The following is a 461,373-nucleotide window of genomic DNA, read 5'->3' as shown; positions in this document are numbered from 1 at the left end:
GATAATATAAATATGAGATTATCTAGAATAAAGATAGAAGTAGATTATGATGAATTGCCGTTCTAATGAATTTTTAATATAATGCTCTAGAAAACAAGTAAGTCGCCCATATAAGGGCGACTTTATTTGTCTTTGTCTTCTATAAGGTCTATGATGTCTCTAATATCATCTAACTCTAAAGTATCTGCGATTTTTTCTATATGACTAAAGTTTATATTTTGCCTTTTTTGATTAGCTAATTCGCTTAAAGCAGCATGGCGTATATCAGTTAATCGAGATAATTCCCTTAATGAAATTCCTCTTTGATTGACTAGTTCATGAATCTTCACTTTGACTTTTCTTGTCATAGCTCTCCCTACAATCGATTGATATTGACTATTAAGGAAAACTTACCATATACTAAATAATATAGTGGTACGCTTAAGCGTACCGATTTTTTATATGTTTTTTATAAAGAAAGACGAATAATCAAAAAGTAGGAGGAATATATTAATGAGTGAGCTAAAAATGGATGATGTATTGGTAAAGAGGAAGCCTATATGGAAAAGTAAGGTTATATGGGCTATCGGAATTATCGTAGTATTATTTTTAGCCTATAAATTAGGTAGCTTCCCAAATGTACCAGAAGGTATTGGAGAAAATTATTATAGTAATGCTCTATGGGCGTTCCATGAACTAAACGTAGCGTTTGAAAATGGTGAATTTCCGAGTAATGAGGTTACAAAATCTATCTCTGATAACGCAAGAGAAGTAGAAACTAATTCGGCCAATTACACTGATAAGGAAAAATATATAAGTGAACAATTTATAAAAATGGTTCTAGGAGTAGGTGAAGGTTTGGAAGAGCAAGTATATGAAGCTCGTTCTAATCTCGCTAACGTGTTGGAAATAGAAGAAACGTATTAGAAATAGGTGGGGGCTTATTTTAATAATATATAGAAAGTTCTCTCGATAAAAAATATATACAGCTCTCGAAATCTCTAATAACTAAGTAACTTATTTATTAGCGAGGAGAAAAAAGGGTCTCATAAATACGATAGAAAGAAGTGGAAAATATGAAGAACGCTTATGACGAACTATCTAACGAACGAGAAGGATATGTGATGAAAAATGAAGAGAGCGGTGTGGAGATAACTTGTACTGAAAAATTTGTGAAGGCATGGGAAGAAAGAGGTTTTGTGATTATTAAAAAAGGTCTTGTTAAATTAGTTAATGAAAAATAAGCAAATCTCCAATGGCTATAAAGCCCCTTAGGTGATGACTGGTTGCTAAACTTCCAGAAACCACCTAAGGGGCTTTTGACGTAATAATTATGGTAGTTTAGCTGGAGAAGATATAAAATGGCAAATTCCTTGTTTATAAAGCCTTAAACCATTTGAAACTAGGGATTGAGTTTGTCTTTAAATTACCAGGTTCCTTCGAAAGGAAAAAGATAGATAACGGCACTTAGTAGTTAAAGATTTTTATGTGCATTTTTATGTGTGATCGTGCTGTTAAGGATTCCTGTATTTCCCACACCTCGTTCTAAATCTATGTGGAAATATGAAACTATATGTCGCTTTAAGGTGATAAAGCCCCACACGCCCACTTGTGTACTTTAGCGCTTTAACGCTTTAGATAAAATATAGGTGGATATTAAGAAGTAGAATGAAATTTACATCTGAATACTCTACTGAAATTTGAATGAACAGAAAAAAGCTAGAGCATATAAATGGATATAAAGAAACAGAGACACAGACAATTGAAAAGGACTTATTTGAAAGAAAGTGAAAAAAATAGCACTTCAGCGAAGCTGAAGTTTCTACTTCTTAATATTTATGGGTGATTCATGCCCTCGTTGAAGAGACGTTTTCCATAATGAAATAATCAAGAGATAAACTAATCTCACTCCTCGCTATGCTCGGAGGACTTCGCTTCGCTCCGTCCACTGTTTATTTCCGCTCCTACTCCTTATAATCCGATAATAGACACACCATCCCGTTCCTTGAATGTGAAAAAACCGCCTTAATTCATTTAATTTTTGTTTCCATGAGAATTTACGGAGTACACTTCATCTCTCTTGGTTTATTTATATTAAACCCCAAAAAAACGGGGGGACTATGGGTTGAGAGGATGGGATAATATGGAATATTATGATAGTGAAATGAAACGTATAGGTGATTACATCAAAGTGAAGCGTTATGGAAAAAAGATCAGGAAAAGAGATACCTCTAAGAAAACTAAGGCTGAACGACAAGTAGAAATTATGAAGGTAGAGAGGGATTCTGGACTTTCCACCATTGAGAAAATGATAAAAATAGCTATTTTGAAAAATAACGGTTCTAAAGAAAGGGAATATAGTAAGAAGGAGAAGAGAGAGCCTAAAGCTCGGAAACTTACTATGAAGGAAAAGGAAACTTTCGGTGATTTAATGGATATGAACTTTAAGCTAGGCGATAAATATGTGACTCTGACTTATGCAAAGGAAAATGTGTCGCTAGAGCAAGCCAGTCGGGATTTTGACAATTGGATAAAACGTATGCGTGATAAGTATTCTGATTTTAAATATCTAGCTGTGCGTTCTTTTCAAAACCGTGGTACAGTTCATTTCCATGTGCTGATAAATATACCTGATATACCAACTGGAGAATTAAGAAATGGTGTATTTCAAGATATATGGGGACATGGAATAGTCAACGTAAAGAATATTTATTCCCCTCAATTTATTGATAAATATGCGAGATTAAAAAATTATTTAATAAAGAACTTGTTTGAGTTTAAAGCAGATAAACGTTCTTTTGGCAAACGGCTTTATTTACAAAGCAGTAACCTAGAGAAACCAAAGATTATCAAGGGTAACTATACTGAGATAATGGAAAGTTTAAAAAACCTTGAAGGGAATTTAAAAAAGGTCGACGGATATAAGATTACTGTTGATTTTCTAAACTATATTCAGTTCACTACCTTTAAGATTATGTGGTTTAAAAATGAAAATTAGACCTTTTGCAATCCTTTAAAACATTAAGTTCTATAGATTTGTCATAGTAGTTACTTATTCCTGTGTTCTAGCGTATAAAAGGTAGTCACTTTATTCCTTTAAAAATTAAAACCAATATCCCAAAAATGCAAATGCCCTTAGTAAGATTCATCGTAACTTAGGGTTGTAATTTTACACCAGTACGTAATATGCTTGCCTAGTAATAAATTACCAAATAAAGGTAAAATGTTTAAATCGTTACGATAATTAGAATTTCCGTTACGCTGGGGGGAAAATGGTGAACGTAATAGGGTATATACGGGTTTCTACCTTAGGACAAGTAAAAGATGGTTATAGCCTAACTTATCAAAAAGATGAAATAAAATTATTTTGTGAAAAGCAAGGGTGGAATTTACTAGAGTGCTTTATCGATGCTGGTATAAGTGGAGCAAAAATAGATGAAGAAGCCTTAGAGGTAGAAAGAGAAGGCTTTCAAGATATGTTAACTGAAATTTCTACTTCTAAGGTAGATTTCGTAATTGTGCTAAATACTAACCGGTTATGGCGGTCTGATATTGTTAAAGTTTTAGTTCATCGAGAGCTAAAAAAATTTGGAGTGGATGTTAAAAGTATTGAACAGCCGAATTATAGCATTTATAAGAAAGACCCAAACGATTTTTTAGTGAACGGTTTAATGGAGTTACTGGACGAGTATCAACGTATGGAGATAACTATGAAACTGGCACGAGGACGAAATATGAAAGCAAAGCAAGGGAAATATGCAGGAGGAAAACCCATATATGGTTATACGGCTAAAAAGGGACAAAAATTTCTGAGGGTTAATGAAGAGGAAGCCAAAACGGTAAGACGATTATTTGAGTTAAAGGGGAATTTCCAAAGCTGGTCTTTGTCTCAATTGGCTTCTCAGCTAAATAATGAAGGTTATTCGACGCAGCAAGGTAAAAGGTTTACGAAAGTTCAGGTGAAACGAATATTAGACCGTAAAGATTTCTATGAGGGAATGTATTGCTACGGTGAAATAAAAACTAAAGGTGTACACGAACCGATTCTATAAAAATTTTACATCAAGGGGAGAGAGACGAGTGGAAGCGGGAGAAAATAATAATTACAAGGAACGAAAACTGATTATTCCTTCTGTTGGGGAAATAAAAAGAAATGAGCTAATTAACATATTGGCTAGCATAATAAAAAATTATGTAAATAAGTAAAGGAAGGCAAAGTATATGACCAAACATCGTATGAAAGTAGCTATATACACGAGAGTTTCTACAGAGGAGCAAGCCAAGGAAGGGTACTCTTTGGGAGCTCAAGAGGATGCTTTGAGGAAATATGCTGAAAGTAATAACTTGGAGGTTTATGATGTCTATTCTGATGATGGTTATTCGGGTAAAAGTTATGAGCGTCCTGAAATTCAGCGTTTATTTAAGCATTTATATGACGGCAAGTTTCAAGCAATCCTTGTTAAAACTGTAGATAGGATTTCCAGAAGACTTAGTGATATTTCCAAATTGCAAGATGAGGTATTAGTGCCTAACAATTGCCGTTTATTGGTGAGCGATAATAATTTAGATAGCTCAACTCTTGACGGAAAAATGTTCATAAATCTGATTGGTACTTTTGCTGAATATGAGCGTGGAATGATTATAAGTCGGGTAAAAGCTGGTATGGAAAAAAGAGCAGAACAAGGCTATTGGAACGGTGGGATTGTACTAGGCTATAATAATATAAATAAGCAGCTAGTTATTAATACCGAGGAAGCAAAGCTCGTTAAAAGAATATTTGAGTTAAGGGCAGAAGGTAAGGGATATAAATATATTGCTAAAACCGTAAATGAGGAAGGTTATAGATCAAAAAAGGGAAATCTTTTTAGTATCGGTACGATCAAGACAATATTAGAGAATGAAGTTTATATAGGTAAGTGTAGATGGGGGAAGAGAAAGGACTGGAATACTAAAAGGCGCAATGGAGTTACTAAAGATTATGTTTTAGTCGAGGGAAAGCATGAAGCAATAATTTCCCTCGATTTATGGGCTAAAGCCCAAACAATTAATAATACTAATAAAGAGAGTGTATCAAAAAATAGAAATTTTCATGGCGATTTTATTCTTTCGGGAATTCTCCGTTGCCCTGCTTGTGGTGCTGGAACTGTAATGAGTAAGTCGAAAAAAAGAGATGGGAGCGGTTATCATTTATACTATATGTGTCAAGCATTTGCCAGTAAAGGCTTAAAAGCTTGTAAATCAAATTTAATTGGTAAAGAAAGTATCGAAAAGAAGGTACTCCAAAGGGTTAAAGAGCTATTAAACGATATGACGATAGTTGAAGATGTGCTTGAGAGGATTGAAAGTCAAAAACTACTTGAAAAAAGCTCAATGAAAAATACTTTATTGTTGAATAGTAAAAATCTGGAGAAGAAAAAAGCCTTATTAAATAAGCTTAATAGTGACTATTCCTCTGAAAAGCTTGGAGCGAGGGTTTATAATATGCAAGCCGAATCAATCCTAAAGGATATAGATGATATGGAGGAAAGAAAGAGGCGGGTTGAAAGGGAATATGAAGATTTACAAAGCGAATCAACTATTACTAAAGAGACGATTTATCAAGCCCTTGAACATTTCGATAGCCTATACAAAACCGCTACCTTTGAACAAAGAAAGTTACTTTTAAGAGCGTTAATTAAAAAAATTGAAATTGAGCCAAACCGAAAGGATATAAAGTGTATAACTTTTTGGTTTGATTACGATGACGCTTTACTACTTAGTAAGACAGGGAGAACCGTACCATAAGTAAGTGCGACGGTTCTAAAGAAAATATAAAAATCCGATTCTAAATCCTTTGAATCAATTCTTTAGTAATGCTTTCAAACCAAGAAAGATTTTTTAAAAAAATCCATTTGACGTGCTGTATTATTTTTTGTACGATATTGAAGAAAAGAATGCCCGGACTAGAACGGGAGAGGTTCATAGCGGATACCCTCTATAAAAAACTATGGAAACATGACAATAATGCCATGTCCATATTGGACGTGGCTTTTTTTTATGTGTTTACGTATGTTTTAAATAGAATGCTTGGTGATGCCTCTCTTGAAAAGTGTTGGGAAACATTTTACAAGGAGGTTTTTTTATGTCTGGCCGAAGTCATGAAGAAGGATTAAAGGATTTAACCCTATTAGGTAATCAAGGTACAAAGTATTCATATGATTATGCACCTGAGGTATTGGAGGCTGTAGATAATCTGCATGCCAATCGAGATTATTTCGTTAAATTTAATTGTCCAGAGTTTACTAGTTTATGCCCGCTTACACATCAGCCTGATTTTGCTACGATGTACATTTCCTATATCCCAGATAAAAAAATAGTTGAAAGTAAATCACTAAAATTGTATTTATTCAGTTTTAGAAATCACGGTGATTTCCATGAAGATTGCGTTAACATCATTATGAATGACTTAATTGCATTGCTTGATCCTCGATATATCGAAGTTTGGGGGAAGTTTACGCCACGTGGGGGTATTTCGATCGATCCATGGTGTAACTATGGGAAGCCAGGAACGAAATACGAGGAAATTGCCAATTATCGTTTAATAAATCACGATCTTAATCCAGAAAAAATTGATAATCGATAAATGAAGATTTGAATAGTTATATCAAGAAAGAGGTTTTTAGCTACCCTCTTAAAAAAACTAAGAAGAAAGCAGCACTTTTTCTTAGAGTGCTGTTTTTTCGATATAAGGGAGTTTTATAGATGAAGCAGGAAAAAGCAATTGTTGTATTTAGTGGAGGTCAGGACAGTACAACTTGTTTGTTTTGGGCAAGGGAACGTTTTAAAGAGGTTGAGGCAGTCACTTTTGATTATGGTCAAAGGCATCGTCTTGAAATTGAATGTGCAAAAGAGATAGCGAGTGAACTTGGAATCAAGCATCATACTCTTGATATGTCACTCCTAAACCAACTTGCTCCGAATGCTTTGACACGACAAGATATTACAGTAGAAGACGGAGATAATGGTGAGCTGCCATCGACTTTTGTGCCTGGTCGTAATCTTCTCTTTCTTTCATTTGCTGGTGTTTTAGCGAGTCAAGTAGGAGCTAAGCATATCGTGACGGGTGTTTGTGAAACAGATTTTAGCGGATATCCGGATTGCCGAGATGTTTTTATTAAATCCTTGAATGTAACGTTAAATTTATCGATGGATGATTCTTTTGTTATTGATACACCGTTGATGTGGCTGAATAAGGCACAGACATGGGAGCTTGCTGATCGTTTTGGGGCATTGGAATTTGTTCGAGAAAGAACGTTGACTTGCTATAACGGTGTTATAGCGGATGGTTGCGGTGAATGCCCAGCATGTAAACTGCGAAAAAAAGGGCTTGATGAGTATTTGCGTTATAGGAAGGAGTCTTAAGGGATGTTAGATTTTAAAATCGTCGATAAGCTCCAAAAAATAGATGAGGATATTCAAAGAGATCAATTGAACTATCATGCAAAGCGTGTTCTTGTAAGCAAAGAATTTACCTTTGATGCTGCTCATCATTTACATCATTATGAGGGAAAATGTAAAAACCTACATGGTCATACCTATCGTGTAGTATTGGGATTGAGTGGCTACACAGATGAACGCGGTTTGATGATTGATTTTGGCGATATAAAAAAAATATGGAAACAAAAAATAGAGATTCATTTGGATCATCGTTATTTAAATGAAACGCTTCCACCCATGAATACGACAGCAGAAAACATGGTAGTTTGGATTTATGAAAAGTTGGCAGAGGCATTGCTTGATGAACCAAGCTATAACGGTGCATGTGTAGAGTTTATTAGGTTATATGAAACTCCGACAAGCTATGCAGAAGCGAGACGGGAGTGGATGGAAGGTGAGTAAGGTACCTGTTATCGAGATTTTTGGACCGACGATTCAAGGTGAAGGGATGGTAGTTGGCCAGAAGACAATGTTTGTGAGAACTGCAGGTTGTGATTATTCCTGTTCTTGGTGTGATTCATCGTTTACTTGGGATGGCAGTGGAAAGCATCTGATTGTCCAAATGACAGCGGAAGAGATTTGGACTGAGTTGAAACGTCTTGGAGGCAATGGCTTCTCATTTGTCACGGTTTCAGGCGGCAATCCTGCACTCAATCCACATTTAGCTGAGCTCATTGCCATTTTAAAAGAAAACAACATAAAAATTGGGGTGGAAACACAGGGAAGTAGGTGGCAAAAATGGATGCATGAGATTGATGAACTGACCATTTCTCCAAAGCCACCTAGTTCTGGAATGACCACAGACTATTCGGTGCTCTCATATATCTTCGAAAAGCTTAAAAATCAAAACAGTAATCACCATATATCTCTCAAAATAGTCGTTTTTAATCAAGAGGATTACGATTATGCTAAACAAATTCACCATCGATATCCAATGATTCCTTTTTATCTTCAAGTCGGTAATGATGATCTCATGACAACTGACAATTCACAATTAATTATGCATTTATTGGATAAATATCATGCATTGATTGATAGAGTGATGAAGGATGAAGAATTAAGAGATGTTAAAGTACTACCACAGTTACATGCCCTTGTTTGGGGAAATAAAAGAGGCGTATAGTGTCCCATTACAAAAATGTTTTTAAATTGAGGAGTAGTAGTATGAGAATATTGTTTTATTTATTATCTATTGTCATCGCTAATGTAGTAACGGCAGCATTTGCACCATTGCACTTTGGTATGTTTATTGTTCCAATGGGGACGTTTTTAATTGGGGCAACCTTTATTTTTCGGGACCTTGTACAAAATAAATATGGTAGAGCAAAGACGTATTTATTTATTATTACAGCTTTAATTTTATCAGCAGTAGTGTCATTCCTACTGGGGGATACACTTTTGATTGTGGTAGCGTCAGCACTATCATTTGTTGTCGCTGAAACAGCTGATACAGAAATCTATACTCGATTAAAATTACCAATGGCTTGGCGTGTGTTCTACAGTGGTCTTGTTGGAGGATTTTTGGATTCTGCAATTTTCGTAGTAATCGGCTTGAGTCCACTTGGAGCTAATATATTACCTTGGGAAGCCGTACCATCCGCCATTTTCGGACAAATTATTGTGAAGACAATTATTCAAATGTTTGGCGCAATGATTTTAAATCAAGTTGGTACAATGAAAGAAAAACATCTAATTACAGGATAACTCGTTGAAAACATTGATTAGGCATATTCCACAAGAGATGCCGTTCATTTTGACGAGACAGAGCTATAAGTAAAACAGGCAGATTCGTTTTATAATGCGAATCTGCCTAGTTTAATTTTAAAGGTCTTATTGCATTTTCAATTGTTTCTATCATTTTTATGCTGATTTCTCTAGTTTTTGATCTAAATGGTGACTAAGAAAAGTTAGCAAACTTGCACAGACGGCAACAATCCCACCGACCCATGTAACATTCATTAAATTTCCCTGATGATAAACAATTCCACCTAATGCAGAACCAAAAGCGATACCTACGTTACTTGCTACAGGCATAAGTGAAGCAGCCAATCCTTTCGCACTGGGTTGGTAAATTTCAGCGAGGTCTATTAAATAAAGCTGAGTAGATGTTGTTAAGAGGATAGCCATTAATGACATTAAGCCAATATTGACCAGCCCTAAAATAAAATGATTTGTAGTCCAAAATAAACTTGTCAGAACAATAGCCTGCACAAGAAAAACAAAGCGAAGGCGACCGATAGCATTATGACTGGCAATTTTACTGGCGAGGATATTGCTGAAAATCGAAATAAACCCATAACCAAATAAGATTAGACTAATAGAATTATTTGGTGCTCCCATTCCCTTCAAAATAGGAACAAGGTACGTAAAGACAGCGTAAGTTGCCCCAAATCCTAGAGCAGGAATGAAAAAGGCCATTAAAATACGCGGCTTGATCATTAAAGAAAACTGATCCCGTATCGAACTACGTACTTGGCTGAGTTGATTAGGTAAGACAAAAAAGGATGCCAAAAACGCCAAACCACCTAGAAAGGTTGTTAACATGAAAGTGGCATTCCAACCATACCAGCCTGCGATTACAATACCAATTGGTACTCCTACGACATTTGCTAGTGTGAAACCACCAAAAACGAATGATATAGCAAGTCCGCGTTTGTTTATCGGCATGGTTTCGCTTGCAACAATCATGGCTAGAGAGATTAATACTCCTGTTACAATCGCTGTCATAATACGAAGTACAAGCAGCATGATGTAGCTCGTTGAAATGACGCAAAAAGCATTGAGGACGATGAAAGAAAGGATCAAAAACAACATCCATTTACGCTTTGGAAAATGACTTGTTGCTGACATCACTAGTGGTGTGGCAATAGCAAATGTAATGGCAAATGCAGAAACAAGTGTGCCTGCTTTTGCATTAGTCATTTGAAGGCTTGAGGAAATATCAGTTAAGATTCCGACTATAACAAATTCGCTTGTCCCTAGTACAAATGTCAATAACGTAAGTGTTAAAATGAGTAACCAATGTCGCTTGGATAATTGTGAGTTGTGCATAGATACCTCTTTCTAAGATGAATATAAATGTGTAGTAGATAAACAACCTAAACATCATATCATAAAATATTTTAGCGAGAAAAAATCTTTCTAGATTAAATCGGAATGAATGGATTCTCAAAATCGACAAAACTACAGAGAAATCACATTCTGTTGCTAATCCTAAAGGATATCAATAAAGATGCTTTTGTATTAAATATGTACATAAAAAATAATTCCTAGTACCTTCCACTTTTCCTTAAAGAAGGAATTTACTGATTTTGCTCGAACTCTATAAATAAGAAATTCCTGTTCAAAATCTAAAATACTCACTTAAAGATGCTCCCTTTTAAAAGGGGAAAAGGAAGGTTCATGATGATTCAATTCCAAAAAGATAATATTACTGTTTTTCAAAGTGCATTGTATATGACTACTTCGGCTATCATTCAAACGAATGAAGCGATAATTATGACAGATCCTAATTGGTTACCTAGCGAAATTGGAGAAATTCAGGCTTACATAAACAACATGAAAGGTGATAAGCAACTATATATTATTTACACTCATAGCGATTTTGACCATATTATTGGTTCAGGGGCCTTTCCAGGAGCAAAGGTAATTGCATCTAAACAATTTGATAAAAACCCGAACAAAGCAAAAAGCATTCAAAAAATCAAACAATTTGATCAAAGCTATTATATACAGAGGAGCTATTCTCCTGTATATCCAACAGTAGATATTGTCGTTTCAGAGGATGGGCAAACATTAGAGTTAGATTCGATAACTATGACATTTTATCAAGCACCTGGTCATACGAATGATGGTTTATTTACAGTGATAGAGCCGTATGGGCTATTTCTTTCGGGAGATTACTTGTCAGATATTGAGTTTCCTTTCATTTTTAGCAGTTATAAAGACTATGTCAATACTATTCGTAAAGCTGAAGATATTTTACTGCATCATCAAATAACAACCCATATACCAGGACACGGAACGACAACACAGAACCAACAAGAAATCCAAAATAGGATTCATTTTTCTAAACATTACTTAGCACAGCTTCCGCAGGATAACGAAGAGTTAGAGAAATGTTTAAGGGAAGAGTATTCGTTTTTTGAAGGAATGAAAAGCATTCATACTGACAATAAAAAGATGGTCAATAAAGAATGTTCAGAAGAGAATCTGTAGTCAATAATCTTTTGAGATGTATTACAAGTAAAACAAAAAGGAGATTGGTTTAGTACCCATAGAAAAAACACCTCCACGTTGAATGTTTTGTATTTAATACCCGTTTTTCAACGAAAGGTGTTTTTATTTGTCTCCTTTTTTTAGGTCAGTGCGAGATGGATACTCACTGGCTTTTTTCCTATTAAGGATATGACATTGAGGTTAACTTTAAGGTAAGAGTATTATCTACGTTCAGGCAAATGTGCCAACTCCTCGGTTATTTCAGCCCTCCCGTACAAAAGTTATAGAGGTTTTACTTTTGTGTCGGGCCTTTCAATGTCTAATAGAGGTGAGGGGCACAATTGCCCTTTAGTTCATGTGAAAATGTAATTACAGAAAATGAGGTTTTATTATAAAACTACTATTCTAAATAATATTGTAAAAGTTTAATATAAACATTTTACAAAAAATTTAGAATATTAATATTAAATAACAATATATTTATTATTTTTCTGTTAAAATTACTATGTTAAACAATATTTTGGCAATGTTTAATAATTACAATTAATTGTATTGATTGGATTCAAAATCATCCTTATTAAATAGGAATGGGAGGTATTACTCTAAGTATGCGTAAATGGGGAAAATCGAAGTATTTAAAAGCAATAACAGCAATGGCATTAACGGCTTCAGCGGTAGTAGTAGCACCGATTGCATCTGAAGCTAGTAGTTTCAAGGATGTACAACGAACGCATCCATTTTATGACGAGATTAAAAATTTAAATGATCGTGGCATTATTAATGGGTTCCAAGATGGGACATTTAAATCTGAGCAAAACGTAACACGTGGACAAGCTGCTAAAATTATTGCGGGTGTATTAGGACTGGATACATCGAATGTTAGCAATCCAAACTTTAAAGATATTCCTACTAATCATGTATATTTTGGTGCAATTGCTGCATTAAAGGAAAAGGGGATTATTAATGGTTATGAGGATGGAACATTCCGTCAGGATGAATTTATTCAACGTAACCATGTAGCAAAAATTTTAGCGAACGCTTTTAATTTAAAAGCTTCAAATACGAATTCATTACCGTTCACTGATGTGCGTGCAGATTATAAAGAAGCGATTGCTGCTTTATATGAAAACAACGTAACGACTGGTAAGACAGCTACATTATTTGATGGTTCTTCCAATGTAACACGAGGACAACTGGCTGCATTTATTACTCGTTCAGAAGCTGTTAGTAATCCGACTACTCAACCTTCTCAAAGTGTAACGTTTAAAGTTGAAAAATATACAGCGAATGAAATTGCTATTAATGGTAAAACTTATTTATTTGGTGATTCAGTAAAGTCAATTTTTACAACTAAAAATAAAACCGCACTAACAGGAGCAAAAATTACAGCAACTATTGAAAATGGGATTATAACAAAAGTAAATAACGTTGTTTTAAATAAGGCAGGTTCAGCAGAGATGGGCGTTGTATTCAATACAAATGCAACGCTCGATTCGATAACAATTAACGCAGATGGTGTGACTGTTAAAAATGTATCAGTTACAGGAAATGTAACCATTACCTCAAATGTTAAGAGGAAAATGGAATTTGATGGTACTACAATTACTGGCGATTTAATTATAGCTGATGCAATAGATGGTCAAAGTACACTTGTATTGAAAATCAAAAATTCGCACACAGAAAAAGTACAAGTCAAGCGTCAAAATATTTCGATTGTGACGGACACGGTGATTCCTGAAATTATCATAGCAGCTCCCATTGCTGCTATAAATATTGATGGATCAGCAACGAAGGTAACAATTGAATCTACGGCAAAACTGAATATGACTGGGAATGTAAAGTTTGAACGATTGTTGCTTCCTACGGCAGTGGAGTTAGAATTGAATGCTATTGGTTTAGTGAAATATTTAACGGTTCTAAACGCTGATGCTCGAATTACAATCGGTTCAGGTTTACTAATAAATGACTTGTCGATTCCAGCAGGTTCAACGGTAACAAAAATTATAACAAACTATGCCTCGGTTGCTTCCCAAATTAAAGCCATTATTGGAGGTTCTTCGCCAAGTACAGGGGTTCCAAATACAGGTGGAGGAAATGTGGCACCCGATCCGGTTATTCCACCAGAAAAAGTGAGTGAATTTAATGTAAAGAATGCGGAGGAATTAAAACAAGCATTAAATAAAGCTAAAGCAGGAGACTTGATTAGGTTAACAGCTCCAATGACTGCAGATGTAACGCTAACAGATTTAGTAATGATTGATTTGAATGGTCAAACCTTGAATGGGAATGTAACGCTAACAGCACCTACAGCTTCAGGGAGGTACTCTTTAATGCCATCTGGTAGTACTGGTACTATTGCAGGGGATTTAATCATTGCTGCACCAAATGTGAATATCAGTTTAGATGGGTTAACCGTTGAAGGGAACACAATAATTGAATAATAACTTCTAGTAAATTCCTTTGTAAGATAGGGAAAAAGTTGATTGTATAGATAAAAAATCATAAGGAGCTAAACGAATGAAGAAATATGAATGTAATGTCGTTTCCAAGATAGCTTTATCATTTTTACTTGTAATTTCTATGATTTTGCCTTACTTAACAATTGCAAAGGCGGAAACGACAGAAGCTATTGGAGTGGGGGAATCGGTCAGTCAATTGGATCCAACTTCTGAATTAACAATTGCTGAAGCTCGTGCAGCGGTTGGAACGGACCGCACAGTCCAAATTCAAGGGACGGTTACGACAACACCTGGTAGCTGGGGAAGTAAGGCCTTCTATGTACAGGATGATTCAGCAGGAGTATATGTTTTCTCCAGTTCTCCAGAAGCAGGGAGCTTAGCTGTTGGAGATATTGTCAAAATCACAGGGAAAACGAGTTTATATAGCGGAGAGGTTCAATTTAATTCACCGATAATTGAACGAATTTCAACTGGGACAGCACCAGCGCCACAAACAGTGAATCTACCGATTGATGACAGTATGCAAGGTGAATTAATTACACTTGAAAATATGAAGATTAAAGATTTAAAGCCATCTGGTACGTCTGGTACATTTGAATTTAAAGCAGTCGATGCAGCATATAACGAGCTGTTAATTCGCCATGATAACCGTACAGGCTATCAGTTCTCTCAATTTGAAGCAGATGGGTTCAATAACAATGATGTGATTACCGTGACAGGGATTGCTTCAATTTTTAACGGAACTTATCAATTAAAAACGTTAAGCTCGAAAAGCTTCCAATTAGTATTAAATTATGAGCCAACACAAGTAGCAAATATTAAAGCTGTTCCAGCAACAGGCGAAGTCTATGCAGGAACAAAAGTAACATTGTCTACAGATACGCCAAATGCAACAATCTATTACACGATAGATGGTTCTGAACCGTCTACAGCTAGTATGGTTTATGATGCGGCAGCTGGCATTGTTGTCAATGAAGCAATGACGATCAAAGCATTTGCTACAGCAACTGGCTTAAACGATAGCGTAATTACATCCTTAAATTTTACAGTTAAAGATGCGCCATCCACTATTTCAATTACGGAAGCTCGTCATAAAGAAATCGGACAAACTGTCATCGTATCAGGTATTGTAACAGCAAAATTAGAAACTGCTACAGCGCACATTCAAGATGAAGATGGTGCGGCGATAGCCATTTATCCTGTAGATAGTCTTACTGCTAATATCGGTGATCGGGTGACGGTGCAAGGTCAAGTAGCTGAATATAGCGGACTAAAGCAATTAACGAATATTTCGCTTGTTGGCAAGCCTATTCCTTCTACAATACCAGAGCCACACATTATTAAAAGTATTGAGGTTGCAGAGGATAATGAATCGAAATTAGTAACGATTAAAAATGTTGCCATTACTGGTTCAGGTCAAAACTTTACCGGAACAGATGATGTAGGTACATTTGCTATTTACGATAAAACACGTGACTCAGGTTTAGTGAGTGGAAAAACGTATGGGGAAATTACAGGAATTATTGGTCAATATACAAACCACCAACTGCTTCCGATACGCATTATTGAAGATGTAACAAAGGTTCAGGATATCAAAGCATCTCACGTTGGGGGCGTAACAGCGGGCACGAAAGTCTCACTTTCTACAATGACAGAAGGTGCAACCATTTATTACACAGTGGATGGCTCAACACCAACTACAGCCAGTACAAAGTATACAGGAGAAATTCTTGTTAATAAACCAATGACGATTAAAGCGATTGCGGTGAAAGAAGGTTTAACGAACAGTGCGATTGCTACATTTGTTTATGAAATTATTGATACTAAAAATGCAAAAATTAGCGATATTCAAGGGGCAAGCCATAAATCACCATATGTCGATTTAACAGTAAATGATGTAGAGGGAATTGTTACATTCGTTATCAATTCAACTAGCTTTATTATGCAAGAAAATGGGCCGACGTTCGATGGCGTAAAATCAACAGCAATCAAGGTAAATAAGTCGGCACATAATGTAAAAGTAGGGGAAGTTATTAAAGTAGCAGGAAATGTAATAGAAGCAGGTGGAAACTCTCGATTGACAGATACGCAAATTTCAGCAACAACTATGACAAAAACGGGTACGGCAGTAATTCCAGAAGCTCTTGTGATAGGGGAGGACCTTTTCCCACCTAATAAAATTATCGATAATGATGGCTTTGCCATTTTTGACCCACAAGAAGATGGCATCGACTTTTGGGAATCCATCGAGTATATGCGGGTATCATTCCCGGATGCGAGAGTAATTGGACCGATTTATAATAATGATTCACCAATTGTTGTACCGAGTACAACAAATAATACATTTAATGTGAATGGTGGTTTAAATATTGCTGCCGACGATTATAACCCTGAAAAAATTATGCTTGAAGGGGTTTCAGGGAAAAATTATGATTCAGGTGACCGTTTTAATGAAGCGCTTATCGGATTTGTAGAAAATTTTACAGATGGCTATCGACTGAACACGAATAAAGTCTTTCCTGATGTGATAAAAGCAAACCTTCAGCAAGAAGTCACACATCTTGAACCAGTTGTGGACAAGTTAAATGTCGCTTCTTATAATATCGAAAACTTTTCGAATAATCCTGCCAATACATCTAATGAAAAAGTGGACAGAATTGCAGCGACATTTGTGAAAAACATGAAGTCACCAGATATCATTACATTAGTCGAAGTACAAGATAATGATGGGCAAATTGATTCAGGAAATGCTGATGCATCGGAAAGCTACATGCGATTAATTCATGCAATTAAAGCTGCGGGTGGTCCTGCCTATGATTGGATTGATGTCATGCCAATTAACAATACAGTAGGTGGTGCACCTGGTGGTAATATTCGTGTAGGTTACTTATATAACCCGACGCGTGTTTCATTAGTGACAGGTATAAAGGGAGTAGGTGACCAAGCGAATACGTGGACAGCAGATGGAGGTCTTGCCTTAAATCCTGGCTTTGTTGATCCATCAAAATTTGTAGATACACGTAAACCAATTGCAGCAGAATTTGAATTCCAGGAAGAGCGTGTAGTCATTATTGGAGCTCACTTAAATTCTAAAGGTGGGGATGGTTCACTTTGGGGGCCAACACAGCCGCCAGTGTTAGAATCAGTAACGAAACGTCTTCAGCTAGCTCAAGCCATCAATGACTTTATCGATAAAGGTCTTGCAATGAATCCGAATTTAAATATCATTGTAGCAGGGGACATGAATGACTTTGAATTCACACCAGCACTTGAAACGTTAAAAGGTGATGTTTTAACGAATATGGTAGATAAAGCCCCAGAAAAAGACCGTTTTACGTACTTCTTCCAAGGGAATAATCAAGTGTTGGATCATATTTTAGTTTCGAATAATCTTGCTGATGTTACCGAAATTGACTTGATTCATATTAATGCGAACTTTACAGAGGCACAAGGTCGAGCATCGGATCATGACCCAGTATTAGTTCAAATTGATTTGAAGGCAGGGAAAGAAGAAATACCAACACCAATATTACCTGAAAATGTATATAGCTTTAATAACTACAAAACAGGTAAATTAATAGTGAATCGCCCAAGTGTTTCGTTAACGTTAGGGGAAAATACAAATATTAAAAATGGGATTGCGGTATTTAGTCAATATGCTGAATTCCATGGTGAAGGATTTGCGGACAAAACGGTAACGATTAGTCCCAAAAAAGGAAATGCGATTATTGACTTTAAAGGAACGAAAATGGGTGAAATTATTATTGAAGGGGAAAATGTAAAAGAAATTCGAAATTTACCTGTTGGAGCGAACATAACATATACTAAAGGAGCTTCGGAAGAGAAAATTAAGTTTAAATAAAAACTAAGGATGCTAAACACAAATTTTATTGGCATCATCATCTTCTGAAGCAAGTAATACATTTTTAATAGTTAGGCATATTCAGATTATATGAATATGCCTATTTTTTTATTGTAAAGCTAGTCCATATGTTTATGCGGACACCACAGTGGACACAAATTTCTGCGTATTCGCACTCCCTTTTGAGGTTTAATGTGTATTACAAGTAAAGCAAAAAGGAGATTGGCTTATAGCCAGTCTCCTTTAGCGTATGTCGTATCTTATCTGAAGATTTACTCAGCAGTGTAGGCTGCTAGAAGATCACGTACTTCATCGGTGGAATTTGCATTTAGTAATTGAACCCGTAATTGACTAGCGCCTTTAAAGCCGCGCACATATATTTTAAAGAAACGTTGCAATGCTTTAAATGAACGCATTTCGAATTCCTTAGAGTAGTGATCATGAAGGTTGAGGTGCAAGTATAGTAAGTTAAGGTATTCTTTGGCGTTATGCTCTGACGGCTCTTTTTCAAAAGCAAATGGGTTTGAAAATATGCCTCGGCCAATCATGACTCCATCGATGCCGTATTGCTCCACTAGTTTTAGACCTGTTAAACGGTCAGGGATATCTCCATTGATTGTCAGCAACGTTTTAGGAGCAATTTCATCCCGTAGCTTTTTGATGTCTGCAATTAATTCCCAGTGTGCTGCGACCTTGCTCATTTCTTCTCGTGTCCGAAGATGGATAGAAAGATTAGCTATATCCTGTTTAAAAATATGACTGAGCCACGCACGCCACTCTGCTACATCTGTAAAGCCAAGTCTTGTTTTTACACTAACAGGTAAGCCACCTGCTTTTGCTGCTTGAATTATTTCTGAGGCTAGTTCAGGGTGAAGAATTAAGCCGGCTCCTTTACCTCTCTCAGCCACATTATCGGCCGGGCACCCCATATTAATATCGATACCTTTAAAGCCTAGCTCCTTCATACCGATGCTCATTTGACGAAAATGCTCAGGGTTGTCTCCCCAAATATGGGCAACAATTGGTTGCTCATCTTCAGAGAAGGCTAAGCGGTTACGTACATTTTCGAAGCCGCCAGGTTGACAATAGCTTGTTGTATTGGTGAATTCCGTAAAAAATACATCAGGCCTCCCCGCTTCACTAATGACATGACGAAATACAACATCTGTCACATCCTCCATTGGTGCTAAAATGAAAAATGGCCGTGGTAAATCAAGCCAAAAATTATGTTGATGCATTGATGAAAATCCTCACTTTCGAAAATAATACCTTTGCAAAAAGATACCATATTTACTGTCCTTCTACATAGTTAGGGGCTTAGCTTGATACGAGAAACGGTATCTTATTTGAAAGTGGGAAGTTTGATGAGAAGGAAAAGGTGAAAAACCTTGATAGGTACTTGCTGCCGTTTAGGGTCTTGAACATGGTAAAAGATATAATTAGTATTTCATAGAAATATTGACATTTATTTTTCAGACAACTAAGCTTAATGAAAAATAGAGCTGGGGAGGGACTGCCAGTGGAATTAATTCAACTAAATTGTCCGAATTGTAATGGGAAAATTGAATATAAAGAAGGGCAATCATTTAAATGTCCTTTTTGTGAAACTGAAATAATGCTGAAAGAAAATAAAGTCTATTATGTAGATCAAACGATTAATCATTATTATGGTACAGCTGCTCCTAATACAGCTACACGTCCCAAAACGAATTTAAAGGTACTTCTTATTGTACCGATTGTCTTCTTGTGTGCCTTTCTTGGGTATTTTCTTTTTAGTAGTAATCAAACAGAGCATGGAAACCATGAAAAAATAGCTGTTCGAACAATGCCTGAAAGTGAAGTGCTTCTATTCTTTTTAAGGGACATTTTTGATAAGGGTGGAGCAATGCCAACTAAAGAAGAGATTGCAAGTATTCGATATTTGGCCCCCTACTACTCTGATGATCAATGGCATTTTGATTACAGTCTAGACGATCCATTTACAAATAAGGAAGCTGAAATTTCTACCTATATCATGATGGATAAGTTATTAAATACGCAAGAAATCGAACAAAAAGACTTTGAAGCCTTTACTGGACTAACTGTATTGAAGCTCATGAATGATTATGAAATAGCACAAAGTGAAAAGGTAAGCTTTCGACATCTGAAAAACTTAAAAAGCTATACAGGTAGCTTTAATGAATCATTTAGTAAAATTGCGGAATATTTTAGCGATAAGTCTAATATTGTAGAGCTCTCTATCCAAATTCGAAGTAATGAGGAACTTGCTTTATTATTAGAGTTTCCGAATCTCCAATCACTTGAAATATCTTATGTGACTGAAGAAGTTAAGGATTTTGAGCTTCTTAATAAATTGTCACTAAAATCATTGTCTTTAAAATTTTCCAATGATTTGAAGTGGTTGTCTACATTAACTGATTTAGAGTCGTTAGCGATAGACAATAGTGAAGCGACCGATTTTAGCTCCTTCTATTCACTGAATCAATTACAAGAATTGAAGCTTACATCGGTAAGAAATTTAAAAACGCTTGATTTTTTACAAAATATGCCTAACCTACAATCGCTTGATCTCGAAAATATGAACATTGCCAATTTAGAAAAGCTTAGAAATAAATCATCTTTGACAAAGCTACGTTTATCTTCTCCAGGTCAATTTGAATTGCTTGATATTGTGAACAGTCTGACATCACTCACTGAGTTATCATTAGCTGGTTATTATGGCGATACATCGCCGATTGCAGCACCCAATTTGAAGAAGGCGGAGCTAAAGGGTTCTTTTATACAAAAGTTAGAGGCACCCACTTTAAAAGATTTGACTGTTTATATAAGTGGATCGGAATCGCAATTGAATGGTGCAGCATTTCTGAAATACCCACAGCTAGAAAAGCTTACAGTCAAGGAGTATGGGGTTTTCACGGGCGTTCGTTCCTTAAATGACCTACCTAGTTTGCAAACAATTCATTTTAACGAGACCATTTTTTATGAAGAAACAGGTGACTTATTCAATTTACAGCACGTAAAGACATTAAATTGTTCTGAATGCAATTTTCAATTTAATAGTCAACAACCATTAACAAACAACGTGTTGGAACATTTAACTTTGAATGATGTATCGATTCAAATAGGTAATAGTGATTGGATAGATGAGGTTGATAAGATCATGCCTTACTTTGCTGGCCTTTCAGCTTTACGTTCATTCACATTACAGGATAGTTCACTTCAATCGTTACATTTCATGAAAAATTGGCAACAAATCGAGGTGCTTCATTTAGAAAATAACGCTATTTCAGATGTAGAGCCTTTAGTGAATATGCCTAACCTAAAAAGGCTATATATTTTAGGAAATCAGGTTCAAAATCAATCTGTTTTAGACAAAGGAATTCTCATTTATTAAAGTCAGGTGTATTTTTAACATGAACTCACTTAGTAATCAAATTAGGTACCAGTCATAAAGGAGGCTGGTACTTGTTTTTAGATAGAATAAGGCTCGAGATGAGTATTGGATTTATTTGTCTTAAGCAATCGGATAGTTTTATAATGAATAGATGGTTAAGTAGAGGAGCTGAAAAATATGTTCGCACGTAATAAAGGTGTTTATTTAGTGTTATCATTACTAGCAATCACTTTTGTTTTAACAGGCTGTGGTACCGCTAAAGACACAGCAAAATCTGAAGGAGACACAGTGGATTATGCGGCGGAAGTGAAGGAAAATCCAATTGTGACGATTACGATGAGCAATGATGAAAAAATTGTCATTGAATTAGAACCTACTGTCGCCCCAAATACAGTCGCTAATTTTATTTCCTTAGTGAAAGAAGGATTTTATGATGGTCTTATTTTCCAACGTGTAATTCCTGATTTTATGATTCAAGGTGGAGATCCTTTAGGGAATGGTACTGGTGGACCTGATTATTCAATTGATGGTGAGTTTTCATCAAATGGATTTGACAATAATATGAAGCATGAACGTGGTGTTATTTCGATGGCTCGTTCGCAAGATCCTAATTCTGCAGGTTCACAATTTTTCATTATGGTAAAGGAAGCATCACATCTTGATGGGGATTATGCTGCTTTTGGGAAAGTGATCGAGGGTATGGAAACAGTCGATGCCATTGTTGCGGTTGAGCGAGATGCCACAGATAAGCCGCTAGAAGATCAGCAAATGAAAAAGGTAGAAGTGGATACAAAAGGCTTTGATTATCCAGCGCCTAAGGTCAATAAATAGTTAATCTAGAATTTATTGATAAAAACAATAATATAGACATAAAAGAGTATGTAAGAGGTGAAATCTTACATACTCTTTTTACTTGTCAATTTCCTTTGGTATTGAAATAAGCCATAAAAAATCGTCCTCTATCAGTATTTGGATGTCGTGCCCTTGAGTAACTAGCTGTTCAGCCTTATGCTGTTTGCTACTGATGCCACGACGTTTATCTCCAAGAATGACGAAATCCGTTTGCTGTGTAACAGCTCCCTGCAAGGACCCTCCACAGGCTTTTACTTGTTTGGCAGCCTCTGAACGGGTCATTGTAGAAAGAGCCCCTGTAAAAACGATTTGTTTTTTATAAAAGGGGTGTGTTAGGCTTTCGGCTGAATCAGGGTGGAAAATGATTTCTAGGTTGTTCTTATTCGTCATATGGGTACTCCTTAACATTCTCTTTTCATTTTAGATAATAAATAAATCCACAAAATTTTGCATGTATGCTACATTAAAAATAAAAAATTTAAAGAGGTACATACACATGAATTCGCAATTGACTGCTTTTATTACTCTTAGCTGTACATCGGGTTTTCTAAATTTGTATTTATGTTTATACGTATTTCTACAACGCTACAATTACGCAAAAATTGCGCAATTGTTTATAGGGTATACGGCGTTAATTACGGTATATTGTTTTGCCTCTGCTTTTGGTTTAATAGCTACAACACTGGACGCAATAAAGTTTTGGACAGCCATTCAATATGTAGGCATGGCTTTTTCAACACCGCTCGGTTTATTGTTTATCATGCAATATTTGGGCTTTCATTTGTCAAGGAAAAAGATAATGGCCCTTCTAGCTATCCCTTTTATTAGTTTAATAATGGTTGCTACAAATGATATGCACCATTTTCATTATAAGATATTTGAAGTTGATCCCGTGTTAGGGGCTCCTTATGTTTATCAGGAAATCGGTATATGGTACATCATTCATGGTATATTTACGTTTGGCTGTATGTTTGTATCCTTTTTACTAATAGTAAAGTATTGGAAAGAAACAAGTAAAACTTATCGCCAACAACTGATTGCCTTAATGTGTGGTCAGTTAATTCCTATGATCACTGCTTTTATATACTTATTGGGTCTAACACCTCAAGGGGTTGATCCTGTTCCAATGGTCTTATGGATTTCTTCTCTGTTGTATTTATGGTCTATTAATTCCTCCCGTTTATTTAGTGTAATGCCTGTTGCCAAAGATGCTATATTCCAAAGTATCAATGATGGGGTCATTGTGTTAGATGAGTCGTTTCGATTAATAGAGTTTAATCAAGCATGTAGCAAGGTGTTCCCTCAACTAACTCGGTCTATGTTTGGTGTGGATTTTAGGAAGCTATGGCTTGAAGTAACTGGGCAAACGATGCCATTTACATTAGAGACGACGATGAATACGCAAGAAATAGAGCTTGATCTTATGAGTCATACTTACCAGGTACGCATATCAGCGCTACGGCATGTTAATCATGGTAATGGGCATTTACTCATTTTCACCGACATTACAGAGTTAAAGAAGCTACAACGGATGTTAGAACAACAGGCTTATTATGATGAACTGACACAAATCTATAATCGTCGAGCATTTTTTCAACAATGTAATCAAGCCTTCAGCGAGATAAAAGCATCATCAACAGCATTTACAGTAGTATTAATGGACATTGATTATTTTAAAAGTGTCAATGATACGTATGGTCATGCTGTCGGCGATCAGCTACTTGTTCATGTTGTACAGGTTTGTCAGAGTCAACTGAAAAAAGGCGAGCTTTTTGCAAGATATGGTGGTGAGGAATTTGTTCTTGCACTCAAGGGCTATTCATTGTCTAAGGGGGAAGCATTAGCTAAGCAGCTCTGTCACTGTGTAGAAACACAACCTCTTATGACTATTGAGGGGGCTATTTACGCTACTATTAGCTGTGGAGTGGCTGAAGGAACAAATGAAGAAGAGACATTGTATCAGCTTTTAAATAAAGCGGATAAGGCACTGTATGGAGCAAAGCAAGCAGGGCGTAATCGAGTACATGTTTATTTAGAATAAAAAAGGCTAAAATATACGATCATTCATGGAAGGAATGATGTATATTTTAGCTTTTTAATTACCAATTTGTATGGAAAACACCTTCTGCATCAGTACGTTCATACGTATGGGCGCCAAAATAATCACGTTGTGCTTGTAACATGTTCGCATTAGATGAGCCTGTTCGATAACTATCGTAATATGTGAGAGAAGCACTTAGACATGGGAACGCATTACCTGCTTGAATGCCTTCACAAACTATTTTTCTTAAGCCGTTTTGATAGTCCTTTGTCTTTTCTGCAAAGTAAGAGTCAATTAGTAAATTATCAAGTGTAGGTTGCTGTTGGTAGGCTTCACTAATCACATTTAAAAATTCTGCACGAATAATACAGCCACTGCGGAAAATTAAGGCAATATCCTTTAATGGCAAGTTCCAGTTGTAAAGCTCAGATGTCATTTTATATTGTGTGAAGCCTTGTGCATATGCACAGATTTTACCCATATATAAGGCTTGACGTACGTTTTCTATCCACACATCTTTATCTTGATTTTGTGGATTGTAGTTCGGCCCTGACAGTATAGCTTCAGCTCGAACCCGCTCCTCTTTTAATGATGAAATATAGCGAGCGAATAAGGCTTCTGTAATAATCGATGTAGGGATACCGTTATCAATGGATTGCATACTAGTCCATTTTCCAGTACCTTTTTGACCTGCTTTATCAAGAATCATATCGATTAGTGGTAAACCTGTTACTTCATCCTTTTTTCTTAAAATTTCAGCTGTAATTTCAATCAAATAGCTTTTTAATTCGCCTTGATTCCATGTTTCAAAAGTATCAGCAATTTCCTCAACAGATAATCCTACATTTTTTCTTAAAAACGTATAGGCCTCAGCAATTAGCTGCATATCTGCATACTCGATCCCGTTATGCACCATTTTAACAAAGTGGCCTGCACCTTTAGGACCTATATACGTACAGCATGGTGTAACATCCACTTGTGCTGCGATTTTTGTAAGTATAGGTGCTACTTTGTCATAGACCTCCTGATCACCACCAGGCATGATAGATGGCCCTGTCAATGCGCCCACTTCACCGCCTGAAATCCCAATTCCTAAATAACCGATTTCTTGTGCTTTTAATTCATCATATCGACGCTCTGTATCTTGATAGTGAGAGTTACCACCGTCCATAATAATATCGCCTTTTTCAAGGAATGGCACTACAGATTGAATAACGGAATCAATAGCCTTCCCAGCTGTCACCATCAAAAATATCTTTCTTGGTTTTTCTAAAGATTGTACGAACTCTTCGATATCATAGTAAGGAGTAAGCGCTTGTCCTTCGACCTTTTGTAGTAGTTTGTCGGTTAAATCTCGTGTGTAATTATAAACGGCCACTTGCTCGCCCTTATTAGCCATGTTTAAAGCAATATTACTGCCCATAACACCTAAACCAATAACGCCTATTGTATTTAACATTGTGCTCGCTCCTTTTTTACATTTCTTAAACGAATAAACTAAGTAATAAAATAAATCCTAAACCAGCTACAGATACAATTGTTTCTAGCAACGTCCATGTAGCAAACGTTTCCTTCATGCTTAACCCAAAATATTCTTTAAACATCCAGAAACCAGCATCATTGACATGTGAAGCAATTAAGCTTCCTGCACCCGTTGCCAGCACAACCAAAGCGAGATTCACGTCACTTTGACCTAACATTGGAATGACTAGCCCTGCTGTTGTTAAAGCAGCCACTGTAGCAGACCCCAATGAAATACGTAAAATAGCGGCAATTATCCACGCCAGTAAAATCGGTGATAAGGTAGTTCCATGGAATAGCTCGGCAACGTAATCCCCAACACCCCCATCGATTAATACCTGTTTAAAGGCGCCACCGCCCCCAATGATTAAAAGCATCATACCGATATGTGAAATGGCTGTTGTACAGGATTCCATTACCTGCTTAATCGGAATTTTTCTGGCTATTCCCATTGTATAAACAGCTACTAATAAGGAGATTAGCATGGACGTACCAGCTTCACCGATGAAGCGGATACCTGCTAAGAGGCCATTATCTTCAAAGCCCATTGTTTTTTGTAGCAGTGTAATAATAGTGGCAAGGGACATTAAAATCACAGGTAATAGTGCAGTGAAGACACTTATGCCAAAGCTAGGGGTATCCTCTAATTCAAATGTTTTTTGTTCACCTAAAGAAGCAATATTCCCAGTTTTGTTGAATGATTCAGGCACTAATCTTTTCGCCAACTTTGTAAATAATGGCCCTGCTAAAATAACGGTTGGAATGGCGATGATAAAGCCATAAAGCAAGACCTCACCAATATTTGCCCCGAATTCACCAGCGATGACGGTTGGTCCTGGATGTGGTGGCAAAAATCCATGTGTGACGGATAAGGCTGCTGTCATAGGAATTCCTAAATATAAAATAGAAACTTTTAATTGTCTTGAAATGGCGAAGACAATAGGGATTAATAGCACAAGCCCTACTTCAAAGAAAAGAGCGATACCGATAATAAAGGATGCGGCTACAACGGCCCATTGGATGTTCTTTTCACCGAATTTGTTTACAAGGGTCATGGCAATGCGCTGGGCACCGCCTGAATCCGCAATTAACTTGCCAAGCATAGCTCCAAGTCCAAATATTAATGCTAAGTGACCTAGCGTACCACCTAATCCTGCTTCAATCGTTTTCACGATGACATCTAAAGGCATGTCGAGAGCCAATGCCACACCAAATGAAACAATGATTAATGAGATAAATGTATTTAATTTAAAGCCCATGATTAAAATTAATAGCGCAATAATACCAATACCTACAATAACTAATGGCATGTATTCTCCTCCTCTTTAGTCGGGCTTAATTAAGCTCCTTTGATAATGAGCAATTGACGCATAATCATCTGCTAACACTCTAGATAAACGAATGAAAATGGGGAGCAATTGTCTATATTCTTTGGCCGCCTCTTCGATTGGGGTATGTTTATAAGTGTCACCAACCATATCAGCGACAACATCAAAGGAATCAATTTTTCCAATCGCATATAAGCCTAAAATACAAGCACCGAGACAGGAACTTTCATAGCTTTCAGGTACTACTACTTCCGATTCAAAAATATCAGCCATCATTTGTCTCCAAATCTCAGAGCGTGAAAAACCACCTGTTGCTTGGATACGTGTGACAGGGCTTTCCATACACTCGAGTAATGCTAAATAGACCGTATATAAATTGTAGATAACCCCTTCGAGAGCGGCTCGTATCATATGTTCTTTTTTATGTGACATTGTTAAACCGAAAAATGAACCACGTACATCTGGATTCCATAAAGGTGCACGTTCACCTGATAAATAAGGATGGAATAGCAGTCCATCAGCACCAGGTCTTACACGTTCTGCAATTTTTGTTAACACTTCATATGGATCAATACCTAGTCTTTTGGCTGTTTCGATCTCAGAAGAAGCAAACTCATCACGAATCCAGCGTAATACCATACCACCATTGTTTACGGGTCCGCCGATAACCCAATGATTTTCTGTTAAGGCATAACAGAAAATTCTACCTTTCACATCTGTTTTGGGCTTATCGATAATAGTACGGATAGCACCACTTGTCCCAATTGTGACAGCAATTTCACCTTCTCTAATTGCGTTAACACCTAAATTGGACAGTACGCCATCACTTGCACCAATGATAAACGGTGTTTGAGGATCAATACCAATTTGTTTAGCTAAACGGACATTACAGTTAGAAAACGATTGCGTTGTAGGTACAAGAGTCGATAATTGTGCTTTCGTAATACCTGCTATGGCTAAAGCTTCTTCGTCCCAATCTAATGTATGGAGATTCATCATACCCATACACGAAGCTAAAGAATAATCCACAACGTATTGATCGAAAAACTTCTTAAAAATATATTCTTTAATGCCAATGTATTTCTTTGTTTTTTGAGCGATTTCAGGATGCTCGTTTACAAGCCAAGTAATTTTGCTTAATGGAGACATTGGATGAATAGGTGTACCAGTTCTTTTATAAACCTCATGTCCATTCCATTCATCTTTAATTTTATGTGCCCATGCCTCACTACGATTATCCGCCCAAGTGATAACAGGTGTTAAGGGTTGATCATCCTTGTCTACAGCAATAACACTATGCATAGCACTACTAAAGGAAACAAATAATAATGATTTGTCAGAATGGACTTTCATAATGTGGGTAATGGCTTGCAGCACAGCTTGAAAAATCTCTTCTGGATTTTGCTCAGCTGTTGAAATATCAGGTGTATATAATGGATACCCAATATTCTCTTGTTGAATAACCTTGCCTTGTTCACTAAATAATACGGCTTTGGTGCTAGTAGTCCCTATATCAACACCTAACATATAGTTAGTCATTTTGTGGCTCAACCCCTTTAGATAGCATTTGCTGTGACCGCCATAGATCTTCTACCTTGCCTTGAACATCATCAAAATTTTCATGTAAGGATTTAATCATGAGCTCTCGATCTTTTGCTCTGATCGCATCAATATACAGCTCATGGTTTTTCACAATACGAGTGAAATCCTCATATTTTTCTTGGAAGCGCATGCGCATAGATAACAAAATAAGGCCTTCCATTACTGGCTTTAAATTATTCCAAATCATCGTCATATAAGAATGATCGATGGAACGAATAATTGCCTCGTGGAACATAACATCCTGATAAGAAAATTCGTCGGCATCGTTATATTTAATGGCAACCTTCATCATTTCTAATGTTTTGCTCAGCTCTATTGCTAAGCTAGTTGTATCCATTTTTATGAGACGTTCAAACACGAATGTTTCAATCAACAGACGAACATCATAAATTTCTTCAATTTCTTTTTCTGATAAACCAATGACAACAGCGCCCATTTTCTCTAATCGAATGATATTTTCAGACGCTAGTATTCTTAAGGCTTCACGAATAGGTGAACGACTTACTTCAAAATCAGCTGCTAGTTTGTTTTCAGAAAGAATGGTACCGCTTTCAATTAAGCCTGAAATAATGCGCATTCTAAGTTCATAGGCTACACGATCGCCTGTTGAAGCTTTAGAAAGCCATTTTTGTGGGTATAAATAGTCCTTAGATTGGCTCATAAAATCACCCTTTTTGATTTTGAGTATACTTGTATACAAGTATTATAGTCAGAAAGAAAATAAGATTGCAAGCGACTTACTAACAATTAGAAATGGAAAAAAGCCTCAACACTATACTTAGCTAAATAAAAAATTTAATGCACATTGTTTTCTTGCTCTATGGACAAACTTGAGAATGAAAAGTTCATAAAACATTTAGTCGATGTTAGAGCTTTTCAAATACTCGATGGAGGATGGTTATGTCAAATATGAAAACAAATCGTAACAATGCAAAAGCAACTGGAACGAGTAGTGCAAACAAATCAAATAAACAGCGTCAAAAACTCCATCAGGAAGAGTTTGGAGCTGAATTTGAGCTTGATGCGTCTTCAGCACAGGTCAATAATTTTGCTGAAACACAAGGGAAAACAGGCATCAAGCAACCTGTCAGTGAACGGACTGCATGGCACTAATTGATATTTGACAACTATTCATGACATTGGGAAAAGAACTAAGGCAGCGGATGCCTTAGTTCTTTAAATATCGCCTGGGAAATATTGTGTTGGGAGGATTATTTACCATACATATTTTCGAATCAATTCATAATACTACATCTAGAACAATGAAATTTTTTAAGAAGGGAAGATGTATACATTGGCTAAACATTCCGATACAAGTTGGAAGCAAGATCATCCTAGTACATTGTTTAGTAACTCAGTGCTAAAGGCAGATCGTTTGTTGAAGCATGCTAAATTACATCCAGAGGAAATAGCGTTAGAGCATGCTTTCAATCAAATAAAGCATGCCGAAAATGCACGTTTCAATGCAGAGCAATATGGTGAACATTTAGATATTGTGCAGCAAAATAAAGAAAGCCTAGAGCAGATTAAACAGCAATTACATGAAATGAAAGATGATATGAATAGGTAATCACAGAGGAAAGCGGCTTAAATTCTCGTAATGAGGTTTAAGCCGTTGCTTATTTCAATGATGAGGTTAACACCAAACAATGATTTCGTATGGTGTGGTTTGGGCAGGAATGCTCCGAGTGGTAGGTCCATAAAAGACAATGAGGTTTCGATTGGCAGGGCTTTTAGAAAAGGGCTGCCCATTTTTAAGCGAGATAACAGTAGTAGGAGAAAGGTTTAATTGCAATAGGCCATCACTACTTAGCAATTGATGATTAAAAAAATCTACCTTTACATTTTGATAGTTGCTATCTTTAACAATAATTAAAGCACGATATTGGGGTGGATAAATCATTGGTACAGGTGCATCCCCATCATAATAGCCTGTGACCCATTCCCCTGTCGTAACGATTTCATGATGAACAAAATAAGTAGAAGGAGAAATAACAAAGTTGACGACCCCGCCAGCTCCATCTTCTAAGGTCATCATTTTATAACAACCTTCCTTATCCCCGTTTTGCCCTACTGGAAAATCACTGATTTGTGTGACGACACCACGAAAAGATTTAAAATTGACCATAGTCATTCCCTTCTTACATAATTCTAAATTGTACCGTATCATTTTAATGTATGTAGTATAGGAAATTTAGGTGACAGGCAGTAACTAGGGATTACTATTTTTTATGAACCCATCTATACTGAAAATGTTTACTATAAAGCTAGAGGAGTGGAATCTATTGAAGTGGATTTCTAAAAATAAGAAAATCTTTCTGTTTTTAATTTTTGCTGTCATTGTTATTGCTGGTGTACTCGATATTAAATATGAGGGATTATTCTTTCAGCTATTACCTACATCAATACAAACATTTTTAGCTGATTTATTTTAGCATGTTGAGAACCGTACCTAAAAGAGTGCGGTTTTTTCATTAGGATGATCTTTATCCTACATGTAACCAATTAAATTAAAACAGAAAACATCATAATGGATTTTCTGTTGTTTGAATAGTGTAGAATAAAAAATGACATAGTAAAAAGGAAGTCCATGATCAATGGACAAATGGACATTAGCACTTGAAACATTCTTGAAAGATTGGAAAGATCGAGGGGATGTCGTAGGAGCACTAGTTTGTGGGAGTTATGTTACAGGGTAACCCTCAAAACGCTCTGATATCGATATACATATTATTTTGGCAGATCATGTGGAGTGAAAAGAAAGAAGCAATCGAGTAGTGAATGGCTTTTTAATTGAATACTTTGCGAATCCACCAGCTCAAATTCGAAAGTATTACCAAGAGATTTTAATAGACGGAGAACCATGTCGATGTTGCAATTTAAAACAAGTAGAATAGTATTTAATTATACTAGAATAATAAAAAAACTAAAAATTTGAAGCAGAAGAGTGGCTCAAAAAAATATAAAGTAATGAATAAAACAGTAATAGAAATAAAAAAATATGGAGTATGGAATGCACTGGATAATTTAAAGGACTGTTATGAGCAAGAGAGAAAAGACTTTAACTTTACCTATCATAACGAATTAGCAAATTTGTTTATGGAGTACTGTCAGTTTTTGAATGTAAAAATAGTTCCTTCTTGTCAAATCTATGCCCTATCTTGAAGATCCAATCTATTTTCAAAAATATAGTAAGCTAGCATTTCTAGATGTGGCTTTTAAAAACATGTTTGTCCATGCAATGCAGGAGGACAATGCACAACAGATGATGACATTATATGAAGCATTAGTCGATTATGTGTTACTGCAAATGAGTGGTTTTCATAGTGATGGTTGGCATATTGAAAGCCCAATCGACAGTGTATCTTGAAGAATAGGGAGCTAGTTCAAAAACAAGACGGGCTGCCTATCGCTATGTTATTATAGAGATATAATAATAAAAAGAATCTATTTTTTATGAAAATGTCAATCATTTTTAGGGCGATTATTCCATAAAGCTTAAAAAAACCAAGTTTTAACTAGAATAAAAAGTGGTTTTTTTGCTTGAGTTATGAATGGAAAGGCTCGAAAAAAGCTGATAACTCTCATATAAATAGTTGATATTTTATTCTTGAACTAATTGTGATAAACTGCAATAAGGTAATAATTGATACAGAAATGGTGTGCTCCAAGGTTGCTCCATGGCTTACAGTACTTCTAAAGCGGGAGTGCTAACATCCTTTCTGCAAATCTTAACATATAAGGAAGGTAAAAATGAGTAACAGACAAATTAAATCAGATGTTATCTTAATTGGTGCCGGAATCATGAGTGCAACTTTGGGAACATTGCTCAAAGAATTAGCACCAGATTGGAAAATTACAGTGTTTGAAAAGCTTGAGAAAGCAGGCGAAGAAAGTTCTCACGAATTGAACAATGCGGGAACTGGACATGCTGCATTATGTGAGCTGAACTACACTTCAGAGAAAAAAGACGGATCAATCGATATCAAAAAAGCGATTAATGTTAATGAACAGTTCCAAGTTTCAAGACAATTTTGGTCGTATCTTGTAAACAATAAGCTGATCAATAATCCACAAGACTTCATTATGCCTTTACCACATATGAGTTTAGTACAAGGGAAAGAAAATGTTGAGTTTCTAAAGAAACGTCATGAAACGATGATAAAAAATCCTTTATTTGAAGGAATGGAATTTTCTAATGACCCTGAAACACTAAAAAAATGGATTCCACTTATTATGGAGAATCGTCCAGCGGGTGAAGACATTGCTGCAACAAAAATTGACACGGGTACGGATGTTAACTTTGGTGCTTTAACACGTATGTTAATTGACCACTTAAAATCCAAAGATGTGGATGTTAACTACAACCATAGTGTTGAAAGTTTAAAACAAGCTAGTGATGGTTCATGGGAAGTACGTGTGCATGATTTAGACGGCTGTAAAATGGAATATCATTCAGCAAAATTTGTCTTCCTTGGAGCTGGTGGAGGAAGCCTAGAATTATTACAAAAATCAGGTATTCCTGAAGGGAAACATATTGGTGGGTTCCCAATTAGCGGTCTATTCTTAGCATGTAATAATCCAGAAGTGGCTGAACAACATCATGCAAAAGTTTACGGAAAAGCAAAAGTTGGTGCTCCACCAATGTCAGTTCCGCATCTTGATACACGTTATATTGATAATAAGAAATCATTACTATTTGGACCATTCGCAGGTTTCTCACCTAAGTTTTTAAAAACGGGTTCCAATATGGATTTATTTGCTTCTGTAAAACCGCATAATATTACAACATTATTAGCGGCAGGCGTGAAAGAGATGGGATTAACAAAATATTTAATCCAACAGCTTATGCTTTCAAAAGAACAACGTATGGAAGAGTTACGTGATTTCATTCCAAATGCGAAGAGCGATGACTGGGATATTATCGTAGCTGGTCAACGTGTACAAGTTATTAAAGATACAGAAGCTGGCGGCAAAGGAACACTCCAATTTGGTACAGAAGTTGTAAGTGCTGCTGATGGATCGATTGCAGCTTTACTTGGAGCTTCACCAGGTGCGTCTACGGCTGTGCATGTTATGCTTGAAGTTCTTAATAAATGTTTCCCTCAACATATTAAAGAGTGGGAAACAAAAATTAAAGAAATGATTCCATCTTATGGTTTATCATTAGCAGAAAACCCAGAGCTTCTAAAAGAAATTAATGCAACAACAGATAAAGCTCTTTGTTTAAAATAAAGGCAATTCATATAAGCGTTTAAGACAGGCCCTCAATCTATTCAGGATTGAGGGCTCCTTTTATTTTGCAAATATCTTTTCCTGGGAAATGTCTAACCTAGTTGCTTTTTTAATAAATGAACCTTGAAAATGAATATAAATATCAGTTGTTATTGATTAAACTGTAGTCCTATTTCCTGTTGTTTTGTAAGTAGTTGTTTTCTATACTCTTTATAAATGTATGAAGGAGGCCAATCTAAAGATGATTAAGCTACAAGACATTGGAACATTTAGGGAAATCCCGGAGCTTGCAATGCATATCTATGCTGGAGATTTAACTGCGTTGCAAGAAGCCAAGGATAAAGGCTGGAATATTGAAGAGGAAATCCATTTAAGTAAGCATACATCATTAAGCCCATTGGATTTAGCATTAATTGCACAGCAATTTGATGTAGTAAAACTATTAGTTGCGTATAACGTAAATTTAAATGTTAAAAAGAATCCAGCTTTTTTACGAGCTGTTCGTTATTGTAAGGAGGAAATAGTGCGTTACCTTGTTGAACAAGGCGCAAAACTAGATGGACATAATCAAGTTGGCTCTGGAGCTTATTTACAGGCATACTATGGAAATAAAAGAAATATCCCGCTTATTCATGAACTCGGACTTGATGTGAAAGAGTATGGAGGGGCAGTATTACGACAAGCTGTATCTGATTTTGATAAGAAAACAGTCAATTATTTACTTGAACAAGGAGTAGATATTAATTACCAAAAGCCTGACATGGTCTATCCCTATGGAGCAACACCATTAACAGTTGCAACACGAATGGGCAATATCACTATGGTGAAATATTTAATTGAACGAGGTGCAAGTATCACTTTAACGGAGAAAGATGGGCAACGCCCTTATACTATTGCACTAGGTATGAAAAATAAGGAGCTTGCCAATTATTTAAAAGCACTCGAACCTATAGAGCTTCATTCGATAGAGAATAAAAGGTGTGCGTTACAAAAATATAAATTACCAAAGGAATTGCTTGATTTTCTGACAGGTGATCAATTGCATCTCAAACTTGCACCAAATGATTATGATATTCACTATATCGATTTTTTTAACCTAACGGATACAATTGAGATGAAGTTTGGTCAACAAAAGCTGCTTCTTCTTTCAGCCAATGTCGACAATTATTCTGATTTACAAGTAGTTTGGAACCCGGAAGGTGAGGGACAAGTTGGATGCTATGATGTGGAGCATGAGGAATATGCAGATTTATGCAATTTCACAGAGTTCCTAGCTAAGCCTGAGTTCTATCTTATCCAATTTCTTGAAGGGGAACTTTAGTAATATTGCGTCCATGGTTACTTTCTGAATGGGGATAGGACAGGAAAGATAATTTTCACATGTATTATCATACTGTTCATTATTTATATTTAACAGGTGAGGGCAAAATAAACGATTTTGGAGTATCTCTTTTCATTTTTATAATGAATGTCATATTCCCAATTGTACCTAATCAAGAAAATACGATGTATGGCTTTTATATAGGTTCATCTTGTGGTTGTCAGTATCATATTTGTGATTTTGCCCATTGGTGCTGTTTTCGCTGGATTGCATCTCCTAAGTTACTACTTACAAGTTTTGCTATTTTTCTCTATTTACTATGTCTTCTATTAAAAATGTAAAAAGGCATATTCCATTAAGAATACGCCTTTTTCTAAAACTAGTAACAAATATTAATTCATTACTTTTATTGTCAATCCTCGGAGTTCCAATTGTGCCTGAATACACTAGATTAACGAAAATGGAAGATTGTTTAATCATGTTATCTAAATTCGAAGCTTTGATAAACAAAATACCATAGAGCGTTTGATATAGGTGGCACAAAGGAATAGTAGTACAGCTACTAGCAGTGCTAGGGGGATGCTGAATAGAATTGGGAGGTCTACATCATACCAGATGCTCATTTTAATTTGATCTAGTCCGAATGTTCGTAACATGCCAGCGAGTATAGATAGAACAGCACTTACAAGTAAGCCAATGTAAAGAACGGATAAGACAACTAGGGCTAATGAGCAAAAAAAGGCTTGTAGCATTTTTAGGAATGTCATTCTTTTTCCCTCCGTATAATGTGGTATACCTTTGCGTTTGAAGCAATCGTATAATCATCTGTATAGTAAAGCGTCTCAATTAGACAGTTTTCTCCCACTCTAACTACTTCGCCGTCAACAATGTGTGCATCTGTATACGATAGTTGCAGTTGTTTTCCTTTGATTGTATGGCAACTTAACCTTTTCTTAAATAATGGAAGAAGTGTCACTCGATCTTTTTCTATCACTACACTGTCCGCTAGTAGCTTGCTAATTTCACTTTCCCCCGATAATTTCAACTGAAAATGATTAGCCACTATTTCTTCAGCTTTTACTACACCAATAGCGTCGAACCGTCTGCTCTGTAATTTCTCCTCAATTATGAATTTCCCAGAACTATTGATCTTGTGGACACATCCATTACGTATTTGAATGTTTCCAGCGTTTGTTAGTTCTTCGATCTCACAATAATCCTTTAATGTGCATGAGCCTGAACTGTTAAATACCTGGGCAGTAACAGAGCAATAAAAGGAGCTATGACCATGAGTGGACACCTTTTTTAAGTGTACTTCTTGATGTAAAGCTACAGCTCCTCGAATATTTAATTGCTCATACCCAGTATCCAGATGTTTAATGCGGCCATTCGTTAGTGTTAGTGTACGAAGTTTTTGAAACATAAAAAATCACCTCATTTTAATTTAATTAATATATATTTTAATTATTAAAATATATATTAATTAAATTATATGCATCTCCCTTTTGTCAAGAACAAAAGAATTCCCTAAAATTTGAGCAATAAAAAAAGGATTTCAATTTGTTGAAATCCTAAAAGATATTATTCATTAATTGATTTACTTCACGTAAGATATTAGCCATGTCTGCCAGTTTATCCTGAGAAAACTTTAAGAAAATTTCTTGGACCTTCTGATCACCATTATTGGTTAAAGCCATTTTGACAACACGACGATCATTATTTTCTCTAATTCGTTGAATCAGCTCTAGCTTTTCCAGCTTATCGCACATGGAAGTTACAGCTCCAGGTGTTACACTAAAGAAGTCAGCGATTTCTGTTGCCTTCATTCCATTATTTATTTTTAGTTGCAGAAGTAAAATCAATTGGTTTTGCGACAATGCTTCCCCTTTAGTTAAAAGTTCCACAAACATTTTTGATTTTTGCTGAATGTCCAGCATTTCTTTCATAATGATTTCTACATTGTGTAGATTATCTGCCATATAATCACGTCCATTAAAATATTTAATAATTAAATTATATAGCAATTAAATAAATCTTTCCAAGCATAGAATAGCTCTAAAAAAATTTATTGTTTAAAAGTCACACGCATCCATTCAAAAAATCTATCTTTTTCTTCGAACTGTGGGTAGTGTGCAGAGTTTTCGTATGCTATAAATTCTTTTTTCTCGGCATCTATTTGGTCGAAGTATTTTTTAGCGGTATTCGATGATGTTTGATAGTCGTAGTCACCCATTACAAAATAGAAGGGGAGGTCTAGTCTATTAACTTTAGTAGGTAATGGATGTTGCATGACCTCTTTTAATAATGCTTCTTGAGATAATGATAGGCCTTTGTTGTAGCGGATCATATCCAATAAATTATATTCTGCACTGAATAGCATTCCTAACATATTGCCGTCAGGGTTATCAATGTTTCTTGTGGCTCCTCCATATTTATTTACGTAATGGCGGGGTGTAAATGTCTTACCCTTATTTATGTCTTCCGTTAACCTTTGTAAATATACAACATCTTCTGTGTTCCCTTTGAGTTGAGCCTGTAGGATGGTGTACTGTAAACTATCCATTTCACTTTCAATGGTATTACTCATTTGACCAATACCAATGTAGGCTTCATATTTTTCAGGAGCTTTAGCAGCTGCTTGTGTGGCAATATATGTACCATAGGAATGACCGATTAAGATGATTTTTTCTTTGTCTAGGCGATTAGCTATATAATCAGTCAGTGCTAATAAATCCTCCACAAGCAGGTCAGATGAAAGATTAGAATAGTCCTCGAAAAAATGATAGGATTTCCCGCTAGCCCGTTGATCGTAATGGACCACGGTAAATTCGGTTTCCAACAAATCTTGATATTTTTTGGCATAGGGGATTTCAGAACAGCCAGGTCCACCGTGGACAAAGATGATCACAGGATTATCTTTGTTTTGCCCACGTATCATAATTTCATGGTCACTGTCGTTAATTGCTACCTGCTCTAATGTACTAATGCTATTAGTTCCCTTTATAGATGATGTCCATGTTGGGAATAGAAGTGCTAGTAAAAGTAAGGAGCTCATGATAACGACAAGATATTTGACGAATTTTTTAATAGCTTTCATAGAATCCCTTCTTTACATGCGTTTCGTAAAGGTAGCTTGATACATTTTTCTTTTATACACATAAAAATACATACTTAGCGGCCACCATAGCGTAACAAAAATAGGGTAGATCGCCCATATAACCGTAGGTGAAGAAACGACGTTAACAATAATGAAAAAGATACTAATTAGCAATGAAGCTGTCACGGAGAATGCTACAAACGTTTTCCGTTGAGCATGATATAAAGCTAGAGGCCACCACATAATTAAAAACGCGGGATAAATCGCCCAAGGATATTGAGGAGACAGCATGATATTCAGGAATGCATAATAAATAATTGTGGAAGCACAGCCGATGAGTGCTGTTTTTAAAGTTTTTGCTTTTTCACCTAAGTACATAAGAAGCGGCCACCAGATAATTGGATAAATAGCATAGATAAACCATAAATGATTTGGTGCATATAAATAATTTTCAACGATAAGAAATGCGATAATCATTGCACTACAAACGATAGAGTATTGTTTATACATTTTATTAGACATAAAAAATAGCGTAATTGGCCATAGCAAGAGCAGCAGGCAAGGATATATAAACCACATTGTTTGCGGTGATGTCGTGTAATTGACGATCCCTAAAAAAATCATGGTCATCAGGCTCCCGGCTAAAGAAAAGTTAATAAAGTTCCTCATGTTCATTCACCCCATTTCTTACGTGACCATACAAAGTACATTGATAAAGGCCACCAAAGTATTGCGAAGATTGGATAGATGGCCCAAACTGTATGTGGAGTGTAATAAAGATTAATAAAGATAAAAAATGCAATGATTAAGCCACTCCCCCAGATGGAAAACTCTAAATTTAGTTTTGCCATGTTTTTCTTAGCAGGCTCCTTAACACCCAATTCCTTTTTCAAATCTTCAATATCTCCGAATTCTACAATCGCCTTATTGATGGCATCTTCTTGTTCCTTTCCTTGATCCATCAAGTAAAATACTTTTTCTTCAAGATTTTCAATGATTTCTTGTTTGACCATTTCAGTCTCGTTATTACGAGGAATATCCTTAAAAAGCTCATCAATATGGTTTTTTATTCTTTTCATTCAAAGCCCTCCATAAATAAATCGATTATTTCCTTTACTTCTGACCATTCTTTCACTAACTCATTTAAATAGGCTTTACCTAATGAGGTAATACGGTAATACTTTCTTTTGCCTCCATGTGAAACATCGCCATAATAGGCTTCAATAATTTCCTTTTTCTCGAGACGTTGAAAAACGGCATACAAAGTTGCTTCCTTGATTTGAAATCGATTGTTTGTACGGAGACTTATTTCCTGAGAAATTTCATAGCCATAACGATCTTTTTCTGAAATTAGCCGTAAAATAATCGAATCCAAATGTCCTCGGATAATATCACTGCGAACCATAAGTCACCTACTTTATTTTATTGCTCTATCTGTCAGAGTAATAGTAGCAAACATTACTCTACCTGTCAAAGTAATTTATTTTTCCTTTTTGGCAATTATGTCCAATTCCTCTTCATGAAAAAACTCCATTCACTGAAATGCCGCAAAGGACAATTTCATAGCGAATGGAGCTCAAACAATACTTTTACATATATAATGCTGCAAGAAAAATTCCGAGGGCTTCCTCATAAATTTCGTCAAACTGACTGATTGGCAAAGGATTCGTACCGCTTCCTAGCTCAACGGTAAAGCCAGGTCTACGCCAATCTTGAATGAACCAATCTTTATAGCCTGCATAGCTTCCTGCAGATTGAATGGGTTCATAGCCGCTGACTCTACTAAATTCATTCACAAGTACCTCTGATTCTGGAGGCTCAAGATTTTCAAAGCCCCAATAAATAACACGCCCCTGTGTATGAAAGGCTAGTACTCTTGAAAAATCACGTAGTTTAGTCAAGTCAGCCATCGCAATAGCTTCAGGTTCAGATAAAGGTCTGTCACCACCATAATCTCTAGGCCCTGGTGTCTTAGGGTTACGGGCACTTTCTAACTCCCATTGTGCAGGAAATTGATCATTTAAATCGATGCCATGGATGTTTGCTTTCCAGCCAGAAAAATCAGAGCTATCATTATTCCATGTAATTAGTTGATTTCTTAATGTTGTATCATTTGGGGGACCTTGTATTACTAAATCCACTCCATCAGGATTCACCATGGGTACGATAGAAAGAGAGGTTTGCTGGTAAAGAGAGAATGGAGAGATGCCACGAATGCTACTTTGGTTGGTGAGGGCGAGCAAATAGTCGTTTAAAAATGTTAGAATAATAGGTGTAGTAATCCATTCATTTGCATGGAAGGAGCCGTTATAGTGAACACGTTTAGCTCCATTGCCAATCAACAACTCAGGTAGACCTTTCCCTAAAACGGAACTACCAATAGTTGAATTGTGAAGAAAAGGATAAGCATCAATTAGTTTATTAAGATCATTCATCATACGGGTATACGTATAATTTTGCTTACCATCAACTAAACGCCACGTAATACGTTGTGGTATACGAATCATCTGACCAATTTGTAAGCGATTTGGATTGAGACCTGGATTAACGAGTAATAGGGCGACTAGGGGGAGGTTTTGACTCTGTGCAATTTGCCAAAAAGAGTCCCCTTGTTTCAATTGATAGTCGATGGTCACAAAACCAGGAATACGAATGCGTTGTCCAACTCTTAAAAATTGGGGATTTATATTTTCATTGGAATCTAAAATTAGTTGAAGCGGTATTTTAAACACTTCACTGAAATGCCAAAGTGAATCTCCTGGTCTTACGATTATGTCCACATGTATTCTCTCCTTAATTTAGAAATGACTCAATATAAAATGTATATGAAAAATGCATAGACTTATTAATACGAAACAGCAAAATTTCTTTGTTGCTCATGTCAAAAGAAGAGATAATCAGTTATTTTTACATGTATACTAGTAATAAAATAGAGTGAAAGAAAGGTAAAGGTAGGAAAACCAAATGTTAAATAGATTGAAATTGGGTATACGCTCTAAGATTACATTAGGTTATATCGTAATCATTCTTTGCTTACTTGCAGCCGTTGTCATATTAAATAATCAAATTAATTCTTTGCAAAAGGAAAGAAATTATATTATTAAGTACGATTCCAATGTTCAAACACTAACCAATGAAATTGAAAAATATATATTGGATATGGAATCGAGTCAGCGAGCTTTCATTATTACAGGCAAGCAAAGCTATCTTGAGCCTTATAATAAGGCAGCTGATAATTGGAAAATAGATTTTAATGATCTCTATCAGCGAATGACAGATAAACCATCACAGCAGGAAAAACTAAAAGAGATAGAGGAAACGATTGAACATTGGATTGCCACTTCGGGAGAGCCAACGATTCAATATAAAAAAGATAATAATATAGAAGCGTTAAATGAGTTTTTTAAAGTAGATACTGGGCGCCAAGATTTGGAGAAAATGCGTAAGTTATTTGATTCGTTCCGTTCAACTGAAAATGTTTATACACAGGCGAAGGCAAGTCAATTAGATAAACAAAATAATAAATTAACTAGTGGTTTATTTGGGATTTTAATTTTAGTTTCTATTATAGCAATTGTCATAGCTAGTGGTATTTCACGTTCTATTGTAAAAACGATAACAGAAGTTACACAAACCATACAAGAAATCGCAGCTACAAAAGGTGATTTTACAAGAAGAATCTATGTGAATACCAATGATGAAGTGAATGATCTTGCTAATGCAACGAATATACTGCTAGAGTCAGTCGAAAAGAGAGAATGGCTACAAAGCAATATTGCGGAAATTGTGACAAAATATCAAGGAGTTTCAGCCATCACAAAATTGGCTGAGACCTTCCTGTCAGAAATCGCGCAGAAAACAGAGGCATCGCTTGGTGCATTTTATGTTCGTGAAGTAACAGAGGACCAAGTACAATTTGTGAAAAAGGCTGCATTTGCTGACGGAGATGATCGCGTCGGTATGGAAAGCTTTAAAATAGGACAAGGATTAATTGGGCAATGTGCATTAGAAAAACGAATGTTATTTTACGATAATATTCCAAAAGACTATCGTTTAATCAGAACAGGATTAGGCGAGGTAAGACCGCATAATATTTTATTGATTCCTGTCATTTTTGAAAATGAAGTGATAGCAGTTGCAGAAATAGCGACAATGACTAAATTTAGTAAGCTACAGCAAGAATTAGTAAAGCAGGTCACAGAAACTTTTGGGCTAACAGTGAATAGTGTTTTAGGACGCATGGAAATTGTTCGTCTATTGAATGAATCTAGAGCAATGACTGAGGAGTTACAAGTTCAATCAGAAGAGCTGCAGACACAATCAGAAGAATTACAAATGCAGACCGAAGAGCTGACAATGATTAATGAGCAGCTTGAAGAACGTACAAAAGAGGCAGAGTCTAAATCAAGAGAGCTAGAAAAGGCGAAAAAGGAATTAGAAGAAAGTGCCGAGCAGCTTATCTTGAATTCAAACTACAAATCCGAGTTTTTAGCAAACATGTCACACGAATTAAGAACACCCTTAAACAGCATATTAATTTTATCGGAGATGCTAGCAGAAAATAGTCAACAAAATCTAACAGACGAGGAAATAGAGTATGCTCAAGTCATTCATTCTTCTGGAGAGGACTTACTTGCTTTAATTAATGATATTTTAGATTTATCAAAAGTCGAGGCAGGAAAGCTTGATATTATTTTTAATGAAGTGAACATGAGCGAAGTACCTGTACAAATTGAACATACCTTTGCACCTGTTGCGATGAAGAAGAATTTAGCATTCCATATTTCAAAGGCAGATCATGTTGTAGATGTATTCTATACAGATGAAAAGAGATTCCATCAAATCATAAAGAATTTATTATCCAATGCCTTTAAATTTACGGAACATGGTTCGGTAAATTTAGCTATTCATCAGCTTACACCACAGCAGTTAACAAATAATATGCAGGATATAAGTACAGATTGGCTTGAAATTACTGTATCGGATACGGGGATAGGTATTCCAAAAGACAAGCATCAGCTTATTTTTGAATCATTCCAGCAAGCCGATGGCGCTACGGTTCGAAAATATGGTGGGACTGGACTTGGTCTTTCTATTTGTAAGGAGTTTGCTAAATTGCTTGGTGGCTGGATTACGCTGCAAAGTGCTGAAGGACAGGGGAGTAGCTTTACGTTAACGATTCCAAGCTTACCAAATGGAATCGAAGAGGAGCATTGTCAAAAGCTTGCCATGAACGAAGTGGCCGTTACATTGGTAGAGGAGCCAATTGCAGAGCAGTCAAAGGAAATAGAGGGAGCCCTTCAACAAGAGGTAGAGGTTTTCCAAGGGAAAAATATTTTAATAGTAGATGATGATAACCGTAATATTTATGCATTAAAAACGGCATTAGAAAAAAGAGGTATGAGCATTCTAGTTGCTAAAGATGGGCTTGAATGCTTAGAGGTAATGCATGCTCATCCTGACATCGATCTCGTTCTAATGGATATAATGATGCCGAATATGGATGGCTATGAAGCGATGACTATTATTCGACAACAAATGAAACGAATAGACTTACCGATCATTGCATTGACGGCAAAGGCTATGAAAAATGACCGTGATAAATCATTGCAGGCTGGCGCATCTGATTATATTAGCAAGCCATTAAATTTAGATCAATTACTATCGGTCTTAAGAGTCTGGCTCGTTTCTAAAGGGAGTTAATGAACATGGAGCAATTTCAGCCTTTGGAGCAAAAAATACAATTAAATAAACAAACAAATTTAGAAATTGATTTATTACTAGAGGCTATTTATCGTTTATCAGGCTATGATTTTCGTCAATACAATCGTTCATCCATTTCACGTAGAATTTATAATAGGATGGGGATCAATAACATTCCAACGATTTCCCGGGTACTAGAAAAGGTCATTCATGATCAAGAATTTTTAGAGCAGATGTTGAATGATTTTTCGATAAATGTAACCGAGATGTTTCGTAATCCTAGCTTTTTTAAAGCTTTTCGTGAAAAAGTAATCCCCATTTTAAGAGAGTATCCAGAAATACGTATTTGGCATGCTGGGTGTGCGACAGGTGAGGAAGTATATTCTATGGCTATTTTACTTCAGGAAGAGGGGCTTATAGAGAGGTCTATTATTTATGCAACAGATATGAATGAGCAAGTATTAGAAAAAGCGAAGAAAGGGGCTTTCCCTATTCATAAAATGCAGGCATATACGAAAAACTATATGCTTGCTGGAGGAGCCCATGCGTTTTCAGAATACTATCAAACAGATTATCAATATGCTTACTTCCATCCAACACTATTGAAAAATATTATTTTTGCTCAGCATAATTTAGTAACGGATCATTCCTTTAATGAGTTTCATGTTGTCTTGTGCAGAAATGTCCTGATTTATTTTTCACCTAAGCTACAGAGCCAAGTACACCACTTGTTTTATGAGAGTCTAAGTGACAAAGGATTTTTATGCTTAGGGGATAAAGAAACATTGCGGTTTGAAGAGATTATTTCAAAATATCGAGAAATCGTAGGCTACGAAAGAATTTATCAAAAAATGTATTAATGAGTAAGAGGCTATCTTCAGGTGATAGCCTCTGCTTTTTATTTATATGGAAGTAGTGCTAGCTTGAATCATTAATACACACATATCATCAGGCTGGTTTTCTTGTTTATCTTTAGGTAATAGGTTGTCAATGAGGCATTGTGAATAATCCCACTTAGTGGATGTTAGCGTTTGCAAATGCTTTTCTGATTCGATTTCACAGGGGCCCATTGCCTCTAAAACACCATCTGTAAATAACACAATTTGAATATCTTGTTCATATTGAATACATTGCTTTTGAACTTTCATTTCATCGAAAAAGCCGACCGCACAGCTACCTTGATTTAATGGAATACATGTTTTTTCATCTATTAGTGCGTATCCAGGAGGGTGACCAGCGTTTATGTATTCGACTGTTTTTTGCTCTGTATCAATGATGAAATAAATCGCTGTAAAATAATAAAGATTATTATCTTTTCCATCTTGTAAAAGAGTCATATAACGATTCAGTTCTTTGATGACAAGCTCTGGGTCGTTTAGTTGTTTAACGGCCTCTCTTAAAACAGAGGAGATAAACATACAAACAAGCGCTGCAGATATACCGTGACCCATCATATCCAATAAAATGATAGCATAGCGATGATCGTCTATTTTGTACCAATAATACATATCGCCTGCTAAATTAGAGGATGGTAGATAAGAAACTTCTATCCGGATATCCTTCTCGTTTAATGGTGGACTGAGCAGGCTTCGTTGTACATGAGTGGCTAGATCTAGTTCATATTGAATTTTCTTGTCATGCTGGGTGTGCCAGTCTAATTCAGCTTTTAAGCGTAAGGCAACACGCATTCTTGCAAGCAGCTCCGTTTTATTAATTGGTTTTGTAATATAATCTACGCCACCAATGTCTAGTGCTTCTGCTAGTTTGTTTTTATCTTCCAGTGCTGTGACAAATATGATTTGAATATCTTTCAATCTTTCATTTTGCTTAATGCGTTTGCAGGCCTCAATACCATCTACTTCCGGCATCATAATGTCTAACAATATTAAATCTACAGAATTTCCTGTTGGATTTGGTGCATCTAATTGTAAATAATCAAATAGCTCATAAGCAGATGAAAGAGAAACACAGTTATCATAACCTGCATTTTTTAGTATTTTTTCAATGACAAATAGATTGACTTGATTGTCATCTACTAGAAGAATGGTCATAGTTAATTCCCCTTACTCTGATTGAATTGTGCAGATTATTCATGTATATAAAATACTTTCAACTTTATCATTATACAAAACATCAGAGAATAAAGGTATTTTAGCGATTTGAAGAGGGGGATTTTATACTTTCGCTTTTTTAAATCCTTGATAAATATCAAATGCATTTGCTAAAACAGCAATAATTATACTGACGAGTAAGATTTTATCTATAGTATAGGCAACCTTAGCGGATGTTGTTTCTAGGATAGCAGCCATGTAGGGAATCGAGGCACTATGAATAAAATCTTGGTGTATCGCCATTAAAATAAAGACGATCGTTCCTACACTTTGAAGTAGTGCATTCGTGATGGCGATGAGCATTGTCCACTGACCAGCACGCCATTTTATAAAGGTTAATGCGAGACTAAGAACAATACATAATAAGACGATAGGAGCAAATGATTGTAAAACATTTTGATTAAAGATTGGCATAACAAATTTCAAGCTACCATTGTCATTCGTTGTATAAATCCCTAAAAGACGATAAGCATTCCAATAGACAAAAGAAAATATTAGAATTCCAACTAGGCTAAAAATCGTATCACTTAAAGTAATGACTTTAACTTTGGGAATGGGTTTCATTTTAACTAAATCATCAGGAGACCATTGCTTGGCGTTTTTCAAAAAGGGTAAATAAATCTTTTCAGAACCAGAGCGCTCGATGATGATGAAAACAACGGTAATCCAAAACAATACGTGAAATATTACAGCAATAATCGCCACAATAATCATGGCAAATGCCGAAATAATGGTTGAAAGAAGCGCTTCTTCACCTGAATAGAGCACAATTTTTTGGATTACATGAATAATAACCGTAATGAAAATAGCCCAAGGCATAACTAGCTTGATTGTTCTTGTATATTGATCAAAAATCTCTGGGCCAATTAAAAAACGAGGTGTATCCTGAAAGCTTGCCGCAACTTCGGTAGGACTTCCAAGTTTTTGGAGTACATCCTTAACATCGGATTCAGAATAGGACTCAGGCAGCATATCCTCAATCGTAGCTTTTAGTTCAAGCTTTATGTCTTCACGCTTATTCTTATGTAGCCTTTTAGACACTTCGTGAATATACGAATCAATTAAAGACATTTATTTTCCTCCTTTAATCATTTTCATTGTTCATTATTTCGGTGTATAGGTTATTTGTGGGATATAAAAATTAATATGAAAAATGCACAAACAACATGCAACACTTTGAAAATGGAGGGGATATGATGAGAGTAATAGAGAAGTTATTAAAAGAACAAGATGTTTTAGACTTTCTGAATATCGTTGTAAAAGACTATCCAGGAAGAATGGGACAAAAGAGCAGCTGAAAAATCGCTTGATAATTTTTTCAGTATTATGGACTTTGGGAAGATGACAAACTCATTGGTGGTATGCAACTACATGACTTTCAATTGAACCTGTTTTCTAGTAATTGGTGGGGTAGGTCTTGTTGCAGTTGTTTTATTACATAAAAAGAGAAGGTTGCTAAAGAACTCATCTAACATCTCTTTCAAATTTTTTTAGCAAAAAACATTCATTTTGTTGTTTTGTTTCCGTTTATTTTTATAAGAAAATGGGTTTTGGCTCTGGACCGAGCTTTCTTCGCTGGTGATGGGTGTAGTAACGATCCAAGAGCTATATTTATAAGACTTATTGCAGTTTTTCTATGTGTTTGAAAAGCCTACATGTATTTCGACATTTTAGAATAGGAATAGCTCTTACTACCGGTCAGTGCTCCTTTTTTATAAAAATAGAAGATCGCGTTGGTCTTTCAAGTGGTGTGATATTAATAATAAAATAGCTTATGATTAATATCAGGATAATCAATGAATAAATTAAAGTGTTTAGAGGGTGATCATGCTCCACAATAATTAAACGAATCATCGCTGTGATACCTATATATATAAAGTAGCGCAGTGGAAAATGATAATCCTCTTTAAAATATTTAATAATCATTGTGATGAACTCAAAATATAAGAAGAAAATAAGAATATTGGCAAGGAATAATTTATAATCGCCACCTTCCTTGGCGAAGATTAATATTTTAAGAAATTCGATTAGCTCCTTAAAAAGCAAAAATGATAGGATAAGAGCTAGTAGCACAAGGCAAACGTTGAGAAATAGCTGTAGAGATTTCGGCACAGCTTTAATGAGCTGCGAATAAGTAAAATTTTTTTGATTCATACATTTCCTCCAATCGAGTGTTAGTATTAGGTTTGTTAAATACATCATCATATGGCTGAGCAGTGGCTTATTATGATATAAATATAACAATTTGCCGTAAATCTTGTCTTTATTTTTTGTAAAGTTTTGGTATATTTTCATGAAAGAAAGTTTTCAAAATAATTTAGTGGTATGCTAAAATAGATGTGCATGAATATAAAATATAAAAGGGGTTTTTAAAATGGCAAAAGCTGCAAAAACTGATGCGAAAATTACACCAGAACGTTTAGAAGAAGCGTTAAACGTTCGTGATCGTCTTATTATCGAGCTACTGGTACAAGTACTTGATGAAAAATTAGTAATTGAGCGCCCTGTATTACGTGAACGTCTAGGAAACCTTGTAGAACTTGCTGATCATGATGCAGAGCTTAAGGAAACAATCCACGCAGTAATTAACAAACTATAATGTTAAGAAGAATGCTACGCCTAAACCGTAGCATTCTTTTTTCTTGTCATGTAAAGCGTTCTACTAAGTCGTACATGCGCTCTGTCTCTGTATGAAGTTCCATAGAGGAGTGCATAATCGAGTTCACTGCTGACTTTTGTTCGTCTATGGAAGCATTAATTTGTTCCGTAGCTGCGGCAGATTGAGTAGCTACACTGGCTATTTCTTTGATAGCATTCATCACCACTATGCGATTTTCCGCCATGTCGTTCATCCCCTCATCTAGTGAAACGAGATGCTTTGTAATATCGTGAATGGAGTCTGCTAGGAATGTAAAAGCTCCTTTTACTTCAGTAATCGATATGGCTTGATTTTGTGAAAGTTGGAGCGTGTGTATCATCTTTGCATCAGAGTTTGCAGTACCCACCTCAATACGCTGTAATAGATTTCTGACACGCGTAGTAGCTTCGTTTGTATCCTCCGATAAATGCCGGACTTCCTCTGCCACAATGGCAAAACCTTTACCGTGTTCACCAGCACGCGCTGCCTCTATGCTAGCATTGAGTGCCAAGAGGTTTGTTTGTTCAGATATAGATGTAATTGTTTGTACCACTTGATGAATCTCCTTCATTTGATTCGTCAAACTGGAGAAATTAGTTCTTAACTCCTCAATCACCTGTGTGAATTCACTTGAATTTTGCAGTAAACCTTCTACTTTTTGTCTACCATTTTCTTGTGATGAATTGATGATATTCATATTTTCAGTGATCTCACTATATTTATTTGTAGCAAGTGAAATAAGTGAAGATAGTGTTTCAACCTTACTAATGGCCATCTCAGCTTCTTCTGCTTGCACAACAGCCCCTTTAGAGATGTCATTGATTGCTTGATGAATTTCGTCAGCAGAAGCGGTTGTTTCCTCTGTAATAGCACTAAGCATCTCTGAAGAAACTCTCATTTGAGAGGCGCTATCCTTCGTATTGTTGACCATTTCATATAAGCTATGTTTCATATTATTCACGTTATTAGCCAGTATACCTAGTTCATCTTTTGTGGTAACAGGTATGTCATCGCCAGTTAGCTTACCTTTAGCAATATCTGAAGTAATCACCATGATTTTGCGTATGTAGGTAGTCATTCGTCCAGAGAAGAACCAGAAGAGTGCCACACCAATAATCGTTGCAAGGATTGTCATACCAAGTGTGTAATAGAAAACATTTTTAGTGCCTGCATTGAAGTCCATTTCGTATGTACCAGCTGCAATAATCCACCCCCAATGTTCGTCCATTTCTACATAAGTAATTTTAGGTGCAACGATTTCAGGGGTGGAGGGTAGTGCCCAATCATAACGGACATATCCTCCACCACCCTTAGCTGCTTCAATCATTTCGCGTACAAAATAGCGTCCATCCTCTGTTTGTAAATCAGCAATATTTTGCCCTTCAAGAGATGGATGCGTTTCGACCATGCCGTTATCTTGAAAGGCATAGAAATAAAAATTATCCCCATATTTAACAGGATTATCGATGGATCGTTTATTGTCTTCAACTCTTTTACCAACAATTTGTGTTCTTGCACTTTCCTGAGCTTCCTCTAACGTTATATTTCCCTTTTGAACTTGAGCATCTAATTGTGCAATTAATTCAAGAATGCCTAGTGTGCCATTTTTAAGACTTTGTCGACCTACTTGATCTAGTTCACCTTTCACTACGATATAATTGACGGTACCAACTAGTACTGTTGATATTAGAATAACTATAATGGCAAGACTAACAAGTTTATTACGTACTGATTTCATGAAACAAAACCTCCGTTCCTCCAATATAGTTATATTATAATATATAGTTTTCTAATAAAATAGAAAATTCTGATAATAAATGTCATATTTTAATATACTATGTATTCATGATGCTTATAGAACAATTGATGGGGAAGGTCTCATAAAAGAACCCCAATAAAGAACAAGTAGTTCTTTATCGGGGTTACTATGGATTAGTATACTTTATCTCCATTGAAGATAGAATTTTTTACGATAACATAATCAACATTTCGAATAGCCTCTAGTTTTGTGCCACCAGCATAAGAAATAGATGATTGTAAGTCTTGCTGCATCTCGATTAATGTATCTTTGATGCTACCTTTATGCTCAACATACATTTTCTTTCCTTCGACATTTTTGCGTTCGCCTTTTTGGAATTCAGAGGCAGAGCCGAAGTATTCCTTCACCGTTTTACCATCAACCTCAATTGTTTCACCTGGTGATTCTTCATGCCCAGCAAATAAAGAACCAATCATCACCATTGAAGCGCCGAAACGTACAGATTTAGCGATATCGCCATGTGTACGAATACCACCGTCAGCAATAATTGGCTTTGTAGCAGCCTTTGCACACCAACGTAGTGCAGCTAGCTGCCAGCCACCTGTACCAAAGCCTGTTTTGATTTTAGTAATACAAACTTTACCTGGTCCAATGCCTACTTTTGTAGCATCTGCGCCAGCATTTTCTAGTTCACGTACGGCTTCAGGTGTTCCAACGTTTCCAGCAATGACAAAGCTGTTTGGTAAGTGCTTTTTAATATGCTGAATCATACGAATAACAGCATTTGAATGACCATGTGCAATATCAATTGTAATAAATTCAGGTACTAAATTAGCAGCTGCTAATTCTTCAATAAACGCATATTCATCTTCTTTTACACCAACACTGATCGAGGCAATTAAGCCCTTTCCTTGCATTTCTTGAATGAAGTTTATACGAGTTTCTGGTTGGAAACGGTGCATAATATAAAAGTAACCGTTTTCAGCAAGTTTCTTAGCAAGATTTTCGTCAATAATTGTTTGCATATTTGCAGGTACTACAGGAAGCTTAAAAGTATGCCCACCTAAAGTAACCGAAGTATCACACTCTGAACGACTTTCTACAATACATTTTGCGGGAATTAGTTGAATATCCTCATAGTCAAATACGTTATCCATTATATACACTCCTAAAATACGAATATTTTTAAAGATTTATTTTAAATTGTTCGCCATTTGGTAATTTACATGATTTTTGAGTAAATGTCAAAGCTTTTACGAAAATAAATGAAAAATTTAAAAATAAGGGGGAATAAATTTATTTGTAGATGAATGATTCCATTTATAATTTGTGCTATGTTTTGTAATCCATGTACAATAGAATTGTTTCAAAAAATGACAAGGGAGTGTTGGAAATGGCAGTAGAAGTGTATTTGATCTTTAATGGAAATTGTCGAGAGGCTGTTGCGTTTTACGAAAATGCTTTTAATACGGACAAGGCTGAAATTATGACGTTTGGAGATTCACCTCAAAATCCTGATTACCCACTACCAGAGGAAGCGAAAGATCTTGTGATGCATACAAGACTTTCTGTATTTGGTAGTAGAATTATGTTCTCAGATACATTTCCAGGCTCACCGTTCTCCGTTGGGAATAATGTTACATTAGCGGTTGTTTCCGATGACGAAGAGCAAATGCGAGCAGCATTTGATAAGCTGAAAGACGGAGGAAAAGTAACGATGGAGTTACAAGAAACATTTTGGAGTAAATGTTACGGTTCGTTGACAGATAAATTCGGTATTGAATGGCAATTTAGCCATGAGGCAAATGAATAAATAGCTAATTAAAAGCACGCTGATCTTGGAAAGTCCAAAGATCATCGTGCTTTATTTTAATTCATCCATGTCTTTTGTCGAAAGCCAAGCGTTATGGATAATTAGTAATTAAATCGGTCTACATAGCCTTGTAATTCGTCCGCCATATCAAGTAAAGTTTTAGCCGAAGAAGCGATTTCCTGCATGGAGGACAATGTTTGTTCCGTTGAAGCGGCAACTTCTTCAGAGGCTGCTGCATTTAGTTTTGCATGGTCTGATAGCTCAATGGCTGTTGCGGATACTTCTTCTACAACGGCAGACATTTCTTGTGCCGAAGCTGATATATCTTCCATTTTCGGTGCAATCTCTCGAAGACTTTCAACGATACTTGTAAATTTCTTTTTCGTATCCTCAGATTGCTGTAACCCTTCTTGGACATCTGATGAAGCTTTCATCATCGTTTGCACAGATTTAGCCGTGTCCTGTTGTATGCCTGTAATAAGCGTAGAAATTTGTTCTGCTGATTGATGGGATTGTTCCGCTAATTTACGTACTTCATCTGCTACAACCGCAAAGCCTTTGCCTTGTTCACCAGCTCGGGCTGCTTCAATAGCGGCATTCAGAGCAAGAAGGTTCGTTTGGTCAGAAATGGCACTAATAATTTCTATAATGGAACCAATTTCTTTTGTTCGATCAAACAGTGATTTAATCATTGTGTCGGATTGTGTCACAGATTCATGGATGGAAACCATTTGATTCACAGTTTGTTCAACAGATTGTCCGCCTTCCTCTGCTAATTGGATAGCCTGACTGGACAGGTCTGAAACTTGTAGGGCACTATCTGCCACTTCTACAACACCTTTAGCAATTTCCTCAATGGAAACAGCATTTTGATCGATTCCAGTTGTTTGTTTTTCGGTGCTGATAGCTACCTGCTGCATAGCCTCTGTTACCTGTTCAGATGCAGCTATGTTTTGTTCAGCATTAGCTGAAAGTCCTTGGGCAGAGGTTTGAACATGCTGTGAGCTTTGGTCAACATTGCGTATCAGTTTTTTTAAGCTAACTTTCATCGAGACAAATGCCTCACCAAGCTGTCCAATTTCATCCTTTGTATGAATATCAATAAACTCCGTTAAATCGCCCTCACTAATTTTTAATGCACTTTGTTGAAGTCGTTTAATAGGGTTCACAATAGATTTAATCATAGAGAGCATAAAAATAATTCCTACAATAATAGAAATACCAATGATGAGCAATGTGAGAGTAAATGAAGCAGTAGCTGCCTCTGTAGCCTCTGCGATGAACATTGTACCAACTATTTTCCACCCTGTAAGTTCATTGGTTTCAAAACGTAACTGGCGATCATCTTCCGTAATCATACCTTCCTGTTGTTCGTAAACTTTTGCCATATATTCTTCTGTTGCTTGTGAGCCGCTTTCTTTATCTTTTTGCGCAATATATAGCTGATTACGATCTAGTAAGGATGCAAACCCAGTTTCTCCTATACGTGTTTCGTCTGTCAGTGCACTAAGAACCGAGATATTTACATCTAAGGCCATCACACCAGAATTATCTGGAAGAGCTTGCATGACAGTCACTACTACATTATTTGTTGATTTTGAGATATATGGTGAAGTAATGGATACTTGCCCTTTGTTCTCAATTGCTTCTACGTACCAAGGTCGTTTACGTGGATCATAATCACTTGCATAATCATGGACGGGTTCATCAATTATTTGACCATCTGCTGTTCCAATATATAACAGCTCTACCTCAGGATGAGTATTAATATATTCTTGAAAAAGTTTTTTTAATTCAATTTTTTTATCTTCTTGTAAATAAGATTGATTTATTTTTTTGGAAAAATATCCAATGTCATGAACTTTTGGCGCAATTGTATTTGTAATATTGCTGTTAAGCATACGCACACTTTCCTTAGCGCTTGCTTGTTGCTCTTCTAAAATCTGATTTTTAGTACTTTTAAAGGAGGTATACCCGATTAAAAGTGCGGGAATGAGGAGTATCATTAAAAATGCAAAAATGAGTTTCTTTCTTAAGCTAATCTGTTTCATATAGTATTCCTCCTTAAAATGACATTAGTTAATTGTCATAATTTGATAACTGGTTCAATAGACAAGTCATTCCAATGTTTAATCTGATTCTAAGAGGAAAATGAATAATAATCAACATAATTTTCTGAAAAATCTGGAAAATAAAGTTATACTATAGTACTTTTTGTAGAAAAATATTTTATTTTGTAATTTCCCCTGTTTTTATATGTCAAATTAGTACAGAAAAAATCTGAGCTCCATAATAGAACTCAGATTCTGAAAGGATAATTTAATATTCAAAACGATTTACGTAACCTTGCAATTCATCCGCCATATCAAGTAACGTTTTGGCAGAGGATGCCATGTCCTGCATAGAGGATAAAGTTTGCTCAGTAGAAGCAGCAACTTCCTCTGTAGCTGCAGCATTTAATTTGGCGTGATCTGATAATTCAATAGCTGTAGCGGAGACTTCTTCCACGACTGCAGACATTTCTTGTGCAGAGGCAGAGATATCCTCCATCTTTGGCGCAATGTTTCGTAGACTTTCAATAATGCTGGCGAATTTCTTACTTGTTGATTCTGTCAATTGTAAGCCATCCTGAACATCTGCTGAAGCCTTGACCATAGTCTGCACAGATTTAGCCGTATCCTGCTGAATACTCGTAATGAGCGCAGCAATTTGCTCTGCTGATTGGTGAGATTGCTCTGCTAATTTTCGTACTTCATCGGCTACTACGGCAAAGCCTTTGCCATGTTCTCCAGCTCTTGCTGCCTCGATAGCAGCATTGAGGGCTAGTAAATTTGTTTGGTCAGAAATGGCACTAATCATCTCTAAAATGGAACCGATTTCTTTCGTGCGATCATATAGAGTTTTAATCATTGTATCTGATTGTGTAACAGATTCATGAATAGAGTTCATTTGTTGTACAGTTTGCTCGACTGCTTGTCCACCTTCATCTGCCAGTTGGATAGCATGGCTAGAAAGGTCTAATACCTGCATAGAGCTGTCTGCGACCTCAACAACCCCTTTAGCAATTTCCTCAATGGAGATAGCATTTTGGTCAATACCTGTTGTTTGCTTTTCCGTGCTGACTGCCATTTGTTGCATAGCATCCGCAACCTGTTCAGAGGCAGCAATATTTTGTTCTGCATTGGCAGATAAATCTTGAGCAGACTTTTGAACATGCTGGGAGCTTTGGTCCACGTTGCGAATTAGTTTTTTCAAGCTAACCTTCATGGAGATAAAAGCTTCCCCAAGTTGTCCAATTTCATCTTTAGAATGAATTTCAATAAACTCTGTTAAATTACCTTCACTAATTTTCAACGCGCTTTGCTTAAGTCGATTAATTGGATTAACTACAGACTTAATCATGAAGAGCATAAACATAATACCAACTAGAATGGACACAACAATAATGATCAAGTTGATATTTAAAGTGGAGGCAGCAGCCTTTGCAGCTTCTGCAGTAAACATTGTGCCTATTATCTTCCAGCCAGTAAGTTCATTTGTAGCAAACTGTAAATGACGGTCTCTTTCAATAATTGTGCCGCTTTCTTGCTCATAAATTTTAGTGATATAGTTTTCTGTTGCCTCAGTACCACTTTCTTTTTCAGGCTGTGCGATATAGAGCTTATTGCTATCTAGAAGAGAGGCAAAACCAGTCTCTCCAATGCGGATATTATTCGTAATATCACTTAATGTAGAAATGTTAAGATCTAATCCTATGACTCCAGAACCATCTGGTAAAGCCTGCGTAATTGTAATGACAATGTCACCCGTTGATTGTGTAACATAAGGGGCAGTGATGGAGACCTCTCCATTATTATCTAAAGCTTGCTTATACCAAGGTCTTGTACGAGGATCGAAGCCATCAGGATAGTCTTGAGCAGGCTCGTCAAGTAGTTTGCCATCGGCAGTACCAATATAAATCAGCTCTACTTCAGGGTGCATATTAATGTATTCGCTTAGTAATGATTGAATTTTCGGAATGTTATGATCTTGAAAGTAGGTTTTACTAAATTTTTTTGAAAAATATTGCACATCTTTTAGTTTGGGTTCAATGGTATTCGTAATATTAGTATTAAGAATACGTACACTTTCAGTTGCACTTGCATGTTGTTCTTCGGAAATTTGCTTTTCTGCACTTTGGTAGGAAACAATTCCAATCAACAGGGTTGGGATGAGAAGCATTGCTAAAAACGAAAAAATAAGCTTTTTTCTTAAACTTAGTTGTTTCACTTGTATTATCCTCACATAATTTTTTTAGTCTAAACTTTTCCCTAGAAGGTAAATAATTCTCATTCTATCAGAAATAAAATAAAAGTTAAGTACTTTGGAATAATAATTTACAAGTTATATATATTATGGTCAATTATTCGAAATTTCGCTAAATTGAAATCGTTAGAAGCTATATAAAGCTACAGTTTGATATATACTAATGCTCAAAAGAGGAGGGAAATAGGTTATGATTCATCAAATTGGGCAGGTAATGCTATATGTTAATGACCAAGAGGTAGCAGTAAAGTTTTGGAGAGAAAAAGTGGGGTTTGTTGTCGTTGCTGATCAGGAAGAAGCAGGGATGCGCTGGATTGAAATTGCGCCAACGAAGGATGCACAAACATCATTTGTGTTGCACAATAAAGAGATCATAGCTAAAATGCAGCCGGAGCTAAACTTAGGAACTCCGTCTATCATGTTTTATGCTGATAAAATTGAAGAAATGTACCAAGATTTTCAGGCAAAGGGCATTAAAGTGGGCGATTTAGTTATGATGCCAATGGGTAGGGTATTTAATTTTGCTGACCCTGAAAATAACTACTTTGCCTTGGTTGAAAAACAAATATAAATGATGGAATCTGCTCGTATTTTGCTTTGTTTTTAAGCAAAAATGAACAGATTCCTGTTTTTTCATCTTATTTAATAGAGAGAGTCTTCTATGATAAATCCTCTCCAAAAATACTAACCGTTTGTCGATCTATCATAAATTCATGACCATTCCATTTTAAAACATTTTCTACATAGCCTAGTCCATCGGCATGATACCTACCTGCAATTCCTTGATACCCTAAAATTTCATAGGTTCCATCTCGATCATAATCAATGGGATATAGTCCGCTAAAAGGGTCTACCCAGCCTTCTATAGGTTGCTTTAATGTACCGTCCGGATTATAAATTTCTGCTAAGTAGTCCGCTCCTTTATACTGTAAATCGATTGTGTATCTTTTAGCGGGATTCGAACTTTGAACTACAGCCTTGTAGTGATCTACATAATTAACGCTATATTTGAGTTTATTATTAAAAGACTCTGCGTCAAAAATAGAACGAACTTGATTGTTGATGGATGAAAATATTTCACCGTTTATAATTCCTCCGCTACCCCCAGTATCAGAGACAACCAGTATATCCTCAATATGATTACCAGTAAAATCGCCTAGAAAAATAGTCGGATTATAGCCCAAATTCTGTTTCAAGGGAAATTGTTGCATTTGTTGTGTTTGCACATAAAAAATAGTGAGTGTGATATTTTTCCACAGAGGGCTATCCGGTTGTTGAACGCCCACTAAAAAAATTGTTTCCAAAAAACCATCGCCATTAATATCTCCAAACTTAGTTTGAATTACTTGTGGAGCCAAATAGGATAAGGTGCCAGCACTTTGTGGCGAATTAAAATGATTAGTCATGTATACACCTCTTTCATTAGTCTTAGCATATGTTGTAAACAAAGCATGGTGCATAAATTAAAAGGTAAAATTGAAACATTGTAATTCATATTAAACTAACAAAAAAACTTGAGTTTCACCCATTGACATTTTCAAATGTGAAAAGTATTATAAATGTCAACGAATCAGAAAATTCAGTACCGAATAGTGTCTCACTACAATATGTAGGCAGAGATTTTTTTTCACTATTAATTCTTAGTAATTTTATATGATTTATATATATTAGGAAGAAGGAGATTTACTTGAAGGATTTATTTGTAAAAACAGAGCGACAACGGTTTTGGTTAGATCAGCTAGCAGCTATTGCAGAGCCAATTAAGGCTGAGGCTGTTGAGGTAGACGAACAATCTCGTTTCCCGTTTGAAGCACATCAATTGCTTTTGCAAATTGGCTATCCACAACTAACTTTACCGAAACAATATGGCGGAGAGGGTTTATCGGTCTATGATATGGTCCTTGTGCAAGAAACATTAGCAAGCTATGACGAAAATGCATCTCTTTCTCTTGGCTGGACATTAGGCGTTGTTGGTGAAATATATGAAACCCACTTATGGACTGAAGATGTATTAACAGCATTCGCTCAAGAAATAAAGAGCGGTGCCATCATTAATAGAGCAGTTAGTGAGGCAGCAACGGGTAGTCCAACACGTGGTGGTCGACCTGGAACATATGCTGTTTCGACAAAAGAGGGCTGGCTATTAAATGGACGCAAAATCTTTACGACTGCGTCACCGGTGCTCGATTATTTCCTTACCTCAGCTTGGATTGAAGAAAAGCAACAAATTGGTTTTTTCCTCATTCATAAAGATTCTGTAGGGCTAACGATTGAAGAAAATTGGGAAATGTCTGCGATGCGAGGTACTAGTAGCCATGATCTTGTGTTAAAAGATGTCATAGTGGCAACAGAGCATTTAGTAGAGTTACCAAGTCATCCTAGTGGTGGCAAGATAAATGGCTGGATACTCCATATCCCAGCAACATACTTAGGTATTGCACAGGCTGCCCGTGACTATGCGATCCATTTTGCCAATCATCATCAACCGAATAGCTTGAATGCTCCGATTAGTACGTTGCCAAATGTACAACAGCTTTTAGGAGATATTGAATTAAAGCTTCATCAAGCACGTTTTGTCTTGTATGGAGTGGCTGAGGCTTATGATGATCCAGCTAGACGTAGTTTATTAACAAATGAAATGGCTGTTGCTAAACATACAGTAACAAACATGGCAATAGATATAGTCGATAAGGCAATGCGTGTAGTGGGAGCGAAAAGCTTGCAGCTATCCAATCCATTACAACGCTATTATCGTAACGTCCGTGCAGGACTTCATAATCCGCCCATGGATGATATGACGATTATAAAGTTAGCGACTGCCGCTATTGAACAACAAAGATTAAATGGAAATTCATAATGATTACATGGAAATAAGGAGAAATGACAGATGAAAAAGAATAGATTATTTCAATTTGCCGCAATTGGTTTGGCTTCTATAGCACTTTTGACGGGGTGTAATTCAGGGGAATCAGCAGATAAGGATTCAGGTGATGGTGAACAGGTTCGTACAGTAAAGGTTGCCTACGATCAAGCCTCCAAGCCTATTAGCTATATCGACGATAATGGAAATCCAACAGGGTATGATGTAGAAGTAATGAAATTAGTAGATGAATTATTACCTGACTATCAATTTGAATACGTAGGTACAACAAGTGATGATTTGTTGATTGGTGTTGAGCAAGGGAAATATCAAGTAGGGGTTAAAAATGCCTTCTTTACACAGGAGCGTACAGAGAAATTTATTTTCCCGAAGGAATTTTTAGGGTTAAGTAGTGCGGGGCTCGTTTTACGTAAAGAGGATGAAGGTGTGAAAACATTAGCCGATTTTGCAAAAAAAGGTTATTCTTTAGCACCGATTGCTGCTAATAACGCGCAATATACAATTATTGATGAGTATAATACGGCAAATCCAGATAATAAAGTACAACTTCAAGCTGGTGATGCATTTACCGTAGACGTTGTGCAGTGGGTAAATGAAGGTCGTGTTGATGGTGGCGTCATGATTGAGGGACCATTTAAACAACAAGTGCTTGCTGAGGATGGCCCTTATTACAACTTAAAAGATGAGGTTGTCTATAACGAATTTGCTGTCATTAAAACATGGCCTCTGTTCAATAAAAAAGAGCAAGAATTTGCCAATGCCTACGATAAAGCGATAGCTCAAATTAAAGAGCAGAAAAAACCAAATGAATTAAGCACCAAGTTCTATGGTCGCGATTTATTTGAAGTGCTAGAAAATGTTAATCGTTAGTTTGAAACGGAACGAATAATAAGGCTGTTGAGTCTTTAATGCTCAGCAGTCTTTATTCATAAAAGGAAAAGTTGGTGAGGAAATGGATAAATATTTTGATGCAACCTACATTTGGAACGCAATCCCAATGTTATTACCATTTTTAAAAATGACGTTCTTAGTTGCAGGGTCCTCGATTATCTTAGGCACACTATTTGGTTTATTGTTGGCGGCAGCTAAGCTATCTTCAATAAAGTGGTTACAAAAATTCGCAAATTTATATACAACGATTATGCGTTGTACGCCATCCATCGTTTTGTTATTTCTTGTCTATTATGGTGTGCCAGCATTAGCAGAAAATGTTGGTCTTAACCTCCATTCAATTGAAACAGCTATATTCGTTGTCGTAACATTCACCTTACAATTTGCTGCAATCATGTCTGAGGTGATAAGATCAGCCTATTTAGCTATTCCAAAAGGTCAGTTTGAAGCAGCGGTTAGTGTGGGCTTAACACCATTTCAGGCATACTGTCGAATTATTTTCCCTCAGGCACTTGTCGTTGCTTTGCCGAACTTTGGGAATGGTATGATTGCTTTGCTACAAGAAGGTGCACTAGCTTATACAATTGGTCTAATTGACATTGTGGGCAAGGCAAATTTAATTATTGCCAGTAACATCAATGCTCATGCCTTAGAAATTTATATTGCATTAGCCATTATTTATTGGGTGTTATCAATTATTATAGAAAAAATATTTACTATATTAGAAAAGATATTTGGGAAGGGTAAGAAAACTTTAGAAACAACTTAAGGAGGAGGCGTGAACGTGAATTATCCATTTTTACTTGAAACATTTTTCATTGCATTATCTGGTGTTCCCATTGCACTCCTTGTCACAGTTGTTGCTTTATTGATAGCTCTGCCACTTGGTTTTTTGTTGGCACTCACTAGAATTAATAAAATTCCAGTTATTCATCATCTAGCAAAAATTTACGTTTCATTCGTGCGAGGAACGCCAATCATTATACAAATCTTTATTATCTATAGTAGTATCCCGTTAATGTTAAAAATTATTTTTGAAAAATATAATATTGCGTATGATATTTATAAAATCAATCCAATTTGGTATGCGTTTATCGTGTTTGCATTCAGCTCAACAGCCATTTTAATAGAGGTCTTTCGTTCTGCGTTAAGCACTATTGAAAAGGGGCAATTAGAGGCTGCACACTCAGTAGGTTTGACAACATTCCAAGCTTATACTCGAATTATCATTCCACAAGCATTAGTAGTTGCGCTACCGAATATTTGTACAGCTACCGTCAATCTTATTAAAGCTACCTCGCTAGGCTACGCAATGTCACTTCCTGAAATTACACTGAAGGCAAAAGTAGCTGCAAATGTTGGCTACAATTACGTGGAAGCCTATCTGGATATCTTTATCGTGTACTTAATATTATGTAGTACGGTGGAGTACTTGTTTAAGCGCTATGAAAAATATTTAAGCAAATACAAAGTGGCAAATGCCTAAGGGGTGAATGAGCATGTTAGAAATTAAAAATATTCATAAATCATTTGGTGGTAATGAAATTTTAAAGGGTGTTGATTTAGCGATTGATAAAGGCGATGTTGTTGTTATTTTAGGCCCTAGTGGCTCGGGAAAAACAACATTATTACGTTGCATCAATTTTTTAGAAAAAGCGGATCAAGGACATGCGACATTTGGAGATATTCAAGTGGATTTTCAACATGTGAAGAAAAAAGACGTACATGCAATTCGCCAACGTGTCGCATTTGTCTTCCAAAATTATAATCTTTTCACTAATAAAACGGCATTAGAAAATGTGACGGAAGGTTTAATCATTGGACGTAAAATTCCTAAAGCACAGGCTGTGGACATTGGTAAAAAGGCACTTGATAAAGTAGGTTTATCGGAAAAGTATGATGCCTATCCAAGTCAGCTGTCAGGCGGTCAGCAGCAGCGAGTAGGAATTGCACGTGCAGTAGCATTGAACCCAGATATTATTTTATTTGACGAACCAACGTCCGCACTTGATCCTGAATTAGTAGGTGAGGTCCTACAGGTCATGAAAAATATTGCAGCTGAAGGCACAACAATGCTTGTGGTGACACATGAAATGGGATTCGCCAAAGATGTTGCTAATCGTGTGATTTTCATGGATGGAGGCGTTGTCGTAGAAGAGGGTAGCCCTCATGATATTTTCGTAAGCCCAAAAGAGGAGCGCACAAAGAAATTTTTAAAACGTGTCATTCCAGAAGATTACACTTTCTATATATAAAAACACAGGAGGATCTGTCAGTAACAGATCCTCCTGTTATGTTGTTGAAGAAAGACGAAGTAAATAGCAGAAAAAGACTTTTTGGCAAGGCGAGAGGTTGATTTCCGTTCCGCCAGCATCCTTCTCAGGGCACGTCCGATGAGCCGCTTCACGCATTCCGTTCGCTCTAGGGTCTCAGCTGTGATGCTGGCTCCACTCCAACCATGTGCAAAAGTGTCTTTTCCTTCTCTTTCATACTAGACGTAGTGGGCTCGGCGCTCGCCCACAGGAAAGCAAGTAGCCTGCAACGGAAATCCATTTTCACCTTTCACAAGAATTCTATTGATAGTTTTGTTTTTCAGCACTATGACAGGAGGATCTGTTAGCTATCATTGAAGGAAATGCGTTAATTTGTTGATGGAATAAATGTGTAGCTCATGCATAGCCCTCGTGCAGGCTGTATAAAAATAGTACCGTTCGTTTTCCTTTGCGTAATTAGCAGCACATGCATTATAAATAAGCACAGCATCAAATTCGATACCTTTCGCCATATAAGCTGGAAGTAATAAAATACCCTTTTTAAACTGCTTCGTATTATGGTTAATCAATTGAATATCTACTTGATTACTTAATTGCCCATATACTGCGGAGCATTCAGCAGCAGTTTTACAAATGACAGCAATGGTTTCAAATTTAGCAGAGAGGTGATGGATGTTTTGGGTAATTTCATCTATCAGTTCCAATTCATTAGGAACGACAGTAATTGATGGTTCTGGACCAGTTCGGTTAAATGCCTCAACTTCGCTACCATCATTTAAAATTTTTGCAGTAAGTTGAATGATTTGTTTTGTCGAACGATAACTTTTCGTTAAAATCATTTTTTCAGCCTGCTCACCATATAATTGAGGGTCGAGCAGGGAAGGGTTATCGAAGGTATGTGGATGAATCGTTTGATGTCCATCTCCTAAAATAGTCATACGTGCTTTTGGGAATAACTGCTGTAATACAGTTAGTTGGAATGGAGAATAATCTTGCGCTTCATCAATCAATACATGATGGATCATCGTATTAGTCTGCTGCCCTTCAATTTTGTCCTGTAAATATAAAAATGGTGCTGCATCCTCATAAGCTATAAAGCGTTCTGCTAAATTTGGAAGTGTCTGCTGGCAAATATCCTCCCAATCGTTTGGCATAAGATGCTGTAAATCTTTAGTAATGGGATTATTCAAATCAAAGAGTTGGCGATACGTACCTAACATATGCACAAACTTTAATTGGTGAACGGAATTGCGTAACGGTTTAAAGTATTTTTTAACAATTTGTCTCGCTAATTTTTGTCGTTCTTGATCTAAATCATCGAATGAATTTTCAGTATAGCGCCCTTCGTATAAAAGCTCACTGTAAGACTTGGAGTAGTCCTCTTTATCTAATAGTTCAGTCGCTTCTTCTACCCATTCTTTTGTACGCTCAGCCTTTTCAAATTTCGTCAGTTGCTGCAATAACCATTCTTTTACGAATTGTAGGCGATTTGGTATCGACATAGTGGAAGGGAAAGAATAGAAGTATTCAGTAATTTCCTGTGCTGTAATAATTCGTTCCCCACGAAATACGATATTTTTAAATAATAAGCCCTTATTGGATAAATAGCTTACATATTGATCCATCAAATGCTTGTAAGCAAGGCTCGCTTTATAAGATATACTACTTAATTTTGTTCGATAATGAGCTTCATCCTTTTCTGTTAAAAGGCCCTCTAATTGCTCGTACGGATATTCCAATTTAAACTGTCGACCTAATCGTTTTTCTACATACTCTATAAACGTTAATTGCTGCATATTGTCCTCGCCTAAATCAGGTAAGACCGTATGGACATATTGGTTAAAAAGTTGATTAGGTGTAATCAGTAAAATTTGATCGGCCGTCATTTCATTGCGATAGCGATACAATAGATAAGCGACTCGTTGTAAAGCCACAGCTGTTTTACCACTACCCGCAACACCCTCTACAATAAGATAGCGTGATTGAACATGGCGAATAATTTTATTTTGCTCAGCTTGAATCGTTGCAACGATACTACGAATATGCTCGTTTGCATTTTGTGCAAGGATAGCAAGCAATAAATCATCCCCAATGGTAAGACCAGTATTAAACATCGATTGTAGCTGCCCGTTTTTAATAATAAATTGCCGTTTCAGTAGCATTTCACCATGAATCTCTTCTGCTGTTGTGTCGTAGGAGGCTTTACCTGGTGTGCAATCATAGTACATACTTGATATAGGTGCACGCCAATCATAAATAACTATATTTTCATCTTGTTCGTCCAATAAAGTGGCAACACCTATATAAATTTTTAATGGATCTTGCTGCCCATCTTGTAAAAAGTCAATACGAGCAAAATAGGGTGACTGTTGTAAACGTTCGTATACCTTTACATTCTGAATTGCACGCTGCTGTGCAAGCTCTGAGTCAGAGAGAAGCTCTACCTGTTGCTTAATCGCGAAAAAGGTTTCGTCAACATCTTCAGCAGTGTCTAAATTGACTCTGACATCGTTCCAAAAAGTTTTCTTCAGAGCGACAGCATTTTCCTTGAAGCTCTTTTCTTTTAGCAATAATTCGTTCTTTTTGTGATCAATGAGGTTTAAACTTTGCTCAAGATGATGTTTTTCTTCTAGCCAGTCATTTTGATTTTCCAACGTTTACTCACATTCCTCTCCATATTTTTCTCTTCTGTTAGTAGTAATCCTCACCTATAAATATGGTGAAAAGAAAATAATTGTGATTCTCCTTTAAATGGTTGTCCAAACACCTTTTTTAGTATATAAACGTATTTAACCTAAGAGGAAATGTAGGGTGATTGAATCAGGAAATTTATCATACATCTACTCCGCAATGAAGTATAGTCTAATAATTATTGTAAATTTATGCTATAATAAAATTATAAAGAAACCTGCGTTTAACGATAAAGGCTGTTCCACAAATAAGTGGAGCAGTCTTTTTTATATGTAGGAAAGTCTAACATTATGCCTGTTTTTTAAGAATTTGTTATTAATATTTAGTTTTTATTTGTCCTAGAAGTAAAAATAAATTTAACTGAATTGTCGAAATATATTGACATTTCATCTTCTGTTTTTTATTCTTGTGTATAAAGTTTCCGTTAATCGGAATGTTTTTCCGCTTGGTGGAAACTTGTAGGTGTGTAAGAAATGCTTAATGGATACGTTGTCTGTGCCTCAGTTCAAAGCTAAAGAAAAAATTATTAGGGGGAGACGGTTATGGTAAACCTACAGCAAGATAAAAAAGAAGATGAACCACGGATAAAGGGAATTAATGCATTTGTATTAATGTTTATTATTATTTTAGTCATGTCGTTACTGACCTATATTTTACCAGCTGGACAATATGAAAGAGTTGAGAGTAATGGCAGAATGATAGTAGATCCAGAATCCTTTCAGTATATCAAGTCAAATCCTATTGGCTTTCTAGAAATATTCAATAGTGTGCATCTGGGAATGCTTGAGGGTGCTTCTATTATTTTATTTGTCTTTTTATTTGGAGGCGCTTTAGGGGTAATGCAAAAGACTGGAGCTATTGATTCCTTTATTAAAGTTATGGCCTCGAAATTTGGAAAACAAGAGTACGTATTAATCCCTATTCTAGTTTTAATATTTGCTAGTTTAGGGACACTAATTGGCTCAGCAGAGGATACGCTTGTCTATATAGCGATTATTATCCCGTTAACGATGGCACTCGGAATGGATGCGATTACAGGCTTTGCGATCGTCATGCTAGGTACATTAGCAACTGGCTTTACTTCAGGCATTACGAACCCATTTAACATTGGTGTAGCTCAAACTATTGCAGAGCTTCCAATGTATTCAGGAATGTCATATCGAATCATTGTGTTCATCGTTTTTTATAGTTTGACAGTACTTTATATATACAGGCATGCAAAAAAAGTGAAGAGTGACCCATCGAAAGGGATTTACGGAAAGTTTAAAAGAGAAGAGAGCATCAAAATTGATTTAGACTTTAAGATGAGCCCACGTCATTTGATAGCACTATTCGTATTATTGGGAAATTTTGTTGCATTGATTGTAGGGGTAATAAAGTATCAATGGTATATAAGTGAAATTGCCGGTGTCTTTCTATTAAGCAGCATTATTATGTCTATTATTTGTAAGATTGGACCAAATAAAATGGCTGAAGGGTTTATTTCTGGTGCCCGGGATATGGTAGAAGGGGCATTAATTATCGGATTTGCCCAAACCATTTTAGTTATTACTACAAATGGAGGATTAATTGATACTATTCTTCATTTTGTTTCAAATACTGTAAGTGTATTACCTGCTTCTATCAATGCGATAGGAATGTTTTTGCTTCAGCTCTGCTTAAATTTCTTAGTACCTTCTGGAAGTGGACAAGCTGCGTTAACGATGCCGATCATGACGCCTTTAGCCGATTTAATTGGTGTAACTAGGCAAACAGCCGTACTGGCTTTCCAGTTTGGTGATGGTATTTCAAATATGGTCATTCCAACAAGTGGTGTTTTATTAGCGGGACTAGCAATAGCAGGTATTCCATTTTCAAAATGGTTCAGATGGGTATTTCCTTACTTCCTTATACAGACAGGCTTAGCGATTGTCTTATTAGTCATTGCGCATCTCATAAATTATGGACCATTTTAATAAAATAAATAATAAATTAGGAGTGATTAGATTGATAGAAACGGCTAATTTAAAACAACAGGTTGTTGAATGGCGTCGGCATTTGCATATGCATCCTGAATTATCACATCAAGAGCATAAGACAGCTCAATATATTTATGATCAATTAATAACGTTTCCTCATTTAGAAGTAAGACGTTTAACAGAAACAAGTGTATGTGCCTTTTTAAGAGGTACAAAAACAGAAGATAAAGGACATACCATTTTACTACGAGCTGATATTGACGCATTGCCGATTGAAGAAGAAACGGATCTACCATTCAAATCAATAAATCCAGGGGTCATGCATGCGTGTGGACATGATGCTCATCCAGCCATGTTACTTGGTGCAGCAAAGGCATTGGCTGAGAGTGGGACCAATTTTAATGGAGAAATTCGTTTTGTTTTTCAGCATGCTGAAGAGGTGACACCAGGGGGGGCTGCTCAACTAGTTGCACTAGGAATAGTAGAGAATGTCGATTATGCTTTCGCTTTACACGTGAGCCCTGATTATGAAGTAGGGCAATTTGCTATGAAAGATGGTAAATTTACTGCAGCAGCAGATGATTTTGAAATTAAAATTTATGGTCGTGGCGGTCATGCATCAACACCAGAGGTCGCTATAGATCCTTTAATAATTGGTTCTGAAATAGTTGTAGCTTTACAAACAATAGTGTCACGTAAAGTGCCAAGTACACATGCACCTGTTTTAACTGTTGCAAAATTTCACTGTGGAACGGCATTAAATATTATTGCAGATACAGCAGAGCTTGGAGGAACAATCCGTTCCCTAGATGCGAAAATTCGTGTGGATACACGAGAACATTTAGAAAAGATAGTGACAGGTATTGCAACTATGCACGGTGCAAAAGTAGACATTAATTGGGAGCTAGGTTGCCCTTCCGTCACAAATGATAAGGAATTAACGGCATTATCTCGTCGTATAGCTGGAGAGATTGTTGGTGCTACAGGTGTGAAGGTATTGCCTGAACCTATATTTGGCACAGAGGATTTTGCCGATTTTTCAGAAGTTGTTCCCTCATCTATGCAATTTATCGGGGTACATAACGTAGAGTTTGGTGAAGCGTACCCATTGCACCATCCTCGTTTTAAAGTAGATGAAGAAGCTCTTATATATGGTGTTCGTTACTTTGAAAATATAGCACGGACACTTTGCCCATAAGTGACGTAAGCTAAAAAATAATGAAGGCATGAGTATTGGTGTGGTAATGGCTCATGCCTTTTAAATTGCTTACAGTATGTATTGAAAACTAAAGGATTGTTCTTTTAATACGATATAGAAACTTGAAGGGAGGTGCAGAGGATGAAGGTAATCTTTACAGTGGGGTTGCCTGGAAGTGGAAAAAGTACATTTGTGAAACAGCTAGCGAAAAGTGAAAATGCGATTATTCTTTCCAGTGATGCAATACGTCAAGAATTGTTTGGTGATGCCACCAAGCAAAAATCACGTGTAGTCTTTCGCACGTTATATGAGCGTCTGAATGATTTAGTGGCAAAAGGTTATTCTGTCATTGTAGATGCCACCAATATAGAGCGGGAGCGCAGAATGTTTGCACTCCGCAAATTGTCGAGTGCGGTTAAGAAGGAATGCTATTACTTTGATACCCCTTATTCAATCTGTGTAGCCAGAAACCAACGGCGGAAGCGGCATGTACCATTATTGGTGATGGAAAAAATGAGAAAGCATCTAGAGTTTCCTACAGCAGGAGAAGGGTTTGATGAAGTGCATATTGTACATGAATCAAGTCCCTATGATATCTCTCGACAGCAATTTGTCTCACTTATACAAAGCCAACCCACTTATGAAGAACTGTTTCAAACACTTCGATCAGTCCCACTTTTTAAAGAAATTTATCATTTCAATCAAGAAAATCCATACCATCAATTTTTACTATGTCAGCATACGTATTTCGTGTTTGCCTATATCAATGAATACTACTTGGAAAGCGATAAACTGGCACTACAATTGGCTGCATTGTTCCATGATGTCGGCAAACCATTTTGCAAAAAATATAAACCATTGCAACAACGATATGGCTATTATGGGCATGAAAATGTATCTGCCCAATTGGTTTGTCATTTTCTCGTAGAGTTGGGCTTTGAAGAGGATTTTGTGTTGAAGGTTGTTCATTTAGTGCAATTTCATATGTTAATCCAGTATGGGGGCGATAAAGGCGGAAGCCAAATTTATCACTTATTAGATGGTGATTTATTAACAAGACTTTATTTCTTCCGAGAGGCAGATCAATTTGCTAAATAAAAAGGAAAGGAAGTGGAACTATGACGAAATTAATGAAATACCCAAGAAGCTTTCATTTACCCTGGAGCAGGGGCTATACCCATGATGATAAAGTTGCTAAAAATGTGAATCATTTTATAGGAAAAGAAGTGGTGGTCACTGAAAAACTAGATGGGGAAGGCACTACGCTTTACAAAGACTATATGCATGCCAGAAGCATCCATTCAGCCAATCATCCTTCTAGACATTGGATAAAAACATTTCATGCAAGTTTTGCGTATCGAATTCCTAATGATTGGCGCTTATGTGGAGAAAATATGTATGCGAAGCATTCCATTTATTATCAAGCCTTAACAAGTTATTTTTATTTATTTAGTATTTGGAATGAAGATAATATTTGTTTAAGTTGGGATGAAACGGTCGCTTTTGCAGCTGAGTTAGGTATTGAAACAGTACCCGTTTTATATCGGGGTATTTTTGATGAAGAACAAATAAAACGGACATTTACTGGTAAATCCATTTTTGATGGTGAACAAGAGGGGTATGTGATTAGAAACGCTGCCTCATTCCATTATGATGATTTTCGCTATAATTTAGGAAAATTTGTGAGACCGCAACATGTTCAAACAAGCGATCATTGGCTACAGGAAGAAATGATTCCAAATGGCTTAAAATAAAATGGATCTAACAAAATTACTTTGATTAAAGATTAAATAAAAAGGACTGAGAAAAATGTAATACTAAATCAATTACTCCAAAAATATATAATATGAGGAAGTGTGCAAGGAATGCATATCCCTTTTGAAAAGGGCTTACAGGTTCGATTCCTGTCATCCTCACGCAAAGGTAAATAAAAATGAACTCTCATTTCTACACGAGAGTTCATTTTTTTTATTTAGTATAGTTATCGAAGTAACCTTGAATATAAATCATAGGTGTTCCTTTGTCACCTGAGCCAGATGTTAGATCAGATAGCGAACCGATTAGGTCTGTTAAGCGACGAGGTGTTGTTCCTTGTGCAGCCATTTGACCCGTTAAATCTTCATCTTTATTTTGAATGTATTCAGAAATAGCGGCTTTTAATTCTTCACCTCGAAGGTTAGCAAAGTCGTTATCTGCTAAGTATTTCAATTTAACCTCGTTTGGTGTCCCATGCAATCCAGCCGTAAACGCTGGTGAAACAACAGGGTCTGCAAGCTCCCAAATTTTACCCACTGGATCTTTAAATGCACCGTCACCATAAATCATGACTTCTACCGTTTTGCCTGTTGCCTCTTTAATTTTTGCTTGGATTCCATCAACAATCGGCTGACAAGTATGGGGGAATAGTTTTACACTATCCTCTGTCGCTTTGTTAGAGCCAAGAAGACCATATTCTGCATTGAAGCCAGACCCATTAATAGACTCAGCTAAAATATTATCAAGGCTGTAAACTTTATCAGCACCGTTTGCTGTTAAAATGCGCTTTGTACGGAAGCGTGTATGAATATCACATGTTAATACACTCTTTGTATAATTTAAAATTGTTTTTGGGTTATTAGAGAAGATGACATCACATTTAGCGCCTTCTGCTTCAATTAACTCTTTATAGTATTCGATATAATCTACACCCGTGAATGTATGTTTTTGGTAGCCAAAATGTTCACGGAATTCAACCTCATTTAATGTATCTGTCCAAGGGTTAATGCCTTTTACATCTAACTCATCAATATCTACAAGGTGATTACCTACTTCATCGGATGGGTAGCTTAGCATTAGTACAACCTTTTTAACACCTTTGGCAATACCACGTAAACAGTTGGCAAAGCGGTTTCGACTTAAAATCGGGAAAATAACGCCGACAGTATCATCGCCGAACTTAGCTGCCACATCTACAGCGATATCATCTATTGACGCATAGTTACCTTGTGCACGTGCTACAACAGATTCAGTTACTGTGACAATATCACGATCCTCGATTGCATAGCCTTCAATTGTCGCAGCATTTAACACTGTATCTACAACGATTTGTTCAATATTATCGCCTTCGTTAATAATAGGACCACGAAGACCTCTTACAACTGTACCGATTACACGTTCCAACTTAATCTCTCCTCATTCTATCAATCGTAAAGTGAAATAAAATCCATATGATTTTACTATACGCTCCAGTAATGATATAAGTAAAATTAATAGTTCATATAATAGCTATAAGAGGTGCTTATATGATAGGGAAATTAGATTTATATCGTATTTTTAGTGTTGTAGCAAAAAATAATAGCTTTTCGAGTGCGGCTAAGGATTTATATATGACACAGCCTGCTGTTAGTCAGGCAATGATGCAATTGGAGAAGGAGCTTGGAACACGTCTTTTTAATCGAACTCCAAAAGGTGTGACGCTGACAACAGAGGGTAGTCTTCTCTTTGAATATACGAATTCAGCTTTAGGGCTTTTAGATGCTGGTGAAGAAAAGTTGCTAGAATTTAAAAATTTAACAACAGGGCAATTAAAACTAGGAGTAGGGGATACCATTTCACGCTTCTTTTTAATGCCTTATTTAGAAGCATTCCATACAATGTATCCGAATATCAAATTACAAATGTTGAATGGTACAACATCTGAAATATGTAATTTTATTAAATCGGGTGAGGTCGATATCGGATTTTGCAATTTTCCAATAGAAGATTCAACATTACAGTTAACCGTATGCACGAATATTCGAGATATCTTCGTGTGTGGGGAGAAATACAAGACACTTGCGTCTAAAAGTTTAAGCTATGAGGATCTTTTGAAATTTCCACTTATCTTTCTAGAGAAAAAATCGAATTCACGAAAGTATGTGGAAGACTATCTCTTTGCAAGAGGTATCCATATTGAACCCGAATTTGAGCTAGGTTCACATGATTTGGTGTTAGAGTTTGCTCGTAGTAATCTCGGTATTGCATGTGTAACCAAGGAATTTTCAAAGGACTATCTCCAGCGAGGTCTTCTCTATGAATTAACCTTAATGGAAAGTATTCCAACAAGGAGTATTGGTATGTGTTATTTGAAAACAGTACCTCTTTCTAGAGCAGCGACAAAATTTGTGGAAATCATTGAAACTAAGCGTTTGAATACGAGAAGAACCATAAAGAAAGCCTAGCGACGAGAAAAAGTCAGCTAAGCTTTCTTTATTAATATATCTATGAGTATGTCGACATTGCGCTTATTTTTCATCGTTGGTGAGCAAAGATAAGAAAATGTCCGCAGAAAATGCTGTCCTTCAAGGGGCAAAATGGTCATATCTTCATTTTTTAATTCACGTTCAATAACACAAGCGGATAGTAAGGAAAGACCAAGTCCCTGCATAACGCTCTCTTTGACCCCCTGATTACTACTAATCGTCAAAAGTGATTGGATTTGTAGACCGTTAGCTCTGAATAAATGATCTAAATAATAACGTGTCCCAGAGCCTTCTTCACGGGCAACCCAGTTTTGCTGTTGAAGTTTATCGGGGGTAATGGGTTGTTGCTTTGTCAGTGGATGATTACTGGCACTGACAATAAATAGTTCATCCTGCATAAATGGTTTAATTACCAGTTCATTATCCTGTGCTTGCCCTTCTATCAGACCAATATCAACTTGCAATAATTTTGTATATTGAATGATTTCTTTCGTATTGCCAATAATAATTTGAAGCTCAAGTTGTGGGAACTGTTGCTGCAAGCTTGCTATGATGGGGGGCAATATATATTCGCCGATCGTAAAGCTTGCTCCAATGACTAATGTACCTTGTACCTCTTGATGATAGGCCGCAATATCCTCTTTCGCCGCTTCAGTTATAGCCATGATTTGCTTCGCTCGTTTATAAAGAATTTCACCAGTTGGTGTAATTTGCACGGATTTTGGTGAGCGAATAAATAAGGTTGTTTGTAATTCCTGTTCTAGGTTTTTAATGTGTAAGCTAACACTTGGCTGTGAAATATGAAGTATTTCAGAGGTTTTCGTAAAATTATTGACCTCAACTAGTGTGACGAACGTTTTTAAAGCTTCGTATTGCATAGTTTCACCTCTATTATTAGAAATGTTAATGATAATGATTATATATATGTATTTTACTAATAGTTCGCTTTTTATTAAAGTAATAATCAACAAGGGAGAAAGAAGTGAACAACATGGTTAATAGACAGAATAAAGTGAAATCCACCCTTAATCCTAATTTCTTGAAAGGAGTATTGTTAACACTCCTTATTGCTTTAGTAGCGAAATATATTGCCACATTTCCTTTCTTTTCAATATTAGGTCAGTTGGTTATTGCCATTATATTAGGAATGGCTTGGAGAGCAGCTTTTAAAGTACAAGATTCATGGCAAGTGGGTATTGTCTTCTCTAGTAAGAAGCTATTACGGCTTGGCATTATTTTATTGGGCATGCGCTTAAATTTGGCAGACATTTATCATGCAGGGGCAAATGTTTTTTTGATTGCAGTCATTAATTTAGTATTTGCTTTACTAGTTGTGTACGGATTAACAAAAATGTTTAAAGTGGAACAGAAGCTAGGGATATTAACGGCTTGTGGGACAGCAATTTGTGGGGCTGCTGCTGTAGTGGCAATCGCACCTCAAATAAAAGCAAATGAAAAAGAAACGGCAGTAGGGGCAGCAATTGTTGCCTTATTAGGGACTATATTTACGCTTATTTATACGGTTATCTATTCCATCATCGACTTAACGCCAACAGAGTACGGTATTTTTGCAGGTGGTACATTACATGAAATTGCCCATGTTATTGCAGCAGCGTCTGCTGGTGGAAATGAAGCCATTGATATAGCGGTTATTGTGAAATTAACACGTGTTGCCCTACTTGTACCAGTAGCGATTATGATCGGTATTTTCTATCGAAGAATAGACAAAAATAAAGAGAAAAAGGCATTTTCCTTCTCCATCATTCCGTGGTTTATTTTAGGGTTTTTAGCGATGAGTGCTATTAATTCATTGGGGATTATACCAGCTAATGTAGCACAAGCATTTGTCAATATTGCGTATATTTTAATCGCTATGGCCATGGCTGGCCTTGGGTTAAATGTGGAGATTAAAACCTTTAAGGAGCTTGGTGTAAAGGCATTTATTGCTGGTTTAATTGGCTCTGTTTGTTTATCCGTTTTGGGTTATATACTAGTCATTATTTTATCTTAAAAAAAGACCCTGCATAGTCGTTCAACATGCAGGGCTTTTTAGATAGAATCAGAAGATAATGTATAAATAATTTAATTGTCGTTCATTAACGTAAAGCTTCGATGGAAGATGCTAATTCAGCCACCACAATTTTGCTGCCAATCATTGGGCTGTCCGCTTTTTCTCCCTCAGAACCCGAACTTGGACGCTGATGGGCTGCTGCGAATGCATCGCTATTACGCCATGCTTGGAAATGCTCTTTGGATTCCCAATACATATTAACACTCATCTCGTCATAAGTAGGATCGTCGGTCGAAATTAACACCTCTACTTTATGGAAGCCTTCAAATTGTTGTAGTGGACCTGGCTTTGTAAAGTTAGGTGCCATTTTCGCAGCAAAACCAGGTTTCACTTGAATACGATTAGTTACAATAATCATGCTTTTACCCCCCTTAATTTCATTTACTTAAATTTTGAATGAATTATCATTGATTATCATTCGCAATCAATGATAAGTGGCTTAGGAAGACATTGTCAATAGATGCCCCTCTATATATTATCTCATAGCAGTTTATGGGCTGTATATAGGCTGACATTTAACTGACATAATCTGGTGCTATAATGAATGTAAGAGCGAACTAGTATCGAGGTGAATGCCTATGGCAAATATTTTAGTAGTAGAAGATGAATATGCAATAAGTCAGGTGTTAAAGGTATATTTACAAAAAGTGGGTTATGATGTGACACAATGTTTCAATGGTGGTGAAGCCTTGGACATGTTTCGGGAAATACAGCCAGACCTAGTGTTATTAGATATTATGTTGCCAGAGAAAAACGGCTGGTCCATTTTAAAGGAAATTAGAGAGCTAAGTACTTGCCCTGTTATTATGTTGACAGCATTAGGTGAAGTAAACTACCGCTTAGAAGGGTTTGACCATGGGGCAGACGATTATATTGCTAAGCCTTTTATTGCAGATGAAGTTGTTGCAAGGGTGAGGGCTGTTTTAAGACGTGCTGAAGGAAGCACAGATTCATCCGTTATAAAACGATATGGTTCTTTAACCATTGATAGTAAAGCACATAGGGTATTTCTTGGTGAAGAAGAGATTGTATTAACGCCAAGAGATTTATCAGTGCTTATGTTTTTAGCAGACCATCCCAATCAAACATTTACCCGTGATCAGCTCATAGATCAAGTTTGGGGTTGGGAGTATGAAGGTAGTGATCGAGCAGTAGATTTAGCTATAAAGAGGCTTAGAAGGGCATTAAAGGAATGGGATGGGGCAGAAGGAGAAATAAAGACACTACGTGGATTGGGGTATCAGCTAAGTGTTCAAAAAAAATAAGCGAATATCTTTACTCCAATATTGGACGAGCCGTTATTTATTAACACTTTTTATTGGCTTAGCTATAATTTCCTTCATCTCGGCTGCGTGGATTCGTCATACAACATTTGAAAATCGATTAGAATTGATGGCGTTTTTAGCAGACGAGACGGTCTATCGTTTAACTGATACAACAAATCCTAATAATGGGCCGATAAAGGGTATTCCAGGCTTTATTGGGGATCGTGAGCGCTTCAATATGAGAGAGATTGATCCGATTTTGTATGTTGTTGACACAGAAGGCAATATACTGACGAGTAACCGCCCTGTGCCTCCTGGCAGTGCCAAAAATGTGACTGGTTTGTTGGATGGAGAAGAAGGGACGAAGGAAGTAACTGGGGGAAGAGAGCCCGAATATGTGGTTATAAGAAAGATAGAAAATAATGATCAGTTATTGGGCTGGGTTCTCGTGATGGAGAAGAAGGTAAATTTAACAAGGGTTAACCAAGCATATGGACAGCTTGCCTTATTGATTGGAGCATTGGCTTTATTAGGCTGGATAGCCATTTACTTTTTATCAAAGCGTTTAGCCCGTCCAATCAAGCAAGTAGCAGAGGCAGCCAAGCATGTTCAGGAAGGTCATTATGCTGTTGATTTACCTCAAGATAGTAAAGAAAAAGAGGTCTATGAGCTTGTTACATCCTTTAAAAATATGGCGAGTAAGCTAGAACAACTGGAGAAAACGCGAACGGAATTATTAGCAGGTGTCACTCATGAGTTGAAAACACCTGTTACCTCGATAAGTGGTCTATTACAAGCTGTAAAAGATGGCGTTGTAACAGGGCAGGATGCGATAGAGTTCATTGAAATGGCGATGGTTGAAACAACAAAAATGAAAACAATGGTTGGTGATTTACTTGCCTTTAACCACTTTGCTGTGGATGCTATCCCCGTGAAGATCGAATCTGTAGATGTTAATCAGTTATTGCGTGATGCAGTGGCTCAGTGGGAAGTCATGCAGGATGATGAGCTTGTAAGTGTGAATTTGCACTTATTAGATCAACCTGTACTGGTAGAGGCTGATATTGTTCGTATCCAACAAATCATGACAAACCTTTTAACGAATGCCAAACAGGCGATGGACAAAGGAACAATCACCTTAACGCTGACAGATCAAGGGGATACGTTATCGATGATAGTCAAAGATACAGGGCGCGGTATCCCTCTGGAGGAACAGGCATTTATTTTTGAGCGTTTTTATAGAGGAGAAAATAAAAAATATACAGTTCGAGGCTTGGGTTTAGGACTACCACTTAGTAAAATGATGGCACAATCTGTCGGGGGTGATTTACGATTAATCGAAAGCAAGACCTCTGGTACATCCTTTGAATTAGTATTACAAAAGGCTACTACGCTGTAAGAGCGTGGTAGCTTTTTTATATTGATGCAGCCAATCATTGTACCGAGAGTAGAGGAAGACGATAGTTATTTTTTGCATGTCTCATAGAGATGGTGGTGAGCATTGAATTGTAAAAAATAGTTGAAGAATATGTAAAGCCGACATCTGCCTGACACAAAAGCTCTTTATAGTAAATGGTGTAGACGAGGAGTAAACAAAAGGACGAGCCTTATGAAGGTTTTGTCATCTTCATGTACTAGTTGGTAAACCATTCAAATGGGAAAGTAGCTGTCAGTATAACACTAAGACAAGGGAGCGTGATGAGATGCCGATAGTAACTTCATTTAATCCAAATGGTCGCCAAGAAATTAAACAAGCGATATCCTACCCAGATTATGCTTTATTAAAAGCTAAGCTTCAGCATGTTATGCAGCTAGACCAGCATGCGGGCAAGGACGGTAAATATTTGATCCGTAGTACGTATTTCGATAATTTGGCCAATAAAGTGCTAAATGAGAAAAAAGAGGGCTATATCAATCGGGATAAATATCGGGTACGCATATACGGGAAATCTAGTGCCATTATTAATTTAGAGCGAAAAAGTAAGCGTAACAATGTCACTTTTAAATCGAAGTGTAAGATATCTCAGGCTGAGTATGAACAAATGCGTGTCGGGGATATATCCTGGATGGAGAATGACGACCGAGTGCTAATTCGAGACTTATATCAAGAAATGAATTATAGCCAGCTTAGACCTACAACGGTAGTAGACTATGAGCGAGAGGCGTACATTTATCCGTTCGGAAATGTCCGCGTAACGTTTGATAGTAAGGTCCAATCGAGTCTACGCAACACAGATATGTTTAATCAAAACCTGCCGATGGTAGATGTACTGGAGCCGAACCTTGTGGTTTTAGAGGTAAAGTATGATGAATATTTACCAGACATTATCAAGTATTTACTACAATCTGTAGATACACGTGCAGAGGCCTATTCCAAATATCAGCTTAGTCGTATGTACGGCTAAATACAAAGGAGAATGAACAAATGGATACAATTAAATTTAGCGATATATTTAAATCCAACTTTTTAGAAAAAACAACATCATTTTCATTAATCGATTCTATTATTGGCTTAGTAGTGGCATTTTTTATAGGGCTTTTCATTTACGCCGTTTATAAGAAAACTTTTAATGGTGTCATTTACTCTCATTCATTCAATATCTCATTACTTATTATGACAATGGCAACTGCACTTGTAATTATGGGGATTAGTTCAAATGTTCTGTTATCACTTGGTATGGTTGGTGCTTTATCCATCGTACGTTTCAGAACACCTATTAAAGATCCAATGGATTTAGTCTATATTTTCTGGGCAATTGTTTCTGGTATTTTATGTGGAGCAGGGTTTATTCCATTAGTAATTATCGGTGCTGTGTTAATCGGTCTTGTACTACTAGTGTTCGTGAATAAAATTACGGTAGAGAATCCTTATTTATTGATTGTAAAGTTTGAAGAAGAGCTAGCAAATGCTGAGGTGGAGCGAATTATTGCTGCACAAACAAAAAAATTCGCACTCAAATCAAAATCCATTATGCATAATGATGAAATTGAAACAACTTACGAAATTCGTGTAAAGCAAAATGATGCGAAGCTGATGGATGAACTAACAAAAGTTGCTGGTGTTAAATCAGCCATTATGCTTAGCTACGATGGGAATTTCACAGCGTAATGACCTCATTAACAAAAAGGACTACGATGAGAGGTGATGGCTATGATTAAAACACGAATTGTCTACCTGTGCATGGCAATTTTACTCCTTCTCTTTGTCGTGATATATGCTGTACTTCCAAATGCAGGAATTGAAACGAAAAATTCCGAGTTCTCCTATGAGGATATGGTATTTAATAGCAATAAAGTAACCACTGTCGATATCGAGATTGCTGAGGAAGATTGGACTGACATGCTTGAAAATGCAGCGGACGAGGAATTAAAACAGGCGGATATTACAGTAAACGGCAAGAAAATTGAGAATGTTGCTATTCGCACAAAAGGCAATTTATCATTACGATCAGTTGTCAATAGTGACTCGGATCGTTATAGTTTAAAAATCGATTTTGATTACTATGATGATACTCAAAGCTTATATGGTTTGAAAAAATTAAATTTAAATAATAATTATAGTGATGCTACATTGATGCGGGAATATATCTCCTATGAAATGATGGAGCAAATGGGCTTACCAACACCAGCACACTCCTATATGTATGTCACAGTAAATGGTGAGGAACGGGGCTTGTTTTTAGGAGTGGAAGCAGTAGATGAGACATTCCTAGCCAATAACTATGGTTCTAATGATGGCTTTTTATTTAAGCCAGACGGAACTGGCAGTGATTTGAAATATATTAGTGATGATATTGCAGACTATACAGGCATGGGATTAAAAACAAATGAAGGTCATATGGATCAATCCAAGCTTGTGGAGATGCTAAATGCTATTAATAACGGTGGAGACATCGAAAAATACCTTGATGTCGATGAAATGTTACGTTATTTCGCTGTCAATACAGCACTTGTCAATTTAGATAGTTACCAGGGGAATATGAAACATAACTATTATTTGTATGAACAGAATGGTGTGTTTTCAATTATTCCATGGGATTACAATATGTCCTTCGGCGGCTTTGGTGTTGGCGGTGGAGGCGGTAGAATGGGTGGAGAAAACAGTCAAAATCCAGCTGATGCTCCGACAACTTTAGAAGAATCAGGAGCACAAAACAATGAACAACTTAATCAGGCAGGTGGGGGGAGGTTACAACAGCCAGATGGAGGCTTCAATAGGGGAATGGAAATGGGGATGTCAAGCAACCTGTTAGCCGAGAGTGCTATTAATTTTAGTGTGAAAACCCCTGTTTCTGGCACAACGTTAGAGGAGCGGCCACTGCTGAATGCCTTGCTTACTAATGAAGAGTACCGTGCTAAATATGAAGGTTATCTAGAAGAGCTAGCGACAACCTATTTAACAGAGGATTATGTACAAGCTATTACTAAAAACTTAGCACTATTAATAACGACCTATGTGGAGGCAGATCCCACAAAATTCTCTACTACAGAGCAATTCTTAGAGGCAGTTGAAGGTGAAAATAGCTTACCTGAATTCGCTAAACAGCGCTCCCAATCTATTTTAAAGCAGCTATCTGGAGAGCTGGTTGTAGAAGCGTCTACGACATCACAAGGAAATATGGGCGTACCAACTCCAAATGAAAATGGTGAGATGAATTCAATGCCAGAGAATTTTGACCCGAGTCAGCTACCAGAGGATTTTGATCCATCACAGAGCCCACCGTTTAATAGAGAAGGCAATGGCCCACGAGAAGGACAAAATGGCGAATCAATGCAACGTCCTGATGGAAGCGGAGGCCCAATCAGTATGCCAGGTGAAAATGATGGAGCGTCTAATCAAGCAACTGTAATTGATAAAAATACAGTGTTTACAGCCGCAGCCTGTCTTGTATTGCTTCTCTTAGCACTTCTCTTTGTTGTTAAATTTAAACGCAGAGGTCGTTGAAAAATAACCATATCCAACATGTTTGGGTATGGTTTTTGCATTTTATCGTGTTAAAATAAAGCATTCTTTTCTGAGGAGTCTTTTCATATGAATGAACAGCAGTTTGATAAATATTTGCATATTAACACAGTGGGAGAACAATACGGTTTCCCAAAACTCGCACACTATCACCGATATGAGCCAACACCATATAGCGGGTTGGAACAATTGTTTGAAGCGTACGAGATGCCGGACAATCCAGTATTCATTGATATGGGATGTGGAAAAGGAAGAGTACCCATTTATGTGCATCATAAGTTCCGTATTCCGACTATTGGGATAGAAATGGATGCAGGATTTTATGCAGAGGCTGAAGAAAATAAACGTAGTTATCTCCAAAAAATGAAAGCACATGCACCCATTTCGTTTATTCATACAATAGCTGAGGCTTATGAAATAAAGTCACGTGATAATGTGTTCTTCTTCTTCAACCCTTTTTCGATTCATATTTTTCGTACAGTCATTCATAATATTTGGAAATCCTATGAACAGCGAATGCGAGATATTCATTTAATTTTATATTATCCGCCTTATGATTATTTACAATTTTTACATCACGGAACATCATTTGAATTACTTCATGAGGTTCATTTAGAAAATGAAACCAATATTAATGAACGTCTTTGTGTGTTTGTCTTAAAAAGAGCTTAGAGCTTGGGAAACCAACTCTAAGCTTTTCTAATTTAAATAAAGTAACATCGCAGTAATTATTTTCAGGGAAATAATGATATGAGAAAATGAACGCTCTTACTTAGACTTTATTGTAAAAAAGTAATTTCATCTAATAGTTTTGTACTAGTCTTTATGTAAAATTAAAAGATAATTCACAAATAACTAATTATACTGAAAAATCACTCTAGACTAAATATAAAGAATGTTTTACAATGTAAAAGGCTTATATGAATAATATTTTTCATTCGTTTTAGGATAGTTATAAATAATTATTTTTGCTATTGAGTAAATGAATTTAATTGTTTATAATTATCAGAAATATCTAATATTTTAGAAATTTTCAGGGGGAATTTAATTATGAGAGAGAGCAAAAAGCTTAAGAAGTTCGGTTCACTTTTAGTAGCATCTTCATTACTTGCTGGTGTTCTTGCAGGTTGTGGTAACGGAGACGATTCAAGTTCTGGCGGAGGCTCATCATCAGGCGGAGGTTCATCTGATGGCGATACAATTAAAATTGGTGCCAACTTAGAGCTTTCGGGGAATGTAGCATCTTATGGTTCCTCTATTGGGCTAGGTGCAGAACTGGCTGTAAAAGAAATTAATGATGCTGGCGGTATTGACGGCAAGAAAATTGAATTGATTAAAGTAGATAATAAATCAGAGAACTCTGAGGCAACCTCAGCTGCTATTAAACTAGCAACGCAAGATAAAGTAGTAGCAATGCTAGCGCCTGCAACTTCAGGAAATACAGTAGCAACGGTTCAAATAGCCAATGATAATAAAATTCCAATTGTAACTGGTTCTGGTACAGCGCCAAATATTACAGTAAACGAAGATGGCAGTGTGAATGAATATGCATTCCGTACATGCTTTATCGATCCATTCCAAGGAATTGTAGCGGCTAACTTTGCCTCAGGCGAGCTAGATGCGAAAAATGTAGCTATTTTCGCAGATAATGCATCAGACTATGCAAAAGGTTTGGCAAAATCCTTTAAAGAAACAATTACTAAGAGTGGCGGAAAAGTTGTGAAAGAAGAAGCTTATGTAGCGAAGGATACAGACTTCCGTACACAGTTAACAAATATTAAAGCATCAAATCCAGATTTCATCTTTATCCCAGGATACTATGAAGAAGTTGGTTTAATCGTTAAACAAGCACGTGAAATGGGTATTGATGTACCTTTAATGGGTGCTGATGGTTGGGATTCTCCAACTTTAATAGATTTAGCTGGTGCGGATGCATTGAATAACACATACATCACAAACCACTATTCTGCTGAAGACCCAGACCAAAAAATTCAAGATTTCGTAAAGGCATTTAAAGCGGCAAATGGTGACAAAGCACCTGACGCATTTAATGCACTTGGTTATGACTCAATTTACTACATTGCAGATGCGATTAAACGTGCAGGCTCTACGGATGGTGAAGCAATTAAAAATGAATTAGCTGCAACAAAAGATCTTTCTTTAGTAACAGGTACTTTCTCAGTTGACGAAAACCATAACCCAATTAAAACAGCAACAGTTCTTGAATTCAAAGACGGTAAACAAGTGTTCAACTCTAAAGTTAATCCTTAATGTTTTGTAAGCAAGGGGGAGGCGGGTAAACACGCCTTCCTTTTTATGTTTTAGATAACTAGAATGCTAACGTAATTCATAACTTTCTAGTATAGATGCATGTACAGATTTCTCATTTTTCAGAAAATTCAAAGGAGTGAATGCGCATGGAATGGATACAGCAACTTGTGAACGGTATTTCACTTGGAAGTATCTACGCGTTAATAGCGTTAGGGTATACGATGGTATACGGTATTATCAAGCTGATTAACTTTGCTCATGGTGATGTTTTCATGATCGGGTCATTTATTGGCTTTTACGCAATTGCTAAATGGGAGCTTGGTTTCTTCCCGGCTCTATTATTGGCAATGACCGTTTGTGCGATCTTTGGTGTTTTAATTGAACGTATTGCCTATAAACGTTTACGAAATGCAACACGTATCGCAGCATTAATTACAGCGATTGGTGTGTCATTGTTAATTGAATACACTACTATTTTCTTCAGAGGTGCTCAACCAGCAGCTTATCCTGAAGTTTTCAAAAATAAATCATTTGATATTTTTGGTGTACAAATTAGCAGTACATCCATTTTAATTTTATCAGTCGCAGTTGTACTGATGATTCTTTTACAATTCATCGTACATAAAACAAAAATCGGTAAAGCGATGCGTGCCGTTTCTCACGATGCAGATGCAGCTCGCTTAATGGGTATAAACGTTGATAATACAATCTCTGCAACATTTGCTATTGGTTCAGCTTTAGCTGGTGCAGCGGGTGTTATCTTCGGTGTTTATTATACAAAGATTGATCCTTTAATGGGTGTTATTCCTGGCGTTAAAGCATTTATCGCAGCTGTTCTTGGTGGTATTGGTATCATTCCGGGCGCTATGGTTGGTGGTATGTTACTAGGCGTTGTAGAGTCCTTAGTAAGTGCGCTTGGCTTCTCATTATGGCGTGATGCAGCGGCATTCGTAATTTTAATTTTAATTTTAATCTTCAGACCATCGGGTATCTTTGGTAAAAATGCCCGTGAGAAAGTGTAGGTGAGCGGTTTTATGAAAAAGTCTAAAATTTTTTGGGGCTATGCCGTAATAGCGCTAGTCATCTATGCAGTTGTGCAATTATTGATTACAACAGAAGTAATTGATTTGTACTACAAAAATATGTTAATCACAATGTGTATTAACATCATGCTGGCTGTCAGCTTGCATATTGTTATTGGGGTTACTGGACAATTCTCAATTGGGCATGCTGGGTTCCTAGCAGTTGGTGCATATGTGTCCGCTATCATTACCACAAAATTAATGCTGCCATTCCCATTGGCTATCCTTTTAGGGGCAGTCGCAGCAGCGGTTGCTGGTCTAATAGTAGGGATTCCCACTCTGCGTTTAAAAGGAGATTATTTAGCAATTGCGACACTAGGCTTTGCTGAAATTATTCGTATTATCTTTTTAAATACGGATTATGTTGGTGGCGCAGCGGGGATGCAGGTTAAATATTTATCTAACTGGACATATGCATTCTTTGGTGTTGTGTTAACGATTCTCGTTATCTCGAACTTTACAAATTCTCGTCATGGTCGTGCGTGTATTTCCATTCGTGAGGATGAAATTGCAGCGGATGCTATGGGTATTAATACGACCTATTATAAAGTTGTTGCATTCGCGATTGGGTCTTTCTTTGCAGGTCTAGCTGGAGCTATTTTCGCACATAACTTTTATATTATCCAACCGACAACATTTGGTTTCTTAAAATCATTTGATATTTTAATTTATGTTGTACTCGGTGGCTTAGGGAGTCTTTCTGGTTCAGTGATTGCAGCGATTTTCTTAACTTTTGTATCAACTTATCTAGCAAACTTCCCTGAAACTCGTATGATTATTTATAGTTTAGTATTAATTATTGTCATGCTGTATCGTCCAACCGGCTTAATGGGAACAAAGGAAATTACGCAGTTATTTAAGTTTGGTAAAAAAGGAGGTACAAAATAATGACTGGAAACCTTCTTATAAAAGTTGAAAACATGGGGATTCAATTCGGTGGTTTAAAGGCGGTACAGGGTGTGAATATGTACCTTAATCAAGGTGAATTAGTAGGGCTAATTGGACCTAATGGTGCTGGGAAAACAACCAGCTTTAATATGCTGACAGGGGTTTATACCCCAACGGAAGGTATAATTACTTTTGATGGTATGAGATTAAATGGACTTGCACCATATCAGGTGACGCAAAAGGGTATTAGCCGTACGTTCCAAAATATTCGCTTATTTAAAGAGCTATCTGTTCTAGACAATGTTAAGGTAGCCAATCATTCTCTTGCTAAGCATTCCATGTGGTCTTCTATTTTCCGTTTGCCAACTCATTTCAAGGGTGAGGCAGCAATGGAGCATCAATCAATTGAATTCTTAAAAATCTTTGGCTTAGATGTCTATAAGGATGAACTAGCGAAAAATTTACCATATGGAATGCAGCGTCGTTTAGAAATTGCTCGTGCTTTAGCAGCGAATCCCAAGCTACTATTATTGGATGAGCCAGCAGCAGGGATGAACCCACAGGAAACACATGATTTAATGGAGTTAATTGCATTTATTCGTAAAGAATTTGGCTTAACCATTTTGTTAATTGAGCATGATATGAGCTTAGTTATGGGTATTTGTGAACGCATTTATGTACTCGATCATGGACAATTAATCGCTGACGGGACACCAGAAGAAATTCGCAACAATCCTAAGGTAATTGAAGCGTACCTTGGTGAGGAGGTTATCGGCTAATGCTAAAAGTACAAAATATCGATGTTTATTATGGCAACATCCAAGCATTAAAGGGCCTCTCTTTAGAAGTAAACGAGGGTGAAATTGTAACGTTAATCGGTGCAAATGGTGCTGGAAAAAGTACATTGTTAAAGACATTATCAGGTTTACTGAAGCCAAAAGGTGGCATTATTGAATACGAGGGCTTCTCTATTGCTGGGAAGGCAGCACAAACTATTGTTAAATCAGGAATTTCCCACGTTCCGGAGGGTCGTCGTGTTTTTGCCAATATGTCAGTAGAAGAAAACTTAGAGCTTGGTGCCTATCTACGTAATGATAAAGCTGGTATTAAAAAAGATATGGATCATGTTTTCGAGCTATTTCCGCGCTTATTAGAGCGTCGCAAGCAGCAGTCAGGCACATTATCTGGTGGGGAACAGCAGATGCTTGCGATGGGCCGTGCCTTAATGGCAAAACCAAAACTGTTATTAATGGATGAACCTTCGATGGGTCTTGCACCGCTAATGGTTAAAAACATCTTTAATATTATTGAACAGGTCAATAAAGAAGGTACAACTGTATTGCTTGTTGAGCAAAATGCTAATATGGCTTTATCTGTTGCTAATCGTGCGTATGTACTTGAAACAGGACGTATTGTTTTAGCTGGTTCAGCAAAAGAGCTTCAAGAGAGCGAGCAAGTAAAAGCAGCTTATTTAGGCGGATTATAGAATTTGAAGGGCATCTCAACAAAGAGATGCCCTTTCAGTTGATCTTCGATATATCAAGATTACCTCTTGATAAAGCTGATCCCTTGAAAAATCAAAGGTAGCCTTTTTACTTTATTTTTTGGTAAGGTGGAAAAAAGGAGTGATACATGTTGAAGTTTTCAGCACAATATTTTATTAAACAATTAAATTTAGCCGAACATCCAGAAGGAGGCTATTACATTTCATCATTTCGTGCCACAGACGAGCTAGCAGTGAGAGATGTTCAGAGACCTATTTATACGAGTATTTATTTCTTATTACGCTCACAAGATATCTCACATTTACATCGATTGCAATCAGATGAGCTATGGTATTACCATGCGGGAAGTCCACTAACAGTTCATATGATTTTTCCCGATGGTACCTATGAGGCGAAAAAGCTTGGTTTGAATGTAGAAGCTGGTGAGGTACCACAAATTGCAGTTCCGAAAAATACCATTTTCGGCTCATCGGTGGAGGATTCCGAGACGTTTAGTCTAGTCGGGTGTATGGTTGCACCAGGATTTGACTTTGCAGATTTTGAATTGTTTACACAGGAAGAGCTTTTAGCAGACTATCCTCAGCACGAGGGAGTTATTCGTAAAATGGCTTACAAAACCATTAAATAGAAAAGTAGCCGTCTCAAAGTTTTTGAGACGGCATGATTGGTTCACCATAGTATTTCTTCAGGATAATTCAGTTGTATTTGGATATCATGTAATGCTTGCTTAGTCGTAATGGCTGCTTCCATTAGAGTTGATTTTAATGCCAAATATTCATGATCCTCTACCATTAATCGCACCGCAAATGCCGCTAAATGTGCTTTTCGCTCCTCTTTACTTAATTGAATATATTCTAGATTCAGAACATCAACATATTGCGTAGCAAAACGGAAAGTGAATGGATTTTTAGCATGTAGCATTCGGACAAACATAACGTAATCTTCCTCATCAATCTCCTGTTCCAAACAATCGGCAATAGCCGCTTGAAACTTGCGTAAAATGGCAATTTCATAATTCCACATGGACGCATTGTTTAACTGCTGATGCAAATCAATAAAATCATTTAAAGCAATCGCACTAAATATTATTTCTGGCCAAAGAATTTCTGTGGCAAAATAAACATTTTTATTAGGAAAGATCAGTTCATGTTGTGTCAGGACATTTTTATTAAGTCCGTTACTCACAAAATCAAGGTGATGTTCCCCGAGCATAGCATGTCTTAGTTTATAGCATACGCTTAAAATACGTAGTCGAGGACCTTGATAATCATAGTATTTATTTTCATCACCAGTTACTTTATAGATCGCATTGATTAGTTCATCTAAATCCCAATAATCCCCGCTAACCCGTACCCCTGTTAGTTGCTCTGTGCTTTGAATAGATATCATAGTCCTCGCCCTCCTTTAAGTGCTTATTTAGGTGTGTAGTTGAGTAGTTTGAATAGTTCTGTTCGTTCCTTATCTGTTAAATCACGCCATTGGCCCACTTTTAAATTACCAAGCTTAATATTCATAATACGAATACGCTGTAGGCGCTTAACGGAATAACCTAGCGCTGAGCACATTCGGCGGATTTGACGATTTAAGCCTTGCTCTAAAATGATTTTAAAAACTTTGTCCGAAATCTTTTCTACACGACAAGGTAAGGTTGTTGTATCTAGAATATCAACACCGGCTCCCATTTTTTTAATAAATTGCGCTGTTATAGGCTGATCAACTTGAACGATGTATTCTTTTTCATGATGGTTTTCTGCACGCAGAATTTTATTGACGATATCGCCATCATTAGTTAATAACAATAATCCCTCTGATTCCTTATCGAGACGTCCGATATGAAAAATACGTAAGGGATGATTGACGAAATCAACGACATTGCCTTTTATATGACGCTCTGTTGTACTTGTAATGCCGACAGGTTTATTCAGAGCAATATAGATAAGCTGTTGTTCTTTCTTTACCTCTTTTCCATCAACGCAAACTATATCACCTGTTTCAACCTGACTACCGACAGTCGCCAACTGACCATTAATGGTTACTTTTCCTTCAGCAACCCATTTATCAGCACCACGACGGGATATGATGCCTGTTTCACTTAAATATTTATTAATACGCATATTGTTCTCCTATATTTTATATTATTTTTAAGTATACCTTAACGTGTACATGCCGTGAATTCTAGAAGCTTTTCTAGCAAAAATAAATTAAATGGAAAAGTTTTTGAAAAAGTTGAAATTATTTTACGTTTCTGACAATATAGTAGTTGAGAGGGTTTCTATGAAAATAGTGTTATTCCGATATAAAATAACGTTTTTTCTAGATAGTTCTCATTAAATTGTGTAAAGGGGAGAAGTAAAATGGTTTATGCATTTCCAAACACTGAAGGATCGGTAGTTCAATTCAAACAGAAATATGATAATTATATTGGTGGCGAATGGACACCCCCAGTGAAAGGTCAATACTTTGATAACGTCACTCCTGTTACTGGACAAGTTTTTACACAAGTAGCACGTTCCACAGCTGAGGATATTGAACATGCACTCGATGCAGCACATGCTGCTAAAGATGCATGGGGCAAAACATCACCAACAGAACGTGCAAACATTTTACTTAAAATTGCGGACCGTATTGAGGAAAATCTAGAAAAGCTAGCCGTTGCTGAAACATGGGATAACGGTAAAGCGGTGCGCGAAACATTAAATGCAGATATCCCTCTTGCAATTGATCATTTCCGTTATTTTGCTGGAGTCTTACGTGCTCAAGAAGGTTCCGTTAGCCAAATTGATAACGATACAGTTGCTTATCACTTCCATGAGCCGATTGGTGTAGTGGGTCAAATCATCCCTTGGAACTTCCCACTATTAATGGCAGTATGGAAGCTCGCACCAGCACTTGCAGCTGGGAACTGTGTCGTATTAAAACCTGCAGAGCAAACACCAGCATCTATTATGGTGCTTGTGGAATTAATAGAAGATTTATTACCACCAGGAGTTATTAATGTTGTGAATGGATTTGGCTTAGAAGCAGGGAAACCGCTTGCATCCAATCCTCGCATTGGTAAAATTGCCTTCACAGGTGAGACGACGACAGGTCGTTTAATTATGCAATATGCTTCTCAAAATCTTATTCCCGTTACATTAGAATTGGGCGGTAAATCACCAAATATCTTCTTTGAAGATATTATGGATAAAGATGATGCCTTTTTAGATAAAGCAGTAGAGGGCTTCGTACTATTTGCTCTCAATCAAGGAGAAGTATGTACATGTCCTTCACGTGCACTGATCCAGGAATCTATATACGATAAATTTATGGAGCGTGTACTACAGCGTGTAGAAGCCATTAAAGTGGGCAATCCGCTTGATCCAAACACAATGATGGGTGCGCAGGCTTCAAGTGAGCAAATGGAAAAAATTCTTTCTTATTTAGATATTGGTAAGCAAGAGGGTGCACAATGCCTAATTGGTGGCGAGAAAAATAATGTAGGCGAGGGCTTCGAAAATGGCTACTACATTAAACCGACAGTCTTCAAGGGAAATAATAAAATGCGTATTTTCCAAGAGGAAATTTTCGGACCAGTTGTTGCTGTAACAACGTTTAAAACAAAAGAGGAAGCACTAGAAATTGCTAATGATACATTATATGGCTTAGGTTCTGGCGTTTGGACGAGAGATATTAATACAGCTTATCGCTTCGGTCGTGAAATTCAAGCAGGTCGTGTTTGGACAAACTGTTACCATGCTTATCCGGCACATGCTGCATTTGGCGGCTATAAAATGTCAGGTGTTGGTCGTGAAAATCACAAAATGATGTTAGCGCATTACCAACAAACGAAAAACCTATTAGTTAGCTACAGCGAAAACAAACTTGGTTTCTTCTAATTTGTAGGGAGGTGCATGAGCGTGGTTGAACGTGTACTAGCTACAGAAGAAGCGCTGGCACTAATCAATCTATTAAAAGATAAACATGGACCTGTGATGTTTCATCAGTCCGGCGGATGCTGTGATGGCTCCTCGCCAATGTGCTATCCAGAAGGTGATTTGCTATTAGGAGATCAGGATGTATGCCTTGGAGAGATTGGTGGTGCGCCTTTCTACATGCACAAAAATCAATATGATTACTGGAAGCATACACAAATCATATTGGATGTTGTTGCGGGCAGAGGAGGCATGTTCTCATTAGAGGGCGTAGAGGGAAAACGTTTCCTAACAAGGTCAAGAGCCTTCACATCTGAGGAGTTACGAGAACTAGGGTTAATTTAAATGAAGGATAGTACAGCGGCAGAAAAATTTGCCGCTGTTTTTTATATTAATTTTTGTGGAATAGAGTATGTAAAGCGATATTAGTTGATGAATTTCTTAAAAATAGGAATAAATTTAATCGATCCTTTAAGGTGACGGTAAATAATAGTTTTCTTGTGGTTTTTGCTATCATCCTCAAGACCTCCTTTTATAGCTGTTAATATTTCCTATTAAATCAGATAAATGAAGTAACATACATTAAATTAAGTTTACTTTTTATGTTAATTGTTACAAAGAGGATTGAATCTTTCTCACAGATTGTCACGTAAAATGGGTAAAGGAGTGTGCTAAATATGGATTACGCGCTGATTGAAAATGAACTTACAAATACAGTTGAGGATGTATCAAAGGCTGCTGGTTGGACAGTCGATCGTAAAATTGTTTTAGCGATTGCTAGTAAATTTGTAGCGTCAGGAAAAACTTTTGATGCAATAAGATATAAAAATGTTCTGCAAGAGATGAAGAAGCAATCCTCGTGGATGTCCCCTTTACGAACAACAGTTGGGTATAGTATTGCCGCCAATTTATTGGAGCAAGAAGATACTGAAAAGGCAGTCGAGAATTTACTTACAAACGTGAGTATCTTGAAGGAAGCAAAATTTAGAAGCGGCAATTTCAGCTATATCGGAGCACAGTTTTTGACTGAGGATGAACAAAATAAAAAAGCACATGCACAGGCAGCTAGAACTTTATTCGATGCTATTCGTAAACATCATCCATTTTTAACATCTTATGAGGACATTCCTTATGCAGTGTTATTGAGTAGTCCATCTGATGATGTTGAGCTACGGGCGGAAACAATGAATCGATATTATAAAGAATTACGAACATATAATTTTAATGCTGGTAATGAACTACAGTGGCTATCACAGGTATTAACATTTTTATCCCCACAATTTGATGTTAATCTAGCACCAAATGTTGTGGCACTCCGTGATACACTCAAAAACCAAATTGTAAAGGTCAAGGCTATGCATTATCCTTTACTCGGCTTTTTAGCCATACTAAGTCTTACTAAAGCACAGCTTCAAGATATTATTGATTTATATCATGAATTAAAGGACTTGAAATTATTAAAATGGCACCGTGAATTTGTTCTCTTTATGGCTGTACAAATCGCTATTTATGATATGGCGAAGGTGCAAAAATCTTTGTCCATGACCATTATGTCTTCCATTGAATTATTAATCCAAGCACAGCAAGCAGCGATGATAGCTGCGGTTAGTGCAGCTGCTATTGCATCAAGTTCAAGTTCTTCATGATAGAATAAAGGAGAACTTGATTATTTGGAGGTGCATTTGAAGGATGAAGGAAACAAAACTATGGATGAATGGTCAGTGGCAAGATGCCAAGGAAAGCTATGAGCTAACATCTCCGTATAGTGGTGAGGTTATTGCTCAGGTAGCAAAAGCATCGATACAAGATGTAGAGAGAGCTATCGAAGGTGCACAGCAGGCATTCCAATCGTTTAAAAAGACTACAGCCTACGAACGTGCCGAAATATTATATAAAGTTGTTGAGATTATGCGACAACGTAAAGAAGAATTTGCTGAAATTTTAGCATTAGAGGCAGGGAAGCCTATAGTAGCAGGATTAGCCGAAATGGATCGTACAATCGCAACCTATCAATTTGCGGCAGAGGGAGCTAAACAGTCTAAGGGTGAGACTGTTCCGATGGATGCAGCACCTGGAGCTGGAGATCGTATAGGCTGGACAAAACGAGAACCATTAGGTGTAATCTCAGCCATTACGCCGTTTAATTTTCCATTCAATTTAGTGGCACATAAATTAGGCCCAGCATTTGCAGTAGGTAATACGGTTGTATTAAAGCCAGCAACACAAACGCCGTTAAGTGCTATTGTGATGGCTGAAATTTTTCGTGAAGCAGGATTACCTGATGGCGCGTTGCAGATCGTAACAGGAAGTGGTGGCGAGCTTAGTGATACACTTGTTACGCATCCATACGTCAAAAAAGTAACCTTTACAGGCAGTAGTAAAGTTGGTTTGAGCATTAAAGAAAAGGTCGGTTTGCGTAAAATAACGTTAGAACTAGGTTCTAATGCAGCCGTAATTGTCGAACCATCGACGCCAATTCATAAAATTGTTAGTCGTTGCGTAAGCGGTGCTTTCAACTTTGCTGGACAAGTATGTATTTCGTTACAACGTATTTATGTGCATTCGTCCATCATTGATGAATTTACTGAAGCATTCGTTGAAGAAACGAAAAAACTTATAGTAGGAGACCCGTTAGATACAAAGACAGATGTCAGTGCCATGATTAATCCAAATGAGGTAGAACGTATCCGAGCGTGGGTTGAGGAAGCGCAAGAACAAGGGGCAGTTATTGCAACAGGTGGCGAATTTACAGAACGTACTCTAACACCAACAGTTATGACGAATGTAACAGCTGACATGAAAATTGTCTGTCAGGAAACATTCGCACCAATCGTCTCAATTGTTTCATATGAAACATTAGACGACGCGATTCGACTTGTGAACGAGTCGGACCTTGGTCTAAATGCGGGTATTTACACGAATATATTGTCAGATGCCTTATATGCAGCAGACGAATTACAGGCTGGTGCTGTCATTATTAATGATATTCCGACATTCAGGGTAGATAACATGCCATATGGTGGTGTGAAGATGAGTGGTTATGGACGAGAAGGAATTAAGTGGGCCATTGAGGAAATGAGCGATATGAAATTTATTTCGATGAAAAAATCATTCTAAATTTGCATCAGCTCTTCTTCTGCGATACGATGACGAAAGAACATTACATGAAGGGAAGTTGCAAGTATTATGCCAAACAACGCTGTACCAATGAGCCAATCACGTACGGTTCAATCGCGTCTCGTATTACCCCCAGACACAAATAATCACAATTCTATTTTCGGTGGAAGAGTGTTAGCTTATATTGATGAAATCGCTGCTATTACAGCAATGAAACATGCGAAGGGACTCGTAGTTACAGCCTCTATTGATTCGGTTGATTTTTTATCGGCTGCACATGTAGGGGATATTCTTGAAATCGAGAGTATTGTTTCGTCTACAGGACGTTCTTCTATGGAAGTTTACGTTCGTGTTGTTTCTCGTAATATTGAGACTGGCGAGGAAAAATTAACGACAGAATCCTTTGTTACGATGGTTGCAGTAAATGAGGAAGGGAAACCAGTACCAGTTCCTGCGATTTATCCTGAAACAGATGAAGAAAAACGTTTGTTTGAAACAGGGCCAGCAAGACGAGAGCACCGTAAGCAAAAACGTGCATTACCACATTAAGGAGAAAGGGAAATTCGCTTTTAAAAGTGAATTTCCCTTTCATTTTACATATTTAGTTCATTAACTACATTAATAAGAGAGTCAGAAGAAGAAGAAACGAGCGTAGCTCCCTGTGATAATTCAGTAATTAGATTAGAGATGGCTGAAATATCTCTTGATGTGTTGACATATTGCTGTTGAATGCCAGAAACAGCATCGGCAATATCATTAAATGACTTGGATAAATTCTCTTGTGTATTGACACTGTGCTGAATTTTTTGATCCACATTAAGAACGGAATTGGCCATCGTTGTAATATTGCTTTCTGTTTCTTTAATGAGGTGTGAAACATTTTGTACGGCATTTTTTGTTTCCTCAGCAAGCTTGCGTACTTCCTCAGCCACCACCGCGAAACCTTTCCCATGTTCTCCAGCTCGAGCAGCCTCGATGGAAGCATTTAAGGCTAATAAATTGGTTTGATCAGCAATACCTGTAACAAGTCCAACAATCTCAGAAATTTTCTGAGAAGAGGTACGTAGCTGATTCATCGTTACCTCCAGACTGTTGACACTTTGTAAAATGACTTGGATTAAATCATTTTGTTCTTTAAGCTGCAGTTGACCACGTCTTGATTTTTCTTGGGTATCTGCTACGAAGCTTAATCCTTGCTTTGTCGCCACAGCAATATCATCTGTCTGCGAGGAAATAACCAATAGTGATGCTGCTGTTTCTTCACTAATAGAGTTGAGCTCCTCTGCTGTACTCTGAATGGTTGTAACAAGAGAGTTTTTTGTTGCATCAGCCACTGAGCGAATGCGTTCTTCTTCATTTTCATAGGCCTCAATCACAAGCTGTTGCTCGAAATTAATGATTTTACAAAAAGCATTTATGGCACGAATGGCATCTTGTTTTGAGATGTCCACTTCGCTCACAAAATTTGTGAATGTAGAAGTGAGTGATTGGAATGAGGCAATATACCATTTGGATTGTAAACCAATTCGCACGTGAGTCTCGGCAATTGCCTTTCTTTCGGCAATGTAGGCATCATTTATATGACTCTCAAAAATATCACTTAAATGTTTATGTAATGTAATTTTCAAACGGTCAATATGTGATGTTCTATTAATAATATCGATTAGATCTTGGCTCAAACTAATGGCAGCATAAAATTGCTCCACCATTGCAGGGATGAGATCCTTTGCAAGCGGTTGTAGTTGTTTAATGATTGCTAAATCGTCTACTGTTAAATTTAAAAGTTGCAATTGTTTTTGAAGATTCGGGTAGTTCGATACATCTAGTCGAACATCATTCTTAAAATTTTCAGGTGTTAATGTAATTGAATAGTTAGCACTACTGTTTTTGGAAAACCAACTCATTATTATTTGCTCCATTCCTAATATCCATAATAAATTGTAAGTAAAAAAGCCTTTTGAAATTTGTTAGGTTTGTAAATTTGATAAATAATTGGTATTAAATCTATTTTACTATTATTTGCTGAATATTTGGTTAAAAATTTGGTTATTTCTTTATTTTTTTACTTTATTGTCAGTTCAATTAGTGAAGCGAAGTAAATTTGAATTTAAAATAGGAAACCTGTAAAATACGAACTGTTTAGCAAGATAGAGACTGTACGTAAAAAAGGAGTAGAGGAGGTATTATATGGAGAAAAAGCGTTTTAAATTTGTCATCCCAGTCATGGTTATTGTCGCAATTGGCTCTGTTTATATGTTACGAAACTATTATGCTGAGGTACCCTCTGTTGAGCGATTATTAATTACAATCTGTGCAACTTTGGGATCAGGCGTACTAGCATACTTTTTATTTCCGCAGCAAGGTGATAATAAAATTGATGATAGGGGACCCTATTAACTTCTTGAAAAAGGAGACTGCTCGTTTCATGACAAAACGAGCAGCTTTTTTTATGGTTTAAATAATTTAAACCAGCCTTTATGTTTAAAGATAGCTAGCATAAAGATCGCAATAATAATCATGGAGCCTAGTACAATAAAATAGCTGTAATGGCCATGAAGCTCAGGCATGTTATCAAAGTTCATGCCATATACACCAGCAATAAAAGTAAGCGGGATAAAGATAGTTGATACAATGGTTAAAGTCATCATAATACCGTTCATGCGACTTGAGCTCATAGCCATATAGCTATCACGCATATCCGCTGTCAGTTCTCGATTGGATTCAACCATTTCAGTTAGTTTAATGAGATGGTCATAAATATCTCCGAAATAAGCTCTTTCTGATTTGTTTAAAGAAAAACGGTAAGAATTAAGAATTCGATATAAAAGATCTCGCATCGGTAAAATAGTGCGTCTTAGGTCAAGTAAGTCACTACGGAATTCGAAGACAATCTTCATGGCATTTACGTTGCTTTGGTATGTAAGTTCGCCTTCAAGTGCATTAAGATGATCTTCAATTTTATAAACAAGAGGGAAATAGCTATCCACGATTTTATCAATTGTTTGATATGTTAAATAAACCGTTCCCCGTTCCCAATTCTTTGGTTGGCTTGCTAGTATCTTTTGTACCTTATCTATTTCAGGAACAGGGTTTTTATGGAACGTCACAATAAATTTATTGGAGGCAAAAATATTAACCTCTTCTGCAGCAAGGTTCTCTTCATTTACTCGATGAATAACAAAGAAATGAAAATCATCATAGAAATCGAGCTTTGGGCGCTGTAATCGCATTAAGCAATCTTCAATAGCAAGCGGATGGAAATGGAAAAATGTATCTAATAATGATTCTTCTTCGGCTGTAGGGCAATTAAAATCAACCCAATACCATTCAAATTCTTGCTGATGTATAACTTCCAATGGAAAATCTTTTAGTAATTGTTGTTGTTTTGTAATACCAATGGTGCTTATCACGGTTTTCACCTCAAATTATTTACTACAAAATATTTATTTAGTGCCCCTCTTTAAAGCATACCCAACCAGCAAATAAAGTAGTGGCAAAAAATCTAGAAGGTTTTGTAAAGCCCGCCTTTTGTAGCAGTGTTAAAATATCCTCTTCACGCATAAACGAAAGGGAGCGAATGGATTTTTCCATCTCTGCTACATCAGATGCAGAAAGCTTTGTATGTTGTAGCCAATAGGAACGCCATAAATCAAATTGTAGTTCAGTTTCTAAAGAGCCGGGCTGACCATATTTCGAGACAAGGACAAACGGTGCTCCAGGCTTTAAATGTCTTGCGATTTCTTCTAATGTAGATAGCTTTTCTTCATAACCCAGAATAAAATGCAGAACGAGAACACAACTTGCTGCATCGTATTTTATGGAGGGTAATTGAGTACCTAGTATTGTTCCTTGGTGGAAAGACAGCGTATTGGGTAGAGTGTGTAGACGTTCCTTTGCTATGCTGAGCATGGACTCTGATGGATCAATACCTGTGAATGACCAGTCGGGCCTTCCATCTGCAAGCTGTAAAATTTCATTGCCGCTTCCTGCACCCACAATTAACATATCAGCTTTATCTGGGAGTGTGGAATGATAAAAGGTTTGTATTAAACGTAGCATGGCATCATAGCTTGGCAATGTACGACGAATACCCTTTTCATATTCGTTTGCTAATGTGTTGTTAAATTCCATCTCTCATCACAGCCTTCCAAAAAAAATTTAATAAATCTTATTTAATGTGAAACTATTACGGGTATAGTTCCGTAAATAGTAGTACATAAAACATAGACAAAGTACAAAGAAAGGGTTGATATATATGGAGACTAAATGGTCTAAAGTAATCATACACGCAAGTGCATTTTTTGCGCCATGGTTAGTACCTATTATTTTCTTCTTAATTAGTTCGGATGAGGAAGTGAAGGCGATTTCTATTCAAGCATTGCTCTTCCAAATTGTTATGGGTATTTTAATCGCTATCTCAGTTGTTTTAAGTTTTGTTCTTATTGGGTTACCGTTTTTAATCATTTTCGGCATCATGTTATTTGTTGTACCAATTATCGGTATCGTAAAAGCATTGTCTGATGAGCCTTGGCGTTATCCAATTGTTGGTCGTTGGGTATAATTTTCATAGACGCAAGTATATGCTAGTTGCATATGCTTGCGTTTTTTCTATGACTAATAAGGGTACATTAGGTATATGAGCAAATTATAACCCGCGCAGTTTTAACTGAAAAAGTGCTGTTTTTCGTACTAAAATAGGCATTTTAAGACTTTTCACTTTTCTATGGGCGAAATCATTGCAATTTTTTTGAAGCGTTTTGTATAATATACTAAAAGAAAGTCAAAGATAGTCAAAGTCAGTGAAGCAAGCGAGGTGTATTCCTAAAATGCGTAATATATCAGACATCATAGAAGGTTACTTAAAGCAAGTACTTGAATTAGGTGGAGAAGGGCATATTGAAATTAAACGGAGTGAGATTGCTGATAAATTTCAATGTGTGCCATCACAAATAAATTATGTAATTAATACAAGATTTACTGCCGAGCGAGGTTACCTTGTTGAGAGCAAACGTGGTGGTGGTGGGTACATACGAATTTTACGTGTCCGCGCGCATTCACAGATTGATTTAATCGACGATGTTCTCAGACAAATAGAAGGTGGAGCATCTCAAACGATGGCAGAAGATTTAGTATATCGGCTCATCGATGAGCAGGTAATTTCAAAACGAGAAGCGAAATTAATGTTAGCAGCAATTGATCGCTCCACAATCGATTTACATCTCCCTTTAAGAGATACTATTCGAGCAAAGATCTTGCGAGCAATGCTGACAACAATCAAATATGAACAGCAAAAATAGTGAGGTGATGGAAATGATATGCGAACATTGTAAACAACGTAATGCGACAGTTACAGTAACACAAGTTCAAAATGGGCAAAAGGTGGAGCACCATTATTGTGACGTCTGCGCCTCACAGTTCCATCCATTTCATGCAGAGTTTAAACAAGAGCCAGTGTCTATTCAACAGCTATTGTCGAACTGGTTCGGCTCGCCTACATGGCAAAAGGTGGGGGAAAAACAACAAGTTCAACCACAACAGCAAACATGCCCACAATGTGGATTTTCGTATAAACAATTTTTAAAAGAAGGTAAATTTGGATGCCCGAGCTGTTATGACACCTTTAGTGAGCATTTGCCTAAGCTCTTTAATCGCATACAGGCAGGCCCTCAACACATTGGTAAAATGCCTGGTGCTCGCAGTAATGTGTATGTCATTAAAAAGCAAATAGAGGATATCCGCAAGCGTATGAAGGCCGCTGTAGCAGAAGAACAATTTGAGGAGGCGGCGAAGCTCCGTGATGAAGTTAAAGAGCTAGAGAAGCATCTACAATTTGAAGGTGGTGATGTGTCATGATGATTGATTCATTTTTAGAGCGTGCGACCCCAACGTGGATGCATATCAAGGATGATTATTCAGATATTGTCATTAGTACACGTATTCGCCTTGCTCGAAATTTAGATGGCTATCGATTTCCATTAGCTTTCTCAGAGAATGAGGCACTGCAGGTGGAACAGGCAGTTACACATGCACTAAGTGATAGCCCAACGCTTCAAAATGATTATGCTTATTTTGCTATTAAGGATTTAACGCCTCTACAGCGTCAAATTCTTGTAGAAAAGCATTTGATTAGTCCACAGCTTGCTAAAAAAGAGCAAGTAGGCTCCATACTTCTTTCTGAAGATGAATCCGTTAGCATTATGGTGAATGAAGAGGATCATTTACGCATTCAATGTATGACAGCAAGCTTTCAACTTCAAAGTGCCTATGAACAAGCAAATAAAATTGATCGTATCCTAGAGAAAGTATTACCGTATGCCTTTCGAGATACTTTTGGCTATTTAACAAGTTGTCCGACGAATATTGGCACGGGTCTTCGCGCATCGGTCATGATGCATCTACCCGCACTGACATTAACCGGGCAAATGAATCAAATTATTAATGCCATGACTCGCTTAGGAATGACTGTAAGAGGTATATATGGAGAAGGCAGCGAAAATTTAGGAAATGTTTATCAAGTGTCGAATCAAATTACACTTGGGAAGACAGAAGAAGACATTTTAGCAGACATACAAAGTGTCGCTGAAAAGATTATCCAAAAAGAGCGACACGCAAGAGGGAAGTTGATGGAAAAGGCAGAGCTTGCTCTAGAAGATAGAGTATATCGGGCTTTAGGTACCCTTACACATGCGAGAATTCTAACAAGTGAGGAAGCCGCTACCTGTCTATCTAATGTTCGTTTAGGAGTAGATCTACAGTTAATTGATGGGATTCAAGCAACAACCTTAAATGAATGTGTTGTTAGTATGCAACCAGGTTTTTTACAGCACTATGCAGGTGAGGCATTGCCCCCTGCTGAACGGGATCGTGTCCGAGCGGAAATGCTCCGTGAGGCATTATCTCAAGAATATGCGAATAAGCCTATAAATGGGGAAAAAGGAGAGGATTTATATGATGTTTAATCGTTTTACACAACGCGCGCAAAAAGTATTACAGCTTGCTCAGGAAGAGGCTATTCGTTGGAAGCACGAATCTATTGGAACAGAGCACATTCTATTAGGGCTTATACGTGAAGGCGGCGGTATTGCTGCGAAAGCGTTAGAAGCCATTGATATTAGTCCTCAAATGATTGAAGCTGGTATTGAGGAATTAGTTGGTAAAGGTAAAGAAGATGTCGGCCCAATTGTTCACTATACGCCAAGAGCTAAGAAAGTAATTGAACTATCTGTGGATGAATCACGTAAATTAGGTCACTCGTATATCGGCACAGAGCACTTATTATTAGCGCTTATTCGTGAAGGTGAAGGCGTGGCAGCTCGCGTCTTAAACAATGCGGGTGTCGGCTTAAATAAAGCACGTCAGCAAGTATTATTGCTATTAGGTAACAACGATAATGCACAATCTGGGCAACAAGCAGCTCAAGCTGCCAATACCCCAACTTTAGATAGCTTAGCACGTGATTTAACACAAATTGCACGTGAAGGCACATTAGACCCTGTTATTGGTCGAAGCAAGGAAATTACACGTGTGATTGAAGTGTTATCGCGTCGTACGAAAAATAACCCTGTATTGATTGGTGAGCCAGGTGTTGGTAAAACAGCGATTGCTGAAGGGTTAGCACAGCAAATTATCCATAATGAAGTACCAGAAATCCTACGTGACAAACGTGTCATGACTTTAGATATGGGGACGGTTGTTGCAGGTACTAAATATCGTGGTGAATTTGAAGATCGTTTGAAAAAGGTGATGGATGAAATTCGCCAAGCCGGCAACATCATTTTATTCATCGATGAATTGCATACATTAATCGGTGCAGGTGGTGCAGAAGGTGCGATTGATGCCTCCAATATTTTAAAACCATCTTTAGCACGCGGTGAGCTTCAATGTATTGGTGCAACAACATTAGACGAGTACCGCAAATATATTGAAAAGGATGCAGCATTAGAGCGTCGCTTCCAACCAATCCAAGTGGATGAACCAACAGTGGAAGAAGCGATTCTAATTATTCAAGGCTTACGTGACCGTTATGAAGCGCATCACCGTGTAAAAATTACAGATGAAGCGATTGAAGCAGCGGCTAAAATGAGTGACAGATATATTTCAGACCGATTCTTACCAGATAAAGCAATTGACTTAATCGACGAGGCAGGTTCTAAAGTCCGCTTACGTTCATTTGCAGTGCCACCAAACTTAAAGGCACTTGAAGATAAACTTGAAAATGTGCGCTCTGAAAAAAATGCAGCCGTATCAGGCCAAGAATTTGAAAAGGCAGCCTCTCTAAGAGACACAGAGCAAAAGCTGAAAGATGAAATTGAAGCTACACGAAAAAATTGGAAAGAAGAGCAAGGCAAAGCGGAATCTAAAGTGACTGTGGATGATGTTGCAGCAGTTGTATCAATGTGGACAGGAATCCCAGTAGCTAAAATTGCTTCCGAGGAATCTTCGAAGTTATTACAACTTGAAGAAGAGTTACACAAACGTGTAGTAGGGCAAGGAGAAGCGGTAGAAGCGATTTCTCGTGCGATCCGTCGTGCAAGAGCAGGCTTAAAAGATCCAAAACGACCAATCGGCTCATTCATTTTCTTAGGACCTACAGGTGTTGGTAAAACAGAGTTGGCAAGAGCACTTGCTGAAGTGATGTTTGGCGATGAAGATGCGATGATTCGTGTCGATATGTCTGAGTACATGGAGAAGCATTCGACTTCTCGTTTAGTAGGTTCACCTCCAGGCTATGTGGGCTTTGATGATGGTGGTCAATTGACTGAAAAGGTTCGCCGTAAACCATACTCGGTTGTATTATTAGATGAAATTGAAAAAGCACATCCAGATGTTTTCAATATTCTACTGCAAGTTCTTGAAGATGGCCGTTTAACAGATTCTAAGGGCCGTGTAGTAGACTTCCGTAATACAGTAGTCATTATGACTTCAAACGTTGGTGCCGATGCTTTAAAATATCAAAAGAGCCTTGGTTTCAATGTAGGTGGAGCAGAATCTAAGCATAAAGATATGAAGGGTACGATGCTAGAAGAATTGAAAAAGGCATTCCGTCCAGAGTTCTTAAACCGTATCGATGAAATGATTGTCTTCCACGCATTAGATAAAGAGCATTTAAAAGAAATCATTGCAATGATGGGCAATGCACTAACAAAACGCTTAAAAGAGCAAGATATTTCGTTGGAGCTAACTGATGCAGCACTTGAGAAAATTGCTGAGGAAGGCTATGACCCTCAATATGGTGCTCGTCCGTTACGCCGTGCATTACAAAAACAAGTAGAGGATCGATTATCAGAAGAATTACTGAAAGGTAATGTAGAGAAGGGTAATCAGGTAATCATTGATTATGTAGACGGTGAGTTTATTGTAAAGAAAAAAGAGGGAGTATCCATCTCTAAATAATTTTATGCAAAGACAGCGAGGCTTTAAGTGCCAAGCTGTCTTTTTTTCTGTACAATTAATGATAAGAACAAATATTCGAGGTGAAAGCAATTTGGCAAAGAAAAAAACAAAGTTTGTATGTTCAGGCTGTGGCTATGAAACTGCAAAATGGATGGGAAGATGTCCAGGGTGTGGAGAATGGAATAAGATGGTGGAAGAAGTTGAGATGGTCGCAAAGGGACCACGAGGAGCATTCCAGCATTCTGCTACAGTTACCCAAAAGGCTCTCCCAATTATTCAGGTCGAAGCGACTGAAGAATCCCGTGTAGCGACGGAAATGGGCGAACTGAATCGCGTATTGGGTGGCGGTATTGTACCCGGTTCGCTCGTATTAATCGGGGGAGATCCGGGGATTGGGAAATCTACACTATTACTACAAGTTTCAGCATTACTTTCGAATAAAGGGCATCGTGTGCTTTATATTTCTGGAGAGGAGTCCATTCGTCAAACAAAATTACGAGCAGAGCGTCTAGGAGTGGTTTCTCAAGAGCTTTACATATATTCCGAGACGAATCTCGAATTTTTAAACCAAACCATTGATGAAGTACAACCGAAATTTGTCATTGTCGATTCCATACAAACCGTCTTTCATCCAGAAGTAACAAGTGCACCAGGTAGTGTATCGCAAGTTCGTGAATGTACGGCAGAACTGATGCGAATCGCCAAGACAAAAGGCATTGCTATTTTCTTGGTCGGGCATGTAACAAAAGAGGGGCAAATTGCCGGACCTCGTATTTTAGAGCATATGGTTGATACAGTGTTATATTTTGAAGGAGAAAGACATCATAATCATCGTATTCTACGCAGCCAAAAAAACCGCTTCGGCTCTACCAATGAAATTGCGATATTTGAAATGCTTCAAGGGGGATTAAAGGAAGTGCTGAATCCTTCTGAATTATTTTTGCAGGAGCGGTCACAAGGAGCAGCGGGATCCACTATTGTTGCATCAATGGAGGGGACAAGACCCATCCTTGTTGAAATTCAATCTTTAGTAACACCTACAAGCTTTAATTACCCTAAACGTATGGCAACTGGTGTCGATCAAAACCGAGTGCAATTGCTAATGGCAGTGCTAGAAAAACGGATGGGCCTCATGCTACAAGCTCAGGACGCATATATTAAAGTGGCTGGTGGTGTCAAATTGGATGAGCCAGCAATTGATTTAGCGGTGTTGACAAGTATTGTCTCAAGCTTTAAAGATCAAGCTGTGCGAGCAACGGACTGCTTTATTGGTGAAGTAGGGCTGACAGGTGAGGTACGTCGAGTATCACGGATTGAACAGCGTGTTATTGAAGCGGCAAAGCTTGGGTTTAAAAGAGCTTTCATACCTGCCTCCAATATTGGTGGTTGGGATTTTCCACAGGGAATAGAAATTGTCGGAGTAGAAACGATCAAAGATGCATTAAATGCATGCTTTAGAGAGTTGTAAAGGGAAATTGTGCATGTTGGATACCATTCTGACATGCATTTTCCGTCATTTTTAACGTTAAAATCGGAAACTCAAGTAAGGGGATAGGCGTCCTAGATAATAGCAGGATAAAGTCATGCAAGAGTGTCATCGAAAACACAGTAAGATAGAGGTTGGAAAGAATGATGTCTAAATGATTTGTCCCTGTGAATGAACATCAAAAATAATGATAATTTGATGAGCTCATGAAGGATTTTCTACAGTAAACTATGTATAATCTTAACTAACAATAGGAGGTGACAGCTTGTGAAAAAATTTGTTCAAATTGCCTTTTTACTGATTGGAGGAGCATTGGGCCTTGTTTTCTTACCGCCATTATACGAATTGCTTCATTTATCATCTAATCCTTGGCTAGATAATCCTTACGTATCAGTAGCATTAGGCGCGCTTTTACTATTTACACTGTCTTTTGCATTTTCCGATTATTTTGTGAAGCTCATTAGCTGGATGGAAGAGGTCCTGTTTAAGGTGCCTATCGGTGATTTATTTTTTGGTACGCTTGGTTTAATCATGGGACTGATTGTAGCTTATTTTTTAGGCTTCGCCATCGATAGTGTGCAATTCCCTGTAATTACAGAAGTACTCCCTATTATTCTGTCATTTGTATTAGGTTATTTAGGGTTCCGTTTAGGTTTTAGAAAAAGAGATGAATTAATACAGCTTTTTACTTTACGTAGTAATAATACAAAGAAAAAGGCTGCTGAAGGTGCTGAAATTCAAGAAATACGTGGGAGTTATAAGCTGTTAGATACGAGCGTTATTATTGATGGTCGTATTGCTGATATTTCTGGAACTGGCTTCATAGAAGGAGTCTTAGTCGTACCTCAATTTGTCCTTACAGAGCTGCAGCATATTGCCGATTCTTCCGATACGTTAAAACGTACAAGAGGACGTCGTGGATTAGATATTTTAAGAAAATTACAAGATGAACGTAAGACCAAAGTGGAAATTACGGATGAAGATTTTGAGGATGTACAAGAGGTGGATTTAAAGCTTGTACGTCTTGCAAAGAAAATGGGGAATGACACACAGATTGTCACAAATGATTTTAACTTGAATAAAGTCTGTGAGCTCCATCATGTGAAAGTATTAAATATTAATGATTTAGCGAATGCGGTGAAGCCTGTTGTAATCCCAGGTGAAGATATGCAGGTTGTGGTCATCAAGGATGGTAAAGAGCATAATCAAGGGGTTGCCTATTTAGATGATGGAACAATGATTGTTGTTGAAGGTGGTCGTAGTTATATCGGACAGGCCATTACTGTGACAGTAACGAGTGTGCTGCAAACATCAGCGGGTCGAATGATATTTGCCAAGCCGAAGGACGATTAGGATGTGGAAAAATGCAATATGAAGTAGTACTACCTGCGGCAGGAAGCGGAAAACGCATGGGTGCGGGACAAAATAAATTGTTTTTAAAACTTTTAGAGAAGCCTATTCTGATCCACACGCTAGAAGTGTTTCAACAAGATCCTTTTTGCACTGGTATTTGGCTGGCTGTAAAACCAGAAGAACGTACTTATATTCAAGAATTGCTAGAGCAATTTGAGATTACAAAAGTGAAGGGCTTACCTGATGGCGGTGCTGAGCGACAGCATTCAGTCCATTCATGTATGAAAGAGATGCAGCAGGTAGATATTGTGCTTGTCCACGATGCAGCTCGGCCTTTTATTACACATGGTATTATCGCTAGCCTTGTACAAAGTGCTCATGAGTTTGGGGCAGCTATTGCAGGGGTTCGAGCGAAGGATACAATGAAAAAGGTTCGTAATGGTATTATCGAAGAAACAGTTGATCGTGATAGCTTATGGATGATTCAAACGCCACAAGCCTTCCAATTTGATTTAATTGTGGAGGCAGAGGATGTTGCTGAGAAGGTGGGCTTTCTTGGTACAGATGAAGCTATGCTAGTTGAACGCTTAGGTCATGCAGTGCATATTGTAGAAAGTAGCTATGAAAATGTCAAAATGACGACACAGGAAGATTTAATATTTGGTGAAGCTATTTTACGAAAACGAGCATTGCAAATAAACGAATAGTAATCTAAAAATCTCATTGGCAATTGTTGCTAATGGGATTTTATCTTGATTTAGCTAATGTTTATAGAGCCAGACGCAGGCTTATGCTGAGATGTAAGTGAGGGAAAATGCTCACTATTTGCTATCAGCTCAATTTCCTAGGAAATATGTTAAAATGTGAGGGTATAATAGTGAGTGAATATAAAAGTGAAAGAAGGTGAATGAGACTGCGCTTACAGCAGGCAAAGAGCTGGTTTGATCCACATGTTTTGCTAAAGTAGTCTCTCTATATGTTTCGAATTGGACAAGGTTTTGATGTACATGCATTTGAAGAAGGTCGTCCATTAATTATTGGTGGTATTACGATTCCACATGAAAAAGGGCTAGTAGGGCATTCTGATGCAGATGTTCTTTTACACACGGTTACGGATGCAGCTCTAGGGGCAATTGGAGAGGGAGATATCGGTCGTCATTTTCCAGATACGGACCCAGCCTTTAAAGACGCTGATTCAGCAAAACTATTAGCGTATATTTGGAAAATTGTTGAGGACAAAGGCTATGTGCTAGGGAATGTAGATTGTACAATTATGGCACAGCGCCCCAAGATGGCGCCTTATATTGGACAGATGCAAAATCGCATCGCTGAATTGCTCCATGCAGAGCCGTCTCAAGTCAATGTAAAGGCAACGACAACTGAACGTTTAGGTTTTACAGGTCGTGAGGAAGGTATAGCGGCTATGGCCACAATTCTATTGATGAAGAAATAAATGCGGATTAACTCCGCTTTTATTTCCTGTAACAGAGTGGTAAAATGAACAAAGTCAATTTTTTGATCGAAAATTTAGGAGGCTTTTAATATGACGAAAGAAGTTCGCGTTCGATACGCGCCATCTCCAACAGGTTTTTTACATATCGGTGGAGCGCGTACAGCATTATTCAATTATTTATATGCAAAACATCATAACGGTAAATTCATTGTACGTATTGAAGATACGGATATTGAACGTAATGTAGAGGGCGGAGAAGCATCTCAGCTAGATAACCTAAAATGGTTAGGTATTGAATATGATGAGTCCATTGATATTGGTGGACCTTATGCGCCTTATCGTCAAATGGAACGTCTTGATATTTACAAAGAGCACGCTGAGAAATTATTAGAACAAGGTGTTGCTTACAAATGTTTCTGTTCATCAGAAAAGCTTGAAGCATCACGTGAAGAACAAAAAGCAAGGGGTGTAGCGGCTCCTACTTATGATGGGACATGTCGTCACTTATCAGCAGAGGAAGTCGCAGCTAAAGAAGCAGCGGGCGAGCCATATACAATCCGTATGCGTGTTCCTGAAAATGTAACTTATGAGTTTGAAGATTTAGTTCGTGGACCAGTTACATTTGAATCTAAAGACATTGGTGATTGGGTACTTGTAAAAGCAAATGGTATTCCAACATATAACTATGCGGTTGTGCTAGACGATCACTTTATGGAAATCTCGCATGTTTTCCGTGGAGAAGAGCATTTATCGAATACGCCAAAGCAAATGATGATTTTTGATGCATTTGGCTGGGAATATCCACGCTTCGGTCATATGACATTAATTATTAATGAAAATCGTAAAAAGCTATCTAAACGTGATGAATCAATTATTCAATTTGTCACGCAATATAAAGATTTAGGATATCTTCCTGAAGCAATGTTCAACTTCTTTGCGCTACTTGGATGGTCTCCAGAAGGGGAAGAAGAGATCTTCTCGAAAGAAGAGTTTATTAAAATCTTTGATGAAAAACGTCTTTCTAAATCACCATCTATGTTCGATAAGCAAAAGCTGACATGGATGAATAATCAATATATTAAAAAACTATCTTTAGAAGAAGTCGTAGCATTGTCTTTACCACACTTGCAAAAAGCAGAGCTATTACCTGAAGAACTTACGGCAGAGCAATATGCATGGGCGACGGATTTAATCGCACTTTATCACGATCAAATGAGCTTTGGGGCAGAGATTGTGGAGTTATCTAGCCTATTCTTTAACGACCATATTGAATATGATGAAGAAGCAAAAGAGGTTTTAGCGGGAGAGCAAGTGCCTGAAGTAATGGCAGCATTTAAAGCAGAGCTTGATCAATTAGAAGAATTTACACCAGATGCAGTAAAAGCTGCTATTAAAGCTGTGCAAAAAGCAACAGGTCATAAAGGTAAAAATCTATTTATGCCAATTCGTGTTGTAACAACAGGTGAAACGCATGGACCAGAGTTACCAAATGCGATTTGTTTAATTGGTAAAGAGAAAACAATTGACCGCGTAGAAAAATTTGCCCAATAAAGAGAAATTTATTGACAATCCATTCTTTCGTTGTAAAATGTATTTACATTGAAAAAGCGTTGATAAGGAGAAGTAAGTGGCGCATGCTCTTAAGAGAGGACCATCACCGGCTGAAAGTGGTCTGAGCCCAGGCAAAACTGAAATGCACCTTTGAGCATAGAGCTGAACTATAGTAGGCTTTATCGAGTCGTTCCCGTTAAAGAACGTCCAGAGTGGAGGGCATCTTTGCCTTCAAACAGAGTGGAACCACGCATTTTAAGCGTCTCTGTCATTCCCTTTTGGGGATGATAGGGGCGCTTTTTATTTTTTAGAAAAAGGCAATGATGCAGGCTTCATTAATTTACAAGGAGGCGTCAATACCACATCATCTACGCAGGGAATCTGAAGGAAATTGGCAATTGCTATCGTTTTAGTGTGTAGGATTTCAAAGGATTTGAGCAAGACCAACATGAAAAGGGGGAGTTTTTGTGTTTAAAAGAATGAAGGAAGATGTGGAAACAATTTTTGAGAATGATCCAGCAGCGCGTAGTGTATTTGAAGTGGTGTTAACCTATTCTGGTTTGCATGCGACATGGGCGCATCGAGTGGCGCATTGGTTCTTTAAAAGACGTTTTTATTTTATAGCTCGTGCCATTTCGCAAATTAGCCGTTTCTTTACGGGGATTGAAATTCACCCAGGTGCAAAAATTGGTCGTCGTTTCTTTATAGACCATGGTATGGGTGTTGTCATTGGTGAAACATGTGAAATTGGTAATAATGTTACTTTGTATCAAGGTGTAACATTAGGTGGTACAGGGAAAGAAAAAGGAAAACGACACCCTACGTTAGAGGACAATGTGCTTGTTGCAACGGGCGCGAAAGTATTAGGCTCTATCACAATTGGTGAGAATAGTAAAATTGGTGCGGGATCAGTTGTTTTAAAAGAAGTACCGCCAAACGCTACAGTTGTCGGTATTCCTGGTAAAATAGTAATTAAGGATGGAGTTCGTCTAGAGAAAAAACTAGATCATCAAAATATACCTGATCCTGTGGAAGAACGTTGTCAAGTTTTCGAGAAGCAAATCACTGAATTGCAGCAGGAAATCGAACGCTTACAAAAGGAGAGAGAAACACAATGAGTATTCAAATATTTAACTCATTAACAAGACAAAAGGAAACCTTCGTACCGCTAGAAGAAGGAAAAGTTAAAATGTATGTCTGCGGTCCGACTGTTTATAACTATATCCATATTGGAAATTCACGTCCTGTCATTGTGTATGATACAGTTCGCCGTTATTTTCAATATAAAGGCTATGATGTAAAATTCGTATCCAATTTTACGGATGTAGACGATAAAATCATTAAGGCAGCAAATGCGTTAGGCGAAGAAGTGCATGAATTAACAGAGCGCTTTATTGCTGCGTACTTCGAGGATGTTACAGCACTAGGGTGCAAAAAAGCGGATGTTCATCCACGTGTAACAGAGCATATGGACGATATCATTCAATTTATTCAAGTATTAATTGATAAAGGCTATGCTTATGAATCTGCTGGGGATGTGTATTATCGCACACGTAAGTTTGATGGCTATGGTAAATTATCGCATCAATCAGTAGACGATTTAAAAATCGGTGCTCGTATTGAAGCAGGCGAGAAAAAAGATGATGCATTAGATTTTGCTTTATGGAAAGCTGCGAAGCCGGGTGAGATCTTCTGGGAAAGTCCATGGGGAGATGGTCGTCCAGGCTGGCATATTGAATGTTCTGTAATGGCTCGTGAGCATTTAGGAGATACTATTGATATTCATGCTGGTGGGCAAGATTTAACTTTCCCTCACCATGAAAATGAAATTGCTCAATCAGAAGCACATAACGATAAAACATTTGCACGTTATTGGATGCATAACGGGTATATTAATATCGATAATGAAAAGATGTCTAAATCTCTTGGCAATTTCATTCTTGTTAATGATATTCGTAAACAAATTAATCCACAGATACTACGTTTCTTTATGCTATCGGTTCATTATCGTCACCCAATTAACTTTGCTAAAGATTTAGTAGAAGCTGCTGCAACGGGCTTAGAACGCATTCGTACAGCTTACAATAATGTGAAGCATCGTCTTACAACTACAGCAAGCTTAGGTGATCACTCGGAAGAATGGCTGAGCAAAATTGCTGAACAAAAAGCACAGTTTGAAGAGGCAATGGATGATGACTTTAATACTGCAAACGCTATTTCAGTATTATTCGAGGTAGCACGTATTGCTAATATTTACTTAAATGAAGCAAATACTTGCAAAAAAGTTTTAGAAACATTTATGGAAACTTTTGAAGTAGTAGGCGACGTCTTAGGTATTGAATTTGTAAAAGAAGAAGAGCTATTAGACGAAGAAATTGAAGCATTGCTACAAGAGCGCGTAGAGGCACGTAAAAACCGTGATTTTGCTCGTTCTGATGAGATCCGTGACCATTTGCAAGCCCAGGGTATCATTTTAGAAGATACACGACAAGGAACTAGATGGAAACGAGGGTAATAAAGTTGGATAAACTTCGCAATGAAGATGTTAAGCAATTAAATGCGCTGGCATTAGCCTATATGGGGGATGCCGTATTAGAACAAAAAATACGTGAGCATTTGCTACGTTCTGGCCGTGTTAAGCCGAATACGCTGCATCGAGAGGCAACTCGTTATGTTTCAGCAAAAGCGCAATCTATGATCGTTCATCGCATGATGGATGAAAATTATTTAACAGAGGAGGAATTGGCTGTGTTCCGTCGTGGACGCAATGCCAAATCCGGCTCTGTACCAAAAAATACAGATGTCCAAACCTATCGTAATAGCTCAGGCTTTGAGGCAGTGCTTGGTAGTTTATATTTATTAAATGAACTAGAACGCGTGTATGAAATCATTGCATATGCTATTCAAATAATCGAGGAATCAAAGGGAGTGTCTAAATAATGGCAGAACAAAATGGTGAAATTATTGCCGGTAAAAACCCAGTGTTAGAAGCACTTCGTTCAGGCCGCGATATGAATAAAGTATGGATTGCAGAAGGTGTCAAAAAATCTGGTGTGAATGAATTGCTAGATTTAGCCCGAGAACGTGGTGTAATAGTTCAGTTTGTCCCAAAAAAGAAAGTCGATCAATTATCGAGTGCTAATCATCAAGGAATTGTTGCATCTGTTGCCGCTTATAAGTATGCTGAACTTGAGGATTTATTTGCAGCTGCAGCCAATAAACAGGAAGATCCTTTTTTCCTAATTTTAGACGAGCTAGAGGATCCTCATAATCTAGGGTCTATTATGCGAACGGCTGATGCTATCGGAGCACATGGTATTATTATTCCAAAGCGTCGATCTGTTAGTTTAACAGCTGTAGTGGCAAAAGCATCCACAGGTGCTATTGAACATGTTCCAGTTGTACGTGTGAACAATCTTGCTCAAACGGTTGATGAACTAAAAGAACGAGGTGTATGGATCGCTGGTACAGATGCGAAGGGCTCGGTGGATTATCGAAAAATGGATGCCACATTACCGTTAGCCATCATTATTGGCAGTGAGGGCAAGGGAATGGGTCGTTTATTAAAAGAAAAATGCGATTTTTTATATCACTTACCAATGGTTGGGCATGTTACATCATTAAACGCATCAGTTGCTGCAGCGCTTTTAATGTATGAAGTGTATCGTAAACGTCAAGAAGCGAATGAGTAACAATGAAAAACATTTTGCTTGTTGATGGCTATAATATGATTGGATCTTGGAAAGAGCTGCGGCCATTGCGTGATACAAATTTTGAGGATGCGCGCAGAAAGCTGATAGAAGTTATGGCTGAATATAAAGCGGCTATGGACTGGCGCGTAATTATTGTTTTTGACGCACATCTTGTACCAGGAGTTGAGCAATCTTATATAGAAAATGGTGTAGAAGTCATTTATACCCGTAAAAATGAAACGGCAGATGAACGAATAGAAAAAATGACGCGTGAACTAAAGGCTAGAAATGTACAGATACATGTAGCAACGTCCGATATGGCAGAGCAAAGCGTTATCTTTGGTAATGGTGCTCTAAGGAAATCGGCTAGAGAGCTAGAAATTGATACAAGCATTATCCAACATAAAATTTCACATGACGTGAGGCGCAAACAAGAAAGCAAGCCGCCTTCTCGTATAGAATTAAAGCCAGATGTTGCACTTGCTTTTGAAAAATGGCGACGAGGATTGAAATGATAGATTGACGCATATTTTCCAATTCCGTTATACTGTTCCTAATTATCTGTTGTGGCTGAGGTGATACCATGTTTAAAAATAGCATTGTACAAGTGACACAAGATTTTGAACGATTCAATGATGAAGAACTTATTGAAATGGTGCATCAAGGTAATACAGATGCGTTGGATTACTTAATTACGAAATACCGTTTGTTAGTAAGAGCAAAGGCAAGGTCCTATTTCTTAATTGGAGCAGATAAGGAAGACATCGTGCAAGAGGGTATGATTGGTTTATATAAAGCGATCCGTGATTTTAAAGGCGATAAACTGGCTTCTTTTAGGGCTTTTGCAGAGCTGTGTATTACAAGGCAGATTATCACGGCGATTAAAACAGCTACTAGGCAAAAGCATATTCCACTAAACTCCTATATCTCTTTGGACAAGCCTATATTTGATGAAGAGTCAGACCGAACGCTAATGGATGTGCTAACAGGTGCTATTATGGACGATCCAGAAGAATTGATGATTCATAGAGAAGAGTTCGGCTATTTAGAAGAAAAAATGAGTGAGATTTTAAGTGAATTAGAACTACAAGTTTTAGCTTTATATTTAGATGGTCAGTCTTATCATGAAATTTCTGAGAAATTAAATCGCCATGTGAAATCGATTGATAATGCATTGCAGCGGGTCAAGCGTAAATTAGAGCGACATTTGGTCCTTGAGGAAATGTCTTAGTCCATATAGGCCTTTATTGACATTGACAAATATAGGTGTTAGTCTTAAAAAGACAAAGTGCCGAAAAAGGTGAGTATATGGCAAAAAAAGTCGTGCTAAATTGCGAGAAATGCGGGTCGAGAAATTACACGTTCCCAGCTAAAGAAGGTTCAACTGTACGTCTCGAATTAAAGAAATTTTGCTCGCATTGCAATGAACATACAATGCATAAACAAACGCTATAAAATGATATGTAAATAGACAGATATGATTGATTCGGAGGTTAAGCTAGAATGGGCAAGATCAAAGGCTTTTTAAGTGATGTAATGTCTGAAATGCGCAAAACAAGCTGGCCAAAAAGTAAAGAACTAACGAAATATACAGTCGTTGTAATTTCAACTGTTGTCATTATGGCTTTATTTTTTGTATTAGTTGACTTAGGTGTTTCATCATTATTCCGCTGGTACTTAGATTTATAATTTAGTAAATAGCATATTTTTGAAATAGCCCGTCCATTGTAATAACGGGTTTTTTCGTTTGTTTTATCTTCATTCAGCAGAAAACTTTATCTATTGGTTTGACGACATGGTGAAGTGAAGGTCAGTAAAATACGCTCATGATGATAAGGATGCTACTAGGAGAGTATGATAGTAGTGATTGATGACTATGCTAGTTTCGGTATATATCATCGGGCTTTCGCTGGCTATTAGCGAAAGCTATATTTTTCTAATGAGATGTTTGTGAAAAGAGTAAGAATGCGTTTAGCATATCGCGATTCATTTTCACTTTTATTTGTAAGGGAGGGACGGACGAGGAGTCCTAGTAGTTATGGAGAAAAATTGGTATGTTGTTCATACGTATTCAGGGTATGAAAACCGTGTAAAAGCAAACCTAGAAAAACGTGTAGAAACAATGGGAATGCAAGATAAAATCTTCCGTGTAATTGTTCCTGAGCACGAGGAAACAGAAATGAAAGATGGGAAAAAGCGCACGATGATGCGCAAAGTTTTCCCTGGTTATGTGTTAGTTGAGTTAATTATGACAGACGATTCTTGGTATGTAGTACGAAATACGCCAGGCGTTACTGGCTTTATCGGCTCATCAGGTGGAGGAGCAAAACCAACACCTTTACTACCAGAGGAAGCAGATCGTCTACTACAACAAATGGGTATGACTGATAAGGTTGTAGAAGTTGATATAACTGTTGGTGAGGCTGTTGAAGTATTAGAAGGGCCGTTCGCTCATTTCCAAGGGCGTGTTGAGGAAATTGACACGGAAAAAGGAAAAATAAAAGTGTCGGTTGATATGTTTGGTCGCGAAACAATTATGGAGCTAGATTTCGAACAAATTCAAAAATTATAGTTCCAGTAATTGATCTATGACATGTCAATTGGTAGATGTTTCGCAGATTTTGTTAATTACTACTTGCTTAAAAAAATTAAAAGTGGTATCATTTCATAGGTCAGACTGTCATACTTTTAGTTGACGTCTGTATTGATAATTTTAATGTTATCGGCACTTAGCTGACAGACAGATATTGAGTGGGAGGGGCAACCCAATTACCACATCACGGACTTAAGGAGGTGTGTCTCGTGGCTAAAAAAGTTATTAAAGTTGTAAAACTTCAAATCCCTGCTGGTAAAGCTAACCCAGCTCCACCGGTTGGTCCTGCATTAGGTCAAGCGGGTGTGAACATCATGGGATTCTGTAAAGAATTCAATGCGCGTACTGCTGATCAAGCTGGTCTTATTATTCCAGTTGAAATTTCAGTATTCGAGGACCGTTCTTTCACTTTCATTACAAAAACTCCACCTGCAGCAGTGTTACTTAAAGTAGCAGCTGGTATCCAATCAGGATCTGGTGAACCAAATCGTAAAAAAGTGGCAACGGTTAAGCGTGATAAAGTTCGCGAAATCGCTGAAACTAAAATGCCAGACCTTAACGCTGCTTCAGTGGAAGCTGCTATGTTAATGGTTGAAGGTACTGCACGAAGCATGGGTATTGTTATCGAAGACTAATCCCATTTACTTGATGTTTTGTTTTTTGGAAGGTTGCGAAGTTTCTTTGTGAACACGCAACCTTTATTCGTGGGAGGTAAAATCCGCTATAACCACAATCAAGGAGGAAATATATAATGGCTAAAAAAGGTAAAAAACTGCAAGATGCAGTAAAATTAATTGATCGTAACTCACTATATAGTGCACAAGAAGCAATCGAACTTGCTCAAAAAACTAGCACAGTTAACTTCGACGCTACTGTAGAAGTTGCTTTCCGTCTAGGTATTGATACTCGTAAAAACGACCAACAAATCCGTGGTGCAGTAGTGCTACCAAACGGTACTGGTAAAACTCAACGTGTATTAGTATTCGCAAAAGGTGAGAAACTTAAAGAAGCTGAAGCAGCTGGTGCTGACTATGTAGGCGATGCAGAATACATCCAAAAAATCCAACAAGGTTGGTTTGATTTCGATGTAATCGTAGCAACTCCTGACATGATGGGCGAAGTTGGTAAACTTGGTCGTGTATTAGGACCTAAAGGTTTAATGCCAAACCCTAAAACTGGTACAGTTACTTTCGATGTAACAAAAGCGATCGAAGAAATCAAAGCTGGTAAAGTAGAATACCGTGCTGATAAAGCTGGTATCATCCACGCTCCTATCGGTAAAGTTTCTTTCTCAGCAGAAAAATTAGTAGAAAACTTCTTAGCTGTTTTTGATGTAGTGCAAAAAGCAAAACCTGCTGCAGCTAAAGGTACTTACATGAAATCTGTAAATGTTACAACTACAATGGGCCCAGCTATTAAAGTTGACGCTTCTAACGTAGTAGTAAAATAATTTATATATATGTGTTGACGACAGTGAGTATACATGATATTATAGTTGCTGTTGTGAATTATCCATTTGTACCGTAGACAGTAGGGGTGACTTGTCACTTAATGATCCTACCGAGGACATCGGAATTCAGATTCTTATTTTAAAGATGATGACTTTCAGCCTCTGCGTCTATTTGACCCAGAGGCTTTTCTTTTGTCGGTATAAATGACCCATTCTAATAGGAGGTGTCATCATGAGCAAAGCAATCGAAAACAAACAAGTACAAGTTCAAGAGATTACTGAAAAATTCCAAGGCGCTGCTTCTGTAGTAGTTGTGGATTACCGTGGTCTTAATGTTGCACAAGTAACTGAGCTTCGTAAACAACTTCGTGAAGCTGGCGTTGAGTTCAAAGTTTACAAAAATACTTTAACTCGTCGTGCTGCTGAGGCTGCTGGTCTTGAAGGAATCAACGACGTATTAGTTGGTCCTAACGCAATTGCGTTCTCAAATGAAGATGTTGTAGCGCCTGCTAAAATCATCAACGAGTTCGCTAAGAAAAACGAAGCTTTAGAAATTAAAGCGGGTATTATTGAAGGTACAATCTCTTCTGTTGAAGATGTTAAAGCACTTGCAGAACTTCCATCACGCGAAGGTCTACTTTCTATGCTTTTATCTGTACTTCAAGCTCCAGTGCGTAACTTCGCACTTGCAACAAAAGCTGTTGCAGAACAAAAAGAAGAACAAGGCGCGTAATTTAATACGCACTCAAACTTCTGCGGCCTGATCGCAAAAAAATAAAACATTATCCAATTAGGAGGAAATTATAATGAATAAAGAGCAAATCTTAGAAGCTATCAAAGCTATGACAGTTCTTGAATTAAACGATTTAGTAAAAGCAATCGAAGAAGAATTCGGTGTAACAGCTGCTGCTCCTGTAGCAGTAGTTGCTGGCGGTGCTGCTGCAGCTGAAGAAAAAACTGAATTTGACGTAGTATTAGCATCTGCTGGTGCAGAAAAAATCAAAGTAATCAAAGTGGTTCGTGAAATCACTGGTTTAGGTCTTAAAGAAGCTAAAGAAGTAGTAGATAACGCTCCTAAAGCTCTTAAAGAAGGCGTTTCTAAAGATGAAGCTGAAGAAATCAAAGCTAAACTTGAAGAAGTTGGCGCATCTGTAGAAGTTAAGTAATCTCGTATTACTTTTTAACAAAAGGAAAGCTCGTCATTTTGGCGAGCTTTTTTCTTCATTCTGAGGAGGCATGAAAATGTCAGATCATTATTATACAAGTAAGCCTCAAACTGAGAGTAAACCTCGTCACTGGACATTCAAGTTACTAGGGCATTCGTTTTCGTTTGAAACGGATGCAGGTGTATTTAGTAAAAGCGAAGTAGATTTTGGATCCCGTGTTTTAATAGACGCTTTTAAAATGCCTAATATTAATGGTGCGATATTGGATGTAGGTTGTGGATATGGGCCGATAGGATTATCGATTGCCAAAGCGAATCCAGACCGTACCGTTTATATGATGGATATAAATGAACGCGCAGTTACACTTTCGCAGAAAAATGCGCAAGTGAACGGTGTTCAAAATGTGCGAATATTTGTGAGTGACGGCCTATCGATGGTTGATACAGATGTAGAAGCTGCAGCTATCTTAACGAATCCACCAATTCGTGCAGGGAAGGAAACGATTTTCCGCTTTTACGATGGAGCTTATGATCGACTAGTGCCTTCGGGTGAGCTTTGGGTAGTCATCCAGAAGAAACAAGGAGCACCATCGACAGTAAGTTACCTAGAAGAAAAATTTTCAGAAGTCGATATTGTCGAGAAGAAAAAAGGGTACTGGATAGTACGCGCAAAAAAATAAATGAAATATGTATAATTTATTGACTTGACAAATCGGCTATGATAATATGATACAATGCAAAAATATTATTTTGAGGTCGTATGCCCTTTTGTATAGAAATGTTTTTATATGGGTATACTTGCCAAGATAAGTTTAGTTAACCGAAAATGAGATCTTTTTGAAGACTCGTTTTCTTTTTGTCTTTCGAAATCATACACTATTTGTATGATTTTGCAAAGACCTAATATCGCTTTATTGAGGGGTGAATGAGTTGACAGGTCAACTAGTTCAGTACGGACAACACCGCCAGCGTAGAAGCTTTGCGCGTATTAAAGAGGTGCTTGAGCTTCCAAATCTGATTGAGATTCAAACGGCGTCTTACGAGTGGTTCCTTGAAGAAGGTTTACGTGAAATGTTCCGTGACATTTCGCCGATCGAGGACTTTACAGGTAATCTTTCATTAGAATTCATCGATTATTCATTAGGTGAGCCTAAGTATGATGTTGATGAATGTAAAGAGCGAGATGTTACTTACGCAGCTCCATTACGTGTGAAAGTACGTCTTTACAACAAAGAAACAGACGAAGTGAAAGAACAAGATGTCTTCATGGGTGACTTCCCATTAATGACAGAAACAGGTACGTTCATTATCAATGGTGCTGAACGTGTTATCGTTTCACAATTAGTTCGTTCACCAAGTGTGTATTTCCATGATAAAACTGATAAAAACGGTAAAAAAGGTTTCGGCGCAACAGTGATTCCAAACCGTGGTGCATGGTTAGAGTATGAAACTGATGCAAAAGACGTAGTTTATGTGCGTATCGATCGTACTCGTAAGCTACCAGTAACAGTGTTACTACGTGCACTAGGTTTCGGTTCAGACCAAGAAATTATCGATATTATCGGTGATAACGAGTATTTACGTAATACGTTAGAAAAAGATAACTCTGAAAGTACAGAAAAAGCACTTTTAGAAATCTATGAACGTTTACGTCCAGGTGAGCCTCCAACAGTAGAAAGTGCGAAGAGTTTATTGTATTCTCGTTTCTTCGATGCAAAACGTTATGATTTAGCGAATGTTGGTCGCTACAAAATGAATAAAAAGCTTCATATTAAAAATCGTTTATTTAACCAAACGATTGCTGAAACGCTTGTAGATCCTGAAACAGGCGAAATTTTAGTAGAAAAGGGTACAGTGCTTGACCGTCGTACTTTAGATAAAATTCTACCTTACCTAGAAGATTCATCAAAAGGTATTGGTTACCGTACTTTATCGCAAGTTGGTGGCGTGCTTGAGGACGATGTAACAATCCAATCTATTAAGATTTATGCACCGAAAGATGAAGCACAAAAAGAAATTAATATCATCAGTAATGCGTACATTGATGAAGAAGTGAAGAATATTACACCAGCTGACGTTTTATCTTCAGTAAGCTATTTCTTCAACTTACTTTACCAAGTAGGCGCAACAGATGATATTGACCATTTAGGTAACCGTCGTCTACGTTCAGTAGGTGAGTTACTACAAAACCAATTCCGTATCGGTTTATCTCGTATGGAACGTGTAGTACGTGAGCGTATGTCCATTAACGACACAGCTGCAATCGTACCGCAACAATTAATTAATATTCGTCCTGTAATTGCGTCTATTAAAGAGTTCTTCGGTAGCTCTCAATTATCTCAATTCATGGACCAAACAAACCCTCTAGCAGAGTTAACACATAAACGTCGTTTATCTGCATTAGGGCCTGGTGGTTTAACACGTGAGCGTGCTGGTTTTGAAGTGCGTGACGTTCACTACTCTCACTACGGTCGTATGTGTCCAATCGAGACACCTGAGGGTCCAAACATTGGTTTAATCAACTCATTATCTTCATTTGCCAAAGTCAATAAATTTGGATTCATCGAAACGCCTTATCGTCGTATTGATCACGAAACAGGCCGAGTAACGGATCAAATTGATTATTTAACAGCTGATGAAGAAGATAACTACTATGTAGCACAAGCAAACTCGCTATTAAATCCAGATGGTACATTTACTAATGAAGAAGTAGTAGGTCGTTTCCGTGGGGATAACACAGTATTCAATAAAGCTCAAATGGACTACATGGACGTATCTCCTAAACAAGTAGTTTCTGCTGCGACTGCCTGTATCCCGTTCTTAGAAAACGATGACTCTAACCGTGCACTTATGGGTGCCAACATGCAACGTCAAGCAGTTCCACTTCTTAACCCAGAAGCACCATTCGTTGGTACGGGTATGGAACATGTTGATGCGCGTGATTCAGGTGCAGCTGTTGTAGCGAAATACGATGGTATTGTTGAGCACGTAGAGGCTCGCTCTATCCATGTTCGTCGCATTGAAGTTGTAGACGGCAAAGAGGTTAAAGGCGATTTAACAAAATATAAATTACAAAAATTCATTCGTTCAAACCAAGGTACTTCATATAACCAACGTCCACTTGTAAAAGTTGGCGAGCGTGTGAAACCTCGTGATATTTTAGCAGACGGTCCATCAATGGAAAGAGGAGAACTGGCTCTTGGACGTAACGTACTTGTTGCATTCATGACTTGGAACGGCTTTAACTATGAGGATGCTGTTATTATGAGCGAGCGCCTTGTAAAAGACGATGTCTATACATCTGTTCATATTGAAGAATATGAATCAGAATCTCGTGATACAAAGCTTGGGCCTGAAGAAATCACTCGCGATATTCCGAACGTTGGGGAAGATGCACTTCGTAACCTAGACGAACGTGGTATTATCCGTATTGGTGCGGAAGTACGTGATGGCGATATTCTGGTAGGGAAAGTAACACCTAAAGGGGTTACAGAATTAACTGCGGAAGAGCGTTTATTACATGCAATCTTCGGTGAAAAGGCTCGTGAGGTTCGTGATACTTCATTACGTGTACCACACGGTGCTGGCGGTATCATTCTTGACGTTAAAGTATTTAACCGTGAAGATGGCGATGAATTACCACCAGGCGTTAACCAATTAGTTCGTGCTTATATTGTTCAAAAACGTAAAATTCGCGTTGGGGACAAAATGGCCGGACGTCATGGTAACAAAGGGGTTATCTCTCGTATCTTACCGGAAGAAGATATGCCGTTCATGCCAGATGGCACGCCTGTTGATATCATGTTAAATCCACTTGGTGTACCTTCTCGTATGAATATCGGACAAGTTTTAGAGTTACACTTAGGTATGGCTTCCCGCTACCTAGGCGTCCACATGGCAACACCAGTATTTGATGGTGCTAATGAAGAAGACGTTTGGGAAACAATGGAAGAAGCAGGGATGAACCGTGACGGTAAAACAATCCTGTATGATGGACGTTCTGGTGAACCATTTGATAACCGTGTATCTGTTGGGATCATGTACATGATCAAACTTGCTCACATGGTTGATGATAAACTTCACGCACGTTCAACTGGTCCTTATTCACTTGTTACGCAGCAACCACTTGGTGGTAAAGCGCAATTTGGTGGACAACGTTTTGGTGAGATGGAGGTATGGGCACTTGAAGCATACGGTGCTGCATATACACTTCAAGAAATCTTAACGGTTAAATCCGATGACGTTGTTGGTCGTGTGAAAACATATGAAGCCATCGTTAAAGGTGAAAGTGTACCAGAGCCAGGTGTTCCTGAATCATTCAAAGTATTGATTAAAGAACTTCAATCTCTTGGTATGGATGTTAAGATGTTAACAGTTAATGATGAAGAAGTAGAGCTTCGCGATTTAGACGAAGAAGAAGATCTTCAACCAGCTGATGCACTTAACATTGCACCACAGCCAGATACAGAAGAAGAGCCAGTAGAGTCTTTTGAATAATGGAAACCCAAATTCACAATGGTGAATAAGGTCAAACTTATTTTTCAAATTAGCCGGGCAGGATTTAACGCCCTGCCTGGCTTTTTCTTTTAATAAATCATTCTATTTCTAATCCTTTGCCAAAGAGGCAATTCTTTGCAAGCGATTATCGAGCTGCGTAAAAGAGTCTTTATAAAGACCTATACTAGAGGGAGGTAGGCTCCTTGATAGACGTTAATGAATTTGAATATATGAAAATCGGTTTAGCATCCCCTGACAAGATTCGTTCTTGGTCATATGGTGAGGTTAAAAAGCCTGAAACAATTAACTACCGTACATTAAAACCAGAAAAAGATGGTTTATTCTGTGAACGTATCTTTGGTCCAACTAAAGATTGGGAATGTCATTGTGGTAAATATAAACGTGTACGCTATAAAGGCGTAGTTTGTGACCGTTGTGGCGTTGAAGTAACACGCGCTAAAGTTCGTCGTGAACGTATGGGACACATCGAATTAGCAGCACCAGTTTCTCATATCTGGTACTTCAAAGGTATTCCAAGCCGTATGGGTCTAATCCTAGATATGTCACCACGTGCATTAGAAGAAGTTATTTATTTTGCTTCATATGTTGTGATTGATGCGGGTGCTACTAATTTAGAAAGCAAACAATTACTTTCTGAAAAAGAGTACCGTGCATACCGTGAAAAATTCGGCAACACATTCGAAGCTGCAATGGGTGCAGAAGCAATCAAAAAACTATTAAGCAAAATTGACTTAGAGGATGAAACACATTCTTTAAAAGAAGAGTTAAAATCTGCACAAGGTCAAAGACGTACTCGTGCTATCAAACGTCTAGAAGTTGTTGAATCTTTCCGTAACTCAGGTAACTCACCTGAATGGATGATTCTAGATGTTCTACCTGTTATTCCACCAGAGCTTCGTCCAATGGTGCAATTAGATGGTGGTCGTTTTGCAACTTCCGATTTAAACGATTTATACCGTCGTGTAATCAACCGTAATAATCGTTTAAAACGTTTATTAGATTTAGGTGCGCCAAGCATCATCGTACAAAACGAAAAGCGTATGCTACAAGAAGCTGTTGACGCATTAATTGATAATGGTCGTCGCGGACGTCCTGTAACAGGTCCTGGTAACCGTCCACTAAAATCACTTTCACATATGCTGAAAGGTAAACAAGGTCGTTTCCGTCAAAACTTACTTGGTAAACGTGTTGACTATTCTGGTCGTTCCGTTATCGTAGTAGGTCCAAACTTAAAAATGTACCAATGTGGTTTACCAAAAGAAATGGCTATCGAATTATTCAAGCCATTCGTAATGAAAGAGTTAGTAGAGCGTGGTCTTGCTCATAACATTAAATCTGCTAAGCGTAAAATTGAACGTTTAAACAATGACGTTTGGGACGTTTTAGAAGATGTTATTCGTGAGCATCCGGTATTACTAAACCGTGCACCAACGCTTCACCGTCTTGGTATTCAAGCATTTGAACCAACACTAGTTGAAGGTCGTGCTATTCGTCTTCACCCATTAGTATGTACAGCGTATAACGCTGACTTCGATGGTGACCAAATGGCGGTTCACGTACCGTTATCAGCAGAAGCTCAAGCAGAAGCTCGTCTTCTAATGCTTGCAGCACAAAACATCTTGAATCCAAAAGATGGTAAACCTGTTGTAACACCTTCTCAAGATATGGTATTAGGAAACTACTACCTAACACTTGAACGTGAAGATGCTCGTGGTGAAGGTACTGTTTTCTATGGTCCAAATGAAGTCTTAATTGCATATGATACAGGTCATGTACATTTGCATACACGTATCGCGATTAAAGCAAGTTCGTTAAATAACCCAACATTCACAGAAGAACAAAATAATATGTTCCTATTGACAACTGTTGGTAAAGTAATCTTTAACGAAATCTTGCCAAAATCATTCCCTTATATTAATGAGCCAACTGATTTCAACTTAGAGCAAGTAACACCAGAGAAATACTTCGCTAATTTAGTAATTGACGAAGATACTCTGAAAGAGCTTGAATCAGATAGCGCTTATAATAATTTAGATGAAAAAGGGAAAATTGATGCACAACGTACAGCTGTATTGCGTAAATATTTTGCATCAGTACCAGTTGTAAATCCATTCCGTAAAAAATTCTTAGGAAATATCATTGCTGAAGTGTTTAAACGTTTCCACATTACTGAAACATCTAAAATGCTTGACCGCATGAAAAACCTAGGATTTAAATATTCAACACGTGCTGGTATTACTGTAGGTGTATCTGACATCGTGGTATTACCTGATAAAGGTGAAATTTTAGCTGTAGCTCAAGAAAAAGTGGATAAAGTTCAAGCGCAATTCCGTCGTGGTTTCATTACAGAGGATGAACGTTATGATCGTGTTATCTCAAGCTGGAGTGCTGCGAAAGACGAAATTCAAGCGAAACTGATGAAGTCACTTGAGAAAACAAACCCAATTTTCATGATGTCTGATTCAGGTGCCCGTGGTAACGCATCTAACTTTACGCAGTTAGCTGGTATGCGTGGTCTGATGGCCAACCCGGCTGGTCGTATTATTGAACTTCCAATTAAATCTTCATTCCGTGAAGGTTTAACAGTATTAGAGTACTTCATCTCTACTCACGGTGCTCGTAAAGGTCTTGCCGATACAGCCCTTAAAACTGCCGATTCAGGTTACTTAACACGTCGTCTTGTTGACGTTGCACAGGATGTTATTGTACGTGAAGATGACTGTGGTACTGACCGTGGCTTAACAATTGGTGCATTAATGGAAGGCACAGAACTGATTGAAGCTCTAGATGAACGTATTGTTGGTCGTCATACGAAGAAAACAATCGTACATCCTGAAACGGGTGAAGTTATTTTAGGAAGAGATGGTTTAATCGACCAAGATGTTGCTCGTGCAATTATTGAAGCAGGTATCGAGGAAGTGACAATCCGTTCAGCATTTACATGTAATACAAAACATGGCGTATGTAAAAAATGTTACGGCATGAACTTGGCAACAGGTGAAAAGGTTGAGGTTGGAGAGGCAGTTGGTATTATTGCAGCTCAATCAATCGGTGAACCAGGTACACAATTAACAATGCGTACATTCCATACAGGTGGGGTTGCCGGAGATGATATTACACAAGGTCTTCCACGTATCCAAGAGATCTTTGAAGCACGTAATCCAAAAGGTCAATCTGTTATTTCAGAAATCACAGGTACTGTTTCAGATATCACAGAAATTCGTGAAGGCTTAAAAGAAATTACTATTCAAGGTGACGTAGAAACGCGTAAGTATCAAGCACCTTATAATGCACGTTTAAAAGTTATCGAAGGTGATAATGTAGAGCGTGGTCAAGTTTTAACAGAGGGTTCTATCGATCCAAAACAATTGTTAAAAGTCAAAGATGTTTCAACTGTTCAAGAATATTTATTAAAAGAAGTTCAAAAAGTATACCGTATGCAAGGGGTAGAAATTGGTGATAAACATATCGAGGTAATGGTTCGCCAAATGCTTCGTAAAGTACGTGTAATTGAAGCTGGAGATACAGATTTATTACCAGGTTCATTACTAGATATCCACCAATTTGCAGAGGCAAATGCAGATGCTGTTATGAATGGCAAAAATCCTGCAACTTGTCGTCCTGTTATCCTGGGTATTACAAAAGCTTCTCTTGAAACAGAATCATTCTTATCTGCAGCATCGTTCCAAGAAACAACACGTGTGTTAACAGATGCAGCAATTAAGGGTAAACGTGACGAGCTTCTTGGATTAAAAGAGAACGTAATTATCGGTAAACTTGTTCCAGCAGGTACTGGTATGCAACGTTACCGTCAAATCCGCATCGAAAAAGATGAGCTTGACACAGAAGTTGTTTCTGCCGAATAGACATTAAAATAGGACCGAAGAGATGGAATTTCACCGTCTCTTCGGACTTTTTAAAGATATTAGTTGACAGTGTAAATTGGTAATGATAATATATTGAAGGTTGATAGTTAACTGTCTGTACTTCGGAGGATATGAAAATGTCTTATGATAAAGTAAGGGCTAGTCAAACAATCATAGGTACAAAGCAAGCAGTAAAAGCAATGCGAGCCGGTTCAGTGAAAGAACTTCTTGTGGCACTTGATGCAGACAATTGGGTAACCGATTCGGCCATATCTTTCGCGAGAGAAATCGGTATACCAGTTATTCTTGTTGAGTCGAAAAAGGAACTGGGCAAGGCCTGTGGAATCCATGTTGGAGCTGCGGTAGTTGCGATTACTGTAGAGTAGTTTTTGTGTATTAAACACAAAGACTTTGTTTTTACCCAAAAAATGAACCACCTGGATGTGTGGTATTAACAAGGAATAAATGAAGGGAGGAAATATCGATGCCTACAATTAACCAATTAGTACGTAAGCCTCGTCAATCTAAAATCACGAAATCAAAATCACCAGCGTTAAACAAAGGATATAACTCATTTAAAAAATCTTTAACTGATGTTAAATCACCACAAAAACGCGGTGTTTGTACTCGTGTTGGTACAATGACACCTCGTAAACCGAACTCAGCGTTACGTAAATACGCTCGTGTACGTTTAACTAACCAAATTGAGGTTACAGCTTATATCCCAGGTGAAGGCCACAACTTACAAGAGCACAGTGTTGTTCTTATCCGTGGCGGACGCGTAAAAGACTTAGCGGGTGTTCGTTACCATATCGTACGTGGAGCTCTTGATACAGCTGGTGTAAACGGTCGTTTACAATCACGTTCTAAATACGGAACAAAACGCCCTAAAGAAAAAAAATAATTTAACGTTAAATAACGTTATTTAATACTGAGCCTCATACTAATTGTCACAAATATCGAATCTTGCTAGCAGATTTGATATTTGATCGACAAATACGAAAAGGCCAACTTTATAAAATAATCGATAACTATTCGAAAGGAGGAAAACACATGCCTCGTAAAGGTCCTGTTTCCAAACGTGACGTGTTACCAGATCCAATTTATAGTTCAAAACTAGTAACTCGTTTAATCAATAAAATGATGGTTGATGGTAAAAGAGGTACTTCTCAAAAGATTTTATACGGTGCGTTCGAACTTGTTAAAGAACGTTCTGGTGAAAATCCAATTGAAGTATTCGAAGCCGCTCTAAACAACGTAATGCCAGTTCTTGAAGTTCGTGCTCGCCGTGTTGGTGGTTCAAACTACCAAGTACCGGTTGAAGTACGTCCAGAACGTCGTACAACTTTAGGTCTTCGTTACCTAGTTAACTATGCTCGTCTTCGTGGTGAAAAAACTATGGAAGAACGTTTAGCTAACGAAATTCTTGATGCTTCTAACAACACTGGTGCATCAGTTAAGAAACGTGAAGACATGCACAAAATGGCAGAAGCGAACAAAGCATTCGCTCACTACCGTTGGTAATTTAACCTATGTGTTAGCCAGTTAGCTAACACAAGGTCTCTTATACAGTCTTTACCCCAATATGGAAGGAGAAATTTCCTATGAAACGCGAATTCTCACTTGAGAATACTCGTAATATTGGGATCATGGCTCACATTGATGCTGGTAAAACAACAACAACTGAGCGTATCCTTTATTACACTGGTAAGATTCACAAAATCGGTGAAACTCATGAAGGCGCTTCTCAAATGGACTGGATGGAGCAAGAGCAAGAGCGTGGTATTACAATCACTTCTGCTGCAACAACAGCCCAATGGGCAGGCCATCGTGTAAACATCATCGATACTCCTGGACACGTAGACTTCACTGTAGAAGTAGAACGTTCATTACGTGTACTTGACGGTGCTGTTACAGTACTAGATGCTCAATCTGGTGTTGAGCCTCAAACTGAAACTGTATGGCGTCAAGCTACAACTTATGGTGTTCCACGTATTGTATTCATTAACAAAATGGATAAAACAGGAGCAGATTTCTTATATTCTGTAGGAACTCTACATGATCGTTTACAAGCAAACGCTCACCCTATCCAATTACCTATCGGAGCTGAAGATCAATTCTCAGCAATCATCGACCTAGTTGAGATGAAAGCTACTTTCTATGGCGACGAAAAAGGTACAGCAGTAACTGAAGGAGAAATTCCTGAAGAATACCGCGCACAAGCTGAAGAATACCGTGAAAAACTAATCGACGCTGTTGCAAGTGTTGATGAAGAAATCATGGAAAAATATTTAGAAGGCGAAGAAATTACTGTTGCGGAACTTAAAGCGGCGATCCGTCGTGCTACAATCGCAGTAGAATTCTACCCAGTAATCTGTGGTACAGCATTCAAACACAAAGGCGTACGTCCAATGTTAAATGCCGTTATCGATTACTTACCATCTCCAGTTGATGTACCAGCAATCAAAGGTACTTCAGTAGATGGTGACGAAGAGTTAGAACGTAAATCTTCTGATGCAGAGCCATTCTCAGCTCTTGCATTCAAAGTTATGACTGACCCATTCGTAGGTAAATTAACTTTCTTCCGTGTGTACTCTGGAACATTAGATTCAGGTTCATACGTGCAAAACTCTTCTAAAGGTAAACGTGAGCGTGTAGGTCGTATCCTACAAATGCACGCTAACTCTCGTGAAGAGATCTCAAAAGTATTTGCTGGAGACATCGCAGCAGCAGTAGGTCTTAAAGACACTACTACTGGTGATACTCTTTGTGACGAGAAGAACCTAGTTATTCTTGAATCAATGGAGTTCCCTGAGCCAGTAATTTCTCTTTCTGTAGAACCAAAATCAAAAGCTGACCAAGATAAAATGGGTCAAGCTTTACAAAAACTTCAAGAAGAGGATCCAACTTTCCGTGCTCATACTGACACAGAAACTGGACAAACAATCATCTCAGGTATGGGTGAACTTCACCTTGATATCTTAGTTGACCGTATGCGCCGTGAATTTAAAGTAGAAGCTAACGTAGGTGCTCCAATGGTATCTTACCGTGAAACATTCCGTAGCTCTGCAAAAGTTCAAGGTAAATTCACTCGCCAATCTGGTGGTCGTGGACAATACGGAGACGTAACGATTGAGTTCTCTCCAAATGAAGAAGGTAAAGGATTTGAATTCGAAAACGCTATCGTTGGTGGTGTAATTCCTCGTGAATACATTCCTGCAGTTGAAGCAGGTCTTCGTGACTCTCTTGACCGCGGTGTAGTAGCTGGTTACCCTCTAATCGACATTAAAGCGAAATTAGTATTCGGTTCTTACCATGACGTTGACTCGAATGAGATGGCGTTCAAAATTGCTGCATCTATGGCTCTTAAAGAAGCTTCGAAACAATGTGACGCTGTTATCTTAGAACCAATGATGAAAGTAGAAGTTGTAATTCCAGAAGAATACCTTGGCGATATCATGGGTAACATTACTTCTCGTCGCGGACGCGTTGAGGGTATGGATGCTCGTGGTAACTCACAAGTTGTTCGTGCGATGGTTCCTTTAGCAGAAATGTTTGGTTATGCAACAACACTTCGTTCTGCAACACAAGGTCGTGGTGTATTCTCAATGACATTCGATCATTATGAAGAAGTACCAAAATCAATTGCTGCTGAAATCATCAAAAAAAATAAAGGTGAATAATTGAATTTTCATCTTGCATAAAGTATAACTAATTTGTAAGCTATGATTGCAGGATAGGGGATGGGCCCGTTCTCTATCGGCATTCATTCTATAAATTTCAAAAATAAAACATATAATTTTGAGGAGGCAATCTCTAATGGCTAAAGAAAAATTTGACCGTTCTAAAACGCATGCTAACATTGGTACAATCGGACACGTTGACCATGGTAAAACTACTTTAACTGCTGCAATCGCTACAGTTCTTTCTAAAAAAATGGGTGGTACAGCTAAATCATACGCTGACATCGATAACGCTCCAGAAGAAAAAGAGCGTGGTATCACAATCAACACTTCTCACGTAGAATATGAAACAGAAACTCGTCACTATGCACACGTTGACTGCCCAGGACACGCTGACTATGTTAAAAACATGATCACTGGTGCTGCACAAATGGACGGCGGTATCTTAGTAGTATCTGCTGCTGATGGCCCAATGCCACAAACTCGTGAACACATCCTTTTATCTCGTCAAGTAGGTGTTCCATACTTAGTAGTATTCATGAACAAATGTGATATGGTTGATGACGAAGAATTATTAGAATTAGTAGAAATGGAAATCCGTGATCTACTATCTGAATATGACTTCCCAGGTGACGATATTCCTGTAATCAAAGGTTCTGCTCTTAAAGCTCTTGAAGGTGAACCAGAATGGGAAGAAAAAATCGTTGAATTAATGGACGCTGTAGATTCTTACATCCCAACTCCAGAACGTCAAACTGACAAACCATTCATGATGCCAGTAGAGGACGTATTCTCTATCACTGGTCGTGGTACAGTTGCAACTGGCCGTGTTGAACGTGGTCAAGTTAAAGTTGGTGACGTAATTGAAATCATCGGTATCGCTGAAGAAGCTAAATCTACTACTGTAACTGGTGTAGAAATGTTCCGTAAATTATTAGACTATGCTGAAGCTGGTGACAACATCGGTGCTTTACTACGTGGTGTTGCTCGTGAAGAAATCCAACGTGGTCAAGTATTAGCTAAACCAGGTTCAATCACTCCACACACAAACTTCAAAGCTGAAGTTTACGTTTTATCAAAAGAAGAGGGTGGCCGTCATACTCCATTCTTCTCTAACTACCGTCCTCAGTTCTACTTCCGTACAACTGACGTAACAGGTATCTGTAACTTACCAGAAGGCGTTGAAATGGTAATGCCTGGTGATAACATCGAAATGACAGTTGAACTTATCGCTCCAATCGCTCTTGAAGAAGGTACTAAATTCTCTATCCGTGAGGGTGGCCGTACTGTAGGCGCTGGCGTAGTTGCTTCTATCCAAAAATAATTTTAGCTTTCGCTAATTATCAAACCAATCTGTAGGGACGCTTACAGATTGGTTTTTTGTGTTAAAATAAGGGAAATCAAATGATTTTAATTAGTGTATGTATACATAACAGCTAGCATGTCATCTAGGAGAAATAAAGAAAAGGGGAATTGAACATGGACATGAAAATCTTGCTCATTGAAGATGATCCATCCATTTTTAACATGATTCAAGAACGTTTTGCACATTGGTCATTACAAGTGGTTGGTCCTAAAAATTTCCAAAAGGTGATGGACAATTTTATAGAGGAGAAACCACATCTTGTGCTGATTGATATTCAATTACCTGCCTATGATGGCTTTCATTGGTGTCGAGAAATACGTCATTTATCCAAAGTACCCATCCTTTTTCTCTCGTCTCGAGATCATCCAATGGATATGGTGATGGCTATGCAAATGGGAGCAGATGATTTTATACAAAAGCCATTCCATATGGAAGTGCTACTCGCGAAAACACAGGCGATTTTACGAAGAACCTATGACTATGTTGAGGAGAAAATGGACGTTACTCGTTTTAATAATGCCGTTATTGATTATACAAGGAGTGAGATTGTGTTTAATGGGGCTACTGCTTCCTTAACGAAAAACGAGCTCTTCATTTTACGAATTTTAGTGGAACAGGTTAATCAGATTGTTTCAAGAGACGAATTAATGAGAAAGCTTTGGGATGATGAACGTTTTGTCAATGATAATACATTGTCGGTAAATGTTAATCGATTACGTACAAAGCTAGAGGATATTGGTTTACCAGAAGTGATTCTAACTAAAAAAGGACTTGGATATATGGCAGTCAGCCAGAGGACGTGAAAAACATGCTATTATTATTTATAAGAGAACGCTTTGCATGGATTGGTTTTTTTATTTTCATTTTTACACTTCTAAATGTGCTATTTTCTTTAGATGTTGGTTTAAATAGTATTTCAATATGGTATGTAAACATTAGTTTGCTTGTTAGTTTTACGCTCTTTTTTGTGTGGCGTTATGTCAATGAAGTTGGGAAATTAAAAGATTTCCTGGGAAATATGGACGGCTACCTTGATGAAGCACATAAAAACAGACTAGTTTTAACTCCTTTTCAGGAAGCATGCTTTCAAAAAATAGAAAGTGTCTTTTATGAGAAGAACATGGAGTTAAATCAAGCTAAAGTGCAACTACAAGAGTATTCAGATGAGCTGTTGGCTTGGGTTCATGAAGTAAAGGCCCCTTTAACAACGATTAATTTATTGTTAGAGCATATTGAGGATGTATCACTGCGCCGAAAATTAGAGAATGAATGGCTGAGACTACATCTTTTAGTCGATCAACAGCTACATCAAACAAGATTAGCCTCTATTGAAAAGGACAACTATTTAAATGAGGTCGAGCTGAAACCGATTGTCTATAAAGAAATCAGGGGTATGCAGGCTTGGTGTATTGAAAAAGGTATTGGCTTTGAAGTCGCTGAGCTTACAGATACGGTTCTGACTGATGGCAAGTGGCTAGCGTTTATTGTTCGGCAAATTCTCTCAAATGCCATAAAATATAGTCCAGTAAATTCTGAGGTCACAATTTTTACTGAACATGACCCAATAGGTGCGACATTATTACATATAAAAGATGTAGGTATAGGTATTCCTTTAGAGGATTTACCTCGAATTTTTCAAAAATCGTATACGGGAACAGCGGGAAGAGAATCCTCACAATCTACAGGAATGGGTCTTTATTTGGCATCCAATGCAGCCCGAAAAATCGGGATTCGCATCTATGTTCAATCGAATGTTGGAGACGGCTCATTATTTACACTGCGTTTTCCCTTACAAAATGAATATGTCAAACTAACAGGTAGATGACGAAATTGTCACCTACCTTTTTATATTGTCATGTAAAACGCACGAATGAATAGCTATGACAGGGTACACTTGGATTATAGAAAGGGGCGTTATCACGTGACAGTTTTAATTGGTCGTAAAATAAAGAAAGTATATGGCAAAAAATCAACGGCTCAAGAAGTGCTAAAGGGTATTGATTTAGAAGTAAATAAAGGTGAGTTTGTAGGCATTATGGGACCTTCAGGTTCAGGTAAAACAACACTTTTAAATGTCTTGTGTTCTATAGATTTCGCAACAGAAGGTGTAATTGAAATAAACGGTCATAATTTGCGTGATATGAAAGAAAAGGCATTAGCGAATTTTCGACGAGAGCAGCTAGGATTCATATTTCAAGATTATAATTTACTGGATACCCTCACAGTAAAGGAAAATATCCTTCTGCCATTAGCTATCAGTAAGTTACCAAAAGCTGTTGCGGAAAGCCGAGTGAAAGAGCTAACATCCCTATTGGGTATTACAGAAATTTTAAATAAATATCCCAATGAAATATCTGGTGGACAAAAGCAGCGTACCTCTGCTGCACGTGCACTTATTACGACCCCATCGTTGGTATTTGCAGATGAGCCTACTGGTGCATTGGATTCTAAATCGGCTACAGCCTTGCTCCAAAATCTCCAAAACATTAATGAGACGAAAGAAGCGACAATAATGATGGTTACACATGATGCAGTAGCTGCAAGCTTCTGCACACGTGTTTTATTTTTAAAGGATGGCCTGATCTATAGTGAACTTTATAAGGGTGATAAAACAAGGCAGGCATTTTTCCAAGAAATCATGCATACGCAAAGTGTGCTAGGCGGTGACGGGTATGAGTCTTAGTAAGCTAGTGATTAGAAGCATGAAGAAAAATATGAAGCACTACTATCTATATTTCTTTGCTCTTATTTTTAGTGTTACTTTGTATTTTTCCTTTGTTACATTGCAAAATAATTCTGAGGTATGGGATGCTGTTCAAATGAGTGGAACGGCTACGGCAGGATTTAAAGCAGCCACTTATATTCTCTATTTTATCGTTTTATTCTTCGTCCTATATGCAAATCATTTATTTATGAAACGTCGTAGTAAGGAAATAGGCTTGTACCAATTGATAGGCATGACAAAGGGGCTAATCGTGCGTTTACTAGCGATTGAAAACATTCTCTTATTTATTGGTGCTGTTATTCTAGGGATGCTGGTAGGTTTCTTTAGCTCACGCGTATTTGCTATGATTTTACTACGTGTCCTTGAAAAAGAAGCTCTTGTAACCATGACATTTAGTACACAGGCATTACAGCAGTCGATGATCGTGTTTGCTATTCTTTTGGTTATTGTTCTTGTACAGATGGCTTGGATGATTCATCGTGTTTCATTATTATCACTGTTTAGCGCGGCAAAACAAGCAGACGAGCGTGTGAGACGTTTTAGTGCATTACAAATGGCAATTGGCTTTATGGGTCTTGTGCTGATTGCTTACGGCTACTATGCGTCAACAAAGCTATTTGATATTGATTCAGCTGGTCATTTATTTATCAATATGATGATAATTTTAGCTACGACTATTGGTGGTACATTTCTTGTCTTTCGTTTCTCCGTAGCCTTTATTATGAATACTATTCGCTTGAAGAAAAAAGGGCATTTATCTATCAAGGATGTATTAGCATTAACACCGATTATGCATCGCATGAAGAGCAACGCAAAGTCATTAACACTTATCACTGTATTAACAGGTGTGTCTCTAGGTGTAACGACGCTATCCTATATCGCCTACTATTCCTCAGAGGCATCGGCTTATAGCCAAGTACCTGGTGATTTCATATTGCTAGAAGAGCAGGGTCAGACCTTCTTAGAGGAGTTAGAGAAAAATAACATTACGTATGATAAAGTAGATTATCGTTTACAAGGAGTAACAGCCTCTGTAGGTCAATTAATGTCTAAAAAGCAGCAGGACAATCCTTTATATGATATGGAAGGAACAATCTATACTATCCCGCTTTCTGATTATCAGCAAAGCGTTCCTGAAGCATCGCTATCAGGCAACGATGTTATCTTAACCAACTATGGCGGTTATATGGCTGAAATGTTTCCATTAGAAAAAGATCGTGATGTAGTGGTATCTGCAGGAGAGCTTGAAGAAACTTTCCATGTAGTAGATGTTCATGATAAAAGTGTTATAAGTGGTATTGTCACGGCTGGAGGTGGCGGACCTATCTTTGTTGTGACAGATGACATGTTTACAAGTTTAACTACGCAAGCAGCGCTTTATCCTTGGCATCAACAAACGACCATTACAATAACAGCAAAAGAAGAATTAGAAACAGCAGAGAAATTATATATTCAAACAAATGCAGGAGTTATTACGGCTGTAGAAGGTGATGGTAAGACACAGCAATATACACAATCTTCCTTTGAAGAAAAACGTAAAGATAATATTGAAACATTAGGTCTTACGATTTTTACAACAGCATTTTTAGGATTAGCATTTCTAATGACAACTGGTAGTATTCTATACTTTAAACAAATGTCTGAGGCAGAGGAAGAAAGAAGTTCCTATACAATACTCAGAAAAATTGGTTTTGCCGAGAAAGACATCATGAAAGGCATTTATATGAAACAGGCCTTTAATTTTGGTGTCCCATTAGTTATTGGATTATTGCATAGCTACTTTGCTGTTAAGTCAGGATGGTTCTTATTTGGTACAGAGTTAACGGCTCCCTTGTGGATTGCGATGTGCTGTTACGTAGCGTTATATACGATCTTTGGCATACTTTCGGTTGGCTATTATAAAAAAGTTGTTCGTGAATCGTTGTAACAATTAAATATGAAGAAACTCAAAAACAGTGTAATGATTAATCCTTTACACTGTTTTTTTATATAAACATATTGAAATTGTGAAAACTATTGACTTTCAAATATCAGAATAATAAAGTTTAACATGTTAGTAATTTAGTGTATGAAAGTGAAGTGTAACAATGAATGCAGTAATTGCGGCGGTAGCCGTTATGTTGATATTAAGCTTGCTTCGCATCAATGTCGTTCTTTCCTTAGTACTAGGAGCTTTTGTAGGTGGTCTTACAAGTGGAATGGGCATTGAGGCAACAGTACAATCATTTACAGAAGGGTTAGGCGCAGGGGCCACTATTGCATTGAGTTATGGTCTCCTTGGTGGCTTTGCTATTGCTATTGCCAAAACTGGAATACCAAAATTGATGATTGCAGGGATGTTAAAAATTTTAAATGGCGAAAGTAATAGAAAAGGCTTAGTGAAGGTTTTAATTTTTTTCCTTATTTTCGTGATGTCTATTTTATCTCAAAATGTTATTCCTATTCATATTGCCTTCATTCCATTATTGATTCCTCCTATTTTAAAAATATTAAATATGTTGGAGGTTGATCGACGTATCATTGCGGTCCTAATTGCAGTAGGCTTAATCGGTACTTATAGTTTCGTGCCAGCTGGTTTCGGAGCCATTTTTCAAGATATCGTTGCTACACAAGTGTCAGAGGCTGGAATGGCTGTATCTTCACGTGATGTACCGGTAGCAATGGCGATTCCGGTGCTAGGAATGCTGATTGGGCTGCTTGTCGCCTTTGTTGTATACCGCAAGCCAAGACACTATAAGCACAATGAAGTAGAGACGGAATCTTTAAACGTGAACGTCAGTAAGTTTGTGATGTTTTCTACAGCTCTTGCATTAGTCGCATCACTTTGTGCTCAAGTATTAACAGATTCAATGATTGTCGGTTCGTTTACAGGGATTATGTTGATGTATTTTACAGGTGCACTTAAATGGAAAGAGGCAGATGACATTCTCTCTGAAGGGATGAAGATGATGGCCTTTATTGGCTTTGTCATGATTGCGGCCAATGGCTTCGCAGCCGTTATTAATGCTACTGGGGATGTGGATAGCTTAATTACAAGCTCAATCGCTGTGCTGAAAGGTAATAGAAGTCTCGCTGTCTTTATCATGCTAGTCATTGGATTAGTTGTGACGATGGGTATTGGTTCATCTTTTGCTACAGTACCTATTATTGCTACGTTATTTGTTCCTCTTGCACAAGGGTTGGGATTGAGTCCATTAGCGATTCTTTGTTTAATTGGTACAGCAGGTGCTTTAGGCGATGCAGGCTCTCCAGCTTCAGATTCTACGTTAGGACCAACAGCAGGCTTAAATGTAGATGGACAACATCATCATATTTGGGATACTTGTGTACCGACATTTGTTTTTATTAATATCCCTTTGATCCTGTTTGGTTGGATGGCATGTGTATTCTTTCTATAAAATAAGAAGTAGTTTCTTATCTATAGAAACTACTTTCTTAAAGAATTGTTTGAAAAGTACGGAAATGTTGATATGACAACCTTAACTATTGCAATATGTAATAAAATTTTATATACTAATAAACGGCTTAATAAAGCGAAGAAGTAGTAGTACTAAGAATATCTACAACATTTAAAAGAATTTAGCGAAAAGACTTGCTTATTCTTTTTTTATTGTATATAATGTTGAATGTTGGTCTTTGACTGCGATGAAGCGAGAGGTTGCCGACACACCCGGCCGCTTTGCCATGGCGGTGTGTGGGAAAATTTTCGTGGAGAATGTCTAGAAAATAGGCGAGAAGGAGGGAAAATAATGGCAAAACAAAAGATTCGTATTCGTTTAAAAGCGTATGATCACCGTATTTTAGATCAGTCTGCTGAGAAAATTGTGGAAACTGCAAAACGTTCAGGTGCAAGTGTATCAGGTCCGATTCCACTTCCAACTGAGAAGTCTGTGTACACAATTCTTCGTGCGGTTCACAAGTACAAAGATTCTCGTGAACAATTCGAGATGCGTACGCATAAACGTCTGATCGATATCGTTAACCCAACACCACAAACTGTTGATGCGTTAATGAAACTTGATTTACCATCTGGCGTTGATATCGAAATCAAACTTTAATGGTAAAAATAATATAACTTTTCAAAACTTACAGGAGGTGTGACAAATGGCTAAAGGAATCTTAGGTAGAAAAATTGGTATGACACAAGTTTTCGCTGAAAACGGAGATTTAATCCCGGTAACAGTTATCGAAGCTGCGCCAAACGTAGTTCTTCAAAAGAAAACTGTTGAAACAGACGGCTACGAAGCAATTCAAGTTGGTTTCGAAGACAAGCGCGTTAAGCTTTCTAACAAACCTGAACAAGGTCACGTAGCAAAAGCGAACACTGCTCCTAAGCGCTTCATTCGTGAATTCCGCAACGTGAACGTTGGAGAATACGAAGTTGGTCAAGAAGTCAAAGTAGAAATTTTCGCAGAAGGCGATGTAATTGATGTAACAGGTGTTACTAAAGGTAAAGGTTTCCAAGGTGTTATTAAACGCCACGGACAATCTCGTGGTCCTATGGCCCACGGTTCTCGTTACCACCGTCGTCCTGGTTCAATGGGTCCAGTTGCTCCGAACCGCGTATTTAAACAAAAGAAATTACCTGGTCAAATGGGTGGCAATGTAGTTACAATCCAAAACTTAGAAATCGTGAAAGTTGATGCTGATCGTAACTTACTACTTGTTAAAGGTAATGTTCCTGGTTCTAAAAAAGCTCTAGTTACAGTAAAAACTGCAATTAAAGCTAAGTAATCACTTCAAGAAAGGAGGAAACAGGAATGACAAAAGTATCTGTACTTAGTCAAACAGGTGCTTCAGTTGGTGAAATCGAATTAAACGATGCGATCTTCGGAATCGAGCCAAATGAAGCAGTATTATTCGACGCAGTAGTAGCTCAACGTGCTTCTCTTCGTCAAGGTAATCACAAGGTTAAAAACCGTTCTGAGGTTGCTGGTGGTGGTCGTAAACCATGGCGTCAAAAAGGAACTGGTCGTGCTCGTCAAGGTTCTATCCGTTCTCCACAATGGCGCGGCGGTGGTATCGTATTCGGTCCTACTCCACGTAGCTATTCTTATAAATTACCTAAAAAAGTTCGCCGCTTAGCTCTTAAATCTGCTTTATCAGCTAAAGTAGTAGAACAAAACTTCTTAGTTCTTGATGCTCTAACTCTAGCAGCACCAAAAACAAAAGAATTCACAAAAATTCTTAAAGATCTTTCTTTAGAGAAAAAATCTTTATTCGTAACTGCTGACCTAGATGAAAACGTAGCATTATCTGCTCGTAACATCCCAGGTGTAACAGTTTTAACTGCAAATGGAATCAACGTTCTTGATCTATTAGGTCACGACAAAGTTGTATTCACTAAATCTGCAGTAGAAAAAGTTGAGGAGGTGCTTGGATAATGGAAGCACGTGATATTTTAAAACGTCCGGTCATTACTGAGCGTTCTTCAGAACTTATGGCAGAGAAAAAGTATACTTTCGAAGTAGACACTCGCGCTAACAAAACTCAAGTAAAAGACGCTGTAGAAGAAATCTTTGGCGTAAAAGTTGAGAAAGTAAACGTTCTTAACTACAAAGGTAAATTCAAGCGTGTTGGCCGTTACGGTGGTTACACTAACAAACGTCGTAAAGCGATTGTTAAATTAACTGCTGATAGCAAAGAAATTGAATTATTCGAAGTGTAATCCTTAATGGATTTATGATTTGAACACTCAAGAAGGAGGGAAAACACAATGGCGATTAAAAAGTATAAACCTACCTCTAATGGTCGTCGTAACATGACGTCATTAGACTTTGCGGAAATTACAACTAACAAGCCTGAGAAATCATTGCTTGAACCAACTAAACGCAAAGCTGGTCGTAACAACCAAGGTAAAATCACTGTTCGTCATCATGGTGGTGGTCATAAGAAGCAATACCGTGTTATCGATTTCAAACGTGTTAAAGATGGCATTCCGGCAAAAGTTGCTACTATTGAATATGATCCAAACCGTTCTGCGAATATCGCATTAATCAACTACGCTGATGGAGCAAAAGCTTACATCTTAGCACCAAAAGGTCTAGAGGTTGGTCAAACAATCGTTTCTGGTCCAGATGCTGATATTAAAGTAGGTAATGCATTACCATTAGCAAACATTCCAATGGGTACTACAATCCATAACATCGAGTTAAAACCTGGAAAAGGTGGACAATTAGTACGTTCTGCTGGTACTTCTGCTCAAGTACTTGGTCGTGAAGATAAGTACGTAATCGTTCGTCTTCAATCTGGTGAAGTACGTTTAGTGTTAGCTACTTGCCGCGCTACAATCGGTCAAGTTGGTAACGAACAACACGAACTTGTACACATCGGTAAAGCAGGTCGTAGCCGTTGGTTAGGTAAACGCCCAGAAGTTCGTGGTTCTGTAATGAACCCTAACGATCACCCACACGGTGGTGGTGAAGGACGTTCTCCAATCGGACGTAAATCACCAATGACTCCTTGGGGTAAACCAGCACTTGGTTACAAAACTCGTAAGAAGAAAAACAAATCGGATAAATTTATCATCCGTAGTCGTAAAAAATAAAGTGGTTAAACTACGGTTCTATGTGAGAGCCGTGGTGGAATCACGGAGGGAGGTTCCTACATGGGTCGCAGCTTGAAAAAAGGACCTTTTGTTGATGACCACTTAATGAAAAAAGTGGAAGTACAAGAGGCTTCTGAGAAAAAACAAGTTATCAAAACTTGGTCACGCCGTTCTACAATCTTCCCGAACTTCATCGGTTTAACGATTGCTGTATATGATGGACGTAAACATGTTCCTGTATACGTAACAGAAGATATGGTAGGCCATAAACTTGGTGAGTTCGCACCGACACGTACTTACAAAGGTCACGGTGCAGACGACAAGAAAACAAGACGCTAATTTTGAGAGGAGGTAAATCCTAATGACACAAGCTAAAGCTATCGCTCGCACAGTACGTATTGCTCCTCGTAAAGTACGTCTAGTTGTAGACTTAATCCGAGGTAAGCAAGTTGGTGAAGCAGTTGCAATTTTACGTCATACTCCAAAAGCGGCGTCTCCAGTCGTTGAGAAAGTATTAAAATCTGCAGTTGCTAATGCTGAGCACAACTACGATCTTGACATCAACTCTTTAGTAGTTTCTGAAGTGTTCGTTGATGAAGGTCCAACTTTAAAACGTTTCCGTCCACGTGCGCAAGGACGTGCAAGCGCAATTAACAAACGCACAAGCCACATCACTCTAGTGGTATCTGAGAAGAAGGAGGGTTAATCCGTGGGTCAAAAAGTACATCCAATAGGACTGCGCGTTGGTATTATTCGTGACTGGGAGTCAAAATGGTACGCTGAAAAAGACTATGCAACTCTACTTCACGAAGACATCAAAGTGCGTAAATATATTGAAACGGCTCTTAAAGACGCTTCTGTTTCTAAAGTAGAAATCGAACGTGCTGCAAACCGTGTAAACATTACAATTCACACTGCGAAACCAGGTATGGTAATCGGTAAAGGTGGTACTGAAGTTGAAAACCTTCGTAAATACCTTAGCGAGTTAACTGGTAAACGCGTACACATCAACATCATTGAAATTAAACGTGCAGATCTTGACGCTCGTCTAGTAGCTGAAAACATCGCTCGTCAATTAGAAAACCGTGTATCATTCCGTCGTGCGCAAAAGCAAGCGATCCAACGCACAATCCGTGCTGGTGCAAAAGGAATTAAAACACAAGTATCTGGTCGTTTAGGTGGCGCTGATATCGCGCGTGCTGAACACTATAGTGAAGGAACTGTTCCACTTCATACTCTACGTGCTGACATTGACTATGCACACGCAGAAGCTGACACTACTTACGGTAAATTAGGCGTTAAAGTATGGATCTACCGTGGTGAAGTTCTTCCTACGAAGAAATCTGTGGAAGGAGGCAAATAATATGTTATTGCCTAAACGCGTAAAATACCGTCGTGAACACCGCGGCAACATGCGTGGCGAAGCGAAAGGCGGCAAAGAAGTATCATTCGGCGAGTGGGGCTTACAAGCTCAAACTGCTAGCTGGATTACTAACCGTCAAATCGAATCTGCACGTATCGCGATGACTCGTTACATGAAACGTGGCGGTAAAGTTTGGATTAAAATCTTCCCACACAAACCTTACACTAAAAAACCTCTAGAAGTCCGCATGGGTTCTGGTAAAGGTTCTCCTGAAGGTTGGGTAGCAGTAGTAAAACCAGGAAAAATTATGTTCGAAATTGCTGGTGTATCTGAAGAGATTGCACGTGAAGCACTTCGTTTAGCATCACATAAGCTTCCTGTTAAATGTAAGATCGTAAAACGTCAAGAAACTGGTGGTGAATCTAATGAAAGCTAATGAAATCCGTGACCTTGCCACTTCTGAAATTGAATTAAAAGTGAAATCACTGAAAGAAGAGCTTTTCAACCTTCGCTTCCAATTGGCGACTGGTCAATTAGAAAACACAGCTCGTATTCGTGAAGTGCGTAAAGCAATCGCGCGTATGAAAACTGTTATTCGTGAAAGAGAAATCAGTGCAAATAACTGATAAAGGAGGTTTTCAAGTATGACTGAGCGTAATCAACGCAAAGTTTACACGGGCCGCGTTGTTTCAGATAAAATGGACAAAACTGTTACTGTTTTAGTTGAAACTCACAAAAAGCACAAGCTTTACGGTAAACGTGTAAAATACTCTAAAAAGTTTAAAGCTCATGATGAGCAAAACCAAGCGAAAATCGGTGATATCGTACGTATCATGGAGACTCGCCCGCTATCAGCTACTAAACGTTTCCGTCTAGTTGAAGTTGTAGAAAAAGCGGTTATTATTTAATAACTATTTCGGAACAACCATTTCCGAAGGGAGGTAACCTAAGTGATCCAACAAGAAAGTCGTATGAAAGTTGCTGACAACTCAGGTGCACGTGAAGTTCTTACAATTAAAGTGCTTGGTGGCTCTGGCCGTAAAACTGCTAACATCGGTGATATCGTTGTTTGTACAGTTAAGAAAGCAACACCAGGTGGCGTTGTCAAGAAGGGTGACGTTGTTAAAGCTGTTATCGTTCGTACTAAATCAGGCGTACGTCGTAAAGACGGTACGTACATCAAATTTGATGAAAATGCTTGTGTAATTATTCGTGATGATAAATCACCACGCGGAACTCGTATTTTCGGACCTGTTGCACGTGAATTACGTGACAGCAACTTCATGAAAATCGTTTCTCTAGCTCCAGAAGTTCTTTAATTTCATGATAGTGCCAATCAAGGAGGTGCGACAGCATGCATGTAAAAAAAGGTGACAAGGTTAAGGTTATCACTGGTAAGGACAAAGGCAAAGAAGGAGTAATCCTAGCTGCTTTCCCTAAACAAGACCGCGTTCTTGTTGAAGGCGTTAATATCGTGAAAAAGCACGTTAAACCTAACCAATTGAATCCACAAGGTGGGATTGTAAGCCAAGAGGCTGCAATTCACGTTTCGAACGTAATGCTAATCGATCCTAAATCTGGCGAGCCGACTCGTGTAGGTTATAAAATCGAAAACGGTAAAAAAGTTCGTGTTGCAAAAAAATCAGGTGCAGTAATCGACTAACTAGTAAATAAAAGAAGGGAGGTACACACATGAGCCGCCTAAAAGAAAAATATTTAAATGAAGTTTCTCCTGCTCTTATGAGCAAGTTTGGATATAAATCAGTTATGCAGTTGCCGAAAGTTGACAAAATCGTTATCAACATGGGTGTTGGTGATGCTGTTCAAAACTCTAAAGCATTAGATGCAGCTGTAGAAGAATTAACAATTATCACTGGTCAAAAACCAGTTGTAACTAAAGCGAAAAAATCGATCGCAGGTTTCCGTTTACGTGAAGGTATGCCAATCGGTGCTAAAGTTACATTACGCGGTGAGCGTATGTATGAATTCTTGGACAAATTAATCTCAATCTCACTTCCTCGTGTACGTGACTTCCGTGGTGTTTCTAAAAAAGCATTCGATGGTCGCGGTAACTACACTCTAGGTGTTAAAGAGCAACTAATTTTCCCAGAAATCGATTACGATAAAGTTTCAAAAGTACGCGGTATGGACATCGTGATCGTAACGACAGCGAACTCTGACGAAGAAGCTCGCGAGTTATTGACACAATTCGGTATGCCGTTCCAAAAGTAATTTAAACAAGGAGGGCGAAAACGTGGCTAAAAAATCTATGATCGTTAAACAACAACGTAAGCAAAAGTTTAAAGTGCAAGAATATACACGTTGTGAACGCTGTGGCCGTCCACACTCTGTATATCGCAAATTCAAACTTTGCCGTATTTGTTTCCGAGAACTTGCATATAAGGGACAAATTCCTGGCGTGAAAAAAGCCAGCTGGTAATCCCCTAATTTGGGAAGGAGGTAAATGTAATGACAATGACTGATCCGATTGCAGATATGCTTACTCGCATTCGTAATGCGAACATGGTTCGTCACGAGAAGTTAGAAGTACCAGCTTCCAACGTGAAAAAAGAAATCGCTGAAATTTTAAAGCGTGAAGGTTTCGTACGTGACGTAGAATACGTGGAAGACAACAAGCAAGGTATTATCCGTATCTTCTTAAAATACGGTAAAGATAACGAGCGTGTTATCACTGGCTTAAAACGTATTTCTAAACCTGGTCTACGTGTATATGCTAAAACAAATGAAGTGCCTAAAGTACTGAACGGTCTTGGTATCGCTTTAGTGTCAACTTCACAAGGTTTATTAACAGATAAAGAAGCTCGCGCTAAACAAGTTGGCGGCGAAGTTCTAGCATACGTTTGGTAATTAGCAATAAATGAATGGAGGTGCAACTAAATGTCTCGTGTAGGTAAAAAAATTATCGAGGTACCAGCTAACGTAACTGTTACTGTTGCAGCTGACAACACTGTTACTGTTAAAGGTCCTAAAGGCGAACTTGTTCGTTCTTTCCACCAAGATATGAAAATTGAGCAAGAGGGTAACGTAATCTCTGTATCACGTCCTTCTGAATCAAAAGAACACCGCACAAACCACGGTACTACTCGTGCGCTTCTAGCGAACATGGTTACTGGTGTTTCTGCAGGTTTCGAAAAAGCTTTAGAACTTATCGGTGTTGGTTACCGTGCGCAATTACAAGGCAAAAAACTTGTACTTAACGTAGGTTACTCTCATCCAGTAGAGTTCACACCTGAAGATGGTCTTGAAATTGAAGTTCCTTCTAACACTAAAATCATCATTAAAGGTATTAGCAAAGAGCGCGTTGGTGCTCTTGCATCTAACATCCGTGACGTTCGTCCACCAGAGCCATATAAAGGTAAAGGTATCCGTTACGAAGGCGAATACGTTCGTCGTAAAGAAGGTAAAACAGGTAAATAATGCTGCCTAAGCATTAGAAAGGAGTGACCCTTGTGATTACGAAACAGGATAAAAATCAAGTTCGTAAAAAACGTCATGCGCGAGTTCGTTCTAAAATTTCGGGTACTGCTGAGCGTCCACGCTTAAATGTATTCCGTTCTAACAAGAACATCTACGCTCAACTTATCGATGACGTAGCAGGCGTAACAATTGTTAGCGCATCTTCTCAAGAAAAAGATTTTGAAGGCACTGGTAGCAATGTTGCAACTGCATCAAAAATCGGTGAAACAATCGCGAAACGCGCTGCGGAAAAAAATATTACTGCTGTAGTTTTTGACCGTGGTGGTTACTTATATCATGGACGCGTGAAAGCTTTAGCTGAAGCTGCACGTGAGAATGGTTTAGAATTTTAATAAGAAGGAGGGACACATTTCATGAGTCGAATTGACGCAAACAAACTTGGAGAACTTGAAGAACGCGTAGTTACTATTAACCGTGTTGCTAAAGTTGTTAAAGGTGGACGTCGCTTCCGCTTCACAGCACTAGTTGTTGTTGGCGATAGAAACGGTCATGTAGGTTTCGGTACTGGTAAAGCTCAAGAGGTTCCAGATGCTATCCGTAAAGCTGTTGAAGATGCGAAGAAAAACTTAGTAGAAGTGCCACGTGTTGGTGGAACAACTCCACACTTAGTGCTTGGTCGCTTCGGTGCAGGAGAAATCTTAATTAAACCTGCTGCTCCTGGTACAGGAGTTATCGCTGGTGGTCCAGTACGTGCTGTACTAGAACTTGCTGGTATTACTGATATTCTTTCAAAATCTCTTGGATCTAACACACCAATCAACATGGTGCGTGCAACTGTTCAAGGTTTAACTGAATTAAAACGCGTAGAGGACGTAGCTAAATTACGTGGTAAATCAGTGGAAGAAATATTAGGATAAGGGGGGAAAGATAATGGCTAACAAATTAGAAATCACCCTTACTAAATCTGTGATTGGTACTAAACCTGCACAACGCAAAACTGTTGAAGCTTTAGGTTTACGTAAATTACACCAAACTGTAGAGAAAGCTGATAATGCAGCTACTCGCGGTATGCTTGATAAAGTAGCACACTTAGTTACTGTAAAAGAAATTTAATTTTCAATAATTGAACAAGGAGGTGCCACCCACTATGAAACTGCATGAGTTAAAACCAGCAGAAGGTTCTCGTAAGCAACGCAATCGCGTTGGTCGTGGTATCGGTTCTGGTAACGGTAAAACAGCAGGTAAAGGTCATAAAGGTCAAAACGCTCGTTCTGGTGGCGGTGTACGCCCAGGATTTGAGGGCGGTCAAAACCCATTATTCCGTCGTTTACCAAAACGTGGATTTACGAACATTAATCGTAAAGAATACGCGATTGTTAACCTTGATGCTTTAAACCGTTTCGAAGACGGTGCAGAAGTTACTGCTGCATTATTACTTGAAACTGGTATAGTGAGCAACGAGAAAGCTGGAATTAAAGTTCTTGGCAACGGAGCTCTTAATAAAAAGCTTACTGTTAAAGCTCATAAATTCTCAGCTTCAGCGAAAGAAGCAATCGAGAATGCCGGCGGAACTACTGAGGTGATTTAATGTTTCAGACAATCTCTAACTTTATGCGTGTTCGAGATATAAGAAATAAAATCATTTTCACACTTTTAATGTTAATCGTTTTTCGTATTGGAACTTTCATTCCAGTACCAAACGTTGACGCTGATGTATTAAAGGCAACTGATGAGTTTAACCTCGTTGGTTTCCTGAATACTTTTGGCGGTGGTGCTTTAAAGAACTTCTCCATCTTCGCGATGGGAATTATGCCTTACATCACAGCCTCAATCATTGTTCAGTTATTGCAAATGGACGTAGTACCGAAATTTGCTGAGTGGGCAAAGCAAGGTGAAGTCGGAAGACGTAAACTTGCACAATTTACTCGCTACTTTACTATTATTCTTGCTTTTATCCAATCATTCGCAATGTCATTCGGTTTTAATAGAATGTATGGTGGATCTTTGATTAAAGAAGAGGGCGTTCTAACTTATGTTACAATTGCTATAGTATTGACAGCGGGAACAGCATTCCTAGTATGGCTTGCTGAGCAAATTACTGCTCACGGTGTTGGTAATGGTATTTCTGTTGTCATTTTCGCAGGTATCGTTGCAGCATTGCCTACAGGGATCAACCAAATTTTTGCACAGCAAATCGAGGGTGCTGGAGATAAATTATTTATCAACATCATTGTCCTTGCATTGCTTGTATTAATTTTATTAGCAGTTGTAGTTGGGGTTATATACGTGCAACAAGCACTTCGTAAAATTCCAATTCAATATGCGAAACGAGTTACTGGACGTAGTCAGCAAACTGGTGGTCAACAAACGCATCTACCGTTAAAAGTAAATGCTGCAGGGGTTATTCCGGTAATCTTTTCAGTAGCGTTTCTTGTAACACCTCAAACGCTTGCTGTGTTCTTTGGTGAAAATAGTGTTACAAATTGGATTACGAAAAATCTGCAGTATACGCAGCCTATCGGTATGACAATTTATATTATTTTGATCGTCGCGTTCACATATTTCTATGCATTCGTTCAAGTGAATCCAGAAAATGTGGCAGACAACTTGAAAAAACAAGGTGCTTACATTCCAGGTATTCGTCCTGGTGAAAACACTCAAACGTATTTAACAAGCGTGTTATATCGTCTAACTTTTGTTGGTGCGATATTCTTAACTGTTATTGCTGTAATGCCGATTTTATTCATTAATTTTATGAATTTACCTGCCTCAGTGCAGATCGGTGGTACTAGTATTATTATCGTAGTCGGTGTAGCGCTGGAAACGATGAAGCAGCTAGAATCTCAACTTGTTAAACGTCACTACAAAGGCTTTATGAAATAATGTTGGTTTTTAGGGAACGTTCCATCGTTTCCTTAAATCAGCAAACCTTTTGTGGGAGGAATATTTCCTAATGAATATCGTTTTAATGGGTCTGCCAGGTGCTGGTAAAGGTACTCAGGCAGATAAAATTGTTGAGAAGTACGCGATTCCTCATATTTCTACAGGCGATATGTTCCGTGCTGCAATTAAAGAAGGTACTGAACTAGGCTTACAAGCGAAATCGTTTATGGATCAAGGTGCACTAGTACCTGATGAAGTAACGATTGGTATTGTTCGTGAGCGACTGGCTAAACCTGATTGTGAAAAGGGCTTCTTATTAGATGGATTCCCACGTACTGTTCCTCAAGCTGAAGCATTGGATAGCATTCTTGCTGATCTAGGTAAAGCGATTGAGCATACATTAAACATTCAAGTTGAAAAGGATGAGTTAATTGCTCGTCTTTCAGGTCGACGTATTTGTAAAACTTGTGGTACATCATATCATTTAATTTTCAATCCTCCTACGGTGGAAGGAAAATGTGATAAAGATGGCGGCGAGCTTTATACACGTGCAGATGATAATCCTGAAACGGTTGCAAACCGTCTGGAAGTAAATATGAATCAAGCACAACCTCTACTTGATTTCTATCAAGCTAAAGGTGTGTTAACTAACATTGATGGACAGCAAGATATTAACAAAGTGTTTGCTGATCTTGATGCTCTATTACAGGGCAGCCGCAGCTGATACCCGGCTCCGGGCGCAGAGTACTGCTTCCGCGGGAGGCATGCGGGAGCAACAACGAAACATAATTTTTTTGAGAGTTGCAAAAGCATATTGTGCCCGGTATATATTTCTTCTAAAGAGTGCAACATACCTTTTGGAGGAGTATAATGGGTTTCGTGGAAGCATCTGTGTAACGGGTATGAATATCTCATCAAAGACATTCCGGTATTCGTGTAAACATGGGAGGTTCAGTGCCCTTATTGGTTCTGTAAATTCCGTGGATTGTGTGAAGCGAAACCAGACGAGCGTCTTTCAAACATCTCTCATACAATCCAAACATATGTTGAAACGAGGTTGCTTCTAAAGTTGCAGCAGATATCCGTTTGATGTAACGATGAGAACTTTAATTTGCATATAGAGAGGAGACAGAGTAGATGGCGAAAGATGATGTAATTGAAGTCGAAGGGACAGTTGTTGAGACTTTGCCAAACGCGATGTTTAAGGTAGAATTAGAAAATGGACATGTGATTCTAGCACACGTATCTGGTAAGATTCGTATGCACTTTATCCGTATTCTACCTGGAGATAAGGTTACTATCGAGTTATCTCCTTATGATTTAACTCGCGGTCGTATCACATACCGTTTTAAATAATCTTTTGCGCTCCGGACTACTAAGGAGGTTAGGTTAGATGAAAGTGAGACCATCTGTGAAACCGATCTGCGAAAAATGTAAAGTAATTCGCCGACGCGGTAAAGTAATGGTAATCTGTGAAAATCCTAAACATAAACAAAAACAAGGTTAATTCTAAAGGAGGTGCACAACGTACATGGCACGTATTGCTGGTGTTGATATTCCTCGCGACAAACGCGTGGTAATTTCATTAACGTACATTTTCGGTATTGGTAAAACTACAGCTCAGAAAGTACTAGCTGATGCAGGTATTTCAGAAGATACACGCGTACGCGACTTAACTGAAGATGAGTTAAACAAAATCCGTGAACAATTAGATTCATACAAACTTGAAGGTGACTTACGTCGCGAAACTTCATTAAATATTAAACGTCTGATGGAAATCGGTTCATTCCGTGGTATCCGTCACCGTCGTGGCTTACCTGTTCGTGGTCAAAATACGAAGAACAATGCGCGTACGCGTAAAGGTCCTCGTAAAACTGTTGCGAACAAGAAAAAATAATTGGTAAAGGAGGTTCCTTCTTAACATGGCTCGTAAACAACAAACTCGTAAACGTCGTGTGAAAAAGAATATCGAATCTGGTATTGCACACATTCGTTCTACATTTAACAATACAATTGTAACGATTACAGATATGCAAGGTAACGCTGTATCTTGGTCAAGTGCTGGTGCTCTTGGTTTCCGTGGTTCACGTAAATCTACACCATTCGCTGCTCAAATGGCTGCAGAAACTGCTGCTAAAACATCCCTTGAACATGGTCTGAAAACGTTGGAAGTAACTGTTAAAGGTCCTGGTGCTGGTCGTGAAGCTGCTATTCGTGCACTTCAAGCTGCTGGTTTAGAAGTAACTGCTATTAAAGACGTTACTCCAGTTCCTCATAATGGTTGCCGTCCGCCAAAACGTCGTCGCGTGTAATGGGTGCGTCTCATATTGTATGAGAACATCATTTTTTGTACAGACTGTCTTGTGCAGATAATAAACGATACGTCATTGACGATCGAATCTATGATGGAAAGAACCTATACATTCGATGTTTTGAAGGAGGGTAAATAAAATGATCGAAATTGAAAAACCAAAGATTGAAACGGTGGAGATCAGCGAAGATTCCAAATATGGAAAGTTTGTTGTAGAACCGCTTGAACGCGGATATGGAAACACTTTGGGTAATTCTTTACGTCGTATCCTTCTGTCTTCATTACCAGGAGCTGCTGTCACTTCAATTCAAATTGATGGTGTTCTTCACGAATTCTCGACTGTAGAAGGCGTAGTAGAAGATGTAGCTTCAATCATTTTGAACGTGAAAAAACTAGCTCTTAAAATCTACTCTGACGAAGAAAAAGTTATTGAGATTGATGTAAAAGGCGATGGTACAGTTACGGCTGCTGACATTACACATGACAGTGACGTAGAAATTTTAAACCCAGATCTATATATTGCAACAATCGCTAAAAACGGTCATTTACGTATGCGTATGTATGCACAACGCGGCCGTGGTTACACTCCTGCTGATCAAAACAAACGTGAGGATCTTCCTATCGGCGTGATCCCGATCGACTCTATTTACACTCCAGTATCACGCGTCAATTTCCAAGTGGAAAATACTCGTGTAGGTCAGTCTTCTGACTACGACAAACTTTCTCTTGATGTGTGGACAGATGGTAGCATCGGTCCGAAAGAGGCGATTTCGCTCGGAGCAAAAATTTTAACCGAGCATCTTAACATCTTCGTTGGCATGACGGATGAGGCACAGACTGCTGAAATCATGGTCGAAAAAGAAGAAGATCAAAAAGAAAAAGTTTTAGAGATGACTATCGAAGAACTTGATCTTTCTGTTCGTTCTTATAACTGTTTAAAACGCGCTGGTATTAATACAGTACTAGAACTTGCGAATAAATCAGAAGACGATATGATGAAAGTTCGTAACCTTGGACGTAAGTCACTAGAAGAAGTAAAAGCGAAGTTAGAAGAGCTTGGTTTAGGATTACGCAAAGAAGACTAAGCGATTTAAACAACACTAATAAGATCAGATTTTTTCTATAAAGGAGGGAAACATCCATGGGTTACAGAAAACTTGGTCGTACAAGTTCTCAACGTAAAGCGATGTTACGTGACTTAGCTACTGATTTAATCATCAACGAGCGTATCGAAACTACTGAGGCTCGCGCTAAAGAAGTACGTAAAGCTGTTGAAAAAATGATTACTTTAGGTAAACGCGGAGATTTACACGCACGCCGTCAAGCTGCTGCATTCATCCGTCGCGAACTAGTAACAACGACTGATGCTGAAGGTAACGAAACAACATCATTTGCACTTCAAAAGTTATTTGATGATGTTGCACCACGTTATGCAGAGCGTCAAGGTGGTTACACTCGTATTCTTAAAGTAGGTCCTCGTCGTGGTGACGGTGCACCTGTTGTTGTGATTGAACTAGTTTAATCATAAGAGAAGACTTGTGGTGAAGAGGGTGGGAATCACCACCCTCTTTCTTTATAAATGATTTATACGACAAATAATTAAGCTGAGCGTTATGATGAGCGGGCACTTTAGGGTGTGGCGTCTCGTTTAGCTCTCCGCACCTCATTCAGGAGAAATAAGGGCTTGAGCACCCGTATTTCTTGTAAATGTAACGACAAGCGCATTTCTATCGAATGAGGTGCGCGCTTTTTTATTATGTGGGATAGCGCCAATTTGTGGTGCTTTTTTTAATATATGGGTTTTCTTTAGACGCTCAAAAGTGCACCATCAAATTGAGTTGTTATAGTAGTATTTTTCTTTTATCGACATACGGATTGTAGTAGAATTCATACATAAAAAAGTGTAAGTTAGTTAGTAGAGCTGAGCATGTAGAGAGGAGTTCTAGAAATGCCTGAAATTTTATCTTTAAATAATGTGACTTTTTCATATACACCAGAAATTCAAGACAGTCGTAATGCTGTAGAAAATGTTAGTTTCGCTGTTGAAGAAGGCGAATGGATTGCCATAGTTGGACATAATGGTTCAGGTAAATCCACTATTGCCAAGCTGATGAACGGCTTGTTATTCCCTCAGCAGGGGGATGTGCGAATATTACGAGAACCCTTAAGTGAAGAAAACCTTTGGGAATCTCGCTCCTTAATGGGTATGGTTTTTCAAAACCCTGATAATCAGTTTGTAGGTGCCACTGTACAGGATGATGTTGCATTTGCCTTAGAAAACAATGGTGTGCCTTTTGAAGAAATGGTGAAACGTGTACACGCGGCACTAGAGCAAGTAAAAATGGACACGTTTTTAGATCATGAGCCACATCACTTATCTGGAGGACAGAAACAACGCGTTGCCATTGCTGGTGCACTTGCACTAAAGCCAAAGCTTCTCATTTTAGATGAGGCTACATCGATGTTAGATCCTCAGGGCCGTGCAGAGGTGTTACAGACTGTCCAAACATTACGTGCAGAAACGGGATTAACAGTAATATCCATAACACATGATTTAGAAGAAGCCATGTTAGCAGATCGAGTTCTTTTTATGAATGATGGTAAGAAGTTTGCGGAAGGTACACCTGCTGAAATCTTTGCACTTGGGGACAAGCTAGTTGAGTTTGGACTAGATTTACCATTTGCCTTGAAGTTATCAAAGCTATTGCAAAAGGAAGGTGTTCCATTAATGGGACAACATATGACAGAAGAAGAGTTGGTGAATGATTTATGGACATCAAACTTCAACAAATAAGCTATGCCTATGCACAGGGGACACCTTTTGAAAAACGGGCATTATTCGATGTAGACTTTGACATTCCATCCCATACTTATCAGGCAATTATAGGTCATACGGGTTCTGGGAAATCAACCATACTTCAGCATTTTAATGCACTTCTAAGACCTACTTCAGGAGAAGTACATATAGGGGATCGCCTGATTGTAGCTGGGAAAAAAGCAAAGGATTTAAAAGCTGTAAGACAAAAGGTCGGTATTGTCTTTCAATTCCCTGAGCATCAACTATTTGAAGAAACAGTGTTAAAGGATATTATGTTTGGGCCAATGAACTTTGGTGTATCAGAGAAGGAGGCTGAAGCGCGTGCAAGAGAACTTGTCAGCTTAGTTGGATTACCGAACAACGTGCTTGAGAAGTCTCCGTTTGATTTATCAGGTGGTCAAATGCGCCGAGTGGCAATTGCGGGTGTTTTGGCGATGGATCCAGAGGTAATAGTGTTGGATGAACCAACAGCTGGACTTGATCCACGAGGTCAAAAAGAGATCATGGATATGTTTTATCAACTCCATCAAGATCGTCGTCTTACAACGATTCTTGTCACACATAGTATGGAGGATGCGGCTCGATATGCAGATAATATTGTAATCATGCATGAAGGAAAAAATGTCTTAAGTGGACCACCACAAACTATTTTTAAAGATGGTGAAACATTAAAGAGTTTCCGCTTAGAGCCACCACGTATTGTCCGCTTTCAACAGAAGATTGAGCACATGATGGGTCGGTCCTTGTCAAAGGTTTGCTTGACGGAAGAGGAACTCGCTGCTGAAATTGCTCAAACGCTTAGAGAGGAGCGTGCAGAGCCATGATGGAAAAAATGATCTTTGGACGCTTCCTACCAGGTGACTCACCTGTGCATAAACTAGATCCACGATCAAAACTAATCTTTGTTTTTGCCTTTATTATTATTGTGTTTTTGGCCAACAATACAGTGACGTATGCTATGCTACTAGCATTTACGCTCTTGATTGTATTAGTATCACGTATTCGTCTGTATTTTTTAATTAATGGTCTCAAACCGGTTCTCTTTTTAATGGCTTTCACATTTCTTCTTCATATATTTATGACGAAGGAAGGCGTCCCTGTTTTCGAGTCAAAGTTTATCACGATATACGATGAAGGAATTAGGCGAGGAATATTTATTTCGGTACGTTTTCTAGTATTAGTATTTATGACATCTATCTTAACGTTAACGACATCACCGATCTCCATTACAGATGGTATTGAGGTTCTTTTAAATCCATTAAAAGCAATAAAAGTACCAGTTCATGAATTGGCTTTGATGATGTCCATTTCCTTACGTTTCATACCAACTTTAATGGATGAGACAGATAAGATTATGAAGGCACAAATGGCCCGAGGCTCAGATTTATCCTCTGGACCAATAAAAGATCGTATAAAGGCAGTAGTGCCATTGTTAGTACCACTTTTTGTCAGTGCATTTAAAAGAGCTGAGGATCTAGCAACTGCGATGGAAGTAAGAGGCTATCGTGGTGGTGAAGGTCGTACAAGGTACCGTAGGCTAAAATGGGATATGGGTGACACATTTGCACTTGTGTTACTAGTAGCAATAGGCGTATTGCTATTCTTTTATAGAAGTTAAAAGGAGTAGGCTTGATGCGACGATTAAAAGTAATTATAAGCTATGATGGAACGCTTTTTTCTGGCTATCAAGTACAGCCTGGAGAGCGCACAGTACAGGCTGAGCTTGAGCGTGTACTGTCCATTATGCATAAAGGAGAAAAGATTAAGGTAACTGCAAGTGGACGTACAGATGCAAGAGTTCATGCTACAGGACAAACATTGCATTTCGATACACCTCTTGCCATTCCAGTTGACAAGTATAGCAAGGCTTTGAATGTGCAACTACCAAGAGATATTCGCGTACAATCGGTAGAGGAAGTGGCACATGACTTTCATGCACGCTATAGTGTGACAGGGAAGCGCTATCGCTATATTTGGTCTTGTGAGCCTATCCAAAGCCCATTTCGCAGATATTACACAGTCGAGACAAGTGGCGTCAAACCTAATGTAGAGGCGATGCAAGAGGCAGCTAAGGCTATCGTTGGTACACATGACTTTTCATGCTTTTGTGCAGCGAATACAAGTGTGAAGGATAAAATACGTACTGTCACGACACTGCAATTTGAATGGCATGGAGAAGAACTTCATATGGTGATTGAAGGCAATGGTTTCTTATATAATATGGTGCGTATTATTGCAGGTACACTTTGGGAGGTTGGCGTAGGTCGCCGCACGATTGACAATGTGGCACTTGTAGTCGCCTCTGAAGATCGCGATAAAGCAGGAAAAACCGCGCCACCACAAGGGTTATACTTAGAAAAAGTGTTCTATTAGTGACGTTTTAGAATTCTGAACAACTTTACCAGGCGTTTAATGAAATTGCTTGACTTTAAAAGTCATTCATTATATGATAACAGATGGTATTTTCATTACCACCACAAATAAGCCCCGAAACTTATAGTGTAGTCTAATGAAAAATAACGGTAATCGAATCGATTAGGAGGATATATACATGCGTACAACATTCATGGCTAAAGGTCACGAAGTAGACCGTAAATGGTTAGTAGTTGATGCAGAAGGCCAAACTCTTGGACGTTTAGCTTCTGAAGTAGCTGCAATCTTACGTGGTAAACATAAACCAACATTCACACCAAACGTTGACACAGGTGATCACGTAATCATCATCAACGCTGACAAAATCCATTTAACTGGTAACAAATTAGAGGGTAAACTTTACCGTCACCATACTCAATTTGCAGGTGGTTTAAAAACGCGTACTGCTGGTGAAATGCTAGATAAGTACCCAACAAGAATGATCGAATTAGCAGTTAAAGGAATGCTTCCTAAAAACTCTTTAGGTCGCAAAATGTTCACTAAACTTAACGTTTATACTGGAACAGAGCATCCACATGCTGCACAAAAACCAGAAGCATACGAGCTTCGCGGATAATATAAATTAAGAGGAGGATATTACTTTGGCACAAGTTCAATACATCGGCACTGGTCGCCGTAAAAGCTCTGTAGCTCGCGTACGTTTAGTACCAGGTACAGGTAAAATTGTTATCAATAAACGTGAAATCGAAGAATACGTACCATTCGCTGCATTACGCGAAGTAATTAAACAACCATTAGTAGCTACTGAAACTACAGGAAGCTATGATATCCACGTAAACGTTAACGGTGGTGGATACACTGGTCAAGCTGGTGCTGTTCGTCACGGTATCGCTCGTGCTCTACTTCAAGTAGACCCAGATTTCCGTGCTGCATTAAAATCAGCTGGATTACTTACTCGTGATTCACGCATGAAAGAACGTAAAAAACCAGGTCTACGCGGCGCTCGTCGTGCACCTCAGTTCTCAAAACGTTAATATCAGCGTTCTATACAAAGACTCTTTCTACTTTTGTGGAAAGAGTCTTTTTTGTTATTTAGTCATTAGACTAAAGGTTGCTTACTCTTATTTCTTATAAAGCGGATGATTGCAAATTCTTGATGCGATGTAACACTGCCAATGACTAGTGTGAACCAGTATGTAGCTGTCCCTTTTTACATAATCATTACTATTTCCGCACAGATTTAAGATATATTAAAAATATTTTCGCATAAGTTTATGTTTTTTTAAGAAATTATTTAGAGGGAGTTTAACATTCCACTTTAATATAGTTCTTGAAGGTACTACAAACCATGCATTTTCTTGAAATTTGTCATTATGGGTTTGGCGTAACTCAAAAATAGAATGTAACAATGGAGGTAAGTAGGTATGAAAAAATTATTGATAGTATCGGTTGCGGCAATGGCACTACTTGCAGCATGTCAAGATAAGGAGCCTGAGAAAGGCAATAGTGAGGAAATAAAAACAGAAAGTGCTGCTACAACGAAGGACCAAGCAAAGGAGCAATTAACGAAGGGTGAAGAAATGGCCAATATATTAAGTAGTACGAATTGGCAAGGCACAAAAGTATATGATAAAGACAACAATGATTTAACTGCGGAAAATTCTAACTTTATTGGCTTAGCAAAATATGATGCTGAGGCAGGTCATTATGAATTCTTTGACGCTGCTACTGGTGAAAGCCGTGATGATAAAGGGACGTTCTTTATCACAAATGATGGGACACAAAGAATTTTAATTTCTGAATCCAAGGATTATCAAGCTATTGTAGAAATTACAGAGCTAAACGATAGTATCTTTACTTATAAAAGAATGGGCAAAGATGCTGCTGGCAATGAGGTAGAAGTGTTCGTTGAGCATATTCCATATAAAGAAAATGAACTGGCATTTACCGATTCAAATAAAACGCTGAATGCTTCAACAGGTAATATTGTTACAGACGTTGACGGAGATAAGATTTTAGCTGATACATTATGGCACGGAACTGTTGTATTAGATGAAGCAGGTAATGATTTAACAGAGTTTAATTCAAATTTTATCAGCATTGCAAAATATGACGCAAATACAAATAAATATGAGTTCTTCAACCCTGAAACAGGTGAGAGTCGTGGCGACTATGGTTATTTTAATGTCATTCATGGCAATAAAATAAGAGCTCATGTTTCAATTGGTGATAATAAGTATGGCGTTGCTCTTGAAATTACTGAAATCAATGAGAAGAAATTTACGTATAAACGTACAGGTAAAGACAAAGACGGTAATGATATAACTGTATTTGTTGAGCATGAACCTTATGAAGGTGAATTAAACCCTGTATTTACAATGCAATAAAATGATACTTCCTCCTTTATTATAGAAGAAAATCAAAACTCCTAAGTTTATTACTTGGGAGTTTTTTTTACTTTCTGGCATAGTTCATCTACTAATTTCGTACACTAAATGTAAAAGGGTGGTGGATATGGGTGAAGCGCTGGCTTGCACTAGGAGTAATTATGCTTATGAGTATAGTGGTCGTGGCATATGAAACAAATGCTTCGGACCGTAACTTCTTCTTACCAGACCCACTTGGTGGCATCAAAATTGTCATTGATGCAGGGCATGGTGGTGAGGACGGAGGAGCTTCAAAGGGCGAAGTAATTGAAAAGGAAATTACACTTGCAATTGCTCAGCATGTGGAGAAGAAATTAAAGAAAAAAGGCGCAACAGTCGTAATGACGCGAACAAAAAATGGGGATGTGATTGATGAGCATGCGCCGTCGGAAAAATATGGAACTTTAAGAGAGCGGAAAAAGCAGGATATTTTCTTAAGAAAGGATATCGTTGAAAAAGAAAAGCCTGATGTATTTATTACAATTCATGCAAATGCTATACCCGAAACAAAATGGCGTGGTGCACAGGTGTTTTATCATAAGGAAGGACATGCCGATGGCGAAATTCTTGCCAAGAGTATTCAACAATCCATTCGCACTAATCTAAAAAATACAGACCGAGAAGCTTTGTCTATTAAGCAAATTTATTTACTGAAGAAAGTAGAAGTCCCTGCAGCATTAGTAGAGACTGGTTTTATCAGTAATGATGAAGAACGAGCATTATTAATCGATAAGAACTACCAGGAAAAAATGGCAGATGCCATAGTTGAAGGTATAGAAGAGTATTTATTAGCTAAGATTGAGTAGAGCAACATCTACAACGTAAACCATATCAGTATGATATACTAACATTGAGACAATATAAGGGGAGTGTTCGTCGTGATTACTGAACAACAAGTACGAGAAATACTAGGACAACTACAAGATCCATTTTTACATAAATCGCTTGCAGAAACAGATGGTATTACAAACGTAGCAATAAAAGAAGAAAAAAATCATGTTAGTGTAAAAATTGCGATCGCTAAATTAAATACACCTGAACAGCTACAGCTACAAATGAAGGTTGTTGAGGTATTGAAAGAAGCGGGTGCAAATACGGTTGGCATTCGTTTTGAAGAACTATCAACAGAAAAATTACAAAGCTTCCGTGGCACTGCAACAGAGTCAGAAGCACAAGATATTTTATCTCCACTAAGCACAGTACAAGTGATTTCAATTGCTTCTGGTAAAGGGGGAGTAGGTAAATCTACAGTATCAGTTAACTTAGCTGTTGCTTTAGCTCGTCTAGGAAAGAAGGTCGGATTAATCGACGCCGATATTTATGGCTTTAGTGTGCCCGATATGATGGGTGTGACGGATATGCCTAAAGTAGTTGACAATCGTATTTTCCCCGTAGATCGCTTGGGTGTAAAAATGATTTCAATGGGCTTCTTTGTGGAAAACAACGCACCGATTGTATGGCGTGGTCCAATGCTAGGTAAAGTATTAGATCAGTTTTTCCGTGATGTTGAATGGGGAGAGCTAGACTATCTACTATTAGATTTACCTCCAGGCACAGGTGACGTAGCATTAGATATCCATCAAATGCTACCATCATCAAAAGAAATTGTTGTCACAACACCGCATCCGACAGCAGCATTTGTTGCAGCTCGTGCAGGAGCAATGGCTCTTCAAACAGACCATGAAATTTTAGGTGTTATCGAAAATATGGCTTGGTTTGAATCTAAATCAGGTGATCGAGAATTTGTCTTTGGACAAGGAGGCGGACCTAAGCTAGCTGATGAATTACGTACAGAGCTGCTTGGGCAGATCCCGCTTGGTCAACCCGATTGGACAGAAGAAGATTTTGCTCCGTCTGTTTATGCTGAGAAACATACGACAGGACAAATTTATTTAGACATCGCGACGAAAATCATTGATAAATTAAGTAAATAAATAAAAAACGGATTTCCACCTTTTATGGGGAAATCCGTTTTTAAATTGCTATGGTTACTCAGTACTTTTTTGCTCCTTATCCGATCCGCCATCACTTTCACCACTAGCTTCTTTCTTATCGCCACTTCCTGATGAACCCGTTTCGCCACTCTTTTTAATAAGTTCCTGCCATTTAGATTGCATTAAAGGGCTTTCGATCGTTTCCTTTACCACTTGCTCCATTTGCTTGCGCATATTGGATGATTTTAGGATGGTCTCTAGCTGCTTTTGCATATCGGGTTGCCCAAAAAAGGCCTCCATATCCTTTTGGAAAGTCGGATCTTTTATTAAGTCCTTCATAATATCCTGTTGCTGTTTTTGCATGCTTTTTGCAACAGTTTCTTTAAATTTTGGATCTTCAAAGGTTTTCTTCCAAAAGTCTTCTGCTTCCTTGGAAAGTAATGTTTCCTCAGTAGCCTTTTTCACTTCATCATGCTCTAAAATCAAAAGCTCACGGAAACTTGGCTCCTCCAAAAGCTGTCGCAATGCCTTTTTACCATCCTCTGTTTGCAAAGAGTCAATCATGATTTTTTTTATTTCATCATAGGACATGGTAGAGGTTTTATCTTGTGAACAGGCAGAAAGAAAAAGCATTAGAATCAATAATAAGGTGAATTTTCGCATCGACAATCAGTCCTTTCTCTAGATAGACTCTTTCAATTATTGTTCACATTTCTCGGGACTTTATGTATTGGTTAGGATGAGAAATAGCTTTTTTAACAAGGCATTGATAAAATAAGGACAGATATATTGAGAAATTGGGGGACTTTTAGTTGTGACGATACGAAATTGGGCAAAGTTTTTCTTCTTTGCAATGCTCGTTGGTGGTGCAGTCAACGGAGTTTTTAGTTTATTTATTCGCTGGGAATTTTTCCAACCATACATAGCAAATGGTCAATGGGGCGAATTTTTCGCTGGACTTTTATGGATGGTTTTCTTAGGGTTTACCATGAGTGTTATAGCACAAGCTGGTTTTTTTGCTTATTTAACACTTCATCAAGTAGGTGTTAATATTTTTAGAACACTGACATTATGGAATTGGGTACAGCTATTATTAATTGCCATAACGATTTTCGATATTATATTCTTCCGCTTTATTCCTGGTGTGAAGGATGGACAAAGCTGGTTGTTCTACGTTGGATTATTAATTGTTCTAATATTTGGTGCAATAGCAACAGCTGTTCAAAAAGTAAAATTAACGGGGAAAAAGCATGTAATGATTTCGGCTCTATTCTTTATGATTGTCATTACAACGCTGGAATGGACAATTGCATTAATGGGTCGTGATGAAAATATTAATGAATATGTTGCGCTTTTATTATTCCCATTATTGGCTGTTAATGCGTATCAACTATTAGTATTGCCTAAATATAATGCAAAATCCGATGAAGATCGTCAAAAATTAGAAGCACGCCGCAAAGCTCGTCGTGAACAGGCTAAAAATGCATAAGAAAAAATTGCCTCACTTTAGTGGAGGCAATTTTTTTATGGGGCTTTTTTAGTTTGAACTTTATAACCAAATATATTTTCTTCAATTGACATAAACTTATGTTGTTGTATTAGAGCGTTAAGCTCTTTAAAGGATATTTGATTATTTTGATGGAGTGGGAAAAATACAAAATCACCTTTTTGTAATTTAGGTGTTTTCTCACCCTGCCAAATAAGAGAAGGCGACAGTAAATTCATTTGTTGTTGGAATAAAGATTTCTGTAAATCCTGCGAATATTGATGATTTCGGGTAGCAAACCATAAAGGTTTTTCCTTTAAATACTTTTCATAGATATCAATATCTTTTTGAATGAGCGCAATGTCAACGGGTTCTTCTATTGAATCATCTGGACCAAGTAGTCCTGTAGGCAATTTTCGTTGTTGTATAATTTTTAAATGTTCGGGTGAACGTTTAATCCAGTCGGTATCTAAAAGTAGAAGAGGATAAGGCTCTTTCACCGTTTGAAGCCATTCTAATAGAGAGTCATCAGAGAAAGAAATCTCTACTATAAGAGATGTGCCATAATGTCCTTTCGTGACCACTACTGGTGCATTCGCAATATTAAATACAGAAATCATCGTTGAGTTTATAGGCTTTAGAAAAGCAAAAAGGATTACGATTAAAAGCAGTGAAATCAACGTTTTGCGGACCATAATAATAACCTCATTTCTAAGATTTTAAATAAAAAATGAATCTCTTTAAAAAAACTTATGATTTAGTGTTGACTTTCATGAATAATCGATGTTATTATGTATAAGTCGCCAAGAGGTGACAGTGAAATAAAAAAACATGAACCTTGAAAACTGAACAAGCAAAACGTAATCAATAAAGTTTTTAGTAACTAACCTTGGTTAGTGAACAAAACAAAATTTTGGACATCAAAATGATGCCAGCAAAACAATTTGAGCTATTCAAATTTCTTTTATGGAGAGTTTGATCCTGGCTCAGGACGAACGCTGGCGGCGTGCCTAATACATGCAAGTCGAGCGAACAGAGAAGGAGCTTGCTCCTTCGACGTTAGCGGCGGACGGGTGAGTAACACGTGGGCAACCTACCTTATAGTTTGGGATAACTCCGGGAAACCGGGGCTAATACCGAATAATCTGTTTCACCTCATGGTGAAACACTGAAAGACGGTTTCGGCTGTCGCTATAGGATGGGCCCGCGGCGCATTAGCTAGTTGGTGAGGTAACGGCTCACCAAGGCGACGATGCGTAGCCGACCTGAGAGGGTGATCGGCCACACTGGGACTGAGACACGGCCCAGACTCCTACGGGAGGCAGCAGTAGGGAATCTTCCACAATGGGCGAAAGCCTGATGGAGCAACGCCGCGTGAGTGAAGAAGGATTTCGGTTCGTAAAACTCTGTTGTAAGGGAAGAACAAGTACAGTAGTAACTGGCTGTACCTTGACGGTACCTTATTAGAAAGCCACGGCTAACTACGTGCCAGCAGCCGCGGTAATACGTAGGTGGCAAGCGTTGTCCGGAATTATTGGGCGTAAAGCGCGCGCAGGTGGTTTCTTAAGTCTGATGTGAAAGCCCACGGCTCAACCGTGGAGGGTCATTGGAAACTGGGAGACTTGAGTGCAGAAGAGGATAGTGGAATTCCAAGTGTAGCGGTGAAATGCGTAGAGATTTGGAGGAACACCAGTGGCGAAGGCGACTATCTGGTCTGTAACTGACACTGAGGCGCGAAAGCGTGGGGAGCAAACAGGATTAGATACCCTGGTAGTCCACGCCGTAAACGATGAGTGCTAAGTGTTAGGGGGTTTCCGCCCCTTAGTGCTGCAGCTAACGCATTAAGCACTCCGCCTGGGGAGTACGGTCGCAAGACTGAAACTCAAAGGAATTGACGGGGGCCCGCACAAGCGGTGGAGCATGTGGTTTAATTCGAAGCAACGCGAAGAACCTTACCAGGTCTTGACATCCCGTTGACCACTGTAGAGATATAGTTTCCCCTTCGGGGGCAACGGTGACAGGTGGTGCATGGTTGTCGTCAGCTCGTGTCGTGAGATGTTGGGTTAAGTCCCGCAACGAGCGCAACCCTTGATCTTAGTTGCCATCATTTAGTTGGGCACTCTAAGGTGACTGCCGGTGACAAACCGGAGGAAGGTGGGGATGACGTCAAATCATCATGCCCCTTATGACCTGGGCTACACACGTGCTACAATGGACGATACAAACGGTTGCCAACTCGCGAGAGGGAGCTAATCCGATAAAGTCGTTCTCAGTTCGGATTGTAGGCTGCAACTCGCCTACATGAAGCCGGAATCGCTAGTAATCGCGGATCAGCATGCCGCGGTGAATACGTTCCCGGGCCTTGTACACACCGCCCGTCACACCACGAGAGTTTGTAACACCCGAAGTCGGTGAGGTAACCTTTTTGGAGCCAGCCGCCGAAGGTGGGATAGATGATTGGGGTGAAGTCGTAACAAGGTAGCCGTATCGGAAGGTGCGGCTGGATCACCTCCTTTCTAAGGATATTTTCGGAATACAAACCTAGGGTTTGTAAGATTACGTTTTGCGTTCAGTTTTGAAGGTTCATTCTTCTGAATGAATTACTTCTAATTATGTGCTCCTGTCGCTACGCTTTCGTCGCAAAGCTGCGAGATGTAGAAGCAGGCAGTAGCTTTGTTCTTTGAAAACTGGATAAAACGACATTGAAATTGTAACAAACACATTTATTTTTTTTAAGTTTTTTATAGGCTTAATAACATTAAGAGGTTTCCGATATTTTTATTGAAAGCCGTTAGGTTAAGTTATTAAGGGCGCACGGCGAATGCCTTGGCACTAGGAGCCGAAGAAGGACGGCACTAACACCGATATGCTTCGGGGAGCTGTAAGTGAGCTTTGATCCGGAGATTTCCGAATGGGGGAACCCACTACGTTTAATCGCGTAGTATCTTGACGTGAATACATAGCGTCTTGAAGGCAGACCCAGGGAACTGAAACATCTAAGTACCTGGAGGAAGAGAAAGAAAAATCGATTCCCTGAGTAGCGGCGAGCGAAACGGGAAGAGCCCAAACCAAGAGGCTTGCCTCTTGGGGTTGTAGGACACTCAATACGGAGTTACAAAAGAGCGAGTTAGATGAAGCGACTTGGAAAGGTCCGCCAGAGCAGGTAAAAGCCCTGTAGTCGAAAGTTCGTTCTCTCCTGAGTGGATCCTGAGTACGGCGGAACACGTGAAATTCCGTCGGAATCCGGGAGGACCATCTCCCAAGGCTAAATACTACCTAGTGACCGATAGTGAACCAGTACCGTGAGGGAAAGGTGAAAAGCACCCCGGAAGGGGAGTGAAAGAGATCCTGAAACCGTGTGCCTACAAGTAGTTAGAGCCCGTTAATGGGTGATAGCGTGCCTTTTGTAGAATGAACCGGCGAGTTACGATTACGTGCGAGGTTAAGCTTTAGAAGGCGGAGCCGCAGCGAAAGCGAGTCTGAATAGGGCGAAATAGTACGTGGTCGTAGACCCGAAACCAGGTGATCTACCCATGTCCAGGGTGAAGGTAAGGTAACACTTACTGGAGGCCCGAACCCACGCACGTTGAAAAGTGCGGGGATGAGGTGTGGGTAGCGGAGAAATTCCAATCGAACTTGGAGATAGCTGGTTCTCTCCGAAATAGCTTTAGGGCTAGCCTCGTGATGAGAATACTGGAGGTAGAGCACTGTTTGGACTAGGGGGCCATCCCGGTTTACCGAATTCAGACAAACTCCGAATGCCAGATATTTATACACGGGAGTCAGACTGCGAGTGATAAGATCCGTAGTCAAAAGGGAAACAGCCCAGACCACCAGCTAAGGTCCCAAAGTAATCGTTAAGTGGAAAAGGATGTGGCGTTGCACAGACAACCAGGATGTTGGCTTAGAAGCAGCCATCATTTAAAGAGTGCGTAATAGCTCACTGGTCGAGTGACGCTGCGCCGAAAATGTATCGGGGCTAAACGATTCACCGAAGCTGTGGATTGACATCTACGATGTCAGTGGTAGGAGAGCGTTCTAAGTGCGTTGAAGTCAGACCGGAAGGACTGGTGGAGCGCTTAGAAGTGAGAATGCCGGTATGAGTAGCGAAAGACGGGTGAGAATCCCGTCCACCGTATGACTAAGGTTTCCTGAGGAAGGCTCGTCCGCTCAGGGTTAGTCGGGACCTAAGCCGAGGCCGATAGGCGTAGGCGATGGACAACAGGTTGATATTCCTGTACCACCTCCTCACCGTTTGAGAAATGGGGGGACGCAGTAGGATAGGGTAAGCGCGCTGTTGGTTATGCGCGTCCAAGCAGTAAGGCGTGTGTGTAGGCAAATCCGCACACTGTAACGTTGAGCTGTGATGGCGAGTCCGTATGGACGAAGTTCCTGATTTCACACTGCCAAGAAAAGCCTCTATCGAGGTGAGAGGTGCCCGTACCGCAAACCGACACAGGTAGTCGAGGAGAGAATCCTAAGGTGTGCGAGAGAACTCTCGTTAAGGAACTCGGCAAAATGACCCCGTAACTTCGGGAGAAGGGGTGCTCTTGAGCGTGCAAGCGCATGAGAGCCGCAGTGAATAGGCCCAGGCGACTGTTTAGCAAAAACACAGGTCTCTGCAAAACCGTAAGGTGACGTATAGGGGCTGACGCCTGCCCGGTGCTGGAAGGTTAAGAGGAGTGGTTAGCGCAAGCGAAGCTGCGAATTGAAGCCCCAGTAAACGGCGGCCGTAACTATAACGGTCCTAAGGTAGCGAAATTCCTTGTCGGGTAAGTTCCGACCCGCACGAAAGGCGTAACGATCTGGGCACTGTCTCAACGAGAGACTCGGTGAAATTATAGTACCTGTGAAGATGCAGGTTACCCGCGACAGGACGGAAAGACCCCGTGGAGCTTTACTGTAGCCTGATATTGAATTTTGGTACAACTTGTACAGGATAGGTAGGAGCCAGAGATCTCGGAGCGCCAGCTTCGAAGGAGGCGTCGGTGGGATACTACCCTGGTTGTATTGAAATTCTAACCCATGCCCCTTAGCGGGGCAGGAGACAGTGTCAGGCGGACAGTTTGACTGGGGCGGTCGCCTCCTAAAAGGTAACGGAGGCGCCCAAAGGTTCCCTCAGAATGGTTGGAAATCATTCGTAGAGTGTAAAGGCACAAGGGAGCTTGACTGCGAGACCTACAAGTCGAGCAGGGTCGAAAGACGGGCTTAGTGATCCGGTGGTTCCGCATGGAAGGGCCATCGCTCAACGGATAAAAGCTACCCCGGGGATAACAGGCTTATCTCCCCCAAGAGTCCACATCGACGGGGAGGTTTGGCACCTCGATGTCGGCTCATCGCATCCTGGGGCTGTAGTCGGTCCCAAGGGTTGGGCTGTTCGCCCATTAAAGCGGTACGCGAGCTGGGTTCAGAACGTCGTGAGACAGTTCGGTCCCTATCCGTCGTGGGCGTAGGAAATTTGAGAGGAGCTGTCCTTAGTACGAGAGGACCGGGATGGACACACCGCTGGTGTACCAGTTGTCTTGCCAAAGGCATCGCTGGGTAGCTATGTGTGGACGGGATAAGTGCTGAAAGCATCTAAGCATGAAGCCCCCCTCAAGATGAGATTTCCCATTACGCAAGTAAGTAAGATCCCTCAAAGACGATGAGGTAGATAGGTTCGAGGTGGAAGTGTGGTGACACATGGAGCTGACGAATACTAATCGATCGAGGACTTAACCAAAACGTTTGAAACATTCAATGAACCGTTTATCCAGTTTTGAAAGAATAATTTCTTTTATGAAGGGTTTCAAGATACGAGTAGTTCGAGGAAGCAATGGAGAGAGGGAAGGAGCGTACTCAAGTACGTGACTGACTGAACGACAGAAGCTGACGAAGAAATGTGATGTATATTGAAAGCCGACCATAGTCTAGTGATGATGGCAAAGAGGTCACACCCGTTCCCATACCGAACACGGAAGTTAAGCTCTTTAGCGCCGATGGTAGTTGGGGGCTTCCCCCTGTGAGAGTAGGACGTCGCTAGGCGCAAAAAGTCGCTGCTGATACACTCAGTAGTGGCTTTTTTTACTTAAGCTAACTAATAAATTGAGATGATTTATAAAAATATAAAAAAGAAGGCATGCCTTAAGTGGAATGCCTTCTTTTTTGATATTTAATGTGTTTGAACAGTGGCAGCTCGTAGTTCAATGCGGCGAATTTTTCCGGATGTTGTTTTTGGTAACTCATCAATAAAAACAATACTACGAGGGTATTTATACGGTGCTGTTAACGCCTTTACATGCTCTTGTAACTCCTTTGTTAACTCGGCTTCATCTCGCTCTTTGAAGCTCTCTCGTAGGATAACAAAGGCCTTCACAATATGGCCTCTAATTTCATCTGGTGCAGCAACAACTGCACATTCTTGTACAGCTTCATGTTTGTTTAATGCATCTTCAACTTCGAATGGACCGATCGTATAACCAGAAGATATAATAATGTCATCTCCACGACCTTCAAACCAGAAATAACCATCTTCATCACATTTTGCTTGATCACCAGTAATATACCAATCACCGCGAAATGCAGCTTGCGTTCGTTCTGGCTCTTTGTAATACTCCTTAAATAGAGCTGGTGAGGATTTGTGGATGGCAATATCGCCAACCTCTCCTACAGGTGCTTCATTTCCTTCATTGTCGATAATACGTACAATATTACCTGGAGTTGGAACACCCATGGATCCAGGGCGTAATTCAGTGTTTTCGAGTGTACCAATTAATAATGTATTCTCTGTCTGTCCATAGCCATCACGCACTTTTAGCCTGAAACGATTCATAAATGTTTCAATGACTGGGCGATTTAACGGTTCACCAGCAGAGACTGCACTACGGAGGGATGAAAGATTATAGTCTTGCAAATTATCAATTTTCGCCATAATACGATATTCAGTTGGTGTGCAGCAAAGGACATTTATTTTTTCATCTTGTATGAGCTGAAGGTACGTTTTTGCATCGAATCCACCATGATAAACAAATGCAGTAGCACCGAGCATGATTGTAGATAAGAAAGGGCTCCAAATCCATTTTTGCCAGCCAGGAGCTGCTGTAGCCCATACTAAGTCGCCTTCACGTACGCAGAGCCATTTTGAAGCAGCTGTTCGAATATGCGCATATCCCCAGCCATGTGAATGTACTACACCTTTAGGTTTCCCAGTTGTCCCAGATGTATAGGAAAGGAACGCCATGTCATCACGTTTAGTAGCTACTGCTGTAAATGTAGTTGGCTGTGTGCTTGCCAGTACATCTAAAGAAGCCCAATCGCCTTTTGCAGTACCAATAACTAATTTGTTCTTTAATGTGTCTACAGTAGAAGAAATTTGGTCAACCTCACCTGTAAATGCTTCATAGGCAATAACTGCACTAGCAGAAGAGTGCTCCATGCGATATTCTAAGTCACTTGCACGTAGCATTTCTGAACATGAAATAGGCACGATGCCAGCCTTTAAACAGCCAAGAAAAACAAAATAGGCTTCTGGTAGGCGAGGAATAATAACTAGAACGCGATCTCCCTTTCGAAGTCCTGTCTCTGTAAAAGCATTTGCGTATTGATTCATTTTTTGGACAAGCTCTACATAGGAAACTGTTCGTCTCTCTTGTTGCGTATTTAACCAGCGTATTGCTTGGCGATCACTATCTTGTGAAAACTTTTCTAATTCCTCTGTGATATTATAAAATTCAGGTGCAATTAAATCATTTGTTACCATCCGAATATTCCTCCCCCAGGAAATTTGATAGAAAATTCTTAAAACTATTTTTATTTTAACAATTGCAATAATATACAGCAAGAATATTTAGCACGCAAAATAGAAATATTAGATTTAATAGAGAACTATTATGCTTTTGGATTAATTTTTAAACCTACTTCGACAAAAAATATAAAAATTTTCATAAAATATGTTGCATAATTTATAATGCTTGCTATAATAATAAATGTACTTAAGAGGTTGTTTAAACCCGAAGTGAATAGTATCGTTCCGAAGTAGCTCAGTTGGTAGTAGCACCTGACTGTTAATCAGGTTGTCGCAGGTTCGAGTCCTGCCTTCGGAGCCATTTTTTTTGCCCATTTTTAAGAAGCTGTTATACATAAAAAAAGTTATAAAAAAGTATTGCAACTATTAAGAAATGATGTTATTATAAATATTGTCTTGTTTGAGACGTGATACTGGCCCCTTGGTCAAGTGGTTAAGACACCGCCCTTTCACGGCGGTAACACGGGTTCGAATCCCGTAGGGGTCACCATTTAAAACATAGGCTTTATAAAGAAAAATAAACTGTGATATAACACCTGTTTCTATGGAGGATTAGCTCAGCTGGGAGAGCATCTGCCTTACAAGCAGAGGGTCGGCGGTTCGAGCCCGTCATCCTCCACCATTATTGTGTTATTTCGGAGGGGTAGCGAAGTGGCTAAACGCGGCGGACTGTAAATCCGCTCCTTAGGGTTCGGCGGTTCGAATCCGTCCCCCTCCACCAGTTTTATAAATGATTGGGGTATAGCCAAGCGGTAAGGCAACGGATTTTGATTCCGTCATGCCTAGGTTCGAATCCTAGTACCCCAGCCATTTTTCTTTTTTACGAGCCATTAGCTCAGTTGGTAGAGCATCTGACTTTTAATCAGAGGGTCGAAGGTTCGAGTCCTTCATGGCTCACTTTTTTAGAATAAAGTATATTCAAAAGTGTTATAATAACTATAGATAACTAATCTCTTACTGAAAACAGTAGGAGATTTTTTTATGTTATCAAAAATTGAATAAATATGCACTTTTTTGTCTAGTTGAGCCAAGTGGTATCTAGGCTTTACAATAATATTATAACTTTTAGGGGGTATAAAAACATGAATAAACTTAATATTTCTATTATTGGAGTACCAACAGACTATGGACAAACACGTCGTGGCGTAGATATGGGGCCAAGCGCGATTCGCTATGCAGGCGTTGTGGAACGTTTGGAGGCTATTGGACATGAAGTACAAGACCAAGGGGATATTCGTGTCAGTCAAAAACTTGCAGACGCACCTGTCGATGAGAAATTACTGAATTTAGAGGAAGTTGTAGATGTTAGCACGGCTTTAGCTAATAGCGTGCATGAAGTAGTAGAACAAAATAAGTTCCCACTTGTATTTGGTGGAGACCATAGTATTGCTATTGGCACACTAGCTGGATTAGGTGAGCATTATAAAAATCTTGGCGTTATTTGGTATGATGCTCATGCAGATTTAAATACACCTGAAACAACACCATCTGGCAACATCCATGGGATGCCATTAGCAGTTAGTATTGGACTAGGTCATGAGCGCTTAGTGCAAATTCGGAATTATGCACCGAAAATTAAACCAGAGAACGTTATTATTATCGGAGCTCGTTCAGTAGATCCTGGTGAGCGTGAGTTAATTCGTCAACAAGGGATTAAAGTATATACAATGCACGAGATTGATCGACTTGGTATGACGCGTGTCATGGAAGATGCACTTGCTTACTTGAAAGAACGTAATGTTGATGGATTACATCTATCACTTGATTTAGATGGCTTAGATCCGCTTTACACGCCAGGAGTTGGTACACCCGTTCCTGGAGGAATTACGTATCGAGAAAGTCATTTAGCAATGGAAATGTTACAAGAATCAGGGATGCTAACATCAGCAGAGTTTGTAGAAGTAAACCCAATTTTAGATGAGAAGAATACAACAGCAAATGTGGCTGTTGCATTAATGGGATCTTTATTCGGAGAGACACTAGTTTAAAGAAAATTTGACAAAAAATTGCCTGTTGCCACATTGCATAAAAATCTTTTGTTATAATTGAATTAAAACGAAACTTTTCTTATCGATGGGTCGTATAGTATAAGACAGTTGTAAAGGTGGAGAAGTCAACACAATGGATGCGTTAGTAAACAAGAGAATAAAACAAGTGCTTAAAGGCGATCAAAACGCATTTGCCGATATTGTGAGTCTCTATCAGCACAAACTGTACCAAGTATGCTATCGAATGTTAGGCAACAAACAAGAGTCTGAAGACATTGCTCAAGAAGCTTTTGTGCGTGCTTATATGAATTTGCATACTTTTGATCAGAAAAGAAAGTTTTCGACGTGGCTTTATCGCATAGCGACAAACCTCTGCATTGACCGTATTCGCAAAAAGAAACCGGATTATTATTTAGATGCAGAAGTAGCTGGTACAGAAGGGCTTGATATGTATTCGCAAATCGCAGCAGACGACCAGCTACCAGAGGAGCAGTTAGAGCAAATGGAGCTGCAAGATCGCATTCAATATGAAATTGGACGATTGCCGGATAAATACCGTTCGGTTATAGTATTGAAATATATAGAAGAGTTATCGTTACAAGAGATTAGCGAGATTTTAGATATGCCGCTTGGAACGGTGAAAACGAGGATTCACCGCGGACGTGAGGCATTACGTAAGCAATTAAACAATCTGTAGGAGGGGGAGCGTCATGAATACTTGTCCAGAGCATATTATAGACTATATGCATGATTATTTAGACGGTGACATTAGTCGTGAGCATGAGCAAGAGTTGAAACAACACTTGCATACATGTAATGATTGTAAACAGTTGATGCAAGAATTGAGTGAAACAATCGCCTTTGTGAAGAGTGCTTCCCATATTACAGCGCCTCCGGATTTTGAAGCAGCAGTGATGGCTCGTTTACCAAAACCAAAAAGTCGAGTAGGTATACAAAAATGGATACGCCGGCATCCGTTCTTTGTGGCAGCAGCAGTATTTTGCTTATTCATGAGTGCTACATTGATGGGTAGCTTTATGGATGACCAGCATTTTTCAGTGACCAAACAACCGAACTTAGTTGTTGATGGTCAAACGGTGATTGTACCTGAAGGAGAAGTAGTGAAGGGCGATATTGTTGTTAAAAATGGTGATTTGGTTGTTGAAGGTGAAGTTGATGGCAATGTCACAGTAATTAACGGGCAATATATGGCGTCTTCAGCGGTAGTTTCAGGCAAAATTGAGGAAATTGACGAAGTATTTGAATGGTTATGGTATACGATTAAAAATTCTGTAAAAACGGCCATGACATTTGAGGAAAAAGATGAAACTAAATAACACTCTATACGTCCTAAAAAATAGTGCACGTGAGAGGCTGAAAGGTCTACTCTTATGAGTAGACTTTTTATTTGAAAAAAGTTACATTTGTTAAGAATGTGATATACTTGAATGTGTATGGATTCGCAATGAAAAGTGGGGGATGCCACGTGCAAATTATCGAACATTTCACGGATTTAACACCTGTGAATATTGTTATTAACTTCATTGATGTACTGCTCGTGTGGTACGTTGTTTATAAAGTCTTAACCCTCATTAAAGGTACGAAGGCTGTCCAATTACTGAAGGGAATATTTGTCATTATTATTGCCCGACTTGCAACAGACCTTTTAGGGTTACAAACTCTAGGCTGGATGTTACAACAGGTCATTGAGTTTGGTTTCTTAGCGATTATTATCATATTCCAACCAGAAATCAGACGTGGTTTAGAACAAATTGGGCGAGGAAAGCTATTCCAGCGTTCATCAAGTCAAGAAGAAGAAGAACAAACAAGGCTCATTGAGGCGATGAAGAAGTCTGTTAGTTACATGGCTAAACGTCGAATCGGTGCGTTAATTTCTATTGAAAAAGAAACAGGCCTTAATGAATATATTGAAACGGGTATAGGACTAAATGCTGAAATCTCATCAGAACTGCTGATTAATATCTTTATACCGAATACACCACTTCATGATGGAGCGGTTATTATGCAAAAAGATAAAGTTACAGCAGCAGCTTGTTATTTACCCCTATCTGAAAGTCCATTTATTTCAAAGGAGTTAGGGACACGTCACCGTGCTGCACTTGGCTTAAGTGAAGTTACGGATGCTATTACAATTGTTGTCTCAGAAGAAACAGGTGCAATTAGTATTACGTTAAATGGTAATCTCCACCGTAATCTTTCTCTAGAGGAGTTTGAAACACTATTACGAAAAATGTGGTTCGGTTCAGCACAAGAGTCAAATGCTGCCTCTAAGTTGACTTGGAGGGGGAAAAAGAATGGATAAAATGATGGATAGCCCTTGGGTATTAAGAATCATAGCGCTATTTTTGGCATTTTTGCTTTTTTTCTCAGTTCGTACCGAGTTATCTCCAATCAATACAACAACAACGACTGAACAAACGGATATTATTCGTGATGTACCAGTAGATGTTTATTATGATAATGAAAATCTGATTGTAACAGGCTTACCTGAAACAGTAGATGTGAAGATAAAAGGGCCAATGCCTGTTGTTATAAAAACAAGAGCTACAAAAGATTTCTCTGTATTTGTCGATTTAAGTAATCTATTGATTGGGGAGCATGATGTAAAGCTACAATACGAAAATATTTCTGATAAGTTAAAGGTTACATTAGACCCTGCAACTATTCATGTGAATATTGAGGAAAAGGTCACGAAAGAGTTCCGAGTGGACCCTGAAATGAATAATAGACTAATCGAAGAAGGTTATATTTTAAAAGATATGACTGCTGATCCACCAACCGTTTACGTAACAGGTGCAAAAAGTGCTATTGAAAGCATTAGCTATGTAAAAGCTACTGTTGCAGGTGAGCAAGGCTTGAAGCAATCCTTCTCGCAGGATGCGGCAGTAAAAGTATTAGATCGAGATCTAAACAAGTTAGATGTGACGATAGAGCCTGAAACTGTGAAGGTTCAAGTTGATATAGCAGAATATAGTCGAGAGATTCCAGTGGTCCTGAAAGAAACAGGGCAAGCAGCACAAGACATTACGATCAATTCGTTAACATTTGCGCCAAGAATGATAAAAGTGTATGGTAGAAAATCAATTATTGACGGTTTGACAGAAATTCCAGTTATAGTTGACCTGTCAAAAATTACTGAGTCTCAAACTTATGAATTTGATGTAAAATTACCAGATGGTGTGACAAAAATATCTGACAAGAAAATAAAAGTGAAGGCAGATATTACAAAAGTAGAGCAAGAAGAACAACAGAAAACGCCAGCTTCTACAGAGGAAACGCCACCTCCAACTGAAGAACCAGATGTGACGGATGATAGTACTACTACTGATAAAAATACATCATCTGAGGAAACGGAAGATATTGATTCTTAAACAATATCTGACTATAATTTTATTTTGATTCTAAATCAAAATCCAATCGTGGTTTGTGCTGGTGAGTAGTTAGGACAGGAGTCACCAACAAATCGATTGAGGGGATATTAATAATTACCGAATGAATGAATAAAAACAGACTTTTCCAAAAGTAAGCGGACAAGTGTCTTTTGGGCGATAGTAACTCAAGAGACACGGTCTTGCATTGAAGGAGAGAATAAGTAGAATGGGTAAATATTTTGGAACAGATGGCGTCCGTGGAGTCGCGAATAGTGAATTAACACCAGAGTTTGCATTTAAACTAGGTCGTATCGGTGGCTATGTTTTAACAAAAGATGCAACTGATCGTCCAAAGGTTTTAATTGGTCGTGACACACGTATTTCAGGTGAGATGCTTGAAGGTGCACTTGTTGCTGGTCTTTTATCGATTGGAGTAGAAGTAATGCGTCTTGGTATTATTTCAACACCAGGTGTGGCATACCTTACTCGAATTATGAGCGCAGATGCAGGCGTTATGATTTCAGCTTCACATAACCCAGTTGCTGATAATGGCATTAAATTTTTTGGTCCCGATGGTTTTAAGTTAACGGATGCTCAAGAAGCGGAAATTGAAGTGTTGCTTGATGCACAAGAGGATACACTACCACGCCCAATTGGAGCCGATTTAGGATCTGTAAGTGACTATTTCGAAGGTGGTCAAAAATATATTCAATACTTAAAGCAAACAGTGGATGAGGAATTTGATGGTATCCTGGTAGCACTAGACTGTGCTCATGGAGCTACATCAGCATTGGCTACACATTTATTTGCGGACCTAGAAGCTGATATTTCTACAATGGGAGCTTCTCCAACAGGCTTAAATATTAATGATGGTGTAGGTTCTACACATCCAGAAGGACTAGCTAAATTTGTTACTGAAAAGGGTGCAGATGTTGGTTTAGCATTTGATGGAGATGGTGACCGATTAATTGCTGTAGATGAGAACGGTAAGATTGTTGATGGCGATCAAATTATGTTTATCATTGGTAAGTATTTAAATGCGGTAGGACGCTTGAAAAAGCAAACGATTGTTTCAACAGTTATGAGCAATATGGGCTTCTACAAAGCTGTTGCTGACAACGGTATGCAAAGTGTACAAACTGCTGTTGGTGATCGTTATGTTGTAGAAGAAATGCGTGCCAAAGAATACAATTTAGGTGGCGAACAATCAGGGCATATTGTTTTTCTAGACTTTAATACAACAGGTGATGGATTACTTACAGGCATTCAGCTTGTCAACATTATGAAAGCGACTGGTAAAAAGCTTTCAGAGCTTGCTGCTGAAATGAAAATCTTCCCTCAGCGTCTTGTCAATGTACGTGTAACAGATAAGCATGCTGTGACTGACAATGCGAAGGTGGCTGCTGTCATTGCAGAGGTAGAAGCAGAAATGGCCGGCAATGGTCGTGTTCTAGTGCGCCCTTCAGGGACTGAACCACTTGTACGTGTAATGGTAGAAGCAGCAACAGAAACAGATTGTGAGCGTTTTGTTGAGCGTATTGCGGACGTAGTACGTGCAGAAATGGGCTTAGCAGAATAATATATAGAAACTCGATTTCCATAACAGGAAATCGAGTCAGACCGTAGACAAAAGCCCATCGAGAAGTTCACTCTCGATGGTTTTTGTCATTTTTCTTACTATTTTATTTTTAACATTTGGTAATATACTACCGAATTCAACATACTCTTCGAGCTTAGTTGCTCTCTTAAGCTACTTGCCACGTCCAAGTAGCCAGTTTCTTCAAATTCATGGCAGCAAAAGTAAGCATCGCCTGCATGGACAATTTTTTTAGACCTCTTAAGGTTGTCCATCGCATACCATGCTTTTCTTTTGCATCGGCAAAGACACGCTCAATCGTTTCTTTACGCTTTGCATAAATTTGTTTGATGTCATAGGAATGGCGTAAATGTTCAGCTTCCTCCACATATGACTCCCAAATATGGCGTTGAATGAGTTTTTGATGATGCTTACTTTCTGTACATCGGGAAAGGCTTGGACACTTCGAACAAATCAAAGGATTCGATTTATATTGGCGATATCCTTCCTTCGTCGTTGTCGCATACTTCAATATCTGCCCTTGTGGGCAAAGATAACAATTATAGTGCTCGTCATATATATACTCGTGCTTTCGGAAGAATCCATCTTTCGTTTTAGGACGTGTATACGGAAGAACAGGCAACATTTGATTCTCTAACAAAAAGTTCGTAATCGCTGGTGTTTTATAGGCTGCATCTGCCGCAACAGCTAATGGTTTTTGAACATTTTGAATGACCCTTTCCACAAGTGGCTGTAATACATGGCTATCGTGCACATTTCCCGGAGTCACAATGGCACCTAAGACAAAGCCCTTTTCATCTGTGGCTGCATGGAAAGAATACGCAAACTGTTTCGTACGTTCATCCTTCACGTAATAGCCACTTTCAGGATCTGTCGTGCTTTCCTTTATTTCTTTCCATTCTTCCTTTTCAAACTTCTCCGGGGGAAAGGGCTTTTTTCCGTGTTCTTCACGATCCATATTTAACTCTAATTGAAGCTTCTCTTCATAAGCCCGTGTTTCTTTTCGCACGACCTTTTTATCATACTTCCGTTTATTCGCACTCGCTTTCACATGCGTGGAATCGATAAATAGATGGTCTGCATGGAGGAGTCCCTGATGCATAATCTCTTTTAATATACGATAGAAAATCTGTTCAAATATATCGGTGTCTTGAAAGCGACGGACATAATTTTTACCGAAGGTAGAGAAATGCGGGACTTCTGTATGGAAGCCAAATCCTAAAAACCAACGATACGCCATATTCGTTTCAATTTCTTTGATCGTTTGACGCATGGAGCGAATGCCAAAAACATATTGAATAAACGTCATTTTAAAGAGAACAACAGGATCAATACTTGGACGCCCATTAGGTGAATAGAGATGTTCTACTAAAGGATAGATAAATGAAAAATCAATAGCAGCCTCCAGTTTTCGCACTAAATGATCGTTGGGAACTAATTGATCAATCGTTAACATTTCTAATTGTTCACGTTCATTGGTATGATTTTTCGTCATCATGGTTGATCACCTCAAAAGTTTACTTTTTATCAATAGATGAATAAGGAATTCTTTATGTAGAAGTTGATTGGAACGAAGGGCGGCGACTCCTGCGGGAAAAGCGGGAAAGTCGAGATCCTGGACTGAGCGAAGCGAGGGAAGCAGCTCGACCCCGCCCGCGGAAAGCGTCCGCCCGTAGTGGAAATCAACGGCTTTATTTTATTTCATTGTAAAAGAAAAAAGACTGTAGGCAAACTCAAAATTCATCGAGTTTGTCTACAGTCTGACTCGATTTCCATAACAGGGAATCGAGTTTTTCTTGTTTAAAAAGAATGTTTGAAATGAATGAGATGGGGAACAGTAGTAAGGAGTCACAATAACAAGGAGTGTTTAATTGATATGGCTAAAATTGCTACAGTGATAACAGATATGTTTGAGGACATTGAGTTTACAAGCCCCAAAGAAGCTCTAGAAGCAGCTGGGCATCAGCTCGTAACAATTGATACCGAAGCAGGTAAGGAAGTTAAGGGGAAACATGGAAAGCCAGTGAAAATAGATAAAGGAATTGAGGAAGTAAATGCCTCAGAATTTGATGCATTATTTATTCCTGGTGGTTTTTCACCTGATATATTACGTGCAGATGATCGTGTAGTGGCATTTGTAAAATCCTTTATGGATGACATGAAGCCGACCTTTGCTATTTGTCATGGACCACAGCTGCTAATTACAGCTAAGACACTGAATGGTCGTGATGCCACAGGCTATAAATCCATTCAAGTGGATTTAGAAAATGCAGGGGCAATATTCCATGATGAAGAAGTATTCGTCTGTCAAAAGCAGCTCGTAACAAGTAGAACGCCAGACGATCTTCCAGCCTTTAATAGAGAAATAGTTAAATTATTAGACAGTAAATAAAAGATAGGCACAAGCAGTCAATTGCTTGTGCCTTTTTGTGGAATTTACTCCGCTTTATTTAGCATAGCAACTAATTATTTGTCTACATATTTGTCACGAAAAAGCATGGGGATTAGGTGTTTTTTATAACGAAAATTTGACGGATAGCATATGATTGAGTATGATGGAGAAGTTGAAGATGACGAGGTCCGACCTTATCCTTTAACGAGCGCTAAGGAGGAAAGAAAGCGCAAAATCGGAAAACAATTATAGCGCCTGAGCTGAAGAAATCGGACGACAAGATCTTCAGCAGACGAGGTGGAGGTTTATCGAAAATTCGGCGGATGCCTCCCAATCGACATACCCGATTGTCATTTTTCATTTTGAAAGCATTTAAGTGATTGAATGTACAGAAAATGGAGAAGGTATAGTAAAAGCAATAGATAAATCAAAGAAGCTTCACCTATCGAAAAAAACTCTAATCAGTTGGCTGAATGAGTGGGTGGCTTGCATGTAAGGGAGTGCTTATTTTAAATATAAAATAAAGCATCGCTCGTACATTCAAAAAACTTCGATAGGATGAGGTCTAGTTTGTCATTGCATGAAATTGACAATATCGGAGGACGAGAATTTATGTGTGGAATTGTAGGATATATTGGTGAATCAGATGCAAAGGAAATTTTATTAAAGGGTTTAGAGAAGCTTGAATACCGCGGCTATGACTCAGCTGGTATTGCAGTACGTAATGAAGAAGGTGTAACAGTTTTTAAAGAAAAAGGACGTATTGCAGACTTACGTGAAGCGGTGGACGAGGAAGTTGCAGCAAAAATTGGAATTGGTCATACACGTTGGGCAACACACGGTGTACCCAATCGTTTAAATGCTCACCCACATCAAAGTGCATCAGGACGCTTTACACTTGTGCATAATGGGGTTATTGAAAACTATCATTTATTACAAAAAACATATTTAAAAGGCATTCCGATGAAATCTGATACAGATACAGAGGTTATCGTGCAATTAGTAGAGTTATTTGTGAAAGAAGGTCTTAGCACAGCAGAAGCTTTCCGTAAAACTTTATCTCTATTACATGGCTCATATGCCCTTGCATTATTAGATGCTGAATCGACAGATACTATTTTTGTTGCAAAAAATAAATCACCACTTTTAGTAGGTATTGGTGAAGGCTTCAATGTTGTTGCTTCGGACGCAATGGCTATGCTACAAGTAACGGATCAATACGTGGAGCTTCATGACAAAGAGGTTGTAATTGTACACAAAGCAAGTGTCGAAATTACAAAATTAGATGGTTCTGTAGTAGAGCGTGCACCATATACAGCGGAGCTTGATATGAGCGATATTGAAAAAGGAACTTATCCTCACTATATGTTAAAAGAAATGGATGAGCAGCCAACTGTAATTCGTAAAATTATTCAAGCATATGAAGGCGACAATGGCGATTTAACAATTGACGCAGAGATTTTAGAGGCATTGAGAGCAGCGGATCGCTTATATATTATTGCGGCAGGCACGAGCTACCATGCAGGTCTCATCGGTAAACAATATTTCGAAAAAATGGCGGGTATCCCAGTAGAGGTTCATATTTCTAGTGAATTCGGCTACAACATGCCATTACTATCAGAAAAGCCTTTATTTATCTTTATTACACAATCAGGTGAAACAGCTGACAGCCGTCAAGTACTTGTAAAAATTAAAGAACTTGGCTATCCAACATTAACGATTACAAACGTACCTGGCTCAACGCTATCACGTGAAGCAGATCATACATTGTTATTACATGCAGGCCCGGAAATTGCAGTGGCTTCTACAAAAGCTTATGTTGCTCAAGTAGCAGTACTTGCGTTAGCAGCGTATGTAACGGCAAAGGCAAATGGTAAAGGCTTAGAATTTGATTTAAAACAAGAGCTTGCGATTGCCGCTAATGGAATCCAAACAATTATCGATTCAAAAGATGTGTTAGAAGATATTGCAGAAGACTACTTAAAAATCGCGCGTAACGCATTCTTCATTGGCCGTAATATGGACTTCTATGTCAGCCTAGAAGGGGCCTTAAAACTGAAAGAAATCTCGTACATTCAAGCAGAAGGCTTTGCTGGTGGCGAACTGAAGCACGGAACAATTGCCTTAATCGAAGAAGGTACACCAGTGTTTGCACTTGTCACTCAAGCATCAGTAGGATTAAATATCCGTGGTAATGTCAAAGAAGTAGCAGCTCGTGGCGCATATCCTTGTATCATTGCAATGGCAGGCATTGATGAAGATGGTGACCGTCTAGTCATTCCGCATGTTCACGAATTACTAACACCACTTGTATCTGTAGTGCCATTACAATTAATTAGCTACTATGCAGCACTTCACCGTCGTTGTGATGTGGATAAACCACGTAACTTGGCTAAATCGGTGACTGTTGAATAGGATTAGGTTTAAGCATTTATGCTAGTGTAGTCTAATAAAAAATATTGATTGTTTATAACAAAGTTTGACCATTTGAAATAAAGTTTGGTTAAAAATGACCTCTTCGGATTTGGTATCCAGAAGAGGTCATTTTTGATTCTTTGGAAAAAGGTAATTTTATAGGAATGAATTTAATTGGTTAGAACATTAATATGGAAAAGGTTCTTGGTGTAGTTTTATAAAAAAGATTGATCGTTTATAACAAAGTTCGCTTATTTAAAATAAAGATTGATTAAAGATCCTGTGTTGATACGTAGGATCTTTTCTTATTCCACAATCGGGCCAATATTGTTGCAGATATAAAAAGAGGCTGATATTACATCAACCTCTTTTTAATGATTTTTAGGATGCAGCGATTACTTCGCAAGATATATCAAAAAACGAATGAAGAACCTTGATATCCTATATTTAAAGGAGGTGCCTTCGTTGTATAACCATGAAATTATAATTAAGAAAATCATTTTGTATGTGGAAGAAAACCTACATGAACCACTTACTTTGGAAAATATAGCAGCATAATCAAATTTTTCAAAGTATCACTTTCATCGAATATTCCAATCCACGATTGGCATGACAGTAACTGAATATATTCGGTTAAGAAGATTGGCTAATGCTTCTTCCGCCTTACTTTATACAAGTGAACGCATTCTTGATATCGCTTTATATTATCAGTTTGAATCACAAGAATCATTTACAAGAGCATTTAAAGAGATTTATAAGCTACCACCTGGCAAATATCGCAGAATGATGTCAGACGTGCTTAAAATTAAGGAGGAAACATATATGGATACAAAGGTGAAAGGTTGGTTTTTAAGTGGATCAAATCCATTTAATTACGAAATGGGAATTGACCATGAAGTTGTTCATCAGGGGAAAGCATCAGGTTATTTAAAATCCAAAACAGTGTTAGATTCAACTGAATTCGCTACCATGATGCAAACATTTAAGGCTAATCAGTTTGTTGGAAAGCGCATTAGACTCTCTTGTTTCATCCGTACGGAAGAGGTAGATACGTACGCTGGGATGTGGATGCGAGTAGACGACACAATGGAAGATGTTCTTCAATTTGATAATATGAGTAATCGTCCCATTAAAGGAACAACAAACTGGAACCATTATTCTATTATTTTAGATGTTCCAACCCAAAGTGCTGTTATTTCGTTTGGTATCATTCTGTCTGGACAAGGAACTGTATGGGCAGATCAATTTACTTTTGAAGAAGTGAATGAAAGTATTCCAACAACTAATTTAGAGGTGCATGGTGAACTGCTGGACGAGCCAATAAATTTATCGTTTGACGAGGAAATATGATTTAAGGAAGAGTGATAACATGGCTAATTCTGGTAAAAAAGATACCGGGGTAGTATTAAGTATTATAGTTATAATTGCAATTATGGCTGTAAAGTTTGTAGGAATCAACACGCTTGTTCATTACTTAAAGTTTTGGTGAAAATATTGCTTAACTATACCGCAATCGGGCCATTTAATGGAGGAAGAATCACAAGTAATATTGAATATTTATGGTATCATTTAGTGAAAAAAATTAAGGAAAGGTGATGTATGTAATGAGTACATCTGAAATATTTATGAAAAGCACCATACCAATATTCCGTATTTTTAATGAGGAGAAAGCGAAAGAATTTTATTTAACATTTTTGGGGTTTGCATTGGATTGGGAACATCGATTTGAGGATGATCTACCTTTATACATGCAAATTTCTTATGGAAATTGTATTATTCATCTTTCAGAGCATCATGGAGATTGCTGTCCAGGGGGTGCTATAAGAATTGAAGTAGAAAACCTAGAGTTACTCCATACAAACCTTATATCAAAGAAATACAAATATACGCGTCCTGGCATCGAAACAACCCCTTGGAATTCTCAGGAAGTTTGCATTGGAGACCCATTTGGAAATAGAATTGTTTTTTTTGAGAACCTTCGAAAATAACATTGGGTAACTTATTTTGATGATACAAGTAGAAAAGTATTCAAAAATACATTAAATATGGATGAAGGCACTTGGAATCGAGCAAGAGGGTTGGGCTTTGCATAGTGTTGAAAAACAAAACCATCCATAGAATTTATGTGAAAGGTGAAAAAGGATTTCCGTTGCAGGCTACTTGCTTTCCTGTGGGCGAGCGCCGAGCCACTTCCTCTGCTACCACTCCGTTTAGAGGCTCGCCTGTCTCGCTATTCCCACGGGAGTCAAGTAGCCTTCCACTCCAATCCATAAAAAAGTGAAGGTATTCACTACTCTTTTGTGGAGGGGTGTTGTCACGCATCACTTCTCCAAATTGAAAGTAAGAGGCTATCCTCTCTTATAATATAAATAATGGGCTATTTTGTTCAGGAAAAGACACTTTTGCAGAATGGTTGATTGGAGTGGAACCAGCGTCACTCCTAGGGGATTTAGCGTCACAGAGGAGACCCTGGAGCGAACGCAGTGAGTGAAGCGGCTCATCGGACGCCCCCTGGAAAGGACGCTGGCGGAACGGAAATCAACCCCTCGCCTTGCAAAATTGCTTATTATGCCGTTGACATTACCTTTTTTCAACAACATGAAAAGCATCGAATCATTTGATTCGATGCTTTGGTATTATAATCTATTATATGTTTCATCAAGAGTTCCAAAAACTCTGGAATACCTTCAATACCTTATAAAGTTTGAAATCAGTTATCTTTTGTAGTCATTTTAAACCATATTCATAATATCGTTAGCTTTTTATAACGTATATCGCTCCATTAAAGAATTTAATTCACGATTTAATTCCGTTAGTTTTTCAGCAGCATTAGCAACATCAGCTATTGCTTTAATGTGCTCATCTATGGAAGCAGCAATTTCCTGTACGGAAGCGGCCGTCTGTTCTGATACGCTGGACGCACTTTCGATTCCTTCACTCATCAACTTATTATAGGAGGTCATAACGTCCATTTCTTTATTAACTGCTAATATCGATTCCACAATTTGCTTAACAGAATCAGACATTTGATTGAATTTACTTTGTGTTAGCACTACATCATCATTTAACTTTTTAGCAGTCTCCATTGTTCCTTCTACAGTTTCAACTGTTTTAGTTGTTTCTGAAACAATGGATGAAACCACTCCTTGTACTTGGTGAGTAGCATTTTTCGATTGTTCTGCTAGTTTCCTTATTTCATCGGCAACAACTGAAAAACCTCTACCATACTCACCAGCTCTTGCTGCTTCAATGCTTGCGTTTAAAGCGAGTAAATTCGTCTGTTCAGCGATTGTTTCAATTGTTTCCATTACCTGTGTGATTTGATTGATTTTACTATTTAAATTTTTAATCTCATAACTGACTTCTTCTGATGCTGCCAATGAATCAGTATTGGATTGTTGTAATTGATGAACTATTGCAATTCCCTCGGCTGATATTTTTTCAGCATGTTTTGTAATGTCGTACATCACTTTACTTTGTTTTTCCGTAGTTTCTATCGAACTTGATAATAGCTCTACTGTTCGGTTTATCTTGTCCAAATCATGGGCTTGTTCTTGTGTACCAGTAGCAATTTCGTTAACTGCTCTACCAACTTCATCACTACTAGCAGATGTTTCTTCTGAAATTGCTGATAAGTTGGTCGCTGAATCCAATAAATGTTCACTAGTATTTTTAGTCTTTTCGACGAGTGTACGTAATTGCTGTGACATTTTATTAAAAGCAGTCGCAAGTTGCCCAATTTCATCACTTGATTCAGGTAGATTGGTAACAATTATATGACCATCAGCAATTTTTGTTGATGCTTCAGCTACTTCTTTTAGTGTATTTAATTTCCTCCGAATACCTAAATAAAACACAATTGAACTTAAAATAATGAGTACAATTGTTGCACCAAAGATAATATATTGTAAGATGTTTAATCCTTCATAAAATTCATCTTGAAAAACAGCAATTCCAAGAGTCCAACCCCAAGGCTCAAAATATTCTGTATAGGCTGTTTTATCTTTAAAAGAACCATCTGGCTGTTTATCAGAATAAACGACATAGCGATCTGATTCATTTTCGGACTTGCCGCCTGCAACGATCTTTTCTCGATTACTTCTGTTGAGATCATCGACAGGAGCTCCACCTATTTTAGAGGGATGGAGTTGTAACACTAAATCCTCGTCAAAAGCTAATATATAACCATTTTCTTTGTAAGTAAAATGGGACTTTTGATAATCGTACTCTCCATTTTCATTTACTGGCCCATTTAGAATAATTCTCGCTTGTTCTTTACCTTCCTCTAGTGTTATTTTGCCAATTTCCACTTCTTCATTAATCAGTTCTAATGAAGTATAAGCCCCCTTGACGATGCTTTGTAGTTCTCTTTGACCGGATTCTAAGAGCTGATTTTTGGCAACAACATAACTTGTTGAGCCGATAATCACAACTGTTACAAGTATAATAATTGTGATTAGTAGCATTAACTTTCTTGAAATGCTTCGTAACTGTAAAATTCTCTTCATCATTTGCTTCCTCCCACAACTATATATAGGTATATTTCGACAGTAATCTACATAATTCAATGGTATCAGAATTATTTTTTATATTACGCTGTATATGAAAAGCTAGAAGCAAATTCTTCTTATTATTAGGGTGGGTATTATTACATGATTAACCAAATTAAAAACTGGATAAAGGATGTTAAGAAAAGAAATTCATATATAACATGTTTGGATTAATCATTCTTGTTTATCAAGTCTAATAGGTGAATATTATTGGAGCAAACATTTTTACAGATACAATAATTGGAAATGATTATCATTTTCAATATAATAGGGAACAATTAGTATTTAAAGGAGAAGGATTATGAATAAATACATAAAAAAAGCCGTTCTAGTAATGTTGGTAATGAGTCTACTGCTAATAATAGCGGCTTGTAGTAGTAAAACAGAAGGTACAAAGGATGACAAGGAATCTACAACGACTGAAACAACACGTATTGTAACAGATTCGGTAGGACGTGAAGTAGAAGTTCCCATAGACCTACAACGTGTTATTGTGGATTGGGATTTAGGTCACGTATTAGCTGTAGGCATTGTACCAGTTGCTTCAACGACAAAGGTCATTGATTATGGTGAATTTTTAAAGGATTACTATCAGGGGCAGGACATTGTAGATCTTGGGAATGAAGATACTGTATCTTTAGAAACAGCTACTAGTCTAAAACCAGATTTAATTATTACGTTTGCAGAGGAAAATATAAAACAATATGAAAAAATTGCACCTACTATTGTGTTCAGTACGGATAGCTACGATAGTGTGGAAGCAGAAATTTTAGCAATTGGCGAAATGTTAAATCACCAAGAAGAGGCGAAGAAGTTTATGGCAGATTATACGGCGCGTGCAAAGGTAGCTGAAGAAAAAATCAAAGCCGTAATCCCAGAAGGCATAACATTCTCACTCTTTACGTTAACAGACAAAGAGATTGTTGTGATTCCTAGTGGTAACTCAGGTGGTGAAGCGATGTATGATTTGTTAAAACTTACAGCACCAACATCTATACAAAAGCTAATTGAAGATAGCAAGGGAGATTGGCAGAAGCAACGTATTTCATGGGAAACGGTAGGTGACTATGTAGGTGATTATGTAGGTGTTTTAGATTATGGTCAAAAATACGAAACGACTTCTACATGGGATAATTTAGAGGTTGTGAAAAATAATAAAGTGATTACATTCGATGGGAAGTACTTCTTCTCAGCAGATCCAATCTCTGTTATCCATCAAGCAGAGCACATGGCAGAACAAATTATTGAATTAGTACAAAAACAATAAAGTAAAACTTCAAGCAGTTGCGTTTTTCTTAAGCTCCACGAAGACCTTTCTTGCTTCAATAAAAAACCCCATTAGATAAACAGATGATTTGTTTATCTAATGGGGAAGGTATTAGCTAATTATTTATGTGTAGTTACAGCTTTATTCTTTTGTTGTAACGCTTCATTTTTTTCAGCGAAGCGGTCATTATGAGAAGATACGCCTGCCATTTTTGATTCTGTAGGGTCAATGTATAATTTGGCGCTATTGACAGCGAGGACAGCATCGTTAAATGCGCCTGCAATCAGTCTTATTTTCCCTTCATTCGTTACAATATCGCCTGCGCCAAAGATGCCTGGCATGCTTGTACCCATTTTGGGAGTAACGGAAATGCCCCATTCTTCAGAGGCCAAGCCCCAATCTAAAATGGCGCCGCCAAAGTGTCGGTCAAATCCGTGATTGACAAGCACTTCATCTACTTCAATTTTTGTCATATCATTAGAATCAACATGCTGTAATATGACATGTTCAATTTTATTGCCATTGCCATGTAAACGAGAAACTGTATACGGAACATAGGTTGTTGCGATAGACTTCATGCGTGTTACAGATGATTCAAAGGCACTGAAGTCATCTCGTCTATGAACAACGTATACTTCTTTGGCAATAGGAGCCATTTCAATAGCCCAATCTACAGCTGAGTCGCCGCCACCAGAAATGAGTACACGTTTATCTTTAAACCTATTGATGTTCGTTACCGTATAGTGAAGGTTGTTTAGTTCATAACGGTCAGCGCCTTCAATCGTTAATTTTTGAATGCGTGTAATACCACGTCCTGTAGCTAAAATAATCGTTTTCGTATAATGTTTCTCGCCTGTTTTAGCTGTTAAGACGAAAATGCCATCGTCGCGTTTTTCCATGCCAACAACTTCTTGACCAAATACGATTGTTGGATTAAATGTCATAGCTTGCTTGATTAAGGAATGAATAATTTCTTCACAGCGAATAGGTTCAATACCACCGACATCCCATACCAATTTCTCGGGATAGGTGCGCATAAAACCACCTAATTCCTGTTTTACTTCGATAATTTTCGTTTTCATTTCACGCATGCCACTGTAAAAGGCAGCATACATGCCAGCCGGCCCACCACCGATTATAATTACATCATAAATCTCTTGTTCCATTTAAGGCACCAACTTTTCAACTAAATAATCAAGGAATAGTGGAGAGCCAATTAAACCTTCACCTACAACGTAATCTGCTGTTTTTAATGGATAAACATTGCCGATTTTCACAGCATCCATTGCTTGCCACATCGGGCTATTCTCTAAATCTTTCATAGATTGTTCACTACTATAATTTTGCATTTGACGTTGTTCGACAAAAATATGGTCTGCATCAATGTCAGGTAAAACCTCTAAGGAAATGGGCGTGAACCACTCATTATTATCTTTCAACATAGTTGGAATATTTAACCCAAGTTGTGTGTATAGCATATCACTACCAGGGCTACCTTTTTCAGTGCCTAGTACACGGTATTGATTTTGTTCTACCCGTAATACAAGAATTTTTTCGTCACCTATAGCATCGTGTAGTTTTTCTTTGGTTTCTTCTATTTTTTCCCTATACTTCTCGAGAGCAAGTGTAGCTTCTTTCTCTTTCTTGAACAGTTCACCAAGCACAGGAACATATTCATCTATTGCAACGCCTGCCTCAACAGCAACAGTAGGAGCAATTTTACTTAAAGCTTCGTATTTTTTAGCATCAATCGCTGCACCCTGAGCAATAATGACATCTGGTGCAGCTTCAAGAATAACTTCTAAATTATCTTCATATTGCACAGTCGGAATAATTTTAACATTGTTGTCATTGAATAATTTGAAGCGATACTCAGGTTCAATTTCTTCAACAACTGTCACCATTTGAGGCGTTACACCGATTTCAATTAAGTTTTCAGCATAGTTAGAACTAAGAACTAACATATTTTTAGGTTCAGTAGGGATCGTGACATCACCATAGGCATCTTTTACAACACTCGTTGTAGGCTCACTTTGTTCTTCTTGACCCTTTGTCTCATTTCCGCTCTCTTTATTAGTGCTTGAGCAAGCAACTAATGTTAAAGCTACTAACATAAAAAGTATATATTGCATCGTTTTTTTCATTGATTATAGCTCCTTTTTATTTGATAATGATTATCACTATCAAATAATAACAGGGAATGAGAGTGCCTACTATAGCGTAAAGTGCCTTAAAAATTGGATTATTGTGTTTTAGGGCAAACACCATCCAAAATCGACTGCTCAATCTGTTGCATAATTTTTCTTTTGCCAAACACACTGCAATTGTTTATCCATAAACCCGTATCCACATAAAACACACGTTTATTTTTCACAGCATCTAAATTTTTCCACTGCTCACTTTTTTGTAAAGTAGCTAAGCTAAGGTCGGCTGTATAATAATCCATTATGCGTTTTTCAATAAACAAATAAGTAGGATTGGCTACCACTAATTGTTGTAAAGAACATATGTTGAAACTATTTTTATTTGTGCGCAATGATTCAGGCATTTTTAAGCCAAGTTCCTGATATAAAAGGGTAGCGGAGTCACTAGAAGATTCACCGACATAGCGATAACCCAACTCCTCCACACGTAAGTAAAGTACAGTAGCATTCTTTACAAGATGGTGTTGTATTTTATTTTTTAGAACATCTACATGTGTCGTAAGTTCGTGAATAATTTGTGTAGCTTCATTCTCTTTATTAAACAATTCACCAAAGTAACGAATTGATGAATTTAAATCATAAGGTAGCCCGGTAATTACAGGTGCGATCGTTTGGAAGTGTTGTTTTGTCTCTTCCGTTAAGTCGACACCGATAATTAAATCGGGTTGCTGTTGTACAATGATGTCTTGTTGAATCACATATTGAGGCATTTCTAAGATGGTTGTACCAACTTCATGAAAAAGATTCTTTTGATATTTTGGAGTGAGGGAGCTCGTCACAGTAACACAATTTGGTATAACCCCTAATGCGATTGCAATTTCTGCGTGTGCAGGTGATAGAAAGCAAACACGATATTCACCAACGGTCTTTTTGAATTTCTTAGGTGGACGACCTACAATGCGTTTAAACTGTCGACTAAAGTGCTGCACATCATCAAAACCAACTTTTTTTGCGACATTTTGTGATAAATCATCTGTTGTTAATAGCATTTCTTGCGCACGGTAAATACGATAACTAATTAAATAAGCTATCGGTGTTTTATCATATAACTCAATGAACTTTCTCGAATAATACCATGGGCTATATCCAGCGATGGCTGCTAGTTCATCTCTTGTCATTGTTTGGTTATATTTTTTTTGCATATAAATAACTGTCTGTTCCATTCTTTCCTCAAGTGTGTATTCATCTGTTGATTGCTCTTGCTGTAATTCCTTCAACAAACTGTATAAAATAAATTGTTTAATGGTGTTATGGAGAGGGTCTATATTTTTAGCGAGCGACATCCGAATATCAGCTATGATCGTTTCAGGCACTCGCTGAATATAGTAACCATTCATTGTATTGATAGACCATTTACGGGTTAATTTCATTGCTGTATCATACAGTGCAAAGCTAATTAAATAGCCTGAAAAATCAAGACGGTTTGTATTTGTAAGTTGGATAACCGCATCACTTTCGAGGGCAATCAAATGCCCAAAAACAATATGCTCTTTGTGCCCATTAATGGACAGGGTGGTTTGGCCATCCGTAATCAATAAGAGAGCCGCACTTTCAAGATGTATCGTAGACTTTTGAAATAAGGATTTGGCTAAATCTTTTATTTCTGTGCAATGTGCCAGCCAATTAGGATTAGAATCAAGCATTTATGTACTCCTTTAGTTTGTTGTGATAAAAGTATACTACGGAATATCACAGCAGACGGCATAAAAAAGACAAGTTCAAACATAGGAAATAAAAAATCCTTACAGAACATCAAAATGTATGGCCTCCCTTTGATAAGGGAGGTATTTTTAATGTGTACAATAGGCATCTTAAGAAGCTATTGAAATGGAAGGTATTACTTTTAGTGAACAAAATGTACGTAATAGATATAAAGAAATTAATAAACATTAATTTGAAAACGATTACATTTGCTCGATGTTGTTTTACTATAAGGTTTAATATTCGGAAAATTAGTTATTTATAGAATTGATAAATAACTTAAAAGGGTCATTGGGGGGATTAGAATGCTAGCAATTTTAGGTTTTTTAATGATAATAGTATTTATGATTTTGATTATGACTGGTCGTCTTACAGCAATGATTGCATTAATTGTAGTTCCCATTACGTTTGCAGTTATTGGTGGATTCGGAAGTGAAATGGGTCCTATGATGTTGGATGGGATTAAAAGTGTGGCTCCAACCGGGATTATGATTTTATTTGCCATTCTTTTCTTTGGTATTTTGATTGATGCTGGAGTATTTGATCCAATCATTCAAACAATTCTTAGGTTAGTAAAAGGTGATCCTGTAAAAATTGCCATCGGAACAGCCGTATTAGCCCTTCTGATTTCTTTAGATGGTGATGGTACAACAACCTACATGATTACTATTTCAGCATTTTTACCGCTTTATAAAAGAATTGGCATGCGACCAATTGTATTAGCCGGTATTGCCGTTTCAGCCTCAGGTGTTATGAACCTCCTACCTTGGGGAGGGCCAACTGCAAGGGTTATGACAGCATTGAATCTTGAAATGTCTGAAGTTTTTACACCCGTGATTCCCGCGATGATTGGCGGTGCTATCTTTGTTCTGCTCATGGCATTTATGTTCGGAAGACAGGAGAGGAAGCGAATTGGTGTTATAGAATATGATTATGAAACTGCAGTTCAGCCTGCTGCTACAGTCGAGGATGACTCTTTGAAACGTCCAAAACTAATTATCTTTAACTATGCACTAACAATCATTCTTTTAATAGCGTTAATTATGGAGCTATTACCACCTGTTACATTATTCATGCTTGGTTTTGCGATTGCGATTACTGTAAACTATCCAAAATTGAAAGACCAAAAGGAACGTATTGCGAATTATGCTGACAATGCATTATCAGTTGTTTCAATGGTTTTTGCAGCTGGGATTTTTACAGGGATTCTTTCAGGAACAGCAATGGTAGATGCGATGGCAAACTCAGTAATTCATTATATTCCAGATGCAATGGGTTCTCATTTTGCAGTAGTTACAGCCATCCTTAGCGCACCTTTTACATTTTTTATGTCCAACGATGCCTTTTACTATGGAGTGCTGCCATTACTTGCCAAGGCAGGAGCGGTATATGGCATCGACCCCGCCTTAATTGGTAGAGCTTCTCTATTAGGGATGCCAGTCCATCTTCTAAGTCCACTTGTTCCATCTACTTATTTATTAGTAGGTATGGTTGGAGAGGATTTCGGCACATTACAACGTATCTTCTTAAAGTGGGCTTTCGGTTCTACCATTGTCATGATGATCGTCTGTGTAGTATTAGGGATTTTCCCTCTTTAAATTAACATAATAAGTTTAAAATCTATTGTCCATGGGGTTAAAGAGATGATCAAGTGAAAAATTGTTTATCTGTATTAAATCTACAAAAGTAATGGGCTTCTTTTGTAGATTGTTATTGGAGGAAATGAAAAGAGTCTAAAACCACCCTTAATCAAAAATTAGATGTTTAAGGTCTATGGAGTTGTTTCAGAAAAACGTTTTTGTTCGTAAAAAGGACTATCATAAATATACGATGAAAAAGATTAAGACTTAGGATTATTAGTTCATGTTAGTTATAGATATTTGCCAATGGTGGATAGTTTGTTGAGTATAGGGGAAAAGCTATTCAACAATCAAAAAGAAATTATTAAAATTAGGAGAAAGGTGGTATGAAATATGAAAATCCGTAAGATCGATCATGTGGGGATAATCGTCAATGATCTTCCAGCAGCAAAAGCATTTTTCCTTGAATTTGGCCTTGAGATGCTAGGGGAAGGAAAAGTGGAGGGTGAGTGGGTAAAGAGGATGGAGCGGATAATAGGGCTTCAAGACGTTAAAGAGGAAACGGCAATATGGCGACTATCGGATAGTGACGCAAATTTAGAAATAGTAATGTTGCGAACGCCAGATGGTGATACAAATATTGAACTAGTAAAATTTAACGCGCCAACAAATGAAATAGGGATACGGCATCCTTTAGCAAATACGCTGGGTATCCAGCATATTGCCTTTGCTGTTGAAGATATTGAAGCCCTTGTTACCAAATTGACAAAGAAAGGCGCAGAACTAATTGGTGAGATATCTAACTATGAAAATGCTTATAAATTATGCTACGTTCGCGGACCAGAAGGAATTATTTTGGAGCTGGCTGAGGAAATTAAATAGAAAACCCAAGATTTTTTATCAAATTTGAATTGAATAATCTTATTGCTGTTTGCGTATTAGTATCCAACTTTATTGAAACTCTTCTGGGTTATTGTCATTAAACACGGCTGTGTAGAGATAATTAAATAAATGTAAAACTTCTTTCTGCTACTTAATAAGTGAAATAAGAGAACGTGCGTTTTTTGGGGGAAGCTATTGACATTTATCCAAATAAATCATTGCGTTTTTTCCATTGTTTACCCTTTTCATACAAACTATAATAGTGCTGTAAATGATAATCATTTTCAATTGAAGATAAAAAGGAAAGGGGTAATAAATGTGAAAAAGCTTCTACGAAAGCAATTTATACTATGGGGAGGGAGTTTCCTTCTGTTGCTGTTGATGCTATCGGCATGCAGTAATTCTAATGGCAGTGCGTCTGATGCGCAGGGTAAGGAAAATGGGAAAACAGCTCAATCTGATGTGCAAGCAGAGGAAAGTGAGACAACGGTTCAATATACAACGATTACAGGCGAACAAGTTGAAATACCTGCAGATCCAAAACGAGTAGTTTATATTGGTCAGACGACGGGTGATTTCTTGGCGATGGATATTCCCCTTGTTGGTAATAATCTTCCTCAAGATCCTGCAAGTTACTATGGAGATAAACTTGAAGGCATCGTTGATATTGGAAATCCTGCTAACTTAGAGACGATTCTGACTTTAAAACCTGATCTGATTATTAATGGTTATTACAAGTCCGATCCAAATCTTAACGAGGAATTGTCAAAAATCGCAACGACTATTCCCTTTAACCCAGCTCTTCCTTATACAGAACGTGTAAAGGAGATGGGCAATATCTCGGGTAAACAGGAAGAAGTGGGTAAAATGATTGCTAAGTTTGAAACGCAATCTAAAGAAATGTTTGATAAGCTTCAATTAGCAAAAGGGGAGACCGCAACGGTATTCTACCAGTTAGGTAAAATACTTTATGTTATGGGCGATCGTAACTTTGGCGCCATTATATATGGAGAAAACGGTTTTGCCGTCCCACCAGTTGTACAGAAGAATATTATTGATGTAGAAGGGGTATCTTTCCTTGAGGTTTCCGAAGAGGTGCTTCCAGAGTTTGCTGGTGATCATTTGTTTGTCATTGTACAAGAGGATGGTGAAAGTGAAGCAGAGGCGGATCGACTACTACAAAGCCCAATATGGGGAACTTTACCTGCAGTCAAAAAGGGAAATGTTTATGTTGTTCCTAATGAATGGAATACAGATAATTTATTAGCTTTGGAGCAATTGTATAAAAAGTTACCAGAATGGATGCACAAACAGTAAAAATTGTATTTACCTAATCAATTTTTTAAACTGTTTGTATTTTAAAATAGTACATACTCGAACAATAGTTGATAGAGGGTCATTATATGTTACAATAACGATAATGAGAATCATTTTCAATGGTTGGAGAGTTGCTTATGAATCTAGCACCCCTATATATTAGGCTACAACATTATGAACGATTTCAAGTTGATCAAATAATGCTAGCTAGTAGCTACAATGAGGGAATAAAGGATAATGAAATAAATGTATGCGTATTATTAATAGCACTGAGTCATGGCATACGGCTGTATGTAGACAAAATGGCTATTGATCTACGACAAGGAAGCTGCATTCTAATTTTACCTACACAAAGCTACACTGTAGAATCAAGTAACAAAGAGGCACAGCTGGCACACTTTACCTTTGAAACTTTTAAAGTGGAAGGGATGACGTTGAATCAGGTTGCCCACCCACCCCTACTTTGTGGTTATCCCTATAATCTGTTATTTTCTCAAGTCAAGCAAGTATTAGGAAATGAAGCATGGATAGATAATCAGCTTTGTTCCTCTCTATCCACATCAGAAATGGCGATGATGCAAGGTAGACTTCAGCAGATACTAGCTATGATGGTCCAGTTAGATGAGCAAGCTAACGAGTTGTTGAATGAAGAAAAGATACAATTGGTTCAAAAAACTGTACAGTACATAGAACAGCACTATGATGAGGACTTGACAGTAGAACAACTGGCTAACATGGCTGGAATGGTGAGATGGCAATATAGTCAAAAGTTTAAAACGTTGACTGGCAAAAAGCCGACTGATTATGTGGCTCATTTACGTATAAATCAGGCAAAAGAACTTCTACGTAATACGACCGATCCATTGAGCAAAATAGCTCGACAAATTGGTTTTAAAGATGAATACTATTTCAGTCGGTGCTTTCATAAATTAACTGGAAACACCCCACGTGAATATGCAAACATTCATCTTCATACGCCAGAAAGAACAGTTATTGATTCACTGGGTAGAAGGGTTCTTGTTCCTACAAGTGCAACACGTATTGTGACTGATGGAAAATTTACACTTGGGGAATTACTCGTTCTAGGCATACCCCCTATAGGAGCAGCCATCTCCATCATGAGAGATAACGTGGTTTATCACAATAAATTGCGAAATATTCATAGTATCGGGGATTGGGCAGATCCAGATAAAATAGCACAGCTGCAACCAGAGTTCATATTGCTTAGCTATTATCCGCAAGACTTGCAGGAACTGGATGCGCTTGCTCCAACTGTTGTACTGGACAAGAAGTTTAGATTGTTTGAGCGGTTACGATATATCGCTAAACTAGTTGAGCGGAGTAAAGCGGCGGAGAAGTGGATTACTACATATGAGGACAAAGTAAGAATGGTACGTAGGCAATTAGTGGATGCTTATGTTGCTGGAGAGACGGCTACGGTTTATCTCAAGCTTGGTGTAAAATTTTACGTTATGTGTCAGACCGGATTGGCTGCTAGCTTGTATGAATCACTTGGCTTCCGTCCCACTCCCAAAGTAATGCACCTAATTGAGCAAGGGCAAGCATGGATAGAAATCCAGCAGCATCAAATAAATCACTATGCTGGAGAACGTAATTTTATCTTGGCTTCTCCTCAAGAACTACAAACGATTACTCAATGTCCACAGATTGTCACTTTAGCCAAGTTAACTCCTGGTAAGACTCATTTCGTAGATTTTACATGGAATCATTGTGACCCTATCACACGTGAACGGTTGTTAGATGTGCTACCATCTATTTTCAAAAAGAACATTATTTGATAAGCAGAAGAAATAAAATTGCTGTAAAACTCGATCCATTAGCTATGGTTCGAGTTTTTTCCATTAATATTCAAATAGCGCACAAATAAACTAGTACAGAGAAAATAATTCTACTAGAAAAAAAGTTTGTTTAAAAATATCCTGGTATAAAATTTATATGAAATTTCTGGTATAATTACATATATCTATATTAATTTTAAGGAGTGATTTTGTGAAGAAGTTATTGATAATAACAAGTTATTTAGGATTTTTTATATTAGGAGGTTTGACGTTTACGTACTTCTCAACTACGGAAGCGGCAAACGACTTGAAAAAGATCAGCGTGTATCAGGATCCAATCAATTACTATGTCAATAAGGTTGAAAAAGTGCCGCAAAAAGGTCAATCTGGATTTAATTATCAAGGTACAATATATGTTCCAATGCGCTTTGTTGCGGAATCTTTAGGTGAAAAGGTAACATGGGACGGAAAAACAAAATCCGTTTATATTGGTGAGGTTCCCCAATTCACCTCTTTGAAAGATGTAAAACCTATTGGGCGTGATGAGGACCCATTGTTCCATAATCCAAGTTCTATCGTAATTCATACAGGTGAAAAGTTCGAGCGTTCTTATCAACTTGGTGGTTACCATGGGGGCGGTGCTGTTCAAGACCATACAGCGGAATACTTAGCCAATGGAAATTACAAAGGATTCGAAACCAATTTGGCACCAATTAAAAAGTTAGCAGCTAACTCTTTCGGAGTAGGTTTCTTGAAAATTTACGCAGATGGTAAATTGATTTATGATAGTGGAGCAATCAAAGACAAGGTAAAGGTTCATGTTAATTTAGATGGAGCTTCAAAAGTGAAATTTGAACTTGAAGGTAGTGGTTTAGGTATATTAGATCCTAAATTTATTCAATAAACTATACACAAGTAAGACGATGACATAAATAGCTGTCATCGTCTTATTTATTTGCGTGAACGGCATTAACTACGTCGCATTACGTAGCTTATAGATAACTATTTCGACATAACTTTAATGGTAATACAATTTTGTTAATTTTTTCACATTTAAGTATAATATAGTTGTTATTTATATGGTATAATTTCAAGCGGTGTTGATACATAAAATAGGAGATAGGAGAGAAAAGAGTATGATGAAAAAGATGATGAAACGAACAAGTGCAGTATTGCTTGGTGCTTCGTTAATGCTGACAACGGTTGTACCTGTGATTCATGCTGAAGAGCAATTACAGCCTCAAGTTCCATCGATTAGTCCGTGGGCTATTGAAACATTAAATGAGGGAGAAAAATATGGTATTTTCCCTATGGAATGGTATTACGATGGTTTCCTTGAAGAAATTTCGGTGGATAAAGTAAATGAATTACTAGCTTTGACAGAAAAGAAAATTGCTACTCTAGGTTTAGCTGAAAATAAACAATACAAGCCAGTGAGTGTAAAGAACGATAATACACGTGGTGATATTGTGAAGCGCATGTACAATATCGTAGCACGCTATGATTTACCTGTTGGCAAAGATGCCATTCAATTTATGAAAGAACAAAATATATTACAAGGTTCTCCAAACGGACTGCATTTAGAAAAAAAAGCAACAACACAGCAGGCTGTTATACTAGCTGTTCGTTTCATTAAAAGTACATATGCCCTTGCAGAACAAGGATCGAAGGGGGTGGCCTGGGTTGTAGAGGATGAGGATACGACTGTGTACTTATTAGGATCCATCCATCTAGGCACACCAGACTTATATCCTTTCGATAAAAAATTAGTAACAGCGTTCAATGAATCGGATGCGCTATTAGTTGAGGCAAATATTTTGGATACAAAAGCACTTGAATATTATTCAGAAAAGGCACTGTATACAGAAGGTAAAACATTGAAAGATGCTGTGGCACCAGAAACATATGCAAAGCTTGAGCAAGTTGCAAAGCTTTACGATCTTCCGATGGATCAGCTGACAATGCAAAAGCCTTGGATGCTATCTAGTGCGTTATCAATGCTGGCAATGGACGATTCCTTTGGATTGACGCCACAAGAGATGACGATGCATGGTATTGATGTATACTTCTTATTGAATGCACAGTTGCAACAAAAGCCAGTCATTGAATTAGAAGGAGTAAAAGCACAAGTTGATATGTTTGATGCATTATCACCAGAAGCACAGGAGCAGTCATTAGTCGCAGTGTTGGATAGTATCATCAGTCCTTCTGATGAAAATCAATCAAAAATTCTTAAAGAGTGGTTTACAAGCTGGAATAAAGGGAATGTTGAGGAGTTCGCAAAAAGCTTCCAAGCAATGGAAGGTACATCATCAGAATTCAATAAAATGCTATTTGGTTTACGTGATGAACAAATGGCAAAGAAAATCATGAATGTACTTGAAGAAAAAGAAGGTAAGTACTTTGTTGTAGTTGGTTCTGGTCACTTCCTAGTCGATAAAAATATTCGCTATCACTTGGAGAAAAGCGGATACAATGTAAAACCATTTTATCAATAAAGAAAAACTAAAAAGGCAACCCAAAGCTATGGACCTAGCTAAGGGTTGCTATTTTTAGTTGCACCAAAATCCCTCAATAGATATGATTGTCTAAAAGAGTACTTTTATGTAAAAAATGACCAAAAATCTATTTTTGAGAGCTAGAAGGGAGACCTATGCGCATTATTAGGAAATATCGTCTCATTCTGTTTGGCTTTGGTTTTTCATATTTAGGAAATTGGGTAAATCTTGTTGCGCTCAATTTATTAGTTTGGCATTTGACAGAGTCACCTACTGCCATGGCTAGTATATTTATTGTAGGGCCAATCGCTCGTATTTTAACCAGCTTTTTTGCAGGCTCTATTATTGATCGATCCAATAAACAAAAATTAATGATCTATAGTGACATCATTCGCGGGATACTGATTTTATTGTTACCATTTACGTCTTCTATTTGGCTTATTTATGGCGTATTATTTTTATCTAATATAGCGAGTAGCTTTTTTGGACCAAGTAGTACCTATTATATTGCAAAATATGTGCCAGACAAAGATAAACAATCCTTTAATGCCATTCTAGGAATGTTTAGCTCAGGTTCATTTTTAATTGGGCCTGCACTGGCTGGGTTTATCATTGCTTTATCAGATGTATCCGTAGCAATTTGGTTTAATGCTTTAACGTTCTTTGTATGTGCATTGGCCATTTTCAAGCTTCCAGTAGTAGACGGTCGTCAGGACATGCACCGACAACGGCTTACCTGGCAGATGCTAAAAGAGGATTATGGTATTGTCTATGCCTATATTAAAAAGGAGCGAGCCTTTGCCAAAGTTTTTCTCTATTTTCAAGGTGCTTTAATGATTGCTTTTGCATTAGATTCACAGGAAGCTACATTTATTAAACAGAACTTACAAGCCTCAGATAGTCTATATGGTGTAATGGTTAGTATTGCAGGGATTGGGGCGATTATCGGTGGAGCAATGGCTGCTCGGTATGCTAAAAGGTTTTCAACTAGACAATATATTATTTATGGTCTGCTTTTGACAACGATTTGCTACACCTTATTTTATTTATCACCGAATGTAGCAATGGGGACCATTAGTTTTATTGCCTTAGGGATATGTATGTCATTTTGTAATGCGGGATACAGTACATTTTATCAATTGAGTGTGCCATCAGCCATTATGGGTCGCTTCGGCAGTGTTTCCACAATGGGCGTAAATATGCTACAGATTGTCTTTACGTTAGCTTTAGGCATATTAGCGGACTGGCTTTCGCTACAGTTAGTATGTATTGTATTTGGTATCTTAGCTATTTTTATTTCTCTACTTTTATATGTATTTATGCATTCAAAGTCTGCCTATGAGGGTTTGAAGGAAGAGATTGTTTAGAATGTAATCCCTGCGTTTTAATGATAGATGAACCGAACATTGAATAGGAGCACTTTTGATAGTACTTACTATAGAGAGTTCGGTTCAACTAATAGCTTTAGTTAAAGATACTCATTATAGAATGTGGCTAATTTTTCAACAGCAATTTGAACAGGTTCTGGTTGATCGTATAAATCATAGTGACTTGCCCCTTCAACGACAAGTAAATCTTTATTCTGTGAAGCTGCTCTTTTATATAGCTCATGACCATCTTTATATGACCCGAATGCCCCTTGTACACTACCAATAATAATTTGTAACGGCTGAGTTAGTAATTCCTCAACTAAATGAAAAGCATCAAAACCAATGACAGATCCCATACTTGTAAAGTTTAACTTATTCGGAGAGTTTGGACTTTGACCTCTTGGGGTTGTGTAATAATCAACTGCTTCTATAATATCAATATCAGTAATCCCAGCTTGCTCTAGCGCTGCTTGGTTTTTAGGAATCCAATTTGTTATCATGGACTCGGCGCCCCGAGCTTCAGCAGTACGCTGTTGACCGATTGCCTCTAACGCTTTAATAGGATCACTTTCACGATTTAATCGACCAATATTTGCACCAACGACTGTACCAACCGCTTTAATGCGGCGTTCTGTCATTGCTGCATTCACTGCATAACCTCCTCCAGCACAAACCCCTAAGACACCAATACGGTTTTTATCTACATACGCAAGTGTAGTCAAGTAATCTACCGCACAACGAATATCTTCAACACGTGCAGCTGGTTCTTCTATATATCGAGGCTCTCCTTCACTTTCTCCTTGATAGGAGGCATCAAATGCAATTGTGACATAGCCTAACTCTGCTAGCTTCTCAGCATAGAGACCTGCTGTTTGATCTTTACAGCTACTACCTGGATGTACACAAACGATGGCAGGGTTTGATTCCTTTTCGTTAGCTTTCCCCGGTAAGTATAAAATACCAGCAAGCTTTATTCCCCTTGCATTGAATCTTACATTATTCTTTGTAACTGTCATATGAAGACCACCTTTATACGTTTTATATACACTTGTGAGTTTTATTACACTCGTGTATATTTATAATAATAAAGACAGGTAGTCACAACAATGACCATATTCAAGCAATTGTGTGTTATGACACATAAAATGAAAACTGTGTATTAAAACGTGGAGGTTTTAACGTGGAAAAAATGGATAGAAGAAAAACGAAATCTCAACAGGCGATACAATCCTCATTTTTAGCAATGTTGATAAATGAAGGTTTTGATGATATTACTGTAAAAAATATAAGTGAAAAAGCGGACATCGGAAGAAAAACATTTTATCTTCATTACACAGATAAATATGATTTATTAGACAAAATTGTTGAGGATCATTTAGCATGTCTGAGAGAAATATGTGATCAGAAGAAAGAGAAGGGCTTTATAGAAGGAACCGTTATATGGTTTACCTACTTTCAGCAGCACAAGCTTTTTTTTGCATCGTTATTTAGAAGTGAAAGTACACTCTCATTTCGAAAAAAATTATTAGTCTTTATTATGGGAGAAATCGATAAGAAATTAGATGTAAATGCTCCTTCAAATCAGGGGATTGATAAACATATTATCTTAAAGTTTTTAGGAACAGCTGTCTTAGGTGTTTTAGAGTCTTATGTTTTAGAAGAGGTCGATGGTGATATCGAATTAGTAGCAAAACAAGTAGGAAGATTAGTGAAAAGAAATTTATAAATGCCTGTTTCACTGTTCAAAAAAGAAACAATGCAAGTAGATAAACCCTGCTCTTTCATTAGAGCAGGGTTATCGTGTTGGATCTTTAAAGTGAAGTAACGGCTTTTTCCAAAAAGATGAACCTTTTCTAGTAGTCATTTGTTTATAAAGTAGAACAATCAGAAAGGAGTGCCTTAGATTGACAGAACGTGAATTATTCGATGCATACAACAAAGATGTCTACCGTACCTGCTATTACATGCTACGGAACACCCAAGATGCAGAGGACCTCTGCCATGACGTATTTGTCACCGTTTTTCGTCAAGATTGGAGGGATGTTGAGCATACGCGTGCTTGGATTTTACGAATTGCAATGAATCAATGCTTAAATATGCTTAAAAGAAAACAGGCACAGTTAAAAAAACAAAGTCAGATTCTATTGCTTCATGAGCAAACTACAGAATCAGTTAAATCTGTAGACACCATTGTATTGGAAAAGGTAGCGGAGGAAGAATGGGAGGGGCTATTTAAGCAATTACCTGAAAAATTAATGGCTGTCGTCACCCTTCGCTATATCGGTGAGCTATCGTTAGCTGAAATTGCTGAAGCTCTAGGGATTCCAGTGGGTACAGTGAAATCGAGACTTCATAAGGCATTGAAAATAATGCGCAAAAAGTTGGAACAAAATCAAAACCTATCGTTGAAGGGAGAGAAACAATTTGGAACGCATTGAAAAGAAGCTTAACAATGAAATGAAGGCAGACCATAACATGTCGTATCCTGACTTTGATCAAATGTGGAATAGTATCCAGCAGGATAAGTTAAAGATTGCAGATGAACCCATCGAACTTCGACCTCGTAAAAGAAAAAGATTTGTTTTGGTTGCGGGACTAGCTGTCGCTTTAATGGCTACACCCGTCTATGCAGCACTGAATTATGATTGGTCCAATATTCTTTCTTATAGAGCTGGTATTCAGTCTGCATTAGAACAAGGCTTAGGGCAGACGATTGAACAATCTGTTACGAAGGAAGGGTTCACGCTAACTGTACATACAGCGTTTATCGATGATAACAGAACATTTCTGCTATATAGTTTGAAACCTGAAGCATCTTGGGATGGAAAGAATGTGAGCTTTGATCAAATTGGACTTCAAGATTCTAATGGCGATTTTATTAAAGGGAATTACTCACATCGATGGAATGAAGATCTTGGTCTTTTCCAAGGGTATTTTGAGACAGACTGGGTAGCAGATGATCAGAAATCGGACATTAAATTTTTAATGAAGAACATTCATTCCATAGGTGATGAAGAACTGCCTATTCCTTACAACCCTAATGACTCTCATACGCAGAATTTCGCTATTCAAAAGGATGGAATCGGCAATGTAATTCTACAAACCTTTGAACAATCAGAAGGGAAAGTAATGCTTCAGTCAGCGGTTAAATTTACAGATTCTGAAATGAAGAACAAATGGGTACGTATCAAGGCTATTGATGATAAAAATCAGCCTATTAAAGAAGAGGAAACACCTGTATTTGGAACTCCTGGTGCAACAGGTGAATACTTTAGTCAGCAAATTTTCACATCACACAACTTACGAGCGAAAGGTACAAAGTTCCAACTAACTTATGAACATACATTAAATATTGCAAAGGATAGTTGGAATATAGAGATGAAGTTATCCAAAGAAGAATTGAAGAAGGGGTCATTTAAAAAAGTAGTCAATATTCCTTTAGAAAATGCATCTGAGGGGATAAAAATTCATGAAATGAAAGTTACTCCAACACAAGTACGTTTAATACTGACACATAAGGAGAAATATGCATATATTCCTTACATTGATTATCAGCTGGATATTGGAGGAGTATTTTTGGATGGAGGGAGATGGGATATAGAAAAAGATCCGTATAAAACAGAGCTTCGTTTTGAATTGACGGGAGTGGATGTGTCCTCGTTGTCGAATCAATCTGTGACATTGGTAGCTAAACATCGTGTTGATGTAAAAGACGGTGATCAACAACCGATTCGGTTAACTGACATATCAGAGAAACCTCAAAGTAAGACATCTACGATTGGAGAGTATTCAATAACGTGGACTTACTATAAGAAAGATAGCAACCTCTACGTTGAATCCTTTAGCACTGATCCTACATTTGGTGGTGTCTCTCAAACCTATTATCTAGATCATAAAGATCGTAACTATGGAATGCCTCTGATTGCTAAAATACTTGGTAATGGGAATAATAAGCACGTGGATGAGTATAAGAACTTCAAGGATAAAGAGCTCGATATTTATATTTGGAAATATACTACGAATGATCCAGATGCAGAGCTACGTGTGCCGCTTACATCTGGGAAATAATAAATACTTAAAGTATGATAGTCTAACCCCATCTATTTGGCTCATCAGTATTCAAATAGATAGGGGTTTTTATTTTCTTGTAAAGATAAAACGGCTTTACATAAAAATAAATTTATCATATAGTTTAGTTAACTTAAATAAATTATTGTACAGGAGAAGACATATGACCTCTAATGAAAAAACACAAAAATCCTTTGCTTATAAGCTTGGAATAGGCATTATTATTTTTTCCCTTTCACTGTGGTTAATCCCAATCATTACACCATTCACACCGATACCTACAAAAGTAAAAGCAGGTATAATACCAGGAAGTATTATAGTTGCTGAAATCATGTTTTGGCTGGGTGCTTTACTTGTTGGGAAAGAAGTAGCGAACAAATTTAAAAGCTATCTAAATCCTAAAAAATGGCGTGAAAAAGGTGATACTCAAAAAAATGAAGACTAACAATGTAGCGGAGCAAATTAATCAAACGATAGAAGATATTTGGATCATCCTTGAGAAAATGGAAAGGGCCTATACTAAATTCTCCTTAAATAATCAGCAATATGTTCTTTTAACATTAGTGATTCGACATCCATCCTGCTCACCTTCGGAACTAGCTGAAAAAATGGCAATTACGAAAAGTGCAGTGAGTCAGCAGTTAGCAAAGCTTGAAAAGGATGGCTACATTACAAAAAAGCAGCATGTTGAAGATAAGCGAGCATTTTCTATAGAATTAGGTGAAAAGGGATTACTTTATCAACAAGAAGTGGAAGCATTTAACCAACAGATTACTGAAAAATACCATGCCTATTTATCATCTGACGAGCTAGCCGAAATGTTAGACACTCTTGAAAAATTAAACATAATACTGCATAAATTTTAGTGAAATGTTACATTTTAACACCCGTGTTTATAGTAACCCTTAATATTAAAGGGGGAATAAACATGACCATTAGTCTTCATGAAATCTTTTTAGCAGATGAGAAGACGAGGAAGAAATGAAAGCATTTATATTTTAAGTTTTAGGGCATATAGTCATTCATTAGGCTATATGCTTTTTTGGTGTTTGCAGGTAACTATCTTCTCAGGTTAACTAAAAGGAAATTTTTACTTGCAAATAACTGTAAATGTGTATATATTGTATATAAAGTATATATACAATATTTCAAAAGAGGTATTTGCATGCAAATTATTATTTCTAACAGTTCAAAAGAGCCTATTTATGAACAAATATATGCACAAATCAAAAAACGAATCTTAACGGGTGAATTACAAGAGGGCCAACCATTACCCTCCATGCGTCAACTAGCAAAAGATTTGGAAATTAGTGTCATCACAACAAAGCGTGCTTATGAAGAACTTGAAAAAAACGGCTTTATTTACTCTATTGTTGGGAAAGGCTCGTTCATCTCTGAACAAAATACAGAAATGATGAAGGAAAGAAAAATGAAGGCCATTGAGGAAAAGTTGTTGGTGGCGATTCAAAATGCGAAGGAAATGAATATTAGCTTAATAGAGTTAAAGGAAATGCTTACTTTATTGTATACGGAGGATGAGTGATGGAAAATGTTATTGAATTACAGCATATACAAAAATCCTTTAATGGGTTTGAAATAAAGGATCTTTCGATCAAAGTTAAAAAGGGTTTTGTGACAGGGTTTATTGGTGGAAATGGGGCAGGAAAATCGACGACGATTAAAATGATTATGAATTTAATGCAGCAGGATAGCGGGACTATCTCTATTTTTGGTAAGCCCTATAAGGGAAACGAAAAGGAAATAAAAGAACGCATCGGTTTTGTCTATGATGACAATATTTTTTATGAAAATATTACGCTAAAGGATATGAAAAGGATCATTAAACCAGCTTATAAAAACTGGGATGAAAAAACATTTCAACATTATATTAATCAGTTTGAACTGCCATTGAACAAAAATATGAAGACATTCTCAAAGGGGATGAAGATGAAGGCATCATTAGCCATGGCTTTAGCTCATCATGCTGAATTAATCATTATGGATGAGCCAACATCAGGTCTTGATCCTATATTTCGTAGAGAGCTTCTAAATATTTTACATGAGTTAATGCAAGATGAACACAAAACTATATTTTTCTCTACACATATTACAACAGATTTAGATCGTATTGCAGATTATATTACCTTTATTCATAATGGCGAGCATATCTTCACGAAGGAGTTTTATAAAATTGAAGAGGATTACGCTATCGTCAAGGGAACGCTTGAGCTATTAGATCGTGAAACAGAGCAGGAGTTCTTGGCCATTCGCAAAACAAACAGAGGTTTTGAAGCACTGACAGCTCATAAACATAGAGTGGCCACAATATTTGGAGATGCCGTTGTCGTCGAAAAACCTACGCTTGAAGACATTATGTATTATACAAAAAAGGGGAGATAAGGATATGGTGAACCTTATTCTGAAGGATATTTTAATTCAAAAAAACATGCTTATCATCTACATAGCTACTATTATACTTTACTTATTGGTCAGTGTTTCTCCAGTATTTATCGTATTTGTTTATAGTATTGTTTTTATTATGAATGCATTTTCCAGTGATGAAAAAGATAATGCTAATATTTTACTGAATTCATTACCCTATACAAGGAAGGAAATTGTCAGTTCAAAATATATTGGGGCATTCATTTTTACAGGGTTATTTATGTGCTATACGTATCTGCTCGACTTTCTTTTGAACGGGCAAGAAGTATTAGTACTGTGGAAAGAAATACTACTAATTATGGGATTAGTCATGATTGCGATGTCATTTATTCTGCCGATATCCTATCAATTTAAAACAAAGCACTTAGCTATTGTTAGTGTAACTTTATTTGGAATTTATATGGTGATGGTAAATTATTTTGTTCCGGACTTTAATAATCAAGTAAGAGCCCTTGTACAAAAATTTATGGCGGTACAGGAACTACAACTATATCTCATTGCAACAGTCATCATTATTATCTTATATACGGGGTCATGGTTACTGTCTATACGTATTTATGAGCGAAAGGCTTTTTAATGAAAAAACGGCTGAATCCTATTAAGGGACTCAAGCCGTTTTGTAGTTATTTTTCCGATTTAAAAACCAGCTTCCATATCACGATATTGATGAGGAGAAGCACAATGAAATATACAGTAGAGCCGAATGGTACCTGACTAGCAATTAAATAATGTAGACCTGCCAGCATACCTAAAGGGATGAATAACAACATAGTTTTCCAGCCTTGAGCATCTCCAACTTCATCATATGGTTTAGTAAAAGGTATTTTATTGCTCATCGTGACGAAACAAATAATAGTATACAACCAGCTTGTTACTAAAACTACTAGTAAATCTGGGATAATTCGAATGCCGTAAATATAGCTAAAGATTACACTTAGTACTAAAAATAACGGAATATACAATTTGATTAAAAATGCCTTCAAGCTACCTTTTTGTAAGTCTGTATAATCTTTAAGCGGGAGTGTTTTATAAATCCACGCCGCTTTATATTTAGCAGAGTGACCAAGAAAAAGCACAGCAGAAGGAATAATGAGCATACTAAAGTAAATATTTAAGTAACTCATACTAAGAGCATAATCAACTTCTTCGGACCTATTAAACGTAAACATGAAAATAAAAGGAATAATAAATGAAAAACCTAAAGACGGATAGACCTTTAGCTTAAACTCTCGCTCCTGCTTCATCATAAGAGTGGCAAAGCGATAGAAAGCTCGTTCTTCATGTGTGCTACACACGAGTGTTAATAGAAAGGACTTAAGTCGGTTGTTCTTCTCTTTTTTTGATTTACTTGTACTAAGTAGCTTTTGAAGATTGCGTTCAAAGGTTGGAATGAGCTTGATGTAGATTCCTATTGAGATTATAGGAATAATCAGTGCTAAAATACTGTAGATGACTGTTAATAAAGATGTATCACCATGTAGTATTAATTCATATGGAGCGGCAAACCACATCGGTACAAGGAAGAGGCTCCACCAATGAAATGTTACGGTCATATTTAAATCGACGAATTCAAAGGATCGAATAAGAACCTGATAGCCAATCATCAGCATGAGTGACAAAGCAATTTGTACATAGTTAATCATATCCTTCAGTTTTTCGCCATCAAAGAAGCGTAAAATAGCAATATACAAAATGGCTGTGAATGCCACAATCAGTAAATTCATGAGTAGAATCTCAAGACCCGTTAAAATAAAAAATACAATTCCTTGAGTAAAAAGGCTGACTATCAGTGGGATAGCTGTTAAGGCAAGTGTTAAATAAGATAAGTAAATAAAAATATGCATAAATTTAGCTGCATTGATTGTTTTAGCTGAAATAGGCTTGGTTGAAAGTATGCTTTTATCCCGTACATCTAAAAGTACAGAAGAAAAATCAGAAATCAGGGATGTCATAATTAAAAATATGATCATGGCATAGGCAATACTCAGTTGAAAAAGAAAGTTTTCACCAAATCCCATAAGTGGGATGAGTACAAGTCCAAATAAAACATAAATCCACAATGATTTAATATAGCCGTATTTTTGGTTCTCTTTCTTTTTATTCTGATTAAATATTGTTGGTACTTTACGTTCATCCATCGTTAATTTAATATGAAGAATTTTTCTCATCACGTCATAATCAATGCCCATTTTTACAAAGAGCAGTCGGAATTTATCAAGCAATTGTAGCGTTTTGAAATCTGTCATGATTGAACTCCTCGGACGATGGACACAAATTTCTCTCCGATTTCCTGATGCTCATGAAATCCAGTTAACTGGTTAAAAATTCTTTCTAATGTTCCTTCGGTATTATCTGCTTGTAGTTGGGCAAATGTTCCGTCTGCTGCAATTTTTCCTTCATACAGAAGAATGATACGGCTACTGATTTTTTCAACCACATCCATAATATGAGATGAGTAAAATATGGTTTTTCCGTTGGCAGCCAGCTGCGTTAAAATTTCTTTAAAAATCATGACACTGTTTGCATCTAAGCCATTGATAGGTTCGTCTAAAAATAGTAGGTCTGGATTATGTATAAGGCTTGCAATGATGAGTAGTTTTTGGCGCATACCCTTTGAATAGGAGGAAATTCTAGAATGGTATGCTTCACCAACCCCGAATAATTCCATTAGTGATTTGGATTTGTCAGCCGCCTCTTCTAGCTCTAAACCATAAAGCTGTCCAATAAAGGTTAAATACTCATAGCCTGTTAAATTGTCATAAACATCAGCGATTTCGGGAACGTAGCCAATTTTTCGTTTATAATCAATATGATCTTGCCCTATGCTTTTTCCAAAGAGCTTAATTTCTCCGCCATAATCACCTTCTAGCCCTAGAATAAGTTTTACAGTCGTACTTTTACCAGCGCCATTAGGACCAATGTAACCGATGATTTCCCCTCTAGCTGCATGAAGGTCAATCCCCCTCAAGATTTCTTTGTTTCCATAACTCTTCGTTAAATTCGTAATCGTTAAAATTTCATCCATTTCATAGCTCCTTTCTAATTTTTGAAAAATTACCCATAAATACACTATAGCATAATAAACAGGAGGTTATTCCTCTTGTTAAAATGAAAACAGTTCGTTTCTAGCTTTGTCTAACTGTATATGATAAATTTTAAACTCCTATATTTCATGCTACATAGCGTAGGGTTTTCTTGATATACACACCATACTATTGAAATATGATAGAAAGAGGAGCAACCACTCTAACTGGAAATTACATAATAGGTGGACCTTTTAGGTTGGCAAGGGTTATGAAAAAATGAAGCAAGGGGGTTAGGAAGTGTTTAGTGATTTTAAGCTTATGGATGAACGTCCGGTTTATGTGCAATTGAAGGATTATGTTCAAGATATGATTGTCAAAGGGCATCTGTTAGAACATCAAAAGCTTCCATCTACCCGTGAACTTAGTAAGCTATTATCAATCAGTAGAAATACGGTCTTGAACGCATATGCCGAATTAGAGCTAGATGGCATCATCTATGCAAAGAAGGGAATAGGGCATTTTGTAGGGAAGGTCACGCCATTGAAAACAGCGTCTATTGAAATGGACTGGAAGCAAAGGCTGAATGCAACCACTTTATTAGCAGATGAAATTGATTTATTACGACAAGATATACAGTGGCAAAAAGGAATGATCTCCTTCACTAGTATTGCCCCGGAAGAAAAGCTTTTTGATGTTGAAAATTTCAAAAGGGCGTTTCTTACAAGAATGTCGATTGAAGGAGATGTTGTCTTAAACTATGGCTATGCAAAGGGCTATAAGCCTTTAATTGACTATCTTCTCAGTTATATGGAATTGAAGGGTGTAGACATTTCTAATAAAGATATTGTCATTACAAATGGTTTTACAGAGGGGCTAGATATTTTATTGTCCTCTTTAGCTAAAAAATCAGGGCGTGTACTATGTGAAAATCCTACACACCACGCAGCATTAAAGCTTTTCCGTTTGCATGGGTTAGAGATACATGGCATTGATATGAAAGATGATGGTATTGATATGGACCAGGTGGAAAAAGCCTTAGCAGCAAAAGAATTTGATTTTGCCTATCTCATTCCGTCTTATCATAATCCTACTGGAATTGTTACTTCCTCAGAAAAACGGAATGCTATTTTTCAGCTTTTTGCAAAATATCAAATTCCCGTCGTAGAGGATGGCTTTAATGAGGAATTAAGGTATTTAAGCGCTCATTTGGCGCCGCTGATCGCTTTTAGTGGTAAAGGTAATAACATTGTCTATATTGGCAGCTTTTCTAAAATACTTTTCCCAGGCTTACGTGTTGGCTGGATTTTAGCAGATAAGGCGTTAATCGACTGCTTAGAAAGCATGAAAAGAGCTCGAACGATTCATACGTCAACACTCGATCAGGCGGTATTATATCAATATTTGCAGGATGGCTATTTTGAAAAATATTTAAAGAAGGCAAGGTCTGTCTATAAAAAAAATATGAGCTTGCTCGTCAAGCCTGTATGCAATTCATTCCGTTTAGTAGAATCACAGGAGATGGTGGGCTCCATCTTTTTATAGAGCTAGAAGAGGGAATTGATGCACGTCTGCTACTGGAGAAGTGCTATGACAAGGGCGTAGTGTTTTACCCAGGAGATGTATTTTTCACAAATGGGAAAGGCAGTAATACATTTCGTTTAGGTTTTTCTCGTTTAGCAGATGACGATATTGTTCGTGGTATTCAAATCATAGGTGATACATTGAAAAATGATAAGAGGGGTTGAGAAAATGAAGGTTGGCGTAATTATGGGAGGTACTTCCTCTGAAAAGGAGGTTTCCATTATGACAGGTAAAGAAATGGTCGCTCAATTAGATAAGCAAAAATATGAGGTTGTTGCCATTACTTTAGATGACAACAAAGAGGTAATTGATAAGGTGCGTGGCATTGATGTCGCTTTGTTAGCACTGCATGGAAAGTTTGGGGAGGATGGTACGATTCAAGGGGTACTAGAAACATTGGGTATTCCTTATACAGGAAGTGGTCTTCTAGCAAGTAGCTTGTGCATGGATAAAAATATGGCTAAAAAAATATTGCGATATGAAGGTGTCGCAACACCAGATTGGATACATCTCATCAAAGGAGAGGAGCTGCCCTTACAGGATATAGAACTTATTGGTTATCCGCTTGTAGTGAAACCAAATGCTGGTGGCTCTAGTGTAGGTGTTCAAATTGTCCATAATCAGAGTGCCTTATTGACTGCTGTAGCAGAGGTATTTAGGTGGGATAACGAAATCATTATTGAGCAGTACTTGATTGGTGACGAAATTACATGCCCAATCCTCAATGAGAAGCTTTTGCCAGTCCTTTCAATCAAACATACGGCAGTATTTTTTGACTACCAGGCGAAATATGATGATGCTTCTACAATAGAGGAGCCTGTGGAACTCCCACTTGCGATTCATGATCGTGTGGCAAAAGCTGCGATGCTAAGCTACAAGACTTTAAGATGCAGTGTTTATGCTAGAGTAGATATGTTAATTAAGGATGGCGTCCCTTATGTGTTAGAGGTTAATACATTGCCTGGGATGACGCAAAATAGCCTTCTACCAAAAAGTGCACTGGCTGCTGGCATCAGTTATCCAGCACTATTGGACAGTATTATTGAAAGCTCCTTACAGATCGATAGAAATAGGTAAATAGAAAAAACACCTTTTTGTTGTAACTTACAAAAGGTGTTTTGACTGTCTTAAGATTTTGCTAGTTCAATAAAGCCTTCTCCAAAAACGTCCCTTACATCATGAATGGCAATAAAGGCATCTTTATCGACTTCTTTGACAATTTTTTTGAGCTTCACAACTTCTTGTTTACTAATGACGATATACAGAATTTCTTTTTGTTCCTTTGTATAATAGCCATGACCTGAAAGAACTGTAACTCCACGGTTCATATAAGCAGTCACCTGTCCAGCAATGTCTTCTGGTTTCTTTGAGATAATGGTAACAGCTTTTTTAGGGTTAACGCCCTCAATCACAAATTCCATCACCTTTGTACCAACATAGAGCATAATAATCGTTAGCATTAAAGCCTCTGCACCGATGATAAAATAAGATGAAAAAGCAACAATTAAATCAAAGAATAAAAGTCCATAGCTAATACTCCAACCAAGGTATTTGTTGGTAATTCTAGCTAAAATCGTAGAACCTGCTGTTGTACCACCAACTCTAATAATTAAGCCGATACCAACCCCGGCAAATACGCCACCAAAAATCGTATTTACGATAATCTCATCTGAGGAAATAGACCAAGATTCTGTTAAATGTAAGAATAAAGAATGGAAAGAGACCGCAATGATAGTATAGATTGTTGTTTGTCTATTTAGGAATTTATAGCCAACCATTAGTAAAGCTGCATTCATGATAAAGCTGACAATACTCGGAGACCATCCGAAAAGATAATAGGCAATAATTGTTAAGCCTGTTACGCCGCCTTCACCCAAATCATTCGGAATGACAAATAAGTTAACTGCAAGGGCAAAGAGCAGTGATCCAAGCATAATCATTAAAATATCCATTACGTATTTTTTCATTCACATAACACCACCATATCAATTTAGATTTTTTCTTAAATCCATACTATATCAGGTTTTCACCAAATGATATACTTTTTGTAATGTTCATTTATGATATATCGACCTTTTTTTGTATGTCTTTAGTCTGGGAGACCTTGACTAATTGGGAAAAATATTTATAATAATCATAACACTTTTAAGGAGGATTAAAAAAATGGGCTATTCAATGAGACTACGTTTTACCTTTTTGAACCAATAACTGAATAGGGTCAATAACTCTGTTTGTGAAACCAGAGTATACGGGATAGTCTGTCCTTTTTTAATCATCTTTCATAACACAACAAAGGGAGCTCACGCCTTTATTTAGTGAGCCAACTTTCCTAATATATCTCAGTTACTTAGATCACAGGCACATTGTCTGTGTTTTTTATTTACCCAATAAGGGGGAAGGTAGAATGCATATGCTATTATTCTTTTGATACGGGCTTTAACTAAAAGCTCGTATCGATACCATAGCTATCGATACGAAATGATTTATTTTCGGGAGGTAGCAATATGGAGAAAATTTGCTTTGAATTAGAGCATGTAATCGTAAATTATTTAGATAAAGAAATTTTAAACATTGAAAAATTAGCTATTCACCAATTCGATCGGATCGGCATCGTTGGGAAAAATGGTGCTGGAAAAAGTACATTAATGAAGTTACTTGCTAGCAAAATTCAGCCGACGAGTGGGATGTTAAAGAGTCATGTTCATTTTGGATATTTTGAACAAATGGAAGCACCAACGTTCGTAGAGGTAGAGGCACAGTTATTAGGAAAATTAGCTGTTCCTCCATATTCTGAAGGACTAAGTGGTGGGGAGCAAACGAGATTGAAGTTAGCACAATTACTTTCTTCTTATGAGGAAGCACTGCTCATTGATGAACCAACAACACATTTAGATCAAGAGGGTATTTCGTTTTTACTGGATGAATTGCGTTATTATTATGGAGCGCTTGTACTAATTAGCCATGATCGTGCTGTACTAGATGAATTGGTCACAACGATCTGGGAGGTTGATGGGGGCAGAATAAATATTTATTCTGGAAATTATAGTAATTATGCTCAGCAAAAGCAGGTAGAGCGAGATCAACAAAGTCAGGCGCATGACTTATACTTGAAGGAAAGAAGTCGTCTTGAACAAGCTGTTGATAAAAAAATGAGAAAAGCTGAAAAAATTACCCAAGCAGGGAGCATGTCAAAAAGAGAAGCTCATGCAAAACCGAATCGTATGTTTATGACAAAGTCCAAAGGTACGAGTCAAAAAAGCGTACAACGTGCAGCCAAAGCGATAGAACATCGAATAGAGAAGCTTCAGAAAGTAGATGCGGTACAGGTAGAGAGAAAAATAGTTTTTCGACAATCGAAAGCTTTGGAACTACACAATAAATTTCCGATTATGGCAGAGCAATTCACTTTACACGTACCAGGGAAACTACTATTGAATAAAGTGAACTTCCAAATACCATTAGGTAAAAAGGTTGCGCTTGCAGGTAGTAACGGTTGTGGAAAAAGTACATTACTACAACATATTGCAAACTATGGGGATGGGTTAACCATTTCCCCTAAGGCCAAAATAGGCTATTTTCATCAGATGAGCTACCAATTTAAAAGTGAGGAAACGGTCCTCCAATTTTTAAAAAATCGTTCTGATTACGATGAGGGTTTTCTACGAAGTGTTCTAAATTCCATGCAGTTTGTAGGAAATGATATACAAAAAAGTGTGAAGTTATTAAGCGGTGGTGAAGCGATACGACTCCAGCTTTGTTATCTGTTTTTGGGGAACTTTAATATACTGTTACTGGATGAGCCAACCAACTTCTTAGATATTCAAGCATTAGAGGCGCTAGAGCAATTTATAATGGCTTATGAGGGAACAATCATCTTCGTGACACATGATAAGAATTTTATCGCAAATGTAGCAGATTTACAGTTTACTATAGAAAGTAATAAAATATTTTAAATGGGAAGGTGCGATTCTATCAGCAGGAGAATCGCACCTTTTTTATTGAATTTATATTCATAAGAAGAGTATATAAAAAAGTCAATACACTATAAAAAGGAATGATGATCAATATTCAAAACAAATGTGTCAGCGAAATTTTGAACATTATAGGAATGTAAAAGAAATCATCAATTATTATAAAATCTAACCCTCCTCTAACCTAGCAATCGATATACTTGGTCTGTAACCATTGTTACAAATCATTTTCTTGGAGGGATATTTATGAAATTAAGAGCATTAGGGGTAGGAACACTAGCATTAGGTTTATTAACAGGTGGTTTTTCATTTTCTGCATTAGCTTCTTCAAATGATGAGAATGAAAAAGGGGCACAATCAATCAAGGCTGATGTGAAGATACTTAAGCCTGGGGAGAAAAAGGAGGTTCCTAAAGGCTTGTTAATGAAAAAAACAAAAGTAGATGAAAAAGAATCAGTCAAAGTGAGCGTAAAAACCTTTGAACCTGGTGAAATGCCAGCTATTCCTGAGGGTGCTGTGATGATGACAACTACAATAGTTGATGGCGGGGAAAAGGATAAGTAATGAAAAGAAGCTTGTTTTGATCTTTCAAAACAAGCTTCTTACTATGTAAAGGTAAAAGAGACAAGTGTTAGTTGACTTAAATTATTTTAAAAGCTCATTCAAGTAGGCTATTCTAGTACAAAGGGGTAGGACTTGTTTGTTAGCAAAATTTATGAAACTAACGGGTCGTTAAAAAAGTCTGATTTTTAAAGGTGGATAGAACGAATGAAACTTTTATTGGTCGAAGATGAGGCTGTCTTATCCAGGATCATCTCTAAAGGGTTAAAGAAATCTGGCTATGCCGTTGATACAGCTTTTGATGGTAAGGAAGCATTAGAATTATTCGAAATCAATGAATATGACCTTATTATATTGGACTTAAACCTACCCAAAATGGATGGCATAGAGGTGTTAGAGCAGATTCGAGTTCAGAGCGAGGATGTGAAAATACTTATCCTTTCAGCACGTTCAGCTATTCATGATAAAATATTGGGTCTTGATTGTGGAGCCAATGATTATTTAATAAAGCCCTTTGATTTTCAAGAGTTGGATGCGCGTATACGCAACTTATTAAGGCGGTCTTTTAGTCAAAAAAGCGCCATTATATCTTTTGAAAATATAACACTTGATAGCTCAAAGAAAATAGTTTTAGTGGATGGTGAGATGATACATGTTACCAAAAAGGAATATGCTATTCTAGAATATCTCATGCTACATCAAAATAAAGTCATTAGCTCAGAGGAGTTGATAGAGCATGTATGGGACAGTGAAACGGATTTATTTTCAAATTCACTCAAGTTCCATATCCATTCATTACGAAAAAAAATGGCAGATGTTTTGGGGGAAATAGAAGTGATTCAGACAATCCGAGGACAAGGTTATATCATTGCAGAAAATGATAGAGGTTCATATGAATAACTTAACATTAAGAATGAGGCTGACCCTTTTAACTGGCTGTATTTTTGTAGTGGTTACAATTTTGTTAACGTTCCTATCCATTTATAGTGCCGAGGAAAAAATTGTTCAACCTATTACGACAACGATACTCAATCAAGAAAATAGGCTTCACAAAGAAATCATAGATGAGGCGACAGTAGAAACCAAGATGAATCATGATATCGTTGCTCAAATAAAGATTACGGATGTAAGAGAAGCGAAAAAGAAATTTATCAATCAGAGTGTCATATGGATGTTAATTATTATTGTAGCAGGGATAGCTACCATTTATGTAGTGGCTGGTCGAGCTTTAAAGCCAGTTCATGATCTTAGTCAAAAAATCGGAAATATAAGCGAACATAATTTAGCTCAACGTATCGAACATATTTCTACAAAAGATGAAATAGGGGATCTTACAGCTTCATTTAATCACATGCTAGATCGACTAGAAAAATCGTTTCTGTACCAAAAGAGCTTTGCCGCAAATGCAGCACATGAATTGAAAACACCACTAACAACCATGAAGGCAGGTATCCAGGTTTTAAAACTGGAAAAATCACCAACAGTAGAAGATTATAAGGAAAATTTAGAGGTGACAGAGCAAGGCACACAAAGGCTCATCCAGGTTGTGAACGATCTGTTAACATTAGCTTATGAGCAAACGGAACATTTTTCTGATGATATTGAGCTCAAAGCAATGTTAGACACGATTACACAAGAATTACAGCCTTTATGTATAGAAAAAAATATCGCTATTTCTGTAGATATTGACGTGAAAACGATAACGGGAAATCAAACATTACTCTATAGAGTTTTTTCTAATATGATTGAAAATGCGATTAAGTACAACCACAAGAATGGAATGGTTGAAGTTCGTGGACAGGTTAAGAATGGAGCTACTCATATTACAATTACAGATTCAGGAATTGGGATACCAAATGATCAGCTACACTATATTTTTGAGCCGTTTTACCGTGTCGATCACTCCCGAGCCCGTGAGTTGGGTGGCTCTGGGTTAGGTTTATCTATTGTCAGAACCATCGTTGAAAAGCATCATGGGAAAGTAAACGTCCAAAGTACATTAAATGTCGGTACAACATTTGAGATCATTTTACCAATATAAAAGTGTGATTTTACCATTAGGGGAATCACACTTTTTTAGTCAATTTTTATTATTAGAGAGGTAAAAGGGAAAATTTGGCGAAGAATGTGTAGATAAATATTACAAAAAGGATGATGATCGATGATGAATACGGATGTGACGACGAAATTAAAAATCAGGCAGCCAGTCCATAAAGTTTTTGAAGCCATTATTTCTCCTACTGAAATTGGGCATTATTGGTTCTCTGATAGCTCTGAAAGATGGGGAGCGGGTAAAAGGATTACGCTTAGATATGATGAGTATCATGCTGAGGGTGTAATCACTGTGCTGGAAATGGAGGCTAATGAAAAAATTATGTTTGTATGGGGTGAAGAGCATGGTGAAGTGACGATGGTTACCATCACTCTTGAAGAATTACAAGGCGAAACCATTATTACTGTAGTAGAGTCAGGGTTTAATGCCCATGACCCAGAGATTATGGCAAAAATGATGGGGCAAAAAGAGGGTTGGGTTTATATGTTAACATGCCTCAAAGGATATTTAGAAAATGGCATTAGCAGTTTAAGAGCTTCGTTAATTCATTAGTGTATGTAGCTTACAATGCAATGACCTTAAACTTTATTAAATGCTGCTACCACTATAGGAGAGATGAGTCTTGGGAGTGGAGTTGCAGGAAAACTAGTGGGAGCATCTTATTCAAAAACCTATAGATACTTCTGAACAGAATTGGTAGGTGATTTTTTGGATAAGAAAATGTTTTCAAGTTGTATAATTGTTATCGCTGTTATTTCGTTATTTAGTCCAACAATTATTTCTACTTTAATGCGACAACAAAGTACAATACTTAATACTCATTATTACATTCAATACATTGCTAATTTGGTTAGTTTCCATCTAAGTTTATTCTTTTTGGCTTCATTAGCATTAGTCTTATTTCTCAAGAAGGGTCGATGACTAAATTGAAACATTTAAAACCACCTAAATGAAGATTAGAGATGGTTTTTTGTGTCTTACTATCAAATTGAAAAAGGTGCTATCCGTCGATAACACGTTCTATATACCTAAAGCAAGTTAAAGGAGATATTCATAGTTATGATGCCTACCGGAGACTTTAGTAGAGGAAATTGTTAATGCTGCAAGAAAATCATTTCTGAATTTATTTAAAAATGGTGAGCGGGACTATTACTGTACGCTATATACAACTGGCGAAGGGCATGCTCCGAACGTTTCAGCTTGGTCGTGGGAAGCATTGGAGCGGGAAGCTACTAAACAGGCAAGAAATAGCAACAACTCTCAATCTGAAATGGCTGCTCTTATCAAATGGTCTTATGCAGATTCTCCTTATTGTTGCTTCGGTGAAGAGTATTTTACAAATGTATGTCAGTACTTGAATGAGCGACCTAATATCAATGTCCTTGGGGGTGAAAAATGGCAGCAAGAATTGACATTCCGGCTAACAGCAATGGAATTAGCCATGAAAAAGCTTGATGAGGAGGGACTATTTGCCTTGAATCAAACAAGAGACGCTATTTGTATACTCGTGGAAGTGATGCCCCCAGATGAAGTAAACATAGAAATAGCGTTGCAATTAAACCAGTCGTCTACAGCATTGCAGCAATGGTTGGTGGAAGCAGACGAGTGATGGAGGGATGAAAGTGAAAAAATTATATTGGATGATGGGTGGCATTTTAATTTGTGCAGGGTTAGTAATAGGTATTGTCTTTTGGAAGTTTCAAAAAGAGATTAAGAAGGACGACCCAGAATATATTGTTCAATTTATAAAGGAACATAGAGCTGATAAAAATGTTTCCGTAGCCATTCAACGCAATCAACAATATTGGGTGGAATTAAACACTAAGGAACAGCTGCCATTAGCAAGTACAGTTAAAATCATCGTCGCTATAGCCTATGCACAGCAAGCAGCAGAGGGTCGCATTAATCCTCAGCAACAGGTCGATCTAAAGGAGTTAGAGGTATTTTATATTCCTAAAACGGATGGAGGTGCACATGAAGCATGGTTAGCGCAGTTAAACCTTCAGGGTGTGGATCATGTACCTTTAAGTGAAGTCGCAAGTGGTATGATTGCTTATAGTTCCAATGCGAATACGGAATATTTAATGCATGTATTAGGTTTTCAAGCGATTAATGATGTGCTTACACAGCTACATGTAGAGGATCATGAACCATTATATCCAATCGTCAGTGCACTCCATATCCCGGTTCAAGTCTTGAAAGAAAAAAATTTAACGAAAAAAGAAACATTAGCGGCTTTGCAAGAAATGGATATGGCTGAATATCGTGAGCGTGCATCGTCTATTCACGCCAGTTGGATAGAGCAACCTTTGACTTACGAGGAGAAAGCAGAGGCACAAAAACTGCTCAATATAGATTTTCAAAAGATATGGTCTGACCGTTTAATAAGGGCCACTACAAACGATTACATCTCTATTTTAGAAAAATTGAATAATAAAAACTTCTTCATTGCAGAGGTACATAAATACTTAGATCCCGTAATGGAACAGTTGATGCAGAATCCTAAAAATCAAGAATGGCTAACACATGCAGGTCAAAAGGGTGGATCGACTGCATTTGTCTTAACACTAGCAGCCTATGCGGAAGATAAAGAAGGGAATCAAACGGAAATTGCCCTTTTTGCTAACGACTTAAATACAATGGAACAAATTAAACTATCTAATAGTATGAATAGTTTTCAATTGAAATTTCTGACAGATGATAAGTTTCGCAAGCGTCTTAAAAGGGAGTTTTCTGAGTTGTGAGTTGCCTCTATAGATATGGCAACTCACACTATTAGCTCCGTTCATCCATTAATTTTTCGAGAAACTTTGAGAAAGTAGAAGCATATTCATAAATCATGTCATTCAATAAGTCAAAGCACATAACTGAAAACTCACCATGTTCATCTTTTGATGATGTATTAAAAAAATATAGTTCGTCTGCGTCTGGAACAAATAAATCTAACCTATTCGGATATTGTTTACACCAATCCTTGTCAGCCAAGTTAAGACGATGTATATAAAGAATATCTGTATGATCGATGTCTCTGTATGCTGGTTGACCGATTGTGAGAATAGATCCACCATTCAGTTGCCCATTGCCATAATTTTTTAACCACCAGCAATAGGATGGTGGTAAGCTGAACCCTAATTCAACTTCAGCTTCTACAATCCAATCATCTTCAACATCATGTCCAGGAAACCATTTAATCGCCGTAGTACTTGCTAGCATTTCTGCTAATCTAGCGTACATGGCAGCTACCTCCAATCTGTTTATAAATAGCACTCCATTAATAATTCAACGTGCAAACGGAGTACCTTCTTTCATTCAACTGCATAATATAGCGTTATCATGTATGAGAGGATTGAGTTACATGTACCACCCTTATTACGGTAATTATCTACTGTATAATTACGGTTATCAACCTGTTTATTGGGCCTATCCAAATCAGGAAGAACGAGTGCCAAGAAGTAATGTCCAGAATGATTTTGGATCAGGACCATTCGTTGTCAACATTGAAGAGACTACAAAGCACAACAAAAATTATCGAACAGTACTATGGACAGGGCCACACTTACAAGTAACTGTGATGAGCCTTAACGTTGGGGAAGATATTGGCTTAGAAGTACACCCTCACGTCGATCAATTTATTTGTATTGAGGAAGGGCATGGCGTTACACAGATGGGACCAAGTAAAGATTATTTAAACTTCCAAAGACACGTGTCTGAAGATATGGCCATTATGGTGCCAGCAGGGACATGGCATAATGTTACGAATATAGGCAATAAACCGCTAAAGCTTTACACAATTTATGCACCACCAAACCATCCATTTGGAACTGTTCATACGACAAAGGCTGATGCCATGGCTGAAGAAGAAGGCTATGGGCAGCGTGAATAAGAAATCATAAAGCGTGTTTTTCTGCAAAACATGCTTTTTTCTTGATATATGGTAGAATGTGTTTTAATTACAGATAGTAATAGTCCTGAATGGAGGTGATTAATGATGAAATATTCAAAAGCAACAAATTATGCGTTACATACGATGGTGTTTTTAACGCTCAATCCTAAAGGGAAATCAATGAGCGTAGAGTCTCTAGCAGAAATGCAGAAATTATCACCAACCTATCTTTCGAAAATATTAACAAAGCTTGTGAAGGCAGGTTTAATTGAGTCGAATCCAGGTGTCAACGGTGGTTACCGTATTTCTAAGCGTCCACAAGAAATTTCTTTCTTAGATGTGATTTATGCGATTGAAGGACAAACCTCATTATTTAGTTGTGCTTCAGATCATGAAGATGTCTTTCATCATCAAGGCTGTCTCATTGAACAAGTGATGGTGGATGCTGAGAATAATATGAAAGAGGAGCTTAGTAAGCAATTTATTATAGATATAGCTAATAAAATCGATTTAGATGGATAGCATGCATAAAGCGGTGGATACAGCACTAAATGTGATGGATAGAACGTTCAAATTGGTGGATAGGAACTAGGGAAGACCCCTAGTTCCGTTATTTTAATTGCATAAGAGCACCAAAATATTGCTGTGCTGTCGCGAAGCAAATAAATGCTAGTAGCTCGCTAATCTCGGCTGCTGTTAAATAATCCTTTAATACAGCTGTGACATTGGCCGCAGTGTGACCTTTTGAAGCTAAGAATGCTTCTGCAAAACCTGTACATACGGCTGTTTTCTCATCATAGTATTGTGGATCTGGTTTGCCTTTTGCCTTACAATACTGACAGCCATTTTTTTGAGCTAATGTTTTTCGAACCTCTTCTTTTAATGAAGCGGATAGATGCCCGTCTTTTTCGAGTACCTCCCCCAACTGTTGCCAGTGCAGCTGAATTCCCTCGTTATAGCCTAATAGTTGTTGAAATGGCGTTAAGCCCTTGTCGTGTAAATGAATAAGTGTCATCAAACATCCCTCCTTTCATTAGTGTAAAATATGAATAACGAAGTTAACATGCGAATTCGAAGGAAATTATAATCGTTTCCTTTTAAAAAGAAGGGGTATTGCCATAATGGATTTCATTAATGAAAGGATACTGAAAGAATTAAAGGAGGATAGTCGTATTTCTATGAGTGAATTAGGGAGACGAGTACATTTATCGGCACCAGCTGTTCGTGAAAGAGTACGGCAATTAGAGGAACAGGAAGTCATAAAAAAATATACTTTGGCTATTAATAAAAAGGCATTAGGCTATCCAGTTGAGGCTATCATTGAGGCGACAATAAAAAACAACCGCTATGCAGATTTTAAAGATCTTATTAAGACGTATACAACGATAGATTTTTGTTATCGAATATCAGGTGAGGCATGTTTTTTATTAAAAGGGCATTTTCAAACTTTTTCTGATGTTGAGCAGTTTATTGATGTATTACAGCCATATGCACATACAAAAACCAATTTTATTTTTTCTGATATATGTGAGGACATTTAAGAAAGGAGCTATTAATGGAATTCAAATTATTTGAAGAAGAAATTGATGATTTAGTACAGTTACTCACTCAAAATAAATGGTTGTATCACACGAATCCACTGGTAAAAGAAGAGTCCATTCGAGCTGCATATGTGGAGGGTTACTATAAGAACGATCGTGAAACACATTGGCTACTTGAGGAAGGGGAAAAAGTCGGGATTCTTTTTATTCATGTGGAAGTAAGGATATGGTGTTAAAGCACTTCATTGATCTATTTGGCGAAAAAGGTAAGATTCGTATTGAAGGCTATACTAGAGCCGATAATATGGGGATGCGAAAATGCTTTAGTAAGGCTGGCTTTGTGAAAGAGGGCTATTTAAGAAATGCTTGGGAAAATGAGGACGGTACCGTGACAGATAGTATTGTCTATAGTGCTATTAAAGATGATTGGATTACAGGGAACTCAACACCAATAAAAATGGATGAAGTCCCATTTTAAAGTGTTTGAGAGGAGTTATAGCATGAAAAAAGACATTTTAAACGCTTTAAGAAAATTATGGTCAAGCCAATCAAGTTCTAAATGGAGCTTGGATAACCTTGCAAAAGGGCAATGTGGCGTTACTTCATTAGTGGTGCAGGATATTCTTGGCGGAGAAATTAGAAAGACATTTCTCAAGGAGGGCTGGCACTTTTATAATGTCATTAATGGCGTAAGAATGGATTTTACGGAGGAGCAATTTTCATACATAATCGACTATCAGGATATTGATTCAAATAGGAATGAGGCTTTTCATGATACCAATGATGGGCAATATAGCTATTTAAAATCACAGGTTTATAAGCTTTTAGGGAAGGTAGAGAGTTAATTTTCTCTGCCTTTTTAAATTTAAAAACAAAGTTGTTGACGTTGATAAAAATATCGTGTTATTATTATCTCGAATTCAAGATAAATAATTTCGAGATAAATGAATTCGAACCTTTAGCTTTCGTCAGGAGGTACAATTATGGGTTTTTTGAATAAATTATTTAGTTCAAAAAAAGAGGAGGAACAAACAATGGCAGAATTAAATATCGGTATTATTATTGGATCGACACGTGAGGGACGTGTAAGCCCTCAAGTAGCACAATGGGTAAAGGAAATTGCAGATCTACGTGGTGACGCAAACTATACAGTGATCGATATTGCTGATTATAAATTGCCATTATTAGGCGAACCAGGGCAAGATGCTTCGGGTGCACAGGCTTGGTCAGAAATTATTGCTAAACAAGATGGATTTGTGTTTATCGTACAAGAATATAATCACTCTATTACAGGGGCCTTAAAAAATGCACTAGACTATTTACGTGTTGAGTGGAATAACAAGGCAGCAGGAATCGTTTCATATGGTTCTGTAGGTGGAGCTCGTGCAGCAGAACATCTACGTGGCATTATGGGAGAGCTATTAATTGCAGATGTACGTGTTCACCCAGCATTATCCTTATTCACAGATTTTGAAAATGGAACAGACTTTAAACCAAAGGAAGTACAATCAGATTCAGTGGACCAAATGTTAGATCAATTAATCCCATGGTCTAAAGCTTTATATACAATTCGCTAAGCTTATCCAGTTTGAGGTAGGACGTAGTTGGGCACAGTAAAGGTGAGAAAAATAGTCGAAAGGGCTTGTTAACATGAAAAAACATACAGCAGGTATTCACCATATCACAGCCATCGTAGGGCATCCACAAGAGAATATTGATTTTTACGCAGGTGTGTTGGGCTTACGTTTAGTGAAGCAAACTGTAAACTTTGATGATCCTGGCACATATCATTTATATTTTGGCGATAAAGGTGGAAAACCAGGCACAATCATTACCTTCTTCCCTTGGGCAGATGCTTATCAAGGACGTATTGGTGATGGCCAAGTTGGCGTTACAACGTATGTTGTACCAGAAGGGGCACTTCCATTTTGGATTAATCGCTTAGCAAAATTCTCGATTCCCTTCCAAAAAGCTGAACGCTTTGGTGAGCAAGTCATTCAATTGGACGACCCACATGGTTTGCATATTGAACTCGTTGCACGTGCGGAAGGCGAGCTCAATGAATGGACATTTGGTGAGGTAACACCCGAGGTTGCTATTAAAGGTTTTGGTGGAGCTACACTATACTCAAGTCATCCTGAAGAAACGGCAAAAGTTTTAACAGAAGTGATGGGCCTTGAACAGGTAGCGACAGAGGGTGACTATACTCGTTATAAATCAAGTGCAGCTATTGGTAATACTGTAGATTTAAAAACAGTAGCAGGTGTACGTGGTCAAATGGGTGTAGGAACGGTTCACCATATTGCGTGGAGAGCTCAAGATAATACGGATCATTTAGAATGGCAAGAGTATGTGATGAACCATGGACAGCATGTAACGGAAGTCAAAGATCGTAATTATTTCAATGCGATTTATTTCCGTGAGCCTGGCGAAATTCTATTTGAAATCGCTACAGATCCTCCTGGATTTGCTCATGACGAAACACCTGAGACAATGGGTAGCCAATTAATGTTGCCACTTCAGTACGAACAGCATCGTGAACAATTAGAAAGAACATTAATCCCGATTAAAGTGCGTAAATTGGATTAAGAAGAGGAGTCGCTTAATTTCCAATAATCCAAGAAAATGACAGGCTGTTAGCAGAATTGCACAGTCAAACTACGCTAAAATTGCGATAGAGCACAAAGCTAAAATATAATAAAAATGAGAAAAGAGCGAATTTGCAAAAATCCTCTCTTTTCTCATTTTTTATTATAAAATTCCTTCTATTTTCATTAAATCTTCATTTGTTAACAGGACATCCGTTGCTTCCACATTGATAGCTACTTGGCTTTTATGCTTTCCTCCTGGGATAACGGCATCAACACCGTCTTGGGCTAATAACCAAGCAAGAGCCAGATTTGGTAATGTTGTTTGTTTTTCTGCTGCTACTTCCTTTAACGCCTCTACTTTAACTAATGTTTGTTCAAACAGTTCACCGTGGAATAAAGGGTTTGAAACTCGCCAGTCCCCTGCGCCTAGTTTAAAATCTTTTGTATACTTGCCACCAAGTAGACCATATGAGAGTGGTCCATAAGGAATAAATGAAATATCATTTTTTATACAGTATGGCAGTAAATCTTGTTCGGCTGAACGGTTTAACATATTATAAGGAGATTGTAAGACTGAAATATCATTATGCATATTTGCTTCGATTAATTGATCTAATGTTACGTTAGAAATTCCTATTGCTCCGATTTTACCTTCTTCTTTTAAGCGCGATAATTCTCCAATCGATTCAACAAGGGGTGTTTCGTTATCAGGGAAGTGCAAATAGTATAGATCTACATAATCCAATTGGAGGCGATTTAAGCTATTTTCAAAAGCTTGTCGTAGATATTTTGGATGATTATCTACTGTTACTGTACCATCTTCAAACCAACGTTTAGCTGCCTTTGTTGCCAAAACGAAATCTTCCCTACGATAGTTTTTCAAAACATCCCCAACGATTTCCTCTGAACGCCCTTTACCATAAATGTCTGCTGTATCAATAAAAGTTATTCCAAGATCTAGGGCTGTTGTCACTAGCTCCTTTCCATCTTGTTCATTTAAGCTTTCAAATAAATTATGACCACCAACAGCATTTGTTCCAAGACCAATTTCTGAAATACGGATATTAGTTTTCTTTAATGTATGGAATTTCATCTTCTTACCTCCTCGTTTTTCTATAACAAGAATAGGATAAAAACCTATTTTTACAAACATCTATACTAATAGTTTCATATATAGAAGCAAAAGCATTTTTATTGCAAAGGAGCATAGCTTATTAATCTTCTAAGATACAAAACTATGTTAAAAGATAATCAATTTCCGCTGTTAATTTTTTACTTGCCTCGACTAATTTTTTTACAAAAGAACGAATGGCCGCTTTCTTTATTTGCTCCGTCGAACCGTGTAGGGCAATGGCACCTATTACTTCTTTATTGACATAGATAGGTACTGCAATACAACATTTACCTAGATTGGTTTCTTCATTATCAACAGCGTATCCTTGTGCTTTAATAACCTGTAAGTGAGGAATTAATAAACCATAATCATAGAAGGTTTTTGATGTAAGTGGATGAAGTCTTATACTATTTAACATGTCATGTTGCGTTTCTATGGGTAGGTGAGCTAAGACTACTTTTCCAAGTGCACTTGAATGCATGGGTGTTCGAGTATCGATTGCTTGAAAAAAAGGTTGTTCAAATGGCTCCCTGATGACATTTTTTATCACCATTTCACAATCTTCTAAAATACCAATATAAGTAGTTATTTCTTCTTGTCGGGCTAATTGATAGGGTGCTACAAGGGAAGTCCATTCAATATCTTGATGCCAATATAGATGTTCATCTCTAAAAATATGAGGATTTAATTGATAGTATTTATTATATTTATTAACATAATTCATTTTTTCCAAAGTATAAAGCATGCGAAAAACCGATGTCTTATTCAGTGATAACTCTTCCATAATTTCAGTCAATGTAAGAGCATGCTTTTGTCGTAATATATCCAATATCAAAAGGCCCTTTTTTAATGTCGATACTTCATAGGAATCCATTTCTGTCCTCTCCTAACTTCTAAAATAATTTAACCTGTACCTGTGAAATATTCATAGTTCTTTATTGATATTATAAAGACAATTTTTTATAACTGCTCAATTTTTATTTTAATAATATACAACCTTAAATTTGTAAAATGGTGGACAATTATAAAAAATGTCAGTGTTTTTTTGTATTGATTGTTGATTCTCCTCTTACTGGAGGTAATACACTTTGATTTGAATCAGCAAGATCAAAAAACAAGGAGGTTTTTATTATGAGGTCTATTGAATTGTTTTATGTCATCTTTAATATTGTTTTACTAGGTTGGTTAGTTTTTGGTAGAAACAAGTCACAGCGAGGAATACTGATAGCTGGTGGTATGTCTATGCTATTTCTACTTGTCCATGGAATCATTGAAGGGATGCGGTGGCAAATGATACCGACTTATTTGATGACATTATTTTTTCTCGTTGTTGTTGTGATAAGGCACTTTTTTAACCCAAAAGTTCAAAAAGAACAACAATCAAGTATGCGCCGATTACGCGTTGTTCTGAATTCAACATTAGCTGTACTTTATTCTGCCATAGCAGTTAGTCTGCCTATCGTTCTTCCGGTATTTACCTTTGAAAAGCCAGCGGGTCCGTACCAAATTGGAACAGTCACCTACGATTGGGAAGATACTAAGAGGGAAGAGACTCTCACACCAGAGCTTGGCGACAAACGCGAATTAATGGTACAAATCTGGTATCCTGCTGATACGAATGCTAAAGGTAATACGGCTCCTTATATTTCCGATTCTGCTGTTTTTGCAGAGGGGTATAGTAAAATTCTAAATTTACCGAAGTTTTTATTCGCAAATTTTGGTTATGTCAAAACACATGCTATTGAGAACGCTGAGATTTCTAATCAGGAAACAACCTATCCGGTACTCCTTTTCTCTCATGGCTTTAGTGGGCATAAAAATCAGAACACTTTTCAAATTGAGCAATTAGTCAGTCAAGGCTATATCGTGGTAGGTATAGATCACACCTACAGTAGCACGGCCTCAGTTTTTTCTGATGGTCGTATAGCAAATTACGTCCCACAAAAAACGGAATCAATTGCATATTTAGATAAAGCAAATGAAGGTTGGGTTGAAGATGCTAAATTTGTGCTGGATCAAGTAGAGCAGCTGGCCCAAAATGATTCTGAAAACCGTTTTACAGGTCGAATGGATATGGAGAATATAGGTATGTTTGGCCATTCCTTTGGTGGGGCAACGAGCACCCAAATGCTAATGACAGATTCAAGAATAAAAGCAGCTCTTAATATGGACGGCGTTCTATATGGAAAACTCCGAGTTCCTACGGAGGGGCTGAAGAAGCCATTTATGATGATGAGTGCTGATGACTCAATCAGAGAAGCGAAGGAAACGGATAGTGAGGAGTTCATCGAGTTTGTAAACGAAACTTTGCCACGGTATGAGTATGTAACTGTGGGTGGGAACTATTGGATGAAGATTAAAGATATGAAGCATATGGGCTTCTCTGATTTATACCTGTTTTCACCACTTTATGAACGGATGGAAGGGGTCGACATCCAAAAGGCTTATCATCTGATTAACGACTATTCATTGGATTTCTTTAATCATTATTTAAAGCAACAGCCATTTAAACTATTAGAGCAAAATATTGGGGATTATCCAGAATTTACGTTACAGAAAGGTTGACAGCTAAGGTGAATAGTTGAGGGTGTTTAGCCCCTCAATTATTCGCCTTCTGAATTTTCCATATGTTCAAGTCGCCATTCTATTCCTTGAAATAGTAATTGATTAGCTTTTGAGAGTTGGTAGTATTGTGGACTTAGAATGGCACATAATATTTCGCATCGTTCGAGTCGTTTGGTTTTGGTTCTTTGAATATATTTTACAAAGTAATGGAAGTAATCTTCTTTATTGTCCAAATGCTCTGAGTTCGCATACAGCCTAGCAGTATCATCGACAATGGCCTGTACAACCGGACTGCTGGCAGGCGATTTTTGTTTCAACGCCTTATTCAATCGATCATGGATGTTTTCGAGCTTTCTGACCAGTGTTGTAGCATTGTATTTTGGCTGATGAACAATATTCATGTACAGAAATTCAGTATTTTTCAGGTCTTTTATAAACTGCGGATCATTTATGAGCTCCTGCAACTCATGCCAAGCAGCGGTTTGTTTGGCGGAGCCTTTCACCTGATTAATAATGTATTTGTCAAAATAATAAAAAAACGAATCTTTCCACTCTTTTGGAATGCCATTTAAGAATTGTATTTCTTGCACTTTTTTATCGATAAATTGTTTTTTATTTTCAGCTTTAATTGTTCGTGCATTCACTAAATCATGAATACACTGCAATGAATCCCCATTATGTTCCTTTGCTTGACGCAAAATTGATATCATATCCATAAGCGTATTAACCTGTGTTTCCATCGATTCAATCTGCCAATCAAGTATTCTAGTGACTGATAGCTCCTCAGATATCATTTTGCTTATATCATCAATTCCAAAATCCAAATAACGCAGGTTTGTAATCATTTCAAGACGCCATATATCTTTCACTGTGTATAATCGATGTCCACCATCAGTATAACTTGTAGGTTTTAGCAACCCAATTTCATCATAGTAACGAACTGTTTTTATAGTAGAACCTATTATTTTAGCTGTTTCACCTATAGTATATTTTTCTTCCAAATGATTACACCTCCTGATTGGATCACTTTATAGTAATTTTAACATCATAGTTCATTTGATGATAAAAAAAGTCATTATTTTATTTTACGATAAACTTGCCATAAATTGAGGAATTGGACTTGCATAGCTGTGAAGTTTTTATCAACAAGGTCATCATAACTAAATTGTTATAATTATAAAATGCGAAAATATCGTCAAAGCATTTTCGCATTTTAAATTTTCATATTCAAACATTCCAAGAGCAGCAACTTTCATTTAGAAAATTATGCTCCTGCCAATTATGATTGCAACTGAACTACTTAACGACTATGATAAGGGCTATTTCACATTTTCAGTAAGGTAGACTAAGGGTGAAGAGCGCGAGCCATTGCATCTAAATAGTTCTGACTTGCACGCTGACTTACCTCGGCTTCAGGTACAAAGACTTCAAAGCAATGAAAGCTACCAGGGTAGAGATTCATTTCAACATCTACTCCTGCTTGGGCAAGACGTGTTACATAATCAAAGGTTTCATCTCGAAATAAATCAAGTTGACCTATACATGTATAGGTTGGTGGTAATCCTGCTAAATTATCTGCTCTTGAAGGAACCGCATACGGAGAAAGTTCGTTGGTGTCCTTTTCTTCTCCTAAGTACATACGCCAAGCGGTCAAATTATTTGATCTACTCCATGTTGCATGAGCATCGGTAATCTCATAGCTAGATGGCGTTTCATTTCGGTTATCAAGCATTGGATATAATGGCATTTGAAATATAATTGAAGGCCCTCCCTTATCGCGAGCCATTAATGCTAGTGCTGCTGTTAGCCCTCCGCCACCACTTGCACCAGCAATTGCCACTCGTTTAACATCAATGCCTAGTGATGGAGCCTCAGCTGTCATCCATACTAACCCTGCATAACAATCTTCAATCGCGGCTGGATAAGGATGCTCAGGAGCAAGTCGATAATCAACAGAAACGACAACGCAGTTAGCGGTCTGAACAAAACGTTCACATAGAAGATCATCCATATCGGGGTGTCCCATAACGAAACCACCACCATGAATCCAAAGCATAGCTGGAAGTTTATCACGGTTTCGTTCAATTGGTTCATAAATTTTAACTAGCATTTCACCTCCATCTCCTCTAGGAATCATGCAATTCGTCGTGTGCACAAGTTTTGACTTTTCTAATGGTGGCTGGACTAAGAGGCTGCGACTCCACGCTAAATCTTCCTGCAGACGAAAGCCCGGAAACTGTGAGTAAGCCTGTCTTAATTCTGGTAGTACTCGATTATTAATCGTCATATAAATTCCCCTTTAAAATATAATGAAATCCTAAAGAAATGGATGTCCTTCTAGTGCCATTTCCGCCTCCCATTTAGCAACTTCCTCACGCACACGGGGTGCCACTTCTGTTCCAAGAAGTTCTATCGCTTGCATGACTTGATCATGTGGCATTGTACTTAAAGGTACGTATAGCATAAACCGTGTGATCCCTACATGTTTACGAAGATGAATGATTTTATCTGCAACTGTCTTTGGATCACCTACATATAATGCCCCTTCAAAACTTCGTGCAGCATCATAACTAGAACGATCATAATACGGCCAGCCGCGTTCTTTGCCCAATTTATTCATGCCTGCTTTTGTGGATGGGAAAAATGTATCTGCTGCCCATTCCTTATTTGGACCAACAAAACCTATTGAATGAGAGCCTACCTGAAGCTTAGATAAATCGTGGCCTGCATGAGCTGCAGCTTTTTTATAGAGTTGTACGATTGGAGCAAACTGCATAGGACTGCCTCCAATGATTGCTAGCATAAGTGGTAATCCTAAAAGTCCGGCCCGAATGGCAGATTGTTGATTTCCTCCACTTCCAATCCATATGGGTAAGGAGTTTTGAACAGATCTTGGATACACACCTAAATTGTTGATCGCTGGTCGATGCTTCCCTTCCCATACTACTTTTTCTGACTCGCGAATTTTGAGTAATAAGTCCAAATGTTCTTCAAACAGTTCATCATAATCATTTAAATTGTAGCCAAATAGGGGGAAAGATTCGATAAAGGATCCACGGCCAGCCATAATCTCCGCACGCCCATTTGATAGTCCGTCTAAAGTAGAAAAATCCTGAAAGACACGTACGGGATCGGCAGAAGAAAGAACTGTCACGGCACTTGTTAATCGAATTTTTTTCGTTTGTGGAGCGGCAGCTGATAACACCATTGCTGGGGAGGAAGCAGCATAATCTTCTCGATGGTGCTCGCCAACGCCAAACACATCCAATCCTACTTGATCTGCAAGAATGATTTCCTCCACTACTTCACGTAAACGCTGTGCATGACTAATTACCTCGCCACTATGAACATCTGGTTTTGTTTCTACGAAAGAAGTAATTCCTATTTCCATTTGTTATCTCTCCTAAGTTAAATCAATATTTTGTGAATCGTCTAGTCATTACCCAAAAAATAAGGGCAATTGTACTGATAGAAGCTCCAAGTAAGCAAACCCCTTCCCAGCCAAAGTGTGCATATGTCTGTGTAGAAGCGATTGAACCGCCAGCGCTGCCGATGGAGTAGAACACCATGTAACCAGCGGTAAGTCGACTTCGCGCTTCTGCACGCAATGGAAGAATCATCGTCTGATTAGTGACATGAATTGCCTGTACGGCCAAATCCAGCAAGATAATACCAACAACTAATGCAAATAACGACTTTTCTAGATAATTTATAAACAACCATGAAATGAGTAGTAGCACTAAAGCAATCCCTGTTGTTTTTTGTCCATAACCCCGGTCAGCAAATTTCCCTGCCTGTGCGGCAGCTAATGCACCAGCCACTCCAATAAGACCAAAAGCACCAATGACACTGTGTGACAGTGTTAACGGTGGGGCACTAAGTGGCAGAACAAGTGGCGTCCATAAAATACTGAAATTAGCAAAAATTAGCATGGCTAGAACCGAGCGGATACGTAAAGTTCTTTCTTGAATGAACAACATAAATACGGATTTAATTAGCTGAAAGTAGGATAGGGCTTTTACTTCACGCTCCACTTTAGGTAACACTTTTAGAAATATACAGACCATTAAAAACATAAGAGTGGCAGAGACTAGATAAACGGACCGCCAGCCAGCAAGATCAGTTAAGAGACCAGCGAAGGTCCGAGCGAGCAGTATGCCAATGACGATTCCGCTCGTGACAATACCAACAACACGACCTCGTTCTGTAGGGGAAGCCATAGTAGCCGCAAATGCCACAAGTGTCTGCGTCACAACTGCAAGTAGACCTACCAAAGCCATACCTGTGAAAAGTACTGCGCTATAGGAGGCAGTGCCTACTATAACCAAAGCCGTTATGGACAGTAGCATCTGTCCAATAATCAATCGGCGCTGATTGAGTAAATCCCCTAGAGGCACTAAGAGTAATAAACCTAAGCCATAAAAGATTTGCGTGATGGTAATAACAACACCAATAATCGAGTGATCAATAGTAAACTCATTTGACAATTGATCGAGCAGCGGCTGTGCAAAATAAATATTGGCTACAGACATTCCACAGGCTGTTGCGAATAATAATGTTATAGCTCGAGACATGGAAGACTGTTGATTTATAGTAGGCGCATCGTTTTCTCGCTTCAGATCATTGTCCACACGATATCCTCCATTCATAATTGAATTGTCATTATAACTTACCGTTCGGTATGAAATAATTATTGGTAAATATATCTTAGTTTTATTTGCTGTGTCAATGTATTTTTTGAATTTATTTTTATAAATAAAACGGAAATTGACAATATAAAGAGCAGGTTATACAATTATTACATACTATTTGGTATTTAAATTGTAGTGACCAGCTTATTAATCCTTACATAAAGGAGGTGGGTTTTTTATGGCAAGAACCCGTGAATTTGATGAAGAAAAAGTATTAGAGGCTGCCATGCAGTTATTTTGGGAGAAGGGATATGAAGCTACTTCTTTAAGTGATCTCACTGCTAGAATGGGCATTCAACGTCCTAGTATTTATTCAACCTTTGGTGACAAAAAAGAGCTTTTCGAAGCAGCACTTCGAAGATATACGACATCTCGTGCAGCTGATATACGAGCAAGACTCCAAAGCCATACGTCTGTAAAGCAGGCATTTGCTACTTTTTTTGAAGAAGTGATTGCAGCTGAATATACGAAAGATCTTAGTAACGGCTGTTTTTGTATCAATACAATGGTTGAATTAGCTCCTCATGACGAGAGATTTGAAATTTTAACGAGAGAGCATCAACTTTATTTAGCTGTTATTTTTCAGGAGACGATTGAGCGAGGAATCCAATCAGGCGAGTTAGATGCTGACACGGATGCGAAATCTTTAGCACAAGCACTACTTGTGGCACTAATCGGATTAACGGTCATGCTGAAATCACAGCCGCAACAAGCCTTTGTTGATAATGCAATTGCAACAACGCTCACATTACTTAAATAATACTTTACTATCTATGTAAAAGTAGATGAAACTGTACCCCTTTAGAAGGGTTAAAGGGGTACTAGAAAAATACATAATTACAGCACATCTTGATTATATATAACATAGTATGATTTATAATTTCTTACAAGCCCATGCGTCTATCTCAACCTTTAAGGCAGGAGTAGCGAGTGCAACCACATATATCAATGTTGTGCATGGAAGATGTCCCCCAAAAAAGTTATTGATGATTTGCTGTCGTTGACTTGCATCCATTTCTCCTACCAAATAGAAAACGATCTTCGTCAGATCTTGAACCTCCATATTGGCGCTTTCTAAATTTTTTTTTATATTTTCTAGTGCTACATTCAATTGTACTGCTGCATCTTCAGGGATAGTCCCATCTGCCATCATACCGATTTGACCTGATAGGGTTAACCACCTATGGGGGCCAGTGACTTCAATTTGATGTACATAAGGAGCAACAGGTGGGTGAATGTTCTCAGGATTCCTCGCAATTTTCATAGAATCAGTCCTTGTCTATTTTTAATTTGTTTCTGTAATCAAAATAGCATAATGTACCATCTGATAAAAGTTCTATGCAAATACCATTATAAAAGAACTTTCAAATTGGATATGCTGGTTTTATAGGGTTATAATAGATTCATAGAATTTAGGCTTATACGCTGATAAAGCTTTCAAAAAGGATAAAAGTATTGATTTTTTAATTTGACAAGACATACAATTCACTTCACCCACGCCTAAGGTTTTATACAGACACTTCTAAAGAAACATGAATTTCGTCTTATTTTGAAGGTAGATGGCTATACTCATTAAATGAGAGGGAAATTTTTACATAAGAATGATGCGTATTGTTGTAAATCAATTTTATACTGCTTATGTTTAGTTGATAGTGTAGCCCTAGGTAGCAGAGGCAGCGAGGCCGTTTTGTAGAAGGAGTGAATAAATGAGTAATTTCTTTCGGAGTAATGGATTTAAACGTATTATTCTTCTAGTTGGGATTGCAGTTGCATTGTATTTAATGCGTAGTATGATCAACTTAATTTTGCTGACGTTTATTATTACCTATTTGATGAATCAGCTTACTACGAAGACAACGAAAAGCATAAGAAAATATACACCGATGAATGAAAAGGCTGTTACAGTAACATTGTACCTTTTACTTGTCGCAGGTATTGTTGCGGTAATTTACAAGTATTTGCCGATTGTAACCCAGCAAATTACCCAGCTTTTCGATCTTATTGCCAGCTTTAATCTCGATCCAGATGACAATGAGATTGCCAGATATTTAGCGCCAACTTTTGAGAAAATCGAACTTGGAAAATATTTAGAGCAGGGTGTGGATTTAACTCTTAAAAATATTACGAATATTGGTAAAATCATTATGCAAATTTTGATTTCTCTAATATTGAGCTTGTTCATCTTGTTGGAAAAGAAACGCATTATTGAGTTTACAGCCAAGTTTAAGGATAGTAAAGTTGGACCACTTTATGATGAACTTCATTATTTTTCAAGAATTTTCATCCGCTCATTTGGTAAAGTAATTGAGGCTCAATTTATTATTGCTGCTGTCAACTGTGTGTTATCAGTGATTGCCCTTTCTATAATGGGCTTTCCACATCTGATTGCTCTTGGGATTATGCTCTTTATTTTAGGTTTAGTGCCAGTCGCAGGAGTTATTATTTCACTAATTCCACTAAGTATTATCGCATATAGTATCGGTGGCTTAATGTACATTGTCTATATTTTAGTCATTGTCATGGTATTACATGCCATTGAAGCTTATTTCTTAAATCCAAAGCTGATGTCCGCAAAGACAGATTTACCGATTTTCTATACGTTTATGGTCATCCTCTTCTCAGAGCATTTCCTTGGTGTATGGGGGTTAATCATTGGTATTCCGCTGTTTATGTTCCTGCTCGATATTCTAGGTGTAACCTCCTCGGAAGAGCCTGTAAAGAAATCGGTACCAATACCCAATGAAAAGTAAATGGAATAGTTTTGACAAAGGAATCATCTACGTACAAGATGGTTCCTTATTTCATGTGAAAGAGGAGTCTATCATGATAAAAGGTCAAAGAGTCTATTTAAGAGCCATTCGTGAGGATGATATCGATCGTATTGCAAGGTGCTTTCAAAATGAAGAAATCATGTATATGACAGGAACGCGTAACATATTTACAAAAGAACACATTAAAGAGGCGATTCAACGTTTTAAAGAAGATGCCTCGCGCTATGATTTTGCTATTTGTTCGGTTTCAAATACAGAAGTTATTTTAAGACAGGCTTTGTTTATGAACAATGCATTTTCGGATGGGATTATTATGAGTATGTTGCGTGATGAATATTTGAATAAAAAGTAAGAAAGGGGCCATGATGAGGCCCCTTTCTATTTAAGCATTTTTTAGAGAGGAAATGGTTCTTGGATTTTTTTTAATATACAAGTAAATGAGCAATGCTGTAATGCCCTCTGCTACCGGGAAGGTCCACCAAATGGCCTGAGAGCCAAGTAGTTTGGGTAGTACGATGAGGGTAGGGATAAATAAAATAATACTGCGTAGTAACATAATGGTTGTGGCAATACGAATTTTTTCAATGGATTGAAAAAATTCTGCGAACACCATATTGATTCCTAAAAATACATAGCCAATGGCAAAGTGAACAAAGCCCTGTGCTGCCAAACTACGAATTTCAAAGGAGCTATCTCCAAATAATGCCATTAATTGAGAAGGGAAAAGCATTGCGATAAGTGCCGTCGTTAACCCTAAAATAAATGCAGTAGCTAGCCCTATTTTTAATAATGCTGTTAATCGTTCTAGTAATCTCGCCCCATGGTGATAGCTCACTAATGGTTGTAGTGCCATACCGATGCCAAGGAAAATCGTTAACAATACAGTATGGATATAGTTGACCATTGCATAGGCTGTTACGCCATTTGCCCCTAAGTAGTGCAAGAAGGTAACATTATACAAAATAACGATAACTGCTACGGAAGCTTCAACGATAAAGCTAGGTAGTCCAATAGCAAATATTTTTCTGAGATCTGATAGATTAAAAAATGAAGAGACAAACTTTAACTCAGATTGTGGACGGAAAAAATGAAGACAAAGTACAGACGTACCTATAATAGTGGCGATTGCTGTTGCTAAGGCACAGCCAGTCACACCATAATCTAGTACGAAGATAAAGATATAATTTAAGAGTATATTCAATACTGATGTTGTAATTAAGCCCAGCATAGCAAGCTTTGGGTTACCATCATTTCGAATGAAAATACTTAGTAGATTTTCTAGTGTGTAAAACACGCCAAACAGTAAAATAACATGTAAGTATTCCTGTACATAGGGATACGTATCATCGCTTGCCCCAAATATATAAGAAATATCTTTTAAATTGAACGCAAGGAATCCGATAATCGTTAGCACGACTAGTAACATCATTATAAACGCTAATGTAAAGAGCTGATGAGCTCGTTGCCTATTGCCCTCCCCAAGAGAAATTGAGAAAAGCGTAGCTCCTCCCATACCAATCCATAGAGAAATTGAAAGTAAAATAGAGAAAATGGGAACGGCTATATTAACCCCAGCTAACGCTGTAGGACCCACGCCATGACTAACGAAAATACCATCTACCAAAATATTGACGGACATCAAAAGCATACCGATCATTGCGGGGAATAAGTATGAAAGAAATAATGGTTTCAGTGGTCTTGTTTCAATAGGATTAATGGTTGTCATGTCCATGCACCTCCAACACCATTACTTTTTCCCCTTTGTCATCTAGTTCACCATTAAATATAAAACCAAATCGTTTATACAGCTGAATAGCTACTGCGTTATTGTCATAAACACTTAAATATATTTGTGAACAGTTGAACTTTACTGTTAAGTAATGAATAAGTTGCTGTAAAAAATGTTTACCTAAACCTTGCCCTTGGTATTGTTCATCAATTAGATAGCGATCGAGCCAAACGCGTTGACTGTAATCTTCATGAGGGAATAATCCATACATAGCGAAGCCTATAACGGTGTTATCTTTATACAGACCTAAAGGAGTAAAGCGTCGATCCATTTCTGCCTCTGTTAAGCATTGGTCTGTCGTTTCAATAAAATGTTGCTGATTGTCTGCGATGCGTAAAGCTAAAATTTCTTTCTTGTTGAAAGCTGTAATGTCACGAATCTCCGTGAACATAATGTCAAAACCTTTCTATTTTTATTGTGAATAGGTACAATTTAAAGTATATAGTTACTATATAGTCAAGGGAGGAAGCTCAAAAAATGCTTAATAAAAATGTAAAATATTTTACAACTGGGGAATTTGCTAAAATTTGTAAGGTTAATAAGCAAACACTCATTTATTACGATCAAATTGGATTATTATCTCCCATCATGAAGGATAGTAAAGATTATCGGTATTATTCACTTGCTCAATATGATTTTTTTAGTGTTATTGAGTTATTAAAAGCAGTTGGAATGTCCTTGAAGGATATTCAGCAGTATATGGCAGAGAAATCACCAGAGAATTTTTTAGAATTGATGCATCAACAAAAAGAAATTGTTGCGAAGAAACGTCGAGAGCTCGAAATGATTGAAAATATTATTGATGTCAAAATCAAAACGACTGAGGAAGCTCTACATCTACATTTTGATGACATCACGATTGAGTACTTTCCTGAAGATACATTATACCTAAGTAAAAATATCGAAGATTCTACTGAAGAGCAGTTTGTGAAGGCTGTATCGGATTTTATCGAGGAATTAGATCGCTCTCAATTAGATACAGGTTATCCAATCGGAGGGATTACGAGGAGAGAACAAGTATTAGCTGGCAATTACGATAATTACAGCTATTTATATATTGAGCAGCCTAATCCAAGAGAAGGTCATCCTTACTTTAAAGCAATAGAGGGGGAATTCGTTATTGGTTATCATGTTGGGCCCTCTGCGAAGCTTGGAGAGACCTATACACGTTTATTTAATGTCATGCATGAAAAAGGCTATGAGCTTGGTCAATACGTTTATGAGGAATACGTTTATGATGCTGTTATAAAAAATCGAGAAGAAGAGTATGTGACAAAAATTATGATGGAAGTAAAGAAAGTCAAATAATTCACTGTTACTTACTAAAAAAGACCGTATAGAGTTAAGTAATTTAGCATATTTGAAGGCTTATATATCAGTAAAATAATAGCATTTTTTATTGTGTTGGAAATGAACCTAATCAGTAGATGATTTTCTGACGATAAAAATAAGACGAAAGAAATCATTTTAGCCTATGTGGAGGTGAGCTGCAATGTGGATTGAGCGTTGGCAACATTTAATAAAGCGATTGAAGTGGCAAGGAGCTTATGTACATCCGATTGAAATACGAGCAGTCGCTACTGAACATGATTTACAGCAGGTAGAGGCACGACTTGGCGTACAAATCCCTAATGAGTTCCGTCATCTCTTACTAAATTGCTCGCAGCAAGTAACTATTTATTGGTCTCTCCCTGACGAAGCTATCTTGCCTACAGAATTGCTGGATAAGCCTTCTGGAGATTTTGGCTGGAGCTTAAATGATTTGGATTTCCCCTATTTTGGAGGGGATGATGAATTGCATGAACAGCAATACTTACAATTTTTTACGGCAGGTAACGGAGATGCCCTTCTCCTCAAGCTTGAGGACGAATCGATTTGGTATTGGAGTCATGAAGAAGATGAATTTAATTTGCTTGCCTTAAGCTTTCCTGCGTATGTCGACATTGCGACCACGCTAGGCTGTATTAGTGTAGACTGTGGACAGCATCAACAATTTTGTAGTGGGGAGGGATTGGATGTTAATCTGACTAGGTCACAAATATGGTTAACGTGGCTGGAACAATATTTAAGCTCTAATTTACAGCAGGCTAAATCAAGCTTAGAATCTTTACTTCATTATGTTTCCATGCATGGCGTAAGAGAAACAAGCATTCAAGAGGCTTTTTGGCAATTTGATAAGGTAAGGATATATGAGGCACTTCAACAAAGAGTTGAACAAGCACAGACTCCAGCACAACAAAAAGCTTGGGGTGAAGTTCTAGTAACGGTGTGTGCTGACGAGGCTGAAAGATGGGTAAAGGAACTTTGGCAAGGGAATGCTGAACTTCCAGCCTGGCTACGTGATTATTTAACGGCGCATTGTTTACCAGTAGACGAAGGGCTGGCCCTTATCCTACAGGATATTGAAAAAGATAACATGGATGCCTATACGGCATTACATCGATTACGCCATTTCCAGCACCCAAACATTATTACATGGATGAAGCCCTATGTTGCATTTCCGATCGATGGCTGGGACTCGCTTTTAGCAGTATCACAGCCAAGTGCAGGGACACTATTTGAGTGGTTAGATGGTAGTGAAGTAGAGAGACTGACAGCTATCCGAGCTGTTTGCTATATGATGCAGCAGGGAATCACACCAACAACAATGATAAATGAGGAAGAATGGCGCTCTTTGCTGGCTTATTGGATGGAACATGAGGTATTACGAAAAAATAAACAATTATTTAGCCAAGTACTGAATGGTTTGGAAAATTGGATACTGAAATGCTATATGTTACAAAGGAGAGAGTAGTTTGAATCATTTTACGATATTTGCTTCCAAAAATGATCTAGATGATATGCATGCTAAAATAGCCGACGTATTTGCCAAAGGCTTTGCTATTGAAAAACAAGATAGCGGATATTTATTGAAATCTAAAGGGCTTTTTAAAAAATGTAGATGCTCGATGAACATTTTAACTGAAGATATGAACCCTGATTATTTTGCAAAAAATATCCCTGGGATGATGGGCTATTACGATACTATTCCCTTTAAAGATGAACAGCTAAAAGAACGAGTAATGATTCAAATAGCTGTGCTCAATACAGTCATTGCAATCGAGATGGATAGGGCTATGACAGACGAGCATATGCAGCTATTTACAAGACTACTAACAAGGATAGGCGGTATTGGTTTTCTACCAGACGGTACTTTGCTGGATCAAAACGGTAGCGTGATTGTTTATCCTAACGGGGAATCAGGTCCATCTGACTTTAGACCCCATGCTTGTACAAGAAAAATAAATACGCATGAGGTAGCATCAGCACAGGGAGAAGTGCGAAAAAATAAAACGATCGCTTTTTTAACAGAACGAGAGATTCCTTACGCTGCTTCTCTTCCTCAGCTATCACCATTAGAAAATCTCCACTTTAAAAGTCAAGAGGATATCGCAAGAAGAGCAGTTGCCCTATTGATTGTTATTCAATTCGCCTGTGACGTAGCACAAAATGGCGATATTGAAGGGTCTAGGGAATTCTTTACCGATATGCTACATAAATATAAAGTACAACCATTCTTAACGGAGCAAGAAAGGCTCTTTCTGGGGGCGCAGCATCCTAGTACGCAAGAGGCTGTCAATATTTCATGGCAATATGAAGCCTATTGGACACTCATTTGGGCATTAGGTATGGTGGAAGAGTTAGATTTTCCGGAAGATGTTTGTGATTGTGAATATGCGATTCAAGCTGTTTCAAGCTGCGAAACGTTTGAACAGTTTTACCAACAAACAATTATGCGCAGTAAGGAAGAAATTTTAGACGAGGCTGATAAAATTTATAGATTGCATTGGGCTTGTGTAGATAGTCGAATTAATGGACAGACAGCTCCTTTAGCGTTAAATGAAAGTGTTGTGATGGAAAGGCGTAGAGGCTTATTTTGGATGATTGGGTATCAAGACGAGGAATGGGATACGATATCCATGGATACATAAAGTAATCGCAAACTAGGGAATCTAGTTTGCGATTATTTTATAAGAGAGGTTATTTTACATAATGGGGTTTACTTACTTTATCGATCAAGAGAATACCATCGTATTGATCGCGTGGAACAAAGCTTTCCTGCATAACGCCCCAGCTATAGCCTATGCGAGGCTCAAACATCCATGAGTTGCCTCGCTCATTTTGACGATTGCGCATATCGATGAATGTATATGGTTTATTTTTTGTAGACAGAATATCCTCAATAGATCCCTTGATAGGTGGTAATACAGCCATCGGTTCACCCATATTATTTGCTGTCTCGCCACTTCCCATGTATAGGCCTAGTACATAGCTATATTTCTTGTAGATGTCTGGTAAACGTTCGCCCATTAATTTGACTGGATAAGGGGAACCCATTACATCCGATTGTGCTTTACGAATATGGTCATTATGTGCCCACACGATAAACTTTTCTGTTGGATAAACCTTTTCAGCTAACCAAAGTAAGTTTTCACCCATTGCCTGATCTCGCCATTCCATTGTTTGTAAAAATGACTCTATATTATTTTGTTCAAGGTCAATATTGGCCTGAATAGTTAGTTCAACATATTCATTTGCTAAACGAATACGATCTGCTAAAGTACGCTCCATCAGTTTTACAATGTGGGGTTCATTTGGATATGCTGCTTGCAACTCTTTTTCTTTTAACTGTACTTGTGCCTTTACTTGTTTATACACATTGATAATTGTTGCCTTTTCTTTTTGATAGCCCTTTAAATCTTTTCCTGAGCTCCATTCAGCGAGTTGTTTCTCTGCTTCACTGAATTGTTGAGCTAATTGAGGATTGTGCAGCCAATCTCCATTCGTGAATGCCCCTTGTTGTTGAATATCAAAGCCCGTGAGAACAAGGGGTTGCTTTGTTGTATAAGTTGTTTTGGCGTATTCAAACAGAGGAAGGGTTTCTTTTGTCCACCATACACCGAAAATACCATCCTTCATTGTTTGTAGAGCCGCTTGTTTGTCAATTTTTCCTTGGGCGTTCATCACATTTCCCATGCCACTTTCAAAAGCGAGAACATTATAGCCCATTTCTTGATGTAAAAATTGTATTAAACGTGTTTTAGCTAGATTAAATTGTGCAACACCATGAGAGCTCTCTCCTAAAAAGACAATGCGCTTATCATGTAATAATGGCTTTAGCATCTCTAAATCCTCAAATTCACTAGATGGAATTTTTTGTCCATTAAATGTTTCAGGTTGAATGGAGGACAGGCTATAGGCATGATCGTTTACCCATTTTTTCCAATCTAATAACGTTTCATTAGAAGACCTAACCTGTTTGACTGTTGAATTAAGTTCAATATTGAGCTGTTCTTCATTTGCAGTGACAGCCGCAGAGACACTAGTTACTCCGTTTAGTGCCATTAAACTTGTCAGTGCAATACTTAATAAAACCTTACGTTTCCTATCTTTTTTCATTAATAATCAGCCCTTCTTCTTATATTGATACTTATTATAAGGAACGAAGTTTAAAGCTTAGGAAGAGTTTGTTTAAATTTTGTTTAAATTTGCCTATATTGGCAAAAAAACATCCCCGTTTGTAAAGTGGAGTTGCTCCATAGCGTTGGAAACAAAACTACCTTGCCAAGGGTTCTTTTTCTGCTAGTGAATCACCTTTTTTCAACAACATAAAACATCTCCATTTGTAAAGTGGAGATGTTTATCATTATTTATAGTGATAGGTGCTTGCTCTAACATGGTTACGTTGAATTTGATTGAACCATGCACGATCCTTTTCTTCTTGCTTTAATGTACCAACAATGGAGGAGGAGCAGCTCACACAAATTTTAGCTTGTGTAATTTGTCCACATCGTTCACAGGGCGCTCCTAAATTAGGGAAAATGGACTTTTTTAACTTTCCTGCTTTTACCCATTTGTAAAGGAGTTCAGGTGACACTCCTGTTAAAGCGACTATCTCATCGTTTGTTAAGTAGCGATTATTTTTTCTTAATAAAAAATGATGTAACTCTGAAAATATGTCCTCTTCTCTCACATCAATTCTTTTATGGAATAGCAACATAACTAGTCCTCTCCTCGTCAAATCAATTAATGATTTCATTAACTGTTATAGGTTGTTCGTCATATTTATAATTTTCCCAACGATTACGCGCAAGCTTTCGATATTTTGGTGATACATTTCGATCGGCAATTAAACGTGAGAATCCTTTTTTAGCTTCTACAATATCACCGAGTCGAAGGCTTAATTCAGCATGTAAAAACTGGATTCTTTCTCCACCCTCCTGATTGGATGCAAAGGATTTACTATAAAAGTCTCTAGCTGCAAAAAGGTAACGCTTTTCGGATTCCTCATCGGTTTTTAAACGATAAAGCCAAGCAATTTTCAAGGCGAAATTCGCCATTAAAAGGGATTCCTCCATGGAAGCACGTGATACCAAATAAGCAAGCTTAAAACTGACAATGGCATCATCGATTGTACGTTCCTGACAAATATCCATCGGCTTCTGGAGCTCTTTAATGTAAATTTCATCAATGAGTTGCATGAAAGGTCCATATGTCCGTGTCATAGACTTATGGTAGGCATAGCCGCAATGGGGACAAACAGCAACCTCATACAGCAAAGGATTTAAGCCATCATAAACAGGCATGAAATCTGTTTGCTCCTCGATGATTTTATATCGATTAGGGCGTACTTTATAAGTTGTAAAATGCTTTTTGCAAAATTTACAATCTACACTACTTTCATAGTAGTAAATGTTAAATGCCATAAGAATCAACTCCTTTGCAGGCTCTAAAATTTTGTTTCTTTTGCTCTATTTATACGTAAATGTTTATCGTTCAATGTATTTAAGTAGATATCTTTTATTTTAACAATTCTGTGTTCTTTGGTATACTCCTTTAGAATTATTAAAATAAAAATATTCATCTGTTTTATAGTTAATTGTCATTAAATCTATGCTTGTAATAGTATTTATCGGTGCTGTTAATGTAAGTTATAGAGTTTGCTGAAAGTTTGTCAAAATACTTTCATACTTTTCATTAAGTATAAGGAATGAATTAAATGTTTGTGATTCTAAAGTACTGTTTTATAAAGGCGGCTTAAGATGAATTATAATATCATATTTTTTGATGTGGATGGAACACTGATTAATTACGAAGATGGCTGTGTGGAAGAAAGCACAAAGCAGGCCATTCAACTTTTGCAGGAGAGAGGAATTCACCTTGTAGCGGCTACAGGAAGACCTTTATCGATGTGTCAGGAGATACAAGCGCTAGGGATTGAAACCTTTATTACAGCAAATGGGGCATATGTGAAACACAAGGATTTAATCATACATAATTCAAAATGTACAAGCTTTTGCACGTGAACAGCAGCATAGCCTCACATTTTTTACAGAGCAACTATCGATGAATGGCATTCAGCATCCAGCTGCTTTCAATGCGATGCAGGCAACTCTATCTTTACGAAATTTTCCGGTTGTGAATGAAAAAATTGTGGATGAAGAAGTTTTTCTCATGTGTCTATATGCAGATGAGGAGGCTGAAAAAAGATATGCTAGCCAATTTCCGCATATATTTTGGCAGCGATGGCATCCTTATATTGTGAATGTATTACAGCAGGATGTTGCCAAATCGATAGCTGTTAAAGCGGTACTAGACCATTTTAACATTGATCCTGAAAATGCTATTGCTTTTGGAGATGGGGATAATGATATTGATATGTTAGAGCATGTAGGGCTAGGTATTGCTATGGGAAATGGTAGTGCAGCTCTAAAAGCAGTTGCGAATTTTGTTACAAAGAGTTCCACTGAAGGTGGTATTGACTTTGCTTTACGGCAGTTTCAAATGATATAAAGCTGCTGAAGGTCTTAAAGTCGATGCCTCAGGTTCTCTTAGATCTATTGAAGGAACTTGTTAATCAATGCGTTTTAATAAATTTTGGGTGGGATGTTATATGGCACATCATGTGCAATCTCTAATTGAACATTACGGGTATTTGGGTATTATCGTGATCCTAATTGGAGGCATTGTTGGGTTGCCACTTCCTGATGAGGTCTTTCTAACATATGTTGGCTACAGCGTTTATATAGAAAGCCTTGAACACATTCCCGCTTTAGTAAGTGCAATGATTGGTGCAGTTGGCGGTATTACCTTAAGCTACTATATCGGCTATCGTTTTGGCTTACCATTATTGCAGAAATATGGACCCAAAATTCATATTACGGAGCAAAAAATTGATTTTACAAAACAACTGTTTACTAAAATTGGGCCAACTTTATTATTAATAGGCTATTTTATACCTGGTGTACGACATCTGACAGCCTATATTGCGGCAATTAATAATTATCCATATAGAAAGTTTGCTTTTTTTGCCTATACAGGGGCATTTATCTGGACTTTCACATTTATAACGTTAGGGAGGATGCTTGGGGAGAAGTGGCGGTTTGTTGGTTATTATTTATCCCATTATAGTATTTATCTCATCCTATTGTTTGGCCTCGTAATGCTCATCGTTTACTATCTATTCAAAAAAAGAAATATACGAAAATAAAGGTCTGTATGATTCAACATATGAATCGTACAGACCTTTGTGTTATGGCAAAATAGCAAATGAGCGTACAGGGAATCCAGATGCCTTTTCAGGCTTAGGGACGATATTGAAGATAATTGCCCCCTTCGCAGGTAGCTTGTCCAAGTTAGTCATCAACTCAATTTGATAGATGTTTTGTTCAAGCACGAAGTATTCGCCGTCTAGCTTACCATTTTTGTGAAAATCAGCGGCTGAATCAGTATCAAATGTTTCATGGCCAAGTGCACTTATTTGACGTTCCTTCAATAAAAATTGTAATGCCTCTAAGCCCCAGCCTGGTATATGGTTATGTCCATCCATATCTTGGTTACTAAATGCCTCTTTATCTGGCCAGCGCTTACTCCAATCCGTACGTAGCGCTACAAAGGTACCTGCTTCAATTACTCCATGTTGTGCTTCAAAATCAAAAATATCTTGCACACTTAGCGAGAAGTCATGATTGCTAGCAGCTTCTCGTGATTTATCAATAACGACAAGAGGAAGAACTAGTTCTTTTAGTTCTAATTCTTCTAGATAGCGGGAGTCTCGCACAAAATGAATGGGTGGGTCGATATGTGTGCCATATTGTCCTGGGAACGTGAATTGTTGTGCGAAGAACCCGTCATCATGAGAGAATAATGTTTCAAATTTAGCATCTTCAAACATAAAAAAATGTGGGGAATTAGGGCCGAATGTATGTGTTAAATCAACCCATTGTTTTGATTTTAATAATTGTAATGCTTGTAAAAGTTGGTTTGACATTGATTTCACTGCTTTCTGTTAAAATTAGTAGAACATAAAAAAGAGTCCCCTTAGAAGAGGACTCCAGAATAAGCAACGGTAGTTCTTCTTCTCATCTTTCAGGCTTAAAATTTTGCCAATTGGAATTAGCACCATACTGTTGAGCTGGTTGCTGAGACTTCATCGGGCCAATCCCTCCGTCTCTCTCGATAAGAAAAGTGATATAAGAATTTTCAGAAATAATAATAAAAACACTTTAGCATAGAATTTTATAGTTTACAAGTTCGATAGAGATATAAGGGTAAATTTTTTTACCAACTTAAATTTATGGTTATGCCACAACAACCATTATCCATAAGACGTATTCTGAAATTGTCTGGTGTATAATTTGCATCAAATTTCATCGTAATGCCTGTTGATGTGATTAATTTATCAACCTCTGTTTTATTTGAAAGCTGTGCAGCATTCATTAGATCATGTGCAAATTGTTGAGAGCTATCAATTTTATCCGTAAGCAATTGAGCCTGTTGCATGATCGCCTTTATCCGTGTAGCTGACATTTTTAATTTATGTGTGTCGACAGGTGGAAAGGGGGTAGTGTTCGGCATTGCTAAATGTTGAGGAATAGGTCTAACGGCAAGCTGCTGGGCAAGTGGCGACGTTGGGTAATGATAAGGATGAACAAAGTACGGATAAGGATTGTAATACAATGTAATTCCTCCTATCCTATAGCTGATATCTTATCTTATGTAGCTAAACGTCTTTAGGTGTTATTTTGCAGTGCAATGTCTGTCCTAATCATTTAAAAAGGAAGCCAAAGTGAGCTTCCTCTTTTAGCCGAGAACATGTAAGACATCATCAATTTTTTTACTATGAGACAGAATACCGTAATTCATCCATGTTAAAAAATCCACTTCATATACACAGTTGGTTTTAACTGCAGCTAGATTTTTCCACATAGAAGTTTTTAAAATCGTACGCTCCTCGTTCTCGTAAATGGAATGTTGTTTATCAAAAGTAATAAATAAATGATCCGCATCTAATTGCAGCAATTGATCAAATGTCAGTGGTGCTTTACGTTGATTGTGCGGAATACTCCAGACAAGTGGATGTGGCATTAAACCGAGGTCACGATATAAAATTGGCCCCGTATAGCCACATTCAGGACCCGCATATAGAGTAATGCCAATGGCTGAAATGCGAAGAAATGCCACACTTTGCCCATAAACGGATTTACTAAGAATTCCTTTTGCTTGCTGTACCTTATCCTCATATTGTAGGATCACGTCTTGCATCAAGGCGGTTTTTCCTGTTAAATCAGCAATCTTAAACAAAGTAGACTGCCAGTTCTCTCCAGGATGTGAGATATGACAGATGGGAGCTACTTCATTTAAATGATGACAGGATTCCCATCGCTCTATACCTGCATCTAGCATAATTAATGTTGGTTTATAGTGAAGGAGTCGATCCATTTCTCCATTTTGTACATCGATATCAGGCACTTCTTGTAGACCTAAATAGTCTTGTTTTCCCCATTTTGGATGACTGAATTGAGCAATTGGTGTAATCCCAAGGGCGACAAAGAAATCTTCTAAGAATGGTGCAAATACACGTAGATTGCTGCTTTGGTTTCTTCGATATTGTCCTGGAGAGATGCCGACATGTTCTTTAAAACGACGATTGAAATAATACTCATTATTAAATCCGATAGACTGACTAATTTCAAATACCCGATCATTTGTTGTCATTAATAATTGCTTGGCTTTTTCAATGCGAATGTTATTTAAATAGTGAAGAGGGATTTGCCCTGTAATCTCTTTGAACATACGGGTATAATTCCATCTTGGAACATCAGCTAGCTCTGCCAACTGCTCGACAGTCCACTCTTTTTCAAAATGTTTATGCAAATAGTTAATGGATTGCTCAACAGATTGACGATCATTTTTTTGCACCAGCTTGGGTATTGTTTGATGTAAGAGCAATAACATCAGCTCTTGAAAGTGTACATGCTGCTCAAAGATGGTGTGCTCATCCTCCGCTAGACGGTTCTGATAAATGGCTTCTAGCAGTCTACGACATTGCGAAAAGGGGAGAAGACGTTGCTCTTTGACACGCTTAAAAGGGCTAGTAGTCTGTTTATTGCAAAGATGGACAATGTTGAACTGTAATTGATAAAAACAAAGGTGCTCGTTTTGAATGCGTATATTAGCCGTGTTATTAGGAGGAATCGATATGCACTTTTCTTCACTAAGATGAATGGTGTTATGATCTATTTCTAGCTTTCCGCTGCCACTCATTACGATGAAAAGTGTATAGAAATCACTATTAAACTGCTGCTTGTTCGTTGATTGAATCACATAAGAAATAGTTTGTAACGTATAGACATGTGTTAAGTTACCCATTGATGATTCACCCCTTTATAATTGAATTTGGAGAACAACACAAAGAAAGCTCTCTGAAGAGCTTTCTTTCATGTTGTTGAAAAAAGATGATGTCAACGGCAGAAAAAGCAAATTTGCAAGGTGAAAGGTTGATTTCCGTTCCGCCAGCGCCCTTTCCAGGGGGCGTCCGATGAGCCGCTTCACTCACTTACGCTCGCTCCAGGGTCTCATCTGTGACGCTAAATCCCCTAGGAGTGACGCTGGCTCCACTCCAATCAACCATTCTGCAAAGTGTCTTTACTTTTTTTCATAGTAATATAGCGATTAAATAGCCCATTATTTTTAGAGGGAATAAGCTCTTATTTTCAATGTGGGGAAGTGATGTGTGACAACACCTCTCCATAAAGAGTAGTGAAGACCTTCGCCTTATTTGAAAACCTTTGCTAAAAAGGTACCATTTTTGTGGGTTGGAGTGGAAGGCTACTTGACTCCCATGGGATAGCGAGACAGGCGAGCCCCTGCACGGAGGAAGCGGCTCAGCGCTCGCCCACAGGAAAGCAAGTAGCCTGCAACGGAAATCCATTTTCATCTTTCACAAAAATTTTATGGATGGTTTTGTTTTTCAACGCTATGCAAAGAAAGCCCTCATAAAGAGCTTTCTTTTGAAAATTATTTCACGAACCATTTCTCAAGATCATCATATTTCAGCAGGTTAGCTGTGATAGCTCCAGACTGCCAATATGTTCGATCCGCAATATAGACATGCCCATTTTTAACAGCAGGTACTGTTTTCCATAGTGTACTATCTAACCATTTAATCGCTTCTTGATTTTCTTCCGAATCCCAAGTGCCATTTGAAGGGAAAAGGATGATATGATCCGCATCTAGCTCTGGAATAGCCTCTTCTGATAAGACTTCATGAAACTCTGTCATATCACGTGCTAACGGATGTGGTGTCAAGCCCGTTTCTGTGTAAATATAGCCAGTGTAGCGATTTTTAATGCCAAATAAAGCTAATGTATTATCTGCGACATTTAGACGTACAACAGCAACTGTTTCGTCTCCAATTGATTCATCTAATTTTGCTTTTAAATCGGATACACGTTGCTCATATTTGTCAACGATTTCCTTTGCTTTATCAGGAATATTTAAAACATCAGCTATTGTTTTTACAATTTCACGTGGATTTTGTAGAATATCTTCTTTTAAGCGGTAAGTAGGTGCAATCTTTGAGTATTCTTCATATTTTGCCTTATCCGCGGCGCCATCCACAATGATTAAATCAGGCTTAGCTTGTAGTAATGTTTCCATACTACCAGTAATGTCGAACTCAGGAACATCTAATCCTAAATAGTCCTGTTTACCCCATGATGGGTGATACCATTGCACAACAGGTTTTACATCCAAGGCAGTTAAATAATCTTCCATATAGATAGCAGCTACACGCTGTGGGTTTGTAGGAATTTCTACTTTTCCAAACTCATCTTCTACAATTCTTGTATCTTTAGTTGATTGATCTTCTTTCGCTGTATCCTCTTTTACTTCATTTGAGCCACAGGCACCTAACACGAACATTAGTGCAAGTAAAAGGACAAATGAAAAATATCGACCTCTACGCATTGTTATTCACTCCTATTAATTTACTAAAACAGTAAGAATGTCATCTCAACCTAGAATGATAATCATTCTCGTTTGATTCAAGTAAATTATAGGACACAACATATCAACAAACAATACACATTCTCTACTTCTTTTTTATACAAAATGAAATTTGACTTCCTATTGTTTTTTATTATCGAAAATGTACCAGACTAATGTAACAATTGCTGCCAGCATAACCATTAAAAATCCATACAAGGGAGTATGCGCTAATGATTGATGGTGAATAATAAAGCCCCCAATATAGGACCCTAAAAATATACCAATGTTGAAGGCAGAAATATTTAATGCTGAGGCCATAGAAATAGCTGATGGTACATATTTTTCAGACAGTAGAACAGCATATAGCTGCAATCCTGGGACATTCATAAACATAAATAAGCCCATTACTAATACCATGATTAATCCGATAATAGGTGATTCGAGCATGAAGCCAATGCCGAGCAACGCCAAGGCAAGTCCTACAAAAATAATAAAGATAGAACGTAGCGGATTATGATTAGCAAAATGACCACCTAATGTATTACCGATCGCAACGCAAATACCATAGACCACTAAAATAATGACTACTGCATGAGGAGAATACCCCATATATTGCTCTAAAATAGGTGAAATATATGTGTAGACAACAAAGGCACCACCGTATCCAATTGCGGTAATGAACAATATTAAAATCATGCGAATATTGCCTAATACTTTGCCAATATCACGAATAGAGATAGGATTGCCTTTCGACAATTGGTTAGGTACTAAGATCGCATTACTAATTAAACCGATAATCCCAATGACGACGATAAAGATGAACGACATCCGCCAGTCTGTTACTTGACCAATAAATGTACCAAGTGGAACACCTGTTACAGTAGCCAAAGTTAAGCCTGTAAACATAAAGGCAATAGCACTGGCTCGTTTATTTGGTTCCACTACATCAGCCGCTATAACGGAAGCGATGGACATAAACACACCGTGTGCTAATGCTGAAATAATACGTCCGATTAATAATAAAGAGAAATTAGGTGCTAAAGCGACTGCTAAGTTACCTACTATAAAGATGGTCATGACAAGCAATAATACGGTTTTTCGACTAAGGCGTGATGTTAAGGCTGTTAATAATGGAGCTCCAACAGTTACCCCTAGTGCATATATAGAAACGGTTAAGCCAGCTGTGCTTAGAGAGATACCAAAGTCATCTGTAATTAATGGTAGAAGTCCAACGCTGATAAATTCAGTGGAACCTATACCGAATGCACTGATTGCAAGAGCTAGTAAGGTTAATTTAGCACTTGACTCTTTTGATTTTGACATACTATTAAAATCTCCTTTGATTTTTTTTATTGTGTGTAGTACTATTCATACATACCTAAAAGATATGTACGGTACTTTTAGTTACTTTTAAATATTACAGGGGGTCACAATGCAAAAAGTTTATAATATTGGTGTTGAAGCTACGCTTGAAGTTATCGGCGGTAAATGGAAACCAGTCATTCTTTGTCATTTAAACCACCATGGTAAAATTCGAACAAATGAGTTTCGCCGATTAATTCCGGGTATTTCTCAAAAAATGCTTACAAGTCAATTAAGAGAGCTAGAGCAGGCTGGATTAATTCATCGAAAGGTCTTCAATCAAGTACCACCAAAAGTCGAATATTCATTAACGACCTATGGACAAGGGATGGAACCTATTCTGAACATGCTTTGCACTTGGGGCGAAAAGCATGTTGAATTATTACAGGATAAAGGTGAAGATGTACTGTTAAAACAACGTGATGAAGATATCGCAATGCAGCAAACATCGTAATGAGGGGAGAAAGAGACTGTCACATGTAAGACAGTCTCTTTTCCTCTTTTTATGCTTATAGAGCAAAGTCGAATTTATTTGGATTCGGTCCGACACGCTGTTCAAGATTCATCGCATTGATTGTAGCCATTTCTTCGTCTGTTAGAAGGAAGTCGAAGATATCAGCATTTTGTAGCATGCGTTCTCGACGCACAGATTTTGGAATCGCAATAATGCCGTTTTGTACATCCCAGCGCAAAATAACTTGAGCATTAGATTTTCCATATTTTATTGCGATTTTCGAAATCGTTTCATCTTCAAGAAGCCCACCTTGCATTAAAGGTGCCCAAGCCTCCAGTTGAATTTGGTGGTTATTACAGAATGAATGAAGCTCAGCTTGCTGTAAGCGTGGATGAAATTCCACTTGATTGATAACAGGCTTAATGCGAGCAAATGATAGTAAGTTTTGCAAGTGTGAGGCTGTGAAATTACATACGCCAATTGCTTTTATCTTACCTTGATCATATAAGTCTTCTAGAGCCTTCCAAGAGTCAGTATATTTATCTTTACCTGGCCAATGAATAAGATAAAGATCTAGATAATCTAAACCCAGTTTTTCTAAACTCTTTTCATAGGCTGTAATAGTTTCCTCATAGCTTAATCCATCGTTCCACACTTTTGATGTAATAAACAGGTCTTCACGTTGTAAACTAGTGGATGTTAGTGCCTGTTTAATACCTTCTCCTACACCTTCTTCATTGCCATAAATAGCAGCTGTATCGATGCTTCGATAGCCGACCTCGATGGCGTTTTTGACCATTTCTGCAGTAGCGCCATTCGCTACTTGGAAAACACCTAAACCCATACCAGGCATTTGTAAGCCATTATTTAATGTGATTGTATCTTGTAAATGAGTAATCATTTTTATTCCTCCAATATGTGAGTTTGCTTGATTGCTTTTTCATTATGATGTTTCGATAAGGTGAAAAAAAGTACGCACATTTTTGTTTCATAGAAACGTCGAGGTAACTTTTGTGAGCTGACAATGGTTAGAGGAATAAAAAATTTTGCTATTAAACAAAATGGTAAGCCCCTAATTGGTCACGCATCTTCTAATCAGAAAAATATGGGGCGCTATGGAATGACAATTGCCTGTATAAAGAGTATTTGGACTGAAGTAAATGAATGACTTTTTTCTGTAATAAAGGGAATTTTTGTTGGATAGCGAATTTAAACTAAAAATAGTAAAACTTTATAAAGGGGAATTGGAAGATGAATCGGTTAAATTTAATCACATTAGGTGTTATAGATATGGTGGAATCACTAGCATTTTATCGAGAGGGGCTTGGCTTTGAGATAGTCGTGTACGGGGATGAAACGAATCCAGATGTGATGTTCTTTAATAATGGAGGAACGAAAATATCGCTTTTTCCAATTGAACGCTTAGTCAAAGACATCAATGAAGCCAACCCACCAGAAATTGGCCGTGGCTTTGGCGGAATTACACTTGCCTATAATGGTAAAACAAAAGAAGAAGTGGATCGTGTATTTGCATTAGCAAAAGAGGCTGGAGCGACAATTGTGAAAGAGCCAGAAACTGTGTTTTGGGGAGGCTATAGTGGCTATTTCCAAGATCCAAATGGCTACTACTGGGAAGTAGCCTATGGTGACATGTGGCAGTTTGATGAAAATGATATGCTGATTATTCAATAATAATCCAAAAAGAGAGCAAACTAGAAACATTAGTTTGCTCTCTTTTGCATGAACTGTTAAATATCCTAAGTTTTGAGCAGCTTTAGACAAGTAAAGAATCTTTTCATCCACAGGGCAGTAGGATTTTGTATGTATACCTGCCTATTCCCACAATTAATAAGATTTTACCCTATAATAACCATGTATGGGATTTATATTGTTTTTAATTTCTAATTAAATGTATAATGCAAAATATGGTATTTTAATATAATTTTTAATTAGTAATAAGGAGGGTGACCATTGATTCGTATATTGTACATAGAAGATGAAAAAGAAATAGGGCAATGGGTCAGTAAGGAATTAACTGAAAGAGGCTATGAAGTAACCTGGTTAGAGTCTGGAGAAGATCTTGAGCAACATATTGCCTCAAAGGATATTGCTATATTGGATGTGATGCTACCTGGCTTAGATGGTTTCTCCATTGGCAAAAGAATTAAACGAGAAAATAAGGACTTACCAATATTAATGTTATCAGCTCGAACGGCTATTGAGGATAAAATTGAAGGGCTCCACTTCGCTGATGATTATGTAACAAAGCCATTCCACCCCGATGAACTAGTAGCAAGGCTTGAAGTATTACTGAGAAGATATCAAAAAAATGATGATGTCCTAGCATTGAAGCACCTAAAAATTTATACGAAAGATATGCGAATTATCAATACATTGGATGAAGAAGAAATTCTTTTGACTGGTAAACAATTTTATTTATTGCAGTATTTTATACGTCACCTCAATCAAATTTTAACGAAGGAACAACTCTATGAGGGTGTTTGGGGTGAGAGTTATATAGAAGGTGATAAAACATTGATGGTACATATCCGTTACTTAAGAGAAAAGATTGAAGTAAATCCTGCAAAGCCTCTGATTATCGAAACAATTCGAGGTATAGGCTATAGGGTGAAACTATGAAATTTTTCCGATCACTATTAGCAAAATATATGCTAATTATTTTATTAGCCATATCAATTGTGCAAATATCCTATCTGGGTGTTGCGATTTTCGTGTTAGGCATTACAAAAACAGCGTCTGGAGAATTTTCAAGTGATGTTCTTCTGGAAAGTGAAATCGAGGAGCAATGGCATACAGAGGCCAACAACATAAAACAAGCTTCAGATCATACTGTTGCCGAGTTTTTTCAAAAATGGCAAGAGCAATATCCTACAGCCTCTATGTTTTGGGTAAGTGAAGAGGGCAATCTCCTGACTTCTGTCAATGTGAAGGAGCAGTTACCAACAAAATGGACACCAGCCTATACAACTCAATTTATAAAGGAACGCTATGGAGGTAATCCATTTACTGTTATGGCTTTCTTAGGCGGTGATGTATCAAATGGCTTTATTGTATTAGAGATTTCAAGGGAAGCCTTTAATCCACCGCTTATTAAGGTCTATGATAACTATGGTAGCTTCTTACTTTTTGGTGTAATTGCCGTTATTTTATTTTTTATTGTCGTTTCGCTTTTATTTTTCAAAGGAATCCGAAAAAGATTATTACATCTCCAAGAGGCCATGGAGATACGTGATGTAGACGGTCTACCTATTGAGATTCATGTGAAAAAGCGGGATGAAATTGGGCAATTAGAGCATAGCTTTAACAGAATGGTTTGCGAGCTGAGAGATAGTAAACAGCGTCAACAGAAGGAAGAACAGCTAAGACGGGAACTGATTGCCAATTTATCACATGATTTACGGACACCGTTAACAAAAGTAAGAGCCCAGTCCTATACGATTAGCAAAGAAACCTTGTCAGAGGAAGGCAAACAAGCTTTGAAGGCAATGGAAACATCTATAGTGAATATTGATGCTTTAATCGAAAATCTAATGTCCTATACATTGTTAATGGCAAGTAAATATAATTTCGAACCGAAAAACATCAATGTTATTCGGTTTGTGCGGGAACATCTAACAACCTGGTATCCAGTTTTTGAGCGAGAAGGTTTTACGATCGACATTGAACTGCAAGCATTTGAACCTAATGAATGGCGTGTTGATCCATTATGGTTAGGACGAATATTTGATAATATATTCCAAAATGTATTGCGTCACGCTAACAGTGGGAAATATATAAAGGTGACAACGGAATCAACGGAGAGCTACAGAGCATTTCTGATTGAGGACCATGGTCAAGGGATGAAAAATGAATCGAATGCTAAGGGGGCAGGAATTGGTTTATCCATTGTTGATGTAATGGTAAAGGGTATGGGTTTAGAATGGGACATAAACTCCAATCACTCGGGCACAAAAATTATTATAAAAAATGTGATTCAATCTGCGAAGCTTGGGAAGTAAAAGCTCGCAGATTTTTTTATGTTGATGCAACAATTTTTTGTATCGAAAGCATAGCAGCAGAAAAAGAAAGGCTCTTATAAAAAGAGTAGAAGTTTTTTAAACAAAATTTAAACTTGGTCCATACCTGTTTTTAACCTTTTCTTCTTATGATAGTAAATGAGGTGAGAACATTGGAATATATCGTACAAACACAAAACTTATCAAAACACTTTGGGAAAGAGCAAGCTGTATCAAATATGAATTTACAAATACAAAAAGGTGAAATATACGGATTTTTAGGGCCAAATGGAGCAGGGAAAACGACTACCATTCGTATGCTTCTTGGTTTAATGAAGCCTTCCACAGGTACCATTAAAATTTTTCAAAAAGACATTACGAAGGAGCGTATTCAAATCTTAGCCAATGTAGGTTCATTAGTAGAGAATCCTTCCTACTACCCACACTTAACAGCATATGAGAATTTGGAGGCACTAAGAAAAATAGTAGGTGTACCGAAATCTCGAATCGATGAAGTTCTCGAAATTGTCCGTTTGAAGGAAGCTGCTAATAAAAAGGTAAAGGGCTTTTCGTTAGGGATGAAGCAACGTCTAGGTATTGCTGCTTCTCTACTGCATAATCCTGAATTACTTATTTTAGATGAACCAACGAATGGTCTGGATCCTTCAGGAATTATTGAAATTCGTAATTTAATTAAAAGGCTACCAAAGGAATACGGCATGACTATTATTATTTCCAGCCATTTATTATCAGAGATCGATCAAATGGCGACTCAAGTAGGGATTGTTTCTAAGGGGAAATTGATTTTCCAAGATTCTATTGAGGCGATGCGTAGGTTTGCTCAACCAAAGATTCTATTTAAAGTGAACAATGGTGAAAAAGGATGGCGCTCTCTATTAGCCCATGGCATTAAAGCAGATTATCAAGATGGGGTTATTTTATTAGAGGAATGCTCAGATGAAAAAGTTGCTCATATTGTCCATGTTCTTGTTCAGGAGGGTATTTCAGTATTCCGAGTGGAGGAAGAGAAACGCTCATTGGAGGATATATTCCTGCAAATGACGATGGGAGAGCAGGCGATATGATGGGCAAGCTGTTAACTGCTGATTTTTTAAAAATCAAACGCAAAGGATTATGGTTTTTAACGCTCTTAGGTCCCTTAGGTGTTGTCGCTCTACAAATGGTCAATTATGGAGTAAGAAAGGATTACCTCTTACAGCAAAGTGAAGATGATTGGGGCTATTATTTACTAAATGTTCATTCATTTACACCGCTTGCCATTGTGTTGGGCATTGCCATTTTAACGTCCTTCATGGCGAGTATTGAAAACGAGACTAACGCTTGGAAGCAGCTTATCGCATTACCTGTATCCAAATTAACTGTGTATTTATCTAAATATACTGTGTTAGCTATTCTACTATTTTTGTCTTCAACACTACTCATGATTTTTACGCTGAGTTATGGGCTGTTTTTAAATCTAGGTGAATCTATTCCTTATATGGAGTTAGTTAAATTTAGTTACTTCCCTGCGCTTGCAGCATTGCCTATTTTGGCACTTCAATTGTGGATTGCGAGTGTAAGCCATAATCAAGGAATTCCTATTACAGTAGGCATTTTTGGGGTGATATTTGCTTATTCCTCCTATGTTCTACCTGACTGGATGATATGGAAATGGCCATCATTGATGAACCACTGGGATGAGCCGATAATCAATGTCATGCTAGGTGTAGGGATTGGTATTTTACTCTATATTGCTGGCATGGTCGATTTTGCAAGAAGGGACGTGAAATAATGAACGCTTTACTGCAAGCTGAATGGTTTAAATTGCGTAAATCAAAAATGGTACCTATTATTTTGGCGGGGCCCATGATTGGGCTTTTCATTGGACTATCAGCAAATTTAGAGGACAATATGCAGGGACTGGAAATAAATGAATGGTATATTGCCTTATTTTCAATGAATTTAACATACGCATTATTATTTTTACCTCTTATTACGGGCGTTTTTGCGAGTCTCATCTGTAGATATGAACATCAGTCTGGCGGATGGAAGCAGCTTTTAGCATTACCGGTAACGAGAGGGAAAGTATTTGTAGCAAAATATGTGTTAATTATGCTGCTTGTTCTAGCGATGCAGCTCTTGTATTTAGGCTCCATCTTTGCTGTAGGTACGCTGAAGGGCTATACAGATCCTTTTCCAATGGGAATCGTATGGAAAAGTATTGTTGGAGGATGGGTAGCAACATTGCCTTTAGTGGCCCTTCAATTATGGTTATCCATAATGTTTAAAAGCTTTGCTGCTCCATTTGCTGTCAATGTCATATTTACGTTGCCATCAATTTTAGCGGTGAACTCTGAACGAATTGGTCCATATTATCCCTGGGCACAGCCTTTTTCAATGATGTACATAGGTGGCAAGACAGACGATGTATTCTTTGTGCCATGGGAGCAATTATTAACAGTAGTAGGTGGTGGGTTCATCCTATTTTTCCTCGGAGGATATTACTATTTCCAACGAAAAGCCATTTAACACCTTAAAGGAGAATTGACATGAGAATAATGAAACGAAGCTTCCGATTTTTAACTGCATCAATGCTATTAGTAGCTTTAGCTGGATGTGGGCAGGGGGAGTCTATAAAAGATGTCTCGCAGTATACTAGTGAAATAAAAGATATCAATATCCCTGATGATGTAAAAATTATTGGGTTTGGAGAAGCAACACATGGCAATATCGAATTTCAAACATTAAAAAAAGACCTATTTAAAGCGATGATTAAGAATGAAAATGTCCATGTTTTTGTCTTAGAAGGAGATTTTGGTGGAGCCCAGCAGATTAATCAATTTATTTTAAACGGTGTTGGAACGGCGGAGGAAGCTATAAAGGCTCTTGATTATGGCATTTATAAAACAGAACAAATGATTGAACTTGTTCAATGGATGCATGATTATAACTTAACAGTCGATGAACAAGATAAAATTTATTTTTACGGAAATGATATGCAACGCTATGATTATAGCAAAAAGGGATTGCTTGATTATTATGCACAGGTACATGCTGACAATGCTAAGAAATTTACGACTGAGCTAGAGCATGTTTCCAACAAAACGATGAGAGATTTATCGAATAATCAGCTAATAGAGCTTGATAAAACGATTGATACAATCATCAACGATTTACAATCAAACAAGGCGATATATGAGAAAAAATCATCAAAGGATGCCTTCTCCTTTGCTGCTCAATATGCACAAATTATGAAGCAACGTACGCAATTATTTGTAAATGATGGAAACTATATGAATTTACGGGATGAATATTTGGCTGAAAATTTACAATGGATTGTGGAGTACGAAGCAACGCAAGGGCATGATAAAGTGTTAATGTCTGCTCATAACGGTCATATTGAGAAAACCTCTGCTTCGATGGCAGGCTATCAATCAATGGGACAATACTTAAATGAGCAATATAAAGAACACTATTTTGCGATTGGCACAGACTTTGTCAATAATACATTTCAAGCACAAAACGGCTCTGGTGAACGAAAGGAATATTCAATTGAACATCATAATGTGTTAGTGGATGCTTTTAGTGACATCGATAGCAACATCTTTTATGTGGATTTTGAAACTGCCAAACAATCGAAGGAGCTGGCAGATATCCTTTCCCAAAAGCAAAGAATGGGCAATATCGGTGATGATTTCCGTCCGTGGTATAAGCTAACACAAATGCTGTATACCATTAAAATGACACCTGAAGAGGCTTATGATGGTCTCATTGTTGTGCAAGAAGCAACACCAACAAAAATAATTGATTAAGTTAAATTTAGCAACTTCCATCAAAAAATCTCTTTCCTTCTTCAATATAATAAAGATGAGGTGAGTAACATGGAGTATAGTCAGGCAACACAAAGAACGATTGCCTATATCGAGGAGCAATTGATGGAAGAAATTTCACTTGAACGTCTTCCTAATAATGCTGGCTACTCGAAGTTCCATCTAAGTCGTATTTTTAAGCAGGAAACGGGGATTACGATTGGTGAATATATTCGTATACGTCGACTAGCCATGGCTGCGAGTTATTTGATGTACTCTAATGTATCGATATTAACCATTGCATTTACACTTCAGTTTCAATCACAAGAAACTTTTACAAGAGCCTTTAAAGAAGTTTATGCATTACCACCAGGGAAGTATCGAAAATTGATGCAATCACTTAATATGTTGGAGGAGGAAAATTACATGGAAACAGTTGAACAGGTTAAAGGTTGGATGTTGAGTGGAGCGAATCCAGAATTATATAAATTTCATACAGATGACAAGGTGTTTCATTCAGGGAAGCGTTCAGGCGTATTGTATTCCACAGCTGCATCAGCAAATCAGGGACAATTTGCTACGATGATGCAGGGCTTTCAGGCTACTGACTATAAAGGAAAGCGCTTGAAAATGTCTTGCTATTTAAAGACGGCAGATGCCACAAAGTGTGGTGCATGGATGCGTATTGACAATGGTACGGGTGATACTATTCAATTTGATAATATGGATCAGCGTTCTGTGACAGGTTCTACTGAATGGAATCATTATTCTATTGTCTTAGACGTACCTGAAGAAGGTGACTCCATTTATTTTGGTGTGTTATTAATTGGTTCTGGGAAAGTATGGGCAGATGGTTTCCGATTTGAAGAGGTAGATGACAAAGTTCCAACAACGAATATGCTTTCACAGGAGCATTTACCAACCCATCCAGCTAATCTAGACTTTAGTATGGCTTAATGGAGGCAATGTAATCATCGATTGACTTTGTTTAACAACGTATTGTTTACCTCTAATTTGTTAAAACTAACAAAGAGGAGGTGTGAGACAATGGCACAAGAAATTCTTTGTGAAGTCAATAACTGCACATTTTGGGATTCTGGTAACAAATGTACAGCCGAAAAAATTTATGTTGTCAGCCAAAAGGGACAACATGCTTCCAACAGCGAGGAAACAGACTGTAAAACATTCGAACCTGAAACGCATTAATGCCAAAAGGGTAGCCATGTATATGGTTACCCTTTTTCCCTGTCTTTATTAATAAAAAATATCCACCTTTTCTTTACTAAATAAAAGTGCATGTGCATTGCTCACTTTTTCTTCCACATAATCTAACGAGTATTTACCAACGGAATCTGTTAAATCACCAATGGCCCGAGATAAATTATCGATAATTGGAATGAGTTTGTGTAATTCAGTACGGTCTTTGTCTTTGTGCATCTCATCCATGATTTCATATGCAAGACGCTGAATTTTCCTTAATCGCAATTTTTCAGATTGCATTGAATCCTCCTTATTAAGCAATTTAAGATGTCTCATTATATGAGCTACAATAAGGTTTCATGAATTTTTTTCTTTAGAAGTAATTGCTAGGACTTTGAAGGGCTGATGCAATTTCCCTTATGCCAACGTCGATTTTAGATTCCTCCACATTGGACACATTTAGCTTTAATATTCGCTCATGATCAAATGCATCTAAATAATTGCGGTTAATCGTATCTAGATAAATTTTATGTTGCATCAAATGCTGAATAAGCTTTTGAGTATTGACCTGTCTTGGTAGAACGATATGGCTATGCATACAGACTTCTATTGATGCCTGATATTGGGCTAAATGCGTTGCTATGGATTGCTGAAGGCTATTCGCTCGGCTTGCATAAGCTTCGGTGACTTTCTTTTGATAACGTTCAAACATACCACTTTTCAAGTAAAGCTCTAAGGCAGCCTGTGAAATCATGGAGCTATCAATATCAGTGGTATTTTTGTACTGCTGAAATGTGTCAGTAAAGACATCTGGTAAAACGGCAAGTCCAATACGTAAGCCAGGAAACATGATTTTAGAAAAGCTTTTTAAATAGATAACATATTGCTGTGTATCATCTGTATAAATGGGATCTATTTTCGAATTTTGCTCGAAATCTGCCAAATAATCATCTTCAACAATGTAAACATTATATTGATAAGCAAGTTTACGGATTAGATCTTTTGTCTTTTTACTATAAGAAGTACCTAGAGGATTGTGCAGACGTGGCATCGTGTAAAAAAACTTTATGTCATGTTTACTAAAAATGCTTTCTAATTCATGTAAATCAATGCCATCCGTTGTTCTTTTGATGCCGATTGCCGAAACTCCATAAGTTTTTAAATAATCCATATATAAATGGTAACTAGGTTGTTCCACTAAAATGGTTGAACGACCATTTGGAAATGGCATAATACTTAGCAAAGACAGGGATTGCTGGACGCCAGAAGTAATAAAAATATTTTCTTCTTTTGCGAATACTTGATAGTTTGCTAATAATTTTTTCGCTTCTGTTATTAAAGATGGTAAGCCTTTTGGTGTTCCATATCTAAATAGATCTGTTTGGTATGTATCAATAGCTTTGTTTATACAATGTTGAAAATCCTGATATGGGAAAGCATGCCAACTGGGTGAAGATGTAGCAAAATCTATGTGATCTCTTTCCTGTGGTTGTAAGGGTAACTGATGGTCAACAACATAGTAGCCGCTTTTCGGTAATACATAGATAAGATGCTGATCCTCAAGTTTTTTTAAAGCAGTTAAAATAGTACTTTTACTACAGGAAAATTGCTGTGATAACTGGCGGATAGAAGGTAGCTTTGCCCCTGATTGAAGAGTACCTGCTTGTATTTGAGTCAGCAGCTGAGAATAAATCCATTCATATTTAAGCATAGACAGCCTCCAGCACATCTGTATCGGTACAGATGTGTTTTTTTCATATCGTCTATAGGTTCTCTTTTTAATACGATAACTATACCGGCCGGAATGATTTGAGAAGGAGCATTATCGTATGTCAGAAAAAAGAAAAGCCTATATAGCAGCGATTTCGTATGCATGTATCATTGGCCTTTCATTCATGTTTGTGAAAGTTACATTAACGGTGGCGAGTCCAACTGATATATTAGCCCATCGCTTTACGTTTGCCTTCATCTGTATTGTTATTTTAATGGTATTTACGAAAAATAAGCTAACAATAAAAAAATATGATTTACTAAAAATTTTACCGTTAGCCATATTGTATCCCATTGTTTTTTTCACTTTTCAAGTGCTTGGGCTTGCTAAAATTTCCTCTTCAGAAGCTGGAATTATTCAAGCAACGATTCCTATTTTTACATTAGCACTAGCAGGTTTATTATTAAAGGAAAAAGCTACTCGTGGACAGCTCGTCTTCATTAGTTTATCTGTACTTGGAGTTATCTACATGCTAATTATGAATGGGGCCAATGCAACTACAGGAAATGTCATCGGCAGTGGACTTATTTTACTTTCAGCCCTTGCTGCGTCGCTTTATAACGTGTTTGCACGAAGGCTTACAAAGCAATATTCATTACTGATTTTAACGTATGTGATGACATTATGTGGATTTGTCATTTTTAATGGGGTGGCTCTTGGAAATCATCTGATGAATGGTACAATCGATGAATTTTTTCAGCCATTAACACATGTTGATTTTGTCATCGCGATTTTATATTTAGGGCTATTATCCTCGCTCGGTACGTCCTATTTATCCAATTATGCGTTATCTAAATTAGAGGCTTCTAAAATGAGTGTTTTTAGTAACTTTGCTACGCTCATTACAATACTTGCAGGCGTTTTGTTTTTACAGGAAGTCTTTCACCTTTATCACTTTATTGGTGGAATCATCATCATTATTGGCGTCATAGGAACAAATTATTTTGGGCAGAGGCAGGTAGTGTAATGAGAAAATACAGCCTTTTGCTATTAATAAGTTGTATATGGGGCTCTCAGTTTTTCTTCGTAGCATTAGTTACGAATGATGTGGGAGCTGTCACTTTATCTTTGTTAAAAGCTTTAATCGGTGCAATCTGCTTAAGTATTATGAGCTTATTTTTGAAAAAAGAAAACTACTTAGCAAATAGTAAATTATACATTGGGATTGCCATTTTTGAAGTAGTGATTCCCTTCGTCCTCATTGCGCAAGGTCAAAAATATGTATCCAGTAGTATTGCGTCTATGCTCATAGCAATTGTCCCGATTATCACGTCAGTTCTCTTTGTTTTTTTCTTTAATAAAAAAGTTAGTTCGTTTCAAACGATTAGCATTCTATTAGGCTTTTTGGGGATCATCATTCTTTCTTGGCCAATACAAGGGGTGAGTGGTTCAGGGACAGTATTAGGGAATGTGCTGCTACTATTAGCAGCACTGAGCTTTGCATTTTCGTTAATTTTAATGGAGAAGTTAGAGGGTGGTTCACCAATCGTTCATATGAGAAATGTTTTAGGAATTGCCACTGTGATTTTATTACCAATGGCATTTATCCTTGAACAACCATTACGATTAAGCATAAATGGGATTCAGGTCGTCTCCATTGTTATATTAGGCATTTTCCACGCAGGGATTGTGTATATGCTTTATAATCTTTTAATTAAAAGTGAGGGTGCTTTATTTGCCTCTTTTAGTAATTATATCGTTCCTGTAGTAGGTGTTCTACTTGGATATTTGATATTGAAAGAACCGTTATTAATCAAACATTTCATAGGGATATGTATTATTCTTTGTGCTCTTTTGTTGTCGAAAAGAAACAAGAAGTGAACGTTGGTTATAAAAAATCACCTCGATAGTGTACGAGGTGATTTCAGACTGTAGACAAGCTCGAAATAATGAAGAGCTTGTCATACATTATTTGAAAAATCTATAAATCAAAATAGTAATTTATTGTTGCTTTATTTTTATTCTTAAAATCATTTTATGATAAAGTGACAAAATCATATAGGCTATCATAGAAAACAGTCCAATGACAATTAAACTTATAGTAAAAGCATGTATATAATTTAACAAAGAAGCGCTCTCTAAACTTGTTCCTAAATAATAAGAAAATAGTATACTAATACCTGCGACTGCTAAGGAATTTGCTAAGTACATAAAGGTTGTAAATAGACCAGCAGCAACCCCCATATGAATCTTTGGAATGTTACCCAATATGGCATTTGCTAAAGGTGTTGTAGCAAGACCAAGTCCAAGGCCATAGACGAATAAAAGGATTATTGCATCAGTTCTGAGTAAATTATATTGCTCCATCCATAAAAAGAAGACAAGTAAAAAAGTACACATACTCATACATAATGCACCCATTTTTAAAACAATAAAACCATACTTATTAATAATTTTTGAAGAAATAATAGACGTTACAAAAAATCCAATTCCTATTGGTAGAAAAACTAAACTCGTTTCTCCTGTATCATACTTTAGGCCATATTGTAAAAAGTAACTAAGGATAAAGAAAAAGGCAAACATACTTAAGTAAATAGCTAGCACAGAACAAATGCCAAATACAAAAGGGCGATGCTTAAATAAACTTAGGTCTACGAGAGGTGATTGTTGAAGTTTTTGCTTAAATCGCTCAAGATAAATGAACAGAATAAGTACAACAAATGAAAGCAGTAGACAGCTAAAAATCCATGTTTGCCATCCTTGTTGTTGGACTTCGGATAAAGGATAAATAAGTAGAAATATACTAACCATTAATAAAATTGAACCCATCCAATCAATATGATTGGATTTCTTATCCGTTGACTCCGGTATAAAAGGGAGCAAAAGGAGTACTAGCATGCCAATTGGAACATTGAAAAAAAATACAGTTCGCCAACCGCCGTTAAATATATTCCATTGAACTAATAATCCCCCTAATATTAAGCCAAAGGTAAAGGCTACTCCAATGACAGCACCATACAAGCCGAAAGCTAAATTTTTTTCTCTAGGCGGAAAAATTTCCTGGATTGTTGATAAAACTTGAGGCTGAATAAGGGCTGCGGCTAAGCCTTGAACAAATCGAATCCCAACTAATAACAATGGGCTTGAAAGTATTCCTCCTAAGAAAGCAGTAAGGGTAAAGAACAATACGCCAATCCATAATATTTTTTTTCTACCGTAAATATCGCCTAGTTTACCTCCAATTATTAGAGCAGTTGCAAGCCCAACCGAATATCCTGAAAATAGTAATTGAGCGTGAGAAAAGGATATATGCAAGTCGTTTTGAATGGAAGGTAATGCAATTTGTATCATGTAAGTATTTAAGGAGATTAATAATGTTGGAAGTAATATCACCGCTAATGCCAACCATCTATATGAATAGAACGTACTTGATTTTTCTGATGAAATTGGATTCATAGATACTCCTCCTTATATTGATTGGTTGTCAGTCAAAAATAGCTTTAGTGATTAGGTAAAGCTGGATGATACGCAACGACTATATTATTCGTATCATTATTTTGATAGATACAACAGTCAACTTCATAAACCTCTTTTACTAATGAAGGTGTTAGTAGCTTCTCAGGCTTGCCATGTGTTAGTATGCGACCATTTTTTAGTACATATAAATATTCACAATACATGGCAGCAATAGATAGATCATGCAATGCGGCTAGTGTACCAATCTGTAATGATTGCACTAGTGATAAAATTTGAATTTGATATTTAATATCTAGGTGATTTGTAGGTTCATCTAAAATTAAAAACTGTGGTTCTTGAGCTAAGGCACGTGCGAGAATGACACGTTGCTTTTCACCACCAGAAAGATAAGAGAAATGTTTTGAAGCATAATGCTCTAAGTTTACTTTTCGTAATATGTTATCCACAAGTTCAATATCATTTTTTGTATCTGATTCTAACATTCTTTTATGTGGTGTTCTTCCCATCATCACCATATCACGTACAGTAAAGTCAAAATTCGAGTTGTTAAATTGTCCAACAACCCCCATTTTTTTCGCGATTTCTTTGGCAGAGGATTTAACAATATCTATATCATCTAAAAAAATCTTGCCACTAGTGGGTTTTATGACTTTATAAATGTTTTTTAATAGTGTTGATTTTCCACAACCATTCGGTCCAATAATGCCAACAAATTGTCCTTCTTTCACCTTTAGCGAAATACTTTTGATAATTTCAACATCTGATACTGCGAATGAAACATTTTCTACATCTAATTCCATATTAGTTACCCCCAAAACCATATTTCTTTTTTATTAACATGTGCATAAATACTGGGGCACCTAATAATGAGGTTACGATGCCAATTGGTAATTCGCTGTTAGGAATGATTGACCTTGCTAATAAATCTGTCCAGATTAAAAAGATAGCCCCTACTAAAATAACAATAGGTAGTAGTTGTTGATGATTTGACCCTGTAAAGATGCGTACAATATGTGGAATGATAAGCCCAACAAAGCCAATGATTCCACATGTTGAAACTATAATGCCTGTCAAAGCGGCAGAAATAACTAAAAATACTTTTCGATAAGTATTTATATTAATACCTAATGTCATAGCAGCATCATCTCCCATAAGCATTGCATTCATAATGCGCCATTGGGAGAGGAAAAATACAGCTATAATAATAATAGTAGTAGCGATTAAAGGCAGGTCATCCCAATCAGCAGTGGACAAACTCCCCATTGTCCAAAATGATACTGAACGTACACCTTCCGCATCTTTAGCAAAATATATAAATAGATTAGATAGAGCTGTAAATAGTGCATTGACAACAGTTCCGGCTAGAATAAGTTTAATAACAGACATTCTTTCCCCAATACTTGATAGCAGCAATACTAGAAATGTTGCCAATAACGCACCTAGAAACGCCCAAATCATTAAATTTGATTCTCCAAAAAGGCTGAGCTGATACCCTAATATGATAGAGAATGTTGCACCTAGTGAAGCACCTGAGGAGATACCAAGTAAATAAGGATCTGCAAGTGGATTCTGAATGGTTGCTTGCATCACACTACCGCAAAGTGCCAAACCACTCCCGACGAATAGTGCTAATAAAACTCTGGGAAAACGAATTTGCCATATGATTTCAAGTGTCATGTTAGAAATAGTTGTATCTATATGACCTATGTTTATTCCTGTAATTTGATATAAAACAATTTTGCAAGAATCAAGAAATGGTATACTGACTTGTCCTATGGAAACAGAAGCAATTATAGAAATGAAAACTAGCACTATCAAAAATAGAAGTAGGGTAAAAAAAGAAAATTTACTTTTGAGCATTTTTTTTCACTCCATTAACTATTTCAGGGTTGATAAATGCAGCTACTTCCTCATATAAATCAGCAATCTCAATACCACCATTTATAGCTCCTGTATATTCTACGGCCATAACTTCATTATTTTGAATGGCTTTTACAGTTCGAAGCTTTTTATCATTCATTAAATTATTTTTTGTTTTTTCTTGATCAGGCTCTTGGAATTCTGTGATGATAATTTTATCTGGATTTGCTGCAATAATTGCCTCTGTTGAAAGCTCAATATAGTCTTCTTTCGAAAGTTCTAAATATGTAGCGCCTGCACCTTCAATCATCTCGTCAATCATGGCCCATTTTGGTGAGAAGTAGAAATACTTTCCTCTAGCGCCACTTATCAATAGGACAGTAGGCTTTTCTTTAGAATCCTTAACTTTAGAAGTAATGGCATCTATGCGTGTTTGTTGTTCAGTTAGATATTTGTTCGTTTTATCTTCTATATTAAAAACCTTCCCAAATGTTTGAATTTCCTCAAAGTAAATATCTATGCTACGTCCTATTGTAAAGTTGGTGGAAGAAACAACAGGCAGTCCACGGTTGTTCCAAGAAGGGATACTTCCAATTAATTCTTCTCTAAATGCAGAAGCAATAGAGTAGATTAAATCAGGTTCTAGAGCCATGATAGCCTCCTTAGCTGGCCACATTTCACTAACTAAAGGTAGTTTGTCAATGTCATCTTTGTAGTCTGAATTTGTTAAATCACTATATGCAAATCCAACGACTTTTTCTTGCTGTCCAAACTTAACTATTAACTCTGCGACAGCTGAACCGATGACCATCACTTTCTCGGGAGCATTGGGGATAGTCTGAGAGATTTTCTGTCCTTCATAAGTGTAGGTATCTAGTGTTAATGGATAGTTTCCATTAATAGTTGTATTGTCTTTTTTCTCAGAAATAGTTTCCTGTGATTGTGCACAACCTAAAATCAGCAATATAAGTGTGAAACCTAATAGAGAAAGGGTTTTTTTTAACATTTAAATTCTCCTAAAAATTAGTATTTGACTGATAGTCACTCAATAATGTTTCACAATATTTCTTCTCACTCTGATCATTTGACTAGTTATTAGTCAAATGCTTAAATGAAAAAAGGGGGTAGTTCAGAAAATGATTAGAGTAACAAAAAGTGCATCAGAACGACGAAATGAGATTTTAGATACAGCAGAGTCTCTTTTTAGTGAAAAAGGTTATGAAAAAACCTCAACTACTGATATAACTAAAAAGATGGGAGTAGCACAGGGAACGCTGTACTATTACTTTAAATCCAAAGAAGCATTGGCAAATGCATTAATTGATAGGCAACTTAAAGGAATAAAGCAAGAATTTACAGAAGTCATCTATAATGAGACACTTACGGCGTATGAGAAAATTGCATGGATTTTTGTTTATGAGCTTGATGATCCAACAGGCCATGTCGAAATCTTTAAATATTTACAACATGATAGTAATGCTACTCTGCGTCAAATATTACATGTACAAACCATTTGTCAGTTTACGCCACTGCTAACAGATTTAAATATACAAGGCAATAAAGAGGGGCTCTTTCACATTGAAAATCCAACGCTAGTGGCAGAATTTTTCCTATCGACAATCCACCATTGGGTAGATTCATCGTTATTTAAATGGAATAAAGATGAACGTATTGCTAGAATTAAAGCCATTCAATCTACGTTCGAACATTTATTCGGAGTCCCTCATGGAAAATTTGATTTATCCCTCCTAAGACAAACTGTGAAAGTTAAATTTAATTATTGAGTGAAAGCATCTTAAATGATAATCAATATCAATTAAGATGCTTTTATTATAATTATTGACTGACAACCTGTCAAATTGTTTTTATTAGATCGAAGCTAGAAATGATATGGAGTTAACGCATAAAAATTTGGAAAATGAACTTCTATGTATTGTAACTGTTTGTTATTATTTTTAAAGTACAGCGAGTATGGTGCAAATTTTCCATCATACCTTTTTAATTAGGGAGGACAACAATACTATGGAGAAGATTTTTCAAGAAATATTGGAATCGATCAGATTTGCTGATAAAAGGATTATTATTGGCATTTCAGGTCATGGAGCTGCAGGAAAAACAACATTTGCTGAAAAGCTTTTAAAAGTTTTAAATCAAGCTGAAGTGAATTATTTGAATACTGATCCTTATATTGTTAGTTCAGATATTCGCAAACAGACAATGATTAATTATACATATCAAAATGTAAATCATCGTTTTAAAATGACCGCTTGTCATCCCGCTGCCCATCACCTTCCTTCATTGGAAAGAGATGTTCGGATGATAAGAGCAGGGCTGGATTTATTGACAATCGGTACACATTATATGAAAAGCACATTAATTTCTTCAAAAAAACAGATCACGATAGTAGAAGGAATGAGTGTAGCATTTATAGATCCAGAGTTATTGGATTTCAAAATTTATTTTTATACAGATGGGGCTACAGAGCTTAAGCGAAGATCAGATCGTGATGTACTTGATAGAGGGACAGATATAAATTATTTAAAACAATCACATGATGAACGACGTATTCAATATGAATTATTTATGCATCCATATTGCCAACATTTTGATATGGTTATTAAAACAGAGGATGATGAAATCCTTATTGAAAAAAATACACTTGTAAAATAAATGAGAGCCTTCTACTAATCAATTAGTGGAAGGCGCCTGTCTTTAGTATTGGAATTTTACGCGGACAGTAGCATCAATAGCAATTTGTCCCTGTTCTATAGGCGTAACTCCTGAGGAAACAGCCATAGAGCGGTAAAGGATCGGTGTGTTAGCTTGCTCTTCCACAATTTCTATAGGGAGTGGCTGTAAAGGAAGATGCATGGTTTCTGCTATTGTTTTCGCCTTCAACTGTGCATTCTGAAGAGCAAAATTTAATGCTTGCTGATAGTAAGCGTCTATATGGTCCAATTTGAACTGAATGTTGGCAATACGATTTGCTCCATTTTCTATGGCTGTATCAATGACTAAGCCCAAATTATCGATGTTTGATACATTGACGGTAATGGCATTGACCACTTCATAGCCATTAAAAATTTGTTTGCCATCCTCAAAATGATACTGTGGTGTAACTGTATAACTAGCTGTTTGTATTTGTTCTCTTGGAATACCGAGGGCTACTAGTGACTGAATGACTTGATTCATGATCCTTGCATTTTCCTGCTGAGGGCCTTGTACATTATTGCCTTGTGTTTGGACTTCTATTTGTATTTGTACAGAGCTTGGAGTAGCCATTACCTGGCCATTGCCAGTTACCGTAATAACGCGTGATAGATGGGGTACTTGTTGATTGACTTGTGCATAGTACATACAAAACCACCTTTCGTAAGGTATATAATAATGCTATGCAAAGAAATTTATTCCTTGTTTAGTCTTTTTAAATATTTATCATGAAGCTTTGTGAAGAAAAGTAAAGTTAAAATAGTTCCCAACAAGGCTAAAAACATGTCCCATTGTGCATCCCAGCGATCTCCCTGCATGCCTAAAAAATCTTTCGTCCCTTTACTGCCCTTCGAGATTCTTGTACTTAACCATTCGATGATTTCATAAAAAGCAGCAATTGCGAGCAAAATACTAATTGTAATACCTGTTAGCCAAGCTCCTTTAGTAAGCTGCGTCTTTCGAAGTAATATTTCCCTTATCACGATGGCTAATAAACCTTTTAAAAAATGACCGAAACGATCATAGTGATTGCGTTGGAAATGAAATTCTTCTTTTAGCCAATTAAAAAGAGGAACCTCTGAATAGGTATAATGTCCACCTATAAAAGTAAGGATCGACAATAGGGCAATGATGATATAAGAAAATGTGGTGAAGCGAAATTTATGATAGATACAAACTACGACTGTTATTGCCACAACCCCTGGGCTAACCTCAGCCAGCCAATCTAAATAGGAGGATGGTTTAATGACTGACCAGGTAAATACAATTAAGACGATAGCAAGTAAGGTTAGGTGTATCTTAAAATGTTGACCATTATTCATAACAACAACTCCCTTTGTCCCACAGTATGTGGAAGGGGATATTTGCTTATTCAACTATCGGTTGGCAAACAAAAAAGAAAAGCGTCTAGTTGACGCTTTTTTATAGCCAATTAGATCATTTTTAAAAGTGCCTCTACGCCAGTCATTCCTTCAGTAATGCCAAGTTGTTCTGCTTCATACGTTACCGATTCTAATGGGGCTGTTAATAGCTCATCAATTGTTTTAACACCTACTGCACGACCAGCAACGATTTTTCGATCAACTAAGCGACTATTTAATAGGCCAACATCTAAAGCTCCACACATAATGTAGCCTGTCGTATTAGAAATGGTCAGTAGCGTTGTTTTAGGTAATTGAACAACTACTGCAGTGAAGAAATGCCCTTTAATCATAATAGGTTCAATTGTCACCATCGAAATCACTCCTTTTCTCTATATACATATGGTGATGACTAGCAAGGTGTTCAACATTTCCTTGAAAAAAGTCATCAGATGAATAATGCTGAAAACGAATGAGATGATGGATGAAGTTAATGGAGGCAATTAAAAAGGGAATCTACTCCTGATGAATAGATTCCTTGTATCTCTTTACCTTGTATAGGAAAGCAGAGCAGTTTGTTTAAATATATGTAATGCAGTTGTTGCCTCACTTTTAGAACGATATTCAAACATTCGATAAGTGTTTTCTTCAAATACTGTAATAACCCACATATATGTCATCCCTTCCATTGTGTTACACAACATAGTGTATATTTATCGACTTGTTATATATCACTTATAATTTTATTTTACATCAATAAAGAAAAAATAAAGCACTAACCCTTGTTTTTCACATATCGTTCAAAATTGTTATGAAATAATTAAAAGGAGAAAACAGACAATCCTTCATAAGTATATTTCATTGCAATTCGTAAATAGTAAGTTGACGGAGTTCTGTGAATTCGGACTTGGGAGGTGATGCTATGACACGTATACATGTATTGGTTTTTACAGTTTGCTTTTTAATCATCTCGGGATTTTTAGGAGAGAAAGGCTATGCTGATAAGGGTCGCCCTTATTATGAGGAAACAGGAGAAGTGGTATGGGATATCAACACAGAGGATAAAATTGTCGCCCTCACCTTTGATGATGGCCCACATCCCAAGTACACTGCGGCAGTGCTTGATTTATTAGCAAAATATGATGCCAAAGCAACCTTTTTTATTATTGGAAAGAATGCAGAAAAATATCCAGAGCTTGTTTTACGTTCTTATACAGAAGGCCATGAATTAGCCAATCATACGTATACACATCCGTTTAAAGTTTCCATCAAAAAATTGCAAGAGGAGCTTCAAAAGACAAATGACACGATTTATAGTATTACTGGTTTTTCCCCAGTTTTATTCCGTCCTGTAGGTGGAAATTATACGGATGCTATGATTAATGCTGCTGTAAAGGATGGCTACAAGGTTGTGATGTGGTCTTGGCATCAGGATACGCAAGATTGGAAAGAGCCTGGTGTAAAGAAAATTGTGCAAAAGGTGATGAAGGGAACGAGGCCTGGAGATGTCATTTTATTTCATGATGGTGGTGGGAATCGTACACAAACCATTAAGGCATTAGAAGAAATCCTCCCTGCATTAAAAAAACAGGGCTACACATTTGTCACAATATCCGAGATGATTGAAAGTAAACAACAGCAACAGGAGCAAGTTCAATAATGAAAAATGAGCCATCTCAACAAGGTTTGAAATGGCTTATTTTTCACATATATTAAAAGTTTGAGTTAGAAGAATATGATTGGAGCTAGTGCAATCCCTAAGATTGTTCCTAAAGCAATTCCATAGCCAAAACCTTCCCCACCAAATCCTCCAAATCCCCAAAAACCTAAACCATAACCACTATGTCTTCTATCAGGTAGAATCCATACCTGTCTTCTGTCTACCTTAGTGATTTCCCCAACATGTACCCTACCAGATGAATCCGAGATTCGAACGCGTTTGCCATGATATTTACAGCAAAGATTATAAGCATCAGCTGGATTCAATATCATCCCTCCTTTCGATGTCATTACAAGCTAATATATGCGATCCGAAGCATTTATCACTAGCCGATTGTCTATTCACGACATATGCTGAGAAGAGGTGATGACATGGCAGTTGTGCCAACAGATAAGTGGTTAGATGAATTTGTTTATGCCAGAAAATCCACAAAAAAAGATGAGTTACATAGTTTGCAATGCTCCATTCTTTGTGATCATTTAGTCGAATTATTTCAAGACGGCTTGTCAGAAGAAATACACTATTCTTTACAGCAACAGGGACTTTTTCTACCAGATGAGACAGTCGATGTAGAGCAATTAAAGCAGCATAATGTGTGGGATTGCGTACAGCAAGAATTTATATACTTGCAAAAGAAATGGAATGGTCCGACTATACCGATTTATATTTTCCCAATTACCCAACAGCAAACGATGACCAATAAAAACGGTGTGGCTTATCCTCAGGCTCTTTTTTTATTTATTGGAGAAGTAGAGACACAGGAACTGCAAGCATTGTTCGCACATGAATATAATCATGTCTGCCGTTTACACAATTTAAAAAAATCCCTCGATGAGATGACTTTGTTGGATGCTCTTATTTTAGAGGGCTTAGCAGAAAGTGCAGTGAAAGATTTATACGGAGAAAAGTGGCTTGCACCATGGTTAAAAAAATATTCAGCTACAGAGCTTTTAGTTTTATGGAAAAGTCATTTTTTGCAGAATTTACAGGTTGAAGGGGTAGAAAAGCATAGGCCGTTTTTATACGGTGGTGAGCTGCCACCTTGGATAGGCTACTGTATAGGCTATAAAATTGTTCAGTCGTATAGTAAGAAGCATTCATCCCGACATCTCCTATTTACGTCAAGCAAAGATATACTTGCTGGTTCAGATTTTCCGCTACAATAGAGGAAAGGAGTGATTGTTGTGTCCAGTGAAATAAAAAATGTATTATTACCAGTCGTAGATTCAGCAACAAAGGTGCTCATTGTAGGCTCAATGCCAGGAAAGCAATCATTAGAAAAGCAACAGTATTATGGCAATCCACGCAATCACTTTTGGCCCATTATGAGTGAGCTGTTAGAGACGGAGGTTCCTGACGATTATGTAAAGAGAATCGCATTGTTAAAACACAATGCAATCGGTCTTTGGGACACGATTGAAACTTGTGAGCGTGAAGGAAGCTTAGACGCAGCAATTCGCAATGAAAAACCAAATGATTTTCAAACCTTATTTGAAGAATATCCTAATATCCAGTTAGTACTCTTTAATGGAGCGAAAGCATTTGAGGTTTTTAAAAAGCATATAGGTCTAGAGCTTTTAGAAGAACGTGCTTATAAAAAAATGCCATCAACCAGTCCGATCCCAGGAAAAAATATAAAATCTTTTGCTGAAAAGCTAGAGGACTGGCGGATTATTCAATCCTATTTATCCTCTTAAGTCAGAGGTAGAATTAGCGTGATGAAATGGTTGTCTTTGTGTGAATAGCATTTCTTGTGCTTTTAAACCATTGATAAAAAAGGATATAAACAAGGATGATTTCAATTGCATCGCCACCATAGTACATGATCTTGGCACCTAGCTCTGCCTGTGTGACAGGTACATACTGAGGAGGATTTGCATAAATATATTTTGCCAATATAGAATGAGCTGCTAGTGCTACTACTAATATAAGTGATCGAAAGACATAAGGGTATGGATGGGGTGTAGGATCAATATAAATAAAGGCAATGGTAAATACATAGCCTGCTAGAAAAATGTGAAGGTGAATGAAAATATATAGAAGTATATGTTCATGCATAAGATTGAAAAGTGATGTCGTATAGAGTAACCATAAGCCACCTACATTTAAAATAGACGCATTAATTGGGTGAGAAATAAAACGAACATAAGGATTCCTCATTGTACGAGAAAGAGTACGAGCCGTGTTCACTGATAATGTCCTTAAAAGGAGTGCCATGGGAGCTGCTAATGCCATAAGTAGGGGGGCAAGCATGCCAAGCAATAGATGCCCTATCATATGTGCTGCGAAGTGGACATGACTAAGAGAAGCCAATGGACCGATTAGTGTCACGATGGCACTTACATTTCCCACAAGCCAACAGATAGTACGAAAATGCGGCCATTGTTTTTTATGTTGATTCGAAACAATGACAGCTACGATATAAAAAATAATGGCTATAAAAAATGGTAAAGCTATTAGTAGCTGTACTATAATGGGAAAGCTTTGAGCATGAGCAGAATGCAAAACGGGCAACCTCCTAACGTCCCTTTTGATTGGTTTGGAGTAACAAGACCACACCAATAACAATTAATAGAGCCGCTAATATGTTCCAAACCACATCATATGGGAGAATATCAACATGATAACGAATTTGATGCAGTTTCATGAATTTATGTTGAATAATCCCGTCGTATAATTGAAATATGCCAGCTCCTAGAAAAATACCACCAAGCCATCTTTTTAGCCAAAATCCATGCTTTCTATGTAGGTCAGCCAATAAAAAAGCAGAACCAATCGTCGCGAAAAAGCTGAATGCATGAAATAAACCATCTGACACTAACCCAATAGCAGCTGTAGATTTATCATAAAAATGATGCCAATGTAATAATTGATGGAAAATGACCTCATCTATAAATGCCACAACCCCAAGGCCGAATAATATGCCTGTCCACATATTACGTTGTTTATATTGAAAGCGGTTTTCGTGTTTATGATTTTGTTCCTCGTACATCTTTGTCATACCCAATCATATCACCTCAAGCTGAATTTCTTTTAGTCTACCCATGAGGTGAGCACTTAAACAAAATATCCCCCACAAAAACAGTAGTCTTTTTGTGGGGGGATATCGTCACTGCCAGGTGTTATAGTATGAACCAGCAGGGCTATAAAAGAATTTAAAATCAAACTTCTCAGCTAATGCACGACTTTTTGTTGCATCTTCAAAACTAATTGCCATAACCTGTGTACCAAATTCATCTCGTATATGGACGAGTTTTTGCATCATATCGAGTGACCATTCGTCTTTTCCTACCACTGGGTAAGAAAAGTCTTCCCACATAATAAAGTCAACATAGGGTGCTGTATAATCAGCTAGTGTTTGAAACCCCCAATTCTGAGCAACAGATAGTTCAGGATTGTGTTTTTTAATTTGTTGGAGAAATGATAACATGGCTTCATTTTGCCATGTTTGCTCGTCTTGGGGTAAATAAGAATTAATATTACCAACCGTATCTAAAAACACACCGTCTAAGCCTTTCTGTACAATTTGCTTCTGGATTTCCGTTAGTAAAAGTTCTTGATAATGACTCGAAGTCATATCCATTAAATAGGAATCCAATTCAGCAAAATACACTTTTTCACCTTGTTTATTTCGATAAAAGTCTTCTTCGTTTAATTGATGGTAGAGGGCTTTGTTCCATTTATCTGCCTCCATTGCATTAATATAGCCATACACTAAAGTACCGCTTTTTTGGGCACTGTCAATATACTTCTGCTGCATTTCAATAGGTTCTACAATCACTAGATCAAGCTTAGTCATGTCCTTACCAATGGCAGCATTGCCTTTATCTAAGTAGTATTTGTAATCTTTCACGTCAGCAATTTTTGCTTGGATACTAGTGGAAGAAGATACTGGATTTTGAGCAAGTAGCAACCACATACTTCCTGCGATAAGAATGGCTAGTAAGAGTAACAGTAATTTTCTCATAAGGACTCCTTTTAGAAAAATATCCCTTTCATTATACATTAATAGGTAACGGATTACCTTCGATAGATGGGCAATGGCTCAACGGTTAATCGCCCTTTTACATATATTGAGTAATGTAAAAGGAGGGTTTGTGTGTACAATAATCCATTTAGAGAAGATAATTTTAGAAGACCTGGCTGGGGAGATTATGATGATTTTGAAACAACGTCATTTGGGCCAACTCATTTCGGACCTCCTCCGGCAGGACAAATGCCCATGAGCACACCACCAGGTTTTTCGCCACCGATTCCTGCATGGCGAGTAGGATCAAGTGGTATACGTTCTTGTTTGTTTAGAAATACGTATATTTGGATGAACACTGGTCGGAGTTTTTGGTTTTTCCCAACTGCTATAGGAAGGGAAATCATTGCGGGTTTCCGCTGGAGCCGCAGATATGGCTGGTATTTCCGTACCATTTCAAGAAATCAAATTCGCTCCTATGAATGTTTTAGATAAACCTACTCTAGAGTAGAGATTTTTATTTTTTAATAAAAGGTGTTACAATGACGGTAACTAAAAATGAAGGGAAGATGGGTGGCTAATGAATAACTAATCTTATTTTTTGCACATGAAATTTATATTTCACGAAAAACAAAAATAGGATTAGTCTGCCCATTTTCCATAATAATAGCTAAATATTGGCCCATAGTTGCTAATATTTAGCTACTCCAAAACTTGCTTTTGGAGTGATAAATATAGCTATTACAATAGCTTATTTGTGCATGATATTGTAGCGACTAATCCTTCCAAAATAATTGGAGGGATTTTTTTGTCCCTCCAACTGGAGAGGGTGGATAGTATGAAGGAACTTTTAAAATTACAGGATGTACGTTATGAAATAAAGGATACTTTACTATTTGAACATGTGACAGGCACCGTAAAACAAGGTGAGGTTATCGGCATTATTGGAAGAAATGGTGCTGGGAAATCGACATTGTTACAGTTGATTCAAGGTGCATTATTGCCAACTGCGGGAGTAATACAAGGGTTATCAGCTGTAAAAATCACAATCGTTGAACAGGAGCTAGCTCATTTTGACAAACCAGCAATATCTGCAAGAGAGGCTGATTTGCTGGCAAAATGGCAGGTACCCAATAGATCATTTGCAGCTTTAAGCGGTGGAGAGAAACTTAAAATGCGTCTTGCAGAAGGTTTTGCTCAGAATGCTCAAATTCTATTGCTTGATGAACCGACGAATCATTTAGATGAGCAAAGTACCGCTTTTCTTATAAAACAAGTACAAAACAATAAGGGAACGATTATTGTGGTCTCACATGACCGTTATTTTTTAGATAGGGTTGCCACAAAAATTTGGTCTATTGAGGAACAGAGCTTAATTGAACATTATGGCAATTATACAAGCTATATGGCTGAAAGAGAGCACCGAAGATTGACGCAGCAACGTGCCTACGAGAAACAGCAAAAAAACATTGATCGGATTGAGGCCCAAATGCAGGAACTCACATCTTGGTCACAAAAGGGTCATGCACAGTCAACAAAACTAGAAGGCTTTAAGGAGTATCATCGTGTGAAGGCAAAGCGGCTAGACGCACAAGTGAAATCTAAGAAGAGGCGATTAGAGGCAGAGCTTGCGAAGGCAAGGGTGGAAGCGGTGGAGCCTGAAGCAGACATTTGTTTTTCTTTAAACACGAATCAACGTGTTGGCAAGCGATTATTGGAGAGCAAGCATTTATCTTTATCTTTTGGTGATCGTACGTTATTGAAAGATGTCAGCATCACTGCTCAATTTGGAGATAAAATTGCTATTACAGGAAAGAATGGTAGCGGAAAAACAAGCTTTTTAAAAGTTCTTTTAGGGAAGCTAGAAGCTGAGGGAGAGGTGTGGCTATCCCCTGCAGCAACCATAGGTTATTTAACACAGGAAGTATTTGATTTACCACTAGATCAGACACCAGAGCAATATTTTTATCAAGAAACATTTGAAGAGCGTGGGAAAGTCCGCAATCTGATGAAGAATCTAGGATTTACACCAACACATTGGACATCTGCTATAGGCAAGATGAGCATGGGCGAGCGTGTCAAGTGTAAACTGATGGCTTATATTTTAGAGGACAAAAACGTTCTTCTTTTAGATGAACCAACGAATCATCTTGACCTACCTTCGCGTGAACAGTTAGAGCGAACACTTGCGCAATATAATGGGACATTACTTGTCGTCTCCCATGATCGATACTTTCTAGAAAAAGTAACGAATAGCGTTTGGGAGATTGACAATCAGCACATCAAGAAAAAATGGAGAAAAGATGCTCCGAAGCAAGTAGACGACACAGTCGCACTTCGTTTAAAGCTTGAAACAGAACGACAAGAGATATTAGGTAAACTGAGCTTTTTGACAGCTAAGGATAAGGATTACCCAATGCTTGACCAAAAGTTTAACGAGCTGACGAAGCAAATCAATGAGCTTAAATAGCTAAGCGTTTAAATAAACTGTTGCCAGGGAAAAATATGGATTATAGGTAAACTGGTAAATGGAGGTTTAAGCGATGAAAAAAATAATATTTCTCTTTTTGTTGTTAAGTATGACTATAGCAGGTGCTTGTGCTGATCAAGCTACTAATCATCAAGCACATGACAATAAGAACGATACATCTGTAAGACAATCTAATACTGATACATCGATGACACAGACTGAGGCTCTTCAACAAATAAAGGAGCAAATACATGTGAATGTACCAATAAAAATGCCAACCGCTTTACCCATTGCTAAAGGAAGCTTTTTAACAGCTACAACAAGGACTGATGATGACCTAGTTGAAATTATCTTTTATGAAAGCAAAGAGAATATGCCAATTAATGATATTCGATTAAAGAATTCAGCGACGGTCATTGGAAGATTGTTGGTCAAACAATATAAAAGCGCAGAAGGGGCAAGCACACAGATTGCATTTGATAACTTTAGTCAAAATGGCGGGCAAAAAATTGACCTAGGGTATAATATAAAAGGTTATCAAGATGCGGGTGCTGGCTCATTATGGACTGGTTGGAATGAGGGACGATGGTCCATTGCCTCGCATACACGAATTGATAATCCTGAAGCAGGAGTAAAACTTGCTAAGCAGGCAGTAGAATATTTAGAGAGTCATATGCTGCCTATTCCTAAGCAATATGGCATGGCTCAGCTGGATGTTTATCAATCAGGCAATTTAATCGTGTGGCAGGATGAAAAGCTTGTCTACACACTCGATTCGATCAAAGATCCTTTAAAAGCATTGGAAATAGCCACTGCCTTTTATCCATAATAGTGATCCTAGAGTAATGGTTACTCTAGGATTTTTTATAGCTATCCAGCAGTTCTTTGTATTCGTTGAATCGTTGTTGCCACTCCTCCATTGGAAAGCTATGATGTTCAATGCCATCCAACAAATCTGTTAACAGATCAAGACATATATGCCACCCTGCTAAATCCCTTGAAGTGTGCTGCGTTAGCTCGTGCAAAGTCTCTGCAAAAAGCAATAATGAGCCATTGTCTGTAGAAGACAATTCAAATCTCACTGAATCTGTTCCCCAATCAAATTCGAGTACCTTTTTCTCTATATAATCTGTTATAGCTATTTCCTCATAGGTATTTGTTCCATCGTTCATATTAAAACGCATTTTACCATTCTTACGTAGATCAATGATTTCAAGATTACTCATCCATTTTTGCAATTTTTCATTGGTAGTAATCACTTCCCAAACGGCGTTTACTGAATGTGGTAACGGTCGTTTGTACTTTACGACATGACGATTAGATTGTTTTTCAATAGTTGCTAACATCAGCTTCCTCCTCAATTCTTCGCCTTTAGAGTTTTATCTTCATTGTAGGCTGTTAGAGCAAAAAATCACACGACAATCATGAAATTTTAGGATAATATTGTTAAAAAAGGGGAGAAATAATGACACATCAACAGGCATTAGAACGTTATATACAAGCAACAAATACGCATGATTTTAAAGAAGTAAAGGCAATTTTGCATCCACAAGCGGTTTATTGGTTTTCTGATAAAACATGCACAACTATAGAAGAGATTGAGGCATACTTCAAGCATGCGTGGCATGTCATTAAAGAAGAGGTTTACTCGGCTAGTAATGTAAAATGGTTAACAATTGATGAAAAGACGGCTACCTGTCTTTATACATATCACTATGAAGGTTATCATAACGAAAAATTTGTATCAGGTAGTGGTAGAGCAACAAATATTTTTACTTGGGTGAACGATGAATGGAAGTTAATTCATGAACATTTGAGTGGTGCCTATTAAATTATTTTCAATGCGACTTGGACAAACAACAATGAAATAATGAGTGTTAGTAGTATTTTAGCTACTTTTAACGGAATATTTGGCAGTGCTAGGAAACCTAACTGGGAGCCAATAAATGCACCTGTACAGCTTCCAAAGATGAGGACACATGTGAGCTGAACAGCCCTTATATAACTGTGGTATATAAATTGGAGGCTAATGAAGTGAGATTACTACAATCGGAGGAAGAACTAAGAAATTTAATAGTAGCAGATGATTGGATGATGAATATTTTATCAACAATCAATACATTGCAACTCCCCGATTGGTGGGTATGTGCTGGGGTCATTCGTTCCATGGTATGGGATTATCTTCATGAAAAAGAAGAAAGAACACCAATTGCTGATATTGATGTGATATATTTTGATAAAATCAATTTAGCAGAAGACATAGAAAAACAGTATGAACAGAAACTTAGAAAGATATCTCCAAATGAGCCGTGGTCTGTGAAAAATCAGGCAAGAATGCATGTGCTAAATGGTAGTAAGCCGTATCAATCTGCTGTCGATGGAATCGCTCATTTTCCTGAAATCCCAACGGCAATTGGGATAAAATTAATAGATGATTCACTAGAAATTGCTGCACCATATGGCATTAGGCATTTAGGAGCTGGCATTGTAGAGCCGACACCATTCTTCCTCGAAAATAAGGATTGTTATACAATTTATCGCCAAAGAATTCTTCAAAAGAAATGGCATGTAAGTTGGCCAAAATTAGAAATTAATCTTCAGTAAAAAAAGGAGGGGAGTCCATTGCAACGAGATAAAATCTATATCATCAAAAATGATGAAAGATCAATTGACTGGATAAATGATTTGAGGAGACTATCGGAGAATCAATGGCGTATGGCGATCGAACCTGAAAAATGGTCAGTTGCTGAGGTCATCGGACATCTTCCGTCATGGGATGAATTTGTCTTGAATCATCGACTTCCTTTTCTTTTTACAGAGGAACCTTTACCAACAGGACCTGATGCAGCACAGTTGAATAAGATGGCGGCTAAAAAAAGTCGTGAACAGCCTATGCTTGCAACATTGACAGATTTTATTTTCCACGAGGAGTCGATTACTTCAGGCCATACAACAATTGACAGATGAGCAATGGCAGCAATCGTTTACAATTGGGCAGTCGGAGCTGACAATTGTGGACTATTTTGTAGGATTAATCAATCACGATGTACATCATTTTTCACAGCTTCAGAAAGCTATACAGGTATAGGAGTTTGCCTATGGATATCAAATATTTAATTGATTATTTTGCACATGCTTCTGTAAAATTTACAGATGTGTTTACTAAAAAAATGGAACCTGGTGAAGTTGATAGAGGCAGAACAACAGCACCAGAAAAGTGTGGATTAGTTGTTCCCCTTGCAGGTAGTGCAATCTTTAGCTTTAATGGAACTCCTTATGTGATGGAGCCTGGAATGATTGTCCACGCAGGGCCTCAAATGCCAATCGAAGTGAAAGCGACGGGCCACAAGGGTTGGGAGTATGCAGTCGTTCACTACAGTCTACCAACAGAGGAAGTAGCTCTTTTTCCACTTTCAGAGCAACATTTTTTAATTAATACAGGGTTTAATACGCAAATTATTAGTCATGTTCAGCAATTGATAGAAAGCTATTCCTTTCCGGGGAATATGGCTATATTTAAGTCTAAGACTTTATTTATGAATTTGCTGGAGAATATTCTTTTAGCGGCAAAAATGAAGGTTCTAGATAGTGCCAGTGAGTTAATGGAACAGGCATTACAGTATATACATGAAAATTATGCGGAGCAACTTTCCGTATCAAATATTTCTAAGGAATTTGGTATTGAGCGTCGCCGCTTTGCTTATTTGTTTGAGCAGCATACAGGCATGAATCCGAGCACATATATAACAGAATATCGTATACGACGTGCAAAGGAATTGCTCGAGTATGATGTGATTCCTGTAGCAGAAGTAGCTGAATGTGTCGGATATGTAGATTGTTTTTATTTCAGCCGAGTTTTTAAAAAATGTACGGGCTTGTCACCTTCAGCATACCGAAAGGAAAAAATGGAGGAAGCTAACTATATATAAAAACTGTTTCTTCATAAAAAAGAAGCAGTTTTTTTTGATGAAATCGGCAAAAATCCATGTCATTTTCGAAATCGTCCATTCACAATCTTTTTTCACTTTGTTAGGATAGTATCCGTAAATGATAATGAGTATCAATTATGTATTGACATACATATGAAAACGATTATCATTATCAATATGAGCTCGTTAGGAGAGAATATCTATGAATAAATATTTTAAAATGTGTGCTCCAGCACTTTTAGCATTATCTTTGGCTGCATGTGGAACAGATAAGGCAGAGGAGTCTACGTCAACTACTAATACAGCAGAAACAAGTGCAACGGAATCACAAACTGAACAATCTAAAACACAGACAATCACGTACTTAGGTGAGAAATATGAGCTTCCAGCAGAAGTGAACAATATTATCGCTGCAAGTCTTGAATCTATGGAAGATGCTGCAATGCTTGGTATTAAGCCAGCCGGTGTACTTGAAGTTGGTGGCAAAATTCCTGCTTATCTAGCATCAGATTTTGAAGGTGCTACACTTGTAGGAAATAAAATGGAGCCAAATGCAGAAGCCATTCTTAATCTGGACCCTGATGTAATCGTGGGTACTTCGAAATTCCCTGAAGAAACGGCTGAAAAGTTGAATAAAATTCAAACAATGATTCCATACTCACATATTTCAACAAACTGGAAGGAAAATTTAACATTGCTTGCACAGTTAGCTGATAAAGAAGATGATGCTAAGAAAATCATCTCAGACTATGAAGCAAAAGTTGCTGATGCACAAGTAAAATCCAAAGAGCAATTAGCAGATAAGCAAGTGTTAATCATTCGTGTTCGCGGTGGCGTAATGTACATCTATCCAGCAGGTGTGTATTTAAACCCTGTACTATATGAAGATTTAGGAGCACCAGTTCCAGAAATTTTAACAACTGCAAAAGCACAAGCTGAATTATCACTTGAAACATTAGCGCAAGTAAACCCAGATGCCATTTTCCTTCAATTTGAGGAATCAGAAAATACGGATTCTCCAAAAGCGTTAGAGGAGTTACAAAAGAATCCAATTTTCACTAGCTTAAAGGCAGCACAAAATAATCAAGTTTTCGTCAACACAATTGAGCCATTAGCACAAGGTGGTACTGCTTGGTCTAAGGTGAAATTTTTAGATGCCGCAGCTGAAAAATTACTTAAATAAGATAAACAGGCTGGTAGTAGATTTGGTGATATCACCGGGCTATTACCAGCCTTTTGTAAGATATCGTATTTTTTCATTGAAGGTAGTTGTTTTCCAAAGGGTATATCACCTGAGTAATCGACATTGTGTTTCGCGAAATGGATAAAGAAAAAGGTGTGAAAGTTGAAAAAAACAAACATCGTGTCATTTTCAATATTAGCGGTATCTCCTTTCCTGATTGTCCTTATAGCACTCGTTTCCGTTCTGTATGGAACTAAAGATATTAGTGCAATGACAGTGTGGCAGTCAATGACAGCATTCGATCCATCTAATGTTGATCATCAAATTATACGGACAGGACGTATTCCTAGAGTAGCCGCTGTATTGCTAGTTGGAGGATTTTTAGCAGTAGCTGGAGCAGTCATGCAGGGGATTACACGAAATTATTTAGCATCTCCTTCGTTAATGGGGGTCAATGATGGCTCTGCATTTGTCATCACATTAGCTATCGTCTTTTTTCCAGGGCTACCAAATTATCAAATGATTTTATTGTCAATGCTAGGCTCTGCATTAGGGGCAGGGATTGTCTTTGGTTTTGGCTCGTTAATTCGCAATGGTCTATCACCAGTAAGGCTAGCCATTATAGGAACGGTCATTGGTACATTTTTAAGTAGTATTGCTACAGCGATTGCTATGTATTTCCAAGTATCACAAACAGTAAGTGCTTGGTATAACACAAAGGTACATATGGTAGATATGGATATGCTCGTCCTTTCTATTCCGTTTGGTTTGACAGGATTAGTCTTGGCTCTATTATCTGCAAAAGCAATTACCATTACTTCACTAGGTGAAGATATTGCCATGGGACTAGGGCAGAAAACAAAAGCAGTGCGTATTATTAGCATGCTAGCTGTAGTATGTTTGACAGGGACAGCAGTAGCCCTAGTAGGAAAAATTGCCTTTGTAGGGTTAGTCATACCACATATTACACGCTTCCTTGTTGGTGTTGATTATCGCTATATTATTCCTTGCGCGGCTGTCATTGGTGCCTTTTTCTTAGCGCTCTGTGACGTTTTAAGTCGTGTTGTCAATTATCCATTTGAAACGCCAATTGGTGTCCTAACAGCATTGGTTGGTGTACCATTCTTCTTATATCTAGTTCGTAAGCACGGAGGTGAAAAACGTGCGTAAAAATACCTCAAGTGTATTCTTTTTGACTATGTCGATGCTTGTTTTACTGATTTTAGTTGCGAGCTATCTACATATTACAAATGGTGTTTTCGATATGTCTGTAATGGATGTTATCAAAACACTATTGCGTATTGAGCCAAATTCTAAATTTGACCTTGTTATTTTTGAATTTCGCTTACCTCGAATCGTCATTGCCGGACTCGTTGGCATTGGCTTAGGAATGGCAGGAGTAGTTTTACAAGGTATTACACGTAATGGACTAGCAGACCCAGGTATTTTAGGGATAAATGCAGGAGCAGGTGCGGCAGTCGTCATATTTATGTTCTTCTTTCAATTAAAGCTAGTGAGTGCAGATATGAGCAGCTGGCTGTCTATTTTAATGATGCCATTGTTCGGTTTTATCGGTGGAACGATTGCGGCTATCCTGATTTTTTCTTTTGCTTTGAAAAATGGTCATCTCGATATGCAACGATTAATATTAACGGGTATAGCCATTAACAGTGGGTTCGGAGCTTTATCCCTGTTCTTATCCTTAAAAATGAGTGCACAAGATTTTGAATCAGCAGCCATTTGGATGGCAGGTTCAATTTATAATGCGAATTGGATTTTTGTACTAACGATGATTCCTTGGCTTGTCATCTTAGGCATTTATGTGCATAGGAAATCGTATTTACTGGATTATTTTCAGCTTGAAGAGGATAGCATCACGAGTTTAGGGATTGCGGTTGAAAAGGAGAAAATGAAGCTTTTATTAGCCAGTGTCGGTCTTGTTAGTGCTTGTGTATCCGTATCAGGAAGTATTGGTTTCATCGGTTTAATGGCACCACATATTGCGAAGCAACTTGTTGGTATTCAGCATCGTTATGTCATGCCCGTGAGTGCGTTAATTGGTGCAGGTTTGTTAATTTTAGCTGATTTTATCGGCAAAACCGTATTTGCACCATCGGAGCTAGCTGTTGGAATTGTTGTTTCAATTATTGGGATTCCATATTTCTTGTATTTACTGGTGAAATCTAAGGCATAGGAGGAAAAGATGTGCAAACTGCATTTAGAATGGAAAACTTGGCTTCTGGTTATGAGCAGGTTCGTGTCTTTGAGGGATTAAATTTAACGATAGAGGAGGGCAAAGTGACAACAATCATTGGCCCGAATGGCTGCGGTAAATCAACCCTCCTTAAGACGATTGGACGTATTTTAAAAAAGCAACAAGGGACGGTTTATTTGCAGGAGCAAAACATGCAAAATTTATCGACGAAAGATATAGCCAAGAAATTAGCCATATTATCTCAAACACCTGTTGCTCCAGGTCAGTTAAAAGTGGAGGAGTTAATTGCGTATGGTCGCTATCCACATCGAAACAACGTCAATCGTTTAACGAATAAGGATGAGGAAATGATTGAGTGGGCGTTAACGGTCACGAATACGATGGAGTATCGCAATCGGGAGCTTGCACAGCTTTCTGGGGGACAGCGTCAGCGTGTATGGCTAGCGATGGCATTAGCACAAGAAACAAATATTTTGTTGTTGGACGAACCTACTACTTATTTAGATATGGCACATCAGTTAGAAGTATTGGATATTGTCAAAAGTTTAAATGAGCAGCACAACTGTACAATTGTGATGGTTCTACATGATATTAACCACGCTGCCAGATATTCAGATCATCTTATTGCGATGCGCAAAGGTGTTATTATGCAATCTGGAACGCCACAGGAAATTTTAAGTGCAGAGGTGATGCGCAAAGTATTTAATATTGATGCTCGCATTATGGAAGATCCTGTAACGAATACACCTGTGTGCTATGGCTATGACATTTTGAAGGAGGACAACAAATGAGTACAGCTAAAATAGAGTATGCTACACAACAAATAACTTCAAAATTGACAGATTATACGTATACGATTAATATCTTTGTACCAAATGAGGAAGCACCAGAAGAAGGTTTTCCAGTGTTGTATGTACTAGATGGCTCATCTTATTTTAATCTTGTAAAGGAAGCCGTGCGTCTACAAAGTCGTAATGCACCGAAAACAGGAGTTCAACCAGCCATTGTTGTGGGCATTGAACATGGTGATGATATGCGTGAAAGAAGGTTTTACGATTTTACAGCGCCAGCAGAGACGTATATCTATCCCGCACGATTTAAAGGAAAAGGTCATGAAAAGCTTGGAGGAGCAGTAGATTTTAGCCGCTTTATAGAGGAAGAGTTAAAGCCAATAATTGAGGCTCATTATCCAGTAAATAAAACTCAGCAAGCATTATTTGGTCACTCCTTAGGCGGTTATTTTACGCTTTGGCAACTATTTCACCATCAATCTAGCTTCCAACGCTATCTAGCTATTAGCCCTTCTATTTGGTGGAATGAGCACGAATTAGTACAATGTGCGTCAGTATTTTTGAACGAGCATCAAGATATGAATGAAACATTGTTTATTAGCGCAGGTGAACTTGAAACCTTTATGGTGGATGATGCACGACAAATGGCAACGGTGTTAGAAAAAATAATGGAAGTTGATTTTTATGAGGCCTTAGATGAAAATCATGCCTCTATCGTACCAACTGTTATGAGTAGAGCAATTCGTTTTATGCAGAAAACACAATAATAGGTAGACCGCATTGTCTTTTGATAATGCGGTTTCTTTTTTCATTAATAAAATACTTGAATTGTACGCATAATAAAGGAAATTTGGTCATCTGTCTGGGATAAATGGAGGCGCTGTATGCAAAATAAAATTTTAAAGAACCCAGTATTTCTTATTTCTAGTGGGGCAATTTTACTCTTAGTCATTATCGGAGCAACGATACCGGAAAAATTTAAGAACGTAGCAAACAGCGTATTTCATATGACAACGGATTATTTTGGTTGGTTTTATTTAATGGCAGTCTTTATTATCGTTATTTTTCTATTTGGCTTGGCGATTAGCAAATATGGCACCATTCGCTTAGGATCTGAAGATGGTCGTCCAGAATTTAGTTTTCTAACATGGATTTCCATGCTCTTTTCAGCTGGACTAGGTGTCGGACTGGTTTTTTGGGGCGTGGCTGAGCCTATGAGTCATTACTTTTCACCACCCTTTAGTGACACAGAACCTCTTTCAACGGATGCAGCCAGATTGGCAATGGGTTATTCCTTCTTTCATTGGGGATTAAGCCAGTGGTCTGTTTATGCCATATTGGGGCTTGTTATGGCCTATGTTCAATTCAATAAAAAAAGAAATATGCTCATCTCTACCGCTTTAGAGCCTATAACGGGAACAAATCGAGTCGTTAAAGGAACGATCGATATTCTTGCGGTCATTGCTACAGTTATGGGGGTAGCCACATCCATAGGGCTTGGCGTGCTACAAACGAACGGAGGTTTGACTTTCGTCTTTGGTTTGCCGGATACATTTATCTTGCAAGTAGCCATTATTCTTATCATGTTTATTGGCTATATGTTGTCTGCAACGACAGGACTTCAAAAGGGCATGAAGATTCTGAGTAATGTCAATATGACCTTAGCGATTGTCTTACTGTTATTCGTTTTTATTACAGGTCCAACGATTTTCATACTTGAGACGTTTACATTAGCGATAGGTGATTACATTTCTAACTTTATTCAATACAGTTTAAGAATGCAGCCATATGTTGGGGGAACTTGGGTGAAGGATTGGACAATCTTTTACTGGGCATGGGCAATCGCTTGGTCACCCTTTGTTGGCTCCTTTATTGCTCGTGTATCCAAGGGGAGAACCATTCGAGAATTCATTATAGGGGTATTAATTATTCCGCCTATTATTGCTTGCTTTTGGATTGCCACATTCGGTGGAACAGCTATGTGGTTTGATTTACATCAAGATGCAGAAATCGCTCAATCTGTTCATAATGATGTAACTGTTGCCCTATTCCAGTTGTTAGAACACTTGCCAGTTTCAACGCTTGCCTCTGTAATTGGAATACTGTTAATCGTTATATTTTTAATTACCTCTGCCGATTCCGCCACATTCATTATGGCAAGTATGACAACAAAAGGTTCTTTAAATCCGACAATATTATCGAAGCTAGTATGGGGTATTTTAATGGCTGCAATTTCAGGTGTTTTATTGTACACAGGAGGGCTTGAAGCATTGCAAACCGCCTCGTTAATTGCCGCATTGCCCTTTACCGTGATTTTACTGTTACTCATGTTTTCATACATTAAAATGATGAAGGATGAAGTTATTCCTCTGAAGAAAAAGGACATTCAACGTTTAAAAATAGCAAGAAAGCATATTGAAAAGGAAACAAAAAAATAAAGAAAAAAATTAAAGCAGTAAACCGTATTCGTGCATAATACGGTTTCTTTTTGTTTAAATATATGAAGAAAGGTGATTGAAGAGTTGTTGAGCTATGAAGGTAATTTTAGCAGAGATAAAGGATGCACCAATGAATATATAAGTTGATGCTACAGGCTTTGCAAGAGTACGAAAAAGCTCTAGTACACTGAGTGCAACGACAGAGTCAATTGAATATGCACTAATATAATCAAAAAAAGAATTTAGTGTAAAGTATGTATAAGTGTTCTACGAAATATTGAATTATACTGCTCGTTGGGTAATGTTGTAACGAATGAAGAAATGGGAGAGCAGCTAGCTATAGCTGCAATGGAAAGAGGGGGGACAATTGATGAAAAAACTTGGCTGCTTGCATGCTCATCATTCAAATATAGAGTACATAGAGCAAGCTTTTCAAAGTGAGGAAGATTTAGAGCTGCTTCATTTTGTAGATCCTGGCGTTTTACAGCATGTGTCGAAAGGTAGTGATGGTGTAGCATATAAGGTTAAGGAGCAAATAGAATGGATTATTAGCTGTGATGTGGATGCGATGTTAATAACGTGTACAAATTATATTGCTTTATTAGAGAATGAGGCTGTGTTCAATGCCTCGATACCCATTATAAAGATTGACGAGCCTTTTTTTGAAAGCATATGTAATGTGCAACAGCCTCAAATTATTCTTTTTACAAATCCTGCGACAGTAGAAGGAACGATGGCAAGACTTCACCAATATGCTAGGCAGCATGGGAAATCAGTAAATGTTGAGGCAAAAATCATCAAGGGGACATTTGATCTCATTATGCAAGGGAAAAAGAAAGCTTATAATGATGCTATTTCACAAGCTCTACATAAGTTAATGAGTGAGCAAAAGGCCATCTCCGTAGCTCAGCTCTCAATGATGGATGCGGCAAGACAATTTGAAGAGCAGACCGCTCAAACAATTATTCATCCACTAAGGGCTTTGGTTGAGGTCGTAAAGAAGCAAATGGAAGTAACGTTATAAAACAATTTCTATTTTAATAGGCAATACTGTTAATGGTACCATGGAAAAGTAAGAGAATAGAAACGGAGGAGATAGCACTATGACAGATCTACGATACCCTATTGGACAATTTCAATTCCCAAAAGAAATGACTCCACAGCGAGTACAGGAATGGATTGTAGACATTCGTTTATTACCAAAACAACTGGCGGAAGCATTAAGTGGTGCAAGCGAGCATGCATTGGCTAAATCCTATCGTGAAAATGGCTGGACAGTTACACAGCTAGTCCATCATATTGCCGATAGTCATATGAATAGCTATATCCGTTTTAAGCTAGCGCTAACAGAGGATGTCCCAACCATTAAGCCATATAATGAAGCGGAATGGGCACAATTACCAGATTCTGAAATGCCAGTAGCAACTTCTTTTAATTTAATTGAAAATTTACATGAACGTTGGGTTTATTTACTGACAAGCTTAACGGAGGAACAATTACAAAGAGCCTTTCATCATCCTGATTCAGGGCTAACAACATTGGAACATGCAATTGGTCTCTATGCATGGCACGGTAAGCATCATTTGGCTCATATTCAGCATGCTTTGACGAACTAAAGAATAGTATTTTGTGAAAGAAATAAGTGATTTCCTAGTTACTGGAAATCACTTATTTGCTTGCTTAACTTTATAGTATATTTTATACGATAGTAATGCCTGCACTAGCGTTACCAGTAAGAGTTGCAATTACTCCTGTCGAAGTAGCGGAGAACACCATTAATAAACGGTCACCTGCAGATACTGGTACTGGAGTAACATTTGCTGTACCACTTGCTAGAGTACCTAGAACTACTGTTGAAAGAGCTGGTGCTAAGTCAACAAATGCTGTTGTAGGAGTGAAGACATTGCTTCCTGCTACCGCGTGATAAACTTGTGCTCTAACTGTTGCCGAGCCTATTATAGTTACACCAATAGTTGCAGAGAATGTAGCTGAAATAGATGTAATGGAACCTGCTCTAGAAACAGAAAAAGCTTCTGTTCCAACTAATGCTGATAAATCGATATTAGTACCTGCAAGGGATACGCCTGGAATAGATGTACCGAATCCCACAAGGCTTACTGTATCCACTAAACCTGTAGCAAGTGATACTAGTATAACCGGAACTGTTCCAGAAGCGAATGGGATGAGTGAGCCTGTTGCTACTGGTGGAGTAATACATGCTGCATCAATCGCTACAAAAGGTCCAAGTGCACTACATTCACCATTTCCATGACCGTTACCTGAACAGCCACACATTGAGTTATTAAAACACATTTTTACACCCCCTTTCTTCATTATTCTATTCAGTTCAGATTGGGGGTTAAGGGCAATTATCTTCTAAACCTACAAATTCGATGAATTCTTAAAAGACAGTTTTTATTGGAAACAAAAAGACATCCACTATGTGTGTAAATACATAGTGGATGTAAAAAATAAATAAGTTAACTCCATCTTTTAAAGAAATCGAAAAATGAGTTCTTTCCCTTCTTATTTTCTTCAATCGGCTTATTTACAGATTCAGGATGCGTATTCTCCTCTTCAAGGGACGAATGAACCTCATAAGCTGCTCCGGTTTGATACACTTCAACAAACTCCTCTGTTTCTAAAGAAGGAGAATGATAAATGTCAACAGGGTCAGCTATTGTTTCTGAAATGACTTGGTCGAGAGGTTCGCTAACTATTGCTGTAATATCTTGACTAACAGGCTCGCTAGGCAATTCCGAAATAACTTGTTCAAACGATTCTTTAGATATTTGGGAAAACTCAAGATTGTTATCCTCTTTTTCAGAATGCATAACCTCGCTAGGATCGTCTACTATTTCCGTTCCAATGCTAACCGATTCATGAACAATAGAAGAATTATTCTCGATGTTTTCATCACTTGAAGTAGGCTGTACAGCAGATGGGTCATAAATACTTACTGGAACTTCCTTTGCATCCGTGGCATTTTTAAAATGGAAGGTGGATTCAACTGTCGTGTTTCTGTATAAACCATTGTATATTTGGCTTGGGTGCGTATTAATTGATTGAAAATATTGTTGATTAAAATGTCGCTCTTCAGGCTTAGTTGCCTGTAGATCATTGCCAGGAGAAGGAGCGCTATTATTTACATTTAGTTGGTGGTTTGTAGCTTTACCTGCCAAACTTTGCAGTAGTCTATAAGAGGGCTGTGCTGATGTAATCGTCGTTTGATCTGTTGTCTGAGCCATTCTAGGTTGTCTAGGTAAAAGAGTAGCCGAAGTTTGAGAAGGCAATTCAATGGAGGAAGGAATGGTTGTTGTATCATTTTCTTCAACTGTTAATAATTTGTTTAAAACCGCTAAAATCTCTTGATTCATCCCTTCAATGGTTTGATTCAAAGATTCAATCTGTGTTGAAAGAAGCTTTATTTGGTCATCATAGCCTTTTATATACGAATTTTGTTTACTATCTAATGTCTCTGTGATCCCTTCTAAATGGGCCATTTGTGTTTTCAGTCCATCAAACTCCTGCTGCATATAAAGGAAATCTTCAATTGACGTTCCCATCTTTAATGAAGTTAACGATTCTCTGTAGGTTTCAATTTTTTGCTTTAATTTTTCAATTTCTTGAGTGGTATACAATTTTGACTCTTCCATTGTAGTTCACCCCTTTCAGTCCATTATTAGTTTATTAAAAATATTGACTTTCTGTTACAAATATACCGGTCCTTTCAACATTTTAGTCTTCCTATAAAGAAGAAAGTGTGTGAAAAAATGATCCTTTGCTGATTTTAACAAATATCATAAGGAACTATTTGTTAGCCCATGCACTTATAGCTGAAAAACATATGCTACAAACGAAAGATAAAAATTTTATGGAGGTGTCAAAAGGATGCAAGAGCATATGCCATCCCAGGCGCAGGAACTAATTTGTATAAATGTCGATAAGGTATATGACTGGATTGTAAAAGAAATGTCATTTGATATTTCTCCTACTGGAGCAATTACATTCCCAGGCGTAACACCAACGACTGACTTAACTGGTGCAATTGTTACATGTAGAGTAATTCCAGCTGCTACAAACCCAATTGTGATCCTGAACCGTGAGAATCGTCAATTCTCTATTGATGGATCAACTGTTTGTCTACAACATTTAAATATTCAAAAGAACTTCATTCTAACGATTGTCGTTACTTTACCTAATGGTACTGTTTTCACAAGTGCTGAAATTCCAGTTTCTCGCTGTGAGCAAGTGACATTATGTGCTCCTAAAGGTACAGATGTTGAAATCTTATACACAGATTTAGATTGCTTCGTATGTACAACTGGAACACTTGCAGCTGGAACAGGTACAATTACGTTTTCTGCGTTAACAATTACTGTTGCCGTTTGTCAAAGCATTCAGTCTACATTCCCAGTTACTGTGGAATTCTTAGCAACTTTCTGCGAACCAAGAGCAGACTTACCATTCTCATGTCCAACTGCAGTTCGTCCACAACAGTGCCCTATTATTTTCCCAACTTTAGGTTAACGGTGCTAACAAATAGAGGAAAGTCATATCATGAAGAGAGGATAATCCTCTCTTTTTTTTATTTTAAGTCAGCGGATGTCGCAGATTTCCAAAATAATCTGGATACCATTACGCCTAGGCACAATTGATGGAAAATAGTAAGGAGGTACGGAGTGAAAAATCGTGTAGAAGACAAGATACAGGAATTAAAAGAACAAACAAACGCTTATGTTTATGAAATTAAACAGCTGGTCGAGGGGCTGACCATTCCAAACAGAGTCAACCTCATTAGTTATTTTACAACCTCGTTCAATATTTCTTATGACCCTGAACAAGAAAGTTTATGTTTAGGCTCCTATCATATTCACAATATCGGTAGTACAGCCATTACAAACCCCTATCTGTGTATAACATTACCGAAGGAATCGCCATTTTACTTTTCTGGGAGATATGTTCATGAAAATTTTACGCCAAATTTTAAGACACAGGGACAGAGCAACTGGGAACGTTTTAACGATAAATTAAGCAAAGAGGAGTACTGGCTGAAACCCGTAGGAAAATCAATAATCGAACCGAATGAAACCATTTCATTTACTAATTTTCAAATAAAATGGTCACATAATTTACCATATTCAGGCACTATTATGGGTTTTACATATTGCGATCAGCTTACAGATGGTATTGTCGTTTTAAATCCGATTAATCTCAATGGAATGGGCCAAACACAGGAGGAAGACAATGAGTGAAAATGAAAAACAAGAGTTTGGTAGTGTGCTCCATCAATTATTGAAGGAGCAACTAAGTCGCCGTAATGAACAGGATAATAGCTTTGCATTTCTTGAAAAAAGTACATTACATTTATTAATCGCCTCTCTTGTCTTAGGCGAAAAGAGTGATGCTGAACAATCACAACATCCACAACAAGAAGCGGAGTGGATAAAGCAGTTGGATGAAATACTAGAGGAAAGTAGAATGCAGTTTGAAGAGGTGGTTGATTTACTAAAAAGGTATTCTGGCTAGGGGGTGTGATGATGGACAATGATATTGTAAAAAACAATGATCCGATACAGCTCCAACAAATGATTATTTTTTTAAGGGCCGAATTAGCCAAGTATAAAAATGAAGTGAAAAGGCTTAGAGATAGTGATTATTATGCTTTAGTTCTGCGGCTCGAACGAGAAAATATACAATTAACAAGACTAAGAAAAGATCTTTCGATGGAGCTATTAAAGTTGAAAAGAGACTTTGACAAAGAGCTTCAAGCCTACGATGAAGAAATTCAAAAACGAGAAGGACAAAGAAAAAAACAAATTGCATCCATAGAAGCATTATTAAAGGAAGTTGCCGAATTGCGAGCTGAAAATAAGTCATTGAAGAACAGTGTTCAAGTCTCACATAAAGCTTCGATTGAGACAAATGATAAAGCTATTATTGAAGGTCTAGATAAAAAAATAAGCGACTATACAACAGTAACAGGTAAACAAATGAAGCATATTATAGAGGCGCTAGAAACATATCATAGGGATAAAGTAGAAGCGGACAGCCTTCAACAGCAACTATTAAGAGAGTTGGAGATGAAAAATTTAGAAATTGAAAGATTAACCCATGAATTAGTTGAATTCAAAAATCAAACTGATGATAGTAGCTCATCGATAAAGCAACAAGTCCAGATAGATGAACAAATAAATTTCAGATTAAGGGTGCTCGATGAATTAGATCAAAAATTGAACGAGCTAGCTTTAGAAATCAATAGAAAGCAAGTATAGCTGAAAATTTTATAATGACTGTTTCAAAATGTATACCTTTGAAACAGTCATTTTTTAGTTGCTCGATTGGAAGGGATGTTGGAGGTGCTACGTTTGATGGAAGGGAAAGCTGCTTGAGCTCCGCTCGAGAAGAGCTAAACTTCGTTCTCAAAATAGAGTAGGTCGCTCAAAGGTTTGCCAACAGCGCTCTCAAAGTGTGGAAACTGGTGTTAAAGAAAGCCCCATCTGCTCCAAGATTAGATAACCTCGCACATACGATGTTGCCCCTGCTCCAACAATAGAGAAATCCACTCAATAAATGCATCAGCACTACTCCAAATTTATCCCATTGCAAAATTATTTTGTTTCTCTATGGACTGTTACGCGTTTCAGGCGAGGGGAGTATTTTTTAAGCTCCAATCTTTCTGGGTGATTGCGTTTATTTTTAGTCGTTATATAGTTTTTATCACCTGTTTCAGTGCAGGCTAGTGTTATTTGAACACGCATGTATGACCCTCCTTTTAAATAGTAATCGTTACGATTTAAACGATATATTTCTCACCGAATATTGTCAAGTTTATTTTTGTAAGTAATAAAAAGCTTTGCATTTTCCAATATTGTATGATTTAATTACAAATTGTAAATAGTAATGATTACGATTTAAGGAGTTGTAATAATGACAAAGAGAATTCCCGTTACAGTATTGAGTGGTTATTTAGGTTCTGGTAAAACAACTATGATGAATGATGTATTGCAAAACAACAAGGATTTACGTGTCGCGGTTATTGTGAATGATATGAGTGAAATTAATATTGATGCGGAGCTGATTGCTAATGGCAGCGGTATATCGCGTACAGAGGAAAAATTTGTAGAGCTATCCAATGGCTGTATTTGTTGTACATTAAGAGAGGATTTATTGCAGGAGGTGGAACGTCTTGCGAAGCTTGGCAATATTGATTATATTTTGATTGAATCGACGGGGATTAGTGAGCCAATTCCAGTTGCACAAACATTTAGTTATTTAGATGAGGAGCTTGGCATCGATTTAACGAAGTTTTGCCAATTAGATACAATGGTTACTGTCGTGGATGCACATCGCTTTTGGCATGATTTTCAGTCGGGAGAAAGCTTATTAGAACGTAAGGAAGCGGTTGGTGAATTAGATGAACGTGATGTTGCGGATCTGCTCATTGATCAAATTGAATTTTGTGACGTCCTGGTCTTAAATAAGTGTGATTTAGTATCGGCAGAGGAGCTTGAACGGTTAGAACGTATTTTGCGTGCATTGCAACCAGAAGCGAAACTTATTCGTACAACAAACGGTGTGATTGATCCAGCAGATATTTTAAATACAGGTCGCTTTGACTTTGAACGGGTTTCAGAGTCGGCTGGTTGGCTAAAGGAATTAGAGCTTGGTCATGAAAATCATACACCAGAGACAGAAGAGTATGGAATATCTTCATTCACCTATAAAAGCAAAAGACCCTTCCATCCGATGCGTTTTGTTGAGTGGTGTGATCAAATGCCAGAATCGATTGTACGAGCAAAGGGAATTGTTTGGAGTGCAAGACATCAGGATGTTGCACTATTATTATCTCAGGCTGGGTCATCTGCAAAAATTGAACCTGTTTCTTATTGGGTAGCAGCCCTACCTAAAGCACAGCAGCAGGATGTATTTCAGCAAAGTCCTGAAGTATTGGAGGATTGGGATGAGGAATTTGGAGATCGAATGACACAGCTTGTTATTATTGGGATTGATTTAAATCGAGAAGATATAATCAAACAATTGGACAGCTGTTTATTAACGGATGAAGAGTTCCATAATCCTTGGGAGCGTCTACAGGACCCATTCAACTGGGAATGGCATTAAGAAGAAAAGAAGATTTCGGTTAAGACTCCGAAATCTTCTTTTGAAATACACGATTATAATTAGTAGCATCTCGTAATGCTTTTTCTTCTATAGGAATTCGTACAGAAAGCATTGTAATATTTAATAATGTAAAACAAAATGCTGTAAAGTAAGCCTGAAACATGAGAGGTAGTAAAAGGATTTCCAAACAAACTACCGCATAATTGGGATGACGCATATATTCATATGGCCCTTTACGGACAACTTGAGCATCAGGTAATATAAGAATTTTTGTATTCCAAAAGGAGCCCAAAGAGCGAATACACCAAATCCTTAAGGCTTGCACAGCTATAAATAATATAAAAAATAATGGGAATAAGGGCGAGATACCATTGTTATTAGTGACGATTTCTACAATTAAAAACAGAAAAAAACTAACATGCATTGTGACCATATAGGGATAATGAGAGGCACCTACTTCATAGGCCCCTTGTGAAAACATCCATTTCTCATTGCGTTTGGCAATGATAACCTCTGTCAGTCTTTGTAGAATGACAATAGTTAAAATAAGATAGAAGATCATGTTACTCCCTCCAGTTTAATAATACAGCTTCTGCACAAAAACCAGGGCCAAGAGCGACGAGTAAACCTGTATCCTCCACTTGTCCTTCATGTAACATAAATTGCTCTAATACATATAACACAGTTGGTGATGACATATTGCCATGTTGGCGCAATATTTCCCGAGAAATGTCGGTTTTTTGGGGAGACAAATAAAGTGTATCTTCATAAGCTTTTAAAACCTTTTTTCCTCCAGGATGAGCGATGAAATGAGTAAGTTGCTCACTATACAGTCCTTGTTCCATTAAAAATTTTTCAATGAATGGTCCGAGCCAATTAGTAATAATGGCAGGAATACTTTTTTGAAAAATAACATGAAGTCCATTGTTTTTTACATTCCAACCCATCACATTTTCTGAATCTGGCATCCATTTAGAGCCTGTTGCCAAAATAGAAGGTGTTGTTTTTTTTGTATCGATGGTTAAATCGTCTCCGCAAACGAGAATACAAGCAGCACCATCTGCAAAAAGAGAAGCACCGATTAAATTACTTTTAGAAAAATCATTTGGCTGAAAAGTGAGGCTACATAACTCGACACAAACGACAAGCACCTTCGCATGTGGATGGGCTTTACAAAAATCAAAGGCTCTACTTACACCTGCTGCTCCGCCAGCACATCCTAACCCCCATAGTGGAATACGTTTCAGTCGATCTGAAAAGGGAAGTTTATTCATCACACGCGCATCAATGCTTGGTGTTGAAATGCCAGTACTACTGACAAAAATGATAGCATCAATCTCTTCGGGAGAAATGGGTGAAGATAAAAAAGCATCATTTTCTAAACATGCCTGGATGACGTTCACGCTGTATTGTGTAGCTAATTCAATATATAAATCATTGCGTTCCTCAAAGGAGTGATTCGTACGATGCCATTCTGATGGAACACAAAAATGGCGGGTGTCGATGCCACCATTTTCAAAAACCTTTAAGTAGCGCTCTAGTTTTGGGATTTTTGCATAGAAAAGCTCTTTCGTTAGTTCCTCTGCATTTGATTGCTGTAATGTGTAAGGTGGTTGATGTGTGCTAATAGAAATGATTTTAGGCAATTCAACATCTCCTCGCATTTAGTGGTCTTGTTCATTCTATGCGTCAAGGATTAGAATAAATGCTTATAAGATTATAATTGACAATTTCTGAAAATTTAGCTATATTGATAACAACTAAATGGAAAGAAGGTGATGTGACATGATGAATAGATCTATTTTTAGCGAACTGCAATTCGGTTTGTTCCATTTCACACGCCTAAAATATACAAAGTGACGCCGTGCTATAACTCGGGGTATTTGTGTATCTTTTAAACGTGCCTGTGAAACCTTGTAACTGCCGAATTGCAGCTACAAGGTTTTTTTCGTGGTTCAAAAAATGCTGAATGACGATAGAGTCTCTGGCGGATATTACAGACATTGCGCTGAGGCGTCAAGGATATGTACGTTTAGGAGGAAAATAAATTGAATTTAACAACAGTAGGTTTTACAACGTATTTTGAAGAGCAAATGATGGAAATGAAAAAACAGCCTAAATTGAAGAATTGTGTGCCAGCGAGGGTTACATTGGAGCATAAGCATTCTTACCGAGTGTTAGCTGAAGAGGGCGAATGGCTTGCGACAATTGCTGGTCATTATGCGTATACGTCTTTAGCTCGGGAGGACTATCCAGCAGTTGGTGATTGGGTGCTAGTAGAGAAAATGCCCGGTGAGGAACGAGCAATTATTCATCAGCTATTCCAACGAAAATCTGTCTTTTCACGCAAAGTTGCAGGTCTGGAAATTCAAGAACAAATTGTGGCATCGAATGTGGATATTGTGTTACTTGTTATGAGCTTGAACGCTGATTTTAATATTCGACGTTTGGAGCGATATTTAGTAGCTGCCTGGGATTCAGGGGCAAGGCCAGTGATTGTCCTGACGAAGGCAGATTTATGTGAGGATACTGCAAGCTTGGTACAAGAAGTTGAGTCTGTAGCATTTGGTGTAGATATTTTTGTGACGAGTGCTTTATCGGGCGAAGGCTTAATGGAAATTAAGACATTGTTCACGGAGGGAGTGACAGGGGCATTGCTAGGCTCTTCAGGGGCAGGGAAGTCGACCTTAACAAATGCTTTGTGTGGGGAGATGCTGATGAAGGTTGCTGGTATTCGTGAGGAAGATGCTAAGGGTCGTCATACAACTACTCATCGAGAGTTAGTCATATTACCAGATGGGGGCTGTTTAATCGATACACCAGGGATGCGTGAGCTTCAATTATGGGATCAAGGTGATAGTTTAGCTTCAAGCTTTCAAGATATTGAGGAACTAGCAACAGCTTGTCGTTATCGTGATTGTACTCATCAAAAAGAGCCTTATTGTGCTGTCCAGCAAGCTATTGTTGATGGAGAGTTGGATCAATATCGCCTCCAAAGCTACTTTAAGCTCCAAAGAGAATTAGCTTATATGGAACGCAAAACCAATGCACAGGCGAAACTTGAGGAGCAACGTAAATGGAAGCAGATTTCTAAAGGAATAAAAAAAGGTAAAAAATAAGCATTAGGAGCTTAGTTATGACCATTCAACATATTAATCATTTACTATTTTCTGTATCCAATTTAGAGGAATCCATCGCATTCTATGAAAATGTTTTCGATGCTAAATTGCTAGTAAAGGGGAAAAGCACAGCCTATTTTGATGTAAATGGGCTGTGGCTCGCCCTGAATGTAGAGAGGGATATACCACGGAATGAAATCCATCATTCCTATACCCACATCGCCTTTACTATTTGTGAGGATGACTATAATAAAATGTATGATAAATTGCTACAATTAAAGGTCAATATTTTAACAGGGCGTCAAAGAGATGAGAAGGACAAAAAATCGATTTACTTTACAGACCCAGATGGTCATAAATTTGAATTTCATACAGGAACTTTGCAAGATCGTTTGGCTTATTATAAGCAGGAAAAGCCTCACATGACGTTTTTTGATAATTAATCAGGGAGTGATTCTATGAATAAAGCTTTTATTTTTGATATGGATGGCACGTTATTTCAAACAAATCTTATATTAGAGCCTGCGCTCGACGCAACATTTGATGTGCTACGGACAAGTGGCTTGTGGCAAGGAGAAACACCGATAGAAAAATACAGAGAAATAATGGGCGTTCCTTTACCTGTTGTGTGGGAAACATTATGTCCTATGCATGCAATAGAGATACGTGAAGAGAGCAATGTTTTGTTCCATATAAAGCTGATTGAGCAAATACGCAATCATCAGGGAGCTTTATATCCACATGCTGAACAAACTCTTGCAGCATTATCAGAGAATTATCCGTTATACATAGCGAGTAATGGACAGGTTGACTATTTACAGGCGATTGTTGAAACCTATCAATTAGAGCGTTTTATAAAGGGAATCTACAGCATTCAATCTATTGCAAGTGGGCATAAATCAGATCTAGTAAAACGAGTTGTAGAAGAAAATGAAATCCAGAACGGGGTAGTGGTGGGAGATCGTTCGTCGGATATTCAGGCTGCACATGACAATCAACTACAGTCGATAGGCGTTCGTTTTGGCTTTGCACAGGATAATGAATTGCAAAAGGCAGACATTATAATAGATGATTTAACAGCGTTATTAAACATCACATTCAATTAATCGCTTAAATTTTAATCTTTATCGAAAAATAGAGTTGATTTAACGACAATCATTGCATTTCATCACTAGAAAGCGTAAAATAGTGCCAATCCTATAGGAAAAGCATTGAAAAGGAAAAGTAAATTGGATCAGCATTTTGTAGAGAGCCTCTGTTGGTGGAAATGAGGTAAATGAACCCTTTTGAAAATGACCTTTGAGCTTCGTACCGAAAGCTTTTTAGCAAGTAGATTACGACGAGATGGGCACTCGTTACAACAGCGGCAGTATCTCTCATTTTCAATGGAGACGTACTGATGGAGACAAATAGTGTGAGCTATTTGTAAATATAGGTGGTAACACGGGTATACTCGTCCTAATCAGATTTGATTAGGACGATTTTTTTTTACCACTTTTTTAGTGAGGGGAGCAAACTAGAATGACAATTGTTATTGGAGGCGCTTGGCCATATGCAAATGGTTCTTTGCATTTAGGGCATGTTGCCGCACTATTACCAGGTGATATTTTGGCTAGATATTACCGACAAAAAGGTGAGCAGGTTTTATATGTATCAGGCAGTGATTGTAATGGTACACCCATTTCTATTCGTGCAGCACAAGAAAATACAACAACAGAGGCCATTGCCAATCACTATCATGCTGAATTTACGCAGTGCTTTCGTGATTTAGGATTTACCTATGATTTATACACTAGAACAGATGCAGAACACCATCATGAATCCGTAAAGGGCCTATTTTTACAGCTACTAGCTAACAATTTTTTATACAAAAAGAAAATTGAACAGGCTTACTGTGAGACAGATCAACAATTTCTACCCGATCGATTTGTTGAGGGAATTTGCCCAAATTGTGGTGCAAAGGCAAGGGGAGATCAATGTGATAACTGCTCAGAAATCTTAGACCCACTGGATTTAATAGATAAACGTTGCAAAATATGTGGCAATGAGCCTGTTATTCGTGAGACAGAGCATTTTTATTTTACCTTTAGTCAATTTCAAGGTAGATTGGAGTCTTATGTGGCAGAAGCGAAGGCCCATAAACGTTGGCGAGATAATGCTTTAGGTTTAACGGAGCGTTACTTGGCAGAAGGGGTTCCTGACCGAGCAGTAACAAGAGATTTACCAAACGGCATAGATGTCCCAGTGCCAGGCTTTGAAGGGAAAAAAATATATGTATGGATTGAAGCAGTAGCTGGTTATCTATCAGCAAGTCTAGAGTGGGCAAAAGAGCATCAAATAGCGATTGAAGATTTATGGAATGAAGAGACCATTTCGTATTATGTCCATGGGAAGGATAATATTCCTTTCCATACGGTTATTTGGCCAGCTATTTTAATGGGAATTGGGGCGCAAGCATTACCAACACATATCGTATCGAACGAATATTTAACATTAGAAAAACGAAAATTATCAACTAGTCAAAATTGGGCTGTGTGGGTTCCGTATATTTTAAGTCGTTATGACGCAGACGCCATTCGCTACTTCTTAACGATGAATGCGCCAGAAAACCGTGATACTGATTTTTCATGGCGAGAATTTATTTACAGTCATAATAGTGAATTACTCGGTGCCTATGGTAATTTTGTCAATCGTACATTGAAGTTTATTGAGAAATCCTTTGCCAGCCAGGTGCCACAGGCTGAAGTAGATAGCAATATTCGTAAACAAACCGTTCAGCTGTTTAATGAAGCGGGCAGGCTGATTGAAGGAGGGCATTTTAAACAAGCGTTAGAAGCCATTTTTGAGTATATTCGAGGGGCTAATCGCTATTTTGACGTACAACAGCCATGGCAACAAGTAAAAGAAAATTTGGAGGCTAGTAATCGTACACTAGCAACCTGTGTCTATATTATTGCTAATTTAGGACAGCTACTGCATCCTTTCTTACCATTTTCAGCAGAGAAGGTAAGGAATATGTTAGGCATACAGGAAATGATGTGGCATGAACAAGTAGAATTGCCTCAAATGATTCAAGCAGTAGCTCCTTTGTTTGAACGTCTTGACATTGAACGAATTGAAGAAGAGTATCAAAAATTAGTGAGGGACAGTCGTTAGATTTGAAAAAGCAGTATGACTCATATGATCTGACCCCAAAAAGATAGATTGATGTCTAATTTTTACGGGGTAGTTCACATACGACATACTGCTTTTTTCAATTCAATTTAATTCATCACAGGTGTTAATTTTGCTACAACAATGCTATTGATAGCATTAATATAGGCTAAGGCACTTGCCTTTAGAATATCAGTATCAGCTGCTTTGGCAATATACTTTTCGCCATCATACTCAATCGTAATTTTCACCTTACCTAAAGCCTCTTTGCCTCGTGAAACACTATTGATATTGTATTCCACTAGTTTTATATCTATGTTTGTAATTTCTGCAATGGCTGAATATAAGGCATCGATTGGGCCAGAGCCTACTGCACTTGCTTTAAAGACTTCGCCGCCTTTACGAACTTTCACACTTGCAGAAGGGAAGCTAGTATTGCTGACGACTTGTAGATCGTCGATATCAAAGAATTGGTCACTATAATGTGTGGCATTTTTATTATTGGCATCATGTTTTTCATAATAGCTTTCCACAATAACGTATAAGTCGTGATCATATACTTCCTTTTTCGCATCCGCTAGCTTTAAGAAGCCTTCAAAAATGCCTTCAAATTCATCTGTAGAAAGATTAGTAAATCCTAATTTTTCAAGGGCATTTTTTACTGCATGGCGACCAGAGCGAGCTGTTAGTACTAGCTCCATATCATCAAGACCTACATCTTCAGGGTGAACAATTTCATAAGCATCACGGGATTTTAGCAAACCATCCTGATGAATACCAGAAGAATGCGCAAACGCATTATCTCCCGTAATAGCTTTATTGACCTGGACATCTAGGCCCATAAAGCTAGAAACAAGGCGTGAAGTATTCATAATCTCTTTTGTATTGATACGTGTCTCAGCGTTGTAGACAGAGCTACGAGTTTTTAGCGCCATGACAACTTCCTCTAATGCAGCATTACCTGCACGTTCACCGATACCATTGATTGTACATTCCACTTTATCCGCCCCATTTTTAATGGCAGCAAGTGTATTAGCCGTTGCCATCCCTAGGTCATTGTGACAATGAACGCTTAGAAGAACGCTATCGTTTAAATTTTTCATACGGTCATTTAATTTAAAAATCATCTCTCCAAATTCTTCTGGTTCTGCAAAGCCAACCGTATCAGGAACATTAATCATAGTTGCGCCAGCTTTCATAACAGCTTCGATTGTTTTCCAAAGATATTCAAAATCTGAACGAGACGCATCCTCTGTGGAATATTGAACTTGCGGCAATAATGATTTAGCGTACTTCACAGCATCTACACCAATTTGTAGAATTTGATCCTTTGATTTGCTGAATTTTTTCTCCACATGAATGTCGGATGTTCCAAGTACCATGTGAATCATTGGATTTTCTGCATATTTTACAGCGTTATAGACGGCATCAATATCTGCCTTCACTGCACGTGCTAATGCTGTAATCATGATGTCGTTCGTGTTGCCGACCTTTTCAGCTACGGCCCTGACAGCATCAAAATCACCTTGTGATGAAGCGGGGAATCCAGCTTCGATAATATCGACCCCTAGTTTTTTCAGTTGCTGTGCAATCTCTACTTTTTCATATAGATTTAGCTTTGCACCAGGCACTTGCTCGCCATCACGTAAAGTTGTATCAAACACCCAAATTTTTCTTCCCATTCTCAAACACTCCTTTTGTCGTAATTAGTATCTAAAATCTACACGTAGGCCAAAGTCATTAAAAAAATAAAAAAACCCATCTCTATATAAAAATAGAGACGAGTTTATGCTCGCGGTACCACTCTAATTGACCTTCTCATTACAGAAAAAGTCCACTTATCGACAGCTATCACTGTCTATCCTGTTAACGGGGGAAACCGACATCCCTTACTACTATGTTCAGGGAGTAGCTCATGGACGAGTTCAAAATGTGTGTCTACCGATTTACACCAACCATCGGCTCTCTACAAGTACACAATCACTTTTACTATTTCCAATCTTGGCCTGCAATGTGTTGTTGAAAGCAATAATACTTGGATATTAACTTCCTGTCAATAATATTCTAAAATTTTTTTTAATTCTGTCTTAAACGATGTGTATCTTATTAATCATTTGATATTTAGTGAAATGTATAGGAAACCACTAAAAATAGTAATTTCTGTGAGATAATAATGGAGTAATTGAACACCATGAAAGGAAGGAAACACCATGAAATTTGTCTTTGATTTAGATGGGACTATTTGTTTTAAAGGGAAACCGTTAAGTGAAGGAATCATCAATGCTTTAGAAGCATGTAGACGGCATGGACATGAAGTGATGTTTGCCTCTGCAAGACCAATACGTGATCTATTACCGGTATTACCAGAATCAATGAGAGTATATCCAATGGTAGGTGGTAACGGGGCATTTGTTGCTCGTGATGGAGAAACAATTGAGGTGACAGCTTTTGCTTCAAAAATAGTGGAGGGTATTCGGCAGATTATTACCGCTTTTCAATTACCATATCTAGTAGATAGTCATTGGGATTATGCTTATACAGGAAGTGAGGATCATCCAATTTATCGAAATCTAGATCCTTTAAAAGCGGCAAAAAAAGTAGCATTGCAGGATATTCATGACATTGTAAAGGTAGTGTTATTTCCAGGGGAACAGCGAGAAGCTGTATTGTCTGAACTACAAAAGCTTCCGGTGAGTCTGTATGAGCATGCTTCAGAAAATATTGTGGATATAAGTCCTAATGGTATTGATAAATGGAACGGCTTATCTAAATTGGGTGTTGCTGCAGGAGAGTTTATTGCATTTGGAAATGATGCAAATGATGCTTCTATGTTTTTGAAGGCGAAGGAAAGTATCTGTGTAGGAGAGCACCAGGTACGTGAAATGGCTACATTACAAGTTCCTAGCGAGGAAGCTGCCGTCATTGAAATGCTTCTTATGCTAAGTGTAAAGTACAGTACATAGAAATATATAACTAAAAAACTGCTCATTTTCTAGAGGCAATAAACCTTCAGAAAATGAGCAGTTTTTATTTAATCTAATTTAAAACGAGAAACTTGCGTGTGAAGCTCTTCTGCCATATTTGAAAGGGTAGCTGCTGAAGCTGCCACTTCTTCAATAGTAGCCAATTGTTCTTCTGAGGCAGAAGCGACATTTTGTAAATTAGATGAGGACATTTGTGCAATCGTTGCTATTTCATCAAAGGAAGCATAAATTTGCTCTGCACTAGATGACATCTCCTCCGACACGGTTGTAGCTTCTTGGATTTGCATGGAAACTTGTTCAATAAGCTCGACAATTTTAGAGAAGCCTTCTTCTGCTACTTTTACAACTTTCATACCAATTTGAACCTCTTGCGTACCGGTATCCATCACGGTCACAGCACGATTTGTATCTTGCTGAATTTCAGAAATTAAAGTAGCAATTTGCTCCGCGGATTTTTTCGATTGCTCTGCTAACTTTTTCACTTCATCAGCAACAACGGCAAAACCACGCCCATGATCGCCTGCACGAGCCGCTTCAATTGCAGCATTAAGTGCTAATAAATTTGTTTGTTCAGCAATATCCGTAATAATCCCAATAATATTGCCAATTTCAATAGAATGTTCATCTAAATTTTTCACAACACTTGCCGACTCTAAGACGGCTGTATTAATTGTTGTCATCTGAGAAATGACACGATGTAATGAATCATTGCCTTTCTTAGCTTCTGAATTCGTTTCGATTGCCAGTTCAGAAACCGCAGCCGTCGTAGAAGCTAATTGCTGTATGCCCTTTGTCATATTTTTCATCGCTTCAGAGCTTTCTGAGGCATTTTTTCCTTGGGCTTCAGAGCCACTAGCAACCTCTTGAATAGAAGAAGTGATTTGTTCTGTAGCCTGTATAGTTTGGTCTGCACTTGCTGTTAACTCAGCAGCAGAGCCACTAACTTGCACTGTGTTTTGACGGACATTTGTAATTAAATCCTTTAAATTTGCAGCCATTTGATTAAAGGCAAGGGCTAAGTCACCCACCTCATCACGGTTTTTAATACGAATTTGTTCGGCTGTTAAGTCGCCTTCCGCTATTTTTTTAGCAGCTTTAGCCATGCCATTAATAGGGCGGGACATTAGGCTTCCTACAACCATTGCAATTATCAGACTTATGACAACAGCAAAGACCCCAAGTAGAAGCATTTGGAGTTTAATATCTTGAATTTGTTTTGATGTAGCAGCCATTTTTTTATCAATATAGTCACTTTGATAATTTGAAAGGTTTTCAACGCGTTCATCAAACTGTTTAATGATTAGGCGTCCTTGAGTACTATCAAGTTTTTCATACTTTTCAGTTTCTCCTTCAGCCTTTAACGCAAACATACGGTCAGCGAATTGTTGGACACTTTGCTCACTTTTGTTAATAGCCTCTAAGAATTTTATTGATTCATCAGAATCTAAAGTAGCCATCAACTCTTCAGATTTTTGCTTAAATTCCTCGCGAGAGTCCTGATTGCTTTGATAATTTTGCTTGTCTCCAAGCAGTAAATAGCCACGCATACTAACAATTTCTTGTTTTGCAATAACTCGTAATTCCTGAATACTGATTGATTTAGTTGTTTGTTCCTCCAGTAATGTACGATAGGTCTTATTTACAGAATCTAGCTGTTTTATATTTAAACCAATTGTCGTAACAAGCACTAAAATCACTATAAAAAAACCGAGTAATAATTTCTTGTAGATAGTAAATCGCATAGTTGAAATGTCCTTTCTCAGTAATTAGTAGAAATGTTACAAAATAATGAAATATGTATATATATCATTTATATCAGATTATACGGATTTTACAAAGTATTATGAGTATTTTTACTGTAATTAATAGTTTGAAGATAATATCAATTTATATGTGATGTGATAAAAAAAGGAGATTTTATAGATAAAATATTAATAATAATAGAGATGGTTAATGATATCTATTGAATATTAAGCCAATTTTCATAAATTTTGAAACTTTATTTATAGTAGTTACGTAGAAGGAGTAATGGAAATGAATAGGGGTGAAGGAAATGTATAGACCAATTTTAAAATTACCCAAAACAAAATCAGAGAAAATATGGAATTATATTGGCGGAGGTATATTTGTTGTATCCATCATCTATATTATATTTGCATGGTTCGAATTACCTAATGAAATTCCTGCGCACTTTAATGGTGTAGGCGAGGTAGATCGATGGGGCTCAAAAGTAGAGTTATTTATTCTTCCATTCATTGGTTTATTTTTATGGATTGTCATGGGACTACTAGAAAGGGCCCCACATATGCATAACTATCCAGCACGCTTGAATGAAAACAATGTAGAAGCATTCTATTTAAATAGCAGAAAAATACTAAATGAAGTGAAAAACCTCTGTCTTATTTTCTTCGCATTTATATCATTCCAAATGGTTCGTATTGGTCTTGGTGAAACAAATTCGTTAGGTTGGTGGGTCTTACCTGTCATCCTATTAGGAACTGCTATTCCGATCATTAAAGGGATAATTGCGACTGCAAAAATAAAATAATAGGTAATAACGTAAACGCTTGAAATTTTTCAGGCGTTTATTTTTTATACCCAAATTTTCAATGATTCAGTATACTAACAAAACTAAGATGAAAATGTATCAGTACATTATTAGCTGCCAAAAAGGAGATAAAGGTACAGTAAAATGGTGTTAAAGCTAGGCAAAAGGAATTTAAACTGAAGGCTGAATTAGCAGTTGTTATAATCAATAAACCTCGTGATTTGTTAGTTAGAAGTTCTGGTAAAGCACCATTTAATCGAATTATTTCATTTGTGTTCTCTAGTGATGAGATGGTAAATTATTTACAAAAAGTGTTAAAGAGGACTACGCTAGGAGTGAAGGTAGTAAACTACATGATAAAAGTGAGGCAAAATATGAAAAATGTATATATGGAGCAAGTCGAAGAAAAATGGCGTGATGCATTTAGTGAGCTTGTTGCTGTCGTAGAAACGAATGTACCAGATGGATTTGAACAAACAATGCAATATGGAATGGTCAGTTATGTGGTACCATTAACATCCTATCCTGAGGGTTACCATGTGACACCGAATACGCCATTACCTTTTATTAGCCTAGCTGTACAGAAGCGTCATATTGCACTCTACCACATGGGTATTTATGCAGATCCAGCATTGCTTTCTTGGTTCCAAGAGGAGTATGCAAAGCGAGTGCCCACAAAATTAAATATGGAGAAAAGCTGTATTCGATTTACAAATGCAAAAAATATTCCATTTGATTTAATCGGTGAGCTTGTGTCAAAAATAACCCCTACGCAATGGATTTCACATTATGAAGGAGTGAAAAAATAGATGAAAAGCGCGACTCCATTTTTAATGTTTCAAGGGCAGGCCAATGAGGCGATTGAACAATATAAGCAGTGGTTTCCAGATTTAGAAGTTGTTAGCTTAGCGTATATGGATAATTCACAACAGGTAGCAATGGCAGTCCTCCATTTAAAGGGATTAAAATTGCTGGTGAATGATAGTGCCATTCAACACGAGTTTACGTTTACTCCATCAACATCAGTCTTTATAGAGTGTGATTCGGAGGAGGAAATAAACCGTTTTGTTGCCCAAATGCTAGAAGGCGGCCAAGCATTAATGCCACTTAATCATTATGGTTTTTCTAAACAGTTTGCATGGATTCAAGATCGTTTTGGCATGTCCTGGCAATTATCGTATGATTGATGAATTAGGAATATAAATAATGAAAAGAAAACAAAAAATAGTAGTAAAAGGGGAATTGAGGATGGCGGTAACTTTAGTGAAGCATGATATTAAATATGCTGAGGCGATGCATGAGTTATCTTCTATGCCGCAGGTGCGAGATGCCCTCGGGTTACCTGCTGGTAAGGTAGAAGATACCATTAATTTTATCAAACGTGAATGTGTGGACGAGGAAGAGGGGAAGACGGTTCCTCGTGTAGTTTTGAATGAGGAAGGGCAACTGATTGGTGTAACATCCCTAATGTTTATAGATCATGATAAAAAGAGCTGTCATATTGGCTCTTGGCTAGGTCACCAATTTTGGGGGAAAGACTATAATCTTGAAGCCAAAACAGCTATCTTAGACATTGCATTTTTCGAGCTAGGACTAGCACGGGTTTTTGCTGGGGCTCGGAAGGTAAATATCCGATCACAAAAAGCACAAGAAAAACTGCCTTTTATTCGATTAGGTGTGGAAAGTAAATATCCAGAGGAGCATTCATGGTTGGAGGTGAAGGAAAAACAACCGTGTGTGTTAAATGTCTTTGAACGTGAAGATTTTGTCCGTTATCGAATATCCCTACAGAAGGTAGATGGCAATCGTGAAGATTTTTTACCACAATTAATGCTAGCTGATGAAAGTGAAATGGTAGTTCGAGAATACTTAGATAAAGGCACTTTATTTGAAATTAAGTGTGGGGAGCTGCTGGTGGGGGTGGCGTTAGTCATTGCGCAATCTGATACAACGATCGAGTTGAAGAATATTGCTATTGTGCCAAAGTACCAAGGGAAGGGAATGGGCAAAGAGGTATTACGACAACTCACTGAAATATGCCAGAAGGAAGGCTATCAAACAGTGCTTGTTGGAACAGCCAACTCAAGTATTGATAATATTGCCTTTTATCAAAAAGCAGGCTTTCGCATGGAGGCTATTGAAAAAGATTTCTTCCGCCATTATCCAGAGCCTATTTATGAAAACGGCATTCGCGCATTAGATATGATTTTCTTTTCAAAGGCATTATAAGTATCTTCATAAAGAAATACCCGTTCAACAAAGGTTGAGCGGGTATTTTTATTTCCCAAGCAGAAGAGCCATTAACTTTTCTTTGGAATGTAAGAAATCGTCTAATGTATAGCGATCTAATACGTTCAAATAGGCTTGTAAAGCTTCATACAGAACACCTTTCAGCTGACATTCTGGGGCTATTTTACATAGATTATTTTCTTTATCGAAACATTCTACAAGATGAAAATCTTCTTCTGTATGACGAACAATTTCACCGATAGTAATGGTTTTTGGATCGATGGCTAAGCGAATGCCACCACCACGTCCACGAATCGTTTCGATATACCCTAATAATCCAAGCTGATGTGTCACCTTCATTAAATGGTTTTTCGATATATTATAAGCATCTGAAATCTCTTGAATAGTTGATAATTGACCATCTTCCTTCGCACCTAGATAAATAAGAGTACGCAGAGAGTAGTCTGTGTATAAAGTTAAGCGCATCAGAACACCCTACTTTCTATAATTCAAAATAATTATAGCATTTTTACATTGAAGTATAATATTTTCAAACCATTTTTAAAGATGTATTTAAAATACATTAATTATGTCCATTTTGTTAAAGATGTATTTAAAATATTGCTTTAAGAAAATGAAAGGGTTATATTGTAATCACGAAAGGATGGTAAGCGATATGTTAAAACAAGAAACAATTCAAATTATTAAAGCAACAGTACCTGTATTAGAAGTTCACGGTGTTGAGATCACGAAGACGTTTTACAAAAATATGTTTCAAGCTCATCCAGAATTATTAAATATTTTTAATCACACGAACCAAGAACAAGGTCGTCAGCAAACAGCATTAGCTAACACTGTTTATGCTGCTGCAGTTCATATTGGAAATTTAGAAGCAATTTTACCAGCAGTAATGCTTATAGCACATAAACACCGTAGTTTAGGTATTTTACCTGAACATTACCCAATCGTTGGGGAAAACTTATTAAAAGCTATTAAGGAAGTACTTGGTGACGCAGCAACCGATGACATTATTAATGCATGGGCTGAGGCATATGGCGTTATAGCAGATATTTTCATTCAAGTAGAAGAAGAGTTATACCAGAAAACTGAGAATAACGGTGGATGGCGTTTATTTAAACCATTAAAAGTGGCGAAGAAAGTTGTTGAAAGTGACTTAGTTACATCCGTTTACTTTGTGAATGAAGATGGCTCACCACTGCCAGCTTATGAACCAGGTCAATATATTAGCATCCGTGTGAAAGTGCCAGGCGAAGAGTATTTGATGAACCGTCAATACACACTTTCACAAGCGAATGCAGAAGACGGCTATCGTATTTCTGTAAAACGAGAAAGCGATCATACGCCAAATGGTAAAGTTTCAAACTATATTCATGATGACTTACAAGTAGGAGATTTAGTTGATGTAAGTGCTCCAGCTGGGTTATTTGTTTTAGAAGAAACGGCTGCACCAATTACATTTGTAAGTGGTGGTATCGGTGTAACACCTTTAAACAGTATGTTGCAATCTTTACATGATGATGCAGTGAATGAAGTAAACTTTATCCAATGTGCTCGTAATGAGAAAGTTGTAGCGTTCAGCGATGACATTCAGGAGAAAGTAAAGGTACTACCGAATGCATCCTATACAGCTTTATTCTCTGAAGAAGATAAGCTTATTACAAAAGAGTTATTAGCAGAAAAAGTTGCTAATAATGCAGATGTTTATGTATGTGGGCCTGTAGGCTTTATGGAAGCTGTTATTAAAAACTTACAGGAAATTGGCGTGAAAGATGAAAAAATTCACTATGAATTCTTCGGACCAGCCATGCAATTAGCTAAATAATATAATGTGTAGGTCCCTGTTATGAGTTACAACTCGTAACAGGGATTTTTTTGCGGACAATCCTGAGAGATGGATTAAATCTGAAACGAGATGAGTGAAGCGGTATGACGGAAAGAGCGAACTATGAAAAAAAGTAGGGACTTTCCCGTTGACAATATACCTTATGGGGTATATTATAAATCACGTAAGCAAGTTCAATCAATCGTTATGGAGGGGGGCGCAAACAGCATGGCTTATGGTTCTAACACAGCAAATCGTGTGAAACGTATGGAAGGCCAATTACGGGGTATTTTACGTATGATGGAAGACGGTCAAAACTGTAAGGATGTGATAACGCAGCTATCTGCCGTACGTTCCGCGGTTGATAAGACGATAGGTGTTATTGTTAGTGAAAATTTATTGGATTGTGTATCAACAGCTAAAGGTGATGCAGAAAAAGTGAATTTCGCTATTCAAGAGGCAATGGATTTAGTTGTGAAAAGTCGATAGTTTTGATATACCCCAAAATGTATAAAGAAGGAGAGTGATCACATGGAAACATGGATTGTTATTGCGCTTATCGCAGCGTTTTTCATTTGGCGAATGAAGCCTACTAAAGGTATTCATTCAATTTCTGCTGCACAATTAAAAAATATGCTTAATGATAAAGATAAGGTATTTATTGATGTGCGTACACCAGCTGAGTATAAGGGACGTAACATTCCGCAATTTAAAAATGTTCCGCTTGGATCAAGCTTTGACAAACTACCAAAGGACAAAGAAATTATTGTCATTTGTCAAAGTGGAATGCGAAGTAGCCAGGCTTGTAAGAAACTAAAAAAACAAGGCTTTAAGCATGTTACCAATGTTCGTGGCGGAATGAGTGCATACTAGGAGGAGGAAAAATGAAGGAAATTACAGCAAAAGAAGTTCAACAAGCAATGGAGCAGGGAAGCAAGTTGAATCTTATTGATGTACGAGAGGTAAATGAGGTAGAGACTGGTCATATTCCAGGTGTTATTCATATCCCGCTCGGATTATTAGAGTTTCGACTACATGAATTAAATAAGAATGAGCCGTATATTATGGTTTGTCGATCAGGTGGACGTAGTGGTCGTGCTACTCAAATACTAGAAAGTAATGGCTTTATTGTATCCAACATGGCTGGTGGTATGCTTGCTTGGGAAGGCGCAGTAAAAATATAGAGCATAGCTATATTTTTTTAGTAAAAATAATACCCATGTAGGTATATGGAGGTTGTTAGGTGTATGAAGTCTGATTTTCAGCTAGATGCTAAAGGACTATCTTGTCCAATGCCGATAGTGAAAACGAAGAAGGTGATGGCTGATTTACTGGATGGTCAAATTTTAGAAGTTTCTGCGACAGATAAAGGATCAAAAGCGGATATTGCTGCATGGGCTGAAACGGTCGGTCATCAATACATTGGTACGTTAGAGGCAGACGGTGTGCTAAAGCATTATATTCGCAAATGTACAAATGAACAAATAGTAGAGATGACATTTGGTCAAATAATTGATCTAGAGCAGATTACCAATCGTGAGGGATTGATTCTTGATGTACGTGAGGAGACAGAATTCGCTTTTGGACATATTGAGGGAGCAAAATCTATTCCGATGGGTGAACTAATGGCACGACTTACGGAGCTTGATAAAGAGCAGGAGATTTATGTCATCTGTCGTACAGGAACACGCAGTGATATGGCTGCACAAAAGCTCGCTTCACATGGTTTTACAAAGGTATTTAATGTCTTGCCGGGGATGACATCCTGGACGGGCAATTTAACAAAAAGCATTTAATTAGGAGGAATTTAAGATGTCAAACAAGGTAGCAATCATTGCAAGTAATGGTGGTTTATTTGATGCATATAAAGTGTTTAATATCGCAACGGCTGCGGCAGCTTCTGAGAAGGAGGTAGCCATCTTCTTTACGTTTGAAGGGCTGAATCTCATTCATAAACAAGGGATGCATGTACTACCGATGCCTGCTGGCGCGGAGCATTATGCAAAAGGTTTTTCAAAAGCAAATGTACCAGCCATCCCACAACTGGTGGAAATGGCACAAGAACTAGGGGTGAAATTTATTGCTTGTCAAATGACTATGGATGTCATGGGTTTATCAACAGATGATTTTATTGACGGTATTGAAGTAGGTGGAGCTGTAACTTTCCTTGAGTTTGCCAAAGATGCAGCGCCATCACTAACTTTCTAGTAATTTGTTCTTGAGAGTGGGGAGTGACTATAGCTCTCCGCTATAAAAAACATTGAAATCATACCTATGGGGGTAAAATGTATGTCTATTCAAAAGTGGAGTGCATCACAAGTTGCTAAAAAGGTCATTAATAATGAAGCGCTGTTTATTTTAGATGTTCGTAATGCAGAGGCATTTGAAGATTGGAAAATGGAGGGACATCGATTTGAGTACCTAAATATCCCGTACTTTGAGTTGTTAGATGGGATTGAAGATATTTTACCTAAAATTCCGGCTGAACAAACAGTATTAGTTGTCTGTGCCAAAGAAGGCTCATCATTGATGGTCGCTGAAATGTTGTCTGAGGCAGGTCGTGATGTTGCCTATTTAGCAGGAGGCATGAAATCTTGGAGTGAATATTTAGAGCCGATTAAAGTTGGTGATTTAACAGGTGGTGGAGAGCTGTATCAATTCGTCCGTTTAGGAAAGGGCTGCCTTTCATATATGGTCATTTCTGAAGGTGAGGCAGCGATTATTGATGCTGTGAGATTTACAGATGTATTTACAAGCTTCGCTGAACAGAAGAACGTTACAATTAAATATGTTTTTGATACACATTTACATGCCGACCATATTTCAGGTGGACGCCATATAGCAGAAGAAACTGGTGCAGCTTACTACTTACCACCAAAAGATGCTGAAGAGGTTGTCTTTCCTTATACACCTCTAGTTGATGGAGCCACTGTTCAAATCGGTGCTTCTAAAATAGATGTAGGTGCTATCTATTCACCTGGTCATACAATTGGCTCTACATCTTTTGTCATCGACGGCAGCTATTTATTAACGGGTGATATTTTATTTATTGATTCAATTGGTCGACCTGATTTAGCTGGACTTGCTGAAGATTGGGTTGGAGATTTACGAGAAACACTTTATAAGCGTTATCGCAAATTGTCTGAAGAATTAATAGTGCTACCAGCACATTTCATGATTATTGATGAGCTTAATGCAGATGGAACGGTTGCGAAACGATTAGGAGAGTTATTGGCGCAGAACCATGGTTTAAATATTCAAAGTGACGAGGAATTTAGACGTGTTGTCACGGATCAATTACCTCCACAGCCAAATGCATATCAAGAGATTCGTCAGGTAAATATGGGGAAAATAACACCTGCACCAGATGAACAGACAGAAATGGAAATTGGACCAAATCGCTGTGCTGTCCGATAGCGTATGCTAAAGTGCAATGAGTACGCATGCATGCTTGTAGCGTGTAAATTCCGTGAATGGAAGGCACTCTTCCTTCCTGAAGTTAATAAAGTGGAACCGGCAAAATCGCTTACACCCTTTGTCGGATCAAAGGAGATTACTATGATGTCAAATTTACAACTAGATGCAAAAGGCTTGTCATGTCCCATGCCTATTGTGAAAACAAAGAAGGCAATGGATACATTAGTTACGGGGGAAATCTTAGAAGTTCAAGTAACAGATAAAGGAGCTTTAGCGGATATTCCTGCTTGGGCTAAAGCGGGAGGGCATGTGATTTTAGATCAATCCGAGGTTGCTGGTGTCATTACATTTTTAATTCAGAAAGCATAGAGCTTATTGAGGGTTGTCTATTAACGTAGCACAACCTTCTTTCTCTTTATCTTGATAGATGGGAGCTAGAAAGAAGGAAAAATAAATGGATATTGCATGGATTTTCACCATATTTTTGATTGGTTTTGTCGGTTCGTTTGTTTCGGGGATGCTCGGCATTGGTGGTGCTATTATTAATTTCCCGATGCTACTGTATGTTCCGTCATTATTAGGCTTTGTGGCTTTTTCAGCGCATGCAGTTTCAGGAATTAGCGCAATTCAAGTGCTTTTTGCTTCCTTTGCTGGTGTATGGGTATATCGGAAAGGTGGGTATTTAAATAAATCACTTATTATCTACATGGGTAGTGCTATTTTAATCGGTAGCTTTGTAGGGAGCTTCGGTTCAAAGTTCTTATCAGAATCAGGCATTAACATTGTCTATGGTATCCTGGCATTGATTGCAGCTGTCATGATGTTTATCCCGAAAAAGCAAATTGATGATAAGCCGATGGAGGAAGTGACATTTCGTAAACCACTGGCGATCATTTTGGCCTGGATTGTTGGTATTGGTTCAGGAATTGTGGGGGCAGCAGGTGGCTTTTTATTAGTACCGATTATGCTAGTTGTCTTAGGAATTCCAACACGTATGACCATAGCGACAAGCCTTGCCATTACTTTTCTCTCTTCAATAGGAGGCACCATTGGGAAATTAATAACGGGACAAGTTGAATATTATCCAGCTTTCATCTTAATTGTAGCTAGTCTGCTAGCGGCTCCTCTTGGTGCAAGAGCGGGGAAAAAATTGAATACAAAAGTGTTACAAGCCATTTTAGCGGTGCTGATCGTTGCAACGGCTATTAAAATTTGGGCGGATATAATAGGGGGAGTGTAGCGATGAAAATTGAAGTTTTTTCTGATTTCACATGTCCATTTTGTTATATTGGTAAGCGTGAATTGGAGCGAGCTATTGATGTTGCGGGCTATACAGAGCAAGTAGAAATAGAATATAAAGCATACCAAATAGGGCCAGATACGCCGAAAGTGAATGCCCCCTCTTTTTACGAGGGGATGGCTAAAAAATATGATATCTCGCTAGAAGCTGCGAAAGACATGACGAAGGGCATCGCCGTGAGAGCAGCAGAGATTGGATTGCATTATGATTTTGATAAGATGACAACAGCCCATACAGAAAAGGCTCATCGTTTAGCGAAGTGGACTCAGCAGTTTGGCAAGGCGGCGGCTTATACTGAAGCTCTCATGGCAGGGTATTTTACAGCTGGAGAAGATGTCAACGAAGATGCTTTTTTATTAAAAGTGATAGCACAATTAGATTTAGATATAGAAGAGGCAAAGGTTATTTTAGCAACGAATGATTTTAGCGAGGCCTTAGATCGAGATCGTTATGATGCACAGCAACTTGGTGTGCAAAGTGTCCCGTTCTTCGTGTTTGAAAACCGTTATGGCATTAAAGGGGCAGAGCCAAATGAAGTGTTTGTGCGAACTTTACATCAGGCGGCAGCATTAGCAGGAAATCAACCGACGATAAAGTTGGTGGGAAATGATGGAGCTGCCTGTAATGATGACGTATGTAAACTATAAAAAAGTGTCGAGTACTTGGGTGCTCGACATTTTTTTATTCAGAATGAGCAATATACTACAAGAGGTATTAAGTCTAGTTTTTTGTGTTATAGAACAAAAATAAATGTATAATATATCCATTTTTATCATCTTAACGGTGCTATTTTAAAGAGATGTGAGAAAAATCACATCCAATTAATTGCTATGTTGCTAAAATATAAGAGAGGATACAAAGGGGGGTATTATAGATGAAACCTATAGTAGCAGGAGTAGCAGGGACAGTACTGTTAGCAGGCGCAATTTTTGTTGGAACAATTGTCAGCGATAAAATATCAGTTGATTCGAATGTTGGCGAGCAAGAAGCGACAGTGCAGACGCAATTACCAACAACAGCAGCTGCTCAGTCAGTGGTCTATGCTCCGCCAAGTATTGAAGAAGTACCAGATGGACCTATGAAAGAGGCAATCTTATACGGTTATGAGCTTGTCAATAACACGCATGTAGCGGCAGATGAATATGTAGGAAACCAATTATCTTGCACAAGTTGCCACGCAGGTGCAGGCTATGATGAGCAAACATCGTCGTTAGTGGGAGTAATGGCAAATTATCCACAATATATCGGACGCTCAGGTAGTATAGTTACGATTGAAGAACGTATTAATGGTTGTATGGTTCGTAGTATGAATGGTAAAAAATTTGAAATGAATAGTGATGAGCTAGAGGCTATGGTGGCGTATTTTGCTTATATTTCTGAAGGTGTACCTATCGGTGCAAAACGTGAATGGGCAGGCACTAGTGATATGAAGAATGTTCCGATTCCAAATGTTGCTGATGGCGAGGAGCTTTATGCACAGTCTTGTATTGCTTGTCATGCTGCTGACGGATCTGGTACTGATGCCAATACTGGTCCAGCGTTATGGGGGGGAAATTCCTTTAATGATGGAGCTGGCATGGCGCGTATGTCGAAGATGGCAGGTTATATTCAAAATAATATGCCGATAGGTGCGGCGGGTACTTTAACTGACCAGGAAGCTTCTGATTTAGCTGCCTTTATTTTATCGCAAGATCGTCCAGAATGGGCAAACCATGATAAAGACTGGCCAAAAGGCGGACGTCCAAATGACATTATGGATAAAGAAAAACGTGAACAAATTAAAAACGGTACGATTGATTGGGAAAAAGTACTGTCAACAAATTAACAATAAGGGATGCTGTTAAACAGCATTCCTTATTGTGTTGTAAAACAAAACCATCCATAGAATTTTTGCGAAAGGTGAAAATGGATTTCCGTTGCAGGCTACTTGCTTTCCTGTGGGCGAGCGCCGAGCCGCTTCCTCTTTTAGAGGCTCGCCTGTCTCGCTATCCCACGGGAGTCAAGTAGCCTTCCACTCCAACCCATAAATTTAGTAAAGGTTTTCCAATAAAGTGAAGGGTATTCACTACTCTTTATGGAGAGATGTTGTCACTCATCACTTCTCTATATTGAAAATAGGAGCCTTTCCTTTCTCTAATCAGACAAATAATGGGTTAATTTGTTCACTACGGCTCGTATGAAAGATAAGGAAAAGACACTTTTGCACATGGTTGATTGGAGTGGAGCCAGCGTCACAGATGAGACCTTGGAGCGAATGCAGTGAGTGAAGCGGCTCATCGGACGCCCCCCTTTGGAAAGGACACTGACGGAACGGAAATCAACCCCTTACCTTTCAAAATAGCTGCTTCTCCCATTGACATCACCGCATCCCTTTTAGATTAGTTAAAGTTATAGGTAGTTACAATTTTTTCCCTGTTAGTTGTTATATCTGTAAAGTATTCATATAAGCAAATACCAAGGAATGATCCACTGACATTCATGACATTAGAATAGCCATTATTTTGTAGAGTCATAACCGCGTTATAACTTCGTTGACCAGATCGGCAATGTACATAAACAGGCTGATCCTTTGGTATCTCATTCATTCGTTCTCGAAGTTCGCTTAAAGGTATATGGTGGGCGCCAATGAGATGACCAGATTCGAATTCGTTCTTTTCACGTACATCTAAGAAAAAGGCTTGCTTTTCAATGAGTGGCCTAACTTCATCCACTTTTATTTGTTTGAAGTTCCCGTGTAATTGGTTTTGTGCTACAAGTGCTGCCAAATTTACAATATCACGTGCAGTGCTAAACATTGGAGAATAGGATAATTCTAGTTCCTTCAAATCTTCTAAAGTACCGCCCATTGTGATAAGAGTGGCTATAACGTCTATTCGTTTATCTGCATTCCCTTTACCAACCGCCTGTGCACCAAGAACCTTTCCAGTTGGTGTTTCGTAAATGAGTTTAAAGTGAAGCGGATTACTATTTGGCATTAATCCTACTTTGTCTGGTGCAATTAAATAAACACTTTTTGCTTGAAAGCCATTTGCTAGAGCTGTTTTTTCGTTCAAACCTGTTGCAGCACATACAAGGTCGAAGATTTGTACGCTCGAAGAACCAATAACCCCTTTGTTATGCTGTGGGATACTATACATATGGTTAGCTGCGGCGCGTGCTTGTCGTTGAGCAGGACCAGCTAAAGCTAGACGCGTTTGTTTATGAGTAAGCTGATGGAATACTTCAATAGCATCTCCTACAGCATAGATGGAAGGGTCAGATGTCACATAATTAGCGTCCACTCGGATACCCCCTAGTTCACCAATAGCTAGCCCAGCTTCTTTAGCTAATTTGGTTTCAGGGCGAACACCAATGGCTAATACAACTGCTTGTGCTTTTAATTGCTTGCCTGAATTTAATACCACATAATCGGGTGCAACTTGTGCGAGGCCGTCGTTCACAATGACTTGAACCCCTTTGTCAGCCATTTCCTTGTGTAATATTTGAGCCATGTCATAATCGAACGGTGCCATAATTTGTTGACCGAATTCGACTAGTGATACATTAAAGCCTGCAAGCTTTAGATTTTCTGCTACCTCTACACCAATGAAGCCTCCGCCAATTACAGCAATATCTTGCACATTATCCGTTTGTAGATAACGGTTTAAACGGTCAATATCCACCACATTTCGAATAGTAAAGACATGTTCAGAATGAATACCTTCTAAGTTTGGAACGATAGGACTTGCACCAGGCGACAGAACTAACGTATCGTAACTTTCCTCATAATCAACACCAGTTTTCAAATCCGTAATCGTGACAGTTTTTTGCATGCGGTTAATACGTATAACTTCTTGTTGAACACGAGCTTCAATATTGTATTTTGTTTGAAAGGCTTGAGGTGTCATTAAGATTAATTTATCGCTATTTTCAACAATCCCGCTCAAGTGGAACGGTAGGGAACAATTAGAGAAAGAAACATTCGGACCTTTCTCAAACATAATAATTTCTGCTTTTTCATCAAGACGACGTATACGTGCCGCTGTTGATGCACCACCTGCAACGCCACCAACTACTATAAATTTTTTACTCAAAGTAAACACTCCTTTTCAAAATACATATTAGGGTATTTAGATGCTATTAAATAAGGGTTTAATTTCTAATGATTGATTATTTATATAGGATGAATACTACAAATCAATAATATACCTATAAGGGTATATTATCAAGTAGTACATATTATAAAATTTCAGAGATATTCCTTGTGAAAGAAAGTTAGGGCATAAATTTGCTATACTAGCGGTAGTAGGAATTGGAAATGACACAGGGGGTGACACTGTTGATTTTTTTGAAATTTTTAATTCAAATCCTCATTGTATCGGGTTTGATTTATATTGTGAGCGGACGATTAATTGGTTCAAATATTAATTTTGTTCGCAGAGTGCTATCGGTCGTCATTAGTGTGACACTAACCTCTTTTGTTTACTGGTATTCTTATTTACGCCATACAGATTTTTTGTCTGAAACAATGATGCAGACAGTGACAGAGGTTAGCACACTTATTTGGATTGGTAGTATGCTACTTATCTCGATGTTGCTTTATTTGGTTTTTGAGTTATTTGATCCAAGCGGTATTACGGCTGGAGATCGTCGTAACGGTCAAAAGTCCTTGCTATTGCGTCTGCGAAGCTATTGGCGACAGCAGAAACGTTTGCGACAGGTGTTAAAAATTGCTGTTACAAACGGTGTTGTGCAAACAATTAAATATGCAAGGCAGCGGGAAAATGAAAAAGAGCTTGCGATTGCACTACGAGCAACTTTAGAGCAGTGTGGTGGGATTTTTATTAAATTTGGACAGGTCCTCTCTACACGTAAAGAATTATTTTCACCTATTTTTATTGATGAGTTAGAAAGATTGCAACATAGTGTGAAGCCTTTACCAGCAGAGCAAGTTACACAAATTTTAGAGGGTTCACTTCCACAACCTATGGATGAAATCTTTAGTCATTTTCAAATGGAGCCCATTGCAGCAGCGTCAATTGGCCAAGTGCATAAGGCACGACTCAAAAATTATGAAGAGGTTGTCGTCAAGCTATTGCGCCCAGAAGTAAAAGGGATTATGCGTGATGATCTTGAAATTTTAGAGGAATTTGCTAATTGGCTTTCAACAAAATCGACTTGGGCAGAGTCATTAGGCTTTCGGGAGTTAGCGGGTGGGTTTGCCGATGGACTACGTGAGGAAATTCATTTAGATATTGAAGTGCGTAACACATTACAGGTAAAGAATGCGCTAGCCAAAAGTGATTATAAGGTGCGAATTCCTAAAATTTATACAGCGTATAGTAATGAGAATATCATTGTGATGGAATATATTCGTGGACAAAGTGTGGCGGATGGGGCATCAGAATTCAAACGTTTATCTATTGATCGTAGGCACTTTGCCAAAACGGTATTATATTCTTTCTTTGAGCAAATGCTATTCTCAGGTATTTTTCATGCAGACCCACATCCAGGTAATATTCATATCGATGAATCGGATGGCACACCCGTTTTGCTCGATTTTGGAGCCGTTGGACGATTAGGAGCTACACAGCAAGAAGGCTTAAAGCTATTTTTGATGGGCATTCAGCTTAATGATTCAAGCGTGTTATATGATGGCCTAACATTATTAGTGGAAAATGCTGATCATGCAGAACGCGCAAGAATGGAGCAGGCCATCGATCAAATTTTATTAAAAATCTCCTATGTTGATCGCATACCAACTGAAGAATTGATCCATGCGCTCTTTACAGTGGTAAGAGATTTTGGACTTGCATTTTATCCTGCTGTAGGATTGGCTCTCCGGTCCTTGGTGACGCTAGATGGCACATTACGGGTCATTGATCAACGTTTCGATATATTTACAGAGGCAAAGGATTTTTCTGCTACATATATGCGTGCGTCTTTCCTAAAGCCATTTAAAGAACCGATGGCAACAAAAGAGCGACTGCAGGAGGAACTATCCATGCTGATTCCCACTTTGCGAAAAATGCCAAGAAGGGTAGATCAACTCATTCAACGGGTTGAAAGTGGGAAAATCATTTTACATCATGATATATTCTCGGATGAACATAATGCACGTTTTATCACACATCTGTTTTCTCGATTTGTTCTGCTTCTAGTAGGGATAACATTTGGCATTATATCTGTCGCTCTTTTAGCCATCTCACAATTTATTCATGATTCGTATGCGGTATATTTAAACACAGCCGCTTATTTAGGTTTATTTTTATGTGCAATTTTGTTAGTGAGATTATCTATACAAGCACTGAGATCGATGAAGCAGTAGGTAGGGATTGATTCCCTACCTCATGTTGTTGAAAAAGGTGATGTCAACGGCAGAGACGGGTGGGGGGGTTCCGCCAGCGCCTTTTCCATGGGGCGTCTTATGAGCCGCTTTACTCACTGCGTTCGCTCTAATCAACCATGTTCAAAAGTGTCTTTTCCTTATCTTTCATACGAGCCGTAGTAAACAAATTAGCCCATTATTTGTCTTCTTAGAGAAAGGAGAGGCCCTTATTTTCAATGTGGAGAAGTGCTGAGTGACAACACCCCTCCATAAAGAGTAGTGAATACCCTTCACTTTATTGGAAAATCTTAACTAAAAAGAAACATTTTTATGGGAAGGCTACTTGACTCCCGTGGGATAGCGAGTCAGGCGAGCCCCTGCACAGAGCGATAGCGGAGGAAGCGGCTCGGCGCTCGCCCACAGGAAAGCAAGTAGCCTGCAACGGAAATCCATTTTCACTTTTCGCGAAAATTCTATTGGTGGTTTTTTTTCAAACATTAGTAGGTAGGGATTGATTCCCTACCTTTTTCATTGAAATATTTGAATAAAATATTACAAAAACATTACAAAGTGATGTGTAGGTCTAATGTTGAATCAGCTAATATCGACATTAGATAGAATAAATTAGGCGTTTTGTAGAATAAAGTAGTTTTCTTGCGAATATTACAGAAATATTTCGAGTTTTACTAATGTATTAAATAGACATGAAATAGTATAAAAGTTATGCCGAAAATGCTAAACTTTAAAAGGCTAAAATAAATATAAGAACATTTGATTAAAATAGAATCGTTCAAGTGATTACATAGAATATCTAGAGCGAAATTGACAGATGAAGGGGAATGAAAATCAGTGGGTAAGCGCAATAAATGGCGTAAGTCGATGGTGCTAGCATTAGCACTAGCTGGCGGCTTATTATTTAATACAATTCAACCAACAGAAGTACATGCCGAAGAAACTTCTCAACAAATGATTGAGAAAAAGGCTGAAATTGATGCACAAGTTAAAAAATTACAAGAAGAATTAACAAAGTTACAACAAGAGATCGACGCAAAGGTGAAAGTATTTAAACAGGTGCAAGCTGATATTAAAGAAGTGGATGCTAGTATTGTTGAAACACAAAAACGTATCGAGCAACGTTCTAAAATTTTAAGTGAGCGTATGGCTGCATACCAAGCACAAGATAATACTGTAGGCGTTTATTTAAATGTCGTTCTTGAAGCAAAAAGCTTTGCCGATTTAATGGATCGTGTCGTAGCGGTCAAAACATTAATGGATGCTGACCAAGAATTGGTAGATCAACAGGAAGCAGATAAAGCAAGCTTAGAGCAACAAAAAGCTACATTAGATGAAAAACAAAAAGAGCTTCAAAAGCAATTCCAAGAGCTTCAACAAAAGGAAAGCGAAATGGAAGTGAAAAAGGCTGAAAATGAAGCGAAATCACTTGCATTAAAAGCTCAAATTGCAACGAAACAAGAAGAAGAACGTTTAGAGGCAGAGCGTAAAGCAGCTGAAGAAGAAGCAGCCCGTTTACGTGCACTACAAGCAGCAACTCCAGTTGTACAAGCAACTCAAAATAATGATGGCGGCGTGCCACAAAAAATTGTTATGGGCTCAGGAGCTGGTACGGCTTCTTCAGGAGATGCTATTTCAACAGCTAAACAATTCCTAGGACGTCCATATGTCTGGGGTGGTAGTAACCCATCGACAGGCTTTGACTGTTCAGGTCTTGTACAGTGGTCATACAAACAAGCAGGTGTTTCTTTACCACGTACAGCATCACAGCAGTATTTAGCAACTCAACGTATCTCAGCAAGTGAAGCACGTGTTGGAGACTTAGTATTCTTCAGCTATGGTTCTGGTGTAGCTCACGTAGGTATTTACTTAGGGAACAACACAATGATCGATGCTCAAAACAATGGTATCGTAATTGAATCACTTGATTGGTGGAATCAATACTTAGTAGGCTTTGGTCGTATTCAATAAGCCTCTATATTTAATAGACGATTGACATGATGAAAAGGTCATCTTTGTAGAGAAAAAATATACAAAGATGACCTTTTTTATTTTGCTTTAGTGTTCATCTACCTCCTTTGTCGAGGAGAGATGAACACTTATTTTGCATCTCCAGTGGTTTAAGAGGAGCATTAGAGGTAAGCTCGAAGCGTAATGACTTTGCATTAAATTTTAAAATTTAGCTTAATGACACCTGTCTCTTTTAAGGCAATAAAGAAAATGATAACAAATGGGCCAACGAGTAAACCGATGATACCAAATAACTGTAGACCAATGAACATGGCAATTAATGTTGGCAAAGTGGATAAGCCAATGTGGTCGCCCATTAGTTTAGGCTCGACGACACGACGAATAATAAGTAAAATAGCAGCTAAGATGAATAATTTTACAGCGATAGCTGTGTTTCCCATTAATAGATGGTATAGTCCCCATGGGGCTAATATAATAATGGACCCTAGGAAAGGAACGATATCTATTAACCAAATAATAATGGTCATCGTAACTGCATATTTCGGTTGGATTAATAGTAATCCAATAAGTGTGACGCCACCTATGATAAAGCTTACAAATAAGTGTGCCTTCATATAACCGAATGTTGCATCTTTTAAACGATTTAAGATGATTTTTATTTTCTTTGCTGTGTTAGGCTTTAAATATTTATAAGTGATTTCCTTTAATTTGGGCAAATCAAGCATAAATAGGAATAAAGCAATCATATAAACGAGAAGACTGATAAATAGGCTTGGAATCTCTGAAAAGAATGCTGAAACTTTGTTATAATTAAAGAAGCTTAAAAAGGATTCTTCAACTTTCTTTATGAAATCCATAGTGGTTTTTTGAAGCGAAGCACTTACTTCAGGTGGAAAGTCCTCTGTGTATTTAGAAATATTTTCTTGCATATGAAGCCACATATCTGATAGCTTGGAAATATAATAGGGAGCTTGCTTTGACAATATAATTATTTGCGACATAATTTGTGTAATGGATATATAGCAAATAATAGAGATAACAATAACACTCACTATGTATATAAAAGCAACTACAATTTTCCTTGACATTTTCCATCGCCTTTTAAAGAACATAACAATGGGTTCTAAGAAAAATGCACTGACACCAGCAAGTATTATAGGCATGGATACAGGGATTACAAAATAGGCAGCTACAAGTAGAGAAAGAATCACAATCAATCGGAAAATCATTTTCCTAGCATTAAATTTATTCATAAACTCACCTTCTTTGAGAAAAAAATTAAGTTAAGTGTACCATAAATCAAATTTTATTACGTTCTGAAACAATAAAGGTAGGGATAAATTATGGAGAAAGAGATTTTGCAACTTTTTAATAATCTAACAGAGCATGACCGCGATATTGAATCTTACGAGGAACTAATAAAAATTCTGCAGGAACCCGTAGATTGGACATATGCAGTCTGGGAACAGCTTGTACAAGCACTTACATACAAAGATGGTCATGCACGTGCACGTGCTGCACAAATTTTATGCGCCTTAGCCGCAAAAAGTGACCCAGAAGAAAGGGTATTGGAGGATTTTTTAAAGATTTGGGCTGTGACTTATGATGAACGATCCGTTACAGCTCGAAATGCATTACAAGCTATTTGGAAAATTGGGCTAGCAGGTCAAGTACAAAGTGACTTAGTGGTGTCTTATTTAGCAAAGAGATTTCAAACTTGTTTAGATGAGAAGCATCCGACTCACATTCGCCATGATATTATTGTATCTTTTAAAAAGCTATATGACGAGACAAGTGACATAAAGTTATTAGACATTGCCCATCGTTTAATTAATGAAGAGCAGGACGTTAAATCTAAACAGAAGTATAAGTCAGCCATCCGTTCAACGTAACGAGATGGTGTTTTTTGTGCAAATTATTTGGTAAATTATTGAATAGTCAACTATAATAAATGAAAAAATAAAAGGGGTTAAGACATGAGCATTTATAATTATTTAGTACGAAAACCTAATGGTGAAATTTTATCCATGGAAACATATCGTGGAAAAACGATGCTAATTGTCAATACGGCGAATCAATGCCGATTTACATATCAATTTGATGACTTACAAAAAATGTATGATAAATATGGGAAAGATAATTTTGTCGTTCTAGGATTTCCTTGCGATCAATTTGGTCATCAAAATCCTGAAGATGGCGAGGAGACTACGCATCTTTGTAAAGTGAATTATGGCGTTACCTTCCCAATTTTTGAGCTTGTACAAGTAAATGGAGAGACTACCCACCCATTATTCAATTATTTAAAACATGAAGTGGATTTTCGAGAGTTTGGCAAGGCGAGCATGCAGGAAAAAATGCTTGCTGAGGCAATTGTTCAACTTGCCCCTAACTTTTTAGATGGTCGTAATATTCGCTGGAACTTTACAAAGTTTTTAGTAGATGCTAACGGCAAGACCGTTGCACGCTTTGAACCAACAGATTCACAACTTGATATTGAACAGGCAATTGAAACTATACTATAAAACAGTTTTGTTTATCTTATTCTTTAGAAATGGTGACGATCCATTCAAAGCACAGCTATTTTTTCCTATTAATATATGATAAACTGCTTTACAAGTGAATTATTCTTGCAGAATAAAGGTGCTAACAAGCATAATCGGGAATTCGGTGAAAAACCGAAGCTGTTTCCGCAACTGTAAGTACAGCTAGTATAAAGGTTTACCACTGTCTTAACAGAGATGGGAAGGTACTTTATCACACATTCGTTTTTTATGTAATGAACTGTACAAGCCAGGAGACCGACCTTTGTTTGAACGTATAAAAACTTCTCGGAAGCTAGGAGGATATACGGCAAATACATAGGCTATGTCATGTTAATTTGGCCATTATTATGTTATTTTCGTCGTTCCTTTGCGTAAAGGAGCGGCGTTTTTTTATGCAAGAATTTTCATAATGAAAAGTGGGGGGATCGCAAGTGAAAAAAGATGCACGTTATTCTTGTTATCCATTTATGCGTGAAAAAGCTTCGACGGTTGATTTTGAGATTCGAACAGACAGTCTGACTACGCATTTGGGAGTTGCTTTAGCTGCAGTTAAGAAAGAGGATGTACAAGCTGTTGTAGAAGATTTAATGATTATTTTACCTATGGCCTACCATGTCAATGGCTCGGTTCGTGGAAAACTAGCCGTAACAGAAGAGGATCTTGCTTGGCTAAGTGAGCGCTATGATTTTTATGTTCGTCATGTGAAGGAAGAGATACAAAACTTTGTCTTACCTCAAGGTACAGAGGCTGCCGCTGCTCTACATCTTTGCCGTAGTGAAGCAAAAAAATCATATCGTACATTACACAAAGTATCGGATGAACGAGAGGTTCCAGCTATTCTTTTTGATTATTTAGGCCTATTAGCCAATGTGTGCTTCGTTATGGCTGTCTTTATGAATCAACAAGCAGGGATAGCTGAAATACCATTTATTAGTAAATCATATCCGATGAAAAAGAAAAAGGAGAATAATAATGAAGAAATTATTTAATGTTCAATGGCTAACAGTACTCTTCCTTGCAATGATTTTAGCAGGTTGTGGTACTTCGGTAGATACTAAAAATAAAGACGCTTCACAGGATACACAACAAACAGAGCAAACAAACTACAAAGTGACAGATGATCGCGGTGTAGAAATAGAGTTTAAAGAAGTACCAAAAACAGTTGTATCATTGCAACCAAGTAATACAGAAATTTTATTTGCTCTAGGTGTTGGTGATAAAATCGTAGGAGCAACTGAGTATGATACTTACCCAGAGGAAGCACAGAAAATTGAACGGGTTTCTGATTCTGTGAATTTTAACAGTGAACGAATCATAGCGTTGAAGCCAGATGTTGTTATAGCTTATACGATTGGTGATAAGGAAGCAATGAAACCACTTGAAGATGCTGGAATCAAAGTGTTTGTTATTCAATCAGCAGCTACATTCGATGATGTTTATGGTGACATCGAACAGATCGCAGCTGTAATGGGTGTTGCAGATAAAGGAAATGAAGTAAACGAAGAGATTAAAGCGAAATTAGCTGACGTTAAAGCAAAGGTGAAGGAAGTAAAAGCACCGAAAAATGTTTATTTAGAAATTAGTCCTAAGCCCGATATTTATACAGCAGGCTCTGGTACTTTCCAGCAAGAAATACTAGATGCAGCCAATGTTAAGAATGTTTTTTCTGACTTGAGCAGCTGGGCACAAGTTTCTGAGGAAGATGTCATAGTGAAAAACCCAGATGTTATTTTAACGACAGTAAACTACACAGAGGATCCAATAGGTGAAATACTTACACGTGATGGATGGAATACAGTGACAGCAGTTCAAAATAAAGCAGTACAGACTCTTGATACAGATATCTCTAATCGACCTGGCCCACGTATTGGGGAAGCCGTAGAACTAGTAGCAAAGGCTGTCTATCCAGAGTTATTTAAATAAGAAACCATTCAAGGCTAGCTGTATACTGACAGCTAGCCATTTTTATGTGGGTTGTTATTTCCTAGTGTGAAAATTGGAATTAATTGAGTTAGTTCTATAAAATAAAAGTAAGAGTGCTCGATAATTTTAGGAGGTGTAGTAATTGGAACAGTTAGAGACAAAGATAATTCCATTTGAGGCAGTTTATAATTTTCGAGATATGGGGGGATATAGGACAAGGGATGGGCGCATTGTCAAGAACGGTTTATTTTACCGCTCAGCGGCTCTTGGGAAAATGACGTTGGCGGATAAAGAGCTATTTGAAACATTAGGGATTAAAACCATTTTTGATTATCGTGATAATAATGAGGCACACCATAATCCTAACCCTATGTTCTCACACGCTCAATATATTCAAATACCAGCGAAGGGCAATCATACATTTGAAATGCCTACAAATGCTGGTGGTAGAGATTTTTATAAAGCAGTAAGCCCCGAAATGTTCCGAGATTTTTATGCACAGATGCCGTTTAATAATCCTTCTTTTAAAGAGTTAATGAAAACCATACAAAATCCTGACAATTTGGGTCTTGTCCACCATTGTGCAGTTGGTAAGGATCGCACAGGTATAGGGGGAGCTCTTATTTTGCTAGCCTTAGATGTACCTGAGGAGACGATTATGGAAGACTATTTAAACACGAATATCCATTTACGTCCAATGGTAGACAGAATGGCACAGGCTATTCAACATCAATATAATGAGCAAGAATTACAGCAATTCTATGCATTAATGTCTGCTCGAGAAGACTATTTACAAGCAGCATTGGATGCTATGGATTACCATTATGGCTCAAAGACTAAGTTTTTAGAGCAGGAGTTTGGCCTAACTATTGCTAGACGAGAGCAATTGCAAGCTTATTGCTTAACATAACAATGACCCCTTTCACATATCTGTGTGAGAGGGATTTTTTATGTGGAAGCGCTGTCTTCCTATAAACCTCTTTACAGTCTGAAAATTTATGATAAGATACAATAGATTTTTAAGAAAAATATAGGAGAAGTGAAAGTATTGGCAGAGACAATGAAAGAGACAAATAAGTTAAGTCTATTCCATTTAACATGGCCTATTTTCTTAGAAGTATTTCTATTTATGTTAATGGGATTAGCCGATACTTTTATGCTCAGTGCTTTATCAGATAATGCTGTATCCGGAGTAGGTGCAGCCAATCAATATATCCATATTGCGATCTTGATTCTTGAAGTGGTAGGGAATGGTGCATCCATTGTCGTTTCACAGTATTTAGGTTCAAGACGTTTTTTTGAAGCAGCGAAAATATCGGCTTTAGCTGTCACAATGAATTTGGTTGTTGGACTGTTAATGAGTATTCTATTTTTCTTCTTTGCAAAACATTTAATGACTATGATGAACTTGCAGGGAGAAGTACTTCACTATGCACAAAGTTATTTAGTTATCATCGGGAGTTTTATTTTTCTACAGGCTATTATTAATGCACTTGCTGCAATTATTCGTGTACATGGTTGGACGAAGCAAACGATGTATGTATCACTTGGCATGAATATCTTGCATGTTGTGCTAAACTATGGTCTGATTTTTGGGAATTTAGGTTTACCAGAGCTTGGTGTAAAAGGAGCGGCTATTTCTTCGGTCATTAGTCGAGGATTAGCTGTACTAGTGTTTTTCTGGTTGCTCTATCAAGTGATGGAAGTACGCGTGAAGCTACACTATTATTTTGATTATTCTAAGGAATATGTAAGGAAAATATTAAACATTGGTTTACCTTCTGCCTTTGAACAGGTACTTTATCAGTTTTGTCAGATTGTCTTTTTATATTATGCGACATATTTAGGAGCAGAAACACTGGCAGCACGACAATATGCTATGAATATTTCGATGTTTACGTATTTATTTGCGATTGCCATTGGTACAGGAACAGCTATTATTATCGGACGTCATGTGGGGGCAGGGAAGAAGGATGAGGCATACCATCAACTATGGATAAGTGTCCGTGCGGCATTTGTTTTTACGATTATTATGGTTGCAGTCGTTACGATTTTCCGCAAACCACTCATGCATGTTTTTACCGATAATCCAGATGTCATTACTATTGGAGCATCCGTGTTAGCCCTCAGTATTTTGCTAGAGACTGGCCGTACAATGAATATCGTTGTCATTAACTCTTTACGTGCTTCTGGAGATGCCAGATTTCCTGTGAAGATTGGTTTTCTATCGATGGTTTGTATGAGTCTTCCGCTTGGTTATTTATTTGTATTTATATTGGATTGGGGCTTGGTTGGAATATGGCTAGCTATTTCAGCAGATGAATGGGTACGTGCAATTATCGTATACTTTAGATGGAAAAGCCGTAAATGGGAGCGATTTGCCCTCGTTTCACCGAATGAACAGAAGGAGGCATAGAAATGGGAGCATTATCTAAACGTGCGATAGCGGCAGCATTAATGGAGCAATCTATCACACTATTTGCTTGTCCTGTATGTCAGCAATCGATGCATGTCTATGAGCAGGGAAGATTGGTTTGTCCTGCTAACCATTCTTTTGATATAGCTAAGCAGGGCTATGTCAACATGCTGACACATAGCGCTGCTTCTAAATATAGCAAAAGTCTTTTTGAATCTCGTAAGGCAGTGATTGATAGTGGGATTTATGATGCTGTAGAAGAAAAAATTAGTAAGCTTATAGCCTCTGCAAAAACAGTGCTTGATACTGGCTGTGGAGAAGGATCACATTTAGCTCGTATTATGACAGACATAGACAATGGCATCGGTGTTGGTATCGATATAGCAAAAGAGGGCATATTGGCAGCAACACGTCATTATCCACAACAAATTTGGTGTGTAGGTGATTTAGCCAAAAGTCCATTTGCGCAAGAAAGCTTTGATGCAATATTAAATATTTTATCGCCCGCAAATTATGAGGAATTTAAGCGTCTTCTTGCCCCAGATGGCTGTCTTGTAAAGGTTGTACCACAAAGCGGCTATTTACAGGAACTGCGTGCCCAATTATATGCAGATTCGAGCAAGGAAACATACTCTAATGAACAAATTGTTGCCCGTTTTAAAGATAGCTTTAGTGAAGTTATAGTAGAACGTGTAACCTATACTTTACCGCTTGCAGAAGAGCTTGTGCCGGCGTTATTAGAGATGACACCGATGGGCTGGCATAAAAAAGAGGAAACGGCCATTGTATTAAATGAAATTACGATTGATGTAGATCTATTAGTAGGGAAAGTTTAAGAGGGCCACCTGCAATTGCAGTATACTGGTCTTTTCGATTACAATGGGAATAACTATTGAATAAGGTAGGAATGTAACAGTGTATAAATTAGCAGCTAATGTTGTCAAAGTAATATTAAAATTAATGGGTTCAAAGGCTCGTGTATATGGAGAAGAAAACTTGCCAAAAGATGGTGGGTATATTATAGCTTGTACACATACAGGCTACGTTGATATTTTAAACCTTGGTGTAGCCATGTACCCTCGTGAAATTCACTTTATGGCGAAGAAGCAATTATTTGAAATGAAAGGGCTTGGCTGGCTTATTGAGCGTTTAAATGCCTTTCCGGTGGATCGTGATAATCCTGGACCAAGCGTGATTAAAATTCCTTCACAGTTATTGAAAGAAGGTAAAATTGTAGGGATTTTTCCCTCTGGTACTCGTAGCTCAGAAGGAACGGATTTGAAGCAAGGAGCGATTACGATTGCACAGCTAGCAAAGGCGCAAATTGTTCCAGCTGCATATGTTGGCGCGCGTAATGCTGGCGATGTAATGAAGCGTGGCAAAGGCTACTTAATCTATGGTGAGCCATTTTATGTAACAGGGAAAGGGAAAGAAGGTCGTGAGCAATTTACACAACATCTTGAACATGAGCTAATTTCTTTAACGGAAGAATTACAAAAACGTATTGCAGTCAAATAAAGAGAAGCGGCACTCAGAGTCACATAGATTTTGAGTGCTTTGTTGTAGGAGGAGAAACATGATTCGAGTACTTTTCGTTTGCTTAGGTAATATTTGTCGCTCTCCCATGGCAGAAGCCGTCATGCGAGAGTTAGTAGAAAAAGAGCATTTAGGAGATAAAATTGAAGTGGATTCTGCTGCCACAAGTTCATGGCATATTGGTGAACCTCCACATCAAGGTACATTGGATAAGCTTAGAGAAAATGGTATTTCCACAACAGGCATGCAAGGTCGACAATTACAAAGGGCTGATTTTGAAAAATTCGCTTATATTATCGGTATGGATGAAAGCAATATTCGCAATATCCGAACGATGCTAGGCGATCCGCGCTCACCAAAGATTTTTCGTTTTCTAGATTTAACGGAACATCGCAAAGACGTCCCTGATCCATATTATACGGGTGATTTTCAAGAAACCTATGATTTAGTGCAAGAAGGCTGTCAGGCATTACTAGCAAAAATAAAACAAGAGCTGTTGTAAAGTGACACTAAAAAACGAAAATTTTAACAGCTATTTCTTCAGAAAATATTAGCTTAAACATTGGTATATATAGCTTTGTAAGCATCATTGTGTTATTATTTGCAGAGTAAAGATACGATAAGTATTTAATTACCATTTACAGATGTGCAACTGCGTGTCTATCATTTTTATAAACTTATATTTGAAAGAGAGTGGAAACAATGGGTCGTAAGTGGAACAACATTAAAGAAAAGAAAGCGTCTAAAGATCAAAGCACAAGCCGTATTAATGCAAAATTCGGGCGAGAAATTTATGTGGCAGCTAAATCAGGCGAACCAGATCCAGAGTCAAACCGTGCACTTAAAGTAGTGCTCGAACGCGCAAAAACATACAGTGTTCCAAAACATATTATAGAAAAAGCCATCGATAAAGCAAAAGGTGGCGGCGATGAAAACTTTGATGAATTACGTTATGAAGGCTTTGGACCAGCCGGCACAATGATTATTGTGGATGCTTTAACAAACAATGTGAATCGTACAGCATCAGATGTTCGTGCGGCATTTGGTAAAAATAACGGGAACATGGGTGTCAGTGGATCTGTCGCTTATATGTTCGATTCAACTGCAGTTATTGGCTTAGAAGGTAAAACGGCTGATGAAGTACTTGAAATTTTAATGGAAGCAGATCTTGATGCTCGCGATATTTTAGAAGAGGATGACGCGGTTATTATTTATGCGGAGCCAGATCAATTCTTTGCGACACAAGAAGCGTTAAAGGCTGCAGGGGTTGCAGAATTTACAGTAGCAGAGCTTTCTATGCTACCTCAAACAGAAGTTGCCTTAACTGGCGATGATGTAGCTAAGTTTGAAAAACTAATCGATGCATTAGAAGATTTAGAGGATGTACAAAATGTCTTCCACAATGCAGATTTGGGCGAATAAATCGATAAATGAAGTGAGTAAACCAGTAGCAAATTAGCTACTGGTTTTTAATTAGGGAGGAAAACGATGCAGAGTATTTTAGCCATTAGTTTATTTTTAGTCACATTATTTTTTGTCATAGTGCAACCACGTAAACTATCTATCGGCTGGTCAGCCTGTATAGGGGCGGCGATTGCCTTACTAATGGGTGTAGTTACCTGGCATGATGTGTTAGCAGTAACTGGAATTGTTTGGAATGCGACGTTATCATTTATTGGCATTATTTTAATTTCGCTAATCTTAGATGAAATTGGTTTTTTCGAATGGGCAGCTCTGCACATGGCACGACTTGCGAAGGGAAGCGGAATTCGGTTATTTGTTTATATTGCTTGCCTAGGGGCAGTTGTGTCGGCCCTATTTGCTAATGATGGAGCGGCTTTAATACTCACTCCCATTGTGTTAGCAATGGTAAGAAAACTGAATTTAACTGAAAAAATGATTTTTCCGTTTATCATGGCAAGTGGTTTTATAGCAGATACAACTTCCTTACCATTTGTAATAAGTAATTTAACTAATATTGTATCAGCTGATTTTTTTGAAATCGGCTTTATAGAGTATGCAATTCATATGGTTGTACCGAATTTCTTTTCTTTAGTGGCCAGTATTGTTGTACTGTATATTGTTTTTCGACGGTCCATTCCACAGCATTATTCTCTTGAGGCGGTTGAGCATCCAAAGCAGGCAATTCGAGATCCTCGCTTATTTTCGATAGCTTGGTATGTGATCGCCATCCTATTAGTAGGGTTCGTGGTCGGTGAAGTTCTACACATTCCTGTATCCTTCGTTTTATGCGGTGTTGCTTCTATTTTCTTATCGCTTGCACAGCGTAGTAAGGTTGTAGATACGAAGAGGGTCATAAAAGGAGCGCCGTGGAATATAGTGTTCTTTTCCATTGGTATGTATGTGGTGGTCTATGGATTAAAAAATGTAGGGATGACAGGATTGCTAGCCAGTTTACTAGAGCAAGCGGTACAGCATGGTTTTGTAGTGGCAACCATGACGATGGGATTTGTTGCGGCAATTTTGTCTGCAGTGATGAATAATTTACCTACTGTTATGATTGATGCCTTAGCCATTTCTGAAACAAGTGCAACTGGTATGATGAAGGAAGGGCTCATTTATGCAAATGTTATTGGCACAAATTTAGGTCCGAAAATGACACCGATTGGCTCACTTGCGACATTATTATGGCTTCATATATTGGCTCAAAAGGGCATTAAAATTAGCTGGGGACAGTATTTTAGAATCGGCATCATTCTTACAATTCCAACACTGCTCGCTACTTTACTAGCATTAGTTTTTTGGATAAGTATAATAGCATAGTTATATTGTCGAAATAGTGAAATAAATAGTACAATAAGTAATAGTAAGATATTAATATATCAGCGTATTAAAGGAGGAAAGTATGCGAGCGACAGGTAAATTAAGTAATAAAATTGTGCTAATGTCATTTGTTATGCTATTAGCTTTGTTAGCCTTTTTCATTGTAACAACGATATATACAGCGAAATCATCTGTTAATAAAACAATGGGAACACAGGCAGTTGCAGTTGCTGAGAATATTGCAAAACGTTTGAACGCAGATGAATATGAACAACTCTCACAGGACCCAAAGGAATCTGAATTATATTGGCAGCTAAGGCAAGAACTCAATGAATTGCGTGAAATAAATGGGGTTCTGTATGCCTATACTTTCGCAGTCCCAAAGGAAGATAAAAAGGTTCGATTTTTAGTGGATGGTATGCCAGTAGATGATCAAGAAAATGCTGGCGTTATAGGAGATGAATCTGCTTCCACCTATTATAAAGATTTAAAAAAGGTAATGGATACGGGGAACTACTACTCCGATATTTTACATAGCGATTTTGGCGATTATTTATCAGGTACTGTGCCATTGAAAGATGCCTCAGGAAATATTGTTGCCTTTGTAGGGGTAGATATAGAGGCAACAGAGGTAAGTGGTGTGACAAATGCTGTGCTAACAGCCATTTTACCTGCTTTAATTGTCGTTATATTAGCTTTAATAGGACTTGTTATGTTTATTATGTATCGTTATATCAATCGAGCGTTGAAGCCTTTAACAAATTTAGGTGTTGCCGCACAAAACTTTGCACAAGGAGATATTGCTAAGGCATCTATGGCAGTAGAGGAAATTCAATTGACAGGAGAAAATGAGATTACTATTTTTGCTCAATCCTTTAAGGAGTCTCTACAAAGATTAAAAGAAACATTCCACACGATTCAACAACGAACATTAGCTTTACAAAGTGTCGTTCAAAAGATTGATGAGACAACTCATCATGTGGAAACATCAAACGCTCAAATTGCGGATCGTATTATCGAAATTGCTGCGGGGAGTGAGCAGCAGCAGCAAAACAATCAAGAGGTTGTCTTAACGATGAACGAAATGTCGATTGGTATTCAACGTCTAGCTGATACTACGTCTGAAATTGCCGAGTCATCTTCAGCTATGACGGGTCTAGTTGAAACAAGTGTTGGTCATTCACAAGAAGTTGTATCACAAATTCAAAATGTAGAAGCCTCCGTTTTACGTACAGCTAATCATGTCGAGGAGATGGGCGAGAAGTTCCGTTCTATTGAAGAGATGGTGACGATCATTACGAGTATTGCCGATCAAACAAACTTACTTGCTTTGAATGCGGCGATTGAAGCAGCGAGGGCTGGGGAAGCAGGTAAAGGATTTGCGGTTGTGGCGGACGAAGTACGTAAACTTGCAGAGATGTCTAAATCATCAGCTGACGAAATACACATGCATTTAGAAAGCTTTAAGAAAATAACAGATCGAGCATTGCAAGAGATGTCGAGCAGTACAGTAGACGTACAAGCAGGCAATAAAGCGGTGCAATATATTGGTGTAAGCTTAGAGCAAATATTGCAATCAGTCATTGAGGTAAATAACAAAATTCAAGATGATTCAGCTGTGATCGAGGAAATGTCAGCTGGCTCTGAGGAAATATTAGCTACTATAGAGCAAATGAATGATATTGCGAAGCATAGTGTGCTAGGAACAAAGGAAGTTGCAACTTCCTCTGACTTACAAGTAGCAATGGTTTCGGAATTAAATGAAGTTGTAACCATTTTAGATCAGACATCTAAAGAAGTTATCGATACGATTAATACATTCAAATTATGATGACCTTGAAACTATTTTTCTATAAGCATAGGTCTTGTAGAAAAATAGTTTTTTAATAGGAGATAGTAGTGTGTAAATGTCTAAATAAACCATATTAAGGGAAATTAGAAAATAATTTGTGTTTTACCCATTGTGAAAACTTTCAAACCATAACATAATATAAAGTAATATTTGTTGAACGAAATAGGGGGGCTAAAGTATGAGGTTTTTACGTTCAATACAGGGGAAATTGATTATTATTTCATTAGCAATACTGATTATTCCAAGTTTAATAATTGGTATAGTTAGCTACGGTAAGGCTAAGAATGGCATGGAGGAAATTGGTGAGCAAGTACTTTACAATAGCGTAGAATCAGCTTTGCAAATAATTGAGCTTGCCAATGAGAGTGTTGAAAAAGGTGACATTCCTTTAGAAGTTGCACAGGAGCGAGTACGTGAGGCGTTTCTTGGACCTAAAGATAGCGAAGGGAAACGCCCTATTAATTATCCTGGTGATTTAGGAGAATATGGCTATATTTATGTATTGGATGATAAGGGGACATTAACAACACATCCAACGCGAGAAGGGGATAATCTTTGGAATGACCAGGATAGTAGCGGAAATTATTTTATTCGGGAAGTGACTGAAAAAGCTCTTGCTGGTGGTGGTTTTACAGTATATGAATTTGAGCTACCAGGTCAGGATGTCTTAGCAGATAAAATTATTTATTCGGAGAAAGATCCACATTGGGGATGGGTAATCGCATCAGGTACATATATGCAAGATTTTAACGAAGGGGCAAATTCTTTATTGTTAGTGATTGGTGTGACATTAGTGGGTGCGATTATTATCGGGACAATCGTAGTCATTTTAGTATCTAGACATCTGGCATTACCAGTTAAAAAATTATCGATGCGTGTGCGAGAAGTAGCGCAAGGGAATTTAACTGTAGAGATTGAGCATTTACAGCGTTCAGATGAAATTGGACAATTAAATGAGGGCTTTAATGAAATGGTAAATCAACTCAAAACGCTTATTTCAGATGTGGAGGAAGCGATTGTAGAAATACAATCGACATCAGCGAACCTAACAGCAGTGGCTGAAGAGACGGATGCCTATGGTGACGAAATCGTCAAAGCCATCAATGAAGTATCTAAAGGTGCAGTCAAGCAAGCATCAGATGCGGAGGATACAAATCGAACAGCTATTGAGTTTGCTCAGCAAATTGAAGGATTGCACGATAAAAATGATTTAATGTTGGATGCATCACAGCATATGAAAAAATCAAATGAAGAAGGTCTCGTTAATCTAGATAGTTTAAAAGAGACATCACAGGAATCTTTCGATATTATTCAGAACATTCAATCTGTTTTTGGCAGTTTAATAGTCAAAGTGCATGAAATTGAAGGTATTGTAGAGACAATTACGCAAATTTCCGACCAAACAAACCTACTGGCTCTTAATGCCTCTATTGAAGCCGCAAGAGCGGGAGAACATGGTAAAGGATTTGCAGTTGTTGCAGAAGAAGTACGTAAGCTTGCGGATCAAACATCAGTCGCGACAGAGCTCGTCCGCACCACTATAAAGGGGATTGAAAGTGAAACGAAGTTAGTCAATGATGAGATGCAGAAAACGCATGCTATTGTGCATCAGCAAAATGATTCGGTTCAGGTGACAGCGTTATCTTTTAAAGAAATTAAATTGGCTGTTGAAAAAATAATAGCCATTATAGGAGATATGGCAGAGGGTGTAGAATATTTAAATAGCTCCAAGAATGTTATTATGCAGTCGATTGAAAGCATTGCAATGATTAGTGAAAAGAATGCTGCTGCATCTGAAGAGGTAACAGCGTCTGTAGATGAGCAGCAACGAGCAATCCAGCTTGTTAGTGAGTCTTCCAATGATCTAACTGATGAAATATCAGCCTTACAGGAGTCTATTAAACGCTTTATATTGAGATAATTATGCAGGATGCTTGGTCAACAAGCATCCCATGTTGTTGAAAAAAGGTAATGTCAACGGCATAATAAGCAATTTTGTAAGGCGAGGGGTTGATTTCCGTTCCGCCAGCGTCCTTTCCAGGGGGCGTCTGATGAGCCGCTTCACTCACTGCGTTCGCTCCAGGGTCTCCTCTGTGACGCTAAATCCCCTAGGAGTGACGCTGGCTCCACTCCAATCAGCCATTCTGCAAAAGTGTCTTTTCCTGAACAAAATAGCCCATTATTTATATTATAAGAGAGGATAGCCTCTTACTTTCAATGTGGAGAAGTGATGTGTGACAACACCCCTCCATAAAAGAGTAGTGAATACCTTCACTTTTTTATGGATTGGAGTGGAAGGCTACTTGACTCCCGTGGGATAGCGAGACAGGCGAGCCTCTAAACGGAGTGGTAGCGGAGGAAGCGGCTCGGCGCTCGCCCACAGGAAAGCAAGTAGCCTGCAACGGAGATCCTTTTTCACCTTTCACATAAATTCTATGGATGGTTTTGTTTTTCAACACTATGGGATGCTTGGTCAACAAGCATCCTTTTTTCTTTAGCTGCGTTAATAAAAGGTAAAGGAGGGGTGATTTGTGAAAAAATGGGTAATTGGAGGAAGTGTACTTCTAGTAAGCATTGGAATGGTTCTTTATATTTGGTTGGGAAAACAAATAGAGCAGGGTGTTGAACCAAGTGCAAAAGGCTCTGCTGACTATATGATTATACTAGGGGCAAAAGTAAAGGCGGGTGGTGTACCATCACTTTCATTAAAGAGTAGATTAGAGGTGGCAGTTCCATACTTAACAAAATACCCTCATGTTAAGGTCATTGTGTCAGGGGGGCAAGGACCTGATGAAGATCAAACAGAGGCATCTGTTATGCAAGAATATTTAGAACAGAACGGTATCAAGGCTACAAGGATTATCGTCGAGGACAAGTCTACGTCCACTTATGAAAATTTAGTATTTTCCAAAGAACTATTACCGAAAGATACAAAGAAAATCACCATCGTTTCAAATGACTTTCATTTGAAACGCGCCAAGTATTTAGCAGAAACTTTAGATTTCGAAGTGGATGTCGTCGCAGCCGAAACACCAAAGTCAGTAGAAGCTAAACTAAGATTGAGAGAAAGAGCCGCTTTATTAAAAACGTATATTGTTGGCTATTAAAGTACTTTCATTGAGGCGTAATCATTTCTAGTGCTTTCTCGTAAAAAACACCACTACAAAAATAGATAATTGTTTCTTAATAGGTTCCATTTGGCATATAATAGAAATATCACGGGGTATAGGACAGAAAGAGGGGACTTCAATGACAACGTTTAAAGATTATCAGTATAGCCGTCCAAATGTGGCAGCGATGAAAGAACAGCAATTAGCACTTATCGAGCAATTTAAACATGCACAATCAATAGATGAGCAAAGTGGTGTAATTGAGAAGCTAAATGCCATCAGTAATGACTTTGCGACAATGGCTAACTTAGTATACATTCGCGCTTCAATCGATACGAATGATGAATTTTATCAAGCAGAACGCGATTATTTCGATGAAGTAGGCCCAGAGCTAGAAGAAGTAACGACTGAATATTATAAAGCATTAATTGATTCACCATTCCGTGAGCAATTAGAAGAGAAGTGGGGTCAACAATTATTTGACCTTGCAAGCTATCAAATTAAGGGTTTTTCACCAGCAGTTATTGATTTAATGCAAAAAGAAAACAAGCTTGTTTCTGAGTATAATAAGCTTGTAGCTTCTGCACAAATTGACTTTAATGGGGAGACATTAACACTTGCTCAGCTTGGTCCGTTTGCAGAATCAACTGATCGAGAAACACGTAAGGCAGCAACTGATGCCCGTTTCGGTTTCTTTGCGAAGCATGAAGATGATTTCGATCGTTTATATGATGAGCTTGTAAAAGTACGTCATGAAATTGCGATTAAACTAGGCTATAACAACTATGTTGAGCTAGGATATGTTCGTATGAATCGTATTGATTATAATGCGGAAATGGTTCAAAAATTCCGTGATCAGGTTCGTGATTTAATTGTACCTGTGGCAACGAAGCTATATGAGCGTCAGGCAAAGCGTATTGGAATTGAAGATTTTAAATTCTATGATGAAGCATTCAACTTCTTATCAGGTAATGCTGCTCCAAAAGGAGATCCAGAGTGGATCGTGGCGAATGGTAAGAAAATGTATGAGGAATTATCACCTGAAACAGGAGAATTCTTCAATTTCATGATTGACCATGACTTAATGGACCTAGTAGCGAAGAAAGGGAAAGAGAGTGGTGGTTATTGTACATTTATTGAAAACTATCATTCTCCATTTATTTTCTCGAATTTTAACGGTACGTCAGGTGATATCGATGTATTAACACATGAAGCAGGACATGCCTTCCAAGTTTATTCAAGCCGTAACATTGGCATTCCAGAGTATCTATGGCCGACCTATGAATCTTGTGAAATTCACTCGATGAGTATGGAATTCTTCACATGGCCTTGGATGGAGTTGTTCTTTAAAGAGGATACAGAGAAATATAAATTTACGCATTTAAGTAGTGGTCTTTTATTCTTACCATATGGTGTTGCAGTAGATGAGTTCCAACATGTTATTTATGAAAATCCAACAATGACGCCGGCTGAACGTAAAGCAGCATGGAAAAAAATTGAGGAAACATATTTACCACACCGCGACTATGATCATAACAGCTACCTAGAGGCTGGAGGCATATGGCAACGTCAGGGTCATATTTATGCAAGTCCATTTTATTATATTGATTACACGTTAGCCCAAATTTGTGCATTCCAGTTCTGGAAACGCTCACGTGAAGAATTTGAATCGGCTTGGAAAGACTATATTCATCTATGTGGCTTAGGTGGTTCTATGTCCTTTACAAAGCTGGTAAAAGAGGCAGGTTTAATTTCACCATTTGAAGATGGCTGTGTTGAATCGGTTATCGGGGAAATTGAGGAATACTTAAATTCAGTAGACGATTCTTCACTATAATTGATTACGTAAATTCGCTACACTTCCATGCTAAGCGTTGTGGAAGTGAGCGAATTTTTTAGTTTGTCAAAGTTGATTTTTCAAGCAAATTCGAAAAATCTGGACGCATGGCTTAGCTGTGCGCATGTAGCAATGTCGTCCAGTAGTATCATTGATTTTGTTTAAAAATACTAGGATACTTGCGAAATGGGTAATATATCAGTAGTATTTTCAGTAACTGTGAAAAAAGGAAGTGAATAAAAGTGACGAGGAAAGTTTGGTTTCAAGTAGGTGTAGGGATATTAATTACACTACTAATCATTAAATATTTTATAGAGATTCATTGGATTTTTTCACCATTAGTCATCATATTAAAAGCTATTTTTGTCCCTTTACTACTTGGCGGTGTCCTCTATTATGTGACAGAACCGATCCAGAGATTTTTAGAAAAACGTAGATTTCCTAGATGGGGAAGTATTTTGACGATTGTATTTGGGCTAATAGCCATTGTAGGGATTTTTGGTTGGATTATTGGTAATCCGATTGCTGAGCAGATCAATAAATTAGTGAAGAATGCCCCTATGATTAGTACAAGCATTAGCACAAGCATTCAGCAACTAACAGACTATGTAACGCAAAATAAAGATAACTTCCCACAGCAATTAAATGATGTTATTGAAAAAATGGCGAATTCAGTACAAGATGTTGCAGTAGTGGCGAGTAAAGGATTTATGTCTTTTTTACAATCCATAGTGTCCGTATCGTTATTAGCTATATTAATTCCGTTTTTCTTTATTTTTATGCTGAAGGATCATGAGAAATTTGCACCATCCATCTATAAGTATTTCAGTGGTGAACGTCAGCAATGGGTAAAGAAAACGTTAAGTGAAATTGATGATGTATTACGTACTTATATTCAGGGCCAACTGCAAATTAGTTTTTTATTAGCACTTATTATGTATGTCGGCTATTTAATTATTGGATTAGACTATTCGTTGCTGCTAGTAATCTTCGCGTTCTTTATGAACATGATTCCATTTATCGGACCTTGGATCGCCTTTGCGCCAGCGCTGATCGTAGCAGTTATTCAGGATCCTATTTTAGTTGTGTGGGTATCCGTTGTGACGCTTGTTGCTCAGCAAATTGATAGCAACTTTATCACACCTAATGTTATGGGGAAATCCCTTGATATCCATCCACTAACCGTGATTACAATTATTCTAGCAGCAGGTAATATAGCAGGTTTTATTGGAATTATTATCGCTGTACCATTTTATGCAGTATTAAAGGTTATCGTATCCAATATTTATGATCAACGTAATGCGATTAAGAAAAAAGCGACGAAGTCAGTATAGGAGTCGAAACAATGGAACAAGAAATTGTAAAGGTATTTAATGAGCAGCATGAGCAAATAGGGACAGCTACGAGAGCAGAAGTACATGAAAAAGGGCTTTGGCATGAGACTTTTCATTGCTGGCTTGTCAATGAAGACTATATTTATTTTCAAATACGTAGCTCACAGAAAAAGGATTATCCAGGCTTACTCGATATTACAGCAGCAGGACATCTTTTAGCGATTGAGACTGTGGAGTCAGGTATCAGAGAAGTAAAAGAAGAATTAGGCCTCCAGATAGATGTCCATGAAGTTGTCAAAATGGGCATGACCTCTTGTAGTATCGTTTCCGAAAATATGATTGACAATGAATTTTGCCATGTCTACATATACCCTTTCGAGCACGATTGGGATTCCTTTGATTTACAGTACGAGGAAGTATCAGGTGTAGTGAGAGCAAGGCTAAATGAGGCTGAGGCTTTCTTCTTGGGAGAAACAACAACACTTAATATTGAAGGGTACGAGTATTTCCCTGATGGTCAACGAGTGAAAATTGTCAGACCAGTTGGCACCACGCAATTTGTTCCTTATCGAGAATTGTATGTAGCACAAGTGATAAAATTTACACGCGAAAAGATATTTAATCAAACATCATAAGAGGGAAAGTAGGACAAGCTATCAATGTAAGCTTGTCCTACTTTTTGGGCAAAAATGATTTAGAAACTACACGATATAACAGTAAAAAATACGTTATACTGTAAGATAGATTGTAAAGAAAAGGAGCATTTTTAATATGCTAACATTTGAACAAAAACAAGCGATTATTGAATCGTTTTCTGGACTAACAAAAAAGGAGATTTCATTAAAACGCTTAAATTATCACTATATGGATAGTCTTTATGAAAAGACAATTGTAGTGGAAAAGCTTCACCCAAATGGCAATGGCTTTGTCTTTGTTGGGGATTTATTACGCTATGAGCAAGAGGCTACTGATAAAGGATTAGTGAATATCCGTGATTACGATGAGCAACAGCTACGTGAGATTATTGAGGATTCTATTCAGTATTTATCAGAAGAAGTAGAAGAGCAGGAGCCGATTGTAGAGATTTGGCATAGCCGAGATGGTGTGAAATTACAGCTAGCGTTTGAGCAACGTTCTTGGAATGTGTATCATGGAGAAAATCTTGAAGAGGCATTTGGTACGTATGACGCGGCAAAGGAATATTTACTAGAAGAAGGCTTTCGTACAAAGAAATAAACATACGGGGGATCATCATAAATGAACGGAAAAAAATTAGTGGGAATTGTAATTGTTGTTTTAATCGTGGCATGTTTATTTTCAGTTTTTACCATTACTAATTTTTATAAAAACCATGAGGAACAGCCGAATCGAGAAAATCGAGAAATTAATAAGTCAAAGAGCTTGAATTTAATTTTGCCACAGGCTACAATTATCTCGAATTCAAGATAATCGAGAGGTGATTGTTAGTGCAACACATTTTTTATAAAGGTACAGATGAAACAAAACCGACGTTGCTATTGTTACATGGCACGGGTGGTAATGAAGAAAGTTTAATTGGGTTGGCAAAAGAAATAGATGAAACAGCCAATATTTTAAGTGTACGTGGAAATGTTCTTGAGCATGGGATGCCGCGATTTTTCCGTCGATTAGCAGAAGGCGTCTTTGATATAGAGGATTTAATCTTTCGAACTAAAGAGCTTCATGACTTTTTACAGGAGGCGGCACAGCAATATGGCTTTGATCGCCAACGAATTGTAGCGATTGGCTATTCAAATGGCGCTAATATTGCAGCAAGCTTATTATTCCACTATGCTGATGCATTAGCAGGAGCTATTTTACATCATCCAATGGTACCAAGACGTGGAATAGAATTACCTCAACTTTCTTCTACGCCTGTTTTTATCGGTGCTGGAACGAATGATCCGATGTGTACAGCACAGGAGTCTGAGGATTTAGAAGCGCTTTTAACGTCTTCAGGTGCAATGGTCACGACAGCTTGGTTTAATTTTGGTCATCAGCTAACAATGCCGGAAGTACAAGCAGCAAAAGAATGGTATAACAGTATCTATGTTTAATTGAAAAATCCGCCTCTTTTCCTAAAGGAGGCGGATTTTAATGATTTTATTTACTTTTCTTTGAAAAAGGTAGCCACCAGTTCCAATCACCAAATAATTTCATGAGACTTGGCACAAGCATAAGACGAATAATCGTCGCATCAATAGCAACGGCAATGGCTATACCAACACCAATTTGTTTTACAGGCATCACGTCTGTGAAGGCAAATGCCCCTGTAATAACAATCATAATAAGCGCTGCCGATGTAATAATACGGCTAGTGGATGTTAACCCATCAATTGTTGCGTGTGTATTATCTGCCCCTTTTAAATATTCTTCTTGGATACGAGAGATTAAGAAGACTTCGTAGTCCATACTTAAGCCGAACACCAGACAGAAAACAATGACTGGAATAATTAGTACAATCGGGCCTGCTTCAATACCAAAATGTCCATATTGGAAAATATAAACGAGTATACCGAACGCAGATGAAAGCCCAATAATGTTCATAATAATTGCTTTTAACGGTATTAAAATCGAACGGAATGCCAGCATTAAAATAAAGAATGTGGAAATGATGATAATGGCTATAGCCAAAACTATTTTATTCGAAATTTCATCAAAAATCTCTTGGTTGAATTTAGCGGGTCCTCCAAGCGCGAAATCTACACCTAAATCTTGATCCATCCAAGATCGGGCAAATTTTTGAGCAGTAGTGGAAGAGCCCGCTGCATCGATGGTAATAGGGATAAATAATTGAGTATCTTTTGAAAAAGTATTCATTACAGACTTTAACTGTTCCGCAATCTGTGGAATTGCTAAAGAAGTAGAAAGCTCCTCAGGTGTTTGAATGTTAGCAGCTGTATAGACTGTTGAAACATTTGTTACTAGGGAGTCCTTTAATAGCTTTTCTTGAATAGCATAAATGAGCTCTCTTCCTTCAGCATCCTCCCAGCCTTCTTTTCGTTCAGCTAATAAATATAACGTAGATGATTCACCCAGTCCAAACGTTTCATCTAATTTATCATATGCTGCACGTGCATCATATTTAGTTGGCAAGGAGTCAACCTGTGGAATCGTTAGTTGTATGTCCTTTAATGGGAGCATACCAATGCCAAGTAATAATAAAGCAGAGATTACAATGGCTATTGGATGTTTCATGACAAAGCCTGCAAAGCCACGCCAACGATTGGCACCACCTGGTTTAATGCGTATTAGACGCCATTTATTGAGTTTATCTCCTAATAGCATCATAGTGGCAGGGAGTAGTGTCAAGCCAGAAAGAACGGCTAACAGGACGACTATGGTACCTCCTAGAGCGATATTGTGAAAAATCTCTACATCAATAACGATCATAGCGCCTAAGCCTATCATGACACAAACAGCAGAGAAAATGATGGAACGCCCTGCTGTTTGTATAGCAGTTTGAATAGCTTGGACTATAGAGGTGTGCGCACGCTCTTCTCGGTAACGATTAATAAACAACAATGCAAAATCAATGCTTAAAGCAAGCCCGAGCATTGGGACAATATTTAAGACGAAAATGGATAGATTCACACTACCACTAAGGAGCGTCATTATACCGAACGCAGTAACAACTGTTACAACACCAATGATGATTGGCAAAATAGAAGCAATCACTGTACCAAAAGCCAATAAGAGAACAACGATGGCAATGGGTAACCCAATGGCTTCAGCGGAAGCTAAATCTTTTTGACTGGCTGTATTAATGTCAGCAGAAATAACGGGTCCTCCCGTAATGCTAACGCCGTCTTCTTCAATTAATGATCGAACATTTTCTACAATGTCAGAAAGATTCTCCACATCATTTTTTAAATGAACCATTGCATAGGCAATGTCATCTTTACGTAAAGAGGAGTCTTCTAAAGGTGATTGGATTGAATGTATGTCTTTTATGCTATCTAGTTTTTTTAAAGTGTCTTTCATTTGTTGATCTTCAGCTGGATCAAAGACAATTAAAATCGTATCAGATGGTAGATCAAAGTTTTCTGCTAGCTCATTTGTCACATAGGTATGGTCGGCTTCAACAAAAAAGCCATCACCCTGAAGTTTACCTGGAAGCTGTAGAGCAAAATAAGCCATTGCTAGAAAAATAATAAGCCATATCGCTACGATTGCTTTTGCATGTGCTGTAATAAATGCCGAAAAAGTTTTCATAGTTGTTAATGCATCCCCCTTCTCAAATAGTGTAAAGGATGTGTCACATTTTGTCGTGTGACAAAGTAAAGATATTGGACAGGAGTCTTTCATAGTGTTGAAAAACAAAACCATCCATAGAATTTATGTGAAAGGTGAAAAAGGATTTCCGTTGCAGGCTACTTGCTTTCCTGTGGGCGAGCGCCGAGCCGCTTCCTCTGCTACCGCTCCGTTTAGAGGCTCGCCTGTCTCGCTATTCCCACGGGAGTCAAGTAGCCTTCCACTCCAATCCATAAAAAAGTGAAGGTATTCACTACTCTTTTATGGAGGGGTGTTGTCACACATCACTTCTCCAAATTGAAAGTAAGAGGCTATTCTCTCTTATAATATAAATAATGGGCTATTTTGTTCAGGAAAAGACACTTTGCAGAATGGTTGATTGGAGTGGAGCCAGTGTCACTCCTAGGGGATCTAGCGTCACAGAGGAGACCCTGGAGCGAACGCAGTGAGTGAAGCGGCCCATCGGACGCCCCCTGGAAAGGACGCTGGCGGAACGGAAATCAACCCCTCGTCTTACCAAATTGCTTATTATGCCGTTGACATTACCTTTTTTCAACAACATGAAAGACTCCTGTCCATCTATTGGACAGGAGCCTTTTATTAAAAGAATAATGATAAGAGGAAATAAATAACAGATGCCATAACGGCTGAAATTGGCATTGTAATAATCCAAGTAGTGACAATCTTGCGGGCCATACCCCAGTTTACACCACGTACACGCTGTGCAGAACCAACACCCATTATAGATGAAGAAATAACATGTGTGGTTGATACTGGTAAGTGGACTAACGTAGCCCCAAAAATGACAGTAGCGGAAGCTAAATCTGCTGCTACACCGTTAACAGGGCGGATTTTCATAATTTTACCGCCAACGGTTTTGATGATTTTATAACCACCTATCGATGTACCTAGACCCATTGCTGCTGCTGCTGCTGCACGCACCCAGAACGGTATTTCATCTCCTGTATGCAAACCACCAGCAATTAACGCCATTGTCATAATCCCCATTGCTTTTTGTGCATCGTTTGTCCCGTGGGTAAATGATTGAATGGCCGCAGTGAAAATTTGCATAGTACGGAAACCTTTATTTGTTCGATATAAGTTTAAATTTTTAAACCATATTTTAAATAGCGTCATCATAATAAAACCTGCGCAAATAGCAAGTATTGGAGAAAAAACTAACGCCATAATAATTTTAGTAAAGCCACCATAGTTTAGTACATTAAAGCCAGCAGAAGCGATAGCAGCGCCGGCAATAGAGCCAATCAATGTGTGAGAAGAACTAGATGGAATACCAAAATACCATGTCAATAAATTCCAAATTATAGCTGAAATTAATGCAGCTAAAATAACGACTGAACCGGTTGTGTCACCTTCAAAAGCATTTAAAGAGAAAGGGTCTACAATATCTTTTGTTAGAGCTTTTGCAACCCCTACAAAGGTAATAGCACCGATAAAGTTCATGGTTGCTGCCATGATGATTGCTACTCGAGGTGGCAATGCTCTAGTGGAAACCGAAGTTGCGATAGCATTTGCTGTATCATGGAAGCCATTGATAAAGTCAAATGTAAGGGCAAAGATGACGACCAGTACGGTTAGTATAATGATTGTGTTCATTGTAAAGTGCCCATCTCCTAATTATGCGTTGCGCATGATAATTGTTTCCATAGTATTTGCTACGTTTTGACAATGATCAGCGATATCTTCAAGTTGTTCATATATATCTTTAAATTTAATGAGGCGAATTGGATCTTTTTCATTTAAAAATAATTTCTTAATGGAAGAACGCTGTACCTCATCACATTCACGTTCATAGTCTTTAATAAGAATTGCGTGTGGACGCATGCCAATTAGATTCTTTTTCTTTAACTCTTCAGTCGCTTTAACAATTTCATCAGCACTTTTAGAAATAAACCCTAAGAACGTACGCATGGATTCATCGATTTCTGTCAGGGAAAACATTTCAAAGTGTGCAATACAGTGTTCTGTTCCATCTAAAATATCATCCATACGAATGGCAAACTCTAAAATATCCTCACGTTCAATAGGTGTCATAAATGATTTGTTTAGCATTACGATCAGTTCATGAATGAGCTTATCGCCAGCAGTTTCGTAATTTTTCATTGTAATGCTAATCTCTTTTAGGTCAGCTACACTGTTAATACGAAAATCATTTGCGTAATGTACAGCCTCTCTCATATTTTCAGCAATTTTATGCAATGCAATAAAGAAAGGGTCTTGTTTTTTTGAGTTAAGCATGTAAATCGAATCCTCCTGGATGTAAATAAAATTAATCGACCTCTAAACTTTATTATCATAACAAAATCTTTAATTTATCTACATAAAAACTTTATATTCGACATGAAAATTTACATTCCTGTAATATTTATTTCGTTCACAAAAAGAAAGGGGAACAGACTGTATTTATTTTTATAGATACAGGTAAAGTCCTTATTTAATAAGGAATTACCTTATAATTTTTTCTGTTTGGTACAGATTACAACGAAAAATAGGATGAATAACAAGAGAAATAGCATGATGAATTGTAAAGCTAATGTAAATACGTTTGTACTATGAGGAAGTCTTCTTATTCTTAAGAATTTCTTCATTTTTATCCTTTCTCTTTATTAAGAATTGTTTTCTACAATGGGAAATGAATGAGAAAGGAGCGTTTATAAACAAATGATTCAAGTTGAAAACTTACAACATACATTTTTAATTGGTAAAAGAGGGAAGGAAAAACAGGTTCCAGTATTGAAAGGTGTGAACTTTGAAGTTAATAAAGGAGAGATTGTTGCCATTGTAGGAAAAAGTGGCTCTGGCAAATCGACCTTATTACAAGTTCTTGCTGGTTTTATGAAAGCTGAACAGGGGTCTATTAAAGTAAATGGTAAGGAAACAGCCCATCTGACTGAAACAGAAAGTGCTGCTTTTCGCTTACGTCAATTTGGCTTTATTTTTCAAAACTTTCAGTTGATGCCGGGTTTAACGGCTTTCGAAAATATTGAATTACCTTTAAAACTACAGGGCTTACGTAAGGCTGTACGGAAAGAAAGGGTAAAGAAATTAATGGACAAAGTTGGTCTGACAGAAGTGGCAGATCATTATCCTAATGAATTATCTGGTGGACAACAACAGCGTGTCAGTATTGCGCGTGCCCTTATCACAAATCCTCCGATATTGCTTGCTGATGAGCCTACAGGAAGTCTTGATTCAGAAACCGAGCAAGATATTTTATTGCTTATCCAGAGCCTAAACCGTGAGCTAGGGCTAACCTTTGTCATTATTACGCATGATGAAGAAGTGGCCACGATAGCACATAGACGTTTTCGCATGTATGATGGCGAACTTGTAAAGGAGGAGGCTTAACATGTTATTTAAAGATCAACTAGATTTTGTAACACAACATATTAAGAAAAATAAGCTGCGCGTGTTTATGACGATATTAGCTGCAACGATGGGCTGTGCTTTTCTGATTGTGCTAGCATCCGTTGGTTTTGGATTACAGGAATCTTTACGCAATGAAATTCTTTCGAATGAAACAGTTACGAAAATTCAAGTATATGGCGATAAGCAATTGACAGAAGAGCAAGTACAAGAAATTAAAAATTTGAACCATGTAGAAACGGTGCTTGAAACGATAAGTGTGAATGCTTCTGCACATTCCTTTTTAGGTGATCGTGATACAACCTCTAATTTAATTTTGTCGGATATGCAGGACTTTGAGCAGGTGAACGGCAAGCTTGCAAAAGGACACTATCCAACAAAGCCAAATGAAATTGTTGTAGGCTATCATTTTGGTCAAACATTATTGAATGCGGCAGAACGCAATATTATTGAAGAAAAGAGTAAAAAGGCTGAAGCAGAAGGAACATACTATGATGGTAGTGAAGAAGGCTATAAAGAATCATTAATTGGAAAAAATATAGAGCTTTCCTTAGTGCCTCATACTGGCACAAATGATGAAACGCAAAAAATGGCCTATACAATTGTTGGTGTGATGGAGAAGCCTTCTTATGATTGGATGGTTGATAACGCCATTCACATGGATAAAGCACAAAAGTCAGTGTTAGCTGAAAATATACCTGCCAATAGTGATATCAAAGAAGATGAGCTATTTTACTCAGAATTTAATATTTATGCGGATACTTTAGAAAATGTAAAGCCGATTTTGGAGAAGTTAAAGGGTAAAGGCTATAGTGTCTATTCAGTGACCGAACAATTAGATCAAATGAATGTATTTTTCCTTGTACTAAAAATTGGCTTAATCTTTGTAGGGACGATTGCGGTGCTGATTGCTTCTATTGGTATTTTTAATACAATGACAATGGCTGTCACAGAGCGTACACGTGAAATCGGTGTGTTAAAGGCGATTGGTGCAAGTCCGAAGCTTATTCAACGATTATTCTTAATGGAGAGCACGTTTATTGGTATTTTTGGAACGTTTATTGCGGTTGTTATTTCGTATGCCATCAGCTTTGCGGCTAACGCAGCATTACCATTGATTCTTAAGGCAGCGACAGGAGAGGAGGCTTTTGCAACAAATGATATAATATTCTCTCTTATACCATGGCAATTAGTCATTATTGCAGCCGCCATTAGTATCGGAGTAGCGATGATTTCAGGCTATCGTCCAGCACGCAAAGCGACTAAAATAGATGTGATTCAAGCTTTACGACAAGAGCTATAATAAAAGGCGGTCCATTTCAAAGATGGATCGCCTTTCTATTAGGGAAGGAGTACCCCGTAGATTATAAATAATCTTTTAACTCTTTAGCTAAAAATGGTGTGGCATTGAGCAATTTTAAGAAGGCATCATAGCTGGCGCGTTGCTCTTCACTAGGTTTTTTACCTGTTTGATATGCTCGGATTAAAATGTTTTTAGGGGTATTTTCCATATCAATAAACTCTAAAAGCTGTGCCTCATAGCCAACCAAGGATAATATTTCAGCACGAATAGCATCTGTGGCTAGTGCTGCAAAACGTTCTCGAACAAGACCGTGTTGCAACATAATATCAAGAGCTGGCGTATTTAATTGACGATTTAACTCATGCTGACAACAAGGGACACTTAATATTACACTGGCCCCCCATTTCACAGCACGAGCTAGTGCCATGTCTGTCGCAACATCACATGCATGTAGTGTTACCACCATGTCCACAGCAGATTCATCATTATAATCATTAATATCTCCTACAAGAAATTCGAGCTGGTCATAGCCTAGATCCTGTGCGATTCTTGAACATTCTTCAATAACCTCTTTTTTTAAATCTAAACCAGTAACACGAATGTCTAAGCCCTTTTCGATTTTTAAATAATGATACAAAGCGAAGGTTAAGTAAGATTTACCCGAACCAAAATCTAAAATACGCACTTGTCGATCCTGAGGTAAGTAAGTTAAAGCATCATCAATAAATTCAATGAAACGATTAATTTGCTTAAACTTATCGTATTTTTGTTTCTTTACTCTCCCTTCCTCTGTTTGTACCCCAAGCCGAATTAAAAATGGATAGGGCTGGTCATCAGATAGTAAATAATTTTTTTTTCGATTATGAGCTAAATTGACTTGTTTAGGGGAGGTCGATTTATTAGATTTCCAAAGGACCTTATTCTTTTTGGATAATTGCACATGTACTTTTTCATCTACAAAATCGATATGTGCTTGACGATAATCCTCAAAAATGGCTTCAAGCTTGTAAGGGAAATCGGCCACTTCAATATTTTCATGTTTTAAAATGCGTTCATATTGGTATTCAATTTGTATATGATAATGATTTTTTAACATTAATGGCTTTAATTTTATACGTTTGATTTCGTTCGATTTCATGCGTGGTTGACTGATTGTAGCAGTCACAAGCTGTTGCTGTAAAATTTGCTCAATGAGCAGAGCTTTCATTTCTTCAAATGTCATACATTTTCGCCTACTTTATTGTGTAATAGATGGCACTAGTTTAACACATTTTATAATAGACAATGGCTACTTTGACATTCGGAAAAATTTTAATAAAAATTCTGAGTATTTATAGGTGGAATTGTATATTCATGGTATCTTAAATATAGTAATTCTTTTTGAATTGGAGATACTAAAGAGGAAAAAAGGAGGAGAAAATATGTCAGATAACATGTATCAATTATTAGCAATTATTATTTACATGGTCGCCATGCTAGCAATAGGTTGGTATGCATTTGTGAAAACATCCAATTTAACAGACTATATGCTTGGCGGTCGTTCCTTAGGTCCAGCGGTTACTGCGCTAAGTGCAGGTGCTGCGGATATGTCTGGCTGGCTCCTTATGGGCTTACCAGGTGCGATATTTTTATCAGGTCTTGTGGAAGCTTGGATTGCGATTGGACTTACAATAGGGGCTTATTTAAACTGGCTGCTTGTTGCACCACGTTTACGGGTTTACACACAGGTTACGAATGATTCCATTACCATTCCAAGTTATTTGGATAATCGATTACGTGATAATACTAAGCTTATTAGGATTGCTTCAGGTATTATCATCCTATTATTTTTCACGTTTTATGTATCGTCAGGAATGGTAGCAGGAGGCAAGTTTTTCGAGAGTTCATTTGGTTATGATTATCACACAGGGTTATTAATCGTTTCAGGCGTAACAGTTGCCTATACCCTATTCGGTGGGTTTTTAGCGGTTAGTTATACAGATTTTTTACAAGGGCTTATTATGTTTTTAGCACTTATTATGGTACCGTTATTCGGGCTATTTGTAACAGGTGGGATAGGAGATACAATTACCTCTATTAAAGCGGTTAGTCCAGATCTTCTAAATTTATTACCAGCCACTGCGACAGCGGCAGGAATTATTTCTTCAGTTGCTTGGGGATTAGGTTATTTTGGACAGCCACATATCATTGTTCGCTTTATGGCAATTAGCTCTGTGAAAGAAACAAAGCAGGCTCGACGTATTGGTATTGGCTGGATGATGTTAAGTTTATTCGGTGCTATTGGGACAGCTTTGGTAGGGGTAGCCTATTATGAGCAAAACGCTGGTGAGCTGAAAGACGCTGAAACAGTATTTATTGTCCTAGGACAAGTTTTATTCCATCCATTTATAGCCGGTATTATGCTGGCGGCTATTTTAGCAGCTGTTATGAGTACCATTTCCTCACAGCTTATTGTGACTTCCTCAGCGCTTGTAGAGGATATTTATAAAGCTTTATTTAATAAAACAGCAGATGATAAACATTATGTGTTTGTTGGGCGTATGGCTGTATTAGTTGTTGCAATTATTGCAGCAATCCTAGGGTGGAATCCAGATAGTTCCATTTTAAGCTTAGTTGGCTTTGCTTGGGCAGGATTTGGTGCAGCGTTTGGACCTATTATTTTACTCTCTTTATATTGGAGAAAGCTCACGAATTATGGGGCACTTAGCGGAATGATAACAGGGGCTGCAACTGCGTTTGTTTGGGGTAAAGTGGATGTTTTATCAAGTGCTCTATATGAAATTGTTCCTGGCTTCTTTGTTTGTTTAATTGTTGCGATTGTTGTCAGTATGCTGACATATAGACCAAATAAAGAAATTGAAGAAGAGTTCACTCGCTCAGAGACAATACTAAAAGAAGAAAGAAAATAGTTAAAATGCGCCTTTTCTTAAGAGGCGCATTTTTTAGAAAAATAGCTGAATATCAAGAGATACGAAAAAGAGTTATATATGGTAAAATGAAGAAAATTTGTCGTAGAGACACCAAGCTTTGGTGGGAGGTTTCTAATGGATAGAATTAAGGAAGTCGATGTATTACTTGAAAAGGCCATATTAGTTGGCGTAAATTTACGAAATGATGAGCATTTTGATTATTCTATGGAAGAGCTAAAAAATTTAGCAGAGGCCTTGCATGTGGAAGTAGTAGGCGTTGTCACGCAAAATTTGGAGCGTGTTACACCGTCTCATTATGTGGGGACAGGTAAAATAGAAGAAATCAAAAATTTTTATGAAGAAGCGCAAGCAAATCTTGTTATTTTTAATGATGAATTGTCGCCTTCTCAAATTCGTAATTTAGAGCGTGATTTAGCAACGAAGGTTATTGATCGAACAATGCTTATTTTAGATATTTTTGGAAGACGGGCAAAAACACGAGAAGCACAAATGCAGGTGGAATTAGCTCAGTTACAATACATGCTACCTCGCTTAGTGGGCTTACATGCCTCTCTAAGTCGTCAGGGCGGTGGTACTGGAGGCGGCTTTAAAAACCGTGGTGCTGGTGAAACGAAGCTTGAATTGGATCGACGAAAAATTGAAGATCAAATTGCTAAAATTAAAAAGGATCTTGAGCACGTTAAAGAGCAACGAGAAACACAACGTAAACAGCGTCGAAAAAATGCACTCCCAGTTGTATCAATCGTCGGCTATACAAATGCGGGTAAATCAACCATTATGAATCAGTTGCTTGCCCAAATAGGGCAAGAAGAACATAAACAGGTTTTTGAAAAGGATATGCTTTTTGCTACACTTGAAACTTCAGTTCGTCAAATTGAACTACCCGATAAAAAGACATTTTTACTGACAGATACAGTTGGTTTTGTTAGTAAATTACCCCACCATTTAGTAAAAGCGTTCCGATCCACATTAGAAGAAGCGCGAGATGCTGATCTTTTACTCCATGTTGTTGATGTTTCAAATGCAGAGCATGGATTTATGATGGATGTGACAAATGAAACGCTGAAGGCGGTTGGAGTAGAAGACATTCCAACAATCTATGTTTACAATAAGGCTGATATAGCAGATGTTCCTTACCCTGTAGTCAGCGGTGATAATATGTGGATTTCAGCAAAACAAGGGATCGGTTTAGAGGAATTAATACAATTGATTCGTCAGCATATCTTCTCTCATTATGTGACGTGTGACATGTTAATTCCTTATGACCAAGGCAACGTTGTTTCTTATTTAAATGAATATGCCTCTGTTTTTAATACAGCCTATGAAGAGGGCGGTACATTATTATCGCTTGAAGTAAAGGCAGCAGATTATGCCAAGTACCAACAATATGTTGTCAATTAAAAAAATGTAGATCACCCAAAGCATGCCAAAGGATTTTTGGCATGCTTTTTGTGATTAGTGGGAATAGTAGAATCTAGAACTACATGACAGGACTTCGTAAATTTTATAGACAAAATAGTGTGAATTTGTATAATAAGTAAAAAATCCGAATGTTAAATATTTTAGAATAATTTAAAGCTTTTATGTCAGTTTTCTGAAAACAAAGAATGAGAAAACTTAGATATATCAAAGGATTTAATATTTTGTGCTATAACCAATCAGAATTTATAGAAAAATGACAAATTTTCAACATTTTTTAAAACTCTTGCTAAAGATAATAAAACGCTTTAGTATGATGAAACAAAGTTTTTTTATCCTTAAATTAGGGTAGTAATGTTTTTGGAGAATAATTTTTATTTGGGAGAGGGTATTGTATGTCTAGTAAAGATGAAGTTGTAAAATCTGTCCCTCAAAATGGCTTTGTTGGACACCCTAAAGGGCTCTTTACTTTGTTTTTCACGGAATTTTGGGAACGTTTCTCGTATTATGGAATGCGAGCAATTCTCATCTTCTTTATGTATTATGAATTGAATGAGGGTGGCTTAGGTCTAGACCGCGGAACAGCGAACTCTATTATGGCCATCTATGGCTCACTTGTTTATATGTCTGGTATTATAGGTGGCTGGATTGCCGACCGAGTTTTAGGAACACGTAGAACCATTTTTTATGGTGGCGTGTTAATTATGATCGGTCACTTACTGCTAGCATTGCCTGGCGGAGTGACTATGTTATTTGCTTCAATGGCATTTATCGTCATGGGTACAGGTTTATTAAAGCCAAACGTTTCAAGTATTGTTGGGGACATTTATGCTGAAACAGATAGCCGCCGTGATGCAGGTTTTTCTATTTTCTATATGGGTATTAATATGGGGGCATTCATTGCGCCATTTATTGTCGGAACAATTGGACAAAAATATAGCTTCCATCTAGGCTTTGGTTTAGCTGGTCTTGGAATGTTTGTTGGTTTAATTGTTTACAAATTAACAGAGAAAAAGTATTTAGGCTTAGCAGGATTACAAGTTAATAATCCATTAAAGCCTGAAGAACGTAAAAAAGTCTTTACACAATTCGGAATTGTAGCCTTACTTATCATCATTTTAGGTGCTATTGGTATTAAAACGGGTACATTAACAATGAATGTATTCAGTTTTATTATTACGGCACTAGGTGTATTAATTCCAACTGTGTTCTTCATTTATATGTATCGCAGTGAAAAAACTACGAAAGATGAGAAGTCTCGCCTACTTGCTTATATTCCATTATTTTTATCAGCGGTAATGTTCTGGGCTATACAAGAACAAGGGGCAACAATTTTAGCTACGTATGCAGATGAGCGTACTCAGTTAAGTATTGGAGGCATTCAGCTTCAATCTTCATGGTTCCAGTCGTTGAATCCTTTATTTGTCATAACATTGGCACCATTATTTGCGATGCTATGGCTTAAATGGGGGGACAAGCAACCAACTACACCACGTAAGTTTTCATATGCATTGTTTTTTGCAGGTCTCTCATTCTTAGTAATGATGATTCCAGCATACTTATCTGGTGGGGAAACGTTAGTAAGCCCTTTATGGCTAGTCCTGTCATTCTTCCTAGTAGTGGTTGGTGAGTTATTATTATCACCAGTTGGTCTATCTGCTACAACAAAGTTGGCACCGCAAGCCTTTGCAGCACAAACTATGTCATTATGGTTTTTAACAAGTGCCGCAGCACAAGCAATTAATGCGCAATTAGTAAAGGTTTATGAAGTTGTAAGCGAATTCACATACTTCGGCTTCTTAGGTTCATTATCTATTGTGGTCGGAATTATTATATTAGTACTTTCACCGATTATTTCAAAAGCGATGAAGGGTATTAATTAAAAGAAAGATGCAAGTACAGTTTGATTAGTAACTGTACTTGCATCTTTTTTTGCTATCTAAATAAAAGTCTATCTAAGAAATTTAGAGTGAAATATATTATCGTAAGTAGTTAATTTATTGAATGTGGGTATAAGTTTCTATGTAGATAATAATCATTTTCGTTATAATAGTCTTAATAATATGAAAATTTAAGGGGTTGGAAGCCATGAAAGAAGAGTTAGATTATTTGAGGCCAAGGTTAATGGAGATTTTTACGTATTTACATGCAAATCCTGAAATTAGCTGGCATGAAGTAGAAACCACCAATTATATAGTTGAGCTATTAACACAGGAAGGATTTTCTCCTATACGGTTTAAAAATTCCACAGGTCTATACGTCGATGTTGGCCATGGATATCCAAAAGTGGGGTTAAGAACAGATATAGATGCCTTATGGCAGGAGGTCGATGGTCATTTCCGTGCAAATCATTCCTGCGGTCATGACGGACATATGACGATGGCCATTGGTACGCTATTACTTTTAAAAGACTTACAGCAATCATTTAATGGTACAATTCGTGTTATTTTCCAACCGGCAGAAGAAAAGGGAACTGGAGCGTTATCTGTTTTAGAGGAAGGTGTTATTGATGACTTAGATTATTTATTTGGTGTTCATGTACGACCTGTCCATGAGCTAGAGGATGGTACGTATTGTGCTGCGCTCTATCACGGTGCCTCTCGCTTGCTTGAGGGGGAGATTATAGGGGAGGATGCCCATGCTGCAAGACCTCACCTAGGCATTAATGCCATTGAAGTAGGCGCAACGATCATTGAAGATTTAAGAACTATTCATACTGATCCTATGGTGCCAGTGTCTGTTAAGATGACGAAATTTCATGCTGGTGGAGATTCAGGCAATATTATTCCTGGTAATGCATCGTTTACGATTGATATTCGTGCCCAGCAAAATAATGTAATGGATGATTTAGCACAAGGGGTAAAGCGCGTTATAGATTCCTCTAAAATCTTGCATAAGGTGCAGATTGAATTACGCACTGTTGCGAATATTGTAGCTGCTGAAGTCGACACAAGTGCACAATACATGATGGAGCAGGCCATTATACAGGCTGTGGGATTATCGAATTTAAGAAAGCCAGTTCATACACCTGGTGGAGAAGATTTTCATCACTATGCTGTGCAACGACCACATTTAAAAACAACGATGCTTGGCTTGGGCTGTGGTCTTACACCGGGATTGCATCATCCAAAAATGAAATTTAAACAAGCAAGACTTGTCACGGGAGTTGAAATTCTAACGAGGGCAGTACTGCTAGCATTGGATTCAGGGCAGACAAAGGAGGCGTCAGCATAATGTTAGAGCAAGTGCGTATACAGAAAGTAATGACACCGGTAGAAATTGCAGAGGTCCAAAAATTGAATGCAGAAATATGGGGTAGCCAAGCAATTCCCTCCCATCAATTACTAGCAGCTGTACAAAATGGTGGGTTAATAGTAGGGGCATATTTAGGAGAAAAGCTAATTGGCTTTAACTATTGCTTCGTGGGTTATCAAGATGGCGAAATGTACTTACATTCGCACATGATTGGTGTAGAAAAAGCATATCGTGAACAAGGTGTAGCTGAATTATTGAAGCACGCGCAACAAGAATATGCAAAAGAACATGGTTTTCAGCTTGTCCGTTGGTTAATTGAACCGTTAGAAGTACGTTTAGCTAATCTAGCGTTTCTAAAACTAAATGCCACTAGCTATCAATATGAAAATGATTACTATGGCCCGCTCCAGGATGATTTTAATGAAGGACTACCTTCAGATAGGTTAGTCGTTGAATGGTGGATCGAGCGTGACCAAATGACAGATAGCCTTGATGAATTAGAAGAAATAGCGGGGGAGATTGTACCGTGGACATTAACCGTCGATGGCTTACCTGCGCTTGATGTGGAAAATGCATTTCAGATGGAGCAGTCCTTTTACAAGGATGCCTATCTCTTACCAATTCCACAATCTTTACAGAAAATGAAAGTAGAGAGTCCAAAACTTGCAGAGGATTGGCGTTATAAAATACGCACAATCTTAACTACATTATTTAATCAAGATTATGCCATTGTACGTATGAAGAAGCACCCAGAATATGTTCATAGCTATCTGTTAGTCAGACGCTCCTTATTAGCCTTATAATAAGGATAAGGAGTGAATATCGTGAGAGTAGAAAAGATAACGTTAAGGCACTTAAAAATGCCCATGAAAACACCATTTACAACGAGCTTTGGCACAGTCGATGAAAAAGAGCTGTTATTAGTAGAAGCAAGAGATGAGTCAGGAATTACAGGATGGGGAGAAACCGTTGCTTTTGTAGCACCTTGGTATACAGAAGAGACATTAAAGACCACATGGCATATGCTACAGGATTTTTTGATACCCATCTTGTTACATAAAGAGATTGGGCATCCAGATGAGGTCAATTCCTTATTTGCCCCTATTCGTCGAAATTGTATGGCGAAGGCTTCGATAGAGGGTGCTGTCTGGGACATCTATGCTCAACTAACGAAGCAATCACTTGCACAGGCATTAGGTGGCCAAAAGCAGCGTATTGAAGTCGGTGTCAGTGTAGGTATCCAGCCTTCCACTGCGCAATTAATAGAGGTAATAAAAAGTCATATTGAAAAGGGTTACAAAAGGGTGAAAATAAAAATAAAGCCTGGCTATGATGTTGAGGTAGTACGAGCAATCCGTGCGGAACTACCAGACTTACCTTTGATGGTGGATGCAAACTCTGCTTATACATTAGAGGATATAAATATACTTCAGCAGCTGGATGACTTTCGTTTATTAATGATTGAACAACCATTAGCTACGGATGATATTGTCGATCATGCAACATTACAGAAAAAGTTAAAAACGCCTATTTGTTTAGATGAAAGTATCACATCTTTTGAGGATGCCAGACGAGCGATTGAGCTTGGGAGCTGTGGTGTCATTAACATCAAGATTGGACGAGTAGGTGGTTTAACAGAAGCGAAACGAATCCATGATTTATGTAAAGCGAAACGAATTCCAGTTTGGTGTGGTGGTATGTTAGAAGCAGGGATCGGACGAGCACATAATATTGCCTTAACATCGCTTAGTCATTTTATTTTACCTGGTGATACTGCAGGTTCTAGTCATTATTGGTATGAAGATATAATTGATCCTGAAGTAGTAGTGAAAGATGGTTATATTGAGGTGTCGCAGTCAGTTGGTATTGGGTATGCGCCTAATATGACTATTATTGATAAGTTAACGATTAGTACAGAGGTCTATCAATAAAGCATTAGTAAGTCAATAAAGGAAAAACGAGGAGAGAACTGATTGAAAAAAAGCTTGCAAGTCGGTGGGGCCTATGTAGGAATCATCGTTGGAGCTGGATTTGCATCAGGACAGGAAATTGTCCTCTATTTTACAAGCTATGGCTTTCAAGGCGTATATGGTGCGCTGTTAGCCATGGTTGGCTTCTCTATTGTTGGCATGTGTATTGCTCAAGTGAGCTCAAGACTCCGCACAGCCTCACATAAGGATTTGATTTATCAAATTTCAGGGAATACGATTGGCTTTGTGTTGGATTTTGTATTATCTCTCTTTTTATTTGGTGTAGCCGTAATTATGTTTGCTGGTGCGGGTGCAACATTTCAGCAAATGTTTGGACTACCTATTTGGCTAGGGAGTATTTGTATGATCTTACTTACAGTAGCTACGGTCATGATGGATGTCAAAAGCATTATTAATATCATTGCCCTTGCCACACCCTATCTACTAACAATTGTCTCTATTATCGCAATCTATGCTATAGCAACGATGGACCTTACCTTTGTAGAGCAGGCAGTTATTGCCCAACAGGTTCAAGTAAGTGCAAACAGTTGGTGGGTGACGGCCTTACTGTATATGTCATTCAATGTAGGGGTTAGCTTTTCTTTACTAACGGTTATGTGTGGTTCTATACGCAATGCCAAAGTTGCTGGCATGGGTGGCATAATTGGTGGCATTTTGTTAGGTGCTTTAATTTTACTTGTTAATTTTTCCCTTCTAGCAAAAATGAATATCATTGTTGGATTAGATATTCCAATGCTAGCCTTAGCAAATGAAATTCATCCTATAGTGGGCCTTTTAATGGCAATTTCCCTTTTGGGGATGATTTATAATACGGCCGTAGGAATGCTCTATTCTTTCATGGTAAGGTTTTTCGAGCCTAGTAAAGCTAGCTATAGAGTAGCAGTTATTTTTATAGGTGGTCTCGGATTTCTAGCGAGTCTTGTAGGATTCACGACACTAGTGGCAAAGCTGTATGCAGTAATGGGCTATGTAGGTTTGGTGTTAATTATATTTATTGTTTCTGCGTGGTTAAGGGGTACGAGGAAGATTATTTAATATAAAAATGGTAATTGAGAGATAGCTTTTGTTCTCAATTACCTTTTTGTTTGGATAAAAAATTTGTAGAAATAGTGAATTATTTCAGTTGTAGAGTTTAGCGAACTTACTGATATTTTGTTTATTAGACACGTTTTTTAGTTAATACTCAATAAAACGAGAATAATTCTCAATTGTTGGTTGACTGACAATAAAATCATGCTTATAATGGGAAACGTGAGTAATGATAATCATTTTCACTAGAAAGTGAATTACACACAAAAATGAAATCTACCGGGGATTACTATGAAAATAAGATATCTTTTAACAGCAACGATTGTGCTGTCTATTGTGTCGCTATTTATCGGAGTAATAGATATTAAGCCTAGCGACCTATTAGACTTTCAATCAGAAGAAGCTAGACTATTTTTAATTAGTCGTGTACCTAGACTTGTTGCTATTTTGCTAGCAGGTGCAGGTATGAGTATTGCTGGTTTAATTATGCAAAGCTTAAGTAGGAATAAGTTCGTATCGCCAACAACAGCTGGTACATTAGATGCCACGCGGTTGGGTGTATTGATTTCCATGATGTTCTTTACGAATGTCACGTATTTTCAAAAAATTTCCTTCGCTTTCATATTTGCTTTAGCCGGCACATTACTATTTATGCAAATATTAAACCGAATTAAGTTTAAAGATGCGATTTTTATACCGCTTATTGGCTTAATGTATGGAAATATTTTGTCCTCCGTTACAACATTCTTTGCGTACAAGGCGAATATTATCCAGAACATTTCTGCATGGTTACAAGGAGATTTCTCATTAATCATGAAAGGCCGTTATGAACTGTTATACATAAGTGTGCCAGTACTTATTTTAGCTTACATTTACGCAAATCGTTTTACTGTAGCTGGGATGGGTGAGGATTTTGCAAAAAACCTTGGTCTATCCTATAAATTTGTGGTGAATTTAGGCTTAGTGTTGGTAGCCCTTATTTCCACAACAGTGGTGTTAACAGTCGGTGTCATTCCTTTCCTTGGTTTGATTATTCCAAACATAATTTCACTGTTTAAAGGTGATAATTTGGCAAAAACCTTGCCACATACAGCATTACTTGGTATGTCATTTTTATTATTCTGCGATATTTTGGGACGTGTACTGATTTTCCCTTATGAAATACCAATTAGTATGACTGTTGGTGTAATTGGAAGTGCCATCTTCCTATTCATGTTGTTTAGGGGGAGAGCATATGCGTAATCGTACAAAAATGTTCATTTTACTAGGTCTTGCCATAATAGCTATTTTATTGTATTTATTTTGGGCACTAAATGGTAACTATCATTATGCTTTTCCACGTCGTGTCATAAAGGTAGTAGCGATGTCGTTAACAGGTATAGCTATTGCCTATTCAACAGTAGTTTTCCAGACAATTACCCATAATCGTATTTTAACGCCAAGTGTCATGGGATTAGATGCTTTATATATGTTGATTCAAACATTCATCTACTTTTTCTTTGGCTCTACATCTATATTAGTCATTAATATTTACTATAATTTCACGCTTGCTATTGTAGTGATGATTATATTCGCTTTAATTTTTTACCGAGTATTATTTAAAGAAGGAAAGCGACCGATTTATTTTTTACTGCTTGTCGGAATGATTGTTGGTACGTTTTTAGGAAGTATTACGACGTTCTTCCAAGTATTAATCGATCCTAATGAGTTTTTAGGTTTACAAAGTAAAATGTTTGCAAGCTTTAATAATGTCAATTCAGATTTAGTTTGGCTAGCAGGTGTTATCATTTTAATAACGTTTGCATATGGTGCTCGCCACATGAATCAATTAGACGTGATGTCCTTGGGACGAGATACAGCGATTAATTTAGGTGTACCTTACGATAAGTTGGTACAACGTATGTTGATTTTAGCTTCGATCTTGATTGCCGTTTCGACGGCGCTCGTTGGGCCGATCACATTCTTTGGTTTAATTGTTGCAAATTTATCGTATCAGTATTTCAAAACATACAAGCATTCTATTTTGATTACTGGCTCCTGTGTCATGAGTATTATTGCTTTAATCGGTGGACAGTGGATGGTTGAACGTGTATTTGGTTTCAGTACTACACTTAGTGTCATTATTAATTTTGTGGGTGGGGTTTACTTCATCTACTTATTATTAAGAGAAAGTAGGTCAGCAGGATGATTCAAGTCAAAGAAATTACGAAGTTTTTTGGGAAAAAGCCTGTCGTTCAAGATGTAAGTGTTGACATTGTTTCAGGAAAAATCACATCTTTTATTGGACCGAATGGTGCAGGGAAGTCCACGCTACTTTCAATGGTAAGCCGTTTACTGAATGCAGATACTGGCGAAGTACTACTCGATAAAGCAGATGTACGTCGTTGGAAATCAGATGATTTTGCCAAGCGTGTCTCGATATTAAAGCAATCAAACTTTATGAATGTCCGTCTAACCATTCGTGAGCTTGTATCCTTTGGTCGTTTCCCTTATTCAAAAGGAAACCTAAAGCCTGAAGATGAAGAAAAAGTGGACGAAGCTATTCGCTACATGAATTTAGAAGATATGCAACAAAGTTATTTAGATGAACTATCAGGCGGTCAACGTCAGCGTGCTTTTATTGCAATGGTTATTGCGCAGGATACAGAGTATATCTTACTGGACGAGCCATTGAATAATTTAGATATGAAGCATTCTGTCCAGATTATGAAGATTTTACGTAAACTTGTTGATGAGTTAGGGAAAACAGTGGTCATCGTATTACATGATATTAATTTTGCCTCTGTTTATTCTGATAATATCGTGGCATTGAAAGATGGCCGTGTAGTTAAAAACGGTCCTACAAATGACATTATTAACTCAGATGCATTGAAGGAAATCTATGATATGGATATCCCTGTTCAAGAACAGGATGGCTGTCGAATTTGTGTTTATTTTAATTCGTAAAAATAGTTATCGATGGATCAACCATCAATTGACTATCAAATAAATTATTTAAAGGAGAATTTTACAATGAAAAAATGGAAATTACTTACGGTATTAATGGCAATGATGCTATTAGTATTAGCTGCTTGCGGTTCAAAAGACGAAGCAAAAGAAGAAGATAAAGGGACTTCAACTGACAAACCGGCTGAAGAACAAAATGAAGAATCATCAGTATACCCACTAACAATTCCTGGAAGCACAGTTGAAGGTCGTGATAGCACTACTACATTTGAAGAAGTAAAACTTGATAAAATGCCAGAAAAAGTTGTCGTTTTTGATAATGGTTTCCTAGATACATTAGATGCTTTAGGTGTTAATCCTACTGCTGTAGTACAAGATTCATTACCAGCTTACTTAAGCAAATATAAAGATAGCACTTATGTAAATGCAGGTACATTATTCGAACCTGATTATGAAAAACTATCTGAAATCAACCCTGATATTATTTTCATCTCTGGTCGTGCATCAGCAGCTTATGCTGAATTATCTAAAATTGCACCTACTGTATACGTTGGTGTAGATAACAATAACTTCTTAGAGTCATTCAAAGCTAATACAGAATTAGCAGGTAAAATCTTTGGTAAAGAAAAAGAAGCAGCAGATGCAATTGCTGCCTATGAAGCAAAAGTAGAAGAAGTAAAAGCAAAAGCAACTGCAACAGAAGAAAAAGCATTAATCGTTTTAGGTAGTGAAGGTTCATTATCTGTATTTGGTCCTGGTTCACGTTTCGGTGTGATTCATGATGTATATGGTGTAAAAGCTGTAGCTGAAGCTGGCGGATTTAAAATTGAGTCTCATGGTGATAATGCAAGCTTTGAGTTCGTACGTGAGAAAAACCCAGATATTTTATTCGTTATTGACCGTGACGCTGTTGTAAATGAAAACGGTGAGTCAGGTACAAAAGCAGCAATTGAAAACGAAATCGTAAGTGCAACAAATGCTGTGAAAAACAGTAAAGTATTCTACTTGGATCCGGAAGTTTGGTACCTTTCAGGTGGCGGTTTACAATCAGAAACACAAAAAGCTGAAGATGTGTTAAAGGCGTTTAACTAATATGTTTGTACAAATTAAACGTATCGTTGTGACGGAAGGTAATTCGGATAAGGTTGTGGAACGCTTTGGTGCTAAGCCAAACAGTCCATCATTACTTGAACAACAACCTGGTTATATTGATAAACAGGTTCTTGTAAAGAAAGTTCGCCGCGGTGATGAGGAAGTGCTAGTGATGGTTCGCTGGGAATCAGAAGAAGCATGGAAAAATTGGGAGAAGAGCCCTGAGCATATTGCCGGCCACAAGGCAAGCGCAGGAAAGCCAAAGCCTGATCATATCATTGAAAGTGGACAAGAAGTTTATTATGTAAAAGGTTAATAGCCTTAAGGTGTCTCAAGAGATTGAGGCACCTTTTTTAATACATATAAAAGCAGGTCACGTTGATGATGGTGACCTGCTTAACTATATTTTAATGTTTGATTGATGTTTTTCGCCACCCACTAAATGTTGAATCCATATTAAAGGATATCGTGCTTTCATTGATGGACAATCCTGAAATGCTTGTATTTCCTTGCTCATCAAAATGATCTTGAGTCGTCGTCTCCATTTCTAGCCCTCTAGCATTGATGATGGTGTATTGTGGTGTCATATAGACAGAAGGTGAATCTAGGTTTAATCCAAAGGTAAAAGGATTGACAGATGCCATACTGGATAAACTTTCGGTCGAAACTCTTATAATGCCATGCTGCTCCATATAAAGATCCCTTTTTTGTTGGAATGTATCCTCAAATCCAGGAATATCACTAATAAGATTTGATACGGTTGAAATACCTTGATATGCTGCTAAAGTTTCTTGATAAGCTTTTAACTCGGATTGAATAATGACTTGCTCCATTCGATGTTGATCAATTGTAGGCTGTTTAATTGTAATTTCTTCAGCTGAGACAGAGATATTACATGAAAAAGTAGCCGTAAGTATGAAAATAGTTTCATTTAATGCATTTTTCAATATTAAATCACTCCCAGTACAAAAGAATTTATTGTTCACTAATGTTTAATTTATTGCTATAAAATCTTTTGTTCTAATAATACAGATATTGTAGTAATATCAAATTCCGTTAATTGGTATATTAGGTAATTAGGACAGAAATAAACATACAGAAAATAATATTTATTTCAAACCGTAAGTCCTGATCCCCTTATTTGTAAATTAAATATGTATAAGACAGTACAGATAGTCATTTACCAGTACTTTCATTTGTTTTACATAGCAGTAGTATATTGAGCAGGATAAAAATCTTGCTATAGCTAAAATTACTAATCCTCGAGTTACTATAAGCGTAACATCTGTTAGAACGCCATTTCAAGGGTAAGTTTACGCCACTTTAGTGGCGGTGCTTAGTTCTCTACCGCCATTTTTTTAGTAATTATTAGCAAAAATCTGGCGTGGTTTGCATGAATAACGCCATTTTTTGGCGGTCTCTATCTCTAAAAAAGAATTAATGCTTTTATATGGCTTACCTAATTATGTTACTAGTATTAATTCCCACTAATCTATATAATATCTAGTAATATGCTAGAGAGGAGAGAGGACTATTGAACGGTTTAGATGAACGTATTAATGAATCATTAGACATTCTTATAGAAAATGAGACATTACTGGGACATGAGCTACAATTACTGTTAAAAAGCTTTAAAGAAGAAAAAACAACCAGAGGTTTTTCCTTTGGTAAGTTATGCTTTTGGCATTACGAAGCATTTTCTGACGGAGTAAATGAAGATATCTATAAAGTAGCTGCGGCAATTGAACTTTTAATACTTTCCTTTGATATTATTGATGATATACAGGATAAGGATTCAGACTATATTTGGAGTAAAACACCTGAGTTATCATTAAACGTTGCCTTAGCAATGCTGATCATGGCTTCTAAAGCAATCGATGACACTTCCTTTGAGCATAAACAAGTTGCTATAAGACTACTTGAGAAATACGCGTTACAAAGTATAAATGGTCAACAACTAGATTTACTAAATAATTGCCGCGATGAAGAATCCTATGTACAAATGATAACTCAGAAATCTGGCTCTTTAACAGCAATGGGCTGTTTGATCGGCGAAGTACTTGCAAAAGGGGAAGTTTCTAAAGAAGTAGAGGAGTATGGGAAATACATAGGTATTATCCAGCAAATTAAAAATGATATACAAGGCTTGAAAGTGTGGGGCCCTAAAAATGACCTGCTAAACAAAAAATATTCATTGCCTATTATATACCTTTTAACCAAGAAAAATGATATTTCAAATTCTGTTGCCAGCTATTATAATGATGATATAGTTACAGTTTTAGATCAAAATGCAACAGAAAATGAGTTGACAAATAGTGGGGCAATACGCTATGCCATCACAATAAAAAATGTTTACAAGTTTAAAGCCTTGAATTACCTTGAAAATGTAGAGATAAACGAATTAGGTAAAATATATCTGCAAGAATTAATGAAATGAGGAGAGATTAGTATGATTAATGTAATCCAGTATTTAGAACAAAATCCTAGCCTAGTTGGACTATTAAAAGAACAAAAAGCCTCATTAATTGGAGTTTCACCTGTTGAACAAAAAGCAATTCTAGAAGCATTTAGCGGAGAGATGATTGCAGAAAGTGATGTTTGGAACTAAAAACATTGCGTAGTAAATTATTTTGGCCAGCTATAATTCTCTATTTAATGATTGGCTTTTATTTAAATTATGTGAATTATAGCGCGCCATATATTGATATTGAGGTAGAAAAAGAAAATGGTCAGTGGGTAGTAACTCAACTTGATTATAAAGACTGGGCGGACAGTCAAAATATAGCCATTGGTGATGTTATTGTAAAGGTAGATGAACGTCCAATTGACCATTTAAATCAGCTGAAGTATAAATCCAAAATATTATCAGCTAATGATTTAACAGTTATGAAGCCAAGTGGAAGTTTAATAAACATACATATTAGACACTTAGATATTCCTCAGCAATTTTTATATATATTTTTTGTTCCGGCGTGTTATTATTTTTTGACGTTATTCATTGCGTTTTATTTACATTCCAAGCAAAGGAATTCAAAGTTAGCAGACTTACTTATTCTTTTTATGTTAAATGTTTCATTAGCATATGTGAGCAGTGGTGTCTCTGGTAGGTTAGATGCGATCGGTATTATCGTCAATCGTAGTAGTATGGTGTTATGTTTAGTCCTATTATTACATTTTTTAAGAAATTACTTTTTATTTGTGAAAGCGAATTGGGTATTTATGGATAATGTCAAACTCTTTTATGTTTTCCCCATAATCGCTTTTATACTAGGTTTTACAGGCACTATTTATCCTGCTGCTAACGATATTCTTTCCAATATAGTATTAGCCATGTTTCTTCTTCTCCTTGTGATTATCCTTAGTATTTTACTAATAAGCTATTTCAAATACAGCTCACCACAGTTGAAAATTTTATTAAATAGTATATTAATACCGTTTCTACCATTTCTTTTTTTGTATGCACTTCCACAAATTCTTTTTCATACGTACATTCTTTCAGCTGAAATTTGCTCATTATTTTTATTGCTTATACCTTTTAGCTTTATCTTTACACAACTAACGGAAAGGCTATTTGATATTGAGTATCATATTACAAGATTACGCTATTATGTCATATTCTCTTTAAGCTTTACGTTATGGATTACTATGGGACTGTATTTTATTGCAGGACAGTATTTAACTATGACTGTCATGTCAGGAGTAGCACTTTTTACATTTTCATCATTAGTAATTCTCTTTTACGTAAAAGAAAAGGTTGATTATCGAAAACGGAAAATACTATTTTCTACAAAAGGTGACTATATTCATCAACTATATACTGCTGTAGATAAAATTGGTAAAACCATTAAAATCGACGAGCTTTTAGAGAAATTTGCTTATGAAGTTTCTATGCATCTTGAGTTAGAGGATGTTTTTGTCATAACATATAACTATGTTACGAATGAATTCTTAACGATGGCTGGAGAAAGTTTTACGATTCATCCTGATACTGTGGAAGAGTTGAGATTAGGAGAAATAAGAAAGATAGACAAAGTTTATGTAGCCTTTCTCCATCAAGACGCACATTATAAAAGAGCATTAGTGTTGGGGCATAATAATACGATCCATTTAAAAGATGAGGAGCTTTTATGGCTTGAATTGCTCCTATTGTATGTAAATAATTTTATTGAAAATACAAAGATGGTGGAAGAACTGATAGAGGAACTAAAGCATATGAAACAGGCTGACGATGGTCAGTTACCATGGCTAAATAAGCTATTATGGTTAAGGTTTGAAGAAGAAAAATACCAGTTAGCTCAAGAGTTACATGACACCAATTTACAAGAGCAACTCCATATTGCACGAGAAGTGGATGTCCTTGTTAATGCAAAGAATACATCGGATATTCAAGAGCAACTTGCTAAAATTCATAAACAAATGCTTATCTCTTTATATGAATTGCGGAGCTATTGTGAAAATCTAAAGCCTCCTTTATTGGATACTTTAGGTTTAAATGCTGCATTAGAAAAGTTAATTCGAAAAGTTCAAGAAAGAGCTAACTTTGTGCTCATTTATACAATCGATCGTCTTTATTTAGAGGATGAGCGCATGAATTTAATGATTTATCGATTGTTTCAAGAACTACTGAATAATGCGTTAAAGCATTCCTATGCCGCATCCGTTGAAATCCATTTAAATGAGATGAATGATGGCTTTGAAATCATTTATAATGATGATGGTGTAGGCTGTAACGTGGAGGATATTATTGTAGCAGAGTCTATGGGTATTCGAGGTATGCAGGAGCGTGTAAAAGCATTTAATGGGCAATTTTATATTGACGCTCACATAAACAAAGGGATGTCTATTAGAATAATAGTGAAAGAAGGGAGTGAAACACTTGATTACGATGCTCATAGTGGATGATCACCCAATAGTATTAGAGGGAACTAAAAACTTATTTCAAGAGAATGATGATATTATCATTGATACGGAAAGCGATGCTACTTGTGTTATTCAAAGAATAAAAAATAAGCCATATGATATCTATTTGATTGATATCAATATGCCACTCGAAAATGGCATTAACTTAGCCCGTAATATTAAAGCTTTTCAGTCAAATGCTGCAGTTATCCTCTATACAGGTGATGATATCACGGATTATTACCCGCTTATTTTGGAAAGAAAAATAGAAGGCATTTTAGCTAAAACGGCCTCTAAAGAGCAAATTTTACGAACGGTGAGAGCCATTGCAAACGGAGAAATTGTTTTACCTAAAAATTTCTTGGATTTTTTGGATGATAAATTTAAACTGCAAGATGCAAAAGATATTCATTTAAATGAAAAGGAAAAGAAAATTTTAAGATTGATTGCGGAGGGCCATACAAATAAAGCCATCGCGATTGAATTAAACATTCCTCAGCGAACAACTGAGAGATATTTGACACAACTCTTTTCTCTGCTCAATGTAGATTCACGAACAGAGGCTGTAAATCTAGCTGAAAGAATGAATTTACTCTAAACTATTTCTATGCTATACTCTTGGTATATTTTTCAATAAAAAGGGAGCTTTCTGGGAGTTTACTATCCTAAATATTACCTTAGTAAAATAAAACCATATTTATATGAGAAATAACCTATAAAATACTAGGAACACCGCCAAAAAAGTGGCGGTGTTTTTTATGACCGCCAAATCACGCCAGATTTTCACTTGAATCACGCCAAAAAATTGGCGTAAACCCGAAGTTGAAAAGACGGTGTAAGTACTGGTACGCTTAAATTAACGGTGGTTAAGTAGATTTGCTTTAGTGAGTAATAGACAATAGATTTTATTAGAATAAGCAGCCTGACTATCTATGAATAAAGTAGCGTTAGTAGATTGTAGAATGTTACTAGCTAGTCAATATACTTCACCATAAAACTTTATAAAGGTAGGCGTGTATTGTGAAAGTAGAACTTGAAAATTTGTTTTCCGTAGATGAAACTAGTCAAGATCAAGTTATTAACGTTTATAATCGTCATGGTATTGCGATTGGTGCGCCTGAAATTAGAAAAAGAAATTTAAAAACAAAGTTTAATCCTATTTTTACATTAAATGAAGATGTAACATACGAACAGGTAACAGCTTTATATAAATCATTAGAACGCGAATTTGGTATTGTTTCAATAGGAGAACGTTTTTACTTTGAATTTTCAGATATGGAATATGAACGGGCACCATTATTTACTTTAAATTCAACAGGTAATTCACCAGAAATGTTCTTAGAGGACAAAGGGACATTATTTTCTTTAAGCACACACTGTAAATACTGTGGTCTAATGGATAAAGAGCAGTTATCACCTATAGTCATTGATACTACACAAATGAAGGATCGCCATTTAGTCCATGTAAATGGTTATTGGGTTGCTTCTGAGGCACTAGCATCACTCATGAAAAAGGAAAGTTTAGAAGGCTTTGAACTTTTAGAGGTTATCCATCAAGGACCTGAAGAAGGAAAGCAACTAGCTTATCAAATTATTCCTGTTCAAGTGCTGCCTGAATGTAGCAAGGATAGAGTAAAATTATATTTTGCAACGGAACAACCTCCATGTAGCTGCGGCTTAAATGGCGTGATTAATGGTCCTGATACCTATGAGCATGAAGATTTAAAGCACTTAAAAGGCGATGTATTTTACTCAGCTGAATGTAGTCACGATGGAAGATATCTTTATAGAAAGACTTTGTTCAGTAAAAGATTTAGAGAAACGATTATAAAAAATGGTATTTCTCGTGAAGTTAGAGGAGAAAAGGATTCAAACTTTGGCCCAAAAGATTGGCTATTTGATCCTGTGTTAATCAAGTAAACGAAGTGGAACAAAAAAGGATAAGGGAGTGTTTAGGATGTTTAGAAAAATACTACCTATAGTAGCCATTTTGTTTATTATTGCATTGGCTATTTCCGATTATTTTAACAAACCTGAAGAAGCATCCATCCATGTTTATCAAGAATACGAACGTGCTTACCTTTCTTAAAACGAGAGTCTATATTTCGCTCAGAATAGACTTATTTATGTTATGATGTGAAGATCATAGCATGAATGTTTTTGAGGTGAAAGAATGAAAAAATGGGCATATCCATTAGCAATTTTAACGCTAATTGTATTTTTCGTAGTAAGAGCTACTTATCAAAGCGAGTTCATGAATACATTTGACGCAAAGATGGCGGAGATCTTTTTTGGTAATCGATTTATAGAGATCTTTCATTATATAGGAGAGCCTAAATTTGTTGTCGCTGTCGCAGTAGTCTTAATGGTGTATTTAGCTTGGAAGGTAAAAAATTATCGAGCCATGCTATTTGTAGTGTTAACTTTTGCAGCGGGCAATGTTTTGAATCAATTACTAAAAAAATGGATCCAAAGACCACGTCCTGAATTGGAGAACCAACTGACATCCTTTAGCTTTCCATCTGGACATGCTATGACGGGTATTCTGTACTTATTCACAATCGCTTATATTTTCGCCGAGAATAATAGTAAAGGTCGTAAAATTGTGCTGTGGCTAGGTGCAATAATTCTAATGGTACTCATTGGATTATCACGTATTGCAGGAGCTCGACACTTTGCTACGGATGTGCTTGCAGGTTGGAGTATGGGATATACTTGGTTTATCATCTGTGTCATCTGGTATGAACGTCGTAAAAAATCGTTTCAATCAAACCATAAATAAAAAAGTATAAGTAGTATCAGGATGAACTGGTACTGTCTACAAAAGGAATCGAGAAATTTAATCTCGATTCCTTTTTACATGTTTCGGTCCTTTTTATAAGCATTTCTTTAAATTCCCCACAACATCACAGTCGTGACAGCAAGATAAGCAAAATGTCTCTGTCTTTGCTATATTTGATTATCTTCTATGTAGAAGTAGATGAAACGGGAGGCAGTGACTCTCTCAGAAAGAATGTGCTCACGGTTTTTTATATACTAATGAATGAGCATGATTTCCCTATTGTAAAGAATGATATTTACCTTATAAAAAAGAATTGCGTATAGGAAACTTCTAAGTTAAGATGAGTACAATAATAAAAAGAGAAAAGGAAGAAGGGAATGGACGGAAATGTTTTACTGGCACTAGGGTTGACTCTTTTTGCCGGACTTGCAACAGGTGTAGGTAGTTTAATCGCCTTTTTTACATCAAGAACAAATACAAAATTTTTATCATTTGCATTGGGCTTTTCAGCAGGGGTCATGATATATGTATCCCTTGTAGAAATTTTTGTTAAAGCGAAAGATGCTTTAACCGACGCATTAGGCACAACAAATGGCTATTGGATGACAATTCTCGGATTTTTTGGCGGGATGTTATTTATTGCTTTAATAGATAAATTTATTCCTAAGGCTACTAATCCTCACGAAGTAAAGCTAGTTGAAGATGTGAATGCAGTGAAGCCTCAGGTCAATGAAGAGCATTTGATGAAGATGGGTATTTTTACAGCTCTCGCTATTGGCATTCATAATTTTCCTGAGGGCATTGCTACATTTATGTCAGCTATTAATGACCCAAATGTGGGGATTGCTATTGCTATTGCAGTAGCCATTCATAATATTCCAGAAGGCATTGCTGTATCAGTCCCTATTTTCTTTGCAACGGGCAATCGTCGAAAAGCTTTTAAGTTATCTTTTTTATCAGGATTAGCAGAGCCTGTCGGTGCACTAGTAGCATTTTTGCTCCTTATGCCCTTTTTAACAGATGTAATGTTTGGCATCGTGTTTGCTGGTGTTGCAGGCATTATGGTTTTTATTTCATTAGATGAATTATTACCTGCAGCGCAAAGATACGATGAAACACATTTATCCATGTATGGTCTAGTAGGGGGAATGGCTGTCATGGCCATTAGCTTAGTATTATTAGCATAATTAAAATAGGAAAAGGGAGTCATTTAAAGTGGCTCCCTTGTTATTTTTCTATATTGTAGGAACAGCCTTTTTTGATTCCACAAGCTCTTGTACACTATTTAGACAATCATGAAATGTAGTAAAAGGTTTATATGGAATATGAAGCTCCTCACAGCGCTGAACGAGATGATCTCTAGCAAGAACAATATTTGCTAGTTTAGCTGCCTCAAAATCAGAAAGAGAGTCACCAATCACAATTTTAAAATGATCCTCCTCTGCAATCTTCCGCATCACGCTAGGTTTACAGCAACCGCAACCTTGTGTGCTATATTTAACACATTCCTCGTCACAGTTATTTGGATAGATTAGTTCTATTTGTTCACCTGAAAAATCGGCTTTATTACAGTAGATGCCCGAAAAAGGACCATATTTTTCAACTAGAGGCTCAATGAAAAAATCAACGCCACCGCTTACAATATAAAATGGTATGTTATGGTCTTGAGCATAGCGAACAAAATCCCCAAAGCCCTCACGAATTACTGCTGAATCCATAAGATATTGAATTACTTCATCTTTTTGTTGAGTAGAAAGTAGATGAAACATAGCAGAAAGCCCATCTTTAAATGAAATGGTTTGTTCCATCATGGCTTTAGCAATTTTTTCAGAATCCTCTCGTACAAATTCAGTCATTAATGAAAAGATATTATCAGTTTCTGTTATCGTGCCATCGAAATCACAGAATATAATTGGTTTCAAGATAGTCCCTCCTTAGAAAAGCACGTATAAAATATCCTTTTCTATACTTCTATCATATTAGTTTTATAAGTACTTGCTTTCAAAAAAACGCCTACTAGGGTAGTAGACGTTTCAAACATTTATTGCTTATGGACTTGCACACCATGTTCATCCGCTTTTGTTAAAATTACTTGATGCTCTGGGAATTGCTTTGTCATTAACTGAACAAAGTCAGTAGCAATAGCAGAAGGAATAATGGAAATCAACGTTGGCCCAGCGCCACTTAGAGCGGTACCGTATGCACCGTTAGCTTTTGCAGCAGTACGAATTTCTGCATAGGCAGGAATTAGCTTTGCACGAAACGGTTCATGGAATAAATCAGCCTCCATATAATGACCAGCACGCTCGAAATCACGTGCCATTAAGGAAGCTGCTAACATATTCGCATTTGCAGAAGCACGAACAGCATAGGCGCGATTTAGTTGTTCTGGTAAAACAGAACGAGATTCGCTCGTTTTGAGCTCAACATCTGGTACGTATACCACAAATGATGCCTCGATATCATTGATATGAAATGTATCGACAATTCCGTTGTCATCCATTGAGGAAATGGTTAATCCCCCTAAAACAGAAGCGGTTGCATTGTCTGGATGTCCTTCAATCTGTGAGGAGAGATTGAGCTTATCTTGAACAGTTAAACCAAGTTCACATACTTGGTTAGCAAGTTCAATACCTGCCACAATCACAGCTGCACTGCTTCCAAGGCCACGTGCTAATGGAAGTTCACTAGTCATCTCGACACGACAAGCAGGTAGTTGCTGATCATATTGATCTGCAATTTTTTTAGCAATGACGTATAGTAAGTGTTCTTCAAGCTCAAACTCTTTAGGACCATTATCATCGAGATGGATAATATTCCATTGATCTTGTAAAGTAACGATAAGCTTTAAGTAAAGGGACAAGCCGAGTCCTATCGAATCAAAGCCTGGCCCTAGGTTGGCCGTGCTTCCAGGAACTGAGATTTGCCACACTTTACTCATAGTACACCCTCGATATATGCACGAATTTCTTCTTCATCATTTTTAAGGGACACTACTTCTACAGTAGAAACGTTCATAGCTGTATCAGGATCTTTTAGTCCGTTCCCAGTGAAGATTGTGACAACTTTTGCACCCTGTGGTATTTTTCCGTTTTCAACTGACTTAATAACACCTGCTAAAGAAGCAGCAGAGCCAGGCTCAACGAAAATACCTTCTGTACTTGCGATTAATTTATAGGCAGCTACAATTTCTTCATCTGTAACAGAATCAATGATACCGCCAGATTCATCACGAGCTGCTTCTGCCAATTTCCAACTAGCAGGGTTACCAATTCGGATGGCTGTTGCCACTGTCTCAGGATTAGCAATAGGTTCTCCTTTGACGATAGCTGCGGCACCTTCAGCCTCAAAGCCATACATTTTTGGTAGACCGCAATTTTTCGCTGCATGGTATTCTTTAAAGCCTTTCCAGTATGCAGTAATATTTCCTGCGTTACCTACTGGAATACACAAATAATCAGGTGCTGTACCTAAGCCATCTACAATCTCAAAGGATGCCGTTTTTTGACCTTCAATACGGTATGGGTTCACAGAGTTTACAAGTGCGACAGGAGTCGTTTCACTTACTTGGCGAACAATATTAAGGGCATCATCAAAGTTACCGTCAATTTCGATGATTTTTGCACCATACATGGTAGCTTGAGCAAGTTTACCAAGAGCGACTTTTCCTTTCGGAATAACAACGATGGATTGAATACCAGCGCGTGTTGCATAAGCTGCCGCAGCTGCAGAAGTATTTCCTGTAGAGGCACAAATAACGCATTGACTCCCATCTTCAATAGCCTTTGCAACGGCAAATACCATCCCTCGGTCTTTAAATGAGCCTGTCGGGTTTGCACCTTCAATTTTTCCGTAAAGCTCAATGCCTAGTTTCTTAGATAAATTCACTAAATGTATAAGAGGCGTATTGCCTTCGTTTAAAGTTAAAGCAGGTGTGTTTTCAGTTACGGGTAAAAATTGTTTATATTCTTCAATAAGGCCTTTCCACATAACGATACGATCTCCTTTTGTTCTTATAGGAAGAACAGTTGTTTTTGTATAAAAGACATTTTAACGCAAATCGTACTATTATTTCAATAGCATTTCATTAATTGTCGAAACAATTCGGTAATTTGAATTTTACTTGTCACTTTCTTGAAACAACTGTATAGTAATCTTGTAATGTAAAGTCAAGTGTAAAGACAGGTGGTTGGGATGACAACAAATACAGTAGTAACAAATAAACCTCAGCAATCCATTTCTAGAAATAAACTTTTAGGTGTAGCGGGGGTAGGTTGGCTTTTCGATGCCATGGATGTTGGTATATTATCCTTCGTCATTGCGGCATTGGCAGCTGAATGGGGACTATCACCAAGTCAATCTGGCTGGATAGGTAGTGTTAATTCAATCGGGATGGCTGTAGGAGCACTTTTCTTTGGTGTTTTTGCTGATAAAGTAGGGCGAAAGCAAATTTTTATGTGGACTCTGGTCCTATTTTCTATTGCAAGTGGACTATCCGCTTTTACAACTACATTAACTGCATTTTTAATTTTACGCTTTTTAGTAGGTATGGGGCTAGGGGGAGAATTACCTGTAGCTTCAACATTAGTATCTGAAAGTGTAGCGGCCAAGGAAAGAGGGCGTGTAGTTGTCTTATTAGAAAGCTTTTGGGCGGCAGGATGGTTAATTGCTGCACTTATTTCATATTTCGTTATCCCTACTTGGGGATGGAGAGTGGCCCTTATATTAACAGCACTTCCAGCCTTTTATGCTATTTATCTTCGTTGGCATTTGCCAGACTCACCACAATTTACGGTGAAGGAAGAATCCAAAAAACGCAGTATTGGCCAAAATATGAAAGAAGTTTGGTCGAAGAAGTACGCACGTTCTACATTTATGTTGTGGCTATTATGGTTTACAGTTGTATTCTCCTATTATGGCATGTTTTTATGGCTGCCAAGTGTAATGGTTGGAAAGGGCTTTGATATGATTACAAGCTTTAAATATGTTCTAATCATGACATTAGCTCAATTGCCAGGTTATTTTACAGCAGCTTGGTTTATAGAAAAGTTCGGCCGTAAATTTGTCCTTGTTTCCTATCTAATTGGTACTGCTGGAAGTGCTTTCGTTTTTGGGAATGCAGATACACTTGCCGTATTGTTAATTTCAGGGATGTTTTTATCCTTCTTTAACTTAGGGGCATGGGGTGCATTATATGCCTATACACCTGAGCAATATCCAGCTATTATTCGCGGCACAGGTGCTGGCATGGCGGCAGCTGTTGGGCGAATCGGAGGTATTTTTGGTCCATTGCTCGTTGGTTTTTTATTAACGGCAGGCTATGATATAGGCTTTATCTTTGCCATTTTCTGTGGTGCTATCATTATAGGCGTGGTGGGTGTCATCTTCCTTGGAAGGGAAACAAAGCAGCTTGAATTAGAATAAAAATAAAAAGTTCTGGATCAGAGTAATGAATCCAGGACTTTTTTGTTTATATTCGCTAGTGAAATACATAAAAATAAGTATTTATTAATTTTTATTCAATTTTACGAATTTATTTGTTAAAATGACAAATCAATATAAAAAGGTAAATCAAATTGTTCTATTAGCAGGTTAATGTGTTAAAGATTTTTCAGAAAAGTCATTGTATTCAAATTGTAATCGTGATACTGTATTTTTAATCGAATTTTGAGTCAGTAGGAAACAATCTCCCGTTCGTGATAAGGTCATTGAAAGAAAGGTTGTTAGGAATGAGTATTCATGAGGATATAAAGAAAAGGTTTGTAAGGCTGTCAAAGGGGCAGCGTAAAGTAGCACAATTTGTGATGGATAATCCCACTACAGTTATTGCTAATGGAGCAGCAGAGGTTGGCAGGCTGGCGAATGTAAGTGAATCTACAGTAATTCGTTTTTGTTATGCCATGGATTTATCAGGATATGTAGAATTGCAAGAGGAAATTAGAGAATATATGATGTCTCAAAATGAAGGGGTAAATCTACAACCTACATATACAGTAAAAAAATTAACTAATTCTAGCTTTGGTAAGATCATGCAACAAGATAGCCAAAATATTCAAGAAACGATTCAATTGATTAACGATCAGCAAATTCAAAAAAGCTCGAAATGGATGCATGAGGCAGATCATATCTATATTCTTGGTACTCGTCACAATGCATATGTCGCCAATTGGTTAGCCAACACATTAAAAACATTACGTTCTAATATTAAGCAGCTTCGCTTAGACTCGGATGATCTCGTTAATCAAATGAATAGTATGGGCGAACATACGACATTCATTGTGCTATCCTTTGATAAACAGATGAAGGATATGAAGACGATTGTTGAAATTGCCAAGATGAAGAAAGTAAAGATTATTGCGATTACAGGGTCTACATTTTCCCCTATCCGAGAATATGCCAGTGCATTATTTGCTCTTGGCACAAAAAAGCATTCTTCACTAAACATTGCACCAGTCTTATTTTCCTTTTTGCATGCCTTGTTAGAGGAAATGATGAGTCAAGATAAGGGACAATATGAAAAATATCAGCAATCCTATGAGCAAGTTGAAAGTAATGTGTTATTCTTAGATGCTGCTAGAGAGAAGCAGGTTTTTTAATGTAGGCAACGCATAGATGGTGTGTACTCATACACAGGTCTATGCGTGTTTTTATGAAATTCACTATAAAAAAAGATGTCCAAATATGATTTAGACATCTAGGAAAAATGAATTATAGAATTTTACTTAAGCTATATTCATTCACATACGTATCATTTAATTTAATGGCATTTTGTCGGATGCCTTCTTGTTGAAACCCTAGTTTTGTAAAAAGGTGTAACGCTACATTATTATGTTCCATCACCGTTAACTCTAGACGAGAAATGTCTCGCTGTTTAGACCAATTTTCAACAGCGTTCATCAGTGCAGAGCCAATGCCCTTTTGTTGATGTTCTTCCTTTACTGCTAAGCGAACAGAAGCAACATGTCTAGCTTTCGATTGTTTATACCCATGAATGACTGCATAGCCTGCAAAAATGCCATTTAATACACAGAGTAGTATTGTGCGGTTTTTTAGCTGTTTCCAATAGGCTAAATTTTTACGAAGTTGTTGGACCGTTAGATCTACTTCATTTTGAACATTATACATGAAGTCAGTTTGCTGAAAGATTTCCTCTTGTAAATGAATGAATGATCTAGCATCGGATGCTTCAATCCCTCGAATTATGTATGCAGATGGGCTTTCCTCATTGTTAGAAGTACTGCTTTCAGTTGGCTTCATTTGCGAACGTGAGAAAGTTACGCTTGTCCCTAATTTAACATCAATAACATAATAACCTGCATTGGTCCAAGATAAATAGTGTGAGAGAGGGGGCTTAGTTTTTTTCCACCAGCTCTTATTTAAGTAGGCGGCGTTTGGTAATACTTGTCCCATAATGTTTTCTAATTCACTAAAGGATAAAGTGATCTCTTGTTGTAAAGCTACTTCAAAATAGTTTGCTAAAGGAATGTACTTTTTTTCCATCTTCTTTGTCATCGTAATCCCCATTTCCTGAATATCCAAAAATATAGACTATCTGATGATAGCATAAAATTACGATGACTTAAATATGAAAACCCAACTAAATATCTATATAAACTAATTATTTTTTTAAAAAGATGCATTTTTACTATTAAATGTTAAAAATAGGTTGGTAAAAATAGAGAGTATTATAGGAGTGTGTAGACCCAATAAAAGTTATATAGCAACATAAGGTAGTTATAATATATATCTTATTTGCAAAGTATGTATTTAAAGATTAATTATTCTTTTATATAATAAATGATAGGCAGTAAGATTTTATCTGGATTCAGCAAATGCTTTTAGGAGCAAATTTTCGAGTGAGTTTGATGAGGCTTCGTTGATTCAAAGTTACACTTTATCACTTATTAGGCTATAAGATATGATAAAATAAAATACAAATGTAAGTGCTATTTTAGGAGGAATTGATTGAATGAGTAAAGTATTAGTTTTTGGACATAAAAACCCAGACACAGACACAATCACGTCTGCTATTGTATATGCCTATTTAAAACACCAAATTGGTGAAGAAGCTGAGGCAGTACGTCTTGGAGATATTAATAATGAAACTCAGTTTGCATTAGATAAATTTGGTTTTGAAGCACCTCGTTTAATTTCTTCTGTAGTAGGGGAAGGGGACAAGGTAATTCTTGTTGACCACAATGAATTCCAACAATCAGCGGATGGTATTGAGGAAGTACAAATTACAGAGGTAATCGACCACCATCGTATTGCAAACTTCCAAACAGCAGATCCACTATACTATCGTGCTGAGCCAGTAGGTTGTACAGCAACAATTCTAAACAAAATCTTTAAGGAAAATGGTGTAGCAATACCAGCTAATATTGCTGGCTTAATGTTATCAGCAATTGTTTCTGATACATTACTTTTTAAATCACCAACTTGTACAGAGCAAGACGTAAAAGCTGGTGAAGAGCTAGCAAAAATTGCAGGTGTGGACGTTGCAGACTATGGATTAGCTATGCTAAAAGCAGGGGCTGACCTATCTGATAAATCACTAGAAGATCTTTTATCATTAGATGCGAAAGAATTCCAATTTGGTGAGTACAAATCAGTTGTAGCCCAAGTTAATGCAGTTGATATTAATGATGTACTTAATCGTCAAGAAGAACTAGAAATCCTATTAAATAAAAACGTTGCAGAAAACGGCTTAGATTTATTCTTCTTCGTTGTGACAGACATTTTAAATAATGATTCAACTGCTGTTGCAATTGGACAAGTAGCAGAAGCGGCAGCAAAAGGATTCGGTGCGGAACTCATTAACAACCGTGTTGTACTACCAGGTGTTGTTTCTCGTAAAAAACAAATTGTACCAGTATTAACGGAAGCACTAAAATAATAGGCAGAGGCTGGGACAAAAGAATTTTAGCCAAAGAAAACCCCGAACTACGAAATGTTCATTAATGTTTCGTAATAGTTCGGGGTTTCTGTTTAAATTGCTTAGTTCATTCGAAAATTATCCAGCTTTCATATTAATCGAGTTTTAATGGTTGTACTGCTGGGCCTTCAAGTACCTCACCCTTAGCGTTAAAGCGTGAACCGTGGCAAGGACAATCCCATGTCTCATCTGCTTCATTCCATTTCGTTTTACAGCCTAAATGGGTGCAAGTCGGTGCTTTGGCGTTCTTCATATAACCAGCTATATATTCCTTTGCAACAAAGCCCCCTACTTTAAGCATCTGCATGAATTGCGCGCCGAATTTTGTACGTGACGGTGAATAAAGGGCAATGGCACCATCCTCACTCTGTGCGCCTGTAATCAGGGTGGACAAGATGTCACCAGCGACAAAGGAATTGGAAATCCCCCATTTACGGTAGCCAGTAGCAATCAGTACATTAGGTAAGGAGTTTGTAATTCTTCCAACGTAAGGAACAATGTCAGGTGTTTCAATATCTTGAGCTGACCATCGATAAAGTGGCTGTTGTTCAAAGTGTTCCTTCATTTCATTGGAAATCGCTTCATAATACGGCTCCGTATGAACGGTTTCGCCAGCTATATGATTCGCTCCACCCATTACTAAATAATGTTCCTTGTCTATCGTGGCAGTCCGAATCGAACGGGAAGGGAAATCAACGGATAGATATTGCCCCTGCATCGTTTCGGAAATCTTACTAGCAATCATATAAGAGCGACTATTGGACAGTTTAAAAAGTTTGAGTCCTTTAAACGCCTCAATGGGATAATGCGAACACAAAATAAGCTTATTGTATTGAACCGACATATTTTTTTCGGTATGTAAGTTATTTTGTGATATGTTTAATTGCTGAACACGAGTATTGCTGTAAAGTCTTGCCCCCATTGCCTGTGCCTCTTTGACAAGGAAATTACTCACCTCTAAAGGATTTATTTGAGCTTGCTGTGACATACATAATGCTTTTGTGATAGGAAACGGTAGCTCTGTCTCAGAGGTAATTTTAGATTTAATATTTAAAACCTTATAGGCATTCCATTCTTTTAATAATTGTGCATAGCCTTCTTTTGTTTGACAGTACAACAGTGAGTCCACTGATCGAACACTGTGTGTCGGAAGTAATTGCCTAGCTTTCTCGATGGCTTGTTGGTTGAGCTGATAATAAAGCTGCGCCTCTTCTATAGATAGTTTTTCTAACAGATTCGCATAGACAATACTATGCTGTGCTGTTAATTTTCCTGTGGAATGCCCTGTCGTTCCGTGACCAAAATGGGTATTCGCCTCAAGTAGAACTACATCCACACCTGCTTTTGCTAAAGTATAGGCTGTATACAAACCTGTTAAGCCCCCACCGATAATACATACATCACAAGTTGTTGAGGAAGTAAGAGAAGCTAGCGAGACTGACTCGGTTGATGCGAGCCACAGAGATTGTGTCATATTGAAACCTCACATTGTTTTTATGTTCAGTATGTAGAAGGGCTTGAAAATTTATGCAGTGAAGCATAAATATTGCCTTGTGATTTGTTCTATCGCTACAATGAAGCAAAAGGAGTGAGTGTAATGAAAATTGAAATTTGGTCTGACTATGTATGTCCATTTTGTTATATTGGTAAAAAGCAATTAGAGAAAGCGATTGAAGATACTGGCTTTGGAGGGCAAGTGGAGTTTGTTTATAAAAGCTATCAATTAGATCCAACTACACCAGTAGAATCGACTAGTACTGTATATGAATCATTAGCCAAGAAATATGGAATGTCTTTAGAAAAGGCTAAGGAAATGACATTGGGCGTAACGGCACGTGCAAAAGAAGTGGGCTTAAACTACGACTTTAGCAATTTGATGGAAGAAAATACGCTAAAAGCACACCGACTTGTGAAATGGGCTGAACAACAGGGAGATGTTACAGCACTTGTGGAATTACTTTTACACAGCCATTTTATTGAAGGAAAGCGTATTGGCCAAGAAGACATTTTATTAGAGATAGCTGAGCAAGTAGGGCTACAGCGTGAAGCGGTTGCAAAGGTTCTTGCAAGTGACGATTATAAAAACGAAGTAGAAGTAGATATTCAAGAAGGTCTACAACTTGGTGTTCGTGGGGTACCATTTTTTGTCTTAAATCGTAAATATGGTATTTCAGGTGCTCAGCCACAGGAGGTATTTGAAGATACACTACGTAAAGTTGCTGAGGAAGAGGGTTTGCAACCAAAGTTAAAGATGGCTGGCTCTGATGATGAGGGTGTATGTACAGATGATAACTGTAAATTGTAGTTTACACAGAGGGGAGTAAAGCTTTATACCCCCTCTTGTTAGATGAATGAAAGAATCTTAACATAATATTTCAGTCAAAAGTCTGAGGAAAGTAACGTTGACATTTTAGGTGAAATTTTTTAAGATTAATATATATCTTGAATTCGAGATATTAGATTATGATGTTTAAGGGAGAATTTATATAATGAACGTTTTAGTAGTAAAAGCTAACAACCGTCCAGACGGTATTTCAACAAAAATGTATGATACATTCATGGAGAATGTACAAGGCCTCAACGTTACAACTTTTGACGTATTTGCTGAAGATATGCCTTATTTTGGACAAGACCTTTTCAATGCATTTGGTAAAGTTCAAAATGGCGGTGAGCTAACAGACATCGAATCACGTCTTTTAGCTGCAAAACAAAAAGCAATGGACGCATTAACTGCAGCTGATATCGTTGTATTTGCATTCCCACTTTGGAACCTAACAATTCCAGCACCTTTACAAACATTTATCGACTATGTATACCAAGCTGGATTTACATTCAAGTATGGTGAAAATGGTCAATTAATTAGCTTAATGACTGACAAAAAAGCAATCATTTTAAATGCTCGTGGTGGCTACTACTCATCACCAGAAGCACAACCAATGGAAATGTCAGTAAATTACATTAAAAATGTAGCAGGTGGCGTATTCGGTATGGAAATTATCGAAGAAGTTATTATTGAAGGTCACAATGCTTCACCTGATAAAGCACAAGAAATTATTGCAAATGGCCTAGAAGAAGTGAAAAAAGTAGCTCAATCACTTCAAACTGTGAATGCATAAAAAATATTTTTTAATAAAAGTCCTCTCAAATTCGGGAGGATTTTTTTTATTTTGTGAACAGATGTATGGTGTGGTATGGAGGTCGGATATATTGATATTAATTAATTATTTAGAATTTACATTTACTAACATCCTGTTTGCGACGCAAGAATTAAAATGATAGTAATCTATGATTTTGGAGAAAAGTAATTAACCATTCTTTTAAAAATACATATAATCAGGACTATTTATTCAGTAAAAAATAGAATTAGTTTAATATAATAGGATTTGTAGGAAAATACTAGATTATTAAGGAGGTTGTTGTATGAATAAGAAATTAATAACTAATTTCTTGGCAATGTTACTCGTTCTATTCGCGTTTATACCATTTGGATTTTCTGCAGATGCTGCTTCCAATGATGTAACACGTGCAGATTATGTAAAAGAACTAGTAAAGAGCTTAGATGTAGAGATAGGTGATGGTTCTTCTCTTGCCTTTACCGATGTCTCTAAGGATTTAGCACCTTATGTAGAAAAGGCTGTGGAATTAAAACTTATTAAAGGTAAAACAGCAACTACATTTGGACCAAACGATAAACTAACACGTCAACAAGCATTTGTTATATCTGCTCGTGGACTAGTTAGTGAAAACGCTTCCCTTTCTATTTTAGAGCAATTTAAAGATGCAGACCAAATTGCAGAGGCATATAAACAAGATTTAGCTAACGCAGTTGCTGCAAACATTTTGCAAGCATTTGAGGATAATACCATTCGCCCTCGTGATTATGTGACGAAGGAGCAAATGGAAAGTATTGTGGAGCGCTTTGTAGCAGAATATAAAGCACCTTCAGCTGGAGCATCAGTAGACCTTCAGATTTTAGGGACAACAGATATCCATACAAATTTAGCTAATTATAATTACTATTTAGATGCTCCCTCAACGGAGGTTGGTTTAGCTAATACGGCTACATTAATTGAACAAGCGCGCGCTAAAAATCCAAATACATTGTTATTCGATAATGGGGATTTAATTCAAGGTACACCACTTGGCTCTTATAAAGCGTTAGAAAGTGTATTAAAGCCAGGGGAAGTGCATCCAGCTATCGCAGCACTTAATGCATTAAAATATGATGGTGGAACTTTAGGAAACCATGAATTCAACTATGGCCTAGACTTTTTAGATGAAGTATTAAACGATGCTAAATATCCAGTCGTAAATGCTAATACTTACGATGCAAAAACGAAAAAGCGTATGTATACACCGTATGTCATTCTTGATAAAGAAGTGGTCGATAGCTCAGGTAAAAAGCATACACTAAAAGTTGGTGTAACGGGAATCGTTCCAACAAAGATTGTTGAATGGGATGCCATTCATTTAGCAGGTAAAGTGGAAATGCAGGAGCCTGTTGAAGCAGTAAAAGAGGTAGTACCAGACATGCAGAAAGCTGGTGCAGATGTAATTGTTGTTCTTTCGCATTCAGGTATTGGTGGGGACACTTATGTGAAGGGTGCTGAAAATGTTGGTTACCAACTAGCAGAAATTGAAGGCATCGATGCTTTAATTACAGGGCATTCTCATTTAACATTCCCTGGTGACTATAAGGACTTGAAAGATGTAGATCAAGAAAAGGGTACGATTCACGGTGTACCGACTGTTATGGCGGGTAGCTATGGTAGTCACCTTGGTGTCATTGATTTAAAATTGGAACAACAAGGATCAGAGTGGGTAGTGGTAGACGGTAAAGGTTCATTGCAATCAATTAAGCAAGAAGGCTTAAAACCATCTGCAACAGTGCTAAAGGCTATTAAAGAAGCACATGAAGGTACATTAACATATATCCGTCAGCCTGTTGGAGAAACAACTGCACCAATCCATAGCTATTTCTCAATGGTACAAGATGATCCTTCTATTCAAATCGTAACACAAGCACAAAAATGGTTTATTGAACAGGAGTTAAAAGGTACTGCTGATGAAAAGACACCTCTTCTTTCTGCTGGAGCACCTTTCAAAGCAGGCTCTCGAAATAACCCACTAGATTACACAAACATTCCTGTGGGACCACTTGCCATTAAAAATATGGCGGACATCTATCATTATGATAATACTGTTGCTACTATTAAAGTGACAGGTGCTCAAGCAATTGAATGGTTAGAAATGGCTGCGGGTATTTTTGCAACAATTGATTCGAATAAAACAGAAGAGCAAAATATTATCGATTCAGAAGCACGTTCTTATAATTTTGACGTGTTGGATGGCTTAACGTATCAAATTGATGTATCATCACCAGCAAAATATGATCGCCGTGGTAGCCTTGTTGATGAGAAGGCAAACCGTATTAAAAATGTACAATATAATGGTAAGCCAATCGATCTAAAACAAGAATTCATCATTATTACAAACAATTATCGTGTTGGTGGATCATATGGGGCAACATTTAAAAATGCTGATGGCTCTAATATTACTAACTATGCGTATGAAAATCGCCAAGCTGTAGTTGATTATATTATGGCGAATAAAACAATTAACCCTGCTGCGGATAATAACTGGTCATTTGTGCCGTTCCCAGCTAATACAAAGGTTATTTACCTATCTGCAAAAGATGCACAAAAGTTCATTCCTGCAGGTAGTAGCATCGAATATTTAGCAGAAACAGAAGCTGGATTCGCTAAATATTTAATTAAATAATGGTTTATGAAAAGGAGAGTACGATTTAATCGCTACTCTCCTTTTTACGTCTGTTAAATGAATGGTACCGTGTGCCCTGATAAGTTAAAATGCCGAAATCCCCGTCTACTAGCAGTCCATAGTCGTGCCCATTCATTTTTAGTTCATGACGCTCTCCGTTTAGTTCTTCAAACGTTACATAATAGGACGTAGATGCTCCAGTATTATTAGAGCCTCCACGTATATTTGTACGTTTTGTCACAACCTTAGCGGGTACCGTTAAAATGGGAGAACTGTTGTTTTTAGACCAGCTGATAATGCCTTTCACAACTATGAAGGCAATGCTGCCGAAAACAATGAAAAAGATAATTGTTATAAAAACGGAACCAAATAAAAATTGATCGTCAAACCAGAGCAGCAAAATTCCTCCTTTCCTTTGGTGCTGAGGTGATTCTTATAGAAGATTTAACTCTAGATCAACAACAATATCTATTTCATCACTGATTAAAACGCCGCCTGTTTCTAGAAACGTATTATAGACTAGATTAAAATCGCGACGATCGATTTGTGCCTTTGCTTGAAAGCCAAATACTTCTTGTGCCCATGGATTGACACCTTTTCCTGTATATACTGTTGTAAATACAATGGGCCTTGTTATGTTTTTGATAGTTAAATCCCCATGAATTGCAAATTTTCTTTCATGAAGTTGATCAATGTATGTAGAAGTAAATATGATTTTTGGATAGACGTCTGCATCAAAAAAATCGGGAGAAACGAGATGGACATCACGATCATGATTTTTGGTAGAGACACTAGCCACGGCAATAGTAAATGAAATGTTTGCCTTCTGCATTTGTTCAATATCTGCTGCAACTATCTCAGCATTGTACGCTTCGAATGTTCCGTGAATACGGGAAATCATCATATGTCGCACAGAAAAGCCAATTGTTGAATGACTGAAATCAATAGTGTATTTTTTCATTTGAAAACCCCCTAAAACAGCATTCTACAACGAATGATAAAGTAAATAATTTGCTTATTCAATGAGTTTTTCATAAATGTGGAAATGTAGACACTTTTATAAAAGTGTAATCTGTGAGCATCTTAGTCATATTCTTATAAAGATGGGCATTTTATTGTTAGCAGGTGATCTAAAAAATTCCCTCTATAAATTGAAAAAAATGAGATTAAAGTTACTTTTAGTAATTTAATATAAAAAAGTTAATTGATTATTTTATGTAAATAAGTTACTTCAAATTTACATTTACTACATTAATCGTTACAATAGTTACATAGAGGTGAAAAATTATGAATGAGACAACTTTATGTCCTCGTTTAGCAAAAGCAATGGATTTAATCGGAAAACGATGGACGGGGTTAATATTATATCAATTACTAGATGGACCACAGCGTTTTAATGAAATCGAGTCTGCCTTACCTGTCAGTGGGCGCTTATTATCAGAACGCTTAAAGGAACTTGAGAAAGAAGGGCTTGTTGAACGCAAAGTATATTCCGAAGTTCCTGTACGCGTAGAGTATTCTTTAACAGATAAAGGTCGAGCATTAGAAGGCGCTATCCGCAATATAGAAACATGGGCAAGTAGTTGGCTCTAACATGAACAGATTGTTCTACTAGTAAATAAACTGGTTTTAATATTGTGCCAAAAATGACACTTGGAATGACTGTCAATTTTCTTTATAATATTCATCATCTCTGCACAGGTCTTACCTGTCATATAATATGAGATAAAAATACCCTTCATTTTACTTGTCAAATTGGGGTTCTAAATCCATACTGGTGTAGAGTAAGAAGGACGTTAGAAAGGAATTAGCTCTCATGACAAAAGAACAATGGGCGAAGGATTTAGCAAAAAATATTAATCCTGCCAATATTAAGTTAGATGAATCTTTACAGCAGTATACAATGACAAAATTAGGTGGCAAAGCAGATGTTTTTGTTCTTCCTGAAACAGAAGAAGAGGCAGCATCAGTTATTCGCTATGCATATATAAATAATATTCCTTTATTAATGTTAGGCAACGGCTCAAATATGGTTGTTCGTGATGGCGGTCATAGAGGAATCGTTGTAACATTCTCAAGTCTGGATGAGATTCGTATTAATGGTGAGCATGTTTACGCACAAAGTGGTGCACTAATCAAAGATGTATCGAAGCTATCAGCGCAAGCCTCTTTAACTGGTTTCGAATTTGCTTGTGGTATTCCTGGATCAATTGGCGGAGCAATGGCTATGAATGCAGGTGCTTATGGCGGTGAGATTAAGGATATTATTGTTTCATCTAAGGTGTTAACGAGAGAAGGAAACATTTTAATATTATCCAAAGAAGAGCTTGAGCTCGGCTATCGACAAAGCATAATTGCCAAAAAAGGCTATTATGTGTTATCCTCTGAATTTCAATTGGCGGTAGGGGTGCAAGAAGAAATTGATGCGAAGATTGCTGATTTAACGTTCCAACGTGAATCAAAGCAGCCTTTAGAATACCCATCTGCTGGAAGTGTCTTCAAACGCCCACCAGGTCATTTTGCAGGTAAACTTATTCAAGATAGTGGCTTGCAAGGCCAAGGTGTAGGTGATGCAGAAGTCTCTACCAAGCATGCAGGTTTTATTGTCAATAAAGGTAATGCCACTGCTACTGACTATATTGAAACAATCCGAATGGTCCAACGCGTCGTGAAGGAAAAATTTGGTGTTGAATTAGAGACAGAAGTTAAAATTGTTGGTGACGATCTATAATATCACGCCCTTCGTTTAAGTCGAAGGGCGTTTTTTTAGGAGTGAGGATGAAATGAAATTTATATCATGGAATGTTAATGGAATACGAGCATGCTTAGGTAAAGGCTTTTTAGAATTCTTTCATCAAATGGAAGCAGATTTCTTTTGTATCCAAGAAACAAAATGTCAGGCTGGACAAGTAGAGCTTGCTCTTGAAGGATATGAGCAGTATTGGAATTATGCACAGAAGAAAGGGTATTCAGGAACCGCTATATTCACTAAGCATACCCCGTTGTCTGTTAAGTATGGAGTGGGGGAGGAAGACACTCAGGATGAAGGTAGAATTATTACATTAGAATATGAAAACTTCTATTTAGTGAATGTCTATACTCCGAATGCACAGCGCGATTTAGCCAGATTACCTCTCCGCTTAGATTGGGAGGACCGTTTAGCAAGCTATCTACAAAAACTGAATAGTAAGAAGCCCGTAGTCTATTGTGGTGACCTAAATGTTGCACACACTGAAATTGATTTAAAAAATGCAAAGTCTAATATAGGAAATTCAGGATTTACATATGAAGAGCGAGCGAAATTCTCAGAGTTATTAGCAAGTGGTTTTGTAGATTCTTTTCGCTATAAGCATCCTGATGAAACTGACCATTACACATGGTGGTCTTATATGAATAAAGTACGTGAACGCAATATTGGTTGGCGTATTGATTACTTTGTTGTTTCTGATCTATTAAAGAATCAAATTGATATTGCAACAATCCACCCACACATTATGGGCAGCGATCACTGCCCAATTGAATTACAATTACATGTCTAGTGCTAAAAAATCGTATTTTCATGGAGAAAATACGATTTTTTTATGGTTGTTCTAGAAAATTAATAGGGGTTGCTTCGCTCAAAAGTGAAAGCAAAGCGTTGAGGGAACCACTAAAGGATAGCATCGAAGCGCTCATAAAATAGGAGACCGTAAGCCAAATACATGAAACCAACACAAGATAACCTTCTCACATAAAGTCATATCTTCTTCTATAGGAAAATATGATTTTCCAAAACGGTTCAGTAGCCTACAAAATTCTTATTGTTTATACTATTTTAATAGCGAATTGATATAAAATTTTGTATTTAAAGAAGATTTTTTATACATAACATACGGAAATTCGCTAAAAAATTCGCTCGTTAAAACGGGTTTGGGAAGGTAAAACGTGAATATAGTGCAAAGAGGGGGTTATGCAGTGGGAAAGAGAAAGTTTAGGTGGAAAAAGTGGCTCATTGTTTTTGCTGGGGTATTAGCTGCTTTGGCTGTTGTGACTTTTATTGGATTTACATGGTTTATGAATAAATCCAAGCCAGTAGTTGATGGTGAGCTAGTTGTTAGTATTCTGGATCAGGATGTGACGGTTACAAGGGATGATAAAGGGGTTCCGCATATTTTGGCTGAAACAGATGCCGATCTGTATCGTGCACAAGGTTATGTCCAAGCGCAAGATCGACTGTTTCAAATGGATTTAGCACGAAGACAGGCAAGTGGTCGATTATCTGAAATCATTGGGGAAGCAACCGTTAATACGGACAAGCACTTCCGTACGTTCAGTTTACGTGATGCGGCGGAGAAATCATTAGCAGCTTATGATGAAGAAAGTAAGCAAGTACTAGAATGGTATGCTGAAGGGGTAAATGCTTTTATTGCACAGGCGAAGGAAAACAATACCTTAAGCTATGAATTTGCTTTGTTAGGCTATGAACCTGAGGAATGGACGGTTGTTGATTCCTTAACGATAGGTAAATATATGGCTTATGATTTGGGCGGAAATTGGAATACATTAGCCTTCCGTCACTGGGCATTACAAAACTTTGATGAAGCAAAGGCGAAGGAATTATTTATTAAATATCCTGAAAATGCTTCGTCCATTATCGAGGCCAATATCCAAACTCCTGTAGCAGTGGCAGGGCAGTTTAGTGCAGATTTATTACCAAATGAATTTAATGGTAGTAATAACTGGGTTGTTTCTGGGGATAAAACGAAATCTGGAAAACCGATTTTAGCAGATGACCCACATTTAGGGTTAAGTACACCTTCTATTTGGTATCAAATGCACCTACAATCCCCACAACAAAATGTCAGTGGTGTTATTTTTGCAGGAATTCCAGGTATTATTTTAGGTCATAATGATGAAATTGCCTGGGGTGTTACGAATGTGGGGCCAGATGTACAGGATCTATATATTGAAATACCAAATCCGGATGACCCAACACAATTCCGCTATGATGGTCAGTGGGAGCAAGCGGAGGTACGTGATGAGCCAATCAAGGTGAAGGATGGTGAAACGGTAGATTTTGACGTCGTTGTCACGCGTCACGGCCCTATTATGACAGATTTAGCTTTTAAGGATACTGAGCCCACAGCACAATTTTCGATGCAATGGACAGCGCTTCAACCTACAGCGGAATTGAGAGCGGTGCTTGGGTTTAATAAGGCAAAATCTTGGGAGGACTTTGAAAAAGCATTAGAAGATTTTAAGGCACCAGCTCAAAACTTTGTTTTTGCCTCAAAGGATGGCACAATCGCCTATAAAGCTAATGGTCAAATACCTATTCGTAAGCAAGGTGATGGACAATTACCAGTGCCAGGTGATTCTAGTGACTATGGCTGGGAAGATTTTATTCCTTGGGATAAACTACCGACTGTAGTGAATCCAAAGGAAGGCTTTATTGCAACGGCGAATAACCAAGTCATTGGAGAGGACTATCCTTATCACATCACGGATTTCTGGGCGCAGCCTTATCGTTTCGAGAGAATTAAAGAAGTGCTAGAGGCAAATGATGAAATTACAGTAGAAGATATGATGGATTTGCAAATGGATCAGCATAATCTTTATGCAAGAGAGTTTCTACCCGATTTATTAACATCTATAAAAGCGAAAGAGCAGGATGGTCAGTACACAGAGATTATTGCTATGTTAGAGGATTGGGATATGGTAGATGCAAAGGAATCAGGTGCCCCCCTTGTCTTCCATACACTTATGATTAAGTTACAGGAAGTGTTGTTTAAGGATCAAATGCCTGAAGATATGTATGACATCATGTATGGGAAGTTTAATATTACAGACCAACTCTTACGTACAGCATATGCAGGAGAGAAAAGCATTTGGATTGAGGAGCAGGGTGGTGTGGATGAGACAGTTTATAAGGCATTCGAGCTGACTATTGCACAATTACAAGATCAATTCGGCAAAAATGCAGCGAAGTGGCAATGGGGTGATTACCATCAGCTTACGTTTGATCATACATTGGGTAGTGCCTCACCAATTCTTGCCGCTTACTTTAATGCTGAAAAGGTTCCAATCGGGGGATCGAAGGTTACTGTACAAGCAGCAGATAATGATTTAGCTGGTAATGTAAATCATGGTGCATCTTGGCGTTTTGTGGTAGATGTAGGGGATTTAAGCTCAGCCTATCATATTGTTGGTCCTGGTCAGAGCGGGCACGTAAAGTCTGATTGGTACCAGGATCAAGTGCTTGATTGGGCGAATGGTGATTATCATCAAACGTTTGTGAAACAAGAAGATATAAAAGGAAAAACATTACAATTAAAGGCACAGTAATAAAAGGTTAGCGTACATAATAAGTGCGCTAACTTTTTTTATTAAAAATTACAATGATATAGATCATTAACATTCAAATATTCGTTTGAATATGATGGAATAATATGTTATATTGATTACAATCAAACGAATATTTGAATGAGGTGAGAAAATGCCAAAAGAAATATGTGAGGTGACGCATGTACATGAAGAAGCGGTCACGAAGGTACAACAACAAATGCCTGATTTGTCAGGTGTAGCAAAATTTTTAAAAGCATTATCTGATGAAACAAGACTTAAAATTGCCTATGCCTTAACAGTAGAAGATGAATTATGTGTTTGTGATGTTGCAACTATTATTGGGTCATCAGTAGCGACAGCATCCCATCATTTACGATATTTAAAAGAAAATAATTTAGCCAGATCACACCGTATAGGAAAGCAAATGTATTATTCTTTAGCAGATGAGCATATATACCAAATTGTAACAATTGCCTATGAACATGCGAAAGAGGGGATTGCCAATGGCAGCGACACCAACTAAACAAGAATACAGGCTACAAAATCTATCCTGCGCCAGCTGTGCGGCGAAATTTGAGAAGAATGTAAAGGCTATACCTGCTGTACAGGATGCACAAGTTAATTTTGGCGCTTCTAAAATTACTGTAATCGGCCCTATTAGTGTCGATCAAATTGAAGAAGCAGGTGCCTTTGATGGCATTAAGGTTACCCAATCAGCAGCAAGAACACTTGACAATGCTACCCCTTTTTACCGTAAAAAAGAGAATGTTCTAGCTGGTATATCTTTGCTTTTTGTTATTTTAGGTTATCTATTTGTTAGTATGCTAGAGGAATCACATCCGCTACCGATAGCGATGTTCATATTAGCGATCCTTGTGGGTGGAGTTGGCATTTTTAAAATAGGCTTCCGAAATCTAGCGCGCTTTGAATTTGATATGAAAACGCTTATGACGATTGCCATTATTGGCGCTGCTATTATTGGCGAATGGGAAGAAGCGGCTGTTGTCGTCTTTTTATTCGCTGTGAGTGAGGCGCTTGAAGCGTATTCAATGGATAAAGCTCGTCAGTCCATCCGTCAGTTAATGGATATAGCTCCACCAACAGCTATTATTAAAAGAGCTCACGGAGAACACTTCCATGAGATGGAACTACCAACAGAAGACATTGAGATAGGTGATATTTTAATTGTCAAGCCAGGGCAAAAGATTGCGATGGATGGGATTGTGATTAGCGGGTTGTCTGCAGTCAACCAAGCAGCCATTACAGGTGAATCGATTCCTGTTAATAAAACAGTAAATGATGAAGTATTTGCTGGGACTCTTAATGAAGAGGGTGCGCTCGAAGTACGTGTGACAAAGCGTGTGGAAGACACAACCATTGCCAAAATTATTCATCTGGTAGAAGAAGCACAGGCAGAAAAAGCACCTTCTCAGCAATTTGTTGATCGCTTTGCAAAATATTACACACCAGCCATCATGATTATTGCTTTTCTAGTAGCTGTTATTCCACCATTATTAGTAGGTGACTGGCAGCACTGGATTTACCAAGGTTTAGCTGTTTTAGTTGTAGGATGTCCTTGTGCACTTGTTGTCTCTACACCAGTTGCCATTGTAACGGCAATTGGGAATGCTGCAAGGCAAGGTGTACTTATTAAAGGCGGTGTTCATTTAGAACAATTAGGACATATTGAAGCTGTAGCCTTTGATAAAACAGGTACATTAACTGAGGGACAACCAGCAGTAACGGATATTGTGACAACAGATAATTGCTCAGAGGACTATGTATTACAACTAGTGGCAGCAGTAGAAAAGCAGTCTCAGCATCCTTTGGCTAAAGCTATTTTAAAAAAATCGCATGATAAAAATTTACCAGAGTTAGTACCAACAGATTTCCAATCAGTAACAGGTAAGGGTGCGTATGCTACAGTAGACAATCAGATTATTTATGTAGGCAGTATGAAATGGATAGTGACATTAACTACTGTAGATAAAAAAATTGAAAATCAAGTTAAAAAATTGCAAGAACAGGGTAAAACAGTAATAGCAGCTGTTTCGAATAGCCAATTTATTGGGCTTATTGGAATTGCTGATCAATTGCGCCATGAAAGTAAGGACGTATTACAAAAATTAAATGCCTTGAAAGTAAAGCATATGGTGATGTTAACAGGTGATGCAGAACCCACAGCACAAGCTATTGCTACTTCATTAAAGATGACAGATGTGCGCGCTGGTTTATTACCAGAGGAAAAATTAATGGCGATTAAGGATTTACGTGCACAATTTGGTGCTGTAGCGATGGTTGGGGACGGGGTAAACGATGCACCAGCATTAGCAACTGCAAATGTAGGAATTGCCATGGGTGGAGCAGGAACAGATGCAGCTCTTGAGACGGCGGATATTGCCTTAATGGGTGACGATCTAACCAAACTTCCGTATACCATTGGCTTGAGCAGAAAAACATTACGCATCATTAAAGAGAATATTATATTTGCCCTAGTTTTAAAATTAATTGCGTTGTTGCTTGTCATTCCAGGATGGCTGACATTATGGATAGCAATTTTTGCGGATATGGGTGCTACGCTATTAGTTGTATTTAATTCTTTAAGACTAATTAGAGCAAAAAAGTAGTATGTAAGGTGTAGTTCTGTAAAATAAGATAGGAAATTAATCTCACACTAACGCTATGAATTTTATGCGAATAGATGCTACTAGGGATTCTTGAAAAAGCATTTTTAAAAGGCTATTATAGTTTCAGGAGTAATGTAACAATCAAATATAAATGAGGCGAAAGTTTGAATATGTCAGATCCTATTTTAGTAAATGTTACAGAAGAGATTGTGCGTGGTTTAGTAAGCTTTTTACTACGAGGACCAGAATATCAAACATTTTGTAAATGCGAAATCTGTGAATTCGACACGGTGGCACTTACACTAAATGCATTGCCAAGTAAGTATGTTACATCTATGGAAGCCAGAGATGAGGCATTTAAAGAAATGAATACTCCTGAAAGTATTGAGCGCATCAACAAAGAGATTATTCATGCGTTACATGTGGTAAATAAGTATCCTCGACACAAAGTAGAGCCTACTTCTTAATAGAAGAGGCTCTTTTTAAGTTGGAGAAGAAGTGTTTTTCTGACATATGTATTTTCAGTTAACTTTTAAGCCAAGCTTGTAGTAAACTAGAGAGTAAGAAAAGGAAAGAGAGGGAAAAGGATATGCCAACACCTAGTATGGAAGACCATATCGAACAAATATATTTATTAATCGCCAACAAAGGATATGCGCGTGTGTCTGACATTGCTGAAGCATTATCTGTACTTCCTTCTTCTGTTACAAAAATGGTTCAAAAATTAGATAAAGATGGTTATTTAGTTTATGAAAAATACCGTGGACTGACATTGACGCCTAAAGGAGAAAAGCTTGGCAAGCGTCTTGTGCAGCGCCATGAATTGCTCGAGCAGTTTTTACGAATGATTGGTGTGGATGAAGAGCGTATTTATGATGATGTTGAGGGAATTGAACATCATTTAAGTTGGAATTCAATCGATCGTATTGCAGATCTTGTGCAAGTAATGGAAGAGAATCCAGACATCGTGAAAAAATTAGAGGCATCTAAGACACAGCATAATCTTTAAAATGATGGTGTGAAGGAAAGGAAGACAATATGAACGCATTACAATCAGGTGAAGTTGTTACATTAACGGTATTAGAGCAACAAGCATCGAAATGGATTTTAACAAATGGAGTGGAAGAACTCCCTTTAAATGCTTCAGAGGTAACAGAGCCACTAGCAGTAGGTGATCGCCTTGAAGTATTTTTATTTGTAGATCGTCGTGGTGATTTGGCTGCTACAACGGCTATTCCAGCTTTTACTCAAGGAGAATATGGCTGGGCTCGTGTCTTGAAAGTGGTTGAACGTGAAGGTGCTTTTGTAGATATTGGTACATCTCGTGAGGTTTTAGTAAGAGCAGAGGATTTACCAGCAGTAAAAGAGTTGTGGCCAGAACCAGGTGACCATGTATTTATGACATTGCGTACGGATCGAAATGGTGATTTATTTGGACGTTTGGCAACGGAAGAAAAAGTGACAGAACTATATGAAGGTGCACTAGAAGATATGCACAATAAAAACATTCAGGCACGTCCATATCGTTTGTTACCAGTTGGCACATTTTTACTAGGGGTAGAAGCGCCTTACCGTATTTTTGTTCATGAATCAGAGCGCAATGCAGAGCCTCGATTAGGGCAAGATGTAGTTGTACGGATTATCGACGTAAAAGAGGATGGTTCGATGAATGGCTCCCTTTTACCAAGAAAGCATGAACGACTTTCAAATGATGCACAGCAAATATTGACTTATCTACAAGATGTGGGCGGCAAAATGCCATTTGGTGATAAATCATCCCCTGAAGAGGTTCAAGAAATGTTCAATATGAGTAAAGGGGCATTTAAACGTGCACTAGGAACACTCATGAAGGCTGGTAAAATAAAGCAACAAGACGGTTGGACTGAAGAAGTTTAGTGGAAAATTCACTTGCTAGAATTGCATTACCACAGAAAAAGTGACGAGAGACATCTGAAACCTTCTCGTCTTTTTTTCGTACTAATAATTGTATAGTGGCATACATTATACAGGCTAATAGATGTTTTAGCGAAAGGGGTCACACGATTTGAAAAAAACATGGATTAAAATACTAACAGCTACAATGTTGGTATTTGGAGTGATGGCACCAGCAACAGGGTTTGCATCTGATAATACGCCTCCAAAAGCAATTGATGAAAAATTGGGCGTACCTATCGTCGTATATGGAGCAAATTTATCTGAGGCTGAAAAAGAATCCGTCAAAAAATCATTAAAAGTAAGTGAAGAACCTGAAATCGAAGAAATTACTGTGTCTGGTGAGGATCTAGTAAAATACATTAAAGATAGTAATTCAAGCTCTCGTATGTATTCTTCTGCGAAAATTACACGTAGAGATACGGGGAAAGGTTTAGTTATAGAGATTGTAACGCCATCTAATATTACGCAGGTAACTTCTGAAATGTACGCGAATGCGATGCTTACGGCAGGAATTCAAGATGCAACGGTACAAGTAGCTGCGCCAAAAGCTGTTACGGGACATTCAGCGCTAGTAGGTATTTACAAGGCATATGAAGTTACAACAGGCGAAACGCTTGATATTGAGCGTACCGATGTTGCCAACGAAGAATTATCAGTGGCTACATCTATTGCAGAATCTGCAGGGGTAGATGATGCTAAGGTTGCAGAATTACTGACAGAAATTAAAAAGCAAATTGCGGAATTGAAGCCAGCAACACGTGAAGAAGTAGAAAAAATTGTACAAGAGCAATTAAACAAACTTGAAATTAATTTAAGTGAAAAGGACCGTCAATTGCTAGTAGATTTAATGAATAAAATCAGTAAGCTAGACATTGATTTTAGTAAATGGTCTGAACAGTTAAATGATATTAGTAACACAATCCAAGAAAAATTCGGCTCACTCATGGAAGATAAAGGTTTCTGGGAAAGTGTGAAAAGTTTCTTCGCAAATCTAAAAGATACCATTTCTTCATGGTTTAACTAAAGTTTTATAGTCGTTAAAAAAATCTGTAATACCTACTCAGTATGCTAGAGTGGGTGTTCAGATTTTTTTGCATAACACAAAGAGTACACAAATTTTGTGAAAATATAAAAAGCTATGGTACTATGAAAAAAAGGAGTGGTGAGAAATGGAATTCCAATTACAGCAACTAGCGGAAAATCAATATGCATTTTTGAATGAGCAAAAAGGGGAAAAACTCGCAGAAATTACTTGGCAGCAAAATGGCTCAGTAATGGTAATGGATCACACATATGTATCAGATAAGCTCCGTGGTCAAGGTGTGGCCAAACAATTACTCGATCAAGCAGCATCGTATGCACGTGAAAAGGGTTATAAAATGGAGGCCGTTTGTTCCTATGTTGTAGCCGCATTTGAAAAATCAGATGCATATAATGACGTGAAACAATAAAAATAAGGCAATCTGCTTTTGATTAAGCGGATTGCCTTTTAATTGTTAGAGCAAATCATGTAAGCAGCTCCTTACAGTAGAGTGACACTATAAATTAATACCGTTAAGAAGCTAGCTCCACCTAGTAATGCAGCCATATCTATCCAATCATAAGCTAAATCGAATTCTTTCATCCTAACCACTCTCCTATTTTTAGTATTAATTCATTAATTCCCTTTACTTGCCTTTTATAATCATAAATAGTTACAAAATTATGTTGAATGAAAAAATAGAAGGTTTTCAAGTTGAGTTTTGGTAGGAGATGGAGTGTGATTGTCCGCAATAAAAACGAGACGAATTGTATTGAATAGCAGTATCATTACTAGATAAAAAAGCAAGTATAAGTCTTACATTTATATATATGCTAGAAGTTATAAAAAAATAATGTTTATTCTTCTAAGATTAGGGAAAAACTATATTACAGAGCTAGTTTTTATATTTTTAGGAGGTCATAGATCATGGCAAAACGAAAAGGAACAGGTGTTGTCCTTGCAGGTTTAGCGGGATTAGCAGCATCTTACTTAAGTAAAAAAGAGAATCGTGATAAAGCACTAACGATGTTTAATAGTATGAAAGCTAAATTCGAAACGTATCTCACATCTGGACCTAATATGGATGACAGAATTACAGAACGAGTTTCAACAGAGGTAGCAACAGAGGCGGGCACATCTCCAACTAAAATTGCTTCGAATGAAATGGTAGCAGAGGGTGGAGGACATACAGGTGTCCATTTCTATAACGAAGAAATTCAAGAAAAAGAAAAATAAAAACAAAACCTTCTCATTTAAGCATGAGAAGGTCTTTTGTGTGAAATAAGGATCGCTCCTGCAAAGAGCAAAAGGACGATTCCAGTAAATATAAAGCCGCTAATTGTACCAAGTGACAGCCAGCCTAATAAAGAAGAGCCTAAAACGACGCCAAGAGAGAAAAATGCATAAAAATAACCATACGCTTTTCCTCGTACTTCAGCAGTTGTAGAGTCAATTAGTAAGGAATTGACTGAAGGGAATAGGAAACCGAAACCGACGCCATAACAAGCCATCGCTATATAAAGTAAAGTGTTAGAATCAGCTTGACTAATTAATAATTGACTTATGCCCATTAACCCTATACCAACAGACAATGTTTTCAGAGGATCAACCTTATCAAAAATGCGGTTCGTTGGTAAAAGAAAAACAAGAACAGCAATTATACCAAATGTGCTCATTAAAGTACCGCTTAAACGAGAGTCATAGCCTAAAGATTGGACTTTGAGCGGAAGTAGATAAGCAATGACACCTTGAGAAAACATTAAGAAGAAGGCTCCTAAAAAGGCTTTTAATGTTCCCGTGTTCTTAAAAAAGACCCTTATCGGAATATATGTATTCGGTTCTGCTTTCTCTTTTTTTACTTGGTTTGCTTTCAGTAGAAAGAACGCAAGAATGCCTAATAGCAGCATAAAGCTTGCCGTGATATTGAAAACAAATGGGACACTTGTTCGACTTGCTAAAATACCACTAAAAGCAGGGCCTATAATGGCAGCAATACCAACAAATGCACCAGAAATAGCACTGCCCTTACCTCTTTTTTCTTGCTCAGTAGCATTTGCTAAAAATGTGAAGGCAGCAGGAACAATGAAGCCTGCAACAAGTCCATGGATAAAACGTACAATTAATAGTGCGATTGGCTCCTCTATTAAATTATATAGTGTTAACGATAAACCTGTTGTGAAAAGACCAACAATTAGTATGATAAAAGGTCCTTTACGATCTGTTAAAAAGCCTGAAATGATATTACCAAATGTATTGGAAAGTGAATACATACCCACTGCTAGACCAGTTAGAAATGCTGATGCTCCTAAAGATTCAGCATATGTACTCATAACAGGAAGCTGGGTAAAAAGGTCGAAAAACGAAAAGAAAATAATTACATAGATAAATTTCTTCATAGCTCCTCCGATGAAATAGAACATTATAGTAAGTTAGATTCGTAGTTCTATTATAACATTTCCAATACAAAAGGACGCCCAATAAGTTTTGACTTATTAGACGTCCAAAAATTAAAAAATTAAGCTTTTACAACTTCTTTTTTCATTGTTTTGTTTTTAGCAAGATTTACATGCCAAGAAAGTGCTTCCTCTAAAAGATGAGGCGTTTGGTGGTTACCTGTTGCCTCAACTGCACGGTTGTAGTAATCCCATAATTGTTCTTTGTAATCTGGATGTGCACAGTTTTCAATAATTAAAGGTACACGCTCTTTTGGTGCAAGACCACGTAAGTCAGCAATACCTTGCTCTGTTACAATTACATCCACATCATGCTCAGTGTGGTCAACATGAGAAACCATTGGCACAATCGATGAAATAGCTCCACCTTTTGCATATGATTTTGTAACAAAAATACCAAGACGTGCGTTACGTGCAAAGTCTCCTGAACCACCGATACCGTTCATCATACGTGTTCCAGATACATGTGTAGAGTTAACGTTACCATAGATATCTAACTCTAAAGCCGTATTAATTGAGATTAGTCCCAAACGACGTATAAGTTCTGGGTGGTTAGAAATTTCTTGTGAACGTAAGCAAATTTTATCGGCATATTTTTCTAAATTGCCGTATACTTTCTTCTGTAATTCCTCAGTCAGTGTAATGGAAGTAGCAGCAGCAAATTTAACTTTACCTGCATCAATCAGGTTAAATACTGCATCTTGCAGTACTTCTGATGCCACAATGAGATCTTCGAATTCAGAATCTGCGAAACCATCTAGTACAGCGTTTGCTACAGAACCGACACCAGATTGTAAAGGCATTAATTGTTTTGTTAGACGACCTGCTTTAATTTCATCACTGAAGAAGTTTAATAAAATGTTAGCCATTGTTTGTGTTTCTTCATCTGGTGGAACGATTAATGAAGGGGCATCTGGCTCTTCAGAAATAACAATTGCTTTAATTTTAGCTGGATCAACTTTGATACCAATTTCACCAATGCGTTGCATAGCATTGGTCATTGGAATTGCTTCACGATTACCTTGTTCACCTGGAACATAAATATCGTGGATACCAATTAAAGCTTCTGGGTGAGAAATGTTTAACTCGATAATAATATTTTCTGCATATTCTGCAAAAATTGGTGAGTTACCTACAGAGTTTGTTGGAATGATTAATCCATCTTCAGTAATTGCAACAGCTTCAAGAATTAGATATTTAATTGGCCCAATAATTCCTTGACGTACTAGCTCAGCGTTATGAGAAAGATGAGCATCTACATATAAGACATCTCCAGAATTAATTAAATTACGGATACCTGCGTCCCCCTGGAATGGTCCACGTTTACGAATTGCACCAGCTTCTGCTAAGTACTTATCTACTTCTGGTCCTAATGATGCACCTGTATATACATCAATCTTGAATTCTTCATTTTTCGCGCGCTCAACTAATGCCATTGGCACAACTTTTGCGTCCCCAGCACGAGTAAAACCGCTCATCCCAACTACATCACCGTTAGAAATAAGTGCTGCTGCTTCTTCAGCAGTAACAATTTTACTCTCAAGTTCTTTTAAACCTAGGCGTTTTTGAACATTTGCATCCATAAAAAAATCCTCCCCTAAATAATTTTGATGGAAACCGATTACAAAACTAGAAAAAACATTTGAGAATTTTCTGTTTATTCAGTTGTAGTATGACTCCAACCATTTGAATAATACTATCACCAAATTGTCACAAAAACTTTAGAATTAGCATTAAATTGAGTAAAAAAAGGAAAATCGAGCATTAAGATGATTTTTCGACAGAGAAAACGTTTTATTGTAGAGTTGTATAAAATTAGAAAATTCCCACATTAAAAACTGTGTCAAAATTGTTAATGGAGGGGAGAGAAGTGGTCTCTTTTAACGTAAAAAAGAACAGCGAACAATTCATAAAATTGCTCGCTGTCTGTCCATATTAAAAACCTAGAGAACGACGGAAGTAGCTTGCATAGCGTTGGCTAACAGGAATGCGCGTACCATCTTTCATAATTAATAAAAACGTTGAGTGTGAATCTGGTTGAATTTCATCGATGAAGTCAATGTTAACGATATAAGAGCGGTGACAACGAATAAATGAGTCAGGTGCTAAAAATAGCTCTAGATCACTTAGGTTCAAACGGTGATAACCTTCACGAGTCATTGTTTTAACAAATGTTTTACGGAGTTGAGTTTCTAAATAAATCACTTGATCATGTTTGATTGGGTACCAGCAATCATCAATTTTGATGGTAATATAATTTGTTAAGAATGCTGATGGTTTTTGCGGGAAGATAGCAGTAATAGCTCCTTTAGTTTCGCCTTCCTCCATTAAAGGAATACTCATTCCATAGTAAGCGACACCAAAAACATCAGGTTCGATGTATGAGCTGATTTTTTGACCATAGCTAAGTGCTTTGTGTGCGGCTGAACCTTCTTTAATCGGATCACCTGGCTTAATTTTTAAATCAACTTTTTTGCTTGGCTGGTAATACAAATATTCATTTGTATCAGAGATAGCAATGGATGTATTCTCAGGGAAGAACTCCTTAATTATCTCCATTATTTCTTCTATTTGTTTTGGATCCACTTTAAACACCTCGTCTAAACTTTTAAAAATAGTATTATCATCTATTTTACTACATATCCATATAAATTATATAGAGAAGATTTAGGAATAAAATAGAAAAATGTCGATTGACTCATTAAAATGGTGTAAGATGTCTTGTATAATTTGTAAATAAATTTATATAATGACTAATTTTTTTTAATAGGTATATGGTAAAATCTAATTGTTAGGAATAAGTTTACGAGGTTTCTACTATGCGTATGTGATAAATTAGAACTAGAGTAGCAAGTAAAATGTGGTTGAAAGGAAATCGCAGAATATGGTAAAATCCACTGTATAGTCTATTTTTTTTAGATTTGGTGTTTTAGTTGGGTTATTTTTGAGTTATTTTTAATAAAAAATTGTGAAATAGGACTCAGTTCTTATATTGAATAAGCAAATACTATTTTCTTATTTTTAATTCGTTGGGATTGGTGTCAGATTTTGTCATGCAATTCGTGCACTCTGAGGAAAGATGGGGAAGATTATGCAACTACATCAACATTCTATGTCAGAAACGATATCCAAAAGATACTTCCAAGAAATCGATAATATTAATCAATATATCGGTGTCGAAGAATTTTTTAATATTGAGTCGAAATTAATATTTGAAATTTACCATTTAGAATCTACCAAAGCGAAAAAGTCTTTGCATGAGTTAATTGATATTCTTTCAATCCGTTTTGGTAAGCAGGTTATTAAAATTGTTCGAAGTTATTTTTCCGTTTTATCATCAATTGTTGCCCGTAAACTGCTGGACAATCAAGTACCTTCGAAAAAAGCCTTTGCTTTTAATATTGCTTGTAACGATATGATAGAAAATCAGATGAAAGACGCAGAGTTTTTACAATTTGCGGATGATTTAATTGATTTCTTTGTTTACTTTATTGCAGATCGCAAACAACCGACTTTCCGACATCAGACGGTCAACAAAGTAATTATGTATATAAATGATGAACTTGAGAATGATTTAACTGTAGAAAGTATCGCTAATAACTTTCATATCAGTACTAGTCACTTATCACGTATTTTCAGAGAACATGTAGGTATTACATTAGTTGAGTATTTAAATGTTCGACGTGTAGAAGAATCACAATACTACTTACGACATACAAATAAAAGTATTACATCTATCTCAGATCAGTTCCATTTCTGTAACCAAAGTTATTTCACTCGTATTTTTAAAAAATATACAGGTGTTACACCAAAGCATTTCAGAGATGAACTTCATCATGAATTTTATCGTTTTGAAATGGCAGAGACTGAATTACAGAATGTTTAAATTTTGAGCATAAGATGTGAAAAGGTGCGAACGTTTAGCATGGCTAAAGCTCGCACCTTTTTTACGAACAACTGCGGTCTAAATTAGTAGCACTTGCTATTTGATAAAGGTAGAGCCTATAAGGTATACTTCACAGTAGTTGATAAATTATAGTAGGTGGAAAAATGAAAAATTTGAAACTCTTTTCAATGCTTGGTCTAGCAGTTTTTGTGCTTAGTGGCTGTCAAGCAGTGCAAAACAAAGAAGGTTTTTTCTATAGTATCTTTGTAAAACCTATGGAATTTTTACTGGAGTTTTTCGGGAATGATATCTTTTCAGGAAGCTATGGTTTAGCAATCATTGCGATCACGGTTCTAATTCGTTTAGTTTTAATGCCGATTATGTTAAAAAACTATCGTCAGCAGCAATTGATGAAAACGAAAATGGATGCGTTCAAGCCTGAAATGGAAGCCGTTCAGAAAAAAATGAAGGAAGCTAAGACAAAAGAAGAGCAAACACAATATCAACAAGAAATGATGGCTCTCTATCAAAAGCATGGCATTAATCCACTTAACATGGGTTGCTTACCGATGTTAATTCAAATGCCAATTATTATGGGACTTTATTTCTCGATTTTGTATTCTGCGGATGTAAAATCACATGAGTTTTTATGGTTTAGTTTAGGGTCACCTGATATCGTTATGACCATTATTGCAGGGATTGTTTACTTAGTCCAAGCGCGTGTATCATTATGGACTGTACCTGAGCAACAAAAGGCTCAAATGAAAATGTTTATTTATATTTCTCCAATTATGATTGTCTTTATCTCAATGTCTTCTATGGCAGCTCTACCTCTGTATTGGTCTGTCAGTGGTGCATTATTGATTATTCAAACATATATTGGGCGTAAATATTATTCGGAGCATCCCGAAAAAGCAAAAAAATAAATTAAACAATGTCGAGGCGCCTCTGTTGCCTCGACTTTTTTAGGAGGTCAGCAAGATGAACAGAAAGTGGCTAGTATCTATTCTTGTTGCAATTTTTAGTATTGCGGCACTCGTATTTATTATTATAGGGAAATTTAATTTTGCCGTACTTGCGATGACGATTATGTTCGCTTTATCAAATGGGTTTAGAGCTAAAAGTTTTGCAGAGCAGGGCTATGTAAAAGAAGCAAAGTGGATGAAGTATATGGCAATCTTTTTTGCTATTGCTTCAATAGCAGTATTTGTCATTGTTCTAACAGACTAAATAAATATTTACATGGGAAATTCACACCTGAAAATGTGAACAGTGCTAAAATAAGATTATAACGAGTAATACAAAAAAATGGGTATTTTCAGGATGGCATGTTTTCAGAGCAATATCCTTGTTGTACCTGATATTTTAAAAGGGGCATAAATAGTGAAAAACAATCGTCTTCCGCTCATCATAGGTGCTTTGATTTCTATCGCGTTAATCGCAGCTATTTTTGTAGTCTATAACTATAAAAATGATCAAGTAAATAGTGCGACTGATGAGCAACCAAAAACAACAGAAACAAACGACTCTACAGAGAAAGACTCTTCTGTAACAGAGGAGCCAGACAATACACCTGAAACACCTGCAGAATCAGAGCAGCAACCTGACGAAAACGGTTATCTACCAAATCAAACATTACCTACTGAACCAACCTACATAAATGGTATTTTGCTAGCAAATAAAATATATCCACTTCCTTCTACCTTTGCACCTGAAGAAAATCCAGAGGCACGACAAGCTCTAAATCAGATGTTAGCTGCCGCCAAGCAACAAGGATTTGATTTAGTTGCATTTAGTGGGTATCGTTCTTTTGAATATCAAACAAAACTTTATGATAACTATGTAAAACGTGATGGACAAGCAGCAGCAGATCGATACAGTGCTCGACCAGGCTATTCCGAACACCAAACAGGCTTAGCGTTTGATATAGGAGAGCGTGGAAAAGAGGATGTATGGCTGACAGCAGAATTTGGAGAAACGCCAGCAGGACAATGGCTATTTGCGCATGCTCAAGAGTATGGTTTTATTTTACGTTTCCCACAAAATAAAGAAGATATTACAGGTTATATGTATGAATCTTGGCATTATCGTTATGTAGGCAAAGATATTGCAAAAGAGATTACAAAGCAAAATATTACGTTGGAAGAATATTTAGGAGTGAAATAAAAAGGGAAGAGATGCGGTTCACTATGAACAGGCTCTCTTCCTTTTTATTTTTATAAAATAGGCGTTAATAAACGTGAAATGGATTCTTTAAATTTAATAAGTGCTGAGCGGTTTTTATACATTTCCCATGTTAATTCTGTACAATCAAAAATATCCTTTTCAAATAGCTCTGCAAGTTGGTGCGATATGTTTGCATCATAGATGAAGGCATTGACTTCAAAATTCAGACTGAAACTTCGGACATCGATATTAGCTGTTCCGACAGTCGATGCCTCGTCATCAATAATAATGGTTTTGGCATGGATAAAGCCTTTTTCATAAATGTAGACTTTCGCTCCTGCACGTAATAACTGACCGGCATAGGAATAAGTAGCCCAATAAACGAACATATGGTCAGGTTTGTTAGGAATCATAATGCGCACATCAATGCCCGACAATGTTGCGATTTTAATGGCGTCTAAGAAGCTTACATCTGGGATAAAATAAGGTGTTTGAATATAAATATATTTTTTCGCCATATTAATAAGTTTTAAATAACCAATCTTAATTTGTTCCCAGTCTGAGTCTGGTCCACTTGAAACAATCTGTAAGCCAACATCACCCTTTTGCGGGATAGCAGGGAAGTAGCGATCAGAGTAGCCCATTTTCTGCTGTGCACTTGCTTGATTCCAATCGAGTAAAAAGCGAGTTTGCAGTGGATGCACCGCACTTCCTTCAATTCGCAAGTGAGTGTCTCTCCAATAACCGAATTTTTTTTGTAGCCCAAGATATTCATCACCGACATTAAAGCCACCAATATAGCCAATTCGACCATCAATGACAACAATTTTACGGTGATTCCTAAAATTTAGACGGGGATTGAGAAGTGGCAAAATGGATGGGAAGAAAACTTCTACTTCACCTCCAGCATTCAGCAATTCTTTAAAATGACGCTTTTTTACATTACGTGAGCCCATCTCATCATAGAGTAGACGTACCTTGACACCTTGTTTTGCTTTTTTAATCAGTGCATTCACGATACGTGTACCTAAGTCATCTAGACGGAAAATATAATACTGAATGTGGATATGATCTTTAGCTGCTTCAATATCTTTTAGGAGTTGTTCAAATTTATTGGCACCATCATCGAAAATATCTAAATGGTTGTCTTGTGTTAATACCGCATTGTTTGTTCTAAGGTGCATATAAATCATTTCTTGATAATTTTCTGCGTTTGCAATGCGAAACTCAAATGTTTCACTGCGAATGGCTTCCATTTGATAGCTAATGAGGTTATCTATCCCGATATCCTTACGCCCTTCCCAACGAAATAAATGCTTTCTTCGTAACTGCCTTCCAAGTAATAAGTACAAAATAAATCCAACTAATGGCAAGAAAAATAATACAAGAATCCATGCCCATGTAGAGGTAGCATCTTTACGTTCTAAAAAAATGATGGTCATGGCTAATAAAATATTAAAAAACAAGGTTAAAGGGACTAAATATTCTATGTCTGTAAAAATGCTCATTCCTACACCTGCCTTTACTATTGTTAACAACATACATAAGTATAGCCTACTTCAAAAGAAGAAAGAAGATATGAAATCTAGCTAGGTAGGAAAAGGATTATCTCTTCGATTTGTAAGGGATAATCCGCATGTTTTCGTTAGTAATTTTCCCATTGAAATAAAATATCGGAAAAATCCTTTTGAAGAAGCTTTTCTCGGTTAATAAAAAACTTGCCAACACCGCAATCTGCCCACATAATTCCTAATTCATCATGAGAGTCAATTTGTAATAATAAGACATTATAGCGCTGAAGTAGCAAGGACTCTTGATGAATATCCTCATTTAAATAATAAGCATAGCCACCAATTTTAGCTCCCGCTCCTAGGAAGTGTTGCAAATAAATCTCTTGCACATCATCCATTTGGGAGGATAGGAGGAAGGGAAGGTGACGTTGTGCTCGATAATCTAGTGCAGAAATGGGTTCCTGTGTTAGCTGAAATTGTAAAGCTAATTCCTGACGAATAGGGAAGCCATCTAATGTAGTCGGTATAGAAAAGTGTGCCTGTTGAGAGTGGGCTGCACTGTCATTGACAGTTGGATAAAATCTTACTTTATAAAATTGCTGAAAAATGTCTTCGTAATAATTGACAGTAGTAGTTTTAAAAGTATTGGCTGAAATAAAAAACTGCAGTAATCCCCTTGAAGGAAAACCTAGTAGTGGTGGGATTTCGGCAAAATTAATTTGAGCTAATAATCTCATTGGCTCCCCTGTTAAATCTTTTGGATAGGTTTGAAAAGAGGGGAGATAGGGTTCGCCAGCAAATTTACTTTCAGTTAACGTAGTTGAACGTTGGTATGGCTGAATAATGATTGTTGAAAGTAGCGTGTCTTCGATTTCTGAGCGAAAAGCTTCTAGCTCTTTAGGAAGTAAAAAATTTGTTGCTTTGTTCATGCAAACCCTCCGAATATCTCTCTAGGTCTTTAAAGTATAACAAGTTACGGTATAGTGAGAATCTATTCAAAACGCAATGATTTACTGGAAGCCTTATAGATAAAAATCAAACTTATCGAAAGAATGGCTATTGCTGCCGATATATAGTACCCGAGACTTGCTTGCATCGTAAATAACCAAGTGAAAAATAGTGGACCAAGAATACGTCCTAAGTTATCCATTGAATAGGAAAGACCTGCGGCAGTTCCATATTGTCCTCCAGATTCTTTCGAGGAGAGCGATACCACACACGTTCTAGCAAGTGCATTACCAGCTGTAAAGACACATAGGGCTAGACCAGCGATAAAAAGATTAGCTGTGAGTGTGAATAATAGCATACCGATTGCTGTTACAATTTGAGCACCGATTAACCATGTTGTTTCGCTGCCATTTTTTATACGTCGAACAACGCCACCTTGAATGGCTGCATCAACGAAACCACTAAACATAAATAAATATCCAATTTGTAATGGTGTAATATGAATCTTTTCGATTTGGAATAGTTGGAAAGTAGCCTCAACACCCGCTAGCATAAAGGTTACTAAAAATGAAAACATAAATAAGTAACGCACACGGTACTGTAGCATCTTGCTAGCGCCTTTTGGTACAATAGCACGTTTAGTTGAATCTTTCCGTTTTTCAGGTTCTTTTAAGACGAAACTTGCATAAATAAATAATAGTGCAATTAATGATGCGGATGCGATAAATGGTAATTGCAAACTATAATGGCCTAGCACCCCACCGATTGCTGGACCAAAAATAAAACCAAGACCAATGGACATGCCCATAAAGCCCATATATTTATTACGATCCTCTTCACTGGACATATCTGCGATAAATCCTGTTACTGCTGTATACAATGCTCCTGAGAATAAACCACCTACAATGCGTGAGACATACAAAATAGCTAGGTTATCTATAAATAATGAAAAAATAACAAAACTAAGGCTAAAACCAACCAGACCTGTTAAGATTAGTTGTTTACGACCTATCTTATCTGATAGCATGCCCCAAAATGGTGCTGTAAAGAAACTTGCAAGTGAATATACGGTTAGTAAACCACCGACGTGGAGATCATTCCAATTTTGCTGCACAATCACCTCAGGTAAGACAGGAATAATAATGCCAAATCCTAGGTAAACGAGAAATTGAACAGACATCAATAATAAAATTGCCTTTTTCATACAGTTCCCTGCTTTCATACAATATTTCACTATGTACATTCTACCCTTCTTGCTCTTACGATGACAAGAATTCGGATGGAGAAACATGGTGGAGATAGTTATTAATTGAAGATGAATAAAATATAGTGATTGTGGTTATTTTATAAGTGTTTGGTGGTATAAATAATTTACAATGTAACAAAAATGAAAAATTTTATATGTAAGTTAAATGGTATGATAAATTTGTCAGACATCTTACTCGTAGAAAAATGAAACTTTTTTGTTCCCTAAAACGTTATATAAAATCGAGGAAAGATTGAGGTGGAATGTATGAGGAAAGAAGTAGATTTGAAAAAGATTGTTTCGAATTTATCTAAGTTGGGTGTAACAGCCACTGTAACAAAGTCTCGACTAGAACTTTTAAAAGTGCTAACACCACCAACGCAGACTCCGCAAGTTCAAGCTTAACTCGTTTACAATAGGAAAAGGGAAGTCTCAATGCGCGAGACTTCCCTTTTTCTATATTTATTCATCTTCATCATGTGTCGTAAACATGTACGTTCGATAATGGAACCGCATACTAAAGACTAGCCCAATGGCTAAAGCATTGCCCATTAAAGAACTTCCTCCGTAACTAATGAACGGAAGCGGGATACCTGTAATTGGTAATAACTGAATAGTCATGCCTATATTTTCGAAGACGTGGAAAGTAATCATGGCAATGATACCTGCACAAACATATGTTGAGAATGGATCTTTCAATAAGAGCGTTGTCTTTGTTAAGTGATAAATTAATAAGAAGAAAACACAAATAACAATACTAGCGCCAATAAATCCCCATTCTTCACCGATAACAGTAAAAATGAAATCGGTATGGTTTTCTGCTACATATACCTCTCGATTTCGGAACCCCTTACCAAAGATCTCTCCTGACCCAATAGCATTTAACGATGTTATTAAATGATAGCCTTCGCTAGATGAATAGGAATAGGGGTCTAGCCAAGAATAAATTCGAGCAAATTGATAAGCCTTTAAGCCGAACGTTTTTTCTAGGAAATCCTGCATATAAAGTGCCATCCACAGTAGGGTGCCACCTGCTACCACTCCACCTAAAAAGGTCGGTAGAATGATTTTCCAAGAAATTCCGGCTACGATGATAAGAGCAGCAGTAATCGCAAAGAATACAAGAGCAGAACCAAGGTCAGGCTGCTTCATAATGATAGCCAATGGTATGATGAGTGTGATACCAATTTTCCCTAGTAGTAGGAAGTCCGTTTTTACTGATTTTAACGAATAAACTTCATGATGCTTACTGATTAGTCGTGCTAGTGCTAAAATGTAAAAAGTTTTCATAAACTCAGAAGGCTGAATATTTCCAATCGGCGTATGATACCAGCTTTTAGCACCATTAACGGGTGCACCGATTTGACCTTCTCCTTCAGGCATAAAAATAAGCAGTACCAATAAGGCAATCCCTGCTCCATACATATACCATGACATTTTTTTATATTGATCTGGCTCAAAAAACATGACGATGCCAATAATTACTGCACCAATAACATACCATTGCATTTGTTTAGGTACGTAGTTAATGCCATATTGACCCGATGTCTGGGCAGATGCAATAGCTAACAAACTGATGACTAGAAAAGTGAAAAGAATAAAAGCGAGGGTCCAGTCAAAACGGTTTGCGAAATTTCGTTTATTTTCCATAAAAGCCACCTAAATTAAAATAGTATCTCAATATGAGTAAATATGATGCGAATCTTCCAATTTCGTTTATAATTGTTCAAAGAAGAGAGCTATTGACCAGTAGAGTGTATGAGATAACTCATATCTATTGATAAGCTTGCAACTTGCTTTGAACATTGTCAATGGAATTTTCAGCAATACTTGTACTCATTGAGTAATCTTAAATTAATATGCAAATGCATGTTTAACATTCCTATTATAACGCAAAAAATACTTTTATGCCTGTGCATATAGTTGGGACGACAATTAACATAAAATGTTTCAAAAAAATCATGTTTAGACTTATAATGTAGTGAAGAATGGGGTGATGGTTGTGGCTAAAAAATTAAAGTCAGCTGATGATTTTATGTATCATATTTATGTCCATATGAATGATGTAGATAAATTTGTCATTTTTAGCGGGTTAAAATTCCCGCAATTTGTGGCTGCACTTGAACCACTGCATCACTTACTGTTATTAAAACATTCCTATGAAGACGGTTCTTTTAATATGCATACACAATTTGAATATGTCTTGGAAGATGAAGTTCCTCGTTTTGTGAAAAAATCAGCAGAGTCAAAGGAATTGTGTTGGGTTGATTTTATGGACGAAAAGAGGCTAGATCATTTGACACCAATGGAACAAGGAGAATTGCTTTACATAAGTCATAAAAAAGAACCGATTACGTCTGCATTTTTTAACAAATTACAAAATAGATTTGTCTATTATTCTTCAGATCAAGAGAAGATGACAAAAATTTATTTTCGTCATTTAAGTGATTCGGATTTATTGGTTGCCAATGTATTTAATAGCCTAATTCGTGAAAAGGAACGGAGTACTGGTTTTTGGCGTCGAAAAGTAAAGGCGAGTATTCCATCTATATCGCCCGATTTTTTACGATCTTACCGATCCTTTGCTAAGGACGGAGCGTTACTATCTTTGTACAGAATTGAAAAGCCAAAGGTAGCCTATGGCATAGAAGTTCGCAACCTATCAGAGTATTCATTTCCTGATGAAGTTTGGGATGACTTAAATACGATCCTGAAAACGGAACATGATGAATTAATTTATATTATTTAATCTTCATATCAGTAACGATTTTTGCGATTAAGCGACTATCAAATGAAGATCAGTTGTTGGCAGATATGCTGAATTTTGAATTGAGCCTAGACAATTTAAAAATTAGATGCAACTAAGGCATAATCGATGAAATGTCAAAATCTCACCGTCAAAAATTACGGTGAGATTTTTATGTCATTTGTCAAGACGTTTCATGATAAACTAATAGTACTCAAGAAGTATGTGGAGGGCACAAAAATGAAAAAAAGAATCGGTTTATTATACGGCGGAAAGTCAGCGGAGCATGAGGTGTCATTATCGACAGCTCGTGCAGTTACTGGAGCTTTGAATTTCGAGGAGTATGAAGTATATCCGATTTTCATTACATCTGACGGGGAATGGCGACGTGGAGAACGTTTGGAAAAACCTGTAAGTGCAATAGAAGAATTACAATTTGGTGATAATGCCACAATTTTAGAAAATAATATTACTGATTTTTTAATCGATGAAAAAGGCAATGCGGTGCAGTTTGATGTTATTTTCCCATTGTTACATGGAACAAATGGTGAGGATGGAACTGTGCAAGGATTACTGGAAGTACTGAATTTACCATATGTAGGAAACGGTGTATTAGCATCTTCAGCTGGTATGGATAAAGTGGTGATGAAGCAATTATTTGAAATTGCAGGCTTACCACAAGTGCCCTATACGTACTTTATTCGTAGTGAGTGGAAAAACGAGCAACAGACCATCATTGAACGATGTGAACAGGGCTTGAGTTGGCCGATGTTTGTGAAGCCTGCAAACTTAGGTTCAAGCGTTGGGATTAGCAAAGCAACTAATCGTGAGGAATTAATAAAAGCAATTGAGATTGCTCTGCAATATGATCGTAAAATTGTTGTAGAACAAGGTATTATGGCTCGCGAAGTTGAACTAGCTGTGTTAGGTAATGATTATCCTGAAGTTTCGGTACCAGGCGAAATTAAACCAGTCACTGAATTTTATGATTATGACTCGAAGTATAAGGACGGTTCTACAGCCCTTATTATTCCAGCGGAGCTACCAGTGGAAACTGTGACAAGCTTAAAGGAATTAGCAAAACGTGCATTTAAAGCAATAGATGGTAGCGGTTTAGTTCGTGCCGACTTTTTTGTAACGGCTGAAAATAGCGTTTACATCAATGAAGTGAATACAATGCCTGGTTTCACGCCTGTAAGTATGTACCCATTATTATGGCAACATACAAATGTGAGCTATCCAGAGCTGATTGACCGTCTCATTAAGCTAGCAATCGAACGTTACGAAGAAAAACAACAGCTTCACTATAAAAAAGACTGAGTGGGATTATTGTGAAAAAAACATTAAAACAATTAGCTGCATGGTTAAATGAGGATATGGCGGCTTTTGGTGATACCGTTGTATCAGGAATTTCTATCGATACAAGAACAATTCAACAGGGAGATTTATTTGTGCCATTTCGTGGCGAGCAAACAAATGGGCATCAGTTTGTTGTTCAAGCATTTGAGAAAGGCGCGGGAGCTTCTCTCTGGCAAAAAGATGAACCAAATCCTCCAGAAGGTTATCCTTTACTATTTGTGGATGACTCAGAAGTGGCTTTACAGGAAATGGCAAGAGCCTACCGTAATGAACATAAGGCGAAATTTATCGGCATTACAGGTTCAAATGGTAAGACATCCACAAAGGATATTTTAGCGGGTACACTTGCGCCATTTTTTAAAGTACAAAAGACTATTGGGAACTTTAATAATCAATTAGGGTTACCTATTACAATTTTACAGCTTGATGAAAATACAGATGTTGCTGTTCTTGAAATGGGTATGAGTGGTTTTGGTGAAATTGAATTTTTAACGAAGCTTGCTCGTCCACATATGACGGTTATTACAAATATCGGCGAGGCTCATATGCAGGATTTAGGGTCACGAGCAGGTATAGCAAAAGCAAAATTTGAAATTATTCAAGGGATGCAGCCTGATGGTCTATTATTCTATGATGGTGATGAACCGCTGCTCCAAGAATTGGTGGCCAAGGAACAGCACTTACAAGCAGTGCCGTTCGGATTAGAGCCAGGTAATCTTTTATACGCTGAAAATATTCATGCTAATGCGGATGGCAGTCACTTTACTACGCATGGAATCATTGAAGGCGACTTCTTTATTTCAGTTCTTGGTAAGCATCAAGTAAAAAATACATTAGTGGCGATGTTAATTTCTCATAAGCTAGGTTTAAACAATGAACAAATTCGTACATCCTTAGAGCATGTAGTCTTAACAGATATGAGGATGCAACAAGTACAAGGAACAAATGGAGCACTATTTATCAACGATGCCTATAATGCAGCACCAACCTCGGTGAAGGCTGCTATTCAATTTATGGCTTCCTCTACAATTCGACCTGAAAAATGGCTTGTGTTAGGAGATATGCTGGAGCTTGGACCGAATGAGCAAAGTTTTCACGAAGGGCTAGCAGCATATATAAATGAGCATGAAATTGATTATCTCTGCTTATTTGGCCCTCGGATGGCATATCTTTATCAAGTATTAAAAGAGCGCTTTGAGAAAGAACGTTTACTGTATGTAGCAGATGATTATACGGCTATTATTGAAAAGCTAAAACTAGCGAATGAATCATCTATTGTTTTACTTAAAGGCTCGCGTGGTATGAAATTAGAGACGATCTTAAATGCATTTACGTCACAGTAACCAATGAATCGGTGGGATTAGGCTCACCGATTTATTCATTGTTAAACGAGGTGAGGACGTTGTCAGTAGGTGTACTATGTATTCATGGATTTTCAGGTGGACCTTATGAAGTGGAGCCATTCACAACATACTTACGGGCACAGACAAATTGGCTAATTGTAGAGCCGACGTTGTCAGGGCATGGAGAAGAATTACAAATGAGTGGTTTTACAGCGAAGCATTGGTTAATGGATGCCGAGCTTGCCTATCGATCATTAGCTAAAAAAGTAGATGAGGTAATCGTCGTTGGTTTTTCAATGGGGGGAATCATAGCATTATATTTAGCTAAACGTTATAAAGTAAAAAAACTCGTATTATTAAGTGCTGCTGCAAAGTATGTCAGTCCCAAACAGTTAGTCAATGATTTCAAAGTGCTTGCTACAGAGGCTTATCACCGTAATTTGACGAATAACGAACTTTTTTTACGATACCATCATAAATTTAACAATGTGCCTTTAGCATCCACAATAGAATTTATGAAGCTGGTTAGAATGGTGGAACCTTATTATCAACATATTCAAATTCCTGTTTATATCGTGCAAGGGAAATTGGACGGAATAGTGCCCTATCATACGGCGCAATTCCTTTTTGATAAATTAGCCTCGAAAGATAAAAATTTGTATTTTTCTGATAATGGCAAGCATCATATATGTTTTGAGGAAGATTGTTCTGAATGGTTTCCAAGGGTTTTAACGTTTTTAAGGGATAAATAAAGTAGTCAGATTATTACGACTCATGCGTTATCGTTGCATAGGATTTAAAGCCATGTTAGACTAGTGTAAGCAATGGATACATTTTGTGCGAAGACTCTTCATATTTGGTTGAAGGGTACTTTTTTTTGAACACAACGGTTTTATTCTAAAGTGAATAATTACGACAGAATCGAACCGCTCGGTAAAGACCGGGCTTTCCTTTTCATATAAGAGAGCTCTATATGGACTATCATGTAGAGAAAATTTTTAAGTAACGGAAACGTTCCACTACACAGGCTCGAATTTGCCGACAACTTCATCTGAAAATGTAACCATTTGTCAACTTAAAAGGAAAAAAAGGAGATTGAGAAGTTTGACAAATTTTTCAGAATTAAATATTAGCGAATCTACATTACGCTCAGTAAAGCGTATGGGATTTGAAGAAGCAACACCAATCCAAGAAGGTACTATTCGTTTTGCGATTGAAGGCCGTGATGTATTAGGTCAAGCACAAACAGGTACTGGTAAAACTGCCGCTTTCGGGATTCCACTAATTGAGAAAATTGATCCAAAAAACCCTAATATTCAGGCGTTAGTTATTGCTCCAACTCGTGAGTTAGCGATTCAAGTTTCAGAAGAGCTATATAAAATTGGCTATGACAAGCGCGTAAAATTATTATCAGTATACGGAGGTCAAGAAATTGGCCGTCAAATTCGTGCACTGAAAAATAGACCTCAAATCATTGTTGGTACACCAGGACGTATTATTGATCATATTAATCGTCGTACGTTAAAATTAGAAGATGTTCAAACATTAGTATTGGATGAAGCAGATGAAATGTTAAACATGGGCTTTATCGATGATATTAATTCAATCTTAGAAAACGTGCCTTCTGAACGTCAAACATTACTGTTCTCAGCAACAATGCCACCAGCAATCCGTAAAATTGCAGAAACATTTATGCGTGATCCAGAAATTGTGAAAATTAAAGCAAAAGAATTAACAGTTGATAATATCGATCAATATTTTGTTAAGTCTGCTGAACGTGAAAAATTTGATGTTTTATCTCGTTTATTAAACGTTCACCAACCAGAGCTTGCTATTATTTTTGGTCGTACAAAACGTCGTGTAGATGAGCTTGCACAGGCCCTATCTATTCGTGGCTATTTAGCTGAGGGTATTCATGGTGATTTAAGCCAGGCGAAGCGTATCTCCGTATTACGCCAGTTTAAAGAAAATAAAATCGATATCCTTGTTGCGACGGACGTTGCCGCTCGTGGACTTGATATTTCTGGTGTAACACACGTTTATAACTTTGATATTCCTCAAGATCCTGAATCTTATGTTCACCGTATTGGACGTACAGGTCGTGCGGGTAAATCAGGTCTTGCCATAACATTTGTAACACCTCGTGAAATGGGTTACTTACGTATTGTGGAAGAAACAACGAAAAAACGTATGACACCTCTTCGCCCACCAACAACTGATGAAGCATTAGAGGGTCAACAACGTTTAGCTGTGGAAACACTGGAAAATCTTATTGCTAATAACAATTTAGGTGATTACCGCACACTTGCAGCGGAAGTACTAGATAATCATGAAGCAATTGACGTTGTTGCAGCTGCTCTACGTTCATTAACGAGAGAGCCAGACGATACACCAGTAACAATCACAGAAGAGCGTCCATTACCAATGCGTCGTGAGCGTTCTAGCAGTAACCGTAGTGGCGGTGATCGTGGCCGTGGTAACCGTAGCTTTGGTGGCGGACGTCGTGACGGCGCTCGCAGTGGAGAACGTCGCAATAGCGGTAGCAGTAGCCGTCGAGAAGGCGGACGCCGTGAGGGAGGTCGTAGAGAAGGTGGACAAGGTCGTTCTCGCTCTCCACGACGTCACGAAGGTTAATTTTAACCGAATACACTAATTCTTTATGATAAACCTTACAGTCATAGTGGCTGTAAGGTTTTTTTTCAGCTATAGTTGAAACAAAAAGGTGAGTAAATCCGTATACACCTAATGAAGAAAGAGAGGGGAACGATATTGAGAGCACAGCCGATTCATCAAATATCCCGAAAAGGGTTAACTGTGTGGCGTTTATATGGTGTCATACAAACATTGGTGTTATTCATTGTAGCGGGGCTAGTAAGCTACGGTACATATTATTTTGAATGGCCGTCATTTATTTACTTCATAGCTGGGGCAATTGTAGTTCTAAGTGCAATACTATCCATTTTTGTATTCCCGAAAATAAGATGGGAACGATGGCGTTATGAGGTTCGTGAGCATGAAATCGAAGTACAACATGGTTTATTTGTTGTGAAACGTACATTAATACCAATGGTACGTGTTCAACATGTTGATACAACACAAGGACCGATTTTGAAAAAATACGACTTAGGTAATATTTCAATTTCAACAGCAGCAACTGTACATACGATTCCTGCGCTTGTTATGGACGAAGCAGATATACTTCGTGCTCGCATCTCTGATTTAGCAAGGGTGGCGGAAGATGATGTCTAAAGAAATTAATCGTTTACATCCAGTATCTGCAGTTATTACGAGCGTTAAAGCATTAAAAAGTATGATATTACCAATTGCCATTATTATCATAGGAAACGGCTTTAATTTTTCTTTGAATTTTCATAGCGATCATTTTTTTGATACCATTTTACTTTTTGGTGTCTGGGGAGGTGCGGCACTTCTTGCACTTATTGGGGGCATCATAAAATGGCGGACATTTGTTTATTGGTTTGAAGACGGGGAGTTACGCATAAAGTATGGATTGTTTGTTAAAAAGAAGCGTTATATTCCTTTTGAACGTATACAAAGCTTAAATTATAACGAGGGTATTTTTCATCGCATTTTTGGTTTAGTGAAAGTTCAGGTTGAAACAGCAGGTAGTAAGGGAGGTAAACCTGAGGTCGAACTGACAGCAATCCGTAAAGCGGCAGCAGATGTTATTGAATTAGAAATGCGTCGGGCTAAAAATGGGGTAGATCAACAACAAGATCAGGAAGAAATCCAAGTGATAGAGGAAGCTGTCTCCATTCCAACGATTTACCATATGTCCATACGTGATTTACTCGTTTTAGCAACAACATCTGGTGGGATCGGTGTCGTACTATCAGGTCTTGCAGCAATTGCTTCACAGTTTTCCGATATTATTCCTTATGAAACAGTATTTCATGAACTAGCTGATTTTGTGAAAGTCGGTGCATTTTTAGTCGCTTTAACAGCGATGTTCGTTTTAATTGTAGCTTGGGTTGTATCAGTGGTCATCACACTGATTAATTACTATGATTATACAGTCCGAATTGAAGAAGAAAAATTGATTATCACCAAGGGACTTTTAGAGAAAAAGCGTATTACTTTACCGCTGAATCGAATTCAAGCCATTCGTATTGTTGAAAACCCTTTGCGTCAATTAACAGGCTTTGCAACGGTGGTCGTTGAAAGCGCTGGAGGTAACGGTGAAGATGGGAATGATAAAAAGATTACTTTGTTTCCACTCATTAAGAAGCAGGATTGTTTGCACACATTAGAGCAGCTTTTCCCAGATATGAATTGGCATCCTTCGTTTATTCGATCACCAAAAAGAGCAAGACCATTCTTCTATCGAATTGATTTTATTTGGCTAGTTCCAATTATGGGTGCATGTAGTTATTACTTTTATCCGTATGGACTGTTGTCATTACTGTTAATTCCGTTAACAATCCTAATCGGAATATGGCAGCATAAAACAGCAGGCTATCAAATTGATGGAAAGCAACTGGCTATGCAGTATCGAGTATTTAGTCGTATTACATTGATTGTGGAGAAAAAGCGAATTCAATCCATTCAAAGTACACAATCTTACTTTCAAAAAAGAAAAAATGTTATGTCTATAAAAGCAACAGTCATGTCTGGAGCAACTGGTACAACGGGAAGTGTATCAAGCTTAGAGCAACAGGATGCAGAAACAATCTTAACTTGGTATGAACATTAATGAACTAAAAAGCTAATCCTTTCAATTTTATGGGAGGATTAGCTTCATAGTGTTGAAAAACAAAAACATTTATATAGAATTTTTTCGAAAGGTGAAAATGGATTACTGTTGCAGGCTACTTGCTTTCCTGTGGGCGAGTGCCGAGCCGCTTCCTCCGTGCAGGGGCTCGCCTGTCTCGCTATCCCACGGGAGTCAAGTAGCCTTCCACTCCAATCCATGAAAATGGTACCTTTTTAGAAAGGTTTTCTAATAAAGTGAAGTATTCACTACTCTTTATGGAGGGGTGTTGCCACTCATCACTTCTCCACATCGAACATAAGAGGCCATCCTTTCTCCAATCATACAAATAATGAGCTATTTTATTTACTACGGCTCATCGGACGCTCCCTGGAAAGAACGCTAACGGAAGGGAAATTAACTCCTAGCCTTTCGAAATGGCTGTTTCTGCCATTGATATCACCTTTTTTCAACAACATGAAGCTAATCCTTTCAATTTTATGGAAGGATTAGCTTTTTTAACTATAAATATATGTGAATGCTGTTTATAATAAAATAAATAGAACAAAAGGGGTGGGGGACTTTGTTTAAATATGATATTAATGAAAGCGCTTATTTAAAGCTATTAGACTTGAGTGATGTAGATGAATTATTTGCTTTAACTGACCGTTCAAGGAATACATTACGTGAATGGCTGCCATTTGTAGATAGTGTTAAAACTGTAGAAGATACAGAGCAATTCGTCAAAAAGGCTATGCAACAATATGCTGATCATAATGGTATACAAGCAGGGATTTACTATGATGGAGAGCTTGCAGGCGTAATTGGCTATCATCAAATCAACTGGCAGCATAAATGGACAAGCATTGGCTACTGGCTAGGAAATGAGTTTGTGGGGAAGGGGCTCGTAACAAATTCAATGAAAGCATTGATTGATTATGCTTTTAATTATTTAATGTTAAATCGTATTGAAGTACGTGTAGCGGTAGGGAATATTCGCAGTCGTACAATTCCCAAAGTATTGGGCTTCCATGAAGAAGGGCGTTTAAGGGATGCAGAGTGGCTTTATGATCATCATGTTGACCAAGTTGTTTATGGCTTAACCGCCGCTGAATGGAAAAAGGTTAAGATGGCAAATGAGGCCACTGTGATTTTATAGCATGTATTCGTTCTAATGAAAAAGGAGCAACTCCATGATTGAGCTGCTCCTCTTTTAAGTTTTATGGTCTACCCGACATCTTTTGTTTACGCCAGCTTAAAATTCTTTTTGGGTGTAAATAGACAAGTCCAAGAATGAAACCTGTTACTAAACCGCCTAAATGTGCATAAACATTCACATTTGGTTGAAGAAATGTCATGATGACACTTATGATGATGATTGGTAAGATGAGCTTACGAAGCATTGGCATTGTACGACGTGTATAGTAAACTAATGCCCCAAAAGCACCAAAAATTCCAAAAATAGCCCCACTTGCACCAAGACTCGCATAACTACTATCATAGAAGATATAGGTTGCCATGTTGCCTACAATACCTGAAACCAAATAAATTGTGATGAAGCGTGCTTTACCTGCGATTTTTTCAAGCTCTGGACCAAAGAGATATAAGGAAAACATATTAAAAAACATATGCATAAATCCTGCATGTAAAAACATTGCGGAAAAGACACGCCACCATTCACCATTTTGAATCAGGAAATTTGCTTGGATTCCGTAATTCCACAAGAGTGTTCCGATGCCGGGTATAAGAGACAATACATAAAGCGTTAAGTTAATTGCTATTAAAGTTGAAACAATAGGGTAATACTTTGTATATTGCTTAAAATTTTCTGTTCTACTAAACATGGCTCCACCTCAATTTACAATTATTATACATGCCTTGTTGGAAATAGGTAAAGGAGAAGGTCACATGATTAAGGGAATTGGTCTCGATATTGTAGAAATAGATCGTATTGAAAAAGCCATGAAACGTACAGATAAATTTAAAGATCGTATTTTAACAGTTAAGGAAAAAAAATTATTTGACGGTCATTCAGAAACTCGTAAAATAGAATTTTTGGCAGGGCGATTTGCTGCTAAAGAAGCATTTTCGAAAGCGCTAGGAACAGGCCTTGGGGAACAATGTAAGCTTCATGATATGGAGATATTAAGAGGAGAGGCTGGCAATCCCGTCTTATATTTTAAGGAAGAGCTTGTCAATGGATTTGTTAGTATTACGCATTCTAAACAATATGCGGCTGCTCAAGTAATCTTATTAGAATAGTACTTAACTTGTCTAAAAGGTTGGCTTATAAATTTAAATATATTGCCCTTTCTTCAAATGACATAACTGACAAATACGGTTCATATATTGTCGTAGTGGATTTGAAAGAAGAAAGGGTGAAAGCGTGGGCAACCGTATAGTTAAATGGCTCGTCTTACTTTGTACGATATTACTTCTGTCGGCATGTGGTGCAGCCTCACAGGAAAAAGTGTTGAAGAAAGTGAATGGTAAATGGGCAGAAACAAATGGTTATGAGTTAAATGCATCGATGGAGATTAAATCTGGTGGTGAGCCAAGAAATTATGATGTGACAGTATGGCATACAAAACCTGATTTCTATCGAGTAGAAGTAGTCGAAAGTGGGAAAGATGTTTCTCAAATGATTGTGCGTAATGCTGATGGCGTTTTTGTAGTAACACCGACATTAAACAAAATGTATAAATTCCAAAGTGACTGGCCAAAGAAAAATAGTCAGGCTTACTTAATTGGAGCGCTAGCAGAAGATTTAGCAGAAGATAAAAATCTTGTCATGAAAGAAGAAGAAAAAGCATATATATTTGAAGCGGCTACTAGAAATAGCTATAAAAATAGTATGCCTCATCAAGTCATTACGGTAGATAAGAAAACTTTATTGCCAACCTCTGTAGCGATTATGAATGATGTGAAGGAAGAGCAAATTCGTATCACCTTTAAGAAAATAAAATTAGGTGTGCAACATGCTGCAAAAGAGTATGCTGTTGAACAATTCACTGATAAAGATAGCACGAAAGGTGAACAAGCTACACCTGCTGACAAAGAGGGGCAAGAAGGAAAAGATGAAAAAGAAGCAGTTGGTGCAGAAGTTGAATATCAAGAATTCCAAACACATTATCCTGTTCTAAATTGGGCACAATTAGCGAATGAAAAAGTTGTGCAAGAAAATGGTATGGAACGTGTTATCCTAACTTTCGATGGTGAAAAGGCATTTACAGTTATGCAGCAACCAGTAACAAAGGAAAATTCAATGTTACCAGTATCGTCACCTGGTGATCCAGTTGACTTAGGCTATACAATAGGAGCTATTACAGATACATCGATTAGTTGGGAAAAAGATGGTGTTGAATTCTTTGTAGCTTCAAGCAAGTTGACGCGAGAAGAGATGATTGAAGTTGCTACATCTATGACGATAAGTAGTATGAAGTAACTTTGCTAGCTACAGCTTTCAGGAATATGAAAGCTGTAGCTTATTGACAATATGAAATAAGATCTCACTGTTTAGAAAATGTTAAGTTATTTCCTTTAAAGTGAGAGTTCTGGAGAATGGAACAATAACATTGTGTGGACAAGCTAAATAGACGTACTAGAACAAATGTATGTCATACATAGTGTTTTAATTAAAAATAAAGAGGGTATTCTTATGAAGACACAGCAGTATTTTCGACCAACCAAAGCAATGATAGACTTGCAAGCAATCCAACAGAACGTTAAAAATTTAAAAGAATTTTTACAACCTAATGTTCAAATTATTGCTGTAGTAAAGGCAAATGCGTACGGCCATGGAGATGTAGCCGTTGCACGGGCGGCACTTGAGGCTGGTGCCACAATACTTGCAGTGGCAACGCCCGACGAAGCATTACATATACGAGCACATTTTGAAGAACCAGACATACTAATATTAGGTGCATCTCCTGTTTCCTTTGCTCCTTATGCAGCACAACAGCGTATTATTCTTACAGCATTTGCTAGTGATTGGATTCAACAAGCAGCTCCTCTTTTAGTGAATGAAGAACTTCCTTTGCGTCTACATATAAAAGTAGATAGTGGAATGGGGAGACTAGGCATTCGCTCAGAGCAAGAGCTAGTAGAACTATACGAAACCATACAGTCTACAGCTAATGTGGAGCTAGATGGCATATTCACTCACTTTGCGACAGCGGATGAAGAAAATTCGACACATTTTAATCAGCAAGTGCAGTTTTTTGAGAAGTGTTTATCAGTCATGCCTTTAAAGCCGCGACTTGTTCATGCATCTAATACGGCAGCTTCATTAGTGAAAAATTCACACCTACAGTATGATGCTGTTCGATATGGGATATCGCTGTATGGATTATCTCCTTCTCCCTATGTGGAAAGCATTTTACCATTCCCACTAAAGCCTGCCTTCTCGCTTGAGAGTGAACTTGTTCATGTGAAGCAAATTAAAGCAGGTGAATCAGTTGGCTATGGCGCTACGTTTACTGCTCAGACGGAGACGTGGATAGGAACTATTCCGATTGGCTATGCAGATGGCGTAATTCGTAAGTTAGGTGGACAAGAAGTATTGGTTGATGGACAGAAAGTGCCGATTGTTGGACGAATTTGTATGGACCAATGTATGGTTGTGCTACCAAAAGCATATGCTATAGGTGAGAAGGTAACACTCATTGGTCAACAAGGACAGCATGTGATTTCCATCGATGAGTGGGCTACAAAGCTTGAAACAATTAATTATGAAATACCATGCATTATAACAGCAAGAGTTCCTAGAATATACTTTTAATGAACCTTCATTAGAATTAGTTACTGATACACAGTACACATTCTCTCAATAGCATTCACTGTAATGTAATGAGCAACATTCCAATGTAAAAGTTGAATTTGGTAAATAAATTAGCACTGGAGAACTTATTTCTTTTCCAAACATAAAGTAACTCATATTTGGAAGAACATTGCAATAATAATTATTCAGCATATACCTTCGACAACCAACATATTTTTACAATTTGTACTTCAAATTGTCAGATATTTTGTCATTTCATGTCTTTTCAACAATATCTTTCAATGATAGAATGAGAAGTAATGAAAAAGTGTATGGTTCCGTTGGAGGTGCTTGCTGTGTACGAGAAAAAGTTAAGAGAAGCTACAATTGCTGTTCAAGACAGACTATTTCTACAAACAAAGGAAGTAATTGAAGGTGAATCTTTTGTGCGTACTTTGGCGCGCAAAAATTTAATGCAGGAGCAACCAAATCAAATACGGGAAGCTATGATTAAAGGATATGTTGAAATGTCTCATATTAATTTAATGATTGCAAGTGAATGCTTGCATGCAGAATATGAAGCACAGCATATGGTGGAGCGTCTCGTTAGCGGGGGATGACACTTTGAATGTAAAACGTGGTGACGTTTTTTTTGCAGACTTATCACCGGTAATAGGTTCTGAACAAGGAGGCACTAGACCGGTGCTGATTATTCAAAATGATATTGGCAATCGATTTAGTCCGACTGTCATCATCGCAGCTATCACTGCACAGATTCAAAAGGCAAAGTTACCGACACACGTTGAAATCAATGCTGAAAAGTATGGTTTTGAACGTGATTCGGTTATTTTGCTAGAACAGGTGCGGACAATTGATAAGTCAAGATTGACGGATCGTATTACGCAACTTGATCATGCTGTGATGGAAAAAGTTGATGGAGCGTTGATGATTAGTTTAGGTCTAGTTAAATTTTGATATACATATGTGTATAGAAGCATCGAGATAATAAAATCTCGGTGCTTTTTTTGTTCTCTATCGATAATTTGAATTTACTATTTATCTTGATTCAGCTGGCCAACTCTCCATAAAAGTTCAATTTTGTTAGATAAAACCTCTGGCAGAAGTCACAAATTTTGAAGAAAAGTTTTTCGAGCAGCTTCAATAAATCGGAGCTAAATTCCGTTGAGGCGTAATTGATAAATAGTACAAAAAGCTTTAAGATATATTCAAGATTTTTAATAAAAATAGATTTTTGAAAAAATTCTTAAAAGGTATATGAAAATTTACATAGAATATTCCATTAATAGAGGTTATGAAGTTTAATTTAAGTCCAGCAGGTCGAACTATAGTGTAAGAGTATAACACTGTAAGGAAATGGAGGGACAGCAGTGACATGTAAGTCTTCGGTTGAAATTATTACAGAGTGGGATATTGTGGCAGCAAGACAACTGGGGCGTAATGAAGCAAGAGCACTTGGATTTGGCACTGTTGATCAAGCTCGTATAACCACAGCAATTAGTGAATTAGCACGAAATATATATTTATATGCGAATATAGGGACGATTGAAATTGAAAGGGTTGAGATAGATCATGAAAAGAAAATAGTCGTTATTGCAACAGATAAAGGACCTGGGATTCAAAATGTTCGCAAAGTAATGGAGGATGGTTATTCTACTTCAGGAGGGCTAGGAGCTGGTTTACCAGGTGTTAAACGATTGATGGACAGTTTAGATATTCAATCTGTCATGGGAGTGGGTACAACAATAAGGGCGGAAAAATGGTTGCGTTAGGACGTGAAGAAATTGAAACAATTAGAAGCTCAGTATAAAAAAATATTATCAGATTATATGGTCAGCCAAACTGAAAGAAATTTATATATTGCTCAAAATTTCACGCGTCAGTTAATTCAAAAAAATATATCTCCAGAGGATGTTGTTAGTATTCATAAAAATGCTGTTGAACAAATATTTCCTGATCAAATGAGTGAATCACAGCCAGCCTATGATTTTCTTATTGAAGTGATGGTTCATTATGGGATGGCACATAGAGAGCATCAAAGCTTACTTCAAAAGCAAGCTGAATACGAGATGGAAATGAAAATTGCGACAAACATTCAAAAAACGCTATTAAAAACATATGTGCCGCAGCTAGAAAGTATTGATATAGGAATGATTTCAGTTCCTATTCGTAGAATGAATGGTGATTATGTACATTTTTTTCATGATGGTGAAGAATATTTAAGTGTGGCAGTGACAGATGTTGTCGGCAAGGGAGTTCCTGCTGCGTTATGTATGTCGATGGTGAAATATGGGCTTGAAACATTAGGATATGCATATAAAGATCCTTCCTATGTTTTAGAAGTCATTAACAGGGTAATTGAAAAAGGTGTGGACGACAGTATGTTTGTTTCTATGTTTTATGGATGCTTAGATGTACAACACAATATCTTTTCTTATGCCTCGGCAGGTCATGAGCCAGCGTTACACTATATTGCCAAGGACGATCGATTCTATTCTTTGGAGGCTAAAGGCTTATTACTCGGTGTTTTACCTGAAACAAAATATTCGTTTCATGACATTGTTTTAGAGGACAATGATTTAATTATTATGATGACCGATGGTGTGACTGAATTTAGAGCACAGGAAGACTTGAATTCTAGAGAGGTTATTACAACTTTAATAAAACAAAATAGACATTTAACAGCCCAGCAGTTGTGCCAACTTCTTTATAAGGAAATAGAGAAAGCTCAGAATTTTAAACTATCGGATGATTTTACTGTCGTTATTTTAAAAAAATAGGTTTAATTATTAATAAAATAGGGAATAGACAATAGTCTAACAAATATGGTGGAGGTGTGCTATATGGACGTAACGATATATTTTAAAGAGATTGATCATAAATTATTTGGTTTTGTTGAAGGGGAAATCGATACATTTACCGCGTCTGGTTTAAGAGAGGAATTAGAAGCGGTAAAGATTACAGACGGATTAGAAATTGAACTTGATTTATCAAAAGTAAATTACATGGACAGTACAGGTCTTGGGATATTTGTTGCCTTTTATAAAAGAGCATTACGTGAAAATGGCAAAGTGAAGCTAGTTGGTTTATCGAATAGATTGCAAAGATTGTTTGAAATTACGGGTCTAAGTGATTTGATGGATATTGAAACTGATAAAAAGGTGGAATTAAAATAATGAAGGAATTTGACTATATTGAAATTAGAGTTCCTGCTAAACCGCAATTTGTCAGTGTCATTCGATTAACTGTCTCGGGCTTAGCTAGTAGGATTGGCTTTAGTTATGATGATATCGAAGATTTAAAAATTGCTGCAAGTGAGGCTGTGACAAATGTTGTTCACCATGCTTATAAGGATGAAGAAGAAGGTGAAATTGTCATCGGGTGTGCTTTGTATGACAATAAAATGGAAATGATGATTGCGGATTATGGCAACAGCTTTAATTTCGAAGAGATCAAGTCTAAGATTGGACCGTATCATCCTGAGGAAAGTATTGCAGGGCTAAGAGAAGGTGGCTTAGGACTTTATTTAATGGAAACTTTGATGGATGAGGTGATGATCAATAACGATGGTGGCGTAACTGTCTTCATGACAAAGTATGTCGCTAGAGAGCAGGTGGAAAAAAATGTCGAAAGAATCACTACATAAATCTTCATCCAAGGAAGATATACTAAAGTGGATTGAATTGTACCAGTCAACGGAGGATGATGAAGCGCAAACAAAATTAGTGATTCATTATCGATATCTAGTTGAGTCAATAGCTCGTAAATATTCGAATGGTAAATCTTATTATGATGATATTGTTCAAGTAGGGATGCTGGGATTGTTAGGTGCAATCAGACGTTTTGATCCGAATGTTGGTCGTAGTTTTGAAGCATTTGCTGTGCCAACGATTGTTGGAGAAATCAAGCGTTTTTTACGTGATAAAACATGGGATGTTCATGTGCCTAGACGAATAAAAGAATTAGGACCGAGAATCAAATCAACAGTGGAGGCGCTGACGATTGAATTGCAGCGTTCTCCTTCTATTCAAGATATTGCTGAGCGATTAGAAGTAGCCGAAGAAGAGGTATTGGAAGCGATGGAAATGAGCCGTAGCTATCAGGCTCTTTCTATGGATCATTCGATAGAGTCAGATTCAGATGGCAGTACAGTCACCTTATTTGATATTTTGGGTAGGGAAGACGATGGTTATGAAATGACTAATAAACGCATGATTGTTTCAGAGGCGCTTGTTGTGTTAAATGAAAGGGAAAAACAAATTATTCAGCTTACATATTTAGAGCAACTTAGTCAAAAAGAAGCTGGAGAACGATTAGGAATTTCTCAAATGCATGTATCTCGAATACAAAGGAAAGCAATAAAGAAATTACAAGAGGCTATTCTAGCAAGTGGCGGTGTTTCGCTCTAATCTTTCTTTGGGTGTTTTATGTGTTAAACACTTATAAATGGATGAAGATAGTCTACTCATATTCGTCTGAGTAGACTATCTTTTTGCATTTTTAGTAAAGTGTAATGGTAAAATGAAAAGAAAAAGGTAGTGATGATGTGGAACAAAAGCAAATGTTACAGCTCATTGCAAAGGATGTTGTAGTCAAACCAGGGCAAGTAGATGCTGTTATTAAGTTATTAGAAGAGGGAAATACGGTACCATTTATTGCACGTTATCGAAAGGAAGCAACGGGCTCTCTCGACGAGGTGCAAATTAAAGCTGTGGAGGATCGTTATCACTACATACAGCAACTTGAACAACGGAAAGAAGAGGTTATTCGATTAATCCGAGAGCAAGAAAAACTTACACCAGAATTAGAAAAAGCCATACTTGCTGCAACCGTCTTACAGCGGGTAGAGGATTTATATAGACCTTACAAGCAAAAAAGACGTACAAAGGCGACGATTGCCAAAGAAAAAGGATTAGAACCTCTTGCAGAACTTCTCTTGGCGTTTAGTAATGACGCATTAGAGCAGCTAGCAGTTGGTTTTGTGGATAATGAACAGGTTGCCAATACAGAAGAAGCACTAATGGGCGCACGAGATATTTTAGCAGAACGTTTTGCAGATGATGCTGCGATTCGTGAAAAAATCCGCGCCTATTCATGGAAAGATGGAGTCCTTGTAACGACTGTAAAAAATGCTGAGATTGATGAAAAAAATGTTTTTGAAATGTATTACGAGTATGAAGAACCTGTTAATCGCATCGTTCCGCATCGCATCTTAGCGATCAACCGTGGAGAAAAAGAGGAAGTTTTAAAAGTTTCAATCCAAGTGCCAGTAGACAGAGTTTTGATGATTATGTGGAAGGAATGGATACCTGCAATTGGCTCATCCCCTGCAATTGCAGAAGTAAAACTGGCAATTGAAGATTCGTACAAACGTTTAATTCAGCCTTCGATTGAAAGAGAATTACGAAACGAATTGACAGAGAAAGCTGAAACACAAGCAATTCATATTTTCTCTGAGAATTTACGTAATTTATTACTGCAGCCACCTATGAAAGGCAAATATGTATTGGGGGTTGACCCAGCTTACCGCACAGGTTGTAAGTTAGCAGTTGTAGATGAAACGGGGAAAATGTTAGAGGTTACAGCTATTTATCCACATCCTCCTAAACCAGATGTAGCAAAAGCGAAAGCTACTGTGAAAGGAATTTTAGTAAAATATCCAATAAGCATAATTGCAATTGGTAATGGTACAGCATCGCGTGAAACAGAACAATTTATTGCAGATGTACTAAATGAACTTACTACTGATGTTGCGTATGTTATTGTCAACGAAGCGGGAGCATCTGTTTATTCAGCATCAGATATTGCACGGGCTGAATTTCCCGATTTACAGGTTGAGCAGCGTAGTGCTGTGTCCATTGCACGCCGTTTACAAGATCCTTTATCGGAGTTAGTGAAAATTGAACCTAAAGCGGTTGGTGTAGGTCAGTATCAGCATGATGTTTCTCAAAAAAAATTAAATGAATCACTAACTTTTATAGTAGAAACTGCTGTTAACAAAGTAGGGGTTGATGTAAACACGGCTTCTTCTTCACTCTTACAATACGTTTCTGGTTTATCCAAAACAGTTGCAGAGAACATCGTGAAGATGCGAGAAGAAAATGGTCAATTTTCTACACGTGCACAATTAAAGAAGATTCCAAGGCTAGGTGCTAAAACGTATGAACAAGCTATCGGTTTCTTACGTGTCCCAGAAGCAAAAAATCCGTTCGATGCTACAGGTATTCATCCAGAGAGCTATGATTTAGCTGAACAAATATTAGTAGAAGCTCAAATTGATAAAAAAGAGCTAGGGACGCCGAAAGCCGAAGAAGCTATTGCAGCTCTAGATATTCAAAATTTAAGTAGCGTGCTTGGCATAGGTGTTGTGACTATTCAAGATATTGTGGATACTTTAATGAAACCAAGTCGTGACCCACGTGATGCTTTCCCACAGCCTTTGCTTAAAACAGATGTATTAAAAATGGAAGATTTAAAAGTAGGTATGGAATTGCAGGGCACAGTGAGAAATGTGGTGGACTTTGGAGCGTTTGTTGATATTGGCGTAAAGCAAGACGGGTTGGTGCATATATCTAAATTACAAAACAAACGCATTAAACATCCGTTAGAAGTTGTTGCACTAGGTGATATTGTCACAGTATGGGTAGAACAAATAGATGTCAATAAAGGGCGTATTTCTTTAACAATGCTTCCGCCTAAAAATCAAACATTATAATTTAAGTAATAAATATTTACCACACTGTCTATACTACACAGTGTGGTATTCTTGTTGTTAGAGGTGATTAATATATGAACAATGAGGAGTTACAACAACTTGTTCACAGCTTATCCTTGGAAAGCTTTCAAAAACCTTTTCAGCATCAGGCTTACTTTAATGCTAGATTACGTTCAACTGGTGGACGATATCTTTTACAATCTCATAATATTGAGATAAACCCGAAAGCCTATGAGTTATATGGCTATAGAGAGATTGAAGGTATTGTACTCCATGAATTATGTCATTATCATTTACATATTGAAGGTAAAGGGTATCAACATCGAGATAAAGATTTTCGAGAGCTATTAAGAAAAGTAAATGCACCTCGATTTTGCTCAGTTTTACAACCCCCTAAAGCTACAACTAAAAGACATCATCGTCATACTTATACTTGTGTCAATTGCCAACAACTATATGTACGGAAAATAAAAATGAATGTTGAGAAGTATTGCTGTAGTAAGTGTTTGGGTAGGCTAATACTAGTGGAATAAAAAATCATAAAAAAATAGTTGACGTTTTGTTGAGTTGTCCCTATAATAGTAAAAGTCGACAAGATAACGACGACAGCAAAACATAGTATTCCGAAGTAGCTCAGTTGGTAGTAGCACCTGACTGTTAATCAGGTTGTCGCAGGTTCGAGTCCTGCCTTCGGAGCCATGGCCCCTTGGTCAAGTGGTTAAGACACCGCCCTTTCACGGCGGTAACACGGGTTCGAATCCCGTAGGGGTCATTTCTTCATAATTTAATTAATACTATTTATTGGTCCCGTGGTGTAGCGGTTAACATGCCTGCCTGTCACGCAGGAGATCGCCGGTTCGATCCCGGTCGGGACCGCCACTTTTTGGGGTATAGCCAAGCGGTAAGGCAACGGATTTTGATTCCGTCATGCCTAGGTTCGAATCCTAGTACCCCAGCCATTCATTTCTTAATTTGAGCCATTAGCTCAGTTGGTAGAGCATCTGACTTTTAATCAGAGGGTCGAAGGTTCGAGTCCTTCATGGCTCATCTTTTTAGGAAAAAACATTGACTTCTCAGTTCCTTGTAGTATAATGAGAAAGTTACTGATTGAATGCGGTCGTGGCGGAACGGCAGACGCGCTAGGTTGAGGGCCTAGTGGGGGCAACCCCGTGGAGGTTCAAGTCCTCTCGGCCGCACCAAGTCAATTAATTTTATATTCTTATATGCGCCCGTAGCTCAATTGGATAGAGCGTCTGACTACGGATCAGAAGGTTGTGGGTTCGACTCCTGCCGGGCGCGCCAATTTATAAATCATATTATGCGGGTGTAGTTTAATGGTAAAACCTCAGCCTTCCAAGCTGATGTCGTGAGTTCGATTCTCATCACCCGCTCCAAAAAAGTGTTGACAACTTTCCGGTTGTCTGATAGACTAAAGAAGTTGTCCGAAGAGACAATGATATGAACCTTGAAAACTGAACAAGCAAAACGTAATCAATAAAGTTTTCAGTAACTAGCTTTGGTTAGTGAACGAAACAAAATTTTGGACATCAAAATTGATGCCAGCAAAACAATTTGAGCTATTCAAATTTCTTTTATGGAGAGTTTGATCCTGGCTCAGGACGAACGCTGGCGGCGTGCCTAATACATGCAAGTCGAGCGAACAGAGAAGGAGCTTGCTCCTTCGACGTTAGCGGCGGACGGGTGAGTAACACGTGGGCAACCTACCTTATAGTTTGGGATAACTCCGGGAAACCGGGGCTAATACCGAATAATCTGTTTCACCTCATGGTGAAACACTGAAAGACGGTTTCGGCTGTCGCTATAGGATGGGCCCGCGGCGCATTAGCTAGTTGGTGAGGTAACGGCTCACCAAGGCGACGATGCGTAGCCGACCTGAGAGGGTGATCGGCCACACTGGGACTGAGACACGGCCCAGACTCCTACGGGAGGCAGCAGTAGGGAATCTTCCACAATGGGCGAAAGCCTGATGGAGCAACGCCGCGTGAGTGAAGAAGGATTTCGGTTCGTAAAACTCTGTTGTAAGGGAAGAACAAGTACAGTAGTAACTGGCTGTACCTTGACGGTACCTTATTAGAAAGCCACGGCTAACTACGTGCCAGCAGCCGCGGTAATACGTAGGTGGCAAGCGTTGTCCGGAATTATTGGGCGTAAAGCGCGCGCAGGTGGTTTCTTAAGTCTGATGTGAAAGCCCACGGCTCAACCGTGGAGGGTCATTGGAAACTGGGAGACTTGAGTGCAGAAGAGGATAGTGGAATTCCAAGTGTAGCGGTGAAATGCGTAGAGATTTGGAGGAACACCAGTGGCGAAGGCGACTATCTGGTCTGTAACTGACACTGAGGCGCGAAAGCGTGGGGAGCAAACAGGATTAGATACCCTGGTAGTCCACGCCGTAAACGATGAGTGCTAAGTGTTAGGGGGTTTCCGCCCCTTAGTGCTGCAGCTAACGCATTAAGCACTCCGCCTGGGGAGTACGGTCGCAAGACTGAAACTCAAAGGAATTGACGGGGGCCCGCACAAGCGGTGGAGCATGTGGTTTAATTCGAAGCAACGCGAAGAACCTTACCAGGTCTTGACATCCCGTTGACCACTGTAGAGATATAGTTTCCCCTTCGGGGGCAACGGTGACAGGTGGTGCATGGTTGTCGTCAGCTCGTGTCGTGAGATGTTGGGTTAAGTCCCGCAACGAGCGCAACCCTTGATCTTAGTTGCCATCATTTAGTTGGGCACTCTAAGGTGACTGCCGGTGACAAACCGGAGGAAGGTGGGGATGACGTCAAATCATCATGCCCCTTATGACCTGGGCTACACACGTGCTACAATGGACGATACAAACGGTTGCCAACTCGCGAGAGGGAGCTAATCCGATAAAGTCGTTCTCAGTTCGGATTGTAGGCTGCAACTCGCCTACATGAAGCCGGAATCGCTAGTAATCGCGGATCAGCATGCCGCGGTGAATACGTTCCCGGGCCTTGTACACACCGCCCGTCACACCACGAGAGTTTGTAACACCCGAAGTCGGTGAGGTAACCTTTTGGAGCCAGCCGCCGAAGGTGGGATAGATGATTGGGGTGAAGTCGTAACAAGGTAGCCGTATCGGAAGGTGCGGCTGGATCACCTCCTTTCTAAGGATTATTTCGGAATACAAACCTAGGGTTTGTAAGATTACGTTTTGCGTTCAGTTTTGAAGGTTCATTCTTCTGAATGAAAATCTTCAAAACTTGTTCTTTGAAAACTGGATAAAACGACATTGAAATTGTAACAAACACATTTATTTTTTTAAGTTTTTTATAGGCTTAATAACATTAAGAGGTTTCCGATATTTTTATTGAAAGCCGTTAGGTTAAGTTATTAAGGGCGCACGGCGAATGCCTTGGCACTAGGAGCCGAAGAAGGACGGCACTAACACCGATATGCTTCGGGGAGCTGTAAGTGAGCTTTGATCCGGAGATTTCCGAATGGGGGAACCCACTACGTTTAATCGCGTAGTATCTTGACGTGAATACATAGCGTCTTGAAGGCAGACCCAGGGAACTGAAACATCTAAGTACCTGGAGGAAGAGAAAGAAAAATCGATTCCCTGAGTAGCGGCGAGCGAAACGGGAAGAGCCCAAACCAAGAGGCTTGCCTCTTGGGGTTGTAGGACACTCAATACGGAGTTACAAAAGAGCGAGTTAGATGAAGCGACTTGGAAAGGTCCGCCAGAGCAGGTAAAAGCCCTGTAGTCGAAAGTTCGTTCTCTCCTGAGTGGATCCTGAGTACGGCGGAACACGTGAAATTCCGTCGGAATCCGGGAGGACCATCTCCCAAGGCTAAATACTACCTAGTGACCGATAGTGAACCAGTACCGTGAGGGAAAGGTGAAAAGCACCCCGGAAGGGGAGTGAAAGAGATCCTGAAACCGTGTGCCTACAAGTAGTTAGAGCCCGTTAATGGGTGATAGCGTGCCTTTTGTAGAATGAACCGGCGAGTTACGATTACGTGCGAGGTTAAGCTTTAGAAGGCGGAGCCGCAGCGAAAGCGAGTCTGAATAGGGCGAAATAGTACGTGGTCGTAGACCCGAAACCAGGTGATCTACCCATGTCCAGGGTGAAGGTAAGGTAACACTTACTGGAGGCCCGAACCCACGCACGTTGAAAAGTGCGGGGATGAGGTGTGGGTAGCGGAGAAATTCCAATCGAACTTGGAGATAGCTGGTTCTCTCCGAAATAGCTTTAGGGCTAGCCTCGTGATGAGAATACTGGAGGTAGAGCACTGTTTGGACTAGGGGGCCATCCCGGTTTACCGAATTCAGACAAACTCCGAATGCCAGATATTTATACACGGGAGTCAGACTGCGAGTGATAAGATCCGTAGTCAAAAGGGAAACAGCCCAGACCACCAGCTAAGGTCCCAAAGTAATCGTTAAGTGGAAAAGGATGTGGCGTTGCACAGACAACCAGGATGTTGGCTTAGAAGCAGCCATCATTTAAAGAGTGCGTAATAGCTCACTGGTCGAGTGACGCTGCGCCGAAAATGTATCGGGGCTAAACGATTCACCGAAGCTGTGGATTGACATCTACGATGTCAGTGGTAGGAGAGCGTTCTAAGTGCGTTGAAGTCAGACCGGAAGGACTGGTGGAGCGCTTAGAAGTGAGAATGCCGGTATGAGTAGCGAAAGACGGGTGAGAATCCCGTCCACCGTATGACTAAGGTTTCCTGAGGAAGGCTCGTCCGCTCAGGGTTAGTCGGGACCTAAGCCGAGGCCGATAGGCGTAGGCGATGGACAACAGGTTGATATTCCTGTACCACCTCCTCACCGTTTGAGAAATGGGGGGACGCAGTAGGATAGGGTAAGCGCGCTGTTGGTTATGCGCGTCCAAGCAGTAAGGCGTGTGTGTAGGCAAATCCGCACACTGTAACGTTGAGCTGTGATGGCGAGTCCGTATGGACGAAGTTCCTGATTTCACACTGCCAAGAAAAGCCTCTATCGAGGTGAGAGGTGCCCGTACCGCAAACCGACACAGGTAGTCGAGGAGAGAATCCTAAGGTGTGCGAGAGAACTCTCGTTAAGGAACTCGGCAAAATGACCCCGTAACTTCGGGAGAAGGGGTGCTCTTGAGCGTGCAAGCGCATGAGAGCCGCAGTGAATAGGCCCAGGCGACTGTTTAGCAAAAACACAGGTCTCTGCAAAACCGTAAGGTGACGTATAGGGGCTGACGCCTGCCCGGTGCTGGAAGGTTAAGAGGAGTGGTTAGCGCAAGCGAAGCTGCGAATTGAAGCCCCAGTAAACGGCGGCCGTAACTATAACGGTCCTAAGGTAGCGAAATTCCTTGTCGGGTAAGTTCCGACCCGCACGAAAGGCGTAACGATCTGGGCACTGTCTCAACGAGAGACTCGGTGAAATTATAGTACCTGTGAAGATGCAGGTTACCCGCGACAGGACGGAAAGACCCCGTGGAGCTTTACTGTAGCCTGATATTGAATTTTGGTACAACTTGTACAGGATAGGTAGGAGCCAGAGATCTCGGAGCGCCAGCTTCGAAGGAGGCGTCGGTGGGATACTACCCTGGTTGTATTGAAATTCTAACCCATGCCCCTTAGCGGGGCAGGAGACAGTGTCAGGCGGACAGTTTGACTGGGGCGGTCGCCTCCTAAAAGGTAACGGAGGCGCCCAAAGGTTCCCTCAGAATGGTTGGAAATCATTCGTAGAGTGTAAAGGCACAAGGGAGCTTGACTGCGAGACCTACAAGTCGAGCAGGGTCGAAAGACGGGCTTAGTGATCCGGTGGTTCCGCATGGAAGGGCCATCGCTCAACGGATAAAAGCTACCCCGGGGATAACAGGCTTATCTCCCCCAAGAGTCCACATCGACGGGGAGGTTTGGCACCTCGATGTCGGCTCATCGCATCCTGGGGCTGTAGTCGGTCCCAAGGGTTGGGCTGTTCGCCCATTAAAGCGGTACGCGAGCTGGGTTCAGAACGTCGTGAGACAGTTCGGTCCCTATCCGTCGTGGGCGTAGGAAATTTGAGAGGAGCTGTCCTTAGTACGAGAGGACCGGGATGGACACACCGCTGGTGTACCAGTTGTCTTGCCAAAGGCATCGCTGGGTAGCTATGTGTGGACGGGATAAGTGCTGAAAGCATCTAAGCATGAAGCCCCCCTCAAGATGAGATTTCCCATTACGCAAGTAAGTAAGATCCCTCAAAGACGATGAGGTAGATAGGTTCGAGGTGGAAGTGTGGTGACACATGGAGCTGACGAATACTAATCGATCGAGGACTTAACCAAAACGTTTGAACCATTCAATGCACGTTTATCCAGTTTTGAAAGAATAATTTCTTTTATGAAGGGTTTCAAGATACGAGTAGTTCGAGGAAGCAATGGAGAGAAGGAAGGAGCGTACTCAAGTACGTGACTGACTGAACGACAGAAGCTGACGAAGAAATGCGATGTATATTGAAAGCCGACCATAGTCTAGTGATGATGGCAAAGAGGTCACACCCGTTCCCATACCGAACACGGAAGTTAAGCTCTTTAGCGCCGATGGTAGTTGGGGGCTTCCCCCTGTGAGAGTAGGACGTCGCTAGGCAATAGAAACAGTCAGCTGTATGCTGACTGTTTTTTTATTTCCGTTTATGACTGTTGCTATATTCTATCCAGAAATCAGCATTTTTAATTCCAACTTCTCTTGGATCAAAAATAGGATCGAGACCAGCCTTTTTTTGTCGATCATAATCTCGCAAAACTTGAATGGCTGGTTTGGTTAATAATACAATCGCAATAAAGTTTAAATAACTCATACTTCCGAATCCAATATCTCCAAGCCCCCACATAAGACTGACCGATTGTACACTTCCGACATAAACAACGAGTAAGAAGATTATTTTTAATACTAATTTCAAAATGGGGAAGCGTAGCTTATTATCTAAATAAACAATTGTTGTCTCTGCAATATAGTAGTATGCCATTAGAGTGGTGAATGCGAAGAGGAAGATGGCAATAGCCACGAATCCACTTCCAAAATCATGGAATACTGTAGATACTGCTGCTTGTGTATAAGCAGTACCTGCCACGACGCCTGGGATATTTTCAACTAACGGTGCCGTTGTTCCAGGAGGAGTAACATTATACATACCTGTAATGAGAATCATTAATGCTGTAGCAGTACATACAATGATTGTATCAATATAGATTGAGAAACCCTGAACTAAGCCTTGTTTAGCAGGATGAGATACTTCAGCAGCAGCAGAACTAAATGTTGCTTCTCCAGCTCCAGCTACATTTGAAAATACGGAGCGTCTTACACCCCAGGCGATTGCAGTACCAACTATACCCCCAAAGATTTCATTAGTACCAAAAGCACTTGTAATAATAAGTTTAAACATACCTGGAATTTCACTCACATTAGCCCCTAATATGATAAGTGTTAAAATGACGTAGGCAAGTGCCATGATAGGAACAATTTTGTCAGCAACACGAGCTATACGTTTAACACCACCAAATATGATTAATCCCAAAAGAACAACAATCACCGCGCCTGTTATAAATGGTGGAATATGAAAAGCAGTGGCAATTGTGTTTGCCTGGATCCCAGGCACTAGAACACCATATGAAAGACAGATAACAAACGCAACAAATATAGCAAAGCCTTTTAGTTTTAAACCCTTTTCGATATAGTATGGTGAACCACCACGATACTGACCATCAGCCTTTTCTTTATATAATTGGGCAAGGGTAGATTCTATAAATGCACTTGCACCCCCTAGAAATGCCATAACACCCATCCAAAATACTGCGCCTGGTCCACCAGCAGCAATGGCCGTAGCCACACCTGCGATATTACCAACACCAACTCGTCCAGACAATGCCATACAAAAAGCTTGGAACGACGAGATTCCTTCTTTTGATTCTTTACGTTCACGTAATAAACGAATCATCTCAGGAATATAACGAAATTGAACAGCTTTTGTCAGGATGGTAAAGTAAAGACCCACACCTAATGCTAAGTATACGAGTGCATTCCCCCAAATATAATCGACCAATGTATTAACGATTGTCTCCATAGATTTTCCCCCTTGTTTTCTTCAATCAAAACCCGAAATTCCCACCCAAGAAATTGTGTACTATACAGCAGCATCCATTTTGTCACACAAATCAGTAATTCAATATTATGGAAGGTACATATATGGCATATTGTTTAAGAATCAAAACCTCCTTTCACGATTTTTAATCACATCATATGTATTGCATGTTTTATGCCATAAAGCAAAAAAGCCTTTTACTCATGAAGATGAGAAAAAGACTTTTATTCTTTAATAGGCATTTTTAATGAATCGTAAGCGGTCCAACAGATTCATCCCAAATTTGTTTCATCTGTTGACGACCGGCTGAAATTTCAGGATGAAATTGAATATGTGCAGTAGCTCTTGTTTTTTCAACATCTTGGATAGCAAGCTTAATATCATACTTTGAGGCTCCTGCATTGAGACGTTGAGCAATTGTAAGGCCAGCAACTTTTCCTTGTGCTAATGCTACCTTGGCTCCTTCAATGCCCGTAATATTTCCAGCGACATACAACCCCTCTAAATTAGTTTCCATTTGTTCATTATGTAAAGGAATGAACCCACCTAATTCTTCGATATAATGGAATGGACAACCAGCTAAAGAGGCAAGTTCTGCTAAAGGGTATAGGCCGCCAGCGATACAAATAAAATCTGCTTTGATTCGTTGTTCGCTACCTTTAACAAGAGAGCCATCTGTATTCACTGTTGCTAAAACGACCCCCTCAACTTGATCTTTACCGACGATTTCAATAACAGCTTTACGCAACATAATAGGTATATCCCACATTTTCACACCATTTTTGGGATAAAAGGAAATACCGAGCTTTTTCATAAAGTCATTTTTCATCAATTTGCTGCCCATTTTAACAAGAGGGGAGGGAGCCATATGAGCTACATGTAATAAGGAGTTCATAACTTCTAAAGGATTACTATTCTTCTTCGCTAACAAGTTAGAGGGAGGTAATGTGATAGCTGCTACTTGAACCCCTGCTAATTGTAATTCCATCGCAATAGCAGAAGATAGTACATTGACCCCGACAATGACTCCCCGTTTACCAGGCTTCACACGATGCACATTTGTCATTACTTGTGCTGCTCCAACAGACATTACACCCGGTAGAGTCCAGCCTGGAATTGGGAAAGGTGATTCGGCAGCTCCAGTAGCTAATAGCAGATGTTGGGTACGAAATATACCTTTGGTTGTGTGGATGATCCACGTTTGATCCACTTTTTCTAAATCGGATACACTTGTTTGTAGTAAAAATTCAACATTGACTGCTTTAGCTCGTTTTAATAAACGTTCAGATTCCACAATACCATTCCACCATGTTCCTGGCTTCTCTTCATATAATTGTCCAAGTAATCGCCCGCCAGCATATAAATATTCATCGATAACAAGGACAGCAATATTTTTTTCCGCCAATGTAATGGCCGCCGCAAGCCCAGCAGGACCAGCTCCAATTATAATTACTTTATTATTCATGGTTCTTCCTCCAGTCCCTTACTGTCGTAGGAAGTGGCTGCCCACTTTTTACAACCATCCCATCTGAAATAGGGGTTAAGCATGCTCGCTCGCCGTCCAAGCCGTTTATATTGACACGGCATTCAAAGCAGTGACCAATATTACAATAAATGCCTCGAGGCTGCCCTGTTTCTTCGTGCAAACGTAAAGTGCGGATTCCTTGTACTAGCAATGCAGCAGCTAGGGATTCACCTTTGTAACCTTCAATTACCTGATCGTCAAAAGTAAAAGTTATTTTTTCTTTTTGGATTAAATTCCCTAAAACGGGGTGGGTAATTATACGTTCTGTCATGATTTAACCTCCCCTAAATCGGAGAATCGCACTGGTCGAATGGGTGCCTGATGTTTTAATGAAATTTCATCATTTGTACGTGGATGATGAAGATGAGCAATATTATCTACCATAGTACGGCATGTACGGCCACCGCAATAGCCCATTCCTGCACGTGTTCGTAACTTCAGTTCTCGTGCAGAGCACTTATATTTTGATGCGCTTTCTATTAATTCATCGTAACTAATTTCTTCACAACGACATACAATCATCGATTTATTTTGCATAGTTCCACCTCTACTATATGAAATACTTTCCATACTAGATAATGCAAAAACTATGCCAGAAAAAAGAAAGTCGCTAAGAAAATGATTTTATAGACATATGTGAAAGTAGTGTATAGAAACATTGACATTTATTTTAAAAAGTTAGACATCTATGTTTAATTTTTTTAATCGATTGTATAAAGTGGCACGAGTAATGCCTAAGTTTTTAGCACATATTTTTTTATTACCATTTACTTTGGCAAGCTGTTCTAAAATAATTTCTCGTTCATAATGTTCAAGTTGATTGTTAAGCTCTGTCCCTAGAGGAAAATCCCTCTTAACTTCCAACTTTTCATCTTTTGGCATAGCTGCTAAAATATCCGTAGGTAAGTCTTCCATATGAATGGCTCCCTCATCAGAAAATACAACAAGTCGCTCGATAACGTTAGATAATTCTCGTACATTGCCTGGCCATTGGTATTTTAAAAGAACATTGGCTATTTCAGTTGGGATTCCTTGAATAGGTCGATTATATTTAATCGATTTTTCATATAAGAAATAATTGCTAATTTCTAAAATATCTGATGCTCGCTCTCGAAGCGGGGGAACTGTGAAATTCACCACATTCAGTCGATAATATAAATCCTCTCTGAATTTTCCTTCTGCCACTAATTGCTTTAAATCTCTATTAGTAGCAGCTACTAAATTAAATTCAACGTCCATTTCCTTTGTACCGCCAACTGTATAAAACGTTTTTTCCTGTAGCAATCGCAAAATCTTTACTTGCATTTCTAGCGGCATTTCACCAATTTCATCTAAAAATAAAGTACCTCCACGTGCAAGCTCTACTTTACCTTTTTTTCCTTTTTGATGGGCTCCAGAAAAAGCTCCTTTTTCATAACCAAATATCTCACTTTCAAATAAGCCACTAGGAATGGCTCCACAATTGATAGCGACAAATGGTGCTTCAGGCTTTTCTCGAATGGCATGAACTGCACGTGCAAACAGTTCTTTACCAACTCCACTCTCTCCGTAAATTAAAATATTTGCCTCGGTTTCTGCTACCTTTTTTACTTTTTCTAATACTTCTTTAAGCTTTGGACTATTGCCACGAATAAGTGTAAATGGATCATAGGCTAAGCCATTAGTATTCATCTGTTTCTCTAAATTCAATAATTTTTCAGATGTAAGATGAAGCTCTTCGTTTAATTTTTTGACATGGGTAATATCAGTTTCAGCAACGACTGCCCCAATTGTCTTATCATGCAGCATAACAGGGTTTGAATTGATCATGACGACGAGATCTTCCCGAGGAAAATGCTGCTGTTGATAAACAGATTTTCTATGCTGTAAAGTATGTAAAATTTCTAGTTGATCTTCTTTGAAAAATTGAGTGATGGGCTTTCCAATAATATTTTCTCCAGACACAGAAAAAATGCTTTCTGCTCCCTTCGTCCAATAAACAACATTTTGTTCAGCATCAATGACAGTACATGATTCATTTATTGTGTCTAAAATGGTTTGTAAATAAGCATTGCCACATTCTAATTCATAGGCAAGATCGTATACTAAGGACTCTCTCCATAAATATCCTAAATATTGTTTTTCCTCACTACAAACTAGTAAAAATTCATATTCCTTCATATATTCAATAGCTATGTTGAGTGGGCAATCCAACTGGATGGTATGACAAGCAACATAGTGAACATCATTTTTTCTTTTACCGCGCATTGTTGCATAGGGTTTATTATTTTCAAGCACAAAATATTGTTTGCTGTCATCGTTTATTTTGGACACTATATCGTCAGTAGAAATAATAGCAAAGTTACGTTTTAATATTTTATTCATTATTAAATGATATGGATGCAATGTAAGTCCCCCCTCATTATTTATTTGTCAAATTATTTTGAATAATATAAATAATTTTGACACATAGTGACTAGTTTATCAAACAAATTCCAATAAGATAGATTGGCATGTTTTTTGCATCATACAGTCATGAATAGAAAAGGAGGGGAGAGACATGAAGAAATCCCATCATGATATCGTCATTATTGGCGGTGGCATTATTGGTGGAGCAATTGCTTATTATTGTGCAAAAGCGGGCCTTGATATCACAATACTTGAAAAAAATGAACTTGCGAGTGGTACTTCTTCTCGCTGTGATGGCAATATTTTAGCTATTGATAAAGATCCTGGCTTTGACAGTCAAATGTCTTTAGTCAGTCAAAGATTAGTACATGAGTTAAATCGAGAGTTAGATATGAGCTTTGAATATCGGAATCCTGGCAGCATTCTTGTTTGTGAAAGTGAGCTAGAGATGGAGGCTGCTCAGCAGTGGGTTAATCGTCAACGGGAGGCGGGTTTAGATTTTACAATGTTAGATCGTGAGGACTTGCGGAATGAGTCAAAATACTTTGCAGATGACTTATACGGTGGATTGGAATGTAAAACCGATTCAACAGTGAACCCATATATGCTGACATTTTCTATGTTCCACTCAGCTGAAAAGTTAGGGGCAAAGATAAAAAAACATACAGAAGTCAAAAATATTACGAAACAGCCAGATGGTACATTTTTACTTGAAACGAATGAGGGATGGATAACAGCAAATAAAGTAATTAATGCTTGTGGAATTTGGGCACCGTTTATTGGGCAAATGCTGGGTGTTGATATTCCAATTAAACCTCGCAAAGGACATATTCTTGTCGCATCACGTCAGCAACTAGTAGGGCTAAGAAAAGTGATGGAATTTGGTTATTTAATTTCAAAATTTGGTGGAGAACGTAAAGTGGATGTGGATATTGAAAAATACGGAGTAGCGTTAGTGTTTGAGCCGACAGAGGCACAAAATTTTTTAATAGGAAGTAGTCGCGAATTTGTAGGCTTTGACACGAAGGTGAATCATGATGTGGTGAAAATGATTGCTAGACGTGCTGTACGTTTTTATCCAAAAATCGCTGATATGTCGATTATTCGTACATATGCAGGGTTAAGACCATGGACGGAAGATCATTTACCTATTATTTGTGAAGTAGAAGAAGTGCCTGGTTTCTATATTGCGGCAGGTCATGAAGGAGATGGAATTAGCTTGGCTGCAGTTACTGGGAAGCTTATCCAAGAATTACTACAGTACAAAGATACATGCATTCCTACTGAACCAGTTCATCTTAGTCGTTTCCAGAAAGGAGTACTTCACAAATGAAATTTCAAAAGCTCTTTACAACAATTGATACCCATACAGGCGGGAATCCAACACGTTCATTAATAAGCGGTATGCCTAAGCTTGAAGGCAAAACAATGTCTGAAAAAATGTTATTTATGCAAGAGAATTTTGACTGGATTCGAAAATTTCTTATGAATGAACCACGAGGACATAGTGTGATGTCAGGTGTTATCATTACAGATCCTTGCCATCCCGAAGCAGATTTTGGAGTGATTTATATAGAAACAGGTGGTTACTTGCCGATGTGTGGACATGACACAATAGGCGTTTGTACAGCACTTATTGAAGCAAATTTAATAGAGGTTAATACACCTTATACAAACATAAAATTGGACACACCTGCAGGTTTAATTGATGTAAAGATTAAAGTAGTGGATGGCGTAGCGAAGGAAGTGACATTTAAAAATGTACCATCCTTTCTATTAAAAACGATTGAAATAAATGATTCTGAATTAGGTGTAGTGGAATGTGAAATAGCTTATGGAGGGAACTTTTACGGCATTATAGATGCTAGAAAAATCAATCTAAACTTAGCTGTAGACAATTCAACGAAAATTATTAACACAGCTATTCGTCTCCGCAATGCTGTGAATGCTAAGGAAGATATTGTCCATCCAGAATTCCCATTTATCCATGGACTTACACATATTGAGTTTTATACAGACCCAGTCAATCCATTAGCAGATTTAAAAAATACAGTTGTTGTTCCGCCAGGAGGGATTGACCGTTCCCCTTGTGGCACTGGTACATCCGCAAAAATTGCTACACTCTATTCAAAAAATGAGCTCGCTCTCAATGAGTCCTTCGTCTATGAAAGTATTGTGGGGACAATGTTTAAAGCACGTGTACTAGAAGAAGTAGCTATTAGTGGCCTAACCGCTGTTATTCCAGAGGTAACAGGATCTGCCTGGGTTATGGGTATGCATCGATTCTTTTACAATAATCAGGATCCACTGAAAGAGGGCTATTTGATGATTCCGCCAATGGATCACTAAGGGAGGATAAGCATGAATTTTCATAAGTCTTTTCAAACGATCGATACACAAGTAGTGGGAGAAGCCTTTCGTATTATTGTGCAATCACCAATCATACTTGCGCATGAAAATATTACGGAAGCGGCTCATGCTTTAAATACGCAATTCGAAGATACAAAACAATTGCTTCTGAATGAACCTAGAGGACACCGTGGAATGAATGGCTGTCTTGTTTTACCATCAGCTATTGCATCCTATCGACTATTATTTTTCCAACATTCGGCTTCTACAAATTTTAAGTATGAAGCACTTGTAGCCACAATGACAGCGTTGATTGAGCAAGGAATAATAGAGCTTTCAAGAGATAATATTTACTCTATTGAAACAGTAAAAGGTGTTTATGAAGCCTATGTAAAACTTTCTGAACCGAAAGATACTGTTTTATCAGTTCATTTGACATTGAAGCCAGCGCATATAGAAGGTGACGAAGTAATTATCGATAATGAGCGCCGCTACTTTGTTGTAGAAAAACCACATCAATTAAAGGCAATTGTTCTAGATGAATTAGCAGAAATCAGTACGTGGGGATTACTAGAAAGTGAGAAATATAGTACAGCGGATGGTGTCATTATGTATGAACAGCTGGACAGTTCAGTACGGTCAGTTACCTTTGAGCGAGATGGCTATATATTACGTTCACCTGGTGTGGACAGTACATTGGCGTTACTAGCAGTTTTAGGGGAAGAAGCTGTCAAAAAAAATGACAGTATTTTTGGTAGCAGCATTGAAATTAGTCAAAAACATGAAGCTGGCTATGAAATTGCATTAACAGGATATATCACAGGAATCCATCAATTTGTAGTGGACCGTGAAGATCCTTTGCAGCATGGATTTATCATAGTGTAATAAAAGAGGATAGAGGAGGAAAAAAGATGAAAAAATTAGAAGGTGTATTTCCGGTATTAGTAACACCAATGAAAAACCAAACGGACATTGATTGGGATGGTTTCCGTCAAAATATTGAACACTTTATTGAAGCAGGGGTAACAGGTATTGCTATTAACGGTAGTACAGGCGAATTTGTAAGTTTAACGAAAGAAGAACGGTTTAAAGCAGTAGAAGTAGCTGTAGATCAAATTAAAGGGCGAATTACATTGATTGTTGGTACAGCTGCTGAGACAACTGCAGAGGCTATCACCTATACACAGCAGGCTGAACAGGCCGGCGCAGACGCAGCATTATTGATTAATTCCTATTATGCACACCCAAAAGATGAGGAAATATATGTTCATTTTAAATCAGTAGCCGAATCTGTAAGCTTCCCTATTATGATCTATAATAATCCGTTTACTTCGGGGGTAGATATTGGTTTAGAAACGATTTTAAAAGTAGGTAGAGATGTTCCAAATATTACACATATTAAAGAATCGAGCGGCAGTATTGGAAAAGCGCGTGATATCGTACGTCAAGGCCAAGATAATATTAAAGTATTTTGTGGTTCAGAGGACTTAGCCATAGAATCATTTTTAGTTGGAGCTGTTGGGTGGATTTCTGTATCTGGAAATATTGTGCCAGAGTTTGTCACAAAGTTATATAGTCAAGTAAAAGAAGGAAATTTAGAGGCAGCTTGGGCAATTTATGATCGTTTATTACCTTTATGTGCATTTTTAGAGGGATCAGGTAAATATGTACAAATCACTAAACGTGCAATGGAACTAAAAGGATGGGCAGGGGGACCATGTCGTCTACCACGACTCCCACTAACAGAGGAAGAAGATGCCCAACTTAAAGCAATTATGACTAATTTAGACGTACTGGCAATTGAACATTATTAATGCAAAGGGGGATGAATGATGGAGGCAATGTTGACATTAAAACCACAAGTAAAGGAATTTCTACAGTCCACAATCGGCTTGTATATCGACGGTGAATACATGCAAGCTCAATCAGGTAAAACATTGAATGTTCTAAATCCTGCTAATGAAGAGGTCATCGCTGTAGTAAGCGAAGCACAGGCAGAAGATATTGATCTTGCAGTAGAAGCTGCTCAAAAAGCATTTGATGGTGCATGGTCAACGATGGAGGCAGCTGAACGCTCACGAATTATTTATAAATTGGCAGATTTACTAGAAGAACATCGTGAAGAGCTAGCACAGCTTGAATCAATAGACAATGGTAAACCATATCAAACTGCTCTCGCAGATGATGTGGATGGCACTGTTCAGCATTTCCGTTATTATGCAGGGTGGGCGACAAAAATTACAGGACAGACTGTACAAGTATCCAAGGATTACTTAAATTATATTGTACATGAGCCTGTTGGTGTTGTAGGTCAAATTATTCCTTGGAATTTCCCTCTTGCAATGGCGGCATGGAAGCTAGGCGCAGCGTTAGCTGTAGGGTGTACGATTGTCATCAAACCAGCGGCTGAAACGCCATTATCATTATTATATGTAGGGCAATTAATGAAACAAGCTGGTTTTCCAAATGGTGTAGTAAATATTGTACCGGGTACGGGAGAAGCTGGAGAAGCTATTGTTACACATAAAGGTGTAGCTAAAGTAGCCTTCACTGGATCAACAAAAACTGGAATCCACGTGATGAAAAAGGCAGCTGATGAAGTGAAAAGTGTAACATTAGAGCTTGGAGGGAAATCTCCTGCTATTGTGTTACCAGATGCAGATGTACAGGAAGCAATAGAGGGAACTTTTGCTGGAACGATGTACAATCACGGCCAAAACTGTAGCGCATGTACACGAGTATTTGTGCATAGTAGTCTATACAATCAATTTGTTGAACGACTTGCAGAAAAGGCTAAGGCATTGAAGGTAGGACCAGGACTAGATCCGGAAACAGAAATGGGCCCGTTAGTGTCACAAAAGCAATTAAATACAGTCCTTGGTTTTATTGAAAAAGGAAAAGAAGAGGGTGCTCGCTTAGTAGCTGGTGGTAATCGAGCACTCCAAAAGGGATTTTTTGTACAACCAACTATCTTTGCTGATGTACAGGACACGATGACGATTGCTCAGGAGGAGATTTTCGGACCTGTTATGTCTATTCTATCGTTTGAAACAATAGAAGAAGTGATCGTGCGTGCTAATAATAGTAAGTATGGACTTGCTGCAAGCATTTGGACAGAAAATGTAAAAAAAGCACATTATATTGCTAGTAAACTACAGGCAGGAACAGTATGGATTAATGATTTTGGCTTAGAATGGGAAACGATGCCATTTGGTGGCTATAAACAGTCAGGTATTGGTCGTGAAATGGGCGGCGAATATGGTTTGTCCAATTATACTGAGGTGAAAAGTGTATTTGTCAATATGAAGCAATAATAAGTGAGTCTGCTTTAAATTTGTTTAGATGGAAAAGGAGCTACCCCCCAATAGATAGCTCCTTTTCTCATTATTTAAACTGGTTTATTTTACGTCTAGCAGAGGAAGGTATGTTCATGTCCTCGCGATATTTGGCTATGGTACGACGAGATATTTCAATTCCCAACGCAGAGTTAAAATACTCAGCTATTTTTTGATCAGAGAAGGGCTTTGCTTTATTTTCAGATTTTATATAGTCTGACAGCAATGACTTCACCTTTATTTGCGACACACTATGACCATTTGCTGTTGACAATTTAGAGGTGAATAATTCTTTTAATTCAAATGTGCCAAAAGCAGTTTGTACATATTTATTCGTTGTAATGCGGCTAACCGTTGATTCATGAACATCTATTTGGTCAGCAATTTCACGCAACGTAAGTGGTTGCATGGCATCAAAGCCATATAGAAAAAACTTCTTTTGTTTTTCAATAAGTGCCTTCATGATATTGATCATTGTATTTCGACGTTGTTCAATGCTGTTAACTAACCAATGGTAGTCAGTTAAGTGTTTTTTAAAATAACTCTTCTCTGAGGAATGCGTTTTTATATAAGGAAAGTAGTCAGCGTGAATATTAACTTTTGGTAAATAATAATCATTTAACGAAAAGGTAATCCCACCATCAACGATATCAACAATGATATCTGGTATCGTCGTATGTACCAACTCTTGATAAAATAATGAGCTCAGCTTTGGCTGTAGTGATTGTATAAAAAGATAGATCATTTGTAAGTCACTTAGCGATATATCCAGCTCTTTTGAGATTTGTTTCCACTTCTTATTGGCAAGCTCTTCTAGATAATTAGAAATAACGGTTTCAGCATGAGCAGGGCTGTTATGACAATAAATGGTTTGCAATAGTAAACATTCCTTCAAATTGCGTGCACCAATTCCTAAGGGACCAATTGTTTGTAATAAATGAATGCCCTTTTCAATTTCTAGGTCATTATAAGACGTTTGTGTTGAATGCTCATAATAACCATTGTCATCTAAATGATAAATAATATGTTTTAAGAGTTGAATGTCCTTTTCGTTAGAAAATGTTAGCCTGACCTGTTGGAATAGTTCATCACGAACATTTTTTTCACATTTTGTGGAAAGATGCATAATATCAAGATGTCTGCTACTCATTTTTGGAATCTGTAGATGGTCTTTAAGTGTTGGTTCACTTAATTCAATTAAAGGATTAACGAGTTCTTGTTCACGTATATATTGTTCTAATTCCTGAGTTGAATATTGGAGTAGCTCGATTGCCTGACGAAGTTGGGCAGACATAACGATTTGTAATTCTTGTGTTTGCTTAATAGAAAGTTGCATAATAAAACCTCGATTCTCTATCAATCTATCTAACCTTAGAAAATATAGTGACAAGAAATTTTGACATGTGCAACGAAATATATTATAAGCTTCCAATAAAAAGCTCAAAATGTTGAAATGAAAGGTTTTTAAAAAGTGTAAAAAAAGTAAACATCTATAGGATAAGTGTAAAGAAATTATAAAATAATGAGTTCTTTTGGTGAGTGTGTGATCACTTCTACACCGTCTTTTGTAATGATGACATCATCTTCTATGCGAACACCGCCAACTTGTGGAACGTAAATGCCTGGCTCAACTGTAAGTACCATATTCTCTTCTAAGATGTCTTCACAAACTGACGACATGAATATATTTTCATGGATATCTAACCCGATGCCATGTCCTGCTCCATGTCCGTAATTGTCCCCATAGCCTTTAGCTGTAATGTAGTCACGTGTATAGCTATCTGCATTTTGCCCTGTCATACCAGCTTTCATATTAGAAAGAGCATGTTGCAAGGAATCATAAACAATTTGATATATTTCTTTTAATTGTTCAGGTGGCTCACCAACAGCAATAGTTCTTGTCATGTCAGAACGATAGCCTTGATAATAAGCACCAAAATCAAGTGTTAGCATGTCACCTTGCTCAATTATTTTTGAAGATGCTACACCATGTGGTAGAGCAGAGCGATGACCTGAAGCGATAATCATATCAAATGCAGCACTAGTTGCACCGTTTTTTCGCATATGGGATTCCAATTCATTGGCAATTTCGATTTCTGAAACACCCGGTTTAATGAATGTTAAAATATGCTTAAATGCCTCATCTGAAATCCAAGCTGCCTTCTTAATTATTTCAATTTCTTCTGGTGTCTTAATCATACGTAAATTTTCCACAATATTAGATAAAGGCTTTAATGTTGCTGTCAATTTATTAGCCATTAATTGATAGGCGTAATAAGTTACGTGATGTTGTTCAAAGCCAACTGATTGGATTGAATCTTGATCTAAAATCTCTTGAATCGTTTCATATATACGGTTGCGATCAATCTCATGAACCTCGAAAGTTTTACTTTGCTCCGTTGCTTGTTGTGTGTAGCGGAAGTCCACC

448 protein-coding genes, 15 tRNA genes, 6 rRNA genes, 5 pseudogenes, 3 riboswitches and 4 other annotated features (2 of these 481 running past the window's edge) are annotated in these 461,373 nt (G+C 37.7%); of the genes and pseudogenes, 356 read left to right on the top strand and 118 right to left on the bottom strand.

Annotated features, from left to right (window positions below; translation table 11 throughout):
• A protein-coding gene (locus NV349_RS22955; RefSeq protein WP_271911952.1) for a protein kinase family protein crosses the window boundary here: on the top strand, nt 1–66 show its 3' portion. The gene continues 1,062 nt to the left of window position 1, outside the view; 66 of the gene's 1,128 nt are visible here — the last part of the coding sequence; its start codon lies beyond the left edge, outside the window; its stop codon occupies nt 64–66.
• Between the two features lie 56 nt (nt 67–122).
• On the opposite strand, the gene NV349_RS22950 is transcribed toward NV349_RS22955, so the two are convergent.
• Nucleotides 123–347 carry a helix-turn-helix domain-containing protein gene (locus NV349_RS22950; RefSeq protein ID WP_271911950.1) on the bottom strand — a complete coding sequence of 75 codons (225 nt, stop codon included), beginning with the start codon at nt 345–347 and terminating at the stop codon, nt 123–125.
• A gap of 145 nt (nt 348–492) precedes the next feature.
• On the opposite strand from NV349_RS22950, the gene NV349_RS22945 reads away from it, so the two are divergent.
• From NV349_RS22945 to NV349_RS22900, 10 genes are all read left to right on the top strand, one after another.
• Nucleotides 493–906: a hypothetical protein gene (locus NV349_RS22945; protein ID WP_271911949.1), complete on the top strand. Its 414-nt coding sequence runs from the start codon at nt 493–495 to the stop codon at nt 904–906.
• Between the two features lie 149 nt (nt 907–1,055).
• Nucleotides 1,056–1,223: a hypothetical protein gene (locus tag NV349_RS22940; RefSeq protein WP_205445382.1), complete on the top strand. Its 168-nt coding sequence runs from the start codon at nt 1,056–1,058 to the stop codon at nt 1,221–1,223.
• A gap of 899 nt (nt 1,224–2,122) precedes the next feature.
• The gene (locus tag NV349_RS22935; protein WP_271911947.1) at nt 2,123–2,977 is read left to right on the top strand and encodes a rolling circle replication-associated protein; all 855 of its coding nucleotides are present in this window, start codon (nt 2,123–2,125) and stop codon (nt 2,975–2,977) included.
• A 277-nt stretch (nt 2,978–3,254) separates the two neighbouring features.
• Nucleotides 3,255–4,031: a recombinase family protein gene (locus NV349_RS22930; protein WP_271913650.1), complete on the top strand. Its 777-nt coding sequence runs from the start codon at nt 3,255–3,257 to the stop codon at nt 4,029–4,031.
• Nucleotides 4,032–4,200: 169 nt separating this feature from the next.
• The gene (locus NV349_RS22925) at nt 4,201–5,763 is read left to right on the top strand and encodes a recombinase family protein (RefSeq protein WP_271911946.1); all 1,563 of its coding nucleotides are present in this window, start codon (nt 4,201–4,203) and stop codon (nt 5,761–5,763) included.
• Between the two features lie 163 nt (nt 5,764–5,926).
• Nucleotides 5,927–5,973: riboswitch (PreQ1 riboswitch) on the top strand.
• 127 nt (nt 5,974–6,100) lie between these two features.
• Nucleotides 6,101–6,601 carry a preQ(1) synthase gene (queF, locus tag NV349_RS22920; RefSeq protein ID WP_271911944.1) on the top strand — a complete coding sequence of 167 codons (501 nt, stop codon included), beginning with the start codon at nt 6,101–6,103 and terminating at the stop codon, nt 6,599–6,601.
• 119 nt (nt 6,602–6,720) lie between these two features.
• A complete protein-coding gene (gene queC, locus NV349_RS22915) occupies nt 6,721–7,380 on the top strand; it encodes a 7-cyano-7-deazaguanine synthase QueC (protein WP_271911943.1) in 660 nt (219 codons plus the stop codon).
• A gap of 3 nt (nt 7,381–7,383) precedes the next feature.
• Nucleotides 7,384–7,857 (top strand): 6-carboxytetrahydropterin synthase QueD, encoded by a 474-nt coding sequence (gene queD, locus NV349_RS22910; RefSeq protein ID WP_036119403.1) that lies wholly within the window; start codon nt 7,384–7,386, stop codon nt 7,855–7,857.
• Nucleotides 7,850–8,578: a 7-carboxy-7-deazaguanine synthase QueE gene (gene queE / locus NV349_RS22905; RefSeq protein ID WP_271911940.1), complete on the top strand. Its 729-nt coding sequence runs from the start codon at nt 7,850–7,852 to the stop codon at nt 8,576–8,578. Before queD ends, queE begins: the two co-directional genes overlap by 8 nt.
• Before the next feature lie 41 nt (nt 8,579–8,619).
• Nucleotides 8,620–9,159, top strand: coding sequence for a VUT family protein (locus NV349_RS22900; protein ID WP_271911939.1), 540 nt, complete (start codon nt 8,620–8,622; stop codon nt 9,157–9,159).
• Between the two features lie 156 nt (nt 9,160–9,315).
• Here NV349_RS22900 and NV349_RS22895 read toward each other — a convergent pair whose 3' ends face one another.
• Nucleotides 9,316–10,506, bottom strand: a complete 1,191-nt coding sequence (locus NV349_RS22895) for an MFS transporter (RefSeq protein ID WP_271911938.1) — start codon at nt 10,504–10,506, stop codon at nt 9,316–9,318.
• Between the two features lie 354 nt (nt 10,507–10,860).
• On the opposite strand from NV349_RS22895, the gene NV349_RS22890 reads away from it, so the two are divergent.
• From NV349_RS22890 to NV349_RS22880, 3 genes are all read left to right on the top strand, one after another.
• Nucleotides 10,861–11,673, top strand: coding sequence for an MBL fold metallo-hydrolase (locus NV349_RS22890; RefSeq protein WP_271913648.1), 813 nt, complete (start codon nt 10,861–10,863; stop codon nt 11,671–11,673).
• Between the two features lie 608 nt (nt 11,674–12,281).
• The gene (locus tag NV349_RS22885) at nt 12,282–14,114 is read left to right on the top strand and encodes an S-layer homology domain-containing protein (RefSeq protein ID WP_271911937.1); all 1,833 of its coding nucleotides are present in this window, start codon (nt 12,282–12,284) and stop codon (nt 14,112–14,114) included.
• Nucleotides 14,115–14,190: 76 nt separating this feature from the next.
• A complete protein-coding gene (locus NV349_RS22880) occupies nt 14,191–17,994 on the top strand; it encodes a chitobiase/beta-hexosaminidase C-terminal domain-containing protein (protein WP_271911936.1) in 3,804 nt (1,267 codons plus the stop codon).
• A 272-nt stretch (nt 17,995–18,266) separates the two neighbouring features.
• On the opposite strand, the gene NV349_RS22875 is transcribed toward NV349_RS22880, so the two are convergent.
• Nucleotides 18,267–19,232, bottom strand: a complete 966-nt coding sequence (locus NV349_RS22875) for a tRNA dihydrouridine synthase (protein ID WP_271911935.1) — start codon at nt 19,230–19,232, stop codon at nt 18,267–18,269.
• 281 nt (nt 19,233–19,513) lie between these two features.
• Between NV349_RS22875 and NV349_RS22870 the strand changes: the two genes are divergently transcribed.
• Together NV349_RS22870 and NV349_RS22865 are read left to right on the top strand one after the other, a co-directional pair.
• Nucleotides 19,514–21,388: a leucine-rich repeat domain-containing protein gene (locus NV349_RS22870; protein ID WP_271911934.1), complete on the top strand. Its 1,875-nt coding sequence runs from the start codon at nt 19,514–19,516 to the stop codon at nt 21,386–21,388.
• A 177-nt stretch (nt 21,389–21,565) separates the two neighbouring features.
• A complete protein-coding gene (locus tag NV349_RS22865) occupies nt 21,566–22,219 on the top strand; it encodes a peptidylprolyl isomerase (RefSeq protein WP_036127157.1) in 654 nt (217 codons plus the stop codon).
• Between the two features lie 78 nt (nt 22,220–22,297).
• Here NV349_RS22865 and NV349_RS22860 read toward each other — a convergent pair whose 3' ends face one another.
• On the bottom strand, nt 22,298–22,630 hold the full coding sequence (locus NV349_RS22860; protein WP_058844094.1) for a BRCT domain-containing protein: 333 nt from the start codon (nt 22,628–22,630) through the stop codon (nt 22,298–22,300).
• Between the two features lie 106 nt (nt 22,631–22,736).
• Here NV349_RS22860 and NV349_RS22855 point away from each other — a divergent pair, with 106 nt between their 5' ends.
• Entirely contained in the window at nt 22,737–24,281 is a 1,545-nt protein-coding gene (locus tag NV349_RS22855; RefSeq protein WP_058844095.1) for a histidine kinase N-terminal 7TM domain-containing diguanylate cyclase, read from the top strand.
• A 58-nt stretch (nt 24,282–24,339) separates the two neighbouring features.
• On the opposite strand, the gene gnd is transcribed toward NV349_RS22855, so the two are convergent.
• Genes gnd through NV349_RS22835 form a run of 4 tightly spaced genes read right to left on the bottom strand, consistent with a single transcriptional unit; the run spans nt 24,340 to nt 29,393 of the window.
• A complete protein-coding gene (gnd, locus tag NV349_RS22850; protein WP_101966860.1) occupies nt 24,340–25,740 on the bottom strand; it encodes a decarboxylating NADP(+)-dependent phosphogluconate dehydrogenase in 1,401 nt (466 codons plus the stop codon).
• Nucleotides 25,741–25,765: 25 nt separating this feature from the next.
• Nucleotides 25,766–27,112: a GntP family permease gene (locus tag NV349_RS22845; RefSeq protein ID WP_036127149.1), complete on the bottom strand. Its 1,347-nt coding sequence runs from the start codon at nt 27,110–27,112 to the stop codon at nt 25,766–25,768.
• Between the two features lie 15 nt (nt 27,113–27,127).
• Nucleotides 27,128–28,669, bottom strand: a complete 1,542-nt coding sequence (gene gntK / locus NV349_RS22840) for a gluconokinase (protein ID WP_101966861.1) — start codon at nt 28,667–28,669, stop codon at nt 27,128–27,130.
• Nucleotides 28,662–29,393 carry a GntR family transcriptional regulator gene (locus NV349_RS22835; RefSeq protein ID WP_036127145.1) on the bottom strand — a complete coding sequence of 244 codons (732 nt, stop codon included), beginning with the start codon at nt 29,391–29,393 and terminating at the stop codon, nt 28,662–28,664. The genes gntK and NV349_RS22835 overlap by 8 nt, the downstream gene beginning before the upstream one ends.
• A gap of 239 nt (nt 29,394–29,632) precedes the next feature.
• Here NV349_RS22835 and NV349_RS22830 point away from each other — a divergent pair, with 239 nt between their 5' ends.
• Together NV349_RS22830 and NV349_RS22825 are read left to right on the top strand one after the other, a co-directional pair.
• On the top strand, nt 29,633–29,845 hold the full coding sequence (locus tag NV349_RS22830; RefSeq protein ID WP_058844097.1) for a hypothetical protein: 213 nt from the start codon (nt 29,633–29,635) through the stop codon (nt 29,843–29,845).
• A gap of 181 nt (nt 29,846–30,026) precedes the next feature.
• A complete protein-coding gene (locus NV349_RS22825) occupies nt 30,027–30,302 on the top strand; it encodes a hypothetical protein (RefSeq protein WP_036127166.1) in 276 nt (91 codons plus the stop codon).
• Nucleotides 30,303–30,368: 66 nt separating this feature from the next.
• Here the strand turns inward: NV349_RS22825 and NV349_RS22820 are convergent, their stop codons facing one another.
• Nucleotides 30,369–30,860: a hypothetical protein gene (locus tag NV349_RS22820; protein WP_036127141.1), complete on the bottom strand. Its 492-nt coding sequence runs from the start codon at nt 30,858–30,860 to the stop codon at nt 30,369–30,371.
• Between the two features lie 157 nt (nt 30,861–31,017).
• On the opposite strand from NV349_RS22820, the gene NV349_RS22815 reads away from it, so the two are divergent.
• From NV349_RS22815 to NV349_RS22800, 4 genes are all read left to right on the top strand, one after another.
• Nucleotides 31,018–31,167: a hypothetical protein gene (locus NV349_RS22815; protein ID WP_230593948.1), complete on the top strand. Its 150-nt coding sequence runs from the start codon at nt 31,018–31,020 to the stop codon at nt 31,165–31,167.
• A gap of 791 nt (nt 31,168–31,958) precedes the next feature.
• On the top strand, nt 31,959–32,102 hold the full coding sequence (locus NV349_RS22810; protein WP_271911930.1) for a hypothetical protein: 144 nt from the start codon (nt 31,959–31,961) through the stop codon (nt 32,100–32,102).
• A 383-nt stretch (nt 32,103–32,485) separates the two neighbouring features.
• Nucleotides 32,486–33,967, top strand: coding sequence for a malate:quinone oxidoreductase (locus tag NV349_RS22805; RefSeq protein ID WP_036127138.1), 1,482 nt, complete (start codon nt 32,486–32,488; stop codon nt 33,965–33,967).
• A gap of 241 nt (nt 33,968–34,208) precedes the next feature.
• On the top strand, nt 34,209–35,288 hold the full coding sequence (locus NV349_RS22800; protein ID WP_101966862.1) for an ankyrin repeat domain-containing protein: 1,080 nt from the start codon (nt 34,209–34,211) through the stop codon (nt 35,286–35,288).
• A 485-nt stretch (nt 35,289–35,773) separates the two neighbouring features.
• On the opposite strand, the gene NV349_RS22795 is transcribed toward NV349_RS22800, so the two are convergent.
• The 8 genes from NV349_RS22795 to NV349_RS22760 form a co-directional block, all read right to left on the bottom strand.
• Nucleotides 35,774–36,055 (bottom strand): hypothetical protein, encoded by a 282-nt coding sequence (locus NV349_RS22795; protein ID WP_036127135.1) that lies wholly within the window; start codon nt 36,053–36,055, stop codon nt 35,774–35,776.
• Nucleotides 36,052–36,711 (bottom strand): hypothetical protein, encoded by a 660-nt coding sequence (locus tag NV349_RS22790; RefSeq protein ID WP_271911929.1) that lies wholly within the window; start codon nt 36,709–36,711, stop codon nt 36,052–36,054. Before NV349_RS22790 ends, NV349_RS22795 begins: the two co-directional genes overlap by 4 nt.
• 148 nt (nt 36,712–36,859) lie before the next feature.
• A complete protein-coding gene (locus NV349_RS22785) occupies nt 36,860–37,267 on the bottom strand; it encodes a MarR family transcriptional regulator (RefSeq protein ID WP_036119500.1) in 408 nt (135 codons plus the stop codon).
• A gap of 86 nt (nt 37,268–37,353) precedes the next feature.
• Nucleotides 37,354–38,385, bottom strand: coding sequence for an alpha/beta fold hydrolase (locus NV349_RS22780; RefSeq protein ID WP_271911928.1), 1,032 nt, complete (start codon nt 38,383–38,385; stop codon nt 37,354–37,356).
• 12 nt (nt 38,386–38,397) lie between these two features.
• Nucleotides 38,398–39,009, bottom strand: a complete 612-nt coding sequence (locus NV349_RS22775; protein WP_230593766.1) for a hypothetical protein — start codon at nt 39,007–39,009, stop codon at nt 38,398–38,400.
• A gap of 47 nt (nt 39,010–39,056) precedes the next feature.
• Nucleotides 39,057–39,464 carry a permease prefix domain 1-containing protein gene (locus NV349_RS22770; RefSeq protein WP_036119491.1) on the bottom strand — a complete coding sequence of 136 codons (408 nt, stop codon included), beginning with the start codon at nt 39,462–39,464 and terminating at the stop codon, nt 39,057–39,059.
• Nucleotides 39,461–39,790 carry a PadR family transcriptional regulator gene (locus NV349_RS22765; protein ID WP_036119488.1) on the bottom strand — a complete coding sequence of 110 codons (330 nt, stop codon included), beginning with the start codon at nt 39,788–39,790 and terminating at the stop codon, nt 39,461–39,463. The genes NV349_RS22770 and NV349_RS22765 overlap by 4 nt, the downstream gene beginning before the upstream one ends.
• A 184-nt stretch (nt 39,791–39,974) precedes the next feature.
• Nucleotides 39,975–41,165 (bottom strand): M14 family metallopeptidase, encoded by a 1,191-nt coding sequence (locus NV349_RS22760; protein ID WP_036119487.1) that lies wholly within the window; start codon nt 41,163–41,165, stop codon nt 39,975–39,977.
• A 184-nt stretch (nt 41,166–41,349) separates the two neighbouring features.
• Between NV349_RS22760 and NV349_RS22755 the strand changes: the two genes are divergently transcribed.
• Complete coding sequence (locus NV349_RS22755) at nt 41,350–44,088, top strand: ATP-binding protein (protein ID WP_271911926.1); 2,739 nt, start codon at nt 41,350–41,352, stop codon at nt 44,086–44,088.
• A gap of 5 nt (nt 44,089–44,093) precedes the next feature.
• Complete coding sequence (locus NV349_RS22750; protein ID WP_058844099.1) at nt 44,094–44,948, top strand: CheR family methyltransferase; 855 nt, start codon at nt 44,094–44,096, stop codon at nt 44,946–44,948.
• Between the two features lie 42 nt (nt 44,949–44,990).
• On the opposite strand, the gene NV349_RS22745 is transcribed toward NV349_RS22750, so the two are convergent.
• The 3 genes from NV349_RS22745 to psiE form a co-directional block, all read right to left on the bottom strand.
• A complete protein-coding gene (locus NV349_RS22745; protein ID WP_271911924.1) occupies nt 44,991–46,139 on the bottom strand; it encodes a fused response regulator/phosphatase in 1,149 nt (382 codons plus the stop codon).
• A gap of 123 nt (nt 46,140–46,262) precedes the next feature.
• Nucleotides 46,263–47,270 (bottom strand): HAAS signaling domain-containing protein, encoded by a 1,008-nt coding sequence (locus NV349_RS22740; RefSeq protein ID WP_271911923.1) that lies wholly within the window; start codon nt 47,268–47,270, stop codon nt 46,263–46,265.
• 627 nt (nt 47,271–47,897) lie between these two features.
• A complete protein-coding gene (gene psiE / locus NV349_RS22735; RefSeq protein WP_036119468.1) occupies nt 47,898–48,353 on the bottom strand; it encodes a phosphate-starvation-inducible protein PsiE in 456 nt (151 codons plus the stop codon).
• A 220-nt stretch (nt 48,354–48,573) separates the two neighbouring features.
• Between psiE and NV349_RS22730 the strand changes: the two genes are divergently transcribed.
• Nucleotides 48,574–48,798, top strand: coding sequence for a hypothetical protein (locus NV349_RS22730; RefSeq protein WP_036119465.1), 225 nt, complete (start codon nt 48,574–48,576; stop codon nt 48,796–48,798).
• Nucleotides 48,799–48,844: 46 nt separating this feature from the next.
• On the opposite strand, the gene NV349_RS22725 is transcribed toward NV349_RS22730, so the two are convergent.
• Both NV349_RS22725 and guaC read right to left on the bottom strand, forming a co-directional pair.
• On the bottom strand, nt 48,845–50,575 hold the full coding sequence (locus NV349_RS22725) for a methyl-accepting chemotaxis protein (protein ID WP_271911921.1): 1,731 nt from the start codon (nt 50,573–50,575) through the stop codon (nt 48,845–48,847).
• Between the two features lie 194 nt (nt 50,576–50,769).
• Nucleotides 50,770–51,753 carry a GMP reductase gene (gene guaC / locus NV349_RS22720; RefSeq protein ID WP_036119459.1) on the bottom strand — a complete coding sequence of 328 codons (984 nt, stop codon included), beginning with the start codon at nt 51,751–51,753 and terminating at the stop codon, nt 50,770–50,772.
• A 236-nt stretch (nt 51,754–51,989) separates the two neighbouring features.
• Between guaC and NV349_RS22715 the strand changes: the two genes are divergently transcribed.
• Complete coding sequence (locus tag NV349_RS22715) at nt 51,990–52,409, top strand: VOC family protein (RefSeq protein ID WP_036119456.1); 420 nt, start codon at nt 51,990–51,992, stop codon at nt 52,407–52,409.
• 101 nt (nt 52,410–52,510) lie between these two features.
• Here NV349_RS22715 and NV349_RS22710 read toward each other — a convergent pair whose 3' ends face one another.
• Entirely contained in the window at nt 52,511–54,460 is a 1,950-nt protein-coding gene (locus NV349_RS22710; protein WP_271911918.1) for a methyl-accepting chemotaxis protein, read from the bottom strand.
• Nucleotides 54,461–54,728: 268 nt separating this feature from the next.
• Nucleotides 54,729–56,678, bottom strand: a complete 1,950-nt coding sequence (locus tag NV349_RS22705; RefSeq protein WP_271911916.1) for a methyl-accepting chemotaxis protein — start codon at nt 56,676–56,678, stop codon at nt 54,729–54,731.
• A 226-nt stretch (nt 56,679–56,904) separates the two neighbouring features.
• Here NV349_RS22705 and NV349_RS22700 point away from each other — a divergent pair, with 226 nt between their 5' ends.
• On the top strand, nt 56,905–57,285 hold the full coding sequence (locus NV349_RS22700; protein WP_036119448.1) for a VOC family protein: 381 nt from the start codon (nt 56,905–56,907) through the stop codon (nt 57,283–57,285).
• 88 nt (nt 57,286–57,373) lie between these two features.
• Here NV349_RS22700 and NV349_RS22695 read toward each other — a convergent pair whose 3' ends face one another.
• Entirely contained in the window at nt 57,374–58,120 is a 747-nt protein-coding gene (locus tag NV349_RS22695; RefSeq protein ID WP_036119444.1) for a YybI family spore inner coat protein, read from the bottom strand.
• Nucleotides 58,121–58,401: 281 nt separating this feature from the next.
• Between NV349_RS22695 and NV349_RS22690 the strand changes: the two genes are divergently transcribed.
• From NV349_RS22690 to NV349_RS22670, 5 genes are all read left to right on the top strand, one after another.
• Nucleotides 58,402–59,571 (top strand): acyl-CoA dehydrogenase family protein, encoded by a 1,170-nt coding sequence (locus NV349_RS22690; RefSeq protein ID WP_058844106.1) that lies wholly within the window; start codon nt 58,402–58,404, stop codon nt 59,569–59,571.
• A 30-nt stretch (nt 59,572–59,601) separates the two neighbouring features.
• Nucleotides 59,602–60,465, top strand: a complete 864-nt coding sequence (locus NV349_RS22685) for a transporter substrate-binding domain-containing protein (protein ID WP_036123919.1) — start codon at nt 59,602–59,604, stop codon at nt 60,463–60,465.
• Nucleotides 60,466–60,547: 82 nt separating this feature from the next.
• On the top strand, nt 60,548–61,255 hold the full coding sequence (locus tag NV349_RS22680) for an amino acid ABC transporter permease (RefSeq protein ID WP_036123917.1): 708 nt from the start codon (nt 60,548–60,550) through the stop codon (nt 61,253–61,255).
• Nucleotides 61,256–61,270: 15 nt separating this feature from the next.
• Nucleotides 61,271–61,972, top strand: a complete 702-nt coding sequence (locus tag NV349_RS22675) for an amino acid ABC transporter permease (protein WP_036123914.1) — start codon at nt 61,271–61,273, stop codon at nt 61,970–61,972.
• Between the two features lie 13 nt (nt 61,973–61,985).
• Complete coding sequence (locus NV349_RS22670; protein ID WP_036123911.1) at nt 61,986–62,741, top strand: amino acid ABC transporter ATP-binding protein; 756 nt, start codon at nt 61,986–61,988, stop codon at nt 62,739–62,741.
• 368 nt (nt 62,742–63,109) lie between these two features.
• Here the strand turns inward: NV349_RS22670 and helD are convergent, their stop codons facing one another.
• Nucleotides 63,110–65,413 (bottom strand): RNA polymerase recycling motor HelD, encoded by a 2,304-nt coding sequence (gene helD / locus NV349_RS22665; protein ID WP_271911912.1) that lies wholly within the window; start codon nt 65,411–65,413, stop codon nt 63,110–63,112.
• A 579-nt stretch (nt 65,414–65,992) separates the two neighbouring features.
• Here helD and NV349_RS22660 point away from each other — a divergent pair.
• The 5 genes from NV349_RS22660 to NV349_RS22640 all read left to right on the top strand — a co-directional run bounded on the left by NV349_RS22660 (nt 65,993) and on the right by NV349_RS22640 (nt 70,522).
• Nucleotides 65,993–67,405 (top strand): YfcC family protein, encoded by a 1,413-nt coding sequence (locus tag NV349_RS22660; RefSeq protein WP_036123899.1) that lies wholly within the window; start codon nt 65,993–65,995, stop codon nt 67,403–67,405.
• Nucleotides 67,406–67,427: 22 nt separating this feature from the next.
• Nucleotides 67,428–68,606, top strand: coding sequence for a M20 metallopeptidase family protein (locus NV349_RS22655; RefSeq protein WP_334312330.1), 1,179 nt, complete (start codon nt 67,428–67,430; stop codon nt 68,604–68,606).
• Between the two features lie 141 nt (nt 68,607–68,747).
• Entirely contained in the window at nt 68,748–69,704 is a 957-nt protein-coding gene (locus NV349_RS22650) for an AAA family ATPase (RefSeq protein WP_058845143.1), read from the top strand.
• 20 nt (nt 69,705–69,724) lie between these two features.
• Nucleotides 69,725–70,360 (top strand): RNA ligase family protein, encoded by a 636-nt coding sequence (locus NV349_RS22645; RefSeq protein WP_036123890.1) that lies wholly within the window; start codon nt 69,725–69,727, stop codon nt 70,358–70,360.
• 94 nt (nt 70,361–70,454) lie between these two features.
• Nucleotides 70,455–70,522, top strand: a tRNA-Ser gene (locus tag NV349_RS22640).
• A gap of 52 nt (nt 70,523–70,574) precedes the next feature.
• Here NV349_RS22640 and NV349_RS22635 read toward each other — a convergent pair.
• Nucleotides 70,575–71,765 (bottom strand): coenzyme F420-0:L-glutamate ligase, encoded by a 1,191-nt coding sequence (locus NV349_RS22635; protein WP_036123886.1) that lies wholly within the window; start codon nt 71,763–71,765, stop codon nt 70,575–70,577.
• Between the two features lie 122 nt (nt 71,766–71,887).
• Here NV349_RS22635 and NV349_RS22630 point away from each other — a divergent pair, with 122 nt between their 5' ends.
• Complete coding sequence (locus NV349_RS22630) at nt 71,888–72,805, top strand: LysR family transcriptional regulator (protein WP_036123883.1); 918 nt, start codon at nt 71,888–71,890, stop codon at nt 72,803–72,805.
• A gap of 17 nt (nt 72,806–72,822) precedes the next feature.
• Here the strand turns inward: NV349_RS22630 and NV349_RS22625 are convergent, their stop codons facing one another.
• The gene (locus NV349_RS22625; RefSeq protein WP_036123879.1) at nt 72,823–73,704 is read right to left on the bottom strand and encodes a LysR family transcriptional regulator; all 882 of its coding nucleotides are present in this window, start codon (nt 73,702–73,704) and stop codon (nt 72,823–72,825) included.
• Between the two features lie 113 nt (nt 73,705–73,817).
• On the opposite strand from NV349_RS22625, the gene NV349_RS22620 reads away from it, so the two are divergent.
• Nucleotides 73,818–74,837, top strand: coding sequence for a YeiH family protein (locus NV349_RS22620; protein ID WP_051891674.1), 1,020 nt, complete (start codon nt 73,818–73,820; stop codon nt 74,835–74,837).
• Between the two features lie 85 nt (nt 74,838–74,922).
• On the opposite strand, the gene NV349_RS22615 is transcribed toward NV349_RS22620, so the two are convergent.
• Nucleotides 74,923–75,255 carry a heme oxygenase gene (locus NV349_RS22615; RefSeq protein ID WP_036123876.1) on the bottom strand — a complete coding sequence of 111 codons (333 nt, stop codon included), beginning with the start codon at nt 75,253–75,255 and terminating at the stop codon, nt 74,923–74,925.
• A gap of 220 nt (nt 75,256–75,475) precedes the next feature.
• On the opposite strand from NV349_RS22615, the gene NV349_RS22610 reads away from it, so the two are divergent.
• The 12 genes from NV349_RS22610 to NV349_RS22555 all read left to right on the top strand — a co-directional run bounded on the left by NV349_RS22610 (nt 75,476) and on the right by NV349_RS22555 (nt 87,499).
• Nucleotides 75,476–76,162 carry a response regulator transcription factor gene (locus tag NV349_RS22610; RefSeq protein ID WP_271911906.1) on the top strand — a complete coding sequence of 229 codons (687 nt, stop codon included), beginning with the start codon at nt 75,476–75,478 and terminating at the stop codon, nt 76,160–76,162.
• Complete coding sequence (locus NV349_RS22605) at nt 76,146–77,561, top strand: HAMP domain-containing sensor histidine kinase (RefSeq protein WP_271911904.1); 1,416 nt, start codon at nt 76,146–76,148, stop codon at nt 77,559–77,561. Before NV349_RS22610 ends, NV349_RS22605 begins: the two co-directional genes overlap by 17 nt.
• A 304-nt stretch (nt 77,562–77,865) precedes the next feature.
• Complete coding sequence (locus NV349_RS22600; protein ID WP_271911903.1) at nt 77,866–78,567, top strand: polyphosphate polymerase domain-containing protein; 702 nt, start codon at nt 77,866–77,868, stop codon at nt 78,565–78,567.
• 20 nt (nt 78,568–78,587) lie between these two features.
• Complete coding sequence (locus NV349_RS22595; protein ID WP_036123865.1) at nt 78,588–79,271, top strand: DUF4956 domain-containing protein; 684 nt, start codon at nt 78,588–78,590, stop codon at nt 79,269–79,271.
• 42 nt (nt 79,272–79,313) lie between these two features.
• Complete coding sequence (locus NV349_RS22590) at nt 79,314–81,107, top strand: CotH kinase family protein (protein ID WP_058845135.1); 1,794 nt, start codon at nt 79,314–79,316, stop codon at nt 81,105–81,107.
• A gap of 87 nt (nt 81,108–81,194) precedes the next feature.
• Nucleotides 81,195–81,797: an SAM-dependent methyltransferase gene (locus NV349_RS22585; RefSeq protein ID WP_036123850.1), complete on the top strand. Its 603-nt coding sequence runs from the start codon at nt 81,195–81,197 to the stop codon at nt 81,795–81,797.
• 378 nt (nt 81,798–82,175) lie between these two features.
• Nucleotides 82,176–83,396 carry an ABC transporter substrate-binding protein gene (locus NV349_RS22580; RefSeq protein WP_036123848.1) on the top strand — a complete coding sequence of 407 codons (1,221 nt, stop codon included), beginning with the start codon at nt 82,176–82,178 and terminating at the stop codon, nt 83,394–83,396.
• 146 nt (nt 83,397–83,542) lie between these two features.
• Nucleotides 83,543–84,418 carry a branched-chain amino acid ABC transporter permease gene (locus NV349_RS22575; RefSeq protein ID WP_036123845.1) on the top strand — a complete coding sequence of 292 codons (876 nt, stop codon included), beginning with the start codon at nt 83,543–83,545 and terminating at the stop codon, nt 84,416–84,418.
• 12 nt (nt 84,419–84,430) lie between these two features.
• On the top strand, nt 84,431–85,366 hold the full coding sequence (locus tag NV349_RS22570) for a branched-chain amino acid ABC transporter permease (protein WP_036123842.1): 936 nt from the start codon (nt 84,431–84,433) through the stop codon (nt 85,364–85,366).
• On the top strand, nt 85,366–86,145 hold the full coding sequence (locus NV349_RS22565; protein ID WP_036123840.1) for an ABC transporter ATP-binding protein: 780 nt from the start codon (nt 85,366–85,368) through the stop codon (nt 86,143–86,145). The genes NV349_RS22570 and NV349_RS22565 overlap by 1 nt, the downstream gene beginning before the upstream one ends.
• The gene (locus NV349_RS22560; protein WP_036123837.1) at nt 86,145–86,852 is read left to right on the top strand and encodes an ABC transporter ATP-binding protein; all 708 of its coding nucleotides are present in this window, start codon (nt 86,145–86,147) and stop codon (nt 86,850–86,852) included. The genes NV349_RS22565 and NV349_RS22560 overlap by 1 nt, the downstream gene beginning before the upstream one ends.
• A gap of 146 nt (nt 86,853–86,998) precedes the next feature.
• Nucleotides 86,999–87,499, top strand: coding sequence for a cupin domain-containing protein (locus NV349_RS22555; protein ID WP_170829857.1), 501 nt, complete (start codon nt 86,999–87,001; stop codon nt 87,497–87,499).
• Between the two features lie 41 nt (nt 87,500–87,540).
• On the opposite strand, the gene NV349_RS22550 is transcribed toward NV349_RS22555, so the two are convergent.
• Nucleotides 87,541–88,260: a DUF6904 family protein gene (locus tag NV349_RS22550; protein ID WP_036123832.1), complete on the bottom strand. Its 720-nt coding sequence runs from the start codon at nt 88,258–88,260 to the stop codon at nt 87,541–87,543.
• Between the two features lie 23 nt (nt 88,261–88,283).
• Complete coding sequence (gene rluF, locus NV349_RS22545) at nt 88,284–88,985, bottom strand: 23S rRNA pseudouridine(2604) synthase RluF (RefSeq protein WP_271911902.1); 702 nt, start codon at nt 88,983–88,985, stop codon at nt 88,284–88,286.
• Between the two features lie 240 nt (nt 88,986–89,225).
• Between rluF and adh the strand changes: the two genes are divergently transcribed.
• From adh to NV349_RS22520, 5 genes are all read left to right on the top strand, one after another.
• Entirely contained in the window at nt 89,226–90,746 is a 1,521-nt protein-coding gene (gene adh, locus NV349_RS22540) for an aldehyde dehydrogenase (RefSeq protein ID WP_036123825.1), read from the top strand.
• A 21-nt stretch (nt 90,747–90,767) separates the two neighbouring features.
• A complete protein-coding gene (locus NV349_RS22535; protein ID WP_036123819.1) occupies nt 90,768–91,127 on the top strand; it encodes a DUF779 domain-containing protein in 360 nt (119 codons plus the stop codon).
• 332 nt (nt 91,128–91,459) lie between these two features.
• Nucleotides 91,460–92,428: a DUF4003 family protein gene (locus tag NV349_RS22530; RefSeq protein ID WP_271911901.1), complete on the top strand. Its 969-nt coding sequence runs from the start codon at nt 91,460–91,462 to the stop codon at nt 92,426–92,428.
• 43 nt (nt 92,429–92,471) lie between these two features.
• Complete coding sequence (locus NV349_RS22525) at nt 92,472–93,899, top strand: aldehyde dehydrogenase family protein (RefSeq protein WP_271911899.1); 1,428 nt, start codon at nt 92,472–92,474, stop codon at nt 93,897–93,899.
• A 69-nt stretch (nt 93,900–93,968) separates the two neighbouring features.
• On the top strand, nt 93,969–94,448 hold the full coding sequence (locus tag NV349_RS22520; protein ID WP_016992152.1) for an acyl-CoA thioesterase: 480 nt from the start codon (nt 93,969–93,971) through the stop codon (nt 94,446–94,448).
• Nucleotides 94,449–94,492: 44 nt separating this feature from the next.
• Here NV349_RS22520 and NV349_RS22515 read toward each other — a convergent pair whose 3' ends face one another.
• On the bottom strand, nt 94,493–95,803 hold the full coding sequence (locus tag NV349_RS22515; protein ID WP_036123811.1) for a globin-coupled sensor protein: 1,311 nt from the start codon (nt 95,801–95,803) through the stop codon (nt 94,493–94,495).
• A 283-nt stretch (nt 95,804–96,086) separates the two neighbouring features.
• Here NV349_RS22515 and NV349_RS22510 point away from each other — a divergent pair, with 283 nt between their 5' ends.
• The gene (locus NV349_RS22510; protein ID WP_036123806.1) at nt 96,087–96,296 is read left to right on the top strand and encodes a hypothetical protein; all 210 of its coding nucleotides are present in this window, start codon (nt 96,087–96,089) and stop codon (nt 96,294–96,296) included.
• 50 nt (nt 96,297–96,346) lie between these two features.
• Here the strand turns inward: NV349_RS22510 and corA are convergent, their stop codons facing one another.
• Both corA and NV349_RS22500 read right to left on the bottom strand, forming a co-directional pair.
• On the bottom strand, nt 96,347–97,309 hold the full coding sequence (corA, locus tag NV349_RS22505; RefSeq protein ID WP_036123803.1) for a magnesium/cobalt transporter CorA: 963 nt from the start codon (nt 97,307–97,309) through the stop codon (nt 96,347–96,349).
• Nucleotides 97,310–97,346: 37 nt separating this feature from the next.
• Nucleotides 97,347–98,030: a class I SAM-dependent methyltransferase gene (locus tag NV349_RS22500; protein WP_271911897.1), complete on the bottom strand. Its 684-nt coding sequence runs from the start codon at nt 98,028–98,030 to the stop codon at nt 97,347–97,349.
• Between the two features lie 124 nt (nt 98,031–98,154).
• Between NV349_RS22500 and NV349_RS22495 the strand changes: the two genes are divergently transcribed.
• The 75 genes and pseudogenes from NV349_RS22495 to NV349_RS22125 all read left to right on the top strand — a co-directional run bounded on the left by NV349_RS22495 (nt 98,155) and on the right by NV349_RS22125 (nt 160,286).
• The gene (locus NV349_RS22495; RefSeq protein WP_036123796.1) at nt 98,155–98,460 is read left to right on the top strand and encodes a DUF4870 domain-containing protein; all 306 of its coding nucleotides are present in this window, start codon (nt 98,155–98,157) and stop codon (nt 98,458–98,460) included.
• 265 nt (nt 98,461–98,725) lie between these two features.
• The gene (locus NV349_RS22490) at nt 98,726–99,196 is read left to right on the top strand and encodes a CtsR family transcriptional regulator (protein WP_058845128.1); all 471 of its coding nucleotides are present in this window, start codon (nt 98,726–98,728) and stop codon (nt 99,194–99,196) included.
• A gap of 13 nt (nt 99,197–99,209) precedes the next feature.
• Nucleotides 99,210–99,752, top strand: coding sequence for a UvrB/UvrC motif-containing protein (locus NV349_RS22485; RefSeq protein WP_036123855.1), 543 nt, complete (start codon nt 99,210–99,212; stop codon nt 99,750–99,752).
• Entirely contained in the window at nt 99,749–100,858 is a 1,110-nt protein-coding gene (locus NV349_RS22480; RefSeq protein WP_036123789.1) for a protein-arginine kinase McsB, read from the top strand. The genes NV349_RS22485 and NV349_RS22480 overlap by 4 nt, the downstream gene beginning before the upstream one ends.
• Complete coding sequence (locus NV349_RS22475; protein ID WP_036123786.1) at nt 100,848–103,292, top strand: ATP-dependent Clp protease ATP-binding subunit; 2,445 nt, start codon at nt 100,848–100,850, stop codon at nt 103,290–103,292. The genes NV349_RS22480 and NV349_RS22475 overlap by 11 nt, the downstream gene beginning before the upstream one ends.
• 91 nt (nt 103,293–103,383) lie before the next feature.
• Nucleotides 103,384–104,760 (top strand): DNA repair protein RadA, encoded by a 1,377-nt coding sequence (gene radA, locus NV349_RS22470; RefSeq protein WP_036123854.1) that lies wholly within the window; start codon nt 103,384–103,386, stop codon nt 104,758–104,760.
• Between the two features lie 285 nt (nt 104,761–105,045).
• Nucleotides 105,046–106,131, top strand: coding sequence for a PIN/TRAM domain-containing protein (locus NV349_RS22465; protein ID WP_036123784.1), 1,086 nt, complete (start codon nt 105,046–105,048; stop codon nt 106,129–106,131).
• Nucleotides 106,132–106,142: 11 nt separating this feature from the next.
• The gene (ispD, locus tag NV349_RS22460; RefSeq protein WP_271911893.1) at nt 106,143–106,838 is read left to right on the top strand and encodes a 2-C-methyl-D-erythritol 4-phosphate cytidylyltransferase; all 696 of its coding nucleotides are present in this window, start codon (nt 106,143–106,145) and stop codon (nt 106,836–106,838) included.
• Between the two features lie 269 nt (nt 106,839–107,107).
• Nucleotides 107,108–107,584 carry a 2-C-methyl-D-erythritol 2,4-cyclodiphosphate synthase gene (gene ispF, locus NV349_RS22455; protein ID WP_089933398.1) on the top strand — a complete coding sequence of 159 codons (477 nt, stop codon included), beginning with the start codon at nt 107,108–107,110 and terminating at the stop codon, nt 107,582–107,584.
• Nucleotides 107,585–107,674: 90 nt separating this feature from the next.
• On the top strand, nt 107,675–109,135 hold the full coding sequence (gltX, locus tag NV349_RS22450; RefSeq protein ID WP_271911892.1) for a glutamate--tRNA ligase: 1,461 nt from the start codon (nt 107,675–107,677) through the stop codon (nt 109,133–109,135).
• A gap of 50 nt (nt 109,136–109,185) precedes the next feature.
• Nucleotides 109,186–109,405: a binding site (T-box leader), on the top strand.
• A gap of 197 nt (nt 109,406–109,602) precedes the next feature.
• Nucleotides 109,603–110,253, top strand: coding sequence for a serine O-acetyltransferase EpsC (gene epsC, locus NV349_RS22445; RefSeq protein ID WP_036123753.1), 651 nt, complete (start codon nt 109,603–109,605; stop codon nt 110,251–110,253).
• A complete protein-coding gene (gene cysS, locus NV349_RS22440; RefSeq protein WP_089933404.1) occupies nt 110,250–111,650 on the top strand; it encodes a cysteine--tRNA ligase in 1,401 nt (466 codons plus the stop codon). The genes epsC and cysS overlap by 4 nt, the downstream gene beginning before the upstream one ends.
• A complete protein-coding gene (locus tag NV349_RS22435; protein ID WP_170829858.1) occupies nt 111,635–112,075 on the top strand; it encodes a Mini-ribonuclease 3 in 441 nt (146 codons plus the stop codon). Before cysS ends, NV349_RS22435 begins: the two co-directional genes overlap by 16 nt.
• Nucleotides 112,075–112,827 (top strand): 23S rRNA (guanosine(2251)-2'-O)-methyltransferase RlmB, encoded by a 753-nt coding sequence (gene rlmB / locus NV349_RS22430; RefSeq protein WP_036123745.1) that lies wholly within the window; start codon nt 112,075–112,077, stop codon nt 112,825–112,827. Before NV349_RS22435 ends, rlmB begins: the two co-directional genes overlap by 1 nt.
• Before the next feature lie 2 nt (nt 112,828–112,829).
• A complete protein-coding gene (locus tag NV349_RS22425; protein WP_036123742.1) occupies nt 112,830–113,342 on the top strand; it encodes an NYN domain-containing protein in 513 nt (170 codons plus the stop codon).
• Nucleotides 113,343–113,410: 68 nt separating this feature from the next.
• Nucleotides 113,411–114,058: an RNA polymerase sporulation sigma factor SigH gene (sigH, locus tag NV349_RS22420; RefSeq protein WP_036123738.1), complete on the top strand. Its 648-nt coding sequence runs from the start codon at nt 113,411–113,413 to the stop codon at nt 114,056–114,058.
• A gap of 77 nt (nt 114,059–114,135) precedes the next feature.
• Nucleotides 114,136–114,282: a 50S ribosomal protein L33 gene (gene rpmG, locus NV349_RS22415; RefSeq protein WP_004233588.1), complete on the top strand. Its 147-nt coding sequence runs from the start codon at nt 114,136–114,138 to the stop codon at nt 114,280–114,282.
• 48 nt (nt 114,283–114,330) lie between these two features.
• Entirely contained in the window at nt 114,331–114,516 is a 186-nt protein-coding gene (secE, locus tag NV349_RS22410) for a preprotein translocase subunit SecE (protein ID WP_036123733.1), read from the top strand.
• A gap of 349 nt (nt 114,517–114,865) precedes the next feature.
• Complete coding sequence (nusG, locus tag NV349_RS22405; protein ID WP_036123731.1) at nt 114,866–115,399, top strand: transcription termination/antitermination protein NusG; 534 nt, start codon at nt 114,866–114,868, stop codon at nt 115,397–115,399.
• Between the two features lie 230 nt (nt 115,400–115,629).
• Complete coding sequence (rplK, locus tag NV349_RS22400; RefSeq protein WP_004233593.1) at nt 115,630–116,055, top strand: 50S ribosomal protein L11; 426 nt, start codon at nt 115,630–115,632, stop codon at nt 116,053–116,055.
• A 116-nt stretch (nt 116,056–116,171) separates the two neighbouring features.
• Nucleotides 116,172–116,870, top strand: a complete 699-nt coding sequence (gene rplA, locus NV349_RS22395; protein WP_036123728.1) for a 50S ribosomal protein L1 — start codon at nt 116,172–116,174, stop codon at nt 116,868–116,870.
• Between the two features lie 53 nt (nt 116,871–116,923).
• Nucleotides 116,924–117,070: a sequence feature (ribosomal protein L10 leader region), on the top strand.
• 32 nt (nt 117,071–117,102) lie between these two features.
• Nucleotides 117,103–117,603: a 50S ribosomal protein L10 gene (rplJ, locus tag NV349_RS22390; protein WP_004233596.1), complete on the top strand. Its 501-nt coding sequence runs from the start codon at nt 117,103–117,105 to the stop codon at nt 117,601–117,603.
• A gap of 73 nt (nt 117,604–117,676) precedes the next feature.
• Nucleotides 117,677–118,036, top strand: a complete 360-nt coding sequence (gene rplL / locus NV349_RS22385) for a 50S ribosomal protein L7/L12 (RefSeq protein ID WP_004233598.1) — start codon at nt 117,677–117,679, stop codon at nt 118,034–118,036.
• A gap of 76 nt (nt 118,037–118,112) precedes the next feature.
• Entirely contained in the window at nt 118,113–118,715 is a 603-nt protein-coding gene (locus tag NV349_RS22380) for a class I SAM-dependent methyltransferase (RefSeq protein ID WP_058845123.1), read from the top strand.
• Between the two features lie 241 nt (nt 118,716–118,956).
• On the top strand, nt 118,957–122,532 hold the full coding sequence (rpoB, locus tag NV349_RS22375) for a DNA-directed RNA polymerase subunit beta (RefSeq protein ID WP_170829859.1): 3,576 nt from the start codon (nt 118,957–118,959) through the stop codon (nt 122,530–122,532).
• 203 nt (nt 122,533–122,735) lie between these two features.
• On the top strand, nt 122,736–126,419 hold the full coding sequence (gene rpoC, locus NV349_RS22370; RefSeq protein WP_058845122.1) for a DNA-directed RNA polymerase subunit beta': 3,684 nt from the start codon (nt 122,736–122,738) through the stop codon (nt 126,417–126,419).
• Between the two features lie 137 nt (nt 126,420–126,556).
• Nucleotides 126,557–126,805 carry a ribosomal L7Ae/L30e/S12e/Gadd45 family protein gene (locus tag NV349_RS22365; RefSeq protein ID WP_036123715.1) on the top strand — a complete coding sequence of 83 codons (249 nt, stop codon included), beginning with the start codon at nt 126,557–126,559 and terminating at the stop codon, nt 126,803–126,805.
• Nucleotides 126,806–126,903: 98 nt separating this feature from the next.
• On the top strand, nt 126,904–127,323 hold the full coding sequence (gene rpsL / locus NV349_RS22360) for a 30S ribosomal protein S12 (RefSeq protein ID WP_010860613.1): 420 nt from the start codon (nt 126,904–126,906) through the stop codon (nt 127,321–127,323).
• Between the two features lie 149 nt (nt 127,324–127,472).
• Complete coding sequence (gene rpsG, locus NV349_RS22355) at nt 127,473–127,943, top strand: 30S ribosomal protein S7 (RefSeq protein WP_036123710.1); 471 nt, start codon at nt 127,473–127,475, stop codon at nt 127,941–127,943.
• Between the two features lie 80 nt (nt 127,944–128,023).
• The gene (gene fusA / locus NV349_RS22350; RefSeq protein ID WP_036123709.1) at nt 128,024–130,102 is read left to right on the top strand and encodes an elongation factor G; all 2,079 of its coding nucleotides are present in this window, start codon (nt 128,024–128,026) and stop codon (nt 130,100–130,102) included.
• Between the two features lie 136 nt (nt 130,103–130,238).
• On the top strand, nt 130,239–131,426 hold the full coding sequence (gene tuf, locus NV349_RS22345) for an elongation factor Tu (RefSeq protein ID WP_036123706.1): 1,188 nt from the start codon (nt 130,239–130,241) through the stop codon (nt 131,424–131,426).
• A 155-nt stretch (nt 131,427–131,581) separates the two neighbouring features.
• A complete protein-coding gene (locus NV349_RS22340) occupies nt 131,582–132,271 on the top strand; it encodes a response regulator transcription factor (RefSeq protein ID WP_080717086.1) in 690 nt (229 codons plus the stop codon).
• A 5-nt stretch (nt 132,272–132,276) separates the two neighbouring features.
• A complete protein-coding gene (locus tag NV349_RS22335) occupies nt 132,277–133,293 on the top strand; it encodes a sensor histidine kinase (RefSeq protein ID WP_271911881.1) in 1,017 nt (338 codons plus the stop codon).
• A gap of 96 nt (nt 133,294–133,389) precedes the next feature.
• Nucleotides 133,390–134,151, top strand: coding sequence for an ABC transporter ATP-binding protein (locus NV349_RS22330; RefSeq protein ID WP_036123701.1), 762 nt, complete (start codon nt 133,390–133,392; stop codon nt 134,149–134,151).
• Nucleotides 134,141–136,120, top strand: coding sequence for an FtsX-like permease family protein (locus NV349_RS22325; RefSeq protein ID WP_058845121.1), 1,980 nt, complete (start codon nt 134,141–134,143; stop codon nt 136,118–136,120). The genes NV349_RS22330 and NV349_RS22325 overlap by 11 nt, the downstream gene beginning before the upstream one ends.
• A gap of 160 nt (nt 136,121–136,280) precedes the next feature.
• Complete coding sequence (locus NV349_RS22320; RefSeq protein WP_271911880.1) at nt 136,281–137,591, top strand: Na+/H+ antiporter family protein; 1,311 nt, start codon at nt 136,281–136,283, stop codon at nt 137,589–137,591.
• A gap of 351 nt (nt 137,592–137,942) precedes the next feature.
• Nucleotides 137,943–138,251, top strand: coding sequence for a 30S ribosomal protein S10 (rpsJ, locus tag NV349_RS22315; protein ID WP_004233624.1), 309 nt, complete (start codon nt 137,943–137,945; stop codon nt 138,249–138,251).
• Nucleotides 138,252–138,297: 46 nt separating this feature from the next.
• The gene (gene rplC, locus NV349_RS22310) at nt 138,298–138,927 is read left to right on the top strand and encodes a 50S ribosomal protein L3 (RefSeq protein WP_036124665.1); all 630 of its coding nucleotides are present in this window, start codon (nt 138,298–138,300) and stop codon (nt 138,925–138,927) included.
• Nucleotides 138,928–138,953: 26 nt separating this feature from the next.
• Nucleotides 138,954–139,577: a 50S ribosomal protein L4 gene (gene rplD / locus NV349_RS22305; RefSeq protein ID WP_004233626.1), complete on the top strand. Its 624-nt coding sequence runs from the start codon at nt 138,954–138,956 to the stop codon at nt 139,575–139,577.
• Nucleotides 139,577–139,861, top strand: a complete 285-nt coding sequence (rplW, locus tag NV349_RS22300; protein ID WP_036124663.1) for a 50S ribosomal protein L23 — start codon at nt 139,577–139,579, stop codon at nt 139,859–139,861. Before rplD ends, rplW begins: the two co-directional genes overlap by 1 nt.
• A 48-nt stretch (nt 139,862–139,909) precedes the next feature.
• Entirely contained in the window at nt 139,910–140,740 is an 831-nt protein-coding gene (gene rplB / locus NV349_RS22295; protein ID WP_036124661.1) for a 50S ribosomal protein L2, read from the top strand.
• Between the two features lie 60 nt (nt 140,741–140,800).
• Nucleotides 140,801–141,079 carry a 30S ribosomal protein S19 gene (gene rpsS, locus NV349_RS22290; RefSeq protein ID WP_008181911.1) on the top strand — a complete coding sequence of 93 codons (279 nt, stop codon included), beginning with the start codon at nt 140,801–140,803 and terminating at the stop codon, nt 141,077–141,079.
• Nucleotides 141,080–141,101: 22 nt separating this feature from the next.
• A complete protein-coding gene (gene rplV / locus NV349_RS22285) occupies nt 141,102–141,446 on the top strand; it encodes a 50S ribosomal protein L22 (RefSeq protein ID WP_004233639.1) in 345 nt (114 codons plus the stop codon).
• A 3-nt stretch (nt 141,447–141,449) separates the two neighbouring features.
• Nucleotides 141,450–142,103 (top strand): 30S ribosomal protein S3, encoded by a 654-nt coding sequence (gene rpsC, locus NV349_RS22280; protein WP_025116438.1) that lies wholly within the window; start codon nt 141,450–141,452, stop codon nt 142,101–142,103.
• Between the two features lies 1 nt (nt 142,104).
• Nucleotides 142,105–142,539 carry a 50S ribosomal protein L16 gene (gene rplP, locus NV349_RS22275; protein ID WP_025116437.1) on the top strand — a complete coding sequence of 145 codons (435 nt, stop codon included), beginning with the start codon at nt 142,105–142,107 and terminating at the stop codon, nt 142,537–142,539.
• A complete protein-coding gene (rpmC, locus tag NV349_RS22270; protein WP_004233646.1) occupies nt 142,529–142,729 on the top strand; it encodes a 50S ribosomal protein L29 in 201 nt (66 codons plus the stop codon). Before rplP ends, rpmC begins: the two co-directional genes overlap by 11 nt.
• An 18-nt stretch (nt 142,730–142,747) precedes the next feature.
• Complete coding sequence (rpsQ, locus tag NV349_RS22265) at nt 142,748–143,011, top strand: 30S ribosomal protein S17 (protein WP_008181723.1); 264 nt, start codon at nt 142,748–142,750, stop codon at nt 143,009–143,011.
• 42 nt (nt 143,012–143,053) lie between these two features.
• Nucleotides 143,054–143,422 carry a 50S ribosomal protein L14 gene (gene rplN / locus NV349_RS22260; protein ID WP_004233650.1) on the top strand — a complete coding sequence of 123 codons (369 nt, stop codon included), beginning with the start codon at nt 143,054–143,056 and terminating at the stop codon, nt 143,420–143,422.
• 35 nt (nt 143,423–143,457) lie between these two features.
• Nucleotides 143,458–143,766 (top strand): 50S ribosomal protein L24, encoded by a 309-nt coding sequence (gene rplX / locus NV349_RS22255; RefSeq protein ID WP_004233652.1) that lies wholly within the window; start codon nt 143,458–143,460, stop codon nt 143,764–143,766.
• Between the two features lie 29 nt (nt 143,767–143,795).
• Nucleotides 143,796–144,335, top strand: a complete 540-nt coding sequence (rplE, locus tag NV349_RS22250) for a 50S ribosomal protein L5 (protein ID WP_008181719.1) — start codon at nt 143,796–143,798, stop codon at nt 144,333–144,335.
• 22 nt (nt 144,336–144,357) lie between these two features.
• Entirely contained in the window at nt 144,358–144,543 is a 186-nt protein-coding gene (locus NV349_RS22245) for a type Z 30S ribosomal protein S14 (RefSeq protein WP_004233656.1), read from the top strand.
• A gap of 29 nt (nt 144,544–144,572) precedes the next feature.
• On the top strand, nt 144,573–144,971 hold the full coding sequence (gene rpsH, locus NV349_RS22240; protein WP_008181717.1) for a 30S ribosomal protein S8: 399 nt from the start codon (nt 144,573–144,575) through the stop codon (nt 144,969–144,971).
• Nucleotides 144,972–145,001: 30 nt separating this feature from the next.
• Entirely contained in the window at nt 145,002–145,541 is a 540-nt protein-coding gene (gene rplF / locus NV349_RS22235; RefSeq protein ID WP_008181715.1) for a 50S ribosomal protein L6, read from the top strand.
• A 32-nt stretch (nt 145,542–145,573) separates the two neighbouring features.
• Nucleotides 145,574–145,933: a 50S ribosomal protein L18 gene (rplR, locus tag NV349_RS22230; RefSeq protein WP_036124657.1), complete on the top strand. Its 360-nt coding sequence runs from the start codon at nt 145,574–145,576 to the stop codon at nt 145,931–145,933.
• Between the two features lie 21 nt (nt 145,934–145,954).
• The gene (rpsE, locus tag NV349_RS22225; protein ID WP_008181711.1) at nt 145,955–146,458 is read left to right on the top strand and encodes a 30S ribosomal protein S5; all 504 of its coding nucleotides are present in this window, start codon (nt 145,955–145,957) and stop codon (nt 146,456–146,458) included.
• Nucleotides 146,459–146,471: 13 nt separating this feature from the next.
• Nucleotides 146,472–146,654: a 50S ribosomal protein L30 gene (rpmD, locus tag NV349_RS22220; protein WP_004233668.1), complete on the top strand. Its 183-nt coding sequence runs from the start codon at nt 146,472–146,474 to the stop codon at nt 146,652–146,654.
• Between the two features lie 34 nt (nt 146,655–146,688).
• Nucleotides 146,689–147,129 (top strand): 50S ribosomal protein L15, encoded by a 441-nt coding sequence (gene rplO / locus NV349_RS22215; RefSeq protein ID WP_036129082.1) that lies wholly within the window; start codon nt 146,689–146,691, stop codon nt 147,127–147,129.
• A complete protein-coding gene (gene secY, locus NV349_RS22210) occupies nt 147,129–148,424 on the top strand; it encodes a preprotein translocase subunit SecY (RefSeq protein WP_036129079.1) in 1,296 nt (431 codons plus the stop codon). Before rplO ends, secY begins: the two co-directional genes overlap by 1 nt.
• Before the next feature lie 70 nt (nt 148,425–148,494).
• Complete coding sequence (locus tag NV349_RS22205; protein ID WP_036129077.1) at nt 148,495–149,148, top strand: adenylate kinase; 654 nt, start codon at nt 148,495–148,497, stop codon at nt 149,146–149,148.
• A 252-nt stretch (nt 149,149–149,400) separates the two neighbouring features.
• A pseudogene (locus NV349_RS22200) lies at nt 149,401–149,475 on the top strand (type I methionyl aminopeptidase); the annotation flags it as partial.
• Between the two features lie 86 nt (nt 149,476–149,561).
• Nucleotides 149,562–149,780 carry a translation initiation factor IF-1 gene (infA, locus tag NV349_RS22195; protein ID WP_004233690.1) on the top strand — a complete coding sequence of 73 codons (219 nt, stop codon included), beginning with the start codon at nt 149,562–149,564 and terminating at the stop codon, nt 149,778–149,780.
• Between the two features lie 37 nt (nt 149,781–149,817).
• Nucleotides 149,818–149,931, top strand: a complete 114-nt coding sequence (rpmJ, locus tag NV349_RS22190; protein ID WP_000868344.1) for a 50S ribosomal protein L36 — start codon at nt 149,818–149,820, stop codon at nt 149,929–149,931.
• Nucleotides 149,932–149,955: 24 nt separating this feature from the next.
• Nucleotides 149,956–150,321 (top strand): 30S ribosomal protein S13, encoded by a 366-nt coding sequence (rpsM, locus tag NV349_RS22185; protein WP_004233729.1) that lies wholly within the window; start codon nt 149,956–149,958, stop codon nt 150,319–150,321.
• 25 nt (nt 150,322–150,346) lie between these two features.
• Nucleotides 150,347–150,736 carry a 30S ribosomal protein S11 gene (gene rpsK / locus NV349_RS22180; RefSeq protein ID WP_004233731.1) on the top strand — a complete coding sequence of 130 codons (390 nt, stop codon included), beginning with the start codon at nt 150,347–150,349 and terminating at the stop codon, nt 150,734–150,736.
• Between the two features lie 139 nt (nt 150,737–150,875).
• Entirely contained in the window at nt 150,876–151,820 is a 945-nt protein-coding gene (locus NV349_RS22175; protein WP_004233733.1) for a DNA-directed RNA polymerase subunit alpha, read from the top strand.
• Nucleotides 151,821–151,876: 56 nt separating this feature from the next.
• Nucleotides 151,877–152,257 (top strand): 50S ribosomal protein L17, encoded by a 381-nt coding sequence (gene rplQ, locus NV349_RS22170; RefSeq protein WP_012296051.1) that lies wholly within the window; start codon nt 151,877–151,879, stop codon nt 152,255–152,257.
• A gap of 426 nt (nt 152,258–152,683) precedes the next feature.
• Complete coding sequence (locus tag NV349_RS22165) at nt 152,684–153,529, top strand: energy-coupling factor ABC transporter ATP-binding protein (RefSeq protein WP_058845118.1); 846 nt, start codon at nt 152,684–152,686, stop codon at nt 153,527–153,529.
• Complete coding sequence (locus NV349_RS22160; RefSeq protein WP_058845117.1) at nt 153,505–154,377, top strand: energy-coupling factor ABC transporter ATP-binding protein; 873 nt, start codon at nt 153,505–153,507, stop codon at nt 154,375–154,377. The genes NV349_RS22165 and NV349_RS22160 overlap by 25 nt, the downstream gene beginning before the upstream one ends.
• Nucleotides 154,374–155,171: an energy-coupling factor transporter transmembrane component T family protein gene (locus NV349_RS22155; RefSeq protein ID WP_036129069.1), complete on the top strand. Its 798-nt coding sequence runs from the start codon at nt 154,374–154,376 to the stop codon at nt 155,169–155,171. Before NV349_RS22160 ends, NV349_RS22155 begins: the two co-directional genes overlap by 4 nt.
• A 14-nt stretch (nt 155,172–155,185) precedes the next feature.
• On the top strand, nt 155,186–155,926 hold the full coding sequence (gene truA, locus NV349_RS22150) for a tRNA pseudouridine(38-40) synthase TruA (RefSeq protein WP_058845116.1): 741 nt from the start codon (nt 155,186–155,188) through the stop codon (nt 155,924–155,926).
• A gap of 178 nt (nt 155,927–156,104) precedes the next feature.
• Nucleotides 156,105–156,542: a 50S ribosomal protein L13 gene (gene rplM, locus NV349_RS22145; protein WP_004233742.1), complete on the top strand. Its 438-nt coding sequence runs from the start codon at nt 156,105–156,107 to the stop codon at nt 156,540–156,542.
• Between the two features lie 25 nt (nt 156,543–156,567).
• Nucleotides 156,568–156,960: a 30S ribosomal protein S9 gene (rpsI, locus tag NV349_RS22140; protein WP_004233744.1), complete on the top strand. Its 393-nt coding sequence runs from the start codon at nt 156,568–156,570 to the stop codon at nt 156,958–156,960.
• Nucleotides 156,961–157,488: 528 nt separating this feature from the next.
• Nucleotides 157,489–158,313, top strand: a pseudogene (locus NV349_RS22135) (DUF4822 domain-containing protein); the annotation flags it as partial.
• Between the two features lie 131 nt (nt 158,314–158,444).
• On the top strand, nt 158,445–159,158 hold the full coding sequence (locus NV349_RS22130) for an N-acetylmuramoyl-L-alanine amidase (RefSeq protein WP_036129063.1): 714 nt from the start codon (nt 158,445–158,447) through the stop codon (nt 159,156–159,158).
• A 72-nt stretch (nt 159,159–159,230) separates the two neighbouring features.
• Complete coding sequence (locus NV349_RS22125) at nt 159,231–160,286, top strand: P-loop NTPase (protein WP_036129061.1); 1,056 nt, start codon at nt 159,231–159,233, stop codon at nt 160,284–160,286.
• Nucleotides 160,287–160,340: 54 nt separating this feature from the next.
• Here NV349_RS22125 and gerD read toward each other — a convergent pair whose 3' ends face one another.
• The gene (gerD, locus tag NV349_RS22120) at nt 160,341–160,949 is read right to left on the bottom strand and encodes a spore germination lipoprotein GerD (protein WP_036129059.1); all 609 of its coding nucleotides are present in this window, start codon (nt 160,947–160,949) and stop codon (nt 160,341–160,343) included.
• A gap of 151 nt (nt 160,950–161,100) precedes the next feature.
• On the opposite strand from gerD, the gene NV349_RS22115 reads away from it, so the two are divergent.
• Nucleotides 161,101–161,775 (top strand): KinB-signaling pathway activation protein, encoded by a 675-nt coding sequence (locus tag NV349_RS22115; RefSeq protein WP_009374014.1) that lies wholly within the window; start codon nt 161,101–161,103, stop codon nt 161,773–161,775.
• Nucleotides 161,776–161,810: 35 nt separating this feature from the next.
• Here the strand turns inward: NV349_RS22115 and NV349_RS22110 are convergent, their stop codons facing one another.
• Nucleotides 161,811–162,467, bottom strand: coding sequence for a hypothetical protein (locus tag NV349_RS22110; protein WP_058845115.1), 657 nt, complete (start codon nt 162,465–162,467; stop codon nt 161,811–161,813).
• A gap of 268 nt (nt 162,468–162,735) precedes the next feature.
• Here NV349_RS22110 and NV349_RS22105 point away from each other — a divergent pair.
• The 3 genes from NV349_RS22105 to rrf (NV349_RS22095) all read left to right on the top strand — a co-directional run bounded on the left by NV349_RS22105 (nt 162,736) and on the right by rrf (NV349_RS22095) (nt 167,796).
• Nucleotides 162,736–164,288: ribosomal RNA gene (locus tag NV349_RS22105) — 16S ribosomal RNA — on the top strand.
• Between the two features lie 278 nt (nt 164,289–164,566).
• Nucleotides 164,567–167,494, top strand: a 23S ribosomal RNA gene (locus NV349_RS22100).
• 186 nt (nt 167,495–167,680) lie between these two features.
• A 5S ribosomal RNA gene (gene rrf, locus NV349_RS22095) occupies nt 167,681–167,796 on the top strand.
• The 16S, 23S and 5S rRNA genes sit together here, the layout of an rRNA operon.
• A 127-nt stretch (nt 167,797–167,923) precedes the next feature.
• On the opposite strand, the gene mbcS is transcribed toward rrf (NV349_RS22095), so the two are convergent.
• Nucleotides 167,924–169,510 carry an acyl-CoA synthetase MbcS gene (gene mbcS / locus NV349_RS22090; RefSeq protein WP_271911417.1) on the bottom strand — a complete coding sequence of 529 codons (1,587 nt, stop codon included), beginning with the start codon at nt 169,508–169,510 and terminating at the stop codon, nt 167,924–167,926.
• 269 nt (nt 169,511–169,779) lie between these two features.
• On the opposite strand from mbcS, the gene NV349_RS22085 reads away from it, so the two are divergent.
• The 12 genes from NV349_RS22085 to glmM all read left to right on the top strand — a co-directional run bounded on the left by NV349_RS22085 (nt 169,780) and on the right by glmM (nt 176,514).
• Nucleotides 169,780–169,856 (top strand) — tRNA-Asn (locus tag NV349_RS22085).
• 114 nt (nt 169,857–169,970) lie between these two features.
• Nucleotides 169,971–170,045 (top strand) — tRNA-Glu (locus NV349_RS22080).
• Between the two features lie 56 nt (nt 170,046–170,101).
• Nucleotides 170,102–170,177 (top strand) — tRNA-Val (locus NV349_RS22075).
• Between the two features lie 15 nt (nt 170,178–170,192).
• A tRNA-Tyr gene (locus tag NV349_RS22070) sits at nt 170,193–170,276 on the top strand.
• Between the two features lie 14 nt (nt 170,277–170,290).
• A tRNA-Gln gene (locus NV349_RS22065) sits at nt 170,291–170,365 on the top strand.
• A 14-nt stretch (nt 170,366–170,379) separates the two neighbouring features.
• Nucleotides 170,380–170,452: transfer RNA gene (locus tag NV349_RS22060), tRNA-Lys, on the top strand.
• A 185-nt stretch (nt 170,453–170,637) separates the two neighbouring features.
• A complete protein-coding gene (gene rocF, locus NV349_RS22055) occupies nt 170,638–171,543 on the top strand; it encodes an arginase (protein ID WP_058845283.1) in 906 nt (301 codons plus the stop codon).
• 133 nt (nt 171,544–171,676) lie between these two features.
• Nucleotides 171,677–172,240 (top strand): RNA polymerase sigma factor SigW, encoded by a 564-nt coding sequence (gene sigW, locus NV349_RS22050; RefSeq protein WP_004225410.1) that lies wholly within the window; start codon nt 171,677–171,679, stop codon nt 172,238–172,240.
• A 13-nt stretch (nt 172,241–172,253) separates the two neighbouring features.
• The gene (locus tag NV349_RS22045) at nt 172,254–172,880 is read left to right on the top strand and encodes an anti-sigma factor family protein (protein WP_058845282.1); all 627 of its coding nucleotides are present in this window, start codon (nt 172,254–172,256) and stop codon (nt 172,878–172,880) included.
• Nucleotides 172,881–173,029: 149 nt separating this feature from the next.
• Nucleotides 173,030–173,866: a diadenylate cyclase CdaA gene (cdaA, locus tag NV349_RS22040; RefSeq protein WP_089935020.1), complete on the top strand. Its 837-nt coding sequence runs from the start codon at nt 173,030–173,032 to the stop codon at nt 173,864–173,866.
• Nucleotides 173,859–174,935 (top strand): CdaR family protein, encoded by a 1,077-nt coding sequence (locus NV349_RS22035; protein ID WP_036128306.1) that lies wholly within the window; start codon nt 173,859–173,861, stop codon nt 174,933–174,935. The genes cdaA and NV349_RS22035 overlap by 8 nt, the downstream gene beginning before the upstream one ends.
• 226 nt (nt 174,936–175,161) lie before the next feature.
• Nucleotides 175,162–176,514, top strand: a complete 1,353-nt coding sequence (gene glmM / locus NV349_RS22030) for a phosphoglucosamine mutase (protein ID WP_101967053.1) — start codon at nt 175,162–175,164, stop codon at nt 176,512–176,514.
• Between the two features lie 166 nt (nt 176,515–176,680).
• Here glmM and NV349_RS22025 read toward each other — a convergent pair whose 3' ends face one another.
• Nucleotides 176,681–178,030, bottom strand: coding sequence for an IS1182-like element ISBsp5 family transposase (locus tag NV349_RS22025; protein WP_271911395.1), 1,350 nt, complete (start codon nt 178,028–178,030; stop codon nt 176,681–176,683).
• A gap of 378 nt (nt 178,031–178,408) precedes the next feature.
• Here NV349_RS22025 and NV349_RS22020 point away from each other — a divergent pair, with 378 nt between their 5' ends.
• From NV349_RS22020 to NV349_RS22005, 4 genes and pseudogenes are all read left to right on the top strand, one after another.
• A complete protein-coding gene (locus NV349_RS22020; RefSeq protein ID WP_271911392.1) occupies nt 178,409–178,924 on the top strand; it encodes a type 1 glutamine amidotransferase domain-containing protein in 516 nt (171 codons plus the stop codon).
• Between the two features lie 612 nt (nt 178,925–179,536).
• Nucleotides 179,537–181,339, top strand: coding sequence for a glutamine--fructose-6-phosphate transaminase (isomerizing) (gene glmS / locus NV349_RS22015; RefSeq protein ID WP_036128300.1), 1,803 nt, complete (start codon nt 179,537–179,539; stop codon nt 181,337–181,339).
• A gap of 423 nt (nt 181,340–181,762) precedes the next feature.
• Nucleotides 181,763–182,689, top strand: a pseudogene (locus tag NV349_RS22010) (helix-turn-helix domain-containing protein).
• A gap of 245 nt (nt 182,690–182,934) precedes the next feature.
• The gene (locus NV349_RS22005; RefSeq protein WP_170829929.1) at nt 182,935–183,327 is read left to right on the top strand and encodes a glyoxalase superfamily protein; all 393 of its coding nucleotides are present in this window, start codon (nt 182,935–182,937) and stop codon (nt 183,325–183,327) included.
• 774 nt (nt 183,328–184,101) lie between these two features.
• On the opposite strand, the gene NV349_RS21995 is transcribed toward NV349_RS22005, so the two are convergent.
• Nucleotides 184,102–185,850: a methyl-accepting chemotaxis protein gene (locus tag NV349_RS21995; RefSeq protein WP_036128840.1), complete on the bottom strand. Its 1,749-nt coding sequence runs from the start codon at nt 185,848–185,850 to the stop codon at nt 184,102–184,104.
• A gap of 340 nt (nt 185,851–186,190) precedes the next feature.
• Here NV349_RS21995 and NV349_RS21990 point away from each other — a divergent pair, with 340 nt between their 5' ends.
• Nucleotides 186,191–187,156, top strand: a complete 966-nt coding sequence (locus NV349_RS21990) for an ABC transporter substrate-binding protein (RefSeq protein ID WP_271911388.1) — start codon at nt 186,191–186,193, stop codon at nt 187,154–187,156.
• A gap of 119 nt (nt 187,157–187,275) precedes the next feature.
• Here the strand turns inward: NV349_RS21990 and NV349_RS21985 are convergent, their stop codons facing one another.
• The 3 genes from NV349_RS21985 to NV349_RS21975 all read right to left on the bottom strand — a co-directional run bounded on the left by NV349_RS21985 (nt 187,276) and on the right by NV349_RS21975 (nt 191,003).
• Nucleotides 187,276–188,322 carry an NAD(P)/FAD-dependent oxidoreductase gene (locus NV349_RS21985; RefSeq protein ID WP_271911386.1) on the bottom strand — a complete coding sequence of 349 codons (1,047 nt, stop codon included), beginning with the start codon at nt 188,320–188,322 and terminating at the stop codon, nt 187,276–187,278.
• Nucleotides 188,323–189,300, bottom strand: coding sequence for an ABC transporter substrate-binding protein (locus NV349_RS21980; RefSeq protein ID WP_058845223.1), 978 nt, complete (start codon nt 189,298–189,300; stop codon nt 188,323–188,325). It lies immediately after the preceding gene.
• A 98-nt stretch (nt 189,301–189,398) separates the two neighbouring features.
• Entirely contained in the window at nt 189,399–191,003 is a 1,605-nt protein-coding gene (locus NV349_RS21975; protein ID WP_058845224.1) for an AraC family transcriptional regulator, read from the bottom strand.
• 363 nt (nt 191,004–191,366) lie between these two features.
• Here NV349_RS21975 and NV349_RS21970 point away from each other — a divergent pair, with 363 nt between their 5' ends.
• From NV349_RS21970 to NV349_RS21940, 7 genes are all read left to right on the top strand, one after another.
• Nucleotides 191,367–192,659, top strand: coding sequence for a CitMHS family transporter (locus NV349_RS21970; protein WP_058845225.1), 1,293 nt, complete (start codon nt 191,367–191,369; stop codon nt 192,657–192,659).
• Nucleotides 192,660–193,034: 375 nt separating this feature from the next.
• Nucleotides 193,035–193,523 (top strand): VOC family protein, encoded by a 489-nt coding sequence (locus NV349_RS21965; RefSeq protein ID WP_036128833.1) that lies wholly within the window; start codon nt 193,035–193,037, stop codon nt 193,521–193,523.
• A 318-nt stretch (nt 193,524–193,841) separates the two neighbouring features.
• Nucleotides 193,842–194,840: an ABC transporter substrate-binding protein gene (locus NV349_RS21960; RefSeq protein ID WP_271911378.1), complete on the top strand. Its 999-nt coding sequence runs from the start codon at nt 193,842–193,844 to the stop codon at nt 194,838–194,840.
• A gap of 137 nt (nt 194,841–194,977) precedes the next feature.
• Nucleotides 194,978–196,639 carry an AraC family transcriptional regulator gene (locus NV349_RS21955; RefSeq protein WP_271911375.1) on the top strand — a complete coding sequence of 554 codons (1,662 nt, stop codon included), beginning with the start codon at nt 194,978–194,980 and terminating at the stop codon, nt 196,637–196,639.
• A 211-nt stretch (nt 196,640–196,850) separates the two neighbouring features.
• Nucleotides 196,851–197,543 carry a stalk domain-containing protein gene (locus NV349_RS21950; protein WP_271911372.1) on the top strand — a complete coding sequence of 231 codons (693 nt, stop codon included), beginning with the start codon at nt 196,851–196,853 and terminating at the stop codon, nt 197,541–197,543.
• A 232-nt stretch (nt 197,544–197,775) separates the two neighbouring features.
• Nucleotides 197,776–199,137, top strand: a complete 1,362-nt coding sequence (locus NV349_RS21945) for a TraB/GumN family protein (RefSeq protein ID WP_082673780.1) — start codon at nt 197,776–197,778, stop codon at nt 199,135–199,137.
• Nucleotides 199,138–199,292: 155 nt separating this feature from the next.
• Nucleotides 199,293–200,504, top strand: coding sequence for an MFS transporter (locus NV349_RS21940; protein WP_089933680.1), 1,212 nt, complete (start codon nt 199,293–199,295; stop codon nt 200,502–200,504).
• Between the two features lie 101 nt (nt 200,505–200,605).
• On the opposite strand, the gene NV349_RS21935 is transcribed toward NV349_RS21940, so the two are convergent.
• The gene (locus tag NV349_RS21935) at nt 200,606–201,523 is read right to left on the bottom strand and encodes an alpha/beta hydrolase (protein ID WP_036128823.1); all 918 of its coding nucleotides are present in this window, start codon (nt 201,521–201,523) and stop codon (nt 200,606–200,608) included.
• A gap of 164 nt (nt 201,524–201,687) precedes the next feature.
• Between NV349_RS21935 and NV349_RS21930 the strand changes: the two genes are divergently transcribed.
• The 8 genes from NV349_RS21930 (at nt 201,688) to NV349_RS21895 (ending at nt 207,594) form a co-directional block, all read left to right on the top strand.
• Nucleotides 201,688–202,233 (top strand): TetR/AcrR family transcriptional regulator, encoded by a 546-nt coding sequence (locus NV349_RS21930; protein ID WP_036128821.1) that lies wholly within the window; start codon nt 201,688–201,690, stop codon nt 202,231–202,233.
• Nucleotides 202,234–202,411: 178 nt separating this feature from the next.
• Nucleotides 202,412–202,945, top strand: coding sequence for an RNA polymerase sigma factor (locus NV349_RS21925; RefSeq protein WP_036128819.1), 534 nt, complete (start codon nt 202,412–202,414; stop codon nt 202,943–202,945).
• Nucleotides 202,932–204,575 (top strand): DUF4179 domain-containing protein, encoded by a 1,644-nt coding sequence (locus NV349_RS21920; protein WP_058845231.1) that lies wholly within the window; start codon nt 202,932–202,934, stop codon nt 204,573–204,575. The genes NV349_RS21925 and NV349_RS21920 overlap by 14 nt, the downstream gene beginning before the upstream one ends.
• Nucleotides 204,576–204,738: 163 nt before the next feature.
• Nucleotides 204,739–205,020 (top strand): transporter suffix domain-containing protein, encoded by a 282-nt coding sequence (locus NV349_RS21915; RefSeq protein ID WP_036128815.1) that lies wholly within the window; start codon nt 204,739–204,741, stop codon nt 205,018–205,020.
• Nucleotides 205,010–205,441, top strand: a complete 432-nt coding sequence (locus NV349_RS21910; protein WP_036128813.1) for a MarR family winged helix-turn-helix transcriptional regulator — start codon at nt 205,010–205,012, stop codon at nt 205,439–205,441. The genes NV349_RS21915 and NV349_RS21910 overlap by 11 nt, the downstream gene beginning before the upstream one ends.
• Before the next feature lie 299 nt (nt 205,442–205,740).
• Nucleotides 205,741–206,118 (top strand): GntR family transcriptional regulator, encoded by a 378-nt coding sequence (locus NV349_RS21905; protein WP_036128812.1) that lies wholly within the window; start codon nt 205,741–205,743, stop codon nt 206,116–206,118.
• A complete protein-coding gene (locus tag NV349_RS21900; protein WP_058845232.1) occupies nt 206,118–206,975 on the top strand; it encodes an ABC transporter ATP-binding protein in 858 nt (285 codons plus the stop codon). Before NV349_RS21905 ends, NV349_RS21900 begins: the two co-directional genes overlap by 1 nt.
• 4 nt (nt 206,976–206,979) lie before the next feature.
• A complete protein-coding gene (locus tag NV349_RS21895) occupies nt 206,980–207,594 on the top strand; it encodes an ABC-2 transporter permease (RefSeq protein WP_036128808.1) in 615 nt (204 codons plus the stop codon).
• A 46-nt stretch (nt 207,595–207,640) separates the two neighbouring features.
• On the opposite strand, the gene NV349_RS21890 is transcribed toward NV349_RS21895, so the two are convergent.
• Together NV349_RS21890 and NV349_RS21885 are read right to left on the bottom strand one after the other, a co-directional pair.
• Nucleotides 207,641–209,263 (bottom strand): hypothetical protein, encoded by a 1,623-nt coding sequence (locus NV349_RS21890; RefSeq protein ID WP_089933685.1) that lies wholly within the window; start codon nt 209,261–209,263, stop codon nt 207,641–207,643.
• Complete coding sequence (locus NV349_RS21885) at nt 209,260–210,042, bottom strand: ABC transporter ATP-binding protein (RefSeq protein WP_058845234.1); 783 nt, start codon at nt 210,040–210,042, stop codon at nt 209,260–209,262. Before NV349_RS21885 ends, NV349_RS21890 begins: the two co-directional genes overlap by 4 nt.
• A gap of 298 nt (nt 210,043–210,340) precedes the next feature.
• Between NV349_RS21885 and NV349_RS21880 the strand changes: the two are divergent.
• Both NV349_RS21880 and NV349_RS21875 read left to right on the top strand, forming a co-directional pair.
• Nucleotides 210,341–211,788: pseudogene (locus NV349_RS21880) on the top strand (aminotransferase-like domain-containing protein).
• Nucleotides 211,789–211,792: 4 nt separating this feature from the next.
• Entirely contained in the window at nt 211,793–212,701 is a 909-nt protein-coding gene (locus NV349_RS21875) for a D-alanine--D-alanine ligase (RefSeq protein WP_089933688.1), read from the top strand.
• 50 nt (nt 212,702–212,751) lie between these two features.
• Here NV349_RS21875 and NV349_RS21870 read toward each other — a convergent pair whose 3' ends face one another.
• Entirely contained in the window at nt 212,752–213,591 is an 840-nt protein-coding gene (locus tag NV349_RS21870) for a YitT family protein (protein WP_036128798.1), read from the bottom strand.
• 537 nt (nt 213,592–214,128) lie between these two features.
• On the opposite strand from NV349_RS21870, the gene NV349_RS21865 reads away from it, so the two are divergent.
• From NV349_RS21865 to NV349_RS21835, 7 genes are all read left to right on the top strand, one after another.
• Nucleotides 214,129–215,577, top strand: coding sequence for an Msr family ABC-F type ribosomal protection protein (locus NV349_RS21865; RefSeq protein WP_271911364.1), 1,449 nt, complete (start codon nt 214,129–214,131; stop codon nt 215,575–215,577).
• A 264-nt stretch (nt 215,578–215,841) separates the two neighbouring features.
• Nucleotides 215,842–216,159: a hypothetical protein gene (locus tag NV349_RS21860; RefSeq protein ID WP_036128794.1), complete on the top strand. Its 318-nt coding sequence runs from the start codon at nt 215,842–215,844 to the stop codon at nt 216,157–216,159.
• A 204-nt stretch (nt 216,160–216,363) separates the two neighbouring features.
• Nucleotides 216,364–217,056 carry a response regulator transcription factor gene (locus NV349_RS21855; RefSeq protein ID WP_036128792.1) on the top strand — a complete coding sequence of 231 codons (693 nt, stop codon included), beginning with the start codon at nt 216,364–216,366 and terminating at the stop codon, nt 217,054–217,056.
• A complete protein-coding gene (locus NV349_RS21850) occupies nt 217,049–218,197 on the top strand; it encodes a sensor histidine kinase (RefSeq protein ID WP_058845238.1) in 1,149 nt (382 codons plus the stop codon). The genes NV349_RS21855 and NV349_RS21850 overlap by 8 nt, the downstream gene beginning before the upstream one ends.
• Before the next feature lie 120 nt (nt 218,198–218,317).
• Nucleotides 218,318–218,761: an SRPBCC family protein gene (locus NV349_RS21845; RefSeq protein WP_080717176.1), complete on the top strand. Its 444-nt coding sequence runs from the start codon at nt 218,318–218,320 to the stop codon at nt 218,759–218,761.
• Nucleotides 218,762–219,299: 538 nt separating this feature from the next.
• Complete coding sequence (locus NV349_RS21840; protein ID WP_271913643.1) at nt 219,300–219,818, top strand: DUF4303 domain-containing protein; 519 nt, start codon at nt 219,300–219,302, stop codon at nt 219,816–219,818.
• Nucleotides 219,819–219,831: 13 nt separating this feature from the next.
• Nucleotides 219,832–220,953, top strand: coding sequence for a serine hydrolase (locus NV349_RS21835; RefSeq protein ID WP_271911358.1), 1,122 nt, complete (start codon nt 219,832–219,834; stop codon nt 220,951–220,953).
• A 31-nt stretch (nt 220,954–220,984) separates the two neighbouring features.
• Here NV349_RS21835 and NV349_RS21830 read toward each other — a convergent pair whose 3' ends face one another.
• Nucleotides 220,985–221,443 (bottom strand): SMI1/KNR4 family protein, encoded by a 459-nt coding sequence (locus NV349_RS21830; RefSeq protein ID WP_036128784.1) that lies wholly within the window; start codon nt 221,441–221,443, stop codon nt 220,985–220,987.
• A 121-nt stretch (nt 221,444–221,564) separates the two neighbouring features.
• Between NV349_RS21830 and NV349_RS21825 the strand changes: the two genes are divergently transcribed.
• Together NV349_RS21825 and NV349_RS21820 are read left to right on the top strand one after the other, a co-directional pair.
• Complete coding sequence (locus NV349_RS21825) at nt 221,565–222,092, top strand: cupin domain-containing protein (protein ID WP_036128783.1); 528 nt, start codon at nt 221,565–221,567, stop codon at nt 222,090–222,092.
• Between the two features lie 102 nt (nt 222,093–222,194).
• The gene (locus NV349_RS21820; RefSeq protein WP_036128781.1) at nt 222,195–222,614 is read left to right on the top strand and encodes an Rrf2 family transcriptional regulator; all 420 of its coding nucleotides are present in this window, start codon (nt 222,195–222,197) and stop codon (nt 222,612–222,614) included.
• 88 nt (nt 222,615–222,702) lie between these two features.
• Here NV349_RS21820 and NV349_RS21815 read toward each other — a convergent pair whose 3' ends face one another.
• On the bottom strand, nt 222,703–223,107 hold the full coding sequence (locus NV349_RS21815; protein ID WP_036128779.1) for a carboxymuconolactone decarboxylase family protein: 405 nt from the start codon (nt 223,105–223,107) through the stop codon (nt 222,703–222,705).
• Between the two features lie 106 nt (nt 223,108–223,213).
• Here NV349_RS21815 and NV349_RS21810 point away from each other — a divergent pair, with 106 nt between their 5' ends.
• The 6 genes from NV349_RS21810 to NV349_RS21785 all read left to right on the top strand — a co-directional run bounded on the left by NV349_RS21810 (nt 223,214) and on the right by NV349_RS21785 (nt 226,222).
• The gene (locus NV349_RS21810; RefSeq protein ID WP_036128778.1) at nt 223,214–223,633 is read left to right on the top strand and encodes an Lrp/AsnC family transcriptional regulator; all 420 of its coding nucleotides are present in this window, start codon (nt 223,214–223,216) and stop codon (nt 223,631–223,633) included.
• Nucleotides 223,634–223,647: 14 nt separating this feature from the next.
• Nucleotides 223,648–223,869, top strand: a complete 222-nt coding sequence (locus tag NV349_RS21805; RefSeq protein WP_230593986.1) for a hypothetical protein — start codon at nt 223,648–223,650, stop codon at nt 223,867–223,869.
• Complete coding sequence (locus NV349_RS21800) at nt 223,860–224,111, top strand: GNAT family N-acetyltransferase (RefSeq protein ID WP_271911352.1); 252 nt, start codon at nt 223,860–223,862, stop codon at nt 224,109–224,111. The genes NV349_RS21805 and NV349_RS21800 overlap by 10 nt, the downstream gene beginning before the upstream one ends.
• A gap of 22 nt (nt 224,112–224,133) precedes the next feature.
• Entirely contained in the window at nt 224,134–224,478 is a 345-nt protein-coding gene (locus NV349_RS21795; RefSeq protein WP_271911350.1) for a YunG family protein, read from the top strand.
• Nucleotides 224,479–224,616: 138 nt separating this feature from the next.
• Nucleotides 224,617–225,210, top strand: coding sequence for an NADPH-dependent FMN reductase (locus NV349_RS21790; RefSeq protein ID WP_271911347.1), 594 nt, complete (start codon nt 224,617–224,619; stop codon nt 225,208–225,210).
• 73 nt (nt 225,211–225,283) lie between these two features.
• Nucleotides 225,284–226,222 carry a ring-cleaving dioxygenase gene (locus NV349_RS21785; protein ID WP_089933692.1) on the top strand — a complete coding sequence of 313 codons (939 nt, stop codon included), beginning with the start codon at nt 225,284–225,286 and terminating at the stop codon, nt 226,220–226,222.
• 162 nt (nt 226,223–226,384) lie between these two features.
• Here the strand turns inward: NV349_RS21785 and NV349_RS21780 are convergent, their stop codons facing one another.
• Together NV349_RS21780 and NV349_RS21775 are read right to left on the bottom strand one after the other, a co-directional pair.
• The gene (locus NV349_RS21780) at nt 226,385–227,317 is read right to left on the bottom strand and encodes an aldo/keto reductase (RefSeq protein WP_036128769.1); all 933 of its coding nucleotides are present in this window, start codon (nt 227,315–227,317) and stop codon (nt 226,385–226,387) included.
• 142 nt (nt 227,318–227,459) lie between these two features.
• The gene (locus NV349_RS21775; protein WP_036128768.1) at nt 227,460–228,212 is read right to left on the bottom strand and encodes an IclR family transcriptional regulator; all 753 of its coding nucleotides are present in this window, start codon (nt 228,210–228,212) and stop codon (nt 227,460–227,462) included.
• A gap of 257 nt (nt 228,213–228,469) precedes the next feature.
• On the opposite strand from NV349_RS21775, the gene NV349_RS21770 reads away from it, so the two are divergent.
• Nucleotides 228,470–229,903: an alpha/beta hydrolase family protein gene (locus NV349_RS21770; protein ID WP_141904194.1), complete on the top strand. Its 1,434-nt coding sequence runs from the start codon at nt 228,470–228,472 to the stop codon at nt 229,901–229,903.
• A 38-nt stretch (nt 229,904–229,941) separates the two neighbouring features.
• Here NV349_RS21770 and NV349_RS21765 read toward each other — a convergent pair whose 3' ends face one another.
• The 4 genes from NV349_RS21765 to NV349_RS21750 all read right to left on the bottom strand — a co-directional run bounded on the left by NV349_RS21765 (nt 229,942) and on the right by NV349_RS21750 (nt 234,477).
• Nucleotides 229,942–230,904: a MerR family transcriptional regulator gene (locus tag NV349_RS21765; protein WP_271911344.1), complete on the bottom strand. Its 963-nt coding sequence runs from the start codon at nt 230,902–230,904 to the stop codon at nt 229,942–229,944.
• A 344-nt stretch (nt 230,905–231,248) separates the two neighbouring features.
• A complete protein-coding gene (locus NV349_RS21760; RefSeq protein WP_036128763.1) occupies nt 231,249–232,190 on the bottom strand; it encodes an alpha/beta hydrolase in 942 nt (313 codons plus the stop codon).
• A 30-nt stretch (nt 232,191–232,220) separates the two neighbouring features.
• The gene (locus NV349_RS21755; RefSeq protein WP_271911340.1) at nt 232,221–233,294 is read right to left on the bottom strand and encodes an LLM class flavin-dependent oxidoreductase; all 1,074 of its coding nucleotides are present in this window, start codon (nt 233,292–233,294) and stop codon (nt 232,221–232,223) included.
• A 22-nt stretch (nt 233,295–233,316) separates the two neighbouring features.
• Nucleotides 233,317–234,477: an MFS transporter gene (locus NV349_RS21750; RefSeq protein ID WP_442916457.1), complete on the bottom strand. Its 1,161-nt coding sequence runs from the start codon at nt 234,475–234,477 to the stop codon at nt 233,317–233,319.
• A gap of 295 nt (nt 234,478–234,772) precedes the next feature.
• On the opposite strand from NV349_RS21750, the gene NV349_RS21745 reads away from it, so the two are divergent.
• Nucleotides 234,773–235,354 carry a TetR/AcrR family transcriptional regulator gene (locus tag NV349_RS21745; RefSeq protein ID WP_036128759.1) on the top strand — a complete coding sequence of 194 codons (582 nt, stop codon included), beginning with the start codon at nt 234,773–234,775 and terminating at the stop codon, nt 235,352–235,354.
• Between the two features lie 114 nt (nt 235,355–235,468).
• Here NV349_RS21745 and NV349_RS21740 read toward each other — a convergent pair whose 3' ends face one another.
• Complete coding sequence (locus NV349_RS21740) at nt 235,469–235,858, bottom strand: RidA family protein (RefSeq protein ID WP_036128757.1); 390 nt, start codon at nt 235,856–235,858, stop codon at nt 235,469–235,471.
• Nucleotides 235,859–236,300: 442 nt separating this feature from the next.
• On the opposite strand from NV349_RS21740, the gene NV349_RS21735 reads away from it, so the two are divergent.
• Nucleotides 236,301–237,344, top strand: coding sequence for an AI-2E family transporter (locus tag NV349_RS21735; protein WP_058845249.1), 1,044 nt, complete (start codon nt 236,301–236,303; stop codon nt 237,342–237,344).
• A 73-nt stretch (nt 237,345–237,417) separates the two neighbouring features.
• The gene (locus tag NV349_RS21730) at nt 237,418–237,717 is read left to right on the top strand and encodes a GNAT family N-acetyltransferase (RefSeq protein WP_271911335.1); all 300 of its coding nucleotides are present in this window, start codon (nt 237,418–237,420) and stop codon (nt 237,715–237,717) included.
• A 30-nt stretch (nt 237,718–237,747) separates the two neighbouring features.
• Here the strand turns inward: NV349_RS21730 and NV349_RS21725 are convergent, their stop codons facing one another.
• A complete protein-coding gene (locus tag NV349_RS21725) occupies nt 237,748–239,091 on the bottom strand; it encodes an MATE family efflux transporter (protein ID WP_058845250.1) in 1,344 nt (447 codons plus the stop codon).
• On the bottom strand, nt 239,078–239,545 hold the full coding sequence (locus NV349_RS21720; RefSeq protein ID WP_036128746.1) for a GNAT family N-acetyltransferase: 468 nt from the start codon (nt 239,543–239,545) through the stop codon (nt 239,078–239,080). The genes NV349_RS21725 and NV349_RS21720 overlap by 14 nt, the downstream gene beginning before the upstream one ends.
• Nucleotides 239,546–239,631: 86 nt before the next feature.
• Between NV349_RS21720 and NV349_RS21715 the strand changes: the two genes are divergently transcribed.
• The 3 genes from NV349_RS21715 (at nt 239,632) to NV349_RS21705 (ending at nt 243,125) form a co-directional block, all read left to right on the top strand.
• On the top strand, nt 239,632–240,462 hold the full coding sequence (locus tag NV349_RS21715; protein WP_036128745.1) for a MerR family transcriptional regulator: 831 nt from the start codon (nt 239,632–239,634) through the stop codon (nt 240,460–240,462).
• A 184-nt stretch (nt 240,463–240,646) separates the two neighbouring features.
• Complete coding sequence (locus NV349_RS21710; protein ID WP_271911331.1) at nt 240,647–241,948, top strand: SMI1/KNR4 family protein; 1,302 nt, start codon at nt 240,647–240,649, stop codon at nt 241,946–241,948.
• A gap of 1 nt (nt 241,949) precedes the next feature.
• The gene (locus NV349_RS21705) at nt 241,950–243,125 is read left to right on the top strand and encodes a DUF4272 domain-containing protein (protein ID WP_141904199.1); all 1,176 of its coding nucleotides are present in this window, start codon (nt 241,950–241,952) and stop codon (nt 243,123–243,125) included.
• Between the two features lie 49 nt (nt 243,126–243,174).
• Here the strand turns inward: NV349_RS21705 and NV349_RS21700 are convergent, their stop codons facing one another.
• The 3 genes from NV349_RS21700 to NV349_RS21690 all read right to left on the bottom strand — a co-directional run bounded on the left by NV349_RS21700 (nt 243,175) and on the right by NV349_RS21690 (nt 245,900).
• Nucleotides 243,175–244,593, bottom strand: a complete 1,419-nt coding sequence (locus tag NV349_RS21700; RefSeq protein ID WP_058845252.1) for an erythromycin esterase family protein — start codon at nt 244,591–244,593, stop codon at nt 243,175–243,177.
• 247 nt (nt 244,594–244,840) lie between these two features.
• Entirely contained in the window at nt 244,841–245,194 is a 354-nt protein-coding gene (locus tag NV349_RS21695; RefSeq protein WP_036128737.1) for a hypothetical protein, read from the bottom strand.
• Nucleotides 245,195–245,216: 22 nt separating this feature from the next.
• On the bottom strand, nt 245,217–245,900 hold the full coding sequence (locus NV349_RS21690; RefSeq protein ID WP_036128736.1) for a DUF2225 domain-containing protein: 684 nt from the start codon (nt 245,898–245,900) through the stop codon (nt 245,217–245,219).
• A 336-nt stretch (nt 245,901–246,236) separates the two neighbouring features.
• Between NV349_RS21690 and NV349_RS21685 the strand changes: the two are divergent.
• Nucleotides 246,237–246,987, top strand: a pseudogene (locus NV349_RS21685) (Cof-type HAD-IIB family hydrolase).
• A gap of 100 nt (nt 246,988–247,087) precedes the next feature.
• Nucleotides 247,088–247,684: a DedA family protein gene (locus NV349_RS21680; RefSeq protein ID WP_036128732.1), complete on the top strand. Its 597-nt coding sequence runs from the start codon at nt 247,088–247,090 to the stop codon at nt 247,682–247,684.
• Nucleotides 247,685–247,726: 42 nt separating this feature from the next.
• On the opposite strand, the gene NV349_RS21675 is transcribed toward NV349_RS21680, so the two are convergent.
• From NV349_RS21675 to NV349_RS21655, 5 genes are all read right to left on the bottom strand, one after another.
• Nucleotides 247,727–248,464 carry a cyclase family protein gene (locus tag NV349_RS21675; protein WP_036128730.1) on the bottom strand — a complete coding sequence of 246 codons (738 nt, stop codon included), beginning with the start codon at nt 248,462–248,464 and terminating at the stop codon, nt 247,727–247,729.
• Nucleotides 248,465–248,552: 88 nt separating this feature from the next.
• Nucleotides 248,553–248,659, bottom strand: a riboswitch (SAM riboswitch).
• Between the two features lie 95 nt (nt 248,660–248,754).
• Nucleotides 248,755–249,153: a YuzC family spore coat inner layer protein gene (locus tag NV349_RS21670; RefSeq protein ID WP_036128728.1), complete on the bottom strand. Its 399-nt coding sequence runs from the start codon at nt 249,151–249,153 to the stop codon at nt 248,755–248,757.
• A 123-nt stretch (nt 249,154–249,276) separates the two neighbouring features.
• The gene (locus NV349_RS21665) at nt 249,277–250,845 is read right to left on the bottom strand and encodes a helix-turn-helix domain-containing protein (protein ID WP_271911325.1); all 1,569 of its coding nucleotides are present in this window, start codon (nt 250,843–250,845) and stop codon (nt 249,277–249,279) included.
• Nucleotides 250,846–251,493: 648 nt separating this feature from the next.
• The gene (locus tag NV349_RS21660; RefSeq protein WP_036127126.1) at nt 251,494–252,444 is read right to left on the bottom strand and encodes an ABC transporter substrate-binding protein; all 951 of its coding nucleotides are present in this window, start codon (nt 252,442–252,444) and stop codon (nt 251,494–251,496) included.
• 159 nt (nt 252,445–252,603) lie between these two features.
• Complete coding sequence (locus NV349_RS21655) at nt 252,604–253,788, bottom strand: MFS transporter (protein ID WP_141904202.1); 1,185 nt, start codon at nt 253,786–253,788, stop codon at nt 252,604–252,606.
• 109 nt (nt 253,789–253,897) lie between these two features.
• Between NV349_RS21655 and NV349_RS21650 the strand changes: the two genes are divergently transcribed.
• A complete protein-coding gene (locus tag NV349_RS21650) occupies nt 253,898–254,281 on the top strand; it encodes a winged helix-turn-helix transcriptional regulator (protein ID WP_036128717.1) in 384 nt (127 codons plus the stop codon).
• 55 nt (nt 254,282–254,336) lie between these two features.
• Here NV349_RS21650 and NV349_RS21645 read toward each other — a convergent pair whose 3' ends face one another.
• A complete protein-coding gene (locus tag NV349_RS21645; protein ID WP_141904203.1) occupies nt 254,337–255,182 on the bottom strand; it encodes an aldo/keto reductase in 846 nt (281 codons plus the stop codon).
• 350 nt (nt 255,183–255,532) lie between these two features.
• Here NV349_RS21645 and NV349_RS21640 point away from each other — a divergent pair, with 350 nt between their 5' ends.
• From NV349_RS21640 to NV349_RS21600, 9 genes are all read left to right on the top strand, one after another.
• Nucleotides 255,533–255,973 (top strand): VOC family protein, encoded by a 441-nt coding sequence (locus NV349_RS21640; RefSeq protein WP_058843868.1) that lies wholly within the window; start codon nt 255,533–255,535, stop codon nt 255,971–255,973.
• Nucleotides 255,974–256,252: 279 nt separating this feature from the next.
• Nucleotides 256,253–256,921 carry a response regulator transcription factor gene (locus NV349_RS21635; RefSeq protein ID WP_036128711.1) on the top strand — a complete coding sequence of 223 codons (669 nt, stop codon included), beginning with the start codon at nt 256,253–256,255 and terminating at the stop codon, nt 256,919–256,921.
• Entirely contained in the window at nt 256,918–258,300 is a 1,383-nt protein-coding gene (locus tag NV349_RS21630; RefSeq protein ID WP_058843869.1) for a sensor histidine kinase, read from the top strand. Before NV349_RS21635 ends, NV349_RS21630 begins: the two co-directional genes overlap by 4 nt.
• A 170-nt stretch (nt 258,301–258,470) precedes the next feature.
• Nucleotides 258,471–259,382 (top strand): ABC transporter ATP-binding protein, encoded by a 912-nt coding sequence (locus NV349_RS21625; protein WP_058843870.1) that lies wholly within the window; start codon nt 258,471–258,473, stop codon nt 259,380–259,382.
• Nucleotides 259,379–260,089, top strand: coding sequence for an ABC transporter permease (locus NV349_RS21620; RefSeq protein ID WP_036128706.1), 711 nt, complete (start codon nt 259,379–259,381; stop codon nt 260,087–260,089). The genes NV349_RS21625 and NV349_RS21620 overlap by 4 nt, the downstream gene beginning before the upstream one ends.
• On the top strand, nt 260,089–260,826 hold the full coding sequence (locus tag NV349_RS21615) for an ABC transporter permease (protein WP_271911319.1): 738 nt from the start codon (nt 260,089–260,091) through the stop codon (nt 260,824–260,826). The genes NV349_RS21620 and NV349_RS21615 overlap by 1 nt, the downstream gene beginning before the upstream one ends.
• A 20-nt stretch (nt 260,827–260,846) precedes the next feature.
• Complete coding sequence (locus NV349_RS21610; protein WP_231745009.1) at nt 260,847–262,109, top strand: erythromycin esterase family protein; 1,263 nt, start codon at nt 260,847–260,849, stop codon at nt 262,107–262,109.
• Nucleotides 262,110–262,178: 69 nt separating this feature from the next.
• Nucleotides 262,179–263,063 carry a helix-turn-helix transcriptional regulator gene (locus tag NV349_RS21605; protein WP_271911316.1) on the top strand — a complete coding sequence of 295 codons (885 nt, stop codon included), beginning with the start codon at nt 262,179–262,181 and terminating at the stop codon, nt 263,061–263,063.
• A 90-nt stretch (nt 263,064–263,153) separates the two neighbouring features.
• On the top strand, nt 263,154–263,312 hold the full coding sequence (locus tag NV349_RS21600; RefSeq protein ID WP_004231699.1) for a DUF1540 domain-containing protein: 159 nt from the start codon (nt 263,154–263,156) through the stop codon (nt 263,310–263,312).
• A gap of 48 nt (nt 263,313–263,360) precedes the next feature.
• Here NV349_RS21600 and NV349_RS21595 read toward each other — a convergent pair whose 3' ends face one another.
• Nucleotides 263,361–263,606: a hypothetical protein gene (locus NV349_RS21595; protein ID WP_036128699.1), complete on the bottom strand. Its 246-nt coding sequence runs from the start codon at nt 263,604–263,606 to the stop codon at nt 263,361–263,363.
• A 73-nt stretch (nt 263,607–263,679) separates the two neighbouring features.
• Nucleotides 263,680–265,017 (bottom strand): aminotransferase-like domain-containing protein, encoded by a 1,338-nt coding sequence (locus tag NV349_RS21590; protein ID WP_036128698.1) that lies wholly within the window; start codon nt 265,015–265,017, stop codon nt 263,680–263,682.
• Nucleotides 265,018–265,135: 118 nt separating this feature from the next.
• On the opposite strand from NV349_RS21590, the gene NV349_RS21585 reads away from it, so the two are divergent.
• Nucleotides 265,136–266,044: a DMT family transporter gene (locus NV349_RS21585; RefSeq protein ID WP_271911298.1), complete on the top strand. Its 909-nt coding sequence runs from the start codon at nt 265,136–265,138 to the stop codon at nt 266,042–266,044.
• Entirely contained in the window at nt 266,044–266,898 is an 855-nt protein-coding gene (locus tag NV349_RS21580) for a DMT family transporter (protein ID WP_058843875.1), read from the top strand. Before NV349_RS21585 ends, NV349_RS21580 begins: the two co-directional genes overlap by 1 nt.
• 120 nt (nt 266,899–267,018) lie before the next feature.
• On the opposite strand, the gene NV349_RS21575 is transcribed toward NV349_RS21580, so the two are convergent.
• The 4 genes from NV349_RS21575 to NV349_RS21560 are packed head-to-tail and all read right to left on the bottom strand — an operon-like array spanning nt 267,019 to nt 271,360.
• A complete protein-coding gene (locus tag NV349_RS21575; RefSeq protein WP_101966884.1) occupies nt 267,019–268,473 on the bottom strand; it encodes an MFS transporter in 1,455 nt (484 codons plus the stop codon).
• A 44-nt stretch (nt 268,474–268,517) separates the two neighbouring features.
• On the bottom strand, nt 268,518–269,294 hold the full coding sequence (locus NV349_RS21570) for an ABC transporter ATP-binding protein (RefSeq protein ID WP_058843877.1): 777 nt from the start codon (nt 269,292–269,294) through the stop codon (nt 268,518–268,520).
• A 1-nt stretch (nt 269,295) separates the two neighbouring features.
• Nucleotides 269,296–270,354, bottom strand: coding sequence for a FecCD family ABC transporter permease (locus NV349_RS21565; protein ID WP_271911296.1), 1,059 nt, complete (start codon nt 270,352–270,354; stop codon nt 269,296–269,298).
• A complete protein-coding gene (locus NV349_RS21560; RefSeq protein WP_058843878.1) occupies nt 270,341–271,360 on the bottom strand; it encodes an ABC transporter substrate-binding protein in 1,020 nt (339 codons plus the stop codon). Before NV349_RS21560 ends, NV349_RS21565 begins: the two co-directional genes overlap by 14 nt.
• 130 nt (nt 271,361–271,490) lie before the next feature.
• Between NV349_RS21560 and NV349_RS21555 the strand changes: the two genes are divergently transcribed.
• On the top strand, nt 271,491–272,138 hold the full coding sequence (locus NV349_RS21555; RefSeq protein ID WP_036128686.1) for a TetR/AcrR family transcriptional regulator: 648 nt from the start codon (nt 271,491–271,493) through the stop codon (nt 272,136–272,138).
• Between the two features lie 238 nt (nt 272,139–272,376).
• Nucleotides 272,377–273,024, top strand: coding sequence for a uridine kinase family protein (locus tag NV349_RS21550; protein WP_271911293.1), 648 nt, complete (start codon nt 272,377–272,379; stop codon nt 273,022–273,024).
• Nucleotides 273,025–273,066: 42 nt separating this feature from the next.
• Here the strand turns inward: NV349_RS21550 and NV349_RS21545 are convergent, their stop codons facing one another.
• The 4 genes from NV349_RS21545 to NV349_RS21530 form a co-directional block, all read right to left on the bottom strand.
• Nucleotides 273,067–273,711, bottom strand: coding sequence for an SIMPL domain-containing protein (locus NV349_RS21545; protein WP_058843880.1), 645 nt, complete (start codon nt 273,709–273,711; stop codon nt 273,067–273,069).
• A gap of 47 nt (nt 273,712–273,758) precedes the next feature.
• Nucleotides 273,759–274,385 carry a DUF2238 domain-containing protein gene (locus NV349_RS21540; protein ID WP_036128680.1) on the bottom strand — a complete coding sequence of 209 codons (627 nt, stop codon included), beginning with the start codon at nt 274,383–274,385 and terminating at the stop codon, nt 273,759–273,761.
• A gap of 110 nt (nt 274,386–274,495) precedes the next feature.
• A complete protein-coding gene (locus NV349_RS21535) occupies nt 274,496–274,798 on the bottom strand; it encodes a YunC family protein (RefSeq protein ID WP_036128672.1) in 303 nt (100 codons plus the stop codon).
• Between the two features lie 174 nt (nt 274,799–274,972).
• Nucleotides 274,973–275,104 carry a hypothetical protein gene (locus NV349_RS21530; RefSeq protein WP_271913652.1) on the bottom strand — a complete coding sequence of 44 codons (132 nt, stop codon included), beginning with the start codon at nt 275,102–275,104 and terminating at the stop codon, nt 274,973–274,975.
• A gap of 242 nt (nt 275,105–275,346) precedes the next feature.
• Here NV349_RS21530 and NV349_RS21525 point away from each other — a divergent pair, with 242 nt between their 5' ends.
• Complete coding sequence (locus NV349_RS21525; RefSeq protein WP_036128670.1) at nt 275,347–276,084, top strand: polysaccharide deacetylase family protein; 738 nt, start codon at nt 275,347–275,349, stop codon at nt 276,082–276,084.
• Between the two features lie 65 nt (nt 276,085–276,149).
• Here the strand turns inward: NV349_RS21525 and NV349_RS21520 are convergent, their stop codons facing one another.
• Complete coding sequence (locus NV349_RS21520) at nt 276,150–276,410, bottom strand: hypothetical protein (RefSeq protein ID WP_036128668.1); 261 nt, start codon at nt 276,408–276,410, stop codon at nt 276,150–276,152.
• Between the two features lie 105 nt (nt 276,411–276,515).
• Between NV349_RS21520 and NV349_RS21515 the strand changes: the two genes are divergently transcribed.
• The gene (locus tag NV349_RS21515) at nt 276,516–277,310 is read left to right on the top strand and encodes a DUF2268 domain-containing putative Zn-dependent protease (protein WP_036128666.1); all 795 of its coding nucleotides are present in this window, start codon (nt 276,516–276,518) and stop codon (nt 277,308–277,310) included.
• Nucleotides 277,311–277,328: 18 nt separating this feature from the next.
• A complete protein-coding gene (locus NV349_RS21510) occupies nt 277,329–277,841 on the top strand; it encodes a DNA-deoxyinosine glycosylase (protein WP_036128664.1) in 513 nt (170 codons plus the stop codon).
• A gap of 13 nt (nt 277,842–277,854) precedes the next feature.
• On the opposite strand, the gene NV349_RS21505 is transcribed toward NV349_RS21510, so the two are convergent.
• The 3 genes from NV349_RS21505 to NV349_RS21495 form a co-directional block, all read right to left on the bottom strand.
• The gene (locus NV349_RS21505; RefSeq protein ID WP_058843881.1) at nt 277,855–278,649 is read right to left on the bottom strand and encodes a cytochrome c oxidase assembly protein; all 795 of its coding nucleotides are present in this window, start codon (nt 278,647–278,649) and stop codon (nt 277,855–277,857) included.
• A 13-nt stretch (nt 278,650–278,662) separates the two neighbouring features.
• Nucleotides 278,663–279,145 (bottom strand): DUF2243 domain-containing protein, encoded by a 483-nt coding sequence (locus NV349_RS21500; RefSeq protein ID WP_369802743.1) that lies wholly within the window; start codon nt 279,143–279,145, stop codon nt 278,663–278,665.
• Nucleotides 279,146–279,253: 108 nt separating this feature from the next.
• Nucleotides 279,254–280,111 carry an endo alpha-1,4 polygalactosaminidase gene (locus NV349_RS21495; protein ID WP_271911284.1) on the bottom strand — a complete coding sequence of 286 codons (858 nt, stop codon included), beginning with the start codon at nt 280,109–280,111 and terminating at the stop codon, nt 279,254–279,256.
• Between the two features lie 132 nt (nt 280,112–280,243).
• Here NV349_RS21495 and NV349_RS21490 point away from each other — a divergent pair, with 132 nt between their 5' ends.
• The 3 genes from NV349_RS21490 (at nt 280,244) to NV349_RS21480 (ending at nt 283,410) form a co-directional block, all read left to right on the top strand.
• On the top strand, nt 280,244–280,606 hold the full coding sequence (locus tag NV349_RS21490; RefSeq protein WP_080717174.1) for a hypothetical protein: 363 nt from the start codon (nt 280,244–280,246) through the stop codon (nt 280,604–280,606).
• 343 nt (nt 280,607–280,949) lie between these two features.
• Nucleotides 280,950–282,581, top strand: coding sequence for a ribosomal protection-like ABC-F family protein (gene abc-f, locus NV349_RS21485; RefSeq protein ID WP_271911280.1), 1,632 nt, complete (start codon nt 280,950–280,952; stop codon nt 282,579–282,581).
• 73 nt (nt 282,582–282,654) lie between these two features.
• A complete protein-coding gene (locus NV349_RS21480; protein ID WP_271911278.1) occupies nt 282,655–283,410 on the top strand; it encodes a hypothetical protein in 756 nt (251 codons plus the stop codon).
• Between the two features lie 25 nt (nt 283,411–283,435).
• Here NV349_RS21480 and NV349_RS21475 read toward each other — a convergent pair whose 3' ends face one another.
• Nucleotides 283,436–283,927: an SRPBCC family protein gene (locus tag NV349_RS21475; protein ID WP_058843886.1), complete on the bottom strand. Its 492-nt coding sequence runs from the start codon at nt 283,925–283,927 to the stop codon at nt 283,436–283,438.
• 119 nt (nt 283,928–284,046) lie between these two features.
• Here NV349_RS21475 and NV349_RS21470 point away from each other — a divergent pair, with 119 nt between their 5' ends.
• The 13 genes from NV349_RS21470 (at nt 284,047) to NV349_RS21415 (ending at nt 294,753) form a co-directional block, all read left to right on the top strand.
• Complete coding sequence (locus tag NV349_RS21470; protein WP_036128648.1) at nt 284,047–284,412, top strand: nuclear transport factor 2 family protein; 366 nt, start codon at nt 284,047–284,049, stop codon at nt 284,410–284,412.
• A 203-nt stretch (nt 284,413–284,615) separates the two neighbouring features.
• A complete protein-coding gene (locus tag NV349_RS21465; protein WP_271911275.1) occupies nt 284,616–285,185 on the top strand; it encodes a nucleotidyltransferase family protein in 570 nt (189 codons plus the stop codon).
• Between the two features lie 18 nt (nt 285,186–285,203).
• Nucleotides 285,204–285,548 (top strand): DinB family protein, encoded by a 345-nt coding sequence (locus tag NV349_RS21460; protein WP_271911273.1) that lies wholly within the window; start codon nt 285,204–285,206, stop codon nt 285,546–285,548.
• Nucleotides 285,538–285,669 carry a hypothetical protein gene (locus tag NV349_RS23285; RefSeq protein WP_255358797.1) on the top strand — a complete coding sequence of 44 codons (132 nt, stop codon included), beginning with the start codon at nt 285,538–285,540 and terminating at the stop codon, nt 285,667–285,669. Before NV349_RS21460 ends, NV349_RS23285 begins: the two co-directional genes overlap by 11 nt.
• 10 nt (nt 285,670–285,679) lie before the next feature.
• Complete coding sequence (locus NV349_RS21455) at nt 285,680–286,510, top strand: helix-turn-helix domain-containing protein (protein ID WP_036128644.1); 831 nt, start codon at nt 285,680–285,682, stop codon at nt 286,508–286,510.
• Nucleotides 286,511–286,712: 202 nt separating this feature from the next.
• Nucleotides 286,713–287,693: an ABC transporter substrate-binding protein gene (locus NV349_RS21450; protein WP_036128642.1), complete on the top strand. Its 981-nt coding sequence runs from the start codon at nt 286,713–286,715 to the stop codon at nt 287,691–287,693.
• A gap of 162 nt (nt 287,694–287,855) precedes the next feature.
• A complete protein-coding gene (locus NV349_RS21445) occupies nt 287,856–288,863 on the top strand; it encodes a FecCD family ABC transporter permease (protein ID WP_036128640.1) in 1,008 nt (335 codons plus the stop codon).
• A gap of 28 nt (nt 288,864–288,891) precedes the next feature.
• On the top strand, nt 288,892–289,887 hold the full coding sequence (locus NV349_RS21440; RefSeq protein WP_058843912.1) for a FecCD family ABC transporter permease: 996 nt from the start codon (nt 288,892–288,894) through the stop codon (nt 289,885–289,887).
• A 29-nt stretch (nt 289,888–289,916) separates the two neighbouring features.
• Nucleotides 289,917–290,699 carry an ABC transporter ATP-binding protein gene (locus NV349_RS21435; RefSeq protein ID WP_036128674.1) on the top strand — a complete coding sequence of 261 codons (783 nt, stop codon included), beginning with the start codon at nt 289,917–289,919 and terminating at the stop codon, nt 290,697–290,699.
• A complete protein-coding gene (locus NV349_RS21430) occupies nt 290,696–291,466 on the top strand; it encodes an alpha/beta hydrolase (RefSeq protein ID WP_036128638.1) in 771 nt (256 codons plus the stop codon). The genes NV349_RS21435 and NV349_RS21430 overlap by 4 nt, the downstream gene beginning before the upstream one ends.
• A gap of 117 nt (nt 291,467–291,583) precedes the next feature.
• A complete protein-coding gene (locus NV349_RS21425) occupies nt 291,584–293,137 on the top strand; it encodes a BCCT family transporter (protein WP_058843891.1) in 1,554 nt (517 codons plus the stop codon).
• Between the two features lie 367 nt (nt 293,138–293,504).
• Nucleotides 293,505–294,161: a hypothetical protein gene (locus tag NV349_RS21420; protein ID WP_082673706.1), complete on the top strand. Its 657-nt coding sequence runs from the start codon at nt 293,505–293,507 to the stop codon at nt 294,159–294,161.
• Between the two features lie 79 nt (nt 294,162–294,240).
• A complete protein-coding gene (locus NV349_RS21415) occupies nt 294,241–294,753 on the top strand; it encodes a YfiT family bacillithiol transferase (protein ID WP_036128632.1) in 513 nt (170 codons plus the stop codon).
• 82 nt (nt 294,754–294,835) lie between these two features.
• Here NV349_RS21415 and NV349_RS21410 read toward each other — a convergent pair whose 3' ends face one another.
• Nucleotides 294,836–295,450 carry an exosporium glycoprotein BclB-related protein gene (locus NV349_RS21410; protein WP_058843893.1) on the bottom strand — a complete coding sequence of 205 codons (615 nt, stop codon included), beginning with the start codon at nt 295,448–295,450 and terminating at the stop codon, nt 294,836–294,838.
• Between the two features lie 167 nt (nt 295,451–295,617).
• Complete coding sequence (locus NV349_RS21405) at nt 295,618–296,793, bottom strand: hypothetical protein (RefSeq protein ID WP_058843894.1); 1,176 nt, start codon at nt 296,791–296,793, stop codon at nt 295,618–295,620.
• Between the two features lie 235 nt (nt 296,794–297,028).
• Between NV349_RS21405 and NV349_RS21400 the strand changes: the two genes are divergently transcribed.
• The 4 genes from NV349_RS21400 (at nt 297,029) to NV349_RS21385 (ending at nt 299,412) form a co-directional block, all read left to right on the top strand.
• Nucleotides 297,029–297,667, top strand: coding sequence for a BMQ_0737 family morphogenetic spore coat protein (locus NV349_RS21400; protein ID WP_036128625.1), 639 nt, complete (start codon nt 297,029–297,031; stop codon nt 297,665–297,667).
• 152 nt (nt 297,668–297,819) lie between these two features.
• Nucleotides 297,820–298,392: a hypothetical protein gene (locus NV349_RS21395; protein WP_036128622.1), complete on the top strand. Its 573-nt coding sequence runs from the start codon at nt 297,820–297,822 to the stop codon at nt 298,390–298,392.
• Nucleotides 298,385–298,666, top strand: coding sequence for a hypothetical protein (locus NV349_RS21390; RefSeq protein ID WP_036128620.1), 282 nt, complete (start codon nt 298,385–298,387; stop codon nt 298,664–298,666). Before NV349_RS21395 ends, NV349_RS21390 begins: the two co-directional genes overlap by 8 nt.
• Nucleotides 298,667–298,674: 8 nt before the next feature.
• The gene (locus NV349_RS21385; protein ID WP_257982953.1) at nt 298,675–299,412 is read left to right on the top strand and encodes a hypothetical protein; all 738 of its coding nucleotides are present in this window, start codon (nt 298,675–298,677) and stop codon (nt 299,410–299,412) included.
• Nucleotides 299,413–299,748: 336 nt separating this feature from the next.
• On the opposite strand, the gene rpmG (NV349_RS21380) is transcribed toward NV349_RS21385, so the two are convergent.
• Nucleotides 299,749–299,898, bottom strand: a complete 150-nt coding sequence (gene rpmG / locus NV349_RS21380) for a 50S ribosomal protein L33 (RefSeq protein ID WP_036128616.1) — start codon at nt 299,896–299,898, stop codon at nt 299,749–299,751.
• A gap of 169 nt (nt 299,899–300,067) precedes the next feature.
• On the opposite strand from rpmG (NV349_RS21380), the gene NV349_RS21375 reads away from it, so the two are divergent.
• On the top strand, nt 300,068–301,261 hold the full coding sequence (locus tag NV349_RS21375; protein ID WP_271911224.1) for a GTP-binding protein: 1,194 nt from the start codon (nt 300,068–300,070) through the stop codon (nt 301,259–301,261).
• A gap of 19 nt (nt 301,262–301,280) precedes the next feature.
• On the opposite strand, the gene NV349_RS21370 is transcribed toward NV349_RS21375, so the two are convergent.
• Both NV349_RS21370 and NV349_RS21365 read right to left on the bottom strand, forming a co-directional pair.
• A complete protein-coding gene (locus tag NV349_RS21370) occupies nt 301,281–301,823 on the bottom strand; it encodes an isoprenylcysteine carboxyl methyltransferase family protein (RefSeq protein ID WP_271911222.1) in 543 nt (180 codons plus the stop codon).
• A 1-nt stretch (nt 301,824) separates the two neighbouring features.
• The gene (locus NV349_RS21365; protein WP_036128609.1) at nt 301,825–302,907 is read right to left on the bottom strand and encodes a type III polyketide synthase; all 1,083 of its coding nucleotides are present in this window, start codon (nt 302,905–302,907) and stop codon (nt 301,825–301,827) included.
• Between the two features lie 402 nt (nt 302,908–303,309).
• On the opposite strand from NV349_RS21365, the gene rsgA reads away from it, so the two are divergent.
• From rsgA to metG, 4 genes are all read left to right on the top strand, one after another.
• Nucleotides 303,310–304,380 carry a ribosome small subunit-dependent GTPase A gene (gene rsgA, locus NV349_RS21360; protein ID WP_058843898.1) on the top strand — a complete coding sequence of 357 codons (1,071 nt, stop codon included), beginning with the start codon at nt 303,310–303,312 and terminating at the stop codon, nt 304,378–304,380.
• A 17-nt stretch (nt 304,381–304,397) separates the two neighbouring features.
• Nucleotides 304,398–304,823 (top strand): FosM family fosfomycin resistance protein, encoded by a 426-nt coding sequence (fosM, locus tag NV349_RS21355; RefSeq protein WP_036128605.1) that lies wholly within the window; start codon nt 304,398–304,400, stop codon nt 304,821–304,823.
• Nucleotides 304,824–304,838: 15 nt separating this feature from the next.
• Nucleotides 304,839–305,486 (top strand): HAD-IA family hydrolase, encoded by a 648-nt coding sequence (locus tag NV349_RS21350; protein ID WP_271911217.1) that lies wholly within the window; start codon nt 304,839–304,841, stop codon nt 305,484–305,486.
• A gap of 96 nt (nt 305,487–305,582) precedes the next feature.
• Nucleotides 305,583–305,844 (top strand) — a binding site (T-box leader).
• Between the two features lie 57 nt (nt 305,845–305,901).
• Nucleotides 305,902–307,536 (top strand): methionine--tRNA ligase, encoded by a 1,635-nt coding sequence (gene metG, locus NV349_RS21345; protein ID WP_271911215.1) that lies wholly within the window; start codon nt 305,902–305,904, stop codon nt 307,534–307,536.
• Nucleotides 307,537–307,643: 107 nt separating this feature from the next.
• On the opposite strand, the gene NV349_RS21340 is transcribed toward metG, so the two are convergent.
• The gene (locus NV349_RS21340) at nt 307,644–309,215 is read right to left on the bottom strand and encodes a 2-isopropylmalate synthase (protein ID WP_101966891.1); all 1,572 of its coding nucleotides are present in this window, start codon (nt 309,213–309,215) and stop codon (nt 307,644–307,646) included.
• A gap of 91 nt (nt 309,216–309,306) precedes the next feature.
• Nucleotides 309,307–309,545: a binding site (T-box leader), on the bottom strand.
• A gap of 198 nt (nt 309,546–309,743) precedes the next feature.
• On the opposite strand from NV349_RS21340, the gene NV349_RS21335 reads away from it, so the two are divergent.
• Complete coding sequence (locus NV349_RS21335) at nt 309,744–310,496, top strand: HAD-IIB family hydrolase (protein ID WP_101966892.1); 753 nt, start codon at nt 309,744–309,746, stop codon at nt 310,494–310,496.
• 68 nt (nt 310,497–310,564) lie between these two features.
• Here the strand turns inward: NV349_RS21335 and NV349_RS21330 are convergent, their stop codons facing one another.
• Nucleotides 310,565–312,259 carry a methyl-accepting chemotaxis protein gene (locus tag NV349_RS21330; RefSeq protein ID WP_036128588.1) on the bottom strand — a complete coding sequence of 565 codons (1,695 nt, stop codon included), beginning with the start codon at nt 312,257–312,259 and terminating at the stop codon, nt 310,565–310,567.
• Between the two features lie 311 nt (nt 312,260–312,570).
• On the opposite strand from NV349_RS21330, the gene NV349_RS21325 reads away from it, so the two are divergent.
• The 4 genes from NV349_RS21325 to NV349_RS21310 all read left to right on the top strand — a co-directional run bounded on the left by NV349_RS21325 (nt 312,571) and on the right by NV349_RS21310 (nt 315,294).
• On the top strand, nt 312,571–313,065 hold the full coding sequence (locus NV349_RS21325; protein ID WP_036128585.1) for a DUF1648 domain-containing protein: 495 nt from the start codon (nt 312,571–312,573) through the stop codon (nt 313,063–313,065).
• Nucleotides 313,066–313,439: 374 nt separating this feature from the next.
• Entirely contained in the window at nt 313,440–313,874 is a 435-nt protein-coding gene (locus tag NV349_RS21320; protein WP_271911209.1) for a DUF1801 domain-containing protein, read from the top strand.
• Nucleotides 313,875–314,252, top strand: a complete 378-nt coding sequence (locus NV349_RS21315) for a VOC family protein (protein ID WP_036128583.1) — start codon at nt 313,875–313,877, stop codon at nt 314,250–314,252.
• A gap of 61 nt (nt 314,253–314,313) precedes the next feature.
• A complete protein-coding gene (locus NV349_RS21310; RefSeq protein ID WP_058843905.1) occupies nt 314,314–315,294 on the top strand; it encodes a GNAT family N-acetyltransferase in 981 nt (326 codons plus the stop codon).
• A gap of 48 nt (nt 315,295–315,342) precedes the next feature.
• Here the strand turns inward: NV349_RS21310 and NV349_RS21305 are convergent, their stop codons facing one another.
• Nucleotides 315,343–315,780 carry an Rrf2 family transcriptional regulator gene (locus NV349_RS21305; protein WP_036128579.1) on the bottom strand — a complete coding sequence of 146 codons (438 nt, stop codon included), beginning with the start codon at nt 315,778–315,780 and terminating at the stop codon, nt 315,343–315,345.
• 190 nt (nt 315,781–315,970) lie between these two features.
• On the opposite strand from NV349_RS21305, the gene hmpA reads away from it, so the two are divergent.
• The 11 genes from hmpA to NV349_RS21250 all read left to right on the top strand — a co-directional run bounded on the left by hmpA (nt 315,971) and on the right by NV349_RS21250 (nt 323,679).
• The gene (gene hmpA / locus NV349_RS21300) at nt 315,971–317,137 is read left to right on the top strand and encodes an NO-inducible flavohemoprotein (protein ID WP_271911205.1); all 1,167 of its coding nucleotides are present in this window, start codon (nt 315,971–315,973) and stop codon (nt 317,135–317,137) included.
• Nucleotides 317,138–317,365: 228 nt separating this feature from the next.
• The gene (locus tag NV349_RS21295) at nt 317,366–317,626 is read left to right on the top strand and encodes a metal-sensitive transcriptional regulator (RefSeq protein ID WP_036128575.1); all 261 of its coding nucleotides are present in this window, start codon (nt 317,366–317,368) and stop codon (nt 317,624–317,626) included.
• A gap of 42 nt (nt 317,627–317,668) precedes the next feature.
• Nucleotides 317,669–318,010: a rhodanese-like domain-containing protein gene (locus NV349_RS21290; protein WP_036128573.1), complete on the top strand. Its 342-nt coding sequence runs from the start codon at nt 317,669–317,671 to the stop codon at nt 318,008–318,010.
• A gap of 11 nt (nt 318,011–318,021) precedes the next feature.
• Nucleotides 318,022–318,321, top strand: a complete 300-nt coding sequence (locus NV349_RS21285; protein ID WP_271911202.1) for a rhodanese-like domain-containing protein — start codon at nt 318,022–318,024, stop codon at nt 318,319–318,321.
• A 63-nt stretch (nt 318,322–318,384) separates the two neighbouring features.
• Nucleotides 318,385–318,933 (top strand): sulfurtransferase TusA family protein, encoded by a 549-nt coding sequence (locus tag NV349_RS21280; protein WP_271911199.1) that lies wholly within the window; start codon nt 318,385–318,387, stop codon nt 318,931–318,933.
• A 16-nt stretch (nt 318,934–318,949) separates the two neighbouring features.
• Nucleotides 318,950–319,345 (top strand): DsrE/DsrF/DrsH-like family protein, encoded by a 396-nt coding sequence (locus NV349_RS21275; RefSeq protein ID WP_036128567.1) that lies wholly within the window; start codon nt 318,950–318,952, stop codon nt 319,343–319,345.
• 81 nt (nt 319,346–319,426) lie between these two features.
• Nucleotides 319,427–320,554 carry an MBL fold metallo-hydrolase gene (locus NV349_RS21270; RefSeq protein WP_036128565.1) on the top strand — a complete coding sequence of 376 codons (1,128 nt, stop codon included), beginning with the start codon at nt 319,427–319,429 and terminating at the stop codon, nt 320,552–320,554.
• Between the two features lie 141 nt (nt 320,555–320,695).
• Nucleotides 320,696–320,923 carry a sulfurtransferase TusA family protein gene (locus NV349_RS21265; RefSeq protein ID WP_036128590.1) on the top strand — a complete coding sequence of 76 codons (228 nt, stop codon included), beginning with the start codon at nt 320,696–320,698 and terminating at the stop codon, nt 320,921–320,923.
• An 85-nt stretch (nt 320,924–321,008) separates the two neighbouring features.
• Nucleotides 321,009–321,794: a sulfite exporter TauE/SafE family protein gene (locus NV349_RS21260; protein ID WP_036128563.1), complete on the top strand. Its 786-nt coding sequence runs from the start codon at nt 321,009–321,011 to the stop codon at nt 321,792–321,794.
• Between the two features lie 2 nt (nt 321,795–321,796).
• Nucleotides 321,797–322,501, top strand: coding sequence for a DsbA family oxidoreductase (locus NV349_RS21255; RefSeq protein WP_058843909.1), 705 nt, complete (start codon nt 321,797–321,799; stop codon nt 322,499–322,501).
• A gap of 227 nt (nt 322,502–322,728) precedes the next feature.
• On the top strand, nt 322,729–323,679 hold the full coding sequence (locus tag NV349_RS21250) for a c-type cytochrome (RefSeq protein WP_101966894.1): 951 nt from the start codon (nt 322,729–322,731) through the stop codon (nt 323,677–323,679).
• Between the two features lie 553 nt (nt 323,680–324,232).
• Here NV349_RS21250 and NV349_RS21245 read toward each other — a convergent pair.
• A complete protein-coding gene (locus NV349_RS21245; RefSeq protein ID WP_271911195.1) occupies nt 324,233–325,927 on the bottom strand; it encodes an FAD-dependent oxidoreductase in 1,695 nt (564 codons plus the stop codon).
• Between the two features lie 245 nt (nt 325,928–326,172).
• Here NV349_RS21245 and NV349_RS21240 point away from each other — a divergent pair, with 245 nt between their 5' ends.
• Together NV349_RS21240 and NV349_RS21235 are read left to right on the top strand one after the other, a co-directional pair.
• Nucleotides 326,173–328,161 carry an ABC1 kinase family protein gene (locus NV349_RS21240; protein ID WP_058843809.1) on the top strand — a complete coding sequence of 663 codons (1,989 nt, stop codon included), beginning with the start codon at nt 326,173–326,175 and terminating at the stop codon, nt 328,159–328,161.
• 849 nt (nt 328,162–329,010) lie between these two features.
• Nucleotides 329,011–330,144: a C40 family peptidase gene (locus NV349_RS21235; protein WP_271911192.1), complete on the top strand. Its 1,134-nt coding sequence runs from the start codon at nt 329,011–329,013 to the stop codon at nt 330,142–330,144.
• Nucleotides 330,145–330,338: 194 nt separating this feature from the next.
• On the opposite strand, the gene ytvI is transcribed toward NV349_RS21235, so the two are convergent.
• Nucleotides 330,339–331,397 (bottom strand): sporulation integral membrane protein YtvI, encoded by a 1,059-nt coding sequence (gene ytvI, locus NV349_RS21230; protein ID WP_036128518.1) that lies wholly within the window; start codon nt 331,395–331,397, stop codon nt 330,339–330,341.
• Nucleotides 331,398–331,487: 90 nt separating this feature from the next.
• Here ytvI and NV349_RS21225 point away from each other — a divergent pair, with 90 nt between their 5' ends.
• The 20 genes from NV349_RS21225 (at nt 331,488) to NV349_RS21130 (ending at nt 351,554) form a co-directional block, all read left to right on the top strand.
• Nucleotides 331,488–332,036 carry a hypothetical protein gene (locus NV349_RS21225; protein WP_036128516.1) on the top strand — a complete coding sequence of 183 codons (549 nt, stop codon included), beginning with the start codon at nt 331,488–331,490 and terminating at the stop codon, nt 332,034–332,036.
• An 84-nt stretch (nt 332,037–332,120) separates the two neighbouring features.
• Nucleotides 332,121–332,666, top strand: coding sequence for a glutathione peroxidase (locus NV349_RS21220; protein WP_036128514.1), 546 nt, complete (start codon nt 332,121–332,123; stop codon nt 332,664–332,666).
• A 99-nt stretch (nt 332,667–332,765) separates the two neighbouring features.
• A riboswitch (cobalamin riboswitch) is annotated at nt 332,766–332,965 on the top strand.
• A gap of 153 nt (nt 332,966–333,118) precedes the next feature.
• Nucleotides 333,119–333,676, top strand: a complete 558-nt coding sequence (locus NV349_RS21215; RefSeq protein ID WP_058843810.1) for a hypothetical protein — start codon at nt 333,119–333,121, stop codon at nt 333,674–333,676.
• Nucleotides 333,660–334,610, top strand: a complete 951-nt coding sequence (locus NV349_RS21210; protein ID WP_089933774.1) for an ABC transporter substrate-binding protein — start codon at nt 333,660–333,662, stop codon at nt 334,608–334,610. Before NV349_RS21215 ends, NV349_RS21210 begins: the two co-directional genes overlap by 17 nt.
• A gap of 142 nt (nt 334,611–334,752) precedes the next feature.
• Nucleotides 334,753–335,520, top strand: coding sequence for a tyrosine-protein phosphatase (locus NV349_RS21205; RefSeq protein ID WP_036128509.1), 768 nt, complete (start codon nt 334,753–334,755; stop codon nt 335,518–335,520).
• 150 nt (nt 335,521–335,670) lie between these two features.
• Nucleotides 335,671–337,026 carry an MATE family efflux transporter gene (locus tag NV349_RS21200; RefSeq protein ID WP_101966905.1) on the top strand — a complete coding sequence of 452 codons (1,356 nt, stop codon included), beginning with the start codon at nt 335,671–335,673 and terminating at the stop codon, nt 337,024–337,026.
• Nucleotides 337,027–337,028: 2 nt separating this feature from the next.
• Nucleotides 337,029–337,862, top strand: coding sequence for a putative RNA methyltransferase (locus NV349_RS21195; protein WP_036128503.1), 834 nt, complete (start codon nt 337,029–337,031; stop codon nt 337,860–337,862).
• A 79-nt stretch (nt 337,863–337,941) separates the two neighbouring features.
• The gene (locus tag NV349_RS21190; RefSeq protein ID WP_036128502.1) at nt 337,942–338,544 is read left to right on the top strand and encodes a lysophospholipid acyltransferase family protein; all 603 of its coding nucleotides are present in this window, start codon (nt 337,942–337,944) and stop codon (nt 338,542–338,544) included.
• 58 nt (nt 338,545–338,602) lie between these two features.
• Nucleotides 338,603–339,064, top strand: coding sequence for a low molecular weight protein-tyrosine-phosphatase (locus NV349_RS21185; protein ID WP_036128500.1), 462 nt, complete (start codon nt 338,603–338,605; stop codon nt 339,062–339,064).
• A gap of 200 nt (nt 339,065–339,264) precedes the next feature.
• Nucleotides 339,265–339,984 carry a YebC/PmpR family DNA-binding transcriptional regulator gene (locus tag NV349_RS21180; protein ID WP_036128496.1) on the top strand — a complete coding sequence of 240 codons (720 nt, stop codon included), beginning with the start codon at nt 339,265–339,267 and terminating at the stop codon, nt 339,982–339,984.
• A gap of 66 nt (nt 339,985–340,050) precedes the next feature.
• Nucleotides 340,051–341,346, top strand: coding sequence for an arsenic transporter (locus NV349_RS21175; RefSeq protein ID WP_036128494.1), 1,296 nt, complete (start codon nt 340,051–340,053; stop codon nt 341,344–341,346).
• Nucleotides 341,347–341,428: 82 nt separating this feature from the next.
• A complete protein-coding gene (locus NV349_RS21170) occupies nt 341,429–343,177 on the top strand; it encodes a methyl-accepting chemotaxis protein (protein ID WP_036128492.1) in 1,749 nt (582 codons plus the stop codon).
• Nucleotides 343,178–343,376: 199 nt separating this feature from the next.
• Nucleotides 343,377–345,119 carry a methyl-accepting chemotaxis protein gene (locus tag NV349_RS21165; protein ID WP_036128490.1) on the top strand — a complete coding sequence of 581 codons (1,743 nt, stop codon included), beginning with the start codon at nt 343,377–343,379 and terminating at the stop codon, nt 345,117–345,119.
• A 658-nt stretch (nt 345,120–345,777) separates the two neighbouring features.
• A complete protein-coding gene (locus NV349_RS21160) occupies nt 345,778–346,305 on the top strand; it encodes a YdcF family protein (protein ID WP_051891773.1) in 528 nt (175 codons plus the stop codon).
• Nucleotides 346,306–346,447: 142 nt separating this feature from the next.
• Nucleotides 346,448–348,145 (top strand): M3 family oligoendopeptidase, encoded by a 1,698-nt coding sequence (locus tag NV349_RS21155; RefSeq protein ID WP_036128477.1) that lies wholly within the window; start codon nt 346,448–346,450, stop codon nt 348,143–348,145.
• 242 nt (nt 348,146–348,387) lie between these two features.
• The gene (locus NV349_RS21150) at nt 348,388–349,479 is read left to right on the top strand and encodes an AI-2E family transporter (protein ID WP_036128475.1); all 1,092 of its coding nucleotides are present in this window, start codon (nt 348,388–348,390) and stop codon (nt 349,477–349,479) included.
• Nucleotides 349,480–349,490: 11 nt separating this feature from the next.
• Nucleotides 349,491–350,114: an NUDIX hydrolase gene (locus tag NV349_RS21145; protein WP_036128472.1), complete on the top strand. Its 624-nt coding sequence runs from the start codon at nt 349,491–349,493 to the stop codon at nt 350,112–350,114.
• 136 nt (nt 350,115–350,250) lie between these two features.
• The gene (locus tag NV349_RS21140; RefSeq protein ID WP_036128470.1) at nt 350,251–350,715 is read left to right on the top strand and encodes a hypothetical protein; all 465 of its coding nucleotides are present in this window, start codon (nt 350,251–350,253) and stop codon (nt 350,713–350,715) included.
• Nucleotides 350,716–350,736: 21 nt separating this feature from the next.
• A complete protein-coding gene (locus NV349_RS21135; protein ID WP_036128468.1) occupies nt 350,737–350,928 on the top strand; it encodes a hypothetical protein in 192 nt (63 codons plus the stop codon).
• A gap of 17 nt (nt 350,929–350,945) precedes the next feature.
• Nucleotides 350,946–351,554, top strand: coding sequence for an alpha/beta hydrolase (locus tag NV349_RS21130; RefSeq protein WP_036128466.1), 609 nt, complete (start codon nt 350,946–350,948; stop codon nt 351,552–351,554).
• A 46-nt stretch (nt 351,555–351,600) separates the two neighbouring features.
• Here the strand turns inward: NV349_RS21130 and NV349_RS21125 are convergent, their stop codons facing one another.
• From NV349_RS21125 to NV349_RS21115, 3 genes are all read right to left on the bottom strand, one after another.
• Entirely contained in the window at nt 351,601–353,712 is a 2,112-nt protein-coding gene (locus NV349_RS21125; protein ID WP_271911177.1) for an MMPL family transporter, read from the bottom strand.
• A 639-nt stretch (nt 353,713–354,351) separates the two neighbouring features.
• On the bottom strand, nt 354,352–355,368 hold the full coding sequence (locus NV349_RS21120) for an inorganic phosphate transporter (RefSeq protein ID WP_058844748.1): 1,017 nt from the start codon (nt 355,366–355,368) through the stop codon (nt 354,352–354,354).
• 21 nt (nt 355,369–355,389) lie between these two features.
• Nucleotides 355,390–356,010 (bottom strand): DUF47 domain-containing protein, encoded by a 621-nt coding sequence (locus NV349_RS21115; RefSeq protein ID WP_036128422.1) that lies wholly within the window; start codon nt 356,008–356,010, stop codon nt 355,390–355,392.
• A 423-nt stretch (nt 356,011–356,433) separates the two neighbouring features.
• Between NV349_RS21115 and NV349_RS21110 the strand changes: the two genes are divergently transcribed.
• On the top strand, nt 356,434–357,120 hold the full coding sequence (locus NV349_RS21110; RefSeq protein WP_036128420.1) for an ABC transporter ATP-binding protein: 687 nt from the start codon (nt 356,434–356,436) through the stop codon (nt 357,118–357,120).
• A gap of 1 nt (nt 357,121) precedes the next feature.
• Nucleotides 357,122–358,441, top strand: a complete 1,320-nt coding sequence (locus tag NV349_RS21105) for an ABC transporter permease (RefSeq protein ID WP_036128417.1) — start codon at nt 357,122–357,124, stop codon at nt 358,439–358,441.
• A gap of 61 nt (nt 358,442–358,502) precedes the next feature.
• On the opposite strand, the gene NV349_RS21100 is transcribed toward NV349_RS21105, so the two are convergent.
• The gene (locus tag NV349_RS21100) at nt 358,503–359,663 is read right to left on the bottom strand and encodes a class I SAM-dependent methyltransferase (RefSeq protein WP_249646072.1); all 1,161 of its coding nucleotides are present in this window, start codon (nt 359,661–359,663) and stop codon (nt 358,503–358,505) included.
• Between the two features lie 199 nt (nt 359,664–359,862).
• Between NV349_RS21100 and putP the strand changes: the two genes are divergently transcribed.
• The 12 genes from putP (at nt 359,863) to NV349_RS21040 (ending at nt 373,419) form a co-directional block, all read left to right on the top strand.
• The gene (gene putP, locus NV349_RS21095) at nt 359,863–361,350 is read left to right on the top strand and encodes a sodium/proline symporter PutP (protein ID WP_249646073.1); all 1,488 of its coding nucleotides are present in this window, start codon (nt 359,863–359,865) and stop codon (nt 361,348–361,350) included.
• Nucleotides 361,351–361,485: 135 nt separating this feature from the next.
• On the top strand, nt 361,486–362,772 hold the full coding sequence (gene hflX / locus NV349_RS21090; protein WP_249646074.1) for a GTPase HflX: 1,287 nt from the start codon (nt 361,486–361,488) through the stop codon (nt 362,770–362,772).
• Nucleotides 362,773–363,185: 413 nt separating this feature from the next.
• Nucleotides 363,186–364,673, top strand: a complete 1,488-nt coding sequence (locus NV349_RS21085) for a peptide MFS transporter (RefSeq protein ID WP_036128411.1) — start codon at nt 363,186–363,188, stop codon at nt 364,671–364,673.
• Nucleotides 364,674–364,878: 205 nt separating this feature from the next.
• A complete protein-coding gene (locus NV349_RS21080) occupies nt 364,879–366,024 on the top strand; it encodes a M20 peptidase aminoacylase family protein (protein WP_036128409.1) in 1,146 nt (381 codons plus the stop codon).
• Nucleotides 366,024–366,848, top strand: a complete 825-nt coding sequence (locus NV349_RS21075; protein ID WP_058844744.1) for a GNAT family N-acetyltransferase — start codon at nt 366,024–366,026, stop codon at nt 366,846–366,848. The genes NV349_RS21080 and NV349_RS21075 overlap by 1 nt, the downstream gene beginning before the upstream one ends.
• 21 nt (nt 366,849–366,869) lie before the next feature.
• A complete protein-coding gene (gene menC / locus NV349_RS21070; RefSeq protein WP_271911170.1) occupies nt 366,870–367,976 on the top strand; it encodes an o-succinylbenzoate synthase in 1,107 nt (368 codons plus the stop codon).
• Between the two features lie 42 nt (nt 367,977–368,018).
• On the top strand, nt 368,019–369,071 hold the full coding sequence (locus tag NV349_RS21065) for a YkvI family membrane protein (protein ID WP_271911168.1): 1,053 nt from the start codon (nt 368,019–368,021) through the stop codon (nt 369,069–369,071).
• A 285-nt stretch (nt 369,072–369,356) separates the two neighbouring features.
• Nucleotides 369,357–370,307, top strand: coding sequence for an ABC transporter permease (locus NV349_RS21060; RefSeq protein ID WP_036128401.1), 951 nt, complete (start codon nt 369,357–369,359; stop codon nt 370,305–370,307).
• Complete coding sequence (locus NV349_RS21055) at nt 370,300–371,253, top strand: iron chelate uptake ABC transporter family permease subunit (RefSeq protein WP_271911166.1); 954 nt, start codon at nt 370,300–370,302, stop codon at nt 371,251–371,253. The genes NV349_RS21060 and NV349_RS21055 overlap by 8 nt, the downstream gene beginning before the upstream one ends.
• A complete protein-coding gene (locus tag NV349_RS21050; protein WP_036128397.1) occupies nt 371,250–372,011 on the top strand; it encodes an iron ABC transporter ATP-binding protein in 762 nt (253 codons plus the stop codon). Before NV349_RS21055 ends, NV349_RS21050 begins: the two co-directional genes overlap by 4 nt.
• Before the next feature lie 66 nt (nt 372,012–372,077).
• Entirely contained in the window at nt 372,078–373,103 is a 1,026-nt protein-coding gene (locus tag NV349_RS21045) for a siderophore ABC transporter substrate-binding protein (RefSeq protein ID WP_036128395.1), read from the top strand.
• A 1-nt stretch (nt 373,104) separates the two neighbouring features.
• Complete coding sequence (locus NV349_RS21040; protein WP_036128393.1) at nt 373,105–373,419, top strand: antibiotic biosynthesis monooxygenase family protein; 315 nt, start codon at nt 373,105–373,107, stop codon at nt 373,417–373,419.
• A gap of 91 nt (nt 373,420–373,510) precedes the next feature.
• Here the strand turns inward: NV349_RS21040 and NV349_RS21035 are convergent, their stop codons facing one another.
• The gene (locus NV349_RS21035; protein ID WP_036128391.1) at nt 373,511–374,050 is read right to left on the bottom strand and encodes a hypothetical protein; all 540 of its coding nucleotides are present in this window, start codon (nt 374,048–374,050) and stop codon (nt 373,511–373,513) included.
• Between the two features lie 587 nt (nt 374,051–374,637).
• Here NV349_RS21035 and NV349_RS21030 point away from each other — a divergent pair.
• From NV349_RS21030 to zupT, 8 genes are all read left to right on the top strand, one after another.
• Complete coding sequence (locus NV349_RS21030) at nt 374,638–375,540, top strand: polyprenyl synthetase family protein (protein ID WP_036128377.1); 903 nt, start codon at nt 374,638–374,640, stop codon at nt 375,538–375,540.
• Nucleotides 375,541–375,552: 12 nt separating this feature from the next.
• Nucleotides 375,553–375,711: a competence pheromone ComX gene (gene comX / locus NV349_RS21025; RefSeq protein ID WP_036128375.1), complete on the top strand. Its 159-nt coding sequence runs from the start codon at nt 375,553–375,555 to the stop codon at nt 375,709–375,711.
• Between the two features lie 47 nt (nt 375,712–375,758).
• Nucleotides 375,759–378,005, top strand: a complete 2,247-nt coding sequence (locus NV349_RS21020; RefSeq protein ID WP_089934479.1) for a sensor histidine kinase — start codon at nt 375,759–375,761, stop codon at nt 378,003–378,005.
• Entirely contained in the window at nt 377,989–378,600 is a 612-nt protein-coding gene (locus NV349_RS21015; RefSeq protein WP_244504882.1) for a response regulator transcription factor, read from the top strand. Before NV349_RS21020 ends, NV349_RS21015 begins: the two co-directional genes overlap by 17 nt.
• 422 nt (nt 378,601–379,022) lie before the next feature.
• Nucleotides 379,023–379,922 (top strand): hypothetical protein, encoded by a 900-nt coding sequence (locus tag NV349_RS21010; RefSeq protein WP_271911158.1) that lies wholly within the window; start codon nt 379,023–379,025, stop codon nt 379,920–379,922.
• Nucleotides 379,923–379,959: 37 nt separating this feature from the next.
• Nucleotides 379,960–380,091 (top strand): hypothetical protein, encoded by a 132-nt coding sequence (locus tag NV349_RS21005; RefSeq protein ID WP_255358824.1) that lies wholly within the window; start codon nt 379,960–379,962, stop codon nt 380,089–380,091.
• A gap of 84 nt (nt 380,092–380,175) precedes the next feature.
• The gene (locus NV349_RS21000; protein WP_036128368.1) at nt 380,176–380,784 is read left to right on the top strand and encodes a phosphatase PAP2 family protein; all 609 of its coding nucleotides are present in this window, start codon (nt 380,176–380,178) and stop codon (nt 380,782–380,784) included.
• Nucleotides 380,785–381,161: 377 nt separating this feature from the next.
• Nucleotides 381,162–381,971 carry a zinc transporter ZupT gene (gene zupT / locus NV349_RS20995; RefSeq protein ID WP_036128366.1) on the top strand — a complete coding sequence of 270 codons (810 nt, stop codon included), beginning with the start codon at nt 381,162–381,164 and terminating at the stop codon, nt 381,969–381,971.
• 48 nt (nt 381,972–382,019) lie between these two features.
• Here the strand turns inward: zupT and NV349_RS20990 are convergent, their stop codons facing one another.
• The 3 genes from NV349_RS20990 to thrC form a co-directional block, all read right to left on the bottom strand.
• The gene (locus NV349_RS20990) at nt 382,020–382,706 is read right to left on the bottom strand and encodes an MtnX-like HAD-IB family phosphatase (RefSeq protein WP_089934447.1); all 687 of its coding nucleotides are present in this window, start codon (nt 382,704–382,706) and stop codon (nt 382,020–382,022) included.
• Nucleotides 382,707–382,825: 119 nt separating this feature from the next.
• Nucleotides 382,826–383,725, bottom strand: a complete 900-nt coding sequence (thrB, locus tag NV349_RS20985; protein WP_271911154.1) for a homoserine kinase — start codon at nt 383,723–383,725, stop codon at nt 382,826–382,828.
• Nucleotides 383,722–384,774: a threonine synthase gene (thrC, locus tag NV349_RS20980; protein WP_036128358.1), complete on the bottom strand. Its 1,053-nt coding sequence runs from the start codon at nt 384,772–384,774 to the stop codon at nt 383,722–383,724. Before thrC ends, thrB begins: the two co-directional genes overlap by 4 nt.
• Before the next feature lie 204 nt (nt 384,775–384,978).
• On the opposite strand from thrC, the gene NV349_RS20975 reads away from it, so the two are divergent.
• Nucleotides 384,979–386,208, top strand: coding sequence for an MFS transporter (locus NV349_RS20975; RefSeq protein WP_051891771.1), 1,230 nt, complete (start codon nt 384,979–384,981; stop codon nt 386,206–386,208).
• A gap of 305 nt (nt 386,209–386,513) precedes the next feature.
• Complete coding sequence (locus NV349_RS20970; protein WP_089934452.1) at nt 386,514–387,380, top strand: MurR/RpiR family transcriptional regulator; 867 nt, start codon at nt 386,514–386,516, stop codon at nt 387,378–387,380.
• A gap of 112 nt (nt 387,381–387,492) precedes the next feature.
• On the opposite strand, the gene NV349_RS20965 is transcribed toward NV349_RS20970, so the two are convergent.
• The gene (locus NV349_RS20965) at nt 387,493–388,296 is read right to left on the bottom strand and encodes a GNAT family N-acetyltransferase (RefSeq protein WP_036128353.1); all 804 of its coding nucleotides are present in this window, start codon (nt 388,294–388,296) and stop codon (nt 387,493–387,495) included.
• Between the two features lie 457 nt (nt 388,297–388,753).
• Between NV349_RS20965 and NV349_RS20960 the strand changes: the two genes are divergently transcribed.
• Nucleotides 388,754–389,680: a manganese-dependent inorganic pyrophosphatase gene (locus tag NV349_RS20960; protein ID WP_058844740.1), complete on the top strand. Its 927-nt coding sequence runs from the start codon at nt 388,754–388,756 to the stop codon at nt 389,678–389,680.
• Nucleotides 389,681–389,813: 133 nt separating this feature from the next.
• Here NV349_RS20960 and NV349_RS20955 read toward each other — a convergent pair whose 3' ends face one another.
• Nucleotides 389,814–391,193: an FAD-dependent oxidoreductase gene (locus tag NV349_RS20955; protein WP_089934454.1), complete on the bottom strand. Its 1,380-nt coding sequence runs from the start codon at nt 391,191–391,193 to the stop codon at nt 389,814–389,816.
• Nucleotides 391,194–391,316: 123 nt separating this feature from the next.
• Between NV349_RS20955 and NV349_RS20950 the strand changes: the two genes are divergently transcribed.
• From NV349_RS20950 to NV349_RS20940, 3 genes are all read left to right on the top strand, one after another.
• The gene (locus NV349_RS20950; RefSeq protein WP_036119248.1) at nt 391,317–392,024 is read left to right on the top strand and encodes a DsbA family oxidoreductase; all 708 of its coding nucleotides are present in this window, start codon (nt 391,317–391,319) and stop codon (nt 392,022–392,024) included.
• A 184-nt stretch (nt 392,025–392,208) separates the two neighbouring features.
• Nucleotides 392,209–392,835, top strand: a complete 627-nt coding sequence (locus tag NV349_RS20945) for an FMN-dependent NADH-azoreductase (protein WP_036119245.1) — start codon at nt 392,209–392,211, stop codon at nt 392,833–392,835.
• Nucleotides 392,836–393,139: 304 nt separating this feature from the next.
• The gene (locus tag NV349_RS20940; RefSeq protein WP_036119243.1) at nt 393,140–395,500 is read left to right on the top strand and encodes a bifunctional 2',3'-cyclic-nucleotide 2'-phosphodiesterase/3'-nucleotidase; all 2,361 of its coding nucleotides are present in this window, start codon (nt 393,140–393,142) and stop codon (nt 395,498–395,500) included.
• 25 nt (nt 395,501–395,525) lie between these two features.
• On the opposite strand, the gene NV349_RS20935 is transcribed toward NV349_RS20940, so the two are convergent.
• Both NV349_RS20935 and NV349_RS20930 read right to left on the bottom strand, forming a co-directional pair.
• Entirely contained in the window at nt 395,526–395,900 is a 375-nt protein-coding gene (locus tag NV349_RS20935) for a DUF2500 domain-containing protein (protein ID WP_442916390.1), read from the bottom strand.
• A 33-nt stretch (nt 395,901–395,933) separates the two neighbouring features.
• Nucleotides 395,934–396,461, bottom strand: coding sequence for a YceI family protein (locus NV349_RS20930; RefSeq protein ID WP_271911145.1), 528 nt, complete (start codon nt 396,459–396,461; stop codon nt 395,934–395,936).
• Between the two features lie 326 nt (nt 396,462–396,787).
• Here NV349_RS20930 and NV349_RS20925 point away from each other — a divergent pair, with 326 nt between their 5' ends.
• The 12 genes from NV349_RS20925 to NV349_RS20870 all read left to right on the top strand — a co-directional run bounded on the left by NV349_RS20925 (nt 396,788) and on the right by NV349_RS20870 (nt 408,643).
• Nucleotides 396,788–397,093 (top strand): winged helix-turn-helix transcriptional regulator, encoded by a 306-nt coding sequence (locus tag NV349_RS20925; RefSeq protein WP_036119224.1) that lies wholly within the window; start codon nt 396,788–396,790, stop codon nt 397,091–397,093.
• Nucleotides 397,094–397,316: 223 nt separating this feature from the next.
• Nucleotides 397,317–398,231 carry a UDP-N-acetylmuramate dehydrogenase gene (gene murB / locus NV349_RS20920; protein WP_271911143.1) on the top strand — a complete coding sequence of 305 codons (915 nt, stop codon included), beginning with the start codon at nt 397,317–397,319 and terminating at the stop codon, nt 398,229–398,231.
• Nucleotides 398,232–398,283: 52 nt separating this feature from the next.
• Nucleotides 398,284–399,039: an exodeoxyribonuclease III gene (locus NV349_RS20915; protein ID WP_036119219.1), complete on the top strand. Its 756-nt coding sequence runs from the start codon at nt 398,284–398,286 to the stop codon at nt 399,037–399,039.
• A 415-nt stretch (nt 399,040–399,454) separates the two neighbouring features.
• On the top strand, nt 399,455–401,824 hold the full coding sequence (locus tag NV349_RS20910) for a penicillin acylase family protein (protein WP_271911140.1): 2,370 nt from the start codon (nt 399,455–399,457) through the stop codon (nt 401,822–401,824).
• 151 nt (nt 401,825–401,975) lie between these two features.
• The gene (locus tag NV349_RS20905) at nt 401,976–402,347 is read left to right on the top strand and encodes an ArsR/SmtB family transcription factor (RefSeq protein WP_036119214.1); all 372 of its coding nucleotides are present in this window, start codon (nt 401,976–401,978) and stop codon (nt 402,345–402,347) included.
• Nucleotides 402,328–404,451 carry a heavy metal translocating P-type ATPase gene (locus tag NV349_RS20900; RefSeq protein ID WP_271911138.1) on the top strand — a complete coding sequence of 708 codons (2,124 nt, stop codon included), beginning with the start codon at nt 402,328–402,330 and terminating at the stop codon, nt 404,449–404,451. Before NV349_RS20905 ends, NV349_RS20900 begins: the two co-directional genes overlap by 20 nt.
• A 170-nt stretch (nt 404,452–404,621) precedes the next feature.
• On the top strand, nt 404,622–404,918 hold the full coding sequence (locus NV349_RS20895; protein WP_369802788.1) for a late competence development ComFB family protein: 297 nt from the start codon (nt 404,622–404,624) through the stop codon (nt 404,916–404,918).
• A gap of 122 nt (nt 404,919–405,040) precedes the next feature.
• A complete protein-coding gene (gene mntR / locus NV349_RS20890; protein WP_036119205.1) occupies nt 405,041–405,460 on the top strand; it encodes a transcriptional regulator MntR in 420 nt (139 codons plus the stop codon).
• 29 nt (nt 405,461–405,489) lie between these two features.
• Nucleotides 405,490–406,347: a CvfB family protein gene (locus tag NV349_RS20885; protein WP_036119203.1), complete on the top strand. Its 858-nt coding sequence runs from the start codon at nt 405,490–405,492 to the stop codon at nt 406,345–406,347.
• 148 nt (nt 406,348–406,495) lie between these two features.
• Nucleotides 406,496–407,410, top strand: coding sequence for a DUF1002 domain-containing protein (locus NV349_RS20880; protein ID WP_036119200.1), 915 nt, complete (start codon nt 406,496–406,498; stop codon nt 407,408–407,410).
• Between the two features lie 145 nt (nt 407,411–407,555).
• Complete coding sequence (locus NV349_RS20875; RefSeq protein ID WP_271911134.1) at nt 407,556–407,837, top strand: GNAT family N-acetyltransferase; 282 nt, start codon at nt 407,556–407,558, stop codon at nt 407,835–407,837.
• Nucleotides 407,838–408,334: 497 nt separating this feature from the next.
• The gene (locus NV349_RS20870) at nt 408,335–408,643 is read left to right on the top strand and encodes a hypothetical protein (protein WP_036119194.1); all 309 of its coding nucleotides are present in this window, start codon (nt 408,335–408,337) and stop codon (nt 408,641–408,643) included.
• 17 nt (nt 408,644–408,660) lie between these two features.
• Here NV349_RS20870 and NV349_RS20865 read toward each other — a convergent pair whose 3' ends face one another.
• The 3 genes from NV349_RS20865 to NV349_RS20855 form a co-directional block, all read right to left on the bottom strand.
• A complete protein-coding gene (locus NV349_RS20865) occupies nt 408,661–409,803 on the bottom strand; it encodes an MFS transporter (RefSeq protein WP_036119191.1) in 1,143 nt (380 codons plus the stop codon).
• Nucleotides 409,804–409,922: 119 nt separating this feature from the next.
• A complete protein-coding gene (locus tag NV349_RS20860) occupies nt 409,923–411,443 on the bottom strand; it encodes a succinyl-CoA:acetate CoA-transferase ScpC (RefSeq protein ID WP_036119187.1) in 1,521 nt (506 codons plus the stop codon).
• A gap of 352 nt (nt 411,444–411,795) precedes the next feature.
• Nucleotides 411,796–412,446, bottom strand: a complete 651-nt coding sequence (locus NV349_RS20855) for a LytTR family DNA-binding domain-containing protein (RefSeq protein WP_036119184.1) — start codon at nt 412,444–412,446, stop codon at nt 411,796–411,798.
• Nucleotides 412,447–412,951: 505 nt separating this feature from the next.
• Between NV349_RS20855 and NV349_RS20850 the strand changes: the two genes are divergently transcribed.
• The 4 genes from NV349_RS20850 to NV349_RS20835 all read left to right on the top strand — a co-directional run bounded on the left by NV349_RS20850 (nt 412,952) and on the right by NV349_RS20835 (nt 415,912).
• Nucleotides 412,952–413,746, top strand: coding sequence for a helix-turn-helix transcriptional regulator (locus NV349_RS20850; RefSeq protein ID WP_036119181.1), 795 nt, complete (start codon nt 412,952–412,954; stop codon nt 413,744–413,746).
• A 164-nt stretch (nt 413,747–413,910) separates the two neighbouring features.
• A complete protein-coding gene (yidC, locus tag NV349_RS20845; protein ID WP_036119178.1) occupies nt 413,911–414,672 on the top strand; it encodes a membrane protein insertase YidC in 762 nt (253 codons plus the stop codon).
• 55 nt (nt 414,673–414,727) lie between these two features.
• Nucleotides 414,728–414,976: a hypothetical protein gene (locus NV349_RS20840; protein ID WP_036119175.1), complete on the top strand. Its 249-nt coding sequence runs from the start codon at nt 414,728–414,730 to the stop codon at nt 414,974–414,976.
• A 153-nt stretch (nt 414,977–415,129) separates the two neighbouring features.
• Nucleotides 415,130–415,912 carry a M15 family metallopeptidase gene (locus NV349_RS20835; protein ID WP_036119172.1) on the top strand — a complete coding sequence of 261 codons (783 nt, stop codon included), beginning with the start codon at nt 415,130–415,132 and terminating at the stop codon, nt 415,910–415,912.
• A gap of 50 nt (nt 415,913–415,962) precedes the next feature.
• On the opposite strand, the gene cls is transcribed toward NV349_RS20835, so the two are convergent.
• The 3 genes from cls to NV349_RS20820 all read right to left on the bottom strand — a co-directional run bounded on the left by cls (nt 415,963) and on the right by NV349_RS20820 (nt 419,575).
• The gene (cls, locus tag NV349_RS20830; RefSeq protein ID WP_036119229.1) at nt 415,963–417,420 is read right to left on the bottom strand and encodes a cardiolipin synthase; all 1,458 of its coding nucleotides are present in this window, start codon (nt 417,418–417,420) and stop codon (nt 415,963–415,965) included.
• Between the two features lie 137 nt (nt 417,421–417,557).
• Entirely contained in the window at nt 417,558–418,352 is a 795-nt protein-coding gene (locus tag NV349_RS20825) for a YwqG family protein (RefSeq protein ID WP_036119169.1), read from the bottom strand.
• 62 nt (nt 418,353–418,414) lie between these two features.
• Nucleotides 418,415–419,575 carry an MFS transporter gene (locus NV349_RS20820; protein WP_058844749.1) on the bottom strand — a complete coding sequence of 387 codons (1,161 nt, stop codon included), beginning with the start codon at nt 419,573–419,575 and terminating at the stop codon, nt 418,415–418,417.
• A gap of 309 nt (nt 419,576–419,884) precedes the next feature.
• Here NV349_RS20820 and NV349_RS20815 point away from each other — a divergent pair, with 309 nt between their 5' ends.
• Nucleotides 419,885–420,022: an Lmo0850 family protein gene (locus NV349_RS20815; protein ID WP_164908744.1), complete on the top strand. Its 138-nt coding sequence runs from the start codon at nt 419,885–419,887 to the stop codon at nt 420,020–420,022.
• Nucleotides 420,023–420,079: 57 nt separating this feature from the next.
• Here the strand turns inward: NV349_RS20815 and NV349_RS20810 are convergent, their stop codons facing one another.
• On the bottom strand, nt 420,080–421,267 hold the full coding sequence (locus NV349_RS20810) for an FtsW/RodA/SpoVE family cell cycle protein (protein ID WP_036119166.1): 1,188 nt from the start codon (nt 421,265–421,267) through the stop codon (nt 420,080–420,082).
• A gap of 346 nt (nt 421,268–421,613) precedes the next feature.
• Between NV349_RS20810 and NV349_RS20805 the strand changes: the two genes are divergently transcribed.
• From NV349_RS20805 to NV349_RS20770, 8 genes are all read left to right on the top strand, one after another.
• Nucleotides 421,614–422,366: a hypothetical protein gene (locus tag NV349_RS20805; protein ID WP_036119163.1), complete on the top strand. Its 753-nt coding sequence runs from the start codon at nt 421,614–421,616 to the stop codon at nt 422,364–422,366.
• A gap of 237 nt (nt 422,367–422,603) precedes the next feature.
• Nucleotides 422,604–423,683: a D-alanine--D-alanine ligase gene (locus NV349_RS20800; protein WP_101966904.1), complete on the top strand. Its 1,080-nt coding sequence runs from the start codon at nt 422,604–422,606 to the stop codon at nt 423,681–423,683.
• 11 nt (nt 423,684–423,694) lie between these two features.
• Complete coding sequence (locus NV349_RS20795; protein WP_036119153.1) at nt 423,695–425,065, top strand: UDP-N-acetylmuramoyl-tripeptide--D-alanyl-D-alanine ligase; 1,371 nt, start codon at nt 423,695–423,697, stop codon at nt 425,063–425,065.
• A 59-nt stretch (nt 425,066–425,124) separates the two neighbouring features.
• Nucleotides 425,125–425,817 (top strand): alpha/beta hydrolase, encoded by a 693-nt coding sequence (locus NV349_RS20790; RefSeq protein ID WP_089934464.1) that lies wholly within the window; start codon nt 425,125–425,127, stop codon nt 425,815–425,817.
• A gap of 352 nt (nt 425,818–426,169) precedes the next feature.
• Nucleotides 426,170–427,699 (top strand): degradosome RNA helicase CshA, encoded by a 1,530-nt coding sequence (locus NV349_RS20785; protein WP_089934467.1) that lies wholly within the window; start codon nt 426,170–426,172, stop codon nt 427,697–427,699.
• A gap of 135 nt (nt 427,700–427,834) precedes the next feature.
• Complete coding sequence (locus NV349_RS20780; protein ID WP_089934468.1) at nt 427,835–428,314, top strand: PH domain-containing protein; 480 nt, start codon at nt 427,835–427,837, stop codon at nt 428,312–428,314.
• The gene (locus NV349_RS20775) at nt 428,307–429,779 is read left to right on the top strand and encodes a PH domain-containing protein (protein WP_089934470.1); all 1,473 of its coding nucleotides are present in this window, start codon (nt 428,307–428,309) and stop codon (nt 429,777–429,779) included. Before NV349_RS20780 ends, NV349_RS20775 begins: the two co-directional genes overlap by 8 nt.
• A 580-nt stretch (nt 429,780–430,359) precedes the next feature.
• Nucleotides 430,360–430,935, top strand: coding sequence for a GNAT family N-acetyltransferase (locus NV349_RS20770; protein ID WP_271911119.1), 576 nt, complete (start codon nt 430,360–430,362; stop codon nt 430,933–430,935).
• A 61-nt stretch (nt 430,936–430,996) separates the two neighbouring features.
• On the opposite strand, the gene NV349_RS20765 is transcribed toward NV349_RS20770, so the two are convergent.
• Nucleotides 430,997–431,620 carry a rhomboid family intramembrane serine protease gene (locus NV349_RS20765; protein WP_271911118.1) on the bottom strand — a complete coding sequence of 208 codons (624 nt, stop codon included), beginning with the start codon at nt 431,618–431,620 and terminating at the stop codon, nt 430,997–430,999.
• A 64-nt stretch (nt 431,621–431,684) separates the two neighbouring features.
• Here NV349_RS20765 and acpS point away from each other — a divergent pair, with 64 nt between their 5' ends.
• The 23 genes from acpS to rrf (NV349_RS20650) all read left to right on the top strand — a co-directional run bounded on the left by acpS (nt 431,685) and on the right by rrf (NV349_RS20650) (nt 447,856).
• Nucleotides 431,685–432,038: a holo-ACP synthase gene (gene acpS / locus NV349_RS20760; RefSeq protein WP_036119125.1), complete on the top strand. Its 354-nt coding sequence runs from the start codon at nt 431,685–431,687 to the stop codon at nt 432,036–432,038.
• A 124-nt stretch (nt 432,039–432,162) separates the two neighbouring features.
• Entirely contained in the window at nt 432,163–433,221 is a 1,059-nt protein-coding gene (locus NV349_RS20755) for a LolA family protein (RefSeq protein ID WP_036119122.1), read from the top strand.
• A 213-nt stretch (nt 433,222–433,434) separates the two neighbouring features.
• Complete coding sequence (gene alr, locus NV349_RS20750; protein WP_271911115.1) at nt 433,435–434,556, top strand: alanine racemase; 1,122 nt, start codon at nt 433,435–433,437, stop codon at nt 434,554–434,556.
• A gap of 335 nt (nt 434,557–434,891) precedes the next feature.
• The gene (locus NV349_RS20745) at nt 434,892–435,155 is read left to right on the top strand and encodes a hypothetical protein (protein WP_036119113.1); all 264 of its coding nucleotides are present in this window, start codon (nt 434,892–434,894) and stop codon (nt 435,153–435,155) included.
• A gap of 4 nt (nt 435,156–435,159) precedes the next feature.
• Nucleotides 435,160–435,510: a type II toxin-antitoxin system PemK/MazF family toxin gene (locus NV349_RS20740; RefSeq protein WP_004232054.1), complete on the top strand. Its 351-nt coding sequence runs from the start codon at nt 435,160–435,162 to the stop codon at nt 435,508–435,510.
• A 413-nt stretch (nt 435,511–435,923) separates the two neighbouring features.
• Nucleotides 435,924–436,325: an anti-sigma regulatory factor gene (locus NV349_RS20735; RefSeq protein WP_036119108.1), complete on the top strand. Its 402-nt coding sequence runs from the start codon at nt 435,924–435,926 to the stop codon at nt 436,323–436,325.
• 57 nt (nt 436,326–436,382) lie between these two features.
• Entirely contained in the window at nt 436,383–437,333 is a 951-nt protein-coding gene (locus NV349_RS20730) for a PP2C family protein-serine/threonine phosphatase (protein WP_371327986.1), read from the top strand.
• A gap of 63 nt (nt 437,334–437,396) precedes the next feature.
• Nucleotides 437,397–437,729, top strand: a complete 333-nt coding sequence (locus NV349_RS20725) for an STAS domain-containing protein (protein WP_036119101.1) — start codon at nt 437,397–437,399, stop codon at nt 437,727–437,729.
• Nucleotides 437,729–438,199 carry an anti-sigma B factor RsbW gene (gene rsbW, locus NV349_RS20720; RefSeq protein ID WP_036119099.1) on the top strand — a complete coding sequence of 157 codons (471 nt, stop codon included), beginning with the start codon at nt 437,729–437,731 and terminating at the stop codon, nt 438,197–438,199. Before NV349_RS20725 ends, rsbW begins: the two co-directional genes overlap by 1 nt.
• Nucleotides 438,177–438,962, top strand: a complete 786-nt coding sequence (gene sigB, locus NV349_RS20715; RefSeq protein ID WP_036119097.1) for an RNA polymerase sigma factor SigB — start codon at nt 438,177–438,179, stop codon at nt 438,960–438,962. The genes rsbW and sigB overlap by 23 nt, the downstream gene beginning before the upstream one ends.
• A 137-nt stretch (nt 438,963–439,099) precedes the next feature.
• Nucleotides 439,100–441,268 carry a Tex family protein gene (locus tag NV349_RS20710; protein WP_271911104.1) on the top strand — a complete coding sequence of 723 codons (2,169 nt, stop codon included), beginning with the start codon at nt 439,100–439,102 and terminating at the stop codon, nt 441,266–441,268.
• A gap of 74 nt (nt 441,269–441,342) precedes the next feature.
• The gene (locus NV349_RS20705; protein ID WP_036119086.1) at nt 441,343–441,801 is read left to right on the top strand and encodes a SprT family protein; all 459 of its coding nucleotides are present in this window, start codon (nt 441,343–441,345) and stop codon (nt 441,799–441,801) included.
• Nucleotides 441,802–441,890: 89 nt separating this feature from the next.
• Nucleotides 441,891–441,967, top strand: a tRNA-Asn gene (locus tag NV349_RS20700).
• A gap of 1 nt (nt 441,968) precedes the next feature.
• Nucleotides 441,969–442,040, top strand: a tRNA-Glu gene (locus NV349_RS20695).
• Between the two features lie 31 nt (nt 442,041–442,071).
• Nucleotides 442,072–442,147: transfer RNA gene (locus NV349_RS20690), tRNA-Asp, on the top strand.
• Nucleotides 442,148–442,152: 5 nt separating this feature from the next.
• Nucleotides 442,153–442,227 (top strand) — tRNA-Gln (locus NV349_RS20685).
• A gap of 15 nt (nt 442,228–442,242) precedes the next feature.
• A tRNA-Lys gene (locus NV349_RS20680) sits at nt 442,243–442,315 on the top strand.
• 66 nt (nt 442,316–442,381) lie between these two features.
• Nucleotides 442,382–442,467: transfer RNA gene (locus tag NV349_RS20675), tRNA-Leu, on the top strand.
• Nucleotides 442,468–442,493: 26 nt separating this feature from the next.
• Nucleotides 442,494–442,570: transfer RNA gene (locus NV349_RS20670), tRNA-Arg, on the top strand.
• 18 nt (nt 442,571–442,588) lie between these two features.
• Nucleotides 442,589–442,662, top strand: a tRNA-Gly gene (locus NV349_RS20665).
• A gap of 197 nt (nt 442,663–442,859) precedes the next feature.
• Nucleotides 442,860–444,411 (top strand): 16S ribosomal RNA (locus NV349_RS20660).
• Nucleotides 444,412–444,627: 216 nt separating this feature from the next.
• Nucleotides 444,628–447,555: ribosomal RNA gene (locus NV349_RS20655) — 23S ribosomal RNA — on the top strand.
• 185 nt (nt 447,556–447,740) lie between these two features.
• Nucleotides 447,741–447,856: ribosomal RNA gene (rrf, locus tag NV349_RS20650) — 5S ribosomal RNA — on the top strand.
• Nucleotides 447,857–447,890: 34 nt separating this feature from the next.
• Here rrf (NV349_RS20650) and NV349_RS20645 read toward each other — a convergent pair.
• The 5 genes from NV349_RS20645 to NV349_RS20625 all read right to left on the bottom strand — a co-directional run bounded on the left by NV349_RS20645 (nt 447,891) and on the right by NV349_RS20625 (nt 453,258).
• Nucleotides 447,891–449,330, bottom strand: coding sequence for an alanine/glycine:cation symporter family protein (locus NV349_RS20645; RefSeq protein WP_271911102.1), 1,440 nt, complete (start codon nt 449,328–449,330; stop codon nt 447,891–447,893).
• Nucleotides 449,331–449,592: 262 nt separating this feature from the next.
• Nucleotides 449,593–450,813: an NAD(P)/FAD-dependent oxidoreductase gene (locus NV349_RS20640; protein ID WP_089934205.1), complete on the bottom strand. Its 1,221-nt coding sequence runs from the start codon at nt 450,811–450,813 to the stop codon at nt 449,593–449,595.
• On the bottom strand, nt 450,806–451,144 hold the full coding sequence (locus NV349_RS20635; protein ID WP_036119074.1) for a (2Fe-2S)-binding protein: 339 nt from the start codon (nt 451,142–451,144) through the stop codon (nt 450,806–450,808). The genes NV349_RS20640 and NV349_RS20635 overlap by 8 nt, the downstream gene beginning before the upstream one ends.
• Nucleotides 451,141–451,410 carry a (2Fe-2S)-binding protein gene (locus NV349_RS20630; protein WP_058843564.1) on the bottom strand — a complete coding sequence of 90 codons (270 nt, stop codon included), beginning with the start codon at nt 451,408–451,410 and terminating at the stop codon, nt 451,141–451,143. Before NV349_RS20630 ends, NV349_RS20635 begins: the two co-directional genes overlap by 4 nt.
• 141 nt (nt 451,411–451,551) lie before the next feature.
• Nucleotides 451,552–453,258: a sigma-54 interaction domain-containing protein gene (locus NV349_RS20625; protein ID WP_249646070.1), complete on the bottom strand. Its 1,707-nt coding sequence runs from the start codon at nt 453,256–453,258 to the stop codon at nt 451,552–451,554.
• 154 nt (nt 453,259–453,412) lie between these two features.
• Between NV349_RS20625 and NV349_RS20620 the strand changes: the two genes are divergently transcribed.
• Genes NV349_RS20620 through NV349_RS20600 form a run of 5 tightly spaced genes read left to right on the top strand, consistent with a single transcriptional unit; the run spans nt 453,413 to nt 458,924 of the window.
• Nucleotides 453,413–454,594, top strand: coding sequence for an NAD(P)/FAD-dependent oxidoreductase (locus NV349_RS20620; protein ID WP_036119068.1), 1,182 nt, complete (start codon nt 453,413–453,415; stop codon nt 454,592–454,594).
• Entirely contained in the window at nt 454,591–455,610 is a 1,020-nt protein-coding gene (locus NV349_RS20615; protein ID WP_058843565.1) for a proline racemase family protein, read from the top strand. The genes NV349_RS20620 and NV349_RS20615 overlap by 4 nt, the downstream gene beginning before the upstream one ends.
• A 12-nt stretch (nt 455,611–455,622) precedes the next feature.
• Entirely contained in the window at nt 455,623–456,495 is an 873-nt protein-coding gene (locus NV349_RS20610) for a proline racemase family protein (RefSeq protein WP_089934207.1), read from the top strand.
• 26 nt (nt 456,496–456,521) lie between these two features.
• Nucleotides 456,522–457,424 (top strand): 4-hydroxy-tetrahydrodipicolinate synthase, encoded by a 903-nt coding sequence (dapA, locus tag NV349_RS20605; RefSeq protein WP_271911096.1) that lies wholly within the window; start codon nt 456,522–456,524, stop codon nt 457,422–457,424.
• An 18-nt stretch (nt 457,425–457,442) separates the two neighbouring features.
• On the top strand, nt 457,443–458,924 hold the full coding sequence (locus NV349_RS20600; protein WP_271913637.1) for an aldehyde dehydrogenase family protein: 1,482 nt from the start codon (nt 457,443–457,445) through the stop codon (nt 458,922–458,924).
• Nucleotides 458,925–458,994: 70 nt separating this feature from the next.
• Here the strand turns inward: NV349_RS20600 and rpoN are convergent, their stop codons facing one another.
• A complete protein-coding gene (gene rpoN / locus NV349_RS20595) occupies nt 458,995–460,281 on the bottom strand; it encodes an RNA polymerase factor sigma-54 (RefSeq protein WP_271911094.1) in 1,287 nt (428 codons plus the stop codon).
• 176 nt (nt 460,282–460,457) lie between these two features.
• A protein-coding gene (locus NV349_RS20590) for a M24 family metallopeptidase (protein WP_271911092.1) crosses the window boundary here: on the bottom strand, nt 460,458–461,373 show its 3' portion. Its footprint extends 149 nt past the window's final position; the window shows 916 of its 1,065 coding nt (coding positions 150–1,065); its start codon lies off the right edge, out of view; the stop codon is at nt 460,458–460,460.

This window comes from Lysinibacillus sp. OF-1 (assembly GCF_028356935.1).
In the GTDB taxonomy this organism is placed as follows: Bacteria; Bacillota; Bacilli; order Bacillales_A; family Planococcaceae; genus Lysinibacillus; species Lysinibacillus fusiformis_D.
The sequence above is the reverse complement of the archived record's forward strand: the minus strand, read 5'-3'. Positions and strand labels throughout refer to the sequence as shown.

What these genes read in the sequence shown, in the direction of transcription:
- NV349_RS22950 (WP_271911950.1), bottom strand. Translation starts at nt 347, where the DNA reads ATGACAAGAAAAGTCAAAGTGAAGATTCATGAACTAGTCAATCAAAGA.
- NV349_RS22945 (WP_271911949.1), top strand. Translation starts at nt 493, where the DNA reads ATGAGTGAGCTAAAAATGGATGATGTATTGGTAAAGAGGAAGCCTATA.
- NV349_RS22940 (WP_205445382.1), top strand. Translation starts at nt 1,056, where the DNA reads ATGAAGAACGCTTATGACGAACTATCTAACGAACGAGAAGGATATGTG.
- NV349_RS22935 (WP_271911947.1), top strand. Translation starts at nt 2,123, where the DNA reads ATGGAATATTATGATAGTGAAATGAAACGTATAGGTGATTACATCAAA.
- NV349_RS22925 (WP_271911946.1), top strand. Translation starts at nt 4,201, where the DNA reads ATGACCAAACATCGTATGAAAGTAGCTATATACACGAGAGTTTCTACA.
- queF (WP_271911944.1), top strand. Translation starts at nt 6,101, where the DNA reads ATGTCTGGCCGAAGTCATGAAGAAGGATTAAAGGATTTAACCCTATTA.
- queC (WP_271911943.1), top strand. Translation starts at nt 6,721, where the DNA reads ATGAAGCAGGAAAAAGCAATTGTTGTATTTAGTGGAGGTCAGGACAGT.
- queD (WP_036119403.1), top strand. Translation starts at nt 7,384, where the DNA reads ATGTTAGATTTTAAAATCGTCGATAAGCTCCAAAAAATAGATGAGGAT.
- NV349_RS22900 (WP_271911939.1), top strand. Translation starts at nt 8,620, where the DNA reads ATGAGAATATTGTTTTATTTATTATCTATTGTCATCGCTAATGTAGTA.
- NV349_RS22895 (WP_271911938.1), bottom strand. Translation starts at nt 10,506, where the DNA reads ATGCACAACTCACAATTATCCAAGCGACATTGGTTACTCATTTTAACA.
- NV349_RS22890 (WP_271913648.1), top strand. Translation starts at nt 10,861, where the DNA reads ATGATTCAATTCCAAAAAGATAATATTACTGTTTTTCAAAGTGCATTG.
- NV349_RS22885 (WP_271911937.1), top strand. Translation starts at nt 12,282, where the DNA reads ATGCGTAAATGGGGAAAATCGAAGTATTTAAAAGCAATAACAGCAATG.
- NV349_RS22880 (WP_271911936.1), top strand. Translation starts at nt 14,191, where the DNA reads ATGAAGAAATATGAATGTAATGTCGTTTCCAAGATAGCTTTATCATTT.
- NV349_RS22875 (WP_271911935.1), bottom strand. Translation starts at nt 19,232, where the DNA reads ATGCATCAACATAATTTTTGGCTTGATTTACCACGGCCATTTTTCATT.
- NV349_RS22865 (WP_036127157.1), top strand. Translation starts at nt 21,566, where the DNA reads ATGTTCGCACGTAATAAAGGTGTTTATTTAGTGTTATCATTACTAGCA.
- NV349_RS22860 (WP_058844094.1), bottom strand. Translation starts at nt 22,630, where the DNA reads ATGACGAATAAGAACAACCTAGAAATCATTTTCCACCCTGATTCAGCC.
- NV349_RS22855 (WP_058844095.1), top strand. Translation starts at nt 22,737, where the DNA reads ATGAATTCGCAATTGACTGCTTTTATTACTCTTAGCTGTACATCGGGT.
- gnd (WP_101966860.1), bottom strand. Translation starts at nt 25,740, where the DNA reads ATGTTAAATACAATAGGCGTTATTGGTTTAGGTGTTATGGGCAGTAAT.
- NV349_RS22845 (WP_036127149.1), bottom strand. Translation starts at nt 27,112, where the DNA reads ATGCCATTAGTTATTGTAGGTATTGGTATTATTGCGCTATTAATTTTA.
- gntK (WP_101966861.1), bottom strand. Translation starts at nt 28,669, where the DNA reads ATGACTAACTATATGTTAGGTGTTGATATAGGGACTACTAGCACCAAA.
- NV349_RS22835 (WP_036127145.1), bottom strand. Translation starts at nt 29,393, where the DNA reads ATGAGCCAATCTAAGGACTATTTATACCCACAAAAATGGCTTTCTAAA.
- NV349_RS22830 (WP_058844097.1), top strand. Translation starts at nt 29,633, where the DNA reads ATGTCAAATATGAAAACAAATCGTAACAATGCAAAAGCAACTGGAACG.
- NV349_RS22820 (WP_036127141.1), bottom strand. Translation starts at nt 30,860, where the DNA reads ATGGTCAATTTTAAATCTTTTCGTGGTGTCGTCACACAAATCAGTGAT.
- NV349_RS22810 (WP_271911930.1), top strand. Translation starts at nt 31,959, where the DNA reads ATGTTTGTCCATGCAATGCAGGAGGACAATGCACAACAGATGATGACA.
- NV349_RS22805 (WP_036127138.1), top strand. Translation starts at nt 32,486, where the DNA reads ATGAGTAACAGACAAATTAAATCAGATGTTATCTTAATTGGTGCCGGA.
- NV349_RS22800 (WP_101966862.1), top strand. Translation starts at nt 34,209, where the DNA reads ATGATTAAGCTACAAGACATTGGAACATTTAGGGAAATCCCGGAGCTT.
- NV349_RS22795 (WP_036127135.1), bottom strand. Translation starts at nt 36,055, where the DNA reads ATGACATTCCTAAAAATGCTACAAGCCTTTTTTTGCTCATTAGCCCTA.
- NV349_RS22790 (WP_271911929.1), bottom strand. Translation starts at nt 36,711, where the DNA reads ATGTTTCAAAAACTTCGTACACTAACACTAACGAATGGCCGCATTAAA.
- NV349_RS22785 (WP_036119500.1), bottom strand. Translation starts at nt 37,267, where the DNA reads ATGGCAGATAATCTACACAATGTAGAAATCATTATGAAAGAAATGCTG.
- NV349_RS22780 (WP_271911928.1), bottom strand. Translation starts at nt 38,385, where the DNA reads ATGAAAGCTATTAAAAAATTCGTCAAATATCTTGTCGTTATCATGAGC.
- NV349_RS22775 (WP_230593766.1), bottom strand. Translation starts at nt 39,009, where the DNA reads ATGATTTTTTTAGGGATCGTCAATTACACGACATCACCGCAAACAATG.
- NV349_RS22770 (WP_036119491.1), bottom strand. Translation starts at nt 39,464, where the DNA reads ATGAAAAGAATAAAAAACCATATTGATGAGCTTTTTAAGGATATTCCT.
- NV349_RS22765 (WP_036119488.1), bottom strand. Translation starts at nt 39,790, where the DNA reads ATGGTTCGCAGTGATATTATCCGAGGACATTTGGATTCGATTATTTTA.
- NV349_RS22755 (WP_271911926.1), top strand. Translation starts at nt 41,350, where the DNA reads ATGTTAAATAGATTGAAATTGGGTATACGCTCTAAGATTACATTAGGT.
- NV349_RS22750 (WP_058844099.1), top strand. Translation starts at nt 44,094, where the DNA reads ATGGAGCAATTTCAGCCTTTGGAGCAAAAAATACAATTAAATAAACAA.
- NV349_RS22745 (WP_271911924.1), bottom strand. Translation starts at nt 46,139, where the DNA reads ATGACCATTCTTCTAGTAGATGACAATCAAGTCAATCTATTTGTCATT.
- NV349_RS22740 (WP_271911923.1), bottom strand. Translation starts at nt 47,270, where the DNA reads ATGTCTTTAATTGATTCGTATATTCACGAAGTGTCTAAAAGGCTACAT.
- psiE (WP_036119468.1), bottom strand. Translation starts at nt 48,353, where the DNA reads ATGAATCAAAAAAATTTTACTTATTCGCAGCTCATTAAAGCTGTGCCG.
- NV349_RS22730 (WP_036119465.1), top strand. Translation starts at nt 48,574, where the DNA reads ATGGCAAAAGCTGCAAAAACTGATGCGAAAATTACACCAGAACGTTTA.
- NV349_RS22725 (WP_271911921.1), bottom strand. Translation starts at nt 50,575, where the DNA reads ATGAAATCAGTACGTAATAAACTTGTTAGTCTTGCCATTATAGTTATT.
- guaC (WP_036119459.1), bottom strand. Translation starts at nt 51,753, where the DNA reads ATGGATAACGTATTTGACTATGAGGATATTCAACTAATTCCCGCAAAA.
- NV349_RS22715 (WP_036119456.1), top strand. Translation starts at nt 51,990, where the DNA reads ATGGCAGTAGAAGTGTATTTGATCTTTAATGGAAATTGTCGAGAGGCT.
- NV349_RS22710 (WP_271911918.1), bottom strand. Translation starts at nt 54,460, where the DNA reads ATGAAACAGATTAGCTTAAGAAAGAAACTCATTTTTGCATTTTTAATG.
- NV349_RS22700 (WP_036119448.1), top strand. Translation starts at nt 56,905, where the DNA reads ATGATTCATCAAATTGGGCAGGTAATGCTATATGTTAATGACCAAGAG.
- NV349_RS22695 (WP_036119444.1), bottom strand. Translation starts at nt 58,120, where the DNA reads ATGACTAATCATTTTAATTCGCCACAAAGTGCTGGCACCTTATCCTAT.
- NV349_RS22685 (WP_036123919.1), top strand. Translation starts at nt 59,602, where the DNA reads ATGAAAAAGAATAGATTATTTCAATTTGCCGCAATTGGTTTGGCTTCT.
- NV349_RS22680 (WP_036123917.1), top strand. Translation starts at nt 60,548, where the DNA reads ATGGATAAATATTTTGATGCAACCTACATTTGGAACGCAATCCCAATG.
- NV349_RS22670 (WP_036123911.1), top strand. Translation starts at nt 61,986, where the DNA reads ATGTTAGAAATTAAAAATATTCATAAATCATTTGGTGGTAATGAAATT.
- NV349_RS22660 (WP_036123899.1), top strand. Translation starts at nt 65,993, where the DNA reads ATGGTAAACCTACAGCAAGATAAAAAAGAAGATGAACCACGGATAAAG.
- NV349_RS22650 (WP_058845143.1), top strand. Translation starts at nt 68,748, where the DNA reads ATGAAGGTAATCTTTACAGTGGGGTTGCCTGGAAGTGGAAAAAGTACA.
- NV349_RS22645 (WP_036123890.1), top strand. Translation starts at nt 69,725, where the DNA reads ATGACGAAATTAATGAAATACCCAAGAAGCTTTCATTTACCCTGGAGC.
- NV349_RS22630 (WP_036123883.1), top strand. Translation starts at nt 71,888, where the DNA reads ATGATAGGGAAATTAGATTTATATCGTATTTTTAGTGTTGTAGCAAAA.
- NV349_RS22625 (WP_036123879.1), bottom strand. Translation starts at nt 73,704, where the DNA reads ATGCAATACGAAGCTTTAAAAACGTTCGTCACACTAGTTGAGGTCAAT.
- NV349_RS22620 (WP_051891674.1), top strand. Translation starts at nt 73,818, where the DNA reads ATGGTTAATAGACAGAATAAAGTGAAATCCACCCTTAATCCTAATTTC.
- NV349_RS22615 (WP_036123876.1), bottom strand. Translation starts at nt 75,255, where the DNA reads ATGATTATTGTAACTAATCGTATTCAAGTGAAACCTGGTTTTGCTGCG.
- NV349_RS22610 (WP_271911906.1), top strand. Translation starts at nt 75,476, where the DNA reads ATGGCAAATATTTTAGTAGTAGAAGATGAATATGCAATAAGTCAGGTG.
- NV349_RS22600 (WP_271911903.1), top strand. Translation starts at nt 77,866, where the DNA reads ATGCCGATAGTAACTTCATTTAATCCAAATGGTCGCCAAGAAATTAAA.
- NV349_RS22595 (WP_036123865.1), top strand. Translation starts at nt 78,588, where the DNA reads ATGGATACAATTAAATTTAGCGATATATTTAAATCCAACTTTTTAGAA.
- NV349_RS22590 (WP_058845135.1), top strand. Translation starts at nt 79,314, where the DNA reads ATGATTAAAACACGAATTGTCTACCTGTGCATGGCAATTTTACTCCTT.
- NV349_RS22585 (WP_036123850.1), top strand. Translation starts at nt 81,195, where the DNA reads ATGAATGAACAGCAGTTTGATAAATATTTGCATATTAACACAGTGGGA.
- NV349_RS22580 (WP_036123848.1), top strand. Translation starts at nt 82,176, where the DNA reads ATGAGAGAGAGCAAAAAGCTTAAGAAGTTCGGTTCACTTTTAGTAGCA.
- NV349_RS22575 (WP_036123845.1), top strand. Translation starts at nt 83,543, where the DNA reads ATGGAATGGATACAGCAACTTGTGAACGGTATTTCACTTGGAAGTATC.
- NV349_RS22570 (WP_036123842.1), top strand. Translation starts at nt 84,431, where the DNA reads ATGAAAAAGTCTAAAATTTTTTGGGGCTATGCCGTAATAGCGCTAGTC.
- NV349_RS22565 (WP_036123840.1), top strand. Translation starts at nt 85,366, where the DNA reads ATGACTGGAAACCTTCTTATAAAAGTTGAAAACATGGGGATTCAATTC.
- NV349_RS22560 (WP_036123837.1), top strand. Translation starts at nt 86,145, where the DNA reads ATGCTAAAAGTACAAAATATCGATGTTTATTATGGCAACATCCAAGCA.
- NV349_RS22555 (WP_170829857.1), top strand. Translation starts at nt 86,999, where the DNA reads ATGTTGAAGTTTTCAGCACAATATTTTATTAAACAATTAAATTTAGCC.
- NV349_RS22550 (WP_036123832.1), bottom strand. Translation starts at nt 88,260, where the DNA reads ATGATATCTATTCAAAGCACAGAGCAACTAACAGGGGTACGGGTTAGC.
- rluF (WP_271911902.1), bottom strand. Translation starts at nt 88,985, where the DNA reads ATGCGTATTAATAAATATTTAAGTGAAACAGGCATCATATCCCGTCGT.
- adh (WP_036123825.1), top strand. Translation starts at nt 89,226, where the DNA reads ATGGTTTATGCATTTCCAAACACTGAAGGATCGGTAGTTCAATTCAAA.
- NV349_RS22530 (WP_271911901.1), top strand. Translation starts at nt 91,460, where the DNA reads ATGGATTACGCGCTGATTGAAAATGAACTTACAAATACAGTTGAGGAT.
- NV349_RS22525 (WP_271911899.1), top strand. Translation starts at nt 92,472, where the DNA reads ATGAAGGAAACAAAACTATGGATGAATGGTCAGTGGCAAGATGCCAAG.
- NV349_RS22520 (WP_016992152.1), top strand. Translation starts at nt 93,969, where the DNA reads ATGCCAAACAACGCTGTACCAATGAGCCAATCACGTACGGTTCAATCG.
- NV349_RS22515 (WP_036123811.1), bottom strand. Translation starts at nt 95,803, where the DNA reads ATGAGTTGGTTTTCCAAAAACAGTAGTGCTAACTATTCAATTACATTA.
- NV349_RS22510 (WP_036123806.1), top strand. Translation starts at nt 96,087, where the DNA reads ATGGAGAAAAAGCGTTTTAAATTTGTCATCCCAGTCATGGTTATTGTC.
- NV349_RS22500 (WP_271911897.1), bottom strand. Translation starts at nt 98,030, where the DNA reads ATGGAATTTAACAACACATTAGCAAACGAATATGAAAAGGGTATTCGT.
- NV349_RS22495 (WP_036123796.1), top strand. Translation starts at nt 98,155, where the DNA reads ATGGAGACTAAATGGTCTAAAGTAATCATACACGCAAGTGCATTTTTT.
- NV349_RS22490 (WP_058845128.1), top strand. Translation starts at nt 98,726, where the DNA reads ATGCGTAATATATCAGACATCATAGAAGGTTACTTAAAGCAAGTACTT.
- NV349_RS22485 (WP_036123855.1), top strand. Translation starts at nt 99,210, where the DNA reads ATGATATGCGAACATTGTAAACAACGTAATGCGACAGTTACAGTAACA.
- NV349_RS22480 (WP_036123789.1), top strand. Translation starts at nt 99,749, where the DNA reads ATGATGATTGATTCATTTTTAGAGCGTGCGACCCCAACGTGGATGCAT.
- NV349_RS22475 (WP_036123786.1), top strand. Translation starts at nt 100,848, where the DNA reads ATGATGTTTAATCGTTTTACACAACGCGCGCAAAAAGTATTACAGCTT.
- ispD (WP_271911893.1), top strand. Translation starts at nt 106,143, where the DNA reads ATGCAATATGAAGTAGTACTACCTGCGGCAGGAAGCGGAAAACGCATG.
- ispF (WP_089933398.1), top strand. Translation starts at nt 107,108, where the DNA reads ATGTTTCGAATTGGACAAGGTTTTGATGTACATGCATTTGAAGAAGGT.
- gltX (WP_271911892.1), top strand. Translation starts at nt 107,675, where the DNA reads ATGACGAAAGAAGTTCGCGTTCGATACGCGCCATCTCCAACAGGTTTT.
- cysS (WP_089933404.1), top strand. Translation starts at nt 110,250, where the DNA reads ATGAGTATTCAAATATTTAACTCATTAACAAGACAAAAGGAAACCTTC.
- NV349_RS22435 (WP_170829858.1), top strand. Translation starts at nt 111,635, where the DNA reads ATGGAAACGAGGGTAATAAAGTTGGATAAACTTCGCAATGAAGATGTT.
- rlmB (WP_036123745.1), top strand. Translation starts at nt 112,075, where the DNA reads ATGGCAGAACAAAATGGTGAAATTATTGCCGGTAAAAACCCAGTGTTA.
- NV349_RS22425 (WP_036123742.1), top strand. Translation starts at nt 112,830, where the DNA reads ATGAAAAACATTTTGCTTGTTGATGGCTATAATATGATTGGATCTTGG.
- sigH (WP_036123738.1), top strand. Translation starts at nt 113,411, where the DNA reads ATGTTTAAAAATAGCATTGTACAAGTGACACAAGATTTTGAACGATTC.
- rpmG (WP_004233588.1), top strand. Translation starts at nt 114,136, where the DNA reads ATGGCAAAAAAAGTCGTGCTAAATTGCGAGAAATGCGGGTCGAGAAAT.
- secE (WP_036123733.1), top strand. Translation starts at nt 114,331, where the DNA reads ATGGGCAAGATCAAAGGCTTTTTAAGTGATGTAATGTCTGAAATGCGC.
- nusG (WP_036123731.1), top strand. Translation starts at nt 114,866, where the DNA reads ATGGAGAAAAATTGGTATGTTGTTCATACGTATTCAGGGTATGAAAAC.
- rplA (WP_036123728.1), top strand. Translation starts at nt 116,172, where the DNA reads ATGGCTAAAAAAGGTAAAAAACTGCAAGATGCAGTAAAATTAATTGAT.
- rplJ (WP_004233596.1), top strand. Translation starts at nt 117,103, where the DNA reads ATGAGCAAAGCAATCGAAAACAAACAAGTACAAGTTCAAGAGATTACT.
- rplL (WP_004233598.1), top strand. Translation starts at nt 117,677, where the DNA reads ATGAATAAAGAGCAAATCTTAGAAGCTATCAAAGCTATGACAGTTCTT.
- NV349_RS22380 (WP_058845123.1), top strand. Translation starts at nt 118,113, where the DNA reads ATGTCAGATCATTATTATACAAGTAAGCCTCAAACTGAGAGTAAACCT.
- NV349_RS22365 (WP_036123715.1), top strand. Translation starts at nt 126,557, where the DNA reads ATGTCTTATGATAAAGTAAGGGCTAGTCAAACAATCATAGGTACAAAG.
- rpsL (WP_010860613.1), top strand. Translation starts at nt 126,904, where the DNA reads ATGCCTACAATTAACCAATTAGTACGTAAGCCTCGTCAATCTAAAATC.
- rpsG (WP_036123710.1), top strand. Translation starts at nt 127,473, where the DNA reads ATGCCTCGTAAAGGTCCTGTTTCCAAACGTGACGTGTTACCAGATCCA.
- fusA (WP_036123709.1), top strand. Translation starts at nt 128,024, where the DNA reads ATGAAACGCGAATTCTCACTTGAGAATACTCGTAATATTGGGATCATG.
- tuf (WP_036123706.1), top strand. Translation starts at nt 130,239, where the DNA reads ATGGCTAAAGAAAAATTTGACCGTTCTAAAACGCATGCTAACATTGGT.
- NV349_RS22340 (WP_080717086.1), top strand. Translation starts at nt 131,582, where the DNA reads ATGGACATGAAAATCTTGCTCATTGAAGATGATCCATCCATTTTTAAC.
- NV349_RS22335 (WP_271911881.1), top strand. Translation starts at nt 132,277, where the DNA reads ATGCTATTATTATTTATAAGAGAACGCTTTGCATGGATTGGTTTTTTT.
- NV349_RS22325 (WP_058845121.1), top strand. Translation starts at nt 134,141, where the DNA reads ATGAGTCTTAGTAAGCTAGTGATTAGAAGCATGAAGAAAAATATGAAG.
- NV349_RS22320 (WP_271911880.1), top strand. Translation starts at nt 136,281, where the DNA reads ATGAATGCAGTAATTGCGGCGGTAGCCGTTATGTTGATATTAAGCTTG.
- rpsJ (WP_004233624.1), top strand. Translation starts at nt 137,943, where the DNA reads ATGGCAAAACAAAAGATTCGTATTCGTTTAAAAGCGTATGATCACCGT.
- rplC (WP_036124665.1), top strand. Translation starts at nt 138,298, where the DNA reads ATGGCTAAAGGAATCTTAGGTAGAAAAATTGGTATGACACAAGTTTTC.
- rplD (WP_004233626.1), top strand. Translation starts at nt 138,954, where the DNA reads ATGACAAAAGTATCTGTACTTAGTCAAACAGGTGCTTCAGTTGGTGAA.
- rplW (WP_036124663.1), top strand. Translation starts at nt 139,577, where the DNA reads ATGGAAGCACGTGATATTTTAAAACGTCCGGTCATTACTGAGCGTTCT.
- rplB (WP_036124661.1), top strand. Translation starts at nt 139,910, where the DNA reads ATGGCGATTAAAAAGTATAAACCTACCTCTAATGGTCGTCGTAACATG.
- rpsS (WP_008181911.1), top strand. Translation starts at nt 140,801, where the DNA reads ATGGGTCGCAGCTTGAAAAAAGGACCTTTTGTTGATGACCACTTAATG.
- rplV (WP_004233639.1), top strand. Translation starts at nt 141,102, where the DNA reads ATGACACAAGCTAAAGCTATCGCTCGCACAGTACGTATTGCTCCTCGT.
- rplP (WP_025116437.1), top strand. Translation starts at nt 142,105, where the DNA reads ATGTTATTGCCTAAACGCGTAAAATACCGTCGTGAACACCGCGGCAAC.
- rpmC (WP_004233646.1), top strand. Translation starts at nt 142,529, where the DNA reads ATGAAAGCTAATGAAATCCGTGACCTTGCCACTTCTGAAATTGAATTA.
- rpsQ (WP_008181723.1), top strand. Translation starts at nt 142,748, where the DNA reads ATGACTGAGCGTAATCAACGCAAAGTTTACACGGGCCGCGTTGTTTCA.
- rplX (WP_004233652.1), top strand. Translation starts at nt 143,458, where the DNA reads ATGCATGTAAAAAAAGGTGACAAGGTTAAGGTTATCACTGGTAAGGAC.
- rplE (WP_008181719.1), top strand. Translation starts at nt 143,796, where the DNA reads ATGAGCCGCCTAAAAGAAAAATATTTAAATGAAGTTTCTCCTGCTCTT.
- rpsH (WP_008181717.1), top strand. Translation starts at nt 144,573, where the DNA reads ATGACAATGACTGATCCGATTGCAGATATGCTTACTCGCATTCGTAAT.
- rplF (WP_008181715.1), top strand. Translation starts at nt 145,002, where the DNA reads ATGTCTCGTGTAGGTAAAAAAATTATCGAGGTACCAGCTAACGTAACT.
- rpsE (WP_008181711.1), top strand. Translation starts at nt 145,955, where the DNA reads ATGAGTCGAATTGACGCAAACAAACTTGGAGAACTTGAAGAACGCGTA.
- rpmD (WP_004233668.1), top strand. Translation starts at nt 146,472, where the DNA reads ATGGCTAACAAATTAGAAATCACCCTTACTAAATCTGTGATTGGTACT.
- rplO (WP_036129082.1), top strand. Translation starts at nt 146,689, where the DNA reads ATGAAACTGCATGAGTTAAAACCAGCAGAAGGTTCTCGTAAGCAACGC.
- secY (WP_036129079.1), top strand. Translation starts at nt 147,129, where the DNA reads ATGTTTCAGACAATCTCTAACTTTATGCGTGTTCGAGATATAAGAAAT.
- NV349_RS22205 (WP_036129077.1), top strand. Translation starts at nt 148,495, where the DNA reads ATGAATATCGTTTTAATGGGTCTGCCAGGTGCTGGTAAAGGTACTCAG.
- infA (WP_004233690.1), top strand. Translation starts at nt 149,562, where the DNA reads ATGGCGAAAGATGATGTAATTGAAGTCGAAGGGACAGTTGTTGAGACT.
- rpmJ (WP_000868344.1), top strand. Translation starts at nt 149,818, where the DNA reads ATGAAAGTGAGACCATCTGTGAAACCGATCTGCGAAAAATGTAAAGTA.
- rpsM (WP_004233729.1), top strand. Translation starts at nt 149,956, where the DNA reads ATGGCACGTATTGCTGGTGTTGATATTCCTCGCGACAAACGCGTGGTA.
- rpsK (WP_004233731.1), top strand. Translation starts at nt 150,347, where the DNA reads ATGGCTCGTAAACAACAAACTCGTAAACGTCGTGTGAAAAAGAATATC.
- NV349_RS22175 (WP_004233733.1), top strand. Translation starts at nt 150,876, where the DNA reads ATGATCGAAATTGAAAAACCAAAGATTGAAACGGTGGAGATCAGCGAA.
- rplQ (WP_012296051.1), top strand. Translation starts at nt 151,877, where the DNA reads ATGGGTTACAGAAAACTTGGTCGTACAAGTTCTCAACGTAAAGCGATG.
- NV349_RS22165 (WP_058845118.1), top strand. Translation starts at nt 152,684, where the DNA reads ATGCCTGAAATTTTATCTTTAAATAATGTGACTTTTTCATATACACCA.
- NV349_RS22160 (WP_058845117.1), top strand. Translation starts at nt 153,505, where the DNA reads ATGGACATCAAACTTCAACAAATAAGCTATGCCTATGCACAGGGGACA.
- NV349_RS22155 (WP_036129069.1), top strand. Translation starts at nt 154,374, where the DNA reads ATGATGGAAAAAATGATCTTTGGACGCTTCCTACCAGGTGACTCACCT.
- truA (WP_058845116.1), top strand. Translation starts at nt 155,186, where the DNA reads ATGCGACGATTAAAAGTAATTATAAGCTATGATGGAACGCTTTTTTCT.
- rplM (WP_004233742.1), top strand. Translation starts at nt 156,105, where the DNA reads ATGCGTACAACATTCATGGCTAAAGGTCACGAAGTAGACCGTAAATGG.
- gerD (WP_036129059.1), bottom strand. Translation starts at nt 160,949, where the DNA reads ATGCGAAAATTCACCTTATTATTGATTCTAATGCTTTTTCTTTCTGCC.
- NV349_RS22110 (WP_058845115.1), bottom strand. Translation starts at nt 162,467, where the DNA reads ATGGTCCGCAAAACGTTGATTTCACTGCTTTTAATCGTAATCCTTTTT.
- mbcS (WP_271911417.1), bottom strand. Translation starts at nt 169,510, where the DNA reads ATGGTAACAAATGATTTAATTGCACCTGAATTTTATAATATCACAGAG.
- rocF (WP_058845283.1), top strand. Translation starts at nt 170,638, where the DNA reads ATGAATAAACTTAATATTTCTATTATTGGAGTACCAACAGACTATGGA.
- sigW (WP_004225410.1), top strand. Translation starts at nt 171,677, where the DNA reads ATGGATGCGTTAGTAAACAAGAGAATAAAACAAGTGCTTAAAGGCGAT.
- NV349_RS22045 (WP_058845282.1), top strand. Translation starts at nt 172,254, where the DNA reads ATGAATACTTGTCCAGAGCATATTATAGACTATATGCATGATTATTTA.
- NV349_RS22035 (WP_036128306.1), top strand. Translation starts at nt 173,859, where the DNA reads ATGGATAAAATGATGGATAGCCCTTGGGTATTAAGAATCATAGCGCTA.
- glmM (WP_101967053.1), top strand. Translation starts at nt 175,162, where the DNA reads ATGGGTAAATATTTTGGAACAGATGGCGTCCGTGGAGTCGCGAATAGT.
- NV349_RS22025 (WP_271911395.1), bottom strand. Translation starts at nt 178,030, where the DNA reads ATGATGACGAAAAATCATACCAATGAACGTGAACAATTAGAAATGTTA.
- NV349_RS22020 (WP_271911392.1), top strand. Translation starts at nt 178,409, where the DNA reads ATGGCTAAAATTGCTACAGTGATAACAGATATGTTTGAGGACATTGAG.
- glmS (WP_036128300.1), top strand. Translation starts at nt 179,537, where the DNA reads ATGTGTGGAATTGTAGGATATATTGGTGAATCAGATGCAAAGGAAATT.
- NV349_RS22005 (WP_170829929.1), top strand. Translation starts at nt 182,935, where the DNA reads ATGTATGTAATGAGTACATCTGAAATATTTATGAAAAGCACCATACCA.
- NV349_RS21995 (WP_036128840.1), bottom strand. Translation starts at nt 185,850, where the DNA reads ATGATGAAGAGAATTTTACAGTTACGAAGCATTTCAAGAAAGTTAATG.
- NV349_RS21990 (WP_271911388.1), top strand. Translation starts at nt 186,191, where the DNA reads ATGAATAAATACATAAAAAAAGCCGTTCTAGTAATGTTGGTAATGAGT.
- NV349_RS21985 (WP_271911386.1), bottom strand. Translation starts at nt 188,322, where the DNA reads ATGGAACAAGAGATTTATGATGTAATTATAATCGGTGGTGGGCCGGCT.
- NV349_RS21980 (WP_058845223.1), bottom strand. Translation starts at nt 189,300, where the DNA reads ATGAAAAAAACGATGCAATATATACTTTTTATGTTAGTAGCTTTAACA.
- NV349_RS21975 (WP_058845224.1), bottom strand. Translation starts at nt 191,003, where the DNA reads ATGCTTGATTCTAATCCTAATTGGCTGGCACATTGCACAGAAATAAAA.
- NV349_RS21970 (WP_058845225.1), top strand. Translation starts at nt 191,367, where the DNA reads ATGCTAGCAATTTTAGGTTTTTTAATGATAATAGTATTTATGATTTTG.
- NV349_RS21965 (WP_036128833.1), top strand. Translation starts at nt 193,035, where the DNA reads ATGAAAATCCGTAAGATCGATCATGTGGGGATAATCGTCAATGATCTT.
- NV349_RS21955 (WP_271911375.1), top strand. Translation starts at nt 194,978, where the DNA reads ATGAATCTAGCACCCCTATATATTAGGCTACAACATTATGAACGATTT.
- NV349_RS21945 (WP_082673780.1), top strand. Translation starts at nt 197,776, where the DNA reads ATGATGAAAAAGATGATGAAACGAACAAGTGCAGTATTGCTTGGTGCT.
- NV349_RS21940 (WP_089933680.1), top strand. Translation starts at nt 199,293, where the DNA reads ATGCGCATTATTAGGAAATATCGTCTCATTCTGTTTGGCTTTGGTTTT.
- NV349_RS21935 (WP_036128823.1), bottom strand. Translation starts at nt 201,523, where the DNA reads ATGACAGTTACAAAGAATAATGTAAGATTCAATGCAAGGGGAATAAAG.
- NV349_RS21915 (WP_036128815.1), top strand. Translation starts at nt 204,739, where the DNA reads ATGACCTCTAATGAAAAAACACAAAAATCCTTTGCTTATAAGCTTGGA.
- NV349_RS21910 (WP_036128813.1), top strand. Translation starts at nt 205,010, where the DNA reads ATGAAGACTAACAATGTAGCGGAGCAAATTAATCAAACGATAGAAGAT.
- NV349_RS21905 (WP_036128812.1), top strand. Translation starts at nt 205,741, where the DNA reads ATGCAAATTATTATTTCTAACAGTTCAAAAGAGCCTATTTATGAACAA.
- NV349_RS21900 (WP_058845232.1), top strand. Translation starts at nt 206,118, where the DNA reads ATGGAAAATGTTATTGAATTACAGCATATACAAAAATCCTTTAATGGG.
- NV349_RS21895 (WP_036128808.1), top strand. Translation starts at nt 206,980, where the DNA reads ATGGTGAACCTTATTCTGAAGGATATTTTAATTCAAAAAAACATGCTT.
- NV349_RS21890 (WP_089933685.1), bottom strand. Translation starts at nt 209,263, where the DNA reads ATGACAGATTTCAAAACGCTACAATTGCTTGATAAATTCCGACTGCTC.
- NV349_RS21885 (WP_058845234.1), bottom strand. Translation starts at nt 210,042, where the DNA reads ATGGATGAAATTTTAACGATTACGAATTTAACGAAGAGTTATGGAAAC.
- NV349_RS21875 (WP_089933688.1), top strand. Translation starts at nt 211,793, where the DNA reads ATGAAGGTTGGCGTAATTATGGGAGGTACTTCCTCTGAAAAGGAGGTT.
- NV349_RS21870 (WP_036128798.1), bottom strand. Translation starts at nt 213,591, where the DNA reads ATGAAAAAATACGTAATGGATATTTTAATGATTATGCTTGGATCACTG.
- NV349_RS21865 (WP_271911364.1), top strand. Translation starts at nt 214,129, where the DNA reads ATGGAGAAAATTTGCTTTGAATTAGAGCATGTAATCGTAAATTATTTA.
- NV349_RS21860 (WP_036128794.1), top strand. Translation starts at nt 215,842, where the DNA reads ATGAAATTAAGAGCATTAGGGGTAGGAACACTAGCATTAGGTTTATTA.
- NV349_RS21855 (WP_036128792.1), top strand. Translation starts at nt 216,364, where the DNA reads ATGAAACTTTTATTGGTCGAAGATGAGGCTGTCTTATCCAGGATCATC.
- NV349_RS21850 (WP_058845238.1), top strand. Translation starts at nt 217,049, where the DNA reads ATGAATAACTTAACATTAAGAATGAGGCTGACCCTTTTAACTGGCTGT.
- NV349_RS21845 (WP_080717176.1), top strand. Translation starts at nt 218,318, where the DNA reads ATGATGAATACGGATGTGACGACGAAATTAAAAATCAGGCAGCCAGTC.
- NV349_RS21830 (WP_036128784.1), bottom strand. Translation starts at nt 221,443, where the DNA reads ATGTACGCTAGATTAGCAGAAATGCTAGCAAGTACTACGGCGATTAAA.
- NV349_RS21825 (WP_036128783.1), top strand. Translation starts at nt 221,565, where the DNA reads ATGTACCACCCTTATTACGGTAATTATCTACTGTATAATTACGGTTAT.
- NV349_RS21820 (WP_036128781.1), top strand. Translation starts at nt 222,195, where the DNA reads ATGATGAAATATTCAAAAGCAACAAATTATGCGTTACATACGATGGTG.
- NV349_RS21815 (WP_036128779.1), bottom strand. Translation starts at nt 223,107, where the DNA reads ATGACACTTATTCATTTACACGACAAGGGCTTAACGCCATTTCAACAA.
- NV349_RS21810 (WP_036128778.1), top strand. Translation starts at nt 223,214, where the DNA reads ATGGATTTCATTAATGAAAGGATACTGAAAGAATTAAAGGAGGATAGT.
- NV349_RS21805 (WP_230593986.1), top strand. Translation starts at nt 223,648, where the DNA reads ATGGAATTCAAATTATTTGAAGAAGAAATTGATGATTTAGTACAGTTA.
- NV349_RS21800 (WP_271911352.1), top strand. Translation starts at nt 223,860, where the DNA reads ATGGTGTTAAAGCACTTCATTGATCTATTTGGCGAAAAAGGTAAGATT.
- NV349_RS21795 (WP_271911350.1), top strand. Translation starts at nt 224,134, where the DNA reads ATGAAAAAAGACATTTTAAACGCTTTAAGAAAATTATGGTCAAGCCAA.
- NV349_RS21790 (WP_271911347.1), top strand. Translation starts at nt 224,617, where the DNA reads ATGGGTTTTTTGAATAAATTATTTAGTTCAAAAAAAGAGGAGGAACAA.
- NV349_RS21785 (WP_089933692.1), top strand. Translation starts at nt 225,284, where the DNA reads ATGAAAAAACATACAGCAGGTATTCACCATATCACAGCCATCGTAGGG.
- NV349_RS21780 (WP_036128769.1), bottom strand. Translation starts at nt 227,317, where the DNA reads ATGAAATTCCATACATTAAAGAAAACTAATATCCGTATTTCAGAAATT.
- NV349_RS21775 (WP_036128768.1), bottom strand. Translation starts at nt 228,212, where the DNA reads ATGGATTCCTATGAAGTATCGACATTAAAAAAGGGCCTTTTGATATTG.
- NV349_RS21770 (WP_141904194.1), top strand. Translation starts at nt 228,470, where the DNA reads ATGAGGTCTATTGAATTGTTTTATGTCATCTTTAATATTGTTTTACTA.
- NV349_RS21760 (WP_036128763.1), bottom strand. Translation starts at nt 232,190, where the DNA reads ATGACGATTAATAATCGAGTACTACCAGAATTAAGACAGGCTTACTCA.
- NV349_RS21755 (WP_271911340.1), bottom strand. Translation starts at nt 233,294, where the DNA reads ATGGAAATAGGAATTACTTCTTTCGTAGAAACAAAACCAGATGTTCAT.
- NV349_RS21750 (WP_442916457.1), bottom strand. Translation starts at nt 234,477, where the DNA reads ATGTCTCGAGCTATAACATTATTATTCGCAACAGCCTGTGGAATGTCT.
- NV349_RS21745 (WP_036128759.1), top strand. Translation starts at nt 234,773, where the DNA reads ATGGCAAGAACCCGTGAATTTGATGAAGAAAAAGTATTAGAGGCTGCC.
- NV349_RS21740 (WP_036128757.1), bottom strand. Translation starts at nt 235,858, where the DNA reads ATGAAAATTGCGAGGAATCCTGAGAACATTCACCCACCTGTTGCTCCT.
- NV349_RS21735 (WP_058845249.1), top strand. Translation starts at nt 236,301, where the DNA reads ATGAGTAATTTCTTTCGGAGTAATGGATTTAAACGTATTATTCTTCTA.
- NV349_RS21730 (WP_271911335.1), top strand. Translation starts at nt 237,418, where the DNA reads ATGATAAAAGGTCAAAGAGTCTATTTAAGAGCCATTCGTGAGGATGAT.
- NV349_RS21725 (WP_058845250.1), bottom strand. Translation starts at nt 239,091, where the DNA reads ATGACAACCATTAATCCTATTGAAACAAGACCACTGAAACCATTATTT.
- NV349_RS21720 (WP_036128746.1), bottom strand. Translation starts at nt 239,545, where the DNA reads ATGTTCACGGAGATTCGTGACATTACAGCTTTCAACAAGAAAGAAATT.
- NV349_RS21715 (WP_036128745.1), top strand. Translation starts at nt 239,632, where the DNA reads ATGCTTAATAAAAATGTAAAATATTTTACAACTGGGGAATTTGCTAAA.
- NV349_RS21710 (WP_271911331.1), top strand. Translation starts at nt 240,647, where the DNA reads ATGTGGATTGAGCGTTGGCAACATTTAATAAAGCGATTGAAGTGGCAA.
- NV349_RS21700 (WP_058845252.1), bottom strand. Translation starts at nt 244,593, where the DNA reads ATGAAAAAAGATAGGAAACGTAAGGTTTTATTAAGTATTGCACTGACA.
- NV349_RS21695 (WP_036128737.1), bottom strand. Translation starts at nt 245,194, where the DNA reads ATGTTGCTATTCCATAAAAGAATTGATGTGAGAGAAGAGGACATATTT.
- NV349_RS21690 (WP_036128736.1), bottom strand. Translation starts at nt 245,900, where the DNA reads ATGGCATTTAACATTTACTACTATGAAAGTAGTGTAGATTGTAAATTT.
- NV349_RS21680 (WP_036128732.1), top strand. Translation starts at nt 247,088, where the DNA reads ATGGCACATCATGTGCAATCTCTAATTGAACATTACGGGTATTTGGGT.
- NV349_RS21675 (WP_036128730.1), bottom strand. Translation starts at nt 248,464, where the DNA reads ATGTCAAACCAACTTTTACAAGCATTACAATTATTAAAATCAAAACAA.
- NV349_RS21665 (WP_271911325.1), bottom strand. Translation starts at nt 250,845, where the DNA reads ATGGGTAACTTAACACATGTCTATACGTTACAAACTATTTCTTATGTG.
- NV349_RS21660 (WP_036127126.1), bottom strand. Translation starts at nt 252,444, where the DNA reads ATGCGTAGAGGTCGATATTTTTCATTTGTCCTTTTACTTGCACTAATG.
- NV349_RS21655 (WP_141904202.1), bottom strand. Translation starts at nt 253,788, where the DNA reads ATGTCAAAATCAAAAGAGTCAAGTGCTAAATTAACCTTACTAGCTCTT.
- NV349_RS21650 (WP_036128717.1), top strand. Translation starts at nt 253,898, where the DNA reads ATGCAAAAAGTTTATAATATTGGTGTTGAAGCTACGCTTGAAGTTATC.
- NV349_RS21645 (WP_141904203.1), bottom strand. Translation starts at nt 255,182, where the DNA reads ATGATTACTCATTTACAAGATACAATCACATTAAATAATGGCTTACAA.
- NV349_RS21640 (WP_058843868.1), top strand. Translation starts at nt 255,533, where the DNA reads ATGAATCGGTTAAATTTAATCACATTAGGTGTTATAGATATGGTGGAA.
- NV349_RS21630 (WP_058843869.1), top strand. Translation starts at nt 256,918, where the DNA reads ATGAAATTTTTCCGATCACTATTAGCAAAATATATGCTAATTATTTTA.
- NV349_RS21620 (WP_036128706.1), top strand. Translation starts at nt 259,379, where the DNA reads ATGATGGGCAAGCTGTTAACTGCTGATTTTTTAAAAATCAAACGCAAA.
- NV349_RS21615 (WP_271911319.1), top strand. Translation starts at nt 260,089, where the DNA reads ATGAACGCTTTACTGCAAGCTGAATGGTTTAAATTGCGTAAATCAAAA.
- NV349_RS21610 (WP_231745009.1), top strand. Translation starts at nt 260,847, where the DNA reads ATGAGAATAATGAAACGAAGCTTCCGATTTTTAACTGCATCAATGCTA.
- NV349_RS21605 (WP_271911316.1), top strand. Translation starts at nt 262,179, where the DNA reads ATGGAGTATAGTCAGGCAACACAAAGAACGATTGCCTATATCGAGGAG.
- NV349_RS21600 (WP_004231699.1), top strand. Translation starts at nt 263,154, where the DNA reads ATGGCACAAGAAATTCTTTGTGAAGTCAATAACTGCACATTTTGGGAT.
- NV349_RS21595 (WP_036128699.1), bottom strand. Translation starts at nt 263,606, where the DNA reads ATGCAATCTGAAAAATTGCGATTAAGGAAAATTCAGCGTCTTGCATAT.
- NV349_RS21590 (WP_036128698.1), bottom strand. Translation starts at nt 265,017, where the DNA reads ATGCTTAAATATGAATGGATTTATTCTCAGCTGCTGACTCAAATACAA.
- NV349_RS21585 (WP_271911298.1), top strand. Translation starts at nt 265,136, where the DNA reads ATGTCAGAAAAAAGAAAAGCCTATATAGCAGCGATTTCGTATGCATGT.
- NV349_RS21580 (WP_058843875.1), top strand. Translation starts at nt 266,044, where the DNA reads ATGAGAAAATACAGCCTTTTGCTATTAATAAGTTGTATATGGGGCTCT.
- NV349_RS21575 (WP_101966884.1), bottom strand. Translation starts at nt 268,473, where the DNA reads ATGAATCCAATTTCATCAGAAAAATCAAGTACGTTCTATTCATATAGA.
- NV349_RS21570 (WP_058843877.1), bottom strand. Translation starts at nt 269,294, where the DNA reads ATGGAATTAGATGTAGAAAATGTTTCATTCGCAGTATCAGATGTTGAA.
- NV349_RS21565 (WP_271911296.1), bottom strand. Translation starts at nt 270,354, where the DNA reads ATGCTCAAAAGTAAATTTTCTTTTTTTACCCTACTTCTATTTTTGATA.
- NV349_RS21560 (WP_058843878.1), bottom strand. Translation starts at nt 271,360, where the DNA reads ATGTTAAAAAAAACCCTTTCTCTATTAGGTTTCACACTTATATTGCTG.
- NV349_RS21555 (WP_036128686.1), top strand. Translation starts at nt 271,491, where the DNA reads ATGATTAGAGTAACAAAAAGTGCATCAGAACGACGAAATGAGATTTTA.
- NV349_RS21550 (WP_271911293.1), top strand. Translation starts at nt 272,377, where the DNA reads ATGGAGAAGATTTTTCAAGAAATATTGGAATCGATCAGATTTGCTGAT.
- NV349_RS21545 (WP_058843880.1), bottom strand. Translation starts at nt 273,711, where the DNA reads ATGTACTATGCACAAGTCAATCAACAAGTACCCCATCTATCACGCGTT.
- NV349_RS21540 (WP_036128680.1), bottom strand. Translation starts at nt 274,385, where the DNA reads ATGAATAATGGTCAACATTTTAAGATACACCTAACCTTACTTGCTATC.
- NV349_RS21535 (WP_036128672.1), bottom strand. Translation starts at nt 274,798, where the DNA reads ATGGTGACAATTGAACCTATTATGATTAAAGGGCATTTCTTCACTGCA.
- NV349_RS21530 (WP_271913652.1), bottom strand. Translation starts at nt 275,104, where the DNA reads ATGACATATATGTGGGTTATTACAGTATTTGAAGAAAACACTTATCGA.
- NV349_RS21525 (WP_036128670.1), top strand. Translation starts at nt 275,347, where the DNA reads ATGACACGTATACATGTATTGGTTTTTACAGTTTGCTTTTTAATCATC.
- NV349_RS21515 (WP_036128666.1), top strand. Translation starts at nt 276,516, where the DNA reads ATGGCAGTTGTGCCAACAGATAAGTGGTTAGATGAATTTGTTTATGCC.
- NV349_RS21500 (WP_369802743.1), bottom strand. Translation starts at nt 279,145, where the DNA reads ATGACAAAGATGTACGAGGAACAAAATCATAAACACGAAAACCGCTTT.
- NV349_RS21495 (WP_271911284.1), bottom strand. Translation starts at nt 280,111, where the DNA reads ATGAGAAAATTACTGTTACTCTTACTAGCCATTCTTATCGCAGGAAGT.
- abc-f (WP_271911280.1), top strand. Translation starts at nt 280,950, where the DNA reads ATGAAGGAACTTTTAAAATTACAGGATGTACGTTATGAAATAAAGGAT.
- NV349_RS21480 (WP_271911278.1), top strand. Translation starts at nt 282,655, where the DNA reads ATGAAAAAAATAATATTTCTCTTTTTGTTGTTAAGTATGACTATAGCA.
- NV349_RS21475 (WP_058843886.1), bottom strand. Translation starts at nt 283,927, where the DNA reads ATGTTAGCAACTATTGAAAAACAATCTAATCGTCATGTCGTAAAGTAC.
- NV349_RS21470 (WP_036128648.1), top strand. Translation starts at nt 284,047, where the DNA reads ATGACACATCAACAGGCATTAGAACGTTATATACAAGCAACAAATACG.
- NV349_RS21455 (WP_036128644.1), top strand. Translation starts at nt 285,680, where the DNA reads ATGGATATCAAATATTTAATTGATTATTTTGCACATGCTTCTGTAAAA.
- NV349_RS21450 (WP_036128642.1), top strand. Translation starts at nt 286,713, where the DNA reads ATGAATAAATATTTTAAAATGTGTGCTCCAGCACTTTTAGCATTATCT.
- NV349_RS21440 (WP_058843912.1), top strand. Translation starts at nt 288,892, where the DNA reads ATGTCGATGCTTGTTTTACTGATTTTAGTTGCGAGCTATCTACATATT.
- NV349_RS21435 (WP_036128674.1), top strand. Translation starts at nt 289,917, where the DNA reads ATGGAAAACTTGGCTTCTGGTTATGAGCAGGTTCGTGTCTTTGAGGGA.
- NV349_RS21430 (WP_036128638.1), top strand. Translation starts at nt 290,696, where the DNA reads ATGAGTACAGCTAAAATAGAGTATGCTACACAACAAATAACTTCAAAA.
- NV349_RS21425 (WP_058843891.1), top strand. Translation starts at nt 291,584, where the DNA reads ATGCAAAATAAAATTTTAAAGAACCCAGTATTTCTTATTTCTAGTGGG.
- NV349_RS21415 (WP_036128632.1), top strand. Translation starts at nt 294,241, where the DNA reads ATGACAGATCTACGATACCCTATTGGACAATTTCAATTCCCAAAAGAA.
- NV349_RS21410 (WP_058843893.1), bottom strand. Translation starts at nt 295,450, where the DNA reads ATGTGTTTTAATAACTCAATGTGTGGCTGTTCAGGTAACGGTCATGGA.
- NV349_RS21405 (WP_058843894.1), bottom strand. Translation starts at nt 296,793, where the DNA reads ATGGAAGAGTCAAAATTGTATACCACTCAAGAAATTGAAAAATTAAAG.
- NV349_RS21400 (WP_036128625.1), top strand. Translation starts at nt 297,029, where the DNA reads ATGCAAGAGCATATGCCATCCCAGGCGCAGGAACTAATTTGTATAAAT.
- NV349_RS21390 (WP_036128620.1), top strand. Translation starts at nt 298,385, where the DNA reads ATGAGTGAAAATGAAAAACAAGAGTTTGGTAGTGTGCTCCATCAATTA.
- NV349_RS21385 (WP_257982953.1), top strand. Translation starts at nt 298,675, where the DNA reads ATGATGGACAATGATATTGTAAAAAACAATGATCCGATACAGCTCCAA.
- rpmG (WP_036128616.1), bottom strand. Translation starts at nt 299,898, where the DNA reads ATGCGTGTTCAAATAACACTAGCCTGCACTGAAACAGGTGATAAAAAC.
- NV349_RS21375 (WP_271911224.1), top strand. Translation starts at nt 300,068, where the DNA reads ATGACAAAGAGAATTCCCGTTACAGTATTGAGTGGTTATTTAGGTTCT.
- NV349_RS21370 (WP_271911222.1), bottom strand. Translation starts at nt 301,823, where the DNA reads ATGATCTTCTATCTTATTTTAACTATTGTCATTCTACAAAGACTGACA.
- fosM (WP_036128605.1), top strand. Translation starts at nt 304,398, where the DNA reads ATGACCATTCAACATATTAATCATTTACTATTTTCTGTATCCAATTTA.
- NV349_RS21350 (WP_271911217.1), top strand. Translation starts at nt 304,839, where the DNA reads ATGAATAAAGCTTTTATTTTTGATATGGATGGCACGTTATTTCAAACA.
- metG (WP_271911215.1), top strand. Translation starts at nt 305,902, where the DNA reads ATGACAATTGTTATTGGAGGCGCTTGGCCATATGCAAATGGTTCTTTG.
- NV349_RS21340 (WP_101966891.1), bottom strand. Translation starts at nt 309,215, where the DNA reads ATGGGAAGAAAAATTTGGGTGTTTGATACAACTTTACGTGATGGCGAG.
- NV349_RS21335 (WP_101966892.1), top strand. Translation starts at nt 309,744, where the DNA reads ATGAAATTTGTCTTTGATTTAGATGGGACTATTTGTTTTAAAGGGAAA.
- NV349_RS21330 (WP_036128588.1), bottom strand. Translation starts at nt 312,259, where the DNA reads ATGCGATTTACTATCTACAAGAAATTATTACTCGGTTTTTTTATAGTG.
- NV349_RS21325 (WP_036128585.1), top strand. Translation starts at nt 312,571, where the DNA reads ATGTATAGACCAATTTTAAAATTACCCAAAACAAAATCAGAGAAAATA.
- NV349_RS21320 (WP_271911209.1), top strand. Translation starts at nt 313,440, where the DNA reads ATGAAAAATGTATATATGGAGCAAGTCGAAGAAAAATGGCGTGATGCA.
- NV349_RS21315 (WP_036128583.1), top strand. Translation starts at nt 313,875, where the DNA reads ATGAAAAGCGCGACTCCATTTTTAATGTTTCAAGGGCAGGCCAATGAG.
- NV349_RS21310 (WP_058843905.1), top strand. Translation starts at nt 314,314, where the DNA reads ATGGCGGTAACTTTAGTGAAGCATGATATTAAATATGCTGAGGCGATG.
- NV349_RS21305 (WP_036128579.1), bottom strand. Translation starts at nt 315,780, where the DNA reads ATGCGCTTAACTTTATACACAGACTACTCTCTGCGTACTCTTATTTAT.
- hmpA (WP_271911205.1), top strand. Translation starts at nt 315,971, where the DNA reads ATGTTAAAACAAGAAACAATTCAAATTATTAAAGCAACAGTACCTGTA.
- NV349_RS21295 (WP_036128575.1), top strand. Translation starts at nt 317,366, where the DNA reads ATGGCTTATGGTTCTAACACAGCAAATCGTGTGAAACGTATGGAAGGC.
- NV349_RS21290 (WP_036128573.1), top strand. Translation starts at nt 317,669, where the DNA reads ATGGAAACATGGATTGTTATTGCGCTTATCGCAGCGTTTTTCATTTGG.
- NV349_RS21285 (WP_271911202.1), top strand. Translation starts at nt 318,022, where the DNA reads ATGAAGGAAATTACAGCAAAAGAAGTTCAACAAGCAATGGAGCAGGGA.
- NV349_RS21280 (WP_271911199.1), top strand. Translation starts at nt 318,385, where the DNA reads ATGAAGTCTGATTTTCAGCTAGATGCTAAAGGACTATCTTGTCCAATG.
- NV349_RS21275 (WP_036128567.1), top strand. Translation starts at nt 318,950, where the DNA reads ATGTCAAACAAGGTAGCAATCATTGCAAGTAATGGTGGTTTATTTGAT.
- NV349_RS21270 (WP_036128565.1), top strand. Translation starts at nt 319,427, where the DNA reads ATGTCTATTCAAAAGTGGAGTGCATCACAAGTTGCTAAAAAGGTCATT.
- NV349_RS21265 (WP_036128590.1), top strand. Translation starts at nt 320,696, where the DNA reads ATGATGTCAAATTTACAACTAGATGCAAAAGGCTTGTCATGTCCCATG.
- NV349_RS21260 (WP_036128563.1), top strand. Translation starts at nt 321,009, where the DNA reads ATGGATATTGCATGGATTTTCACCATATTTTTGATTGGTTTTGTCGGT.
- NV349_RS21255 (WP_058843909.1), top strand. Translation starts at nt 321,797, where the DNA reads ATGAAAATTGAAGTTTTTTCTGATTTCACATGTCCATTTTGTTATATT.
- NV349_RS21250 (WP_101966894.1), top strand. Translation starts at nt 322,729, where the DNA reads ATGAAACCTATAGTAGCAGGAGTAGCAGGGACAGTACTGTTAGCAGGC.
- ytvI (WP_036128518.1), bottom strand. Translation starts at nt 331,397, where the DNA reads ATGAATAAATTTAATGCTAGGAAAATGATTTTCCGATTGATTGTGATT.
- NV349_RS21225 (WP_036128516.1), top strand. Translation starts at nt 331,488, where the DNA reads ATGGAGAAAGAGATTTTGCAACTTTTTAATAATCTAACAGAGCATGAC.
- NV349_RS21220 (WP_036128514.1), top strand. Translation starts at nt 332,121, where the DNA reads ATGAGCATTTATAATTATTTAGTACGAAAACCTAATGGTGAAATTTTA.
- NV349_RS21210 (WP_089933774.1), top strand. Translation starts at nt 333,660, where the DNA reads ATGAAGAAATTATTTAATGTTCAATGGCTAACAGTACTCTTCCTTGCA.
- NV349_RS21200 (WP_101966905.1), top strand. Translation starts at nt 335,671, where the DNA reads ATGAAAGAGACAAATAAGTTAAGTCTATTCCATTTAACATGGCCTATT.
- NV349_RS21195 (WP_036128503.1), top strand. Translation starts at nt 337,029, where the DNA reads ATGGGAGCATTATCTAAACGTGCGATAGCGGCAGCATTAATGGAGCAA.
- NV349_RS21185 (WP_036128500.1), top strand. Translation starts at nt 338,603, where the DNA reads ATGATTCGAGTACTTTTCGTTTGCTTAGGTAATATTTGTCGCTCTCCC.
- NV349_RS21180 (WP_036128496.1), top strand. Translation starts at nt 339,265, where the DNA reads ATGGGTCGTAAGTGGAACAACATTAAAGAAAAGAAAGCGTCTAAAGAT.
- NV349_RS21175 (WP_036128494.1), top strand. Translation starts at nt 340,051, where the DNA reads ATGCAGAGTATTTTAGCCATTAGTTTATTTTTAGTCACATTATTTTTT.
- NV349_RS21170 (WP_036128492.1), top strand. Translation starts at nt 341,429, where the DNA reads ATGCGAGCGACAGGTAAATTAAGTAATAAAATTGTGCTAATGTCATTT.
- NV349_RS21165 (WP_036128490.1), top strand. Translation starts at nt 343,377, where the DNA reads ATGAGGTTTTTACGTTCAATACAGGGGAAATTGATTATTATTTCATTA.
- NV349_RS21160 (WP_051891773.1), top strand. Translation starts at nt 345,778, where the DNA reads ATGGTTCTTTATATTTGGTTGGGAAAACAAATAGAGCAGGGTGTTGAA.
- NV349_RS21155 (WP_036128477.1), top strand. Translation starts at nt 346,448, where the DNA reads ATGACAACGTTTAAAGATTATCAGTATAGCCGTCCAAATGTGGCAGCG.
- NV349_RS21145 (WP_036128472.1), top strand. Translation starts at nt 349,491, where the DNA reads ATGGAACAAGAAATTGTAAAGGTATTTAATGAGCAGCATGAGCAAATA.
- NV349_RS21140 (WP_036128470.1), top strand. Translation starts at nt 350,251, where the DNA reads ATGCTAACATTTGAACAAAAACAAGCGATTATTGAATCGTTTTCTGGA.
- NV349_RS21135 (WP_036128468.1), top strand. Translation starts at nt 350,737, where the DNA reads ATGAACGGAAAAAAATTAGTGGGAATTGTAATTGTTGTTTTAATCGTG.
- NV349_RS21125 (WP_271911177.1), bottom strand. Translation starts at nt 353,712, where the DNA reads ATGAAAACTTTTTCGGCATTTATTACAGCACATGCAAAAGCAATCGTA.
- NV349_RS21120 (WP_058844748.1), bottom strand. Translation starts at nt 355,368, where the DNA reads ATGAACACAATCATTATACTAACCGTACTGGTCGTCATCTTTGCCCTT.
- NV349_RS21115 (WP_036128422.1), bottom strand. Translation starts at nt 356,010, where the DNA reads ATGCTTAACTCAAAAAAACAAGACCCTTTCTTTATTGCATTGCATAAA.
- NV349_RS21110 (WP_036128420.1), top strand. Translation starts at nt 356,434, where the DNA reads ATGATTCAAGTTGAAAACTTACAACATACATTTTTAATTGGTAAAAGA.
- NV349_RS21105 (WP_036128417.1), top strand. Translation starts at nt 357,122, where the DNA reads ATGTTATTTAAAGATCAACTAGATTTTGTAACACAACATATTAAGAAA.
- NV349_RS21100 (WP_249646072.1), bottom strand. Translation starts at nt 359,663, where the DNA reads ATGACATTTGAAGAAATGAAAGCTCTGCTCATTGAGCAAATTTTACAG.
- putP (WP_249646073.1), top strand. Translation starts at nt 359,863, where the DNA reads ATGTCAGATAACATGTATCAATTATTAGCAATTATTATTTACATGGTC.
- hflX (WP_249646074.1), top strand. Translation starts at nt 361,486, where the DNA reads ATGGATAGAATTAAGGAAGTCGATGTATTACTTGAAAAGGCCATATTA.
- NV349_RS21085 (WP_036128411.1), top strand. Translation starts at nt 363,186, where the DNA reads ATGTCTAGTAAAGATGAAGTTGTAAAATCTGTCCCTCAAAATGGCTTT.
- NV349_RS21080 (WP_036128409.1), top strand. Translation starts at nt 364,879, where the DNA reads ATGAAAGAAGAGTTAGATTATTTGAGGCCAAGGTTAATGGAGATTTTT.
- NV349_RS21075 (WP_058844744.1), top strand. Translation starts at nt 366,024, where the DNA reads ATGTTAGAGCAAGTGCGTATACAGAAAGTAATGACACCGGTAGAAATT.
- NV349_RS21060 (WP_036128401.1), top strand. Translation starts at nt 369,357, where the DNA reads ATGAAAATAAGATATCTTTTAACAGCAACGATTGTGCTGTCTATTGTG.
- NV349_RS21055 (WP_271911166.1), top strand. Translation starts at nt 370,300, where the DNA reads ATGCGTAATCGTACAAAAATGTTCATTTTACTAGGTCTTGCCATAATA.
- NV349_RS21050 (WP_036128397.1), top strand. Translation starts at nt 371,250, where the DNA reads ATGATTCAAGTCAAAGAAATTACGAAGTTTTTTGGGAAAAAGCCTGTC.
- NV349_RS21045 (WP_036128395.1), top strand. Translation starts at nt 372,078, where the DNA reads ATGAAAAAATGGAAATTACTTACGGTATTAATGGCAATGATGCTATTA.
- NV349_RS21040 (WP_036128393.1), top strand. Translation starts at nt 373,105, where the DNA reads ATGTTTGTACAAATTAAACGTATCGTTGTGACGGAAGGTAATTCGGAT.
- comX (WP_036128375.1), top strand. Translation starts at nt 375,553, where the DNA reads ATGATTAATGTAATCCAGTATTTAGAACAAAATCCTAGCCTAGTTGGA.
- NV349_RS21020 (WP_089934479.1), top strand. Translation starts at nt 375,759, where the DNA reads ATGATTGGCTTTTATTTAAATTATGTGAATTATAGCGCGCCATATATT.
- NV349_RS21015 (WP_244504882.1), top strand. Translation starts at nt 377,989, where the DNA reads ATGCTCATAGTGGATGATCACCCAATAGTATTAGAGGGAACTAAAAAC.
- NV349_RS21005 (WP_255358824.1), top strand. Translation starts at nt 379,960, where the DNA reads ATGTTTAGAAAAATACTACCTATAGTAGCCATTTTGTTTATTATTGCA.
- NV349_RS21000 (WP_036128368.1), top strand. Translation starts at nt 380,176, where the DNA reads ATGAAAAAATGGGCATATCCATTAGCAATTTTAACGCTAATTGTATTT.
- zupT (WP_036128366.1), top strand. Translation starts at nt 381,162, where the DNA reads ATGGACGGAAATGTTTTACTGGCACTAGGGTTGACTCTTTTTGCCGGA.
- thrB (WP_271911154.1), bottom strand. Translation starts at nt 383,725, where the DNA reads ATGAGTAAAGTGTGGCAAATCTCAGTTCCTGGAAGCACGGCCAACCTA.
- thrC (WP_036128358.1), bottom strand. Translation starts at nt 384,774, where the DNA reads ATGTGGAAAGGCCTTATTGAAGAATATAAACAATTTTTACCCGTAACT.
- NV349_RS20975 (WP_051891771.1), top strand. Translation starts at nt 384,979, where the DNA reads ATGACAACAAATACAGTAGTAACAAATAAACCTCAGCAATCCATTTCT.
- NV349_RS20970 (WP_089934452.1), top strand. Translation starts at nt 386,514, where the DNA reads ATGAGTATTCATGAGGATATAAAGAAAAGGTTTGTAAGGCTGTCAAAG.
- NV349_RS20965 (WP_036128353.1), bottom strand. Translation starts at nt 388,296, where the DNA reads ATGACAAAGAAGATGGAAAAAAAGTACATTCCTTTAGCAAACTATTTT.
- NV349_RS20960 (WP_058844740.1), top strand. Translation starts at nt 388,754, where the DNA reads ATGAGTAAAGTATTAGTTTTTGGACATAAAAACCCAGACACAGACACA.
- NV349_RS20955 (WP_089934454.1), bottom strand. Translation starts at nt 391,193, where the DNA reads ATGACACAATCTCTGTGGCTCGCATCAACCGAGTCAGTCTCGCTAGCT.
- NV349_RS20950 (WP_036119248.1), top strand. Translation starts at nt 391,317, where the DNA reads ATGAAAATTGAAATTTGGTCTGACTATGTATGTCCATTTTGTTATATT.
- NV349_RS20945 (WP_036119245.1), top strand. Translation starts at nt 392,209, where the DNA reads ATGAACGTTTTAGTAGTAAAAGCTAACAACCGTCCAGACGGTATTTCA.
- NV349_RS20940 (WP_036119243.1), top strand. Translation starts at nt 393,140, where the DNA reads ATGAATAAGAAATTAATAACTAATTTCTTGGCAATGTTACTCGTTCTA.
- NV349_RS20930 (WP_271911145.1), bottom strand. Translation starts at nt 396,461, where the DNA reads ATGAAAAAATACACTATTGATTTCAGTCATTCAACAATTGGCTTTTCT.
- NV349_RS20925 (WP_036119224.1), top strand. Translation starts at nt 396,788, where the DNA reads ATGAATGAGACAACTTTATGTCCTCGTTTAGCAAAAGCAATGGATTTA.
- murB (WP_271911143.1), top strand. Translation starts at nt 397,317, where the DNA reads ATGACAAAAGAACAATGGGCGAAGGATTTAGCAAAAAATATTAATCCT.
- NV349_RS20915 (WP_036119219.1), top strand. Translation starts at nt 398,284, where the DNA reads ATGAAATTTATATCATGGAATGTTAATGGAATACGAGCATGCTTAGGT.
- NV349_RS20905 (WP_036119214.1), top strand. Translation starts at nt 401,976, where the DNA reads ATGCCAAAAGAAATATGTGAGGTGACGCATGTACATGAAGAAGCGGTC.
- NV349_RS20900 (WP_271911138.1), top strand. Translation starts at nt 402,328, where the DNA reads ATGGCAGCGACACCAACTAAACAAGAATACAGGCTACAAAATCTATCC.
- NV349_RS20895 (WP_369802788.1), top strand. Translation starts at nt 404,622, where the DNA reads ATGTCAGATCCTATTTTAGTAAATGTTACAGAAGAGATTGTGCGTGGT.
- mntR (WP_036119205.1), top strand. Translation starts at nt 405,041, where the DNA reads ATGCCAACACCTAGTATGGAAGACCATATCGAACAAATATATTTATTA.
- NV349_RS20885 (WP_036119203.1), top strand. Translation starts at nt 405,490, where the DNA reads ATGAACGCATTACAATCAGGTGAAGTTGTTACATTAACGGTATTAGAG.
- NV349_RS20875 (WP_271911134.1), top strand. Translation starts at nt 407,556, where the DNA reads ATGGAATTCCAATTACAGCAACTAGCGGAAAATCAATATGCATTTTTG.
- NV349_RS20870 (WP_036119194.1), top strand. Translation starts at nt 408,335, where the DNA reads ATGGCAAAACGAAAAGGAACAGGTGTTGTCCTTGCAGGTTTAGCGGGA.
- NV349_RS20865 (WP_036119191.1), bottom strand. Translation starts at nt 409,803, where the DNA reads ATGAAGAAATTTATCTATGTAATTATTTTCTTTTCGTTTTTCGACCTT.
- NV349_RS20860 (WP_036119187.1), bottom strand. Translation starts at nt 411,443, where the DNA reads ATGGATGCAAATGTTCAAAAACGCCTAGGTTTAAAAGAACTTGAGAGT.
- NV349_RS20850 (WP_036119181.1), top strand. Translation starts at nt 412,952, where the DNA reads ATGCAACTACATCAACATTCTATGTCAGAAACGATATCCAAAAGATAC.
- yidC (WP_036119178.1), top strand. Translation starts at nt 413,911, where the DNA reads ATGAAAAATTTGAAACTCTTTTCAATGCTTGGTCTAGCAGTTTTTGTG.
- NV349_RS20840 (WP_036119175.1), top strand. Translation starts at nt 414,728, where the DNA reads ATGAACAGAAAGTGGCTAGTATCTATTCTTGTTGCAATTTTTAGTATT.
- cls (WP_036119229.1), bottom strand. Translation starts at nt 417,420, where the DNA reads ATGAGCATTTTTACAGACATAGAATATTTAGTCCCTTTAACCTTGTTT.
- NV349_RS20825 (WP_036119169.1), bottom strand. Translation starts at nt 418,352, where the DNA reads ATGAACAAAGCAACAAATTTTTTACTTCCTAAAGAGCTAGAAGCTTTT.
- NV349_RS20820 (WP_058844749.1), bottom strand. Translation starts at nt 419,575, where the DNA reads ATGAAAAAGGCAATTTTATTATTGATGTCTGTTCAATTTCTCGTTTAC.
- NV349_RS20815 (WP_164908744.1), top strand. Translation starts at nt 419,885, where the DNA reads ATGAGGAAAGAAGTAGATTTGAAAAAGATTGTTTCGAATTTATCTAAG.
- NV349_RS20810 (WP_036119166.1), bottom strand. Translation starts at nt 421,267, where the DNA reads ATGGAAAATAAACGAAATTTCGCAAACCGTTTTGACTGGACCCTCGCT.
- NV349_RS20805 (WP_036119163.1), top strand. Translation starts at nt 421,614, where the DNA reads ATGGTTGTGGCTAAAAAATTAAAGTCAGCTGATGATTTTATGTATCAT.
- NV349_RS20800 (WP_101966904.1), top strand. Translation starts at nt 422,604, where the DNA reads ATGAAAAAAAGAATCGGTTTATTATACGGCGGAAAGTCAGCGGAGCAT.
- NV349_RS20775 (WP_089934470.1), top strand. Translation starts at nt 428,307, where the DNA reads ATGTCTAAAGAAATTAATCGTTTACATCCAGTATCTGCAGTTATTACG.
- NV349_RS20765 (WP_271911118.1), bottom strand. Translation starts at nt 431,620, where the DNA reads ATGTTTAGTAGAACAGAAAATTTTAAGCAATATACAAAGTATTACCCT.
- acpS (WP_036119125.1), top strand. Translation starts at nt 431,685, where the DNA reads ATGATTAAGGGAATTGGTCTCGATATTGTAGAAATAGATCGTATTGAA.
- alr (WP_271911115.1), top strand. Translation starts at nt 433,435, where the DNA reads ATGAAGACACAGCAGTATTTTCGACCAACCAAAGCAATGATAGACTTG.
- NV349_RS20730 (WP_371327986.1), top strand. Translation starts at nt 436,383, where the DNA reads ATGGTCAGCCAAACTGAAAGAAATTTATATATTGCTCAAAATTTCACG.
- NV349_RS20725 (WP_036119101.1), top strand. Translation starts at nt 437,397, where the DNA reads ATGGACGTAACGATATATTTTAAAGAGATTGATCATAAATTATTTGGT.
- rsbW (WP_036119099.1), top strand. Translation starts at nt 437,729, where the DNA reads ATGAAGGAATTTGACTATATTGAAATTAGAGTTCCTGCTAAACCGCAA.
- sigB (WP_036119097.1), top strand. Translation starts at nt 438,177, where the DNA reads ATGTCGAAAGAATCACTACATAAATCTTCATCCAAGGAAGATATACTA.
- NV349_RS20705 (WP_036119086.1), top strand. Translation starts at nt 441,343, where the DNA reads ATGAACAATGAGGAGTTACAACAACTTGTTCACAGCTTATCCTTGGAA.
- NV349_RS20645 (WP_271911102.1), bottom strand. Translation starts at nt 449,330, where the DNA reads ATGGAGACAATCGTTAATACATTGGTCGATTATATTTGGGGGAATGCA.
- NV349_RS20640 (WP_089934205.1), bottom strand. Translation starts at nt 450,813, where the DNA reads ATGAATAATAAAGTAATTATAATTGGAGCTGGTCCTGCTGGGCTTGCG.
- NV349_RS20635 (WP_036119074.1), bottom strand. Translation starts at nt 451,144, where the DNA reads ATGACAGAACGTATAATTACCCACCCCGTTTTAGGGAATTTAATCCAA.
- NV349_RS20630 (WP_058843564.1), bottom strand. Translation starts at nt 451,410, where the DNA reads ATGCAAAATAAATCGATGATTGTATGTCGTTGTGAAGAAATTAGTTAC.
- NV349_RS20620 (WP_036119068.1), top strand. Translation starts at nt 453,413, where the DNA reads ATGAAGAAATCCCATCATGATATCGTCATTATTGGCGGTGGCATTATT.
- NV349_RS20615 (WP_058843565.1), top strand. Translation starts at nt 454,591, where the DNA reads ATGAAATTTCAAAAGCTCTTTACAACAATTGATACCCATACAGGCGGG.
- NV349_RS20610 (WP_089934207.1), top strand. Translation starts at nt 455,623, where the DNA reads ATGAATTTTCATAAGTCTTTTCAAACGATCGATACACAAGTAGTGGGA.
- dapA (WP_271911096.1), top strand. Translation starts at nt 456,522, where the DNA reads ATGAAAAAATTAGAAGGTGTATTTCCGGTATTAGTAACACCAATGAAA.
- NV349_RS20600 (WP_271913637.1), top strand. Translation starts at nt 457,443, where the DNA reads ATGGAGGCAATGTTGACATTAAAACCACAAGTAAAGGAATTTCTACAG.
- rpoN (WP_271911094.1), bottom strand. Translation starts at nt 460,281, where the DNA reads ATGCAACTTTCTATTAAGCAAACACAAGAATTACAAATCGTTATGTCT.